The following is a 457919-nucleotide window of genomic DNA, read 5'->3' as shown; positions in this document are numbered from 1 at the left end:
ACCATGTGCGCCCAGTGGGCTTCAAGGGGTTTCTGCTGCTCTTTGGCTTCCTGTTCAACCACCTGACGGCAGATGATCAGATCGCCCAACAGCGGCATCTCGATGCCCGGTGGGGCTTCGAACGGGAAAGAGAGCACGTTGGTCGGCTTATCTTTCCCGCGATAGGTCAGGTTAAGCTCATGGCTTTCTGCTTCATCCACCAGGCGAATCGTGACTTCTGATTCTTCCTGAAACTGCGGGATAACGGCATCCAGCCATTTCTGAAACTGTGCCTCATCTGGCATGCCGGAATTGTCTTCACAGGCCAGCTGTAAATCGAGGATCACCTGACTCATTTTTGTTCTTGCTCCTGCGCTTCGCGCTTACGTTCTGCGGCCAGTTCGGCCTTACGCTTCTGATCCGCCTCTTCCCAGGCTTCATAAGCGTTAACGATACGCGCGACCACCGGGTGGCGTACCACGTCTTCACTGTGGAAGAAGTTAAAGCTGATTTCGTCGACCTCGGCCAGCACTTCGATGGCGTGGCGCAGGCCCGATTTGGTGCTGCGCGGCAGATCGATCTGGGTGACGTCACCGGTAATCACCGCTTTCGAGTTAAAGCCAATACGCGTCAGGAACATTTTCATCTGTTCGATGGTGGTGTTCTGGCTCTCATCGAGAATGATGAACGCATCGTTCAGCGTGCGGCCGCGCATGTAGGCGAGCGGGGCCACTTCGATCACGTTACGCTCAATGAGCTTCTCGACCTTCTCAAAGCCCAGCATTTCGAACAGCGCATCGTATAAAGGACGCAGATACGGATCGACCTTCTGGCTCAGATCGCCTGGCAGAAAGCCCAGTTTTTCACCGGCTTCAACGGCAGGGCGGGTCAACAGGATACGTCGGATCTCCTGACGCTCCAGCGCATCGACCGCCGCGGCAACGGCCAGATAGGTTTTACCCGTACCCGCCGGTCCCACGCCGAAGGTGATGTCGTGGTCGAGAATATTGGCGATGTACTGCGCCTGGTTTGGCGTACGCGGCTTGATGACGCCACGCTTGGTCTTAATGTTGATTGCCTTACCATAGTCCGGCACGCTCTCCGCGCTCTGCTCAAGCACGCGCGCCTCTTTAATGGCGAGGTGAATCTGCTCCGGTTCGATATCCTGAATTTCACCGCGCATGGGGGAGGTGTCGACATACAGGCTACGCAGAATGTCCGCAGCGGCGTTGACGCAGATAGGGCGTCCGGTGAGTTTGAAATGATTATCGCGACGATTGATTTCGATACCCAGACGTCGCTCCAGTTGTTTGATGTTGTCATCAAACGGCCCGCACAGGCTCAGCAGGCGAGCGTTGTCTGCTGGCTCAAGGCTAATTTCACGCGTATCTATGTTCAAACTGTTCCTCTTTGATTGATTAACTGACCCGCTGCCACACGGCGCAATAAAACGGTCATTACCGAAATTATTCACGCCACAGAATAAAGGCGCAAGCGTTGCGGAAGATATTGGGGGCGATGAGAGGAAATACAAGGCCTGCCAAAGCGGCAGGCCTGAAGGATTAGGGCTGGTAAATCCCAACGCCAGAATCGTTTTCTTTGCGGGTACGCGAGATCACGGATTGCGGTGACTCTGCGATACGCAGGCCCATTTCGTCTTCGGTGCGGACTACCTTCGCGCGCAGCGAGTTGGTCAGCACTTCGACAATCTCGACGTCCACGAATTTACCGATCATATCCGGGGTGCCTTCAAAGTTCACCACGCGGTTATTTTCGGTACGACCAGAGAGTTCCATAATGCTCTTGCGGGAAGTGCCTTCCACCAGAATGCGCTGAACGGTGCCGAGCATGCGGCGGCTCCAGGCGTTGGCCTGCTGGTTGATACGCTCCTGCAGAATATACAGACGCTGCTTTTTCTCTTCTTCCGGCACATCGTCAACCATATCGGCCGCCGGTGTTCCAGGACGCGCGGAGAAGATGAAGCTATAGCTGACGTCAAAGTTCACTTCGCCGATGAGCTTCATGGTGCGCTCGAAGTCATCAGCGGTTTCGCCAGGGAAGCCGACGATAAAGTCAGAGCTAATCTGGATATCCGGACGCGCTTCACGCAGCTTGCGGATGGTGGATTTATACTCCAGTACCGTATGCGGGCGGCCCATCAGGTTCAGCACGCGGTCCGAGCCGCACTGGATCGGCAGGTGCAGGAAGCTCACCAGCTCTGGCGTATCGCGATAGACGTCAATAATGTCGTCGGTAAATTCCATCGGATGGCTGGTGGTAAAGCGAATGCGGTCAATGCCGTCAATCGCGGCCACCAGACGCAGCAGCTCGGCAAAGCTGCCGGTCGTGCCGTCATAGTTCTCACCGCGCCAGGCGTTAACGTTCTGGCCCAGCAGGTTCACTTCGCGCACACCCTGCGCGGCAAGCTGCGCGATTTCAAACAGAATATCGTCTGCCGGGCGGCTGACCTCTTCACCACGGGTGTACGGCACCACGCAGTACGTGCAGTATTTGTTGCAGCCTTCCATGATGGAGACGAAGGCGGTCGGGCCATCGGCACGTGGCTCAGGCAGACGGTCAAATTTTTCGATTTCCGGGAAGCTGACGTCAACGACCGGGCTACGGTTACCGCGAACCTGATTGATCATCTCAGGCAGACGGTGCAGGGTCTGAGGGCCAAAGACGATGTCCACATACGGGGCTCTCTGGCGGATCAGCTTGCCTTCCTGCGACGCGACGCAGCCGCCCACGCCGATGATCAGGTCCGGATTTTTGCGTTTGAGAAGTTTCCAGCGGCCTAACACGTGAAAGACTTTTTCCTGCGCTTTTTCACGAATTGAACAGGTGTTCAGCAGCAGCACATCGGCTTCTTTCGCATTTTCAGTCAGCTGGTATCCGTGGGTGGTATCCAGCAGATCGGCCATCTTGGATGAATCGTATTCGTTCATCTGACAGCCCCAGGTTTTTATATGGAGTTTTTTAGTCATCGACTTGCTCAGCTCAGGATTGCAAGCCGCGTATTGTAATGCTTTGGTGGGGTTGTGACCAGTATGAAGGTTGTGTGTCTCAGGACCGCAAAAATCCGGTAAACTTAAGGGATTCTCCAATAAGGAAAATTGACCATGACACTCCAACACACCGAAGTTGCCGTTGTCGGCGGCGGTATGGTCGGCGGCGCGCTGGCGCTGGGGCTGGCACAGCAGGGATTTGAGGTAACGGTAATCGAACAGGCGGCTCCGCCAGCCTACGATCCCGCCAGTAAACCGGATGTGCGCATTTCCGCGATCAGCGCGGCGTCCGTCGATCTGCTGCGCGGGCTGGGCGTCTGGGAGACGGTGCTGGCGATGCGCGCGCACCCTTACAGCCGTCTTGAAACCTGGGAATGGGAAAATGCCCACGTCGCGTTTGATGCCGCTGAGTTGAAGCTGCCGCGCCTGGGCTATATGGTGGAAAACAACGTGCTCCAGCGGGCGCTCTGGCAGGCGCTGGAGGCGCACCCGAAGGTGACGCTGCGCGTTCCTGCGTCGCTTAAGGCGCTGCGTCCTCACGAGAGCGGCTATCTACTGACGCTCGACAGCGGCGATGAGCTGTCCGTGAAGCTGGTTATCGGGGCGGATGGCGCTAACTCGCAGGTCAGACAGATGGCGGGGATCGGGGTTCATGCCTGGCAGTATGAACAGTCCTGTATGCTGATTACCGCCAGGTGCGAGAATGCGCCGGGTGAAAGCACCTGGCAGCACTTTACGCCGAACGGCCCGCACGCCTTTTTACCGCTGTTTGATAACTGGGCGTCGCTGGTGTGGTATGACAAACCGGCGCGCATTCGTCAGCTGCAGGGGATGAACATGGAACAGCTGCAGCGCGAAATTCTGCTGCACTTCCCGAGCCGTCTGGGACACGTCACGCCGGTTGCCGCCGGGGCGTTCCCGCTCACGCGTCGTCATGCGTTGCAGTATGCCCGCGAAGGCTTAGCGCTGGTGGGGGATGCGGCACACACCATTCATCCGCTGGCCGGCCAGGGCGTCAACCTGGGGTATCGTGACGTCGATGCCTTACTGGATGTGCTGGGCAGCGCCCGCGGACACGCGGAAAACTGGGCCAACCATCAGGTGCTGAAGCGTTATCAGACGCGGCGTATGGCGGATAACTTCCTCATGCAGTCGGGAATGGATCTGTTCTATGCCGGGTTTAGCAATGACGTAGCGCCAGTGCGTATTCTGCGTAACATAGGCCTGATGGCAGCGGAACGCGCCGGTGGCCTGAAGCGTCAGGCCCTTAAGTACGCTCTCGGCCTTTAAACTTTTTTCCCTCTCCCCGTGGGAGAGGGCCAGGGTGAGGGCATCAGGACGCACAATTCTGAACAACAAAAACAAAAAAGCCCGCAGAGCGGGCTTTTTTGTTACTTAAGTGGCTGGGGTGCAGGGATTCGAACCCCGGAATGCTGGTATCAGAAACCAGAGCCTTACCGCTTGGCGACACCCCAATTGCGTTAAACAAGCTGCCTAACGACTTTTTTAAATTGGCTGGGGTACGAGGATTCGAACCTCGGAATGCCGGAATCAGAATCCGGTGCCTTACCGCTTGGCGATACCCCAACAATTTTTTTCATTACCGAACAACATCGATAATCTAAATTTGGTGGCTACGACGGGATTCGAACCTGTGACCCCATCATTATGAGTGATGTGCTCTAACCAACTGAGCTACGTAGCCAGTACTGCAATCTTCGATGGCTGGGGTACCTGGATTCGAACCAGGGAATGCCGGTATCAAAAACCGGTGCCTTACCGCTTGGCGATACCCCAATACCGCGGAGAACCGCAAAATCGAAGAAATATGGCTGGGGTACCTGGATTCGAACCAGGGAATGCCGGTATCAAAAACCGGTGCCTTACCGCTTGGCGATACCCCATCCGTGCAACGCTTACCCGGGAATGGTGCGGGAGGCGAGACTTGAACTCGCACACCTTGCGGCGCCAGAACCTAAATCTGGTGCGTCTACCAATTTCGCCACTCCCGCAAAAAAGATGGTGGCTACGACGGGATTCGAACCTGTGACCCCATCATTATGAGTGATGTGCTCTAACCAACTGAGCTACGTAGCCATCTTTTTTCGCGTTACCTTATCGGCGTTGCGGGGCGCATTATGCGTATAGACCCTTGCAGCGTCAACACCTTTTTCAACGAAAATAGCCGGAATGTGACTGTTTGGTTAGGTTGCGAACAGCGTGACCGAATATTCGGCAATTATTGGTTATTAATCGGTTTTAGCTGTGCAAAAGCGGGGCAAAAAAAATCAGGCCCCGCAGGGCCTGATGATGAAATGCGTGATTATTTATAGGCTGACTGGTGAACGCCTACCGCACGTCCTGACGGATCGTTCATGGATTTGAACGATTCATCCCATTCAATCGCTTTGGCAGACGAGCAGGCGACGGACGGGCCACCCGGCACACACTCCGCAGCGCTCGGTACCGGGAACAATTCTTCAAAAATTTCACGGTAGAGATACGCTTCTTTCGAACCCGGCGTGTTGTACGGGAAGCGGAAGCTTGCGGTTTCCATCTGTTGGTCAGAAACCTGTTTCGCCGCCACCTCTTTCAGGGTGTCGATCCAGCTGTAGCCGACGCCGTCAGAGAACTGCTCTTTCTGACGCCATGCCACGCTCGCTGGCAGGTAGGATTCAAAACATTCACGCAGGATATGTTTTTCCATTTTTCCGTTGCCGCACATTTTATCCTGCGGGTTGATGCGCATCGCCACGTCGAGGAATTTCTTATCCAGGAACGGTACACGCGCTTCGACACCCCATGCCGACATCGCTTTGTTGGCACGCGCGCAGTCAAACATATGCAGCGCCTGGAGTTTACGCACGGTCTCTTCGTGCAGTTCTTTGGCGTTTGGCGCTTTGTGGAAGTACAGGTAGCCACCAAACACTTCGTCAGAACCTTCACCGGAGAGCACCATCTTGATGCCCATCGCCTTGATCTTACGCGACATCAGGTACATCGGCGTTGAAGCGCGGATGGTCGTTACGTCATAGGTTTCGATGTGATAGATCACATCGCGGATCGCATCCAGGCCTTCCTGCACGGTGAAGTGAATTTCATGGTGCACGGTGCCGAGGTGGTTTGCGACTTCCTGCGCGGCTTTCAGATCCGGCGCGCCTTCCAGGCCCACGGCAAAGGAGTGCAGTTGTGGCCACCAGGCTTCTGAGCGCTCCTGATCTTCCACGCGACGAGCCGCAAATTTCTTGGTGATTGCGGAGATCACGGAGGAGTCCAGACCGCCGGAGAGCAGCACGCCGTAAGGTACGTCTGACATCAGGTGGCTTTTCACGGAATCTTCCAGCGCCTGACGCAGCTCGGCTTTGTCCGTGACGTTGTCTTTTACCGCGTCGTAATCGAACCAGTCACGCTGGTAGTATGGACGGATCTCGCCGTCTTTACTCCACAGGTAGCTACCCGCAGGGAACTCTTTGATGGTGCGGCAGACCGGCACCAGGGCTTTCATTTCAGAGGCAACGTAGAAGTTGCCGTGTTCATCGTGGCCCATGTACAGCGGGATAATACCGATGTGGTCACGGCCAATCAGGTAAGCGTCTTTTTCGCTGTCGTACAGGGCAAAGGCAAACATACCCTGCAGGTCGTCCAGGAACTCAGGACCTTTCTCCTGATACAGCGCCAGGATCACTTCACAGTCGGACCCGGTCTGGAACGCGTAGCGGTCGCCGTACTCGGCGCGCAGCGCCTGATGGTTGTAGATCTCACCGTTGACAGCCAGCGCGTGCGTTTTTTTCTCGTTATACAGCGGCTGTGCACCGGCGTTGACGTCAACAATAGACAGACGTTCGTGAGCCAGAATCGCTTTGTCACTGGCGTAAACGCCTGACCAGTCCGGTCCGCGATGGCGCATCAGGCGGGACAGTTCGAGTGCCTTTTTACGCAGTTCGCCCGCGTCAGTTTTAATATCCAGTACGCCAAAAATTGAACACATAACCTTCTCCGTTAACCCTGTTGCTTTGTAATGTTGCTTGCTTATGAAAATGCCGCAAAGGGGCAGGGTGCGCAAGCGTTTTACGGGTGAAAACGGAAATAGTGCAATGGTGGTTGCGGATCGGTGAAAAACGCGTATACCAAGAGCGTTTTTATTGATGATTATGCAATGAAAGTGCTTTTTCGTTAGATGTGGCAGTGTTTTGCAGGCGAGAAAATAAAAAACCACGCCCTGAGGCGTGGTTCGGAATCAGATAATGTCGATTTCGTCGACGGAGGGGTAAATCCAGCTTGGCCGGAACGGCATCGAATCAATGTCATCAAGCTGAGAGACGCCAGAGAGGACCAGAATCGTCTCCAGACCCGCCTGGAAACCGGCCAGAATATCGGTGCGCAGGTTGTCGCCGACAATAACGGTTTCTTCAGAGTGGGCCTGCATTTTGTTCAGTGCGGCACGAATGATCCACGGGCTCGGTTTCCCGACAACGAACGGCTGACGACCAGAGATTTTTTCGATACCGGCACACAGCGCGCCGCAGGCCGGATAAAAACCGCGGCCGTGGGTATCCGGATTGGTAGCGATAAAGCGCGCACCGCTGGCGACAAAGTATGCAGCTTTATGCATCATCTCCCAGTTAAAGGATCGCGTTTCGCCGACAATTACGAAGTCCGGGTTGACGTCGGTGATGGTAAAGCCCGCTTTGTATAGCTCATGGATCAGCGCGCCTTCACCGACCACATAGGCTTTTTTTCCTTCCTGACGTTTCAGAAAATCCGCCGTGGCCATCGCCGAGGTATAAAACACGCTGTCTGGGACGTCGACCCCCGCCGTGGCAAAGCGGTTTGCCAGATCCTGACCGGTCTGAGAAGGGTAGTTCGTGAGAAGAACCAGAGGCATTCCTTTGTCGATGATGCGGTGAAGAAACTCCGCAGCACCCGGCACGGCAACGTTGTCGTGCATCAGCACGCCGTCGATATCACAAATTACATTCTTAATGGTCATGGACAGTCCGACATTAAAAAAAGAAGGCGTTACTATAAGGTCCGATCAACTTTCCAGCAAATGCTGGAGCAGAATTCCGTTGAGCATGGCGCGTTTGACCAGCGCGAACGCGCCAATCGCCGAACGATGGTCAAGCTTCGATCGAACCACCGGAAGATTCTGGCGGAATGCTTTCAGCGCCTGGGTGTTAATACAGCCTTCAATCGCGGGGAGCAGCACCTTTTCCGCTTCCACAATTTCACCGGCGATCACCACTTTTTGTGGGTTAAACAGGTTAATGGCGATGGCGATGGTTTTCCCCAGATGGCGCCCCACCTGCTCTAGCACTTCACAGGCCAGCGCGTCGCCTTTATTAGCGGCTTTGCAGATGGTGCCTATCTTGCAGTCGTCCAGCGTGACGCGGCTTTGATAACCCTGTTCAAGCAGATGGCGAACGCGCTGCTCGATGGCTGTGTTGGCGGCGATGGTTTCGAGGCAGCCAAAGTTGCCGCAGTGGCAGCGCTCCCCGAGGGGCTCAACCTGAATGTGGCCGATCTCACCGACGTTACCATTGCGACCAATAAAGATTCGGCCGTTAGAGATAATGCCGGCGCCCGTACCGCGGTGAACGCGCACCAGAATAGAGTCTTCGCAGTCCTGGCTCGCACCAAAGTAGTGCTCTGCCAGCGCCAGAGAGCGGATGTCATGGCCCACAAAGCAGGTCACCTTGAAACGCTTTTCCAGCGCGTCGACCAGCCCCCAGTTTTCAACCTGAATGTGCGGCATATAGCGGATCACGCCGCTTTCCGGGTCGACCAGACCGGGCAGTATCACCGAAATGGCGATGAGTTCGCGGATCTTGCGCTGACAGCTTTCAATAAACTGCGCGATAGTATTCAGCAGCGCATGCTCCAGCGTCTCCTGGGTGCGCTCCGGAAGGGGATAATGCTCTTCCGCAATGGCTTTGCTGCTCAGATCGTACAGCGTGAGCGTGGTGTCATGACGGCCGAGCCGGACGCCAATCGCCTGGAAATTACGGGTTTCGGTAATAATGGATATGGCGCGGCGGCCCCCGGTGGAGGCCTGCTGATCGACTTCTTTGATCAAACCGCGCTCAATGAGCTGACGGGTAATTTTTGTCACGCTGGCGGGAGCAAGCTGGCTTTGTTCGGCTATCTGAATCCGCGAGATGGGGCCGTGTTGGTCAATCAGGCGGTAGACCGCCGCACTGTTAAGTTGTTTAACGAGATCGACATTACCGATTTGAGCTTGTCCGCCAGGTGTCATACTTTTACTTACTCAGTGACGACCTCGTTACCATTAACGATGGTCTTAATAATTTTATAATCGTGTGTGAATGCCGTCAGGTTTGCAACCATACCTGGTGCAATTCCGCCAAGCTGTTTATCCACGCCGATCGCGCGGGCCGGATAAAGGGTGGCCATGCGCAGGACTTCCTCAAGCGCAATTCCGCAGTGCTCAACCAGGTTACGTACCCCTTCAATCATGGTCAAAGAGGAACCGCTCAGCGTACCGTTTTCATCCACACACAGTCCATTGCGGTAGTATATTGTTTTACCGGCAAAAATGAACTGCTCAATATTTGCACCTGCCGGTGCAGTGGCATCGGTCACGAGACAAAGCTTGTCACCTTTCAGCCGCTTGGCATTGCGAATGTTGGTGTAATCGACGTGTAAGCCGTCAGCAATAATGCCGCAGTAGACGTCTGGCTCATCCAGAATCGCCCCGACCAGACCCGGTTCACGCCCCGTGATATACGGCATGGCGTTATACAGATGCGTCGCGAAGGTAATGCCCGCGCGGAAACCGGCTTTCGCTTCTTTCAGCGTGGCGTTTGAGTGGCCTGCTGAAACCACAATTCCGGCGGCGGCCAGCTTGCTGATGACGTCCGTGCCGGTCATTTCCGGTGCCAGCGTCACTTTGGTGATCACATCGGCGTTGGCACACATGTAGTCGACCAGCTCCGCATCAGGTTTGCGCACGTAATCCGGGTTATGCGTTCCTTTCTTGACCATGTTCAGCCATGGCCCTTCAAGGTGCAGACCGAGCGCCTGATTGGGGTGTTTGGCGAGGTATTCGCGCATCACGCGGATACCCTGCTTCATCAGGTCATCACTGCTGGTAATGAGCGTCGGCAGATAGCTGGTGCAGCCCGATTTCTCGTTGGCTTTCTGCATGATCTCCAGCGTTTCGACCGTTACCGCATCGGCGGTATCATTGAATTGCACACCGCCGCAGCCGTTCAGCTGTACGTCGATGAAACCGGGGGAGATTACTGCTCCATTGAGTGAGCGCTGTTCAATCTCCGGCGGCAGTTCTGCCAGCGGGCAAACACGTTCAATCAGGCCATTCGCGATAACAATCGCGTGGTCATCCAGAATTTCATGGCCGGTATAAATCCGACCGTGGGTTAAAGCGTACATAACGACCCCCGGTTAAAAAAAGCGGCCGCCTCTTGAGAAAGAGGCGGTTATTCAATTACAGACCTTTGATGTTCTCGGCTTCTAACTCGTTAAAGTATTTCAGCGTTTTAACCTTCAGCTCCATCGTGGACGGCTCGTCGCAGACGATGACTGATTTAGGATGCAGCTGCAGACAGCTGATGGTCCACATATGGTTAACGTTGCCTTCAACAGCAGCCTGGAGCGCCTGCGCTTTCACGCCGCCCAGCACCAGAATCATCACTTCTTCGGCATCCAGCAGGGTGCCTACGCCTACGGTCAGGGCGTATTTTGGAACCTGGTTAACGTCACCGTCAAAGAAGCGGGAGTTTGCCACGCGCGTGTCATGGGTCAGCGTTTTAATACGGGTACGGGAAGCCAAAGAGGACGCCGGTTCGTTAAACGCGATATGACCATCATTACCTACGCCACCCATGAACAGGTGGATTTTACCGTAGGAACGGATTTTTTCTTCATACTGACGGCATTCTGCGTCAATATCCGGCGCGTTTCCATTCAACAGGTTAATATTTTCAGCTGGGATATCAACGTGATCAAAGAAATTGCGGTGCATAAAGCTATGGTAGCTTTCCGGGTGGTCTTTCGGTAAGCCAACGTATTCATCCATATTGAAGGTTACAACATGTTTGAAGCTAACCTGGCCTGCTTTATGCATCTCAACCAGCGCCTTGTAGGCGGTCAGCGGCGTGCCGCCGGTCGGAAGGCCAAGAACGAAAGGACGATCGGCGGTCGGCTTGAACGCGTTAATGCGGTTTACGATATGGCGAGCGGCCCATTTACCGACTTGTTCAGCAGTTGCCAGGGGAATCAGTCTCATTGTTCACCTCAAAGTTTAAGTAGAAGAGTGGGCGGATGGCTTCGGAACCTGATACTAAAGCGTAACCTGGAAACTTTCAGGCCGGATCAATCCGTCTTGATTTTTTGAATGATAAAATAAGTTTTCGCTGTTAGCCAGTGTAAGGGAGGGCTGAATACGATATTTGGTGACAAAAATCACAAAAAATAGGTGTTTAATTTGCGATACGAATTAATTTTTCACACACTCAGACTGCCAGTGAATTATCAACGGTATCTATCGTTCGTGACACAATAAAAACATAGTTTATGCGCGAGCCTGAAAAACGGGTCTCGTAGGGGGAATAGGATGAATATTTTAGGTTTTTTCCAGCGCCTCGGTAGGGCTTTGCAGCTCCCTATCGCCGTGCTACCGGTTGCAGCGTTGCTGCTGCGATTCGGGCAACCCGATCTTCTTAACGTACCGTTTATTGCCCAGGCTGGCGGTGCTATTTTTGACAACCTGGCGCTGATTTTCGCCATCGGTGTTGCCTCAAGCTGGTCAAAAGACAGCGCGGGTGCTGCAGCGCTGGCAGGGGCAGTCGGTTATTTCATCCTGACGAAAGCGATGGTAACGATTAACCCGGAAATCAACATGGGCGTGCTGGCAGGTATTATTACCGGTCTGGTCGGTGGTGCTGTGTACAACCGCTGGGCAAACATTAAGCTGCCAGACTTCCTGAGTTTCTTTGGCGGCAAACGTTTCGTGCCGATCGCGACAGGTTTCTTCTGTCTGGTTCTGGCCGCTATCTTTGGCTACGTCTGGCCACCGGTACAGCATGCGATCCATGCGGGCGGTGAGTGGATTGTTTCAGCGGGTGCAGTGGGCTCAGGTATCTTTGGTTTTATCAACCGTCTGCTGATCCCAACCGGCCTGCATCAGGTGCTGAACACTATCGCATGGTTCCAGATTGGTGAGTTCACCAATGCTGCGGGCACTGTATTCCACGGCGATATTAACCGCTTCTACGCGGGTGATGGCACCGCAGGCATGTTTATGTCTGGCTTCTTCCCAATCATGATGTTTGGTCTGCCGGGCGCTGCACTGGCAATGTACCTGGCTGCGCCAAAAGCGCGTCGCCCAATGGTTGGCGGCATGCTGCTGTCCGTTGCGATTACCGCGTTCCTGACCGGCGTTACCGAGCCGCTGGAATTCCTGTTCATGTTCCTGGCGCCGGTGCTGTACCTCATGCATGCGGTGCTTACCGGTATCAGCCTGTTTGTGGCGACCCTGCTGGGCATCCATGCTGGCTTCTCCTTCTCTGCAGGCGCGATCGACTACGTGTTGATGTACAACCTGCCGGCGGCAAGCAAGAACGTCTGGATGCTGGTGGTAATGGGTCTGGTCTTCTTCGTCATCTACTTCGTGCTGTTCACTGCGGTTATTCGTATGTTTAACCTCAAAACGCCGGGCCGCGAAGACACCAAAGACGACGTGGTCACCAACGAAGCCAACAGCAATACCGAAGAGGGTCTGACTCAGCTGGCGACCAGCTATATCGCTGCCGTCGGGGGGACTGACAACCTGAAAGCCATTGACGCCTGCATCACCCGTCTGCGTCTGACGGTGGGTGACTCGGCGCGCGTCAGCGACGCAATGTGTAAACGCCTTGGTGCATCGGGCGTGGTTAAACTGAACAAACAAACTATCCAGGTTATCGTGGGCGCCAAAGCGGAATCCATCGGTGACGAAATGAAGAAAGTGGTTGCCCGTGGACCGGTCGCGGCGGCGTCAACCGACAGCGCACCTGCGTCTACGGCTGCCCCGGTAGCGAAGCCGCAGGCCGTGCCTAACGCCGTGACGGTGGCCGCGCTGGTCTCTCCGGTAACGGGTGACGTGGTTGACCTTGAGCAGGTCCCTGATGAAGCGTTCGCCAGCAAAGCGGTTGGTGACGGTGTGGCGGTGAAACCAACGGATAAAACCGTGGTGTCTCCTGCTGCCGGTACCATCGTGAAAATCTTCAACACCAACCACGCGTTCTGCCTCGAAACCGAAAAGGGTGCGGAGATCGTTGTCCACATGGGTATCGATACCGTTGCGCTGAATGGTCAGGGCTTTACTCGCCTGGTGGAAGAGGGGGCTGAAGTGGTGGCCGGGCAGCCGATTCTGGAAATGGATCTGGACTTCCTGAATGCCAACGCGCGTTCCATGATTAGCCCGGTGGTTTGCAGCAACATCGACGACTTCAGCGGTCTGGTCATCCAGGCGAAAGGTCAGGTTGTTGCGGGTCAAACCCCGCTGTACGAGATTAAAGGCAAGTAATCGCTCCTGAGTAGAGTCATGCCTTAAGCGGCGGGGGATATCCTCCGCCGCTTTTTTTTGCAGCAAATGCCCTCATTATTTTCTTCAGAGACGTTTTAAGGGTTGTCACTACGTCCGGCTTATAAGATCATATGCCGTTATACGTTGTTTACGCTTTGAGGAATCCACGATGAGTGAGGCTGAAGCCCGCCCGAGTAACTTTATTCGTCAGATCATCGATGAAGATCTGGCCAGTGGTAAGCACACCACAATTCATACCCGTTTTCCGCCGGAGCCGAATGGCTACCTGCATATCGGGCATGCGAAGTCCATCTGCCTGAACTTTGGCATTGCGCAAGACTACCAGGGACAGTGCAACCTGCGTTTCGATGACACCAACCCAGTAAAAGAAGACATCGAATACGTTGAGTCCATCAAAAATGACGTGCAATGGCTGGGCTTCAACTGGTCTGGCGATATCTGCTACTCCTCTGACTACTTTGATCAGCTGTATGCCTACGCGGTAGAGCTTATCAACAAAGGTCTGGCGTATGTTGACGAACTGTCTGCAGATGAGATCCGTGAGTACCGCGGTACGCTGACCGCGCCGGGCAAAAACAGCCCGTTCCGCGACCGCAGCGTGGAAGAGAACCTGGCGCTGTTTGAAAAAATGCGTGCCGGTGGCTTCGAAGAAGGCAAAGCCTGCCTGCGTGCCAAAATTGACATGGCATCGCCGTTCATCGTGATGCGCGATCCGGTGCTGTATCGAATTAAGTTCGCTGAACACCACCAGACCGGCAACAAGTGGTGCATCTACCCGATGTACGACTTCACCCACTGCATCAGCGATGCGCTGGAAGGCATCACCCACTCGCTGTGTACGCTGGAGTTCCAGGACAACCGTCGTCTGTATGACTGGGTGCTGGATAACATCACCATTCCTGTGCACCCGCGCCAGTACGAGTTCTCTCGTCTGAATCTGGAATACACCGTGATGTCCAAGCGTAAGCTGAACCTGCTGGTGACCGACAAGCACGTTGAGGGCTGGGATGACCCGCGTATGCCGACTATCTCCGGTCTGCGTCGTCGTGGCTACACTGCGGCGTCAATCCGTGAATTCTGCAAGCGTATCGGCGTGACCAAGCAGGACAACACCATTGAGATGGCCTCTCTGGAATCCTGCATTCGCGAAGATCTCAACGAAAACGCTCCGCGCGCGATGGCCGTTATCGACCCGGTGAAACTGGTCATCGAGAACTATCCGCAGGGCGAAAGCGAGCTGGTCTCCATGCCTAACCATCCGAACAAACCGGAAATGGGTAGTCGTGACGTGCCGTTCAGCGGCGAGATCTGGATTGACCGCGCTGACTTCCGTGAAGAGGCCAACAAGCAGTACAAGCGTCTGGTGCTGGGCAAAGAAGTGCGTCTGCGTAACGCTTACGTCATCAAAGCCGAGCGTGTAGAAAAAGATGAGGAAGGAAATATCACCACCATCTTCTGTACTTATGACGCTGAAACGCTGAGCAAAGATCCGGCGGATGGCCGCAAGGTGAAAGGCGTTATTCACTGGGTGAGCGCATCCCACGCGCTGCCGGTAGAAATCCGTCTGTACGATCGCCTCTTCAGCGTACCTAACCCGGGTACGGCGGAAGACTTCCTGGCGACCATCAACCCGGAATCTCTGGTGATCAAGCAGGGTTATGCGGAGCCTTCTCTGAAAGCGGCTGAAGCAGGCAAAGCGTTCCAGTTCGAACGTGAAGGTTACTTCTGCCTGGACAGCCGTCACAGCACGGCGGAAAAACCGGTATTTAACCGTACCGTAGGCCTGCGTGATACATGGACGAAGATCGGCGAATAATATTCCTGCTCTGGTCAATGAGAGACAAACGCCGCACTGTGCGGCGTTTTTTTATTTAACGATCAGGGTATTAAGCCAGGGGCTAAAGAAGCATCCTGAAAATAACAGGTCAATGAGGTGCTACTTATTTTTTTTAAAAAAAGTTTGTACCATTGCGAAAATTAAAAATGTTACATAAAAGGAAAGGGATACCACGTCTACCCACTGAAATAACTGATAATTCCCCGACATTTCTCGCTTTCCCGTAAATGTTACAAAGCACTACCAATTATGTGCACTTCGTCATAATCCTGACTTTTGCCCACTGAAAAGCATTGATAATTCGCGTCGCGAAAAATAACCTAAAGACGGTAGTTAATTCGAGGGTATTTAAAACTACCCCTGACCATTTGGTCTTTTTTATTTACGCCGTTTCAGGCGTTTTAATTCGTCAAAGAGGAATAATCTATGCGTACGTTCAGTGGCAAACGTAGTGCGCTGGCGCTGGCTATTGCCGGTGTGACAGCAATGTCGGGCCTGGTGATTGCGCCAGAGGCAAAAGCAGCGGGTTTCATCGAAGATTCTACCCTCACGGGCGGTATTTATTACTGGCAGCGTGAGCGTGACCGTAAAGACGTCACTGAAGATAAATATAAAACTAACCTCTCGCACTCCACCTGGAACGCCAACCTGGATTTCCAGTCAGGCTACGCCGCGGATATGTTCGGTCTGGATATTGCCGCGTTCACCGCGATCGAAATGGCGGAAAACGGCGACAGCGGCCACCCGAACGAAATCGCCTTCTCCTCCAGCAACAAAGCCTATGATGAAGACTGGTCCGGGGATAAGAGCGGTATCAGCCTTTACAAAGCCGCAGCGAAATTCAAATACGGCCCGGTCTGGGCACGCGGGGGGTATATTCAGCCAACTGGCCAGACGCTGTTAGCCCCACACTGGAGCTTTATGCCGGGTACCTATCAGGGGGCGGAAGCAGGGGCTAACTTTGACTACGGCGATGCGGGTGCGCTGAGCTTCTCCTATATGTGGACCAACGAGTACAAAGCACCGTGGCACATTGAGATGGACAAGTTCTACCAGAACGATAAGAAAACCAAGGTCGATTACCTTCACTCGCTGGGTGCGAAATACGACTTCAAAAACGATCTGGTTCTCGAAGCGGCATTTGGCCAGGCGCAAGGGTATATCGATCAATACTTTGCCAAGGCCAGCTATAAGTTCGATATCGCGGGTAGCCCATTGAGTACCAGCTACCAGTTCTACGGTACGCGCGACAAAGTCAGTAACGGTGGTGTCAACGACATCTACGACGGCACCGCGTGGCTGCAGGCGCTCACCTTTGGCTACAAGGTCGGTCAGGTTGATTTGCGTCTTGAAGGCACATGGGTGAAAGCGGAAGGGCAGCAGGGCTACTTCCTGCAGCGTATGACCCCGACCTACGCCTCCTCCAATGGTCGTCTTGATATCTGGTGGGATAACCGCTCCGACTTCAACGCCGACGGTGAGAAAGCGGTCTTCTTCGGCGCAATGTACGATCTGAAAAACTGGAACCTGCCTGGCTGGGCGGTGGGCGCGTCTTACGCTTACGCCTGGGATGCAAAACCTGCCGACATGGCAACACCGGATGCTTACTACGATCCAAACTATCGCCTGAAAGAGTCTTCCTACAGCCTGGATGCAATCTATACCCTGCAGGATGGCCGCGCGAAAGGCACGATGTTCAAACTGCACTTCACCCAGTACGACAACCACTCCGATATCCCGAGCTACGCGGGCGGTTACGGCAACATCTTCCAGGATGAACGTGACGTGAAATTCATGGTTATCGCACCGTTCACCATCTTCTGATGAATCGTCCGGCGGGTCAGCTCCCGCCGGACCGGAGACTGCATATGATGAAAAAAATCGTAATCGTCGCGCTGTTGGCATCGGGGCTGGTGGCGTGTGCTCAGACTCAGGCACCGAAAGAGGACTCCCGTCTCAGGGAGGCCTACAGTGCCTGTATTAATACGGCGGAAGGTTCGCCGGAGAAAATTGAAGCCTGCCAGAGCGTGCTGAATGTGCTGAAGAAAGAAAAGGCGCATGAGCAGTTTGCGACGCAGGAGAACGTCCGCGTGATGGATTACCAGGCCTGTATCCAGGCACGTAAAACCGGTAACGATCAGGAAGTGGCGAAGCGTTGCGACAAGATCTGGAACGAGATACGCAATAACAATAAATAAGTTGCTTTACGCCCGGTGGCGCTGCGCTTACCAGGCCTACTAAGGTGTCATAGCCCGTAGGTCCGGTAAGCGCAGCGCCACCGGGCTTTTTTCAGGCAAAAAAAAAGCCAACCTTGCGGCTGGCTCAGAGTATGAATACTCGCTTATTTTGCGTCGTGCGCGTGGTCATCTTCACGGCAGTCGCCTTCAGCGCAGTGACCGTAAAGGTACAGGCTGTGGTTGGTGAGGCGGATACCGTGACGCGCGGCGATTTCACGCTGGCGCGCTTCGATAGAGTCATCGCTAAATTCAATGACCTTGCCACAGTCGAGGCAGATCAGGTGATCGTGGTGCTGCTGCTGGGTCAGTTCGAATACAGATTTACCGCCTTCGAAATTATGACGAGTGACAATGCCTGCGTCATCAAACTGGTTCAGCACGCGATAGACGGTAGCCAGCCCAATCTCTTCACCCATGTCGATAAGACGTTTATAAAGGTCTTCCGCACTGACATGGTGATTGTCTGGACCCTGAAGCACTTCGAGGATTTTTAACCGAGGAAGCGTAACTTTCAGGCCAGCCTTCTTTAATGCGGTATTGTTGTCAGTCATGCGGAATCTGTCCTGTTGCTAAACGATTCACTTCTGTAGGAAGTGACAGAAAATGCACCTAGGATAATGCGTCTCATTATAGAACTGCCATGGCTAAATGAAAACTGCAAGTCTCAGGCAAAATATGCTTATAAAAATGGGGCATCACCGACAAACTTGCTCGCTGGAAAACCACATTTATCAGGGAGACATTGTACAGGTCTGGGCGAAAAAGTTAAAAGTTTGTAGCAATTAATTTAATCGGTTTGACCTGGTGCACGGGCGCAACCGCCGTTGCGCCGCGATAAAAAATCAGGCGTTAAGAATATCGTCCAGGTGCAGTTCTTCACGGATCTGCTTAACCCACTTCTCAACGCGCTCTGCGGTCAGTTCTGGCTGACGGTCTTCGTCGATGGCCAGGCCCACGAAGTGATCGTCATCGGCCAGGCCTTTAGATGCTTCGAAGTGGTAACCGGCTGTCGGCCAGTGCCCGACGATCACTGCGCCATTCGGCTCAATGATGTCGCGGATGGTACCCAGCGCGTCACAGAAGTACTCGGCGTAGTCTTCCTGATCGCCGCAGCCAAACAGGGCGACCAGCTTACCGTTGAAGTCCACTTCTTCCAGCGTCGGGAAGAAATCATCCCAGTCACACTGGGCTTCACCGTAGTACCAGGTCGGAATACCCAGCAGCAGAATGTCATAGCCTTCGAGATCTTCTTTGCTGCTCTTGGCGATGTCATGCACATCAGCAACGTCTTTACCGAGCTGTTTTTGAATGTTTTTCGCGATATTTTCGGTATTGCCGGTATCACTGCCAAAGAAAATGCCGATGATTGCCATGAGTAAAATAACCTCTTGAAACTTAATAGTATGGTGGCGCAATTCGGCCACGGATAAGGGCAATAATAGCAGAACTGGCAACCCTGCGGAAACAGCTATCGCGCAGGACTGCACTCTGTGCTACATGAAAAGGGTAATTAAGGGATTTTTCAGACTTATGCCTGGCCGCGCAATGTCTCAAGCTGGGCGATCAGCATCGCTTCAATGAGCTCGCTGCGGCTGATATTTCGCGCCTCGGCCAGCTCGTTAAGTGCATCGACCGCGTCGGCGTTGAGCTTCAGTTCGACACGCTTAAGCCCACGATTTTTATCGCGTTTAAGCTGATTGCGTTTATTGATACGCAGCTGTTCATCGCGCGAAAGCGGATTCGTCTTCGGTCGTCCCGGGCGACGCTCATTCGCGAACAGATCTAGTGTCGTACGGTCCGTTTGTTCTTTGGCCATGATTCTGAGACTTCGGGGGAAACACGCCGCCCTGCTAATGCCCGGGCGATAAGCGCGCCATCATACATCACCAAAAACGGCACGCCAACGACTGGAAGCCCGCAGCCTTCCAGTCGCTCTCTTTTTAATCAATTTGCAGTATCAGCAAGATAGCGGCGAATGGCGCGCAGCACGGCGTCAGGTTTTTCCGCATGCACCCAGTGTCCGGCTCCGGCAATGACGTGGGCGCGAGCCTGTGGGAATTGCGCCAGTATGGCGTCGCGGTACGCGTCGGTAACGTAAGGGGAATTGCCGCCGCGAATAAAGAGGGTAGGGTGTGGCCAGGCGGGGACGGTTTCCCAGCCCACGATATTGTTGTATTGCTCCCAGAGTACCGGCACGTTAAAACGCCATTGCCCGTCAACAAACGACTTCAGCAGGAACTGCACGACGCCTTCTTCATCAAGATGCTCACGCATGACGGCAGCCGCCTGCTGACGCGTCGCGACACCCGCTTCTGTGACCGCATTGATGGCGGCAAAAATCTCGTCGTGACGGCGCACGTCGTAATCCACGGGCGCAACATCAATCACCACCAGGCCGTTAATACGCTCCGGGGCCAGCGCCGTCAGGGCCATCACCGCTTTGCCGCCCATTGAATGCCCGATGAGGGTGACCTTTTGCAAGTCGTTGGCATCCAGCGTATCCAGCAGATCCTGCGCCATCGCGGCGTAGGTCATCTCGTCAGAACGCCCGGAAAGACCGTGATTACGCATATCGACCTGCAGAATATCGTGGTTGGTAACCAGATCGCGCGCCAGCACGCCCAGGTTATCCAGGCTGCCAAAAAGCCCGTGAACCAGTACGATGGGAGAATTATTGTTCGGCGATTGTGCAGTTTGCGCTCGGGTATTCAATTTCATGGCAAAGTTCTTTTTTTACGTATGTCAGGTTAGGGTATCATGTTGACCATTCTGCCGCCCGGCTGCAAGGTTCCAGTTTAATCTGACTTTTGCCGCCAACCTGGTTTGACGCTATCCGCTGTTGGGATTTGACCTTATAATCCCAATGACTTGTATTCAGATAAGATATCGCACTGGATTAAGATGAAAACAATCGAAGTTGATGACGAACTCTATCAGTATATTGCCAGCCAGACGCGGCATATCGGGGAGAGCGCGTCCGACATTTTACGGCGCATGCTTAAAATTTCCGCCGCTTCACAGCCTGCTACCCCAGTCACCAAAGATGTCGTGTCTCAGCCGAGCGTTGTTGCACAAGCAAAACCTGCCGTGACGCCGGCAAAAGATAAAGTGCGCGCGATGCGCGAGCTGCTGCTCTCCGACGAGTATGCGGAGCAAAAAAAGGCGGTTAACCGCTTTATGCTGGTGCTGTCTACACTTTATTCACTGGATAACAAAGCGTTTGCTGAAGCGACCGAGTCGCTGCACGGTCGTACTCGCGTCTACTTCGCGGGCGACGAGCAGACGCTGCTGCAAAATGGCAATCAAACCAAACCCAAACATGTTTCTGGCACCCCATACTGGGTGATCACCAATACCAATACGGGCCGCAAGTGCAGCATGATTGAACACATCATGCAGTCCATGCAGTTCCCGGCGGAATTGATTGAGAAGGTTTGCGGTACAATTTAACCCTTGCATCAGAAGGACCCGGTAATGGCAAATCACAGCCGTGCAGGCCAACCTGCACAACAAAGCGATTTGATTAACGTCGCTCAGCTGACCGCGCAGTATTACGTGCTGAAACCGGTCGTGGGCAACGCAGAACACGCAGTGAAGTTTGGTACATCTGGCCACCGCGGCAGCGCGGCGCGCCACAGCTTTAACGAACCGCACATTCTGGCCATTGCTCAGGCCATTGCGGAAGAGCGCGCTAAAAACGGCGTTACCGGTCCATGCTACGTGGGTAAAGATACCCATGCGCTGTCTGAACCGGCGTTCATCTCTGTTGTGGAAGTGCTGGCTGCAAACGGCGTCGATGTCATTGTTCAGGAGAACAACGGCTTCACCCCAACGCCTGCGGTGTCTAACGCCATCCTGGTACACAACAAAAAAGGTGGCGCGCTGGCTGATGGTATCGTTATCACGCCATCCCACAACCCGCCGGAAGACGGTGGTATCAAATACAACCCGCCTAACGGTGGCCCGGCAGACACCAACGTCACCAAAGTGGTTGAAGATCGTGCGAACGCCTTGCTGGCCGACGGTCTGAAAGGCGTGAAGCGCATCTCTCTGGATGCGGCGATGGCGTCCGGCCACGTAAAAGAGCAGGATCTGGTTCAGCCGTTCGTGGAAGGTCTGGCGGATATCGTCGATATGGCGGCCATCCAGAAAGCCGGCCTGAAGCTGGGTGTGGATCCGCTGGGCGGCTCCGGTATTGAATACTGGAAACGTATTGCCGAGCATTACAAGCTGGATCTGACCATCGTGAACGATCACGTCGATCAGACCTTCCGCTTTATGCACCTGGACAAAGACGGCGCGATCCGTATGGACTGCTCCTCCGAGTGCGCGATGGCGGGCCTGCTGGCGCTGCGTGATAAATTCGATCTGGCGTTTGCCAACGACCCGGATTACGACCGCCACGGTATCGTCACCCCTGCCGGGTTGATGAACCCGAACCACTATCTGGCTGTTGCGATCAACTACCTGTTCCAGCACCGTCCGCAGTGGGGCAAAGAGGTGGCCGTCGGTAAAACGCTGGTTTCCTCGGCGATGATCGACCGCGTGGTGGACGCGCTGGGCCGCAAGCTGGTGGAAGTGCCGGTGGGCTTCAAATGGTTTGTTGACGGTCTGCACGACGGCAGCTTTGGCTTCGGTGGTGAAGAGAGCGCAGGCGCGTCCTTCCTGCGTTTCGACGGCACCCCGTGGTCAACCGATAAGGACGGCATCATCATGTGCCTGCTGGCGGCGGAGATTACCGCGGTTACCGGTAAAAACCCGCAGGAACATTACAACGAGCTGGCGGCACGCTTTGGTGCGCCAAGCTATAACCGTATTCAGGCCAGCGCGACGTCAGCTCAGAAAGCGGCCCTGTCCAAACTCTCTCCGGAGATGGTCAGCGCAAGCACCCTGGCCGGCGACCCGATTACTGCGCGTCTGACGGCGGCACCGGGTAACGGCGCATCCATTGGTGGGCTGAAAGTGATGACCGAAAACGGCTGGTTCGCCGCGCGTCCATCCGGTACGGAAGATGCGTATAAAATCTATTGCGAAAGCTTCCTCGGCGCTGAGCACCGTCAGCAGATTGAGAAAGAAGCGGTAGAGATTGTCAGCGAAGTGCTGAAAAACGCGTAAGTGGTGTTCGGGTGCGGGCTGATGCCCTCACCCCGTCCCTCTCCCACGGGGAGAGGGAGAAAACATTAAAAACGGCAACCCTTGGGTTGCCGTTTTGCATTGACCTCGTAGGCCCGGTAAGCGCTAGCGCCACCGGGCTTTTTTTTAACTATGTTTGTTCTTCAATTCAAATCTCGGCGACACAAGACCGTACAGCGTCCAGCCCATAAAGGTTACCATGGCGCCATACAGCATCGCTTCCTGGCCGGATGAGTAGAGCGCGTAAAAGCTGTAGATTGCCCCAATCAGCGCCACGATATTCGCCGCTCGAGCCTTGCGTGGATCCACTTTCGCGACTTTCTGAATAATCACCAGCGCCGCCATCGACAGAATATACGGAATGATATTTGTCACGACCGCCAGGTTGACCAGCACGTTGAACTGGCTGTTCAGCGACGGGCTAATGGTCATCAGCGACAATCCGCTCTGGAAGATGACAATCGCCAGCATGCCCTGCACCGGCGCATCGGCTTTGGTGACGCGGGAGAAGATTTTTGGGAAGTAACCCTCATCAGCCGAGGATTTAAACACCTGCGCGATGGTGAACTGCCAGCCAAGGAGTGAACCGCAGCACGACATGACCATCAGACCCATAATCACTTTCCCGACTTCCGGCGTGAACATCTGCGCGAAGGCCAGCCCGAACGGCGCCGTGGAGTTAGCCAGATCCATATTCGGTACGATACCCGCAATGACGTTCGTCGAGACGATATAGATCACCGCCGCGCCCAGCGTACCGCCGAGGACCGCAATCGGGACGTTCTTTTCAGGATTATCAACGACTTCTGCGTTCGCGCAGGCGGATTCCAGACCGAGGAAGGCCCAGAGCGTCATGGCGATAGAAGAGCCGACTGCGCTGAAGAACGGCACATGGTGCGGGTTCCAGGAGTTGGCGTACAGGGTCGGGCTGAACCAGAACCAGCCGATAATGCACAGGCCGACAACCGGAATAATCACGCCCCAGACGGTGATGCTGCTGAGCTGTCCGGTGATACGCGCGCCGCCAAAGTTAGCCACGGTGCAGATCCACAGCACGCCGATGGTGGCTAAACCAATCTGTACCGGGCTAAGCGTCGCGCCAAACAACTCCGTACCGTAGCCCACGGCGGAGATGGCAATCGCCACGTTGGCGATCAGCAGTGATACCCCGTAGGTGTAGTTGGCCATAAAGTTGCCCGACTTGCCAAAGGCATACTCGGCGTAGCCTCCCATGCCGCCTGACTTGCGGCTGAACATCCCGCACTTGGCAAATGCCCACGCCAGTGCCATTGAGCCGACGGCGGTCACCAGCCAGGAGATGATTGAAATGGTTCCTACTTCGGCAAGCTTGGTGGGCAGCATGATGATGCCGGAGCCCATCATGTTCACCATGGTGAGGATGGTCAACTGCACCACGCCCATCTTATTGGACTTACTCATAATTTCTCTCCTTTCAGCAGCGCGGGCTGAGCGGCGGGTTGTTTGATGACGTTACAGCGAACCTGTTTACGGCCCTCGCACTCCTCGATGTACACACCCTGCAGCTCCGGCGCAAAGCCCGGCAGCAGGTTGATGCCTTCTTCCAGCGCGGTGAAGTAGCGCAGCACGGAGCCGCCCCAGACCTCCCCAGGGACAACGCACAGCACCCCCGGCGGATAAGGAAGAGCGCCTTCAGCAGCGATGCGGCCTTCCGCGTCGCGCAGGGAGACCAGTTCCACTTCTCCGCGCAGATAGGCATAGTTTGCGTCCTGCGGGTTCATCATCACGCGTGGGAAATGGGACTTGCGGAACATCTCTTTCTGCAGCTGCTTCACGTTGTGGCGGGCGTACAGGTCATGCATCTCCTGGCAGATCTGGCGCAGGGTGTAATCCGCGTAACGTTCCGGATGTTGTCTGCAGATGGAAGGCAGCACCTCTTTTAATGGAGCATCGCTCTCGAGCAGTTTTTCGAAACGCACCAGCTGCGCCACCAGCTGCTGCAGCTTGCCCATATCTTCCGCAGGCGTGAGCAGGAACAGGATCGAGTTGAGATCGCATTTCTCCGGCACGATGCCGTTTTCACGCAGGAAGTTGGCGAGGATGGTGGCGGGCACGCCGAAGTCGTCATACTCGCCGGTGCGGGCGTTAATGCCCGGCGTGGTCAGCAGGAGCTTGCACGGGTCGATAAAATACTGATGCTCGGCGTAGCCTTCAAAAGCGTGCCAGTTTTCACCCGGTACGAAGTGGAAGAAGCGCAGATCGGTCGCAATCTCCGCCGTGTCCCAGCTTTCCCACGGACGGCCATCCACCGTCTCCGGCACGAAGGGGCGCAGATACCGGCAGTTCTCCAGGATTAGCTTACGCGCTTCAATACCGTTCACCACGCAGTCCATCCACATATTGCGGCCGCTCTGACCTTCATGCATACGGGCGTTGATGTCCAGCGCGGCAAACAGCGGATAGAACGGGCTGGTGGAGGCGTGCATCATAAAGGCATTATTCAGCCGCTTATGCGGGACATAGCGCTGCTGGCCTTTGATGTGGCTGTCTTTCTTGTGAATTTGCGAGGTCTGCGAGAAGCCAGCCTGCTGTTTATGCACGGACTGGGTAACCAAAATCCCCGGATCGTTTTCGTTCAGCTCCAGCAGCAGGGGTGAGCAGTCGGCCATCATCGGAATAAACTGCTCGTAACCCACCCAGGCGGAGTCAAACAGGATGTAATCACACAGATGCCCAATTTTATCCACCACCTGACGGGCGTTGTAGATGGTGCCATCGTAGGTGCCCAGCTGGATCACCGCCAGACGGAACGGACGCGCATCGCGCGCACGGCCCGGCGCCACCTCTGCCACCAGCTCTCGTAGATAACTCTCTTCGAAGCAGTGGGCGTCAATGCCACCAATGAAGCCGTACGGGTTACGCGCGGTTTCGAGATAGACCGGCGTTGCACCTGCCTGGAGGAGGGCACCGTGATGGTTAGATTTGTGGTTATTACGGTCAAACAGCACCAGGTCGCCGGGGGTGAGCAGGGCGTTAAGTACCACTTTGTTAGATGACGAGGTGCCGTTCAGCACGAAATAGGTCTTATCGGCATTAAAGACCTTCGCCGCATGTTGCTGCGCAATGCACGGCGCGCCCTCGTGAATCAGCAGATCGCCCATTGCGACGTCGGCGTTACACAGATCGGCGCGGAAAAGCGTCTCGCCAAAGAAATCAACGAACTGATTACCGGCAGGATGGCGGCGGAAGAACTGGCCGCCCTGATGGCCCGGGCAGTCAAACGCGCTGTTGCCCTGCTTCACGTAGTCGACCAGGGCGCGGAAAAACGGCGGGCGCAGCTGGGTTTCATACCGCAGGGCAGCCGCTTCCAGCTGGCGTCCATAAAAGTCGTTGCTGGTGTCTGAATACTCAAATACGCCATGAATGCGCGATAAATAGTCTGCCGGAATGATCTCTTCTTTATGCGTCGCAACAAAAACAGGAATGCCAAATCCGGTGGCTTCTATTTCCTCCAGTATCCCGTCGGTAATATCACTGACCGCCAGCACAATGGCGGCAACGTCGATATAATCAGAGGTTCTGACATCCACCAGTTCACGCTGAGTGGTAAAGCAATCCGGACAGGCACGGCTGGCTGCGATTTTTAAACTTTTCATCTTCCTCTCTTTATTTTAGGTAATAAGCGTCCCTCGATTTCTTGCAAGAAAGAAATCGATAATTTTCCGGAAAAAAAGCAAAGGGTGGCCGCTGATTAAAATCAGTACATTGCTTTTTTGATGATTAAAATTCAGTCCGCCCGGTGCGGATGAGTCTGAGTCAAAATGAATGAGCGCACGAGTTCACAGGCAATAGCCTGTAAAATAGGATGTTTCAGGGTAACCTGTAAGCGAGTGCGCCAGAAGTCGAAGGACTACCGGGCATTAAAGAGATGAAAGTCAAAGCAGTTTCGGTGGGCAAACATCATGATATGTGTTGTCCGCCTTATATGGGGCATTAAACGATTGTTGTTTTCCATGATTCATTTTCCTTTCAGTAATTGAAAGCACGGTCATTTTATCCAGGAAAAGGCGATTAACTGTGAAGAAGATCACCGTTAACCGATCATTTTAGAAATAAATAGTCGTTTTTGATGAATATCTCAGATCAAAACTCTGATTTATTGATAGTGCGTTAATGGGTTGTGTTATCAATGTTTAAATGAGCAAAAATAACCCGTATAAATAACTTATGGGTTATTTGTGAAATATTTTCTGAGGGCTTTAGTTTTATTTAAAAATAAAATGAATAGTTATTCAGAGCATAAACCGATAACCGATACCGGTTTCAGTTAATAAATGGCGAGGGCGAGCGGGGTCGACTTCGAGTTTCTGACGAAGGTGTCCCATATATATGCGTAAATAGTGACTATGTTCCACGGCGTTGGGTCCCCACACCTGACTTAACAGCTGGCGCTGGGTGAGAACCTTGCCGTGATTGTTAAGCAGTACGGCGAGCAGGCGAAATTCAATGGGCGTGAGGTGAATCTCCTCATCGCCGCGCACAATGCGCCGCGCGGCCAGGTCAACCCGGATATCCCCAAACGTGTAGGTTGGATCGGCAGGCGTGGTGGCGCTGTGGCGACGCAGCGCCACGCGAAGGCGAGCCTGTAACTCGCCTATGCCAAACGGTTTAATCAGATAGTCATCCGCCCCGGCATCCAGCGCGGCGATTTTATCCGTTTCTTCCGTACGGGCGGAGAGCACGAGGATCGGCATCTGGCTCCACTGACGGACTTCCCGGATAAAATCGATGCCGTCACCGTCCGGTAGACCAAGATCGAGGATCACCAGGTCCGGCTTGCGGGTAGCGGCTTCAATTAAACCCCGCTGAAGCGTACCCGCATCATGAACGCGCAGACCGTCTCCTTCCAGCGCAGCGCGCAGAAAACGGCTAATGGCGATCTCATCTTCAACAATCAGAACGTTGATCACAAATCCTCTGGTAATTCATTAAGTTCTGGCGGGGTTTCCAGAGGAAGTGTAACACAAAAACGTGCGCCGCCTTCGGGACGATTCTCTGCGGAAATGGACCCGCCATGGACGTCAATGATCGCCTGGCAAATCGCCAGCCCCAGCCCGACGCCTGGAATGGCCGACTCCTTATTGCCGCGTGCGAATTTCTCGAAAATAGCCAGCTCCTGCCCGACTGGAATGCCGGGGCCGGTATCCCAGACGTCAAGGCGAAGCGTGCCATTTTCCACCGTCGCATCCACCCCAATCTGCGCACTGGCACCCGCATATTTGGCGGCATTTTCCAGCAGATTGATCAGCACCCGTTCGAATAAGGGCCCATCAACGTGAATTAAGGTCAGGGGCTCAGGCATGTTCAGCGCAATATGCCGCCCGCCCAGGCCCGGCTCGAGCATTTTCAGCGCGCTGCCCACCACCTCTTCCAGCGTGAGCCACTCTTTTTTGAGGTTAAATCCGCCCGACTGGATACGCGCCATGTCGAGCAGGTTATTCACCAGGCGCGTGGTATTCAGCACATGCTGGCGGATCTCGCTGGCCTGAAGGGCGTGTTTAGAGCCTTCCGCCGCCAGGTCCAGCGTCAGAATTTCTGACTGACCAAACAGGACGGTGAGCGGGGTACGCAGATCGTGCGAGAGCGCCGCCAGCAGCGAGTTACGAATGCTTTCACGCTCGCTCGCCAGACGGGCCTGTTCCTCGCTGGCGGTGAGGGCCAGTCGTTCCAGCGCGCTGGCAACCAGCAGCGTAAACGTCTCCAGTAAACGCTGCTGTTCGGGGATCATCAGCTGGCGCAGGTTGGAAGGCTCTACGATGACCAGCCCCTGATTTTTATCGGCACTGCGCAGCGGCAGAATTTGATAGGGCACGCCGGGGAGGGTGTCGGTCCCCGCGCCCGCCGGTAAGCCTTTGTCAAAGCTCCAGCGCGCGATGGCTTCGTCCCAGGGGGTCATGCCTGTGGCCGACGTCAGCGGGCGCAGCTTGCCGTGTTCGTCCGGGAGCAAAATCAGGTTGCTGGCATGAAAGGTCGAGCGGATAAACTGCTCGCTGGTCTGCACGATATCCAGCGGCGTGCGGCCCACCGCCAGCGATTTCGACATCTCATAGAGATGGCGCGTGCGCTGTTCGCGATAGCGGGCGATACGCGCCTGATAGCGCACGCCCGCCGTCAGATTCCCGATCACCAGCCCGACGGTGAGCATCACCGCGAAGGTGAGGATGTACTGTACGTCCGAGACGGCCAGCGTCCCGCGGGGGGCAATAAAGAACAGATCGAAGCTGATGACGTTAACAACCGTCGCCAGGACCGACGGCCAGCGCCCGTAAAAGAGCGCCACCACCACCACGCCCAGGAGGTAGATCATCACCAGGTTGGCAGCATCAAACGCAATCAGCCACTGGCTGGCAATCACGGTAATCAGGGCGCAGAGCACGACGGCGACAAGACATCCGCGAAGCTGAATGCGCCATTTATCGCTGAAGGTGCGGCTGTCCGGGGCGCGATTGGGTAAGGGGGTAGGTTTGTCGTCCAGCGCCACGATCACCAGATCCAGATCCGGCGCACGACGGGCGAGCTTGTCGGCAAAGGATTCGCGGCTAAACCAGCGGCGATGCTGGCGACGGCCGATGACGATTTTCCCCAGGTTATGCTCGCGCGCGTAGCGCAGAATGGCTTTATCTTCCTGCGGATCGGAAAGCGTCGCGGTTTCGGCACCCAGCTCCTGCGCCAGACGCAGCGAACTCAGGATCGCGCGACGCTGGTTTTCGGGCAGCGCGTGCAGCTGCGGCGTTTCGACATACACCGCATGCCAGACGCTGCCAAATTTGGCCGCCAGGCGCGCGGCGGTGCGGACAAGTTTTTCGTTGCCGCTGCCGTGACCGACACACAGCAGGATGGCATCCCGCGTGTGCCAGACGCGTTCCTGGCCCTGCAGGTCGCGCCAGGCGCGCATCTGATCGTCCACCCGGTCGGCGGTTCGGCGCAAGGCCAGCTCGCGCAGGGCAATCAGGTTGCCTTTACGGAAGAAATGTTCGATGGCGCGCTCGGCCTGGCCGGCGATGTACACTTTGCCTTCGTGCAGGCGCTGGCGCAAATCATCGGGGGGCAGGTCGACCAGCACCACCTCGTCCGCGGAATCAAAGAAGGGGTCGGGCACCGTCTCGCGCACCTGAATGCCGGTCACGCCGCTGACCACATCGTTCAGGCTTTCGAGATGCTGAACGTTAACCGTGGTAAACACATCGATGCCGGCTTCAAGTAATTCTTCAACATCCTGCCAGCGTTTTGGATGGCGTGAGCCAGGCGCATTGCTGTGCGCCAGCTCGTCCATCAGGATAAGCGCGGGACGGCGGGCGAGGGCGGAATCGAGATCGAATTCAGTGACTAACCGACCGCGATGGCTGATGCGGCGGGGCGGCTGGGTAGCCAGCCCCTTCAGCAGTGATGCTGTCTCTTTACGTCCGTGGGTTTCAACCACGCCGATCAGAATATCGAGCCCCTGCGCCCGAAGCCGCTGGGCTTCCGTTAGCATGGCGAAGGTTTTCCCGACGCCCGCACAGGCGCCGAAGAAAATTTTCAGTTTGCCGCGATGGGCTTCAGCTGTTTGTTCGAGCAGCCTGTCCGGATCCGGGCGCATGGGCTCGTCGGTCATTTAGTTTTTCCTTAGCGCGTCCAGCGCCAGATTCAGCTCAACAATATTTACCACGGGCATGCCGATGAAGCTGACCAGCGGCTTTTGCGTGTGCTCTGCCACAAGCCTGCTCACCTGTTCGACGGTCAGCTGACGGGCAGCGGCAACGCGCGGGATCTGCCATGCCACCGCTGCCGGCGTCAGGCTGTAGTCCAGCCCGCTGGCCGAGGCGGTCACCAGCTCCACGGGAACGTCACGGCTGGCCTGCGGATTCGCGGCGCGCAGGGCTGCTACGCGCTCAGCGACGGCTTTGTCCAGTTCAGGGTTGCTGCCCGCCAGGTTGCTGCCGCCGGATGCCATCGGATTATACGGGCTTTCGGCAGTGGCGGAAGGGCGTCCCTGGAAGTAGCGGGCATCCGTAAAGTTCTGACCAATCAGGCGAGAACCGCGGTTTTCACCGTTTTGCAGTATCAACGAGCCGTTAGCCTGATCCTTAAACCACCACTGGCCCAGCGCGGTGGTTACCAGCGGGTACAGCCCGCCGGTAATGAGAGACAGCAGAATAAACAGAAGTATAGCGGGGCGTAACATGGTCATTTGATTCACCTTTTAAACCAGGCCGAACAGCGTCAACAGCAGGTCGATAACCTTGATACCGACGAAGGGCACCACCAGCCCGCCCAGGCCGTAAATCCACAGGTTACGGCGCAGCATGGCGGCGGCCGTGAGCGGCTTGTAGCTCACGCCTTTTAGCGCCAGCGGGATCAGGAAGACAATAATCAGGGCGTTAAAGATGACTGCGCTCAGAATCGCCGAGGCCGGAGAGTGCAAGTGCATCACGTTCAGGGCATTTAACTGCGGATAGGTCGCGGCAAACGCGGCCGGAATGATGGCGAAATACTTCGCCACGTCGTTGGCGATACTGAACGTGGTCAGCGACCCGCGCGTCATCAGCATCTGCTTGCCAATGTGCACCACTTCAATCAGCTTGGTCGGGTTAGAGTCGAGGTCGACCATGTTGCCCGCCTCTTTTGCTGCCTGGGTTCCGGAGTTCATCGCCACCGCCACGTCGGCCTGCGCGAGGGCAGGAGCATCGTTGGTCCCGTCGCCGGTCATCGCCACCAGACGGCCTTCCGCCTGATACTGACGAATCAGTGCCAGCTTGGCTTCCGGTGTGGCTTCGGAAAGGAAATCATCCACGCCCGCTTCGGCGGCAATCGCCGCGGCGGTAAGACGGTTATCCCCGGTGATCATCACCGTTTTGATCCCCATTTTACGCAGCTGGGCAAAGCGCTCTTTGATGCCGCCTTTGACGATGTCCTTCAGGGCAATGACCCCGAGCACGCGCGCGCCTTCGGCCACCACCAGCGGCGTCGCCCCCTGACGGGCCACGCTTTCGACCAGGCTGTCCACTTCCGGCGGGAAGTGGCCGTTGTTAGCCTCGATGTGGCGGCGGATCGCGTCAACCGAGCCTTTACGGATCATGCGATCCTGAATGTTAATTCCGCTCATGCGGGTTTGCGCCGTGAAGGGCACGAAAGTGGCGTGCAGGCTCTGAACGTCGCGCTGGCGCAGGTTAAAGCGCTGCTTGGCGAGGATCACAATACTGCGGCCTTCCGGGGTTTCATCGGCAAGGGATGAGAGCTGGGCGGCATCCGCCAGCGTTTTTTCATCCACGCCCGGGGCGGGTAAGAAATCCGACGCCTGGCGGTTACCGAGGGTAATGGTCCCGGTTTTATCCAGCAGCAACACATCCACGTCACCGGCGGCTTCTACGGCACGCCCGCTGGTGGCGATGACGTTGGCACCGAGCATACGGCTCATGCCAGCCACGCCGATGGCCGACAGCAGGCCGCCAATGGTGGTTGGGATCAGACAAACCAGCAGCGCCACCAGCACCGTGACGGTGACCGCGGTACCGCCATAGGCGGAGAACGGCCACAGTGTGGCGGTTGCCAGCAGGAAGACAATGGTCAGGGCCACCAGCAGGATGGTCAGGGCAATCTCGTTTGGCGTTTTACGGCGCTGTGCGCCTTCCACCATGGCAATCATCCGGTCGAGGAAGGTTTCACCCGGGTTAACGCTGCACTGGATCACCAGCCAGTCGGAGAGAATGCGCGTCCCGCCCGTCACGGAGGCGAAATCCCCGCCGGACTCACGGATCACCGGCGCGGATTCGCCGGTGATGGCGCTTTCATCCACCGATGCGCCCCCTTCAATGACTTCGCCGTCGCAAGGGATGATGTCACCGGCTTCCACCAGTACCACATCGCCTTTACGCAGTTCATCCGCCGGAACGTGGTCCATCTGCGCACCGTACTTCGGTTCACGTAGTTTGCGCGCGAAGGCGGTTTTTTTCACCCCTTTCAGGCTATTGGCCTGGGCTTTGCTCCGGCCTTCCGCCAGCGCTTCCGCAAAGTTGGCGAACAGCACGGTAAACCACAGCCACAGGCTGATGGCGCCGGTAAACATCGCATTTCCCGGCATATGGCCCGTTCCCATGGCAATCGCCAGGGCGGTGGTCAGGACGCTTCCCGCCCAGACGATAAACATCACCGGGTTGTGCCACTGCACGCGCGGGCTCAGCTTTTTCACCGCATCCATGAGCGCCTGGCGAACTAATGACGGTTCGAACAGGGCCAGTTGTTTACGACTCATGACAATTTCTCCGCAAAATCAGCGTAAAGAGAGGTATTCCGCGACCGGGCCTAACGCGAGGGCGGGGATAAAGGTCAGGGCGCCGACCAGCAACACGGTGCCCGTCAGCAGGCCGATAAACAGCGCGCCGTGGGTCGGCAATGTCCCGGTGGTGGTCGGCTGGATTTTTTTGTTCACCAGCGATCCGGCTATCGCCAACACCGGCACAATGATCCCAAAGCGACCCACGAACATGCAGAACGCCAGCAGGCAGTTCCAGAATGGTGAGTTGGCGCTTAAGCCCGCAAAGGCGCTGCCGTTGTTGTTGGCGGCAGAGGAGACGGCATACAGCACTTCACTGAAACCGTGAATGCCGGGGTTAAAGATGCCGCTGCGTCCGGCCTCGGTCATCAGCGCCAGCGCGGTGCCGAGCAGCACGAGAGCCGGGGTGACCAGGATTGCCAGCGCGGTTAATTTCATCTCGCGAACGTCGATTTTTTTACCCAGATATTCCGGGGTGCGGCCAATCATCAGACCGGCAATAAACACCGCCAGCAGCACGAACAGCAGCATGCCGTAAAGACCGGAGCCCACGCCGCCAAATACCACCTCGCCAATCTGCATCAGCCACATCGGGATCATGCCACCCAGCGCCGTAAAGGAATCATGCATGGCATTGACGGCCCCGCACGACGCTGCTGTGGTGACCACCGCATACAGGCTGCTGGCGAGAATGCCAAAGCGGCTCTCTTTACCTTCCATGTTGATTGCACTATCGGCCCCGAGTGAGAGGAAGTGCGGATTACCCTGCCATTCGGCCCACATCACCAGCGCAACACAGACCACGAAGATAAGCGACATGGTCCAGAGCAGGGTGCGCCCCTGACGGCGATCGTTGACCACATCACCAAAGGCGAAACAGAGCGCGGCGGGGATCAGGAAGATCGCCAGCATCTGCACAAAATTGGTCAGGGCGGTAGGGTTTTCAAACGGATGCGACGAGTTGGCGTTGAAGAATCCGCCGCCGTTCGTTCCGAGCATTTTGATGGCTTCCTGCGACGCCACTGGGCCCATCGGCAGGAGCTGTTTTGCGCCCTCCAGCGAGGTATAGGGCGCGTAGGGCAGCAGGTTTTGCAGGCTGCCCTGCTGAATGAAGAACAGCGCGATCAGCAGCGCAATCGGCAGCAGGATCCACAGCGTAATGCGCGTCAGGTCTACCCACGCGTTACCCAGCGTGCTCACTTTCTGGCGTGCAAACGCACGCGTCAGCGCGAAGATCACCGCAATACCGCTGGCGGCAGAGAGGAAGTTCTGCACGGTTAACCCGACCATCTGGCTGAAGTAGCTGAGCGTGGTTTCGCCGGAATAGGACTGCCAGTTGGTGTTGGTGACAAAACTGACTGCCGTGTTCAGCGCAAGATGCCAGGACAGACCCGGTAATTGTTGCGGATTCAGCGGCAGGATACCCTGCAGCATCAGCATGGCAAAAAGCGCAATGAGTCCGACGATGTTCAGCAGCAGAATGGCGATCAGATAGTCACGCCAGTTCATCTCCCGATCGTCTACACCCAGTACGCGCCAGATCCCTTTTTCAACGCTTCCCGTGCCGGGCAGGGGAACATTATTGATGAGCCGTGCCAGCCCCGAGCCCAGTGGCCTTGCCAGGACGAACAACACCACTAAGAAACTGGCAATAAGCAAAAACGCCTGAGCAGCCATCAGAATGCCTCCGCATTAATCAGGGCATAAACCAGATAACCCAATAACAGGAACACCAGCACGATGCCGGCAATAAGACCTGCACTCACAATCCACCTCCGGGTGACTTTTGTTGTTGTGCTAACGGTAGGATTTATGGCGCAAAGATTTCGCAAAAATGAGAAGGGCGGGTGTAAAAAAAGTATAAAAATGGCAAAGCCCACAATTTAACTATTGATAAGTAAATCGTTAACTTTTTTGTAACTTAATTACGGTGCGAGTGTAAATTTTGGCTAAACGGACGAAAATAAGTGGTCGGATGAGTAGTAAAATTACAAACAAAGCGATATTATTTTAGCCAGGTCACAGATTTTGAATTTTCCGGATGACGTTTCCGGCCAACTATAGGGGAGAAAAATATGGATCTTTATAAAGAGTTTCCGGCTCATATCGTGTTCATGCGCCGCGCTTTCGCCGTAGTGGCTGGCGTGCTGGCTCTGCCGGTGATGCTGTTCTGGAAAGATCGTGCACGTTTTTATAGCTATCTGCACCGCGTCTGGGCGAAAACCAGCGAGAAGCCGGTATGGATGGATCAGGCCGAGAAAGCGACCTGCGACTTCTACTAAGACTACACACAGCAATAAAAAAACCGCCAACAGCAATGTGGCGGTTTTTTTGTCCCTCCGGATTCGCGGTCCGTTGGGTGGTTTTCAAGCCCTCGTCAGAGGCTTAAAAGAATATCTCGGGTCCTTAAGTAATCAAACTGCAACTCCCTAAATATATTCTTAAAAACCTTTTCGATGGATTACGTTTTACGCCAGGGCCAACTACTATGCAGCGTCCCTTTCCGCCATCTCGCACATGGGCACCGGTCCCGGGAAAGGCGTGACCTCAACCGTAAGTCAGGCTCTCGTCAGAGCTTGTGTCCACCGACTTATCACCGGTGGTGAACGGTGGAGCGGTTAGCAGCAGGGACCGCATAATGAAACGCTATTTTTGCATCGCGTTCATTGTCGCCAGCGTACTCGTTGTCAAAAGTGATGAACCGATCGGGTTTGTCGCTTTAGCCACGATAGCGCAGGACAAGTAGCGTTAAGGCCGCCTTGGGCGGCCTTTTTTATTTCATCCCGTCTACACTTCATGGCAAAGTAGTTCAATGCATGCTTTTTCCTTTTACGGCATGCCCTTACGGACATAATGGATATTTGCCTGGAGTTTTATGCCCACCCATCTGGTTTGGTTTCGCGCGGACCTGCGCGTACATGACAACATCGCCCTGGCGGCGGCCTGCCGCGCCAAAGACGCTAACGTACTGGCTCTGTTTGTGGCTACGCCCGAGCAGTGGCGGCAGCATGATATGGCGCCACGCCAGGCGGCCTTGCTGCGTGCGTATCTGACCGATCTGCAGCATTCGCTGGCCGGAAAAGGCATACCGCTGATTTATAAAGAGGTAAGTGATTTTGCCGCACAGCTGCAGACGGTGCAGGAGACCTGTAAGCAGCACAACGTCACGCATCTTTTTTACAACTATCAGTACGAATTCAACGAGCAGCAGCGCGACCGTCATCTGGAGAAGATGCTGGAGGATGTGGTCTGTGAAGGATTTGATGACAGCGTGATGCTGGCGCCGGGCAGCGTGATGACCGGCAACCGTGAGATGTATAAAGTTTTCACTCCGTTTAAAAATGCCTTTATCAAGCGTCTTAAAGAGTCGCTGCCGGAGTGCGTTGCCGCGCCTGCCGCGAGGGGCGAACCCCTGAAGGACCTGTTTGAACTGACGTTTGACTACCCACAGGAGCCGTTTGATAAAGCGCTGTTCCCCGCCGATGAAAAAGCGGCCATCGCGCAGCTCCGCCAGTTCTGCAAACAGGACGCGGCCAACTACGACGCGCGGCGAGATTTTCCGGCCATCGAGGGCACCAGCCGCCTGTCGGCCTGTCTGGCGCTGGGCGCGATCTCTCCTCGCCAGTGTTTACACCGTCTTCTGGCCGAGCAGCCGCAGGCGCTGGATGGAGGCACCGGTTCTGTCTGGCTGAACGAACTTATCTGGCGTGAATTCTACCGCCATCTGATGACGTACCATCCCAATCTCTGTAAGCATCGTCCGTTCATTCCGTGGACCGACAGCGTAAAATGGCAGCACGATGAGGCACTTTTACAGGCCTGGCAAAAAGGGGAGACGGGCTATCCGATTGTGGACGCCGCTATGCGCCAGCTAAATGAAACCGGGTGGATGCACAATCGTCTGCGAATGATTACCGCGAGCTTCCTGGTGAAAGATCTGCTTATCGACTGGCGTATCGGAGAGCGCTATTTTATTTCTCAGCTGATCGACGGCGATCTCGCCGCGAATAACGGCGGCTGGCAGTGGGCGGCCTCTACGGGCACCGATGCGGCTCCCTATTTCCGGATTTTTAATCCAACCACCCAGGGACAAAAATTTGATGAGAACGGCGAGTTTATTCGCCGCTGGCTCCCTGAACTAAAAGAGATACCGGCTAAAGCGATCCACGAACCGTGGGCATGGGCGGATAAACAGCGTGTAAAACTGAATTATCCCCGTCCGATTGTCGATCATAAACAGGCGCGTGTCGCCACGCTGGCTGCGTACGAAGCGGCCCGCAAAGCATAAGAGAGTGATGATGAAAAACAGCGAACTGGAACGCCTGATTAACGAAAAACTCAATACCGCCTCCTTTAGCGACTACGGTCCAAATGGCCTGCAGGTAGAAGGGCGCGAAACGGTGCAGAAAATTATCACCGGCGTCACGGCAAGCCAGGCGCTGCTGGACGAGGCGGTCCGTCAGAACGCTGATGCGGTAATTGTCCATCACGGTTACTTCTGGAAAAACGAATCGCCGATTATTCGCGGCATGAAGCGCAACCGCCTGAAAACGCTGCTGGCAAATGACATTAACCTGTACGGTTACCACCTGCCGCTGGATGCGCACCCGGAGCTCGGTAACAACGTCCAGCTGGCGCAGCTACTGGGCATTACCGTGATGGGCGAGATTGAGCCGCTGGTGCCGTGGGGCGAACTGGCGATGCCGGTTCCGGGGCTGGAGCTGGCCTCGTGGATTGAAGCGCGCCTGGGGCGTCGTCCGCTATGGAGCGGTGATACCGGCCCGGATACGGTGAAGCGTGTGGCCTGGTGCACCGGAGGCGGGCAGGGCTTTATCGACAGCGCCGCGCGTTTTGGTGTCGATGCTTTTATCACCGGCGAGGTGTCCGAGCAGACGATTCATTCGGCACGTGAGCAGGGGCTGCATTTTTACGCGGCCGGGCATCATGCCACCGAGCGCGGCGGTATTCGTGCCCTCAGCGAGTGGCTGACGGAAAATACCGATCTGGATGTAACCTTTATTGATATCCCTAATCCGGCCTGATGAGAGGTGCCTGAGTGCAGCGAGCGCGTTGTTATCTTCTGGGAGAAACGGCAGTGGTTCTGGAGCTCGAGCCGCCGGTGACCCTTGCCACGCAAAAGCGTATCTGGCGGCTAACCCAGCGTCTGGTCGATCTGCCGGATGTGGTTGAAGCCATTCCGGGGATGAATAACATCACGGTGGTGCTGCGTAGTCCGCATACGCTGGCGCTGGATGCCATTGAACGTTTACAGCGCTGGTGGGAAGAGAGCGAGGCGCTGGAGCCGGAATCGCGTGCCATTGAGATCCCGGTCGTTTATGGCGGTACGGGGGGACCGGATCTTGGTGTGGTCGCAGACCATTGCGGACTCACCGAAAAGCAGGTTGTTGAGTTGCACAGTTCGGTGGATTACGTCGTCTGGTTTCTGGGATTCCAGCCCGGATTCCCGTATCTGGGGGGATTATCTCCCCGGCTGCATACGCCGCGCCGTGCTGAACCGCGCCTGAGCGTACCGGCGGGGACGGTCGCGATTGGTGGCGAGCAGACTGGCGTATATCCACTGACTTCGCCCGGTGGTTGGCAGCTTATTGGGCATACCGCCACCCCGTTATTTGACCCCGGGCTGGCGTCGCCAATACTCCTGCGCCCGGGCGATACCCTTCGCTTTATCCCGCAGAAGGAGGGGGTATGTTAACGCTTATTCGCGCCGGGCTTTATACCTCCGTACAGGATGCCGGCCGCTTTGGCATGCGCCAGTCGGGCGTGAGCTATTGTGGCGCGCTGGACCGTCCTGCGCTGGAAATCGCTAACGTGCTGGTGGGCAACCCCGGCAGCACGGCGGCGCTCGAAATTACGCTCGGCCAGTGTGTGATTGAGTTTGGTCAGGAGACCTGGTTCGCGCTCACCGGCGCAGGCTGTGATGCCACGCTGGACGGCAAAGCGGTGTGGACCGGCTGGCGTCTGCGGGCGAAAGCCGGACAGCGTCTGACCTTAAAGCGTCCTTTGCACGGCGTGCGTAGCTATCTGGCGGTGGCTGGCGGCATTGATGTGCCTGAGGTGCTGGGCTCATCCAGTACCGATCAGAAAGCCGGGATAGGCGGTCACGAAGGACGTCTGTTGCGCGACGGCGATCGCCTGGCGATTAAGCCCTCTTCGCGTCACTTTTCGACGGCGCAGGGGGTGAAACAACTTCTCTGGGGAAACCAGATCCGCGCCTTACCGGGGCCGGAATATCATGAGTTCGACGAGGCCTCCAAAGAGTCCTTCTGGCGCTCGCCGTGGAAGCTCAGTCCGCAGAGTAACCGTATGGGCTACCGCCTGCAGGGGCAGCCGCTGATCCGGACGACCGACAGGGAACTGCTTTCCCACGGTTTACTGCCTGGGGTTATTCAGGTGCCGGGCAACGGGCAACCAATCGTGTTAATGAACGACGCGCAGACGACGGGCGGTTATCCGCGAATTGCCTGCATCATTGAAGCCGATCGCTACCATCTGGCGCAAATTCCCCTCGGACAGCCGATTCACTTTGTGCAGTGTTCGCTGGAGGAGGCGCTAAAGGCGCGGCAGGATCAGCAGCGCTATCTCGAACAGCTGGCGTGGAGGCTCGATGGTAAAGATTGATTTGAATGCCGATCTGGGCGAGGGCGGCAGCGCCGATGCGGCGCTGATGACGCTGGTCTCTTCGGTCAATATCGCCTGCGGCTTTCACGCAGGCGATGCGCAAATCATGCTGGAGAGCGTGCGTCATGCCATCCAAAATGGCGTGGCGATTGGCGCCCACCCGAGCTTCCCTGACCGGGAAAACTTTGGCCGCACCGCGATGGACCTGCCGCCTGAGACGGTCTACGCTCAGGTGCTCTACCAGATCGGTGCGCTTGAGGCGATGGTGCGTGCGGAGAACGGTGTGATGCGCCACGTGAAGCCGCACGGCATGCTCTATAACCAGGCGGCGAAAGATGCTGCTCTGGCAGACGCCATTGCCCGTGCGGTGCGGGACAGTCATCCGCAGCTGATCCTTGTAGGTCTGGCCGGCAGCGAGCTGATTCGCGCCGGAGAACGGCTGGGCCTGACCACCCGTCAGGAAGTATTTGCCGATCGGGGATACCTGCCGGACGGCAGCCTGGTTCCACGTACGCAGGCCGGTGCGCTGATTACCGACGAAGCTAAAGCGCTGGCGCAGACGCTGGAGATGGTACGTGCCGGGCGGGTGACCGCTGTGGACGGAACATTGGCGAACGTGCAGGCTGATACGGTGTGTTTACACGGTGACGGCGAGCATGCGCTCCAGTTCGCGCGCCGCTTGCGGGCGGCGTTCTCTGAAGAGGGCATTCTTGTCAGCGCAGACTAATCATGAAAGGACAGAAAAATGCCAGAAGGCCCGGAGATCCGCCGCGCAGCGGATAGCCTCGAGGCGGCGATAAAGGGCAAACCCCTGACGGAGGTCTGGTTTGCTTTTCCTCAACTGAAACCGTTTGAATCACAGCTGGTGGGGCAGTCGGTAACGCATATTGAAACGCGCGGCAAAGCGCTGCTCACGCATTTCTCCCATAACCTGACGTTATATAGCCATAACCAGCTTTACGGCGTCTGGCGAGTGGTGGAGGCGGGTGAACAGCCGCAGACTACCCGCGTGCTACGCGTCAGGCTGCAAACGGCCGATAAGGCGATCCTGCTCTATAGCGCCTCTGATATCGAAATATTAACGCCGGAGCAACTCCTCACGCATCCGTTTCTACAGCGAGTGGGGCCGGACGTGCTGGATATGCGTCTGACGGCGAGCGATGTGAAGGCCCGATTGCTATCGACCACATTCCGCAACCGGCAGTTTTCCGGCCTGTTTCTTGACCAGGCGTTTCTGGCCGGGCTTGGTAACTACCTGCGGGTGGAGATCCTCTGGGAAGTCGGGCTGGCGCCGCAGCATAAAGCCTCTCAGTTGAGCGATGAACAGCTGGAGGCGCTGTCCCACGCGCTGCTGGACATCCCGCGGCTGTCGTACAACACGCGCGGCATCGTCGATGAAAACAAGCATCACGGGGCGTTGTTCCGGTTCAAGGTGTTTCATCGGGCGGGGAAAAAGTGCGAGCGGTGCGGCGGCGTGATTGAGAAGGCTACGATCTCTTCCAGACCGTTTTACTGGTGTCCAGGGTGCCAGATGTAAAAAAGCCGGGTGGCGGCTACGCCTTACCCGGCCTACGTTTCGCATTTGTAGGCCCGGTAAGCGTCAGCGCCACCGGGCTTAACGTTTAGCGCTTCAGGTCAGACTTAAAATCACGCTGCTCGTAGCCGGTATACAGCTGACGAGGACGGGCGATCTTCATGCCTTCGCTGTGCATTTCGTTCCAGTGTGCAATCCAGCCTACGGTACGCGCCATCGCGAAGATGACGGTGAACATGGAAGACGGAATGCCCATCGCTTTCAGAATAATTCCAGAGTAGAAATCGACGTTCGGGTAGAGTTTCTTCTCAATGAAGTACGGGTCGTTCAGCGCGATGTGTTCCAGCTCCATCGCCACTTCCAGCAGGTCATCTTTGGTACCCAGCTCTTTCAGCACTTCGTGGCAGGTTTCACGCATTACGGTGGCGCGCGGGTCATAGTTTTTGTAAACACGGTGACCGAAGCCCATCAGGCGGAAGGAGTCATTCTTGTCTTTCGCGCGACGCACGAACTCTGGAATGTGCTCAACGGTGCTGATCTCTTCCAGCATCTTCAGCGCCGCTTCGTTCGCGCCGCCGTGCGCCGGTCCCCACAGGGAGGCGATGCCCGCAGCGATACAGGCGAACGGGTTCGCGCCTGAAGAGCCTGCGGTACGGACGGTAGAGGTAGAGGCGTTCTGCTCGTGGTCAGCGTGCAGGATCAGAATACGGTCCATCGCGCGTTCCAGAACCGGGTTCACTTCGTACTCTTCGCACGGCGTGGAGAACATCATGCGCAGGAAGTTGCCCGCGTAGGAGAGGTCGTTGCGCGGATACACAAACGGCTGACCGATGGAGTATTTGTAACACATCGCCGCCATGGTAGGCATTTTGGACAGCAGACGGTAAGCGGCGATTTCACGGTGACGCGGATTATTTACGTCAAGGGAGTCGTGGTAAAACGCTGCCAGTGCACCGGTAATCCCGCACATCACCGCCATTGGGTGAGAGTCACGACGGAACGCATGGAACAGACGGGTAATCTGCTCATGGATCATGGTGTGACGGGTCACGGTGGTTTTAAATTCATCGAACTGGGCCTGCGTCGGTTTTTCGCCGTTCAGCAGGATGTAGCACACTTCCAGGTAGTTGGATTCGGTGGCTAACTGATCGATAGGGAAGCCGCGATGGAGCAGGATACCTTCGTCACCGTCAATGAAGGTGATTTTGGATTCGCAAGATGCGGTAGAGGTAAATCCAGGGTCAAAGGTAAACATCCCTTTGGAACCCAGCGTACGGATATCAATAACATCCTGACCGAGCGTGCCTTTTAGCACATCCAGTTCAATAGCAGTGTCACCATTTAGGGTGAGCGTTGCCTTTGTATCAGCCATTTACGGTCTCCTTAGCGCCTTATGCTTAAGACTGCGCTTTACCGGATTTGCTTTCAGCTGTTAATCACCGTTACCAGATTGTTATTTGGCTTACCGCTCAGCTCACGAGGACAAACCAGGGTACAGAGCTATGGCGCCTTGCAGGTAAACGAATGAAATATCAGTGAAACAACAGCAAATCAGCGTTTTTGCAGTCCGAATTATTCAAACCTGTATATCACTAATAACTGTCCTGATAACTTCGGTCAATACCATCACACTGTTACATAACTATTTGTCAGGTGAAAGAGAGACCTCATAACTTTTGCGCATTATATGCCTTTTCTGATGACGTTTGTAACAATATTGTTTAACATTTGTCAAATCAGATGATTAAAAATTAAAAAGATGTTGTTATCGTGACCCTGATCACTGTTCCAGAGAAAACCCGACAAACTGTATGTAGGTTAATTGTAATGATTTTGTGAACGGCCTATACTGCCGCCAGGTCTCCGGAACACCCTGCAATCCCGAGCCACCCAGCGTTGTAATGTGTCGTTTAAGCATCTGGAAGCACTGTTTTGCATGACGCGCAGTTATAGAAAAGGAACGCTGTCTGACCCGCATCGCAGTCCGGAGGAAGGAAACAATAAGAACAGCATGTGGGCGTTATTCATGATAAGAAATGTGAAAAAACAAAGACCTGTCAATCTGGATCTCAAAACGATCCGGTTCCCCGTAACAGCAATAGCGTCCATTCTGCACCGTGTTTCTGGTGTGATTACGTTTGTGGCGGTCGGTATTCTGCTGTGGTTACTGGGCACCAGCCTCTCTTCCCCTGAAGGATTCCTCCAGGCCTCTGCCATCATGAACAGCTTCTTCGTGAAATTCATCATGTGGGGCATTCTGACCGCGCTGGCGTACCACGTAGTCGTGGGTGTTCGCCATATGCTGATGGACTTTGGCTACCTGGAAGAGACCTTCGAAGTAGGGAAACGCTCCGCTAACATTTCATTTGTGATTACAGTCGTGCTTTCACTTCTCGCAGGAGTTCTCGTATGGTAAGCAACGCCTCCGCATTAGGACGCAACGGCGTACATGACTTCATTCTGGTCCGTGCTACCGCCATCGTTCTCACCCTCTACATCATCTATATGATCGGTTTCTTCGCGACCAGCGGCACGCTGACGTGGGAAATCTGGAGTGGGTTCTTCGGATCCGCCTTCACCAAAGTGTTCACCCTGCTGGCCCTGTTCTCCATCCTTATTCATGCCTGGATTGGCATGTGGCAGGTGTTGACCGATTACGTTAAACCGCTGGCGATTCGCCTCCCACTGCAGCTGGCCATTGTCGTTGCACTGGTGGTTTACGTTATTTATGGATTCGTTGTGGTGTGGGGTGTGTAATGAAACTGCCAGTCAGAGAATTTGATGCTGTTGTGATTGGTGCCGGTGGCGCAGGTATGCGTGCCGCACTGCAAATTTCCCAGAGCGGCCAGAGCTGTGCGCTGCTCTCTAAAGTTTTCCCGACCCGTTCCCACACTGTGTCCGCGCAGGGTGGTATCACCGTTGCGCTGGGTAACTCCCATGAAGATAACTGGGAATGGCACATGTATGACACGGTAAAAGGTTCCGACTACATCGGCGACCAGGATGCCATCGAATATATGTGTAAAACCGGCCCGGAAGCGATTCTGGAGCTGGACCACATGGGTCTGCCGTTCTCCCGTCTGGAAAATGGCACCATCTATCAGCGTCCGTTTGGCGGCCAGTCGAAAAACTTCGGCGGCGAGCAGGCGGCACGCACCGCGGCGGCGGCTGACCGTACCGGTCACGCGCTGCTGCACACCCTGTATCAGCAGAACCTGAAAAACCACACCACCATCTTCTCCGAGTGGTATGCGCTGGATCTGGTGAAAAACGCCGATGGCGCAATTGTTGGCTGTACCGCGCTGTGTATCGAAACCGGTGAAGTGGTTTACTTCAAAGCCCGCGCTACCGTGCTGGCGACTGGTGGTGCAGGCCGTATTTACCAGTCTACCACCAACGCCCACATCAACACCGGTGACGGTGTCGGTATGGCTATCCGCGCGGGCGTGCCGGTGCAGGATATGGAGATGTGGCAGTTCCACCCAACCGGTATCGCCGGTGCAGGCGTTCTGGTGACGGAAGGCTGCCGTGGTGAAGGTGGCTACCTGCTGAACAAACACGGCGAGCGCTTCATGGAGCGTTATGCCCCGAATGCGAAAGACCTTGCGGGTCGTGACGTGGTGGCGCGTTCCATCATGATCGAAATCCGTGAAGGCCGCGGCTGTGACGGCCCATGGGGTCCACACGCGAAGCTGAAACTCGACCACCTGGGTAAAGAAGTGCTGGAATCCCGTCTGCCGGGCATCCTGGAACTGTCCCGTACCTTTGCACACGTCGATCCGGTGAAAGAGCCGATTCCGGTTATCCCAACCTGCCACTACATGATGGGCGGTATTCCGACCAAAGTGACCGGTCAGGCGCTGACCGTGAACGAGCAGGGCGAAGACGTGGTCATTCCTGGCCTGTTCGCGGTGGGCGAAATTGCCTGCGTATCCGTACACGGCGCAAACCGTCTGGGCGGCAACTCCCTGCTGGATCTGGTGGTGTTTGGTCGTGCGGTGGGTCTGCATCTGCAGGAATCCATTGCCGAGCAGGGCGCGCTGCGTGACGCAACCGACGACGAAATTGATGCCTCTCTTGAGCGCCTCAACCGCTGGAACGGCAACCGTAACGGCGAAGATCCGGTGGAAATCCGCAAAGCGCTGCAGGAGTGCATGCAGCACAACTTCTCGGTATTCCGTGAAGGCGACGCGATGGCCAAAGGTCTTGAGCAGCTGAAAGCGATCCGCGAGCGTCTGAAAAATGCCCGTCTGGACGATACCTCCAGCGAGTTCAACACCCAGCGCGTTGAGTGCCTGGAGCTGGATAACCTGATGGAAACCGCGTTCGCGACCGCGATGTCGGCAAACTTCCGTACCGAAAGCCGTGGCGCGCATAGCCGCTTCGACTTCCCGGAGCGTGATGACGAAAACTGGCTGTGCCATTCCCTGTATCTGCCAGAGTCGGAAACCATGACGCGTCGTAGCGTCAACATGGAACCGAAACTGCGTCCGGCGTTCCCGCCGAAGATTCGTACTTACTAATGCGGAGACAGGATAATGAAACTCGAATTCTCAGTTTATCGTTATAACCCGGATGTAGACGACGCTCCGCGCATGCAGGATTACACCCTGGAAGCGGAAGAAGGTCGTGACATGATGCTGCTGGATGCCTTAATCCAGCTGAAAGAAAAAGATCCAACGCTGTCGTTCCGCCGCTCCTGCCGTGAAGGGGTGTGTGGCTCTGACGGTGTGAACATGAACGGCAAAAATGGCCTGGCCTGCATCACGCCAATTTCAGCGTTGCAGCGTCCTGGTCAGAAAATTGTTATCCGTCCTCTGCCAGGCCTGCCGGTCGTGCGTGATTTGGTGGTAGACATGGGGCAATTCTATGCACAATATGAGAAGATTAAGCCTTACTTATTGAATAATGGGCAAAATCCACCGGCTCGTGAGCACTTACAGTCTCCTGAGCAGCGTGAAAAACTCGATGGTCTGTACGAGTGTATTCTCTGCGCATGCTGTTCAACGTCCTGCCCGTCGTTCTGGTGGAACCCGGACAAGTTTATCGGCCCGGCCGGTCTGCTGGCTGCCTATCGCTTCCTGATCGATAGCCGCGACACCGAAACCGACAGCCGTCTGGAAGGACTGAGTGACGCTTTCAGCGTATTCCGCTGCCATAGCATCATGAACTGCGTCAGTGTGTGTCCGAAGGGGCTGAACCCGACGCGCGCCATCGGCCATATTAAGTCGATGCTGCTGCAGCGAAGTGCGTAAGTAGTGAGAGGGGAGCGTTGTTCCCCTCACCCTAACCCTCTCCCAAAGGGAGAGGGAACAGATTGCAGGAAATCTTTAAAAACTGCCGACGACCTTCCCCCTCTCCCCGTGGGAGAGGGTCGGGGTGAGGGGAAACCCTTAAGACAGTTTCTAAAGGTTCCTTCGCGGGCCACAAAGAGCTCGCAGGTGAACCCCGGCACGTACACGCGGTGTGCGTGGTAGTTTCTACGGCGAAAGTAAGCATAAAAATGCTTAAGGGATCACGATGCAGAACGGCGCAATGAAAGCCTGGCTGGACTCTTCTTACCTCTCTGGTGCCAACCAGAGCTGGATAGAACAGCTCTATGAAGACTTCTTAACCGATCCTGACTCAGTGGACGCAAACTGGCGTTCCATGTTCCAGCAGTTGCCTGGTACAGGGGTCAAACCGGATCAATTCCATTCCAAAACACGTGATTATTTCCGTCGTCTGGCGAAGGATGCCTCACGTTACTCTTCTGCGATTTCCGACCCTGACACCAATGCGAAGCAGGTTAAAGTCCTGCAGCTTATCAACGCTTATCGCTTCCGTGGTCACCAGCATGCGAATCTCGATCCGCTGGGACTGTGGAAACAAGACCGTGTGGCCGATCTCGATCCGGCGTATCACGATCTGACCGAGGCCGATTTCCAGGAAAGCTTTAACGTAGGTTCCTTTGCCATCGGCAAAGACACGATGAAGCTGGGCGATCTGATTGACGCGCTCAAGCAAACCTACTGCGGCTCCATCGGCGCGGAATACATGCACATTACCTCTACCGAAGAGAAGCGCTGGATCCAGCAGCGCATCGAATCCGTAGCGGGCCACGCGACCTTCTCGGCTGACGAGAAAAAACGCTTCCTCAGCGAACTGACCGCAGCGGAAGGCCTTGAGCGCTATCTGGGCGCGAAGTTCCCAGGCGCAAAACGCTTCTCGCTGGAAGGCGGTGACGCCCTGGTGCCGATGCTGAAAGAGCTGATTCGTCACGCAGGCAAGAGCGGCACCCGTGAAGTGGTGCTGGGCATGGCACACCGTGGTCGTCTGAACGTACTGGTCAACGTGCTGGGTAAAAAACCGCAGGACCTGTTCGACGAATTCGCGGGCAAACATAAAGAACACCTCGGTACCGGCGACGTGAAGTACCACATGGGCTTCTCGTCAGATATCGAAACCGAAGGCGGTCTGGTTCACCTGGCGCTGGCGTTTAACCCGTCACACCTGGAAATCGTCAGCCCGGTGGTTATCGGTTCCGTGCGCGCGCGTCTGGATCGTCTGGACGAGCCGAGCAGCAATAAAGTGCTGCCAATCACCATTCACGGTGATGCGGCGGTAACAGGGCAGGGCGTGGTGCAGGAAACCCTGAACATGTCCAAAGCGCGTGGTTATGAAGTGGGCGGTACCGTTCGCATCGTGATCAACAACCAGGTGGGCTTCACCACCTCTAACCCGCTGGACGCGCGTTCCACCCCGTACTGCACCGACATCGGTAAGATGGTTCAGGCGCCGATCTTCCACGTTAACGCGGATGACCCGGAAGCCGTGGCTTTCGTTACCCGTCTGGCGCTGGACTTCCGTAACACCTTCAAACGCGATGTGTTCATTGACCTCTTCTGCTACCGCCGTCACGGCCACAACGAAGCGGATGAGCCAAGTGCAACCCAGCCGTTGATGTACCAGAAAATCAAAAAACACCCGACCCCGCGCAAAATCTATGCTGACAAGCTGGAGAGCGACAAAGTGGCGACGCTGGAAGATGCGACCGAAATGGTCAACCTCTACCGCGACGCGCTGGATGCGGGTGAGTGCGTAGTGAAAGAGCTGCGCCCGATGAATATGCACTCCTTTACCTGGTCGCCGTACCTCAACCACGAGTGGGATGAGAGCTACCCTAACAAGGTGGAGATGAAGCGCCTGCAGGAGCTGGCTAAACGCATCAGCACCGTGCCGGACGCTATCGAGATGCAATCTCGCGTAGCGAAAATTTATGCTGACCGTCAGGCCATGGCGGCAGGTGAGAAGCTGTTCGACTGGGGCGGCGCGGAAACGCTGGCTTACGCGACGCTGGTTGACGAAGGCATTCCTGTGCGTCTGTCCGGTGAAGATGCGGGCCGTGGAACCTTCTTCCACCGTCACGCGGTCGTTCACAACCAGTCTAACGGTTCAACCTACACCCCGCTGCAGCACGTGCACAACGGTCAGGGCCAGTTCAAGGTCTGGGACTCCGTGCTGTCTGAAGAAGCGGTACTGGCTTTCGAGTACGGTTACGCCACGGCAGAACCGCGCACCCTGACCATCTGGGAAGCGCAGTTCGGCGACTTCGCCAACGGTGCGCAGGTGGTTATCGACCAGTTCATCTCCTCCGGCGAACAGAAATGGGGCCGTATGTGTGGTCTGGTGATGCTGCTGCCGCACGGCTATGAAGGCCAGGGTCCGGAGCACTCCTCCGCGCGTCTGGAACGTTATCTGCAGCTCTGCGCCGAGCAGAACATGCAGGTCTGCGTGCCGTCCACCCCGGCGCAGGTTTACCACATGCTGCGTCGTCAGGCGCTGCGCGGTATGCGTCGTCCGCTGGTGGTGATGTCGCCGAAATCCCTGCTGCGTCACCCGCTGGCGGTGTCCAGCCTGGAAGAGCTGGCGAACGGTACCTTCCTGCCAGCCATCGGCGAAATTGACGAGCTGGATCCACAGGCCGTGAAGCGTGTGGTGATGTGTTCTGGTAAGGTTTATTACGACCTGCTGGAACAGCGCCGTAAGAACGATCAGAAAGATGTCGCCATCGTGCGTATCGAACAGCTTTATCCGTTCCCGCACCAGGCGGTGCAGGAAGCGCTGAAACCGTACGCTCACGTTCATGATTTTGTCTGGTGCCAGGAAGAGCCGCTCAACCAGGGCGCATGGTACTGCAGTCAGCATCATTTCCGTGAAGTGATTCCATTTGGGTCAGCCCTGCGCTATGCAGGTCGCCCGGCCTCCGCCTCTCCGGCGGTAGGGTATATGTCCGTTCACCAGAAGCAGCAACAAGATCTGGTCAATGACGCGCTGAACGTCGATTAATTAAAGGATACATAATGAGTAGCGTAGATATTCTTGTTCCCGACCTGCCTGAATCTGTAGCAGATGCGACCGTCGCTACCTGGCACAAAAAACCAGGCGATGCCGTTAAGCGCGATGAAGTGCTGGTAGAAATCGAAACTGACAAAGTGGTACTGGAAGTACCGGCTTCGGCGGATGGCGTTCTGGACGCGGTGCTGGAAGATGAAGGTACCACCGTAACCTCTCGTCAGATCCTGGGTCGCCTGCGTGAAGGCAACAGCGCGGGCAAAGAGTCCAGCGCGAAATCTGAAGAGAAAGCCTCTACGCCGGCTCAGCGCCAGCAGGCCTCTCTGGAAGAGCAGTCTAACGACGCCCTCAGCCCGGCGATCCGTCGCCTGCTGGCGGAACACAGCCTTGACCCGGCAGCCATTAAAGGCACCGGTGTGGGCGGTCGTCTGACCCGCGAAGACATCGACAAGCATCTGGCGAAAGCGCCAGCTCAGGCAGAAGCGAAAGCCCCTGCGGCAGCACCAGCAGCACAGCCTGCTCTGGGCGCGCGCAGTGAAAAACGCGTGCCAATGACCCGCCTGCGTAAGCGCGTGGCCGAGCGTCTGCTGGAAGCGAAAAACTCCACCGCGATGCTGACCACCTTCAACGAAGTGAACATGAAGCCAATCATGGACCTGCGTAAGCAGTACGGTGACGCGTTTGAAAAACGTCACGGTATCCGCCTGGGCTTTATGTCCTTCTACGTGAAGGCGGTGGTTGAAGCGCTGAAACGCTACCCGGAAGTGAACGCGTCCATCGATGGCGATGACGTGGTTTACCACAACTATTTCGATGTCAGCATGGCGGTTTCTACCCCACGTGGCCTGGTAACCCCGGTTCTGCGTGATGTGGATACCCTGGGTATGGCTGACATCGAGAAAAACATTAAAGAGCTGGCTGTGAAAGGCCGCGACGGCAAGCTGACCGTAGACGACCTGACCGGCGGTAACTTCACCATTACCAACGGCGGCGTCTTCGGCTCGCTGATGTCTACCCCGATCATTAACCCGCCGCAGAGCGCGATCCTGGGTATGCATGCCATTAAAGATCGTCCTATGGCGGTAGACGGTAAAGTTGAGATCCTGCCGATGATGTACCTGGCGCTCTCTTACGACCACCGCCTGATCGACGGCCGCGAGTCCGTGGGCTTCCTGGTTGCCATTAAAGAGCTGCTGGAAGATCCAACGCGTCTGCTGCTGGACGTCTAGTCACGATTTAGCATCACCTGCCCCGTAGACCGGCACACGCTGCGCCGGTCTACAGGTTTGAAGATAACGATTACCCTGAAGGATGGATAGAACACATGAACTTACATGAATATCAGGCCAAACAGCTGTTTGCCCGGTATGGCTTACCGGCTCCGGTGGGTTATGCCTGTACTACCCCGCGTGAAGCAGAAGAAGCCGCATCTAAAATCGGTTCCGGCCCGTGGGTAGTTAAGTGTCAGGTTCACGCTGGTGGCCGTGGTAAAGCGGGCGGTGTGAAGGTTGTTAAGAGCAAAGAAGAGATTCGTGCGTTTGCTGAACATTGGCTCGGCAAGCGTCTGGTAACGTACCAGACAGATGCGAACGGCCAGCCGGTTAACCAAATCCTGGTGGAAGCGGCGACCGACATCGCGAAAGAGCTGTATTTGGGCGCGGTGGTTGACCGTAGCTCCCGTCGCGTGGTGTTCATGGCGTCTACCGAAGGCGGCGTGGAAATCGAAAAAGTGGCGGAAGAAACCCCACACCTGATCCACAAAGTGGCTATCGATCCGCTGGCAGGCCCAATGCCTTACCAGGGTCGCGAGCTGGCGTTCAAGCTGGGTCTGGAAGGTAAACTGGTTCAGCAGTTCACCAAGATCTTCATGGGGCTGGCGACCATCTTCCTGGAGCGCGATCTGGCGCTGATCGAGATCAACCCGCTGGTGATCACCACCCAGGGTGACCTGATCTGCCTCGACGGCAAGCTGGGCGCTGACGGCAACGCACTGTTCCGCCAGCCGGATCTGCGCGAAATGCGCGACCAGTCTCAGGAAGACCCGCGTGAAGCACAGGCTGCACAGTGGGAACTGAACTACGTGGCGCTGGACGGTAACATCGGCTGCATGGTTAACGGTGCGGGCCTGGCAATGGGCACCATGGACATCGTTAAGCTGCACGGCGGTGAGCCGGCGAACTTCCTCGACGTGGGCGGTGGCGCAACCAAAGAGCGCGTAACCGAAGCGTTCAAAATCATCCTCTCTGACGACAACGTTAAAGCGGTACTGGTTAACATCTTCGGCGGCATCGTTCGTTGCGACCTGATTGCTGACGGCATCATCGGTGCGGTAGAAGAAGTGGGTGTTAACGTTCCGGTGGTTGTGCGTCTGGAAGGTAACAACGCTGAACTCGGCGCGAAAAAACTGGCTGACAGCGGCCTGAATATTATTGCAGCGAAAAGTCTGACGGATGCAGCTCAGCAGGTTGTTGCCGCAGTGGAGGGGAAATAATGTCAGTTTTAATTAATAAAGATACCAAGGTTATCTGCCAGGGCTTCACCGGTAGCCAGGGGACTTTCCACTCCGAACAGGCGATTGCCTACGGCACGCAGATGGTTGGCGGCGTAACGCCAGGTAAAGGCGGCACCACCCACCTGGGCCTGCCGGTGTTCAACACCGTGCGTGAAGCGGTAGAAGCGACGGGCGCAACCGCGACCGTGATCTACGTTCCGGCGCCGTTCTGCAAAGACTCTATTCTGGAAGCGATCGACGCAGGCATCAAACTGATCATCACCATCACTGAAGGCATCCCGACGCTGGATATGCTGACCGTGAAGGTGAAGCTGGATGAAGCTGGCGTACGCATGATCGGCCCGAACTGCCCAGGCGTTATCACCCCAGGCGAATGCAAAATCGGCATCATGCCGGGCCACATTCACAAGCCGGGTAAAGTGGGCATCGTGTCCCGTTCCGGTACCCTGACCTATGAAGCGGTTAAGCAGACCACCGACTACGGTTTCGGCCAGTCCACCTGCGTGGGCATCGGCGGTGACCCAATCCCGGGCTCTAACTTCATCGACATCCTGAAGCTGTTCCAGGAAGATCCACAGACCGAAGCGATCGTGATGATCGGTGAGATCGGTGGTAGCGCGGAAGAAGAAGCGGCTGCTTACATCAAAGAACACGTGACCAAGCCGGTTGTGGGTTACATCGCGGGTGTGACCGCGCCGAAAGGCAAGCGTATGGGTCACGCAGGCGCGATCATCGCCGGTGGTAAAGGTACGGCTGATGAGAAATTCGCAGCGCTGGAAGCCGCAGGCGTGAAGACCGTTCGCAGCCTGGCGGATATCGGCGAAGCACTGAAATCCATCATTAAGTAAGTCCTCTCTGCTCCCCGAAAGGGGGGCGTTGCAGTATAAAAATGTCCGTTTCGACATGGTTGGCCGCTGTAAAGCGGCCTTTTTTATTGCCTGCGTCTGGCGACTAGCGTGAACTTGTAATCATCGGTATTGAACACGTTGCGGCTGTATTCAAATACCCGTCCGTCCTTCAGAAACCCGCGGGAGACTTTTTCCAGGATCGGTTTTGCCGGATCGAGCGACAGCGCGGCGATCGCCTCTTCTGACGGCATGATCGGCACCAGCTCCTGCTCGCTGCGATCGATAACCAGCTTTTTGATCTGCTCAATGTAGTGGTATTTCGAATTCTCCATCACTTCCCAGGTGAGGTCGGGGAACATGGCTAGCGGCATCCACGTCTCTTCCAGATTTACCGGTTTTTGTTTGATAAAGCGGACGCGTTTGACGTGCCAGACTTTATCCTCATGAGAGAGATTCAGCTTTTCGGCAAGTTTTGCATCGGCTTTCAGCACTTCGAAAATGCTCACCTCACTGTGGGTATCCACGTTCCGGTCCGCCAGTTTTTCGTAAAACCCGGTGAGCTGGTAAATGTCGTAATTGACGCGCTCTTCTTTTACGTAGGTGCCGCTGCCCTGAATGCTCTCGACGATCTGCTCTTCCGTAAGCAGCTTCAGCGCCTGTCTCACCGTGACGCGACTCACGTTGAATGCCTCCTGAAGGCTGGATTCCGTCGGTAACGCATCGCCAGGTTTTAACTCTCCCGCACTGATTTTCTCGCGAAGCGCATCGGCTATCTGCCGGTACATCGGTTTGTTACCCATCGAATCTGCCTTTCTAATACCTTTTCACGGAATTATGCCTTCAGCTTAAAATTTGTAAATAATACAATTTAAATACAAATTCGCACTGTTAGTGAAAATGATCACGTAAATGTATTGTGTTGCCTGCCACAATTGCCGCCAGACAATAACAACTTAGGTGTGAGGATCTTATGAACCTGACGACTCTGACCCACCCCAGTGCTGTCTGCGTGCAGGCGCACTATGCCAGCCGTGATGAGGCTATTCGCCAGCTTACAATGCGGCTGGTGGCGCTGGGCAAAATTACAGATGGAGATGCATTTTTGGCGGAGGTCTACCGTCGCGAATCGCAGGGGCCAACCGCCCTGGGTGAAGGGTTGGCTGTCCCGCATGGTAAATCGAACGCGGTGAACCAAGCGGCTTTTGCGGTTGCTACGCTGCGCAAACCGCTGGAGTGGGAGGGGGTAGACGGCCCTGAACGCGTAGAGCTGATCGTCCTGCTTGCCATCCCGCCAGCTGAAGCGGGTTCCACGCATATCCAGGTGCTGACGGCGCTGACGTCTCGCCTTGCCGATGATGCCCTCCGGGGACGCGTTATGGCTGCAGAGACGGCAGAGGATCTGCTTGATGCGCTGAACGCTGTCTCGAAGGAAGACGAGGCTGATACGCGGGTGAATGCACCCACCGTCGTCTGTGTCACCGCCTGTCCGGCGGGGATCGCGCATACCTATATGGCCGCAGAGTACCTGGAAAAAGCGGGACGTAAGCTCGGCGTCAACGTGGTGGTCGAAAAGCAGGGGGCGAACGGTATTGAAGGGCGCATTACTGCCCAGCAGTTGCTGGAGGCGAAAGCGTGTATTTTTGCCGCAGAAGTGGCGATCAAAGAGAGCGAGCGTTTTCAGGGGATCCCCGCCATTTCCGTGCCCGTCGCGGAACCCCTGCGCCATGCTGAAGCGCTCATTGAGCGCGCGCTGGCATTACCGTCTTCGTCTGAAGCACTTCCCGGACAGGCAGAAAAAAAGAGCGTTAAGACGGAGCTCAAGCAGGCGCTCCTTAGCGGTATCTCCTTTGCGGTGCCGCTGATCGTCGCCGGCGGTACGGTGCTGGCCGTATCGGTACTGCTGGCACAAATCCTTGGCCTGCAGCACCTGTTTGACCAGGAAAACTCGTGGCTGTGGATGTACCGCAAGCTTGGCGGCGGCATGCTTGGCATTTTGATGGTGCCTGTCCTGTCGGCCTATACCGCCTACTCGCTGGCGGATAAACCTGCGCTGACGCCGGGCTTTGCGGCCGGTCTGGCTGCCAACATGATCGGCTCCGGTTTTCTTGGCGCTATCGTCGGCGGGCTGATCGCGGGCTATCTGATGCGCTGGGTGAAAAACCACATCCGGCTCAGTAGCCGCTACAACGGCTTTCTGACTTTTTATCTCTATCCGGTGATTGGCGTGCTGGGCGCGGGCAGCCTGATGCTGTTTGTGATTGGCGAACCGGTGGCCTGGCTCAATAACACGCTCACCGTCTGGCTTAACGGTCTGTCCGGCGCGAATGCGCTGCTTCTGGGGGCAATCCTCGGGTTTATGTGCTCATTCGATTTGGGTGGCCCGGTCAACAAAGCCGCTTACGCGTTTTGCCTGGGGGCGATGGCGAACGGGGTATACGGTCCCTATGCCATCTTTGCCTCCGTCAAAATGGTCTCAGCCTTTACCGTCACGGCGTCAACGATGCTGGCACCGAAGCTGTTTAAGTCGTTTGAAATTGAAACCGGCAAATCGACCTGGCTGCTCGGTCTCGCGGGCATTACCGAAGGGGCGATTCCGATGGCGATAGAAGATCCGCTTCGTGTTATTGGCTCATTTGTACTCGGATCCATGGTGACAGGCGCGGCTGTCGGTGCGATGGGGATCGGGTTGTCTACGCCGGGGGCCGGGATTTTCTCTCTTTTTTTACTTCACGATGCCGGGTTGGGTGGTGTGGTTGCTGCGGCGGGCTGGTTTGGCGCGGCGCTGGTGGGTACCGCTATCTCCACCCTGGTTCTGCTGCTCTGGCGACGCCAGGCGGTAAAAAAGGGCAACTACGTTACTGAAGATGCCTTATCGTAAAAACGCACAAACAGGAAACGAAGATGAAAGCTGTATCTCGCGTTCATATCACGCCGCATATGCACTGGGACCGTGAGTGGTACTTCACCACCGAAGAGTCGCGTATTCTTCTGGTCAATAATATGGAAGAGATCCTGACCCGGCTGGAGCAGGATGATGAGTACAAATACTATGTTCTCGATGGACAGACGGCTGTTCTGGAGGATTATTTTGCCGTTGTGCCCGAAAACCGCTCTCGCGTGAAGGCGCTTGTCGAGCGTGGAAAGCTGATTATCGGCCCCTGGTATACCCAGACCGATACCACGATCGTGAGCGGCGAGTCGATTGTCCGCAACCTGATGTACGGCATCCGGGATTGTATGGCCTTCGGCGAGCCGATGAAGATCGGCTATCTGCCGGATTCGTTTGGCATGTCCTGCCAGCTTCCGCATATCTATAACGGGTTTGGCATTACCCGCACGATGTTCTGGCGCGGTTGTTCTGAACGCCACGGGACCGATAAAACCGAATTTCTCTGGCAGAGCCAGGACGGCAGTGAAGTGACGGCACAGGTGCTGCCGCTGGGCTACGCGATTGGTAAGTACTTACCGGAGGACGAAGCCGGGCTGCGAAAACGGCTCGACAGCTACTTCGAGGTCCTGGAAAACGCCTCCGTCACCAAAGAGATTTTACTTCCCAACGGCCACGACCAGATGCCGCTGCAGCAGAACATTTTCGCGGTGATGGATAAGCTGCGTGAAATCTATCCGCAGCGTCAATTCGTGATGAGTCGGTTCGAAGAGGTGTTTGATTATATCGATGCGCGCCGCGATGAGCTGGCGACGCTAAAAGGGGAGTTTATCGACGGGAGATACATGCGCGTCCACCGGACCATCGGCTCTACGCGCATGGATATCAAAATCGCCCATGCGCGTATTGAGAACAAAATTGTCAACATCCTCGAGCCGCTGGCGACGCTTGCCTGGACGCTGGGCTTCGACTACCACCACGGCCTGCTGGAGAAGATGTGGAAAGAGATCCTCAAAAACCACGCTCACGACAGCATCGGCTGCTGCTGCAGCGACAAGGTGCATCGCGAGATTGTCTCCCGCTTTGAACTGGCTGAGGACATGGCAGATAACCTGGCGCGTTTCTATATGCGCAAGATTGTCGACAACATGCCGCAAAGCGATGCCGATAAGCTGGTGATGTTCAACCTGATGCCCTGGCCGCGTGAGGAGGTGATGAACACCACGATTCGACTGCGCGCCAGCCAGTTCCGTCTGCGGGATGACAAAGGCAACGAGATCCCGTATTTCATCCGCAGCGCGCGAGAGCTCGACCCGGGCCTCATTGACCGACAGATTGTTCACTACGGCAATTACGAGCCGTTTATGGAGTTTGATATTCAGCTCAGCCAGATATTGCCGTCGATGGGCTACCGTACGCTGTTTATCGAACCTGACGTGGCCGGGAAGGTGCTCTCTCCGGGGGAAAACACCGCCTCCTTACTTGAAAACGCCTTCTGGCAGATTGACGTAAATGATGACGGTTCGCTGCGCCTGCGCGACAAAGAAACCGGGCTTATTTATGACCGCGTGCTGGAAATCGAAGAGAGCTCGGATGATGGTGATGAGTACGACTACTCGCCTTCGCGGGAAGAGTGGAGACTCACTTCTGCGCAGGGCGAGCATGAATTTGAGGTTACGCATGAAGGCTGGCAGAGCAGGGCAGTTATCCGCCATCGAATCGCCGTTCCGGCGAACCTGGCCGAACGTGCGGCGCGCCAGCGAAACGGCTGTCTCAACGCTGAATTTGAAATTACGCTAAGCCGCAACAGCAGACGCATTGACGTGGCGGTGCGCCTGGATAATCAGGCCGACGACCACCGCGTTCGCGTGCTCATCCCAACGCCGTTTATGACAGAGGAAGTGTTAGCGGATACGCAGTTTGGCTCGATCACTCGCCCGGTGCAGGACGCAGCGATGCAAAACTGGCAGGAGGAGGGGTGGAAAGAAGCGCCGGTTCCCGTCTGGAATTTACTTAACTACGCCGTCCTGCAGGAAAAACGAAACGGGCTTGCGCTATTTACCGAGGGGCTGCGTGAATTTGAAGTCGTGGGCGATGAACAAAAAGCATTTGCTCTGACCTTGCTGCGCGGCGTGGGGGTACTCGGCAAAGAAGATCTGCTCCTGCGCCCCGGCAGACCATCCGGTATCAAAATGCCGGTCCCGGACTCTCAGGTGCGTGGTCCGCTAAGCTGTCGCTTTAGCCTCTTCAGCTTCAGCGGCTCGCCGGAAAACGCGGGTGTCGCGCAGCAGGCTCAATCGTGGTTAACGCCGGTGCAGTGTTATAACAAAATCCCCTGGGATGCAATGAAGCTGAATCGCGCGTCGTTGACCACGCCGGAAAGCTACAGCCTGTTAGCGCTTTCGCCAACGGGATGCGTACTCAGTGCGATCAAAAAAGCGGAAGATCGTGATGAGCTCATTCTTCGACTGTTCAACCCTTCGCAGTCCAGCGCATGTGACGCGATGCTATCTGTCAATCCAGCGGTGAAGCGGTGCTGCGAAACGGACATGAATGAACGGCTGATGGACCACGGTGAAGACGACGGCATTGTCGGGGCGTTCAGACCGGGACAGTCGCGAACCTTTAGCCTTCTTCTTGCCTGAGAACCGCTGATATCATTAAAAGGCTGCACTGTTTGCGGCCTTTTTCATTAAATAGTCACTCCGCGGTGTTAAGTTATGGGGTGACAAAAGTAAAATAAATGTAATTACGAAGGGTTGCATAAATGCCATGGAAAAATAACCCGGCCCGACTATGCTTTATTGTTTGCCGTGCATCGTAATGAGGCTTTTGTTTCGCGTTAATTAAAATCACTTCTGTTTATATTTTTTTTCGTCTTCGATAACCAATCACATCTTCACATGCACATATCGTTAACATGGTTTTTACCATTCTTACCGCGATTAAACATAGTTAACACCAAGGTTTGTTTTTGATTTAAATCAAAGTTTAATCCTTGGAAAAAGGTGCTGAAAAGCGCTAAATTGTTCCCGATCAAAATGGCCGAAAAGTGGTAATTTTGCTATAAATTGATCACCGTCGAAAAACGTAAATGTGATTCAATAAAAACCTGTTTATTGTAAGGGTTTTGCAGCGTATTATATTTGCGGGATCAATTTGAATTTTTTATTAACGTATTTGTAACCTCACGTCATCGTTTTTATCCTCCTTCAGGGTAATAACGACGACTAGGATGCGAATAATTTGTATTGGGGCATGCGTGTGGATCTCTTTCTGACGGGGTTCACTCTCGGAGTCTTCATGCGATGAGCAAGGAGTCATGATGTTAGATATAGTCGAACTGTCGCGCTTACAGTTTGCCTTGACCGCGATGTACCACTTCCTGTTTGTGCCACTGACGCTCGGTATGGCGTTCCTGCTGGCCATCATGGAAACGGTATACGTTCTCTCCGGCAAACAGATTTATAAAGATATGACCAAGTTCTGGGGCAAGTTGTTTGGTATCAACTTCGCACTGGGCGTGGCAACCGGTCTGACCATGGAGTTCCAGTTCGGGACTAACTGGTCTTACTATTCCCACTATGTCGGGGATATCTTCGGTGCGCCGCTGGCCATTGAAGGTCTGATGGCATTCTTCCTTGAATCCACCTTTGTAGGTCTGTTCTTCTTCGGTTGGGACCGTCTGGGTAAAGTCCAGCATATGGCGGTAACCTGGCTGGTGGCATTAGGTTCGAACCTGTCCGCGCTGTGGATCCTGGTCGCGAACGGCTGGATGCAGAACCCTATCGCGTCTGATTTTAACTTCGAAACCATGCGTATGGAGATGGTCAGCTTTGCCGAGCTGGTCCTGAACCCGGTTGCTCAGGTTAAATTCGTTCACACCGTCGCTTCTGGCTATGTGTGCGGCGCGATGTTTGTACTGGGCATCAGTTCTTACTATATGCTGCGCGGTCGTGACTTCGCGTTTGCTAAGCGCTCCTTTGCTATCGCTGCAAGCTTCGGTATGGCTGCTATCCTCTCCGTTATCGTTCTGGGTGATGAATCCGGTTACGAAATGGGTGACGTGCAGAAAACCAAACTGGCCGCTATCGAAGCCGAATGGGAAACCCAGCCGGCGCCTGCTGCCTTTACGCTGTTCGGTATTCCCGATCAGGACGCGCAGGAAAACCGCTTCGCGATTCAGATCCCTTACGCGCTGGGTATCATCGCCACCCGTTCTGTTGATAAGCAGGTGACGGGTCTGAAAGAGCTGATGGTGCAGCACGAAGAGCGTATCCGTAACGGTATGAAAGCCTACTCGCTGCTGGAACAGTTGCGTGCCGGTTCTACCGACCAGGCCGTTCGCGACCAGTTTAACGACGTGAAGAAAGATCTGGGTTACGGTCTGCTGCTGAAGCGTTATACCCCGAACGTTTCTGATGCGACGGAAGCGCAGATCCAGATGGCAACCAAAGACTCAATTCCACGCGTTGCGCCACTGTACTTCGCATTCCGTATTATGGTGGGCTGCGGCATCATCATGCTGCTGATCATTGCGGCGTCCTTCTGGTCCGTGATTCGCAACCGTATCGGCGAGAAAAAATGGCTGCTGCGCACCGCGCTGTACGGTATTCCACTGCCGTGGATCGCAATTGAGTCCGGCTGGTTTGTGGCGGAATATGGCCGTCAGCCATGGGCGATCGGTGAGGTGCTGCCAACGGCGGTAGCGAACTCGTCCCTGACCGCAGGCGACCTGATCTTCTCCATGCTGCTGATTTGTGGTCTGTACACCCTGTTCCTGGTGGCTGAACTGTTCCTGATGTTCAAGTTCGCGCGCCTTGGCCCAAGCAGCCTGAAAACCGGTCGCTATCACTACGAGCAGTCCACTGCGACTACTCAGCCGGCACGCTAAGACAGGAGTCATCAAATGATCGATTATGAAGTATTGCGTTTTATCTGGTGGCTGCTGGTTGGCGTTCTGCTGATCGGTTTCGCCGTCACGGATGGTTTCGACATGGGGGTGGGGATGCTCACCCGTTTCCTCGGTCGTAATGACACCGAGCGTCGAATCATGATCAACTCCATCGCCCCGCACTGGGACGGTAACCAGGTGTGGCTGATCACCGCGGGCGGCGCGCTGTTCGCTGCCTGGCCGATGGTCTACGCGGCTGCGTTCTCCGGTTTCTATGTGGCGATGATTCTGGTGCTGGCCTCTTTATTCTTCCGTCCGGTCGGTTTCGACTACCGTTCCAAGATTGAAGATACCCGCTGGCGCAACATGTGGGACTGGGGCATCTTCATCGGTAGCTTCGTTCCACCGTTGGTGATTGGCGTGGCGTTCGGTAACCTGCTGCAGGGCGTGCCGTTCCACCTGGACGAGTACATGCGTCTTTACTACACCGGTAACTTCTTCCAGCTGCTGAATCCGTTTGGTCTGCTGGCCGGTGTCGTGAGCGTGGCGATGATCATCACTCAGGGCGCAACCTATCTGCAGATGCGTACCGTGGGTGAGCTGCATCTGCGTTCTCGCGCGACGGCTCAGGTTGCTGCGCTGGTTACGCTGGTCTGCTTCGCGCTGGCCGGTGTGTGGGTGGTGTACGGTATTGATGGCTACGTGGTGACGTCTGCGATTAACCACACCGCACCGTCTAACCCGCTGACCAAAGAAGTGGCGCGTCAGGCGGGGGCATGGCTGGTGAACTTCAACAATACCCCTGTGCTGTGGGCGATCCCGGCGCTGGGCGTGTTGCTGCCGCTGCTGACCGTGCTGACGTCTCGTCTGGAAAAAGGCGCGCTGGCGTTCGTGTTCTCTTCACTGACCCTGGCATGCATTATCCTGACGGCGGGTATTGCGATGTTCCCATTCGTCATGCCATCCAGCACCATGCTGAATGCTAGCCTGACCATGTGGGATGCAACGTCCAGCCATATGACGCTGAACCTGATGACGTATGTTGCTTGCGTGTTCGTTCCGATCGTTCTGGCCTACACCATCTGGTGTTACTGGAAAATGTTCGGTCGTATCACGAAAGAACATATCGAAAGCAACACCCACTCTATGTACTAAGTAAGGAGCTGAATATGTGGTATTTCGCATGGATTTTAGGGACGCTTCTTGCCTGTGCATTTGGTGTCATCACTGCCCTGGCGCTTGAGCACGTAGAAGCGACCAAAGCGGGTGAAGAAAAACACTGATGAATATTATCGCGAAACTTTACGCGGTAATGGACAAGCGCCCGTTACGGGCGCTTTCTTTAGTGATGGCATTACTGCTGGCAGGTTGTATCTTCTGGGACCCTTCGCGCTTTGCAGCGAAAACCAGCGAGCTTGAAATCTGGCACGGCTTCCTCATTATGTGGGCGGTGTGCGCAGGTGTGATCCACGGCGTGGGCTTTCGTCCGAAAGCCGTTCACTGGCAGGGAATTTTCTGCCCGCTGATTGCCGATCTGGTGCTACTCGCCGGTTTGATTTTCTTCTTCTTCTGAATAAGAAATGTCCGTTAACGTTATGGGCTTACCCGAGCCCATAAAAATTTACTCTCCGTTTACTTTCCCCCATTCCAAACCATCTTTCCCGCGCGTATAGTAGCGAAGTTTAAAAGCTCTAACTTTTGTTGCATTACTGGGATGTAAAGTGAATACAACGCTGTTTCGATGGCCGGTTCGTGTCTATTACGAAGATACCGATGCCGGTGGTGTGGTTTACCACGCCAGCTACGTTGCTTTTTATGAACGGGCACGCACAGAGATGCTGCGCCATCATCACTTTAGTCAACAGGTGCTGTTGGCTGAGCGAGTTGCCTTCGTGGTACGCAAGATGACGCTTGAGTATTTTGCGCCTGCCAGACTCGACGATATGCTCGAAGTCCAAACTGAAATTACATCAATGCGCGGAACCTCACTGGTTTTCACGCAGCGGATAGTCAACACAGAGAACACTGTACTGAACTCAGCTGAAGTACTGATTGTTTGTGTTGATCCAACCATAATGAAGCCTCGTGCGCTTCCTAAGTCTATTGTCGCGGAGTTTAAGCAGTGACTGACATGAATATCCTTGATTTGTTCCTGAAGGCAAGCCTTCTGGTTAAACTTATCATGTTGATTTTGATTGGTTTTTCAATCGCATCCTGGGCCATCATCATCCAGAGAACGCGTATCCTCAATGCCGCCGGCCGTGAAGCAGAAGCGTTTGAAGATAAGTTCTGGTCGGGCATTGAGCTTTCTCGTCTGTACCAGGAGAGCCAGGGGCGTCGTGAAAACCTGACCGGCTCCGAGCAAATTTTCTATAGCGGTTTCAAAGAGTTCGCCCGTCTGCATCGTGCAAACAATCATGCGCCGGAAGCGGTGGTGGAAGGTGCCTCGCGTGCGATGCGTATTTCCATGAACCGTGAGCTGGAAAACCTTGAAACGCATATTCCATTCCTCGGTACTGTCGGCTCCATCAGCCCGTATATCGGCCTGTTTGGTACCGTGTGGGGGATCATGCATGCCTTTATCGCGCTGGGCGCGGTGAAGCAGGCGACGTTGCAGATGGTTGCACCGGGTATCGCTGAAGCACTGATTGCGACCGCTATCGGTCTGTTTGCGGCAATTCCGGCAGTTATGGCTTACAACCGTCTGAACCAGCGCGTGAACAAACTGGAACTGAACTACGACAACTTTATGGAAGAGTTCACTGCGATTCTGCACCGTCAGGCGTTTACCAGCACCGAGAGCAACAAGGGGTAAACCATGGCCAGATCGCGTGGACGAGGTCGTCGCGAGCTCAAGTCCGAAATCAATATCGTTCCACTGCTGGACGTCCTGCTGGTACTGCTGCTGATCTTCATGGCAACAGCGCCAATCATTACCCAGAGCGTGGAAGTGGATCTGCCGGATGCGACAGAATCACAGGCGGTGAGCACCAATGACGATCCTCCGGTTATCATTGAGGTTTCCGGCGTAGGGCAATACAGCGTCGTGGTAGAAAAAGATCGTATGGATCAGCTGCCACCTGAGCAGGTTATTGCCGAAGCGCAGCGTCGCCTGGAGTCAAATCCGAAAACGGTCTTCTTAATCGGTGGCGCGAAAGACGTACCCTACGATGAAATTATTAAAGCGCTGAACTTGCTACATAGTGCGGGTGTTAAGTCAGTTGGCTTAATGACCCAACCTATTTGATCATCCGCGTAGTTTTTGGGAACCGATAGTGTCAAAGGCAACCGAACAGAACGACAAGCTTAAGCGAGCGATAATCGTCTCCGCAGTGCTGCACGTTATTCTTTTTGCAGCGCTGATCTGGAGTTCGTTCGACGAGCATATTGATGCATCAGCTGGCGGCGGTGGAGGGTCTTCCATTGACGCCGTGATGGTGGATCCCGGTGCGGTAGTACAGAACTATAATCGCCAACAACAGCAGAAGGCGAGTGCAAAACGGGCTGAAGAGCAGCGTGAAAAACAGGCGCAACAGCAAGCGGAAGAACTGCGTGAAAAGCAGGCCGCAGAGCAGGAGCGTCTGAAGCAGCTTGAGAAAGAACGTTTGCAGGCGCAGGAAGCCGCGAAAGCGCAGGCAGAACAGCAGAAACAAGCCGAAGAGGCCGCGAAAAAAGCACAGGAACAGCAAAAGCAGGCGGAAGAGGCGGCAGCAAAAGCCGCAGCGGACGCGAAAGCACAGGCTGATGCCCAGGCGAAATTAGCGGCAGAAGCGGCGAAGAAAGCGGCTGCCGACGCCCAGAAGAAAGCGGAAGCCGAAGCCGCGAAGAAAGCCGCCGCTGATGCTCAGAAGAAAGCGGAAGCCGAAGCCGCGAAGAAAGCCGCCGCTGATGCTCAGAAGAAAGCAGAAGCGGAAGCCGCGAAGAAGGCCGCTCAGGAAGCAGAGAAGAAAGCTGCTGCCGAGGCCGCGAAGAAAGCGGCGGCTGCTGAGAAAGCAGCAGCAGAAAAAGCCGCGGCAGAAAAAGCGGCAGCCGCCGAAAAAGCCGCTGCTGACAAAAAAGCTGCAGCTGAGAAGGCCGCTGCCGATAAGAAAGCAGCAGCTGAAAAAGCGGCTGCTAAAAAGGCTGCCGCTGCTGAAAAAGCCGCTGCTGCCGCAGGGGTTGACGATCTGCTGGGCGATTTGAGCTCCGGTAAGAATGCGCCGAAAACGGGCGGTGGGGCGAAAGGAAGTAATGCTGCTCCTGCGGGAAGTGGTAACACTAAGAACAACGGTGCTTCTGGCGCTGAAATCAATGACTATAAGAACCAGATTGCTGCGGCTATAGCCAGCAGGCTTAACGATAAATCATTGTATACCGGGAAAACGTGCAGACTGCATATTAAACTGGCTACTGATGGTATGGTGCTGAGCGTTGAGTCAGAAGGTGGAGATGAAGCATTGTGCCAGGCTGCGCTTGTTGCGGTTAACCAGGCAAAATTGCCTAAACCACCGAGCCAGGCTGTGTATGAGGTATTCAAAGATGCCTCGCTGAACTTTAAGCCATGAGCAGAATGGCTGCGGTTTATGTTGGCGAGTTCTGATAGTTTTGTGTAAATGAGTTTGTTAACCTTCTGCTAAATTATCCAGGGCGAATTGTTCGGATAAGGGAGATATGATGAAGCAGGCATTACGATTAGCGTTTGGTTTTTTAGTACTGTTGACTGCAACAGTACATGCAACAGTCAGCATTGACATTACAGACTGGAACGACTCGGCACGCCCAATCGGTGTTGTTCCGTTCCAGTGGGCCGGTCCTGGCGCTGCACCTGAAGATGCCGGTGGCATCGTGGCGGCTGACCTGCGTAACAGCGGTAAATTCAACCCGTTAGATCGTTCTCGTCTGCCTCAGCAGCCGGGTAGCGCGCAGGAAGTACAGCCTGCAGCATGGTCTGCACTGGGTATTGATGCCGTGGTTGTGGGTCAGGTTACGCCTAACCCGGACGGCTCTTACAACGTGGCCTGGCAGCTGGTGGATACCGGCGGTGCACCGGGTACCGTTCTGGCCCAGAATTCTTACAAGGTCACTAAGCAGTACCTGCGCTACGCGGCTCACGCTGCCAGCGATGCGGTATTCGAAAAACTGACCGGCATTAAAGGTGCGTTCCGTACCCGTATTGCTTATGTGGTGCAGACCAACGGTGGTCAGTTCCCGTATGAGCTGCGCGTATCTGACTACGATGGCTACAACCAGTTCCTGGTGAAACGTTCTTCACAGCCGCTGATGTCTCCAGCCTGGTCTCCGGACGGTTCTAAACTGGCGTATGTCACCTTCGAAAGTGGCCGTTCTGCGCTGGTTATCCAGACGCTGGCAAACGGTGCGGTTCGTCAGGTGGCCTCTTTCCCACGTCACAACGGTGCGCCTTCGTTCTCTCCAGACGGCTCTAAACTGGCGTTTGCGTTGTCTAAAACCGGTAGCCTGAACCTGTACGTGATGGACATTGGCTCTGGCCAGATCCGTCAGGTGACCGACGGTCGCAGCAACAACACCGAACCTTCATGGTTCCCGGACAGTCAAAACCTGGCGTTTACCTCTGACCAGGCCGGCCGTCCACAAATCTATAAAGTCAACATCAACGGCGGTGCTCCGCAGCGTATTACCTGGGAAGGTTCTCAGAACCAGAACTCAGACGTGAGCAGCGACGGTAAATTTATGGTAATGGTCAGCTCTAACGGCGGGCAGCAGCACATTGCCAAACAAGATCTGGTAGCGGGTGGCGTTCAAGTTCTGTCGTCAACGTTCCTGGATGAAACGCCAAGTCTGGCACCTAACGGCACGATGGTAATCTACAGCTCTTCTCAGGGGATGGGATCTGTGCTGAATCTGGTTTCTACAGATGGGCGTTTCAAAGCGCGTATTCCGGCTACTGATGGACAGGTAAAATCACCTGCCTGGTCGCCGTATCTGTAAATAATAATTAATTGATTACTAAAGGAATCATAGAAATGCAACTGAACAAAGTGCTGAAGGGGCTGATGATCGCTCTGCCTGTAATGGCAATCGCAGCGTGTTCTTCTAACAAGAACGCCAGCAATGACCAGAGCGGCGAAGGCATGATGGGTGCCGGCACCGGTATGGACGCGAACGGCAATGGCAACATGTCTTCTGAAGAGCAGGCGCGTCTTCAGATGCAGCAGCTGCAGCAGAACAACATCGTTTACTTCGATCTGGATAAATACGACATCCGTTCTGACTTCGCTGCGATGCTGGATGCGCACGCTAACTTCCTGCGTAGCAACCCATCTTACAAAGTCACCGTAGAAGGTCACGCGGACGAACGTGGTACTCCAGAGTACAACATCTCCCTGGGTGAACGTCGTGCTAACGCTGTTAAAATGTACCTGCAGGGTAAAGGCGTTTCTGCTGACCAGATCTCCATCGTTTCTTACGGTAAAGAAAAACCTGCAGTACTGGGTCACGACGAAGCGGCTTACTCCAAAAACCGTCGTGCCGTACTGGTTTACTAAGAGAATTGCATGAGCAGTAACTTCAGACATCATCTGTTGAGTCTGTCGTTACTGGTTGGAATAGCGGCCCCCTGGGCCGCTTTTGCTCAGGCACCAATCAGTAGTGTCGGCTCAGGCTCGGTAGAAGACCGGGTCACTCAACTCGAGCGTATTTCTAACGCTCACAGCCAGCTTTTAACCCAACTCCAGCAACAACTTTCCGATAACCAGAATGATATTGACTCTCTCCGCGGTCAGATTCAGGAAAACCAGTATCAGCTTAACCAGGTTGTGGAACGTCAGAAGCAAATCTTGTTGCAGATCGATAGCCTGAGCAGTGGTGGTGCAGCAGCACAGCCAGCCGCAGGCGATCAGAGCGGTGCGGCGACGTCTACGCCAGCGCCATCTGCTGATACGTCAGCCTCAACAGGCGCGCCTGTACAGAGCGGTGACGCGAATACGGACTACAATGCGGCCATTGCCCTGGTGCAGGATCAATCTCGTCAGGATGACGCGATTGCTGCGTTTCAGAGCTTTGTTAAGAAATACCCTGATTCCACTTATCAGCCAAATGCCAATTACTGGCTCGGTCAGTTGAATTACAACAAGGGTAAAAAGGACGATGCGGCGTTTTATTTTGCCTCAGTGGTGAAAAATTACCCAAAATCGCCGAAAGCGCCCGATGCGATGTATAAGGTTGGCGTGATCATGCAGGACAAAGGCGACACCGCGAAAGCCAAAGCGGTTTATCAGCAGGTGGTCGCAAAATTCCCGGGCACCGAAGGTGCTAAGCAGGCGCAAAAACGTCTGAATTCGATGGGATGATTATCGCATGACCAGAAATCGCGTTATTTCTGGTCGTGCAGCATGATTACTAAGCAGTTAAGTGATCTTCATCGAAATTTTTGTTGCGCAGAATTCTTAAATCAGTAATATATGCCGCCGTTGCCACGGGATATCAAACAACGTGAAAGCAGCATAAAAGTGGGTCGTTAGCTCAGTTGGTAGAGCAGTTGACTTTTAATCAATTGGTCGCAGGTTCGAATCCTGCACGACCCACCACTAAGTCAGGTGGAAGTAGTAGTAAAACGTGAAGGATAACGTTGCGTCAGCAACGGCCCGTAGGGCGAGGCGAAGCCGAGTCATCCTGCACGACCCACCACTTAACGCAGTTCCGGCAGTACAGAGTGGGTGATTAGCTCAGTTGGTAGAGCATCTCCTTTACACGGAGGGGGTCGGCGGTTCGAGCCCGTCATCACCCACCACTCGGGTCGTTAGCTCAGTTGGTAGAGCAGTTGACTTTTAATCAATTGGTCGCAGGTTCGAATCCTGCACGACCCACCAATTTTATTGGTGCCGAGTGATAATTCAGGCAACACCCGAATGGGTCGTTAGCTCAGTTGGTAGAGCAGTTGACTTTTAATCAATTGGTCGCAGGTTCGAATCCTGCACGACCCACCAGCCTGAATAAATTTGCAGTAAATCCCGCAAGGGGTCGTTAGCTCAGTTGGTAGAGCAGTTGACTTTTAATCAATTGGTCGCAGGTTCGAATCCTGCACGACCCACCAATGTAAAAAAGCGCCCTAAAGGCGCTTTTTTGCTATCTGCGATCTGGATGATTCGAACCTGCAGCAGGTTCGAGCCGAACGTAGTGAGGCACCGGAGCCGTTTACGGCGACGGCCCGAAGGGCGAGCGAAGCGAGTCATCCTGCACGACCCACCAGTGTAGAAAGGCGCCCTAAAGGCGCCTTTTTGCTATCTGCGGTACAACAAATGCTCCGCCCATCTATTCCCGGTGACTTTTCACGCCAGATTCGCTATCTTGTTTAGTATACAAAACACAATTGCCATACGTTTTGCTATGTCAGGCAGAAGAAAGGCAATATTGTTAAGCCCGTAAAACGAGAAGCCATAATGAGTGTGATGTTTGATCCTGAAGCCGCAATCTATCCGTTTCCGCCTAAGCCTGTCCCACTGAGCCAGGACGAAAAGCAGTTCTACCGCGAGAAGATCAAACGTCTTCTTAAAGCGCGCGACGCGGTGATGGTGGCCCATTACTACACCGACCCGGAAATTCAGCAGCTGGCGGAAGAGACCGGGGGCTGCATTTCTGACTCACTGGAGATGGCGCGCTTCGGTGCACGGCATCCCGCTTCCACGCTGCTGGTTGCCGGCGTGCGTTTTATGGGCGAGACGGCAAAGATTCTGAGCCCGGAAAAAACCATTCTGATGCCCACGCTTAACGCGGAGTGTTCCCTGGATCTGGGCTGTCCGATTGACGAATTCACGGCCTTCTGTGACGCTCACCCTGACCGGACCGTGGTGGTCTACGCTAACACCTCAGCGGCGGTAAAAGCGCGGGCTGACTGGGTGGTCACGTCGAGCATCGCCGTTGAGCTGATTGAACATCTGGACAGCCTGGGGGAGAAAATTATCTGGGCGCCTGATCGTCATCTCGGCAATTATGTTCAGAAGCAGACGGGGGCTGATGTCCTTTGCTGGCAGGGTGCCTGCATTGTGCACGATGAATTCAAAACTCAGGCGCTGGCGCGCATGAAGGCGCTTTATCCTGACGCCGCCATTCTTGTTCACCCTGAGTCACCGCAGTCAATTGTCGACATGGCGGATGCCGTGGGTTCAACCAGCCAGCTTATTAACGCGGCCAGAACTTTACCTCACAAGCAGCTTATCGTGGCGACCGATCGCGGTATCTTCTACAAGATGCAACAGGCCGTGCCGGAGAAAGAGCTTCTTGAAGCACCAACGGCGGGCGAGGGTGCAACCTGCCGCAGCTGCGCGCATTGTCCCTGGATGGCGATGAACGGCCTGAAAGCAATTGCCGAAGGGTTAGAAACCGGTGGTGCGGCGCATGAAATCCATGTGGATGCCGCCCTGCGTGAAGGCGCGTTAATTCCGCTTAACCGCATGCTGGATTTTGCGGCTACACTACGTACTTAATTCAACTCGCCCCGGGGAAAAGATGGATTTTTTTAGCACACATAACATTCTGGTTCATATACCGATTGGTGCAGGTGGCTATGACCTGTCATGGATTGAGGCCGTAGGTACGCTGGCGGGCTTATTGTGTATCTGGCTGGCAAGCCTGGAGAAGATCAGTAATTACGCGTTCGGGCTGATTAACGTCACGCTGTTTGCGATTATCTTCTTCCAGATCCAGCTGTACGCCAGCCTGCTTTTGCAGCTGTTCTTCTTTGCCGCCAATATTTACGGCTGGTATGCCTGGTCGCGTCAGAACAGCCAGCAGGAGGCCGAGCTGCAGATCCGCTGGCTGCCCCTGCCGAAAGCTATCGCCTGGTTTGTTGCCTGCGTGGTGGCCATTGGCTTAATGACCGTCTTCATCAATCCAGTGTTTGCGTTCCTGACCCGCATTGCCGTTTCGGTCATGTCCGGCATCGGCCTGAACGTGACGATGCCAGAACTCCAGCCGGATGCTTTCCCGTTCTGGGATTCCTGCATGATGGTGCTGTCGATTGCGGCAATGATTCTGATGACCCGTAAATACGTCGAGAACTGGCTGCTGTGGGTCATCATCAACGTGATTAGCGTGGCGATCTTCGCCCTGCAGGGTGTCTATGCCATGTCGCTGGAATATCTGCTGCTGACCTTCATCGCACTGAACGGCAGCCGAATGTGGATTAACAGTGCGCGTGAGCGAGGCTCTCACGCGCTTTCCAGCTAGTGGTCATGATGATGTGAATGACCGGACTGCGCCTCGTTAAGGTGGCAGTCCGGTCCGCTACAGGGCTGATACTCCATCTGGACGGTAGCGTGGCTAATGTCGTAGTGGTGCTCCAGGAAGTGCTGGATGCGATCGAGCAGCGCATCGTGGTCGTGAGGCGGGATCACCTGGACATGCAGCGTCATGACCGGTTTCTCTCCCACCAGCCAGACGTGCACGTGGTGGACATTACGGACTTCCGGAACAGTACGGCGCAGGTTGCGCTTCAGCTCGTCGATGTCCATGGATGCCGGCGCCCCTTCGAGCAGTTCATTCACGCTCTCCTTCAGCAGCCGCCAGGCGCTGCGCAAGACCAGACACGACACCAGAACGGACAGAATCGGATCGACAGGCGTCCAGCCGGTATAGAGGATCACCAGCGCGGCGACAATCGCCCCGACTGAACCGAGCAAATCCCCCAGCACATGCAGAGCCGCCGCGCGCACGTTGAGGTTCTTTTCCTCGCTGCCGCGGTGCAAAATCCAGAAGGCCAGGATATTCGCCACCAGCCCTGCCACGGCAATCACCATCATTGTCGCCCCGGCAATCGGCTGAGGATGTCTGAAGCGTTGAATGGCCTCCCAGACGATAAGAATGGTAATGACCACCAGGGCAATCGCGTTAACAAAGGCGGCAAGGGTCGTCAGCCTCAGCCAGCCGAAGGTATGGCGTGTATTGGGGGGACGACGGGCAAACTGTACGGCCAGAAGGGCGAAAAGTAGCGCCGCTGCATCGGTAAGCATATGCCCGGCGTCAGCCAGTAGCGCCAGAGAGCCGGAGACCAGACCGCCGATGACCTCAATTATCATGAAGGTTGCGGTGACGCCGAAGGCCAGCAGCAATCGTTTAGCGTTCTCGTCGCCGGCGGCGTGGGAATGTGTGTGTGCCATGTTATCTTTCCTGATTCGTTATCGTTTTTAGTGTAGCGTTTTTAATAGGTTACTCAAAAAGAAAGGAGAGCCTTAGCTCTCCTTTTATCATTAATTTCACAGCCGGTTACTGAGTTGTACCATCTGTTTTGGTATTGGCATCATCCCCCACTTTGTCATTCGGGTCGGGACATTTGCCATCTTTACACATGGAGTTCTTATGAACTTCATCTTTACTCATGCTGTCATGATTCATGGTGCCGGAGTCGGTACCGTTGGGGTGCAGCATGGTGCCGCCGGTGTTGGTGTTTCCATTATTGATCTGACTATTATCGACATTGTTCGGGGCGACGTTCTGTTTGGCATCAGGGGCGACCTGGCCTGCCGCCGCAGCCGCATTCGCGTCACCGTTGCTGTCTGAGGTGCCCGTTTCGGCGGCCAGGACGCTGCCGCTGGCAAGGGTAAGGGTGGCGGTCAGGAAGAGGGTTGCCAGTTTTGTCATTTTCATCATGGTGCTCCTGTTCTTGTCGTTACGCTGGATAACTTTCTCCAACAGTGCATCTTTTTCAGAGGCGAAAGATTCCACCATACGGACTTACGTCAGTCGGGAATCGCGTTTAAGCGTGTAAAATTGGTTGTTACAGTTAAAAAGCTTAGGTTAGATCTCGTTTTTCGCTATTTTGTGGCGATTTTTAGGCGAATTCCAGGAATTATCTGCGTGAAGTGTAAAACCGTGTTTACACTTCATGACCGACAAGATAGATTGAAAGGATTGCTTTCATTACTAAAGATATGGCAGAGCTGGAAAGAAAATGAATTATCAGAACGACGATTTACGCATTAAAGAGATCAATGAGTTATTACCTCCTGTAGCGCTCCTTGAGAAATTCCCCGCCACTGAAAATGCCGCAAACACGGTTTCTCATGCTCGTAAAGCGATCCATAAGATCCTGAAAGGTAATGACGATCGTCTTCTGGTGGTGATTGGCCCGTGCTCGATTCACGATCCTGCTGCCGCGAAAGAATACGCAGCCCGTCTGCTCATCCTGCGTGAAGAGCTGAAGGACGAGCTGGAAATCGTCATGCGCGTCTACTTTGAAAAACCGCGCACCACCGTGGGCTGGAAAGGGCTCATTAACGATCCGCACATGGATAACAGCTTCCAGATCAACGACGGTCTGCGCATTGCGCGCAAGCTGCTGCTGGAGATCAACGACAGCGGCCTGCCTGCGGCCGGTGAATTCCTGGACATGATTACGCCGCAGTACCTGGCAGACCTGATGAGCTGGGGGGCAATTGGTGCCCGCACTACTGAATCTCAGGTTCACCGCGAGCTGGCGTCCGGTCTCTCTTGTCCGGTGGGGTTCAAAAACGGCACTGACGGCACCATCAAGGTCGCCATTGACGCTATCAATGCTGCAGGTGCACCGCACTGCTTCCTGTCCGTGACCAAGTGGGGTCATTCTGCCATCGTTAACACCAGCGGTAACGGTGACTGCCATATCATTCTGCGCGGCGGCAAAGAGCCGAACTACAGCGCAAAACATGTGGCCGAAGTTAAAGTCGGGCTGGAAAAAGCCGGGCTGCCACCGCAGGTGATGATCGATTTCAGCCACGCCAACTCCAGCAAGCAGTTTAAAAAGCAGATGGAAGTGGGCGCAGACGTCTGTCAGCAGATTGCCGGCGGTGAGAAGGCGGTGATTGGGGTGATGATCGAAAGCCATCTGGTTGAAGGTAACCAGAACCTGGAAGGCAGCGAGCCGCTGGTGTATGGCAAGAGCGTGACCGATGCCTGCATCGGCTGGGACGATACCGACGCCCTCCTGCGCCAGCTGGCTAGCGCAGTGAAAACGCGTCGCGGTTAATTCTGACGGCTCAAATAAAAAAGCGCGGACGGTTCCGCGCTTTTTTTATGGCCAGCGAAATTACTTCGCTTTACCCTGGTTCGCAACGGCCGCCGCTTTCGCTGCGATTTCGTCCGCGTTACCCAGGTAGTAGTGTTTGATTGGCTTGAAGTTTTCGTCGAACTCATACACCAGCGGTACGCCGGTTGGGATGTTCAGTTCGAGGATCTCGTCTTCACCCATGTTGTCGAGGTATTTCACCAGCGCACGCAGGGAGTTACCGTGAGCCGCGATGATCACGCGCTCGCCGCTTTTCAGGCGTGGCAGAATGGTTTCGTTCCAGTAAGGCACAACGCGGTCGATGGTCAGCGCCAGGCTCTCGGTGGTTGGCAGCTCAGCGTCGGTCAGTTTCGCGTAACGCGGGTCGTGGCCCGGGTAGCGCTCGTCATCTTTGGTCAGCTCTGGTGGGGTGACCGCGAAGCCGCGACGCCACTGTTTAACCTGCTCGTCACCGTATTTCTCAGCGGTTTCCGCTTTGTTCAGGCCCTGCAGCGCACCGTAGTGACGCTCGTTCAGTTTCCAGGATTTCTCAACCGGCAGCCAGGCCTGGTCCAGTTCGTCCAGCACGTTCCACAGGGTATGGATGGCACGTTTCAGCACAGAGGTGTAAGCAAAATCAAAGCTGAAGCCTTCTTCCTTCAGCAGTTTACCTGCTGCTTTTGCTTCGCTTACGCCTTTCTCGGACAGATCAACGTCGTACCAACCGGTAAAGCGGTTTTCGTTGTTCCACTGGCTTTCGCCGTGACGCACCAGAACCAGCTTAGTAATAGCCATCTCTTACTCCTCAAGCATTTTTAGAATGATAACAATTCTCATTATATTGCCGTGGCCGTGCCAGCAGCAACGCTTAACCCTAACCATAGCGAAAATAGTCTCTGAGTGTAAGATGCTTGTGAATCCAGGGTTATGATTTTGTCTGCGATCGGCGCTATTTTCAGCAAGGCGCGCAGAAAAAAGCCCTCCAGAGGGAGGGCTGAATATTAATGGGGAATAAAATGATATTCCGTCACGCTAACGTACTCTTCACCCGGGCGCAGCACGCAGTCCGGCTGCGGCCATTCCGGATGATTCGGGCTGTCCGGCAGGAACTCGCTCTCCAGCGCCAGGCCTTGCCAGTCGCTGTACTCTTCGTGTTCGCGCGCCGTTGTGCCGCCGAGATAGTTACCTGAGTAAAACTGCAGGGCAGGGGCGGTGGTATACATCGTCATCTGCAGCTTCTCATCCGCAGACCAGACCTGTGCGGCAGGTTGTTTCACATCACCTTTGGCCTGCAGCAGGAACGCGTGGTCGTAGCCTTTCACCTTGCGCTGATCGTCATCGCTCAGGAAATCCTGGGCGATCGTTTTCGCGCGGCGGAAATCAAAGCTGGTCCCGCTCACGTCTTTGAGCCCCTGATACGGAATGCCCATTTCGTCAACCGGCAGATACGCATCCGCCAGGATCTGCAGCTTGTGCTCACGCACGTCGCACTGGTTACCGTCCAGATTAAAGTACGCGTGATTGGTCAGGTTGACCGGACACGGCTTGTCGACCGTCGCACGGTATTCAATGGCGATACGGTTGTCGTCCGTCAATGTAAAGCGCGCGGAGGCGATAAGGTTACCCGGGAAGCCCTGATCGCCGTCCTGCGAATCCAGCGAGAACAGCACTTCGCCGTCATTTTGACGAACAATCTTCCAGCGGCGTTTATCAAAGCCTTCCGGGCCGCCGTGCAACTGGTTTTCACCCTGGCTTGGAAGCAGGGTGTACTGCACGCCGTCGAGTTCAAAACGGCTCTTCGCAATGCGGTTCGCATAGCGCCCTACGGATGCGCCCAGATAGGCAGGCTGATTAACATACTGCTCGGGTGAGGCGCAGCCGAGCAGGGTTTCGCGCACGCTGCCGTCCGGCATCGGTACGCGGGCTGAAAGAAGGGTTGCACCCCAGTCCATGAGCGTAACCACCATCCCCGCGCGGTTGCGCAGGGTTAACAGGCGATACGGCAGACCATCCGGTGCGAGGGTAGGTGTTTCGTTTAGCACTGTCCGGCTCCTTGTGATGCTTTGCAAACATAGAAGGTTTCTTTGATACCTGTTTTCGCTTCGTACTGCTTCGCCACGGCGTCCTGTACGGCAGGGACCAGCTCTTCCGGAACCAGCGCAACGATGCAGCCGCCAAAACCGCCGCCCGTCATGCGTACGCCGCCTTTGTCGCCAATGACCGCTTTGACGATCTCCACCAGGGTGTCGATTTGCGGAACGGTGATATCAAAATCATCGCGCATGGAGGCGTGAGATTCTGCCATCAGCTCACCCATGCGTTTCAGGTCACCTTTCGCCAGCGCGGAGGCGGCTTCAACGGTACGGGCATTTTCCGTCAGCACGTGACGAACGCGTTTGGCGACAATCGGATCCAGTTCGTGCGCCACTTTGTTAAATTCATTGAGCGTTACGTCGCGCAGGGCGGACTGCTGGAAGAAGCGGGCGCCGGTTTCGCACTGCTCGCGGCGGGTGTTGTACTCGCTGCCCACCAGCGTGCGCTTAAAGTTGCTGTTGATAATCACCACAGCCGCGCCTTTTGGCAGGGGAACGGCTTTGGTGCCAAGCGAGCGGCAGTCGATCAGCAGCGCGTGCTCTTTTTTGCCCAGCGCGGAGATCAGCTGGTCCATGATGCCGCAGTTGCAGCCCACGAACTGGTTTTCCGCTTCCTGACCGTTCAGGGCGATTTGTGCACCATCCAGCGGTAAATGATAGAGCTGCTGGAACACGGTACCCACCGCCACTTCGAGCGAGGCCGAGGAACTTAATCCCGCCCCCTGCGGCACGTTGCCGCTGATGACCAAATCGGCGCCGCCGAAATTTTTATTACGCTTCTGCAGATGCTTCACCACGCCGCGCACGTAGTTAGACCACTGCTGGCTGTCGTGCGTCACAATCGGGGCATCGAGGGAAAACGCGTCCGTCTCATTACCGTAATCCGCCGCAATCACACGAACCTGACGGTCGTCGCGCTTCGCGCAGCTGATGACCGTCTGGTAATCGATGGCGCACGGCAGGACGAAACCGTCGTTATAGTCAGTGTGTTCACCAATCAGGTTAACGCGACCAGGTGCCTGAATAATATGGGTGGCAGGGTAGCCAAATTTCTCAGCAAACAAGGATTGTGTTTTATCTTTCAGACTCATTTTTTAGACTCCTGATTCGCGATAGTGGACGTCGCTAACGGCACGCAGACGTTCTGCCGCTTGTTCCGCCGTCAGATCACGCTGGGTTTCCGCCAGCATTTCGTAGCCCACCATAAATTTACGTACCGTCGCAGAGCGCAGCAGCGGCGGATAGAAATGGGCATGCAGCTGCCAGTGCGGATTCTCTTCCCCGTTAAACGGTGCGCCGTGCCAGCCCATGGAGTACGGGAAGGAGCACTGGAACAGGTTGTCGTAACGACTGGTCAGTTTTTTCAGCGCCAGAGCAAGGTCGTCGCGCTGCGCGTCGCTGAGTTCGGTGATGCGCTGTACGTGCGCTTTCGGCAGCAGCAGCGTCTCAAACGGCCAGGCGGCCCAGTAAGGGACGACGGCCAGCCAGTGTTCGGTTTCCACCACGGTACGGCTGCCGTCTGCCTGCTCACGCTGCGCGTAATCCACCAGCATCGGCGAGCCGTTTTCCGCGTAATACGCTTTTTGCAGACGGTCTTCACGCTCGGCTTCGTTAGGCAGGAAGCTGTTCGCCCAGACCTGGCCATGCGGATGCGGGTTGGAGCAGCCCATTGCCGCACCTTTATTTTCAAACACCTGTACCCACGGATAAGTCTGACCCAGCTCGGCGGTTTGCGCCTGCCAGGTGCTGACCACCTCTTTCAGTGCCTCAACGCTCAGCTCCGGCAGCGTTTTGCTGTGATCGGGAGAGAAGCAGATCACGCGGCTGGTACCGCGCGCGCTTTCACAGCGCATCAGCGGATCGTGGCTTTCCGGCGCGTCCGGCGTGTCGGTCATCAGGGCGGCGAAATCGTTGGTAAACACGAAGGTGCCTTGGTAGTCCGGGTTTTTATCCCCGGTCACGCGCGTGTTGCCCGGACAGAGGAAGCAGTCCGGATCGTGCTGCGGCAGGGTCTGTTTTGCTGGCGTCTCCTGCGCCCCCTGCCAGGGGCGCTTGGCGCGATGCGGAGAAACTAAAATCCATTGCCCGCTTAACGGGTTAAAACGACGATGCGGATGATCGACGGGATTAAATTGCGTCATGACGGATCCTTAGTCCGGATAGCCTTGCGGGTGGCGTGACTGCCAGTGCCAGGTATCCTGTGCCATTTCATCAAGCGTGCGCGTAACACGCCAGTTAAGCTCTTTGTCGGCTTTGGTGGCGTCGGCCCAGTAAGCAGGCAGATCCCCCTCACGACGCGGTGCGAAGTGGTAGTTCACCGGCTTGCCGCAGGCTTTGCTGAAGGCATTGACCACGTCCAGCACGCTGCTGCCGACCCCGGCGCCGAGGTTGTAAATATGCACGCCAGGTTTATCCGCCAGCTGCTGCATGGCGGCAACGTGGCCGTCTGCCAGATCCATTACGTGGATATAGTCGCGCACGCCAGTGCCATCTTCGGTGGGGTAGTCATTGCCAAAAATCGCCAGCGAATCGCGACGACCGACGGCAACCTGCGCGATATACGGCATCAGGTTGTTCGGAATGCCCTGCGGATCTTCACCCATATCGCCTGACGGATGGGCACCGACCGGATTGAAGTAGCGCAGCAGCGCGATGCTCCACTCCGGCTGGGCTTTTTGCAGGTCGGTCAGGATCTGCTCCACCATCAGCTTGCTTTTGCCGTACGGGCTCTGCGGCGTCCCGGTCGGGAAGCTTTCAACGTAAGGAATTTTGGGCTGATCGCCGTAGACGGTGGCGGAAGAGCTAAAGATGAAGTTTTTGACGTTGGCCGCACGCATGGCGGAGATGAGACGCAGGGTACCGTTGACGTTGTTGTCGTAATACTCGAGGGGTTTTGCAACGGACTCCCCGACGGCTTTCAGACCCGCGAAGTGGATCACCGCTTCAATGGCGTGGTCGTGAAGGATCTCGGTCATCAGCGCTTCGTTGCGGATGTCGCCTTCCACGAAAGTCGGTTGTTTACCGCCAAGACGTTCAATCACAGGCAGCACGCTGCGCTTACTGTTGCACAGGTTGTCGAGGATGATGACGTCGTGACCGTTTTGCAGCAGTTGCACGCAGGTATGACTACCTATGTAACCGCTACCACCTGTTACCAGAACTCGCATATTTCGCTCCATTGGGCTTATGGTATGTAATAACCATAGCATAACAGAGACGCAAAAAGTGTGACATGGGATAAAATAGTGGAATCGTTTACACTGTTTTTAAAATCCGATTTTCAGCTACCGTGAGGCATTGTAGATCAACGGGATAGCAATGTCTTAGTGCAGGTTATCTGAAAAACGGAGGGCGGTGCCCTCCGGGGGTCAATCGATTTTGCTTTGCAGATAACGATAGTGTTCACCATCCGGAACAAACTCCAGGCGATGCGTGATGCAGGAGGGGGCATCTTCGGCATGATGTGAAACAAACAGCAGCTGCGTTTCACCTTCGCTAATCAGCACGTCCACAAAGCGGCGGATAAGCTGTCGGTTCAACGGGTCGAGTCCCTGCAGCGGTTCGTCGAGGATCAGCAGCGTAGGGTGTTTCACCAGCGCGCGAACGATCAGTGCCAGACGCTGTTGCCCCCACGACAGGCTATGAAACGGCGCGTCAGCGACCCGGTTGTCCATGCCCAGGATATCCAGCCACTGCTGGGCCAGCTTGTGCTGTTTGTCCGACACCGCCTGATAAATGCCGATCGAGTCAAAATACCCTGAGAGGATCACGTTGCGTACCGTGGTACTGACCCGATAATCCAGATGCAGGCTGCTGCTGACATAGCCGATATGTTTTTTAATATCCCAGATGGTTTCGCCGCTGCCGCGACGCCGACCGAACAGCGTCAGATCGTTGCTATAGCCCTGCGGGTGATCGCCGGTGATCAGGCTCAGCAGCGTGGATTTCCCCGCGCCGTTGGGGCCGACAATCTGCCAGTGCTCGCCCGGATTGACCGTCCAGCTGAGGCGGTTAAGAATCGGGCGATCGTCGTAAGCAACCATCCCGTCACGCAGCACGATGCGCGGCTGGTGGGGGTCAAGCGCATGGCGGGCCGAAGGGGCGTCAGGTTCCGGAAGGGTAATACCGTCGAGCTGTTCGCTGTGGGCGAGCTGGGCAATCAGCGCCTGCTTAAGCAGCGCGGTTTTTTCGCCGGTCTCGGTCAGGTTACAGTCGGCCAGGACGCCCGCGTGCTGGATAAAATCCGGAATTTCATCGAAGCGGTTAAGCACCAGCACGAGGGTATATCCCTGCTGATTAAGCGACGCCAGCAGGGACGCCAACTGCGCCCGGGACTGCACGTCAAGACCGTCGAACGGTTCGTCCAGAATAAGCAGTTCAGGTTGGCTCATCAGCGCCTGACAAAGCAGCGTTTTTCGCGTCTCGCCGGTCGAAAGGTATTTAAAGCGCCGGTCCAGCAGAGGGGTGATACCGAACTGTTCTGCCAGGCGCTCACAGCGGGCGGGGTCTTTCACCTCATCCTGTATAATTTCTGCGGTCGTACGGCCGGTATCGTCTTCGCCAGGGCTGAGCAAATCGGTGTTGTTGCGCTGCCACTCGTCGCTGACCAGCTTTTGCAGTTGTTCAAACGACAGGCGCGTCAGGCGCGTAAAGTCGCTCTGATATTCGCCTTTAAGGAGGTTGAGCTCTCCCGCCAGCGCACGGGCCAGCGCAGATTTACCGCTGCCGTTGGAGCCGACAAACGCCCAGCTTTCACCCGCGCGTAGTGTCAAATCAGCAATCGTCAGCGTTCGGGTATCGCTAAGACGAAACGTGCCTTGCGAAATATGCAATGATGACATGATTTATCCCTGTTTTTGCAGCACCAGATATCAGGGATACGCACTGTCGGTACGATTGTCAATGCGCTCAGCACAAAGTGGCGATAATCACCCTGTCCGCGTTGAAATACGCGGTGACGATAGCACCTTCTTCTAAGCCGTCCGACTCGCTGAGCGGTAGGGTCGCGCAAAGCGGTTGCCCGTCTGCCAGGGTCATGAGCACTTCGCACTGCGCCTGGCCGCGTTCGATGTGGCTGATGGTGCCCTTCAGCTGGTTATCTGCTGCCTTTGCCGCATCGGGATCGCGCGTGATAGTGACCCACGGCGCCTTCAGCAGCACCAGCACCTCTTTACCTTCATCCAGTTCAAGACGTTCCGCGCTTTGCGCCGTTATGGCGGCTTTCAGGCGGGTGGTGCCATCGGCAAGCAGGATCTCAATATGCTCCTGTATCTGCAGATTATCGCGCGCCGTCACCGTTCCAAACCACTGGTTACGGGCGCTGGTTTGTAGCGAGAAGCGGGAAATGGCGGCCAGCAGACTGTCCAGTGGCACGTTATCGTCATCGCTTAACACATCGAACGCTTTTTGCTGAATCTGGGCCAGCAGCTCGTAAAGCTGAATCAGGCGCTGTCCATAACGCGTCACGATCGCACCGCCGCCACCTTTGCCGCCCGTGGCTCTGTCCACCAGCGGCTGTTCGCTCAGGGTGTTCATTTCGTTGATGGCGTCCCAGGCGCTTTTGTAGCTGATGCCCGCGTTTTTCGCCCCCTGGCTAATTGAGCCTGTTTGTTCTATTTGTTTAAGCAGGGCGATACGTCGCGGATCGGCGAAAAGCTTTTGCTGAAGTCGGAGTGTGAGAAGAATTTCGGCCTGCATAACAGTGTCCTGGCAAAAAGGGTATTGTGACCCAAATGGTGCAGGGCGCAAAGGGTACCGCACAAAAGGGGATGTTTTTCTCAGTTGAAAGGGTAGAATACGCTATTCACAATATCTGGAGAAAACCATGTTAGAGTTGTTGAAAAGTCTGGTATTCGCCGTGATCATGGTACCAGTAGTGATGGCCATCATCCTCGGTGCCATCTACGGCCTGGGTGAAGTGTTCAACGTCTTTTCGAACATTGGTCACAGAGACCAGGCTAAAAAGCAGCATTGATTCCCCCCAAAACGCCCGGCTTGCCCGGGCGTTTTGCTCTCAAGATTTTCCCGTTTTCGCCGATAATATTTAACGTATCACACCGGTTTACCTCTTCAGCGGTACGATTTAACGCTGGGATCTCCCTGACGTTACCGTTATATTGATGTGTATATAACGATACTCACAGGAGTTAAAAATGACACGTACCTGGGTACGCCTTTTCGCAGGGGCAACGCTGACGCTTTCACTTACCGGCCACGCGCTGGCGGACGACGGTAAAATCACGGTCTTTGCGGCGGCGTCGCTGACCAACGCGCTGCAGGATATCGCGGCGGCGTATAAAAAAGAGAAAAACGTCGAGGTGGTCTCCTCGTTTGCCTCTTCCTCGACGCTGGCGCGCCAGATAGAAGCGGGCGCACCAGCGGATCTGTTCATCTCTGCCGATCAGAAGTGGATGGATTACGCGGTGGAGAAGAAAGCGATTGAGGCGGCAACCCGCGAAACGCTGCTGGGGAATAGCCTGGTTGTCGTGGCGCCAAAAGCCAGCGCGCAGGCTGACTTCACCATCAACAAAGAGACCCACTGGATAAGTCTGCTGAACGGCGGGCGTCTGGCGGTGGGCGATCCGGAGCACGTTCCGGCCGGGATCTACGCCAAAGAAGCGCTGCAAAAGCTGGGCGCGTGGGAGACATTGTCGCCGAAGCTGGCTCCGGCGGAAGATGTCCGCGGCGCGCTGGCGCTGGTGGAACGCAACGAAGCCCCGCTGGGCATTGTGTATGGCTCTGATGCCGTAGCCAGTAAAGGTGTGAAAGTGGTGGCAACGTTCCCGGAAGACTCCCACAAGAAAGTGGAATATCCTGTTGCGATTGTTGATGGACATAAAAATGCGACCGTGACGGCCTTCCGCGATTATCTGACGGGGCCGGAAGCGTCCGCAATCTTTAAACGTTACGGATTTACGACTCACTGATGATATTGACCGATCCTGAATGGCAGGCTGTTCTGCTGAGCCTTAAAGTCTCTTCCCTGGCGGTTGCGCTGAGTTTGCCCTTTGGGATCTTCTTTGCCTGGTTACTGGTTCGCTGTCAGTTTCCCGGTAAAGCGCTGCTCGACAGCGTGCTTCATCTTCCGCTCGTGTTGCCGCCCGTGGTGGTCGGTTATCTGCTGCTGGTTTCGATGGGGCGGCGCGGTTTTATCGGCGAGAAGCTCTACGACTGGTTTGGGCTGACGTTTGCGTTTAGCTGGCGCGGTGCGGTACTGGCGGCAGCGGTAATGTCATTCCCGCTGATGGTGAGGGCGATCCGCCTCGCGCTGGAAGGCGTGGACATGAAGCTCGAACAGGCGGCGCGTACGCTGGGTGCCGGGCGCTGGCGCGTCTTTTTCACCATCACGCTTCCCCTGACGTTACCCGGCATTATTGTCGGGACGGTGCTGGCCTTCGCCCGCTCGCTGGGCGAGTTTGGCGCGACGATCACGTTTGTGTCGAACATCCCTGGCGAGACGCGAACCATTCCCTCGGCCATGTATACCCTGATTCAAACGCCGGGCGGTGAAGGCGCGGCGGCGCGGCTGTGTATCATCTCAATCGTATTAGCCCTGGTATCGCTGCTGGTGTCGGAATGGCTGGCGCGGCTCAGCCGTGAGCGGATGGGGAAATAAGCATGCTGGAACTGAATTTCACTCAGACGCTGGGAAACCATACCCTGACGCTTAACGAGACGCTGCCTGCAAGCGGTATCACCGCCATTTTCGGCGTGTCGGGGGCGGGAAAAACGTCGCTGATAAATGCCATCAGCGGCCTGACGCGCCCGCAGTCAGGACGGATTGTATTGAATAACCGCGTTCTGAATGACGTGGAAAACAAGGTGTATCTGTCGCCGGATAAACGCCGCATCGGCTATGTTTTCCAGGACGCGCGCTTATTCCCGCATTACAGCGTGCGCGGCAACCTGCGTTACGGCATGGCGAAAAGCATGGCCGGGCAGTTTGATAAACTGGTGACGCTGTTAGGCATTGAGCCACTGCTCGACAGATTACCCTCATCGCTTTCCGGCGGAGAAAAACAGCGCGTGGCCATTGGCCGCGCGTTGCTGACCGCACCCGAACTGCTGCTGCTCGACGAACCGCTGGCCTCGCTGGATATTCCGCGCAAACGTGAGCTCCTGCCCTACCTGCAGCGCCTGACGCGGGAAATTAATATTCCAATGCTCTACGTCAGCCATTCGCTGGATGAGATCCTGCATCTGGCCGACAAAGTGCTGGTGCTGGAAGAGGGCAGCGTTAAGGCGTTTGGCAACCTGGAAGAGGTCTGGGGCAGCAGCGTCATGCACCCGTGGTTACCCCGGGAGCAGCAGAGCAGCATCCTGAAAGTGAGCGTGCTGGAACACCACCCGCACTACGCGATGACGGCGCTGGCGCTGGGCGATCAGCACCTGTGGGTCAATAAGATCGACAAGCCATTACAGTCCGCGCTGCGTATTCGTATTCAGGCATCTGACGTTTCGCTGGTGCTGCAGCCGCCGCTGCAAACCAGTATTCGAAATATCCTGCGCGCCAAAGTCGCGGAGTGTTTTGATGATAACGGCCAGGTGGAAGTGAAGCTCGAGGTGGGAAGCAGAACGCTCTGGGCGCGTATCAGCCCGTGGGCCAGGGATGAGTTAGGGATCAAACCTGGCCTGTGGCTCTACGCGCAAATCAAGAGCGTCTCGATCACCGCCTGATTACAGCAGGTGGGTATAAATGTACTGCGCGATGCTGTCGGTGGTGTTGTCGCCAATCACCACGTTAGCGCGCGCTTTTACCGCGTCGTCGGCATTGCCCATCGCCACGCCCGTACCGACGGCTTCCAGCATGCTGATGTCGTTGTAGTTGTCGCCGAAGGCGATCGCGTCCTGCATTGACCAGCCCTGCGATTCCACATACTGCGTCAGACGCTTGCCTTTGCTGTTGCCTTTGCGGGCAATATCCACCTGATCGTGCCAGGACCATTCGCACTCCAGACCCAGCGTCTGTTCCACGTGTTTCGCGAAGGCATTCAGTTTGGTCGTGTCTTCATCCGTCAGGGCGAATTTCCAGATAGCCTCAACGTCCTGGGCTGCCTGACGCAGGGAAGATACCTGAGTAAAGACCGGACGCTGCGCTTCAGGCAGGGACAACGCCCAGTTGCTGGTGCGCACCACGTGGCCGGTTGGGCGCTCGTACACCATCGCGTTATCCACGTACATCAGGCCGTGAATGGCATGCTCATCCAGCAGATCAATCAGTTGCAGCGCCTGGGTAACCGGCAGCGGGTCGGAGGCTAAAACCTTTTTTGCCTGATAATCATACAAATAAGTGCCATTACAACAAATTGCAGGTGTATCTAACGCCAGTGCCTGATAAAAAGGGTGAATGGCAACGTGATGTCGACCCGTTACGATAAGGAGTTGATATCCCGCTTCCTGTGCGCGTTTAAGCGCTTCCAGAGAAGAGGGGAGAAGGGTTTTTTGCGGCGTCAGTAAGGTACCGTCTAAATCCAGAGCAATCACACGCGAGGTCATTTGTTTTTCCGGGTTAATATTGAATTTACGTTTTGATGGGATGGTACACCGAGAGGCGAACGCTTCAAAACTCCTGTCGACAATTCAGCATTCACCGTCAAAAGTTAACTACTTTCATGCGCAGTGAGGAGTGAATATTCATGAAACAAACCGTTTATACCGCCAGTCCTGAAAGCCAGCAGATCCACGTCTGGCGTTTAAATACCGAAGGGACACTCACGCTGGTTCAGGTTGTTGATGTGCCAGGCCAGGTGCAACCGATGGTTATCAGCCCGGATAAACGTTTCTTGTACGTGGGTGTGCGCCCGGAGTTCCGCGTGCTGGCCTATCGCATCTCTCCGGACGACGGCGCGCTGACTTACACTGCCGAAGCCCCGTTGCCGGGCAGCCCAACCCATATCTCAACCGATCGTAAAGGCAACTTTGTCTTCAGCGGCTCTTATAACGCGGGCTGCGTCAGCGTAACCCGTCTTGAAGATGGCATTCCGGTCGAAACCGTGGATGTGGTGGAAGGGCTTGAAGGCTGCCACTCGGCGAATATCTCTCCGGATAACCGCACGCTGTGGGTGCCTGCGCTGAAGCAGGATCGTATCTGCCTGTTCACCCTGAGCGACGATGGGCACCTGGTGGCGCAGAGTCCTGCTGAAGTCACGACGGTAGAAGGTGCAGGCCCGCGTCATATGGTCTTCCATCCGAACCAGCAGTACGCCTACGTGGTCAACGAACTGAACAGCTCTGTGGACGTATGGGAACTGAAAGATCCAAACGGTCAGATTGAGTGCGTGCAGACGCTGGACATGATGCCGTCTGATTTCTCCGACACCCGCTGGGCGGCAGATATCCACATTACGCCAGATGGCCGTCATCTGTACGCTTGTGACCGTACCTCCAGCCTGATTACCGTGTTTAGCGTTTCCGAAGACGGCAGCGTGCTGGCGGTTGAAGGCTTCCAGCCGACGGAAACCCAGCCGCGCGGCTTTAATATCGATCACAGCGGCAAATACCTGATTGCGGCGGGGCAGAAATCCCACCATATCGCGCTGTATGAAATTAAAGGCGAGCAGGGTCTGCTGGAAGAGAAAGGGCGCTACGCCGTAGGCCAGGGGCCGATGTGGGTGGTGGTTAACGCTCACTAAGCGGGTTAAAACAAAAACCTCGCGAGTGCGAGGTTTTTTTATGCCCGGTGGTAGCCGGGTGAGCACATCAAAACGTAACCAACATGGTCATCATAATGTCGACTCAAGGCGAAGTAAATTCATCGTCAACGAAGGACAAAGAACATAGAATGATTATCGGTTGTTATTTTTAAAATAATCAGTTGGTTAGATGCATTTTCTTTATAAATTCCTAAACTGATTTTATCTGTTTTTATGTACAGTAGTGATTTGATATCATTCTGTCCGTTGGCTTGATGTGTTGCAGTTCCGCAATTCAGGATCCGTATTCAGTCCTGGCTGTCGGGTGGTGCCGACAGTGCCTAAACTGCGGAGCACATCAAAACATAACCAACACACCTCTGATGACAGGCAGCGGAAAGGTAAATCAGGGGAGAAGTGCTCTATACCAAAGGAGTGGCGTATGAGCGGTGTGGAATGGGCAATTCTGTTCCTGCAACTCATGGTTGCGATTATGCAACTATTGGATGCGTATCTTAAGTTTGGAGCCTGACGCATTCAGTCGCAGTAAAAAGGGGGATTAAACTCCCCCTTTTACTCTCATCTTATTACTGCTTCGGCTCAGCAACCACTTTGCTACCCAGACCGCGGTTGTTGTACTCCCACATGCGGTTGAAGTTAGCGTCGTTCAGGTTACGCTGCACGTTCCCTTTATCGTCCACCGCACCGGTATTGCCGGAGAACGGACGTTTGGAGATCGCCGCATCCGCCCACGGTTTCGCCATGTTGAAGCCTTCGTTGATCACGCTGTCGCGGATCACAACCTGACCGTTGGTCGCAGCGTCCACGTCCAGGGAGCGTCCCAGCTGCGCCACGCCGTCACCGGCAGCGTTGAAGCGGCTGTTCACGGCCAGGAATCCGAAGAAGAGGTTCGACTGGGTTGCCGGAGCAAACACGTAACCTTCCTGCTGAGTGCGTGAGTTCACCACGCGGAAATCGGTGTTATCAAATACCACCGCGCCGCGGCCGGACACCAAATCCACATCACCTTCAACGTAGCTGTTGGTCACCAGCGTACGGGTCAGACGATTATTCTGCAGCGTGTTCTGTACACCGCTGTTGGTCACGAAGAAGGTGTTCTGACGACCCAGAATGTTGACGTTGTTAATCTGCACTTTATCGCCATCGCTGCGCAGCGCGACGGCCTGGTGGTTACCGGCGTCAACGCTGTCACCCAGGGTATTCTGGATGGTCAGGTTCTGCAGCTGCAGACCGTTATTCTGGGACCAGAACACCGCAGAGCACATCACGCCAATGGTGGCAGCACGCTTGCTCTGGCAGTTATCAAACATGTACCACGCCGGTTTACCCGGCATATATTTACCGGCCGGGTTCACCAGGTGACGCCAGGTGTTGCTGTCGATTTCGGAATCAATCGCCAGGCCAATTTTTACGTCGATCGCTTTTTCGCCCAGACCGTAAAGCGTAATGCTGCCCGGTGCCGCCGGAACATACACGGTGCCTTCATAATCCCCTGGCAGGATCGCGATGTACTGGCGAGACGCGCTGTGTTTCGTGATGGCCGCATCTACCGCAGCCTGAATCGAAGTATGCGTCACACCCTGCGCACCCGCCGGGCCAACCACGAAGTCAGGCTGTTTCGGCAGGTTAATCGAAGACGGGGTCCACGGCGCAGCGTTAGGATCCATCGACGAGAAGTAGTGCGCACGGTCGAAATTCTTCGCTTCATCAGCGGACAAAATCGGGCGGGAGGCGGTACCGGGCGCGACCTGCTCAGAAGGCCGCTGATCCGGTGGGGTTGAACTGCATGCGGATAATGTCACGCCAAAGGCGAGTGCTAACGCCAGACGGGAAATCCTGGAAATGTTCAAGGTGAAGCTCCTGGGTATGCAAGTCTTTACGGGATAGACGAAATAGCCTGCTTTTTTATACTAAGTTGAGCGAAACGGGAAGATAAAAAGGGTAAAAGTTGCATTTTTAGCCCAGGGGCGGCGGGTAAGTGATCACAAATAAATAACATTTTCCGCAAAGTCGGTTGACAGCAGACAACAGATGAAAATAAATGTCTATACAACCCATGACAAGTGGAATGCCCATGCAGCAGATTCATCCCGACGATGTGATATGGCGAAATGCGCGGCTGGCTACGATGGCGCCGGACGTACCTGAGCCTTATGGCCTGAAAGAGCAACACGCCCTGGTCGTGCGCGGCCACACTATTCTGGCCGTGATCCCTGAACCTGATATTCCACCCGGACACCCTCACTGTGTCGATCTTCAGGGACGTCTGGTCACGCCTGGCCTGATCGACTGCCATACCCACCTGGTGTTTGGCGGCGATCGCGCGGCGGAGTGGGAGCAGCGTCTGAACGGCGTCTCTTATCAAACCATCAGCGCCCAGGGGGGCGGGATTAACGCGACCGTGACGGCGACGCGCAGCAGCTCGCCCGAAACCCTGCTTAAGCTGGCGCAGCAGCGACTTCAGCGTCTGATGAATGAAGGTGTCACCACGGTTGAAATCAAATCCGGATACGGTCTCAACGCCGAGGCCGAAGAGAAAATGCTGCAGGTCGCGCGCCAGCTCAGCCTCAATAATCCGGTTGATATCAGCCCAACGCTGCTGGCGGCTCATGCGGTTCCGCCGGAATACCGACAGGATCCGGATGCGTACCTCACGCTGGTCTGTGATCAGATATTGCCCACGCTGTGGCAAAAAGAGTTATACGAATCAGTAGACGTGTTCTGCGAAAACGTCGGCTTTACGCCGTCGCAAACCGAGCGCCTTTTTAAGGCGGCAACTGCGCTCGGTATCCCGGTGAAAGGGCACGTCGAGCAGCTGTCGAATCAGGGCGGTGCGGCGCTGGTCAGCCGGTATAAAGGACTCTCCGCCGATCATATCGAATATCTTGACGACGCAGGCGTTCAGGCGATGGCGCAAAGCGGCACGGTTGCGGTCCTGTTGCCGGGCGCGTTCTATTTTCTGCAGGAGCGCCAGCGTCCGCCGGTTGAACAGCTCAGAAAACAGGGTGTGCCGATGGCGGTCGCGACCGACTATAACCCCGGTACCAGCCCGTTTGCGAGCCTGCACCTGGCGATGAACATGGCCTGCGTCCAGTTTGGCCTGACGCCTGAAGAGGCCTGGGCTGGCGTCACGCGGCATGCCGCGCAGGCGCTGGGCCGCGGGGAAACCCACGGACAGCTGCGGGCCGGGTTTGTCGCTGATTTTATCGTCTGGGATGCGCATCATCCTGTAGAGATGGTCTACGAGCCGGGACGCAATCCGCTGTATCAACGTATTTTCCGTGGGGAGGCAGTATGAGGTTATGGCGGCCCGTCGCCGAAACGGTCTGGCAGGGGCGCGATGACAGCGCCGAGGCAAGCAACGCAACGCGCATTTTCCAGACGATACGGCAGCAGGGAGCGTTCAAGCCGCTATCATCCGGCATTGCGCTGATAGGCTTTGAATGTGATGCAGGGGTAAAACGCAATCAGGGCAGGCCCGGTGCCGTGCAGGCGCCAGATATGCTGCGAAAGGCGCTGGCGAATATGGCCAGCCATCAGGGACACGATCGGCTGGCGGATATGGGGTCGGTCTACGTTGAAGGTGACGAGCTTGAGGCGGCACAGCAGACGTTAAGCGATGCCGTGACAGCCTGCCAGCGCTCCGGGATGCGCACGCTGGTCTTTGGCGGCGGGCACGAAACCGCCTGGGCACACGGTCGGGGCGTGCTGGACGCGTTCCCGAACGAGCGGGTTGTCATCATCAACCTTGATGCCCATCTCGATCTGCGCAAGGCCGAGCGGGCGACGTCCGGCACGCCGTTTCGCCAGCTGGCGCACTACTGCGATGAGCGCGGGCGGGCATTTCAGTACGCCTGCTTTGGCGTGAGCCGGGCGGCGAACACGCAGGCGCTGTGGGATGAGGCTGAACGCCTGAACGTCACGCTGGTGGAGGATCTCCATTTCAGGCGCGATGCACTGTCCGCGCTGGAAAGTGTGCTGGCGCAGGCCGATCGCGTCTACCTGACAATCGATCTGGACGTCCTGCCCGCCAGCGAAATGCCTGCCGTTTCCGCCCCGGCTGCGTTAGGCATACCGGCACTGGATCTCCTCCCCGTCATCGAACATATCTGCCGTAGCGGTAAGCTCCAGGCCGCCGATCTGGTAGAGTTTAACCCGCAGTACGATCGGGACGGGCAGGGCGCTAAGCTCGCCGCCCGCCTGGCCTGGCAAATTGCTCACTGGTGGGCATAACACTATTCAAGGAGTCACGATGTTTTCACGCTCACCCCTGCCGCAGTCGAGCTCTCCCGCACCTTTCTACGAAAAGGTGAAGCAGGCGATCAGCGAAAAAATCGCCACCGGCGTCTGGCGGCCGCACGACCGCATTCCCTCGGAGGCCGATCTGGTGGCGCAGTTTGGCTTTAGCCGGATGACCGTCAACCGCGCGCTGCGCGAGCTGACCGACGAAGGGCTTCTGGTGCGTTTGCAGGGCGTTGGGACGTTTGTGGCGGAACCGAAAGGGCAATCCGCCCTGTTTGAAATCCGCAGTATTGCGGACGAAATTGCCGCGCGTAATCATCAGCACCGCTGTGAAGTGCTGGTGCTCGAAGAGACCCAGGCCAGCGCCGAGCAGGCGGTAGAGCTGAATGTCAAAGAGGGAAGCCGCATCTTCCACTCCGTGATGGTGCATTTCGAAAACGATATTCCGGTGCAGATTGAAGATCGCTGCGTGAACGCCGAACGGATACCGGACTATCTGAACCAGGATTACACCCAGACCACGCCGCATGCCTATCTTTCGCTTGTCGCACCGCTGACGGAAGGGGAGCACATTGTGGAAGCCGTGCGCGCCACGCCGCAGGAGTGCGAGCGGCTGCGCATTAAAGAGCACGACCCGTGCCTGCTGATCCGCCGTCGAACCTGGTCCTCGTCGCACATTGTGTCGCATGCCCGACTGCTTTTCCCGGGTAACCGTTACCGGCTGCAGGGCCACTTTATGTCATAAGTTTTATAAGCGTGATCGCTAACGCAATATAACAAAATTGTATCTTTTTTGTTAAATCTGACCTTGTGTGTGCTTGTCTATACAAGTATATCTAAATGCATCATCTGTCCCGTATAGGAGCACACAATGTCGTCAGGTAAATACCGCCAGCAGGATGTCCGCGCCGCGCGCGGCACCACCCTTACCGCCAAAAGCTGGCTCACCGAAGCCCCGCTGCGCATGTTGATGAACAACCTCGATCCGGAGGTGGCGGAAAATCCCCACGAGCTGGTGGTTTACGGCGGCATAGGCCGCGCCGCGCGCAACTGGGAATGCTATGACGCAATTGTAAAATCCCTGACCGAACTCGAACACGACGAAACCCTGCTGGTGCAGTCCGGCAAGCCGGTGGGCGTGTTTAAAACGCACAAAAACGCGCCGCGCGTGCTGATCGCCAACTCTAATCTCGTGCCGCACTGGGCAACGTGGGAACACTTCAACGAACTGGACGCGAAAGGGCTGGCGATGTATGGCCAGATGACCGCCGGGAGTTGGATCTACATCGGCAGCCAGGGGATCGTGCAGGGCACCTACGAAACCTTCGTGGAAGCCGGTCGCCAGCACTATAACGGCTCGCTGAAAGGCCGCTGGGTATTGACCGCCGGTCTGGGCGGCATGGGCGGCGCACAGCCGCTGGCCGCCACGCTGGCCGGCGCGTGCTCCCTGAACATTGAGTGCCAGCAGAGCCGCATTGATTTCCGACTGCGCACCCGTTACGTCGACGAACAGGCCGAGAATCTCGATGACGCGCTGGCGCGCATCAAAAAATACACGTCCGAAGGCAAAGCGGTGTCGATTGCCCTGTGCGGCAACGCGGCGGATATTCTTCCTGAACTCGTCGCCCGCGGCGTGCGTCCGGATCTGGTCACCGACCAGACCAGCGCCCATGACCCGCTGCACGGCTACCTGCCAAAAGGCTGGTCGTGGGAAGAATATCAGCAAAAAGCGGAGACCGACCCGGAAGGTACGGTGCTTGCCGCGAAACGCTCCATGGCCGAGCACGTCTCCGCCATGCTGGCCTTCAGCCAGATGGGTATTCCGACCTTTGATTACGGCAACAACATTCGCCAGATGGCGAAAGAGATGGGCGTGAATAACGCCTTCGATTTCCCCGGCTTCGTTCCGGCCTATATCCGTCCGCTGTTCTGCCGCGGCATCGGACCGTTCCGCTGGGTTGCCCTGTCCGGTGACCCGGAAGATATCTACAAAACCGACGCCAAAGTGAAGGAGATCGTCGCCGATGACGAACACCTGCACCACTGGCTGGACATGGCCCGCGAGCGCATTAACTTCCAGGGCCTGCCAGCGCGTATCTGCTGGGTAGGGCTGGAGTGGCGTCAAAAACTCGGCCTCGCCTTTAACGAAATGGTGCGCAGCGGTGAAGTCTCCGCGCCGATTGTGATTGGCCGCGACCACCTGGACTCCGGCTCCGTTGCCAGCCCGAACCGTGAAACGGAAGCCATGCGCGACGGCTCGGATGCGGTGTCCGACTGGCCGCTGCTGAACGCCCTGCTCAATACCGCCAGCGGCGCGACCTGGGTGTCGCTGCACCACGGCGGCGGCGTGGGGATGGGCTTCTCCCAGCATTCCGGGATGGTTATTGTCTGTGACGGAACGGATGAAGCCGCCGCGCGTATCGCTCGCGTGCTCCACAACGACCCGGCTACCGGCGTGATGCGTCACGCGGATGCGGGTTACGAGATTGCCATTGACTGTGCCAAAGAGCAGGGCCTTAACCTGCCGATGATCCCTGCCACACAAGGAAAGCATGAATGAACGCATTAACCCTCACTCCCGGCTCACTGACGCTCAAACAGCTGCGTAACGTCTGGCGTCAGCCGGTCACCCTTTCGCTGGATGAAAGCGCCCACGCCGCCATTAACGACAGCGTGGCCTGTGTGGAAGCCATTGTGGCCGAAGGGCGCACGGCTTACGGGATTAACACCGGCTTTGGGCTGCTGGCGCAGACCCGCATCGCGACGCACGATCTGGAAAACTTACAGCGTTCGCTGGTGCTGTCGCACGCGGCGGGCGTCGGCCAGCCGCTTGACGATGAGATTGTCCGTCTGATGATGGTGCTCAAAATCAACAGCCTGGCGCGCGGTTTCTCCGGCATCCGCCTGAGCGTGATCCAGGCGCTGATGGCGTTGGTGAATGCAGAGGTCTATCCGTGGATCCCGGCGAAGGGTTCCGTCGGGGCCTCCGGCGATCTCGCACCGCTGGCGCACATGTCGCTGCTGCTGCTGGGTGAAGGCAAAGCGCGCTGGCAGGGGGAGTGGCTTCCGGCGAAAGAGGCGCTGAAAAAAGCCAGCTTAACGCCGATCACGCTGGCGGCGAAAGAGGGGCTGGCGCTGCTGAACGGCACCCAGGCGTCGACCGCCTTCGCGCTGCGCGGCCTGTTTGAAGCGGAAGATCTGTTTGCCTCGGCGGTGGTGTGCGGTGCGCTGACCACCGAAGCGGTACTGGGCTCGCGTCGCCCGTTCGATGCCCGCATCCACGAGGTGCGCGGTCAGCGTGGGCAGATTGATGCTGCCGCGATGTACCGTCACGTGCTTACCGACACCAGCGAGATCGCGGAGTCACACCACAACTGTGAAAAGGTGCAGGATCCGTATTCCCTGCGCTGCCAGCCGCAGGTGATGGGCGCGTGCCTGACGCAGCTGCGCCAGGCGGCGGAGGTGCTGCTGGTGGAGGCCAACGCGGTGTCCGATAACCCGCTGGTGTTCGCTCAGGAAAACGAGGTGGTCTCCGGCGGTAACTTCCACGCCGAGCCGGTTGCGATGGCGGCGGATAATATCGCCCTGGCGATTGCCGAAGTCGGCGCGTTGTCCGAGCGCCGTATCGCGCTGATGATGGATAAACATATGTCCCAGCTGCCACCGTTCCTGGTGCGTAACGGCGGGGTCAACTCGGGCTTTATGATTGCCCAGGTGACGGCCGCAGCGCTGGCAAGCGAGAACAAAGCCCTGTCGCATCCGCACAGCGTGGACAGCCTGCCAACCTCGGCGAATCAGGAAGATCACGTTTCGATGGCACCGGCGGCCGGGCGTCGTCTCTGGGAAATGGCCTCCAACACCCGCGGCGTGCTGGCGGTGGAATGGCTGGCGGCGAGTCAGGGTATCGATCTGCGTGAGGGGCTCAAATCCAGCCCGCTGCTGGAGCAGGCGCGTCAGGTGCTGCGCGAGCACGTCACCCATTACGACGACGACCGCTTCTTTGCCCCGGATATTGATAAGGCGATGCAGCTTCTGGAAGAGGGACGCCTTGTAGGACTGCTACCTTCAGTGCTGTGATTTTTGCCCGGTGGCGCTGCGCTTACCGGGCCTACGAATGAGAAATCCAGGCCGGGTAAGGCGTTGCCACCACCCGGCTTTTTTCAGGAATACATCGCCGTAATCGATGCGCTCCCGAGCGAATGGAAATGCACGTTAAACCCGACCATCGCGCCGCTCGCGCCTTCATCGACCTCAATCTTCTCCACATCCAGCGCGTGCACCGTGAAGATATAGCGGTGGGTTTCCCCTTTTGGCGGCGCTGCGCCGCCGTAGCCCGCTTTACCAAAGTCAGTGCGCGTCTGAATGGCACCTTCAGGCAGGGCAACCAGGTCTGAACCGGAACCCTGCGGTAGTACGCGCGTGTCGGCAGGCAGGTTCGCCACAATCCAGTGCCACCAGCCGGAGCCAGTTGGCGCATCCGGGTCGTAGCAGGTCACGACAAAGCTTTTGGTGCCTGCCGGAACCTCGTCCCACGCCAGGTGCGGGGAGATATTGTCTCCCTGATAACCCATGCCGTTAAAAACGTGACGCTCCGGCAGTTTTTCGCCGTCGCGCAGATCTTTACTGATGATTTTCATACGGTTTACCCTCGTTGATCGCTCGTTCAGCAAGTGTAATGCATAGGGTTAAATCGTGAAATGCGCGGGAATGTTAACGGCTGTTACGACCGCGTCGGTTAATTTACGCAGCTGCTCCGGCGTAATGCTGTACGGCGGCATCAGGTAGATAAGCTTGCCGAAAGGCCGTACCCACACGCCCTGGTCTACAAAGAAGCGCTGCAGGGCTGCCATATTCACCGGATGGATGGTTTCAATCACCCCGATGGCGCCCAGCACGCGCACGTCCGCGACGAAGTTCGTCCCCGAGGCGGCGCTCAGCTCCGCTTTCAGCTGCGCTTCAATCGCCGCAACCTGCGCCTGCCACTCGCCGCTCGCCAGAATCGCCAGGCTTTCACTCGCCACGGCGCAGGCCAGCGGGTTACCCATAAACGTCGGGCCGTGCATAAAGCAGCCTGCTTCGCCGTCGCTGATGGTGTCGGCCAACTGGCGGGTCGTGAGCGTGGCGGAGAGCGTCATGGTGCCGCCCGTCAGCGCTTTGCCGAGACACAAAATATCCGGGGCGATACCCGCATGCTCGCAGGCAAACAGCTTGCCAGTGCGGCCAAAGCCGGTGGCAATCTCATCGGCAATCAGCAGAATGCCCTCGCGGTCGCACATCCTGCGAATACGCCTCAACCATTCCGGATGGTACATCCGCATTCCGCCCGCGCCCTGCACGATCGGTTCAAGAATGACGGCAGCAATCTCGTGACGATGTGCTGCCATCAGCCGCGCGAAGCCGACCATGTCCATCTCGTTCCACTCCCCGTCGAAGCGGCTCTGCGGCGCAGGGGCGAACAGGTTTTCCGGCAGATACCCCTTCCACAGGCTGTGCATGGAGTTATCCGGATCGCACACCGACATCGCTCCGAAGGTATCCCCGTGATAGCCGTTGCGGAAGGTGAGGAAACGCTGGCGCGTTTCGCCTTTAGCGTGCCAGTACTGCAGCGCCATTTTCATCGCCACTTCCACCGCCACGGAGCCGGAATCCGCCAGGAAGACGCACTCCAGCGATGCAGGCGTCATCGCCACCAGACGGCGGCATAAATCCACCGCGGGCTGATGGGTGATCCCGCCAAACATCACGTGCGACATCTGGTCAATCTGGGCCTTCATCGCCGCATTCAGGCGCGGGTGGTTGTACCCGTGAATGGCCGCCCACCAGGAAGACATCCCGTCAACGAGCCGCTCGCCGCTGGCGAGGCGCAGCTCGCAGCCGTGGGCGGAGGCCACCGGATAAACGGGAAGGGGGCGGGTCGTGGAGGTGTAAGGGTGCCAGATATGCTGCTTGTCGAAGGCGAGATCGTCCTGGGTCATAATCGACTTGTAAACCATTTTGAAAAGTTTTAGGTTTACGAGTATAAACCGAACCGAAAATTAACAAAACCCTTTGGAGAAGCCCGATGGCTCACCACGCACGCTGGACGATGTCGCAAGTTACTGAATTATTCAACAAACCTTTCCTTGAGCTGATGTTCGAAGCCCAACAGGTGCATCGTCAGCACTTCGATCCCCGCCATGTTCAGGTCAGCACCTTGCTGTCGATCAAGACCGGCGCCTGCCCCGAAGACTGCAAATATTGCCCGCAGAGTGCGCGCTACAAAACCGGTCTGGAGTCAGAGCGCCTGATGGAAGTGGAGCAGGTCCTCGACTCCGCGCGCAAGGCGAAAAACGCTGGCTCAACCCGCTTCTGCATGGGCGCGGCGTGGAAGAACCCGCACGATCGCGACATGCCGTACCTGGAGCAGATGGTGAAGGGCGTGAAGGAGATGGGCCTCGAAGCCTGCATGACCCTTGGTACGCTCAACGAAGAGCAGGCGCAGCGCCTATCGGCCGCGGGGCTGGATTACTACAACCACAACCTCGACACCTCGCCGGAATTTTACGGCAATATCATCACCACGCGTACCTACCAGGAGCGTCTGGATACGCTGGATAAAGTGCGTGATGCGGGGATCAAGGTCTGCTCCGGCGGCATCGTGGGCTTAGGCGAAACGGTGAAAGACCGCGCGGGCCTGCTGCTGCAGCTGGCGAACCTGCCGACCCCGCCGGAAAGCGTGCCAATCAACATGCTGGTGAAGGTCAAGGGCACGCCGCTGGCGGATAACGAGGACGTGGATGCGTTTGATTTTATCCGCACCATCGCGGTGGCGCGTATCATGATGCCAACGTCTTACGTTCGCCTCTCAGCGGGCCGCGAGCAGATGAACGAGCAGACCCAGGCGATGTGCTTTATGGCCGGCGCCAACTCCATCTTCTACGGCTGCAAGCTGCTGACCACGCCGAACCCGGAAGAGGACAAAGACGTTCAACTGTTCCGCAAGCTGGGGCTGAACCCGCATCAGACCGAGGTGCTGACGGGCGATAACGAGCAACAGCAGCAGCTGGAGCAGCAGATTTTCAACGCCGACACCGACCAGTTCTACAACGCGGCAGCCGTATGACCTGGCAGGCACGTATCAACTCTGCGCTTGACGACCGTCGGGCGGCAGAGGCATTTCGCGTTCGCAGGGTGGTGGAAAACGGCGCGGGTCGTTTTCTTACCCGTGAAGGCCAGCGGTTCTGCAATTTCTCCAGCAATGACTATCTCGGGCTGAGCCAGCATCCGGCCATTATCCGCGCCTGGCAGCAGGGCGCGGAGCGGTTTGGCGTGGGCAGCGGCGGATCGGGACACGTCAGTGGATACACCACGGCGCATCAGGCGCTGGAAGAGGAACTGGCTGACTGGCTCGGCTACCCGCGCGCGCTGCTGTTTATCTCCGGCTTTGCCGCCAACCAGGCGGTCATCACGGCCCTGATGGGGAAGGCGGACCGCATTGTCGCCGACCGCCTGAGCCACGCCTCCCTGCTGGAGGCAGCAAATTTAAGCCCGGCGCAGCTGCGGCGTTTTGCCCATAACGATGCGGGACAGCTTGCTGCGCTGCTGAATAAACCCTGCGAAGGACAACAGCTGGCGGTCACGGAAGGGGTGTTCAGCATGGACGGCGACAGCGCGCCGCTTGCCGCGCTGCACGAGGCCGCAAAGCGGCAGCATGCCTGGCTGCTGGTGGACGATGCCCACGGCACTGGTGTGATGGGCGACGAAGGGCGCGGGAGCGCGTATCAGCAAAACGTGAAGCCGGAACTGCTGATTGTCACCTTTGGCAAAGGCTTTGGCGTCAGCGGCGCCGCCGTGCTGTGCAGCGAATCTATCGCCGACTATCTGCTGCAGTTTGCCCGCCACCTGATTTACAGCACCAGCATGCCTCCGGCGCAGGCCGTGGCGCTGTCGGCGTCGTTGGCAGTCATCCGCAGCGCGGAAGGGGATGAGCGTCGCCAGCGTCTGGCAGAGCATATCGTCCGCTTCCGTCAGGGACTCGCAGCGCTGCCCTTCCGCAGCACCGATTCGCAGAGCGCTATCCAGCCGGTGATTGTCGGTGAAAATGCCCGCGCGCTGGCCCTGGCACAGGCGCTGTGCCAGCGCGGCATGTGGGTGACCGCCATCCGCCCGCCAACAGTACCACCGGGCACGGCGCGGCTGCGCTTAACCCTGACGGCGGCGCATGAACGACAGGATATTGAGACGTTGCTGGAGGCGCTCCATGATGCCGGTGAATAAGCAGGCCATCGCGGCGGCATTTGGCCGCGCCGCGCAGAGCTATTCGCAGCATGATGAGCTGCAGCGTCTGAGTGCGCAGGGGCTTCTGGCCACGCTTGGCGAGAACCGTTTTCCCCAGGTGCTTGACGCCGGGTGTGGTCCCGGCAGCAACAGCCGCTACTGGCGCGGAGCGGGAAGCCAGGTGACGGCTATCGATCTCTCAGTACAGATGCTGGAAGAGGCGCGCCAGCGGCAGGCAGCAGATCGTTATCTGCTGGCCGATATCGAGGCGATCCCGCTGGCAGATGCGCAGTTTGATCTGGTCTGGAGCCATCTGGCAGTCCAGTGGTGCAGCAGCCTGCCGCAGGCCTTGCGCGAGCTTTATCGCGTGGCGCGACCGGGCGGGAAGGTGGCGTTTACTACCTTGCTGGAAAGTTCGCTGCCGGAGCTGAATCAGGCCTGGAAAGCGGTGGATGAGCAGACGCATGCTAACCGGTTTTTATCGCATGAACAGGTGACGCAGGCGCTGGCAGGCTGGCGCGCTCGTAGCGTGGTGCAGACCATCACGCTCAATTTTAGCGATGCGTTCAGCGCCATGCGTTCGCTGAAGGGCATCGGCGCCACGCACCTGCATACCGGACGCGAGAAAAAACCGCTCACCCGCGGTCAGCTTCAGCGCCTTGAGCTGGCCTGGCCGCAGCAGCGGGGTCAATTCCCGCTCTCCTATCAACTTTTTCATGGGATTATCGAACGTGACTGAACGTTATTTTGTCACCGGCACGGACACAGAAGTGGGTAAAACGGTGGCCAGCTCGGCGCTGCTGCAGGCGGCACGCCTGCTCGGGAAAAACACCGCCGGGTATAAACCCGTGGCGTCCGGCAGCGAGATGACGGCGGAAGGGTTACGCAACACCGACGCGCTGGCGCTCCAGCGTAACAGCACGCGTGAACTCGCCTATTCCGCGGTGAATCCGTACACCTTTGCCGAGCCGACCTCGCCGCACATTGTCAGCGCCGATGAAGGCCGTCCGATTGATTTCGCCGTGCTGTCCGTCGGATTGCGGACGCTGGAAAGCCAGGCCGACTGGGTGCTGGTGGAAGGGGCTGGCGGCTGGTTTACGCCGCTTTCAGACACGCAGACGTTTGCTGACTGGGTGCAGGCCGAGCAGCTTCCGGTCATTCTTGTCGTCGGCGTCAAGCTGGGCTGTATCAATCACGCCATGTTGACCGCGCAGGCCGTACAGCAGGCCGGACTGCGTCTGGCGGGCTGGATAGCCAACGACGTGGTTGCGCCGGGTAAACGACACCTGGAGTATCTGGCGACGCTCAGGCGCGTCCTGCCCGCGCCGTGCCTCGGGGAGATCCCCTGGCTTGCTGACGGCGCGGAAAATGCCGAAACCGGACGTTATCTCGATCTCAGCGTTTTGCTTCCCGCGACATCCAGTGAGCGATAAGCTCATCATCCAGTTCGTTAACGTGGCCCTGCGCCACGTTACGCCCGCGATAGAGCATACAGAAACGGTCCGCCACCCGACGGATAAACGACAGCTGCTGCTCCGCTAACAGCACCGTCATACCCAGCTCCCGGTTTAATCGCCCCAGCAGCTGCACCAGCTTCTGGGCAACGCTGTGCCCCGCGCCGTGCAGGGGTTCATCGAGGATCAGCAGGTGAGGGCGGTTTACCAGCGCATTAGCCAGCGCCAGCTGATACTGGTCGTCCGGAGAGAGCGTGTTGGCGCGGGTTTGCCGCACCCCATAGAGCGCCGGAAACAGGTCGTAAACGTCATTTTTCGCCTCCGGGTTAGGTTTCCCCGTCGCCCGCATGGCGATATGCAGGTTCTCTTCAATCGTTAGCTGAGAGAAGATCCGCCTGTCCTGCGAGACATAGCCAATCCCCGGCCCGGAGCGCTGTTCTGACGGCGGGTGGAGCAAATCACGCGGCGGCGCGCCCGCCTCATACCAGATGATGCTGCCGCTTTCGACGGGCACTTTCCCGGCGATGCAATTCATGAGGGTGGTTTTCCCCATACCCGGCAGACCAACGACGCCTGTACACATCCCTTGCGGAAAATCTAAATCCACATTCCATAGCGTATGTTGACTTCCGTAAAACTGATTCACTGCACGCAGACTCAACATCTTTCTCTCCTTAAAAATGTGTGTAGGTGTGGCTCGTGGATGAATCTGCAAAACCCCTGCCATAAAGCGGAAAGTGGTTAAAAAAGCGACTTTTTTAGGAATAAGTCACAGAAGCGCGGCGGATAAAAACCGGGCTTGCACATCGACGGTGCTGGCGGTGGTGAGTTGTGGTGCAGAGCCCGAAAGGGTGAAAATGTGAGCAAGATCGCATCGGTTGGTTATGAATGACGCAACTGTTAATCAGCAAAAAATAGCTATAAAAATTTTTTGCCGCCGTCTCGTGGGAAAATCCGGGAATTTGCGGAGCGCCAGTCTGTATGGGCTGGAAGCACTTATCCACTATTCCTGTGGATAACCATGTGCATTAGAGTTAGAAAACACGCGATAAGCGAGAGAAGACGCGGCTTACGCCCAAATTGACGCGAAACGCGGCTTTAGAAAATATCGTTTAGTTTTTAATTGCTTAGATAAAAGCAATTCCCGTCATGAAAGTGTCACCGGTTGCCACAAAACTATCATTACCTGGCTTGACAAATGTTAAAAAAGAAAAAGTTCTGGGGATAACCTGACCTGACTGGTGTTTTATGTTGTCACAGTCCAAATTTTGGTCGCTATCGCGCTAATCATTCAGGCGCTACTCTAAATATCCTGACATGCTACTGGTTTTTCATCCAGTGTTTTTTACTGGCATTCCTGGCAACAAGGAGTAAAATTACTCACCTGCCGCTTATAACGTCATCAGGTTGTCGCCCATGAGTAAACCGTTCAAATTGAATTCTGCTTTCCGTCCATCTGGCGATCAGCCTGAGGCGATACGTCGTCTGGAAGAGGGGCTGGAGGATGGGCTGGCGCACCAGACGCTGCTGGGGGTCACCGGCTCGGGTAAAACATTTACCATTGCCAACGTGATTGCGGATCTCCAGCGCCCAACGATGGTGCTGGCGCCCAATAAAACCCTGGCGGCGCAGCTTTACGGCGAGATGAAAGAGTTCTTCCCGGAAAACGCGGTGGAGTATTTTGTCTCCTACTACGATTACTACCAGCCTGAAGCCTATGTGCCGAGCTCTGACACCTTCATTGAAAAAGATGCCTCAGTGAACGAACACATCGAGCAGATGCGACTGTCGGCCACGAAGGCGCTTCTGGAGCGTCGCGATGTGATCGTCGTTGCCTCGGTTTCCGCGATCTACGGTCTGGGCGATCCGGATCTCTATCTCAAGATGATGCTGCACCTGACGCAGGGGATGATCATCGACCAGCGCGCGATTTTGCGGCGCCTGGCGGAGCTGCAGTACACCCGCAACGACCAGGCCTTCCAGCGCGGCACCTTCCGCGTGCGCGGTGAAGTGATCGACATCTTCCCGGCAGAATCGGACGATATGGCGCTGCGCGTCGAGCTGTTTGACGAAGAGGTTGAACGCCTGTCGCTCTTCGACCCGCTGACCGGACACGTTGAGTCGGTGATCCAGCGCTTCACCATCTACCCGAAAACGCACTACGTGACGCCGCGCGAGCGTATCGTGCAGGCGATGGAAGAGATCAAAGTGGAGCTGGCCGAGCGCCGTAAGGTGCTGCTGGCGAACAATAAGCTGCTGGAAGAGCAGCGCCTGAGTCAGCGTACCCAGTTCGACCTGGAGATGATGAACGAGCTGGGCTACTGCTCCGGCATTGAAAACTACTCCCGCTTCCTCTCCGGGCGCGGCCCGGGGGAGCCGCCGCCGACGCTGTTTGATTACCTTCCGGCCGACGGTTTGCTGGTGATCGACGAATCCCACGTCACGATCCCGCAGATCGGCGGGATGTATCGTGGCGACCGGGCGCGTAAGGAGACGCTGGTGGAGTACGGTTTCCGCCTGCCGTCAGCGCTGGATAACCGTCCGATGAAATTTGAAGAGTTTGAGGCGCTGGCGCCGCAAACCATCTACGTCTCGGCCACGCCGGGCAACTATGAGCTGGAAAAATCGGGCGATGAGGTGGTTGACCAGGTGGTACGTCCGACCGGGCTGCTGGATCCGGTTATCGAGGTGCGTCCGGTGGCCACGCAGGTGGACGACCTGCTCTCTGAGATCCGCGCCCGTTCCGCCATCAACGAGCGCGTGCTGGTGACCACGCTCACCAAGCGTATGGCGGAAGACCTGACCGAGTATCTCGAAGAGCACGGCGAGAAGGTGCGTTATCTGCACTCGGATATCGATACCGTGGAGCGCATGGAGATTATCCGCGACCTGCGTCTGGGTGAGTTTGACGTGCTGGTAGGGATTAACCTGCTGCGAGAAGGTCTCGATATGCCGGAGGTCTCGCTGGTGGCGATTCTGGACGCGGACAAAGAGGGCTTCCTGCGCTCTGAACGCTCCCTGATCCAGACCATTGGCCGCGCCGCGCGTAACGTCAACGGGAAAGCGATTTTGTACGGTGACAAAATTACCCCGTCGATGGCGAAAGCGATTGGTGAGACGGAGCGCCGCCGTGAGAAACAGCAGCGCTACAATGAAGAACACGGCATTACCCCGCAGGGGCTGAACAAGAAGGTGGTGGATATTCTGGCGCTGGGTCAGAACATCGCCAAAACCAAAGCGAAAGGCCGCGGCAAGGCGCGTTCACTGGTGGAAGAAGATACCGTCGTGCTGACGCCAAAAGCGCTGCAGCAGAAAATCCACGAGCTGGAAGGGCAGATGATGCAGCACGCGCAGAACCTGGAGTTCGAAGAGGCAGCGCAGATCCGCGACCAGCTTCATCAGCTGCGGGATCTGTTTATCGCGGCATCATAGCTTAAAGCAGCGTGTTTTCTCCCTCTCCCCGGGGAGAGGGCCGGGGTGAGGGCATCAGGCCGCACAAAACGAACCTAACCCAGCGCCTGAATCGCCTTCTCCAGTGCCTCGCGCAGCAGATGGCGGTCGTGGCGATACTTGATGTCTGAGGCCTCCAGCGGCTCCTGCACTACCAGACGATCGCCAATCCCTGACACATCCACTTTTGGGCCTACGACTACGCCGTCAATGATTTTCTTGCCGACGTAATGCTCCATTAATTCAAGCTTGTCCGCCAGCGACAGGCTCGCCGCCGCCGGGCTCAGTTCACGTCCCAGATTACCGATGTAAACCATCGGCGCCGGGGTGCGGCGCAGCGCCTGCGCCAGCTCTTTCACCAGCAGAATGGGCATCAGGCTGGTGTAAAAACTGCCTGGACCGATCAGGATAAGATCCGCTTCCCCGATTGCCTCTACCGCTTCACGCGTGGCGGGCACGCTCGGATAGGTCATTAACTCCGTTGGCGGCAGGAGGAGCTGGTCAATGTTCACCTCACCGTAAACTTCATGCCCTTCGGCGTCGATGGCCATCAAGTCAACCGGTTGTTCAGACATGGGGATCAGAAATGCGTCCACTTTGAGCAGATTACGGATCAGATTGATGGCTTCGAGAGGCCTTACGCTCAGGTGATCCAGCGCCTTTAACATCAGATTTCCGAGGTTATGTCCGGAAAGTTCGCCATTACCGCCAAAACGGTACTCAAACATCGCCGACGCGACGCTCGGCTCGGTAATTAACTGGTTCAGGCAGTTGCGCATATCGCCCCAGGCAATGCCGCCTTCGGCACGTCTGATCCGCCCGGTTGAGCCGCCGTTGTCGGTGGTGGTCACTATCCCTGTCAGCCTTGAGCCGAGTGACGACAACGAGGACATGACGCGGCCCAGGCCGTGGCCTCCGCCAAGAGCGACCACTCGGTCAAGATCCGCAAAAGTGCGATTGCGCATACGTATTCCTTATCACGTTCGATCGCGTAACAGTAACCTAACTACCCCTAAAAGACGATGCCTCACCCGAAGCAAAATGACGTATATCAATGTGAAAGTGCAGTTTTTAGGTATTCTGTAGCGAAAATGGACGAATGATTCGCTATATACATAATTATATAGCGAAAAGCGACAATGGCGCAGTCCGACTTTCCGCGCTACTATCGCCCTAACCACGTTTTCAACATTGAAAACATACACTCTAGCCCTTGTGCCTGTGTCGAAAGATATGGCGCTCTGGCCGTGGCGAATGTGCCACCAGGGTACAGAAAGAAATGACTGTGCCTCCCGATCTGGAAAGGTGTACATGGCTTCACAACTTACTGATGCTTTCGCGCGTAAGTTTTATTACTTACGTCTGTCGATTACCGATGTGTGCAACTTCCGTTGCACCTACTGCCTGCCCGATGGTTACAAACCGGGCAGCGTCACCAATAACGGCTTTCTCTCCGTGGATGAAGTGCGCCGCGTCACGCGCGCCTTCTCTGAGCTCGGCACCGAAAAAGTGCGCCTTACCGGCGGTGAACCCTCGCTGCGCCGCGATTTCCCCGACATCATTGCCGCCGTACGTGAAAACGAACGTATCCGCCAGATTGCGGTGACCACCAACGGTTACCGTATGGCGCGCGACGTAGCCACCTGGCGCGATGCGGGCTTAACCGCCATTAACGTCAGCGTGGACAGTCTGGATGCCCGCCAGTTCCACGCCATTACCGGCCAGGATAAATTCCAGCAGGTCATGGACGGTATCGATGCGGCATTTGCGGCCGGCTTCGAAAAAGTCAAAGTCAACACGGTGCTGATGCGTGATGTAAACCATCACCAGCTTGATACCTTCCTGGCGTGGATCAAATCCCGCCCCATTCAGCTGCGTTTTATCGAGCTGATGGAAACCGGCGAGGGCAGTGAGCTGTTCCGTCGCCATCACATCTCCGGCATGGTGCTGCGCGACGAGCTGCTGAAACGCGGCTGGATCCACCAGATCCGCCAGCGCAGTGACGGTCCGGCACAGGTCTTCTGTCATCCTGATTATGAAGGTGAGATCGGGCTCATCATGCCTTACGAGAAAGACTTCTGCGCCAGCTGCAATCGCCTGCGCGTCTCTTCCGTGGGTAAACTCCATCTCTGCCTGTTCGGCGACGGCGGCGTGGACCTTCGCGATCTGCTGGAAGACGATGCGCAGCAGGACGCGCTTGAAGCGCGCATTTCTGAAGCACTGACGCATAAAAAACAGACCCACTTCCTGCATCAGGGCAATACCGGCATTACTCAGAACCTGTCTTACATCGGCGGGTAACCAGTCTTAAGAAGGAATCAGAAGATGAGTCAGGTTAGCGCAGAATTTATCCCGACACGCATTGCAATCCTTACGGTTTCCGACCGTCGTGGTGAAGAGGATGATACCTCCGGCCACTGGCTGCGCGAGGCGGCCCATGACGCGGGGCATAACATTGTTGATAAAGCGATCGTGAAGGAGAACCGCTACGCCATTCGCGCGCAGGTCTCGCAGTGGATCGCCAGTGATGAGGTGCAGGTGGTGCTGATCACCGGCGGCACCGGCTTTACCGCGGGCGATCAGGCGCCTGAAGCGCTGCTCCCGCTGTTCGACCGCGAGGTGGAAGGCTTCGGCGAGGTGTTCCGCATGCTCTCCTTTGAAGAGATTGGCACCTCCACGCTGCAGTCGCGCGCCGTTGCCGGGGTGGCGAACAAAACCCTGATTTTCGCCATGCCGGGCTCGACGAAAGCCTGCCGCACCGCGTGGGAAAACATCATCGCCCCGCAGCTGGATGCCCGTACCCGTCCGTGTAATTTCCATCCCCATTTAAAGAAATAAGCTATGTCACAACTGACCCACATTAACGCCGCCGGTGAAGCGCATATGGTTGACGTCTCCGCCAAAGCGGAAACGGTGCGCGAGGCGCGCGCCGAAGCGTTCGTCACCATGCTGCCGGAAACGCTGGCGATGATTATCGACGGCAGCCATCACAAGGGTGATGTCTTTGCCACCGCGCGCATCGCGGGTATTCAGGCCGCCAAGCGCACCTGGGATCTCATCCCGCTGTGCCATCCGCTGATGCTGAGCAAGGTGGAAGTGAACCTGCAGGCGCAGCCGGAGCAGAACCGCGTGCGCATTGAGTCACTCTGCCGCTTAACCGGCAAAACCGGCGTGGAGATGGAGGCGCTGACGGCGGCCTCCGTTGCCGCGCTGACCATCTACGACATGTGCAAAGCGGTGCAGAAAGATATGGTGATTGGCCCGGTTCGCCTGCTGGCAAAAAGCGGCGGAAAATCCGGTGATTTTAAGGTGGACAGCCATGATTAAGGTGCTCTTTTTTGCGCAGGTGCGCGAGCTGGTGAATACCGACAGCCTGACGCTGGATGCCTCTTTTGAAAACGTTGCGGCCCTGCGCGCGCATCTGGCGGCACAAAGCGACCGCTGGGCGCTGGCGCTGGACGAAGGCAAGCTGCTGGCCGCCGTTAACCAGACGCTGGTGGAGCTTACCCATCCGCTGAAGGCCGGGGATGAAGTGGCCTTCTTCCCGCCGGTCACAGGGGGTTAAGATGGCTGAAACCCGAATTCTGGTGAGCCCCGAGCGTTTTAACGTGGGGACCGAATACAGTTGGCTGGCGGAACGCGATGAAGACGGCGCGGTCGTCACTTTCACTGGCAAAGTGCGCAACCATAACCTCGGTGACAGCGTGAAGGCCCTGACGCTGGAGCACTATCCCGGCATGACGGAAAAATCGCTGGCGGAGATTGTGGACGAGGCGCGAGGCCGCTGGCCGCTCGGGCGCGTCACGGTAATTCACCGCATCGGTGAGATGTGGCCTGGCGAGGAGATTGTCTTCGTCGGGGTGACCAGCGCGCACCGCGGCAGCGCGTTTGCCGCAGGGGAGTTCATTATGGATTACCTCAAAACCAGGGCGCCGTTCTGGAAGCGCGAAGCCACGCCGGAAGGTGACCGCTGGGTGGAATCGCGCGACAGCGATAAACAAGCCGCCAGCCGTTGGTAGTCGGTTTACGTGGATGTGTTAATCTTAACGTGTGTGTCTACTTAAACTTAATCAGGAGTGAATCATGGACCGATTTCCGCGTTCCGATTCAATAGTACAGCAGACCCGTAGCGGCCTGCAGACGTATATGGCTCAGGTGTACGGCTGGATGACGGTTGGCCTGCTGCTTACCGCGTTTATCGCGTGGTATGCGGCGAACACGCCGGAGCTGATGATGTTTATCTTCTCCAGCAAGATCACCTTCTTTGGGCTGATTATCGCGCAGCTGGCGCTGGTGTTTGTGCTTTCGGGTCTGGTGCACAAGCTGAGTGCCGGCATGGCAACGACCCTGTTTATGCTCTATTCGGCGCTAACGGGGCTGACGCTTTCCAGCATCTTTATCGTTTACACCTACTCATCCATTGCCAGCACCTTTGTGGTCACCGGCGGGATGTTCGGTGCGATGAGCCTGTACGGTTACACCACGAAGCGCGATCTGAGCGGTTTCGGCAGCATGCTGTTTATGGGGCTGATTGGGATTGTGCTGGCGTCGCTGGTGAACCTGTGGCTGAAGAGCGAAGCGCTGATGTGGGCTGTGACCTATATCGGGGTGGTGCTCTTCGTGGGGTTAACGGCCTATGACACCCAGAAGCTGAAAAACATCGGCGAGCAGATTGACGTGCGCGACAGTTCAAACCTGCGCAAATATTCGATTCTGGGCGCGCTGACGCTCTATCTGGACTTCATCAACCTGTTCCTGATGCTGCTGCGAATTCTTGGCAACCGTCGTTAAGATTGCTTTGCAGGGTGGCGGTTTCGCCTTGCCCGTCCTGCGAAGCGCGAACCGTAGGTCGGGTAAGGCGAAGCCGCCACCCGACTTGTTCACTTCGCTAGCATCCTCTCATTCTTCGCCCGCAGCTTTTTCGCCCGACTCTCCAGCACCAGATAACAGACCGTTGCCAGCGCCAGCGGCAGGAAGTAATACAGCATGCGGTACGCCAGCAGGGCGGCGATAATCGTTCCCTGAGAGACATGCTCCCCGGCCAGCAGGGCAATAAATACCGCTTCCAGCACGCCGATCCCCGCCGGAATATGCACAATCACGCCCGCAATACTGCTCACCAGCAGCACGCCCAGCACGAAGAAGTAATTTACGTCCTCGCCAATCAGCAGCCAGATGATGGCTCCCATCGCCATCCAGTTAGCGCTGGAAACCGCCATCTGCAACACCGCAAACTTCCACGAGGGCAGGACCAGCTTTTGCCCTTTAATGGTCATATGACGGCGTCTGGCAAATGCGCAGGCCCACAGATAAACGGCGATAATCAGCAGCAGTACGATGCCCAGAATCCGCAGCGTGGCCTCATCGATATACCAGTGCGCGGGCAACTGCACCACGCCGATGGTGAAGATCACCCCGCCGAGCAGAATATAGCCCAGCCAGTTGGTGGTAATGCTCAGGGAAAAAATGCGGGTGATGGTCCCACCCGGCAGCCCGAGCCGCGAGTAGAGGCGATAGCGCATGCCAATCCCCCCGACCCAGGTGCTCAGCGTCAGGTTAAAGGCGTAGCAGATAAACGACACCAGCATTACCTGACGTTTGGCCAGCTTGTGGCCGCAGTAGGCCCGACCCAGCAGGTCATAGCAGCCGTACATCAGGTAGCTTACGATAACCAGCCCCGTCGCGCCCAGCAGCACCATCCGGTTATAGTTGCGGATAACCTTCCACACCTCTTCCCAGTCCACTTTCTGCGCGTAGACCACCAGCAGCACCGCGACGGCAATAAAGAATACCCAGGTGAGGATCTTTTTTGCCAGACGCCAGCGTGGATGCGATTTTGACATCAGGGTTTGCCTCCGTCTTCCGCTTCTATGCGGTCCTGGGTTTCCATTTCGGGTTGTACCGGCGGGTCCACCTGCGCCAGCTTCGGCGTATGCGCTGGCAGCCAGCCGACCATCGCCGGGAAATGCCGCAGAAAGTGGAACACCACCACGCTGATGCCCAGGTTCCACCAGGTGCGTTTGGGGACCATGGACTCATCCACGCGCACGCAGTCGTTAACGATCAGCGCCTGCAGGTTATCCCGCAGGGTCTGATTAAACTGGCGATCGTGAATGATCAGGTTGGCTTCAAGATTCAGCGACAGGCTCAGCGGATCGAGGTTGCTGGAGCCCACGGTGGCCCAGTGATCGTCCATCAGCGCGACTTTGCCGTGCAGCGGCCGACGACGATATTCGTAGATCTGGACGCCGCCCTTCACCAGGTAGTTGTACAGCAGCCGCGCCCCGACTTTGACGATCGGCATGTCCGGCTCGCCCTGTACAATCAGCTTCACGCGCACGCCGCGTCGGGCGGCATTGCGCATGGCATGCAGCAGGCGATAGCCCGGGAAGAAGTAGGCGTTGGCGATGATCACTTCGCGCTTCGCGTTGGCCAGCATCTTGAGATAGTGACGTTCAATATCGTCCCGGTGCTCGCCGTTGTCGCGCCAGACGAAAAGCGCCTGCGCTTCGCCGGGCTTCCGGTTCTCTTCCGGGCGATGGCGGCGTCGCCACCAGCGGCGAACGGCCTCTTTCCCCGGCAGGTTCTCCAGCTCAAACAGCAAGATGTCCTGCACCACCGGGCCTTCAATGCGAATGGCGTAATCCTGCTTCGCTTCCGGGCCGTAGTCGGACATATGCTCAGCGGAGTAGTTAATGCCGCCGACAAACGCCACCGTCTCATCCACCACCACAATTTTGCGGTGCATCCGGCGGAAAAGGTTGGTCCGCATGCCGAACAGGCGAGGGCCGGGATCGTAGTAGCGGAACACCACGCCTGCGGCGGTCAGTTCATTGACGAACGCATCGCTGAGGTCCGGCGAGCCGTAGCCATCCAGCAGTACTTCAATTTTGACGCCGCGCTGGGCGGCGCGCAGCAGCACGCTGTGCAGCTGCTTGCCGACGTTGTCTTCGAACCAGATGAAAGTTTCGAGGATCACCTTCTGCTGAGCGTGATCAATCGCCTTAAACACGGCCGGGTAATACTCGTCCCCGTTGACCAGCAGCGTGATCCGGTTGCCTTCCTGCCAGGAACATTTCATAGGTGGATCTCCGCGCTGAGCGGGGCATGGTCGGAAAGATGCCGCCAGTTAAGGAGCGCCAGGGCGGTCGGGCTGCTGGCATGGGCATTTTTTACGTAGATGCGGTCAAGCCGCAGCAGTGGGAAACGGACCGGGAACGTGCGCGCAGGTCTGCCGTTCGCCCGGGTGAAAATTTCCTCCAGCCCGGCTTCCACCTTCAATGGATGGTTTGCCCGCTGTCGCCAGTCGTTGAAATCGCCTGCGACCACTACCGGTTCTCCCTCGGGAAGCGCATTGGCCCATTCGGCCAGCATTTTCAGCTGCGCCTGACGATGGGCCTCGCGCAGGCCCAGGTGAACGCAGCCGACGTGGATGGGCAGCTCAAGGTCGGGCGGGGTAATGCGGCAGTAAAGCAGGCCGCGTTTTTCGCTCTCCCCGACGGAAACGTCGCGGTTTTCGTAATGTTCAATGGGGTAGCGGGACAGCACAGCGTTGCCGTGATGCCCTTCCGGATAGACCGCGTTGCGGCCGTAGGCATAATCACTCCACATGGTGTCGGCCAGAAATTCATAGTGCGGCGTGTCGGGCCAGTTCTCAAAGTGAAGCGGATGCACTTCGTGTGCGCCCATCACCTCCTGCAGGCAGACAATATCCGCGCTGACGGTGCGCACCGCGTCGCGCAGCTCCGGTAAAATGAAGCGGCGGTTAAATGCTGTGAAGCCTTTATGAATGTTTATCGTCAGCACTTTAAGCGAGAAATGCTGCATTTTTTTCGTCATAAGCTCCTTCCTGAGTGACTATCCCAATGAAAATAAAGTGTAGTCGGCGTCACAAAAAGATGCGGCGTTACGGAATTTTCCGTAAAGTGCGGTAGTCTGATTAAGCAGAGAAAAATCCTTCAGGAGAGAAGCCATGAAGTGGCAACAACGTGTTCGTGTCGCAACTGGCCTGAGTTGCTGGCAGATAATGTTGCATTTACTGGTCGTGGCCGTACTGGTGATGGGCTGGATGAGCGGCACGCTGGTGCGTGTTGGCCTGGGGCTATGCGTCCTTTACGGCGTCACCGTGCTGTCGATGCTGTTCTTACAGCGCCACCATGAAGCGCGCTGGCGTGAGGTGGGTGATGTGCTCGAAGAGCTCACCACCACCTGGTACTTTGGTGCAGCGATGATTGTCCTGTGGCTGCTGTCACGCGTCCTGCAAAACAACCTGCTGCTGGCCCTGGCGGGTCTGGCTATCCTCGCAGGGCCTGCGGTGGTCTCGTTGCTTACCAAAGAGAAAAAGCTACGCGATGTTGCGTCTAAACATCGCATAGGCCACTGAGCCCGTCGTGGCCGCGATGACCAGTAGCGGCCACAAACTTCCCCAGACAATATCCAGACTCGCATCCTTCAGATAGATCTGCTTGGTGATATCCGTAAAGTGGCGAATCGGGTTTATCCACGTCAGATCCTGGAGCCACACCGGCATATTCTCGACGGGTGAGACGTACCCCGAGAGCAGGATGGCGGGCATCATAAAGACGAATACCCCAATAAACGCCTGCTGCTGCGTCGAGCAGAGTGCGGAAATCAGCAGCCCAAACCCCACCAGCGACAGCCCGTAAATCACCATCGTGAAGTAAAACAGCGCCAGCGATCCGGCGAACGGGATCTGGTAGGCCCAAATTCCCACCCCCAGCACGATGGTGGCCTGGAAGGTCGCGACAATCAGCGCCGGCACCGCTTTGCCGACGAAAATTTGCCAGGTGGCGAGCGGGGAGACCAGCAGTTGATCCAGCGTGCCCTGTTCGCGCTCGCGGGCGACGGAGAGGGAGGTGACGATCATCACCCCGATGGTGGTGATCATGGCGATCAGCGACGGCACCACAAACCACTTGTAGTCCAGATTCGGGTTATACCAGTTGCGCACCACCAGTTCGCTGTTGTTGGGCTTCGGTTTGCCGTCCATCAGCTCCTGCTGGTAATCCTTCACGACCTGCTGCAGATAGTTGGCCGCGATCTGGGCGCTGTTGGAGTTGCGTCCGTCGAGGATCAGCTGCAGCGGCGCGGTCTGGAAGGTATCCAGATTGCGGGAAAAATCCGCCGGGAACCGCACCAGCAGCAGCGCTTTTTGCGTGTCGATAGTGGGTTGGATCGCCTGCGGGCTTTTCAGCAGCAGGATGTGGGTAAAGGCTTTCGCGCGGGCAAAACGCTGCGTCAGCTCAACGGCGTGTTTGCCGTTGTCTTCGTTGTAAATGGCGATGGTGGCGTTGGTCACCTCCAGCGTGGCGGCAAACGGGAACAGTAAAACCTGGATCAGCACCGGCAACACCAGAATGGCGCGGGTTTGCGGCTCGCGCAGCAGGGATTGCAGCTCTTTGCGTATCAACGTCCATAATCGGTGAAACATCGCATCGTCCTCCAGTCGGGTGGCGCTTGCGCTTACCCGACCTACAAATCGTAGGCCCGGTAAGCGTAGCGCCACCGGGCGAAATATTTGCACGGTGTTAATCTAAACGCCGTTTGGTTTTCATCCACGTCAACCCGATAAACATTGCCGCTGACGCCAGTAAAAACAGCGTGTTGACGATCAGCACCACCGGAATATTCCCTGCCAGGAACAGGCTCTGCAGCGTGCTCACAAAGTAGCGCGCCGGAATCACGTAGGTCACGGCGCGGATCACGGCAGGCATGCTGTCTATCTGGAAGATAAAGCCGGACAGCATAATCGACGGCAAAAAGGCGGCGTTGAGCGCCACCTGGGCCGCGTTAAACTGGTTGCGGGTGATGGTGGAGATGAGCAGCCCCATGCCCAGCGTGCTGAGTAAAAAGAGGCTGGTGATAAAGAACAGCACCACCAGCGAGCCGCGATACGGCACGCCGAGGATAAAGACGGAAACCAGCATGCAGAGCAGCATCGCCAGCATGCCGAGGAAGTAGTAGGGGATGAGCTTGCACAGCAGCAGCTCGACGCGCGTCACTTCGGTGGAGAGCAGCGCCTCCATGGTGCCGCGCTCCCACTCGCGAGCGATCACCAGCGAGGTCAGAATCGCGCCGATTACCGTCATGATGATGGTCACCGCGCCCGGAATAATAAAGTGCTGGCTGATGGCGGCGGGGTTAAACCAGTAGCGCGTTTGCACATCAATGAGCTGTTTAAATTCTTCACCCCGATCTTCCGCCCGCTGCATCTGCCAGAGCTGCCAGATCCCCTCCGCGTAGCCCTGCACGAAGTTCGCGGTGTTCGGCTCGCTGCCGTCGGTGATCACCTGGATCGGCGCATCGGCATTGGCCCGCGCCATATTGGCGGCAAAATCCACCGGAATGACGATCAGACCGCGAATTTTCCCGGCCTGCATCTTCTGGATCAGTTCCTGACGATTGTCGCTGATGGTGGCGTCAATGTAGGGCGAGCCGGTCATGGCGTGGGTGAAGTCCAGCGCCTCCTCGCTCTGCTGCTCCAGCAAAATCCCAACCCGCAGCTTGCTGGAGTCCAGATTAATGCCGTAGCCAAAGATAAACAGCAGCAGCAGGGGGATCACCACCGCAATCAGCCAGCTGCTGGGATCACGCACGATCTGCCGCGTCTCTTTTATGCACAACGCGCGCACCCGGCGCCAGGAAAGGGCGTTACTGCGCATGGGCATTCTCCTTATCCCAGTCGTGGATGAGGGTGATAAACGCCTGCTCCATGGTCGGGTCCGGGACCTCATCGTCGGCGGCCTGATTTTTCAGGTCGTCCGGGGTACCGTGGGCAATCAGCTTGCCGCGATACACCAGCCCGATGCGGTCGCAGTACTCCGCCTCGTCCATGAAGTGGGTGGTCACCATCACGGTCACCCCTTTTTCCACCATACTGTTGATATGCAGCCAGAACTCGCGGCGGGTGAGGGGATCAACGCCGGAGGTCGGCTCATCCAGAAACAAAATATCCGGCTCGTGCATCAGCGAGCAGGCCAGCGCCAGCCGCTGCTTAAAGCCGAGCGGCAGTTCGTCGGTGGCGTGGGAAGCAATCGTCGTTAACCCGAAGGCGTCGCTCATACGGCGGATCTTCTCGTTCTGCGCCCGACCGCGCAGGCCATACACGCCGGAGAAAAAGCGCAGATTCTGCTCGACCGTCAGGTTGCCATAAAGCGAGAACTTCTGCGCCATATAGCCCAGATGCTGGCGCGCCTTGCCGGAGCTGACCTTCAGGTCCATGTCCAGTACCAGCGCCTTGCCGGATGTCGGGACCAGCAGGCCACACATCATTTTAAAGGTGGTGGATTTTCCCGCGCCGTTCGGTCCAAGCAGGCCAAAAATCTCGCCGCGTTTTACCGCGAAATTGACGTTATCGGTGGCGGCGAAATCCCCGAACTTTTTGGTGAGGGATTTGGCTTCGATCACCGTTTCGCCCGGCGTGCCGTCCACCGTGTGCAGGATTGCGCCAAGCGGCGACTCGGACGTCCCCGCGCCACCCAGCAGGTCGATAAACGCATCTTCGAAACGCGGCGCCGTCTCTTCCATGTCGATCTCAGGCATGCCGGGCGCCTGGCGAATATCGTCGACGGTGGCCTCTTTTTTGAGGATCACCCGCACCGAGCGTCCCTGAATCATCCCGTCGCTGACCTGCGGCAGCTTGAGTACCCGCTGCAGCAGCGAGCGGTTGGACGCCTGCGGGCTGTGAAGCAGGAAGCTGCGCCCGGCCATGCTCTGCGTCAGCGTCGTCGGCTCGCCCTGATAAAGCAGTTCGCCTTCGTTCATCAGCAGCACGTCCCGGCACTGTTCCGCTTCATCGAGGTAGGAGGTGCTCCAGAGGATCAGCATCCCGTCGCCCGCCAGCTCGTGTACCATCTGCCACAGCTCGCGGCGCGATATCGGGTCGACGCCCACGCCGGGCTCGTCCAGCAGCAGCACTTTTGGCTCGCCCACCAGCGTGCAGGCCAGACCCAGCTTCTGCTTCATCCCACCGGAAAGCTTGCCCGCCAGCCGGTCGGTGAACGGGCCGAGGGAGGTAAATTCCAGCAGGCGGGCGAAGGTCTTCTGTCGGGCTTCGCCGGTGACGCTGCGCAGGTCGGCGTACAGGTTCAGGTTTTCCATCACCGTCAGATCTTCATACAGGCCAAACTTCTGCGGCATATAGCCGAGCATGGCGTGGAGCTCGCCGTCATCTTTTATCGGGTCAAGGCCAAGCACGCTGGCCGATCCTTCATCCGGCTTAAGCAGCCCGGCCAGCATGCGCATCAGCGTGGTCTTTCCCGCACCGTCCGGGCCGACCAGGCCGGTGACATAGCCTTTCTGGATGGTGCAGTTCAGCGGCGCGACCGCCGGTTTGTCCATCCCTGCGAAGCGTTTGACCAGATTGTTGAGCTGGATAACCGCATCATTCATGTCGTTCCCCGCTGTTCACTTTTACGGTGACGGGCATGCCCTGGCGCAGGGCATCATCCGCATCAGTCACGATGATGCGCAGGCGATACACCAGGTCGGTACGCAGGTCCGGCGTTTCTACTGTTTTCGGCGTGAATTCGGCGGTAGGGGAGACAAAGCCCACCTTGCCGTGATACGGCTTGTCCGGGCGACCGTCGGTATAGAGCAGCAGCTCGCGGCCCGGCTGCATCTGGCCGAGATTAGGCTCATCAATGTAGGCACGTACCCAGACCGGGCGAGTCAGGGAGAGGGTTAACACGGTGCTGCCCGCGCTGAGCATGCTGCCCGGCTCCACGGCGCGGGTCATCAGCGTGCCGTCAGACGGGGCGATGAGCGTGGTGTCGTGCAAATCCAGCTCCGCCTGCGCCAGTTGCGCCTGCGCCTGTTCAAGGCTGGCTTTCGCCTGGGCGATATCCTGCGGGCGGTTGCCGGTGTGGTACTGGCTTAATTTATCCTGCGCGGATTTCAGCGTTGCCTGCGCCTGGTCGCGGGAGGAGCGCGCATTTTCCAGGTCATTCGCGGAAATGGTTCGGCTTTTCCACAGCCCCTGCTGGCGAGCGTAAAAGTTCTGCGCGTAGTCATAGGCCGCCTGCGCCTGTTTGACGGCCGCTGCGGCCTGAGCGATCTCTTCGTCGCGATAGCCTGCCAGCATCAGGTCATACTGCGCCTGGGCGACGGAGACGCCGGCTTTTGCCTGCAGCAGCGCATTTTCATAGGGCGCTTTGTCCAGCATCCCCAGCGTCTGCCCGGTTTTAATGGCATCGCCTTCGTCAACGCTCAGCGAGGCGAGACGTCCGCCGACGCGGAAGCTCATCTTCACCGTGCGAATATCCACGTTACCGTACAGCGTCAGGCCTTTATCCTGATGGCTCTGGTACCACAGCGATCCACCGACGCCCGCGGCAAGCAAAACAACAACCACCAGAATGATGGCGACAGGTTTTTTCATGACTTCAGGCTCCTTTGCGTTAAGCCTTGCAGGATCAGATCGAGATGACAGGCGATCACCTCACCGATCTGCGCGGCTTTATCCTCATCAAATTGTGTCCAGCCGGTGCGTAACAGGATGGTTTCCCTGCCCAGACGGAAGGCAAGGATTTCACCCAGCAGGGCGTGGGTATGCAAAATTGTCGCGGTATCACTGGCATCGCGCCCGGTATAGGCGGCGATCAGCCGGGTCAGGTGGGTATGCATCGGGGCAATGACCCGATCGTGTACCCGCTGATAGGCGGTAGTGGGGGAGAGCTGCTCGCGGGAGATAAACTTGCTCAGGTTGAGCGTATCGTCGTGCGTCAGCAGGCGGATCATGTTGTGGCAGGCATTGAGGATCAGCTGGCGGATGGCCTCGCGATCGGGCGACGGTTGGCTGAGCAGCGCGGTGGCCTCCTCGACGTGCGGGTGAAACTGCGTGCCGATAAAATCGGCAATCCACTCGGCGCAGGCGAGATATAAATCCTCTTTTGAGCCAAAATAGTAGGTAATCGCCGCAATGTTTTGCCCGGCCAGCGCGGCGATATCGCGCGTGGTCGCATGCAGCCCGTACTCACCAAACTGCGCCAGCGCGGCGGCAATAAGTTGGTTTTTGGCCTGTTCACCTTTGGTTGTTGTGGGTGACGTATTCATGGCGGCATTAAAAATTAATCAATCGATTGATTAAGATTATGCCTGATTCACGCTAACGTCGAGGGAACGCGGAGGGATATTTTATGCGCCACGTCACAAAAGCTGCTACACTCCGCCCCTTCGCGACATTGTGGTTTTTGTCCTCCTAATTGTTATATCTCCCTGAAAACTACACCTGTGATGGTCGGGGCGGTTCGGAGTTTTTATGTCTTTTGATTCCCTTGGCCTGAACCCGGAAATTCTGCGCGCGATCGCAGAGCAGGGCTACGTTGAGCCAACCCCAATCCAGCAGCAGGCTATTCCTGCCGTTCTTCAGGGCCGTGACCTGATGGCCAGCGCCCAGACCGGCACCGGAAAAACCGCGGGCTTTACGCTGCCGCTGTTAGAGCTGCTGGTAAAAAACCAGCCGCACGCCAAAGGCCGTCGTCCGGTTCGTGCCTTGATCCTGACTCCAACCCGCGAACTGGCCGCGCAGATTGGCGAGAACGTGCGTGACTATAGCCGCTATCTCAACATTCGCTCGCTGGTGGTGTTCGGTGGCGTTAGCATCAACCCGCAGATGATGAAGCTGCGTGGCGGCGTGGACGTGCTGGTGGCAACGCCGGGCCGTCTGCTGGATCTGGAACACCAGAACGCGGTGAAGCTGGATAACATCGAAATTCTGGTACTGGACGAAGCCGACCGCATGCTCGACATGGGCTTTATTCACGATATTCGCCGCGTGCTGGCCAAGCTGCCGCCGCGTCGTCAGAACCTGCTCTTCTCCGCGACCTTCTCCGACGAGATCAAGGCGCTGGCGGAAAAGCTGCTGCATAACCCGCTGGAAGTGGAAGTGGCGCGCCGTAACACCGCCTCTGAGCAGGTGACGCAACACGTTCACTTTGTTGATAAAAAGCGCAAGCGCGAACTGCTCTCCCAGATGATCGGCCAGGGTAACTGGCAGCAGGTGCTGGTCTTTACCCGCACCAAGCACGGTGCCAACCACCTGGCGGAACAGCTGAATAAAGACGGTATCCGCAGCGCGGCGATCCACGGCAACAAGAGCCAGGGCGCGCGTACCCGTGCGCTGGCGGACTTCAAGTCTGGCGACATCCGCGTGCTGGTGGCAACCGACATTGCTGCCCGTGGCCTCGACATTGAAGAGCTGCCGCACGTGGTGAACTACGAGCTGCCAAACGTGCCGGAAGACTACGTGCACCGTATTGGCCGTACCGGTCGTGCAGCGGCAACCGGTGAAGCGCTCTCTCTGGTTTGCGTGGACGAGCACAAGCTGCTGCGCGATATCGAACGTCTGCTGAAGAAAGAGATCCCGCGCATCGAAACCCCGGGCTACGAAGTGGATCCGTTTATCAAAGCCGAGCCGATTCAGAACGGTCGCCAGGGCGGTCGCGGTCAGGGCGGCGGTGGTCGCGGTCAGCAGCCGCGCCGTGCCGAAGGCGGCGCGCCGAAGTCAGCGGGCAAACCGCCGCGTCGTAGCAACGACAGCAAACCGGCCGGTGACAATCCGTGGCGCAGCGGCGAAGGCAAGCCGGCAGGAGAAGGGCAGCGCCGACGCCGCCCGCGCAAGCCTGCTAACCCGCAGTAATCTGGAAGCCCGGTCGTAAAGCCGGGCTTTTCTTTTTGCGGCTGCGAAGAGAAAGTGCCACAATAGTGGCTGTTTATACAGTATTTCAGGTTTTCCGATGGCTTTAACCGCTGCGCTCAAGGCGCAAATTGGCGCATGGTATAAGGCGCTACAACAGCAGATCCCCGATTTTATCCCCCGAGCGCCGCAGCGGCAGATGATTGCTGACGTGGCAAAAACGCTCGCCGGGGACGACGGGCGACATCTGGCGATTGAAGCCCCGACCGGCGTCGGGAAAACCTTGTCGTATCTCATTCCCGGCATTGCCATCGCGCGGGAAGAGGACAAAACGCTGGTGGTCAGCACCGCCAACGTGGCGCTGCAGGATCAGATCTTCAGCAAAGATTTACCGCTGCTGCGTAAAATCATCCCCGACCTGCGGTTTACGGCCGCCTTTGGGCGCGGGCGCTACGTCTGCCCGCGTAACCTGGCAGGGCTTGCCAGCAGCGAGGCGTCGCAACAGGATCTGCTGGCGTTCCTCGACGACGATCTCACGCCAAACAACAAAGCCGAGCAGGAGCTCTGCGCAACGCTGAAAGGCGATCTCGATGGCTACAAATGGGACGGCCTGCGCGATCACACCGATAAAGCCATCAGCGACGACCTGTGGCGCAGGCTCAGCACCGATAAGGCAAGCTGCCTGAACCGCAACTGCCACTACTACCGCGAATGCCCGTTCTTCGTCGCCCGACGCGAAATTCAGGAGGCCGAAGTGGTTGTGGCTAACCACGCCCTGGTGATGGCGGCGCTGGAGAGCGAAGCGGTGCTGCCGGAGCCGAAAAACCTGCTGCTGGTGCTCGACGAAGGCCACCACCTGCCGGACGTGGCGCGGGACGCGCTGGAGATGAGCGCGGAAATTACCGCCCCCTGGTTCCGCCTGCAGCTGGATCTCTTCTGTAAGCTTGTCGCCACCTGCATGGAGCAGTTCCGGCCGAAAACCACGCCGCCGCTGGCGGTGCCGGAGCGTCTGAGCGACCACTGCGAAGAGGTTTACAGCCTTATCTCGTCGCTTAACAACATCCTGAATCTTTATCTTCCTGCAACTCAGGAGGCGGAACACCGCTTTGCGATGGGCGAACTGCCGGACGAGGTGATGGAGATCTGCCAGCAGCTGGCGAAGCATCTCGAAAAACTGCGCGGGCTGGCGGAGATGTTCTTAAACGATCTGAGCGAGAAAACCGGCTCACATGACGTGGTGCGTCTGCACCGCATCCTGTTACAGATGAACCGCGCGCTGGGCATGTTCGAAGCGCAGAGCAAGCTCTGGCGGCTCGCCTCGATGGCGCAGGCGTCCGGCGCGCCGGTCACCAAATGGGCCACCCGCGAAGTGCGGGACGGGCAGGTGCACCTGTTCTTCCACTGCGTGGGCATCCGTGTGGCCGATCAGCTGGAAAAGCTCATCTGGCGCAGCGTGCCGCACGTGGTGGTCACCTCTGCCACGCTGCGTTCCCTGAACAGTTTCTCAAGGCTGCAGGAGATGAGCGGGCTTAAAGAGAAAGCGGGCGACCGTTTTGTGGCGCTGGACTCGCCGTTTAACCACTGCGAGCAGGGCAAGCTGGTGATCCCGCGCATGAAATTCGAGCCGCTGATCGACAACGAGGAGCAGCACATTGCGGAAATGGCGGCCTACTTTCGCGAACAGGTTGAGAGCAAGAAATACCCTGGCATGCTGGTGCTGTTTGCCAGCGGGCGCGCGATGCAGCGCTTCCTGGAGCACGTCACCGATCTGCGTTTATTACTGCTGGTCCAGGGCGATCAGCCGCGCTACCGGCTGGTGGAAACGCACCGCAAACGTATCGATAACGGCGAGCGCAGCGTGCTGGTGGGATTACAGTCCTTCGCGGAAGGTCTGGATTTGAAGGGCGATTACCTGACGCAGGTGCATATTCATAAAATTGCCTTCCCGCCCATCGACAGCCCTGTCGTCATCACCGAAGGCGAGTGGCTGAAAAGCCTCAACCGCTATCCCTTTGAGGTGCAAAGCTTACCTGCGGCGTCGTTTAACCTCATTCAGCAGGTCGGGCGTCTGATCCGTAGCCACGGCTGCTGGGGGGAGGTGGTGATTTATGACAAACGTCTGCTCACCAAAAATTACGGCCAACGTTTGTTAAACGCGCTGCCGATCTTTCCGATTGAACAGCCAGAAATGCCCGAGGTAAAAAAACGCCCGGCAACACTGACCGCCGGGCGCAGGAAAAGCATCCGTGCTAAGGGGCGCGGTCCTACTGGTAAGTGAAGGTCACCTGAATGACGCTGCTGAACGTCCCCGCGCTCACCGGCATGGAGGTGGCGTAATAGCGTGCGGACAAAGGAAACGTGGCCGTATGGTCACTCGGGCTGATGGCGGCGTTAAAGGCGGCCTGCGGCGCAATCAGTATTTTGTCCTGTCGGTCAGCCAGCTCCAGCGCCAGTCCTTTCGCGCTGCCGATATTGGCAAATTTTGTCGGGTGCGCACTGTCTGCCTGGCCGTAGAAATAGGCGGTGGCGAGGGCAAGCGTGGCCGGACAATGCGACACCGAAAGGGAAAAGTCTTTCCACTCGCCGGTATCGCCCACATCTTTAAAACTGCCCGACACCGCCTGACCTAAATCTACCGTCAGGTTGCGGCTGGCGCTGTCTACGACGCACGTATTAGCGTAAATATTACCCGTCATTTGAATCTGGATGTCATCCGCGTTAGCGTACGATGTCAGACCCAACAGCAGGATTGTCAGTATTTTTTTCATGGCAGTTATTTATAGGCGAGAGTGAGGGTGGCGACCGTGTTAGCCGGACCGGGGAGAACCTCCGGTTGCGTTTGCATATAACGAACCTGGAACGGGATCTCCAGCGTTTCATTGGCTTCTGCCGGACGCTGAGTGCTAACGTAGTTGTCGAAGGTGGCGATGTTGCCGTCAAATAACATCCTGACGCCCACCCCTTTTGCTGCTCCGCTCTCGGGGGTCAGTTTTATCACGCCTTCAAACCCCTCTTCGTATCCGTTCGCGCTGGTGATCTTTACTTCCGGCTGTACGGTAGTATTACAGTTCACGCTGACGTTGAATTCCTGAGCAGGTTGTGAGAGCGTGCCCACGCCAATAAAGTCGCTCACCGGGAAATCGCCCAGGTCGATGGTGAGGTTTTTTGGCAGGACAGAACAGGTAACGGTCTGCAGATTGATGTTTCCGGCGTAAGCGATGTGGTTTGGCGAACCGATCCCTTCGTGAGCGAATACGCCGATACCAAATTCAGTTTGTGATTGCACCAGCGTGCCGGACGTGACTTCGCTGCTGGTTTTTACCAGCTCCAGCGTCACGTCAAAATTGAATGACAGCTGTCCGTCATCTGAGACATACCCAATGGGCGTGGCGCGCGAGTCGCACTGCACGCCACCGGCTCCGCTGATGCGTTGCCCTTTGTCGTTCATCAGCGCGATACCGATGCCTGGTACGCCGGAATCATAGACACCTTTCATGCCGGGGATTTCCGCACCGGTACCGTAATAGCAGGCGACGATTTCCAGCCCGCTGTCGATGGATTCATCGCAGTGCCCCGCAACATGCGCAGTCTGTTCCGTGCCGGGAATGGTTTCGCCCACCGCAAGCGTGGTCGGAACTGAAATCGAGGAGACGTTAATCATCTTCGGCATATCCGGCGTGGAACAGGTCGCCTTTGCGTGCGGCATAAATAACGCGGCGGTTCCCAGAACCAGTACAAAAAAGCATTGTTTCATCATGTTCATAATCGTTAGCCTGAACGGTGGATCAGTGACACTGCGCGGCAGCGTTAATGATGCTGGTTTTCTCTTTCTCATCCGTTAGCACATAGTCAGCGACGCAGTGCTCGCTCGCTTCCTGTCCCCAGGAGACGGTGAGATGCCCTTGCTGCGGTAGACCTGAGAGGTAGGTCTGGCCGCCGCTGCCCACGATAAACTCGCTGTCCTTATCGTCGGTGGTCACCGTTGCGCCAAAGGGCAGCGGTTTCCCGTTTTGCGTAAGCACCATCAGTACCCGGTTCCCCACGCGGGTGTTAAAGCTGGCGCGCACCACCGCGCCGCGGGTCGGGGTAACAACCTGCGCGGCGTGGGTAACGTCGGCGTCGTCCGGCAGCGTTTCGGTGTCCAGGGCAATAGTGTTATGACGGTAGGCCGTGACGAACGGCACCACGGTATAGCCGCGGAAGTCGGTTTCAACGCCGGTCTGGTTAGCGATATGCGTACCGTGGGTGCCCGGCGCTTTCACCAGCGCGATGGTTTCACCCAGCGGCTGGCTCAGGGTGATGCCGTTGGCATGGGCCACCACGCCGCCCTGCAAACCGACGTTAACGGTCTGCTGATACTTATCCTGACTGACCCCTGCGCTCACCTCGCCGTAGGTCGCTTTGTAATCAGCATTCATGCTGGTCGAGTTACCGCTACCGGTGCTACTCAGCCCCTGCTGGATATTCCAGTTCAGGTTGTCTTCCTTCAGCGCCGTGCCGTTCAGGCCGATATTCTGTGTGGTACCGTCTTTGGTATTGTTAAGGTTGTAGGTGGCCCAGGTGTTATGCATCCAGTGGTCCAGCGGAACGGAGACGCTCAGCGAGAACTGGTTGTCGTTCGTCACCTCATCGCCGTTTTCATCGCTGTCGTTGGTGTTCTTGTTCATGCTGTAGCTCAGGCTGTAGCTCACACCGTGCCAGCTGTTGTTGTAGCTGACGCTCATGGAGGTCATGTCCTGGTTCTGGCTCCAGTAAGTCTCTTTCACCATGCTGAGGGTGACGGATCCCCAGCCTTCAGGCAGCGTCTGGTCGACGGTGGCCTCGGTTCGGGCGCGGCGCTGCTGGGGGGCAGACCAGTCGTCAGAGCGGGTGTAAGACTCCATGGTGTCTTCCAGGGTGTAAAACCCTTTGCTGTTGTAGCGATAGCCCGCGAGCGAGAAGTTGGTGCCTGAACCGGCAAAATCTTTGCTGTAGCGCACGCGCCACGATTGCCCCTTGCTGGACTGCTGCTTTTTTAGCAGGGCTTTCGCGCGGGTGACGTCGATGGAGAAGGCCCCTAAATCGCCCATGTTTTTCCCGGCGCCGAGCGCCTGGGACTGATAGTGGCTGCTCTGCTGTACGCCGCCGTAAGCGGTGAAACCATAGGGCAGGCCGTAAATCGCGCTGCCCTGAGCAAACGGCGTCTTCTCGACGTCTTTGTCGTAAGAACGGTACCGCCCGGCGGTCACGCTGTAGCGCAGGTTTTTTTCACGCTGCAGTACCGGCACGGAGGCATACGGCACCACGAAATGGCTTTCGCTGCCGTCGGTCTCTTTCACGGTGACCTGCAGATCGCCGCTGCTGCCGGTGGGGTAAAGGTCGTTAATTTCAAACGCGCCGGGAGCGACCGTGTTCTGATAAATGACGTAGCCGTTCTGGCGAACCATCACCAGCGCATTGCTGTGTGCGGTGCCGCGAATAATGGGCGCATAGCCTTTTTCGCTGTCTGGCAGCATGTCGCTGTCGGATTTAAGCTCCACGCCGGTGTAGGGTACGCTGTCAAAAACATCAGAAGGCGAAGAGCTTTGTCCAACGGTGAGGTCGCTTTTCATCGCCACGATATCGCGCTGGGCGTAGGTATAAACGGAGGAGAATTTCTGCTGTTCTTCCTTTCCCTGGGTGCTGCGATTCCACGTGGAGTAGTTGCGTACGCGCCAGGCGCCAACGTTAAACCCGGGACGCAGGTTAACGTACTGGCTGCTGTTATTCTGCTCGCCCGACTGTCGCGCATGGCTCTGGCTGGCGGTCGCGCTGTAGTTGAGAATGCCCGCGGTGATCCCCTCGTCGAATTCTTTCGGGTCGATATAGCCGCGTGGAACCTGGCCCAGGGCCAGTTGAGGGATACTGAGCAGCAGCTGCTGGTTGCGAACGTGAAACGACGCGAAGGCTGCCGGGATGGCGGTTAAATCAGCGCACTGGCCTTTTGCCATCAGCGCCGGATATTTTCGGGTTTTGATCCCAAGGCTTTTTAAATCGCTCAGGCTAAAGCAGGGCTGGAGCGAACTGTTGCCGTGTGAATCTTTTTGTAATGTGAACGTAACGTCGCGGGTATCAATTTTATTATTGTTGATAAAGATGGCGACCTGATATTTACCCGGTGCCTGCCCTGGCCCTTTTTCGTAAACCGTCAGATCGGTCTTACCCTGCTGCGGATTATCAATATCCAGCAGTGCCGGGTTAAAATAATCATCAGCCATAACCTGCTGCGCAAAGATCGCCAGTGCCAGGCCACAGAGAATGACCAGCAGTGATGAAATTCGGCAGGTGAACGGCTTTTTATGGCTGTACATGATCATTTTATTACCGGGGGATAGTATTAACGAACGGCTTTCGACCAGGTATGGCTGATGCTGCCGTAATCAGTAATAATGGAATAGGTGACGGTTGAGCCTCCGATATTGCCAGGCAAGGCAAAATGCGTTTCCGTTTTCGGGACCGCCCAGGTGGCTTTTGTTACTTTATGACCGTTCAGCGTGACGGTCTGGAAGTTCATAAAGAAAGGCGTGGGGTTATTCACCACCAGTTCATTACCTTCACGGCGCCATTCAAGCTTATCGGCCACCTCTTCTGGTCTGCCTTTTACTGCTGACGGGCGATAAAGCAATTTAATACGCGTATTAATGGCAATTTGTAGCGTATTCACACCTTCGACGTGCTTTGATGATGGGATCGCTTTAATATTTAACCAGTACAGAGATTCCCTGTCTTCCGGTAAATTTCCGCCCGTACGTACAATGCGCAGAACGTTATCTTCTTTCGCATCCAGACGGAAAAGAGGAGGGGTGATCAGGAATGGCGCTTTGGCCAGGTTTTTACCGCCAGCGTCGACCCAGGACTGTACCAGATAATCCGTTGTATCCGGGTTTGAAAGACCAAGAGACGATTCCTTTTTCTCTCCCTGGTAGACCAGACGTGTGCCATTAATAATGACACCTGCGTGTGCAGTGGCGGCCGCCAGTAAAAGCGTGCTCAGTAAATAACCGTGGCGCATAAATATTTCTCAATAAGATAAGAGATATTAACGCGAATAAACGCGTTAATATCTCAGGATTGATAATATCAGTTATAGATAACGGTGAAGGTCGAAACGGAGTTAGCCGGACCTGCGGTAATCGCGGCCCCGGTTTGAATATAACGAGCACCGAATATCAGGTCGTTAACCGCCGTACCGGAGGCTAGCGGATATTGCTGAGAAGGGGTGTAAAGACTCACCGGCTGCTCGGAAGCGTCAACCAGCTGAATAGCGACACCCGTTGCCGCATCCACATCCGGCGTTAATGCCAGCGTTGCGTTGTTATTCGCATCCGGCGTTCCACCGAAGTTAATCGCTGCAGAGGTAACGGTTTCCGGACAGTCTTTTAACTGAATATCGAACTTCGTTAACGTGCTGGTAGAGCCTGCCCCGGTAAATACCGTTTTAGAGACTTTGCCTAACTGAACGTTTAACGGGTTACTTAACCCATTAACCACCTGACACGCTGAATCAATAATTTCCCCGGTGAAGTTGATCTGACCTTCGCCGTTTGTTGCCGCAAATGCGGATGCAGAACACCCCACCGCTGCGGCGATGAATAAACCTAAAGCAACCTTGTTCATAGTAAATCCTGGTATGTGACTGGTGCGAACGTTGCCTGGACGTTTTCACCGTTGACCCTTAATGACTTTCCGCTGGTTATTTAATCAAAAAATGTATGGCTAAGAATCTTCTATAGAAATCACAAATAATTGAAAAATTGCTTGTGTTTATTTTTTTTCATTAAAACAGCGCGTTGGGTTCGGGGATAAAACACTAACGGCCTGGCAATCATCAGGGCTATATTGTTAACAAGATGATGCTGTCAGGAGAGATGTCGTGGATTACCGCAAAATTATCAAAGAGGTAGGGCGTGGGAAAAATCATGCCCGCGATCTGGACCATGAAACCGCGCGTGCACTTTACACCCGCATGCTTGAGGGCGACGTCCCCGACCTGGAAATGGGGGGCATTCTGATCGCGCTGCGTATCAAAGGGGAGGGTGAGGCGGAGATGCGCGGGTTCTATGAAGCCATGCAGGCGCAAACGCTGCGCTTAACGCCGCCTGTGGCAAAGCCCATGCCGATCGTGATCCCGAGCTACAACGGCGCGCGCAAGCAGGCAAATTTAACCCCGCTTCTTGCTATTTTATTACACAAGCTGGGGTTCCCGGTGGTGGTGCACGGGGTGAGTGAAGACCCCACTCGCGTACTGACGGAAACCATTTTCGGGATGCTGGGTATCGAGCCAACGCGTCATGCCGGTCAGGCACAGGCGAAGCTGGATGGCCATCAGCCCGTTTATATCCCGGTTGGCACACTTTGCCCGCCGCTTGAAAAGCAGCTCGATATGCGCTGGCGCATGGGCGTACGCAACAGCGCGCACACGCTGGCGAAACTGGCCACACCGTTTGGCGAAGATGCCGCCCTTCGTCTTTCCAGCGTCTCGCACCCGGAATACGTGGCGCGTGTGGGTCAGTTCTTTGCGGCTATTGGCGGAAGGGCGTTACTGATGCACGGCACGGAAGGTGAGGTTTATGCGAACCCACAGCGTTGCCCGCAGGTGATGCTGATTGATTCTGCAGGTACGCGCGCCATTCTGGAACGCGGGGAGGAAAATAGCGGTGTGATATTGCCTGAGGCAAAAGATCCCCATACTACAGCCCACTGGATTGAGCAGTGCCTTGCCGGAAAAGTTCCTGTTCCGCATTCGATCAAGCTGCAGATGGCCTGCTGTTTGCTGGCAACCGGTGAAGTGGACACGGTAGAAGCCGGGCTGGCACGCGTGGCGCAGTCTTTTTAACAAAAAAAAGCCCGTCCAGTGGCGGACGGGCAAGCAAGGGTAACAAACAACAGGGTCAATGAGGGTTGGAGCAGCTCACCAGAGGGTTTGGCGAGGGGACAGCATTCGTTCAGGCGATTATTTGTAGATAACCGCGGTACCGCTCAGCTTGTTATTGCCGTTAGCGGAGGTAATGGTGTATCCGCTTGCACCGGCAGCAGCCGCTTTCTCAGCCAGTTTGGCTTCCAGACCGTCCAGCGTGGTCGCGCCATCAGCACTTACCACACCGACTTTATTCATGTTCTGTGCCTGAGTTGAAGAGACTGGCTCTACGGCGAAAGCGCCGAAGGACAGGGCGGACAGGGCAACAGCAGCTACAGCATATTTGATGGTTTTCATAATTAATCTCTCGCAGGTGTTTCTGTTAAGGGGACGATGTTCCGTCGATGTGATAAGTATCACGGTTTTTTGCGAGGGATAAAATCGAAGAGAATTGACGTGGTTGCTCAAAAAAATTGAATGACAAATAACTTATTGAATATTAATAAATTCAAACTGGCGATTTACACTTCTTGTTGATGCGCTTTACAGAAGAAAGATGAAGGGCACATTTTGCTACGCGGTTCGCTAAAAATCGTGAGCGTAAAGGTTAGGGCCTGTGCGGTTAACTTAGGTAAAGGAAAGTCAACGTAACTGGCTTTCTTTCGAACCTCTGCGATTATATCCCGAATGCGATGAGTTTTTCGAATCTTTATGCTGCTGGCAGGTGATGCAAAGCCTTACGCCGGGGATGGCTTTTCGGCGCGCCTCGGGAATGGGATCTCCACACTCTTCGCATTCAGTTAAGCTTTCGCCGCGCGGAATTTCACCGCGAGCACGCGCTACCGCATCTTCAATTGTACTGTTGATCTGGTCGTTAACGGCATCATCATTTGCCCAGCCGGAAGCCATTATGCCCTCCTGATATTGGTTCAGCCCTGCTTTTAATATGGGGTTAAAAAAAGAACAGTCAAGGCGAGGGGGAAGAGAACTGCATCCGGTGGACAGATGCAGTCTGGGGAAAAAAGCAGATTATTTATAAATGGTCGCTGTGCCGTACATATGGTTATCGCCGCCAGCGGAATTCACCACGAAGCCTTTTGCACCTTCCTGACGGGCTTTTTCGGCAAGTTTAGACTGGAGATCGTCAAGGTTGCTGGCACGGCTTACCGAGACGGTGCCCGCAGGCCGAAGCTGGCTGGTGTCGGTACTCGGGGTCAGCGACTGAACGGCCATCGCAGAGAATGACGCGGTCGCCAGGGCGGCAGCAATAACGGCAAGGGTCAGATACTTTTTCATAATCACATCCTCATGAGGAAACAACAGGTGATTCCCCTTAAGTTTAGAAGCCGGAGGAGTGTGACTTAGCGCAAATATTTGATGATGATCTGCTTATTTTTTGAACAACATCAGTTGACATTTCGCTGACATATCATAGACATAAAGGTGTTTGATTTATGTCGAATTTTTAATCGATGCAGAGAAAGATTTACCGTTGGGCCAGCAAAGGGTATCTTACGCCGCTGTTTAAAGGAGAACGCCATGACTTCCCAAAAGCCGGGATTGCACCCACGAAATCGCCACCGCAGCCGCTACGACATGAATGCGTTATGCCTGAGCTGCCCGCCGCTGCAGGACTACATTGTCCAGACCCCCGCGGGTGAACCTTCGGTCAACTTTGCTGACCCCCAGGCGGTTAAAATGTTGAACAAAGCGCTGCTTGCACACTATTACGGTGTGGCGAACTGGGATATTCCCGAAGGCTTTCTCTGTCCACCTGTGCCGGGCCGCGCGGATTACGTGCATCACCTTGCCGACCTTCTTGCCGAAGGTAATGAGGGCGTTATTCCAGAGCAGGCCACCATTCTGGATATTGGCACCGGGGCGAATCTGATTTACCCGCTGATCGGCGCGCATGAATACCACTGGCGCTTTACCGGAAGCGAAATCGGTGCCGAGGCCTTTGCCAGCGCCCAGGCGATTATCAGCGCGAACCCTGGGTTAAGCCGCGCCATTCGTCTGCGTCGTCAGAAAGAGGCGGCGTCGATCTTCAACGGTATCATTCACAAAAATGAAAGCTATGACGCCACGATGTGCAACCCGCCGTTCCATGATTCGGCGGCCACGGCCCGTGCGGGCAGCGAGCGCAAGCGCCGCAACCTGGGTCAGGCGGAAGATGCCGCGCTGAACTTCGGCGGTCAGCAGCAGGAATTATGGTGTGAGGGCGGCGAAGTGGCGTTTATACTGCGCATGATTGCGGAAAGCAAACCGTTTGGTCGTCAGGTGAAGTGGTTCACGACGCTGGTTTCCCGCGGAGATAACCTGCCGCCACTCTACCGCGCGCTCACCGAAGCGGGTGCCGTAAAAGTGGTGAAAAAAGAGATGGCGCAGGGCCAGAAGCAAAGCCGCTTTATCGCCTGGACGTTTATGGACAATAACAAACGTCGCAAATAGCACGCCGTCGTAGGCCGGGTAAGGCGAAGCCGCCACCCGGCAACGAGGCTATAGCGTCGGCTCCTGCGGTGGGAGCGGCGCTGCGGGCGGCGGCAGTACCTGATAGGTCTGGACCGGCATCCGCACGTTCGCCAGATCGAAGTGTTTTTTCACCATGCTGTCGAGCGCAAAGCGCACCGTCCACTGCTTCAGCGGCTGGGTGGTAAACGACACGCGCAGGGTAAAGGCCGTGTTCGTCAGCCCGACAATGCCGGCAAATGACGGTTCGCCAATCACCAGCCCGCGAATGTCCTCCATCTGCATCAGTTCTTCTACCGCATCGCGCAGCGCCTGCTTTGCTTTATCGGCATCCTCATGACGATCCACATCGTAGTTCGCCACCACGGAACCAATGCCGCGTACAAAGTTGGCGAAGGTGGTTATCGAGGACCAGGGAATGATGTGGTACGCCCCGGTGTCCTGGCGAACGCCCACCGAGCGAATCGACATCCTCTCAACGGTGCCGGTTAACGGCCCGATGGTCACCAGATCGCCCGTGTTCATCCCGTTCTCAAACTGGATAAAGATGCCGGTAATAATATCCTTCACCAGCGTTTGCGACCCGAAGGAGATCGCCAGCCCCAGGGCACCGGCACCGGCCAGCAGCGGGGCGATATTCACCCCGATTTCCGACAGCACAATCATGATGGTGATGGTGCTGATAATCACCGCCAGCGCGTTGCGGAACAGGGTTAACAGCGTTCTTGCCCGCGCGCTGGGCAGGGGACGGCCGTGGATATCCGACACCAGACGGTTCTCGATAAGGCTCGCCAGCAGCGTCCAGCCGACGGCAGAGAAGAACAAAATCAACGCGATGCGAATCAGGATGTCGACCGTTTTCTCACCCGCACCGTTGTGCAGCCAGTTCCAGAAATCAAACAGGCTCCACGCATTCAGGAGCAGCATGATCGCCACGCAGACGGTGAGGATGCGCGCCACCTTCAGCGATACCGACATCCAGCCATTTACCCGTTTTTGCAGTTCCGGGTAATTACGCTGTACCTGCGGCGACAGGGTGATGGTTTTCGAAATCCAGCGCGACAGCAGCCCCGAGACAAACGCCGCGATGCCGATAATGGCCAGGCTTTTGAACGTCGCCCCCATCATGAATTTCAGGCTATTGCCCGGGTCGAACAACGAGAAGAAGCACAATACGATGAAGTAGGCGCTTGCCAGCCAGTGCCACACCAGGGCGAAAGCGCGGATAAACAGGCTGAAGAACGAGAGGGAGCGATCGGCCAGATTCAGCAGGCTTTGGGTAATGGTTTTTTTATTGTGGAAGATCAGATACAGCGACCAGACGGTAATGCAGATCATGATAATGACGTTTGCCAGCGCGCCAAACTGGACGTTCACCTGGTTGGAGATGATCGGCACGGCAACCAGCAGGCCGTAGCCAATCAGCCCGCTGAGCACGCTCAGGCGCAGCGCCCAGTACTTCGCCGTTTCATCCCGGATGGCGAAAGGACGCAGCGCCGGCACGTGGGGACAAAAGAGTAGCCGCAGCAGCGCCTTGAAGAACTCAATCAGGGCAAAGGCATTCAGGAAAAGCGACTGCTGGAAGGCGATGGTTTTGTTGCCCGCGTTCAGCCTGTCGGCCAGCATCTGGCCTAAGAACAGCGTCAGGGCCAGCAGCAGTAAATCAATGATAAACGCTGAGGCTATCATCAACGGCAGGTGCAGCCAGCTGCTTTTCTGCTGATTCTTTCTGCGTCCCCATTGCCCCATTTTGCGGTACAGCGGCCACGCGCACAGGCGCACCAGCCAGTAAAAAAGGAAGACTGCACCGGCCAGCATCAGGAACTGCGTGGCGGCGGCGGTAAACGTTTGTGGGTTAAACGGCTTATGCGGTGAGCCAATCAGGTTGCGGTAGAGCTGAGCAAAGCGCGAGGAGAGCGCTTCCCCATAGTGTCGGCTCACGTCGGTGACATTTTCCAGCACCGTTTTTTGTTCCTCCACCTGGGGAGGGGTGATGACAGGCACTGGCTTCTGCGGCGGCGTGGCGGCCACTTTCCGCAGCTGGCTGATGAGTTCCTGCCGGGAGGTGTCGTTCTCAAGGACGTCGGCGAGGGCGCTGTAGGCGGCTTTTTTCTGTTCGACATCGGGTTCAGGAGGGGGCGTACTTTGCTGACTGGCGGTTGTTCCGGTGGTCACGCCGGGGATCGCGACGGCGAACGATGGCGCACTAAACAGGCTAATCAACAGCAACAGGATCCACGGCACGGCGTCCTCCGGTGAAAATGTCGAACAAAATGATAAGTATAGAAGTCGGGACGCGGAGGGGGATTTTTGGGAACAATCTGGCGTAAAAAAGCCGGGCAAGCCCGGCTTAAGCGTCAAGCGAGGGATCAGGAGACGTGCTGCAGGAACTCCTGCAGACGCGGGCTCGGCGGGTTCGCAATCAATTCCTGCGGGTTACCGTCTTCCGCGATACGGCCTTTATCAATAAAGATCAGGCGGGACGCCACTTTCTCAGCGAAGCCGATTTCGTGGGTCACGATCACCATCGTCATCCCTTCTTCCGCCAGATCCTGCATGACCTTCAGCACCTCGTGGCGCAGCTCCGGGTCGAGTGCGGACGTAGGCTCATCAAACAGCATCAGTTTCGGTTTGACCGCCAGCGCGCGGGCAATTGCCACGCGCTGCTGTTGACCACCGGACAGCTCGGAAGGGTAGTGGTGCGCGCGTTCAGCCAGGCCGACTTTCGCCAGCAGATCTTTGGCCAGCGCTTCTGCCGCCGCTTTGTTGGCGCCGCGCACGCGCAGGGGGCCAAACATCACGTTCTCCAGCGCCGTCAGGTGCGGGAACAGGTAGAACTGCTGGAACACCATGCCCGCTTCCTGACGAATCAGACGGTCATCTACTTTCGGGTCATTCACCTTCAGACCGTCGACGATCAGATCGCCGCTGGTGATCTCTTCCAGCTTGTTGATGCAGCGCAGCAGGGTCGACTTACCGGAGCCGGATGGCCCGATAATGACCACCACTTCACCCTGCTGGATGTTCAGATCGATATTGTGCAGCACCTGGGTTGGGCCAAAGTGCTTGGAAACGTTTTTAAATTCAATCACAGGATTTTCATCCTTCTTTCAAGACGACGCAGAACGAAGCTCAGAACCAGAGTAATAATCAGGTAGACCACGGCCACCGCACTCCAGATTTCCAGCGCGCGGAAGTTGCCAGCAATGATCTCCTGCCCCTGACGGGTCAGTTCGGCCACGCCGATAACAATGAACAGCGACGTATCTTTAATGCTGATGATCCACTGGTTACCCAGCGGTGGCAGCATGCGACGCAGCGCCAGCGGCAGAATAACGTGGCGGATCGTTTCGCGACGTGAAAGGCCTAATGCCAGACCGGCTTCACTGAAACCTTTATGAATCGACAGCACCGCACCGCGGGTGATTTCCGCAATGTAGGCGCCTGAGTTGATCATAATGGTGACGACGGCTGCGCTGAACGGGTCGATGCGCAGGTCAGTGAACGCCATAGGCAGGGCGAAGTAAATGAACATGACCTGCACGACAATGGGGGTGCCGCGGATCACTTCGATGAAAACCAGTGCGATGTGGTTTGCAATCCAGCCACCGTAGGTACGGGCGAAACCGGCGACAAGACCGATAATCAACCCGCCAACCAGACCCAGGACCGAAATCCACAGAGTCATTTTAGCGCCTTCAAGCAAGAGTGGAATGGCAGGCCAGATGGCGCTCCAGTCAAACTGCATGATGTATTCCTGTATACCGTGGTGAAAAACGAAAAACGTAGGCCCGGTAAGCGGCAGCGCCACCGGGCGTTACAAACCTGAATTCAGGTAAATTATTTAGGCTCGGTACCGAACCATTTTTTGTAGATTTCGTTATAGGTGCCGTTCTCTTTCAGCGTTTTCAGCGCGCCGTTAACTTTCGTGCGCAGGTCGTCGCTGCCTTTCGGGAACGCGATACCGTACTGCTGGGCTTCCAGAGACTCGCCAACGGCTTTGAACTTGCCGTTACCGGCTGTTTTGATGAAGTACAGGATGTTCGGCGTGTCGTGCAGAACAGCGTCAGCACGGTTGGTGCCGAGTTCCATGTACGCGTTGTCGATGTTCGGGAACTGACGCAGGTCTTTGGTTTTGATATTGGCTTTCGCGTAATCAACCGAACCGGTGCCGCTCTTCACTGCCACCACTTTGCCGTCGAGATCTTTCACGCTTTTTACGTCGTTATTATCGGCTTTGACCATCACCAGCAGGCCGCTTTTGTAGTAGCCATCAGAGAAGTCGATCGCTTTTTTACGTTCGTCGGTAATGGTGATACCCGCCAGAGCCAGATCAACGTTCTTGGTTTGCAGTGCCGGGATGATGCCGCTGAAGTCCATCGGCTTCAGGGTGTAATCCAGTTTGAGTTCTTTTGCGACGGCGGCCCACAGATCCACATCGAAACCAACGTATTTATCACCCTGTTTGAATTCAAACGGAACGAACGCCGTGTCGGTCGCCACAACCAGTTTGTCGGCAGCCTGAGAGGACACCGCAAAAGCCAGGGTAAGTGCAGCCAGTGAAACTTTTAATACAGACTTCATAGCATTTCCTTTTATATCCACGGGGCGATCCCCTGCGAGAACAGCTGGCACAATGAAAAAATCGTGCCAACTTTACAAGCTATTGTTTTTCAAAGGGGATGATGTCATGCATTGCACAATAAATGGGGCAATGAGGTCTTATTGCACCAAAGTGGAGCACTGTTTTGGTGCGCTTCGTTTGGCTCAACTGACGGGGAGATATTTAGCGTAAATTCTGACGAAAAAACAATCTTCCGTTAACGGTTGTGTGAGGTGATTATTACAATTTCTTCACTTTTGCACGTTCTCAGGCAAAAAACGTGCACCATAGATGTGCAAAACCCTCACCGAAGGGCGAGGGTTTGATAGGAAATGCGTATGAATTATTCGATGTTAGATTCGATGAACCACAGGAACTGATCCAGATCGCGGGACGCGGCGGTGAAGATGTCTGCAGTATCTTCGTCTTTCGCTTCGCTAATCGCTTTGCGCACATCGTTCGCCACAATCGCATAACGGTCCGCCAGCTCTTTCAGGTGATCCTGAACGGTATGGATATCCAGCGGATAGCTTTTCAGTGGCGTTTTGCTGTTGATCACCTGCGTGGTGCCCAGCGCCACGCCGCCTAACTGAACGGCACGTTCAGCCATCGTGTCGAGGTGGGTAACCAGTGCTGTGCGGAAGCCATCCAGCATTTCATGAACGGCAATAAAGTTTGCACCGCGCATATTCCAGTGGGCCTGTTTGGTGATCAGCGAAAGATCGATGAACTGGATCACCTGGCGATTCAGCAACTCAATGGTCGCTTTTTTGTCGCTGTCCGATACATCGTTACGGGTATAAAGCAGATTAGACGCTTTCGTTTTCACCAGTTTAGCGGTACTCATAATCTCATATCCTCTTGATGTTTATGTCCCAGGTAATTACGGAACTAAGTATAGCACCGGATTTTTTCTCTGCGGTTTGGCTGTGCCTATCGGTTTAATAGTGAGAAGGAGGTTGAGAATTTAATTTATTGAAAGTATTGAATAATTTATAAATTGATACAGATCAATCTTAATTGCTGAATGGGGAAGTTAACGCAGAGGAATATTTTGCGGGCAGGCGTGAGTGTGTAAGAAATTATAACGCCTGTGTTTCTTGCCTTTATTCTGCATGGCGTGGAAGCCATGCAGAATATATGGCCTTAGTTGATATCCACTTTCTCAACTTTTGGCTCCGGGCGCATGGTAAGCGTCGAGCCCATTGATGCCGCGATAATCGAGCAGAGCGCCAGCGTTTGGGTCAATGTCAGGGTTTCGCCGAGAAACACCATCCCGGAAATCGCGGCAAGTGCAGGCTCCATACTCATCAGGGTGCCAAATATGCGTGTCGGCAGACGCGTAAGGGCAATCATCTCCAGAGAATAGGGGAGTGCGGTAGAGAGAATCGCGACCGCCAGACCGATGGGCATGACGGACCATTGCCAGATAGACTCTGTCGCCTGCGCCATGCCGATAGGCACAAATACGATGGCCGCAATCAGGGAACCCAACGCGACGGTCGCCGGACCGTGCTCTTCCCCGGCGCGCTGGCCGGTGAGGATATAGACAGCCCAGCAGGCACCTGCGCCCAGCGCCAGCGCTGCGCCCGTCAGGTCAATCTCAGAAACGCTCTGGCCCAGCGGCAGCAGGAACCATAAGCCCAGTACGGCCAACACGACCCAGATAAAATCGACCGGACGTCGGGAGGAGAACAGCGCCACCGCCAGCGGGCCGGTAAACTCCAGCGCGACGGCAATACCCAGCGGTATCGTCTGGATGGAGAGGTAGAACAGGTAGTTCATTGCTCCCAGGGAGAGTCCATAAAACAGCAGCGGTAAACGCTGCTCCTTTTTGAAGCGCAGACGCCACGGTTTAAAAATGACCACCAGTATCGCCGTGCCCAGCACAATACGCAGGGCGGTCACCCCGGGCGCGCCAACCAGCGGAAAAAGCGATTTTGCAAGCGAAGCGCCGCTTTGAATGGACAACATGGCAATGAGTATGACGGCTACCGGCAACCAGACCGACGACGTGCGGGATAACCCAGGCATCCTTTCTCCTGTCAGCTTATGTCAAATGAGGTAAAGGATGCAGTGTAAAGGAAATATGCGGCTACGGTTGAGGTGCTGTTGAAAAAAAAGCAGGTGAAATCCGTAAAATGGTTAAGCGCTGGTGGATTTATCGCCTGTCAGATTAGGAATAGTCTGGATGAATGTAACTGCGCAGACGCGCACTATGCGCATTTAGTCGTGAAAATTGCATGTGATTTGAAAGAGATAGCTGATGCTGGAAACGTTCTGTTACAGGAAAGGTTTCATTAGACATCACGAATCACAAAGAGTTTCGCAAATTTTTTTGATATATTTAAAACTTACGGACTTACTTGGATCACATTTGAGGTGGTTATGAAAAAAATTGCATGTCTTTCAGCACTGGCCGCTGTACTGGCTGTTTCCGCAGGTACCGCTGTAGCTGCTACTTCTACTGTTACTGGTGGTTACGCTCAGAGCGACTATCAGGGCGTGATGAACAAAGCTAACGGTTTCAACCTGAAGTATCGTTACGAGCAGGATAACAACCCACTGGGCGTGATCGGTTCTTTCACCTACACCGAGAAAGATCGTTCTGAAAACGGCGCATACAACAAAGGCCAGTACTACGGTATCACTGCTGGTCCAGCTTACCGTCTGAACGACTGGGCAAGCATCTACGGTGTTGTAGGTGTTGGCTACGGTAAATTCCAGCAGACCGAAAACGAAGGTCTGAACCGCACTGCAAGCAACAGCGACTACGGCTTCTCCTATGGCGCAGGCCTGCAGTTCAACCCAATCCAGGACGTTGCTCTGGACTTCTCCTATGAGCAGAGCCGTATCCGCAACGTTGACGTTGGCACCTGGATCGCGGGCGTAGGTTACCGCTTCTAATCACTTCGGTGATTAAATAAAAAATCCGCCCACTGTGGCGGATTTTTTTTGTCTTTTTCCCTCTCCCTGTGGGGTGAGGGGGGAACATACGGCTGTAGTGGTCATTCCGTTCACTTCATGTTCCTTGCTACTCTGTAACAGCATGACCTGTGAACGTGCCAGGGCGGCTCAATCGCCGCCGCCCTGGCGACCCGGGCTCCCGGCGGTAAATCGCCGCTTCGCGGTACCCTCAGCTTATTCCTTCAGGCTATCGGGTCGGGCATGAGCCTGCATCCCTGCAGGCCACGCCCTCTCGGCGCATCCCTGCGCCTCGCCCCGGCCTTACGGAAACGCTTCGGCGATTTACAGCCGGACCAGGGCGTCGCTGTAAGTCATTAATTTTGCGAAGCAACGTTCATCGCTTCAAGTAAAAAAATTACTGGGGGATCCCTCAGCCCTGTAGGAGAGGACCAGGGTGAGGGCATCAGACCGCTACTTACTCTTAATATCAAAAATATCCGTACCCAGATGGTTGTAGTCAACTTTCTGTAACTTGAAGTTGGTAACGTACACTTGGGGAGCTTTCTTGTTAGAGACAAACGGGTAAGCGTTTTTTATCTGCCCGGCGGTAATCCCCGTCCACTGCGAGAAAAACTGCAGGAAATCATTCGCTGAACGGCGCGCTTTAATGACGCGATGCGTTTTATCGTCACTCGATAGCACCATAAACGGCACCTGGAAGTTCTGCTGGAACTTGTCATCGTGCGCCAGGTACTGCACCTCTTTCCCGCGCTCCTTAAACGCCAGTCCGTGATCCGAGAAATAGACCAGGGAGAAGCTGTCGCCCGTATTGCGTAGCTGATCGTAGAGCTTGCTCAGCAGGTCGTCGGTTTGCGTCATGGTGTAGAGATAGCAGGAGGTCTCTTTGGACTGCACGAACTCCGCGTACTTCCCGCCGGTCCGATCGCAGGCCTGCGGGTGCGATCCCATCAGATGCAGGACGATCAGCTGAGGCTGGGTGCGCGGGGTAGCGAAGACCTGCGCCGTCATTTTCAGCAGCGCTTCGTCTTTGGTATTTTTGTCTGCTTCAAAATCACCGTTTTTCAGGAACTGCACTTCGTCAGCCCGTTTGGCGATACTGGCGATGGCCGTATCGTATTCGCCAATTTGCCCCTGATTAGAGAACCACCACGTCTGAAAACCCGCACGGTTTGCCAGGGTGACGAAATTATCCTGATACTGCGGTTTGCCATCCACCACCCGGTTAAGGGTCAGGCCGAGCGATTTCTGCGTTGAGCCGCTGGCCGCGACATAATCGGTAAACAGGGTGCCTTTGACCGAACTGGCAAACGGGGTGTTATCCCAGTGGCCACCAAACGCGCCCATTGCATCGCGACGTGCGCTTTCGCCAATCACCACCACATAGGTGTGATATTTCGGCTTAACGGCCAGCACGTTCCAGGTGTCTTTCATATTGGAAAGCTCAGCCATGCGGGCCTGTTCGTCGAGAACCTCTTTATTATTTACAACGACATCTTTCACGAAGCGGAAAACCGGATAGCCGATGTTAATAAGTCTTAGCTTACCGTCCCAGGGAATATTCTGGATGGGGGCGACAAACGCCACGGCAACGCTGAACACCAGACAGAGTATGTCGATCTTACCCCAGGATTTTTTCTCGCCCGGCTGACGACGGATGGCGATAACGCCCAACGCGAAGATAAAGAGCCCGACCACGTAGCTGTACCACGGGAAGATCGTCAGGATTTCCGTCGACTCCTCCATATTGGTCGAGTGCAGCGCCAGCAGGGTATTAAAGTTTGGCGAGCCGTAGGCCTGACCAAACGGGAAATAGAGTGCCGCAACCAGCGAACAGATGCCAATTAACGCTTTTTGCGCGCGCGGCGCGGCTCGCCACAGCACATGCAGAATGCAGGTGAAGGCCACCGCGTAGAGCAGACTAAAGGGATAACCGAGCGCAAAGTTAATCAGTAATGACTGCAAAAAGTAAAATCCCGTCCACGGGCTTAAGGCCCGGCTGCGGGTCACAACGGTATCTATCAGGGTTAAATTCATAGGTCACTATCATGGATGAAAACGCCATGTGCTCACCCTGGCGTCAAGGGTCATAACCTGCCTGACAGTGCGTGGAGAGGGAATGAGGGTCCGCTTCAGCGAGCCGCAAATTGTGCAGGGCTGCAAGAAGATAGTGCGAGCGCTAAATAATATCAACAGTTGCTAAGCAGATGTTTTGCGAAGGGGATTGCAAATCCGTAAAAAAGATCGGGAATAGGGCGGCTGGGAGCCAGTTTACAGCGAGAATATGACGGGAAAATGAAGCGGCGTACCGCGACGCCGCTTAGTGGGAAGGTTTATCATCCTGATGCGGTTTACCGTTAAACATATCGCACAGCATGTTCAGCAGCATTAAGCGCACTTTAAAGGGTGAGTGGGTAAACACGGTCATGCACCTCTTGAATTCGTTCATAAGACCTCCTGATTTTTGATCCCTTCGATCCGTGAAGGGTGACTGCATTACATACAGATATAGCACAGGCTATATTGTATAGCTATGGCTATTTAGTTAATTTTTTGTGCTTGTGGAGGGATGGTTTACAATGTGCGCTCTCGATACCGGGCGCTGGAAGCGTCACCCCACTGAGGAAGTACAATGAACCGTCGCGCAGGTAAGCCAACCATTAAAAAAACGACGCAACTGGTGAATGTTGAAGAGCATGTCGAAGGTTTTCGCCAGGTCCGTGAAGCGCACCGGCGTGAACTGATTGATGATTATGTTGAACTCATTTCCGATCTGATTCGTGAGGTCGGGGAAGCGCGTCAGGTCGATATGGCCGCCAGGCTGGGGGTATCGCAGCCAACTGTCGCAAAAATGTTAAAACGTCTCGCCTCCGTGGGCCTAATCGAAATGATCCCCTGGCGCGGGGTCTTTCTGACGCCAGAAGGGGAGAAACTCGCGCAAGAGAGCCGCGAGCGCCACCAGCTTGTCGAGAATTTTTTGCTGGTGCTGGGCGTCAGCCCGGAGATTGCCCGCCGGGATGCGGAAGGAATGGAACACCACGTCAGCGAAGAGACGCTGGTGAAGTTTCGTGAGTTTACGCTTAAATATGGTCCCTCCGCTGAATGAACATCCCTGGACTGCAGGCCCTGGCACGCGATCGTTTCTTCCATCTCTTATTACTCATTGGCGCAGGGTTAAGCCTCTTTGTGCCGTTTGCGCCGCAGGCCTGGCCCGCTGCCATTGACTGGCGCACCATCATTACCCTGAGTGGCCTGATGATGCTCACCAAAGGGGTCGAGCTGAGCGGCTATTTTGACGTGCTGGGCCGTAAAATGGTGCGCCGCTTTGCCACCGAGCGCAGGTTGTCCCTGTTTATGGTGTTCTCCGCCGCGGTGCTGTCGACGTTTCTGACCAACGACGTGGCGCTGTTTATCATCGTGCCCCTCACGCTCACGCTGCGTAAGCTTTGCGAGATCCCGGTCAGCCGGCTGATTATCTTTGAAGCGCTCGCCGTTAACGCAGGTTCTCTGTTAACGCCTATCGGCAACCCGCAAAATATCCTCCTCTGGGGACGTTCCGGGCTGTCGTTCGCCGCCTTTACCTGGCAGATGGCGCCGCTGGCGCTGGTGATGATGCTGTCGCTGCTGGCGGTCTGCTGGTTTGCGTTTCCGGATAAAAAACTGCAGTACCACAGCGGCACCACGGGCCCGCAGTGGCAGCCGCGTCTGGTCTGGAGTTGTCTCGGGTTATACATTGTCTTTCTGTTCGCGCTCGAGCTGAAGTATGAGCTGGCGGGTGTCCTGCTGGTCGCCGCGGGCTTTGTCGTCCTCGCGCGGCGCGTACTGGTCAGCGTGGACTGGACGCTGCTGCTGGTCTTTATGGTGATGTTTATTGATGTGCATCTTCTCATCCAGCTTCCGGTGCTGCAGAACGTGCTGCACAGCGTCAGCACGCTCTCTCAGCCGGGACTGTGGCTGACGGCGATTGGCCTGTCGCAGTTTATCAGCAACGTGCCGTCCACTATTCTGCTGCTCAACTACGTTCCGCCGGATACCCTGCTGGCCTGGGCGGTGAATATCGGCGGGTTTGGGCTGCTGCCCGGCTCGCTGGCCAACCTGATTGCCCTGCGCATGGCCAACGACCGTCGTATCTGGTGGCGCTTCCATCTCTGGTCGATCCCGATGCTGGTTTGGGCCGCGGCGATCGGTTTCGGAATATTCCTTCTCATATAGTGCGCAATTTGTCAGTTTTTCCTGGCAAACGTATAGCAACGTCCTAGCTTTAGTGAACGGCATAGTGTGATGCCGCTCACTGACAGGACCGTTGCTGAACTATGGCTGAAGATCAAACTCCACCTGCTGACGAGCAGGACAAAAATAATAATGAGCGTAAGCGCCCGGGCAAAAAACCGTTAATTATCCTCGGCATTGTCGTGGTGGTGATGGTTGTCGTGGCGCTGGTCTGGTGGTTTTTAACCCGTAACGAAGAGACGACTGACGACGCCTTTACCGACGGCGACGTGGTGACGATTGCCCCGAAAACGGCGGGCTACGTTACCGAGCTTCGCGTGCGGGATAACCAGCGCGTGAAGAAAGGGGATGTGCTGGTGGTGATCGATCCGCGTGATACCACCGCGCAGCGCGATCAGGCTCAGGCCCAGCTTGGGCTGGCCATCGCGCAGCTCCATCAGGCTCAGGCGCAGCTGGCGCTCTCAAAAGTGCAGTATCCCGCCCAGCGTGACGAAGCCAAAGCGCAGGTACTGAAAGCGCAGGCCGATCTGGCGAACGCGCAGGCGGAGTACCGTCGCCAGCGCGGCGTCGACCCGCGGGCAACCACCCAGCAAAGCATTGATTCCGCGAACGCTCAGCTGCGCAGCGCCCAGGCGGGGCTGGCCAGCGCCCAGGCGCAGCTGGAAGTGGCAGAGCAGGTCCAGCTGCAAATCCGCCAGCAGGAAACCAACGTTGAAGCGCGCGAGCGTCAGGTCGATCAGGCGAAAGCGCAGCTGGAAACGGCCAATCTGAACCTCTCTTACACCGAAGTCCGCGCCCCGTTCGACGGGTTTGTCACCAAACGCAACGTGCAGCCCGGCACGCTGGTGCAGGCGGGTACGGCGCTGTTCTCCCTGGTTTCGCCGAACGTGTGGGTGGTGGCAAACTTCAAAGAGTCCCAGCTTGAGCGCATGAAGCCCGGCGATAAGGTCACCGTGTCCGTCGACGCGTGGCCGGATATGGCGCTTGAGGGCCACGTTGACAGCATCCAGCAGGGCAGCGGCTCGCGCTTCTCCGCCTTCCCGGCAGAAAATGCCACCGGTAACTTCGTCAAAATTGTGCAGCGCGTGCCGGTCAAAATCGTGATTGATAAGGGGCTCGATCCGAACAAACCGCTGCCGCTGGGGCTGTCGGTTGCGCCGAAGGTGACGGTGGAATGACGGATCACAGCCACGACAGCTGGAAGCCCGCCAGCAATCCGTGGGCGGTGGCGATTGTCGTCACCCTGGCGGTGTTTATGGAAATTCTGGACACCACTATCGTCAACGTGGCGCTACCCCACGTGGCGGGTTCGCTCTCGTCCAGCTATGACGAATCCACCTGGGTGTTAACCAGCTACCTGGTGGCGAACGGCATCGTGCTGCCCATCTCGGCGTTTCTGAGCCGCGTCTTCGGCCGCAAGCAGTTCTTCCTGATCTGCATCGTCATGTTCACCGTCTGCTCGTTCCTGTGCGGGATCGCCACCGAGCTGTGGCAGATCATCCTGTTCCGCGTGATGCAGGGCTTTTTTGGCGGCGGACTACAGCCCACGCAGCAGTCGGTACTGCTCGACTACTTCAAGCCGGAGGACAGGGGCAAAGCCTTTGGACTCTCGTCCATCGCGATTATCGTTGCACCGGTCCTCGGCCCGACGCTGGGAGGCTGGATCACCGACAATTACTCCTGGCGCTGGGTGTTCTTTATCAACATCCCGGTGGGAATTGTCACGGTGCTGGCGATCTACCAGCTGCTGGAAGATCCGCCGTGGGAGAGCAAGTCAAAAGAGAAGCTGACCATCGACTGGACGGGGATCGGCCTGATCGCCCTGGGGCTGGGCTGCCTGCAGGTGATGCTTGACCGGGGGGAAGATGAGGACTGGTTTTACTCGAACTTTATTCGTACCTTCGCGGTGTTAACGCTTATCGGCATTATCGGTGCCATTTACTGGCTGGTGTATGCCAGAAAACCGGTGGTGGATCTGCACTGCATGAAGGACCGCAACTTTGCCATCTCCAGCCTGCTGATGGCGGGGATGGCGATGATTTTGTACGGCAGTTCCGTGGTGATCCCGCAGCTGGCGCAGCAGGACCTGGGCTATACCGCCACCTGGTCCGGCCTGGTGCTGTCGCCCGGGGCGGTGCTGATTGTGCTGACTATACCGCTGGTGCTTAAGCTGATGCCGGTGGTGCAAACGCGCTGGATAATCGCCTTTGGCTTTACCTGCCTGGCGGTGTCGTTCTTCTGGTCGCGCACGCTGACCCCGGATATCGACTTCGAAACCCTGGTGTTGTTCCGCAGCGCCCAGTCGCTGGGGCTGGGGTTCCTGTTTGTGCCCCTGACCACCATTGCTTTCATCTCGATACCGAGGCGGCTCAACGCCGACGCGGCAGCGCTGTTTACCATGTTCCGCAACGTTGCGGGCTCGGTCGGGATCTCGCTGTCGACGGCGGCCATCACCGAACGATCCCAGGCGCACAGTGCGCATCTGGCGTATCACGCCTCGCCGTTTAACGAGCAGTTCCAGCAGGCGATACGCGAAAGCGCCCAGGCGATCCAGAACTTCACGACCCAGGTGGGAGACCCCACCGGTATCGCCACCGGACGCCTGTATCAGACCATGATCGAGCAGTCGCGCTTTTTGGCCTACATCGACGTCTTCACCATCCTGAGCGCCGTGGCCTTGTTACTGATCCCGTTTTGTTTGTTGCTCTCGCCGGTTAAGAGCGAGGGGAGTGCAGGAGCACATTGATGATACACAGACGTTTACACCCCCTGATGATAATGATGCTGCTGGCAGGCTGCGCCGTCGGACCGGACTATCAGCCGCCCGCGCCGCCTGCCGTTACGCACTGGAACGATAAGGGCGACAGCACGGTAAAATCGCAGACGACCTCCGCCGCGACCAACCCGCGCTGGTGGAAGACCTTCGGCTCGCCACAGCTCGACAGCCTGGTGGAACGCGCCATCGCCGGAAACCTGACGCTGCAGCAGACGGTGCTGCGCATCGCCGGCGCGCGCGAGCAGATTAACCAGGCGGGCGGGGCGTTTTATCCGTCGGTGAATGGCAATCTGCAGGCGACGCGCCAGCAGCTCGGGCTGGAAGGGGAACTGAAATCCCACGGCGTGTATGACCAGGTGGATAGCATCGATCCCGCTCTCAAGGGCGCGCTGGGACCGCTGACGCAGCCGATCAACCTCTACCAGGGCAGCTTCGACGCCCAGTGGGAAATCGACCTGTGGGGCAAGGTGCGCCGTCAGGTGGAAGCCGCCGAAGCGCAGCAGAAAGCGGCTATCGAGCAGCGTAACGACGCGCTGGTGTCGCTGGAGGCGGAAGTGGCGCGCGCGTGGCTCCAGCTGCGCGGGGCGCAGAGCGTTATCGCCACGCTGAACACCCAGATTAAAAGCGCGCAGCAGACGCTGGATCTGACCGAGAGCCGCCAGCGCGGCGGGCTGTCGCCGCAGATGGACGTGGAGAATGCGCGTGCACAGCTGGGTAACCTGGAGGCGCAGCTGCCGCAGTACCAGGCGCAGGCGCGTCAGGCGATGAATGGCCTGGCAATCCTCCTGGGTAAGCCGCCGGGGGCGCTCGATGCGGAATTACAAAGCGTGCAGCCGATGCCCGCGCTGCCGGATATCGTGCAGACCGGCATTCCGTCAACGCTGGCGCGCCGCCGTCCGGACGTGCGTGAAGCTGAGGCGAACCTTCATGCCGCCACGGCGCAAATCGGCGTCTCGGTGGCGGAGTTGTTCCCGAGCTTTGCCCTCTCCGGGCAGTTTGGCCTGCGCAACAGCGAAACCAACTGGCTGACCGACTGGAGCAGCCACTTCTACAGCTTTGGCCCGCAGGTCTCCATTCCCATCTTCCAGGGCGGTCGGCTGGTCTCCAGCGTGAAGGTGGCGCGCGCGCAGCAGGGGGCGGCGGTGCTGGACTATCGTCAGACGGTGCTCACCGCGCTTGGCGATGTCGAAAATGCGCTGGTGAGCTATCGCACCGACCAGCAGCGTGAAGCGGGTCTCGCAAAAACGATCGACGCCCTGCAAAACGCCTTTGACCTGGCGAGCGACAGCTATCGCCAGGGGATCGCCAGCTTCATTGACGTGCTGGACGCCCAGCGGCAGTTGGCCCAGGCCGAGCAGCAGCGCGCGCAGGCGCAGGTGCAAAGCGCACTCGATCTGGTGGCGCTCTACAAGGCGCTCGGCGGCGGCTGGGAGCCGTATCAGCAGGTGCAATTACCGGACTACAGCGTCTTTGGCGACGCCCCGCGCGGATAAATTTTCAGAGGATTGGGCAAGAAACGGACAGGAACGCCACATTCGCGATGGCTGAGGGGCGGGTATAACTATCGGGTACCCCTTAAACGACATGCGAGGATTATCTTATGCGTTATCAAAAACTGGGCAACACCGGTCTGTTCGTTTCTGAACTGTGCCTCGGCACCATGACCTTCGGCGGTGAAGGCGGCATGTGGGGCAAGATTGGTCAGCTCCAGCAAAGCGAAGCAGAACAGCTGGTGGGCCGCGCGCTGGATGCCGGGATCAACTTTATCGATACCGCGGACGTTTACTCGGAAGGGCGTTCGGAGGAGATCACCGGCCAGGCGCTGAAAAACCTGAAAATCCCCCGCGAGAACGTGGTCGTCGCGACCAAAGTGTTCGGCGAAACCGGAACGGCAGGGGTGAACTCGCGCGGCAGCTCGCGCTATCACATCATCAGCAGCGTGAAGGAGAGCCTGCGCCGCCTGCAGCTCGATCATATCGATCTTTATCAGCTGCACGGCTTCGACCCGGCCACGCCGATTGAAGAGACGCTGTATGCGCTGGATAACCTGGTGCAGCACGGCCACGTGCGCTATATCGGCGTCTCGAACTGGGCGGCGTGGCAGATTGCCAAAGCGCTGGGCATTTCCGAGCGTCTCGGGCTGGCGCGTTTCGCATCCCTCCAGGCGTATTACACCATCGCCGGACGCGATCTTGAGCGCGAGCTGGTGCCGATGATGCAGAGCGAAGGCGTCGGGCTGATGGTCTGGAGCCCGCTGGCAGGCGGCCTGCTGAGCGGAAAATATGGCCGCGACGGGCAGAGCGAAGCCGGTGGACGTCGTCTGGAGTTTGATTTCCCGCCGGTGAACAAAGATCGCGCCTTCGACTGCGTGGACGTGATGCGCACTATCGCCGAAAGCAAGGGCGTCTCCGTCGCGCAAATCGCGCTGGCGTGGCTGCTGCACCAGAAAGCGGTGACCAGCGTCATCATTGGCGCGAAACGCGTTGAGCAGCTGGACGACAATATCGCCGCGACCGGGATCCGATTAAGCGAAGACGAGCTTAAACAGCTGGATGCGGTCAGCGCGCTGCCGCGGGAATATCCTGGCTGGATGCTGGAGCGGCAGGGGGAATATCGCCGCAATCAGCTCGCACAGCAGTAACCTTTCTTGCCCCGGTAGTGCATCGCTTACCGGGGCTACGTTCGATCTTTTTCCCTATCCATCTCACAAAAAACGATCCTCCTCTTTGATCAACTTTTCATCTTCGCCTATATGACTAGTCATGAATTTTTAAATGACTAGTCATATAGGGAGGGAACATGAAGAATCAGCTGCCGGCCAACTTTTTATGGGGCAACTCGGTCTCCAGCATGCAGACGGAAGGGGCCTGGAACGAGGGCGGGAAGGGGATGTCGGTGTACGACATTCGTGAAGCCGGGGAGAACGTCTCCGACTGGAAAGTGGCGACCGACTCCTACCACCGCTACCGGGAAGATTTCGATCTGATGCAGGATCTGGGCATGAACTGCTACCGCTTCCAGATCTCCTGGAGCCGCGTCTGCCCGCAGGGCGACGGCCCGTTCAACGACGAAGGCATCGCCTTTTACGACCGCTTTATTGACGATCTGATCGCCCGCGGCATCGAGCCGATGATCTGCCTGTACCATTTCGACATGCCGCTCGCGCTGGCGCAGGAGTACAACGGCTTCAACGACCGCCGCGTGATGGACGCCTTTATCCGCTACGGCAAAAAGATGATCGACTGCTATGGCGACCGCGTAAAATACTGGCTTACCTTCAACGAGCAGAATATTTTCCATATGCCGGAAGCCTTCCGCATTTCCGGCTATATGAAAGGCGGGAAAACCCTGCGCGAGCTGTACCTGCTCCAGCACCATACGATGGTGGCGCACATGGCGCTGACCGAATACCTGCACCAGACGAAACCGGGCCAGCTGATGGGCGGCATGCTGGCGCACCAGCTGATCTACCCGGCCACCTGCAAACCGCGCGATATCTTCTGCGCCCAGCAGTATGACGAATTCCTCAACCAGAATTTGCTGCGCGTCTTTGCCGGGCAGGGCTACAGCCCGGCCGTGATGGCGGTGGTGGAGCAGGAGGGCTTTGGCGATATCTACTGCGCTGAGGACCTGGCCCTGTTCGCCCGTACAAAGAACGACTATATGGCTTTCAGCTACTACGCCAGCAAAACGCTGGACAGCGATGCGATCCCGGAAGGCACGCCGGTGAACTATTACCTGCTGCACGGCGAGAAAAATAACCCCTACCTGAGAGCCACCGAGTGGAACTGGCAGATCGACCCGCTCGGTTTTCGCACGATCATCACCCGCTACGCCAACGACTGGCGCCTGCCGGTGTTCCCGATTGAAAACGGCATCGGCGTGATTGAGTCCTGGGACGGGGTGAACCCGATTGAGGACACCTACCGCATCGACTACCACCGGGCGCATATCGAGGCCATGAAGGAAGCCATGTTCGAGGATGGCGCAGAGGTCATTGGCTATCTCGGCTGGGGGTTAATTGACATTCTCAGCTCGCAGGGGGACATGCGTAAGCGCTACGGCGTGGTCTACGTCAACCGCGAGAATCATGACCTGAAAGACCTGAAGCGCGTGCCGAAGAAGAGCTATGCGTGGTTAAAACAGGTTATCCATACCAACGGACGCGAGATGTAAGCCGTACGCTGCCGGGCCGTTTTTGTGACTGATTGATGGGAACACGCCGCTATGTCTGAAGCAAAAATAACACCGCACATGCAGTCTTTTGTCGACAAATTTGTTGAGTTCTCGGCGCGTCTGGCAAACCAGGTGCACCTGCGATCCCTGCGCGACGCCTTCGCCACGGTGATGCCGATTTTCATCCTCGCCGGTCTGGCGGTGCTGGTGAACAACGTGGTGTTTCCATGGATGTTTAAGGGCGATACGCTGGCGCATTTTCAGGTGTGGGGCGAGGCGATTATCAACGGCACGCTGAACATCGCCGCGCTGCTGCTGGCCCCGATGATTGCCTGGTCGCTGGCGCGCAACAAAGATTTCGACAATCCGGTCTCGGCAGTGGTTATCGCCGTCAGCAGTTTTATCATCATGATGCCGATGCACTTGCAGATTACGCCCGTCGGCAGCGACGCTGCGGTCAGCGTGACGCAGGTGCTGACGTTCGCCAATATCGGCTCCACCGGGATCTTCGCCGGCGTGCTGATTGGGCTGCTCTCAACGGAAGTCTTTATCGCTATTTCGCGGCTTAAGGCGCTGCACATTTCGCTGGGGGAAAATGTCCCCCCGGCGGTGAGCAAATCTTTTACCGCGCTGATCCCGACCATCCTCACGCTTTCGCTGTTTGCGGTGCTCGCGGCGATACTGGCAAACGTGCTGCATACGGATCTGATCCATCTTATTACGACCTTTATCCAGCAGCCGCTGCGGCTGATCAACACCAGCCTGCCGGGGACGATTTTCATCTACAGCTTCGGCAACTTCCTGTTCACGCTCGGCATTCATCAGTCAGTGGTCAACAGCGTGGTGCTGGAGCCGTTCCTGCTGATCAATACCAACGAGAACATGCTGGCCTTCGCCAACGGCCAGCCCATTCCGCACATCATCAACAACATCTTCGTGCCGACGTTTGGCATGGTGGGCGGCACGGGCAGTACAATCTCGCTGCTGATCGCCATCTTTATCTTCTCCCGACAACAGTCGGCGAAGCAGGTGGCGCGCCTGTCGCTGGCACCGGGCCTGTTTAACATCAACGAGCCGGTGATTTTTGGCCTGCCGATCGTGTTTAACCTGCCGCTGATGATCCCGTTTGTGCTGCTGCCCGCCATCGGCATTTATTTCGCCTGGCTCTGTACTACGCTGGGGCTAATGTCGCGCTGCGTGGTGATGATCCCGTGGACCACGCCGCCGATCCTCAGCGCCTGGCTGGCCACGGCGGGAGACTGGCGGGCGGTGGTGGTGCAGTTGGCAATCATCGTATTTGGTGTATTCTTCTACCTGCCTTTCCTCAAGATTGCCGAGAGAGTGGCGTTGAAAAACAGCGGGATAGAAACTAACTGAAAGGAAGGACGATGGCGGCGAAGTACATCACCATAGCGCGGGAAATCAAGAAACGCATTATCAGCCAGCAGTACGCCGCCCATGAACCGCTCCCGGACCAGTTCGCGCTGGCGGCGGAGTTCAGTACCAGCCGGATGACCATTCAGCAGGCGATGCGCCAGCTGATCGTCGAAGGGCTGGTCTATACCCGCCAGGGGCAGGGGACGTTCATCCGCAAAAATTTCCTCCAGCTTTCGCAGTGGGATCTCTCCGGCAGCGACTACTTTGGCGCGACCAAAACCTGGGCGCATCTGGGTACGGTTACGAGCCAGGTGGTGCATTTCGAACTGCGCTTCCCGAATGAAAAAGAGCAGGCGTCGCTGATGATTAACGCCGATGCGCCGATCTACGACTTCATTCGCCTGCGTTTACTGAACGGCGAACCGATGTCGCTGGATTCCACGGTGATGCCGATGAATCTGGTGCCGGGCCTGACGAAAAACCATCTTGAAGGTTCGGTGTTTCAGTACGTTCAGGAGACCCTGGGGCTGAAAATTATGGGATCGTACCGGGTGGTGCGGGCGCTTAAGCCCAGCGCGCTGGACAGAGAGCATCTGGTCTGTGAGGAAACCGATCCGGTACTGGAGGTGGAGCAGGTGATTTATCTGGAGGATGGCACGCCGCTGGAGTATGCCCACTGCCACTATCGCTACGACCACGGCGGGATTGTGATCGTGAATAACGGGTAATCAGTCTTTCAGGCGCACGACTCGAAATAGCTGTCTGTGTCTTTTATGTAAAGATCGTTCTGACACAGATGCTGTATTTGACCAGGCTTAAATGTAAAACGGATTTTTTGAAACCAGGAACGTTTTATTTTGCTGGTATTCTCGCGCGATAATCCATAGTCATGGATTATTTCATGAACAAAACGAATGCTTTGTGCAGAAACATAGACAGGTGTTTTGGTTAGCTGAATCAGTTTGCTGATCCAAATATCATCCGCGCGAGGACAAACCGTAATAAAATCTTCGTTAAAATGGAAATATTCCGGGATCATATTTTTCTTGAGCACAACGCCACCAAGGCCGGTGATGATATAGTTCTGCTCAACGACTTTTGGCACGGTGATAAGCGGGAAATTACGATAGGTATCAAGAAGTTCTTTCTTCTTCTTTACTGTTTCACGCACCCGCGCGGCAACCACATATTTTTGATTGTGGCGATAAAAATCATCCAGCAGTGTTTCTGCCCAAATTTCGTTATAGATTGCGTCATCATCGGCATAAATCAGAATATCGTCTTCGGTTGCTGCTTGCAACGCCGGAAACAATTTCCGATAAGGGCCGGTGTTCTTAACCCATTTAAAAACCAGGTTGGTGCCCGTCTGGCGAATTTTCTGCGCCCACTCCGGCTCCTCAGTGATACCTTCGTCACTGAGATAAGGTGTACTGGAGACCCACACAACAATTTGATCGACCTTCTTACTCTGGTTCGCCAGTGACCACACTGTTTGCGAACAGAGATAAAGGCGCGATTTTGTTGTTGTTAAGTTAATGCTAATCATCGAACTATGCGTGCTCCAGGAGATAAAAAGACCTTATAAAACCAGATAAAACTGATTTTATAAGTGGGCGCATCATAACACTTAGAGGATTAGATGTAACCCCGCCGGGTTAGCAGAAAATGGCAAGAAAGGCACTTACGGCAGTAATTGCTGTTCAGAAAGGGTCAGCGTGGTGGAGATTACAGTGCAATAAGACCCCGATAATACGGGGTCTTATAAGATACGTTATTGATTCAGCGTGATCAGTTCAGACGCACCGGCATACCGGAACGGTTCTGAACGGCCTGGTCAACAATCGCCGTTTCAACGTCTGGCTGAGACGTTACCGCCTGTACCGCGCTGTTCAGCGTAACAGGAACGACTTCGTTGTTGTTGATCTGGTCTTCGCTGGTGGACAGCGGGTTGTGCACTTCGATGTAGCGGCTGCCGTCTGGCTCAGACGTTGCTTTCACCGGTTCGTTGATGAACTGCACGCGCGTACCGACCGGCACGTTTTCGAACAGGAACTTGATGTCGTCGTTACGCAGGCGCACGCAGCCGTGGCTCACGCGCAGGCCGATACCGAAGTTAGCGTTGGTGCCGTGAATCGCATATAGACGGCCAATGTACAGGGCATACAGACCCATCGGGTTATCCGGGCCTGCCGGCACAACGGCTGGCAGCGGTTCGCCCGCAGCGATGTATTCCGCGTGCATTTTAGCCGTCGGCGTCCAGGTTGGGCCCGCTTTCTTACGTTCAACTTTGGTGGTCCAGTTCAGCGGGGTGTCTTTACCCAGCTGGCCGATACCGATTGGCAGCACGATCACGGTGTTGGTGCCTTTCGGGTAGTAATACAGACGCATTTCGGCGCTGTTAATTACGATACCTTCATGAACGGTATCCGGCAGGATCAGCTGCTGAGGGATATTCAGCACGGTACCCGCTTTCGGCAGGTACGGGTCAACGCCCGGGTTCGCTTCCAGCATGTTAGACAGACCCAGCTGGTACTGCGCCGCGAAATACTCCAGCGGCTGAGAGTTACCTTCAGGAACCGTCACCACCTGGTTTTGACCCACCAGACGGCTTCCGTCGGTCGGCAGGGGATACGTCACCGCAGACGCGGTCTTACAAAAACCTACTACGGCTAACGCCGCCGCAAAAAGCGCTGTTAATTTCATGTTCATGTTGTGCGAGGTATCTAAGCCATTCTGGCGATGAGTTGATAAGTCTGAATCTGTGATGGGAGCGCATTATATGTGCATTCCCGCTTACAGGGAATTCAGATGTGTACGAAATCACATTTTTTTCGATTTTGTTAAAGTTTAGTGGATTGCCGCAACACGGGATCTCAATTCGGAATTGTGGCATAATGCCGTGTTTATCACACTTTTCGCAGGAATCTCCCCGTGTTAGTTACCAGCAACGTCACTATGCAGTTTGGCAGTAAGCCGCTGTTCGAAAACATTTCCGTCAAATTTGGCGGCGGCAACCGTTACGGCCTGATTGGTGCCAACGGTAGCGGTAAATCCACCTTTATGAAGATCCTCGGCGGCGATCTGGAGCCGACCCTCGGCAACGTGTCGCTCGATCCGAACGAGCGCATCGGTAAGCTGCGTCAGGATCAGTTCGCCTTCGAAGAGTTCACCGTGCTCGACACCGTGATCATGGGGCACGCGGAGCTGTGGGAAGTGAAGCAGGAGCGCGATCGCATCTATGCGCTGGCCGAGATGAGCGAAGAAGACGGCTATAAAGTGGCCGAGCTGGAAACGCAGTACGGCGAGATGGACGGTTACTCTGCGGAAGCGCGCGCGGGCGAGCTGCTGCTGGGCGTGGGTATTCCGGTTGAACAGCATTACGGCCCGATGAGCGAAGTCGCGCCAGGCTGGAAGCTGCGTGTACTGCTGGCTCAGGCGCTGTTCTCTAACCCGGACATCCTGCTGCTCGACGAACCGACGAACAACCTGGACATCGACACCATCCGCTGGCTGGAGCAGACGCTTAACGATCGCGACAGCACCATGATCATCATTTCGCACGACCGTCACTTCCTGAACATGGTCTGTACGCACATGGCGGATCTGGACTATGGCGAGCTGCGCGTCTATCCGGGCAACTATGACGAGTACATGACGGCGGCCACCCAGGCGCGCGAGCGTCTGCTGGCGGACAACGCCAAGAAAAAAGCGCAGATTGCCGACCTGCAGTCTTTCGTCAGCCGCTTCAGCGCTAACGCCTCTAAATCGCGTCAGGCAACCTCGCGTGCGCGTCAGATTGATAAAATCAAGCTGGAAGAGGTTAAAGCCTCCAGCCGTCAGAACCCGTTCATCCGCTTCGAGCAGGACAAGAAGCTGTTCCGTAACGCGCTGGAAGTGGAAGCCCTTACCAAAGGCTTCGATGAAGGCCCGCTGTTTAAAAACTTCAACCTGCTGCTGGAAGTGGGCGAGAAGATTGCCATTCTGGGCGCCAACGGCGTGGGTAAATCTACCATGCTGAAAACCCTGGTCGGCGAACTGCAGCCGGACAACGGCACCGTGAAATGGTCCGAAAACGCGCAAATTGGTTACTACGCGCAGGACCATGAGTACGAGTTCGAAAATGACCTGACCGTCTTTGACTGGATGAGCCAGTGGAAGCAGGAAGGCGACGACGAGCAGGCGGTGCGCAGCATTCTGGGTCGTCTGCTGTTCAGCCAGGACGACATCAAAAAGCCCGCCAAAGTGCTCTCCGGTGGTGAAAAAGGCCGCATGCTGTTCGGCAAGCTGATGATGGAAAAACCAAATATCCTGGTGATGGACGAACCGACTAACCACCTGGATATGGAATCGATCGAATCCCTGAACATGGCGCTGGAGATGTATCAGGGTACCCTGATCTTCGTCTCTCACGACCGTGAGTTCGTCAGCTCGCTGGCGACCCGCGTGATCGAAATTACGCCAGAGCGCGTGGTGGACTTCACCGGAAACTACGAAGATTACCTGCGCAGTAAAGGTATCGAGAACTAAAAAAAAGCCGGGTGGCGGCTTCGCCTTACCCGGCCTACGTTCTATTCCCTCTCCACGTGGGAGAGGGTTAGGGTGAGGGCATCAGGCCGCACTACATCACCCACTCGCCCCCTTCAACCCCGTTCACCCGCAGCGTGCGTTTTTCCCCCGCCGGTAATGATACCTTCAGCGCCTTCCATGCCGGACGATAATCCCCACGCGCGTTCACCTTCAGGTTGATGGTTGCGCCGTCGCACACCATTTCCCATTCCACCCACAGTGCATTGCCGTTCTGGTAGCCCCAGCTTTCGCCGTCGTCTTCAAACAGCAGCCCGGAGGTGGTGCCTACGCCTTTCACCGGGAACAGCTTCAGCTCGCGGGTCGTATCTTTTTCGGCACTCACATGCGTGATGCGCTCGCTCAGCGGCAGACCGGCTCCGGCGCGGACCAGCAGCGGCAGTTTTTCCAGCGGCGCGTCGAGAACGATCGACTGACCGCCCGCATACCACGCGTGGGTGTAAAAATCATACCAGCCCGTTTCGTTATCCGGCAGCCAGACCCGGCGCTCGCGCTGCCCGGCTTCGACGACGCTGGCGACCAGCAGGTCGCGACCCAGCAGGAAGTCGTCGCACTCTTCGAAGGTCTGCGCATCGTGCTCGTGGTCGAGGAAGGTCGGGCGCAGCATCGGCTCGTCGTCTTCGTGCGCCTGCCAGAGCAGGGTATAGAGATACGGCAGCAGGCGGTAGCGCAGCTCAATTGCGCCGCGAATGGCAGGCGTGACGCCCGGATACATCCACGGCTCGTTTACCGTGTGGTCATCGTTCCACGAGTGAATGGTAAAGCGCGGGTGCATCACGCCGTTCTGCACCCAGCGCACGAACAGCTCGGCGTCCGGCTTATCGCCGGAGAAACCGCCCACGTCGTGCCCGACGTTGAACAGCCCGGACAGGCTCATGCCCAGCCCCATGCGGATGTTATAGCGCAGCGTGTCCCAGCTGGTGCGGTTGTCACCGCTCCAGGTCTGAACGTAGCGCTGCATCCCGGCGCAGCCGGAGCGGGAGATGAGATACGGGCGTTTTTCCGGCGCAAAGCGCTGCTGCGCTTCCAGCGAGGCGCGCATCATCAGCAGCGGCATGACCGGGCGAATATGCTTGATGGCGATCTCCTTGCCGAAGCCGTGACAGCGGGCTTCTCCGTCCCACACTTCATACTCGTTGTTGTCGTTCCAGGTGGAGTCGATGCCCATCTCCAGCAGCTGCGTGGTGACGCCGTTCTGCCACCACTGCACCGTCTGCGGGTTGGTAAAGTCGAGGTGCGAACCTTCGTCATCCCAGAAGCTGGAGCGTTCGGGTGCATCGGTTTCTGAATCGCGAATGAACAGGCCGCTCTCCGCCACTTCGCTGTAGCGCGGATGATCCTGCAGCAGGCACGGCTTGATGTTTGCGGCCAGCTTCAATCCCGCGTCGTGGAACGCCTGGCTCATCACCTTCGGCTGCGGCACCTTGTCATAGTTCCAGTTGAAGACGTAGCGCTTGCCGTTGATGGAGGTATAGCCGGACGAGAGCTGGAACGAGTCGCACGGAATGGCGTGCTCTTCGCACAGGCGGATGAAGTTCATCAGTTGATTCTGCGCGTCCGGCGCGTCGGTGTAGTGCATGGTCGAGCCGCTGTAGCCCAGGCTCCATTTCGGTCCGAACAGCGTCTTACCTGTGAGGCGCACGAAGGCTTTGGTGACGTCCAGCACGCGCCTGCCGGTAAAGATGTAGTAGTCGATATCGCCCGCTTCCGCCTGCCAGCGGCGATAGGCGGTGTGGTAGTTGTCGATTTCGTTACCCAGATCCAGCCAGCAGCTGCTCAGGTTGTCGTAGAACAGGCCGTAGCTCACGTCGTCGCGGCGGGCGATAGTGAACGGGATGTGCTTGTAGAGCGGGTCGGTGCTGGCGGCGTTGTAGCCCATGGCGTCGAGGTTGCGCATCTCGTAGCGTTTACCGTTGCGCTGCAGATCGCCCGCTTTCTCACCCAGGCCGTAGAAACGCTCGTCCTTGCGGCGGCTCAGGTAGTGCGCCACGCCGTCGCCGTGGGCGTTCAGCAGGTAGGCGCTGGTGGGGCGGTCGTTGACCAGCGGCTGCCACTCGCCCGCCTCATTGCGGTAGTGCCACTCCAGCCACAGCGGCTGGTGCACGGTGACGCGCAGCTGTTCGGTTGCCACGGTTAACGTCTCGTCCTGCTGCGTCAGCGTCCAGGCCGGGCAAGTGAAGCCGCTGACATCGTCACGACGGCGACCTTCCCACGGCACGTCTTGTTCCGGGGCGATGCTCCAGGTGCGGTCCAGCGCCAGCTCGCCTTTGCGTTTGATCAGCACGCGGAACAGATTCTCTTCCAGCACATACAGGCACAGGCGGTGCTGGTTATCGACCAGCAGTTCCAGATGGTTTGCCGACTGCGTATCAACGGTCCAGTTTTTCAGGGTTTTCATATGCAATACATCCACTATCAGGCGCGATTGGCGCGACGTTCAGCAATAAATGCTACCAGGAAGAGAGCGCCAATCAGGTCAAAGAAGCCCATGGCGATAAAGAGCGGGTTAAAGCCGATTTTGTCGGCGGTCACACCGATTAACAGCGAGAACAGGAAGCTGGCGATCCACGCCGCCGAGCCGCGCATGCCGTTGACGGTCGCCATCTGGCCTTTGTCGAACGACTCCACGACCAGGGCGCTCAGCATGCAGGAGATGATCTGGTGCCCGAAGCCGCCGATGGAGATCAGTACGATGGTGATGTACGGGTCGCGGGTAATGGCCACGATGGCCAGCGAGATCATCAGGAACGCGCCCGTCACGGAGCTGGCGACGACCGAGTTCACGCGGGAGCAGCCGAACAGGCGGGTGTACAGACGCGTCAGGTAGCCGCTCGCCACGCTGCCGAGGTCGGCGGCGAGGAACGGCAGCCAGGCAAACATCGCAATCTGCTTCAGGTCCATGCCGTGTTCTTTGGCAAGGTACAGCGGCACCCAGAAGCTCAGCACCGCCCAGGCCGGTTCCGCCATAAAGGCCGGGATGGCGATACCGTAGAAGCGTTTGTTCTTCGAGACGGTTTTCAGCGCGGTCAGGAAGGGCAGTTTGACGGCAGGCGGTTCGTTATCCTGCTTGATAAACGCCAGCTCGTCCTTGCTCAGGTTCGGATGCTGTTCCGGGTTGTGGTAGAACGCCCACCAGAGGATCACCCACAGCAGCGCCAGCACGCCGGTAAACATGAACGCACCCTGCCAGCCGAGCGATGCGTGCGCAAAGTAAATGATAGGCGGGGCCAGCATCGCGCCGATGGAGAAGCCCACGCCCGCCCAGCCGGCGGCAACGGGACGCTCTGATTTCGGGAACCATTCGCCGATGGTTTTGGCGTTCGCCGGGGTAGCGGCGGCCTCTGACGCCCCCATAAAGAAGCGCAGTATGGCCAGGTGCAGCCAGCTTCCGGCGCCCGCGTGGAAAATACACATCAGCGCCCAGATCCCGGCGCAGACCATAAAGCCAATCTTCAGGCCAATGACGTCAATCAACCAGCCGCACAGGGGCTGGAAAATGGTATAGGCGATCTGGAACGCGCCGACGATCCAGGAGTATTGCTCGGTGGTGATCCCGAGGCTCTCTTTCAGTTCCGGGGCGAGGATCCCGAGGGAGTTTCGGGTGATGTAGTTAACGGTGACGCCAAGTAAGAACAGCACCAGCACGTACCAGCGCAGGTTCTTGATGACGCGACGGGTTTTGCTTGTCGCAACGGTGTTATTGATGTCCTGACTCATTTTACTCTCCACAAGACGGACGGTAAGGGGACGGAGGTTCAGGTGTCACACAGATTTTTATACCTTTGATTTCTATCCGTTTAATACGCTTAAGTTGGCATACAACTAGTATGGAAGTTGTGTGACAAGTTCACCTTAAGGAAGAAAATGAGTGGGCAAAAGTGGATTTTGTGCAAAATTTCTCATAACCGACGTAAACCCTCTGGCATGATGGTCTTTATGTCAGTTATTTCCTGACAAACACGCTATGAAAATTTTTTCATTTCGCAAATGGAGCCAGATCACAAAATGGACAAAAGGCTAAAAATCACCGAAATCGCTGCTCGCACGCAGCTCTCGATCAGCACCGTGTCTCGGGTGCTGGCGGGGAAAGCGAATACCAGCGAAAAAGCGCGCGCAAAGGTGCTGGCGTGCGCGCGGGAGCTGGGGGTGATGGAGGGCATGGCGGCGGGTCGGCTGCTGCTCAATAGCCTGGTGGTTTTTGCTCCTCAGCGCGCCTTCGACGAGCGGTCCGACATCTTTTACTACCGCGTGATCCAGAGCGTGAGTAAAGGCCTGGCATCCCACGATGTGCGCCTGCGCTACTGCGCGCTGGAAGAGAACGACAGCGACGCCCAGCTTTTTTTGGCGCGCATGAATGAGCCGGATACTCAGGCGGCAATCCTTCTCGGCATTGACGATCCCCATATTCACGATCTGGCTGTGGATGTGGGTAAACCCTGCATGCTGATTAACTGTCGCGACCGGCACATGCGTCTGCCTGCCGTTGCGCCGGACCACCGCGCCATTGGCGAGCGGGCGGCGGAATACCTGTTCGAGATGGGACACCGTGAGGTGATGAACGTCCTGTGCCTGCGTCGCTACACCATGGAGCTGCGCCTGTCGGGGATCCGCGACGCGTGGCAGTCCCACAACCTGACGTTCTGCGATAAACGCGATCTGCTGGTGGTGCCCAGCTTCAGCGCGCGCGAAACGGAACAGGTGGTCAGCGGCTGGCTCAGCCAAATGCAGGGCAAGGATTTGCCAACCGCGTTCCTGGTCGGCGGGGATTTTATGGTGGCGGGCACCATTAGCGCATTACAAAACCATGGCCTGCGCGTGCCGCAGGACGTGTCGGTGATGAGCATTGACGGGTTTAACCTGGCGGCGATTCAGGATGTGCCGCTGACGGCCGTGCATGTTCCCCGCGACGAGCTGGGAACGGAAGCGGTTTATATGCTCCAGCAGCGGCTGATGCGCCCGGACGCGCCGGTAGGAACGTTACTGCTTAACGGCACGCTGACCGTGCGGGAATCGGTACGGCGGATACGTCAGGGGAAACGACGCACCGCCGTGGAGCGGGAAGGGCTGTACGACAGCTAGACCATGCCCAGCGCGCGCTTGCCGTGGATGTTGAGATCGTTCACGGTAAAGCGGTCCTGCCAGCTCTTTTCATAATCTTCGCGTGGGAAATCCCCCGGCGATGCGCCGGTCTCCAGCGCTTCCTTGACCTTCTTCGCGTAGGCGAGGTTTTTCTCGCACATCGGTGCGGCGGGAATATACATCACGTTGCCCCAGCCCTGCTGATTGTCCACCGGCGCGACGGAGTGGATCACATCGCAGTGCCACCACACCGAATCGCCCGCTTCGAGCGCCGGAATGCTGGTGAGCGCCTCGATGAGCAGCGGGTGCCACTTCTCGGATATCGGCAGCACGCGCCCCGGCGCCACACCGCACAGCTCGTCTTCCGGCACGTCGTCCAGCAGCGGACGCAGCAGAATGTACGCCATCGCTTCCGGAATCGGCACCACGTGCAGCAGCCCCTGGCCAGGGATCATGTCCGACAGCGCCGTCCAGCCCTGGAAGGTGCGGAACACCGAGCATTTGGTGGTGTTATCGACGGTGTACTCTTCCACTTCGGTACGGTGCGCGGCGTTCCACGGATCGTATTTCTCGACGTTGCCGTCAAACACGCGGGCAAAGACCTGCTGGTAAGCCGGCAGCAGCCAGCGCTCCAGCGCGCCGGAGTCGGTATGCGCGCCAAGCCCTTTCGAGGTGGTTCCCGGCGGACGGCGGCGAATACGGTCCGGGTAAATCACGCTCACGTCCGGGTCGAACCACTGTTTGCCGTTGCTCTCGAATGTCCACAAACGGTTCAGGAACGACTGCACCTGCGCCATCTCTTCGCTCTGGCGCGCCTGCATCTGCGCCTGCGACCAGTAAATAGGGTAAATCTCCGGACGGGAAGCGGTCAGGGTGCCGAAGAAGTTATCGCCTGGCCCTTTGTACACCTCGTCAAACTTGTTCAGATCGAGGTAGTCGAGCATCGACTGATCCCACGCCAGCGCCTGCTCGCGCGGGAAGTGACCTTTAATCACCGCGCAGCCGCGGCGTTTAACGGCGTCGCGCTGCGCGTCGGTAATCGTGCCGTTTTTTACATCGGCAAACGGGATCACCGGCCAGACGGATTCACCTTTATTTTTAAGGGCGTTAATTTCCGCCACGCGGGTGGCAATTTTATCGCTGAGCTTATTAAAAACCGCCTGCACGTCACCGATCTGCGCACGCAGCTCACGTTTCAACTGACGGATTGCCGCTTTGTGATCCGTCGGCAAAGTTTCACTGGTAAAGGTCATAACTGCCTCGCATCTTTCATTCGAAAGTAAAATTGTCTACAAGTGATACTTTAAGTTAAAATTAAGTTAATGCAAGTTTAAAAACTTGACGCAAGCCACAGGACGGAAAAAGAGTGAGAAGCCGGAGCCAGGCTCCGGCGAGGAAAGGATCAGGCGTCGAACGGGGAATGGTTGTCGAGCACGGCCTGAATGACGTTCAGCGCGCCATGATGGTTGTTATCGTCAGTGCTGTAGCGGCTGATTTCTTTGATGCTTCCCGCCGCGTTGCCCATCGCAAAGGAATATTTCACCAGCTTCAGCATCTCGGCATCGTTGCCGCTGTCGCCAATGGCCACGCACTCTTGCGGAGAGATTTTCCAGCGCTTCAGCAGACGGCTGATGCCGTTGGCTTTGTGCAGGCCGGGGATAATCAAATCCACAAAACCAAAGCCGCTGGTGACGGGCTTCATGATGCCGTCCAGGGAGACGTGAAGTTTATCCACCAGATTAGGGATATCGCTGTCCGGCAGGTTCAGGGAGAACTTAAACAGCACGTCGTCAATGTCGCGGTAATCGCTGATGCGCTTTAAGCGGTGGTAGTGCTTTGACATCAGCGCCACGAACGCGTCCGGGGCTTTATCGCTGACGTATGCGCTCTCCAGCCCGCAGGCCACGAAGTTCAGCCCTTTATCTTTCAGCAGCTCGCCAATGACGATCTGCGATTCATGGCGGGTCAGCTCGCCGTGAAAAATCTGCTCCCCGCGATCGAACACCAGCGCGCCGTTTTCCGCCACGAAGGAGATCCGATCTTTGAGCTCCGGAAAGAAGGAGATGAGCTGGTAATACTGATTGCCGCTGGCGACAACGAATTCAATGTCGCGGGCTTTAAGCTGCTCAAACTGTGCCTGGAAGCGGTCACGATCGTACTGCTTGGCATCATCAAGAAAAGTTCCGTCCATATCGGTGACGATAACTTTAACGGTCATACTGTGCTCCTGGGTCACTGCGTTTGAAACATTCTAATAACAAGGTGACGGGGAGCACAAATTTAATTTCATTCGAAAGTAAAAGCAAAACGGCAACCGAGGTTGCCGTTTTTAGTGTTTTCTCCCTCTCCCCGTGGGAGAGGGCCGGGGTGAGGGCATCAGCGTGCGCATTTCCCCTTAGGGGATACACCGTTACAGCGTATGCTCAGTACGCGCAATAATATCGTCCTGCGCATCCGGCGACAGGGCGGTGAAGAACGCCGAGTAACCCGCGACGCGCACCACGAGGTCACGATACTGGTCAGGGTGTTTCTTCGCCTCCAGCAGCGTGTCGCGCGAGACAATGTTGTACTGAATATGCCAGCCCTTATGCACCTCGAAGAAGGTGCGCAGCAGCACCATCAGCTTCTGGCGATCGCTGTCGTTTTCCAGCGTTGACGGGTTCAGCTTCTGGTTCAGCAGCACGCCGCCGAGAATCGCCTCGGTAGGCAGTTTACCCACGGAACCGATGACCGCCGTTGGACCCAGGTGGTCGGTACCGGAAGCCGGGCTTGCCCCTTCCGCCAGCGGCGTGTGCGCCTTACGTCCGTCCGGTGTCGCCATCGTCGCCGCGCCAAACGGCACGTTCGCGGAAATCGAGGAGGTGCCTGCGTAGTAGTTACCGCCAATCGGGCCGCGGCCGTAGCGCGGGTTATGGTATTGCTTCAGCTCTTCAATGTAGGTCTGATAGGCGCGGGTCAGCAGCATATCCACGCTGTCGTCATCGTTACCGTACTTAGGCGCGCCATTGATCAGGCGCTGACGCAGCTGCTCGTGGGTCAGCCCCTCGAAGTCATCCTCCAGCGCGGCCGCCAGCTGCTGCTGACCGATGACGCCCTGTTCGAACACCAGCTTCTTCACCGCCGCCAGGCTGTTGCCGAGGTTGGCGATGCCCACCTGCAGGCCGGAGACCCAGTCATACTTCGCGCCGCCCTGCTTGATGCTTTTCGCGCGTTCGATGCAGTCGTCCACCAGCGCCGAGCAGAGAATATCGTGGACGTTCTCCTCCAGCATGGTGTCGACCACGTACTCAATCTCGATGGATTTACGGGTGTAGTAGCGGATCTGGGTATCCCACGCCGCCATCACCTCGTCGAAATTGTCGAAGTTACCGGCAGAGAGCGCTTTTTCCTGCGGCAAGAACACCTTGCCGCTGGTGGCGTCGCGCCCGCCTTCCAGCGCCGCCAGCATCACGCGGGCAAAGTTGATGAAGCTCATGCCGGTGCAGCGGTAGCCCCACTTGCCGCCCACCGCGGTTTCGATACAGCCGATGGCCGCGTAATCGTAGGCGTCGTCGCGCTCAACGCCGAGCTTGATGAATTCCGGGATCACGATTTCGTCGTTGTTAAAGGCAGGCATCCCGAAGCCGCAGCGGATCACCTGCACGCAGGCGTCGAGGAAGTCGTTGCTCATGCCCGCGTGATACCGCACGCTCAGGTTCGGCTGGGTGGAGCGCAGACGGCCGCAGGATTCCAGAATCGCGTAGGAGAGCGGGTTCACCGCGTCCATCGGCTCACCGTTGACCAGCTTCTGGCCGCCGATGGTAACGTTCTGGTACAGCGGGCTACCGGCGGAAGCCTTGGAGTGCGAGCCGGAGCGGATCTTGTTCACTTCCAGCAGCTTCAGCCAGCAGCTGTGCAGCAGCTCAATGGCGTGTTCGCGATCCAGGCTCTGGTTCAGCTCCACGTCGCGGCGGTAGTACGGATAGAGATACTGGTCCATACGCGCGAAGGAGACGGAGTGGCCGTTGGACTCAATCTGCAGGATCAGCTGAATGAAGTAGCACAGCTGCAGCGCCTGCCAGAAGGTTTGTGGCGGCTCGTGAGCAATCACGTCGCAGTTTTCCGCCATCGCCAGCAGCTCGTCGCGGCGGCTTTCGCGGGTTTCGGTGGAGGCCATCTCGCGCGCCAGATTGGCGAAGCGTTTGATGTGCAGGCTCACCGCTTCCAGCACGATATCAATTGCCTTCAGGAACTGATCGCCGTGCAGGTCTTCCAGCACCGTCAGGTTGATGCGCGAGCGGCGCTCGGCCACTTTGGCGCGCAGGCCGTCGAGACCTTTCTCCAGCACCAGCGGGAAGTTCACCGCCAGGTGCGCGTCGCCGGAGGTCATGTTGCCTTCGGCTTTGATGATGCCGGTTTCCAGCAGGCCTTTCTGCTCGTCGGTGAACATGCCGTAGCAGCGGTCCTGCACCGTCTGGCCGCGCCACCACGGGCAGATCTCATGCAGCACGCGCTTGTTCTCTTCGCTCACCGCAAAGCCCGCGCCCGGGCGGTCCGCCAGGTCGTCAATCTCTTTCTCAATCCAGGAGACGGTGTATTCCGGGAAGATCGGCGCGGCGCGTACTTCGCTTGCCTGGTTACCGATAATCAGCTCGTCGTGTTTGATCCAGATGGTACGCTCGGCCAGGTGATGCGCCAGCGCCAGAGCGCGACGGACCGGGATCGGCTTGTCCATGTGCTGCTGATACATTTCGGTGTAATGCCGGGCGCGCTCGGTACAGACCGGCGGCTTAACGATATGCACCAGCGCCGTTTTGTGGGCCTTAATGCGCTCGCTGAGGGTATTGAGATTCAGGGTTGTCATAAGTTTATCCTCGTAAGGTCGCGGTTAACCCTTTCTGGCAGGCGTACTGCTGCGCGAAGTCCAGCAGGGCAGGGTTATCCAGCGGTTTGTCAGGGGCAGAGTAGGGTTGGCCGAGCAGGGTGTATTTGTTCATGCCCAGCGTGTGATACGGCAAAAAATGAATATCGTCGACGCCGAGCTCATCGGCAGCGAAGTTGGTGATGGCGGTGATGGAGGCTTCATCCGCGTTAAAGCCCTGGATCAGCGGCACGCGGATGGTGATCTGTTTCCCGGCGGCGGCCAGGCGTTTCAGGTTGTCCAGGATGCGCTTAGCCGAACCGTCCGTCCACTGTTTAAACACGTCACCGTCGACGTGCTTCAGGTCGGCGAGGAACAAATCGACGTACGGTAATGACGGCCCGATATAATGCCACGGCACGTGAAGGCAGGTTTCGACGGCGGTGTGGATCCCCTGGTCATGGCTGGCTTTAAACAGGGCCTGCGCCAGCTCCGGGTTCATGAACGGCTCGCCGCCGGAGAGGGTGATCCCACCGCCGCTGCGGTCGTAGAAGGGTTTGTCGCGCAGTACGGTCGCCATGATCTCGTCGACCTGCTGTTCTTCACCGCAGACGGTCAGCGCTTGCGTCGGGCAGCAGTCGGTGAGGGCATCGAGCGTCTCTTCACTTAATTTCTCACGATGAATGACCAGCCCGTTCAGCGCGCGTTCGATACAGCCCGGTGCCGCCTGCTGGCACAGGTCGCAGCCGTCCAGGCACAGGCGTGAATCAAACAGCACGTCCCGACTGCGGGAGCGGCTTTCCGGGTTCTGGCACCAGCGACAGCCCAGCGAGCAGCCTTTCAGGAACACCACGGTACGGATACCGGGGCCATCGTGGGTAGAGTAACGCTGAATATTGAAGATCATGTTTTCGCCTCTCATCTTGCATATGAAGATTAAATGACTTTCGAATGAAAGTTATCTTGATGCAGGTCAACTCTTGAGCAGGTTTTGTCGTGATAGGGTAAGTGCAGGCTAATTTTGAGGGTGACATCATGGAACTTTATCTCGACACATCTGACGTTGCGGCAGTTAAAAAGCTGGCGCGTATCTTCCCGCTGGCGGGCGTGACCACCAACCCAAGCATCGTGGCTGCCGGTAAAACGCCGCTCGACGAACTGCTGCCCGCGCTGCACGACGCGCTGGGGGGGAAAGGGCGTCTGTTCGCGCAGGTGATGGCGACCACCGCCGAAGGGATGGTGGAGGACGCGCGTAAGCTGCGCGCTATCATTAACGATCTGGTGGTGAAAGTGCCGGTGAGCGCAGAAGGGCTCGCGGCGATTAAGATGCTGAAGGCGGAAGGGATCCCGACGCTGGGCACGGCAGTCTACGGTGCAGCGCAGGGGATGCTGTCCGCGCTGGCGGGGGCGGAGTATGTGGCCCCTTACGTTAACCGCGTGGACGCGCAGGGCGGGGACGGGATCCAGACCGTGGTGGAATTACAGCAGCTGCTGACGCTGCATGCCCCGCAGTCAAAAGTGCTGGCCGCGAGCTTTAAAACCCCACGTCAGGCGCTGGACTGCCTGCTGGCTGGGTGCGAGTCCATCACGCTGCCGCTGGACGTGGCGCAGCAGTTTATTACCTCTCCGGCTGTGGATGCGGCGATCGTGAAGTTTGAGCAGGACTGGCAGGGGGCGTTTGGACGGACGTCGATCTGACGGGTGCGGCCTGATGCCCTCACCCCAACCCTCTCCCACGTGGAGAGGGAGAAAATCGTAGGTCGGGTAAGGCGAAGCGGCCACCCGACTTTTTTACTGGCTGCACACCTCACATCCCGGGTTACGCATCAGCTTCATCTCGCGGAACTGGCAGGTCATCGCGTCGTACATCACGATTTTCCCCGCTGCGGGCGTGCCGTAATTCGCCAGCACTTTGATCGCTTCCATTGCCTGCAATGAACCAATCACGCCGACGAGTGGCGCCATCACGCCCGCCTCAACGCAGGTCAGCGCATTCTCGCCAAACAGACGGCTCAGGCAGCGGTAGCAGGGTTCACCCTCGGCGTACGTGAAGACGCTGATTTGCCCCTCCATGCGGATCGCCGCGCCGGAGACCAGCGGGGTTTTGTGAGCAAAACAACCCGCGTTGAGCTGGTTGCGGATGGCGACATTATCGGTGCAGTCCAGCACCAGGTCGTGCCGGGCAATCTGTGCGAACAGCGCGTCGTCATCCAGCATTGCGTCAATCAGCGTGAACTGAACGTGGGGGTTGATGCGCGCCAGCGCAGCCCTGGCGGATTCCACTTTCGGCTGGCCCACCGTCGCATCGCTGTGCAGCGTCTGGCGCTGCAGGTTGGAGACCGACACGGTATCGAAATCCAGCAGCATCATCTTTCCCACGCCCGCCGCGGCAAGGTACTGCGCGGCGGCGCAGCCCAGCCCGCCCAGCCCGACGACCAGCACGCTGGCCGCCTTGAGCGCTTCCTGACCCTCGAAGTCAAACCCGCGCAGCACGATCTGGCGGTTGTAGCGCATCATCTCCGGGTCGCTCAGCTCCACCGTCATGTCAGCCTCCGAACAGGTGGTTAAAGCGCTCGACCTCAACCCATTCGCCGGCTTCCACGTTGCCGCGCTCGCGCTCCAGCACGATGAAGCAGTTGCCCAGACTGAAGGAGCTGAAAATGTGCGAGCCCTGATGTCCGGTGGTGCTCACTTCGAGCTCGCCGTCCGCACCGCGGGTCAGAATGCCGCGCTGGAAATCGAGACGGCCCGGTGATTTTTTCAACCGCGTGGCGGCACGCACGCGCACGCGTTCTGGCAGCGGGCTGGCCTTGTTGCCGGAAAGCTTCGCCAGCAGCGGGATAGCCAGCTGGTAGAAGGTGAGTGCCGCCGAGACCGGGTTACCCGGCAGGCCGCAGAACCAGCTGTGTGAAAGCTTGCCAAACGCGAACGGCTTGCCCGGCTTGATCGCCAGCTTCCAGAAGGCGATTTCGCCCAGCTCTTCAAGAAGGGTTTTGGTGTAATCCGCTTCGCCCACGGAGACGCCGCCGGAGCTGATGACCACGTCGGCGGATTTATCCGCCTCGATAAACGCCGCGCGCAGTTTTTCCGGGTTGTCTGGAATAATCCCGAGGTTAATCACCTCGCAGCCCAGCTGCTCCAGCATCAGGTGTACCGCCAGACGGTTGGTGTCGTAAATCTGGCCGTCCTGCAGCGGCTGGCCCGGAAGCTGCAGTTCGTCGCCGGTGGAGAAGACGGCGACGCGCACTTTACGGATCACGTCGATGTCCGCGATGCCGAGCGAGGCCAGCACCGGCAGCTCCGCCACCGTCAGCTTCTGTCCGGCGGCAAAGACCGTCGCGCCGAGGGTAATGTCCTCGCCGGTACGGCGGATGTTCTGGCCCGCTTTGACGCTCGCGGTAAAACGCACGCCGTCGTCGGTCTGTTCGGTCTCTTCCTGCATGACTACAGCGTCGCAGCCTGGCGGAACCGGTGCGCCGGTCATGATGCGCACGCAGGTGCCCGCAGGCCATTCACCGCTAAATGGCTGACCTGCAAAGGCTTTACCCGACACCGGCAGGGCGTTACCCGTCTGGAGATCCACCAGGCGCACCGCGTAACCGTCCATCGCGGAGTTATCAAACCCCGGCACGTTAAGCGGAGAAACGATATCGCGTGCGGCAATACGGCCAAAACAGCGCATGAGGGGCAGCGTTTCGACGTCTTGCAGCGGGGAAACTCGGTCAAGCATCTGCGTGAGTGCCGTCTCAAGCGGCATCAGTCCGGCGGTAAAATCCATGGTGGGCTCCTGCGGAGTAACAACGAAAGCGTCCATTATGGCAGAAAAGTGCGGCTAACTGTATGACCGAAGGGTACACGCTTTACATCACTGTTACGTCTTTCTATATTCAAAAATCATCTGAAGTTTCGTCGACGATAATGATATTTATAGAAAAAGCCGCAAAACAGGCTAACGGGTGATGCGAATGGTTAAGGCGGTAATCGCAATTCATGGCGGCGCAGGGGCAATCACCCGTGCACAGCTCACTCCCGAGCAGGAAAAGCGCTACATTGACGCGCTGTACGCCATTGTGGAAACGGGCCAGAAAATGCTGGAAGCGGGCGAGAGCGCGCTGGATGTGGTCACCGAGGCGGTGCGTCTGCTGGAAGAGTGCCCGTTATTTAATGCGGGGATCGGTTCGGTCTTTACCCGGGATGAAACGCACGAGCTGGATGCCTGCGTGATGGACGGTATCACCCTGAAAGCGGGGGCCGTGGCAGGCGTCAGCCACCTGCGTAACCCGGTGCTGGCCGCGCGTCTGGTGATGGAAGAGAGCCCGCACGTGCTGCTGACGGGCGCGGGGGCGGAGAGGTTTGCCTTCGAACACGGAATGGAGCCGGTATCGCCTGACCTGTTTTCCACGGAAGCCCGCTATCAGCAGCTGCTTGACGCCCGTTCGGCGGGCATGACGCAGCTTGACCATACTGCGCCGCTGGATGAGCGCAGCAAAATGGGCACCGTCGGCGCGGTGGCGCTGGATAAAGTCGGCAACCTCGCGGCGGCAACCTCCACGGGCGGGATGACCAACAAGCTGCCCGGACGCGTGGGCGACAGCCCGCTGCCTGGCGCGGGTTGCTATGCCAATAACGCGACGGCGGCGGTGTCGTGTACCGGCACCGGAGAAGTGTTTATCCGCGCTCTCGCGGCCTATGACATTACCGCGCTGATGGATTACGGCGGCTTAAGCCTGAGCGAGGCCTGCGAGCGTGTGGTGATGGAAAAATTACCTGCCCTGGGCGGCATCGGCGGACTCATTGCGGTGGATCGTGAGGGCAACGTGGCCCTGCCGTTCAACAGCGAAGGCATGTACCGCGCCTGGGGCTATGCCGGCGATGAGCCGAGCACGGGGATTTATCGTGAATAAGGGGGCAGCGCGTGCCGCACAGTGAAGAGCTGGACAACCGCGAAGTGCTGGCTGTCCATCAGCTGAATATTGCGTTTCAGGAAGAGCGGCAGTTCATCCCCGCAGTACAGAATTTATCGTTCACGCTCAGGCGCGGCGAGACGCTGGCGATTGTTGGCGAGTCCGGCTCCGGGAAATCGGTCACCGCGCTGGCGCTGATGCGCCTGCTGGAACAGACGGGCGGGCAAATCAGCAGCGAGAAAATGCTGCTGCGCCGCCGTAACCGCCAGGTCATTGATTTAAACGAGCTGAGCGGCGCGCAGATGCAGGGCGTGCGTGGGGCGGATATTGCGATGATCTTCCAGGAGCCGATGACCTCCCTGAACCCGGTATTCCCGGTGGGGGAACAAATTGCCGAGTCCATCCGCCTGCATCAGGGGCTGAGCGGCGATGAGGCGCTCAGGGAAGCGAGACGCATGCTGGAGCTGGTACGCATTCCGGAGGCGCAGGCCATTCTCGGCCGCTACCCGCATCAGCTTTCCGGCGGTATGCGCCAGCGGGTGATGATCGCCATGGCGCTCTCGTGCCGTCCGGCGGTGCTGATTGCCGATGAGCCGACGACGGCACTGGACGTGACGATTCAGGCGCAGATCCTGCAGCTCATCAAAGTCCTGCAGCAGGAGATGGAGATGGGGGTGATCTTTATCACCCACGATATGGGCGTGGTCGCCGATATCGCCGATCGGGTGCTGGTGATGCACAAGGGCAGCGCGGTGGAAACCGGCCCGGTTGAGCAGATTTTTCACGCGCCCGCGCATCCCTACACCAAAGCGCTGCTGGCGGCGGTCCCGCGTCTTGGGGCGATGAACGGCAGCGATCTGCCGCGCCGCTTCCCCCTGATTTCTCTCGAGGCGTCTGAGCAGCAGGAGGATGAGCGCGAACAGGACACCGTGGTGCCGGGCAAGCCCATTCTGGAAGTGCGCAATCTGGTCACCCGGTTTCCGCTGCGCAGCGGTGTACTGAACCGGGTGAAGCGCGAAGTGCACGCGGTGGAAAACGTCAGCTTCGATCTCTGGCCGGGCGAAACGCTGGCGCTGGTGGGGGAGTCCGGCTGCGGTAAATCCACGACCGGGCGCGCGTTGCTCCGTCTGGTGGCCTCTCAGGAGGGCAGCATTACCTTTAACGGCGAGCGCATTGATACCCTTCCTGACAGCAGGCTGCAGGCGGTGCGGCGGGATATTCAGTTTATTTTCCAGGATCCGTATGCCTCCCTCGATCCGCGCCATACGGTGGGGTATTCGATCATGGAGCCGCTGCGGGTGCATAACCTGCTCGACGGCGAGGCGGCGCAGCGTCGCGTCGCGTGGCTGCTGGAGCGCGTTGGCCTGAAGCCGGAACACGCCTGGCGTTATCCGCACGAGTTTTCCGGCGGGCAGCGGCAGCGTATCTGCATCGCCCGCGCGCTGGCGCTGAACCCGAAAGTGGTGATTGCTGATGAGTCCGTCTCGGCGCTGGATGTCTCTATCCGGGCGCAGATCATCAACTTATTGCTGGATTTACAGCGGGATATGGGGATCGCCTTCCTGTTTATCTCGCACGACATGGCGGTGGTCGAGCGCATCAGCCATCGCGTGGCGGTGATGTTTATGGGGCAAATTGTGGAAATTGGTCCGCGAAGAGCGGTGTTCGAGAACCCACAGCACCCGTATACCCGCAAGCTCATCGCGGCGGTCCCGGTTGCCGACCCGGCGCATCGTCACGGCCAGCGCGTGCTGCTGCAGGATGAAATGCCGAGCAATATTCGTAAACGCGGCGAGGCCGTGGAGCGCGTGGCGCTGCGTGAGGTCGGGCCGGGTCATTTCGTGGCTCCCCCGCGTCAGGACAATGCTTTTTCGCGGTTATAACTTTCAACAGGCAGGAGAACATAATGGTTACATTTGTAGCGCGTAGATGGTTGTTAGCCGCGAGCGTGACGGCAGCCCTGGCCGCTGCCCCCGCGTTCGCTGCCAAAGATGTGGTGGTCGCCGTCGGCTCTAACTTCACCACGCTGGATCCGTATGACGCTAACGACACGCTCTCCCAGGCGGTGGCGAAATCGTTCTACCAGGGCCTGTTTGGCCTGGATAAAGAGATGAAGCTCAAAAACGTGCTGGCGGAGGGGTACACCGTTTCGGATGATGGGCTGGTGTACACCATTAAGCTCAAAACCGGGGTGAAGTTCCAGGACGGCACCGACTTTAATGCAGACGCGGTGAAGGTAAACCTCGACCGCGCCAGCAATCCTGAAAACAGCCTCAAGCGTTATAACCTCTATAAAAACATCGCCAAAACCGAGGTGGTTGACCCGACGACGGTAAAAATCACCCTGAAAGAGCCGTTCTCCGCGTTTATCAATATTCTGGCGCATCCGGCGACGGCAATGATTTCCCCTGCCGCGCTGAAGAAATACGGCAAGGAGATCGGCTTCCACCCGGTCGGCACCGGTCCGTACGAGCTGGTCACCTGGAATCAGACCGATTTTGTGAAGGTGAAGAAATATGCGGGCTACTGGCAAAAAGGGCTGCCGAAGCTGGACACCATCACCTGGCGTCCGGTAGTGGATAACAATACCCGTGCGGCGATGCTGCAAACCGGCGAGGCGCAGTTTGCCTTCCCGGTCCCGTACGAGCAGGCCGCCATTCTGGAGAAAAATAGTAAGCTGGAGCTGGTCGCCAGCCCGTCGATCATGCAGCGCTACATCAGCATGAACGTCACGCAAAAGCCGTTCGATAACCCGAAGGTGCGCGAAGCCATTAACTACGCCATTAACCGTCAGGCGCTGGTGAAGGTCGCTTTTGCGGGCTATGCCACCCCGGCCACCGGCGTGCTGCCGCCGGCTATCGCGTATGCGCAAAGCTATCAGCCGTGGCCGTACGATCCGGCCAAAGCGCGCGAGCTGCTGAAAGAGGCGGGCTTCCCGAACGGCTTCAGCACCACGCTGTGGTCCTCGCATAATCACAGTACCGCTCAGAAGGTGCTGCAGTTTACCCAGCAGCAGCTGGCGCAGGTCGGCATCAAGGCGCAGGTCACCGCGATGGATGCCGGACAGCGTGCGGCAGAGGTCGAGGGGAAAGGGCAGAAAGAGAGCGGCGTGCGGATGTTCTACACCGGCTGGTCGGCCTCGACCGGTGAAGCCGACTGGGCGCTGTCGCCGCTGTTTGCCTCGCAGAACTGGCCGCCAACCCTGTTCAATACTGCGTTCTACAGCAACCCGCAGGTGGACAAAGACCTTGCCGATGCGCTGAAAACCACCAAACCGGAGGAGAAAGCACGTCTCTACAAGGACGCGCAGGACATCATCTGGAAAGAGTCGCCGTGGGTGCCGCTGGTGGTGGAGAAACTGGTGTCAGCCCATAACAAAGCGTTGACCGGGTTCTACATCATGCCGGATACGGGCTTTAGCTTTGACGATGCGGATTTAAAATAAACCTCATGCTGAATTATGTTTGTAAACGCCTGCTGGGGCTTATCCCGACGCTGCTGATTGTGGCAGTGCTGGTGTTTTTGTTTGTCCACATGCTGCCGGGCGATCCGGCACGTCTGGTTGCCGGGCCTGAAGCGGATGCCACGGTCATTGAGCTGGTGCGTAAACAGCTGGGTCTTGACCAGCCGCTTTATATGCAGTTTCTGCACTATATTGGCAACGTTCTGCAGGGTGACTTTGGCATCTCGATGGTCTCGCGTCGTCCGGTGTCGGAGGAGATCGCCAGCCGCTTTATGCCCACGTTCTGGTTAACGATAGCCAGCATGAGCTGGGCCGTGGTGTTCGGACTTGGCGCCGGGATTGTGGCGTCCGTCTGGCGTAACCGCTGGCCGGACAAGCTCGGCATGGCGCTGGCGGTGACCGGCATCTCCTTCCCGGCGTTCGCGCTGGGGATGCTGCTGATGCAGATCTTCTCCGTTGAGCTGGGCTGGCTGCCCACCGTCGGGGCCGATACCTGGAAGCATTACATTCTGCCCTCGATGACGCTGGGGGCTGCCGTGTCGGCGGTGATGGCCCGCTTTACCCGCGCCTCGTTCGTTGACGTGCTGAGCGAAGATTATATTCGCACCGCGCGGGCGAAAGGGGTCAGCGAAAAGTGGGTCATTCTCAAGCACGGGTTCCGCAATGCGATGATCCCGGTGGTGACGATGATGGGGCTTCAGTTTGGCTTCCTGCTGGGCGGCTCTATCGTGGTGGAAAAGGTCTTCAACTGGCCGGGGCTGGGACGCCTGCTGGTCGATTCCGTCGAGATGCGCGACTACCCGGTGATCCAGGCGGAAGTGCTGCTTTTCTCGCTGGAGTTTATTCTTATCAACTTAGTGGTGGACGTGCTCTACGCCGCCATTAACCCGGCCATCAGGTATAAGTAAGATGCGATTGTTGAACTGGCGACGTCAGGCTGTTTTAAACGCCATGCCGGGGCTCAAACCGGACCACATCCGCACCCCGTGGTCTGAATTCTGGCGGCGTTTCCGCCGTCAGCCGGTCGCGATGACCGCGGGGCTGTTCGTGCTGCTGCTGATTGTGGTGGCGATCGTGGCGCCGTGGGTGGCGCCGTTTGATGCGGAAAATTATTTTGACTACGACCGCCTGAACGACGGGCCCTCGATGCTCCACTGGTTCGGCGTGGATTCCCTCGGGCGGGATATCTTTAGCCGGGTACTGGTAGGGGCGCAGATCTCGCTCGCCGCCGGGGTGTTCGCGGTGCTGATCGGCGCGGCCATCGGGATCGTGCTGGGGCTGGTTGCCGGGTATTATGAAGGCTGGTGGGACCGCATCATCATGCGCATCTGCGACGTGCTGTTTGCCTTCCCCGGCATTCTGCTGGCGATTGCCGTGGTGGCGATCATGGGCAGCGGCATGGCGAATGTCATCATTGCGGTGGCGGTGTTTTCGATTCCGGCGTTCGCTCGCCTGGTGCGCGGCAACACGCTGGTGTTGAAACAGCAGACCTTTATCGAGTCGGCCCGCAGTATGGGGGCCAGCGATGCGACCATCCTCTTCAGCCATATTCTACCGGGGACGGTGTCGTCCATCGTGGTCTATTTCACCATGCGTATTGGCGTGTCGATTATCTCGGCGGCCAGCCTGTCGTTTCTGGGGTTAGGGGCACAGCCTCCGACGCCGGAGTGGGGCGCGATGCTGAACGAGGCGAGGGCCGATATGGTGATTGCGCCGCACGTGGCGATTTTCCCGAGCCTGGCGATTTTCCTGACCGTGCTGGCGTTTAACCTGTTAGGTGACGGGCTGCGCGACGCGCTGGATCCGAGGATAAAGGGGTAGTGCAGTGAAATGTGCCGGGTGGCGGCTACGCCTTACCCGGCCTACAAAAGCGGAGTGGGGAGATTAAACCCGGCTACCCCACAGGTCATATTCGTCGGCGTTTTCAACCTTCACGCGAATAATATCACCCGGCTTAACGTTGGTTTCGCCATTCAGGTACACCGCACCGTCGATTTCAGGGGCGTCCGCCATGCTGCGGCCAATCGCGCCTTCTTCGTCCACTTCGTCGATGATAACCATGATTTCGCGGCCCACTTTCTCCTGCAGACGCTCGGCAGAGATCTGCTGCTGAAGCTGCATGAAGCGGTTCCAGCGCTCCTCTTTCACCTCTTCCGGCACCTGGTCCGCCAGCTCGTTGGCGGTTGCGCCTTCCACCGGGCTGTACTTGAAGCAGCCGACACGGTCCAGACGCGCTTCTTTCAGGAAGTCGAGCAGCATCTGGAAGTCTTCTTCGGTTTCACCCGGGAAGCCGACGATAAAGGTGGAGCGCAGGGTCAGGTCCGGGCAGATCTCACGCCACTGCTTGATGCGGGCCAGCTGGCGGTCAACGGAGCCAGGGCGCTTCATCAGCTTCAGGATACGCGGGCTCGCGTGCTGCAGCGGGATGTCCAGGTAAGGCAGAATCTTGCCTTCCGCCATCAGCGGGATGACGTCGTCAACGTGCGGGTACGGGTAAACGTAGTGCAGACGCGTCCAGATACCGAGTTTAGACAGCTGCTCGCACAGGCCCACCATGCTGGTTTTCACCGGCTCGCCGTTGTGGAAACCGGAGCGGTGCTTCACGTCCACGCCGTAGGCAGAGGTATCCTGGGAGATGACCAGCAGCTCCTTCACGCCCGCATCGGCCAGACGTTTGGCTTCAGCCAGCACTTCGCCAATGGGACGGCTCACCAGATCGCCACGCATGGACGGGATGATGCAGAAGGTGCAGCGATGGTTACAGCCTTCGGAAATCTTCAGGTACGCGTAGTGGCGCGGCGTCAGCTTCACGCCCTGCTCTGGCACCAGGCTCAGGAACGGGTTGTGCTTGGGTTTTGGCACGTAGTGATGAACATGTTGCAGCACCTGCTCATAGCTGTGCGGGCCGGTGATCTCCAGCACCTTCGGGTGCACTTCGCGGATCTGGTCTTCTTTCGCGCCCAGACAGCCGGTCACGATCACTTTGCCGTTTTCGGTCAGCGCTTCACCGATGGCTTCCAGTGACTCCTGGACCGCGCTGTCGATAAACCCGCAGGTGTTAACGATCACCATATCGGCGTTGTCGTAGCTTGGCACCACGTCATAGCCCTCGGTGCGCAGTTCGGTCAGGATGCGTTCGGAATCCACCAGGTTTTTCGGGCAGCCCAGGGAGACGAAGCCGATTTTCGGCTGGTGCGTAACATTGCTCATAGGTTAAAAATTCATCAATTATGGAGTTATCAGGGCGGGATTTTACAGCGTATCGCGGGGGATTTATACACTCTTTGCAAGGCGGATGCGTCGGGCCGAGGTTGTAACATTGTAAATAATGTTAATCAGTTAATAAAAATTGATCCCAGGCATTAAACTGTACAAAAAATGTACTTATCCTGACTATGCACAATGACTGACAGAGGAGGAAAGAGCATGACCGTTGACAGACTAAAACGCGATCTGCTGAACAAGCTGATCAACGCCCGAATCGACCTGGCCGCGTACCTGCAGTTGAGGAAGGCAAAAGGGTATATGTCAGTCAGCGAAAGCGAACATCTGCGTGATAACCTGTTTGAACTGTGTAATTTCATGCGTGAAAAAGCACCGACCCTGAAGGCGAACGGCGGCGAAAGTGAAGAGATCGCGCTGCGCCGCGCCGCTGAGGTGCTCTCCATTGCAGGGGTGTGTCTGATGAACGGACGCCACGACTGCCCGAACTTTATCGCCGTAAACGCGGAGAAGCTTGAAAACTGCCTGACAACGCTCTCTCTATGCATCATGTGCCTGAACGAGCACAAACGGCTTGAACAGCACTGATCCCGGGGGAGGCAACTCCCCCTTCTGATTAAGCTTTTGTAAAAGTGATAACGCGCCCGGACGCAGTGGCTAATCTTTATGCCATATGCCGATAAAGGAGCGCGTTATGCCTCGATCCTCGCTGATTTCCCTGCCTGCGTTGTTTATTTCGTTTTCACTTCTTGCTGCGCCAGAGGCGGTGAAGGTCGAGGTGCTGCAAAACAGACTCGATCACCCCTGGTCCCTGGCGTTCCTGCCGGATAATGACGGGCTGCTGGTGACCCTGAAGGGCGGTCAGCTCAAACGCTGGCAGACCGGAAAAGGGCTCTCCGATCCGATTGTCGGCGTACCGAAGGTCTGGGCAAACGGCCAGGGAGGATTGCTGGATGTGGTATTGGCGCCGGATTTTGAAACGTCGCGCCGCGTCTGGCTGAGCTACGCCGAGGCCGGACATGACGGCAAAGCCGGAACGGCGGTGGGCTATGGCCGCCTGAGCGACGACTATTCCCGCATCGAAGGATTCCAGGTGGCGTTCCGTCAGATGCCGAAACTCTCAACCGGTAACCATTTTGGCGGGCGGCTGGTGTTCGACGGCAAAGGTTCTCTCTTTATTGGACTCGGCGAGAATAACCAGCGTCCGACGGCGCAGGATCTGGATAAATTGCAGGGTAAAGTGGTGCGCCTCACCGAAGACGGGAAAGTCCCGCCGGATAACCCCTTCGTGAATACCCCCGGTGCGCGACCCGAAATCTGGTCTTACGGCATTCGCAACCCGCAGGGAATGGCGATGAACCCCTGGAGCGACACGCTGTGGCTGAACGAGCATGGTCCGCGTGGCGGAGATGAGATCAACATTCCGAAGAAAGGCAAGAACTACGGCTGGCCGCTGGCCACGCACGGCATTAACTACAGCGGCCTGAAAATCCCGGAAGCCAAAGGCGAGCACGTTGAGGGCACCGAGAAGCCGCTGTTCGTCTGGAAAGTCTCACCCGCGGTGAGCGGCATGGCGTTCTATAACAGCGACGTCTTCCCGCAGTGGAAAAACAAGCTCTTTATCGGCGCGCTGAAGGAGAAGGACGTGATCGTGCTGAGCGTGGAGGGTAACAAGGTGACGGAGGACGGGCGCATTCTGGGCGACCGGGATCAGCGTATTCGCGATGTGCGGGTGGGGCCGGATGGGTATCTGTATGTCCTGACCGACGAGACGGACGGGCAGCTGTTGAAAGTCAGCCCGTCCGGCGCGTAATCAGGTAACCGGGATCATCACGACGTTACGGTACGCCGGGCGATCGCTCAGCTGTTTAAGCCAGCGCTCCAGGTGCGGGCGCGGCGTCCACTTCAGACCCATGTTGGTCAGGTTCCAGACGAACGGCGCCACGGCGATATCGCCGGTGCCGAACGCCTCGCCGGAGAACCAGGCGTGCTTCGCCAACTCGTCATCCATCATCGCAAACAGATTTTCGCAGGCATCCTGCGCGGCGTGAATTGCGGGATAGTCGCGTTCGGCTTCCGGCGTGCGGATAAGCCCCATCAGGATCACGCGGTGGGTCGGGGACAGCGTCTGGTTTGCCCAGTCCATCCACTTTTCGCCCTGAGCGCGCCGGGCCGGGTTTTCAACCCACAGGCGTCCCTGACCGTACTGGGCGGCGAGGTAACGCACAATGGTGTTGGACTCCCAAAGCGTCGCGTCTGTTTCATCATCGCGCAGCAGCGGCACCAGGCCGTTCGGGTTCATGGCCAGATAGTCGGCCTCTTTGTTCACGCCGAACGCCATGCCAGCCATGATTTGATTGAACGGTAAATCCAGCTCTTCCAGCGTCCAGAGCACTTTCTTAACGTTGGTCGAATTATTCCTGCCCCACAGCGTAATCATACTTACTCCCGATGAGATGTGAATCCGAGTCAGCCTTTCGCCATGGTGAGATAAACCTAACAATTACGCAACAGAAGACAAAAAAATCGTCTTAATCAAAGCGTATCTGAATGTTATTGCATAAACTTTAATAACTTTACCCTCGTTGGGTTTCTTTAACGGTTTTAGTGCGCTATTACTCATCGCTTCTTGCGACACGGTGATGTGACGTAATTTTTGAATGGACACTCGGGTGGCATTTATGACGCGTAAAATGACTTCTCTGCGCAGCCTGGCGGCAGGCTCTGCGCTTCTTTTCCTGTTTGCACCAACGCTCTACGCAGCTGAACAGGCTGCGCCCGAAGCGCCGCCAGTGGATGCGCGCGCCTGGATCCTGATGGACTACGCCAGCGGTAAAGTGCTGGCGGAAGGGAATGCGGATGAGAAACTCGATCCGGCAAGCCTGACCAAAATCATGACCAGCTATGTGGTGGGCCAGGCGCTGAAAGCGGGCAAGATCAAGCTGGACGATATGGTGACCATCGGGAAGGACGCGTGGGCGACCGGCAACCCGGCGCTGCGGGGTTCTTCCGTGATGTTCCTGAAGCCTGGCGATCAGGTTTCCGTTTCCGATCTGAACAAAGGGGTAATTATCCAGTCCGGCAATGACGCCTGTATCGCGCTGGCGGATTACGTCGCGGGAAGTCAGGATTCATTTATCGGTCTGATGAATGGCTACGCGCAGAAGTTGGGCCTGACCAACACCACCTTTAAAACCGTTCACGGCCTGGATGCGCCGGGCCAGTTCAGCACCGCACGCGACATGGCGCTGCTGGGGAAAGCGCTGATCCACGACGTGCCGGATGAATACGCCATCCACAAAGAGAAAGAGTTTACCTTCAACAAAATCCGCCAGCCGAACCGCAACCGCCTGCTGTGGAGCAGCAACGTCAATGTGGACGGGATGAAAACCGGCACCACGGCGGGGGCAGGTTACAACCTGGTGGCTTCCGCGACGCAGGGCGACATGCGCCTGATTTCGGTGGTGCTGGGCACCAAAACCGACCGCATTCGCTTTAACGAATCCGAAAAACTGCTGACCTGGGGCTTCCGCTTCTATGAAACCGTGACGCCGATTAAGCCGGATGCCACGTTCGTCAGCCAGCGCGTCTGGTTTGGTGACAAGAGCGAAGTGAACCTGGGCGCGGGTGAGGCGGGCTCGGTGACCATTCCGCGCGGCCAGCTGAAAAACCTGAAGGCCAGCTACACCCTGACTGACCCGCAGCTTACAGCTCCGCTGAAAAAGGGTCAGGTGGTCGGGACGATTGATTTCCAGCTTAACGGTAAGTCGATTGAACAGCGCCCGCTGATTGTGATGGAAGCGGTGGAAGAGGGCGGCTTCTTCAGCCGGATGTGGGATTTCGTGATGATGAAATTCCACGGGTGGTTTGGCAGCTGGTTTAGCTAAACCTTATGATTTTTCTCCCTCTCCCTGTGGGGTGAGGAATCCCCAGTAATTTTATACCTGAAGCGATGCATGTGACTTCAGGAAAATGAATGGCTTACAGCGATGCCCTGGTCCGGCTGTAAATCGCTGAGGCGTTTCCTGTAGGCCGGGGCGAGGCGCATGGATGCGCCGAGAGGGCGGGCTTTACAGGGACGTTACCTCCGCCCGTCCCCGAAAAGCCGGAAGGAATAAGCCGAAGGCACCGCGAAGCGGCGATTTACCGCCGGGAGCCCGGGTCGCCAGGGCGGCGGCGATTGAGTCGCCCTGGCACGTTCACCGGCCATGTCCTTACAGAGTAGCAAGTAACATAAAGTGAACGGAATGACCACCAGAGCCGTATGTTCCCCCTCACCCCAGCCCTCTCCCTCAAGGGAGAGGGGGTCGTCCGTGCTGGTGGATTCCTCAGCCCTGTGGGAGAGGGCCGGGGTGAGGGCATCAGACCGCACCCCTCTTAATACATCAACTTCACCTGCTGCGCTTTCGCGTGGGCCACAATCTCGTCGTCTGGGCGGCAATCGCTGACGATGGCATCGAACTGCGCCAGCTCGCCCATTCTTGCCGAACGTACCTTACCAAACTTGCTGTGATCGACCACCAGCACATGGTACTGCGCGGCGCTTAACGCCCAGTGCTTTACCGGCAGCTCTTCCAGATTAAAGCAGGTTGCGCCCTGGCGCACATTAACGCCGGCGGCGGAATAAAACGCGATATCCGGGCAGAGATTGCTGAGCGTGTCCTGCAGGTTGAGCGGCTTAAAGATCGCGTTGCTGGCGTGAAACTCACCGCCGCAGAGGATCACCCGGCACTCGGGTTTCTCCTGAAGCGCCAGAAAGGTGTTCAGGGAGTAGCACACGGCGGTAAATGGAATGCTGCTGTCGATGGCCTCGATAATCCACGGCGTGGTGGTACCACAGTCAAAAAACAGCGTCTGGTGCGGCTGTACCAGTGAGGCTGCAAGCCGCGCGGCTTTGCGTTTCTCTTCCACCAGGCGCGTCTTCTGGTCGCTGATCAGATAATGGCTGGCGCTGCGCGGCTCAAGCACAATATACCCGCCCAGCAGCACGACAGGCGCGCTCTCGCTGTTCAGATCCCGACGAATGGTCATCTCTGAGACGCCGAGGAGGTTGGCGGCTTCCTTAAGATGCAGCTTATCGCTGCGCTTCAGCGCCTGGAGCAGCTGAGCAATGCGGTCATCGCGACGTGTTTCCATAGTTCCTCGGGATAAAAAAGTGAACCCCCGCAGGGCGGGGGTTCAAGTGTAACCTGTCAGGTCGGGGTTAGTCACGTATCCAGCCTTTGCGGATCGGGATAGCGAAAATGGCGCGATGGAGGGTAGAGAGCCCGCTATAGAGCGCCTCACCGATAAGGCTCCACAGGATAGCCGCGCTCACGCAGCCAATCAGCCCCACCAGGAAGCCACCCACCATATCCAGCGGCCAGTGGACGCCCAGATACACGCGAGACCAGGCGATGGCCACCGCGACCACCATCAGCACCGCACCCGACCACAGGCGATGCCAGAACAGGAAGGCCAGCGCGAAGGTGAAGATCACCGTACCGTGATCGCTCGGGAAAGAGTCATCCGGCGCATGGCGCAGGAAGGTATAGCCGACGTGATCGACAAACGGCCGATCGTGCGGGAACGCGTGGCCGAGAATATAACTCACCATCACGCTTACCCCGAGCGCCATTGCGACTTTGATCACCAACTGGCGCTGTGCCTTGACCTGACTGCGGGGCCCCCACAGCCAGAGGATGGCTGCCAGCGCGGGCACGATACTGATCAGATCTTTTGCCAGAAAGGTGGCGAAGTCGATCATCCACTCGGGCGAGGCCGGGGTGGCGTTGATCAGATAAAACAGCTGATAATTCAGATTCTCTAGCATAGCGTTATCACTCTTTAGCAAACCGGGTGGAAACAAGGCCGTAGACCACCACCTGAGAAAACCAGACCCACCACCCAGCCCACAGGTTGTGAGAGAAAAAATGTGCCCCGCGCATGATCTGGCCATAACCCATCACCAGACCTAACACCACGCCCAGCGCAACGAAGCTCCAGGCGAGACGCGGACGCTCGCGCCAGAAGGCAAAGAACAGCCCCATCACCATAAAGCCGCTGGAGGCGTGACCGCCGGGGAAGCAGCGCCCCGGACCGCTGTCAGCAGGGACGGCGCTGAACAGGGGATAAGAGACGGCCTTACCGCCATATTCCACCAGATCCCACGGGCAGCTGTGATGGCTCACGCTTTTCAGCACGCCCACGACCAGCGCGCCAAGCCCCATCAGCAGCGCCGCCGTAACCAGCCTCGCGTTACGCTTGTACGCGCCGTAAAACAGCGCCACGGCGCCTGAGGCGATGGCAATGTACTTCGCCAGACGATGGTTGAGCAGATCCAGCAGGTGGTCTTTCTGCAACGGGAAGCTCTGCGTCGCCGCGTCATACCAGAAGCCGGTGATCCATCTGTCGAGCGCTTCATTGCGCGATAGCCACGTAAACACCACGGCAAGGACTATCAGTATGAAAAGCTGATAACCATAAAAGCGGGCCGGCAAGCGGTAAAGGCGTTTTGTCTTATTTGTCTGTAACTTAGACAATTCTGAACGACTGGAGGTGAGTGCCATAATTTGGGGTCGTTGACGAGTAATGGGGCTATCATAAATCTGTCAACTTAAGGAAACCTTAAACGAAGACGATATGTGCTTTATTTGTGTTTCTCCTCGATAAATCACTATCTCGGGCTGCGGCATTTCATTACACTCGTCGCGATTTTGTCATTATAAAGAGATTGCATGTTAAACCGTTCTTCTTCAGGTTCACGTCTGGGACGTCAGGCGTTGCTTTTCCCTCTGTGTCTGGTGCTCTACGAATTTTCTACCTATATCGGCAACGATATGATCCAGCCCGGTATGCTGGCCGTAGTGGCGCAGTACAACGCCGGAATCGAGTGGGTACCGACCTCCATGACCGCCTATCTGGCCGGCGGCATGTTTTTGCAGTGGCTGTTAGGCCCGCTGTCGGATCGTATTGGCCGTCGTCCGGTGATGCTTACGGGGGTGGTATGGTTTATCGTCACCTGCCTTGCCACGCTGCTGGCGCAAAACATTGAGCAATTTACCCTGCTGCGTTTCCTGCAGGGGGTGAGCCTGTGCTTTATCGGTGCCGTGGGGTATGCCGCCATTCAGGAGTCGTTTGAAGAGGCGGTGTGTATCAAAATTACCGCGCTGATGGCGAACGTGGCGCTGATCGCTCCCTTGCTCGGGCCGCTGGTAGGCGCCGCATGGGTGCATATGGCCCCCTGGGAAGGGATGTTTGTACTCTTTGCGCTTCTCGCCGCCATCGCGTTCTTTGGCCTGCACCGGGCAATGCCGGAAACCGCCACCCGCATCGGCGAGAAACTCTCGCTGAAAGAGCTGGGTCGGGATTACAAAGAAGTGCTGAAGAATGGCCGCTTTGTGGCGGGTGCGCTGGCGACGGGGTTCGTTAGCCTGCCGCTGCTGGCGTGGATTGCCCAGTCACCGGTCATTATCATCAGCGGTGAAAAGCTGAGCAGCTACGAGTATGGCCTGTTGCAGGTACCAATCTTTGGCGCGCTGATTATCGGTAACCTGGTGCTGGCGCGTCTGACGTCACGCCGCACCGTGCGTTCACTGATTATCATGGGCGGTTGGCCGATTGCAGCCGGGCTGATTTTGGCGGCGGTGGCGACCGTTGCGTCAACGCATGCTTACTTATGGATGACGGCGGGGCTGAGCATTTACGCCTTCGGGATTGGCGTGGCGAACGCTGGGCTGGTGCGCCTGACGCTGTTTGCCAGCGAGATGAGTAAAGGCACGGTCTCCGCGGCGATGGGGATGCTGCAGATGCTGATTTTTACCGTCGGTATCGAGGTAAGCAAGCATGCCTACGCGATGGGCGGCAACGGGCTGTTCAGCCTGTTTAACCTCGCCAACGGCGTGCTGTGGGTTGGCCTGATGGTGGTGTTCCTGAAAGACAAACGCGTCGGGAACGCCCTGCAACCTTAATTCTTATTCCCTCTCCCTGTGGGGTGAGGAATCCCCAGTAATTTTATACCTGAAGCGATGCATGTGACTTCAGGAAAATGAATGGCTTACAGCGATGCCCTGGTCCGGCTGTAAATCGCTGAGGCGTTTCCTGTAGGCCGGGGCGAGGCGCATGGATGCGCCGAGAGGGCGGGCTTTACAGGGACGTTACCTCCGCCCGTCCCCGAAAAGCCGGAAGGAATAAGCCGAAGGCACCGCGAAGCGGCGATTTACCGCCGGGAGCCCGGGTCGCCAGGGCTGCGGCGATTGAGCCGCCCTGGCACGTTCACCGGCCATGTCCTTACAGAGTAGCAAGGAACATAAAGTGAACGGAATGACCACCAGAGCCGTATGTTCCCCCTCACCCCAGCCCTCTCCCTCAAGGGAGAGGGGGTCGTCCGTGCTGGTATTATTTTGTGGGGATTCCTCAGCCCTGTGGGAGAGGGTTAGGGTGAGGGCACCAGACCGCACGCGGTCAATTAAACGGTGCCTCCCTGTTCAACACCTTCTCAATCACATCCAGCACGCCTTCATCGTTATTATGCGGCGCTTCAAAACGCGCCGCCGCTTTGATATGCGGTCTGGCATTCGCCATTGCAAAGCTGAACCCGGACTGGCGCAGCATCTCCACGTCGTTGCCGCTGTCGCCGAAGGCCACCACGTCGCTGTTCTCTATCCCCCAGCGCTGCTGCAGGATCCGCAGGCCGTTGGCTTTGTGCACGCCGGGGATAATCAGGTCGATACTGCCGTGACCGGTGGTGACGGGCACCATGATGTCGCTGAGCTTTTCATGCAGCAGCGCCTGAATACGCGGAATTTCATCATCAGACACGTTAAGCCCGAACTTGAAGAAAATATCGTTCAGGTTGCCGAAATCGCTGACCATTTCCAGACGGTGATAGTACTTCGCCGCGATGGCCTTAAAGCCCTCGTCATAGCACTTGAGCGTGTAGGCGCTGCTCTTCCCGCAGGCGATAATCTCAATGCCCGGCACATCGTTTAACACGTTCGCGACGGTCTCGAAATGGGCTTTCGACAGTTCACCGTTGAAGACGTCCTCACCCTCACTCACGACCCAGCCGCCATTTTCGGCAACAAAGGCAATTTCATGCGCAATCTCCGGGAAAAAGGAGATCAGCTGGTAGTACTGGTTACCGCTGGCGACCACGAAGCGAATGCCTTGTGCCTTCATGCGCGCGTACTGCGCCAGAAAGCGCGGGCGGTTGTAGGTCTTGGCATCGCTCAGGAATGTGCCATCCATGTCGACGGCGATCAGTTTAACGCTCATATCCCTTCTCCAGTGTCGTTTGATTCGTTTCCGGCTTTGCCACCGCGCGCGCCACCAGCGCCGCGATGATGACCAACCCTAACACCACCAGCATGGCGCTGCGCAGCCCGTAGTGCTCCCCGAGGAAGCCGAGCAGCGGCGGCCCGACCAGGAAGGCGAGATAGCCGGTTGTCGCCACCACGCTGACGCGCGTCGGGGCATCCGGGCCGGTGTCGCTGGCGGCAGAGATGGTCAGCGGGAAGCCGAGGGACGCGCCCAGCCCCCAGAGGATCACCGAGACGCCGGCAATCCAGTCCACATCCACAAAGATGATCATCGCGATACCCAGCCCGCCGAGCAGGGCGCTGGCGCGCACTACCGCCACTCGGCTGTACCGGTCGATAAACCAGCCGCCGGTGAAGCGCCCGACGGTCATCCCCAGCGTAAACCCGGCGTAAATCAGCGAGCCGGAGGTCGGGCTAAAGCCGTGACCGTCCACCATCAGCAGGGGCAGCCAGTCGTTGGCGGAGCCTTCCGCGAACGCCATCGCCAGCACCACCACGCCGATCAGCATCAGCTGGAAATCGCGGTAGAAGGGCAGCCCTTTTTCGGCTGAGTGCTGTTCGTCAGCGGAGTTTTTACCGGTGCCGTCCGGGATGGCCCGGATGCCGGTCAGAATGGGAATGATGCACACCAGCGCCGCCAGCAGAATATGCAGATTCGCGCTCACGCCAGTGGCGGTCAGCGCCATCCCCACGCCCGCACCGGCCAGCGTGCCGAGGCTATAAAAGCCGTGCATCATCGGCAGCACGGTTTTGTTCATCTCGCGCTCGACCGCCGCCCCTTCAACGTTTATCGCCACTTCCGCCGAGCCGAAGCTGCCGCCAAACACCGTCAACCCCAGTGCAAACAGCACCGGCGAGGCAAACCACAGCGCCACGCTCAGCACCATCATCCCGAACACCGCGAAGCACATGGTGGTGCGAATAACCGCTCGCGTACCGAAGCGCTTTACCAGCCACGCGGAGCAGAGAATGCCGCTCATGGAGCCTATCGACAGGCCGAACAGCACGATGCCCATTTCTGCGGTAGAAACGGACAAAATGTCGCGAATGGCGGGGGTGCGCGTGGCCCAGGAGGCCATCAGCAGGCCGGGAATAAAGAAGAACATAAACAGCGCCCACAGGCGGAGCTGCAGGGCTTTGCGGGGAGAGGTCAGCGTCATTGGGGTAGCACCAGAAGTACAACAATAGCGACAACACTAGCAAGTTTGTGTACATTTGTACATAAACTACGTGAGGAATTTATGAGCAGACCACCCAACGATCCGCATCGCCGTGAGAAGATCCTGCAGGCAACGCTCGATACCATTGCCGAGCACGGGATTCACGCCGTCACGCACCGTAAAATCGCCACCTGCGCGGGCGTGCCGCTGGGGTCGATGACCTACTATTTCGACGGTATGGAGCCGTTGCTGGAGGAGGCCTTCACGTGGTTTACCCGCCAGATGTCGCAGCAGTACCGGGATTTCTTCGCGGGCGTCACCGGGCCGGAAATGGCGTGCGAATCCATCACCACCCTGATCTACAGCTCGCAGGTGACCACGCCGCACAACATGGCGCTGATGTATCAGCTTTACGCTTTTATGCACCGCAGCGCGGCGCTCAAAACGGTGATGCAGGACTGGATGAAGATGAGCCAGACCACGCTGGAGCAGTGGTTCGACCCGGTCACCACCCGCGCGCTGGACGCGTTTATTGAAGGGATGACGCTGCATTATGTCACCGACCGGGCGCCGTTAACCCGGGAGGAGATCCGGGCGATGGTGGGGAGAATTGCGGGCGAGGGGAACCCTTAGGTATCCCGCGCCCTGTCAGTTTTACCGGTGTTGAATTTTTTTCCCTCTGGCGTCCACCACCGCTTCGCCATCCTCTTTCGTAAACGCCCCTTTCTGCGCGTCCGGCAGGATATCGAGGACGACTTCTGACGGGCGACACAGGCGCGTGCCCAGCGGCGTGACCACGATCGGGCGGTTAATCAGGATCGGGTATTGCAGCATAAAATCGATAAGCTGGTCGTCGGTGAAGTTATCTTCAGCAAGGCCGAGCTGTTCATACGGCTCCACGTTTTTACGCAGCAGATCCCGCACCGAAATGCCCATATCGGCAATCAGGGTGGTCAGCGTATCGCGCGACGGCGGGGTTTCCAGATAGAGGATAATCTCTGGCTCCGTGCCGCTGTTGCGGATCATCTCCAGCGTGTTGCGCGAGGTGCCGCAGGCGGGGTTATGGTAAATGGTGATGTGGCTCATATCAGTGGCTCATTACAGTGTGAAGGAGAGACGTAGCGCCAGCGCGGCGAGCGTCACAAACAGGACCGGCAGCGTCATGATGATGCCCGTCCGGAAATAGTAACCCCAGGTGATCGTCATGTTTTTCTGCGCCAGCACGTGGAGCCAGAGCAGGGTGGCGAGGCTGCCGATAGGCGTGATTTTCGGGCCCAGATCGCAGCCAATCACGTTGGCGTAAATCATCGCCTCCTTAATCAATCCCGTTGCCGTGCTGCCCTCAATGGAGAGCGCGCCAATCAGCACCGTGGGCATATTGTTCATTATGGATGACAGGAACGCGGTGATGAACCCGGTCCCCAGCGTGGTGGCCCAGAGTCCGTGTCCGGCCAGGCTATTCAGTACGCCTGAGAGATATTCCGTCAGCCCGGCATTGCGCAGGCCATACACCACCAGATACATCCCCAGCGAGAAGATGACGATCTGCCACGGTGCGCCGCGCAGCACTTTTCCGGTGTTTATCGCATGTCCGCGTTTTGCGACAGCGAATAAAATCAGCGCGCCGACGGTCGCGATGGCGCTGACCTGAATACCCAGAGGCTCCAGCACGAAGAAACCGACGAGCAGAAGCAGCAGGACGATCCAGCCCGTTCTGAACGTGGGGAGATCGCGAATGGCCCGCGCGGGCTCGCGGAGTTTTGCCAGGTCATATTCCGGCGGAATTTCCTTACGGAAGAAGAGATGCAGCATCACCAGCGTTGCGGCAATCGCGGCGATATCCACCGGGATCATCACCGAAGCATATTCGCTGAACCCCAGCTTAAAGAAGTCAGCCGACACGATGTTGACCAGGTTGGACACAATCAGCGGCAGGCTGGCGGTATCGGCGATAAAACCCGCCGCCATCACAAACGCCAGCGTGGCCTGCTTGCTGAACCCCAGCGCCAGCAGCATGGCGATAACGATAGGCGTCAGGATCAGCGCCGCGCCGTCATTGGCAAACAGTGCCGCGACGGCTGCGCCCAACAGCACGATATACGTAAACAGCAATCGCCCGCGACCGTTCCCCCAGCGGGCGACGTGCAGCGCCGCCCACTCGAAAAAGCCGGACTCATCCAGCAGCAGGCTGATGATGATGACGGCAATAAACGTTGCCGTAGCGTTCCAGACGATATTCCAGACTACCGGTATATCGTTAATGTGAATCACGCCGCTGGCCAGCGCCAGCACGGCGCCGATGGTCGCGCTCCAGCCGATACTCAGTCCTTTCGGCTGCCAGATGACCAGCACCAGCGTAAACAGAAAAATTGCCCCTGCCAGAAACATCGCTTACTCCGTTATATCTGTTTTTGTGAATGTGTTTTGTTTAGCATGAGCCCGGAAGCCGGTTTTTCAGCTTCATACGCGTCTCTTCCCGCAGGCAGTTCCAGCTGGTGTCGATAACGGCTGCCGCCCATGCAGGCATGTTGGGAGAGAGACGGTAATGGACCCATTTCCCCTCGCGACGGTCGATAACCAGCCCGGACTCGCGGAGCAGGGCCATGTGGCGTGAGACCTTCGGCTGCGGCTCGTTGGTGGTGGAGCAGAGATCGCAGACGCACAGCTCACCGGCTTCGCGGAGCAGCATGACGATGGCGAGCCGCGTTTCGTCGGAGAGGGTTTTGAAGAGCTGGAGTGGGTGGAGCATTCGGTCATCCTGAATGTCTTTTATCATATACATTAAATCATATATGTTTATGGCTGGCGAGAGAAGAGGGAAAAGCAGGAAGGATAGAAAAACTCAGGGAGGGCTTGTAGAAGGTCAAAATAGTCTTTATGGCTTGCCCGGACCACTCCTGACAGTCATGAGAAAGAAACCGTCCCCTGGAACGGATTCTTTTTATCTGCTCACTTTCAACACTCTTCTGTGCTCAGGCGCAACAGCGATCGTTCCAGGTGTCACGGTAAATGATATTCCCCTCCGTGTACTTCCATGAGATGGCTTCATAACGCAATTCGAGCGTTTCAAGATGGGTGCTGCTCATCCCGTTAGGGGTCAGGAAGGGTGCCACTGTCGTGAACTTAACGTTTTCCATCACGATATTGAAATATTCGGCCTCGATTCCGGACTCCAGAATACGGTACATCTTAATAATCCCCTTCTTCATCACTCGCCCTTCGCACACGGCTCGGTAAAGAAGTGGGGTAGTCTGATCAAATTCTTTGATTATCGTAATAGGGCGATGGACGCGCGTGCCGGTGAGCTTGCCCCAACTTGGGTCAACCGGAATGGTTACGCCATGGGAGAACGATTTCAGTTCTATGGAACCATGACGGGTGGGCATCATGCAGCTACCGACAATTGGCGAGCCGTTCTCGTCCTCAAGCCAGAGATGTGCGGGTGTAGACATGTCATTTCCTTATTAGTAAACGTGAAGCTTTTATGGTCCTCAATGCCATATCCAGTAAGCCAGCCCCAGTGTGACCAGGTAAAACAGGAGGATGAATCCCTGGCTAACCTCAGGGAAGTAAACGTCAAGGACATAGCCAAAAATGAACGCGAGGATGATGGGTATATAAGTCCAGAAGAAAAACTGGGCCTGAGATTTGAGCCAGCGTCTTAGAAAGCCCATTAGTGCCTGCCCATGAGCTTCAGGATAGTGTCAGCAGCATCATAAGGGCTTTGACTGTCAGTCCATTGCTGCGTTAGCACGCCCGCGCGCATAAAAGCAGGTTCCACCAGGAAATACATCATTTCCAGTTCTCGCAGGTACAACGCTTGATAGTAGGCAGGATGCATCACTTGCAAGCGATGAGCGCTGTCAGCGGCCTGTTGCACAATCCCATATATCCCCAGTCCGCCAATAGCCGCGCCCGTTAATCCTGAAACGACCTTTAACCCTGAAGGTGGAAGGGTTACATAAAGGCAAACAGTCGATGTGACGCCTGCAGAGAATGAATAAGAGGTTAGCGTGCTGGTGGATATATAAACGTTAGCGCGCATTAGAGCATGCTGTATCGCTGATAATTCTGCCGGGGAATAATCCTTAACCAGCTCCTCAACGTACGTGTTGATTAGGTCAAAGACGATGTTCCAGCGAGAAACGAGATGGAATATGCCCTTTCGGAAGCGAGCGTCCTCCAGGTTTTGTCGGGTGCATACATCGTAATATTCATCAGTAAAGCAGGAGGTGTAGTACAGCAGGCGTTGGGCACCGGCACCTATATTACTCAGCTGGCTCTTTACTTCTTCACCTACCGCGCGTACCGCCTGGTCCAGCTTCATTGCCAGTATCTTTTGGCTCTGAAGCTGGCGGATGATCTCTTCAGAATGGTACATGCTTACTGACCTTGCACTTCAGTTCAATTGTGCGATCTTTTGCTTCATTCCCTAAGACCGGTATTGCTGTTACTGAACCTGAAAACTGCATTCCTGTCCCCTCCATAGCGTTTCTATCCGCTCCAGCGTATGCCTGTAACTAATATGGAAGTTCAAAGCAGATCATGTTTATGAAAAGCAGGGGATTTTTAGGATAATGACCTGATATTTTTTAATCTAAATACGATTTATCGGGAGCTTTAAGTGCGAATCGATGAGTTTAATACTGAGTGGCTCGTTCCAAAATCCGGAAGAATTGCAGGATCAATTAGCTGACAGATACAGACCCGCCGCTGGCTGGTTTTTTATTATCTGTTACAGCTATATAAAAGTTCTGCCGCGACGATGTCGCTATGCAGGGGAACCTGGAGGCATAAAGCATTAATTTACAGAGTGGTAATTTTCAGGCAACAAAAAACCCATCAACCTTGAACCAAAACGGCGGGGTTGATGGGCTCCACAAATTGGGGACATCAAAGAAAAGCAGTGGCACTAGTTATGACTGCCCCCTGATAAAAAAGTTCTGCGCGTAACTAAAATATTTTCCGCCACGCGCATTCTTAGGAGTTATCCGAGTCCCGGCCAGATGATGATAATCAGCGTACCCGCCAGCGTCAGCAGCACGTTGGCGATAGCATACGTGCCCGCATAGCCCAGCGCCGGGATGTTGCTGCGCGCGGTATCGCTGATGATTTCCATAGCAGGCGCACAGGTACGCGCCCCCATCATCGCCCCGAAGAGCAGGGCGCGGTTCATGCGCAGCACGTAGGCACCGAACAGGAAGCAGATCACCACCGGTACCAGGCTGACGATAAGTCCGGAAACCAACATTTGCCAGCCGACGGCGCCGAGGCTGTGACCAATCCCGCTGCCCGCGCTTAAGCCTACGCCCGCCATAAAGACCATCAGACCGAACTCTTTCACCATATTCAGCGCGCCCTGCGGAATGTAGCCGAAGGTCGGGTGGTTCGCTCGCAGGAAGCCCAGCATGATCCCGGCGAACAGCAGCCCGGCGGCGTTACCGATGCCGAAACTGAAGTTGCTGAACTGGAAGGTGATCATCCCGATCATCAGGCCAACGATAAAGAAGGCACAGAAGGCCAGCAGGTCGGTGACCTGGCTGTGAATGGAGATAAAGCCGATGCGGTCGGCCACGGTTTTCACGCGGCGGGCGTCGCCGCTGACCTGCAGCACGTCGCCTTTGTTGAGCACCACGTTGTCGTCGATAGGCATCTCAATCTGGCTGCGGATCACGCGGTTGAGGAAGCAACCGTGGTCGGTCAGCTTCAGCTGCGCCAGGCGGCGGCCCACGGCGTTATGGTTTTTCACCACGATCTCTTCGGTGACGATGCGCATGTCGAGCAGATCGCGGTCGAACACCTCTTTGCCGTTACGGAAGCTCGGGTCGAGACGGGCGTGGGCGTCCGGATAACCTACCAGCGCGATGTCATCGCCCATCTGCAGCACCGCGTCGCCGTCCGGGTTCGCCAGAATGCCGTTACGGCGGATACGTTCGATGTAGCAGCCCGTCTGGCGGTAAATCCCCAGCTCGCGCAGGTTTTTGCCATCAGCCCAGGCAACCAGCTCTGGCCCGACGCGATAGGCGCGGATCACCGGGAGATAAACTTTACGTTTGGAGTCGGTATCGAGACCACGCTCGCGGGCGATTTGCTGGGCGCTGGTCTGCAGATCCTGGTGCTGCAGTTTTGGCAGGTAGCGTGCGCCGACAATCAGGCTCACCAGACCAATCAGATAGGTCAGGGCATAGCCCAGGCTCAGGTGGTCGAGTGCGGTAGAAAGCTGCGCGCCGGCCATGCCGGAATGGCGCAGGGTATCACCGGCGCCCACGAGCACAGGGGTGGACGTCATGGAGCCTGCCAGCATACCGGCCGTTAACCCGATATCCCAGCCAAACAGTTTACCCAGCCCTAACGCGATCAGCAGCGCGCTGCCGACCATTACCAGCGCCAGCATCAGATAATTTTTGCCGTCGCGGAAGAAAATTGAAAAAAAGTTCGGTCCTGCTTCCACGCCAACACAAAAAATAAACAGCATAAAACCTAAGTTGAGCGCGTCCGTGTTAATGCTGAAGTGCTGCTGGCCTAATAATAAGGAGACGACTAAAACGCCAATGGAATTACCAAGTTGAACTGAACCCAGGCGCAATTTACCCAGGCAAAGGCCCAGCGCCAGTACCACAAATAATAACAGGATGTAATTCCCATTTAACAAGTCTGCGACGTTTATATTCACGGAGGCTAACTTCTTGTTTACCAGTAAGTTGTTGAATGAAAGGACTTTTTGGGCTACTGTTTTCTGGGTCAGGGAAAGGCGTTAACGCTCCCTGTTTCCTGCTTTATTCCCTAAAACATTAGCTGGCGTGTAGTTTAATCGTATTAGCTACTGACAGCTACTGATTATCGCATCACCCTGTGCGTACTTTGGCAAGGATTGCCGCATTGCTTTATCTGACTGGGCGTCTACCCGACGAAAGTGTATTTGATAGAGATAAGTCAGGAGGATAGTTTGAACATTAAACGAAACTGGGCGGGGGTGATCAGCTGCTTTTTGCTGTTCACGGTCGTATGCATGTCGCTTGCTTTTAACGTCAAAGGGGCATTCAGGGCGTCGGGTCATCCGGAGCTGGGGCTGCTCTTTTTTACGCTGCCGGGGGCTGCTGCCAGTTTTCTCTCCCGTAAAGGGGAGGTGGTGAAGCCGCTGCTGGGCGCCATGCTGGCCGCGCCGCTCTGTTTGCTGCTGATGCGCTTGCTCTATATCTCAACGCGGAGTTTCTGGCAGGAGCTGGCATGGTTGATGAGCGCCGTATTCTGGTGCGCCCTTGGCGCGCTCTGCTACTTATTTGTGCGCAGTCTGCTTCATAATCGACGGCACCACAAATAAAAACGCCCTCTCGGTGAGGGCGTCTTCACATTACTGGGCGGCAAACAGGCCCAGATGCTCTTTGGCGTAGGCTTCAAAGTCCGTGCAGCCGCCGATGTGTTTCTGATCGAGGAAGATCTGCGGTACGGTTTCAACCGGCTTACCGACAGTTTTTTCCAGATCGGCTTTGGTGATGCCTTCCGCGTGGATGTCCACATAGCGGAAGTTGAAGTCATCGCGCTCTTCGGTCAGTTTCTCAGCCAACTCTTTGGCGCGTACACAGTATGGGCACCCTGGACGACCAAAAATTACTGCAAACATTTCTCTCTCCTCAAAAAACAAGCCTGACGGCGAATAAGACATATAGTGCCCGATAACCTGCCGCCATTAAAGAAGGTTTCGCCTGTCGCTTTGATACAGTCAGGCTATGTTTCGCCAATTACATCGCGCAAATCATTGCCTATACTGGCTGCAATACGTATTAAGCAAGACAAAGAGAGACAAGATGACACCCACGATTGACCTGCTCCAGTCCCACCGCTCCATTCGCCACTTCACCGATGAGCCGATTACCGAGGCGCAGCGTGCCGCGATTATTGACAGCGCCAGGGCGACCTCCAGCTCCAGCTTTCTACAGTGCAGCTCTATTATTCGCATTACCGATAAGGCCATGCGTGAAGAGTTAGTGACGCTCACCGGCGGACAAAAGCATGTGGCTCAGGCAGCCGAGTTCTGGGTATTCTGCGCCGACTTTAACCGCCACCTGCAGATCTGCCCTGAGGCCGAGCTCGGGCTGGCCGAACAGCTGCTGCTGGGCGTGGTGGATACCGCGCTGATGGCGCAAAACGCCTTCACGGCGGCGGAGTCGCTGGGGTTAGGCGGCGTCTACATTGGCGGCCTGCGTAACAACATTCAAAGTGTGACCGACCTGCTGAAGCTGCCAAAACACGTGCTGCCGCTGTTTGGCCTGTGCCTTGGCTGGCCTGCGGATAACCCGGATCTGAAGCCGCGCATTCCTGCGGCGATGCTGGTGCATGAAAACCACTACCAGCCGGTCGATCAGGACGTCCTGAATCACTACGATGAAGAGCTGGCGAACTACTACATGACGCGCGGCAGCAATAACCGTCGCGATACCTGGACTGACCATATTCGTCGCACCATCATTAAAGAAAATCGCCCGTTTATTCTTGATTATCTGCACAAACAGGGCTGGGCGACGCGATAGTCCATTTATCCTGCGCCTGCCTGCGTATATGATACGCAGGCTTTTTCCATGTCTTCAGAGAGGTGCAGGGTGAAAATTGCCATATTGTCCCGGGATGGAACGCTCTATTCATGTAAGCGCCTGAGAGAAGCGGCGGCGAAACGCGGGCATCAGGTTGAGATCCTCGACCCGATGTCCTGTTATATGAACATCGACCCGGCCGCCTCGTCGATTCACTACAAAGGTCGCAAGCTGCCGCATTTTGATGCGGTCATCCCCCGCATCGGCTCCCAGATTACCTACTACGGCACCGCCGCGCTGCGCCAGTTCGAGATGCTGGGCAGCTATCCGCTCAACGAATCCGTCGCCATTTCCCGCGCCCGCGACAAGCTGCGCTCGCTGCAGCTTCTTGCCCGTCAGGGGATCGATCTCCCGGTCACGGGGATTGCCCATTCCCCAGACGACACCAGCGATCTGATCGACATGGTGGGCGGTGCGCCGCTGGTCATCAAGCTGGTGGAAGGCACCCAGGGCATTGGCGTGGTGCTGGCGGAGACGCGTCAGGCAGCGGAGAGCGTGATTGACGCCTTCCGGGGCCTCAATGCCCATATTCTGGTGCAGGAGTACATCGAAGAGGCGAAAGGGCGCGATATTCGCTGCTTCGTGGTGGGTAACGAGGTGGTGGCGGCGATCGAGCGTCAGGCCAAAGAGGGCGATTTCCGCTCTAACCTTCACCGCGGCGGCGTCGCGCGTGTAGCCGATATCAGCGACCGGGAGCGGGAAATTGCGGTGAAAGCGGCGCAAACCCTGGGGCTGGACGTGGCGGGTGTAGATCTTCTGCGCGCGACGCGCGGGCCGCTGGTCATGGAGGTGAACGCTTCGCCGGGGCTGGAAGGCGTGGAAAAAACCACAGGGGTCGATATTGCAGGTAAAATGATCTTATGGATTGAGCGTCATGCGACGCCGGGCTACTGTCTGAAAACGGGTGGTTAAATGGATTACCGCGCGCTTTTTTCGTAATCTATGCGAAGTTTTTATTAGAGAGGCTGCACAGCGATGGATTTACAGGTCGTACCTACACTGGATACGTTACGTCAATGGCTCGATGATGCCGGAATTACGTTCTTCGAATGCGATTCCTGCCAGGCGCTGCATCTGCCTCATATGCAGAATTTCGACGGCATTTTCGATGCCAAAATCGATCTGATTAACGACGTGATCCTTTTCTCCGCGCTGGCCGAAGTGAAGCCGTCCGCGCTGCTGGCGCTGGCCTCCGACCTGTCGGCCATTAATGCCAGTTCTTTGACGGTGAAGGCATTTCTCGACATACAGGATGATAATCTGCCAAAACTGGTCGTTTGCCAGTCTTTATTCTCCGGGGCAGGGCTGTCGTTCAAGCAGTTCGCCTGGTTTATGCGCCTGAGCGAAGAGCAAATTTCGATGGTCATGATGGAAGCCAGTGCACACCATCTGCTGTATAGCGCGGAAGATGATGCAGAGAATAATGATGCATCTCCCAATTTTCTTCACTAAGCCTGTCTGACTTTTGCGCAGTCGCTGCCATGGCGGCTGCAGAAGGCCATTTTTTCTGCTGCTTTTAACCTTCCTTTAAAGAATTATTCACCTCCCTGAAGGCCGTTTCGGCTTATCACGTAGACTTAACCTGCATAAAAAATTGATAAAAGGCGTTTTTTCGTCTGGGCTATAGCCGGAGACACGGGCTACAGTTATTCTTGCGATGCTTCAAAAAGCGAGCGGAAGCTGCCGGGTAAAGAGGTTTCTTTTTATTTTGAGCAGAGCGACAAACTATGCATGATTTTTGCATATATCCAGATTGCACAGTTTTAGTTCGTTTGTTAACGAGCTTTCAGAAGGAATAACACTATGATCGCCTTGAATAAAAAATGGTTATCGGGTCTGGTTGCGGGTGCTCTGATGGCCGTCTCTGCCGGCACGCTCGCTGCGGAACAAAAAACGCTGCACGTTTATAACTGGTCTGACTATATTGCGCCGGACACGGTGGCAAATTTTGAAAAAGAGACCGGCATTAAAGTGGTCTACGACGTGTTCGATTCCAACGAAGTGCTGGAAGGAAAACTGATGGCGGGCAGCACCGGGTTTGACCTCGTGGTGCCTTCCGCAAGCTTCCTCGAGCGCCAGCTGACGGCAGGCGTCTTCCAGCCGCTGGATAAGAGCAAATTACCGAACTGGAAAAATCTCGATCCGGAAGTGCTGAAGCTGGTGGCCAAACACGACCCGGACAACAAATACGCGATGCCGTATCTCTGGGCGACCACCGGTATCGGCTTTAACGTTGATAAAGTGAAGGCGGCGCTGGGCCCGGACGTGAAGCTGGACAGCTGGGACGTGGTGCTGAAGCCGGAAAACCTTGAGAAGCTGAAAAGCTGCGGCGTCTCCTTCCTCGATGCGCCGGAAGAGATTTTCGCGACCGTGCTGAATTACCTGGGCAAAGATCCGAACAGCAATAAGGCGGATGATTACACCGGCCCGGCGACCGATCTGCTGCTGAAGCTGCGTCCAAACATTCGTTACTTCCACTCTTCCCAGTACATTAACGACCTGGCGAACGGCGACATCTGCGTCGCGATCGGCTGGGCTGGGGACGTATGGCAGGCAGCTAACCGCGCGAAAGAGGCGAAAAACGGCGTGAACGTCTCCTACTTCATTCCGAAAGAGGGGGCGCTGGCCTTCTTCGACGTCTTCGCGATGCCGGCTGACGCGAAAAACAAAGACGAAGCGTATCAGTTCCTCAACTATCTGATGCGTCCTGAGGTTATCGCCCACATCAGCGACCACGTTTACTACGCGAACGGTAACAAGGCCTCCGTGCCGCTGGTGAGCGAAGAGATCCGCAATAACCCGGCGATTTATCCGCCGGCGGATGTGTTCGCCAAGCTCTTCACCCTGAAAGTACAGGATCCTAAAATTGACCGCGTGCGTACCCGCGCGTGGACCAAGGTGAAAAGCGGTAAATAAGTTACCGTGAGTCGTAGGCCGGGCAAGCGTTAGCGCCCCCGGCAACAGGCGCACCGTTCTGGTGCGCCTGCACCATGATTTGATCTCTACCGGAGAGCACCCCGTGAATGACGCGATCCCCCGCCCGCAGGCGAAAGTCCGTAAAGCGCTGACCCCGCTGCTTGAAATTCGTAACCTCACCAAATCTTTTGATGGCCAGCATGCCGTGGACGACGTCAGCCTGACGATCTATAAAGGCGAAATTTTTGCCCTTCTGGGGGCCTCTGGCTGCGGTAAATCGACCCTGCTGCGCATGCTGGCCGGTTTTGAACAGCCCACCGCCGGGCAGATCGTGCTCGACGGCGTGGATCTCTCCAGCGTGCCGCCGTATCAGCGTCCGATCAACATGATGTTCCAGTCCTACGCGCTGTTCCCGCATATGACGGTGGAGCAGAATATTGCCTTTGGCCTGAAGCAGGACAAGCTGCCGAAAGCCGAAATTACCGCGCGCGTGGCCGAGATGCTGAGCCTGGTGCACATGCAGGAGTTCGCGAAGCGTAAGCCGCACCAGCTCTCCGGCGGCCAGCGCCAGCGCGTGGCCCTGGCCCGCAGCCTGGCAAAACGCCCGAAACTGCTGCTGCTCGACGAACCGATGGGCGCGCTGGATAAAAAGCTGCGCGACCGTATGCAGCTCGAAGTGGTCGATATCCTCGAGCGCGTGGGGGTGACCTGCGTGATGGTGACCCACGACCAGGAAGAGGCCATGACCATGGCCGGACGTATCGCCATCATGAACCGCGGCAAGTTCGTGCAGATTGGCGAGCCGGAAGAGATTTATGAGCATCCAACCACCCGCTACAGCGCGGAGTTCATCGGCTCGGTTAACGTCTTCGAAGGGCTGCTGAAAGATCGTCAGGAAGACGGGCTGGTCATCGAATCACCGGGGCTGCAGCATCCGCTTAAGGTCGATCCGGATAACTCGGTGGTGGATAACGTGCCGGTCTACGTCGCGCTACGTCCGGAGAAGATCATGCTCTGTGAGGATCCGCCTGCCGATGGCTATAACTTTGCCGTGGGCGAAGTGGTGCACATTGCTTATCTGGGCGATCTCTCCATCTATCACGTGCGCCTGAAAAGCGGGCAGATGCTCAGCGCGCAGTTACAGAACGAACATCGCTATCGCAAGGGACAGCCGACCTGGGGCGACGAAGTGCGCCTGTGTTGGGATGCAGACAGTTGCGTTGTGCTGACGGTATAAGGAGCGATCATGAGCACACTTGAACCTCCAGCCCGCGTCGAAAAGCCGGGCGGCTTTGCCCACTGGCTGACGCGCATGCAGATGAAGCACGGCCGCAAGCTGGTGATCGCCATGCCGTACGTGTGGCTGATCCTGCTGTTCCTGCTGCCGTTCCTGATTGTTTTCAAAATAAGCCTGGCGGAAATGGCGCGGGCGATCCCGCCTTACACCAACCTGCTGGACTGGGCCGACGGGCAGCTGACGCTGACCTTAAACCTGGGTAACTTCCTGCAGCTCACCGACGATCCGCTCTATTTCGAAGCCTATCTGCAGTCGCTGCAGGTGGCGGCGATCTCGACGCTCTGCTGTCTGTTGATGGGCTATCCGCTGGCGTGGGCGGTGGCGCACAGCAAACCGTCGACGCGAAACATCCTGCTGCTGCTGGTGATCCTGCCGTCGTGGACCTCGTTCCTGATCCGCGTTTACGCGTGGATGGGGATCCTGAAAAACAACGGCGTGCTGAACAACTTCCTGATGTGGCTCGGGGTTATCGATCAGCCGCTGACGATACTGCACACTAACCTCGCGGTCTATATCGGGATTGTGTACGCCTATCTGCCGTTTATGGTGCTGCCGATCTACACGGCGCTGACCCGTATCGACTACTCGCTGGTAGAAGCGTCGCTCGATCTCGGTGCCCGTCCGTTAAAAACTTTCTTCAGCGTCATTGTCCCGCTGACCAGGGGCGGCATTATCGCCGGATCGATGCTGGTCTTTATCCCGGCGGTGGGGGAGTTTGTGATCCCGGAACTGCTCGGCGGGCCGGACAGCATCATGATTGGCCGCGTGCTGTGGCAGGAGTTCTTCAATAACCGCGACTGGCCGGTGGCCTCGGCGGTGGCGATCGTGATGCTACTGCTGCTGATCGTGCCGATCATGTGGTTCCACAAGCATCAGCAGAAACAGATGGGAGATCGCGGATGAACAATTTACCGGTAGTGCGCTCCCCGTGGCGAATTGCGATCCTGGTCATCGGCTTTACCTTCCTGTATGCGCCGATGCTGATGCTGGTGATCTACTCGTTTAACAGCTCCAAACTGGTGACGGTCTGGGCAGGCTGGTCGACGCGCTGGTACAGCGAGCTGTTCCACGACGATGCGATGATGAGCGCGGTGGGGCTGAGCCTGACCATTGCCGCCCTGGCGGCGACCATGGCATCCGTGCTGGGCACGATCGCCGCGCTGGTAATGGTGCGCTTCGGGCGTTTTCGCGGTTCAAACGGCTTCGCCTTTATGATCACCGCCCCGCTGGTTATGCCGGACGTGATCACCGGTCTCGCGCTGCTGCTGCTGTTTGTGGCCCTGGCGCACGCCATCGGCTGGCCGGCGGATCGCGGGATGCTCACCATCTGGCTGGCGCACGTCACCTTCTGTACCGCCTACGTCGCGGTGGTGATCGCCTCGCGCATGCGCGAGCTGGATCGCTCCATTGAAGAGGCGGCGATGGATCTCGGCGCGACGCCGCTGAAGGTCTTTTTCATCATCACGCTGCCGATGATTATGCCGGCGGTGATCTCCGGCTGGCTGCTGGCGTTTACCCTGTCGCTCGACGATCTGGTGATCGCCAGCTTTGTCTCCGGCCCGGGGGCGACGACGCTGCCGATGCTGGTCTTCTCCAGCGTGCGCATGGGGGTCAACCCGGAGATCAACGCCCTGGCCTCTATCATCCTCGGCGTGGTCGGAATTGTCGGATTTATCGCCTGGTATTTGATGGCGCGCGCGGAAAAACAGCGCGTGCGTGATATCCAGCGTGCAAGACGCGGCTGAAGGATTTAAAATTTCCAGTGATGTGCCGCGCATGACGCGGCACTGTTTTTCAGGGAAGTAAAACATTGGGATTATTAAAAAAATCACGTATTACGCACGCCCGTCCTAACGTACCTGCACTGGTTCAGGTGGCGGCGCTCGCCATTATTATGATCCGCTGCCTGGACGTGCTGATGATTCTGAATACCCTGGGTGTGCGCGGCATCGGTGAATTCATTCACCGCAGCGTGCAGACGTGGAATCTGACGCTGGTCTTTTTGAGCAGTCTGGTGCTGGTGTTTATCGAGATCTACTGCGCGTTTTCGCTGGTTAAAGGGCGCAACTGGGCGCGCTGGGTCTATCTGCTGACGCAGATTACCGCGGCGAGCTATCTGTGGGCCGCCTCGCTGGGCTATGGCTATCCTGAGCTGTTCAGCATTCCGGGCGAGTCGCGACGTGAGATTTTCCATGCGCTGGTCATGCAAAAACTGCCGGATATGCTGGTGCTCTGCCTGCTTTTCGTTCCGGCGTCCAGTCGGCGGTTCTTCCGCCTGCAATAATGTGTATAATCGCAGCCCTCGTTTTTCTTAAGGTTTTCATATGCAGTGCGCACTCTATGACGCCGGACGCTGCCGCTCCTGTCAGTGGATAGAACAGCCGGTTTCTCAACAACTCACCGCCAAAATGGCCGACCTGCAACAGCTGCTGGCAGCACACGCGGTGGGCGAGTGGTGCGCACCCGTCAGCGGCCCTGAGCAGGGTTTTCGCAATAAAGCCAAAATGGTGGTCAGTGGCAGCGTCGAAAAACCGCTGCTGGGGATGCTGCACCGCGACGGCACGCCGGAAGACTTAACCGACTGCCCGCTCTATCCCGCTTCCTTTGCACCGGTCTTTGCCGCACTCAAGCCGTTTATTGCCCGGGCAGGGTTAACGCCCTATAACGTGGCCCGCAAGCGCGGCGAGCTGAAATACCTTCTGCTGACGGAAAGCCAGATCGACGGCGGCATGATGCTGCGCTTCGTGCTGCGCTCTGAAACTAAGCTGGAGCAGCTGCGCGCGGCGCTGCCGTGGCTGCAGGCGCAGCTTCCGCAACTGAGGGTCATTACGGCGAATATTCAGCCGGTGCATATGGCGATCATGGAAGGGGAGAAAGAGATTTTCTTCACCGAACAGCACGCGCTGGCCGAGAACTTCAACGGCGTGCCGCTGTGGATCCGCCCGCAAAGCTTCTTCCAGACCAACCCGACCGTGGCAAGCAGCCTGTACGCCACCGCCCGCGACTGGGTGCGTGCGTTAAACATCCATCATATGTGGGATCTGTTCTGCGGCGTGGGCGGGTTTGGCCTGCACTGCGCCACGCCGGAGATGCAGCTCACCGGGATTGAGATCTCTGCCGAAGCAATTGCCTGCGCGAAGCAGTCTGCCGCCGAGCTGGGGTTAACGAACCTGCACTTCCAGGCGCTGGACTCCACGCAGTTCGCCACCGGCCAGGGCAACGTGCCGGCGCTGGTGCTGGTCAACCCGCCGCGCCGCGGCATTGGGAATGCGCTGTGCGACTACCTGAGCCAGATGGCACCGGAGTACATCGTCTATTCCAGCTGTAACGCACAGACCATGGCGAAAGATATTGCCAGCCTGCCGGGCTACCGCGTTGAACGCGTTCAGCTTTTCGATATGTTCCCTCACACCGCGCATTATGAAGTGCTGACGTTGTTGGTGAAAACGCGCTAATCCTAAACATCGCCCGGTGGCGCTGCGCTTACCGGGCCTACAATCTGGAGTAGGCCGGGTAAGGCGTAGCCGCCACCCGGCTTTGTTTGCTCAGCCCAGTAATGCGACTCCGCCTCTGTATTAAGCCAGCGTGGCGCTTTCAGCTGGTCGGCAAAATAGCCAGTCAGCTCAAAGAGCAGATCACCCATCACGCGGGCTGACTCCGGCGCAAGTACTCCCCCAATTAAGAGTTGCGTAATCTCCTCACAGTAACGGCACAATTGATCAGGCTCTGCGTTGAACGCGGGTTCGCTTTCCGGGAAAACATCCACCGTTAATCGTTCATACAAATGCTCCGGCACAGGCTCCAGCAGCATCGGGCGGAGCAAGGCAAGACAGGCGGCGAGGCGGCTACAGAGCGCGATTTTTCTGGCAGGGTCGGTTTCTTCAACCAGCGCTTCGCAGTAGCGCTGGCAGTTGTCGGCCAGATCGGTGAAATCGGTATTGTGATGAACAGGAAGTGTGAGAAGTGTGTCTGAAAAAGACGAGACAATAGACATATAAACATCCTCAGTATGTTGGTTTGTTACCTTCCAAATCTTCAACAAAATGTGAACTCTTCATCCCGGCGAAATCAGGTAAGCTTACGTCATAAGACATGAATAAAGGCTTACCCATGAAGCAGATCCTGCTGGTAGAAGACGACCACGATATCGCGGCGCTTCTGCGACTCAATTTAGAAGACGAAGGCTACGCCATCACCCACGAGCCCGACGGGGGCAATGCCCTGCAGCGTCTTGAAGCACAGACATGGGATGCAGTGATCCTCGACCTTATGCTGCCCAACGTTGACGGCCTGGAGATCTGCCGCCGCATCCGCCAGATGACCCGCTACCTGCCGGTGATCATCATCAGCGCCCGCAGCAGCGAAACCGACCGCATCACCGGGCTGGAAACCGGCGCCGATGACTATCTGGCAAAACCGTTCTCCGTGCAGGAGCTGATTGCGCGCATCAAAGCACTGTTTCGTCGCCAGCAGGCGATGGGGCAGGCGCAAACCGACGGACACATTCAGGTGCACGGACTGACCATCGATCCGCTGGCGCGCAGCGTGCTACTTCACGGCCAGGTGGTGGATCTCACCCCGCGCGAGTTCGAGCTGCTCTACTTCTTTGCCCGTCATCCCGGCGAGGTGTTCTCCCGTCTGGCGCTGCTGGAGCAGGTCTGGGGCTACCAGCACGAAGGCTACGAGCACACTGTCAACACCCATATCAACCGCCTGCGTATCAAGATAGAGAAGGACGCCGCCGAGCCGGAGATCATTCGCACCGTCTGGGGCAAGGGCTACAAATTTGCGGAGCCGCAGCATGATGCGTCGCTTTAGCCTGAGCCAGCGTCTGACGCTGCTCTTCATCCTGCTGATGATGCTCTGCGCCGCCGTCGCCTGCGCGGTACAGCTCTACAGCAGCATGCAGTACGGTAACGCAATGGTGCAGCGTTTGTCGGGCGGGCTGGCGCAGCAGATCGTCCAGCGCGAACCGATTCTGGACGCGCAGGGCCGGGTCGACCGCAGCGCGCTGAAACCGCTGTTTGGCCGGCTGATGACCTTTAATCCGAGCGTTGAGCTGTACGTTATCTCGCCGGACGGCGATATCCTCGCCGATGCCGCACCGCCGGGCCATATTCAGCGGCAAAAAATCGACCTGGCGCCGGTGCAGAGCTTCCTGAGCGGCACCGCCATGCCGGTACTGGGCGACGATCCGCGCAGTCAAAATCAAAAAGTCTTCAGTGCCACGCCGCTGCGGCAGGACGGCGAGCTAAAAGGCTATCTGTACATTATCTTGCAGGGCGAGGAGTCAAACGCTCTGGCGGAAATGGCCTGGCACAAGGCGCTGTGGAGTACCGTCCTGTGGTCACTGCTGTGGGTCGCGCTGTTTGGGCTGCTGGCAGGGCTGCTGGTCTGGTACTGGGTCACGCGTCCGGTCAAACAGCTGACGGTGGAGGTCGCCGGGCTGGAGCAGGACAGCATGAGCGCAATCAGGCTGCTGGCGGCACAGACGCCGGACGCGGCGGCAAAAGATGAAGTGGCGATCCTGCGCAACAGCTTTATCGAGCTGGCGCGCAAGATCACCCAACAGTGGGATCGGCTGGCCGACAGCGATCGCCAGCGCCGGGAGTTTATCGCCAATATTTCGCACGATCTCCGTACGCCGCTGACCTCACTGCTGGGCTATCTTGAAACTCTGTCGCTCAAATCCGCCACCCTGACGCCGCAGGAGCACCAGCAGTATCTCGCTACCGCGCTGCGTCAGGGACAAAAAGTCCGGCATCTTTCGCAGCAGCTGTTTGAGCTGGCGCGCCTGGAACACGGCGGTATTAAACCCCAGCGCGAGCGGTTCGCAATGGCGGAGCTGATTTCCGACGTGGCGCAGAAGTTTGAGCTCACGGCCCGCACGCGTGAGGTCAATCTGCATATTGACGTGCCGGGGCCGCTGCCGATGGTAAACGCCGATGTGTCGATGATTGAACGCGTGGTGACCAACCTGCTGGATAACGCGATGCGCCATACGCCTGGCGGCGGAGAAATTCGCCTGGCGGTGTGGCAGGAAAATGAACAGCTGCAGGTCGAAGTGTCCGACAGCGGAACGGGCGTGGATGCCTCGCTGCGCGACGATCTGTTTCAGCGGCCGTCTGCGCTCACTACCCAGGCCTCGCGGGAGAATCGCGGCGGGTTGGGGCTATTAATCGTGAAACGGATGCTGGAGCTGCACGGGGGCGGGATCAGGCTAATGGAGTCGGTGAGCGGGGCACGGTTCAGGTTCTTTGTGCCGTTATGAGAGAGTGCCGGGCGGCGCTGCGCTTGCCCGGCCTACAACTCCCCCCGTAGGCCGGGTAAGGCGAAGCCGTCACCCGGCAAAAGACATTACTGCGGGAACCACTGATCGCTGATTTTCTGATATGTGCCGTCCGCTTTAATCGCTTTCAGCGCGCCGTTCAGTTTTTCCAGCAGAGCTTTGTTATCCGGACGTACCGCGATGCCGAGGCCCGTGCCGAAGTACTGTGGATCGGTCACTTTTTCCGTTGCGGTGCCCAGCTGCGGGTTGGTTTTGAGCCACTCGTTCACCACGGCGGTATCGCCGAAGACGCCGTCGATACGGCCATTTTTCAGGTCGATAATCGCGTTCTGGTAGCTGTCATAGGCCACGGTTTTCACTTCCGGATGTTTGTCCTGCAGGTATTTCTGGTGCGTGGTGCCGTTTTCCATCCCGATGCGTTTGCCTTTCAGCTGATCGAAAGAGGTATAAGCGCCTTTCTTCGCAATCACCACCGCCGAGTTGGCATAGTACGGGTCGGTGAACGCCACCTGCTTGCTGCGCTCAGGCGTGATGTCCATCCCGGAGATCACCGCGTCGTATTTTTTGAACTTCAGCGACGGGATCAGGCTGTCAAAAGCATGGTTAGTAAAGGTGCAGTCGGCCTGCATCTGTTTGCACAGCGCTTTCGCCAGATCGATATCGAAACCGACGATCTGGTTGCTGGCATCCAGCGATTCAAACGGCGGATAGGTGGCGGACACGCCGAAATTGATTTTTTCCGCAGCGGATGCGCCAGCGGCGAAGGTGGCGAGTAATGCGGCCAGAACTAACTTTTTCATTGTAATGCTCCCGTCTGTCTTATTGATGCGCCGTGTCTGCGGCCTGGATGTACAATGCCAGTTAATGAATTTATATGCAATAAAAATGATTAAGTATTATTTTTATCGCAAAAAAAAGCGGATAACCAATCAGGTTACCCGCTCCATGAATACCGTTTTATGCATTCGCGTGGTTAATTTCTGCGCTCAAACGCCAGCGCTTTACGCTCAATCAGGCGCATCATCAGCGTCAGCAGTCCGTTCACTACCAGATACACCACGCCCGCCGCGCCGAACACCATCACGTCATAGGTGCGTCCATACAGCAGCTGTCCGTGTCCCATCACTTCCATCAGGGTGATGGTGTAGGCCAGCGAGGTACTTTTGAACACCAGCACCACCTCGTTGGAATAGGAGGAGAGGGCGCGCTTAAAGGCGTACGGCAGCAGGATCGCCAGCGTGTCTTTCTTGCTCATGCCCAGCGCTCCACAGGACTGCCACTGGCCTTCCGGAATGGCGCGGATCGCTCCGTAGAACAGCTGGGTGGTATAGGCCGCACTGTTCAGCGAAAGGGCAATCAGGGCACACAGCCACGGCTCAGAGAGCAGATGCCAGATAACCGGATAGTCCTGCAGCGACGGGAACTGGCCCGGGCCGTAGTAAATCAGGAAGATCTGCACCAGCAGCGGCGTACCGGTAAACAGGGTGATGTACCCGCGCACAATCCACACCAGCACCGGCGTTTTCAGCGTCAGGATGATGGTGAAGATGAGCGCCAGGATCAGCGCCACGATAATGGACGCCACGGTCAGCGTCAGGCTGGTGTGCAGCCCTTTCATCAACTCGGGAAAGTATTCAAGCATCAGCCTGGTCTCCGTTCAAAGCGCGTCGCTCGCAGATCAATACGCTTGAGGATGTACTGACTGAGCAACGTGATCACCAGGTAGATCGCCGCCGCCACAATGTACCAGGTAAACGGCTCCTGGGTACGGGTGGCGATGCTTTTGGTTTGCAGCATCAGATCGTTAACGCTTATCAGGCTCACCAGCGCGGTATCTTTCAGCAGCACCAGCCACTGGTTGCCGAGTCCCGGCAGGGCATGACGCCACATCTGCGGCATCACCAGACGGAAAAAGATGGCGGATTTCGACAACCCTAACGCCTGACCCGACTCCCATTGTCCCTGCGGCACGGCTTTCAGCGCACCGCGCAGGGTTTGCGACGCGTACGCGGAGTAGAGCAGGGAGAGGGCAATCACGCCGCACAGGAACGGGCTGACGTCGAAGTTATCGATCTGCATCTGCACCGGGATCTGCGCAAAACCGAGATTAATCGTGAAGCCGTCCGAGAGCGTGAGCAGCAGCTGCGAGGAACCGAAATAGATGAACAGAACCACCAGAATTTCCGGTAGCCCACGCAGCACGGTGACCAGCGCGGAGCCTGTCCAGGCGACGGGGAACCATTTCGCGGATTCCCACACCGCAAAGAACATCGCCAGCACCAGGCCGATAATCAGTGCGCAAACGGCAAGGCCGACGGTCATCCCGGCGGCGCTTGCTAAAGGAAAAATTTCATTCATCAGGAATTACTTCTGGAACCATTTTTTGTAGATGGTTTCGTAGGTGCCGTCTTTCTTCACTTTTTCCAGCGCAGCGTTGAATTTCTGCTGCAGCTCGGTGTTGCCCTGACGAACGGCAATCCCCAGACCGGTACCGAAGTAATCCTTATCGGTCACTTTGTCGCCCACTGGCGCCAGCTTGTCGTTGGCTTTCAGCCACTCGGTCACGACCGCGGTATCACCAAATACGCCGTCGATACGGCCATTCTGCAGATCAAGCTTCGCGTTCTGGTAGCTGTCATACGGAACGGTGGTGATTTCCGGATGTTTATCCATGATGAATTTCTGGTGCGTGGTGCCGTTCTGCACGCCCACTTTTTTGCCTTTCAGCTGATCGACAGAGGTGAATTTACCTTTCTGACCAATGAACAGGGCGGAGTTGTCGTAGTAAGGGGTGGTGAACAGCACCTGCTTTTCACGCTCGGGGGTGATGTCCATACCGGCCATCACGGCGTCAATACGACGGAACTTCAGGCTTGGGATCAGGCTGTCGAACGCCTGGTTGCTGAAGGTACAGGTTGCATCGATCTCTTTACACAGGGCGTTAGCCAGGTCCACGTCGAAGCCCACAATTTTGTTGTTCGCATCAATGGACTCAAACGGAGGGTAAGAGGCTTCCGTGGCGAAACGAATGGTCTGGGCTGCGGTAGCGGAAAGGGTAACGCCAGCAAGCAGCACGGCAAGTAATACTTTTTTCATTATATTTCCCCTGACACAATCAATGAGATAAATAGTTTTTGAAGGCATCGGTTTGCGGGTTAGCGAAGCAGCTCGCATCACCTTGCTCAACGATATACCCGTTTTCCATATAGACCACACGGCTGGCGGTTTTACGCGCCACTTCCACTTCGTGGGTGACGATAACCTGCGTAATGTTGGTTTCCGCCAGCTCGCGAATGATGCTCACGATCTGGGCTGTGATTTCCGGATCCAGCGCCGCGGTGGGTTCATCAAACAGCAGCACCGCAGGCTCCATCATCAGTGCACGGGCAATGGCCACGCGCTGTTGCTGACCACCGGACAGGTGCAGCGGGTAGCGGTCGCTGTAGGGCTTAAGGCGCAGACGCTCCAGCAGCTTTTCGGCACGCGTAATGGCCTGATCCTTGCTTAAGCCCAGCACCCGGCACGGGGCTTCAATCAGGTTCTGCAGCACCGTCAGGTGCGGCCAGAGATTGTATTGCTGGAAGACCATGCCGACGTTTTGACGCAGCTCGCGAATCGCTTTATCAGACGGCGTCTTTGCGAAATCAAAATGGTTACCGGCAATTGCCAGCGTACCTGAACGGGGCATTTCAAGCAGATTAAGGACGCGCAGAAGGGAACTTTTGCCTGCACCGCTTGGGCCAAGCAAAACCAGCGTTTCGCCTTCCGGGCAGTTTAGCGTGATGTCAAACAGCGCCTGGTGTGCGCCGTAGAAGCAGTTAATGCCGTTTAGTTTAATACTCATCGGGGCAGTCTTTACTCATCCAGGCAATCTATAGCAATTGAGGCCGCAGATAGTACCGTTGACAGAATAGTTATGCAATATTTCTGCGTTAAAAGTTAAATATAACCCGTGTTTCCTCTTAAACATAGCACAAAATAGCGAACGGCAATGTCGGCGAGTATAAATGTCGGCATTCCGCAAGAAATGCCGGACATTTTACGGGGGTAACATTTTTATCACTGATGAATCAGCGGTTCTCAATTGACTGGCGAAGCGTGCCTGCCGGGGCATGAACGCTGCCGCCCACGTAGCGTACGTCGTCCACCGCCCAGCACTGTCCTTCACGGATCATCAGCACTTCGTCCTGCCAGGTTTGGGTACCCTGCGTCAGCTTCACGCGCAGTGGAATATTACGGGCATCCGTGTTCGGGATGGTTGACGCGCTGGCCACTTCGGCGCTGTCCGGTAGCGTGGTGCGACTGGAGAACGGATCGGATTTCAGCAGGGCGTTATGCTGCGGATCGCGGGTGGCATCGTTAAGCAGTTTTGCCAGGCCATCGCTCAGATACGGGCGCAGGCCAGTGAGATCGTTGCTGCGGTGCTGGATGCGATAATCATAGAACTGCTGCGCCACGGTGTCCGGGCCGCCCTCAATGCAGGGGCCGCTGCGGGTACCGATATCCTTAAAAGCAGGCGTGACCGTGGTGGTACAGGCGCTGAGCACCAGCGCGCAGGGCACGAAAAGTGTTAAAGCTGAATAGCGCATGTTGATTTCCTTATTTATTAACTATCCTTTCAATCATAGCGTAACGAACCGATAATGCTGTGCCTAAGGCATTGAACGCTAAAGAAGGAGAGAAACCATGCAGTTTTCAACAACGCCAACCCTGGAAGGGCAGACAATAACCGAGTACTGCGGCGTGGTCACCGGCGAAGCGATTCTCGGCGCCAATATCTTCCGTGACTTTTTTGCCGGTATCCGCGATATCGTGGGTGGCCGCTCGGGTGCATACGAAAAAGAGCTGCGCAAAGCCCGCGAAATCGCCTTCAAAGAGCTCGGCGAGCAGGCGGAAGCCCTCGGCGCGGATGCGGTCGTGGGAATCGATATTGATTACGAAACGGTCGGGAAAGACGGCAGCATGCTGATGGTGAGCGTAAGCGGTACGGCGGTGAAAACCCTGCGATGAAGCGTTCGTATGCGACACTCCTGCTGGCGCTGCTGCTGGCAGGGTGTGCCACCGAAAAAGGGATCATCGACAAAGGCGCCTACGAGCTGGACACGCGTCATCAGGCGCAGGCGGCTTACCCGCGCATCAAGGTGCTGGTGATCCACTACACCGCGGATGATTTTGACAGCTCGCTGGCCACGCTGACGGATAAAAACGTCAGTTCTCACTATTTGATCCCTGCCAGCCCCCCGGCACCGGACGGTAAGCCGCGCATCTGGCAACTGGTGCCGGAGAGCGAGCTGGCCTGGCATGCAGGCATCAGCTTCTGGCGCGGCACTAATCGTATCAATGATACGTCCGTCGGCATTGAACTGGAAAATCGTGGCTGGCAGAAAACGGCCGGGGTGAAGCGTTTTACGCCGTTTGAACCTGCGCAGATTGCGGCGCTGGTGCCGCTCGCGAAAGACATTATTGCCCGCTATAACATCCGGCCCGAAAATGTGGTGGCTCATGCGGACATTGCGCCGCAGCGCAAGGACGATCCTGGCCCGCTGTTCCCCTGGCGACAGCTGGCTCAGCAGGGGATAGGCGCATGGCCCGATCCTGCCCGTGTCGCATTCTATATAAATGGACGACCGCGCTTTCAGGCGGTGGAGACCGCCGCGTTACTCGATTTACTCGCGCGCTACGGTTATGAGGTGCCGGCTAACAGTACCCCGGCGCAGCAAAAGCGCATCATTATGGCATTCCAGATGCACTTCAGGCCTGACCTGTGGAACGGCGTCAGCGATGTTGAAACGATGGCCATCGCTGAAGCTCTTCTGGAGAAGTACGGACAGGGGTAGTCCTTCGGAATGCCCCCGAATGCATGATTTACCCGGTACCTCTTAGGATTAATCTTAAGTACAAACTCAATTCATTTTTAGTTAATTGACTTAAAATTATCCGGATTTAAGATAGACACATAGCTTGCTAACTAATGCAGCAGATAAATATATCGCACTCTTTCTTTATTTTTCTCCTTGAGATTAACTTCAGGAAAATATTCTGAGATTAAGGCTCTGGTGCCTTATTTCTTTAAATTAAAAATTCACATCTTAAATCGGGTATAACAATGTTAAGCATCTATGCAAAAAAATTACGACCGCAACATGAAATGGAAGCCATTATTTCTGCCACTTCAGGCTTTGAAGAGAAAACGTTAAAGAAATGGCAAAGATTATCCACGTCTGATTCACAATACATTCATATTATCGTCAGCGGCGAAGTGGAATTCCGACGTGAATCCGACGAGCTTTGCATGTTCACGGTAACGGGCCAGTGCATTTTTGGTCTCTCTTCTATGTACTACAATGCGACCCACATGTACGGCCTCATTCGCGCCAACACCGTGGTGCGCTCCATAAAGAAAGAGATCTTTGCGCAGCTGATGACCGATAACAATTTATGGCCTGAGCTGACTAAAGTACTCTCCTGGTACATCTGCATGCTGAGCAAGCGCGACGACATACTTGTTGCCCGCAGTGCGTATTCCGTGGTACGCGAATTTTTATATGAAATTAACGAACTGATTGTTCACCACCAGCGCGATATTAATATATATGATTATATTCAGGAATACACTAACCTGGCTCGCAGTACCATTATTAAAATCCTCTCCGATCTGAAAAAAGGTCAGTATATTGTTGTGGAAAAGGGCCGACTCCTTAACCTGACAACCCTGCCTGAAAAATATTAACTATTCCAGCCGGTCTCCTTTCTCACTTAAAGGAGATCGGGAATTTTCATTATGTCGCCCATCCTTCTGCGAATTATCCTGCGTTTCGTCAACTGGCGGCGCGGGAATTTTGCCTTGCGAATAATCTTGTTCCTGTTCTTTTAATGCCTGTTTAAACAACTCCGTTAATGAGGCATCGTCACCGCCTGCGCTGGCGGGAGCGGCATCATGCGCTTCGGTACCGGGTAAGGTATCCCGCGAGGTGTCGTGCGGCACGCCGCCGTCTGGCGCTTGCTGCCAGTCGGCATCATCGCTGCTGATGGGCAGATCCTGCATCGCAGGAACAGTGGCCTGCACCGGTGCGGGCTTAGGATGTGGTTGCGGGAACGGCTTGCTCACATACACGTAGTGCATATCTGAAAGTTGCGTCTCGGGCTTCGCGACGCTGGCTTTGACCGGCTCCGGCGCCGGATGGCGCAGGTTCCAGTAAACGTGCGCGTATAATCCCACTATTACCATGGCACACAGACCCAGCATCCATAAAAAAGCATGACTGAAGATGTTTCTCAGGCTGGGCAGGCGGTACGAAAACCAGACCGCCTCTCCGCTGGTATAGCTGCGCTGAGCCGCAAGACAGATGGTAGACATCAGGAATGTTTCTCCTCTGTTTTAGCGTCCGGTGTGGAACGCGAGGCCTGTATTAATATGCTCGGCGTGGTATGGGTTTCACGCATCAGCTGCATCAGCGTATCTTCCCCTGGAATGCCATCCACGTGCAGATGCATTTTTTGCTGGAACTCACGGGTGCGTTTCATCATCTCCGCCGTCCAGGTTTGAGAATGGGTTTCAGGCTGGGCAAGAGCCACGCTCAGTTGCTGATCCAGCCAGCCCATGTCCTTCGCATCGCTGGCGGCGCTGATGGCGTCTTTGCCTTCCGGCGTCAGGCGATGGAGTAGGGTATAGTTCCCGGTCGCATGCCGGTTAAACCAGTTGCGGCTCACCTGCCAGGTGCGGTTGTTCATCAGCAGGTCGAGTGAAGTCTCTCCGACACGGGCGACCACGGCATAGTTAAGGTGGTCACCGGTTTGGAGTTCACTCACCCACGGATAACCTTCCTGCGCCAGCGCATCCGGTGTAGCGTTGCCCTGTTTACACATCAGGTTCACCTTCGCGGCGTTCTGACACAAGGCATCGTCCACCGAGGCGTCATACCCCCACATCAGGTAAAGCTGGTGCATTGCATCCGGCTGATTCACCATTTCGTTGTCGATGACCGGCACCACGGGTGTCTCAGCTTTCGGCGCCTGCTGCTTCCAACTGACGGGGACCGGCAGTTGAATCGGCAGTTTTGCGTTAATCGACGAGGTCAAATACCAGCCGCAGGCGGCGAACAGTACGGAGGCGAACAGTCCCACGGTTGCCAGGCGCTTACTGTGTTTTTTCGCGGGCAGGATCTCACCCGCCGCCAGGCGCAAGTGACGTGGGCTGACCTGAGCTGCGCGTTCGGTCCAGGCGGCCAGCATCGACAGGTGCGCGAGCTCATTCAGTTTGCTGATATTTCCTTTGGTCAGCGCGTGCATCTTGCGCACGCGCGCCGGGGTTAGCGGTGAATTTTCACTCCCGTGTTCTTCACACTGCGCCTGGACATAGCTGAGAAATTCCCGGCAGGTCAGGGGGCGTAACGTGTGGCGGGTGTGCGCATATTCACGTAGTTCAGACTGCTGCATCAGAACGGTGTCCTGATCCGTCGTACCCATCAGCACAACGGCCAGGCGAAACTCCAGCTCCTGGGCGCGGGTAAGCAACATGCCCAGCACTTCACGACAGCTCTCTTTCATCGCCCCGGCATGGGTAATGACCAGCACTTTCGTTCTGGCTTTCCCACCCTGCCACTGCTGCAGCACGGCATCCACCGCCTGAATCCGGTTCTTGCTCTCTTTCGTTCCCGGGCTGAGCTTGTACAGCAGGCTACTGGCACTCAGTTTAGGAAACGCATTGATGGCAAGAACGCCTGGCGTCGCGGATTTCAGCGCATGGCTGAACTGATCTAACAGCCGGGCGTCGTCGCAAAAGAGTCCGCTCACGCCCGCCTGTTGGGTTTTCTCTTTCAGCAGGTTGAACACGTCCTGATGATAAGGCACCAGAAAATCCCCGGATAAGCGGACGATCTCCCTGAACGGCGGGTTTTTAAAATTAAAGTGGCTCTGATACATAACGACTTACCGTCTCTGATTAGGAATAGCAACAGGACGAGAAAGTAAAGCAACGCGGCAGGGCGTTCAATTTGTACACAGGGTAAAAATATTCTGCTGATATCGCCTAACATCTGAATTTTATACGGTCAATATTTTTCTGTATGAAAGTTAGCGGCAAAGTCAGTGGTCGTCTTTACTGCCGCTCATTACTATTTTTCTCACATATTGGCGCAGCACGACGCTGCTTATTTTCGCTTTGCTAAAGGCCAGATGAAAAATGAGGTTCCCATTTCTGTCGCGGTGGATAACCCCTTGCATGATGTTTGCGCTGTTGATTTTTTGCGGCCAGCAAGGGTATCTGACGTTTAAAGATTATAAAAAAGTTACGAATAAGTTGGCTAACGCTGATGCGCAGCCGCTGAAAAATCGTCGTGATGAAAAGACATTCACCCTTTTCACGGCGGCCGTACGTCAGGACAACCTGCCAGCCGCCGCGAAAGCCCCGCTGGCCGCGGAGATTGAAGGCATTGTGCGCAGCGATGACGCCTGGCTTTCCTTTGCGGTAATCAAAACGCCGGGTGGTCAGAAGAGCTACCGTGAAGGCGAGCCGCTGACCGGTTTTAACGATGCCTTTATACAGGAAATTAATAAAGACAATGTGGTGGTTAATTACGAAGGTGCTACGCAGGTACTGGCGTTAAATAAACCTGATTATTTTAAGGGCGGCGTTGACAGCGGCCCGGTAAGCAAATCGACGAAAGATGCAGGCGCGGAAAGTGTGCATCTGAATGATTATCTGGTGTTAAAGCCGTTAATCGAAAAGGGCCAGCTGGAAGGCTACAACATTAATCCAAGGAATGCCTCTTCCTTCTACAGCCATTCAGGGCTGGAAAAAGGTGATGTGGCGGTAAAAGTGAATTCTGTCGATATGACCGATGAAGCAAAGGCAAAAAGTATTATTGCCAACTGGTCGAAAATGAAAGAGGCGGAGGTCGTTGTCAGACGTCACGCTCACCTTGAAAATATTCGGGTTAATGTTCTAAACAATTAACAAGTGTACAGACATGAAGAAATTTCCCTGGGCGTGCGTGGCGCTGACCGCATTGTCGTTATATTCCAGTTCGCTGCTTGCAGCCAACTTTAGCGCGAGCTTTAAAAATACCGATATCCGCGAGTTTATCGATACGGTAGGCCGCAATCTGAATAAAACCATTCTCGTCGATCCGTCCGTGCAGGGCTCGGTGTCGGTGCGAACCTACAACGTACTGACGGAAGATGAGTATTACCAGTTCTTCCTGAGCGTGCTGGATCTGTACGGCCTGTCGGTGATCCCGATGGACAACGGCATGATTAAAGTCGTGCGTTCCAGCGTGGCCCGTACCGCCGGCGCGCCGCTGGCAGACAGCAAAAACCCGGGTAAAGGTGATGAGATCATCACCCGCGTCGTGCGCATGGAAAATGTGCCGGTACGTGAACTTGCCCCGCTGCTGCGCCAGCTCAACGATGCCACCGGCATCGGCAACGTGGTGCACTTTGAGCCGTCCAACGTGCTGCTGTTGACCGGTAAGGCCTCGGTGGTGAACCGCCTGGTGGATCTGGTTCAGCGCGTGGACAAAGACGGGATTCAGCGCCGCGAGATCGTGCCGCTGCGCTTTGCCTCTGCCAAAGAGCTCTCTGACATGTTGAACAACCTCAACAACGAAGAGCAGAAGGGGCAGAACGCGCCGCAGCTGGCCACTAAAGTGGTGGCGGATGACGAAACCAACAGCCTGGTGATCAGCGGCTCGGAAGATGCGCGCATGCGTACCCGCTCTCTGATCCATCAGCTGGACCGCGAGCAGAACAACGAGGGGAATACCCGCGTCTTCTACCTCAAATATGCCAGCGCCACGAAGGTGGTGCCGGTTCTGACCGGGATAGGTGAACAGCTGAAGGACAAGGCCAGTACGCCGAAGGCGAAAACCGCCACCGCGTCCAGCGATCTGAACATTACCGCCGACGAGTCAACCAACTCGCTGGTGATCACCGCCCAGCCTAACGTGATGAACTCGCTTGAGAAAGTGATCGACAAGCTCGACATCCGCCGTCCGCAGGTGCTGGTGGAAGCAATCATTGCGGAAGTGCAGGACGGCAACGGGCTGGATCTCGGCGTGCAGTGGACCAGCAAGCACGGCGGCGTGCAGTTCGGCTCCACCGGCCTGCCAATCAGTCAGATCAAGAACGGCACCATGAAGGGGGCGAGCTTCACTGGCCTTGCGACCGGCTTCTTTAACGGTGATTTCGGGGCGCTGATGACCGCGCTCTCCACCGACGGCAAAAACGACATTCTCTCCACGCCAAGCGTCGTGACGCTGGATAACAAAGAGGCGTCGTTCAACGTGGGTCAGGACGTGCCTGTGCTCTCAGGCTCCCAGACCACCAGCGGCGACAACGTCTTCAACTCCGTTGAGCGTAAGACGGTGGGTACCAAGCTAAAAATTGTGCCGCAAATCAACGATGGCGACATGATCCACCTGAAGATTGAGCAGGAAGTCTCCAGCGTCGACAACAGCGCGACGGAGGATTCCAGCCTCGGCCCAACCTTCAATACGCGCACGATTAACAACGAAGTGATGGTCCACAGCGGCCAAACGGTGGTGCTTGGCGGTCTGATGGAGAACGTGACTAAACAGTCGGTCTCCAAAGTGCCGCTGCTGGGTGATATTCCGTTGGTCGGACAGCTGTTCCGCTACACCTCCCAGGATACGTCTAAACGCAACCTGATGGTGTTTATCCATACTACCGTTCTGCGCGACGACGACAACTACAGCGCGGCGTCAAAAGAGAAATATGATCAGATCCGGGTGCGCCAGATGCAGCGCGTAGAAGAGAAAAAGCTCGGTATTATTGAGCCGAGCGACAATGCCGTCCTGCCCGCGTTTCCTTCAGCAAGCCCTCACGCCGCAACGGTGAAAACCAGCGCGACACGCAATCCGTTTAAAGAATAAGGCGGAGGGGCAACGTGGACGAACTGAGTAAAACACTGTGTAGCAGCAGCTACGCAAAAGATAACGGCGTTCTGCTTTACAACAATGACGTCTATATCCGTGAGGACACCCCGGCGTTAGCACTGCTGGAAGTGCGCCGGGTGCTGGGCCGCGCGTTCGTCCCGGTTACTGTGACGCCAGAAGCGTTTGACGAGATGCTGGCCAAAATCTGGCAGCAGAGCAGCGGCGTTTCACAGCAGCTGGTGGACGACATGGACGCGGATATCGACCTGATGGCATTAACCGAGGAGATCCCGGATAACGAAGATCTGCTTGATAACGACGAAAACTCGCCGGTGATCCGCCTGATCAACGCCATTCTCGGCGAGGCGGTGAAGGACGGCGCGTCGGATATTCACATTGAAACGTTCGAACGCACGCTGAGCATTCGCTTCCGCGTTGACGGCGTCCTGCGCCCGGTTCTCCAGCCCGCGCGCAAGCTCGCGCCGTTGCTGGTGTCGCGCATCAAGGTCATGTCAAAACTCGACATCGCCGAGAAGCGCCTGCCGCAGGATGGCCGTATCTCCCTGCGCATTGGCCGCAAGGCCATCGACGTGCGCGTCTCGACCATTCCGTCCCAGTACGGCGAGCGCGTGGTCATGCGCCTGCTCGATAAAAGCAATCTGAAGCCCGACATCAACAAGCTGGGCCTGATTGATGAAGAGCTGGAGAAGTTAAAAGGGCTGATTGACCGCCCGCACGGCATCATCCTGGTCACCGGGCCGACAGGCTCCGGGAAAAGTACCACCCTTTACGCCATTCTCTCGGCGCTGAACGGTCATGAGCGCAACATTCTGACCGTTGAAGACCCGATTGAATACGAGCTGGAAGGGGTGGGGCAAACCCAGGTGAACCCGCGCGTGGACATGACCTTTGCCCGCGGGCTGCGCGCCATTCTGCGTCAGGACCCGGACGTGGTGATGATCGGGGAGATTCGCGACGGCGAAACCGCGCAAATTGCGGTACAGGCGTCGCTTACCGGTCACCTGGTCATGTCTACGCTGCACACCAACAGCGCCGCCGGGGCCATCACCCGTCTGCGGGATATGGGGCTGGAGTCGTTTTTAATCGGTTCATCGTTGCTCGGTGTCATTGCCCAGCGTCTGGTGCGTCGGCTGTGTACGCACTGCCGCACCACCAGTCCGCTGGACGCCAATGAAAAAGCGCTGTTCAGCTTCATGGAGACGCCGCCGAAAGCGATCTATCGCGCGGTGGGCTGCGAGCATTGCCGCCAGAGCGGCTATCAGGGACGTGCGGGCATTCATGAATTCCTGGTGGTGGACACCGCCATGCGCCGCGCCATCCATGAAGATAAAGATGAGATGTCCATCGAAACGCAGCTCTTTAAGCAGGCCTACAGCCTGCGCGAAAACGGGCTGCTGAAGGTGATTAGCGGCATCACCTCTCTGGAAGAGGTGATGCGCGTCACCGCCGAGCGTGGAGGGGATGAGTAATGGCCCTCTACGCATGGACGGCAACGGATGCGGCGGGCAAAACCCGACGCGGCACGCTGCAGGCCGAAGGGCAAAAGCAGGTTCGCCAGACGTTACGTGAGCAAAAGCTGATGCCCGTCAGCATCTCCGAAACGCGCGAGGCGGCGTCCGGGAAAGCGAAAACCGGGGCGAAGCTCTCCACGCCGGTGCTGTCGATGTTTACCCGTCAGCTCTCCACGCTGGTCAACGCCGCACTGCCGCTGGAGAGCGCGCTGAAAGCGATTTCGAAGCAAACGGAAGACAAAAAGCTGGCGGCAATGGTGGTGGAGATCCGCGAGAAGGTGGTGGAAGGGCATACGCTGTTCGACGCCTTCAGCCAGTTCCCGCGCACCTTCGACAAGCTCTACTGCACGCTGGTGATGGCCGGTGAAAAGACCGGTCACCTGGGCGACGTGCTGGAGAAGCTGGCGGAGTACAACGAACAGCGTCAGAAGATGAAAAGCAAGCTGACGCAGGCGATGGTCTACCCGATTACCCTGACGGTGGTGGCCATCGCGGTCATTAGCATTCTGCTGGTGGCGGTGGTCCCGCAGGTGATCGAGCAGTTCACCCACATGAAGCAGCAGTTGCCGATCACCACCCGCACGCTGATCGCGGTGAGCGATTTCCTGCAGGCGTACGGTATCTATATTGTTGGGATCCTCGGCGGTGGGTTTGTCGGCTTTAAGACCTGGCTCAGAAACGCCAAAAACCGTTTTCGCTGGCACAGCTGGCTGGTGAACGGCTCGCCGATTAAAAAGCTGGTCTGCGCCATCAACAGCGCCCGCTATATCCGAACCCTGAGCATTCTGCAGGCCAGCAGCGTGCCGCTGCTTGAAGGGATGTATATCGCGATGGACGGTATCGAAAACCTCTACGCCCGGCAGGTGCTGGAGCAGGCGGCGGATACCGTGCGTCAGGGGGCCTCGCTCTATGCCGCGCTGGAGCAGGCGAAGCTATTCCCGCCGACCATGCTGTACATGATTGCCTCCGGCGAAGAGAGCGGGGAATTGGGCAATTTAATGGACCGCGCGGCGGAAAACCAGGAATCGGCATTACAGCATCGCATTACGTTAACGCTGTCGGTATTTGAGCCGGCGCTGGTGGTCTCCATGGCGACGATTGTTTTATTCATCGTGCTGTCAATATTACAGCCGCTTCTGCAACTTAATAATATGGTAGGTTAAATCATGGCTATAAAAAGAAAACACCTGGCTCGCCAGGCGGGCTTCACGTTGCTCGAATTAATGGTGGTGATCGTTATTCTCGGCGTTTTAGCGAGTATGGTGGTGCCAAATTTAATGGGTAACAAAGAAAAAGCGGACGCGCAAAAGGCGACCAGCGATATTGTCGCGCTCGAAGGTTCGCTGGATATGTACAAGCTCGATAACCACCGCTATCCAACGACCGAACAGGGTCTGCAGGCGCTGGTGACCAAACCTGAAATCGCACCTATCCCTAACGGCTACCGCGCCGACGGCTATATTCGCCGCCTGCCGCAGGACCCGTGGGGCGAGGATTATATTCTGGTGAGCCCGGGCGAACACGGCGCGGTTGACGTCTTCTCTGCCGGTCCGGACGGTGAAGCCAATACCGCAGACGATATTACGAACTGGTCTCTGGATAAGAAAGAGAAATAATGAAACGTCAACGCGGCTTTACGTTGCTGGAAATTATTCTGGCGCTGGTGATATTTGCCAGCTGCGCCATGATGGTGGTATCAACAATACCCTCACGCAGCGGTGCGGATATATTTGGCCAGCAATTAAAAGCCCTCGTTGATTATGGTTCAGACCGTGCGGTAATGGACGGAAATATTGTCGGGCTGGTCATCACTACCGATAACTATCAGCTGGTCACGCTCGACGATAAAAACGGCGAACGTCGCTGGGTGCCATTATCCGCGGGCCGTATTACCACGAAGGGCGATTTCCCGGAAGAGATGCACGTATCGCTCTCGCCGCAGCGTCTTGCCGCCACGGTCGCCTCAGAGCCGCAGGTGCTCTTTTTGCCGGACGGCGAAATCAGCCGCTTTACGCTGACGCTGCAAAGCTACGACAAACAGCACCATTTCCGCGTGGTGTCACAGGGCGCGGCTCCGGTATCGGTAGAAAACGATGGCTAACGGAAAGAAAAAGCAAACGGGAATGACGCTGCTGGAGGTGATGGTCGCCCTGGTGATCTTCTCCACCGCCGCGCTGGCGCTGATGAACTCGGTTTCCCTGAACGTGCGCTTTACCCACGGTCTGGCCGACACGCTGCAGGCCAGCTGGGTGGCGGAAAACCAGCTGGCGGAAGCGCAGCTCGCGAAAACTGACTTCCCCGATGCCGAGGCGCAGGGAACGGAAATCATGGGCGGGCGCAGCTGGGCCTGGCGCAAGCAGCGGGTAAAAACCGCCGATGGCGTTTGGGCGAACGCGATCCGCGTTTACGCCGAAGGCGACGGCAGCCAGCCGGTTATTTCGCTGCACATCATTCCGCCGGGAGAGAATAAGTGAAGAAAACGCGACGCCAGCGTGGCTTTACCCTGCTGGAGATCATGATTGCGCTGACCATTTTCGCGGTGATCAGTACCCTGGCCTGGCAAATTCTGGACGGCGCGATGCGTACCAGTTCGGCCACCGATGCCAGCGCCGCAAAGCTCAACCAGCTTCAGCGCGCCTGGAGCCTGATGGAGCGCGATTTTTTCCAGCTTCAGGCCCGCGCCCCGCGCAACGAGCCGGAACGGTTTCGTCAGGAGGGCGACACCCTTGAACTGACTACCCTGAACGGGGTGAGCGGCACGGTCCAACTGGAGCGCGTGCGCTGGCGGCTGGAAGAGGGGCGCCTGTACCGCGACGTCTGGCCGGTGATTGACGGCCCGGCGGACGTCAAACCCGATGAAGTGCCGATTGTCGGCGAGGTGAAATCCCTGCAGTGGCGCTTTTACCGTCAGGGCTGGCAGAAAAGCTGGAACGACCCGGCGCATCTGCCGGACGGCGTGGAGCTGACGCTGACCATGGAAAACGGCGACACCTGGCGCTGGGTCTTTACGACGCCGGGCGACATGCCTGAAGCGGCCACACCAGCGCCGGCCGCAGCGCCAGAGGCCGCGCCTGTCCCGCAGCCTGCACCGGAAGTGAAGCCATGAGCCGATTACAGAAACAGAAAGGCGTTGCCTTGCTGGTGGTGCTGATCCTGCTGGTGATGATGTCGGCGCTGGCCGCCAAAATCAGCCAGCAGTTCTGCCGCAACCTGCAAAAAACGCATTACCAGGTGAGTCAGCAGCAGCTGCGCTGGGCGATGCTGGCCCAGGAAACGGTGGTGAAAGACCGCCTGCAGACCGATGCCAGTGGTGAGAGCAAGCCCCTGAACCCTGAAGGTGACTGGCACCAGCCGCTGGAGACCCGGGGCGAAGATTACACGGTGGTCGGCCAGGTGGAAGACGCGCAGGACTGCTTTAACGTCAACAACCTGCTGGCGGTCGAAAAAATTGCCCAGGGGCAAACCGCCCCGGCGGTGCAGGAAAAGCCGCGCAGAGAGCAGATTGTTGAACAGCTTCTGACACAGAGCGGCCTGAGCCAGACCAACGCGGAAGAGGTGTATCAACAGCTGGTGGATTATCTCGACGGCGACGCGACGACGGTCAAAGAGGGGGCAGAGACCGATGCCTGGGCAGGCGTGGTCCCCGCCCGCCAGCCGGCGAACCAGATGATGCGCACGATTGCCGAGATAAAGCTGCTGCCTGCGTTCCCGGTTGCGGCCTACCCGAAGGTGAGCAAGCTGCTTTGCGCGCTGCCGGACACCGCCAGCAAGGTCGATGTGAACACCCTGAAACCGGAACAGGCCGCCTTACTGGCCGCCCTGTTCCCCGGAAAAATAACCGAAGATGATGCCCTTCGCCTGATTGAATCGCGTCCTGAAACCGGCTGGGAAAATAGGGAAACCTTCAGCAAAGCGCTGGAGCAGACCTTCCCGCAGTTAAAAGACGACCTTCCGCAGGTGGCCGACTATCTCTCCATTAATAGCCGGTATTTCCGCGTGAACTATACGGGCAATACCGATGAATTAACGCTTCGCGTGGTTAGCCAGCTTCAGGTGAATAACGAAGCGGGCGAGATCGTGACGTGGCAACGTCGTTACCGAATGATTGAATAAGAAAAGTAGATCGCTATGAAACAGGTACTTTTTGTTCGTCCCGATAACCGCGAGGGCGGGAAAATAACGTGGTGTGTCTCCGGCAGCCAGCAGGTTGAGAGGCTGGAGAGCCTGGACGCGCTGGCGGCGCATCCCCTGGCGGCCCGTGTTTGTCTGCTGCTGCCCGCCAGCAGCATGATTTTCCGCCACTTTACGCTGCCGAAGAAAGTCGCCTCGCAGGCGACGGCATTCTCGTGGATGGCGGAAGAGACGCTGATCGGCGACGTGGATAATCTCCACTGGACGGTGCTGAACAAAAAAGGCGCCGAGGTGGATGCGGTGGCGATAGACGCCGATCTGCTGCGCGGCTGGTTAAGCCGCTGTCAGGAGGCCGGGCTGAAGGTGATCCAGGCGCTGCCGGATGCCTGGCTGCTGCCCGTGACGGCTGGCGGGAGCACGCTCGTCGCCCAGGACGACGGCTACTGGCTGCGCTTATCACCGCATGTCGCCAGTGAGATGGAGGCGAGCCTGCTGCCGCTTGTGCTGCGGAAGGCCGGAGAGGGGGACATCTGTTGCTACGGCGAGGCCCCTGCCGGTGTGGCTGTCGATATCGTTCAGCCCTGGCAGCATCCGCTGATACTGATCCAGCCCCAGTGGCAAGCCTGTCGCGTTACGCTTCTGCACGGTGAATTCAGTCCGAAAGCGGGTAACGGTAAAGCTTCGAAAGGCGTTAAAGCGGCGCTCGCCGCAGCGGGCCTGCTCTCTCTCGGGCTGCTCCTTGGCCCGCGCGTTGCCATGGCCTGGATGCTGATGCAGCAGGAAAATCAACTTCAGCAGGAGATTCTGCAGGTTTACCAGCACCATTTCCCCAGTATGCGTCAGCAGAGCAATATCAAATATCACTTTGGTCAAAATATGAAAAAGCAGGGCAAAGGGGTATTTCTGCAGCTGGAAGACCTGGAGAAAGCCAGGCAGACCGTGCCCGCGATGGAGATCACGCTCCTTGAATATGATGCTCAGCAAAACACGCTGACGTTGAGCGCCCGTTCACAAAATCAATCCGCGTTGCAGACGTTTGTAAACCAGGCCAGTGAATATTTTAATTTCACCTTACAGCCTGTTTCTACCTCTGCCCCTTATACCGCCATGATCGCAGGGAAATATAAATGAAAGAGCGAATCACGCAGCTTAAGTCTCGTTACCAGAATTACAGTGCCAGGGAAAAAGTGATTCTGAAAATATGTGCCGTCGCACTGTTGGGGGCGGTCGTTTATTACGCGGGCATGGTCCCGCTGGATAATATGATTCAGAACAATAAAGCTACGCTGACCAGACAAAAAGAGACGCTGAACTGGATGCGCAGCGAAATAGATAAAAACCATCTCCAGGTTCAGATTATCAAAACGGATAATCCTCGCACGGTGGTAGAGAAAAGCGCGCAGGAAATTCATCTTCCCCTGACGGACGTGCGTCAGGATGGGCAAACCTTATCCTTCGTGATCAGTCGCGTTAACGTCTATGAATTAAAGAGCTGGCTGCGGGAAATTAACCAGACCTCCGGCGTCCGACTACAGAAGCTGAACCTCACGCCGGTGGATCACCTCAGCGACGTGAAAGCGGAAATCCAGCTCACCTGGAGCAAAACGGCATGAACGCCTTCGCGCTGATGCGCGACGTTTACCCGGTAGGGTTCCCGGTAATGAGTGCGATCTTCGGCGGCATTGTCGGCAGCTTCCTTGGGGTCGTCGCCGAACGCGTGCCGGGCATGGTGATGGAGGAGAAGGGGAGCGGCAACCTGCTCTTCCCCCCCTCGCACTGCCCGGTGTGCCAGCACACGCTGGCCGCCTGGGAGAATATTCCGCTGGTCAGCTGGCTTTTATTGGGCGGCCGCTGCCGCCAGTGCCGAACGGCAATCCCCTTGCGGTTATTTTTGATCGAACTTTTTTCCGGGCTGTTTTGCGGCATCACCGCCTGGTGCATGCCGGATACCCAGTCCCTCTTTGCCGTGTGGCTGCTGGCCGCCTTTTTACTCCCCCTGGCGATGATCGACTGGCGGCACCAGCTCCTGCCGGATTGCCTGACCCAGCCTCTGCTGTGGGCTGGCCTGTTGCTCCATACGTTTGACCATACGATGCCGCTACGCGATGCGCTATTTGGCGCCGTGGCAGGTTATCTCTCTCTTTGGCTGCTCTACTGGGCATTTCGGCTTTGTACCGGGCGGGAAGGGCTGGGATATGGCGATTTTAAACTGCTGGCGGCCCTGGGCGCCTGGTGCGGCTGGCAGGCGCTGCCTTCAATTGAACTCGCGGCAGCATTGAGCGGCATCGTAGGTTATTTCGCCTTAAATAATTTAAATAAAAATAACCTCACTATTTCTTTCGGACCCTATCTCTCATTTGCTGGAATAGTGGTGTTTATTGGACAGCAGTTTGCTTTCATATTTTAAATATGTGGGTCAAGTTTTTTTATAAGTTTTTTTGACGGTGGAAGAGAAGGACGTCTCTTTGCGCTCAGTGTATCGTAAGGGATATAAGCTACACGGAATTTGGGCTTGTTTCTTTTTATGGAGGAATGCAACGCAGCAAAACGTTTTTATTGTCACGGTTTTCAGGTCGGTTAAATACGCATTACGCGAAGAGATCCCATGCTCTTAAGGAAGACATGGATTATTAACGTCACGAATAAATTTATCAGGAAATAAAAATGAAATTTATGAAGCCTAAATATCTGGCGCTTTTTGTTGCCGCGGCAACAAGCTCAGTATTTGCAGCGGCACCGGGTACACCTACTATTAGCAGCGGCAACGACAAATTTGCGCTGGTAGAAGTAGACCAGGCGGCACAGGACTACAACAGTCTCGTCAAAGTCCATAAAGATGGTGTGGATGTGAAGGTTGAGTGGAACGTCTGGAGCGGCGATGCGCCTACCTCAGCGAAAGTTCTGCTCGACGGCACCACCGTCTGGACCGGCGCGGGCAGCGCATCTGGCTCCGCTACCTTCAAAGTGAAAAAAGGCGGACGCTATCAGGAGCAGGTTGAACTCTGTAATGCCAGCGGCTGCACCAAAAGCGCCAGCAAGCTGATTATCGTTGCGGACACCGACGGTAGCCACCTGCTGCCGCTGAATGCCCCGATGCAGGAGAACAACAAAACCTTCGCACAGCATACCGATAAAGTCGTCGGTGCTTACTTCCCTGAGTGGGGCGTGTACGGCCGTAACTTCCCGGTGGATAAAATCCCTGCGGCTAACCTGAACCACATTCTGTATGGCTTTATCCCTATCTGCGGCGGCGACGGTATCAACGACAGCCTGAAATCCATTGAGGGTGGCAACAGCTTTGAAGCCCTGAAACGCGCCTGTAACGGCCGTCAGGACTACACTGTGGCTATCCACGACCCCTGGGCTGCCCTGCAAAAACCGCAGGCCGGCGTCTCCGGATGGGATGACCCGTACAAAGGTAACTTTGGTCAGCTGATGGCGCTGAAAAAAGCCCACCCGGGCCTGAAGGTACTGCCGTCTATCGGCGGCTGGACCCTGTCAGACCCGTTCTATCAGATGAACGATCCGGCCATTCGCGCCCGTTTCGTCTCCTCCGTGAAAGAATTCCTGCAGACCTGGAAGTTCTTTGACGGCGTGGATATCGACTGGGAATTCCCGGGCGGCGGCGGTGAGAACGCAGCATTGGGTAACCCACAGCAGGATAAGGCAACCTACACTGCGCTGATGCACGACCTGCGCGCAATGATGGATGAGCTCTCAGCACAGACCGGCCGTACCTACGAACTGACCACGGCGATTGGTTCCGGTAAAGATAAGATTGAAGATGTGGACTACACCACGGCACAGCAGTATCTCGATCATATCTTCCTGATGAGCTACGACTTCTACGGCGCGTGGAGCAACACGGTTCTGGGCCATCAGGCGGCGCTGCATGCACCATCATGGCGTCCTGACACGGATTACACCACCGAAAACGGCGTGAATGCGCTGCTGCAGCAGGGCGTACAGCCAGGCAAAATTGTGGTGGGTGCAGGCATGTATGGTCGCGGCTGGACGGGCGTACACGGCTACACCGGTAACAATCCATTCACCGGTACCGCAACAGGTCCGGTGAAAGGCACCTGGGAATCGGGCGTGGTTGACTATCGTCAGATCGTTAACGAGTACAAAGGTAAGCCAGGCTGGGAATACGGTTACGATGCTGACGCGGAAGCACCTTACGTCTTCAACAAGTCAACCGGCGACCTGATCTCTTACGAGGATGCGCGCTCCGCTGCGGCAAAAGGCAAATACGTTCTGGCCAACCACCTGGGCGGTCTGTTCTCCTGGTCTATTGACTCTGACAACGGCGACATTCTGAATGCGATGAACGAAAGCCTGCTGGGCGGCTCGACTCCGGTTGAACCGGTGGTCACTAACCACGCGCCAATCGCGTCATCTGCCGATCAGAACGTCTCTGGCCCGGCAACCGTCACGCTTGATGGCTCTGCTTCCAGCGATCCAGACGGCGATGCGATCACCTACAAATGGACCCAGATCTCGGGTCCATCGGTGGCCCTCACCAACAGCACCAAAGCGAAAGCAACCTTCAACGTTGCGGCAGCGACTAGCGACCAGACCATGGCGTTCCGCCTGACGGTAACGGATGCAAAAGGCCTGAGCAACGCGATTGATGTGCAGGTTGTGAACAAAGCGCCGAAAGCGAACCAGGCACCTGTGGTGAACGCCATGGAAGCGGTGACGCTGCAGGCCGGTGAAACCTACGCTCTGCACGCGCAGGCTGCCGATCCAGACGGTGATGCGCTGACTTACGCCTGGAGCGTTCCGGCGGATATGCACGCGACCGGTACTGATACCGCGAACGTGACCATCACTGCGCCAGAAGTGACCGCAACCTCTACCTACACCCTGAGCGTAGTGGTAGGCGACGGTAAAACCAGCGTGCAGTCTAACGTACAGGTGACAGTGAATCCGAAACCGGCTGACGTTACGCCACCGGCTGATGAGGTTACCCCACCTTCTGATGAGGTTACCCCACCTTCTGACGAGGTTACCCCTCCGGCTGATGACGTGACTCCGCCATCCGAGGAAGGCACTGCAACCGGTAGCTGCGACGCGCCTGTCGATGCTAACGCCAGCAAATATGCCGCGTGGGATGCCAGCAAAATCTACAACAATGGCGATACCGTCAGCTTCGACCATCTGGTGTGGAAAGCGAAGTACTGGACCCAGGGCAACCAGCCTGGCTTCGGTGTGGATGCGTGGGAGCTGGTCAGCAACGTGAAGATGAACTGGCGTTCTGACCTCGTCTATAACGGCGGCGAAACCACCACCTACCAGGGCAACGTATACCGTGCCAAATGGTGGACACGAGGTGATAACCCGGCTAACAGCGATGTCTGGGTGAAAGAAGGTCCATCAACCGACTGCAAATAATCTGGCCCGGTAAACACTCACCATCCCCGACGGGGTGGTGAGTGATTCAAAATTCATTTTACAGGATGTTGCTAAGGAGAAATCACTGACGCTTACAGCAGGTAAATATGAAAAATGTAATGTTGTTGTTATTGATAATAAGCCAAAGCGCACTGGCGAACTGTTGGGACAGAGCCGCACACTATTATCATATCGATCCTTATTTATTGTATGCCATCGCCAACGTTGAATCCGGCATGAACCCGTATGCGGTTGGGCAAAATCATGATGGCACGCGTGATGTCGGGCTAATGCAAATTAATAGCTCTCATTTTGCGCAGCTTGAGAGCAGGGGGATTGATGAATACCGGCTGATGACCGAGCCCTGTACCTCCATCATGGTCGGCGCTTCCATCCTGTCCGGGATGATTAAGGTCTATGGCTATAACTGGGAGGCGGTAGGTGCGTATAACGCCGGGTTAAAAAAAGAAAATTATCCGCAACGCATGAAATATGCCCATAAAGTCTGGGCGAAATATCAGCAGTTGAAATTAGCGGCACGTTATTAAGGTTTTTTATTTTTGAAGAATTCCCGAGGGTGTTCTTCGAAAAGTGAAAACAGCTGTCTGTGGTTTATTTATTAACGGATTAATACATAAGCCGGGATTTAACTTTAACATTAACTTTAATTAACAGGAATACTGAAATGAATAAAAGGACGTTACTGAGTGTACTCGTTGCCGGCGCATGCGTAGCACCGTTTATGGCGCAGGCTGCCTCGCTGCAAGCGACCACCAGTGAACCATACACCATGAAAGCCAGCGATCTGGCGAAGAAAGAGAAAGAGCTGACCAGCTTCCCGCTGATGGCCTCTGTGAAAGAGACCATCCAGACGCTGGACAATGCGCAGGTGGAAATGATTGAGCCAGGCCGCGCGGCGAACCCGGACAACGTGAAGCGCGTTGAAGGGATTGTGAAAGCCAGCGACTGGGAATACCTCTTCCCGCTACGTGCCCAGGCATACACGTACAGCAACTTCCTGAAAGCGGTGGGCAAATTCCCGGCGCTGTGTAAGACCTATAATGACGGTCGTGACAGTGACGCGATCTGCCGCAAAGAGCTGGCGACCATGTTTGCGCACTTTGCCCAGGAAACCGGCGGCCACGAAAGCTGGCGTCCGGAAGCCGAATGGCGTCAGGCTCTGGTTCACGTGCGTGAAATGGGCTGGAGCGAAGGCCAGAAGGGCGGCTATAACGGCGAATGTAACCCGGACGTCTGGCAGGGCCAGACCTGGCCGTGCGGTAAGGATAAAGACGGCGACTTCCTGAGCTACTTCGGTCGCGGTGCGAAGCAGTTGTCCTACAACTACAACTACGGCCCGTTCTCTGAAGCGATGTACGGTGACGTGCGTACGCTGCTCGACAAGCCTGAGCTGGTGGCGGACACCTGGCTGAACCTGGCGAGCGCGATCTTCTTCTTCGCCTACCCGCAGCCGCCAAAACCAAGCATGCTGCAGGTTATCGACGGCACGTGGCAGCCGAACGATCACGATAAAGCCAACGGGCTGGTCCCTGGCTTCGGCGTGACCACTCAGATCATTAACGGCGGTGTTGAGTGCGGCGGCCCGACTGAAATTGCCCAGTCTCAGAACCGTATCAAGTATTACAAAGAGTTCGCGAACTACCTGAAAGTGCGCGTTCCGGCGAACGAAGTGCTGGGCTGCGCCAACATGAAGCAGTTCGACGAAGGTGGCGCAGGTGCGCTGAAGATTTACTGGGAACAGGACTGGGGGTGGAGTGCGGATACGCCAAGTGGTGCAACCTACTCCTGCCAGCTGGTGGGCTACCAGACGCCGTTCAGCGCCTTTAAGGAGGGTGACTACAGCAAGTGCGTGCAGAAATTCTTTAACGTGAATATCGTTAACGACGATGGTTCTGCCACCACGCCGGACGAAACCCCGGTAACGCCAGCGCCGACGCCAGCAGAAGATGAAACCCCGGCACCAGCGCCGACGCCGGATGAAACCCCGGCAGAACCTGCCGCGGTGAACCATGCCCCGGTTGCGCACATTGCTGGCCCAATTGGTGCTGTTGAAGCGGGAGCGCAGGTTTCTCTGAGCGCGGAAGGTTCTACCGATGCGGATGGCAACAAGCTGACCTACACCTGGCGTTCACAGGATGGCCAGACCGTGACCGGTCAGGATAAAGCGGTGGTGACCTTCAAGGCGCCAGAAGCGGCGACGGCTCAGCAGATTGAAATCAGCCTGACCGTCAGCGATGGTGAACTGAGCAGCACCACCTCTTACCTGCTGAACGTGAAAGCGAAAGCATCAACGCCTTCTCAGGATGACGGTGCTTACCCGGCGTGGAGCGCGAACAGCAAGTACAACGCAGGTGATATCGTGAACAACCACGGCAAACTGTTCCAGTGCAAACCGTTCCCGTACAGCGGCTGGTGTAACAACGCCCCGACATACTATGAACCGGGCGCAGGTCTGGCATGGTCTGATGCCTGGACGGCATTATAAACAGCAAACGGCAACCCTCGGGTTGCCGTTTTAGTGTCTGCACCCTCTCCCCGTGGGGTGAGGAATCCCCAGTAATTTTATACCTGAAGCGATGCATGTGACTTCAGGAAAATGAATGGCTTACAGCGATGCCCTGGTCCGGCTGTAAATCGCTGAGGCGTTTCCTGTAGGCCGGGGCGAGGCGCATGGATGCGCCGAGAGGGCGGGCTTTACAGGGACGTTACCTCCGCCCGTCCCCGAAAAGCCGGAAGGAATAAGCCGAAGGCACCGCGAAGCGGCGATTTACCGCCGGGAGCCCGGGTCGCCAGGGCGGTGGCGATTGAGCCGCCCTGGCACGTTCACCGGCCATGTCCTTACAGAGTAGCAAGGAACATAAAGTGAACGGAATGACCACCAGAGCCGTATGTTCCCCCTCACCCCAGCCCTCTCCCTCAAGGGAGAGGGGGTCGTCCGTGCTGGTATTATTTTGTGGGGATTCCTCAGCCCCGTGGGAGAGGGGCGGGGTGAGGGCATCAGGCCGCACACTCTGTCTTTTGCCGGGTGGCGCTGCGCTTACCCGGCCTACATGAGGCTGGAAGCTTACCGGTGCAACTTCCCGTGATCCCGTAACCACGCCGCCGTGCGCATAATCCCTTCATCCAGCGTTACAACCGGTTTATACCCCAGCTCATTCTCCGCCCGCGAAATATCCAGCGTGAAGTCAAAGTTGAGTTTAGAAACGCCGTAATGCGTCAGCGCAGGCTCTTTGGCTGATTTACTGCCAAAGCGCTCCATGCTGCGGGCAATCATATCCAGCATGGGATAGGGAACAGAACGGATACGGCAGTCGATCTGCAGCTCGTCGATCAGCCGCTGCACAATGCTGCGCAGCGTGCACGGTTCGCCGTTAGTGATGTTATAGGCGCGACCGGAGATCAGCTTATCGCAGTCCGGCTGGCTGGCCAGCCACATGGCGTGAACGGCGTTTTCGTAGTAGGTCATATCCACCAGCGCATCGCCGCCGCGCGGCAGCAGCACGCTGCCGTAGTGGTGCATCATCTGCGCCAGACGGGGAATAAATACCTTGTCGTGCGGCCCGAACAGGCTCTGCGGACGCAGGACCGTAAAGCGGGTATGCGGGTTTGACTGCGCCAGCAGGTCAATGACCTCTTCGCTGGCCGCCTTGCTGCGGGCAAATTCACAGGCAAAGCGGGCAGGGCGGAAATCTTCCTGCACGTCACGATGGTGGTGATAGTCGAAATAGAGCGACGGGGAGGAGATATGAATAAAGTTACGCACGCCCCAGGCAACGGCCCATTCACCCAGACGGCGGGTGGCCCGCACGTTGGCGAGATCGAAGGCTTCCTGGGTCCCCCACGGGGAGGTAAAACTGGAACAGTGCCATAGCGTGTCGATACCGGCGAGCATCACTTTCGCCTGCGAGGAGACGAGCTCCGTCAGGTCGGCATGGACAAACTCTGCGCCCATTTTTTGCAGCAGTTTACCCATCGCTTCGTTGCGACCGGTGGCCCTGACGCTGATGCCCTTGTTTCGCAGAAATTCGACCGCATTTCGGCCTAAGCCGCTGGTCGCCCCGGTAACCAGTACCTTCATAACTATCCACTGTGTTGAAAAGAATTTCGTGCGCATTCTTTCGTGAATTACGATGTGTTGCAATGGGAAAGGTGAAAGAAAGAGAGTTTTATTTAGATCTTTTCCGTCTTTTGTTCCGCCCGTTGCGCAATGCGTTTCGCCATTCCCCGGAAGATAAACAGGTGGGCAGGGATCATCAACAGCCAGTAGAACAGACCCGGCATTCCGTGCGGATGCCACCAGGCGCGCACGTCCAGTTCACGATGGTCGCCTTTGTCTTTGAGGGTAAAGCAGAGCCGGCCAAGTCCCGGGGCTTTCATGCCGAACAGCAGCGCCAGCTGTTTTTCCGGCTCGACAATGATCACCTTCCAGCTGTCGACCGCATCGCCCACCTCAAGATACGGGCGTGCCGGACGGCCTTTTGCCAGCCTGTGCCCCACCAGCAGATCCATTGCCCCGCGCGTTTGCCAGAGGATATTGCCGAAGAAATAACCGTCTTTGCCGCCAATCTGGTTCACCACTTCCCACAGCGCGGCCAGGCTGGCGTGGGTTTTCACCGTGCAGCCCGCCTGTTTCGGGTAATAGCCGTACTCCGGGCGCCAGCGGGCAAACGCCTGGGCGTCGTAACCCCAGTCGCTGGAGTTCACCAGCTGCTCTTCTTCTTTCAGCGTATTGCGCACGGCATCGTCAAAGCGGATCAGGTCCTGGGGAATGAGTGCCCGCAGTTCGCGATCGTCCGCCAGCAGATCGTGCTTTAACCCCTGGATCAGCGCTTTGGCGGTCGTAGGCGGCACCGAGGTGATCACATTCAAAAACCACACCGAAATCCAGCGGGTCGGGAAGGGGATGGGGATGAGCCAGCGGCGGCGACCGCTGACGCGCATGAAATGTTCGAACTGCTCCTGATAGCTCAGAACTTCGGGGCCAGCAGCTTCCAGCACGCGGTGTTGTGCCGCCGGGTGATCCAGCAGGGCCACCAGATAATGCAGCAGGTTCTCCAGCGCAATCGGCGTGGTGCGCGAACGCACCCAGCGCGGCGGCGTGAGCACCGGCAGGTTGTAGACCATATCGCGCATCACTTCGAAGGCGGCGGAGCCTGCGCCGACGATAATGCCGGCACGCAGTTCGGTGACGGGGATATTTGCTCCGCGCAGGGTTTCAGCCGTCAGCTGGCGGGCGCGCAGGTGATCGGACTGCTCGTGTTCAGGTGCCTGGAGAGAGCTTAAAAAGATCACCTGCTTCACCGGCGTTTGCAGAAGGGCATCGCGGACGTTCATCGCCACCTGACGCTCGTGGGCGATAAAATCCCCGCCTTCGCCCATGCTGTGCACCAGGTAGTAAAGCGTGTCGACCCCGTCCAGCAGCGCGGGAAGTTCCTTCGGCCAGTTGAGGTCAACGTTGTGGCAGGTGACACCTGGAAAACTGAGTTTTTGCAGACGTTCGGTGTTGCGTGCCGCTGCCAGCACCTGGTGCCCCTGCTGGCTTAACGCCGCGGTGAGATGCTGACCGATATACCCGCTGGCGCCGAGCACCAGAATGCGTTGCGGCACGTGATGCTCCTTATCGCTGTAAAAACGCCTGCCAGTGTTTTACCACGTCGGCCAGCTGCTCGCGGTTGACGTCGAGATGCATGACCAGACGCACCACAGGTGAGGCGTTGATCAGCACGCCACGTGCTTTCATAAACTCGCCAAGCGCAGCGGCGTGGTCATCGCCCACGCGGACGAACAGCATGTTGGTGTCGTGGCGCATCACGTCGGCGCCAATTTCACGCAGCTGCGCCGCCATCCACGCGGCATTGTCGTGATCGTCCTTCAGGCGCGCCACGTTGTTTTTCAGGGCATACAGCCCCGCTGCCGCCAGAATACCCGCCTGACGCATGCCGCCGCCGGTCATTTTGCGCCAGCGGTTCGCGCGTTTGATGTAGTCCGCGTTGCCCACCAGCAGGGAACCCACTGGCGTGCCCAGCCCTTTAGAGAGGCAGATGGTGAACGAGTCGCAGTATTGCGCAATTTCTTTCAGCTCGCAGCCGTACGCCACCACGGCGTTGAAGATGCGCGCGCCGTCAACGTGCAGACCGAGTTTACGCTCACGCGTGAATTCCCACGCCGCCTTCAGGTATTCGCGCGGCAGGACCTTGCCGTTGTGGGTGTTTTCGAGGCTGAGCAGACGGGTGCGGGCAAAATGAATATCATCAGCTTTGATTTTCGCCGCGACTTTATCAAGGGGCAGAGTGCCGTCCGGCGCGGCGTCAATCGGCTGCGGCTGAATGCTGCCGAGCACCGCGGCACCGCCGGCTTCGTAGAGGTAGTTATGCGCGCCCTGGCCGACGATATACTCTTCACCGCGCTCGCAGTGGCTGAGCAGCGCCACCAGGTTAGCCTGCGTACCGGTTGGCAGGAACAGGGCAGCTTCCTTACCGCTCAGTTCAGCCGCGTAGCGCTGTAGTTCGTTGACCGTCGGGTCATCGCCGTAGACGTCGTCCCCGACCGGGGCGGCCATCATCTCTTCGAGCATGGCGCGGCTCGGGCGGGTTACGGTATCACTGCGTAAATCAATCATGGCATGTCCTTATATTTAAAAAGGCGATGCCAGATGTTTTACCTGAGCCAGTTGGTTTTTGCCAGTTCGATCACTTCGTCACCGCGCCCGCTAATGATGGCGCGCAGCATATACAGGCTAAAGCCTTTGGCCTGTTCCAGCTTGATCTGCGGCGGGATCGCCAGCTCCTCTTTGGCGACGACGACATCCACCAGCACCGGACCGTCAATGGAAAAGGCGCGCTGCAGGGCTTCATCCACCTCGGAAGCTTTCTCCACCCGAATGCCCGTGATGCCGCAGGCCTCGGCGATGCGGGCAAAGTTGGTGTCGTGCAGCTCGGTGCCGTCCGTCAGATAGCCCCCGGCCTTCATCTCCATCGCCACGAAGCCCAGCACGCTGTTGTTGAAGACCACAATTTTCAGCGGGAGCTTCATCTGCACCACCGACAGGAAATCGCCCATCAGCATGCTGAACCCGCCGTCGCCGCACATCGCCACCACCTGGCGCTCCGGCGCTGTCGCTTTTGCGCCCAGCGCCTGCGGCATGGCGTTGGCCATCGAGCCGTGGTTGAACGAGCCGAGCAGGCGGCGTTTGCCGTTCATCTTCAGATAGCGAGCGGCCCAGACGGTTGGCGTGCCTACGTCGCAGGTGAAGATGGCATCGTCGTCCGCGAAATGACTGATCTGCTGCGCCAGATACTGCGGGTGAATGGCTTTGTCGCTCGGTTTGGCGAGATCGTCCAGACCCTTGCGGGCATCGCGATAGTCGCTTAGCGCTTTATCGAGGAACTTGCGATCGGTTTTCTCTTCCAGCAGCGGCAGAAGGGCGGCAAGGGTGGATTTGATGTCGCCCACCAGCGCCATATCGACCTTGCTGTGCGCGCCGATGCTGGCCGGGTTGATATCAATCTGAATGATTTTGGCATCCGTCGGGTAAAACGCACGATACGGGAACTGGGTGCCGAGCAGGATCAGCGTGTCGGCGTTCATCATGGTGTGGAAGCCGGAAGAAAAACCGATCAGTCCTGTCATGCCCACGTCGTACGGGTTATCGTATTCGACGTGCTCTTTGCCGCGCAGGGCGTGAACGATTGGCGCTTTCAGCTTACCGGCAAATTCCAGCAGCTCCTTGTGCGCGCCCGCGCAGCCGCTGCCGCACATCAGGGCGATATTGCTGGCGTAACGCAGCAGCTGCGCCAGCTTTTTCAGCTCCTCCTCGGCTGGCGTCACCACCGGCTGCGGCGCGTGATACCAGTGGGTGCTGGCCCCTTCCGGCGCGGCCTTGAGCGCCACGTCGCCCGGAATAACGACCACCGAAACGCCGCGATTCAGCACGGCCTTGCGCATGGCGATCGCCAGAACCTGCGGGATCTGCTCCGGGGATGAAACCAGTTCGCAATAGTGGCTGCATTCACGGAACAGCTCCTGCGGATGCGTCTCCTGAAAATAGCCACTGCCAATTTCGGAAGAGGGGATGTGGGCGGCAATCGCCAGCACCGGCACGTGATTGCGGTGGCAGTCGAAGAGGCCGTTGATCAGGTGCAGGTTACCCGGCCCGCAGGATCCGGCGCAGACGGCCAGTTCACCGGTAAGCTGTGCTTCAGCGCCTGCGGCGAAGGCGGCAACCTCTTCATGGCGGGTGGGCATCCATTCGATGGTCTTCATCTTGTTGAGGCTGTCGCTGAGTCCGTTCAGGGAATCGCCGGTTACGCCCCAGATACGTTTTACGCCAGCCTGTTCGAGCGTTTTCGCTATATATGCAGCCACGGTTTGTTTCATGGTTGTCCGTCTCCTTTTTGTGATAACGCTTACAAGCTTAGAAGAAAGTCTCCGTATTGCCCGTCAAATCCCCCCAATTAAAAGGTGCTTTTCACGCGCAACGCTTCGGCATAATCTGATGATACCTCAGTGAAAACAGGAATCATTTCAAATGGTTAAATCATTGTTAATTGCTGTTAATGAAAAGCTATCGTGCGACGATCTTGGCAAACTCTTGTTACGACTTGCCGTCGGCGGGCTGATGCTCTTTCACGGTTTGCACAAGCTGTTTGGTGGGGTGGGCTTTATCAGCGGCATGCTGGTGGAGAAAGGGCTGCCGGGGTTTATTGCCTACGGCGTGTTGATTGGCGAAGTGGTGGCGCCGATCCTGATTATTGTCGGGCTCTTTACGCGCCCGGCCGCGCTGGTGCTGGCGTTTACGATGATTGTGGCGTGGCTGATGGTGGGAATGGGAGAAACGCTCGCCCTTGATAAGGTTGGGGCATGGGCGATTGAAAGCCTGGTGTACTTCTTTATCGGCTCGCTGGCTGTCGCGTTTTTAGGGGCAGGGCGCTTTGCGGTAGGGAAAGGTCCGGCGTGGCGGTAGGGTTGTTGTAGGTCGGGTAAACGCAGTGCCACCCGACAAAAAGCCCGGTGGCGCTGACGCTTACCGGGCCTACGAACGTTTATTGTTTATGCGAGGACCAAATCCCCCTGTGGATGACACGAACATGCCAGCACGTAACCCTCGGCAATTTCCGCGTCGGTCAGCGTCATGGTACTGGTGACGGTGTACTCCCCGGAAACCACCTTCGTCTTACAACAGCCGCACACGCCCGCGCGGCAGGCCGCCGCTACCGGCACCTTGTTGCTTTCCAGCGCCTCCAGCAGCGTGGTCCCCACGCGGCCAAAGAAGGTCTGCGCAGGCTGCAGTTTGGTAAACGTAATCCCGCTGGTTGCTGCTTCTGCCACCGGCGTGAAAAACTGCTCTTTGAAGAAGCGGGTCACGCCGAGCGCTTTCACTTCTTCTTCCACGATAGACATGTACGGCGCCGGGCCGCAGGTCATCACGGTGCGGTTCGCCATATCCGGCACGCTTTGCAGCAGCTCGCGGCTCAGGCGACCGGGCACAAAACCGTGCGTCGCGTTGTGCTCAGCCACCAGCGTCACCGGATAATCACGCCACTCCTCGGCAAAAATCACATCCTCCGGGGAGCGCACGCTGAAGATCACCTGCACGTCGGCCTGCGGGCGGTTTTTTGCCAGCCAGCGGCGCATTGACATAATCGGCGTCACGCCACAGCCTGCCGCCAGCAGCAGGAATTTCTCTTCCGCTTTGTCGTCACAGGTGAATTCACCCTGCGCATCGGACAGCCAGATATAATCCCCGCGCTTCACGTCCCGGGTCAGCCATTCTGAACCGGCTCCGCCTTCAATGCGACGGACGGTAAGCGTGATGTACTCGCTCACGCCCGGCGTGGAAGAAAGGGTGTAGGCGCGCAGGGTGTCTGCCGAATGGCGAACGCTAACCAGCGCATACTGACCCGCACGGTACGGATAGTAGTCGTGGCACAGCAGCGATAGCGTCCAGACATCCGGCGTCTCCTGATGGATGTGATGAACCTGCATGCGCCACGGGCAGTGTGAGGTTGGCATGGTCATGAGTGACTCCTTACGCGCTCAGCAGTTGCTTCATATCGTCTTCAACGTTGGTCACGGAGCGCAGACCGAATTTTTCATTGAGCACCGCCAGCAGCTCCGGCGTCAGGAAGCCTGGTGCGGTCGGGCCGGTCACGATATTGGTCACGCCCAGAGAGAGCAGGGTCAGCAGGATGACAATCGCTTTCTGCTCAAACCACGAGAGCACCAGCGACAGCGGCAGGTCGTTCACGCCGCAGCCCAGTTTCTCCGCCAGGGTAACGGCCAGAATGATGGCCGAATAAGCATCGTTACACTGGCCCGCATCGATCAGGCGCGGCAGGCCTTCGATGTCGCCGAAGTCCAGCTTGTTGAAACGGTATTTTCCGCACGCCAGGGTCAGGATCAGGCAGTCTTCCGGCACGCGGGTGGCGAAATCGGTAAAGTAGTTACGCTCGCCACGCGCGCCGTCGCAGCCGCCGACGAGGAAAATGTGGCGCAGCTTTTCACGGCTGACGAGGTCAATCAGCGAATCGGCGGCACCGAGCAGGGTTTCACGACCGAAGCCGACGGTGATCAGGTGCGGGATCTCGCTGTACGGGAAGCCAGCCATCTGCTGCGCTTGCGCTATCACCGGACCGAAATCGTCACCTTCAAGATGGCTCACGCCCGGCCAGCCGACGATGCTGCGGGTCCAGATGCGGTCGTCATACGCGCCCACGGTCGGGTCGATGATGCAGTTAGAGGTCATCACGATAGGGCCAGGGAAGCGGGCAAATTCCACCTGCTGGTTCTGCCAGCCGCTGCCGTAGTTACCGATCAGATGTTTAAACTTGCGCAGCTCCGGGTAGCCGTGCGCCGGCAGCATTTCGCCGTGGGTATAGACGTTAACGCCGGTGCCTTCGGTCTGTTTCAGCAGATTGTAGAGATCTTTCAGGTCGTGGCCGGAAATCAGGATGCACTTGCCTTCGGTCGCTTTAACGTTGACCTGCGTTGGCGTCGGGTGGCCGTAGGTGCTGGTTTCACCGGCATCCAGGATGCTCATCACGCGGAAGTTCATCTGGCCGATTTCCATTGAGCACTCAAGCAGGGCATTCATATCGGCAGGCCAGGTGCCCAGCCACGCCATGATTTTGTGGTACTGGGCGTAGATGTCGTTATCGTACTGACCGAGCACGTGCGCGTGCTCCATATAGGCTGCCGCGCCTTTCAGGCCGTACAGGCACAGTAGGCGAAGGCCGAGAATGTTCTCGCCAATCGCCGCTTTGTCTTTATTCGGCGTGAATTCTGCCGCCTGACGCTGGAGGTCGCCCAGATCGTCGCTAGCCAGCTGAAGGTCTGACATCGGGTTTTCCACGCGGGCGCTGGCATCCGCCTTGTGGCACTGCGCCTTCAGCGCTTCACGCAGGGCAATGGCTTCGCGGGCATAGCCAACAATGCGCGGAGAGTCGAAGTTAACGTTGGTCAGTGTGGAGAAGAAGGCGCGCGGGGTGAAGCTGTCGACGTAGTGGTCGATGATGCCATATTCGCGGGCTTTAAACGCCCAGGCGGAAAGGCCTTGCAGGGCCGCAATCAGCAGATCCTGCAGGTCAGATGTTTCTGCGGTTTTGCCGCACATACCCTGTGCGTAAGAGCAGCCATTGCCTGCCGGGGTACGGATGGTTTGTTCACATTGCACACAAAACATAATCACACCTGTTAAAGTTATATTTAATATACATGTTTAAGGTTATGCCTGTGCCAGAACGGTGAAAAGGGCTTTTTACTACAAAATAGAGGGAGATTGATTTAGCGCAATTTTGGCGGCAGGAACCCTACCGCCAAAGAAGTATCAGGCCGAGAAGACGGCCATCAGAACCGGAACCAGCAGGCTTAAAATAAAGCCGTGAACGATGGCAGCGGGCACCATCTCCAGCCCGCCAGAGCGTTGTAACACCGGCAGGGTAAAGTCCATCGACGTCGCGCCGCACAGGCCCAGCGCGGTAGAGCGGCTACGGCGAACCAGTCCCGGGATCAGCATTATGGCGATCAGCTCGCGCGCCAGATCGTTAAAGAAGGCGGCGCTGCCGATCACCGGACCGAATGATTCGGTCAGCAAAATACCGGAGAGGGAATACCAGCCAAAACCTGACGCCATCGCGAGACCGGTTTTCAGCGGCAGGTCGAGAATGAAAGCGTTAATCACGCCCGCCACCATGGAGCTGGCGATAACAATGACCGCGACCATCATTCCCCGACGGTTCAGAACAATTTGCTTCAGCGTCATGCCATTATTTCGCAGCTGGATACCGATCAGGAACAGCAGGAAGATCAGCGTATATTCACTGGCCTCTGTTGCGTGCTGTAAAAACGCCCAGCCGGTCAGCCCAAGAAGAAAACCGAGCACCACGACGCCGCACAGTTTTAATGATTCCAGCGCCATCGCAATTCGGGAAGGCAGCTTTTCCTTATGATGATGGTTTTTCCACGGAACGGTGCGCTCAAGCCAGAATAATGCGGCGATATTACACAGCAAAATAACCACCACGGTGACCACCGAATAATGCAGGATGGAAAGCAAATTCGTCGCCAGATTATCCAGGAAGGCCAGGCTTATCCCCATAAAGAAAAGAATGACGTAAACAATCCAGCTGAGAAAACGGTTGATGAGCCGTAATGCGGATTCTCTGTGCAGGGGAATAAGGTAACCCACAATCAGGGGCAGCAGAATAATGAGGAGTCCTGAAAACATGAACAGCCGGTCCTTTTGAGTATCTGTTGAGCGCCAGAGACACTACCCAATAAAGGCTGTCAGGTAAAGGAGCAATAAAAAAGCCGGGTGGCGGCTGCGCCTTACCCGGCCTACAAAGTGCACTCTAACGTAGGTCGGGTAAGCGTTAGCGCCACCCGACACCGCGCTCGATTAATCGCGTTTTTCCAGCAGGGTGCGGTACAGCACGCCGCCCAGGATACCGCCGATAATTGGCATCACCCAGAACAGCCACAGCTGTTGAAGCGCCCAGCCGCCCTGGAAGATGGCGACGGCGGTACTGCGTGCCGGGTTAACGGAGGTGTTGGTGACCGGAATCGAAATCAGGTGAATAAGGGTCAGCGCCAGACCAATCGCAATAGGGGCAAAGCCTGCTGGCGCGTGTTTGTCGGTTGCGCCGTGGATCACCAGCAGGAAACCTGCGGTCAGCACAATTTCAATCACGATGGCAGACAGCATGGAATAACCGCCCGGAGAATGCTCGCCAAAGCCGTTAGAGGCGAAGCCGCTGGCCGCCGCGTCGAAGCCAGCTTTACCGCTGGCAATCACGTACAAAACGCCCGCTGCGATAATACCGCCCACCACCTGAGCGACAATATAACCAATCACCTCTTTCGCCGGAAAACGCCCGCCCGCCCATAAACCTAACGTCACTGCCGGGTTAAAATGACCGCCGGAAATATGCCCCACGGCAAAGGCCATGGTTAATACGGTTAAGCCAAATGCCAGCGCGACGCCGACAAAACCAATACCTAATTCCGGGAATGCTGCTGCCAGAACGGCGCTACCGCAGCCACCAAATACCAGCCAGAATGTACCAAAGCATTCTGCTGCCAATTTTCTAAACATAACCACCTCAAAATAATTTTCCACGCGTTTTCCCGCGCGCGGGATATATCGCCATAAAGGGATGACGACTCAAAGAGCCCGTATTTTAAAAACCAACAACATCCCTTCGCCACTTAAATAAATTCGGTTAATTTGATTTAAGGCAATGTGATGTCAATCCTTGTTCAAATCAGCGGTAAATAGAGCATAGTTCAAATCCCGCAAGGGTGAATGTTCTGCTGTCGTGCCAGGGTTCCTGCCGCTATACTGCTGATAACTTAAAGGAAAAAGTGATCATTTCGCGGGGGATTTATGCTTCTCGAACGTGTGGAAATTGTCGGGTTTCGCGGTATTAACCGCCTGTCGCTGCAGCTGGAACAGAACAACGTCCTGATCGGTGAGAACGCGTGGGGTAAGTCCAGCCTGCTGGATGCGCTGACGTTACTGCTTTCGCCCGAAGACGATCTGTATCACTTCGTTCGCGACGATTTCTGGTTCCCGCCCGGCGACGTGACGGGGCGCGAGAAGCACCTGCATATCATCCTGACCTTCCGCGAATCCGAACCCGGACGGCATCGGGTGCGTCGCTTCCGCCCGCTGTCACCCTGCTGGGTGCCGTGCGATGACGGCTTCCACCGGATTTTCTACCGGCTGGAAGGGGAGATGGCGGAAAACGAGGGCGTGTTGACCCTGCGTGATTTTCTTGATGAGAAGGCCAGCCCGATCCCGCTGGACAATATCGACGATCTTGCCCGCCACCTGATCCGCCTGATGCCGGTGTTACGCTTGCGCGACGCGCGTTTTATGCGGCGTATCCGTAACGGTACCGTACCGAATATGCCGGAAGTGGAAGTCACTGCCCGCGAGCTGGATTTTCTGGCAAGAGAGCTGGTGTCGCGTCCGCAGAATCTGACCGACGGTCAAATTCGTCAGGGGTTGTCCGCAATGGTACAGCTGCTGGAGCACTATTTTTCCGAGCAGGGAACGTCGGAGTCGCGCCATCGCCTGATGCGCCGCCGCTCTCATGACGAGCAGCGCAGCTGGCGCTACCTCGATATCATTAACCGGATGATTGACCGGCCCGGCGGTCGTACCCATCGGGTGATTTTGCTGGGGCTGTTTTCAACGCTCCTGCAGGCTAAAGGCACCGTTCGTCTTGACCGGGACGCCCGGCCGCTGCTGCTGGTGGAAGACCCGGAAACGCGCCTGCATCCCATCATGCTCTCCGTGGCATGGCATCTGCTGAACCTGTTGCCGCTCCAGCGCATTACGACCACCAATTCCGGTGAATTATTATCGCTAACGCCGGTAGAGCACGTCTGTCGTCTGGTGCGTGAATCTTCCCGCGTCTCCGCCTTCCGCTTAGGGCCGGGGGGATTGAACGCGGAAGACGGGCGGCGCATCGCGTTTCATATTCGCTTTAACCGCGCGTCGTCGCTCTTTGCCCGCTGCTGGCTGCTGGTGGAGGGAGAGACGGAAACCTGGGTCATCAACGAACTGGCGCGCCAGTGCGGCCACCATTTTGATGCGGAAGGCATTAAGGTGATTGAATTCGCCCAGTCGGGATTAAAGCCGCTGATCAAATTTGCCCGCCGGATGGGGATCGAGTGGCATGTGCTTGTCGACGGTGATGAGGCGGGCAAAAAATATGCCTCGACCGTGCGTAGCCTGCTGAATAACGAGCGCGAGGAAGAGCGCGACCATTTAACCATGCTGCCCGCCATGGACATGGAGCACTTTATGTATCGTCAGGGGTTCGACGACGTATTCCACCGAATTGCCATGGTGCCGGTCGATGTCCCGATGAACATGCGGCGCGTGATCGCCAAAGCGATTCATCGTTCTTCAAAACCGGATTTAGCCATTGAAGTGGCGACGGAAGCGGGGAGGCGGGGCGTGGAGGCGGTGCCGACCCTGCTGCGGAAAATGTTCTCCCGCGTGCTGTGGCTGGCACGCGGGAGAGCGGATTAACGTTGAGTCGCCTGGTTCACCTGCTGAATCAGGCTATCCAGCAGCGCGTAGCGGCGGCGATATTCGGAACGCTTTTTGCTCGCGATCTCTTCCATCGGTTTGCGCGGCATGACGAGGGGCAGCATAAAGTTGCCGCTATCCTGCTTTTCACCGCCGATGGAGATCCAGAAACTGTCGTAATCGGCCAACAGTTTCCCCTCTTTTTTCTTGCGGTAACGCCAGCTGCGATAAATATGGGTGTCGTTACTGACGGCGACAATCTGTTCTACCGGGAAGGCGGTGCCGAGGGTCATGGCGGCTTCGACCAGCAGACGTTTCGGGAAAAGACCATGGCAGGCCTTCGTCGCACCCTGGATCAGCTCATGGGGAACGTGGGCTTTTGCGCCCTGCAGGCCGCCGATAAACAGCGTCGATTTTCCCTCAAACTGGCACAGGGTGAAGGTCATCTCGGCCAGCACCGTATTCTGATGGTCGCAGAAGGCGAGGGTGGCTTCCCCTTCTTTATCCAGAAACGCATCGGCGCACAGGCGGACGGTAAATTGCTCTTCATCTTTACCGGTTAAGGTGAGCAGCGTGAAGCCCTTTTTCGACAGATAGCCCGAGAGCAGCGATGCCGGCATATGGCGGCTCATCGTTTGATAGTGCCAGTTAAGGGACTCGAGGGCCTGCTGACGATTCATATTCACCGTCAGCCAGGGGCGATGCAGACGGCACGGCAGTCCTGGCTGTACCTGCAGCATTTGCATCAGGCTCGGCTGTTTTGCAAGGCTCGTCAACAGGCGAGCGGTACTTACCGGCGTCGCCAGCGAACGTAGCATGAATTTACGTCGATAGGCGGGGTTTTGCCACGCCAGCCCTGGCGTGAGCTTACCGGAAGCCAGATGACTGAAGAGCTGCCAACCCGATGCAGGCTGTGGCAGGTTTGAAAAAGGTGTATCGACGATGGAAGACATGTTAGATCCTGCTTCTTGATGAAGATTTCCATTTCAGCAGGCGAACGTTCAACGTCTCGTAAACAAATTGTGACGATTTCGGAGAAAAGGGGTTTTGTTGAGGAGTCGTTTAGATAGAATCAGCATTTATCATTGCCAGAACATTTATTTGGAATATTTATGAACCTCAAGGGAAAACGCAGAACGCTGTTTCTGCTGCTGGCGGTCGTGGTGTTAGCCGGTGGATACTGGCTATGGCAGGTGCTGAATGCGCCGGTGCCGCAGTATCAGACGCTGATTGTTCGCCCGGGCGAACTGCAGCAAAACGTCCTCGCGACGGGCAAGCTTGATGCCCTGCGCAAGGTTGACGTCGGCGCGCAGGTCAGCGGTCAGCTGAAAACGCTGTCGGTTGAGATTGGCGATAAGGTGAAAAAAGGCCAGCTGCTCGGCGTGATCGATCCAGAACAGGCTGAGAACCAGATCCGCGAGGTGGAAGCCACGCTGATGGAGCTGCGCGCGCAGCGTGCGCAGGCGCAGGCAGAGCGTAACCTGGCCCAGGTGACGCTGACCCGTCAGCAGGCGCTGGCCAAAACCCAGGCGATCTCGAAGCAGGATTTAGACACGGCCACCACGGAACTGGCGGTGAAGCAGGCGCAGATTGGCACGATTGACGCGCAAATCAAACGCAATCAGGCCTCGCTGGATACGGCGAAAACCAACCTCGACTACACCCAGATCGTGGCGCCGATGGCCGGTGAAGTCACTCAGATCACCACGCTGCAGGGGCAGACGGTGATTGCTGCGCAGCAGGCGCCAAACATTCTGACGCTGGCGGACATGAGCACCATGCTGGTCAAAGCCCAGGTCTCCGAGGCGGATGTGATCCATCTGAAGCCGGGGCAGAATGCCTGGTTTACGGTGCTGGGGGACCCGCAGACGCGCTACGAAGGCGTGCTGAAGGACATTCTGCCGACGCCGGAAAAAGTGAACGACGCCATCTTCTACTATGCCCGTTTTGAAGTGCCGAATCCGAAGGGCGTGCTGCGTCTCGACATGACCGCGCAGGTGCATATTCAGCTGACCGGTCTGAAGAACGTGCTGACCATTCCGCTCTCTGCGCTGGGTGAATCCGCCGGGGAGAGTCGCTATAAAGTGAAAGTGCTGCGCAACGGCGAAACGCGTGAGCGCGAAGTGGTGATTGGCGCGCGCAACGACACCGACGTGGTGGTGGTGAAAGGGCTGGAAGAGGGCGAGGAGGTTGTTGTCAGTGAAAGCCTGCCCGGAGCCGCGAAATGACGGCATTGCTTGAGCTGAAGGACATTCGCCGCAGCTATCCGTCGGGCGATGGCCCGGTGGAGGTGCTGAAGGGCATCTCCCTGCGCGTGGAAGCGGGCGAGATGGTGGCGATTGTCGGGGCATCGGGTTCCGGTAAATCGACGCTGATGAACATTCTCGGCTGTCTGGATAAGCCGACCAGCGGGACCTATCGCGTGGCTGGAACAGATATCTCCACGCTGGATGGCGACGCGCTGGCGAAGCTGCGTCGGGAGCACTTCGGCTTTATCTTCCAGCGTTACCATCTGCTTTCTCACCTCAATGCTGCGCAGAACGTGGAAGTTCCGGCGGTCTATGCGGGCGTCGAGCGGAAAAAACGGCTCGAGCGCGCGCAGATGCTGCTGACGCGTCTGGGGCTGGCGGAGCGGGTGGAGTATCAGCCCTCGCAGCTGTCCGGCGGCCAGCAGCAGCGCGTGAGTATTGCCCGCGCCCTGATGAACGGCGGGCAGGTGATCCTCGCGGATGAGCCAACCGGCGCACTCGACAGCCATTCCGGCGAAGAGGTGATGGCGATCCTGCACCAGCTTCGCGATCAAGGGCACACCGTCATCATTGTGACTCACGATCCGCAGGTGGCGGCGCAGGCGGAACGGATTATTGAGATCCATGATGGCGAGCTGGTCAGCAACCCGCCGCCGCGTGAGTCCAGGGCTGCGGCGCCGAAAGAAGTGCTTCCGGCCTCAACCGGCTGGGGACAATTTTCCAGCGGCTTTCGTGAAGCGCTGACCATGGCCTGGCTGGCGATGGCGGCCAATAAAATGCGTACCCTGCTGACGATGCTCGGCATCATTATCGGTATCGCCTCAGTGGTGTCGATTGTGGTGGTGGGCGACGCGGCCAAGCAGCTGGTGCTGGCCGATATCCGCGCTATCGGCACCAATACCATTGACGTCTATCCTGGCAAAGACTTCGGGGACGACGAGCCGCAGTATCAGCAGGCGCTGAAATACGACGATCTGGCGGCCATTCAGAAGCAGCCGTGGGTCAACTCCGCCACGCCTGCGGTGTCGCAGAACCTGCGCCTGCGGGTGGGCAATGTTGACGTGGCAGCCAGCGCGAACGGCGTCAGCGGGGATTATTTCAACGTCTACGGCATGACCTTCAGCGAAGGCGCCACCTTTAACGCCGAACAGCTGGCGGGCAGGGCGCAGGTGGTGGTGCTGGACGCGAACTCGCGCAGACAGCTCTTCCCCAATAAAGCCAACGTGGTGGGCGAAGTGATCCTGGTCGGCAACATGCCTGCCACGGTCATCGGCGTGGCGGAAGAGAAACAGTCGATGTTTGGCAGCAGCAAGATCCTGCGCGTCTGGCTGCCCTATACCACTATCTCCGGGCGGATTATGGGGCAGTCCTGGCTTAACTCCATCACCGTACGCGTGAAGGAGGGCTACGACAGCGCGCTGGCCGAGCAGCAGCTGGAGCGGCTGTTAACCCTGCGCCACGGGAAGAAGGATTTCTTCACCTGGAATATGGACGGCCTCTTGAAAACGGCGGAAAAGACCACACGTACTCTTCAGCTGTTCCTCACGCTGGTGGCGGTGATTTCGCTGGTCGTCGGCGGCATCGGGGTGATGAACATCATGCTGGTGTCGGTCACCGAGCGAACCCGGGAGATTGGCATCCGCATGGCGGTCGGGGCCAGAGCCAGCGACGTGCTACAGCAGTTTTTGATTGAAGCCGTGCTGGTGTGTCTGGTCGGCGGTGCGATGGGGATTGCGCTCTCGATGATGATCGCCTTCGCGCTCCAGCTCTTTTTACCCGGCTGGGAGATTGGCTTCTCGCCGGTGGCCATTATTACCGCATTCTTGTGTTCGACCTTTACCGGCATTTTGTTTGGCTGGTTGCCCGCCCGCAACGCGGCGCGGCTGGATCCGGTGGATGCGCTGGCTCGGGAATAACCCGAAAATAAAAATGCCAGCCGATCGGGCTGGCATTTTGACTGCGGGATGTACACAATAAAACAGAGAGCTATGCAACCGTCTCTGCTTCAATGGGGACGATAAGGCTTGCATGATTGCCTTTTGGTCCCTGGTGGACATCGAACCGGACGGACTGCCCGGCTTTGAGCGTTCTGTAACCATCCATCTGAATGGTGGAATAGTGAGCGAAGATATCCTCGCCGCCGCCTTCGGGGCAGATGAAGCCAAACCCTTTGGCGTTGTTGAACCACTTAACAGTACCCATTTCCATGCTTCGACATCCTTCGTAAATCTTATAAGTTAAGATGGAATGAACCGGTGGTGGAGTGGGGGCTGTTCAAAACCTCGCCATCTCACGCTTGTACAATTTAGAGAAACGAAAGAAGTCGTCAAGCGTTTGGCGCTGGAGATGGGACAATAATCAACCAAAGTTTGAAGCAGTTAACGCTATTGCAACAGTTTGTGACAGACATCGCGGATGACAGTAATAGATGATTGTTATCTAACATCTGAGGTAGATTCAAAGTGGTTATGCAAAATGGGTAAGACCAACGACTGGCTGGATTTTGACCAGCTGGCGGAAGACAAAGTGCGTGACGCGCTAAAACCGCCATCTATGTATAAAGTTATGTTAATGAACGATGATTACACGCCGATGGAATTTGTTATTGACGTGCTACAAAAGTTCTTTTCTTATGATGTAGAACGTGCAACGCAACTGATGCTTACCGTTCATTATCGTGGCAAAGCTATCTGCGGCATCTTCACTGCCGAAGTGGCGGAAACCAAAGTGGCGATGGTGAACGATTATGCGAGGGAGAACGAGCATCCGTTGCTGTGTACGCTGGAAAAGGCCTGATAAGGCATAAAATTGGGGGAGGTGCCTATGCTCAATCAAGAACTGGAACTCAGTTTAAACATGGCTTTCGCCAGAGCGCGTGAGCACCGACATGAGTTTATGACCGTCGAGCATTTACTGCTCGCACTGCTTAGCAACCCATCTGCCCGCGAAGCGCTGGAAGCCTGCTCCGTGGATCTGGTGGCGCTACGTCAGGAACTCGAAGCCTTCATCGAACAAACCACACCGGTGCTGCCAGCCAGTGAAGAGGAGCGCGACACACAGCCGACGCTCAGCTTCCAGCGTGTGCTGCAGCGCGCGGTATTCCACGTCCAGTCTTCCGGACGTAGCGAAGTGACTGGCGCAAACGTCTTAGTCGCCATCTTCAGCGAGCAGGAGTCACAGGCTGCCTATCTGCTGCGCAAACACGAAGTCAGCCGCCTCGATGTGGTTAACTTTATCTCTCACGGAACGCGCAAAGACGAGCCTAACCAGGCATCGGATTCCAGCAATCAGGTCAATAACAATGAAGAGCAAGCAGGCGGGGAGGATCGTATGGAAAACTTCACCACCAACCTTAATCAGCTTGCTCGCGTTGGCGGTATCGACCCGCTGATTGGTCGCGATAAAGAGCTGGAACGCGCGATCCAGGTGCTGTGCCGTCGCCGCAAGAACAACCCGCTGCTGGTGGGGGAATCTGGCGTGGGTAAAACCGCGATTGCTGAAGGTCTTGCCTGGCGCATTGTGCAGGGCGACGTGCCGGAAGTGATTGCTGACTGCACCATCTACTCGCTGGATATCGGCTCGCTGCTGGCGGGCACGAAATACCGCGGTGATTTTGAAAAACGCTTCAAGGCACTGTTAAAACAGCTGGAGCAGGATACCAACAGCATCCTGTTTATCGATGAGATCCACACCATCATCGGCGCGGGTGCGGCCTCCGGTGGCCAGGTGGATGCGGCTAACCTGATCAAACCGCTGCTCTCCAGCGGCAAGATCCGCGTGATTGGCTCCACCACCTACCAGGAGTTCAGCAACATCTTTGAGAAAGACCGTGCGCTGGCGCGCCGCTTCCAGAAAATCGACGTGACCGAACCGTCCGTCGAGGAAACGGTGCAGATCATCAACGGCCTGAAACCGAAGTACGAAGCGCACCACGATGTGCGTTACACCGCGAAAGCGGTCCGTGCGGCGGTGGAGCTGGCGGTGAAATACATCAACGACCGTCATCTGCCGGATAAGGCGATTGACGTGATTGATGAGGCCGGGGCGCGTGCGCGTCTGATGCCGGCCAGCAAGCGTAAGAAAACCGTTAACGTGGCGGATATTGAGTCCGTGGTGGCCCGCATCGCGCGTATCCCTGAGAAGAGCGTTTCTCAGAGCGACCGCGACACGCTGCGCACCCTCGGCAATCGCCTGAAAATGCTGGTCTTTGGTCAGGATAAAGCCATTGAGGCCTTAACCGAAGCGATCAAGATGGCCCGTGCCGGACTGGGGCATGAGCACAAGCCTGTCGGTTCCTTCCTGTTTGCCGGCCCGACCGGCGTGGGGAAAACCGAAGTAACGGTTCAGCTCTCTAAAGCGCTGGGCATTGAGCTGCTGCGCTTTGATATGTCTGAGTATATGGAGCGTCACACCGTCAGCCGTTTGATTGGTGCGCCTCCGGGCTACGTGGGCTTTGACCAGGGCGGCCTGCTCACCGACGCGGTGATCAAGCATCCGCACGCGGTACTGCTGCTCGACGAAATCGAGAAAGCACACCCGGACGTGTTCAACATCCTGCTGCAGGTGATGGACAACGGGACGCTGACCGACAACAACGGGCGCAAGGCGGACTTCCGCAACGTGGTGCTGGTAATGACCACTAACGCCGGGGTGCGTGAAACCGAGCGTAAATCCATCGGCCTGATCCACCAGGATAACAGCACCGATGCGATGGAAGAGATCAAGAAGATCTTCACGCCGGAGTTCCGTAACCGTCTGGACAACATCATCTGGTTCGATCACCTGTCTACCGAAGTGATCCACCAGGTCGTGGACAAGTTCATCGTCGAGCTGCAGGTTCAGCTGGATCAGAAAGGCGTGTCGCTGGAAGTGAGCCAGGAGGCCCGCAACTGGCTGGCCGAGAAAGGCTACGACCGTGCGATGGGCGCCCGTCCGATGGCGCGCGTGATTCAGGACAACCTGAAGAAACCGCTGGCGAACGAGCTGCTGTTTGGCTCGCTGGTGGACGGCGGTCAGGTGACCGTGGCGCTGGACCAGGCGAAGAACGAACTGACGTACGATTTCCAGAGTGCAGCGAAGCACAAGCCGGAAGCGGCTCACTGAGTTAAACGTTAAACGTAAAAACCGGGCGAATGCCCGGTTTTTTTATGCCCTCTTCCTGTGGGGTGAGGAATCCCCAGTAATTTTATATCTGAAGCGATGCATGTGACTTCAGGAAAATGAATGGCTTACAGCGATGCCCTGGTCCGGCTGTAAATCGCTGAGGCGTTTCCTGTATGCCGGGGCGAGGCGCATGGATGCGCCGAGAGGGCGGGCTTTACAGGGACGTTACCTCCGCCCGTCCCCGAAAAGCCGGAAGGAATAAGCCGAAGGCACCGCGAAGCGGCGATTTACCGCCGGGAGCCCGGGTCGCCAGGGCGGCGGCGATTGAGCCGCCCTGGCACGTTCACAGGTCATGTCCTTACAGAGTAGCAAGGAACATAAAGTGAACGGAATGACCACCAGAGCCGTATGTTCCCCCTCACCCCAGCCCTCTCCCTCAAGGGAGAGGGGGTCGTCCGTGCTGGTATTATTTTGTGGGGATTCCTCAGCCCTGTGGGAGAGGGTTGGGGTGAGGGCAACAGGCCGCAGAGGAATTTTGCGAGGCGCTTTCCAGTTTCTTTCGAAGTCAGTTGCTGGATAAATCCACAGTAATAAAATGGCGGCGCACCTGCAAAATCAGGTGCCGGGATTGGCGTCCTGATTACACACATATGGAAAGATGTTGCTCAACGCAACGTCACTGGTTTCGTTCACTCTTTTTTTAGCTGCGGTATAATCCGTATCTTCAAATATGGTGGGCTGAACCGGGGCTTCTTTTGAAGCGCCGATTTTCCATATGGTCGGTACGCCAAACCGGTTCAGTCTGCCACCCGAAGTTGGCGTTTCTGGTGGTAGTTTTCAGCTCTTAATATGGAAATTATGAATATGGAAAACCAGTCTATCTCCCAACTCTACAGCGAACTCTCCCTCAACCCCGATCTCCCCACCCTGGCCGAGCGCTGCAAACTGCTCACTGAAATCCTCCTCGACTGCAAATCACTCCCGCAAACGCAGCCCGTTTGCCGCTGTCTCGGAGCCTACCTGGAAGAGGTAAAAACCGGCCTCACAGAATCAATGCGTGATTTTCAGATAGTGGAATTTGAGAAAGAAGCGGAACAACCGCGACAAAAGGAGTGGCTGCTGGAAGATACAGATACAAAGTGTGATTACTGCCGGGCGTTGAATCATGTGCTGCTGGTGTCGCATTTTGACCGCGATATGCTGCCGCACCTGACGGGATTACTCCATGACATGGCTCATTCTATGGCGGGGGATTTAATCGCTCCTGTACAACCATGGATGACAATACATCTTCCGACGCAGCAACACTAACGCCACAAATAAAAAAGGCCGGGATAATCCCGACCTTTTAAATATTCATCTGCCATTACAGGCGAAAAAATTAGCGACTACGGAAGACAATGCGGCCTTTGCTCAGGTCGTACGGGGTCAGTTCAACAGTCACTTTGTCGCCCGTCAAAATGCGGATGTAGTTTTTGCGCATTTTACCGGAGATGTGCGCAGTTACCACGTGACCGTTTTCCAGCTCTACGCGAAACATGGTATTAGGCAACGTATCAAGTACGGTACCCTGCATTTCAATATTGTCTTCTTTGGCCATCTAATCCTCTGGGGTATCACTACCAAGTTTTGAACCGGCAAGATAATGCCGAAATTCATCAATTAAGTAAAGAATTGCGCGATTAAAACGCAGCAAAACAGTTTCGGCGCATTGCCCAAGCGTCACGGTACAACCGAACAGGAAGCGCATTCGTAAAGGGGAGACGACAGGATAAACGTCAGGACGTTATCTGAAGCGAGGGTCCCAAACGGCGGCGGGGCAACAGGCAGAAGCTACTCTGCGGCGTAATTATAACACCCTCACAAAAAATATGCGGAAAACATTTAGGCATTGGGCATAAAGAGCGTTCTCGGTATCCAGAAGTCGCGGGGGAGCTTCTCCTGACGGCTGGCATCCAGATGCTCGATGTACTGACGTCGTGGGATCTCAACGGCGCCGAGAGAAGCCGTGTGCTCGTTAAGCACCTGACAATCGATCAGGCGTCCACCGCGCTGGGCAAACGCCTGGCTGAAGACCAGCAGCGCCGTTTTCGAGGCATTCACCGCGCGGGAGAACATCGATTCGCCGCAAAATAGCGTCCCCTGCGCCACGCCGTACATACCGCCGACGAGTGCTCCACCGTCCCATACCTCGATGGAGTGAGCGTAGCCAAGCTCATGAAGCTGGTGGTAGGCGGTAATAATATCGCGGGTTATCCATGTTCCCTCAAAGCGGTCTTCGGCACAGCCTTCAATGACCTGTCCAAAGGCGTGGTTCAGAGTGACGCGGTAGGGGGATTTCGCATGGAAACGCTTCATGCTGCGGCTCAGGTGAAACTGCTCTGGCCACAGCACGGCACGCGGATCGGGAGACCACCATAAAATGGGGTCGCCGGGAGAAAACCAGGGGAAGATACCGCGCTGGTACGCCATCAATAGCCGCGCAGGGCTGAGGTCACCGCCAAGGGCCAGCAGCCCATTGGGCTCACGCAGCGCCCCTTCCGGAGAAGGGAACGCGATATTATGACGAGAAAGCTGGACCAGGCGCATGACAGCAAAACTCCAGTACGCGAGTGAGGACGCTACAAATATAGTCTACAGACGCTGTTTAAACTGGTAGTAGCGACCCTGTTTCGCCAACAGCTCTGCGTGACTACCTTGCTCAATAATGTGTCCGTTGTCCATCACAATTATCTGATCAAAACTCGCCAGTCCGCGCAGGCGGTGCGTGACCATCAGGACGGTTTTACCGGTCATAACATTGGCCAGCAAATCAAGGATTTGGCTCTCAGTCGTGGCATCCAGCCCTTCGGTGGGCTCGTCAAGCAGCATCAGCGGCGCATCGTGCAGCAGCGCGCGCGCAATCGCCAGGCGGCGCAGTTCACCGCCGGAGAGTTGACGACCACCTTCGCCCAGCCAGCTGTTCAATCCCTCGTCTTCAAGCAGCTTATGCAGACCGACCTGTTCCAGCATGGCGCGAAGCGCATCATCCGTGGCCTCTGGGGCTGCCAGCAGCAGGTTATCGCGCAGGGTGGCGCTGAACAGATGCACGCGCTGCGGAACAACGCTCACGGTCTTGCGCAGGGCCTGCTCGCTGAAATCAGTCAGCAACGTGTTATTAAAACGAATCTGACCGTGCTGTGGATCCCAGGCGCGCGTCAGCAGCTGCAGCAGCGTCGACTTACCGCAGCCGGTACGGCCGAGGATCGCAATCCGCTGACCGGCATTCACAGAAAGGGTAACACCGTCCAGCGCGTTCTGCGCCTGTTTGTCATAGCTGAAGGTAACATCTTCAAGCGTCAGCGCAACCTGCTCGGGGACAGCGGTCTGCCCGGCACTGAACGTGACTTCAGGTTTCTGCTCGGCAATCTGGGTGATGCGCAGGGCAGAGGCGATGACCTGCCCCAGATGCTGGAAGGCGCCCGTCACCGGGGTCAGCGCTTCAAACGCAGCCAGCGCACAGAAGACGAAAAGGGCAATAAGCGGACCCGGCTGAGTATTTCCCCCGATATCGCCGGATGCCAGCCACAGCATGGCTATCACCGCCACGCCGCCGATCAGCATCATCAGCGCCTGAGAGAAGGCCGTCAGCTCCGACTGGCGGCGCTGAGCCTCATGCCAGTTCAGCTCCGTGCTTTCCATCCGCGCGCGGTAGCGCTTGCTGGCACCAAAAATGGTCAGCTCCGCCTGCCCCTGAAGCCAGGCGGTCAGCTGCTGACGGTAGTCCCCGCGCAGACGCGTCAGGTTTTCCCCGGTGGATTTTCCGGCGCGGTAAAACAACGGCGGCAGAATGATCAGCGTCAGCAGCATGATCCCGCCCAGCGTCAGAGCAACGGGAACATCCAGAACAGACAGCCCCAGCGTGACCACCACAATCACCACAAACGCGCCCACGATCGGGGAAATCACGCGCAGGTAAAGGTGATCCAGCGTGTCGACATCCGCGACGACACGGTTAAGGAGCTCACCCTGACGAAAACGCGCCAGCCCGGCAGGGGAGAGGGGCAGCAGTTTGCTGAAGGTGTAGATGCGCAGGTGCTGCAGCACGCGGAAAGTGGCGTCGTGGCTGACCAGCCGTTCGAAATAGCGTCCGGCAGTACGGGTGATGGCGGTACCGCGAACACCGGCAGCCGGGAGCATATAGTTGAAGCTGTACAATCCGGCAAAGCCCGCGACGGCCGAAGCCGACAGGAACCAGCCGGAAAGCGTGAGCAGGCCGATGCTGGCGAGCAGCGTGACAATGGCCAGCACAATCCCCAGCGTCAGCATCCATTTGTGGCGCTTATAGAGCGCCAGGTAAGGCAGCAGAGCGCGCATCAGATATCCTCCTGACGGTTCGCCAGCAGGGTAGCAAATGGCCCCTGGGCGGCAACGAGAGAGGCGTAATCGCCTTGCTCAACAATACGGCCGTTTTCCATGACCCAGATCTGGTCCCAGTCGGCAATCCCTTCCAGCTGGTGGGTGACCATCAGGGTGGTTTGCTGCAGGGAGGCGGCGTTAAGCGCTTCCATTACGCGCTGCTCGCTGTGTGCGTCAAGGCTGGCTGCGGGCTCGTCCAGCAGCATCAGCTGGCATGGGTTGAGCAGCGCGCGGGCAACGGCCACACGCTGCGCCTGCCCGACCGACAGCCCGGCGGACTGGTCGCCGACAACAGTATCCACCCCTTGCGGCAGCAGCGGCAGAAACTCGCTGACCCAGGCGCGGTCGAGAACCGACTGCAGTTCATCTTCACGCGCGTCCGGACGCGCCAGAAGCACATTTTCGCGCAGCGTAGCGGCGGGAAGCTGTGGGTTTTGGCCTACCCAACTGAGCTGTTTACGCCAGGCGTCAGGATCGAGGTTGCGCAGTTCGGTTTTGTTGATCCGCAGTGAACCCGTGTAAGCCATAAACCCGGACAACGCGTTCAGCAGAGAACTTTTCCCGGAACCGCTGATGCCGACAAGGACCACGCGCTGTCCGGCAGATAAGGTAAAGTTCAGCGGACCGGCGAGCACTTTGCCTTCGGGGGACAGAATGGAAAAATCCTGCGCTTCAATGGTCACCGGATCTTTCGCATTCAGCGTTACGTCACCGCGCTCCGGGTGGGCCAGCGGCGTTTCCAGGAACGTTTTCAGGCTATCGGCGGCACCAACCGCCTGAGCTTTGGCGTGATAGAAGGTTCCCAGATCGCGAAGCGGCTGGAAAAATTCCGGCGCCAGGATCAGCGCCAGGAACCCGGCGGAAAGGGTCACCGCCGTGCCGTAGTGGCCGAAATCCAGCGCGCCGAGGTAGGAGAAGCCGAAGTAGACCGCCACGAGGGCAATCGACAGCGAGGTGAAGAATTCCAGTACGCCTGAAGACAGGAAGGCGAGGCGTAGCACTTCCATGGTGCGCTGACGAAAGTCCTGTGACGCCAGGCGAATATTTTCGGTTTCCGCTTCACCGCGGCCAAAAATGCGCAATGTCTCCATACCGCGCAAACGATCGAGGAAATGACCGCTTAAGCGACCCAGTGCGAGGAAATTACGGCGGTTGGCATCCGCAGCCCCCATGCCGACCAGCGCCATAAACAGCGGGATCAGCGGGGCGGTGCCCATCAGAATCAGCGCCGCCATCCAGTTCACCGGGAAGATGGCGATCACGATCAGCAGCGGAACGAAGACGGCAAGGGCCATCTGCGGAAGATAGCGCGCGTAGTAGTCATGCATATCGTCAATCTGCTCAAGGATCAGCGTCGCCCAGCTACCGGCCGGTTTACCCTGGATCCACGCGGGCCCGGCTTCCTGAAGCCTGTCGAGCACCTGACGGCGGATCTCGTAACGGATGTGCTGTCCGGCGTGAAAACCGACACGCTCACGCAGCCACACCACCCAGGCGCGCAGGATAAAAATCAGGATCAGGACAATAAAGGGTAGCAGGAGCGCTTCGCGTGGAATGTTCTCCATGATCATGTGATTAAGAATGCGGGCCAGCAGCCATGCCTGGGCAACAATCAACAGACCGCTGACGAAACCCAAAAGACGGGAAATCGTAAGCCAGCGGCGGGAAAGAACGCTTTGCTGTTTCAGCCAGCGTGTTAGCTCTTGTTGACGGGTTTTTTCCATTGCGTACTTTGCAGGTGACGTTATTAGAAGTTGGGCAGCGCAATGTTACAACGGGGAGACAATAAAGGCGACTTATCGCCGCCTTTATTTACGTTTGTTACTGACTTGTAAAGATTATTTACCTTGTTCAGCCAGTCCATCGAGGTAGCGTTCAGCGTCCAGCGCGGCCATACAGCCGGTGCCCGCAGAGGTGATCGCCTGACGGTAAATATGGTCCATCACGTCGCCGGCCGCGAATACGCCCGGGATGCTGGTTTGAGTCGCATTACCGTGAATGCCGGACTGCACTTTGATGTAGCCGTTTTCCAGCTCCAGCTGACCGTCGAAGATTGCGGTGTTCGGGCTGTGACCGATGGCCACAAACAGACCCGCCACTTCCAGCGTTTCGACATTATCGGTGTTCTGGGTATCACGAATACGCAGACCGGCAACGCCCATCTGGTCGCCCGTCACCTCTTCCAGCGTACGGTTGGTGTGCAGCACGATGTTGCCGCTTGCCACTTTGTCCATCAGACGTTTGATCAGGATCTTCTCCGCGCGGAAGGTCTCGCGGCGGTGGATCAGGTGTACTTCAGAGGCAATGTTCGCCAGGTACAGCGCTTCTTCAACGGCAGTGTTGCCGCCGCCGATGACCGCGACCTTCTGATTGCGATAGAAGAAACCGTCGCAGGTGGCGCAGGCAGAAACCCCACGGCCTTTAAACGCTTCTTCGGATGGCAGGCCGAGATAGCGGGCAGAGGCACCGGTTGCAATGATCAGCGCGTCACAGGTGTATTCACCGCTGTCACCCGTCAGGCGGAACGGACGGTTCTGCAGGTCGACCTTATTGATGTGATCGAACAGAATTTCGGTTTCGAATTTAGCGGCATGCTCGTGCATACGCTCCATCAGCAGCGGCCCGGTCAGGTCGTTCGGGTCGCCTGGCCAGTTTTCTACTTCGGTGGTGGTGGTCAGCTGACCGCCTTTTTCCATGCCGGTGATGAGTACCGGGTGCAGGTTAGCGCGTGCAGCATAGACCGCCGCGGTATATCCCGCAGGTCCAGAACCAAGGATTAGCAGCTTACTGTGTTTGGCCGTGCCCATGAGATCCCCATTGTTGTTGGCAGACATTTGGCTGGATTGTAGGGAATTTGTTGCCGTAAAAAAAGAGCGCAGCAATTTTGATATCAATCTGTGTAATAGCCATGGACGATGAATCGCGCGCGATAACATCACGCTTTCTCCTGAAAACCGGTCGTTTGTAAGGCAATAAAATGAGGATTAATACCCTGCCGCAATGAATATCCGGCATGTTGTACTAAAAAACGATGTTTTGCTTTGACAATCCCCTGCGCTTTTGCGAAAACATTCAAGGAAGAAGAAAAAACCGTGTTAACCGTATGCCGCATAGGCATGCACGTAAATGCCATTTTTACCGGGTCAGTGAAATCTACGCATGGCGTGGACAGACGCCATACGTGATGTCGGTGACTGCCTTCGGGCAACGGTCTTCTTACCAACAGAACCCGAATCCGCATCGCGTCTATTACATAATCAGGCGATGTGATGACTAACGGGTACAGGCTCTGAACAGTGATGTGCACAGGGTCCAGGCAGGAGTAGGGAAGGAATACAGAGAGACAATAATAATGGTAGATAGCAAGAAGCGCCCTGGCAAAGATCTCGACCGTATCGATCGTAACATTCTTAATGAATTGCAAAAGGATGGGCGTATTTCCAACGTCGAGCTTTCAAAACGTGTGGGACTTTCCCCGACGCCGTGCCTTGAGCGTGTGCGCCGACTGGAAAGACAGGGTTTTATTCAGGGCTATACGGCTCTGCTGAACCCGCATTATCTGGATGCCTCACTTCTGGTATTTGTTGAGATTACTCTGAATCGTGGTGCGCCGGATGTGTTTGAGCAATTTAACGCCGCTGTACAAAAACTTGAAGAAATTCAAGAGTGTCATCTGGTGTCCGGTGATTTCGACTACCTGTTGAAAACCCGTGTGCCTGATATGTCCGCCTACCGTAAGCTGCTGGGGGAAACCCTGTTGCGTCTGCCGGGCGTGAACGACACCCGTACGTACGTGGTGATGGAAGAGGTCAAACAGAGCAATCGTCTGGTTATTAAGACGCGCTAACACGGAACAGGTGCAAAATCAGCGTAGTTTGATTACACTCCTGTTAATCCATACAGCAACAGTGCCGGGGAGTCCCGGCGCTGTTGTCCGTTTTAGCAAACAGGCAGGATATGCCTGATACCTGGAGAGCCTTTCTTGAGCCAGGAATACACTGAAGACAAAGAAGTCACACTATCGAAGCTAAGCAGCGGACGTCGTCTCCTCGAGGCTTTGCTGATTGTTATTGCCCTTTTCGCCGTCTGGCTGATGGCAGCCTTACTCAGTTTCAACCCCTCGGATCCCAGCTGGTCACAAACTGCATGGCATGAGCCTATCCATAATTTAGGCGGTGTCCCTGGTGCCTGGCTTGCGGACACGCTGTTCTTCATTTTCGGTGTGATGGCCTACACCCTTCCCGTCATTATCATTGGCGGATGCTGGTTTGCGTGGCGTCATCGTCAGAACGATGATTACATCGACTATTTCGCCGTCTCGCTGCGCCTGATTGGCGCGCTGGCGCTGATCCTCACCTCCTGCGGGCTGGCGGCGATTAACGCCGATGATATCTGGTACTTCGCCTCTGGCGGGGTGATCGGCAGCTTATTAAGTTCTGCGCTCCAGCCGATGCTGCACAGCAGCGGCGGCACGCTGGCGCTGCTGTGCATCTGGGCCGCCGGGCTGACGCTGTTTACCGGCTGGTCCTGGGTGAGCATTGCCGAGAAAATTGGCAGCTTTATCCTTACCATTCTGACTTTTGCCAGCAATCGTACCCGCCGTGACGATACGTGGGTAGATGAAGACGAATACGAAGATGAAGAGGAAGACGATGCGCCTGTGCAGCGTCGCGAGTCTCGTCGTGCCCGAATTTTGCGCGGCGCGCTGGCGCGTCGCCAGCGTGTTGCTGAGAAATTTGCCAACCCGCTGGGCCGTAAAACCGATGCGGCGCTCTTCTCCGGTAAACGCATGGATGAAGACGAGCAGGTGGCGTATCGCGCTGCGGGTGTCGCCGTCGATCCTGACGATGTGCTCTTCTCCGGCAGCCGGGCCACGCCCGGGGACTTTGACGAATACGACCCGCTGTTAAACGGCCACTCGGTCACCGAACCGGTGGCAGCCGCGGCCGCTGCGACGACCGCAGCCCAGACGTATGCCGCGCCTGTCGACGCCGTGATGCCATCCACGCCGGTACCGCCACCGGAATCCGTTATTCAGCAGCCTCAGGTTGAGTGGCAGACTGCGCCGGGTGTTCACACGCCAGAGCCCGTCATTGCGCCTGAACCTGAAAGCTACATCCCCGTGCAGCAGGAACAGTGGCACCAGCCTTATCAGCCGCCGCAGCCTGAGTATGAACCGCAGCAATATCAGCAGCCAGTGGCTCAACCGTATCAGGAGTATGTGCCTGAACCGGTTGAACCTGTGCAGCCTTATGTTGCACCGCAGCCTGAACCTGAGCCTGATATCGTGGAAGAGGTGAAGCCTGCCCGTCCACCGCTGTACTATTTTGAAGAAGTCGAAGAGCGCCGTGCGCGTGAACGCGAACAGCTGGCCGCCTGGTATCAGCCTGTGCCTGAACCGGTGCAGGAGCCGGTTACGAAAGCGCCTTCTGTTTCTGTACCACCTGTCGACCCGACGCCTGCTGTTGCACCCGTAGCGGAAAGCGTGAAGCAGGCTACCGCGGCGGCGGCCGTGGCTGCACCCGTCTTTAGCCTGGCAACCGGGGGGGCACCTCGTCCTCAGGTGAAAGAGGGGATCGGTCCGCAGCTGCCTCGCCCTAACCGCGTCCGCGTGCCCACCCGCCGTGAGCTTGCTTCTTATGGCATCAAGCTGCCTTCCCAGCGTATGGCTGAAGAAAAAGCGCGCGAGTCTGAGTACGATGATGATGCTGATGAAATGCAGCAGGACGAGCTGGCCCGCCAGTTCGCTGCGCAGCAGAATCAGCGCTACGGTGAAGAGTATCAGCACGATGAACCGGCGCTGGAAGACGACGATGACGCCGCAGAAGCTGAACTGGCGCGTCAGTTTGCCGCCACCCAGCAGCAGCGCTATTCCGGTGAACAACCGGCTGGTGCAAATCCGTTCTCGCTGTCCGACTTTGAATTCTCGCCGATGAAAGATCTGGTGGATGATGGCCCAAGCGAGCCTTTATTTACCCCGAGCGTGATGCCGGAAGCTGAGCCTGTGCGCCAGCCACCGGCACCACAGGCCTACGCGCAGCCGCAACAGCCCGTTCAGCAGCCGTATACACAGCCGCCACAGTTCCAGCAGCCTGCGCCTCAGCCTCAGGAGAGCCTGATTCACCCGCTGCTGATGCGTAACGGTGACAGCCGTCCGCTACAGCGTCCAAGCACGCCGCTGCCGTCTCTGGATCTGTTAACGCCGCCGCCGTCAGAAGTGGAACCGGTTGATACCTTCGCGCTGGAGCAGATGGCGCGTCTGGTGGAGGCCCGTCTGGCTGACTTCCGTATCAAGGCGGACGTGGTGAACTACTCACCGGGTCCTGTGATCACCCGTTTTGAACTGAACCTGGCGCCGGGCGTAAAAGCCGCGCGTATTTCCAACCTGTCCCGCGACCTGGCGCGTTCGCTGTCGACCGTGGCGGTGCGCGTGGTAGAAGTGATACCGGGTAAACCTTACGTTGGTCTTGAGCTGCCGAACAAAAAACGTCAGACCGTCTACCTGCGTGAAGTGCTGGATAACACCAAGTTCCGCGATAACCCCTCCCCGCTGACCGTGGTGCTGGGTAAAGATATCGCGGGCGATCCGGTGGTGGCAGACCTCGCAAAAATGCCTCACCTGCTGGTCGCGGGTACTACCGGTTCCGGTAAGTCCGTCGGTGTGAACGCCATGATCCTCAGCATGCTCTATAAAGCGCAGCCGGAAGATGTGCGTTTCATCATGATCGACCCGAAAATGCTCGAACTGTCGGTCTATGAAGGTATTCCTCATCTGCTGACCGAAGTGGTTACCGACATGAAAGACGCCGCCAACGCTCTGCGCTGGAGCGTGAATGAGATGGAGCGTCGCTACAAGCTGATGTCTGCGTTGGGCGTACGTAACCTGGCCGGCTATAACGAGAAAATCGCCGAAGCGGCGCGCATGGGACGTCCGATTCCGGATCCGTACTGGAAGCCGGGTGACAGCATGGATGCCCAACATCCGGTGCTGGAAAAACTGCCTTATATCGTGGTGCTGGTCGATGAATTCGCTGACCTGATGATGACCGTCGGTAAGAAAGTGGAAGAGCTGATTGCCCGCCTGGCGCAGAAAGCGCGTGCGGCCGGTATTCACCTTGTGCTGGCGACCCAGCGTCCTTCCGTGGACGTCATCACCGGTCTGATTAAAGCGAACATTCCGACGCGTATCGCCTTTACCGTATCCAGTAAAATTGATTCGCGTACTATTCTTGACCAGGGCGGTGCAGAATCGCTGTTGGGTATGGGTGACATGCTCTATTCCGGTCCGAACTCTACCTCTCCGGTGCGTGTTCACGGCGCGTTCGTGCGCGACCAGGAAGTGCACGCGGTTGTGCAGGACTGGAAAGCGCGCGGTCGTCCGCAATACGTCGATGGCATCACCAGCGACACGGAAAGCGAAGGCGGCGGCGGTGGCTTTGACGGCGGTGAAGAGCTGGATCCGTTATTCGATCAGGCGGTTAACTTCGTTACCGAAAAACGTAAAGCATCTATCTCCGGCGTACAGCGTCAGTTCCGCATCGGCTATAACCGCGCGGCGCGCATCATCGAGCAGATGGAAGCGCAGGGCATTGTGAGTGAGCAGGGGCATAACGGTAACCGCGAGGTGCTGGCACCGCCACCGTTTGATTAACCTTTCGCAATTGCAAAGAAGGGTAAATCAGCCAAAATTAAGCATTTTCTTCTGTCGCCTGCCTTCGGGCAGGTCCAGAATAGAAGACGGAAACCCCCTATCGGGAAGACGTATTTTAAGGAATAACAATGAAAAAAATCGCCATCGCCTGTGCATTACTCACCAGTTTTGTCGCCAGCAGCGTCTGGGCTGATGCAGCCAGCGACCTTAAAAGCCGACTGGATAAAGTAAGCAGCTTCCACGCCAGCTTCACCCAAAAAGTGACGGACGGCAGCGGCAACGCGGTGCAGGAAGGTCAGGGAGATTTGTGGGTTAAACGCCCCAATCTGTTTAACTGGCACATGACCCAGCCGGATGAGAGCATTCTGGTCTCTGACGGTAAAACCTTATGGTTCTTCAACCCGTTCGTTGAGCAGGCCACGGCGACCTGGCTGAAGGATGCGACCAGCAATACGCCGTTTATGCTGATTGCCCGTAACCAGGCCAGCGACTGGCAGCAGTACAATATTAAACAGACGGGTGACGAATTTGTCCTGACGCCGAAAGGCAGCAACGGCAACCTGAAGCAGTTCACCATCAATGTCAGCACCAACGGTACCATTAATCAGTTCGGCGCGGTTGAGCAGGACGATCAGCGCAGCAGCTATCAGCTCAAGTCTCAGCAGAACGGCGCCGTTGATGCATCGAAATTCACCTTTACCCCGCCGAAGGGCGTAACGGTGGACGACCAACGTAAGTAAGAGGCGTGAGTGGGCAATCTGTCGCTCGATTTTTCAGATAACGCGTTTCAACCTCTGGCCGCACGTATGCGGCCAGAAAATTTAGCGCAGTACATCGGCCAGCAGCACCTGCTGGCTGCCGGTAAGCCCTTGCCGCGCGCCATTGAGGCGGGGCATTTGCACTCCATGATCCTCTGGGGGCCACCCGGCACCGGTAAAACGACCCTCGCTGAAGTGATTGCCCGCTATGCCAACGCAGACGTCGAACGTATCTCGGCGGTGACGTCCGGCGTGAAAGAGATCCGCGAAGCGATCGAGCGTGCGCGGCAGAACCGCAATGCCGGGCGGCGCACCATTCTCTTTGTGGACGAAGTCCACCGCTTCAACAAGAGCCAGCAGGATGCTTTCCTGCCGCACATTGAAGACGGCACGATCTTCTTCATCGGAGCGACCACCGAAAACCCGTCGTTTGAGCTGAACTCGGCGCTGCTTTCCCGCGCGCGCGTTTACCTGCTCAAATCGCTGACGACCGAGGATATCGAAAAGGTGCTTACCCAGGCGATGGACGACAAAGCGCGCGGCTATGGCGGGCAGGATATCGTTCTGCCTGACGAGACGCGTCGTGCGATTGCAGAACTGGTTAACGGCGATGCGCGTCGGGCGCTGAACACGCTGGAGATGATGGCTGATATGGCCGAAGTCGACGATGCCGGGAAGCGAGTGCTAAAACCGGAACTGCTCACCGAAATTGCCGGGGAACGCAGTGCGCGCTTCGATAATAAAGGTGACCGTTTTTACGATCTCATTTCGGCCCTGCATAAGTCCGTGCGCGGCAGCGCGCCGGATGCGGCGCTGTACTGGTACGCGCGTATTATCACTGCGGGCGGCGATCCGTTATACGTCGCGCGCCGCTGTCTGGCGATTGCCTCAGAAGATGTCGGCAATGCCGATCCTCGCGCCATGCAGGTCGCACTGTCGGCCTGGGACTGTTTCACCCGGGTTGGACCTGCGGAAGGCGAGCGTGCCATTGCGCAGGCGATTGTCTATCTGGCCTGTGCGCCGAAAAGCAATGCCGTCTATACCGCGTTTAAGGCCGCGATGTCTGATGCACGCGAACGCCCGGACTACGATGTACCGGTTCATCTGCGTAATGCGCCGACCAAGCTGATGAAAGAGATGGGGTATGGGCAGGAGTACCGCTACGCTCATGATGAACCCAATGCCTACGCCGCCGGGGAGGAATATTTCCCGCAGGAGATGGCACAAACGCGCTATTATCACCCCACAAACAGAGGTCTTGAGGGCAAGATTGGTGAAAAGCTCACCTGGCTCGCCGGACAGGATCAAAATAGCCCTATAAAACGCTACCGTTAGTTCAGTCGTTGCGGTAATGTTGGCAATGTATCCTTGTGGCCGCAGGCTGTGGCCACATTTTCCTATTTTAATTCGATAAGCACAGGATAAGCATGCTCGATCCCAATCTGCTGCGTAATGAGCCAGACGCAGTCGCTGAAAAACTGGCACGCCGGGGCTTTAAGCTGGATGTAGATAAGCTGCGCGCTCTTGAAGAGCGTCGTAAAGTTCTGCAGGTACAAACTGAAAATCTGCAGGCAGAGCGTAACTCTCGATCGAAATCCATCGGCCAGGCGAAAGCGCGCGGGGAAGATATTGAGCCATTACGCCTGGAAGTGAACAAGCTGGGTGAAGAACTGGATCAGGCGAAAGCTGAGCTGGACGTTCTTCAGGCCGAGATTCGTGATATTGCCCTGGCTATCCCGAATATTCCTGACGACAGCGTGCCTGTTGGCAAAGATGAAAACGACAACGTTGAAGTGAAACGCTGGGGCACGCCTCGTGAGTTTGACTTCGAGGTGCGCGATCACGTGACGCTGGGCGAAATGCACGCGGGCCTGGATTTTGCGGCAGCGGTTAAGCTGACCGGTTCTCGTTTCGTGGTGATGAAAGGCCAGATTGCCCATCTGCACCGTGCGCTGGCGCAGTTCATGCTGGATCTGCACACCGAGCAGCATGGCTACAGCGAAACCTACGTGCCGTATCTGGTCAACCACGATACGCTGTACGGTACGGGCCAGCTGCCGAAGTTTGCCGGCGATCTGTTCCATACCCGTCCGCTGGACGAGGAAGCCGACAGCAGCAACTACGCGCTGATCCCAACCGCGGAAGTGCCGCTGACTAACCTCGTGCGTGATGAGATCATCGACGAAGACGATCTGCCGATCAAACTGACGGCGCACTCTCCGTGCTTCCGTTCTGAAGCCGGTTCTTACGGTCGCGACACGCGTGGTCTGATCCGTATGCACCAGTTCGACAAGGTTGAGATGGTGCAGATCGTCCGTCCTGAAGAGTCCATGGACGCGCTGGAAGAGATGACCGGCCACGCCGAAAAAGTGCTGGAGCTGCTGGGTCTGCCGTACCGTCGTATGGCGCTGTGCACCGGTGATATGGGCTTTGGTGCCTGCAAAACCTTCGATCTGGAAGTGTGGGTGCCCGCGCAGAACACCTACCGTGAAATCTCCTCCTGCTCTAACGTCTGGGATTTCCAGGCGCGCCGCATGCAGGCACGCTGCCGCAGCAAATCTGACAAGAAAACCCGTCTGGTGCATACCCTGAACGGTTCTGGTCTGGCTGTGGGCCGTACCCTGGTTGCCGTGCTGGAAAACTACCAGCAGGCAGACGGTCGTATCGAGATCCCTGAAGTGCTGCGTCCATACATGAAAGGCCAGCATTACATCGGCTAATATTTGCCTTAAAACAAAAAAGCGCCTCAGGGCGCTTTTTTTATGCCTTTGATTTGATACGACGCAATAATCCCTCCCTCTAAAGTAGTAATACTCCTCCGAATGAAAGTCAGCATAAAACGCTAATAACGAAAAAATTCGTTATATATAAAACTACATAGCGGTTTGCGCCGCCTCTCTTTTCTTTGTGAGCAACCAAAGTGAGTCTCTATGAAAATCAACGCGCCTGAAGCGTTAATGGCTGCCGAGGTCACTCGCCGTGGGTTGATGAAAACCACGGCAATTGGCGGCCTGGCTGTAGCCAGCAGCGCCTTCACGCTCCCTTTTACACGGCTGGCTTCGGCTGCGGATGCGTTATCCCCGGCTACAGCACCGGAAAAAGTGGTGTGGAGTGCCTGTACCGTAAACTGCGGTAGCCGTTGTCCGCTGCGCATGCATGTGGTGGACGGTGAAATTAAATATGTCGAAACCGACAATACCGGAGACGATAACTACGAAGGGTTACATCAGGTCCGTGCCTGCCTGCGTGGTCGCTCCATGCGTCGTCGTGTCTATAATCCGGACCGCCTGAAATACCCGATGAAGCGCGTCGGTAAGCGTGGGGAAGGGAAATTCGAGCGGATTAGCTGGGACGAAGCCTACGATATCATCGCCACCAACATGCAGCGTTTGATTAAAGAGTACGGTAACGAATCTATCTACCTGAACTACGGTACCGGGACGCTTGGCGGCACGCTGACCCGCTCCTGGCCACCGGGAAAAACGCTGGTGGCGCGCCTGATGAACTGCTGCGGTGGTTATCTCAATCACTATGGCGACTACTCCTCTGCGCAGATCGCGGCAGGACTGAACTACACCTACGGCGGCTGGGCTGACGGCAACAGCCCGTCCGATATCGAAAACAGTAAGCTGGTCGTGCTGTTCGGTAACAACCCGGGTGAAACCCGCATGAGCGGTGGCGGAGTAACCTACTACCTCGAACAGGCTCGCGCTAAATCCAATGCCCGCATGACCATCATCGATCCGCGCTATACCGACACCGGTGCCGGACGTGAAGACGAGTGGATCCCCATCCGTCCGGGAACCGATGCGGCGCTGGTCTCAGCGCTCGCGTGGGTGATGATCACCGAAAACCTTGTTGATCAGTCTTTCCTGGATAAATACTGCGTCGGCTATGACGAGAAAACCCTGCCCGCCAGCGCACCGGCAAACGGTCACTACAAGGCGTATATTCTCGGACAGGGCAGCGACGGCGTGGCGAAAACGCCGGAGTGGGCCTCCACCATCACCGGCATCCCGGCAGAGCGTATCGTTCAACTGGCGCGTGAGATTGGCTCAGCCAAACCGGCCTATATCAGCCAGGGCTGGGGTCCGCAGCGTCATGCGAACGGCGAAATCGCGACCCGTGCCATCTCCATGCTCTCCATTCTGACCGGCAACGTCGGCATTCACGGCGGTAACACCGGCGCGCGTGAAGGCTCATATGAAGTGCCGTTTGAACGTATGCCGACGCTGGATAACCCGGTTCAGACCAGCATCTCCATGTTTATGTGGACCGATGCGATTGAACGCGGCCCGGAAATGACCGCTCTGCGCGACGGCGTGCGCGGCAAGGACAAGCTGGACGTGCCGATCAAGATGATCTGGAACTATGCCGGTAACTGTCTCATCAACCAGCACTCCGAAATCAACCGCACCCATGAAATCCTGCAGGACGACAAGAAGTGCGAGATGATTGTGGTGATCGACTGCCACATGACCTCCTCGGCAAAATATGCCGATATCCTGCTGCCGGACTGCACCGCCTCTGAGCAGATGGATTTCGCGCTGGACGCCTCCTGCGGCAACATGTCCTACGTGATCTTTACCGACCAGGCGATTAAACCGCGCTTTGAGTGCAAAACCATTTATGAGATGACCTCTGAGCTGGCGAAACGTCTTGGCGTTGAGCAGCAGTTTACCGAGGGACGTACTCAGGAAGGGTGGATGCGCCATCTGCATGAACTCTCCCGCAAGGCGATCCCGGACCTCCCTGACTTCGATACCTTCCGCAAGCAGGGGATGTACAAACAGCGCGATCCGGAAGGGCACCACGTGGCGTACAAAGCGTTCCGTGAAGATCCGCAGGCGAACCCGCTGACCACGCCGTCGGGCAAAATCGAAATTTACTCCGAAGAGCTGGCAAAAATCGCGTCGACATGGGAGCTGCCGGAAGGGGACATCATCGATCCGTTGCCGATCTACACGCCGGGCTTTGAAAACTATAACGATCCGCTGACGGCGAAATTCCCGCTGCAGCTGACCGGCTTCCACTATAAAGCGCGTGTTCACTCTACCTACGGTAACGTCGACGTGCTGAAGGCCGCCTGCCGCCAGGAGATGTGGATTAACCCGATGGACGCGAAAGCGCGCGGCATCAGCAATGGCGATCGCGTGCGTATCTTCAACGGTCGCGGCGAGGTGCATATTGAAGCCAAAGTCACCCCACGCATGATGCCCGGCGTGGTGGCGTTAGGGGAAGGGGCCTGGTACAGCCCGGATGCCAACCGCATTGACCAGGCGGGCAGTATTAACGTGCTGACCACGCAGCGTCCGTCGCCGCTGGCGAAGGGCAATCCATCCCACACAAACCTTGTCCAGGTTGAAAAGGTTTAAGGAGTAACCGATGACAACTCAGTATGGATTTTTTATTGATTCCAGCCGTTGTACCGGGTGCAAAACCTGCGAGCTGGCCTGTAAAGATTACAAAGACCTGACGCCGGACGTGAGCTTCCGTCGCATCTACGAATACGCCGGGGGCGACTGGCAGGAAGATAACGGCGTCTGGCATCAGAACGTATTTGCGTATTACCTGTCGATTGCCTGTAACCACTGTGAAGATCCTGCCTGCACGAAGGTTTGTCCGAGCGGAGCGATGCACAAGCGCGAAGATGGTTTTGTGGTGGTGGATGAAGATGTCTGCATAGGCTGTCGCTACTGCCATATGGCCTGTCCGTATGGCGCGCCACAGTATAACGCTGCCAAGGGCCATATGACCAAATGCGATGGTTGCCACACCCGCGTAGCGGATGGCAAAAAGCCGATTTGCGTCGAGTCCTGTCCGCTGCGCGCGCTGGACTTCGGCCCGATTGAAGAGCTGCGTCAAAAACACGGTCAGCTCGCCGCCGTGGCACCGCTGCCGTCTGCGCACTTCACGAAGCCGAGTATTGTGATTAAACCTAACGCCAACAGCCGTCCTACAGGTGACACCACCGGCTACCTGGCAAACCCGAAGGAGGTGTGAGATGGGAAGTGGATGGCATGAATGGCCGCTGATGATCTTCACGGTCTTTGGTCAGTGCGTGGCGGGCGGCTTCATTGTGCTCGCGCTGGCGTTGTTGAAAGGTCAGCTCAATGCTGAACAGCAGCAGCGTTTAGTGTTGAGCATGTTTGGCCTGTGGGTGCTGATGGGGATTGGCTTTATCGCCTCAACGCTGCACCTGGGCTCGCCGATGCGCGCGTTTAACTCTCTGAATCGCGTGGGGGCCTCATCCCTCAGTAACGAGATTGCCAGCGGGGCGATTTTCTTCGCCGTCGGTGGGCTGGGCTGGCTGCTGGCCGCTTTGAAGAAATTGCCAGCGGGTCTGCGCAGCCTGTGGCTGATCGTGACCATGGTACTGGGCGTGGTGTTCGTGTGGATGATGGTGCGTGTCTATAACACCATTGATACCGTCCCCACCTGGTACAGCGTCTGGACGCCAATGAGCTTCTTCCTGACGATGTTTATCGGCGGGCCGCTTCTGGGCTACCTGCTGCTGCGCGTGGCGGGTGTAGACGGGTGGGCTATGCGTTTGCTGCCCGCTGTTTCGCTGCTGGCGCTGGTGGTGAGTGCGATGGTCGCCCTGATGCAGGGTGCCGAACTGGCAACCATTCACAGCTCTATCCAGCAGGCCTCTGCCCTGGTGCCGGACTACGGTGCGCTGATGGCCTGGCGTATCGTTCTGCTGGTCGCGGCGTTGGTATTCTGGATTGCTCCTCAGCTGAAAGGCTATCAGCCTGCGCTGCCGCTGTTGTCACTGGCTTTTGTGCTGGTACTGGCGGGTGAACTGATTGGTCGCGGCGTGTTCTACGGGTTGCATATGACCGTTGGTATGGCTGTCGCCAGTTAACGTTGCATTTGGTTATATCAAGCCGGGCCTGAGTGCCCGGCTTTTTCTTTTTTTCGATCATGAAATTTTTCGACTGTCGTTTTGTTTTAATTTTGCCCATTAATAAATGAAAACAGAGACATAATTAATATCTATAGCAGGCGTGGCATTAGCAGGATAAGTTTTTTAAATCGACAGGGAACATATTGTGCGAGGCGGCTAAATCAGTGGATTGACTTTGTTTTTGCCAGTGGCATGATGCGCACGAAATCTGAACTTCCTCACGGCTTTTTAATCCATGACCACCTATACCCGGCCAGTGCTGCTGTTGCTCTGTGGCCTGCTTCTGTTGACCCTGGCGATCGCAGTGTTAAATACGCTCGTCCCGCTGTGGCTCGCCCATGAAAACTTACCGACCTGGCAGGTGGGTATGGTCAGCTCATCCTTTTTTACCGGGAACCTGCTGGGTACGCTGGTGACCGGGAGCCTGATCAAGCGCTTTGGCTTTAACCGTAGCTATTATCTGGCTTCGCTGATTTTCGCTGCCGGGTGTGCGGGGTTGGGCCTGATGGTCGGCTTCTGGAGCTGGATGGCATGGCGCTTTATCGCCGGTGTCGGCTGCGCGATGATTTGGGTGGTCGTTGAAAGTGCGCTGATGTGCAGCGGCACCTCCCGCAACCGCGGACGCCTGCTGGCTGCCTACATGATGGTTTACTATGTCGGCACCGTGCTGGGACAACTGATGGTGAGCAAGCTGCCAACCGACCTGATGAGCGTTCTGCCGTGGGTGACCGGTATGGTGCTGGCCGCGATCCTGCCGCTGCTCTTTACGCGCATTGTGAACCAGAACAGTGAACACCAGGAAGCAACCCACGTCTGGCCAATGCTGCGGCTGCGTCAGGCGCGTCTTGGCGTTAACGGCTGCATTATCTCGGGGATTGTCCTGGGCTCGCTCTATGGCCTGATGCCGCTCTATCTGAACCATCAGGGCGTTAGCGACTCCGGAATTGGCTTCTGGATGGCGGTGATGGTGAGTGCGGGTATTGTGGGGCAGTGGCCAATTGGCCGTCTGGCTGATCGCTTTGGTCGTCTGCTGGTGCTGCGCGTTCAGGTCTTCGTTGTTATCATGGGATGCCTCGCCATGCTCAGCAATGCCGCGATGGCACCCGCGCTGTTTATTCTTGGAGCGGCAGGTTTCACGCTTTATCCGGTCGCGATGGCGTGGGCCTGTGAGAAAGTTGAGCATCACCAGCTCGTGGCAATGAACCAGGCGCTTTTACTGAGCTATACCATCGGCAGCTTATTAGGGCCGACGTTTACCGCGATGCTGATGCAAAATTATTCCGACAATTTACTGTTTATCATGATCGCCAGCGTGTCGTTTATTTATCTGTTAATGCTGCTGCGTAAAGCGGGCGAACATCCAACGCCGGTGGCACATGCCTGATGAATTAAAAGCCTGTCGATGACAGGCTTTTTTGTCCCCATCACAACTCAGAGTTTTACTTATTGTTTGTTTATTGCGCCGGGCGATAATTCAGGTGAGTCCTACCACAATAAGGCAGCAATCATGTCTATACGTCGTTTTTCCACTACCGCACTTGCCGTAGTGTTGTCTTTAACGTTTGCAACGGCTCCGGTCATGGCTAATCCTGGCAACGGGAACGGCGGTGGTCACGGAAACGGTGGCGGACAAGGTAATGGCGGCAATCATGGTAACGGGAATTCTGGTAACGCCGGTAACCATGGTAATAAGCAAAATAGCGGACAGGATAACCCTGGAAAATCTGATAAGAACTTCAAAAACAGCAAAGATGTCGGTAATGACGTTGATGCTCGCGTGAGCTTCGATCATGCCCGCCATCTGGCCGTGAATTACGGCTTAACGGGCTATAAGTCTCTGCCCCCGGGGATCGCAAAAAATCTGGCGCGCGGTAAACCACTGCCTCCGGGTATTGCGAAGAAGGCCGTTCCGGCCTCAATGCTGGACCAACTTCCTGCCTATCCCGGCTATGAATGGCGCGTAGTGGGTGACGACCTGGTCTTAATTGCGCTGAGTACTGCGATTGTGACGTCCGTTATTAACGGCGTCTTTAAATAGAATAAAAAAGGCCCGGTTCTCGCCGGGCCTTTTCTTTAATACATCACTTTGTGACCGTACTGTTCAAGTATACCTTTGACGCGTTCCATCGTCTCTTTTTTCGGCGGCTTCACGCCATCAAGCTTGTACTCTTCACCCATGGCCACCCATTTATGTTTACCCAGCTCGTGATAGGGCAGAAGCTCGATTTTCTCGACGTTGCCCATGTCGCGGGTGAATTCCCCCAGGCGGTGCGCGGAGTCGTCGTCATCTGACCAGCCTGGTACCACCACGTAGCGGATCCAGGTTTTGATGCCTTTATCGGCAATGTATTTGGCAAACTCCAGCGTGCGGTGGTTGGAGACGCCCACCAGATTCTGGTGGATCTCATCGTTCATCTGTTTGAGATCGAGCATCACCAGATCGGTCACCTCGAGCAGTTCATCAATCACCGGATCGTAGCGACGTACAAAGCCGTTGGTGTCCAGGCAGGTATGAATGCCTTCTTTGTGGCAGGCGCGGAACCAGTCGCGGACAAATTCAGCCTGAAGAATGGCTTCACCGCCGGATGCGGTCACACCGCCACCGGAGGCGTTCATAAAGTGGCGATAGGTCACCACCTCTTTCATCAGATCGTCGACAGTGACTTCTTTACCGCCGTGCGTATCCCAGGTGTCGCGGTTATGGCAGTAAAGGCAGCGCATCAGGCAGCCCTGGAAAAAGGTGATAAAGCGGATACCCGGGCCATCGACGGTGCCACAGGATTCAAAGGAGTGAATACGACCAATAGTTGACATTGCGGTGATATCTCCATCATCGGCCCGTCCGGGGCCTGTGTATGCACAGCTCAAAGCCGGCTGTGTTAAGTCTGTTTTGGCTGTTATCCATTCAGTATAGATAGCGGACAAAAGAGACTGAGGTGGAGAGGGTGCTAAAAAGGCCCCACTGACGTGGAGCCTTTATTGTACGCTTGTTAACGCGCGATTTCAGTCAATTCCACTTACATGGACTGAGTGAAAGTACGGGTGATAACGTCCTGCTGCTGTTCTTTAGTCAGGGAGTTAAAACGTACTGCGTAGCCAGATACGCGGATGGTCAGCTGAGGATATTTCTCAGGATGTTCCATCGCGTCGAGCAGCATTTCACGGTTCATGACGTTCACGTTCAGGTGCTGACCACCTTCGATGGACGCTTCGTGGTGGAAGTAACCATCCATCAGACCCGCGAGGTTAGTTTTACGCACTTCGTCGTCTTTACCCAGCGCGTTTGGCACGATAGAGAAGGTGTAAGAAATACCATCTTTCGCGTAAGCAAACGGCAGTTTAGCAACGGAAGTCAGAGAGGCAACCGCACCTTTCTGGTCACGACCGTGCATTGGGTTGGCACCTGGGCCGAATGGCGCGCCAGCACGACGACCGTCTGGGGTGTTACCGGTTTTCTTACCATACACAACGTTAGAGGTGATGGTCAGAACAGACTGAGTCGGGATAGCGTTACGGTAGGTAGTCAGTTTCTGAATTTTCTTCATGAAACGTTCTACCAGGTCAACCGCCATGTCATCAACGCGAGCATCGTTGTTACCAAACTGCGGATATTCGCCTTCGATTTCGAAGTCGATAGCCAGACCGTCTTCGTCACGAATTGGTTTAACTTTCGCATATTTGATTGCAGACAGGGAGTCAGCAGCAACGGACAGACCTGCAATACCACACGCCATGGTGCGGATAACGTCACGGTCGTGCAGCGCCATCAGAGAAGCTTCGTAGCTGTACTTGTCGTGCATGTAGTGGATAACGTTCAGCGCAGTGACGTACTGTTTCGCCAGCCAGTCCATGAAGTGATCCATGCGCTCCATGACTTCGTCATAGTTCAGCACATCGCCTTTGATCGGCTCAGACTTAGGACCAACCTGCATTTTCAGTTTTTCATCAACGCCGCCGTTGATTGCGTACAGCATGGTTTTCGCCAGGTTTGCACGCGCACCGAAGAACTGCATTTGCTTACCAACAACCATTGGGCTTACGCAGCAAGCGATAGCGTAATCGTCGTTGTTGAAGTCCGGACGCATCAGGTCATCGTTCTCGTACTGCAGAGAAGAGGTGTCGATGGACACTTTAGCGGCGAATTTCTTGAAGTTCAGAGGCAGTTTTTCAGACCACAGAACGGTGATGTTCGGCTCCGGAGAAGGACCCATGGTGTACAGGGTGTTCAGGAAGCGGAAGCTGTTTTTGGTCACCAGAGTACGGCCGTCAACGCCCATACCGCCGATGGATTCAGTTGCCCAGATTGGGTCACCGGAGAACAGCTCATCGTATTCAGGCGTACGCAGGAAGCGAACCATACGCAGTTTCATGACCAGGTGGTCAATCATTTCCTGAGCGTCTTGCTCGGTGATTTTGCCTGCTTTCAGGTCACGTTCGATGTAAGCATCCAGGAAGGTGGATACGCGACCAAAGGACATCGCTGCACCGTTCTGAGACTTAACTGCGGCCAGGTAGCCGAAATAGGTCCACTGGATAGCTTCCTGAGCGTTGGTAGCCGGACCAGAGATATCGCAGCCGTATTTAGCCGCCATCTCTTTGATCTGACCCAGCGCGCGGTGCTGTTCAGCGATCTCTTCACGCAGACGGATAGTCGCTTCCAGGTTTACGCCGTTTTCCAGATCGGACTGCAGGGAAACAAACTGCGCGTACTTGTCTTTCATCAGGAAGTCGATACCGTACAGCGCAACGCGACGGTAGTCACCGATGATACGACCACGGCCATACGCATCTGGCAGACCAGTCAGAACGCCAGATTTACGGCAGTTCAGAATGTCTTTGGTGTAAACATCGAATACGCCCTGGTTGTGGGTTTTGCGGTATTCGGTGAAGATTTTTTTCAGCATTGGGTCCAGCTCGCGGTTATACGCTTTGCAGGAACCTTCAACCATTTTAATACCACCGAACGGGATGATTGCGCGTTTCAGTGGTGCTTCAGTCTGCAGACCAACGATTTTCTCAAGGGCTTTGTTGATATAGCCAGCGTCGTGAGAAGTGATGGTGGAAGCAACGGAGGTGTCAAAATCAACTGGCGCGTGAGTGCGGTTTTCCAGTTTAACGCCTTCCATTACGCTGTCCCACAGCTTGGTGGTCGCGTCAGTTGCGCCAGCCAGGAAGGATTCGTCACCTTCATACGGGGTATAGTTTTTCTGAATGAAGTCACGTACGTTTACTTCATTCTGCCAGTCACCTTTCGCAAAACCTTCCCAGGCTGTGGCTAACTTTTCATTAAGCTCGGACATGTAACACCTACCTTCTTAAGTGGATTTTTTATTTACTGCCTGAGAAAACCATCAATGATGATCGTCGCCACGCAGGTAAATGACCCAGTATGTCAACCCAACTAACAGACCCCCACCGATAATGTTCCCGATAGTGACAGGGATCAGGTTATCAGTAATGAAATTCATAATAGTCAGGTGAGAGAAACTTTCCGGGGATGAACCAACTGCGGTCCAGAACTCCGGGCTCGCAAAGTCGCGGATAACAATGCCCATTGGGATCATGAACATATTCGCGATACTGTGCTCAAAGCCGCTGGCAACAAACATCGCAACCGGCAGAACCATAATTAAGGCTTTGTCCATCAGGCTACGACCCGAGTAGCTCATCCATACAGCCAGGCAGACCATCAGGTTAGCGAGGATGCCGAGAGCAACGGCTTCGATAAATGTGTGGTGCATTTTGTGGTCGGCGGTTTGCAGGACGTTAAGGCCCCAGCCACCGTTGGCGGTCATGTACTCGCCAGAAAGCCACATCAACAAAACAAAGAGCAGACAGCCAACCAGGTTACCCACGTAAACATTAAGCCAGTTACGTGCCAGCTGACCCCAGGTAATTCTTCCGCTGGCCTTTGCTACGACAATCAGCACCGTTGAGGTGAAAAGGTCGGCGCCGCAAATGACGCAGAGAATCAGACCCAGTGAGAAACAAATGCCGCCAATCAGTTTGGCCATGCCGAAAGGCATTCCGGCAGTACCGGTGGTGGCGGTGATGTAGAAGACGAAAGCGATAGAGATGAACACACCAGCCGTGATCGCCAGATAGAACGTCTTCATCGGGTGTTTCGTTGCTTTATAGACACCTGCTTCTTCGGCAACTTTGGCCATCGCAGCAGGGAGTAAAAGATCAAAAGGGTTGTCAGCTTTCACACTAACTCTCTCTTTATTAAGTCGGCGACGAGATACTAACAAAGCATTATAGAAGAGAAATTGATATAGATCATATCTCGCCTGGCTTATAGGTCCGCAGTGTGTATGGATTTACAGCAAATGCGGAGTAAGTATTTGATTATCCGTATAAAAATAAATTTTAAAAGTTATGAAAAGAGTTGAATTTTTTCGTTCAGCCACCTCTTTATCAGTTAATTAATATGGAGTATTAACCATAAAAAGTAACAGTAAAGCCCAGATCAATATTATTATATTTACCCGTGTTTAACTTTATTATTACAATCAACAATCATTGCCGAAGAAAATAAAAAACGGGGCAATGAAATTGCCCCGTAATATAGCCCAGACGATTGAATACGCCTACTGCTGGTAATGTTATGTGCGCTTATTTTGACCAGTAAGCGGCTTTTGCTTTCTGCAGCTTTTCGTAGGCCTTCAGCAGTGACTGATGCGCCGGGAAGGCTTTCAGATCGCTATCAACAGCCTGCAGGCCATAGAACGGCGCTTCGCCGCTCAGGGCCGCGCTGGCTGCTTCAACGGCCTCAGCCCCGTACATACGCACGAAAGCATTCAGGTATTGCAGCGGTTCGCGATCCTCTTCCTGTGCAAGCAGCAGCAGGGTTTGCAGGCAACGGTAATAGTTGGTGCGCTCGGCAGAGAAGACCGACTGGTTGAACTCCATGGTCCACTCGGTCCAGGCCAGGGCCTGATCCAGATCGCCACCCGCCAGAGCCAGCATTGCTTTCAGTTCACCAATACGCAGGGTATACCAGCCGTTATCTTTACCGGTCGCCAGACCCAGGAGTTCGCGTACGCGGGTGAAGTCATCGTGGCCTTCTTCGTCCAGTTGGGCGATCAGGTTCAGGTAATCTTCTTTCTCCCATTCACTGCCCGGCAGAGCCAGCAGCGTTTCGCGCAGATGGGCGCCCATGCTGTTGTTCGCCAGCCACAGGTCTTCAGCGGGGTAGATGTCAGACATGCCAGGCACGATGATGCGGCACGCGTAAACGCCCAGGTGCTCGTAATCGGCAATGTACACTTCCTGGTCTTCCGCGTTGAAGATCGCCATCAGCGTGGCGAACTCTTCTTCCGTGGTTCCGGCGAAGCTCCAGTCCACGAACGGATAGTCCGCGTCCTGCTTGAACATATCCCAGGAAATTAAGCCGCTGGAATCGATGAAGTGGGTTTCGAGGTTGGTATGCTCGGCCACTTCTTCATCGTCAAACGTTGGCGGCGTAAACACGTCGAGATCTTTCAGGCTACGGCCCTGCAGCAGCTCGGTGACGGTACGCTCCAGCGCCACGCCGAAGTCCGGGTGCGCGCCGAAGGAGGCGAAGCAGGTACCGTTAGTCGGGTTAAACAGCACGACGCAGATCACCGGATACTTGCCGCCCAGCGAGCCGTCATACGCGAAGATAGGGAAACCTTCTGCTTCCAGTTTGGCGATGGATTCCACCACGCCCGGGTAGCGCGCCAGCACGTCTGCCGGAATTTCAGGCAGGCTGATGGATTCGGCAATAATGCGGTTTTTGATGTGACGCTCGAAGACTTCAGACAGACCCTGCACGCGCGCTTCATTGCGGGTGTTACCGGCGGACATGCCGTTAGACACATACAGGTTGCCGACGATGTTCATCGGGATATAGACGGTCTGCTCGTCAGACTGACGGGTAAAGGGCAGGGCGCAAATACCGCGATCGTCGTTTCCGGACTGCAGATCGATCAGCATGCTGGCGGTCAGTTCGTTTTCCGGATCGTAGAAAGCGCGCAGACGCGCGTCGAGAATACCTTCCGGCAGTTCGTCGTCTTCCGTCAGTGGGAACCATTTTTCGTTCGGATAGTGAACGAACGGGCCGTTGGCGATGGTTTCGCCCAGCCAGAAGTCAGCGAAGAAATAGTTGGTGGACAGACGCTCAAAATACTCACCCAGCGCGGAGGCCAGTGCCGCTTTTTTCGTCGCGCCTTTACCGTTGGTAAAGCACAGGGCACAGTCTTTATCGCGAATATGTACGGACCAGACATGAGGCACCGGATTGAGCCAGGAGGCTTCTTCGATGTTAAAACCCAGATCGGTCAGTTTCTGCTGGAAGCGAGCGATGGAATCTTCCAGTGCGGCGTCTTTGCCGGGGATAAACGTTTGAGTCATGGCGTTCACTTTTATCGTACGTAAAGCGCGCAATGATACGGGTTTTGCGTGACGGGTGCTATCTTCGGCGAAAATAAATGCCTGAGCTATGCTTACACTCAGTAACCTACTGTTAAGGCATAGAAAAATGAAAGCATTCGATCTCCAGCGGATGGCGTTTGATAAAGTCCCTCCGGAGTTTTTAGGCGAAGTCGCGCTTCGCAGCTTGTATACCTTCGTCCTCGTCTTCCTGTTTCTCAAAATTACGGGCCGCCGTGGCGTACGGCAGATGTCGCTCTTTGAAGTGTTGATTATCCTGACGCTGGGTTCCGCGGCGGGAGACGTCGCCTTTTATGATGATGTGCCGATGGTGCCGGTCTTCATCGTTTTTGTCTCCCTGGCGCTGCTTTACCGGCTTGTCATGTGGCTGATGTCGAAAAGTGAAAAGCTGGAAGATCTGCTTGAAGGGAAGCCGGTCGTTATCGTCGAGGACGGTCAGCTGGCCTGGGAAAATGTGCAAAGCGCCAATATGACCGAGTTTGAGTTCTTTATGGAGCTACGCCTGAACAGCGTGGAACAGCTCGGGCAGGTGCGTCTGGCGATCATGGAGACCAACGGGCAGATCAGCGTCTATTACTATTCTGACGATGAGGTGAGGCCGGGACTGTGCATCCTGCCGGATATGCTGATCGAGCGATTCAGAACCGTACCTGAGTCAGGCGAGTATGCCTGCGTGAGATGTAGCCATGTCGTCGCGATGCAGCCGGGGGATCGTCAATTATGCCCCCGCTGTGCAAATCCGGAATGGACGAAGGTTAGCCGGGCTAAACGCATCACCTGACAGCCATTTTGTCGGTTTTGTCCTGGCGAGGCGGCAGATTGTTTTGTGTGACGTGGGGCACATTTCACGGGTCATAAGTTTTAGACATTGCGGCGCGTGTCACTGAATGATAAAACCGATATCCACAGTTATAACTTATGGCTTTTAGCGTGGTGAGGGGAAATGGCTCAAGTCTTTAATTTCAGTTCAGGTCCGGCAATGTTACCGGCAGACGTGCTTAAACAGGCTCAACAGGAACTTTGTGACTGGAACGGTCTGGGAACGTCGGTGATGGAAATCAGCCACCGGGGTAAAGAGTTTATTCAGGTGGCGGAAGAGGCAGAAAAGGATTTTCGCGATCTGCTGAATATTCCCTCGAACTACAAAGTATTGTTCTGTCACGGCGGCGGGCGCGGCCAGTTTGCGGGCGTACCGCTGAACATCCTGGGCGATAAAACGACGGCAGACTACGTTGACGCAGGCTACTGGGCGGCCAGTGCTGTGAAAGAAGCGCACAAATACTGCACGCCGAATGTGATCGACGCCAAAGTGACCGTTGATGGCCTGCGCGCCGTGAAGCCAATGCGCGAGTGGCAGCTTTCTGATAACGCCGCGTATCTGCACTACTGCCCGAACGAAACCATTGACGGCATTGCCATCGACGAGACGCCAAACTTCGGCAGCGATGTCGTGGTTGCCGCTGACTTCTCCTCCACCATTCTGTCTGCGCCAATTGACGTCAGCCGTTATGGCGTGATCTACGCGGGCGCACAGAAAAATATCGGCCCTGCAGGCCTGACGATTGTTATCGTGCGTGAAGATCTGCTGGGTAAAGCGCATACATCCTGCCCGTCGATTCTTGATTACACCGTGCTGAACGACAACGATTCGATGTTCAACACCCCACCGACGTTTGCCTGGTACCTCTCCGGCCTGGTCTTCAAATGGCTGAAGCAAAACGGCGGCGTGGCGCAGATGGACAAAGTGAATCAGCAGAAAGCTGAACTGCTGTATGGCGTGATCGACAAGAGCAATTTCTACCGCAACGATGTGGCGAAAGCTAACCGTTCCCGCATGAACGTGCCGTTCCAGCTGGCGGACAGCAGCCTGGATAAAGTGTTCCTGGAAGAGTCCTTCGCGGCAGGCCTGCACGCGCTCAAAGGTCACCGTGTCGTGGGCGGCATGCGTGCTTCCATCTATAACGCGATGCCGCTGGAAGGCGTTAAAGCGCTGACCGATTTCATGATCGACTTCGAACGTCGCCACGGTTAATTGCGCTGTTTTCACCCCCGTAGCCCTGCTGCGGGGTTTTTATTATGTTGAGTTGAGAGTTAAGTTTTCATGGAATCCCTAACGTTACAACCTATCGCGCGGGTAGATGGCACCATTAATCTGCCTGGTTCAAAAAGTGTCTCGAACCGCGCTCTGCTGCTGGCAGCACTGGCAAACGGCACCACCGTCCTTACAAACCTGCTGGACAGCGATGACGTGCGCCATATGCTCAATGCGCTGAAAGCGTTGGGCGTTCATTACACTCTCTCCGACGATCGCACCCGCTGCGAAGTGACCGGCAACGGCGGCGCGCTGCAGACGGGTGAAGAGCTTGAGCTGTTTCTGGGCAACGCGGGTACCGCGATGCGTCCGCTGGCGGCGGCCCTGTGTCTTGGGCGCAACAACATTGTGCTGACCGGTGAGCCTCGCATGAAAGAGCGTCCGATCGGTCATCTGGTGGATGCCCTGCGTCAGGGCGGCGCGCAGATTGAGTATCTGGAGCAGGAAAATTATCCGCCACTGCGTCTGCGCGGGGGCTTTACCGGCGGTCACGTCGAAGTTGACGGCAGCGTTTCCAGCCAGTTCCTGACCGCGCTGCTGATGACCGCGCCGCTGGCACCGCAGGATACGGTAATTACGATTAAAGGCGAGCTGGTCTCCAAACCGTATATCGATATCACGCTGCACCTGATGAAAACCTTCGGCGTCGAGGTGGAAAACCAGTCTTATCAGCGCTTTGTGGTGCGTGGGGCGCAGCAGTACCAGTCGCCGGGCAGCTATCTGGTTGAAGGCGACGCCTCGTCGGCTTCTTACTTCCTGGCGGCGGGCGCGATCAAAGGCGGTACCGTGAAGGTGACCGGTATTTGCCGCAACAGCGTGCAGGGCGATATCCGTTTTGCGGACGTGCTGGAGAAAATGGGCGCGGTTGTGACCTGGGGTGATGATTTCATCTCCTGTACCCGCGGCGAGCTGAAGGCCATCGACATGGACATGAACCATATTCCGGATGCAGCGATGACCATTGCCACGGCGGCGCTGTTCGCAAAAGGCACCACCACGCTGCGTAATATCTACAACTGGCGCGTAAAAGAAACCGACCGACTGTTCGCGATGGCGACTGAACTGCGTAAGGTCGGCGCTGAGGTGGAAGAGGGCGAAGACTACATTCGCGTCACGCCTCCTGCAAAACTGCAGGTTGCCGAGATCGGAACCTACAACGATCACCGTATGGCGATGTGCTTCTCGCTGGTGGCGTTGTCAGACACGCCTGTCACCATTCTTGATCCAAAATGTACGGCGAAAACGTTCCCGGACTACTTCGAACAGCTGGCACGCATTAGCACGCTGGCCTGATAACGCCTGCCGCATCACCCGATGCGGCATTTCCTTACGCTTCCTGACGAACACTTCCGTTCATTTCTTCTACACTCTGCTTCAATCAATCCGTAATTTGCACGCAAAGGTAACAGTTGCGCACGTTGACGCGTATAATGCGCGGCGTTCATGTTAACGGTATGCCTTATTTAAGGAGAAAAAGATGACGGCAATTGCCCCGGTAATCACCATTGATGGGCCGAGTGGCGCAGGGAAAGGGACTCTGTGCAAAGCGATGGCGGAAGCGTTGCAATGGCATCTTTTAGATTCGGGAGCAATCTATCGCGTGCTGGCTCTGGCTGCGCTGCATCACCACGTGGATGTCGCGTCTGAAGAAGCGCTGGTTCCGCTGGCTGCGCATCTGGATGTGCGCTTCGTGTCGACCGATGGCAACCTTGAAGTCATCCTTGAAGGGGAAGACGTGAGCGGGGAAATTCGTACTCAGGAAGTGGCGAATGCGGCCTCTCAGGTCGCGGCCTTCCCGCGCGTTCGCGAGGCGCTGTTGCGTCGTCAGCGCGCGTTTCGTGAAGCCCCGGGTTTGATCGCGGACGGACGCGATATGGGAACCGTGGTATTCCCTGATGCACCTGTGAAAATTTTCCTTGACGCCTCTTCAGAAGAACGTGCTCAACGCCGCATGCTTCAGTTGCAGGAAAAGGGGTTTAGTGTTAACTTTGATCGCCTTTTATCCGAGATAAAAGAGCGCGATGACCGCGATCGTAACCGCGCCGTCGCCCCACTTGTTCCAGCAGAAGATGCATTAGTTCTGGATTCAACCAGTTTAACTATTGAGCAAGTGATTGAAAAAGCGCTACAATATGCGCGCCAAAAACTGGCACTCGCGTAATCGCGACCGATTTAGCAGTACCCCCGCTGCAAGGGATTGACGGCGGGTATGTGAAACAACCCCATCCGGCACGGAGCCAGGTGGACGTTAATATTAACCTGAAGATTAAACATGACTGAATCTTTTGCTCAACTGTTTGAAGAATCCTTAAAAGAAATCGAAACCCGCCCGGGTTCCATCGTTCGCGGTGTTGTTGTTGCTATCGACAAAGACGTAGTACTGGTTGACGCCGGTCTGAAATCTGAGTCTGCCATTCCGGCAGAGCAGTTCAAAAACGCCCAGGGCGAGCTGGAAATCCAGGTTGGCGACGAAGTTGACGTTGCTCTGGACGCAGTAGAAGACGGCTTCGGTGAAACCCTGCTTTCTCGTGAGAAAGCGAAACGTCACGAAGCATGGATCACGCTGGAAAAAGCTTACGAAGAAGCTGAAACTGTGGTCGGTGTTATCAACGGCAAAGTTAAAGGTGGCTTCACTGTTGAGCTGAATGGTATTCGTGCGTTCCTGCCAGGTTCTCTGGTAGACGTTCGTCCAGTTCGTGACACTCTGCACCTGGAAGGCAAAGAGCTTGAGTTCAAAGTAATCAAGCTGGACCAGAAGCGTAACAACGTTGTTGTTTCCCGTCGTGCCGTTATCGAATCCGAAAACAGCGCAGAACGCGATCAGCTGCTGGAAAACCTGCAGGAAGGCATGGAAGTCAAAGGTATCGTTAAGAACCTCACTGACTACGGCGCATTCGTTGACCTGGGCGGCGTTGATGGCCTGCTGCACATCACCGACATGGCGTGGAAACGCGTTAAGCACCCAAGCGAAATCGTGAACGTGGGCGACGAAATCACTGTTAAAGTGCTGAAGTTCGACCGCGAGCGTACTCGTGTATCCCTCGGCCTGAAACAGCTGGGCGAAGATCCATGGGTAGCTATCGCTAAGCGTTACCCAGAAGGTACTAAACTGACTGGTCGCGTAACCAACCTGACTGACTACGGCTGCTTCGTTGAAATCGAAGAAGGCGTTGAAGGTCTGGTGCACGTTTCCGAAATGGACTGGACCAACAAAAACATCCACCCATCCAAAGTTGTTAACGTTGGTGATGTAGTGGAAGTGATGGTTCTGGATATCGACGAAGAACGTCGTCGTATCTCCCTGGGCCTGAAGCAGTGCAAAAACAACCCATGGCAGCAGTTCGCGGAAACCCACAACAAGGGTGACCGTGTTGAAGGTAAAATCAAGTCTATCACTGACTTCGGTATCTTCATCGGCCTGGACGGCGGCATCGATGGCCTGGTTCACCTGTCTGACATCTCCTGGAACGTTGCAGGCGAAGAAGCAGTTCGTGAATACAAAAAAGGCGACGAAATCGCTGCAGTTGTTCTGCAGGTTGACGCAGAGCGTGAGCGTATCTCCCTGGGCGTTAAACAGCTCGCAGAAGATCCGTTCAACAACTGGGTTGCACTGAACAAGAAAGGCGCAATCGTAAACGGTAAAGTGACTGCAGTTGACGCTAAAGGCGCAACCGTAGAACTGGCTGACGGCGTTGAAGGTTACCTGCGCGCTTCTGAAGCTTCCCGTGACCGCGTTGAAGATGCCACTCTGGTTCTGAACGTAGGCGACGACGTTGAAGCTAAGTTCACCGGTGTTGACCGTAAGAACCGTGCAATCAGCCTGTCTGTTCGTGCTAAAGACGAAGCTGATGAGAAAGATGCAATCGCAACTGTTAACAAACAGGAAGATGCAAACTTCTCTAACAACGCAATGGCTGAAGCTTTCAAAGCAGCTAAAGGCGAGTAATATCAGGTTCTCAGCATCATGTGCGCTGTAATGCATTTACAGCGTGAAGGATGAGGAGCAAACTTGACAGATTACAGGATTCGTCCTGTAATCAATAACAAAGGGCGGCTACGGCCGCCCTTGTTTAATAAGCTGTTCAGCTAATTGGTTTGAAAGGAACCGGAGGAATCATGACCAAGTCAGAATTGATTGAAAGACTTGCCAGTCAGCAACCGCATATCCCTGCCAAAGCAGTGGAAGATGCCGTAAAAGAGATGCTGGAGCATATGGCCTCCACTCTTGCCCAGGGCGAGCGCATTGAAATCCGCGGTTTCGGTAGTTTTTCTCTGCACTATCGTGCTCCACGTACCGGGCGTAACCCGAAAACTGGCGATAAAGTCGAGCTGGAAGGTAAGTACGTTCCACACTTTAAGCCGGGTAAAGAACTGCGCGATCGCGCCAATATTTACGGCAACTGAGTTTAGCCAGCCGGTTAAACTGGGTTCGAAAGAAAGCACCTGCGGGTGCTTTTTTTGTACCCGTCGCTTTCTTTCTGAAGGTGCCCCGCATTTTCCGTTTCGTTTTCTGCAACCCGTAAAATACCTTGCTGCGCTTGCTGTAAATCGCATCCTTCACACCTGACGACCCGCTCACCCTGCTTGCATACTGCCACCCTGAAACAGGGAGGTAGCAATGGGAATTCCCGCGCTTAGTGTCTGCGCCATGCTGGCGACAGTTCCGTTACTCTGGTTACCTGAATTGCCGTCACCTTACGCCGTGTGGCTCATGGTGGCTGGCGGGATAGTGCTTGCTGCATGGCAAAACCGTCGAATGAAGTATGCTGGTATCACGCTGTTATTTTGTGCGTGGGGCATTCTTGCCGCGCAAGAGAGCGTCTGGCCGATGCAGCATTTAACAACGGGGGCCGTGCAGGCTGAGGTAGAGCTCACCGCGACCGACGGCGCCACTTTGCATCAGGGAAACATTCGCAGCGTCGAAGGGAAGCGCTGGTGGGCCACCACCGGCGTAACGCTGTATGGCAATTATCTGCCGCAGAAAGCCTGTGCCGGTCAGCGCTGGACCATGACGCTCAGGCTCAGGCCTGCACACGGCGAACTGAACGACGGCGGTTATGATGCTCAGCGCAGCGCTTTTGCCCGACATCAAACTCTGAGCGGGCGCTTCACCCGTGCGGAGCTCGTCGACGGGCGCTGCAGCCTGCGAGCGCAATATCTGATGTCGCTGCAAAACCGACTTTCTGCTTATCCATGGGGATCGGTTATCCTGGGCCTTGGGATGGGGGAACGCCTGGATGTACCGCGGGAAATAAAAGATCTGATGCGGGAAACCGGCACGCTACATTTGATGGCGATTTCGGGTCTGCATATCGCGCTGGCAGCCTCTCTCGTCTGGTTACTTGCACGTGGACTCCAGTTTTTATTACCCAGCCATCGGGTCCGCTGGCAAATGCCTCTCCTTGCCGGGTTAATCTTTGCTGCTTTCTACGCCTGGCTTACCGGCCTGCAACCGCCTGCGCTGAGGACGGTCATCGCACTTGCTGTGCTTGCCATGTTGCGGATCGCTGGCCGTCAATGGTCTCCCTGGCAGATATGGAGCTGCTGTATCGCGGCGATACTGATTAACGATCCCCTGGCCGTACTTTCGCAGAGTCTGGCTCTGTCAGCCTTTGCCGTCGCCGCGCTGATTTTCTGGTTTCAGTGGCTGCCGCTTCCCGACTGGCAGCGGACAAGACGTATACGGCCGCTAGCGAACCTGATTTATCTGCAGGTCGGCATGTTGCTGCTGCTCATGCCGTTACAGGTTCTGATTTTCCATGGCTTCAGCTTCTCCTCCCTGGTCGCGAATCTCTTTGCCGTGCCCCTGGTCACGTTTGTCTCTGTCCCGCTGATCCTGCTCGGTATGTTGCTCCATCTGCTACCGCTGGCAGCGGTTGAAAGTGCCATCTGGTTTGCTGCCGATAAGTCGCTTGCGGGACTCTTCTGGCTACTGATGCGCCTGCCTGATGGCTGGCAGAATGTCGATCAACGCTGGCAAACCCTGGCATTACTGCCGTGGTTGATCATCATTGCCTGGCGTTTTCGTGCCTGGAAAACCGTTCCTGCCGTTTGTCTTGCAGGCAGCGTCTTACTGACGTTTCCTCTCTGGCGAGCGGCAAAAAGCGAGAGCTGGACGCTGCATATGCTGGACGTGGGACAAGGGCTGGCCATGGTCATTGAAAGGCAGGGAAAAGCCATTCTTTATGATACCGGGCTCGCCTGGCCGGACGGAGACAGCGCGCAGCGGTTAATTATTCCCTGGCTTCGCTGGCATCACCTGCAGCCAGACGGGGTGATTCTCAGTCATGAACACCTCGACCATGCTGGAGGCCTCATTTCGTTGCAAAAAGCATGGCCGGATATATGGATAAGAAGCCCGTTGCGCAGGACCGGACACCGTCCCTGTTTTCGTGGGCAGAAATGGGAATGGCAGGGGTTAACCTTCACCGTCCACTGGCCCCCTGAAAATTACCCGGCCCAGGGGAATAACCGTTCCTGCGTGGTAAAGGTGGACGACGGGGAGCAAAGTGTTTTGTTAACAGGAGATATTGAAGCGCAAGCGGAACAGGCTATGCTTAGCCATTACTGGCGCTATATGACGTCCACGCTGATACAGGTGCCCCATCATGGCAGTAACACCTCGTCTTCACTGCCGCTGGTACAGCGGGTGGGAGGACAGATCGCCCTGGATTCCGCGGGCCGCTATAACGCATGGCATTTCCCGTCGCCAAAAGTTGTCCGACGCTATCGAAAAGAGGGGTATATCTGGCACGATACCCCTCACTCAGGACAAATATCGGTGACATTCTCGCAACATCACTGGCAAATCCGGCGCTTGCGAGAGCAAATTTTACCACGTTGGTATCATCAGTGGTTTGGCGCGCCCGTCGATAACGGGTAGAATATGCGGCTATTTCAACAATGCTGGTTTTTTGAATGCATAACGACAAAGATCTCTCCACGTGGCAAACGTTCCGCCGACTCTGGCCGATGATTGCCCCTTTTAAAGCAGGCTTGATCGTGGCGGGTGTAGCGTTAATCCTCAACGCAGCCAGCGATACTTTTATGCTATCGCTTCTTAAACCGTTACTGGATGACGGTTTTGGTAAAACGGATCGCTCAGTGCTGCTATGGATGCCTCTGGTGGTTATCGGACTGATGATCTTACGCGGTATCACCAGCTATATCTCAAGCTACTGCATTTCCTGGGTATCCGGGAAAGTGGTGATGACCATGCGCCGTCGACTGTTCAGTCACATGATGGGCATGCCGGTTGCGTTCTTTGACAAGCAGTCAACCGGGACGCTGCTGTCGCGTATTACCTACGACTCCGAGCAGGTTGCTTCTTCCTCTTCCAGCGCGCTGATTACCGTTGTGCGCGAGGGCGCGTCGATCATCGGCCTGTTCGTAATGATGTTCTACTACAGCTGGCAGCTGTCGCTTATCCTTATCGTTCTGGCACCGGTGGTTTCTATTGCTATCCGCGTCGTGTCAAAGCGCTTCCGCAATATCAGTAAGAATATGCAGAACACGATGGGGCAGGTGACCACCAGCGCAGAGCAGATGCTGAAAGGGCATAAAGAAGTGCTGATATTTGGTGGCCAGGACGTCGAAACCAAACGCTTTGATAAAGTCAGCAACAAAATGCGTCTGCAGGGGATGAAAATGGTCTCGGCCTCATCCATCTCTGACCCGATTATTCAGCTGATTGCCTCGCTGGCGCTGGCGTTCGTCCTGTATGCAGCAAGCTTCCCGAGCGTCATGGAGACGCTGACGGCGGGTACCATTACCGTGGTCTTCTCCTCAATGATTGCCCTGATGCGTCCGCTGAAGTCACTGACGAACGTAAACGCCCAGTTCCAGCGTGGGATGGCCGCCTGCCAGACCCTGTTCAGCATTCTGGATTCCGAACAGGAAAAAGATGAAGGCAAACGCGTCATTGAGCGTGCGCACGGCGACGTTGAGTTCCGCAATGTGACCTTTACCTATCCTGGCCGCGAAACACCGGCTCTGCGCAATATCAACCTGACCATTCCAGCGGGGAAAACCGTTGCGCTGGTAGGCCGTTCTGGCTCGGGTAAATCGACCATTGCCAGCCTGATCACCCGTTTCTACGACATTGACGAAGGTGAAATTCTGTTAGACGGCCACGACCTGCGGGAGTATACCCTGCAGTCGCTCCGTAATCAGGTAGCGCTGGTCTCTCAGAACGTGCACCTGTTCAACGATACCGTGGCAAACAATATTGCCTATGCGCGTACTGAAGAGTACAGCCGCGAGCAGATTGAGAACGCCGCGCGTATGGCTTACGCGATGGACTTTATCAACAAGATGGATAACGGTCTGGATACCATCATCGGTGAGAACGGCGTACTGCTCTCCGGTGGGCAGCGTCAGCGTATCGCCATTGCCCGTGCGCTGCTGCGCGACAGCCCGATCCTGATCCTGGACGAAGCGACCTCTGCGCTGGATACGGAATCTGAACGCGCGATTCAGTCCGCGCTGGATGAGCTGCAAAAGAACCGTACCTCGCTGGTGATTGCGCACCGTCTGTCGACTATCGAGCAGGCTGATGAAATCGTCGTGGTTGAGGACGGTATCATTGTTGAGCGTGGAAGCCATGCTGGCCTGCTGGAACACCGCGGCGTTTACGCTCAGCTTCATAAGATGCAGTTCGGCGAATGATTGCACGCATCTGGTCCGGTGAATCCCCGCTGTGGCTGCTGCTTTTGCCGCTCTCCTGGCTCTACGGCCTGGTGAGCGGCATTATCTGTCTGCTTTATCGTCTTGGGGTAAAGCGGGCCTGGCGCGCGTCTGTGCCGGTTGTGGTTGTCGGTAATCTTACGGCGGGCGGCAACGGCAAAACGCCGGTGGTGATCTGGCTGGTGGAGCAGTTACAAAAGCGCGGTATACGCCCGGGCGTGGTATCGCGGGGATATGGTGGTAAAGCGGCGCATTACCCGCTGTTGCTGACGGCGGAAACCACGACGGCTGAAGCGGGTGATGAACCGGTATTGATTTTCCAGCGTACCGGCGTACCGGTCGCGGTTTCCCCGGTGCGCAGCGATGCCGTTCAGGCACTGCTTGCCGAACATGCGGTACAGATCATTATCACTGACGATGGTCTGCAGCATTATGCCCTGGCGCGAGATAAAGAGATTGTGGTCATCGACGGGGTTCGCCGTTTTGGGAACGGCTGGTGGTTACCTGCCGGACCCATGCGCGAACGCGCTTCGCGTCTGAAGTCCGTTGATGCGGTGATCGTGAACGGGGGTGAGGCGAAAACGGGTGAAATCCCGATGCACCTGCAGCCGGGTCTGGCAATCAACCTGGTGACGGGTGAACGCCGGTCGGTTTCAGAGCTTCCTTCACTGGTAGCGATGGCGGGCATTGGTCATCCGCCGCGCTTCTTCGCGACGCTGGAACAGTGTGGTGCCCGGCTGGAAAAACGTGTTCCGCTGGCCGACCACCAGGCGCTGGTGGAAGGGCAGGTAGACGCCCTAACCGCACCCGGGCAGTCGCTGATCATGACCGAAAAAGATGCGGTGAAATGCCGCGTCTTTGCGAAAGATAACTGGTGGTATCTGCCGGTTGACGCCGAACTTAGCGGTGAGCAGCCGGAACATTTGCTCAAGGAACTGATTGCGTTGGTGCACTAAAGGCTTACGCGGTTCTGGTGGCGCTTTGACTGACAGGAAAACGCATGTCTTTACCGCAACTCTCGCTTTCAGCCGCACGTAATCTCCACCTGGCCGCGCAGGGGCTGCTCAAAAAGCCCCGCCGCCGCGCGCAGCCTGCCGATATCCTCTCTACCGTACAGCGCATGTCGCTCCTCCAAATCGACACCATTAATATTGTGGCCCGTAGCCCTTACCTGGTGCTGTTTAGCCGCCTGGGGAGCTATCCTTCTCAGTGGCTGGATGAGGCGCTCAGCAAGGGGGAGTTGATGGAGTACTGGGCGCATGAAGCCTGCTTCCTGCCCCGCAGCGATTTTGCCCTGGTGCGTCACCGCATGCTTGCGCCGGAAAAGATGGGCTGGAAATACCGACAGGCCTGGATGCTGGAACATGCGGCTGAAATAGAGCAACTCATCGCGCATATTCAGGAAAATGGTCCTGTACGCTCTGCCGATTTTGAACACCCGCGCAAGGGGACAAGCGGCTGGTGGGAGTGGAAGCCGCACAAACGTCATCTCGAAGGATTATTTACCTCTGGGAAAGTCATGGTGATTGAGCGGCGTAACTTTCAGCGCGTCTACGATCTGACGCATCGCGTGATGCCGCACTGGGACGACGAGCGCGACCTGCTTACCCAGGAGGTGGCCGAGGCCATTATGTTAGAAAACAGCGCCCGTAGTCTGGGGATTTTTCGCGCGCAGTGGCTGGCAGATTATTATCGCCTGCGCCAGCCCGTGCTGAAACCGCTGCTGGACATGTGGCAACACGAGCAGCGCGTTATTCCCGTTACCGTGGAAACGCTGGGCGAAATGTGGCTGCATGCGGATCTCCTCCCGTTATTGCCTCAGGCTCTGGAGGGGAAACTTCAGGCAACCCACAGCGCGGTATTGTCGCCTTTCGACCCGGTCGTCTGGGACAGAAAACGCGCCGAGCAGCTCTTTGATTTCTGCTACCGGCTGGAATGTTATACCCCGGCCCCAAAGCGCCAGTATGGCTACTTTGTTTTACCGCTGCTGCATAAGGGACAGCTGGTCGGGCGCATGGACGCCAAAATGCACCGCAAGACCGGCACGCTTGAAATTATTGCGCTTTATCTGCAAGAGGGCGTCAGGGTGACGGCGAGCCTGGAAAAAGGGTTAACGTCCGCCATTAGCGAATTCGCGCGCTGGCAGGGGGCCGACGACGTGACGCTGGGCCGGGTACCCGACGAACTGTTTACATCCTGTCGAAGTGGCTGGGAAACAGGCACGTCCTGAAAAGGGAATGTGTTAAGCTTTAGCGATTACCCATACGGAGGAACTATGGATCACCGTTTACTTGAAATTATTGCCTGCCCGGTATGCAACGGCAAACTTTACTACAGCCAGGACAAACAAGAGCTCATTTGCAAGCTGGACAGTCTGGCTTTCCCGCTGCGTGACGGTATTCCGGTATTGCTGGAAAATGAAGCCCGTTCCCTGGTGGCAGAAGAGAGCAAGCCATGAGTTTTGTCGTCATTATTCCTGCGCGTTATGCTTCAACGCGTCTGCCGGGTAAACCGCTGGTGGATATTAACGGCAAGCCGATGATTGTGCATGTCCTCGAGCGTGCGCGTGAATCGGGTGCTGACCGCGTGATTGTTGCCACCGACCATCCGGATGTCGCTCGTGCGGTTGAGGCCGCAGGCGGAGAGGTGTGCATGACTCGCGCCGATCACCAGTCCGGTACCGAACGTCTGGCGGAAGTGGTTGAGAAATGCGGTTTCAGTGATGATACGGTCATCGTAAACGTGCAGGGTGACGAGCCGATGATCCCCGCGGTCATTATCCGTCAGGTGGCCGAAAACCTGGCGCAGCGTCAGGTCGGAATGGCGACGCTGGCGGTACCCATTCATCATGCAGAAGAAGCGTTCAACCCGAATGCGGTGAAGGTCGTCATGGATGCGGAAGGCTATGCGCTCTATTTCTCCCGCGCCACGATCCCGTGGGATCGCGATCGCTTTGCGCTCTCTAAAGAGACCATCGGTGATACCTTCCTGCGTCATATTGGGATCTACGGCTATCGCGCCGGCTTTATTCGCCGCTATGTGGCCTGGGCGCCGAGCCCGCTGGAGCATATCGAAATGCTGGAGCAGCTTCGCGTGCTCTGGTACGGCGAGAAAATTCACGTTGCCGTTGCTGAGGAAGTTCCCGGCACGGGCGTAGACACCCCTGAAGATCTTGAGCGCGTCCGCGCCGAATTGCGTTAATCTTACCGGCATCTCTCCGCAGGGAGGGATGCACTCTCCGCTTTATTTTTCACTTTCTTTTTCCTGATTGATCTCTTCCGGGTGACATCTTCATTAAGGACGCTCATTATAAAAGCAGTAGTCTTAATGGGGGTAATCTCATATGGAACAGCTGCGTGCCGAACTTAGCCATCTGCTGGGTGAAAAGTTAAGCCGGGTCGAATGCGTGAGTGAAAAAGCCGATACCACGCTCTGGTCGCTTTACGACAGTCAGGGTAACCCGATGCCGCTAATGGCAAGAAGTTTCACGTCACCCGGCGTTGCCAGGCAGCTTGCATGGAAAATGTCGATGCTGGCGCGGGAGGGAACCGTGCGTATGCCGACAGTGTATGGCGTGATGACCCATGAGGAACACCCCGGCCCGGACGTACTGCTGATTGAGCGTTTACGCGGTGTGCCCGTTGAAGCGCCCGCGCGAACGCCGGAACGCTGGGAGCAGCTGAAAGACCAGATTGTCGAGGCGCTGCTGGCTTGGCACCGTCAGGATAGCCGCGGACTTGTTGGGCCGGTCGACAGTACTCAGGAAAATCTCTGGCCGTTGTGGTATCGCCAGCGGGTTGAAGTGCTGTGGGGAACGCTTAACCAGTTCAACAATACCGGTTTAACCATGCAGGATAAACGTATCCTGTTTCGCACCCGGGAGTGCTTACCGGCCTTGTTCGAAGGTTTTAATGACAACTGTGTGCTGATCCACGGCAATTTTACCCTGCGCAGCATGCTCAAAGACGCCCGCAGCGATCAGCTTCTGGCAATGGTGGGGCCGGGCATCATGCTCTGGGCACCACGCGAATATGAGCTGTTCAGGCTCAGCGACAGCGGGGCGGCGGAAGGTTTACTGTGGCATTACCTTCAGCGCGCCCCCGTTGCGGAAGCGTTTCTCTGGCGACGCTGGCTCTATCTGCTCTGGGACGAAGTCGCGCAGCTGGTGAACACCGGACGATTCAATCGCGCAAACTTCGATCTGGCAACAAAATCACTCTTGCCCTGGCTCGCCTGAGGATCCTTTCAGCCACTGCCAGAGGCGTCCGAGCGTCTCGTAGCCAACGCGGTCGCTATGCATCAGCCACACCGGGGAGGGGATCGCCCGTTCCCACGGGTTGAGCGGTGCGTCGATGGCCATCTGGTTTGCGGGTGCGGGAAGCGGGTGCAGGCCTTGCTTCTCAAAGAAAATCATCGCGCGCGGCAGGTGCGAGGCGGAGGTCACCAGCAGGAACGGGACATCGCCAATCGCCTGCTTCACTGCGGCAGCTTCTTCTTCAGTATCTTTCGGGCTGTCCAGCGTGATGACGGAGGAGCGTGGTACGCCGAGTGATTCCGCGACCCGGGCGCCCGCTTCCGCCGTACTCACCGGGTTCGTTTTGGCCGCCGCGCCGGTGAAGATCATTTTTGATCCCGGATTCGCCAGCCACAGGCGAATACCTTCGTTCAGCCGTGGCAGGCTGTTGTTGATCAGGTTTGAGCTCGGGGCCCAGTCAGGATCCCAGGTATATCCACCGCCCAGCACCACGATGTACGACACTTTCTGATTTCCCTGCCATGTTGGGTACCTGTTTTCGATGGGGCGTAACAGGCCATCCGCGACCGGTTGCAGGCTCAACAGCAGCAAGACCAGCCAGCCGAGCGTGATAAGCGTTTTGCCACTCTTCTGAAAGCGACTGAACCACACCAACGCCAGCCCCAGCGCGATGATGATGAGCAGCAGCGGAAGGGGAAGCATCATCCCTCCAATGTATTTCTTAAGGGTAAAAAGCATCCTTTTTGGTTCCTTTTTTGACCATATAGCAGGTGATTGCCGGTGATATTACACCAGAGAGGTTCATTCTCCGCGCGGGTGTGACAAAATAGCGGTTTTGCAGTTAGCGAGTGGAACTCTCCCAATGCGGGATCGCAATTTTGATGACATCGCGGAAAAATTTTCGCGCAACATTTATGGCACCACGAAGGGGCAGCTCCGTCAGACGATCCTCTGGCAGGATCTGGACACCATTCTGGCTACGTTCGGTGGCCAAACGTTGCGCGTGCTGGACGCCGGTGGTGGTGAAGGGCAGACGGCCATAAAAATGGCTGAACGCGGTCATCACGTCACGCTTTGCGATCTTTCTGCTGAAATGGTCGCCCGCGCGACGCGTGCGGCAGAAGAGAAAGGTGTGAGCGACAACATGCATTTTATACAATGCGCCGCTCAGGACATCGCACAGCATTTGGAAACCCAGGTTGATCTGATATTGTTTCATGCGGTGCTGGAGTGGGTTGCCGATCCGCAAAGCGTGTTACAAACCCTGTGGTCGATGTTGCGCCCGGGCGGCACGCTGTCGCTGATGTTCTACAATGCTAACGGCTTCCTGATGCACAACATGGTTGCGGGAAACTTCGACTATGTTCAGGTCGGGATGCCCAAAAAGAAAAAGCGCACGCTTTCCCCGGACTATCCGCGCGATCCACAGCAGGTTTATGGCTGGCTGGAAGCGATTGGCTGGCAGATTGTCGGGAAGACGGGCGTCAGGGTGTTTCATGATTATCTGCGTGAAAAACACAAACAGCGTGACTGTTTTGACACCTTAACAGAATTGGAAACGCGGTATTGCCGTCAGGAGCCTTTTGTCAGCCTTGGCCGCTATATTCACGTCACCGCGCACAAGCCGCAGATGCAAGGATAACCTATGAGTGAATTTTCCCAGACAGTCCCCGAACTGGTTGCCTGGGCCAGGAAAAATGATTTCTCCATCTCGCTGCCGGTAGACAGACTCTCTTTCCTGCTGGCGGTCGCCACGCTGAACGGCGAACGGCTGGATGGTGAAATGAGCGAGGGTGAACTGGTGGATGCGTTCCGCCATGTCAGTGATGCGTTTGAGCAAACCAGCGAAACCATTAGCGTCCGTGCCAACAACGCGATCAACGATATGGTGCGTCAACGTCTGCTGAACCGCTTTACCAGCGAGCAGGCGGAAGGAAACGCCATCTATCGCCTGACGCCACTGGGCATCGGCATCACCGATTATTATATCCGCCAGCGTGAATTTTCCACGCTGCGTCTTTCCATGCAGCTGTCGATCGTGGCGGGTGAGCTTAAGCGCGCCGCCGATGCGGCAGATGAAGACGGTGACGAATTCCACTGGCACCGAAACGTTTATGCACCGCTGAAATATTCGGTGGCGGAAATCTTCGACAGTATCGATCTGACCCAGCGCCTGATGGATGAACAGCAGCAGCAGGTGAAAGACGATATCGCACAGCTGCTGAATAAAGACTGGCGAGCGGCCATCTCAAGCTGTGAACTTCTGCTGTCAGAAACCTCCGGTACACTGCGTGAGCTGCAGGATACGCTGGAAGCCGCAGGGGATAAGCTGCAGGCGAACCTGCTGCGCATCCAGGACGCGACGCTGGCGCACGACGATCTGCACTTTATCGACCGTCTGGTGTTCGATCTGCAGAGCAAACTCGACCGCATTATTAGCTGGGGTCAGCAGTCGATCGACCTGTGGATTGGCTATGACCGACACGTGCATAAATTTATCCGTACCGCGATCGATATGGATAAGAACCGCGTCTTTGCCCAGCGTCTGCGCCAGTCGGTGCAGACCTATTTCGATGCGCCGTGGGCGCTGACCTACGCCAATGCCGATCGTCTGCTGGATATGCGCGACGAAGAGATGGCGCTGCGTGATGAAGAGGTGACCGGTGAACTGCCGCCGGATCTCGAATACGAAGAATTTAACGAAATTCGCGAGCAGCTTGCGGCGATGATCGAAGAACAGCTCGCGGTCTACAAAACCAGACAAGCTCCGCTGGATCTTGGACTCGTGGTGCGCGACTATCTGGCGCAATATCCGCGCGCGCGCCACTTCGACGTTGCCCGCATTGTGGTAGACCAGGCGGTTCGCCTGGGTATCGCGCAAGCAGACTTCACCGGACTGCCGCCGAAGTGGCAGCCAATTAACGATTACGGAGCCAAGGTACAGGCGCATGTCATTGACAAATATTGAACAAGTGATGCCGGTTAAGCTGGCACAGGCGCTGGCGAATCCGTTATTTCCGGCGCTGGACAGCCAGCTGCGTGCCGGTCGTCACATTGGCTTAGACGAGCTGGATAATCACGCCTTTTTGATGGACTTCCAGGAGTACCTGGAAGAGTTTTACGCCCGCTACAACGTGGAGCTTATCCGCGCGCCGGAAGGGTTTTTCTACCTGCGCCCGCGCTCCACGACGCTGATTCCGCGTTCCGTGCTCTCCGAGCTGGATATGATGGTCGGCAAAATTCTTTGCTACCTCTACCTCAGCCCGGAACGTCTGGCGAATGAAGGGATCTTCACCCAGCAGGAGCTTTACGACGAGCTGCTGACGCTGGCAGATGAGGGCAAGCTGCTCAAGCTGGTGAACAACCGCTCCACGGGGTCGGATCTTGACCGTCAGAAATTACAGGAAAAGGTTCGCTCTTCCCTGAACCGTCTGCGTCGTCTGGGGATGGTCTGGTTTATGGGTCACGACAGCAGCAAATTCCGCATTACGGAATCTGTCTTCCGCTTCGGCGCCGACGTGCGTGCGGGCGATGACGCGCGTGAAGCGCAGCTTCGCATGATCCGCGACGGTGAAGCGATGCCGGTGGAAAACCATTTGCAGCTCAATGATGAGCATGAAGAGAATCTGCCGGATAGCGGGGAGGAAGAGTAATGATTGAACGCGGTAAATTTCGCTCACTGACGCTGATTAACTGGAACGGCTTCTTTGCCCGAACGTTCGATCTGGATGAACTGGTGACGACGCTCTCCGGCGGTAACGGTGCGGGTAAATCCACCACCATGGCGGCCTTTGTCACGGCGCTGATCCCAGACCTGACGCTGCTTCACTTCCGTAACACCACCGAAGCGGGGGCCACAAGCGGTTCCCGTGATAAAGGTCTGCACGGGAAGCTGAAGGCCGGCGTCTGTTATTCGGTTCTGGACGTCATTAACTCCCGCCATCAGCGCGTGGTGGTGGGCGTACGCCTGCAGCAGGTTGCCGGTCGCGATCGTAAAGTCGATATTAAACCGTTCGCCATCCAGGGGCTGCCAACGTCCATGCAGCCAACGGCGCTGCTGACGGAAACCCTGAACGAACGCCAGGCGCGCGTGCTCACGCTCCAGGAGCTGAAAGATAAGCTCGAAGCGATCGAAGGCGTGCAGTTCAAGCAGTTCAACTCGATTACCGACTACCACTCGTTAATGTTCGATCTGGGCGTGGTGGCGCGTCGTCTGCGCACGGCATCAGACCGCAGCAAATACTATCGCCTGATTGAAGCGTCTCTGTACGGTGGTATCTCCAGCGCGATTACCCGCTCCCTGCGCGACTACCTGCTGCCGGAAAACAGCGGCGTGCGTAAGGCCTTCCAGGATATGGAAGCGGCGCTGCGTGAAAACCGCATGACGCTGGAAGCGATTCGCGTGACCCAGTCTGACCGTGACCTGTTTAAACACCTGATCAGCGAAGCCACCAACTACGTGGCGGCGGACTACATGCGCCACGCCAACGAGCGCCGCGTCCACCTCGATCAGGCATTAGAATATCGCCGCGAGCTGTTTACCTCCCGTAAACAGCTGGTGGCCGAGCAGTACAAGCATGTCGAAATGGCGCGCGAGCTCGGTGAGCACAACGGTGCCGAGGGCGACCTGGAAGCCGACTACCAGGCCGCCAGCGATCACCTGAACCTGGTGCAAACTGCGCTCCGTCAGCAGGAAAAAATCGAGCGCTATGAAGCGGACCTCGATGAGCTGCAGATCCGTCTCGAAGAGCAAAATGAAGTGGTGGCCGAAGCCGCCGAGATGCAGGAAGAGAACGAAGCCCGCGCCGAAGCGGCCGAGCTGGAAGTGGATGAGCTGAAAAGCCAGCTTGCCGATTACCAGCAGGCGCTGGACGTGCAGCAGACGCGCGCGATCCAGTACACCCAGGCACTGCAGGCATTACAGCGCGCGAAAGAGCTGTGCCATCTGCCTGACCTGACGCCGGAAAGCGCCGACGAGTGGCTGGATACCTTCCAGGCCAAAGAGCAGGAAACCACTGAGAAACTGCTGTCCCTCGAACAGAAAATGAGCGTTGCGCAAACGGCGCACAGCCAGTTTGAGCAGGCCTATCAGCTGGTCGTAGCGATTAACGGCCCGCTGGCGCGTAACGAAGCCTGGGACGTTGCCCGTGAACTGCTGCGCGACGGCGTGAACCAGCGCCATCTGGCCGAGCAGGTTCAGCCGCTGCGTATGCGTCTGAACGAGCTGGAACAGCGCCTGCGCGAGCAGCAGGAAGCCGAGCGTCTGCTGGCGGAATTCTGCAAACGTCAGGGCAAAAATTACGATTTTGACGAGCTTGAGGCCCTGCATCAGGAACTCGAGGCGCGTATCGCTGCGCTTTCAGACACGGTCTCCAGCGCCAGCGAACAGCGTATGACCCTGCGTCAGGAGCTGGAACAGCTGCAGTCCCGCTCGCAAGCGCTTCTGCAACGTGCACCGGTCTGGCTGGCGGCCCAGAGCAGCCTTAACCAGCTCAGCGAACAGTGCGGTGAGCAGTTTGAATCCAGTCAGGAAGTGACCGAATACCTGCAGCAGCTGCTGGAGCGCGAGCGCGAAGCCATTGTTGAGCGTGATGAAGTCGGCACGCGCAAGCGTGAAGTCGACGAAGAAATTGAACGGTTAAGCCAGCCGGGCGGTGCGGAAGACCCGCGTCTCAATGCCCTGGCGGAGCGTTTTGGCGGCGTGCTGCTGTCCGAGATTTACGACGATGTCGGTCTGGACGATGCACCATACTTCTCCGCGCTGTACGGTCCATCCCGTAATGCGATTGTAGTGCCGGATCTGTCGCTGATTTCTGAGCAGCTTGCCGGCCTGGAAGATTGTCCGGAAGATCTTTACCTGATCGAAGGGGATCCGCAGTCGTTCGATGACAGCGTATTCAGCGTCGACGAGCTTGAAAAAGCGGTGGTGGTGAAAATCGCCGATCGCCAGTGGCGCTATTCCCGCTTCCCTGAGCTGCCGCTGTTTGGCCGCGCCGCGCGCGAAAGCCGCATCGAAAGCCTGCACGCCGAGCGTGAAACGCTGTCTGAACGTTTCGCGACGCTGTCATTTGACGTGCAGAAAACCCAGCGTCTGCATCAGGCGTTTAGCCGCTTTATCGGCAGCCATCTGGCCGTGGCCTTTGAAGCTGACCCGGAAGCGGAAATTCGCAAGCTCAATACCCGTCGCGGCGAGCTGGAACGTGCCATTGCCAGTCATGAAAGCGACAACCAGCAGAGCCGCGTCCAGTTCGAGCAGGCGAAAGAGGGCGTCGCGGCCCTTAACCGCATTCTGCCGCGACTGAATCTGCTGGCGGATGACACGCTGGCCGATCGCGTGGACGAGATCCAGGAGCGCCTGGATGAAGCGCAGGAAGCCGCGCGTTTCGTTCAGCAGCACGGCAATCAACTGGCGAAGCTGGAGCCGGTTGTCTCTGTCCTGCAGAGCGACCCGGAACAGTTTGAGCAGTTGAAAGAAGACTATGCCTGGTCGCAGCAGGTGCAGCGCGAAGCGCGTCAGCAGGCGTTCGCCCTGACGGAGGTGGTGCAGCGTCGAGCCCACTTCGGCTACTCCGATTCGGCAGAAATGCTGAGCGGTAACAGCGATCTGAATGAAAAGCTGCGTCAGCGCCTTGAGCAGGCGGAAGCGGAACGTACCCGCGCCCGCGAAGCAATGCGCAGCCATTCCGCTCAGCTGAACCAGTACAACCAGGTGCTGGCCTCGCTGAAAAGCTCCTTCGATACCAAGAAAGAGCTGTTAAACGACCTGCAGAAAGAGCTTCAGGACATCGGCGTCCGTGCCGACAGCGGGGCGGAAGAACGCGCGCGCATTCGTCGTGACGAGCTGCATGCTCAGCTCAGCAACAACCGTGCGCGTCGTAATCAGCTGGAAAAAGCGCTGACCTTCTGCGAAGCGGAAATGGATAACCTGACCCGTCGCCTGCGCAAGCTGGAACGCGACTATCATGAAATGCGCGAGCAGGTCGTGACCGCCAAGGCGGGCTGGTGCGCGGTGATGCGCATGGTGAAAGACAATAACGTAGAGCGTCGTCTGCACCGCCGCGAGCTGGCGTATCTCTCTGCCGATGAGCTGCGCTCCATGTCGGATAAGGCGTTGGGTGCCCTGCGTCTGGCGGTGGCGGATAACGAACACCTGCGCGACGTGCTGCGTATGTCGGAAGATCCGAAACGTCCGGAACGTAAAATCCAGTTCTTCGTGGCGGTTTACCAGCACCTGCGCGAACGTATTCGTCAGGACATCATTCGTACTGACGATCCGGTCGAGGCTATCGAACAGATGGAAATCGAGCTGGGTCGCCTGACGGAAGAGCTGACCTCCCGCGAGCAGAAGCTGGCGATCAGCTCCCGCAGCGTGGCGAACATCATCCGTAAAACCATTCAGCGCGAGCAGAACCGTATCCGCCAGCTCAACCAGGGTCTGCAGAGCGTGTCGTTTGGCCAGGTGAACAGCGTGCGCCTCAACGTCAACGTGCGTGAAGCCCACGCGACGCTGCTGGAAGTGCTGTCTGAGCAGCACGAGCAGCATCAGGATCTGTTCAACAGCAACCGTCTGACCTTCTCCGAAGCGCTGGCGAAGCTGTATCAGCGCCTGAACCCGCAGATTGATATGGGGCAACGTACGCCGCAAACCATTGGTGAAGAGCTGCTGGATTACCGTAACTACCTGGAAATGGAGGTAGAGGTAAACCGTGGTTCAGACGGCTGGCTGCGTGCGGAATCCGGCGCGCTCTCAACCGGTGAAGCGATCGGTACCGGTATGTCAATTCTGGTGATGGTGGTACAGAGCTGGGAAGATGAAGCGCGCCGCCTGCGCGGCAAAGATATTTCCCCATGCCGACTGCTGTTCCTGGATGAGGCGGCGCGTCTTGATGCGCGCTCCATTGCTACGCTGTTTGAGCTTTGCGAACGTCTCGATATGCAGCTCATCATTGCGGCACCGGAGAACATCAGTCCTGAAAAAGGGACAACCTACAAGCTGGTGCGTAAAGTGTTCCAGAACAGCGAACACGTGCACGTTGTGGGGCTGCGTGGCTTTGCGCCGCAGCCGCCAGAGTCATTGCCGGAAACCACAGCCGACGCTTCCTGAAGCGTCTTCTGACCCGAAGCGGCGCCCTGGCGCCGCTTTTTTTTTAAACTTAACTTGTGCTTAGGGCTGCGTTATCTTTAAACTTCTTTACATAAGGTAAGGCAACAGCTTAGCCGTCTACCTATAATGAAAGAAAGCCCCAACGTGATGGGCATGTCGTGAAAACAGGGGGCAAGGGATGTTGCTTAAGAAAGAATGTGGTCGTCAGCTGTCGGCGCTTAGTTTATGCCTGGCAGTGATGTTTGCTCCACTGTTAACCGCCCAGGCCGACGAGCCTGAAATTGTGCCGACTGACAGCTCGGCAACGACAGGCGTGCAGCCTACGTCGTTGTCCCAGCCGCTGGAACAGTCTCCGGCGACAGCTATCATGGCCGGTATTAAGCCGCTGCCGGAAGGCATCGATGCCGAATCGCTCAGCCAGCAGCTGCAGTCAGGGCTGCCGTCAGGCTACACGCCGGTCTATATCAATCAGCTCACGCTCCTCTATGCTGCCCGCGATATGAAACCGATGTGGGAAAACCGCGATGCCGTGCGCGCCTTCCAGCAGCAGCTGGCGGAGGTCGCGATTGCAGGGTTTCAGCCACAGTTTACAAAGTGGGTTGAGCTGTTAACCGATCCTGCTGTCACCGGGCAGGCGCGGGACGTCGTGCTTTCCGATGCCATGATGGGCTATCTGCAGTTCGTGGCGGGTATTCCGGTCAATGGCAACCGCTGGCTGTACAGCGACAAGCCATATAAGCTGGCGACGCCGGCGCTGTCGGTGATTAACCAGTGGCAGCTAGCCCTGGATAACGGCGAACTGCCGCGCTTTATTGCCAGCCTCGCACCGGCGCATCCACAATATGCCACTCTGCACCAGTCGCTTCTCGCGCTGGTGGGCGACTCGCGCCCATGGCCGCAGATGCGCGGCACCGCGACGCTGCGTCCGGGGCAGTGGAGCAGCGATGTGCCTGCTCTGCGCGAGATCCTGACGCGCTCCGGTCTTCTTGATGGCGGGCCACATATCGCTCTGCCTGGTGACGATCCACAAAACGCGGCGGTCAGCCCGTCAGCGCCCGTGAAAGAGAAAAAAGCGATTGCCGTCAGCAATAAACCCGCAGCATACGATCGCGAGCTGGTTGCGGCAGTGAAGCAATTCCAGGCCGCTCAGGGACTGGGAGCCGATGGCGTCATTGGCCAGACGACGCGAGACTGGCTGAACGTATCGCCTGCGCAGCGGGCTGGGGTGCTGGCGCTCAATATTCAGCGTTTGCGCCTGCTGCCTGGAACCCTCTCTACCGGGATTATGGTTAACATTCCGGCGTATTCCCTGGTCTATTACCAGGACGGTAGCGAAAAACTGGCGTCGCGCGTGATTGTCGGGCGTCCGGATCGTAAAACACCGATGATGAGTAGCGCGCTGAATAACGTGGTGGTTAACCCGCCGTGGAACGTGCCGCCGACGCTGGCGCGTAAAGACATTCTACCGAAGGTCTGGAACGATCCGGGTTATCTGGAACGTCATGGTTATACGGTGATGCGTGGCTGGAACAGTAAAGAGGCCATCGATCCTTATATGGTCGACTGGTCGACCATCACGGCTTCTAACCTGCCGTTCCGTTTCCAGCAGGCTCCGGGGGCGCATAACTCTTTAGGGCGTTACAAATTCAATATGCCGAGTTCTGACGCTATCTATCTGCACGATACGCCGAACCACAATCTGTTCCAGAAAGATACGCGCGCGCTGAGTTCTGGCTGCGTGCGCGTGAACAAAGCCTCGGAGCTGGCCAATATGCTGCTGCAGGACGCGGGCTGGAACGATACGCGCATTTCGGATGCTCTGAAGCAGGGGGATACGCGTTACGTTAATATTCGCCACAATATTCCGGTCAATCTTTACTATCTGACGGCGTTTGTTGGCGAAGACGGGCGTACTCAGTACCGTACAGATATTTACAATTATGATCTCACCGCGCGATCCGGCGCACAAATTTTGCCAAAAGCGGAACAATTAATCAGGTAAATGAAGCAGTTCGGGAAAAATGATTGTCGTAAGTTAGGGTGAATAAGGGGCTATATCGCTGCAAGCCGCGTATTCACTGGAGTTGGGCGCCTTGACGTACCCTGTTTTGCCAGTTAAGGTGCCCTTCGTGCGCTAAGCATATTACGATTTCTTTTACCTGTAGACCTGATTATCATGGACAAATTTGACGCTAATCGCCGCAAACTGCTGGCGTTAGGTGGTGTTGCGCTTGGCGCAGCGGCCATCTTGCCAACGCCAGCATTTGCCACCCTCTCGACACCTCGTCCGCGAGTTTTAACGCTCAACAATCTTCATACCGGTGAGTCGTTAAAAGCGGAGTTCTTCGATGGCAGAGGCTATATTCAGGATGAATTAGCAAGACTTAACCATTTTTTCCGTGATTTCCGCGCGAATAAAATTAAAGCCATCGACCCAGGACTGTTTGATCAGCTTTTCCGCCTTCAGGGCCTGCTGGGCACCAGCAAGCCGGTGCAGCTTATTTCTGGTTATCGCTCGGTTGATACCAATAATGAACTGCGCGCCCACAGTCGCGGGGTAGCGAAAAAAAGCTATCACACGAAGGGCCAGGCAATGGATTTCCATATTGAGGGCGTTTCGTTAGCCAATATTCGCAAAGCTGCGTTATCTATGCGCGCAGGTGGTGTAGGATATTACCCCAGCAGCAACTTTGTGCATATTGATACCGGTCCGGTTCGGCACTGGTAATAACGAAACACAGGAGCAGTATGAACTATCGTATTATTCCGGTTACCGCGTTCTCCCAGAATTGTTCACTCATCTGGTGCGAACAAACTAAACTGGCCGCGCTTGTCGATCCCGGCGGTGACGCTGAGAAAATCAAGCAGGAAGTCGCCGACAGCGGCGTGACGCTCATGCAGATTTTACTGACGCATGGTCACCTCGACCATGTGGGCGCAGCGGCTGAACTGGCTGAACACTACGGCGTGCCGATTGTCGGTCCGGAAAAAGAAGATGAGTTCTGGCTGCAGGGATTACCTGCCCAAAGCCGCATGTTTGGCCTTGATGAGTGTCAGCCCCTGACGCCCGATCGCTGGCTGAATGAAGGAGAGCGCGTTAGCATAGGGAATGTGACTTTACAGGTGTTGCATTGTCCTGGGCATACGCCAGGCCATATCGTCTTCTTTGATGACCAGTCCCGTCTGCTGATCTCCGGCGATGTGATTTTCAAAGGTGGCGTAGGACGCAGCGATTTTCCGCGCGGCGATCACGGACAGCTGATTCAGTCGATTAAACAGAAGTTATTGCCGCTGGGTGATGATGTGACGTTTATCCCTGGGCACGGTCCGATGTCGACGCTGGGCTATGAACGGCTCCATAATCCGTTCCTTCAGGATGAAATGCCTGTCTGGTAATCCGCATAAAAAAAGCCTGCATAATGCAGGCTTTTTTATAGGCGCAAATTACAGTACGGCGACAATCGCTTCGCACAGCGGCGCCATGTTGTCAGGCGTCATGCCTGCAACGTTCACGCGGCCAGACGCCACGGCGTACACGCCGAACTCTTCGCGCAGACGCAGAACCTGCTCTTTGGTCAGGCCGCTGAAAGAGAACATGCCGTTCTGTTTGATGATAAAGCTGAAGTCGCGATCCGCGCCTTTCTCCGCCAGGGTGTTCACAAACAGCAGGCGCATGCGCTGGATACGCTGACGCATATCGTTCAGCTCTTGTTCCCAGATGGCGCGCAGCGCATCGTTGCTCAGGATAGTCGCAACGACGGACGCACCGTGTGCCGGCGGGTTAGAGTAGTTTGCGCGGATAACGGATTTCATCTGGCTGAACGCGCGATCGACGGTCTCATCATTAGCCGCAACCAGCGTACAGGCGCCTACACGCTCATTGTACAGACCAAAGTTCTTGGAATAGGAACTGGCAACGATCAGTTCCTGATGCACGGCTGCGAACGCGCGCAGGCCTTCGGCATCTTCTTCCAGACCACGGGCGAAGCCCTGGTAGGCAAAGTCAAACAGCGGCAGCCAGCCTTTCTCTACGGACAGCTTCGCCAGGTGTTCCCACTGCTCAAGCGTTGGATCGATACCGGTTGGGTTGTGGCAGCAGCCGTGGAACAGCACCACGTCACCTGCCTGCGCTTCGTTCAGGCTTGCCAGCAGGCCGTCAAAGTCCAGAGAGTGGTTTGCTGCGTCGTAGTAGGCGTATTCACGCACTTCCAGGCCCGCAGAGTTAAACACGCTCTTGTGGTTCGGCCAGCTTGGATTGCTTACCCAGACACGCTTCACAGAGGTGTTTTTCGCAAGGAAATCCGCCGCCACGCGCAGCGCGCCGGTACCGCCCGGGGTCTGAGCTGTACGGGCACGTTTGTCACTCACAATTGCACTGCCTTTACCGAACAGCAGCTCCTGGGTGCAGCGACCAAATTCAGGGATACCATCAATACCGAGGTAGTTTTTGGTGGTTTCGTTTTCCAGCAGATACTGCTCAGCTTTCTTAACGCTGGTCAGTACCGGGGTTTTGCCGGTTTCATCTTTATATACACCAATACCCAGGTTGATTTTGCCAGGGCGGTCGTCGGCACGAAACAGATCGGCCAGGCCCAGAATAGGGTCGGCAGGAGCGGCGGTAATGTTCTCAAACATGACGAAGTTCCATTGTGATTACAGAAGTGAAATCCGCTATCAGGTTAACGGTAGATTTACAAAATGCCAACCGTTTGCGACGAAAAGCGTGCGGCTTTTCAAAAGTCGCCATTATTTTCTGTCAGGCATAAAAAAACAGGGCCGAAGCCCTGTTCATTAAGCATATAACAAAGTGGTGTACTGATTAGAACTGGTAAACGAGACCCAGTGCTACGATGTCATCGTTGCTGATACCCAGTTTGTTGTCATCTTTCAGCTGGTTGATCTGGTAGTCAACATAGGTGGACATGTTTTTGTTGAAGTAGTAAGTCGCGCCAATGTCGATGTAGTTGATGAAATCTTCATCACCAATGCCTTCTACGTCTTTCGCTTTAGATTTGTAGTAAGCGATGGATGGACGCAGACCGAAGTCGAACTGATACTGAGCGACAACAGAGAAGTCCTGAGATTTGTTAGCGAAACCGCTGCTGCCCAAACGTGCGGCGTTGTGCATTTCGCCGTACAGCGCTGCCAGGTAAATGTTGTTTGCGTCATACTTCAGGCCAGTTGCCCACTGCTCAGCTTTATCGCCTTTACCCCAGGCCAGAGTCTGCTGGTTGTTGGTACGGTCAGCTGCGCCGTAAGCACCTACAACGCCAAAGCCTTCGAAATCATAGCTAACTGAAGTTGCCCAGCCGTCACCGTTAGAACGTACTGCATCAGCACGGTCATTTTTGCCCAGGTACTGAACGCCAAAGTTCAGACCGTCAACCAGGCCGAAGAAGCCGCTGTTACGGTAAGTCGCCAGACCACCATTACGGCTGGAGAAGAAGTTATCGCTCTTGCCAGTGTCGCCACCGAACTCTGGCAGCATATCGGTGATGCCGATTGCATCATACACCAGGCCATAGTTACGACCGTAGTCGAAGGAGCCTGCATCACCGAATTTCAGACCTGCGAACGCCAGACGGGTTTTGTTACCGGTCTGAGCATCGGCGCCTTCAGAGTTGTTACCCTGGAAGTTGTATTCCCATTGACCATAACCGGTCAGCTGGTCGTTAATTTTTGTTTCGCCTTTGAAGCCCAGACGAGCATAGGTCTGGTCGCCATCGTTGCTGTCATCATCAGAGAAGTAATGCAGACCAACCGCTTTCCCGTAAAGATCCAGTTTATTAGCGTCTTTGTTATAGATTTCTGCAGCGTTCGCTGCACCGGTTACCAGCAGGGCAGGGATTACCACTGCCAGAATATTGCGCTTCATCATTATTTATTACCCTCATTGGTTTTTTTATGACACTCGCCACTGCCGTCAATAAATTCTGTCAATAAATATTTCCGGAACTATTGATGAGAGTTTGGTGTCTTTATGTATCTGACAGGCATCTTTCCATTCGCCGAAGCGTTTCGCTAGCCTGAAAGTGCTACAATTCTCAAGATTAGGTAACCAAAAGAAAATATGTGTAACTAAATATGTATTTTTGGGAACTTTGTGAACCACCTCAAACTTCAGAGCGCCCTGGCGAATTAAGCGACAGGACATATCCTATATATATGAATTCCTTATGATTAATTTGGATAAAGGCATTTCATATAAACAGACGCTAAACGACTCGTTTTTTCTTATGGCGCCGAAAAGCCTTCTGGATGGCTGTAAAACTGGTTGAAATTTGTGCTATCGCTTGAGAATGTAATAATCGCAATAAGAATGAGGTTAATTTTTTGTGGCTGGATATTTCGCGGAAACAAAACGTAACAGGTAGCGGTTGTGACGGGGTAGTGGTTTAAAAACGCTGACTTTACGCTGACAAAAACTGACAGGGCAGAATAAAATAATGGCCAGCAAATGCTGGCCATTGTCGGTTGTGTTGCTTAGAAGCTGGCGTTGCGTGGTGTACGCGGGAACGGAATTACGTCACGCACGTTCTGAACGCCGGTCACGTAGGCGATCAGACGCTCGAAGCCCAGACCGAACCCAGCGTGCGGAACGGTGCCATAACGGCGCAGATCGCGGTACCAGCTGTAGTCCGCAGGGTTGAGACCCATCTCTTCCATACGCGCGTCCAGCACGTCAAGACGCTCTTCACGCTGTGAACCACCGATGATTTCACCGATGCCCGGCGCCAGGACGTCCATCGCTGCCACGGTTTTACCGTCTTCGTTAAGGCGCATATAGAAGGCCTTAATGTCTTTCGGGTAGTTTTTAACGACAACCGGCGCTTTGAAATGCTTCTCGGCCAGATAGCGCTCGTGCTCAGACGCCAGGTCTACGCCCCAGTAAACCGGGTTTTCGAACTTCTCTCCGCATTTCTCGAGGATCGCCACCGCGTCGGTGTAGTCCACCTGCGCAAAATCGGCAGAGACGAAGCGCTCCAGACGGGCTACTGCGTCGCTGTCTACGCGCTCGGCGAAGAATTTCATGTCGTCCGGACGCTCTTCCAGCACCGCTTTGAAGACATACTTCAGCATCGCTTCTGCCAGACCCGCGACATCGTCCAGGTTGGCGAACGCCACTTCAGGCTCCAGCATCCAGAATTCCGCCAGGTGACGGCTGGTGTTGGAGTTTTCGGCACGGAAGGTTGGGCCGAAGGTGTAGATCTTAGACAGCGCGCAGGCGTACGTTTCGCCGTTGAGCTGACCGGATACCGTCAGGAAGGCCTCTTTACCAAAGAAATCTTTGTCATAGTCCACTTTACCTTCCGGGGTGCGCGGCAGGTTTTCGAGATCCAGCGTAGAGACGCGGAACATCTCACCGGCGCCTTCCGTATCGGACGCGGTGATCAGCGGGGTAGACACCCAGAAATAACCCTGCTCATCGAAGAAACGATGCAGCGCCTGCGCCAGCGTATGACGTACGCGAGCAACCGCACCAATCAGGTTGGTACGTGGACGCAGGTGCGCCACTTCACGCAGATACTCAATGCTGTGACGTTTAGCCGCCATCGGATAGGTATCCGGGTCTTCAACCCAGCCGGTGACTTCAATGGCCGAAGCCTGAATTTCGAAACTCTGACCCTGACCCGGGGATGCCACGACCACGCCGGTGACAATAACGGAACAGCCCGTCGTCAGGTGCAGAACGTCATCATTGTAATTGGGCAGAGAATTATTAATGACGGCCTGTACAGGATCAAAGCAGGAACCGTCATAGACGGCAAGGAAGGAGATGCCAGCTTTAGAATCTCGGCGGGTACGCACCCATCCGCGCACGGTGACTTCCTGGTCAACGGCGACACGGCCCTGGAGTACGTCGGCTACAGGCACAACGCTCATAATATTCTCTCTGTTAATAGTCGGAAAAAATAAACACTTGTCCACCCTTATGGGGGGATATCTATGTTACCTGCCATCCGCTATCAGACAAGTAAATTTCGCAGTCAAAAGAGAAGAATTGAGAAATAAATAAGAAGAGGGGAGCCATGAAGGCTCCCTTAAGCGCTTAACTGGCTTTTTTGATCTGAGGAAGATCGAAGGCTTTGCGCAACGCGCGGACAAACGCCTTGTCATGGCAGATGGTTTTGCCCGGGCTGTCGGAGAGTTTCGCCACTGGCTTGCCGTTACATTCCACCAGCTTTATCACGATATTCAGAGGTTTTACCTGAGGAATGTCGCAGGTTAACCGGGTACCAATCCCAAAACTCAGGTTCACTCTGGCGTTGAAATGGCGATAGAGTTCGATGGCTTTCGCCAGATCGAGGTTATCGGAGAAGACCAGCACCTTGCTCATCGGGTCAATGCCCAGTTTCTCGTAATGGGCAATGGCCTTCTCTCCCCACTCAATCGGATCCCCTGAATCGTGGCGTAATCCCTGATAACGCTCTGCAAATTCAGGTCCAAAGTCGCGCAGGAAGGCATCCATCGTAATACAGTCGGTGAGGGCGATCCCGAGTTGATTCGGGTACTCCTCAAGCCATGCGGCCAGCGCCGCGCGCTGGCTGTTTGCCAGGTCAGGGCTGATCTGCTGATGCGCCTGGAACCACTCGTGTGCCTGGGTACCCATTGGCGTCAGGTTGAGGCGGCGGGCCAGATCGTAGTTACTGGTGCCCACGAACCATGGCTCCTGTTGCAGACGTTTAACGATGGCCTCCTGGACGTCGCGCGAAAAACGGCGACGGGTGCCAAAGTCCATCAGGCGGAAACGGGACATGTCCAGCCCTGCGGTCAGCGTGGAGAAGTCAGCGAGCTTGTTTTCCAGCGAGGCGACCGCCTGCGCTACGCCCGTTTCCGGTGAGCGATAGCGGTGAGCCAGTTCACTGATCACCGCCAGAAGCGGCACTTCCCACATGATCACTTCCCGCCACGGACCTTCAAGGCGAATATCCAGCTTGCCGTTATCGTTCACCACGGTGACCTGCTCCGGCCTATAGCGGAAATCGCGTAGCCAGTTCAGGTAGTCGGCTTTGAAGAAAGGCAGGCCAGAAAGCCACTGATATTCCTCGTCCTGCAGCGTCAGATGCTGCATAGCATTGACCTGTTCACGAATGGCGTCTGCGTAGATACCGAGCAAGTCGTCGCCACGACAGCGGAATTCCGCCGCGACATGAACGTCATAGTAATGGTGGAAAACGGCTTGCTGCATATGCAGTTTATACGCGTCGGTATCCAGCAACGTATGCAGAACTGGAGAAGCGAATTGAGTCATAGGTGCGCAGTAGCATCCTCTCACAGGAGCGTTTAGTACAATAAACAACTCCGGAGTATACCTTGTTTAGTGATTTATTGAACCCCGATCACAACATAAGCGCGTTTTATGGTCGAGGGCATTTTGTGCCCCGTGTTATACAAATGTAGCAAAAAAAGGTGTTGACCCTGAAAAGATGAACATTCTGCATAGCGCGTTTTGCGCAACAGGAATATATTGAAACGTTACTCGACAAACGATGCATAAGGTTTTCTATGACACAACAGCCACAAGCCAAATACCGCCACGACTACCGTGCGCCGGATTATCTGATTAGCGAAATCGATCTGACTTTTGACCTGGATGCCACTAAAACCGTTGTCACGGCGGTGAGTCAGGTGACGCGCCACAGCGCAACTGCCGTGCCGCTGCGTCTGGATGGCGAAGACCTGACGCTGGTCTCCCTGCATATTAATGATGAAGCCTGGTCGGACTATAAAGAAGAAAACAACCAGCTGGTCATCGACAACCTGCCGGATCAGTTTACGCTGCGCATCGTGAATGAAATCAGCCCGGCCGCCAACACCGCGCTGGAAGGGCTGTACCAGTCAGGCGTGGCGCTGTGTACCCAGTGTGAAGCGGAAGGGTTCCGCCACATTACCTGGTATCTCGACCGCCCGGACGTCCTGGCGCGCTTCACCACCAAGATCATCGCCGATAAAACCCTGTATCCCTTCCTGCTCTCCAACGGCAACCGCGTAGGTGAAGGCGAGCTGGAGAATGGCCGTCACTGGGTACAGTGGCAGGATCCCTTCCCGAAACCGTGCTACCTGTTTGCGCTGGTGGCGGGCGATTTCGACGTGCTGCGCGACACCTTCAAAACGCGCTCAGGCCGCGAGGTGGCGCTGGAGCTGTTTGTTGACCGCGGCAACCTTGACCGCGCGCCGTGGGCGATGACCTCCCTCATCAACTCCATGAAGTGGGACGAAGAGCGCTTCGGCCTCGAATATGACCTCGACATCTATATGATCGTCGCCGTTGATTTCTTCAACATGGGCGCAATGGAGAATAAAGGCCTGAACGTCTTTAACTCCAAATACGTGCTGGCGCGCACCGATACCGCAACGGACAAAGACTACCTCGATATCGAACGCGTCATCGGCCACGAATATTTCCACAACTGGACCGGTAACCGCGTCACCTGCCGCGACTGGTTCCAGCTGAGCCTGAAAGAAGGCCTGACCGTCTTCCGTGACCAGGAGTTCAGCTCCGATCTGGGGTCACGCGCGGTGAACCGCATCAACAACGTGCGAACCATGCGCGGCCTGCAGTTTGCGGAAGATGCCAGCCCAATGGCGCACCCGATCCGTCCGGATAAAGTCATCGAAATGAACAACTTCTACACCCTGACGGTGTATGAGAAAGGCGCTGAAATTATCCGCATGATCCACACTTTGCTGGGTGAAGAGAACTTCCAGAAAGGGATGCAGCTCTACTTCGAGCGTCATGACGGCAGCGCGGCCACCTGCGACGATTTTGTGCAGGCAATGGAAGATGCCTCTAATGTCGATCTCTCTCACTTCCGCCGCTGGTACAGCCAGGCCGGTACGCCGATTGTTACCGTCAAAGACGACTACAATCCGGAAACCGAGCAGTACACGCTGACCATCAGCCAGCGCACGCCGCCGACGGCAGAGCAGGAAGAGAAATACCCGCTGCATATTCCGTTCAGCATTGAGCTGTACGATAACGAAGGCAAAGTCATTCCACTGCAGAAGGGCGGCCACCCGGTACACCACGTGCTGAACGTGACCCAGGCCGAGCAGACCTTTATCTTCGATAACGTCTATTTCCAGCCGGTGCCTGCGCTGCTGTGTGAATTCTCCGCGCCAGTGAAGCTGGAGTACAAGTGGAGCGATCAGCAGCTGACGTTCCTGATGCGTCACGCGCGTAACGACTTCTCCCGCTGGGATGCCGCGCAAAGCCTGCTGGCGACCTACATCAAGCTCAACGTAAACCGTCATCAGCAGGGCCAGCCGCTGTCGCTGCCTGTTCACGTAGCTGACGCGTTCCGCGCAATCCTGCTGGATGAGAAGATTGACCCGGCGCTCGCCGCTGAAATTCTGACCCTGCCGTCAGCAACGGAAATCGCGGAGTTGTTCGAGATTATCGATCCAATCGCGATCGTGGCGGTGCGTGAAGCGCTGACCCGTACGCTGGCTGCTGAGCTGGCGGACGAGTTCCTTGCCATTTATAACGCCAACAAGCTTGACGCTTATCGCGTTGAGCATGCGGACATCGGTAAACGTTCTCTGCGTAACACCTGCCTGCGCTATCTGGCGTTTGGTGAAACCGAGCTGGCGAACACCCTGGTGAGCAAGCAGTATCACGAGGCGGATAACATGACCGACGCGCTGGCCGCGCTGGGCGCAAGCGTTGCCGCCGAACTGCCGTGCCGCGATGCGCTGATGCAGGAGTACGACGACAAGTGGCATCAGGATGGCCTGGTGATGGACAAGTGGTTCATCCTGCAGGCGACCAGCCCGGCGGCCGATGCGCTCAGCAACGTGCGCAGCCTGCTGAAGCATCGTTCCTTTACCCTGAGCAACCCAAACCGCGTGCGTTCGCTGATTGGCGCGTTTGCCAGCAGCAATCCGGCCGCGTTCCACGCCGAAGACGGCAGCGGTTATCAGTTCATGGTGGAAATGCTGACCGAGCTGAACAGCCGTAACCCGCAGGTGGCGTCGCGTCTGATTGAGCCGCTGATCCGTCTGAAACGCTACGATACGAAGCGTCAGGCGAAGATGCGTGCCGCGCTTGAGCAGCTGAAAGGGCTGGAAAATCTGTCTGGTGATTTGTACGAGAAGATCGCCAAAGCGTTAGCGTAAAATAAGTTAACCCTCCCTCTCCCCGTGGGAGAGGGCCGGGTGAGGGCATCAGGCATTAGCCTTAGCTCGCTGTAACTCTATGCTCCCGCGCTTCATCACTCGATCTAATACCTCAGCTTCGAGCTCCGCCAGTCTTGCCGAACCCACGCGACGAGGCCGCGGAAGATCCACCGTCAGATCCAGACCGATTTTCCCGTCCTCTATTAACAGCACCCGGTCCGCCATTGCGACGGCTTCGCTCACGTCATGCGTCACCAGCAGTACCGTAAAGCCGTGCGCCTGCCACAGGGATCCAATCAAATCCTGCATTTCGATTCGCGTCAGGGCGTCGAGCGCACCCAGCGGTTCATCGAGCAACAGCAGTCCCGGACGGTGAATTAACGCCCGCGCCAGCGCCACGCGCTGCTTCTGTCCACCCGAAAGGGCAGCAGGCCATTCATCGGCTCGATTTTCCAGCCCAACGGCGGCCAGCGCCTGACGGGCTTCATCCCGCCAGCTGCCCTTAAGGCCGAGCCCGACATTGTCGATAACCGTTTTCCACGGCAGCAGGCGCGCGTCCTGGAACATCATGCGAGTATCGTCCCGGATATTCGCAAGCGGCGTTGTCCCTGCCAGAATGTCGCCGCCGTTGGGGGCTTCCAGTCCGGCCAGTAGCCGTAGCAGCGTACTCTTGCCGCCGCCGCTCCGCCCGACAACGGCCACAAACTGCCCGGCGGGAATATGCAGATCCAGCCCGTTAAGAATGGTATTTTCGCCGTAGCGTTTGGTGACGCCGTTCAGCAGTAACGGGGTCCCCTGATTCAGTCGTGCCGTATTCATGCTTTCGCCTCCTGGAGGGTATAGGCTGGGTTCCAGCGCAGCCAGCTGCGCTCCAGCCACTGGGCGCTGACGTCAGCGAGTTTGCCGAGCAGGGCATAAAGGATAATGGCAACTACCACCACGTCCGTTTGCAGGAATTCACGGGCGTTCATCGCCAGGTAGCCAATCCCGGAGTTAGCTGAGATGGTTTCCGCCACAATCAGCGTCAGCCACATCAGGCCGAGCGCAAAACGCACGCCGACCATAATGGAGGGCAGGGCGCCCGGCAGAATCACATGAATAAAGAGGGAAAAACCCGATAAGCCGTAGCTGCGCGCCATCTCCACCAGACCACGATCGATATTGCGGATGCCGTGCCAGGTATTGATGTAAATCGGGAACAGCGTGCCCAGCGCCACAAGGAAGATCTTGGCGCTCTCATCAATTCCAAACCACAAAATGACCAGCGGGATCAGCGCCAGATGCGGCACATTACGCAGCATCTGGATGGAGGTATCCAGCAGCCGTTCACCCCAGCGTGAAAGGCCGCTGATCAGGCCCAGGATCAGCCCGATACTGCCGCCGATGGAAAACCCGATCACGGCGCGCCAGGAGCTGATCGCCAGGTGCTGCCACAGCTCTCCGCTAACGCTCAGCGACCAGAACGCTTCTACAACGCCCTCCGGAGAGGGCAGAATGCGGCTCGACAGCCAGCCGGTAGACGATGCGAGCTGCCAGAACGCCACAATGCCGACGGGTAAAAACCACGGCGCGGCGCGCAGCAGCCATTTTTGTGAGGTGGCAGACATGGTCACTCCTTAGCTCTGTGCGGCTTTGCGTGGAATGAATTCGTTCGCCACGGCTTCACCCTGAAGCTGAAGCCGCTGCGGCTGTGGAATTTCCGGAATGGCGACATCCAGATGCGGGAATAACAGCTCGCCCACCTTGTACGCCTCTTCCAGATGCGGATAGCCGGAGAGAATAAAGCTGTCGATGCCCAGCTCGGCGTATTCATTAATTCGCGCGGCCACGGTCGGGCCGTCGCCGACCAGCGCTGTGCCCGCACCGCCACGTACCAGGCCGACGCCCGCCCACAGGTTCGGGCTGATCTCCAGGTTCTCGCGCTTGCCGTTGTGCAGGGACGCCATTCGGTGCTGTCCGACGGAGTCGGTTTTGGCAAATGCGGCCTGGGCTCTGGCGATCGTTTCATCATCCAGATGCGAGATCAGGCGGTCCGCCGCCTGCCAGGCTTCTTCATTGGTTTCGCGAACAATCACATGCAGGCGAATGCCGAAGCGCACCTTGCGGCCATGGGCGGCCGCTTTCGCGCGGACCTGGGCAATTTTTTCTTTCACCAGCGCAGGCGGTTCGCCCCAGGTCAGATAGAGATCGACCTGCTCTGCCGCCAGATCCTGAGCCACATCCGACGATCCGCCAAAATAGAGCGGCGGGCGCGGCTGCTGCACCGGCGGGAAGTAGAGTTTCGCGTCACGCACGTGAATATGCTTGCCTTCAAAGGTGACGGTTTCACCTTCCAGCAGACGTCGCCAGACGCGGGTGAACTCGGCGGAGGCTTCATAGCGCTCGGTATGGTCGAGGAATACTCCATCGCCCGCCAGCTCCTGCGGATCGCTGCCCGTCACCAGGTTAAACAGGGCGCGGCCGTTGGACAGTCTGTCCAGCGTTGCCGCCTGACGCGCCGCCACGGTGGGGGAGACCACGCTCGGGCGTAACGCAACCAGGAATTTCAGACGCTGAGTGACCGGGATCATCGACGCGGCGACCAGCCACGCATCTTCACATGACCGTCCGGTCGGGATCAGCACCCCGGTGAAACCGATTCGGTCTGCTGCCTGCGCAATCTGCTGCAGGTAGCCATGGTCAACCGGGCGCGAACCCTCTTCTGTACCAAGATAGTGTCCATCACCGTGGGTGGGTAAAAACCAGAAAAGATTCAGACTCATGATTTAGCTCCTTCTTTGCCTGCGGGCTGCCAGATGCGTTCGCGAATAGTGACCTGTTTCGGTACCAGGTGGTTTTGATAGAAAAGGTCAGCCGTTTGTTGCTGAAGCGCGGCGACGTGGGCGTCCACGGGCGTGATGGTGGTCGGTGGACGGTGGTTGAGATAGCTCGCGATCACCGGCTCAGGTAAGCCCATGGTTTTCGCCAGCAGGGTAATGCTCTCCTGGCGCTGGCTCTGAGTCAGGGCATCGGCCTGGGTAAAGGTATCCAGCACGCCCTGAATAAATGCGCCGTTCTTTTCCGCATAAGGGCGCGCGGCCAGATAGAACGAGCCGGTTTGCTTCAGCGTGGTGCCGTCTTTCAGCACGCGAACGCCGCCCTGCAGTAATGCGGCGGAGTAGTACGGATCCCAGATGGCCCAGGCATCAACGTTCTTCTGCTGGAACGCGGCGCGCGCGTCGGCAGGCGTCAGGTAAACAGGCTGAATGTCAGTGAACTTGAGCCCGGCCTCTTGCAGGGCACGCAGCAACAGGTTGTGTGAGCTGGAACCTTTCTGGAATGCGACCTTATGGCCTTTGAGATCGGCGACACTTTTAATATCGCTGTTTTCAGGCACCAGGATCACCTCGGCCTTCGGCTTGGGCGGCTCAACGCCTACATAGACGAGGTCCGCTCCCGCCGCCTGGGCAAATATCGGCGGAATATCGCCCGTGCTGCCGAGATCGATACTGCCCACGTTCAGGGCCTCCAGCATCTGCGGGCCAGCAGGGAACTCCACCCAGGAGAATTTGGTGTCCGGGAAGCGTTTTTCCAGCAGCTGGTGGCTTTTTGCCAGCACCATGCTGACGCTGCCTTTCTGATAGCCGATACGTAAGCTGTCCGGAGCCGTTTCTGCGGCATGGGCCAGCGAGGTAAATGCCATCAAACCGGCCAGTCCGATGCGGGTTAAGGTTTTAAACATGGGCGACTCCTTGAGGCTGACCAAACGCCGGGGCCTGGATATCCCGGCGATGCAGGGCATGCCAGAAGGTTTCCAGTGCGTTATCGAGGCGGGTTTGCAGGTTGGGCGTAAAGTGAGGTTTGTGCTGATAGTCGATAACCTGTGAGTCATCGGCGAAAACGCCGTGGAGGATCTCCTGCGCTTTCAGCGCGTTCAGCACCGGCTTCAGGGCGTAATCCACGGCCAGTAAATGGGCAACCGTTCCGCCCGTTGCCAGCGGCAGCACCACCTTTCCGTCCAGCGCGCGTTCCGGAAGCAGATCGAGCAGGGTTTTCAGCGCCCCGGAAAAAGAGGCTTTATAAATCGGCGTTGCCACGATCAGGCCGTCCGCGCCGTTAAGTTGTTCAATGAGGGTTTTCAGCGCGGGGCTGTCGAAACGGGCGTAGAGCAAATCTTCAGGTTCGAAGTTATGCAGGTTCCAGTGGCACACTTCCACATCCAGAGCATTCAGTTTTTCACGGGCATATTCCAGCAGGGCGCTGGAGCGCGACGGGAATCGTGGACTTCCGGCCAGGGTAATGACGCGCATACTTCCTCCTTATAACTAATTGTTTGCTTTTATCTAACATTCATAACAATTTTATGGAGTGTGACACCGCGCGTTTATTCCACTAAATGATTTATCTGCAATTAAAATGCGAAAAAGTGCATAAGAAATAGACGGGGAGGTAAACGATTGCGTTTTACGCTGATTTTTTGCCGCAGGTCAATTCCCTTTCGCGCCGGGATCGCCCATAATCCCCTCCCGGTTTGCACACCGGGAATCCAGGAGAGTTCATGTACTACCCCTTCGTTCGTAAAGCCCTTTTCCAGCTCGACCCTGAGCGCGCTCATGAATTGACATTCCAGCAATTACGTCGTATTACCGGAACGCCTCTGGCCGCACTGGTGCGCCAGCATGTGCCGGTAAAACCTGTGCAGTGCATGGGGCTGACCTTTAAAAATCCGCTGGGTCTGGCGGCCGGTCTGGACAAAAACGGCGAGTGCATTGATGCCCTGGGCGCGATGGGCTTTGGCTCCATTGAAATCGGCACCGTTACCCCGCGCCCGCAGCCGGGAAATGACAAGCCGCGCCTGTTCCGACTGGTGGAAGCCGAAGGGCTGATCAACCGCATGGGCTTCAATAACCACGGTGTTGATCACCTCGTAGAGAACGTTAAAAAAGCCCACTTCGACGGAATTCTGGGCATCAATATCGGCAAAAATAAAGACACGCCGGTCGAGCAGGGTAAAGATGACTATCTGATTTGTATGGAAAAAGTCTACGCCTATGCCGGTTATATTGCGGTGAATATTTCTTCTCCCAATACCCCGGGGCTGCGATCCTTACAATATGGTGAGGCGCTGGACGATCTTCTGAGTGCCATTAAAAATAAACAAAATGAACTCCAGTCGATCCACCATAAATATGTTCCGGTCGCGGTTAAGATCGCGCCGGATCTTTCTGCCGAAGAATTGATCCAGGTTGCCGACAGTTTAGTTCGTCATAATATTGATGGTGTGATTGCGACCAATACCACCCTCGATCGCTCCCTCGTGCAGGGAATGAAAAACTGTGACGAAGCGGGGGGGTTAAGCGGCCGTCCGGTGCAATTAAAAAGCACCGAAATTATTCGTGCTCTGTCTGCGGAATTAAATGGCCGTCTGCCGATTATTGGCGTCGGTGGTATTGACTCGGTGATTGCTGCGCGCGAGAAGATGGCAGCGGGTGCGTCACTGGTGCAAATCTATTCCGGCTTTATTTTTAAAGGGCCGCCGCTGATTAAAGAAATCGTTACTCATATCTAATCTTTTCTCTTAATCAGACAACCAGGGCTTTATTTCCAGCCCTGGTTGTTTTATATTCCGTCACTGTTGCTTATTTAGACATTATAGTCTTTTATTAATGGTGTTATAAACGAAGCGGCGATCAGGACATTTTTAGTACAGGACGTTTCGGGGACGGGAGAGAAACATGCGAATTAAACCTGACGATAACTGGCGCTGGTATTTTTGCGACGAGCATGACCGAATGATGCTCGACTTAGCCAATGGCATGTTGTTTCGCTCTCGTTTTGCCCGCCGAATGTTAACCCCGGACGCCTTTTCCCCGTCAGGCTTTTGCGTTGATGACGCGGCGCTGTATTTCTCCTTTGAGGAAAAATGTCGCGATCTGGTGCTCTCGAAAGAGCAGCGTGCCGAGCTGGTATTAAATGCGCTGGTGGCTATTCGTTTTCTGAAACCGCAAATGCCAAAGAGCTGGCATTTCCTGCCGCACGGCATGAACTGGACCCCGGCAACGGGTGATGCGGCCAGCGTCAATCTGAGCGATACCGCAGAAGAGGTGAGCCTGCTGGTGGTGGAGCCCGGCGAAAATGCCGCGCTCTGTTTGCTGGCCCAGCCCGGCGTGACGATTGCCGGGCGGACAATGCAGCTTGGGGATGCCATTAAGGTTATGAACGACAGGCTGAAGCCCCAGCTTCGCGTGGATGCCTTCAGCCTCGAGCAGGCGGTTTAAGCTTCCAGCTGTACGGACGTTTTAGGGACGCAGCTACAGCACAGAATTGTGCCGTCATTTCCAATTGCCGATTTTTTCAACGCACTCACTTCGCCATCCACCAGCCTGATGCGGCAGCATCCGCAAATTCCCGCGCGACAGGAATAGGGGATGCGGATCCCTGCTTGTTCCAGCTGCTCAAGCAACACCTGCTGGTTATTACCCCGGATCACGTTGCCCTGCCAGTGAATCTCTACCGCAGCGGCGACGTTTGTCTCAACGTCGACAAACTCCTCTTCCTGACCCGAGCCGTAAACCCTTGCTGGCCCGCGGGCGAGAATTTCAACCTCATCGCCTACGCGGATCGCGCCGCTGGAGCGTGGGATCAGGTTCTGGCCGAAATCGACATCGCCATTATCCTGCGCGGTGCGGAATGACTGCAGCGTCTTCAACGGTTCGCCGGAAGGGTGCTTCTGGCCTTTCTCCGGGCTGACCGTGGTGAAAATGCAGCGGCTGCACGGCTTCACCACGTCAAAAATGACGCTGCCAATGCGGATCACTTTCCAGGTATCTTCGTCCCAGGCCTCTGCGCCCGTCACCACCAGGTTCGGACGGAACTGTTCCATCTGAACGCTGGCTTTGCAGCGGCCTTGTAAATCACGCAGCGAGGCTTCGTTGGTCAGCAGGAACGGGAAGCCATCGGCGAAGGAAAGAGGAACGGCGTCGTGGCGCTTCACGCGACGCATCAGTTCAGGCCCAACCCAGCGCAGCTGCACGTCACGGGAAAAGAAGCCGCTCAGCCAGCGGTTAATCTCATCCGGGGCGATGCGCGCGGTAAAATGGTTACCCCACACTTCCGTTGGCGCATCGACGGGCGCAAAATCAGCAAAGCGAATCACCGCGCTGGAACCGTCCGGCGCGGTAAGGTGCAAACCGTCGTGAAGCGGGGAAGGGGTAAAACGAACCATCTGAGGGAACTGGCGTGCGGTAATGAACGTACCGTCAGGCTCGGTGACCATAAAAATACGATCGAAGGCAAATCCGCTCATGTCGGCCAGCGCGTGAGAGACGCCGATGCCGCGCATGGATTTCACCGGATGAATAAAAAGCCTGGATAACGTCGCCACTGCACACTCCCTCGAATGAAAATAAGCCTTCAACTTTATGACATACACGCCATATTAGCTATAATGCGCGACAATTTTCTAAGAGTAAAAGTGACGATATGAATTCTCTGTTTGCCAGTACGGCCCGTGGGCTGGAAGAGCTGTTAAAAACTGAACTGGAAAGCCTGGGCGCGCAAGAGTGCCAGGTGGTTCAGGGTGGTGTCCATTTTGAGGGCGACACGCGGCTTATTTACCAGAGCCTGATGTGGAGCCGCCTGGCGTCGCGCATCATGCTACCGATGAAGGAGTGCAAGGTCTATAGCGACCTTGATCTCTATACCGGCGTACAGATGATCGACTGGACAGAGATCTTCACCCCGAATGCCACCTTTGCGGTGCATTTCAACGGCGTGAACGACGAGATCCGCAACAGCCAGTACGGTGCCCTGCGCGTAAAAGACGCCATTGTGGACTGCTTCACGCGTAAAAATAAGGAACGTCCCAACGTCGATCGTGAAAACCCCGATCTGCGTATTAACGTCTGGCTGAACGGCGACACGGCGAGTATCTCCCTCGATCTGAGCGGCGCGGGCCTGCACCTGCGCGGCTACCGCGATCGTACCGGTATGGCACCCATCAAAGAGACCCTGGCGGCCGCAATTGTGATGCGCTCCGGCTGGCAGCCGGGCACGCCGCTGCTCGACCCGATGTGCGGTTCCGGTACCCTGCTGATTGAAGCGGCTATGCTGGCTACCGACCGCGCGCCGGGGCTGCACCGCGGCCAGTGGGGCTTCAAGGGCTGGGCGCAGCACGATGAAGCGCTCTGGAAAGAGGTCAAAGACGACGCGCAGACCCGCGCGCGTAAGGGGCTTGCGGAATATACTTCTCATTTCTACGGCTCCGATAGCGACCCTCGCGTCATTGAGCGTGCGCGCAGCAACGCCCGCCGTGCCGGTATCGGCGAGCTGGTCACCTTTGAAGTGAAAGACGTGGCGAACCTGACCAACCCGCTGCCAAAAGGCCCGTACGGTACCGTCATCAGCAACCCGCCATACGGCGAACGTCTCGATAGCGAACCGGCGCTGATTGCCCTGCACAGCCTGCTTGGCCGCAATATGAAGGACCACTTCGGCGGCTGGAACCTGTCTCTGTTCAGCGCCTCGCCGGAACTGCTGAGCTGCCTGCAGCTGCGCGCCGATCGCCAGTTTAAAGCGAAAAACGGCCCGCTGGACTGCGTGCAGAAAAACTACCATCTGGCGGAGAAGGCGGCCGACAGCAAGCCGTCCGGCGTGGCAGAAGATTACGCCAACCGCCTGCGCAAGAACCTGAAGAAATTTGAGAAGTGGGCGAAGCAGGAGGGCATTGAATGCTATCGCCTGTACGATGCCGACCTGCCGGAATACAACGTGGCGGTTGACCGCTACGCGGACTGGGTGGTGATTCAGGAATATGCGCCGCCGAAAACCATTGATGCGCAAAAAGCGCGTCAGCGCATGCTGGACGTCATTGCCGCCACCATCGCCGTGCTGGGTATTGCGCCAAACAAGCTGGTGCTGAAAACGCGTGAACGTCAGAAAGGCAAAAATCAGTACCAGAAGATGGGCGAGAAGGGCGACTTTATCGAAGTGGGCGAATATAACGCGCGCCTGTGGGTCAACCTGACCGATTATCTGGATACCGGTCTGTTCCTCGACCACCGTATCGCCCGTCGCATGCTGGGCCAGATGAGCAAGGGCAAGGACTTCCTGAATCTCTTCTCCTATACCGGCAGCGCCAGCGTGCATGCCGGTCTGGGTGGCGCGCGCAGCACCACCACGGTGGACATGTCCCGTACCTATCTGGAGTGGGCGGAGCGCAACCTGCGTCTTAACGGCTTAACCGGGCGTCAGCATCGCCTGATGCAGGCTGACGTGCTGGGCTGGCTGCGCGACACCGACGAGCAGTTTGACCTGATCTTTATCGATCCACCGACCTTCTCCAACTCCAAGCGTATGGAAGATAGCTTTGATGTACAACGCGATCACCTGCGCCTGATGACCGACCTGAAGCGCCTGCTGCGCAAAGGCGGCACCATTATGTTCTCGAACAACAAACGCGGCTTCCGTATGGATCATGACGGCTTAGCAGCCCTGGGACTGAAAGCACAAGAAATCAGCCAAAAAACGCTGTCTCAGGACTTTGCCCGTAACCGTCAAATCCATAACTGCTGGTTGATTACCGCGGTCTGAAAGGAAAAATAAATGTCTTTAATTAGTATGCACGGCGCGTGGCTCTCTTTCAGCGACTCACCGCTTCTCGACAATGCAGAACTTCACATCGAAGATAACGAGCGCGTCTGTCTGGTGGGCCGTAACGGCGCGGGTAAATCCACGCTGATGAAAATCCTTAACCGCGAACAGGGGCTGGATGACGGGCGTATTGTTTACGAGCAGGATCTGATTGTCTCCCGCCTGCAGCAGGATCCACCGCGTCACGTGACCGGCAGCGTTTACGATTTCGTGGCGGAAGGGATCTCCGAGCAGGCTGAATACCTGAAGCGCTATCACGAGATTTCGCATCTGGTGATGACCGATCCGAGCGACAAAAACCTCAACGAACTGGCGAAAGTGCAGGAGATGCTCGATCACCACGGTCTGTGGCAGCTTGAAAACCGCATTAATGAAGTACTGGCGCAGCTCGGTCTGGAACCCGATATGGAGCTGTCGGCGCTCTCCGGCGGCTGGCTGCGTAAAGCGGCCCTGGGCCGCGCGCTGGTCAGCGGGCCGAAGGTGCTGCTGCTGGACGAACCGACCAACCACCTGGATATCGAAGCGATCGACTGGCTGGAAGGTTTCCTGAAAACCTTCAGCGGCACCATCATCTTTATCTCGCACGACCGTTCGTTTATTCGCAATATGGCGACGCGCATTGTCGACCTCGACCGCGGCAAGCTGGTCACCTATCCCGGGGATTACGACACCTATCTGCTGGAGAAAGAAGAAAACCTGCGCGTGGAAGAGCTGCAGAATGCCGAGTTCGACCGCAAGCTGGCGCAGGAAGAGGTCTGGATCCGCCAGGGCATCAAAGCCCGTCGTACCCGTAACGAAGGCCGCGTGCGTGCCCTGAAGGCGATGCGTCGCGAGCGCAGCGAACGCCGTGAAGTGATGGGCAGCGCCAAAATGCAGGTGGAAGAGGCGTCCCGTTCCGGCAAGATTGTCTTCGAAATGGAAAACGTCAACTATCAGGTTGACGGTAAAGTACTGGTGAACGATTTCTCCGCGCAGGTGCAGCGCGGCGACAAAATCGCCCTGATTGGCCCGAACGGCTGCGGTAAAACCACGCTGCTGAAGCTGATGTTGGGCCAGCTGCAGGCCGACAGCGGACGTATTCACTGCGGAACCAAGCTAGAGGTCGCCTACTTCGACCAGCACCGCGCGGAGCTGGATCCGGACCGTACGGTGATGGACAACCTCGCCGAAGGTAAGCAGGAAGTGATGGTGAACGGCAAGCCTCGCCACGTGCTGGGCTACCTGCAGGACTTCCTGTTCCATCCGAAACGCGCCATGACGCCGGTGCGCGCGCTGTCCGGCGGTGAGCGAAACCGTCTTCTGCTGGCGCGCCTGTTCCTGAAGCCAAGCAACCTGTTGATCCTCGATGAACCGACCAACGATCTGGATGTCGAAACGCTGGAATTACTCGAAGAGCTGATTGACGGCTATCAGGGTACCGTGATGCTGGTCAGCCACGATCGTCAGTTCGTTGACAACACCGTGACCGAGTGCTGGATCTTCGAAGGTGAAGGGCGAATTGGTCAATATGTCGGCGGTTATCACGATGCAAAAGGGCAGCAGGCACAGTCGCTGGCGACGAAGCAGGCAAAGTCCAAAATAAGTTCTGAACCTGCTGTAACAAAAGCAGAAACTGTCAAGAAAACCTCGGCTAAACTAAGCTATAACCTGCAGCGCGAACTGGAGGGGCTACCGCAGCGTCTTGAAGAGCTGGAAGCCGCGCTTGAGGATCTGCAAAAACAGGTTGCTGATGCGTCATTCTTTACTCAATCGCATGACTATACTCAGAAAGTACTGTCAGAACTGTCCGCGGCTGAAAAAGCCCTGGAAGAAGCATTTGAGCGCTGGGAGTACCTTGAGTCTCTGAAAAACGGCGCATAAACAGGGATAACATATGTGTGACCAGCACCATGCCGACAGGCATATTTTATGCTCGCAATGCGATATGCTCGTGGCGTTGCCAGAGCTTGGTCACGGTCATAAAGCCCTGTGTCCACGTTGCGGTACGACGTTGACAACCGAGTGGGACGCGCCGCGGCAGCGTCCCACTGCTTACGCTCTGGCAGCCTTATTTATGCTGCTGCTCTCCAATCTCTTCCCCTTCATCTATATGAAGGTGGGGGGGATCACCAGCCAGGTGGATTTGCTTGAAATCCCGGGCGTGATGTTCTCGGAAGATTACGCCAGCCTGGGGACCTTTTTTCTCCTGTTTGTCCAGATAGTCCCGGCTTTTTGCCTGGTCGTCATCCTTTTGCTGGTGAACCGCGTCAGGATGCCGGCACCGCTGAAAATCCGACTGGCGCGTATTCTTTTTCAGCTCAAAAGCTGGGGGATGGCCGAGATCTTTCTGGCGGGGATTCTGGTCAGCTTCGTGAAGCTGATGGCATACGGCGACGTGGGGATTGGCAGCAGCTTTATTCCCTGGTGTTTGTACTGTGTTCTGCAGCTGCGCGCCTTCCAGTGTGTGGACAGGCGTTGGGCGTGGGACGATATCGCGCCAGCGCCGACGCTTTCACAGACGGTGAAGGTCGGGGTGCCCGGCATTCGCCAGGGGCTTCGCTCGTGCCCGTGCTGTACCGCCGTGCTGCCCGCCGATCTCGACGTCTGTCCGCGCTGCGAAACAAAGGGGCACATCCGCCGTAAAAATAGCCTGCAGTGGACGATGGCGCTGCTGGTCACGTCCGTCATGCTGTATCTGCCAGCCAATATTCTGCCAATCATGATCACCGATTTGCTCGGTGACAAAATGCCCTCGACGATCCTCGCCGGGGTGATACTGCTCTGGGGTGAAGGTTCCTATCCGGTCGCTGGCGTCATCTTTATCGCCAGTATTATGGTGCCCACCTTAAAAATGATCGCCATCGCCTGGCTCTGTTGGGATGCGAAAGGGCATGGGAAACGCGATAGCGAACGCATGCACCTTATTTATGAAGTGGTCGAGTTTGTTGGACGCTGGTCAATGATTGACGTGTTTGTCATCGCCGTTCTCTCTGCGCTGGTGCGGATGGGCGGTTTGATGAGTATTTATCCTGCGATGGGGGCTTTAATGTTTGCACTGGTCGTGATCATGACCATGTTTGCGGCCATGACCTTCGACCCTCGTTTATCGTGGGATCGTGAGCCTGAATCAAGCCATGAGGAAGAGTAAGAGCATGGAAAATAAGAGTGGAGAGGCGAAAGTGCAGAAGGTCAAAAACTGGTCTCCGGTGTGGATTTTTCCCATCGTGACTGCGCTGATCGGTGCCTGGATCCTGTTTTATCATTACAGCCATCAGGGACCGGAAGTGACGCTGATAACCACCAATGCCGAGGGGATTGAGGGTGGCAAAACGACCATCAAAAGCCGTAGCGTGGATGTGGGCGTGGTCGAAAGCGCAACCCTGACGGACGATTTAACCCATGTGGAGATTAAGGCGCGCCTTAATGCCGGCATGGAAAAACTGCTGCACGGCGATTCCGTTTTCTGGGTCGTTAAGCCGCAGGTGGGACGTGAAGGGATCAGCGGCTTAGGGACGCTGCTTTCGGGCGCCTACATTGAGCTGCAGCCCGGCGCTAAGGGTAACCAGCCAGCCAACTACCAGCTCCTGGACTCACCGCCGCTTGCGCCGCCTGATGCCAAGGGTATCCGCGTGATCCTCGACAGTAAAAAAGCAGGTCAGCTCACGGCGGGCGACCCGGTTCTGTTCCGCGGCTACCGGGTCGGGTCGGTTGAGAAAAGCACGTTTGATCCGCAGAAACGCGCGATCAGCTATCAGCTCTTCATCAATGCGCCAAACGATCGCCTGGTCACCAGCAACGTCCGCTTCTGGAAAGACAGCGGGATCGCGGTGGATCTGACTTCGGCAGGTATGCGCGTTGAAATGGGGTCGCTGACCACGCTGTTTGGCGGCGGCGTGAGTTTTGACGTGCCGGAGGGCCTGGATTTAGGGCAGCCGGTCGCAGAGAACACCGCCTTCCGTCTCTTTGACGATCAAAAAAGCATTCAGGATGCGCTCTATACCGATCACGTTGACTTCCTGATGTTCTTTAAAGACTCCGTTCGCGGCCTGCAGCCGGGGGCGCCTGTTGAGTTCCGCGGCATTCGTCTCGGTACGGTTGGGCAAGTGCCGTTCTTCGTCCCGGGCCTTCAGCAGGTGCTGGATGATGATTACCGCATTCCGGTACTGATCCGCATTGAACCGGAGCGTCTGCTTAATCAGATTGGTGAAAATCAGGATATCGCGACTCATATCACCCAGCTGATGGAACGCGGTCTGCGCGGGTCGCTGAAAACCGGCAACCTGGTCACCGGTGCGCTGTATGTGGATATGGACTTCTACCCGAAAGCACCGCCGATTACCGGTATCCGTGAGTTCGGTGGCTATAAGATCATCCCAACGGTGAGCAGCGGCCTGGCGCAGATCCAGCAGCGTCTGATGGAGACGCTGGATAAGATCAACAATCTGCCACTGAATCCGATGATTGAAGCGGCGACCGGGTCGTTACATCAGAGCCAGGAGACAATGCAGCGCCTGCAAACCACGCTGGATAACATCAACAAGATCACGGCGAGCCAGAGCATGCAACAGTTGCCGCAGGACATGCAGAAAACGCTGCGTGAGCTGAACCGCAGTATGCAGGGCTTCCAGCCGGGCTCAGCAGCCTATAACAAGATGGTGGCAGATATGCAGCGTCTTGATCAGGTCCTGCGTGAACTGCAGCCTGTTCTGAAAACGCTCAACGAGAAGAGCAACGCGCTGGTGTTCGAAGCGAAAGATAAAAAGGATCCTGAGCCGAAGAGGGCAAAAGAATGAAAAAGTGGCTATTGATGGTTGGCGCTCTGCTGTTAACGGCGTGCAGTTCAGGGGTAGAGAATAAAAGCTACTATCAGCTGCCTGTGGCGACCCACAGCGGCGGGCAAAGCACGGCGAGTCAGGGAAACCGCCAGCTGTGGGTTGAGCAGGTTGCCGTGCCGGATTATCTGGCAGGAAACGGCGTGGTCTATCAGACCAGCGACGTTAAATATGTGATTGCGACCAACAACCTGTGGGCCAGCCCGCTGGATCAGCAGCTGCGCAACACGCTGGTGGCCAATCTGGGTAGCCAGCTTCCGGGCTGGGTTGTCGCGTCGCAGCCGCTGGGTAACGATCAGGATACGCTGAACGTCACCGTAACGGGCTTCCACGGCCGCTATGACGGTGCAGTGGTGATCAGCGGGGAGTGGTTGTTGAATCATCAGGGGCAGCTGATTAAGCGTCCTTTCCATCTGGAGCTGAAGCAGCAGAAAGATGGCTATGACGAAATGGTGAAAGTCCTGGCTCAGGGTTGGGCGCAGGAGTCGGCCAGTATCGCGAGAGAGATTTCCCGGCTGCCATAAGTAAAATTCATCATCAAAAACCGCAATCGGTCTGTTGCTGATTGCGGTTTTTTTTCGTTTTCACTTCAGGTCGTTACTTGTGCCACGTCACAATTTTTGTACAAATGATCTTCCAGGTAGCTCACAAATATGACACCCGTATGAATTTTGAACATTGACGATGCGACTAATTCGGGGTATTCGTTATCTGTGCCTGTGCAGATAGTGCAGACACTGTTTTCTTTCCACCAGACAAAAGAATGAGGGAAACGAGGCATGAAGAGACAGAAACGAGATCGCCTGGAACGGGCTCATCAACGTGGTTATCAGGCCGGCATCGCTGGACGTTCTAAAGAAATGTGTCCTTATCAGACGATAAATCAAAGGTCACAATGGCTTGGAGGCTGGCGAGAAGCCATCGGCGACAGGGCACTCATAGCCTGATAACGTCTCTTTTAAAAAAGAAACCTCCGCATTGCGGAGGTTTCGCCTTTCCGGGGGTGCAAAAAGCACGATCAGAACGCGGACGTGTCCTGGAACAGGCCAACCTTCAGGTCGCTTGCGCTATAGATCAGACGACCGTCGACCAGCACTTCGCCATCTGCCAGGCCCATAATCAGGCGGCGGTTAACGATGCGCTTGAAGTGAATACGATAGGTCACTTTCTTCGCTGTAGGCAGAACCTGGCCGGTGAATTTTACTTCGCCTACGCCCAGCGCGCGGCCTTTACCTTCACCACCCAGCCAGCCCAGATAGAAGCCAACCAGCTGCCACATTGCATCCAGACCCAGACAGCCAGGCATTACCGGATCGCCAATAAAGTGGCAACCGAAGAACCACAGGTCCGGGTTGATATCGAGTTCTGCTTCTACGTAACCCTTATCGAAGTTGCCGCCGGTTTCGGTCATTTTCACGACACGGTCCATCATCAGCATGTTCGGGGCCGGTAACTGTGGGCCTTTCGCGCCAAACAGTTCACCGCGACCAGAGGCAAGAAGATCTTCTTTTGTATAGGATTCGCGTTTATCTACCATGTTCTCAGTAAGCCTTATTTTAGTGAAGGACGCAGGATAGCTAACACGTGTACGCTGAACAAGTCCGATCAGTTCGAACTAAACCAGCCCAGCCAGCGTAACGGCCATGGATAACGATGACGAGCATCCTGCTGTGTCGCCTGAGCAATGCGCTCCTGGATAGTCTGCATCAGGGTGGTTTGCCCTTCGCCATCCCATACCAGGTTTGTCAGTAAGGGTAGTGCATCCTCAATCCCTTCGATGGCCCAGATAGCGAACTGCTCTTGTTCAACCGCATCCAGGATCTCCTGACTGAGGCTTAAATGGCGTGCGTTGGGAGCCGGAATAATCACACCCTGCTTGCCGTTTAAGCCACGCTGCTGACAGATAGAGAAGAAGCCTTCGATTTTCTCGTTGAGGCCACCCACAGGCTGCGCACGACCAAATTGATCCACCGAACCGGTGATTGCGATGTTCTGATTGATGGGCACTTCCGCCAGGGCGCTGATTAAGGCGCACAGTTCAGCCATAGAGGCGCTATCCCCATCCACTTCGCTGTAGGACTGCTCAAACGTCAGCGAGGCGGAGAAGGGGATCTGTTGCTCAAGCTGCAGTTCAGACATCAAAAACGCCTGCATGATCATCATGCCTTTGGCGTGAATGTTTCCGCCCAGCTCGGCTTTGCGTTCGATATCGGTAAATTCGCCATCGCCAATATGCACAACGCAGCTGATACGGGACGGCTCCCCGAACGCGCGCGGATGGCCAGGAAATTCAATCACCGACAGGGCGTTAATCTGCCCGACGCGTTCGCCTTCGGTTTCCACCAGAATTTGTTCCAGCAGAATTTCATCCTGCATACGGTCAGCAAGATAGCCTTCTCGCCACTCTCGCTGAGCCAGCATCTGGGTGAGTTGTTCTCCGGTGAACGCACCGTTACCGCTAATCACACCCACTTCACGCAGTTGCTTGCCGATCCAGAGCGGGCAAAGTGGCAGCGTTTCCTGGTCACCGGTATAACGCACCGCTTCGCGGATCAGGCCTGGCCACGCGTCAGCCGCAGGCGTTGGCAGCGCAAAACGTTCGGCAACGGCCATCACCCACTGACACCACTGCGCCATATCGTCGGCATCGGCAATCTGGATATTGTCTTCGTATTCGCTATATACCGCCTGCTCAGCCAGTTCCGGCTCCATTTCCTGGAAATCCGCCAGCGACTCACGGTCGCCCGTCAACACGACGGTTAACGACAGCGGCATGGACGGAACAGAGACGGGCAGAGGACGAGACTCATCATAGCCGACCCAGTCGAAACGCTGCTGGTGCACGATGGTTTTCAGACGCATCCACAGCAGCGGCTGCGAGAGCAGGGTACGCAGCGAGATGATCAGGACACCGCCATTTGCGCGATGTACCAGCCCAGGCTGCAGCGAAAGCTCGCCGTTAAACTGGCGCAGACAACCAAAGAGTTGTTCAGCCTCGACCCAGTTCGCGGTAATCACCTCGCCCTTAGCGGCAAAAAGGCCGTCAGCCTGCGCCGCCGGTTCGAAAGTGACATCATGTCCCGTAATACGATACTGGCCGCCAAAAACGGCGTTCGCTTCCGGCTTTAGCTGACGCACGGCATCCCCGAACAACGTCAGGTATTCCGCTTCTTCCGGGGCTTTGAGCAGCATGAAGGGCGCAGTTGCCCAGGGGCTTAATGCCTGCTCCAGCGCGTAATGCAAACGGGGCTGCGTATCGCTAAGGATGAATTCGTGTTCTTTTGCGAGATCTGGCTGTGCAAACAATTCCTGATAACTTTCGGTATCCGGAACAAGGTCACGCCATGCAAGTTTCGTAATGGTCAAAGTTGATGTTTTTTAGTCAGATGTAAAAGCGTGGAGTATACCGTAAGCGGGGGGCTGTACCCAAGCAGGATTGGGGATTTCGACAGGGCGATTGGCTGCATTCACTCACAGGATATGATTTCTTTTCAGCAGATTGCTAAAAAACTGATATTCTGAACAGAGTTACGTGGTAACACTGAGATCGCAATGAAATATCAACAACTGGAAAATCTCGAAAGCGGCTGGAAATGGAAGTACCTGGTCAAAAAGCACCGTGAAGGGGAGCTGATCACCTGCTACATCGAAGCCAGCGCTGCACAAGAAGCCGTGGATATTTTGCTGACCCTCGAAAATGAACCGGTACAGGTTAACGGCTGGATTGAGAAACACATCAATCCTGCCTTGTTAAACCGGATGAAGCAAACTATCCGTGCGCGACGCAAACGGCATTTTAATGCTGAGCATCAGCACACGCGCAAAAAATCAATCGACCTGGAATTTGTTGTCTGGCAGCGCCTGGCCGGGCTGGCACAACGTCGGGGCAAAACGCTGTCGGAAACCATCGTGCAGCTGATTGAGGATGCAGAACATAAAGAGAAATACGCCAACCAGATGTCGACACTGAAGAACGACCTTCAGGCGCTGTTGGGTAAGAAGTAGATTTTTTTACTTTTCTTCAGACAATAAAAAACCCCGCATTGCGGGGTTTTTTTATAAGACGATAACTTATGCCGCTGGCTGAGTTACAACGTCTTTGATGCCTTTAACTTCGATCTCTACGCGACGATCTGGAGCCAGGCAGTCGATCAGTGCAGCGCGAGCTTTCACGTTGTCACAGGTGTTGCCAGTAACTGGGTTAGATTCGCCCATACCACGTGGGGAGATCTTGTTAGCTGGGATACCTTTAGAGATCAGGTAATCAACAACAGACTGAGCACGTTTCTCAGACAGTTTCTGGTTGTAAGCGTCAGAACCGATACGGTCGGTGAAGCCCAGAACCACTACAGAACCATCTTTAGGATCCAGGTTGCTCAGCTGGGTGTACAGCTGATCCAGTGCCTGCTGGCCTTCTGGTTTCAGAGTCGCTTTGTTGAAGTTGAACAGAACGTCAGACTTCAGAGTGAAGTGCTTGGTCTGTACTTCTGGAGCTGGAGCCGGCGCTGGAGCAACAACTGGTGCTGCTTCTTCCTGCTGGCCGAAACGGTAGGAAACACCTACGCTCAGCATGCCGTTGTCTGGACGAACACCAACGGTGTTGCCGTCGCCGATGTTGTTAACCCACTGGTATTCCAGACGGGTAGCGATGTCACGGGTCATAGCCCACTCAACGCCACCAGCGAATACTGGGGAAACACCGGTGTCATGGTCGTCGCCAGCGATGCTGTTGCTGGAGTCAGCGCGCCATACCATGCCGCCCAGACGGGTGTACACGTCCAGATCGTCAGTTACTGGGTAACCCAGTTTAGCGGTCAGCTGAACGCCCTGTGCTTTGAAAGCGCCGTTTACGGTGTCGCCTTTGTATGGCATACGACCTAACCAGTCGTAACCCATTTCAAAACCAACATACGGGTTAACCTGATAGCCACCGAACGCACCTGCACCAAGCTGGCTCTCGTGAGTTGGGCCATCATTGTTCAGGCTGCTGTTGTACCAGCCAGTGTCGTGGAACTGAGACCAGCCCAGTTTACCACCTGCATACCAGGTATTATCTTTCGGAGCGGCCTGCGCTACGGTAGCGAAGCCAGCCAGTGCCACTGCAATCGCGATAGCTGTCTTTTTCATTTTTTGCGCCTCGTTATCATCCAAAATTCGCCATGAAAGTCTCAAGAGAGAATCACGGTTAAATCCTTCACCGGGGGGCGTGGTCAAATATAAATCTACCGATATCTTCGGCTTAGGCCGAGCACCCCTGGCGATGTAAAGTCTACAACGTAGCTGAAAACTTACAAGTGTGAAGTCCGTCAGGCATATGAAAAAAAAAGTTCCGTATACCGATTATTTAACATTTTTCGAACGAATTTTGTGCAATAAAATGAAGGAGAACCGCACCAGACAAGCCTTGCCGCAATTTTGAGGTCGGGAACTAAAACCTCATCTTGCGGTCAAAAAAAATTCCAGGAAAAATCTTAATTTCACTCAATGATACAAATTTGAGTGAATTTTTAGCCCAGAAAGTTGTCCTCTGCGGTAAGAATCCGATCGAACCGGACGCATAATGAACCCGATCGCATTCCCTTCTTCAGCAGCTTCGGTCAGGCGGAAATGTTCCTCTTCCGTCAACTCTTCCGGCAACCAGCCAATCACCACGCTGTAATTCCCTGTGCGTAACGCGCGGATCATCGACTCAACGGTATCGCAAGGCGAGAGCTGATTAATCTGCATGACCTTGGTCAGCGGCAGGCCAGCGGACTGAACCCACTCGCGGCTCAGCTTTTGCTGTGGCGTGAGCCAAAGCTGCCAGCGCGATTGCTGACCGAGTTGTTGTAATAACGGCAGTAGCAGAAGTTGCGTTAACAAGGGCTGGTCTTCACGATAAACCACTTCACTGATAAGCCCTGTGGAAACACGCTCGACGGAATTCTGCGCGACATTGCCTGCGGCAGAAGAGAGAGAGATTGCGCGATTTGCATAGCCTGAAGTGTGCATATTCATTCCAGCCCTGTAGTTACTGTATGGATATACAGTAACCCCTGTATGCCCAAAGATCAACCTCATTTTCGGAAAGCGACTCGCAAAATTCATTCAATCTTGATGCCCCTCGAAAAATCATCTTGCTCAACGACGATAAGTTGCCTATTTTCCTGCTAACGGATCCGCTAGTAAGAAATTTTGTTGTTAGTCTATGATTCTGAAGGGAAATATCATGAAAAAGATATCTTATGAACGGATTTATAAATCCCAGGAATACCTGTCCCCGTTGGGCGAGATTCATCATCGCGCGCTGTTTGGCGGCTACACCCTGGCGGTGGATGATGCGGTTTTTGCTATGGTGTCTGATGGCGAGCTTTATCTTCGGGCTTGTGAGGAGAGTGCGAAATATTGTGTAAAGAATGCTTCCTCCTTTTTGACGTTGATGAAGCGAGGCCGCCCGGTGCTGCTCAACTATTATCGTGTGGATGACGGATTATGGCAGGACAGGGCGCGGTTGCTTCAGCTCTCTTCGTTTGCACTCAGTGCGGCAAGGAAAGAGCGCTATCAGCGCCATCAACGAAACCGACTCAAGGATCTGCCAAACCTGACCTTTCAGCTTGAAGTCTTGCTCTTTGAAGCCGGTATCACCAATGAAGAAACGCTGCGGGCACTGGGGGCCAGAGCGAGCTGGCTGAAGATGCGGGCAAAGAATAAGGCACTGAGTATAAAAGTGCTTTTTGCGCTGGAAGGGGCTATCGAAGGGCTGCATGAGGCGGCACTCCCGGCAGGCATCCGCCGGGAGCTGACGGAGTGGTTTAATGCGCTGCCTGAGCCACAGGAGAGTCGTTCTTCCAGGTAGCGATGTGCTGTTGCAGCCGGCAAATTTCAGGCAGCAGAGCGATAAGCAGGCCTATCTGCTGAAGAACCAGCGGCGCTTTGCTGTCATTTCCTGGGTCAAGATGCGCAATGCGTTGAGCCAGTTCATCCAGAGCCTGTCTAACGCGCGGTTCATCGGCCGGGCGGTGATGAAGCGCATCATCGACATAGCAGACGGCGTCATCGAGGAGGTTGAGAATCGCCGGGTTAGTAAGCTTCTCGCGGTGGGCCCCCAGCGTCGAAATATAGCTGGTGAAGGTATGGTTAAGGCAAAGCAGGCGAAACGCGGTCTCACGAATTTCCGCCGTGGCGCGAGGCTCCGTTGACATGTTAGAGACAACGGAGGCCAGTTCTGCATCACTGTTGTGCGCATCACGACGTGCTATCCGGTAAGCCAGGCGGTTATCGCGCCCCTGGTGATATTGCTCCAGGATAGCGTCAAGGTATCGACAGTTGGCATTCATCGCCCTGTCGACCACGCGCGGCAAATTGCGGAAACGCCAGTCCGGCCAGATAAAGCTGACTGCGGCCCAGGCAATCGCGCAGCCTATCAGCGTATCAATCACACGGGGCAGGGCGACTTCAAAGCCTTCACCCAGCAGGTTAAAGCAGAGCAGTACCAGCAGCGTGATGAACATGGTGGCGTGGGCATACTGCACGTTGCGAAACGCGAAGAACAGCACGCCGGTGATCACGATCAGAATCAATTGACCTTCGATGGAAGGCACGAAATAGAGCACCGGCAGGCCGATCGCGACGCCAACCAGCGTGCCGATAATACGCAGCGCCAGGCGATGTCGGGTTGCGTTATAGTTCGGCTGGCAGACGAACAGGCTGGTGAGCAGGATCCAGTAGCCATGATGCAGCCCGGTTATCTGGATAAAGGCATACCCCACGCACAGCACCAGCGACATTCTCACCGCGTGGCGAAAGAGAGCCGACTCCGGCGTGAAGTTGCGGCTCAGGCGTAGCCACATATCGCTAAAACTGTGCACGCTGTCATCAGCAAGCTGGTTTTCCACCTCACTGCCCGGAAGCGCCATCGCCTGTTCGGACTCAATGGTCGCCAGCTGTGCATCAATTGCCCGCAGGTTGTTGAGCAGAAAGCCTAGCGCTTTGATGTGTTCCGGTGACGTTCCGCTGGCCTGAACGCGGTCGAGCGCCGCATCAAGGTGGCTGAATACGCGTTCAAAGCGGGGATCATGCTGATAGGGCGTGCGCAGCAGAATGGAGCGCGAGAGCCGCTGACACGCCTGAGACTGCATGGAGAGCAGGCGCTGGAAGCGGAACATCACGTCGCTGTAGCGGAACCTCTCACGCAGGGCGGCATACTGAACGTGCGAGGAGCTGGCACGTTCATGAATATCCTGGGCGGCAAAATAGTAGTGTAAGGTCCTTCGCGTTCCGCGCTGACCGCGATCGCCACGCAGACGGGTAAGCAGAGAGGCTTTTGTCTGATTAAGGGTGGCAACCAGCTGGCCGTTAGCAAGCGCCAGATCGTAGAGCGGCGCCTGGCTTTCTTCCTCGATATCCGGGTCGAACAGCCGGGATTTCAGTTCCAGATAGTGGGCTAACTGCTCAAAGCTGCGGGCAAGATTATCCTGCAGAGGGCGAACCGGGAAGATCAGATGACCGGTTAGCGTCAGCAGGTTATACCAGATGGCACCCAGCAACAGCAGAACCGGCTGCTGGTACCACTGGTCGTACAGGGAAACGCCCAGCATGGTGTAGATGGCGATCAGCAATGCACCAAAAGCGATGGTGGCATAGCGCTGCCCAAGGCCACCCAGCAAAATAAACCCGCTGGTTGAGAGGGTAAGACCCAGGGCAAACAGCCAGGGCCAGGGGAAAAGCAGCTCAACGGATGCTGACGCAATAAAAAAGCAGACAAGCGTAATGACCAGATTACGCAAACGCCCGGCCAGACGATCGTCCAGGTCCGCCAGCGCCCCGGCCACCACTCCTAGCGTGAGCGGGATAGTGAGTTTGACATCATTCAGCCACCAGGGCAGAGCAACCGTGCCGCAAAGCGCGATAAATATCCTGACGTTATAAAGCCAGGTGCTGTTCCAGGTATAACGGCGAAGCAGTGGGCTTAGCATAAACGCGGCCAGTCCTTAGTTACTGAAAACGACGACGCGCATTGGCTTCACGCGCCGCCTGGGCCACTTCGACCGGAACAACCCTGCGCCCGACGGGCCAAAGGGCGATAGCGGCGATCTTAAAGTTCGCGATCCCCACCGGAATACCAATAATCGTGATGCACTGCGCAATCCCCGCAAAAATATGCATGATGCAGAGCCACCAGCCGAAGAAAATCAGCCACAGAATGTTCAGCAGGGTTCCGCCCGTATTCATCAGGGCGTTTTTGTTCTCCGGATTCAGCTCGTCAACGTGGATGGCTTCATTCCCGTAGGGGACGAAGGAGAGTTTTGTGATTTCCCAGCAGGAGCGGGTCAGGGGGAGCGTAAAAATCAGGACGATGCTCACCAGCGTGGCAAAAAGCCAGGAAAGGGTGGTGGCAAAACCGCCCAGCACAAAATTCAACACATTCAGAACGGTACGCATAAACCCTCACTTCCTTTCGATAAAATTAACGCCCAATGATTGTAACGTTTTTTTAGGCTGGAGCACCTTAAAACTGGCAGTTACACTGTCAGGTAAATTATCTCTTCGTGGATTTGGCGGAACATGGAACTGAAAGCAACGTCGTTAGGCAAACGTCTGGCGCAACACCCTTATGACAGGGTGGTTCTCCTCAATGCCGGGGTAAAAGTCTCCGGGGAACGCCACGAATACCTTATTCCGTTTAATCAGCTTCTGGCTATCCACTGCAAACGCGGGCTGGTGTGGGGCGAACTGGAGTTCGTACTGCCTGACGATAAAGTCGTGCGTCTTCACGGCACCGAGTGGGCAGAAACCCAACGTTTTCATCATCACCTGAACGCGCTCTGGCAGCAGTGGAGTCAGGATATGAGCGTGATTGCCGCCGGGGTGCTTCAGAAGGTGCTGGACGATATCGCGCAAAGCAACGCGCAGCATTCGTGGCTCACCCGTCAGCAGACCGCCGGGCTACAGCAAAAAATCCGGCAGGCACTCTCGGCGCTGCCGATCTCCGTGACGCGTCTCGAGGAGTTTGACAACTGTCGCGACGCCTGGCGCCAGTGCCAGGCCTGGCTGAATGATAAGGATAAAAGCCGGCTCGCCCATAATCAGGCCTGGACGGACGCCATGCTCACCCAATACGCCGACTTTTTCAGTACGGTGGAGTCTTCTCCGCTTAATCCGGCTCAGGCGCGCGCGGTGGTCAACGGCGAGCAGTCGCTGCTGGTGCTGGCGGGGGCCGGTAGCGGTAAAACGTCGGTGCTGGTCGCGCGTGCCGGCTGGCTGCTGACGACCGGGGAAGCGGTCGCCGATCAAATTCTGCTTCTGGCCTTTGGTCGCAAGGCGGCCCAGGAGATGGACGAACGGATCCAGGAACGTCTGCATACCCGGGATATCACGGCCAGAACCTTCCATGCCCTTGCCCTGCATATTATTCAGCAGGGCAGTAAAAAAGTGCCTGCTATCAGTAAGCTGGAAAACGACGCGCAGGCGCGTCAGGCGCTGTTTATCAAAACGTGGCGCCAGCAGTGCAGTGAGAAAAAGGCGCAGGCGAAAGGATGGCGTCAGTGGCTCGAGGAGGAACTCAACTGGGACGTGCCGGAAGGCAGCTTCTGGCAGGATGACAAACTGGCGCGTCGGCTGGGTTCACGGCTTGACCGCTGGGTCAGCCTGATGCGAATGCACGGCGGAACGCAGGCAGAGATGATTGAAAGCGCGCCGGAGGCGATCCGCGATCTGTTTTCGAAGCGGGTCAAGCTGATGGCGCCGCTGCTGAAGGCCTGGAAAACCGCGCTGAAAGCGGAAAATGCCGTTGATTTCTCCGGCCTGATCCATCAGGCCATCATCATTCTTGAGAAGGGGCGTTTTGTCAGCCCGTGGAAGCATATTCTGGTGGATGAGTTCCAGGATATCTCTCCGCAGCGTGCAGCGTTGCTCTCAGCGCTGCGGGCGCAAAATAAGCATACCTCGCTGTTTGCGGTGGGGGATGACTGGCAGGCCATCTATCGCTTCAGTGGGGCACAGCTTTCGCTGACGACCGCATTCCACCACTATTTTGGCGAAGGCGATCGCAGCGATCTGGACACCACCTACCGCTTCAATTCACGGATTGGTGAAATCGCCAACCGCTTCATCCAGCAGAACCCGCATCAGCTAGCAAAACCGCTCAATAGCCTGCGGCCAGGGGATAAAAAAGCCGTGACCCTGCTGGCGGATGATCAGCTGGAACCGCTGCTGGACAAGCTCAGTGGTTACGCGAAGCCCGATGAGCGTATCCTGGTGCTGGCGCGTTACCATCATCTCAAACCCGAGGCGCTGGAAAAAGCGGCCACCCGCTGGCCGAAGCTGCAGCTTGAATTTATGACGATTCACGCCAGCAAAGGGCAGCAGGCCGACTATGTGATTGTCATGGGGCTGAAAGAGGGCAGCGACGGTTTCCCGGCTCCGGCCCGCGAGTCGGTCATGGAGCAGGCCTTGCTGCCGGTGCCGGAAGACTTCCCGGATGCCGAAGAGCGGCGTTTGCTGTATGTGGCCATGACCCGCGCGCGCCATCGCGTGTGGCTGCTGTTCAATAAAGAGGAGCCATCCGTGTTTGTCGATATTTTGAAGAGTATTGATGTGCCAGTGGCGCGAAAGCCTTAACGAAGACGGGCAAGGATGGGTAGGCCGGGTAAGGCGTAGCCGCCACCCGGCAAAAAAAGCTACTTCAGTCTGTCGGAAAGATAACGCTGATAGTCCGGAATGAGGATATCCACCGTCGAGTTAAACTGTGGCGATTCGATAATGAAATCCGCCGTCGAGAGGTTTGTTGCCACCGGAATATTCCACACCGTCGCCAGACGCAGCAGGGCTTTGACATCCGGGTCGTGCGGAACCGCGTTCAGCGGATCCCAGAAGAAGATCAGCACATCAATCTTCCCTTCGGAGATCTGCGCGCCGACCTGCTGATCGCCACCCATCGGGCCGCTCAGCATGGCGTTCACCTCCAGACCCGTTTCGCGCTGGATCAGGTTACCGGTGGTGCCGGTTGCCGACAGGGCGTGCTTTTCCAGCAAAGACTGATGGCGGCGAACCCAGTTAAGCAGCATTTGTTTACAGTGATCGTGCGCCACCAGAGCAATGTGTTTGCGTTCCGGGAGCGTGCGTGTTGTCAGTTCCATAATCATATCCATCAGGTTAACTACCTACACGATGACGGGAACCGTTTGACGCTGCAAGAGAAAGGCGTAAAAAATGTGGCTTATGATGAAGGTTGTTGTTTTGCCCACTGTAAAAACCGGGCACGGGTGTCTGCATCGGCCTGCTGGAACCAGAATTTAAGGCGTTGTTCCGTCAGGGTCTGGGACTGGGGAGGAATGACGTCCAGTTCTGAGACGCCGGAAAGCAGCGTACTGTCGTCAGCCATCATGGTAGCAAACTGGGGAAGCGACGCGCGTTTCCCCGCTTTGTTATAGGTCTGCATCGCGGCCTCGTAGTCCGGACCTTTCGGTGAGGTCGTCAGCGCCAGAATATCCAGCTTCACCGGAATCGGCATCGCATCCCCGTCCAGCAGTTCAATGCGGGGTGAAGCGTCGAAGGCCGCCGATTCCTTCTCGGTTTCAAGACGAGGCAGGGTAATGTTGACCTGACTGATTTGCCGGGTATTAAAGCTGACAATCAGCGGCGGGGAGATGTACATCCGTTGCTCGTGATTCGCCAGACCGATCGATTTTTCCACCCGGAATACCAGCTGATGCGGCCCGTTATCCAGCTCGATGCTGTCTGCACCGCGCAATAAGGAACTGGAGACCTTTTTTCCGTCCAGTACCAGGAGGTCAATATCGGTAGAGAGCCGGAGCGTGGTCGCAAAAACGCAGACCGGCATCACTAACGCAATCAGAGCAGTGGCAATACCGGTTTTCATAGAAGGCTCCCGTCAGAAATCCTGTCGCCGCATTAATGTATCTAAATTTTTCGAGAATCATGTTTACTAACATATAGACATATTTCGCCGTTTTGCCCTCATACGTCGGTATGGGATGGATGGTTGAGATGTGCGGTTTGGCGTACACTTTTAAAAAAGCCAGGAGAAAAACCATGAAAGAGAACGATATTGCCGAGATTCTGACATCCACGCGTACCATTGCACTGGTGGGCGCGAGCGATAAACCCGATCGTCCAAGCTATCGGGTGATGAAATACCTTCTCGATCAGGGCTACCACGTCATCCCGGTCTCGCCAAAAGTGGCGGGGAAAACCTTACTGGGCCAGCAGGGTTATGCCACGCTCGCTGACGTGCCGGAAAAAATTGATATGGTCGATGTCTTCCGTAATTCCGAGGCGGCGTGGGAAGTGGCGCAGGACGCTATTGCCGTCGGGGCGAAAACGCTGTGGATGCAGCTGGGCGTGATTAACGAGCAGGCTGCGGTGCTGGCGCGGGATGCGGGGTTAAACGTCGTCATGGATCGCTGTCCTGCGATTGACATCCCCCGTCTGGGGCTGGCGAAATAATAAAAAAAAGCCCGTTCATCGGGCTTTTTTTACACGCTTAGTTCCGCAGGCGCGGAGCCTGTAACTGTTTGCGGATAGTCTGAGCAAGTTCATCCATAGTGGGTTGCTCCGGATGCTCTTCCTGCAGCTCGCTGCTTAGCTGCGCTTCAGCAAGATAGGTGTGGACGGGTTGTCCATCATCCCCCTCCATCACCACATGGTACCAGGGCGCGGCGCGAAGCTCTGCGTTCACCGCCAGCTCGTCTGCTGACGGTTCATCAAGGGAATACTCCGGGTCGATATCCACGACCACACCCAAATACCCGAGCAAAGTGTGGCGGACCTGCTGGCCGATACCGAATTTGCTGGCAATCATAGTCACCTCCCGGGAAATACGACTTACACGTTATGTGCGGGCAATATTTCTCTTTTCAAGTTACATGACGCGACAGGCAAACCCTTTCAGATACAGTCCTTCCGGGTAGGTAGCAATCACGGGGTGATCGGCTGCCTGACGGAACTGCTCTATAAATTGTACATCACGGCCAGCATCTATTGCGGCATCGGCGATGATTTTCTGAAATAAATCTGTGGTCATCAGGCCGGAGCAGGAGAACGTGAGCAGAACTCCGCCCGGGTTCAGCAGCTGGATGGCCAGCATGTTGATATCTTTATACCCACGGCAGGCGCCCATCAGCTGGCTTTTGTTTTCCACAAACTTTGGTGGATCCATCACGATGACGTCGAACTTCTCGCCCTGGTCGCGATATTTACGCAGCAGCTTGAAGACGTCATCACGCACAAACTCCGCTTTGCTCAGATCCAGCTTATTCAGCTCGACGTTCTGTTTTGCCACGTCCAGCGCTTCCTGCGAGGTGTCCACGCTCACCACCTGGGCACAGCCGCCCATCAGTGCCGAAACGGCAAAACCGCCGGTATAGGAGAAGCAGTTCAGCACGCGTTTGTCGGCAACGTACTGACGCGTAGCCAGACGGCTGTCGCGCTGGTCGAGGTAGTAACCGGTTTTGTGTCCGCCCTGAATATCCACCAGCAGCTTCATGCCGTGCTCTTCAATCGGCAGCAGGGTAGGCGGCAGCTCACCCGTGACCGGCCCCTGGGTCAGCTCCATGCCCTCTTTTTTGCGCACCGCCACATCGCTGCGGTCGTAAATGGCGCACTGCGGGAACAATGTTTGCAGCGCGCTAATCAGCGCAGCGCGCTGGTATTCCGCCCCGGCGCTCAGGAGCTGTAGCACCAGGAAGTTACCGAAGCGATCGATGGTCACGCCCGGCAGACCGTCGGACTCACCGGCAATCAGGCGGTAGCTGTCCAGCCCGTCGCGTTTTGCCAGCCACTCGCGCCACTGCTGCGCCTGCTGCAGGCGGCGGACAAAAAAGTCGATGTCGATGGTTTCGTCTTTATCGAAGGTCCAGACGCGGGCACGGATCTGGGACGCTGGCGAGTAGGCGCCTCGCGCTAACCATTTCCCCTGGTGGTCCACGATATCAATGGTTTCACCGAGGCTGGCTTTGCCTTCCATACGGGCAACCGCGCCGGAAAAGACCCAGGGATGACGGCGCAGTAATGATTTCTCGCGCCCTTTGGCTAACACTAAACGTACACTCATAATTTGCTGTTCTGTCGATTTCAGGGAAATGGCGCGTAGAGTAGCACATCAAAACGGATCAGAGCTTGTTGAAATCATTTTCTGTTGTTCCTGATCGCGTCGCACGTAAAATAATCAAAGCGATGGAGTAATTAAGCTCGTTACCGTTAAAAAGTCGGAGGGAATCAAAATGGATATTGCGTTACTAAATAAGGGAAGAAACAGGGCATGGTCAGAAACCATGGTTAATCTGGAGGCGCGTAAGCTCGTTGATACAGCCAACCAGTTATCAGCCTTCTACCTTCAGGACGGGCTTTGTCGTATCAAGTTTGTAGAAGAAATAAAACAGGTCGTTGAAAAGGAGTTTGCAACAGCGCGTCGTGCCAGAACAGATGAAGAATGTATGGTTTGCATCAAGAATCTTCGAGCTGAAACGGAAAATCTTCGTGAGCAAGAGCATCTACTAAGAACCCGCGCCGCGCAGCTTTATGCAAAAGTCGAGTTTGTCAGGGAAAATAATAAAATTGTCGGATATGTCATTTCGGCAGTGAATGTTGTGCTATCAGGCGTCGTTTTGTTTGGTGGATTTGTGATGTTATCCACCATGGGGCCGATAGGCATGTTTGCAGGAGCTGTCCTAATTGCTGATGGGATTAACGGGTTGACCCGGGAAGTACTCAACTTTGATCTACCCGCAGGACAAAAACCTTCACAGGGAATTATTGCTGATACCGTTATGGAAACAGCTCAGTTTATGGGGTTCAGTCCCAGCTCAGGATTGGCTTTTTACAACGGTGTTACTCTTAGTGCCAGTATCTATAGTATCGCTGGACTAGCCCGAAAAACGGGAGCGTGGAGATTGTTTCGATGGCTTCCACACGATTACTATCGCAAAGTCAGTACGATGGGCGCGCCTAAACTCACAATGAAGATTGTCGGATATGGCGTTAAAGCCAAGGTCATTTTTGATCTGATAACAACAGATAACGGAATCCGTTAATCTCTGGTGCTTTTTCGGTAACGCCAGGATTTATACGACAGTACAGGAGGCTGTGCGAGAGTCATAATGCTTACCCCTACGATAATCGCCAGCCCCCACGCCAATGCTTTGAGAGGTGAACTGAAAACGACAAGTATAATCAGGATCGTGAAGCATACACTGGCTACCCAAAGTAAGGTATTAAATCGACGGGCGAGATCGTAAATCGCCTCTTCAAGCGTTCCACCGTATCTCTCAACGTTATTTTTTATCTTCTGCAAGTCAGACAGTGTGAAACCAGAACGCAACAGAGCTTCATCAGTGACATTCATATCGTTTTCCTTTCACGTAAAAAATCCCATTTACTGTTTGTACACTTACATACTCACGGTGCGTAGAGTACCACATTCAGCAAGGCGCAATCATCTGCGGATGCCGTTGAGCGTTTCGGCACAAAATCAAATCGCTTAGGCACATTGAGGCATTGTTGCGTGCTTTATCTTAGGGCTTCCGGTTCAGCAAAGGAAATACCCATGAAAAAGCGCAGTGTCATCACAATAGCCGCTCTGACGGCAATGAGTTTTCAGGTTTTCGCAGCAACGTCTTTCAGCGTGACCAGCCGGGATATCTCCGGCGATCGGCGGTTAGCGTCACCGCAGGTGTTTGAGGGATTTGGCTGCCATGGTGGGAATACCTCACCGCAGCTGGTGTGGGAAAATCCGCCCGCGGGTACGAAAAGTTTTGCCATTACGGTCTATGACCCGGATGCGCCTACCGGCAGCGGCTGGTGGCATTGGACCGTAGCCAACATTCCCGCGAAGACAATGACGCTGCCCGCTGGTGCCGGTAACCCAAATGGCGAAAAATTACCTGCTGGCGCTGTGCAGGGGCGTAATGATTTCGGTTATTCTGGATTCGGCGGCGCATGTCCCCCTGCCGGGGACAAGCCTCACCGCTATCAGATTACCGTCTGGGCGCTGGACGTGGATAAACTGCCCGTCGACAAAAATGCCAGCGGCGCGCTGGTCGGTTTTATGCTCAATAGTCACGTTCTGGCAAAGGCTCAGTTAACAGCAACCTACAGCAGATAAGGATGGCGGGGTGCAGGAGTTCCATTTTCGACATAAACATCTCACGGCGGGTGAAGTGAGTGCCAGCAAAATGCATCGCCTGCACCAGGTTAAGCTCTTTTTTCCGGCGATTTGCCATATCACTCACGGCAGTAAGGTGATTGTGCAGGACGATAACCGCCTGGTGGCAACCCGGGATGAACTCATCATTATTCCTGCCAATACGGTGATGGAAATCATCAATCAGCCTGCAAATGGCCTGTTTCACTCGGACTTGCTGATGTTATCGCCGGAAATCGTTGCCGAGTTTAAAACCCATTACCTGAAATCCTGGCCGCGCACGACGTTACATTCGCTCTGTGCTCCGCTGAGCGAGGGGCTGGCGTTTATGTGGGATAACCTGCTGCACGCCGTGCGTCAGGATTTACCGGAGGCGTTGCAAAAACATCAGGCCTTCGGTCTGTTGCTGGCATTGCTGCATGACGGCGTGGCAGGTCCGCTGCTTATTGAGCGAAACAATAACCTGACCGAGCAGGTGCGACAGTTCATCATGCTGTCGCCCGCCAGAGCCTGGACCGCGCAGGATGTCGCCAGCCGTCTCGCATTAAGCGTGCCGACGCTGCGCAGGCGGTTACGCGAGGAGTCACAGAGTTTTCGCCAGATTGTGGAGGAGGTGAGGATGGGCGTTGCGCTGTCACAGTTACAGTCAACCCGATTACCGATCGGCGAAATCGCATTACAATGTGGGTATCTGTCCAGCTCTCGTTTCACCGCCCGTTTTCGGCAACACTACGGCTGTTTACCGAAAACGCTACGTTAAGGAGAAGAAGAATGTCAAAAGTCTGCACTATTGCCTGGGTTCACGGCGTTGTTCAGGGCGTGGGGTTCCGCTACAGCACCCAGCGCGAGGCTGTTCAGCTTGGGCTAACGGGATACGCGCGCAACATGGATGACGGCAGCGTCGAGGTGGTCGCCTGCGGCGAAGCAGAGCAGGTCGACAAGCTGGTGGCGTGGCTGAAAGCGGGTGGGCCGCGCAGCGCGAGGGTTGATAAGGTCTTAACGGAACCCCATCAACCGGGGCGCGAATACGTAAACTTCGGTATTCGGTATTAAATACACTTCACCGGCTTTGGCAGGCCGGCAATTTTTGTGGCCTGTTTTGCCGGACCTTTCGGGAACAAACGATACAGATAGCGGCTGTTGCCTTTCTCTTCACCGAACTTATTGGCCATCGCCTTGACCAGCATGCGGATCGCCGGAGAGGTGTTGAATTCGAGGTAGAATTCGCGCACGAAACGGACCACTTCCCAGTGTTCGGGGGAGAGGGTAATCCCTTCGTTTTCCGCAATTTTCTCCGCCAGCGGTTCGCTCCAGAGCGTCGTATCTTTCAGATAGCCTTCGCTATCGGTCTCAATTTCCTGGCCTGCAAAAATGAACATAATCTTCTGTCGTAGGTGAAAAATCGGCGACAGTGTAGCAAAAAAGCGGGCTCAGGATAAACCGTGACCTACAGGAGCAGTTGAAGCAGATTGTTGGCATTGAGCTTCTTCAGCGCGTTGCATTTATGGGTTGAAATCTGTTTCTCCGACATGTGCGTCACGATGGCAATGTGGCGGACCGGCAACCCGGTCAGCATCAGATCGAGCACGTTGAATTCAGGAACGGTCAGGCAGCAGTCCAGGCTTCGAACGCGGCGCGGCTCTTTTGCCAGCAAATACGCCGCATCGGCAACGGCGATCCTGTCGTCGATGATATAAAGCGTTAGCGTACCGAAACGCTTGCGTAAATGCGTCGCCAGCGCCCACCCCTTTTCGTTGCAGACCAGATAAAGGCTGCCTTTCCAGCGGGCGGCTTCAAGCCTGAGCAAAATGTTGATCAGCGCCTGATGCGTCGCCGCCACGGAAAAACGGCAGCGGACGACAATCACGCGGCGGGTAAGCAGCGTTGGCTGCCATTGTACGGTATCGCTTATGACCTCTGGCTGGATGCCCCGACGCAGCAGCGCGTAGCGCAACCCTTCGGCGTAAAATCGATTATTGTCGAGAATGGCGTAACTCACGGTGACCTCGTTATAATGTGCTGGGCGTATAGATGACGCGCAGCGTGCCGGTATAGTCGCCCGCGTTTTTGCTGCTGGCGGCAAACGCAGGCGTTTTCAGGATAATCGGCGCAGGAATGCACAGTACGCTCTCACGTCCGCCGGGCAGCACGACCTGACGCAGATACTGCGGATCGTTAGTGCCTTGCCAGACAACGGTTTTACCATTCGTGACAATTTCCATTGCGCCTGTGACGGGATGGGTGACGGAGACCTGATAGTCGAGACGATCTCGCGCATCGGTCTGGCTGCCACCGCGTCGCCGGATGGAAAACGCCCCTTCGGCACGTCCCGCTGAGGGAAGCCCGTCATCCTCAAAGCGCAGATAGGCCCGGGTGCTGGTGCTGTTTTTGCCGTCGTACAGGCACATATCGAGCGAGGTTTCTCCCTGGATCTCGCTGCCCCCGGGTCGCCCCGGGAAGTTGGTCAGGTTGAGGTTAACGATGGGCGTGGAGTGCGGAAAGGCCGGCAGATAAATCTGCTGGTTTCCCGGGTCGACCACCTCAATGCGAATATTTGCCTGCCATTTGGCGATGGTGAGATAACCAGGACAGCCGACATTCACGTCATTGAAGTTCCCGCCGCAGTCGGCGCTTCCCCACTGGCGCAGGTTCTGCTTCAGCGTGGCGGTCCAGATCCCCGGCAGGGCGAGCTTATCCAGTTCGCTTTTCACGATATAGAAATCGAAGTAGGGCTCTCTGTTCCAGCTCGCAATTTCCGTCGTCCCTCCCGTCACAAAGCTGGCAAAGGTGAACACTTTATTGTTGATAAACATGTAGTGATCGCCATACACCTTGATATTCACCGTCTTGCCGGTAAGGGAATGGGTAAACGCTAAATTGATGGCATAAGGCGCGCCCGGGTTACCCGAGAACCAGACCGGGGCGGTCATGCAGGCCCCGTACGTGGCGTCAGTCCGGGACTGACAGGTCAGGGTATTACGTCCCCACTTTTGCGGGTCGGCGGCGTCAAAGCCGCCCGATTCATGAAACCAGATGTCAAAACGCGCGGGCGGTGCCGTGCGATCGAAGCTGATCCCAACGCTGGTGTTTCGTCCCGCAGGGGCGCCCGCCAGCGTCTGGCCTGTCCACAGGCTTAACAACAGTAAAATAAAGAGGCACTTAATCACATCATTTCCCTTTAGTGAGGCTATCGGTGTTCATGGCAGTTGGACCGGTTGGGACCGATCGTCCGGCAAGCATCAGCTGCGCCTGCTGCTGGACGGCATCCGGCAGGGCGGAGAAGGTTAATTCCCGGCAAGGAATTGAGCCGACATAGCGCACCACGTCGCGCATACTTTTCACGTTGAGTTCGCACTGATAAAACTGCTGCTGGCGCACCAGGTAGAGGTTATGCAGCAGGGCATCGCTCTGGGCGCTGAATCCGCCGTTGCCGAGATCGCTCCAGCCGTTAACGTTCAGCGGCACGCCACCGATAAACGGCGAATGACGCTCGTCGGTTAACTGGCCAAGCCAGGTGTAGCTTGCGGTGGTTTGCACGTCCCGGCGCAGCAGTTTGCCTGGCACCATAAACAGCGTTCTGCTGCCCGAACCTTGCGTGATCTCGCTGCTGGCCCCCCGGGAGACGTCCAGCGATTCGTTAACCGTCAACGTTGTCTGCTGATACCCCGGCACTGCGAAAAGCGCGCGGCTATTGCCCGGAATGTCTGCGCTCCCGCTGTTATCCAGCGACACGGCAATGCTCGGAGCCTGGGTATCTTCCGGTGTGGCAACGTTCACCGCGACGGCGGAAGCAGGGCGACCGTCGCTCCAGCGGCCCAGCCACAGGCCAGAGCGGGACAGTGCAAACGTCGAGCTGTAATTGCCGCTGCTGCTCAGCGTATGGCGACGATCCTGCCGATCCCAGGCGTCGCTGACGGTCAGACTCCCGTTGCCATATCGTCCTCCCTGGCGCGTATAGGCTGAGGTATTCAGCGAGTCGCTGTTAATGCCCGACGCGCTCAGACCGTACTCATTTTCGCCGCGTGCATCGGCGTACCAGTTATGCGCCACGCTGTAGCTCAGCTGGTTTTTTTCACGCTGCTGGTGCTGCCATGTTGCGCCCAGAGAGGTGTAGCTTGACGCATCACCCTGACGGTTATGCGCCATGGACAGGCTCACGTTCAGGTAGCCGCCTTTATCCCTGCCTTCGCGGGCGTCATCGTTACGCATGAACAGGTTAATGCTGCTGTTAATGTTCAGGCCATGGGTGCTGAAGGCATTGCTCAGGCCAGCCTGCCAGGCCCGCGTTCGCGAGCGGGTCATATAGACCGATTCCCACGGCAGACCCGCATCGTGGCGATCGTCATTGTCCGGCAGCTCCCGGCGTGAAACGTACCGGCCTTCGTTGCGGTTATCCGAATACCCCAGGCTTGCATACCAGGCGTCGACCGGGACGGAGAACATCACCGAGAGGGTGCGATAACAGCCATTCACGGCGTCAAATCCCGCGCTTTGGGTGTTGCAGTTTTCAGCGGATAATGCGTTGCGATAGACGCTCAAAGAAAAACCGTCGTTGTAGCTGATTTGCTGAATATTGCCGCGCTGGCCTTCGCTGCCGTATAGGTAGCTAAACCGGGTACTCAACACGCCATCGATCGGGCCCGCATTGAAGCCCCGGCTCCAGTCGATCGCGTTTTCCAGAAAACGCTGGTTTTTCTTGAACGTTGCCCCGCTGGTCAGTGCCAGCGTCGGGGTCACGGGCAGACGAACGCCCGCCTGCGCAATCGCGCGGCGCTCTTCGTTTTGATCGCTATTATCGGTTTCGCCCGCCTGCAGGAACCACTCGATGCGGTCGAATGGCGTAATGCCGGTTCGGGTAAACGGCACCTGCTCGGTGCGCGTCAGCCGGTTATTTTCATAGATGGAGAGCGTCACGGTGTAGCTCCCGTCCGGGAACGAACGCGTGTCCAGGGTTTGCGCCCCGGCATTCAGATAAAAGCTCGCCAGCAGCTGATTGCCCCGGCGGGCATCGATACGCGCGTCATGGGAAAGCAGCACGGTAACAGGGGTTCCCTTCGACTGCTGAACCGGGTTCATCCACGCCCGTGTTGAACCCGTGCGCAGTCCGCGAATTTTGCCCAGCGGCAGCTGGCTGAGGGAGATATTCCCGCCGGCATTGCTGAACAGATCGCGGGTATCCATCTCGCCCAGTTGGATATAGTACTGACGCAGGATATCCTGGCGGAACCAGGCGTTGTTGACGGTGACCTCCTGCTGCTGCTGGTGCCGTGAACGCTGCCCCAGCCAGGTCCAGTCGAGATTCACATAGCCGTCCTGGGTGAGCGCCAGCGCGCCGTTGCCCTGCACGGTTGCCGACTGATAATCCCTGTCGGCAACGAAGTTAATGTTCTGCTGATGGATCAGCGCATTTTCGGTGCCGTGCGTGGGCTGATACCATTGATTCTCTGCCGTCTGCTTAGGCAGAAATTTCTTGTCCAGGAACAGGTTAATGCGGGCGTTATTCTCGTCATAAATAATGGCCGCGCGGTCGGTATTGATGTAATCACAGCCCGTTGCGGAGCCGTTGCTGCTGCAGGCCAGGTTGCCGTTACGGGCAAGCGGAACGGCCAGCGCGTCAGAGACGGTGGCAACGAGGGATGGGTAGTCATTAAACCGGCGTTTGATGGCCGCTACCACGGTTTCAGGTGCGACAAAGCTCACCGTTTCAAGCGTGATATCCGTTTCAAAAAGGCCCAGCGATTCGCCATAGAGGTTCACCTCTATCCACACGCGCTGCGTCTTTGCCAGATCTTCAAAACCTGGCGGGACTGCCAGCCCGGCGCAGGCGAGTTGGATGGAAGCGGGTAACAAAGCAACAAAGAGGAGAGTATTTCTGTGAAACGCCATGAACGAGCCTCGACATCATCCTGACGTCAGAGGGTGGGCACCCTCTGACGTTATTCCTTAGGTGCTGTGGTGTTACGCACCGCCTTCCGTGGTCGTCGCCTGCGTCAGCATCAGGCTGACAACGCCGCTGTACTGACCGGTTTTCAGAATGCCTTTGGTGGTCTGGGAAATGGTCAGCGGCAGTACCGCAGAACCGTTTTCAATGCTCCCCGGGAACAGTTCGGTACCGGTGTATTCAACATCTGCGGTAGAGAGGGTTTTATCGCCCAGTTTCACCGTCATAGGGATGGTCTCAGCACCGTCGGCATTCGCCAGCTTCGCGGCGCTTACCAGACGGACTTTTACGTTGCTGGTCGCGGAGTTAGACCACACCTTGGTATTCAGACGGTAGCTTTCCAGGCCACGGCCAGGCAGGTACTGCATATCGATGCTTGCCGGCAGTGGCGTGTTATCGGCCTGAGTCATATCCAGCTGTGAATCAACGCTGGCGTTGACGGTAATATCTTTTTGGATCGCCAGCGCGCTAACGGATGTGGTCATCGCGGCAACAATCATCAGAGGTTTAAAATACTTACGCATTGATATCTCCATATTTACAAATGAGCACCCTGGCTCTTTAAACAAACCCTTTGGGGTCTTTACGGTAACGTCGTGTTATTGCACGACGGGTAAATCAGCTTCTTCAGCGGTTTTATTCAGCCAGTTGAAGTAGCGGAATTTATATTTCTGGCCTTGTGCCTTCGTGAGCGTTTTTAATTTCCGTTCGGTGTCCGGATAAATCGTCGCGTCTTCTTTAATCCATCTGCACGACGAATCCGCATCACAAATACCGATCTCTCTGAGCGGCACGCGCAACGTGCCGTTGTTTTTTAACGTTCCCCTCTGAGGGTCAATCGACAGCGAAACCACGCTTTTTTCCGGTGCGAGATGGATCAGGGCGCCCCAGATTACATTGACGCCAAGTCTTGCCGTCGCTGCAGGGCTTTCTGCCTTGCCCGGAATAATGCTGTCAGGCTGCTTGACCCCTTCAAAATAGACGCGCCAGGTGGTCTCTTTTTCCGGTGGCGTAAGCGATACCAGACGAACGACTCGCATTGCGCCTGCCGCGAGGGCAAATTTTTCCGGCGTGACAACAACGCCGCCTTCTTTCCACGACGCCACATCAATCTCTTTTTCCTGGGCCGTGCCGGGATTAAGAATTTTCTTTTGCCTCACCCGAATGAACTGAATATCATCGGTTTTCGACGCTACCTTAATTTGCGCCACACCGGACCTGTCCACATTCAGTTCCATGGGGTACACGCTCATATTGGCCAGTGCCATTTCCGGGAAAAATGGCAATGACAGCGCAGCGACATATAGGGCGGTTGTGACGCTCACTCTTTTTTTCTGTTTCACAATCAAGTCTGCCTGCTTTGAGTTTAAAGGCGGCGCGTTAACACCAGGACACCGTCTGCTTTCGTATCGCTTCAGGGCAGGGAAACTTTAACCAGAACAGCGGTTTGTGAAAATTTGTATTAATTAACTCGTTATATACAGTTTTTTATCCTGATTTTCTGGCTTTAAGGTTGTATAGTTAAGCGAAAATACCGCGACCAGGGATGGGGAGAAAATTCCTTCTGATGAGAAAATAAGCAAGTCAGGAGAGAGTTTTCATGTCGATGTACCAGGGATTAAAAAGCATGCGGTAACAGCCGAGAATAAAAGATGTTTTTTATATGCAATAATTCGTTGTTATTCGATCCTGAAGCACATGCAATAAGTCTTGTTGGACAACCGGAATCTGTATTAACGCTTTCGGCACCAGCCGTTCGGCTTTTGCAGGAATTTATAAAACACCGAGGACGCGACCTGAGTCGGGAGGAACTGATTACTCGCGTGTGGGAAGAATTTGGCTTTACGCCATCGGGCAATAACCTCAATAAAGCGGTTAGCGAATTACGTAAAAGCTTCCAGTCTCTGGGAGAGGGGCACGATTTTATCGTGACCGTGCCCCGTTACGGATTTCGTTTTGATGCCGATGTGATTTTTCAGCCCGGAGAGAATATTCCATCTGTCGACCCGCAGCCCTCGTTCGCACCGCAAGAAGTAAAGCCTCAACGCGCCTCCATGAAAAAATGGGCGATTGTGGCCGTATTGATCGTCGCTGCGCTGGGGACGAGTCTCTACTTTAGTCGACTGCAGGGGATTTTCATTCCGGCGAAACTTAAGCCGGTTAAGGAAAAAATCGCGCGTTGCAGCATCTGGATTGTCAACGATCACGGACGACCGCTGGTGCTATCGAAATTAGCGGAGCGGCTGGAGGCTAATAACGTAGCATGCGAACGTGAGGCGTACGACATTTATTATTTCAGCGCCCGCTTTACTATTTCCGCTGCAGATGAGGTGTTTATTGGTGCCTGTCCGGTCAGCAAAACCAGCCTGTGTAAAACCATACGTTACAAAAGCGGGGCACAAAAATGAAAATAAAACTTCTTTTTGGCGTGGGCGGTGTCCTGGTTGGTTGTTCGCTGGCATTTTTTTACTTTTCCGGCAGCGTGGGTAAAAAGGATGTGCTGGCCTGCAGCACTGAATTTAATTTCACGCGCAATGAGGGAAAAGCCAGTGAAGTGAAGATCAATACCGTTGCCCAGTTCTATTTTCATCGGGACGGTACCGGGTTGACCACCTACAAAGGCGCGGCAAGAGCGGGTGGGCAATGTTTGATCGTTGACAGGGATGTGGACTTTACCTGGCAGCAGCGTGACGATGATAACGTCATCGTACTGAGCTACACCAAAACCTGGCGTCGGCACAATGACAATACGCCTGATGCCCAGTGGGGTAGCTTCGCCAATCCGACCGCTCGCTACTACCTTACAATCTCTGAACTCGCGCCTTCCGTGTGGCTGATTCAGGACCGGCGCTATCCCACCTATATTTGCCGGGGTGAGTAGGGCATAAAAAAAGGAGAATGCCACAGGCATTCTCCTTTTTCGTATCCGTTGTGCTTAATCCCTACTGGCGAAGCCCAGGATGCTCAACAGGCTGACGAAGATGTTGTACAGCGACACATAGAGGCTGACGGTGGCGCGAATATAGTTCGTTTCACCGCCGCGAATGATGTTGCTGGTTTCAAACAGGATCGCGCCGGAAGAGATCAGAATAAACACGGCGCTGATCGCCAGATGCAGGGCAGGCAGCTGCAGGAAGATGTTGGCCACCATACCCACCAGCACTACCACAACACCCGCCATCAGCATACCGCCGAGGAAGGACATGTCCTTACGCGTGGTCAGCACGTAGGCCGAGCAGCAGAAGAACACCAGCGCGGTGCCGCCCAGCGCCATACCAATCACATCGCCCATTCCGGCGGACAGATACGCGTTCAGGATTGGCCCCAGGATGTAGCCCAGGAAGCCGGTGAAGGCAAACGCGGACAGAATACCGACCGGTTTGTCAGCGGTTTTGTAGGTCAGGAACATCAGGCCATACATACCCACCAGGGTCAGGATCAGCCCCGGAGACGGCAGCATCAGCACGGTGCTGGCGGTGGCGGTGATCGCGGAAAACGCCAGCGTCAGGCTGAGCATGAAATAGGTATTGCGCAGCACCTTGTGGGTGCTGAGTAGCGATGTGCGGTCGCGTGAGGAAGTAATTATACGATCCATGAGTCACTCTCTTATGACAGATGTAATTAACGGAAAGAATAGGAAACGGCGCGTCACTCTCAAAGTGGTTTTACCCATCTTTACTCAGCAGGTTAGCGCGGGAGCTGGTTGTTTCTTCTGCATAAATACGTTTCACCAGTATGAACAGCGGTTTGACGCGATTAATCAGATCAACCTCTTATAGGTTACTGAAAATTATTGCGTTATTACCATAAGGCCGCTAAGAGTTATTTCCGGATCGTCACAAAAACAGACAATAAGGCGAAGGAAATGAAACCACAAACACGCACGCGCTTTACGCTCTCTTTACTTACCGCCGGGATCCTGTGCGCCAGCACGGCAGCCTGGGCGGCTAACGTGCCGGCAGGAACGCAGCTGGCCGATAAGCAGGAACTGGTCAGGAACAACGGTAATGAGCCCGCTTCGCTCGACCCGCATAAAGTCGAAAGCGACGTCGAATTCAATATTATCAGCGATTTATTCGATGGGCTGGTCAGCGTTTCCCCGTCGGGTGAAGTTCAGCCACGGCTGGCAGAAAAATGGGAGAACAAGGACAACACCGTCTGGATGTTCCATTTGCGTCCGGGCATCACCTGGAGCGACGGCACTGCCATTACCGCGGAAGATGTGGTCTGGAGCTGGCAGCGTCTGGTTGATCCTAAAACCGCTTCACCGTATGCCAGCTATCCAGGCAACATGCACATTGTAAATGGTGCGGATATCGCCCAGGGGAAAAAAGCCCCCGATACGCTGGGCGTGAAAGCCATTAACGACACCACGCTGGAAGTGACATTGACGCAGCCTAACGCGGCGTTCCTCGCCATGCTGGCGCACCCGTCGCTGGTGCCAGTGGATAAAGTGCTGATTGGCCGCTTTGGCGACAAGTGGACCAAGCCTGAACATATCGTCACCAGTGGGGCCTATAAGCTGTCCCAGTGGGTGGTCAACGAACGTATTGTGGCGGAGCGCAACCCGCGCTACTGGGATAATGACCATACCGTGATCAACAAGGTGACGTATCTGCCTATCACCTCCGAGGCCGCGGATGTGAACCGCTATAAAGCGGGTGAGATTGATATTGTCTACACGGTGCCGATCAACCAGTTCGCTCAGCTCAAGAAAACCCTGGGCAGCCAGCTGGATGTCTCCCCGCAGCTGGCTACCTATTACTACGAATTCAATACCACCCGACCGCCGTTCAACGACGCCCGCGTGCGCAAGGCGCTGAACATGGCGCTCGATAAAGACATCATTGCCGGAAAAGTATTAGGGCAGGGGCAACGCCCGGCTTGGCTCATCAGCCAGCCGGATATCGGCGGCGTTAAGCTTCAGAACCCGGACTACGCCAGCTGGCCGCAGGACAAGCGCATCGCTGAGGCGAAAAAACTGCTCAACGAGGCCGGGTACAACGAAAGCCACCCTTTGAGCTTCAACCTGCTCTATAACACCTCTGAATCGCACCAGCGTATCGCGATTGCGGCCAGCTCCATGTGGAAAAAGAACCTCGGCGTGGAGGCGAAGCTGCAAAATCAGGAGTGGAAAACTATGCTGGATACCATGCACACCCACAACTTTGACGCGGTGCGTTACGCCTGGATTGCCGACTACGACGACGCGGCGACCTTCCTGAACACCTTCCGCACCGGCGACAGCGAAAACACCAGCCAGTACAGCAATCCGGAATACGACCAGGCGCTGGTGAATGCCGCAAAAGCCAAAACAACGGAAGAGCGGGGTAAGTTCTACCAGCAGGCGGAAGATCTGCTGGGGCGCGATGTGCCCGCCATTCCGGTGTATCACTACGTCCGTACGCACCTGGTTAAACCGTGGGTGGGCGGATTTACGCCCGATAAGCTCGGGTACTATTACACGAAAGACATGTTCATCAAAAAACACTAGGCCTGTGCTGATAAAATCGTCGATGTGTTGTCAGTTCAACCGATTAAACACGTTTTGACTATTTTTACAGCGAACGATTGCTGGCACTCTTTACAGCACGCGGTGAGGTGTTTATAGTTCGCCTCACTCAGGAAGTGTGGCCGAGCGGTTGAAGGCACCGGTCTTGAAAACCGGCGACCCGAAAGGGTTCCAGAGTTCGAATCTCTGCGCTTCCGCCAGATATAAACCCCAGGTTACTTGTTAACCTGGGGTTTTTCTTTTGGTTTGAATGATTCAGGTCACACTTTTCAGGTTTCGATATTTCCCTGTAAAAAACAGGCGTTATCATTCACCCCGTAAATACCTTTTCATCGCTTACCGAGGCTTTGATGCTGGAGAATGTTTTCATCAGATAATCAGCTTCCCGCTCTTTTCAGGACGGACTGGTTATCGCTGCGCTTAAACCTTACGCACGCACCTGCGGGTGTGGGCTCGTTTTTACGCATGATGATTACACAGGTTTTCCAGTATGAATTTATCCCGTCAGGAACAACGTACCTTACACGTTCTCGCCAAAGGTGGGCGTATTGTGCACGTCCGCGACAGTTCTGGCCGCGTCACGTCCGTTGAGTGCTACACCCGTGAAGGGCTGGTGCTGAGTGACTGCACGCTGAACGTCTTCAAAAAACTCCGCGCCAAAAAGCTGATCCGATCCGTGAACGGGCAGCCTTACCGCATCAACACCACCGGGCTGAACAACGTTCGCGCCCAGCTGGATAATCGCTAAGGAGCAGTGATGAATACACCCTATACAGATAGCTATGACCGCGCTTTTTTGCTCGACACCATGATGGGCCCAAACGCCATGCGGCTTACCGAGGAGCTGGTTGCTCAACTGCATATCGCTCCAGGGATGCGCATTCTCGATCTCGGCTGCGGGAAAGGGATCTCTTCTATCCTGCTCGCCGAGAAATATGACGCCACGGTTTTTGCCGCCGATCTGTGGATTACGCCGGGAGAAAATGCAGCGCGTTTCAGCGAACGGGATCTGGACGGAAAAATCTTTCCGCTGCGGGTTGATGCTACAAAAGCGATCCCGTTCGCGCATGATTATTTTGACCTGGTCGTCAGCGTGGATGCATATCAATACTTTGGCAACAATGACGCCATGCTGGGTACGCTGCTACCCTTCATCAAACCCGGCGGGCACATTGCGGTTGCCGTTCCCGGGTTTATCGGGGAGTACAACGAAACGCATCTCCCGGAGGTGGTTAAACCTTTCTGGACCCCTGAGTGGTATTTCTATCCGCTCTCCTGGTGGAAAGCGCTGTGGGAAAAAGAGCCCGGTGCGGCGCTGATCGCCGTACGGGAGATGGATACCTGTCAGCAGGCGTGGGATGAGTTTATGCAATGCGAGATCGCTCAGGAGATGATGGTGCCCATTATGGACGCGGGGGCCGGAGCGTATTTCAATATGATCCAACTGGTTGCGCAGAAGCGCTAAGCGGAATAAACAACGCCACCCTCGGGTGGCGTTCATGTATTGAATGGAATATCGTGGCGGAATGTAGGCCGGGAAAGCGCAGCGCCACCCGGCAAGAAACGCGGCGTTATGAGCGAATAAAAGCCAGAATATCCGCGTTGATAGTATCCGCATGGGTGGTATGCATCCCGTGCGGGAAGCCCGGATAAATTATCAGCACGCTGTTCGCCAGCAGCTTGTCCTGGAGAAGGGCGGCATTTTTATACGGTACAACCTGATCGTCATCGCCCTGCAACACCAGAACGGGAACCGTGATGGTTTTCAAATCTTCCGTCTGGTCGGTCTCTGAAAACGCCTTAATCCCCTCATAGTGGGCTTTGGCGCTGCCGATCATACCCTGTCGCCACCAGTTCTGGATCGTACCCTGCGAAACCTCGGCGCCATCGCGATTAAAACCGTAGAAAGGACCGCTGGCAACGTCGAGATAAAACTGGGCGCGGTTAGCCGCCAGCGCTTTGCGGAAGCCGTCGAAGACCTCGATGGGCGTTCCGCCGGGATTCGTCTCCGTTTTGACCATCAGAGGCGGGACGGCGCTGACGAGCACCGCTTTGGCGACGCGCCCCTGCGGTTGGCCATACCGCGCAACATAGCGGGCGACCTGGCCGCCGCCGGTGGAGTGACCGACGTGCACGGCATTGTGCAGATCCAGGCTTTCAACCACGGCTGACGCATCGGCCGCATAATGATCCATATCGTGGCCCTCACTCACCTGGTCCGATCGTCCATGTCCGCGGCGATCGATAGCGATAACGCGATAGCCTTCTGCCAGGAAGAAGAGCATCTGGTTATCCCAGTCATCGGCACTCAACGGCCAGCCGTGGTGGAAGACAATGGGCTGGGCCTCTTTTGGGCCCCAGTCTTTGTAGTAAATATTGACGCCGTCTTTCGTGGTAACGAATGCCATACCGCAGACTCCTCTGTTAAGAACAACACGACCCCTAAAGTGTAGGAGAAATCACAAAAGCGGTTGGTTTAATTCCGGTGATGGATATTCATTTTGCGTCTGGGCTCTGGCGCGATGCGCCAGAGCCTTCAGGACAGGATTAACAGCAGGGGCGTTTAGCGGTTTTCTTCAATATAGCGGGCCAGATCCGCCGGGGTTTTCAGCACCGTCGCCACGTCTGTCGGCGGGATCATGCAGCCGTAAATGTCCTGCACTTCCAGGACCATATCGACCGCCAGGATGGAGTCGAGAATGTCGGATTCAATCAGTTCATCGTGAAAGCCCACCTTGCGGGATAACACTTTTTCGAACAGGGCGAGAATTTCTTGTTCCATAATTTTTCCTGGGGTCATTAATTTGTGCGGGCGTAAGCGTCCAGCAGCTTGCGGTCAATTTTGCCGTTAGGATTCAGCGGCAAAGCGTCTTTTACGATAATTTGTGAAGGCACCATATAGTGGGGGACTACCTTCGAGAGCGAGGTTTTGATGGTATCCGGCGCCAGTTCCGTCACGCAGAACGCGGCAATGCGCAGCACGCTGCCGCAGGATTTCATCAGCGGCAGAACCACCGCTTCGTTAATGCCGGACATCGCCAGCAGGCGGTTTTCGATCTCGTTAATTTCAATACGGTAGCCATTCAGTTTGACCTGGCTGTCGTTGCGGCCCTGACAGTAGATGAGCTCCGCTTCATAACCCAGATCGCCGGTCCGGTAGCCGCGAAATGCCTCGTTTTCCCGATGAAGTAATTTCGCCGCGTTCTCCTGCGGCAGGCCGAGGTAGCCGCGCATAACGTTTTTTCCCCAGATGATCAGCTCGCCTTCCGCGGAAATTTCTATTCTGCTCTCAGGCATCATGACCCCCACCGGCAGCACGGCGCTGTCGCTGTTGAGGATCGCATCCGTGATCTCGACGACGGTTGTTGCGATGGTCGCCTCCGTTGGGCCATAGGAGTTAATAATTTTGGCCTGCGGGAAACGGCGGCGCAGTTGTTTGACCAGCGCTTTATTCAACACTTCACCAATGAAGATAAAGACGCTCAGCGCAGGCAAATACTCGCTGTTGAACTGCGGGGAAAGTAGCTGCTGATACGCAAAAGAGGGGGTGGAAACCCAGGCGGAGACGGCGTTGCTTTTCAGTCGCTCCAGCCAGTTCTCTTTCTGAATATCGTCTTTGGCGTTCAGCACGATGTGTCCACCCATCGCCAGATTCGCCAGCAAAGGGATCAGGGAAAGGTCAAAACTGAACACCGCGTGGTTCATCAGGACCGGTTTTTCCGGCAGCGAAAAGTCCTGGCTGACCCATTTCATGAAGTGCCACACGCTTTCACGCCCAATCTGCACCCCTTTAGGCTTGCCGGTGCTGCCTGAGGTAAACATGATATAGGCCAGATCCTGCTCCTCCAGCACCTTGCCCGGTTCACCCGTGGCGATGAACTGCCGGGTCGCGACGTCGTAATAGTAAGGGGCGCTGGCCAGATGGCAGATCTCCCGCAGGCGCTCCTGCGGGTAAATGCAGTCCACCGGAATGTACGGAATGTTGTGCAGCAGGCAGCTATAAATCGCCACGGCGAACTCGGCCTGCTGGTGTCCGTACAAGACGACCGGCGTACCGGCAACAGGCTGGCTACGCTCATAGCGCTGAGCCCAGTCCGTCACGGCAGCGGAAAGCTGCAGCCAGCTTAAGGCTTCGTCGCTGCCGCTGATGGCCAACTGTTGCGGGGAGGCGGGATCGTATAATGCCGCACGCAAGAAATCCTGCAGTTCCTGAAGATCGGAGTGATTTTTCATAGAGGTGACATTCCACTAAAGATGTAAAGGGAGCCCGCGGCGCTTCCCAGCGTCAGAATGCGTCCCAAAAACGCAACAGCCGGATACTGCAACCCGCGGTGTAACGCGGGGCTGCGTTTGGCTGACCACAGCAGCATGTTGTGAGCGACAGAAATGGCGCCAAACAGCGCGCCGCTGATGACGTAATGGCGTTCCAGGCCATTCCATGCCCCCATGCAAAACAGGGTGCAAAAAATACCGATATTTTGCGCCAGCGTTTTGTTCTGACGGAAAAAGTTGAACTTCATCAGGTTCATATAAACGGGCATAAAGACCACATCGCGCAGCCATTCAGACAGGCTAATGTGGAAGCGGCGCCAGAAATCCTGCGGATTCTTTGCCAGAAGCGGCATATTGAAGTTTGCCGGAATATTCAACCCAAACAGGCGGCCCGCACCGATGGCCATATTGCTGTAGCCCGCAAAATCAAAGTAGAGGTAGGCGCTATAGGCAATCGACATCACCACGCCCACGGTCAGCGTAAACGGCTTATGGCTCCAGGGCTGCACGACAAGTGAATCCACCAGCATGGCAAACAGGAACTTCTGGACAATGCCGGTAATGATTTGCTCCAGCGTCACTAAAAACTGTTCGCGGTTAAGGGCAAAGACGGGCTTACTGACGTCGCTCATCCATGTCCGCCAGCGATACATTGGGCCCGCCAGAATAATAAAGGGCATAAACAGATAGCAGAAATAATGCAGGAAATTCTGCCCTTCTTTTTTACTGCGATAGAGCAGCACGTCCACCGCGCGGAACGTCATAAAAGAGAGGCCGATCATGCCGAGATGATGATTAAGGTGCAATTTCACCAAAAATAAAGGCAGCAGCGTTAACACAATCGCCTGCCAGGTTTTTAACCATCCTTTTTCTTTTAACGTGGCGACAAGGTAAAAACTGATAAAAACGACCGCGGGAACACGGTAATCACCCTGAAAAATATAGCCCCAGCCTAATGCAGCGAGGACGGATAACGCCGATAAATACGTCAGGCGATGACGTAATACGCGATTGACCAGCGCAAACGCCAGGGCGGATGAAAATAAATAGACAAAAAACATGCCTGAGCTATACATCATTCGGCCTCAGAACTTTTGATATTCAAAATGCAGCTGCATACTCATGCTGTCATCGACAGAGGTCCACGCGACGATGGTGATCGCCAGCAGGAGATAAAGGAAAAAAAGACGGATCGCGATTTTCATTATTTAAAGCTCTGTGCAATAAAGCGAATCATAGGAACCCAGGCCAGCTCGGAAGGATGCAAACGATCCCAGTTCCAGCCATTCTGATAAGGCATGGCGTACATATCTAAATAGGGGATCTGGTTCGCTTCCAGAATGGTTTGAATTTGCTTATCAACCGGGCGGAAGGTATCAGTATTGTAAAGCGCCCAGGGGTTAACCGGGTCGACGATAGCAATCACCTGCACGTGACGGTCTTTCAGCAGTTGGACGGTTTTTCTGAACGCGGCGATTTGCGCAGGTACGACCGGCGTGTCATCCCACTGCTGTCGCGTACCGTCCTCCTCGTAAATCGTTTTGTCCATCCACAGGGTGGCCGCGCTCTGCTGGCGTTTTTTATTTAACTCGCGGGCATTCGCCAGCTCTTTATCCCAGTCTGGGGCAATATGGGGGGGTGGCTGCGGCGGCCACGGCTGTACCGTCCGGGGCGTGACGTTGAGCAGCGCCAGCCAGTCGTTTTTTATCATGGTGCAGACGTTGGCAAACTGGAAACTCACCTCGTCCCATATCAGATCGGGGTGCCAGCCAAAGACACGCATTTGACCAAAGGTTAAATGGCTTATTTCTTTACTATCAATATGTTTTAAATAATTGACTAATATTGGGCGTGCCTGCGGATCCTTCATCAAAGGATTAAAAACAGAACCCGGGAAATTATCGGCGTAGATAGCAGGTGGCAGACCTTTTGAGTAAAAGCTGTCAGGTGCCAGCAGCAAAACAACTTTACTGTTGGCGTTAAGGCTATTTTTAAAACGTGAGAACAGTAAAAACTGCGTTTCGTCATCGACAAACGCATCGCCATACGCCACGACGGGTTTGTGTAATTGCTTATTGAAATAATTATAGACAGCGTAATGTTCATCTTCTGAGGTCGCCACCTCAGACGCACCAATGAAGAATATCGCATTCCCTTCTAAGGCATGAGAAATAGTGGCAATTTTTTCCGCTTGTTCTTTAGGCGTCCCCGCCATTGATTTAATCAGCGGCTGGAAGGCGAGCGGTGGATCGAAGCTCGTCACCAGCGGGTGAATACAAAGGAACAAAATGGCCAGGGTTGCCATCAGGATATGTAAGCAAAGCGTATTCTTGATTTTCATCATCAACCCGTAACACTGCATGGCAGTAATGTCTAAAATCTGCGGGAATTCAGATTTATAACAATTACACTACAAATGACCGTCTATTTTTGTGGCATTCTATACCAGAGCGATTTAAAAGGATGAGCGTTGCTATGTTACGGTATGTACAAGGTCGTGGAGAGTGACGTGAGGTCAGCGTGCGGGTGACTTTTTGCGCAGTCAAACGCGTGTGGGGAAAAATAGAAAAATTCCTGCTTTACAAGGCGCTAATAGATGTTTATAGTGCGCCTCACTTTGGAAGCGTGGCCGAGCGGTTGAAGGCACCGGTCTTGAAAACCGGCGACCCGAAAGGGTTCTAGAGTTCGAATCTCTACGCTTCCGCCAAATTCGAAACCCAGGTCGTTATGCGACCTGGGTTTTTTGTTTATTAAACCGCCTTAACAGGGAATCCTGGTGCCGCGGAGACTGCGTCGATACTGCAGCGGCGTCTGACGCATCATCTTTTTAAAGCAGGTAATGAAATAGGTCACCTCGCTAAACCCGACAGCCAGGGCAATAGCGTCAACAGGCTCATCGCTGTACCGCAACAACTCGCAGCTGCTTTTTATCCGCCGGGTCAGCAAATATTCGTGGAGGGTACCGCCGGTCTGCTGGCGGAAAATGCGTGAGGTATAGCTGCGCGAAAGCCCCAGGTCGTGGGCTAGCTGGTCGAGCGAAAACTTGCTGGCATAGTGGGCTTCGACCCAGCTCATGATCCGCGAGGCGACGGTCTGCTGGCGCGGCGGGTAGGGCTGCGGCTGCTCGGGCAGAAACGTCATGAGCTGCATCATCAGAAAGGCCACCTCGCAGGCCTCTGTCTGCTCGTTGCCTTCCAGGCGCTGAAACTGTTCAAGGATCCGCTCAATAAACGCCGCGTGCTCGCTAAGATCGTAGATTTGCGCCGGCAAATTGCTGGCGGCCAGCGCAGCGAACCGGGCCTGATGGCGCGGGAACATGCCAAGCGCACTTTCGACCACCGATTGCTCAATGTGCATGGTGGTGCGGTGATAGGGGTTCTTATCGCTATGATCGACCTGCACTTTGTGCAAACGGAAGGGCGGGAAGATAAATAGTCGCCCCGGACGGGCGGTGTAGTGCTGGTTATCCACCACAACAATGCCGTAGCCGCTGGAGATATAGAGCAATTCAACGCATTGATGCCAGTGGTAGTAAATCGCGCTGGTGGTGTACATGCGGTTAAAAGAAATGGCCTGCCGATCGAGCGTAATGCGTTCCAGTAGTTGCGTTTCACCCATATTACCTCCAGAACAACAGAATTAAATTTTTAGGCCATCATTTGTAATTTATCCCCTTCGCGTTCGACAAAATCCAGTGAAAATGAAATAGCGGTTCAATTTTGTGAGTCCGCTCACTCAGCATCGGGAATAAAAGCAGTTACTCTTCATTCAGACGTCGCACGCGTGGCTTTAAAAAGCCTAATAACAATAACTTATCTCTACCCTCGTGTAATGCGGGAGGACCCTGTGCAACCTGAAAATATTCATCTGGATAATCCACTGACAAGCCGGGAAGAGGTGCTACGGCTGGTCAACGACATGCTGAACGCGGTGGCGCCCTGGTTTAAAAAAGACGCCAGCCGCATTGATTTAGCGAACTTTACCGCTCACTACGGTCAGCAGGTGGCGAGCATGGAAACGTTTTCCCGCCTGCTGTGGGGCGTGACGCCGCTGTTGGCTGGCGGCAGCGAGCCGCAGCACTTCTCATTCTATTTACAGGCGATAAAAAACGGCACCGATCCGCAGCATGCCGATTACTGGGGCGATGTCGGGCCTTACGATCAGCGAATCGTCGAGATGGCGGCCTACGGGCTGCTGCTGGCGCTGGCGGGTGAAACCGTACTGGCACACTTCACTGAGACGGAGAAAGAGCATTTATGGCGCTGGCTAAAGCAGTGCGAGACCCAGGAAATCCCCGATAACAACTGGCACTTCTTCCCGATTCTGGTGCAGGTCGGCTTCCATTATTGCGGCATGCCGACCAACCCGCAGGCGCTGGAAGATCATTTTGCTGCCATGGAGCACTACTACCTCGGCGATGGCTGGTATTCCGATGGTCCGGGACGGCCGCGCGACTATTACATCTCGATGGGCTTCCATTTCTATGGCCTGATTTACGCGAAGCTCATGGCCGGGGTCGATCCGAAGCGCTGTGCAACGCTGCGCGATCGGGCCGCGCGTTTCTCCTCTGACTTCATCCATTTCTTTGCCGAAGACGGCGCGGCGATCCCGTTTGGCCGTAGCCTGACCTACCGCTTTGCCGAGGCGGCGTTATGGAGTGCGGCGGCCTTCGCCGGGCTGGAAGTCTTTTCGCCCGGCGTGATGAAGGGCATCGTCCTGCGTCATCTGCGATGGTGGCTGAAGCAGCCGATATTCGACCGCGACGGCGTGCTGAGCGTCGGTTACAGCTATCCGAACCTGGCGATGGCGGAAGACTACAACGCGCCGGGGTCGCCGTACTGGGGCCTGAAGACCCTGCTGGTGCTGGCATTAGATGAGGGCGATGCCTTCTGGCAGGCGGCTGAGCTGCCGCTGCCGCCGTTGCCCGCGCAGCACACGATAGCCCACGCGGATCAGGTGGTGGTGCATCAGGCCGACCACCTGTGGATGCTGACGTCCGGCCAGCTGGAGCTGAACAACTTCGTGAACACCGAAGCGAAATACTGCAAATTTGCCTATTCCACCCGCTTTGGCTTCACCATCGAACGCGGCCGCTACGGCCTGAACCATGCCGCGCCCGATTCGATGCTGCTGCTGTCCGAAAAGGACAACTACTGGCGTGGCCGTCGCGAATGTCAGCACGTGGTCACCGCTGACGGCACTATTTACAGCCGCTGGCTGCCGTGGCACGACGCGGTGATTGATAGCTGGCTGCTGGCGCTGGGCGACTGGCAGCTGCGCGTCCATCGTATCAATACCCGGCGCGCGCTGGATTGTGCTGAGGGTGGCTTTAGCCTGGCAAACCGCCCGCAGCCGCAGGTCCACGAGAGCGACAGCGCCTGCTGGTTACGCAATGCCCGGGATGCCTCAGCCATTTTCTGTTTACATCCGCACGCCCGCCGCGGCGAGACGGTGTTGACGCCGCCAAACAGTAATCTGCTGTTCGCCGAGCGCGCAGCGGTGCCGGTGCTGCGCGGCGAGCTCGACCCCGGTACGCATGTGTTAATCAGCGCGGTGTGGGCGGGAAATGCCGTCGACTTCGATCCGCAACGCTGCCCGCAGGCCTTCATTAGCGATGACGCGGTACGCTTCGTGACGGCACGACAAGAAACGACGCTCGTTCTGGCTCCGGAGGCATCGCTATGAGCACATCATCGTCCGTACGCGCCGCACAGTACAAAATGAGTACTTTTATTTTTCTTTACTTCTTCACGTGGTCATCCAGCTTTGGCCTGTACGCCCTGTGGCTGAGCCAGAAAGTGGGCCTCGATAGCGTCACCATCGGCAGCGTGTTCGCTATAAATGGCGTCTTCGCGGTGGTCCTGAAGCCGGTGTACGGCTACATCATGGACAAAATCGGCATGAGCAAGTGGCTGCTCTATTTTGTCTGCGCCATTTCTGCGCTGATGGCGCCGTTTTTTGCACTGGTTTACCAGCCGCTGCTGCAAAGCCATGCGATGGCGGGGATTATCATCGGCGCGCTGTATCTGAGCCTGGGCTGGTACGCCGGTGTGGCGGCGTCTGAATCTTACGCCGACCGCTTTAGCCGCCTGTACGGGCTGGAGTTTGGCCGCATCAGAATGTGGGGTTCACTGGGCTGGGCGATGGCGGCGTCGGTCTCCGGGCTGTTGTTTAACATCACCCCGCTGGCCAACTTTCTCCTCAGCAGCGGGACCTCGGTACTGATGCTGCTGGTGCTGATTAGCCTCAAAATCGGCGATGAGCAGCTGCGCAATAACAGCGTCATTTCCGCTAATAAGATCGTCTTCGCCGATGTGCTGATGCTCCTGAAAAACCGCAAATTCTGGATGTTCAGCCTCTATGTCGCCGGGGTGGCGTGGATGATGTTTATCGCCGAACAGCAGTTCCCGCGCTATTTCGTCTCGTTCTTCACCACCAAAGAGCAGGGGAATGCCTGGTACGGCTACCTGAGTACCGTCCAGTCGGGGATGGAGTTCGTGATGATGATGTTTATCCCGTGGCTGGTGAACCACTACGGCGCTAAGCGCGGCCTGCTGTTCTGCGGCTGCGTGGTCGGGGCGCGGCTGATCGCCTCCGGGCTGACCAGTGACCCGATTATTATCTCCATCATCAAACCGTTTTATGGCGTCGAGATCGCGCTGCTGCTGATCTCGGTCTTCAAATACATCGCCGAACATTTCCATCGTCGGGTTAACGCCACGATGTACCTGTTGGGCTACCAGGCGATGATTTACGTGGGGTCGATTGTGGTCGCCCCGCCCGCCGGCTACCTGTACGACAGGATTGGCTTTGAGCACACTTATCTGCTGATGGGCAGCTGCGCCCTGGTATTTACGTTGATTTCCGCCTTTACGCTGTCGCGCTGCCAGTCGACGCGCGATGACTCACGATCCTTTGCTCCGGCTTTAGATACCGCCCCGGTTGAACCGGCCAAACATTAATTCAGGAGTTGTTATGACCAAATCTGTTATCACCGAAGCGCTGCGGCCGATCGAACTGCATCAGGTCGATCGCCTGGCTCTGAGCCAGAAGCTGGAAGCGGCGTTAGCCCGCGTCACGCGCAAGCTCGACAAAAATATTGTCGCCTTCGGCGATAAGTTCCCCGGTGAGGCCTGCGAGAAGGGAGTCTGGCCGCGCACCGATAACGTGGAATGGACCACCAGCTTTTGGCCTGGCCAGCTGTGGCTGGCGTGGGAGATGACCGGCAAAGCACATTATCGCGAAGCCGCCGAACGCTATTTACCGTCGTTCGCCCGGCGTATTGAGCAGCGCATCGACACCGCAACGCACGATCTCGGGTTCCTCTATTCGCTCTCCTGCATCAGCGCCTGGCGCCTCACCGGCAACGAAGCCGCTCGCCAGTCGGCGCTGCTGGCAGCCGAGCGCCTGATGGAGCGTTTTAACCCGACGGCCAACATTATTCAGGCGTGGGGTGATTTAAACGACCCGGAGCAGCAGGGGAGAATGATCATCGACTGCAATATGAACCTGCCGCTGCTGTACTGGGCCAGCGAACAGACCGGGGATCCGCGCTATGCGCAGGCGGCGACGGCTCATGCCGGACAGGCCGCGAACTATATCGTGCGTGAAGATGCCTCGACGTATCACACTTATTATATGGATGTGCAGACGGGCGAGCCGCGCTTTGGCAACACCCATCAGGGCTACAGCGATACCTCGTGCTGGTCGCGCGGCCAGGCATGGGGCATTTACGGCTTCCTGCTCAGCTATCAGCACACCGGTGATAAGCAGATGGTGGAGCTGTCACGCAGCCTGGCGCATTACTTCCTCAACCGTCTGCCGGAAGATGATGTTTGCCACTGGGATCTGGCGCTGCTCGGTACCGACGCCGTGCGCGACAGTTCAGCGGCGGCGATTGCCGCCTGTGGCCTGCTGGAGCTGGTCAAGGCACTGCCGACGCTCGACGCACACCGCGCGTATTATGAAGAGATGGCGCTGCGTATTGCTCAGTCGCTGACCGATAACTACCTGGCTCACGACGACGATCCGACCGAAGGGTTGCTGCAGCACTCGGTTTATCATATGGGCAGCGGTAAGGGCGTCGATCAGTGCTGTAGCTGGGGAGACTATTTCTATCTTGAACTGCTGGCGCGGCTGCGACAGATTTGGCACCCGTACTGGTAACCCTTAAGCAATGGAGAGCAAAATGAAAAGCGTAGCCGTGCTATTAGCCCCTGGTTTTGAAGAGGGGGAAGCGATTGTCACTATCGATATCCTGCGCCGCCTGAATATTTCGGTGCAGACGATTGCCTGCGGCGAGAGTCGCGAAGTGGTGAGCTATCACGCCATCCCTATGGTGGCGGACAGCACTCTGCAGGCCAGCCTCGACCGGACCTTTGACGCCGTGGTGTTACCGGGCGGCCCGCAAGGCAGCGTTAACCTGGCGAAAAGCGCGGAGGTCATTGCCTTCGTCCGCCGCCACGATGAAGCGGGCAAATATATCTGCCCGATTTGTTCCGCCGCCGCCCGCGTGCTGGGCGGCAATGGACTGCTGAAGGGACGGCGCTATGTCTGTTCCGGCGATCTGTGGAAAACAGTCAGCGATGGCATCTACGTCGATGCCGACGTGGTGGAAGACGGCAATCTGCTGAGCGGCCGTGGGCTGGGCAACGTATTTGATTTCGCCTTTACCCTGGCGGCGCGATTGCAGGGCGATGGGGCACTGGCGCGCGAGCAGGCCAGCCATATTGAGTACGTGTGGCAGGATAGCGATCCCGTTTACGGGCTGGCAAAGTGCGATTTGTGAGTTTCGCCCGGCGGCGCTACGCTTGCACGGGCCTACAATAAAACGTGCAACCAATTGAAAAGTCTGCGCAATGTAGGCCGGGTAAGCGCAGCGCCACCCGGCAAGAAAGACTGTGCAGGTGGTTTACAGCCCGATCACCAGCTCCCCCGAATGGCTCCGCGAGCAGCACAGCGCCACCTGCTGCTCCGTTGCGCTTTTTTCCGCCTCCGACTGCACGCTGTCCCGGTGATCCACCACGCCGTCAATCACCGGCGTCAGGCAGGCGCCGCAGATCCCCATCTCACAGGAAAGCGGGACCGCCACGCCATTTTCCTGCAGCACCTGGGCGATGGTTTTGTCCGCAGGCACCGGCCAGCGCTCCCCGGTGGAGGCCAGTTTGACCGTAAAGATCTCACCCGCGATACCGCTTGTGGCAGGGGCGGCGGGCTGAAACGCCTCGCTGTGAAGATGGCCGTCATCCCAGCCCTTCGCCGTCGCCACCTCACGCACTTTTTCCATAAAACCTGCCGGACCACAGACCCAGGCGTGAAGGCCCGATTCGGCCGCGGGGAGATGTGCCGCCAGCGCTGTGCGCGGGCTGGCGGTATGAATGAGGCACTCACCGAGCCGGGAGAGTTCGCGCGCAAACGCCGCGCTTTCCCGGTTCCTGACGTAGTAGTGCAGCGTGAACGGCGTTCCGGTCGCCTTCAGCTGCAGGGCCATCGCATACAGCGGCGTAATGCCAATTCCCGCCGCCAGGAGCAAAACCCGCTCTGCCTGCTGAAGCGGAAACAGGTTGCGCGGGGCGGATATCATCAGCTTCTGCCCGGGACGCAGCGTCTCGTGAACGTAGCGCGACCCGCCGCGCGAGGCGGTGTCCCGCCCCACGCAGATCAGGTAGCTCTCGCCGCCACACGCTCCGGTCAGGGAATACTGGCGAACCACGCCGCAGGGCAGGTGAACATCAATGTGCGCACCGGGCTGCCACGGTGGCAGCGCTTCGCCGTCTTCCGCCACCAGCCTGACGGCGAGGCTTTTGTCGCCCTCTCGCCACAGCCCGTCAACAATCACGCTCAGCATATCGGCCTCCGTCATACCAGGAAAAACTCGCCAAAGCCCATCTTCTTCAGTCCCCGACGGTAGGCAATCGAGCTTTTATCTGCGGGAATATGGGCTTCCAGCGTCAGGTCCAGCGGCAGGCTTTCCGGGCGCTGGGTTTCCACCATCAGACGGTCCTCTTCAAAAATCCGCAGATTGAAGGCATGCACATCCTCCACCGGAATATGCAGGTCAAAATTGCGGGCGATAGGGGCGAACATGCGGGTCACGCGCGATGACACCGGCGATGCGGCGTTCATAATGACCAGTCTCGATTCACCCGGAAAATGAATCGTCAGGGTGGCGGTGAACGGCAGGTGCATCTCAAAATGGCGCAACCACTGGAAGCCTTCCGGGGCCTGCACGGGGGAACTGGCGGGATAGTTGCTCACGGAGCTCCAGTAATCCGCCACGAAGCCAAACGGCGTCTCCTGCGGCTGATAGTGGGGCACCAGCGGGTTATTCGGGTCCGCAAAGGTATCGGTATGGATCCACGCAAAGTGGGCAACATCCAGAAACCCCTCCACCTGACGTCCGGCAAAGCCGTTGACCTCAAACGCCGGGCAGTTTATCTGCTGAAATCCGTCGTCATCCCAGTGCGGCATGGTGGGCAGCGGCGCGGGGTTTTCCGGATCAAACGCCAGGCAGGTCCAGATCAGGCCGAAGCGCTCCTCCACGGCGTAGTTAATCAGGTTCAGCTTCGCCGGAACGGGCTGGTCGGGGCTGGACGGAATACGGTTGCAGCGCCCGTCCTCCCCGAAGCGGAGGCCGTGATAGGGGCAGATAATTCCGTGCTCGTCGTGAAAGCCGAGCGTCAGCGGCACGCCGCGGTGCGGGCAAACGTCACGGGCGACCACGACCTGGTCGTTTATCCGGTAAATCACCAGCTGTTCATCCAGTAGCGTCGCTTTGACCGGCGCCGGACCGACGTCGCAGGCGCGCGCGACCGGATGCCAGCATTTCGCCAGACGCAGCCAGTCCTCTGGCTCAAACGTGCAGTGGGCGGGTGGAGTCGGTTCTCTTTTCATCATTATCCCTCTTACGTTCAGCCTAACGGGCCGCCCTGAATGGTCTCGCACAGACCGTTGATGATGCGCTCTCCGGTCTCCTCTTTGAGCTCCTGATACCAGGCCTGCGTCAACGCCATGTCTTTGCCGTGGGTGACGTCGCAGCGCTTGCGCGCCTTCAGCACCAGGTCGCGCACCCGGTCGCAGCGCAGCGCCTCGTACTGCCGAAGCGCCAGCGTGATGTTGTGGTTTTCACGCAGGCATTCCCCCAGCACCACGGCGTCTTCCATCGCTGCGCAGCCGCCCTGGCCGATATCCGGCGTGGTGCTGTGCCCGGCATCGCCCAGCAGCGCGACGTTGCCGCGTACCAGGCTGTCGAACGGCTCAATGTCGTGGATTTCAATGCGGTTGGTGGTGTCAGGATCCAGCGCGGCGATAAGCCTCTGCACCGGCGGCGCCCAGCCGCGGAAGTAGCCCGTGAGATCGGCGCGCAGGGTGGTGCGATCCTCCGCCAGGCCCGCAGGGAGCGGCACGTCAAAAAAGAAGTAGAAGCGTCCGCCGGAGACGGGCATCAGCGACACGCGTTTGCCTTCGCCAACGAAGGTGGTCCACTGGTGCGCCGGGGCGATCTTCTCGTCAATCTTCACCAGCCCGTTCCAGTTCACGTAGCCGGCGTAGCGGCGCTCGGGGGTATACCCCAGCACGTACGGGCGAACCGCCGAGTGACTGCCGTCGGCGGCAATCAGGAAATCCCCGGCTGCGGTGGTGCCATCGGTGAAGGTCACGCTCACGCCCGCGTCGTCTTCATGAACGCGTTCGACGCGCTTGCCAAACTGCACCTTGTCGCGACCCCAGAAGTCCAGCATTTCGCGCTGAAGCTCAGCGCGCGAGACGGGGCAGGGACGCCCGCCCGTACGCTCAACCAGCGGGGCAAGGCTAAAGCGGGTCAGGGTATCGCCGCGCCGGTAATCCTTGTAGGCCATAAAATGCATCGGCCCGCCCCAGGTCTCGATGATGTCGCCCATGCCGAGGTGCTGCATGCATTTCACGCCGTTAGGCCAGATGGAGATGGCCGCCCCGACGGGCCTGATCTCCTTTACGGCTTCAAATACGGTACAGTCGATGCCCGCTTTCTTCAGCGCGACGGCGGCGCTCAGGCCGCCAATACCCGCGCCAATAACGATTGCTCTCATGCTTCTCTCCTTTTGCAGGGTGTAAAGTCATTCAGCAATTTGCGTACCAGGCTGCAGAGTGGCGAAAACGGCGTTGTGAGGGAGACGTTTGCACTGCTAAGGTGCGTAAACGCGGTGAGCGTGCCTTTTTATGAATCAAAAATTTCCTGGCCGACCTTGTGGAATCGACTGTTTCACGCCTGTGCTCAGGGTGGCGTGGTTTGTGCAATAGCCTGGAGAAGGACAATAAAGGAGACACTATGATCGCACTGCACGACTTTAATCATCTTCCCCACGAACAGGCGTTAGCGCTGATTCACCCCTGCGTGGCGCTTCCCTGCTGGACCGATGCGCTGGTTCACGGGCGTCCTTACGCCAGCCGGGACGAATTGTTCAGTACGGCGAAATCGCTGATGCAAAACTGGGACGACGCGGCGCTGGCGCAAGCCCTGAGCGCCCATCCGCGCATCGGGGAAAAGCCTGCGGGTTCAGCGGCGGAGGCGGCACTGTCGCGCCAGGAACAGGGCGCGGTGAACGATCGCAATAACGCCCTTGCCCAGGCGCTGCGTGAAGGCAATGCCCGCTACGAAGCCCGCTTTGGGCGCGTCTTTCTGATCCGCGCGAAGGGACGCAGCGGCGAGGAGATATTACAGGCCCTGCACGCGCGGCTGGAGAACAGCGACGCGCAGGAAATCCGTGCCGCGCTGGAACAGTTGCGGGAAATTACGCTGCTGCGACTGGAAGGAGTCATTCACGAATGAGCACACTTAGCACCCATATCCTCGATATTTCGACGGGCAAACCCGCAGAGGGCGTGACGGTTCATCTCCAGCAGGACGGGAAGACGCTCGCCACGGGGGTGACCAACGCCCAGGGGCGCATCGCCGCGTTCGTTCCCTCTCTGCCCGCGGGCCGCTATCGGCTGGTGGCGGAGATTGGGGCGTGGTTTAGCGATACCGGCCGGGAGACAATCTATCCCTGCGCGCACATTGAGTTTGTGACGGGAGAAACGGCAGACGAGCATTTCCATCTGCCGTTTGTGATTGCCCCCGGCGGATGGTCAACCTACCGGGGCAGTTGACCACACCCGCTCGCCGTTGACCCAGGTCTCGCTGATGTTGCGTTCGTCACCGAGGGTCATCAGCACAAAGAGCTGCTCGTAGATATCCTGACAGCGGCGATTGCGCAGGCGCTGCAGCGGCGTCACGTCAGGATCGATAACCACGAAATCCGCCTCTTTGCCTGCCGCGAAGTTGCCAATCTTATCGTCCAGCCGGAGGGCGTGCGCACCGCCCAGCGTGGCATGATAAAACGCCTCGCTGGCGCGCAGGCGGTAGCTCTGAAGCTGGCCGACCTTGTAGGCCTCCCCCAGCGTGCGCAGCATGCTGAAGGTCGTGCCCGCCCCGACGTCGGTGCCGATGCCCATCCGCACCCTGTGCTGCCAGCAGGCGGGCAGGCGAAACAGCCCGCTGCCGAGAAACAGGTTTGAGGTGGGGCAAAACGCCACCGCCGAGCCGGTGTCATGCAGACACTGCCACTCGCTGTGGTGGAGATGGATCGCGTGGGCAAACACGCTGCGCTCGCCGGTCAGGCCGTAGTGGTGATACACGTCCAGATAGCGCTCATGCTCCGGCCAGAGATCGCTCACCCAGGCCACTTCGTTGGGGTTCTCGCTCAGGTGGGTCTGCAGCCAGGTGTCCGGGAACTCCTCTCTGAGCAGGCTGACCGCCGCAAGCAGCTCGGGTGATGACGTCGGCGCAAAGCGCGGCGTAATCGCATAGCCCAGCCGTCCACGGTGATGCCAGCGCTGGATCAGCGTCCGGGTCTGCCGGTAGCTCTGCTTCGCGTCTTCGCTCAGGTAGTCCGGCGCGTGCCTGTCCATCATGACCTTACCAGCGATAAGGCGCATGTTCAGGCGCAGGGCCTCGGTAAACAGCGCTTCGACCGATTCCGGATGCAGCGTGCAAAACACCAGCGCGGTGGTGGTGCCGTTGCTCACCAACTGGTTAATGAAAAATTCGGCGATCCCTTTTGCATAGGCCTCATCGGCGAACTGGCTCTCCACCGGGAAGGTGTAGGTGGTCAGCCACTCCAGCAGCTGTTCGCCAAAGGCGCCAATCATCTCCGTTTGCGGGTAATGGACGTGGGTGTCCACAAAACCGGGTAGCAGTAGCCTGCCGCGCAGGTCGGTATAGCCTTTGTGCGGGTCAAGATACTGCTCGCCCTCCTGCCACGGCATCTGTGCCAGAATTTTTCCGTGCTGGATAAACAGCAGGCCGTCCTCAAGGTAGCGCGCGTGCTGGGCGATGGCGTCTGCACTGTCGCAGACCCGGGCAATATCAAAAAAAGCACCGCGTATCGCAGTCTGGTATTCCATCATGGTTCCTGCCTTCGTGTGTGCGTAGCGGGGGTGAGAAGGCGCAGCAAGAACGGTGCCAGAATGAACGGGCCGCAGAGATGCTGCGGCCGGAGGGAGGGAAAGGTTACTCTTTTTGTGTCGCCACGCGGGAGCCAAACGACGTCGCACCTGCCGTCTCGCGCTCTTCCCGCGCCAGCCAGCGGTAGGTGACGCCGCCGAGGAAGACGCCAATAAACCAGCTGAAGTTTGCCACCTCATGCAGGGCCGGGATAAAGCTAATGACCAGGCCCACGGCAACGGACGGGATTAGCGCGCCAATGGCTTTCGGGTTAAAGCCGTTGCGGTACCAGTATTTGCCCTTTGGCGTGTCGTCGAACAGATCGTCAACCGACACCTTGCCGCGCTTAATCAGGTAGAAATCGGCGATCAGGATGCCGAACAGCGGGCCGATAAACGCCCCGAGCACGTCCAGGGTGTAGTGGATAAGCTCCGGCGAGTTGAACAGGTTCCACGGGGTGAGCAGGATCGAGCCGACGGCGGCAATCATGCCTCCGGTACGGAAGCTGATTTTCTGCGGCGAGCAGTTAGAGAAATCAAACGCCGGTGAGACGAAGTTTGCCACGATGTTGATCCCGATGGTGGCGGTGATCATCGTCAGCAGGCCAATCGCCACGGCCAGATCGTTGCCCACGCGGCTGACGGTCTCGATCGGGTCGGTGATCATGCGGCCAAACAGCGACTGGGTGCCGGAGACAATCACTACGGTGACGATGGAGAACAGCAGGAAGTTAAACGGCAGCCCCCAGCGGTTGCCGCGGCGGATCTCACCCATGCTTTTGCCGTAGCGGGAGAAGTCGCCAAAGTTGAGCAGCGGACCGGAGAAGTAAGAAACCACCAGCGCGGTGGCGGTGATCATCTGCCAGGTCTGCTCGCCCGCGCTCAGGGATTTGCTGGCGAGGGTAAAGGAGATCCCGTCGAAACCGGTCTTGTATACAATCCAGCCGGCGAGAGCCAGCATCACCACATAGACCGCCGGACCGGCGATATCAATAAAGCGTTTGATGGCGCTCATGCCGTGCCAGAAGACCATCGCCTGCAGGACCCACATAATGGCAAAGCAGATCCAGCCCAGATGCGACAGGCCCAGGAATGCGCCGGTAGTGAGTGAAGAGAGCGACGGCCAGAACTTCAGCGCCACCAGCATCAGGGCGTTGGCGGCGAGATAGGTCTGAATACCGTACCACGCGAAGGCAATCAGCCCGCGGATCACCGCCGGAATATTGGCCCCGAAGACGCCAAACGCCTGACGGCTGATCACCGCGTAGGGCACGCCCGCCATCTGGCTCGGTTTGGCCACCAGGTTGGCGCACAGCTGCACGATGCAAATCCCCACCAGCAGGCAGAGCAGCACCTGCCAGCTTGCCAGCCCGAGCGTAAAGAAGCTCGCGGCGACAACATAACCCCCCATGCTGTGAACGTCCGACATCCAGAACGAAAAGATGTTGTACCAGCTCCAGTTCTGGTCACGCGTCGGTGCCAGATCCTCATTGCAAAGACGTGGGCTGTAAACCGCACCGGAATCAGCGGCCGTACCTTGCTGTGCGTTTTGACTGTTTGGCATGAAACCTGCTCCTGTGAATGGAAACCCGTTGAGTGGGAGTGCAAACGGTGTTGCAGGATCCAGGCCAAAATAATAAATCTTGTATGCAATATTTTATTTTTATGTATACGATTCGAAAACAGAAAGTAAAATTCGGAGTGGTGAATGAACAACCTAAACGCCCTGCAGACCGCGCCAGACCTGCATGACAAAGACGAATCCATCTTCCAGGCGCTGATGACCGCGATTGTCGAACACCAGCTGCTGCCGGGGAGCAAATTGCCGGAAGAGGCGCTGGCCGAGGTCTTTGGCGTGAGCCGCACGGGCATCCGCAAGGTGCTTCAACGACTCGCCGCTGTGCAAATGGTCACCCTGACGCCCAAGCGTGGTGCACACGTCGCCAGCCCGACGGTGGAAGAGGCGCGGCACATCTTCCGCACCCGCGCCCTGCTGGAGGTCGCTAACCTGCCGGACGTGCTGGCGCACTGCCAGCCGCCGCACCTTGCCGCGCTGGAGGCCATTATTCGTCAGGAGCAGCAGGCGCACGAGGCCTATGACGGCCCGGCGGCGATCCGCCACTCCGCCAATTTCCACATTCAGCTGCAGGCCATCTCCGGCAACCAGGTGCTCACGGAAATGGTGACCAGCCTGAGCCAGCGTTCTTCGCTGGTGATTGCCACCTGGGGCGCGCCGTGGCGTCAGGGTTGTCGCTGCAACGATCACGAGCAGCTGGTGGATCTGCTGCGCCAGAAGGCGCTCCAGCCGCTAAGCGATGCATTAATGCACCATTTTGAACATATCGTCGCCAGCCTCTGCTTCGAGCGGGCGGGCGAGTGCCTGCCTGATTTTGCCCGGCTGTTTGCCGGCTACAAGGAGTCGTAATGTCTGTCTGTATACAAGTGATCAACCCCAACACCAGCCTCGCCATGACGGAAACCATCGGCGCGGCGGCCCGCGCGGTGGCGGCGCCGGGGACGGAGATCCTCGCGGTCTGCCCGAGCGCGGGCGTGCCGTCTATAGAAGGCCACTTTGATGAGGCCATCGCCGCCGTCGGTGTCCTGGAACAGATCAAAAAAGGCAGGGAGCAGGGCGTGGACGGTCACGTGATCGCCTGTTTTGGCGATCCGGGCCTGCTGGCGGCGCGCGAGCTGGCGCAGGGGCCGGTTATCGGCATCGCCGAAGCCGCCATGCATATGGCGACGCTGGTCGCGACGCGCTTTTCGGTGGTCACCACGCTGCCGCGCACGCTGATCATTGCCCGTCATCTGCTGCACCAGTATGGCTTTCAGGACCATTGTGCGGCGCTGCACGCCATCAACCTTCCGGTACTGGCGCTGGAAGACGGCAGCGGTCTGGCGCAGGAAAAAGTGCGCGCGCGCTGTATACAGGCGCTGAAAGAGGATGGCTGCGGCGCCATCGTGCTGGGCTGCGGCGGCATGGCGACGCTGGCGCAGGAGCTGACCCGCGAGCTGCGCGTGCCGGTGATCGACGGCGTCAGCGCGGCGGTGAAGATGGTGGAATCGCTGGTGGCGCTGGGGCTGTCGACCAGCAAGCACGGGGATCTGGCGTTCCCGGAGAACAAAGCGTTAAGCGGGCATTTTCAGGCATTGAATCCATTTTAATTTTTGGGGGGTGGCAATGGGGCTTTTTGAACAGGATTATCCGCGGGATCTGCGCGGCTACGCGGGCAACCCGCCGCACGCGCGGTGGCCGAATCAGGCGCGCATCGCGGTGCAGTTTGTGCTCAATTATGAAGAAGGGGCGGAAAACCACGTTCTGCACGGCGATGCCGGATCCGAGCAGTTCCTGTCGGACATCATCGGCGCGGCCAGCTACCCGGACAAACACATGTCGATGGACTCCCTCTACGAATACGGCAGTCGCGCCGGGTTCTGGCGGATCCACAGTGAATTTCAGAAACGCGGCCTGCCGCTGACGGTCTTCGGCGTGGCGATGGCGCTGGCGCGTCACCCGGAGATCGTCGAGGCAATCAAAGCCGCGAATTACGACGTGGTCAGCCACGGCTGGCGCTGGATCCACTACCAGAATATGGACATCAGCCAGGAGCGCGAACACCTGCACAAGGCGGTGCAGGTGCTGACCGACCTGTTCGGCAAGCCGCCGACGGGCTGGTACACCGGGCGCGACAGCCCCAACACCCGCCAGCTGGTGGTGGAGCACGGCGGTTTCGACTACGACAGCGACTACTACGGCGACGATTTGCCCTTCTGGACGGAAGTGGCCTGCAGAGACGGCACCCGCAAACCGCACCTGGTTGTGCCCTATACGCTGGATGCGAACGACATGCGCTTCGCGACCGCGCAGGGGTTTAACACCGCCGAGCAGTTTTATACCTATCTGAAGGACAGTTTTGACGTGCTGTACGAAGAGGGGGAAAGTGCGCCGAAGATGATGTCCATCGGCATGCACTGCCGCCTGCTGGGGCGACCGGGGCGTTTTCGCGCGTTGCAGCGGTTCCTGGATTATGTGCAGCAGCACGAGCGGGTGTGGGTCTGTACCCGCCAGCAGATTGCCGACCACTGGCGGGAGGTGCATCCGTTTCAGAAGTAAGCGTGCCGTGTTTAGCCGGGTGGCGGCTGCGCCTTACCCGGCCTACAGGACCTCGTATTACTGGTGGCATTACACCATCAAACTCACCTGCGCCGCCACGACGCGCCATCCACAGGCAAACCGCACCCACGTCTGCTGCTGACGGCCAATACGTTCTGTGCTCTCCCGGGTAAACTCGGTGCTGCACACGGCATAATCCGCCCCGAAGGTAGTGATGACGGTGTGGCGCAGCGTCCGCTGCAGCCCGGCGGCGGGGCGCGCCGCACGAAAGGCGCGGATTTCATCAATTCCGTACAGGTTTTCACCCGCCCCCAGACGCACCGTATTTTTGTCGTGCCAGAACAGCTCGTCCAGCACCGCAACGTTGTTGCTGACCAGCGCGTCCTCATAGCGGTAAAACGCGGCCGTCACCTCGGCAACCACCCACGGCAGGTTAATGTCATCGTGATTTATCATGCTGCCACCTCCGCCGGACGGGCATCGGCGATCCCACTCTCTTCCAGTACGCGCGCAACGCGCAGGCAGGCCTGCTCGTTAAACGGCGCGGCAATCAGCTGCAGGCCGATGGGCGCGCCCTGCGCGGTGCGCAGCGGAACGGTGGTCACGGGCAGGCCCAGGAACGAAATCGGCTGGGTTAGCATCCCCATGCTGGCGCGAATGGGTAGCGGCTGGCCGTTGATCTCCATGGTTTGCTCGCCCGCCAGCGTGGCGCTGCGCGGGGTGGCCGGGGCGATCAGCACGTCGGCCTGCGCGAATAAGGTTTTGAATGCCTGCCGGGCGTGAGTGCGAAACCGCTGGGCCTGAATGTACCAGGCGGAGGGGATCATCGCTCCGGCCAGCAGGCGTTCGCGGGAGTGCGGTTCAAAACGCGCTGGCTCCTGGCGAAGCGCGGGCAGGTACTGATTTCCCCCTTCGGCGGCGCTGATGATAAACGCCGCAGAACGCGCCAGCTCGGCGTCCGGGAACTGTAGCTCATCCTGCACGTCGAGCGCCTTCGCCACCCGCGCCACGGCCTCTCTGGCGTCCGCGTCGCACCAGGTGGTGAAGTAGCCGCCGAGCACCGCGCAGCGCAGGCCGTCAAGCCCGCGATCGAGCAGGGGGCGCGTCTGTTCCCGGGAGCTTTCGGCCTGAAAACCGTCGCTGGTGTCCCGTCCCTGCAGGGCGTCATACACGGACGCCAGGTCACACACGCGGCGGGCGAAGGGGCCGATATGATCCAGACTCGGGACAAACGGATGGCTTCCTGCGCGCGACAGGCGGCCAAAGGTGGGCTTCAGGCCGTAGATGCCGCACAGGGAGGCCGGAACGCGAATCGACCCGTTGGTGTCGGTGCCGAGTGAAAAGTGCACCAGCCCGGCAGCCACCGCGGCCGCTGACCCGCCGGACGACCCGCCCGCAATGCGTGCCAGGTCGTGCGGGTTACGCGTCGTGCCGTAGTGGCTGTTCTCGGTGGTAAAGCCGTAGGCGTAGGCGTCCATATTGACCATCCCGGTCAGCAGCCCGCCCGCGCTGCGCAGCTGGCGTACCGCAAAGCCGTCAGCCGCGGCGGCAGGGCGCTGGCTGAACAGCTCGGCCCCGGCGAGGGTGGTGTGACCGGCAACGTCGAACAGGTTTTTCACCGCATAAGGCACGCCCGCCAGCGGCGGCAGGGGACGCTTTTCCCGCCGCAGGGTATCAATATTATCGGCTTCGGCGAGCATGCGTGCTTCCGTCACGGTGGTCCAGGCGTTGATCTGCGGATTTACGCGCGCAATCGCCTCCAGCGTCTGTCGGGCAATCTCGTGGGCGCTCAGCTCCCCCGCGCTCAGCGCCTGCTGGATCGCGCTGATACTCATCTCGTGTAGCGTCATGCTTTATACACTCCTGCAATCTCCAGACGGTCGTCGAGCGGCAGCGCCATCAGCGGGGCGGCCATGCTGGCAATGCGGCTGAACTGCAGCTGCAGCTCGGCGCGGCGGGCGTCATCCAGCGTCACGCCGAGTACAGTTTCCATTTGCGCCAGGTACGCCTGCCAGTTGGGTTGATGTGTCGTCATTGTTTTCTCCTCAGAATCCGGCGGCTGTGCCGTTGCTGCGCGGGTCAAATGCCCCTTCGAACAGCCCGTTGGGGTGGCGGACAATCGCGCCCGCGTGGCCCATAGCTTCACTAAATTCAGGGAAAAGCTCCACCTCGTGACCGAGTGCCTGCAGGCGCGCGACCGTCTCGGGTGAAAAACGCCCTTCAAGCTTTAAGGTGTCCGAGGTTTGTCCCCAGGTGCGCCCCAGCAGCCAGCGCGGGCGGGTGATGCTCTCCTGCAGGGGGACGCCCTGGATAACGTAGCGGGTAAAGAGCGCAGCCTGGGTTTGCGGCTGTCCGTCGCCGCCCATCGATCCGTACACCATCACGCGACCGTCTTTCAGACGTGCCGCCGCCGGGTTCAGGGTGTGGAACGGCTGTTTGCCCGGCGCGAGGGCCAGAAGATGGGCGGGATCGAGACTGAACGATGCGCCGCGATTCTGCCAGACGATGCCGGTATCGGGCAGCACCACGCCGCTGCCGAACTCGTGATAAAGGCTCTGGATAAACGACACGGCAAGCCCGCTGCTGTCCATCACCCCCATCCACACCGTATCGCCGGGACCTTTTCCGGTTCCCCACGGCGCGGCGCGACTGTCGTCAACCCTGTCGGCAAGCGCCTGCAGGGCGGCAGGATCCAACAGTTGCTGAACATCGATTTTCAGCGCGCGCGGATCGGTGATGTGGGCATCCCGCAGGCCAAAGGCCAGCTTGGTCGCTTCCACGATACGGTGAAGGGTGTCGGCGTCGTCGGCCTCCGCCATGTTCAGGCGGTCGGTAATGCCGAGTATCGCCAGCGAGACCAGCCCCTGCGTCGGCGGGGCATGGTTAAAGATCTCTCCCTGCTGATGCTTGAGCTTCAGCGGCACGGTGCGTCGGGCGGCGTGCGCGTTGAGATCGGCCCGCGTCACGGGCAGGCCCAGCGTCTCCATGCCCTGCGCCAGGACTTCCGCCAGCGGACCGCGATAAAAGCTGTCCAGACCGTCCTCCACCAGGCGCGTCAGGGTCGTGGCCATGGCGGGCTGGTAAAAGCGGCTCCCGACCTGCGGCGGCTTGCCGTCCACCAGCCAGGTTTCTGCGAAGCCGGGAACGTCCTTCAGCTCGTCGAATTTACTGGCCGTGGCGTGGGCCTGAGAGGCCGTGACCGGCGTGCCGTTTTGCGCATAGTCAATAGCATCGGCCAGCAGGCGGGCCAGCGGCAGCGCCTTGCCGGTCATCTCACGCGAGACCGTTAGCGCCTCGTCCCAGCCGCTGACGGTTCCGGCGACGGTCAGTGCCGCACGAGGGCCGCGATGGGGGATCTGCGTGAGCCCGTCGTAGGCGGCCAGCGTCGCGCGCGATCCCGCCGCGCCGCTGGCATCGATGGCGATGGGATCGCCTTCCGGGGGCACGATAAGCCAGAAGCCATCGCCGCCCAGCCCGTTCATATGCGGATAGACCACGGCGATGGTGGCCGCCGCGGCGACCATCGCCTCTATCGCGCTGCCGCCTTCTCGCAGCACCGCCAGCGCGCTCTCGCTGGCGAGGTGGTGGGGCGCAACCGCCATACCGTGTGTGGAGACATTACTTTGCATGAAGAGTCCTCGTAACCCTGAAAGTCACAAGGTGCTGCAAAAGCTGTTCCAGTTCTGAATAAAAAGTTTCATGCCAGTTGCCGCAGAAGCTGGCATGCTTAATGAATAATGAGCATGAGATGAAACAAACGTTACAGAGGCGTTATGGAACAGCTTGATGAACGACTGAAAGCACAATACGCGTCATTGTCGCCGCAGGAGCAGCGGGTGGCGGATTTTATTTTCGATCATTTTGACGACCTCATTAGCTACAACAGCGCCGAGCTGGCGCAGCTGAGCGGGGTGTCGAAAGCCACGGTGAGCCGTCTGTTTAAGCGTCTGGGCTATGAGAAATATAAGGACATGCGCGAAGAGTTGCGCACCCTGCGCCAGAGCGGGATGCCGCTCACCGACAATCGCGATGCGGTGCAGGGCAATACGCTGCTGGCGCGCCACTATAAGCAGGAGATGGCAAACCTGACCCAGTGGGTCAATGCCCTCGACGCGCAGCAGTTTGCCGACGCCATGGCCTGCATGGTCAGGGCGCGCCGCATCGTCATTATCGGCATGCGTAACGCCTATCCGGCGGCGCTGCACCTGCGCCAGCAACTGCTGCAGGCGCGCGGTCAGGTGCTGGTGCTGCCGCAGCCGGGGCAGAGCCTGAGCGAGGAGCTGGTGGACTTAACGCCGGACGATCTGGTGGTGATGATGGCCTTTCGCCGTCGCCCGCGCATCATTCGCCCACTGATGCAGCAGCTTCAGAACAGCGGTATTCCTGTGCTGTTGATGTGCGAGCCGCAGGCCCATAGCCTGTTCCCGCTGGCGAGCTGGCAGCTCTGCACCCCGCTGGACAGTGTCTCCGCCTATGACAGCTATTCGTCGGTCAACAGCCTGATCAACCTGCTGGCGAATGCCTTCCTGCATGACATTCTCGATAAAGGCCGCCCGCGCATTCACGAAATAGCCTCCCTCTACCAGCAGCTGGACGAGCTGGAACAGCGATAATGGGGCATCAGGCTGGTGCTTTGCATCAAAACAGTGCAATCAGACGGGGCGTAAAAGAGCGCCCCCTTTTCGCCATTCCCCGCTTTATCAGGCTTTATGGCAATATCCCCCGTTTCGCCTGATCTGGCACATTAGTTGCAAAATCACATTCAAAGAATCTTTTGTTTCATGTTAACGTTACGGGGAAGCACCATGAAAAAATTGTTGATTGCACTGGCCGGGGCAGCATGCCTCTTCACACAGCTGCCGGCAAAGGCTGACCAGCTTCAGGATATTGAGAAACGCGGGACAATTCGCATCGCCGTTCCGCAGGATTTCCCGCCGTTTGGCTCGGTGGGAACCGATCTGCAGCCGCAGGGCTATGACATCGACATGGCGCGCTATCTCGCTAAACAGATGAAGCTCAAGCTGCAGCTGGTGCCGGTGACCAGCGCCAACCGCGTGCCGTACCTGCAAACCGATAAGGTGGATCTGGTCATTTCCAGCCTCGGTAAAAACCCGGAGCGCGAGAAGGTTATCGACTTCAGCCGCGCCTACGCGCCGTTCTTCCTCGGTGTGTTTGGCCCGAAAGGGGCTGAACTGAAGGATGCCGCCGCGCTGAGCGGAAAAACCATCGGCGTGACGCGCGGGGCGGTGGAGGACATGGTGCTGACCGGCCTGGCGCCGAAAGACGCGGACGTGAAGCGCTACGAAGACAACAACACCACGCTTTCCGCTTATCTGTCCGGCCAGGTGCAGTACGTGGCGACCGGCAATCTCGTGGTGGCGGCCATTTCGCGACAGAACGCGGCGAAAGCCCCGGTGCCGAGCTTTATGCTGAAAGACTCGCCGTGCTTCATTGGCCTGAAGAAAAACGAACCGGCCCTGAAGGCAAAAGTGGACGCGCTGATCGAGCAGGGCATTAAGGACGGCACGCTGAACGGTCTGTCTGAGCAATGGCTGAAAGCCCCGCTGCCGGCAAACCTTGGCGCCTGAGCCGATGACTGAGCAACTTGATTTTTCCGCCCTCTGGCCGCACTGGCCGGAGCTGCTGGCCGGGCTGTGGGTCACTATTCAGCTGACGGTGATGGCCACCGTCGGCGGGCTGGCAACAGGGATTGTCGGGGCGGCGATCCGCAGCGGACGCACCACCTGGTTCAGCCGGATCTGGGGCGCGTACGTGGAGATCATCCGCAACACGCCGTTTGTGGTGCAGCTGTTTTTCATCGTCTTCGGCCTGCCGAATCTGGGGCTGAAGATGACGGCGGGGGAAGCGGCGCTGCTGGCCATGGTGGTCAACCTGGGCGCCTACAGCACCGAGATTATTCGCGCCGGCATTCAGGTCACGCCGAAAGGGCAGTGGGAGGCCGGTCGCGTACTGGGGCTGACCCGCCTGCAGACCTTTATCCGCGTGGTGCTGCCGCCTGCGCTGCAGCGCATTTACCCGGCGCTGGTGAGCCAGTGCATCATCGTGATGCTCGGCTCGTCGGTGGTGTCGCAGGTCTCCTATGAAGAGCTGACCTTCGCCGCCAACCTGATCCAGTCCAGAACGTTTTTAAGCTTTGAGGTCTATCTGGTGACCACCGGGATTTACTTAGCGCTGTCGATTACCCTGCGCCAGCTGATGATGGCGGCAGGACGGAAATGGCTGGGGGTGCAGGCATGATGACCACCTTTACCGACTGGGACATTATTCGCAACCTGCTGCTGGCCGGACGCTGGACGGTGCTGCTGTCGCTGGTGGCGTTTGTCGGCGGGGCGGTGGTGACCCTGCCTCTGCTGCTGCTGCGCCTGACGGGCGGGCGCACGGTGACGCGCATTATCCGCGGCTATATTGAGCTGTTTCAGGGCACACCGCTGCTGATGCAGCTGTTCCTGGCCTTCTTTGGCGTGGCGCTGTTCGGCATCGACGTTTCGCCGTGGACCGCCGCCTCGCTGGCGCTGACGTTCTACACCAGCGCGTTTCTGCTCGATATCTGGTTTGGCAGCATTCGCGCCCTGCCGAAAGGGCAGTGGGAAGCGTCGCGCTGCCTGGGGCTGACCTTCGGCCAGACCCTGTTCCGCGTGGTCGCCCCGCAGGCGCTGCGCATCGGCATTGCGCCGACGGTCGGCTTTGCCGTGCAGGTGATCAAAGGCACCGCGCTGGCGTCGATTATCGGTTTTGTCGAGTTGACCAAGGCCGGGACCATGCTGACCAACGTGACCTATCAGCCGTTTAAGGTCTTTGCGCTGGTGGCGCTCGGCTACTTTATTCTGTGTTATCCGCTGTCGCGCTACAGCCGCTATCTGGAGACGAAATTCAATGCCTCTCATCACCATTAATCAGGTGCAGAAGTACTACGGCGATAACCACGTGCTCAAGGGCGTCGATCTGGATATCGACATGGGCCAGGTGATCTCCATCATCGGGCGCAGCGGATCGGGCAAAAGCACGCTGCTGCGCTGCATTAACGGCCTGGAAGGCTATCAGGACGGCAGCATCAAGCTGGGCGGCATGACCATTACCGACCGGGATTCCCAGGCGCGTGAAATCAGCCGCTCGGTGGGGATGGTGTTCCAGAGCTTCAACCTGTTCCCGCACATGACGGCGCTGGAAAACGTGATGCTCGCCCCGCGTCGGGTGCTGAAGAAAAGCGCCGCCGAATGCCGGGCGCTGGCGCAGCAGATGCTGGAGAAGGTTGGCCTTGGCGATCGTCTGGATTACTACCCGTCGAGCCTCTCCGGCGGCCAGCAGCAGCGCGTGGCGATTGCCCGCGCGCTGGCGATGTCGCCGAAAGTATTGCTCTGCGACGAGATCACCTCCGCGCTTGACCCGGAGCTGGTGGGCGAAGTGCTCAAAGTGCTGGAGCAGCTGGCGGCCGAGGGGATGACGCTCATACTGGTTACCCATGAAATGAATTTTGCCCGCGAAGTGGGCGACCGCGTGGTGTTTATGCACCAGGGGAAAGTCTGGGAGCAGGGCGACAGCAAAACGCTGTTCGCCAACCCGCAGACCACGGAACTGAAGCAGTTCATCTCCTCCGTGCGCGGCCTCAACTGATAAGGACTGAACAATGGATATCGCACACTTTCCGCAAATCAACCCGCCACAGCGCCTGCTAATGGGCCCGGGCCCGATCAACGCTGACCCACGCGTACTGCGCGCCATGTCGAGCCAGCTGATCGGCCAGTACGATCCGGCCATGACCCACTACATGAACGAGGTGATGGCGCTCTACCGCGGGGTGTTCCGCACCGAAAACCGCTGGACGATGCTGGTGGACGGCACCTCCCGCGCGGGGATTGAAGCCATTCTGGTTTCCGCCATCCGACCGGGCGATAAGGTGCTGGTGCCGGTCTTTGGCCGCTTTGGTCACCTGCTGTGCGAAATTGCCCGCCGCTGCCGTGCAGAGGTGCATACCATCGAGGTGCCGTGGGGCGAGGTGTTTACCCCGGACCAGGTCGAGGATGCGATAAAACGTATTCGTCCGCGCCTGCTGCTGACCGTGCAGGGCGACACCTCCACCACCATGCTGCAGCCACTCGCGGAGCTGGGCGCGATCTGCCGCCGCTACGACGTGCTGTTTTACACCGACGCCACCGCGTCGCTCGGCGGTAACGCGCTGGAGACCGACGCCTGGGGGGTGGATGCCGTCTCGGCCGGGATGCAGAAATGCCTCGGCGGCCCGTCGGGCACGTCGCCGATCACCCTGAGCGCGCGGATGGAAGAGGCGATCCGCCGCCGCAAGTGCGTGGAGGAGGGCATTCGCACCGACGCCCACCGCGACGGCGACGAGGAGATGATCTACTCCAACTACTTCGATCTCGGCATGGTGATGGATTACTGGGGGCCGGAGCGGCTGAACCACCACACCGAAGCCACCACCGCGCTGTTTGGCGCCCGCGAATGCGCGCGGCTGATCCTGCAGGAAGGGCTGGATAACGGCATCGCGCGTCATAAGCTGCACGGCGATGCGCTGCTTAAGGGGATTCAGGCGATGGGGCTGGAGACCTTCGGCGACCTGAAGCACAAGATGAACAACGTGCTGGGCGTGGTCATTCCGCAGGGCATTAATGGTGACCAGGTGCGTAAGCTGATGCTGGAAGATTTCGGGATTGAAATCGGCACCTCGTTTGGCCCGCTGCACGGCAAAGTGTGGCGCATTGGCACCATGGGTTATAACGCGCGCAAGGACTGCGTGATGACCACCCTGAGCGCGCTGGAGTCGGTGCTGAATTACCTCAAATTTACCACCACGCAAGGGGCCGCCATGCAGGCCGCGTGGGACCACTATCGCCGCGAGACGCCGCAATGAGCCCGGCGGCAGAACGGGTGATGGCGCGCGCCGACGCGCTGGCCGCCATCAGCGAAACCCCGGATGCGCTGACAAGGGTCTATCTCTCCACGCAGCATCTGCAGGCCAACCAGCTGGTCGGGGAGTGGATGCGCCAGGCGGGCATGACCGTCTGGCAGGACAGCGTGGGCAATATCTGTGGACGCTACGAAGGCGCGCAGGAGGGAGCCCAGGCGGTGCTGCTTGGCTCGCATCTGGACACCGTACGCAACGCCGGGCGCTACGACGGCATGCTCGGGGTACTTACCGCCATCGAAGTGGTGGATAGCCTGCACCAGCAGGGTGTGCATCTGGCACAGGCCATAGAGATTGTCGGCTTTGGTGACGAAGAGGGAACCCGTTTTGGGATCACCCTGCTAGGCAGCCGGGGGCTGACGGGCACCTGGCCGCAGGGCTGGCTGGAGACGTGCGATGCTCAGGGCATCAGCGTGGCGCAGGCGATGGTGCAGGCGGGGCTCGATCCTGCCAGCGTGGCGCTCGCGGCACGTCATCAGGACGATTTCAGCGCCTGTCTGGAGCTGCACATTGAACAGGGACCGTGTCTGGAGCAGGAAGGGCTGGCGCTGGGCGTGGTGGAAGCCATCAACGGTGCGCGCCGCCTCAACTGCCGCTTCACCGGAGAGGCCGGACACGCGGGTACCGTGCCGATGCATCACCGTAAGGATGCCCTGGCCGCCGCCGCCGAATGGATGGTGCTGATTGAAAACACCACCCGACAGCAGGGCGGTAACCGGGTGGCGACGGTCGGTGAATTGCGCTGCCTGCCCGGCGCGGTCAACGTGATCCCCGGTGAGGTTACGCTCTCGCTGGATATTCGCGGCCCGCAGGATGCCCCGCTTGACGCGCTGCTCGCGGAGCTGCTGGCGCAGGCGGAAACCATTGCCGCTCGTCGCGGGCTGAGCTTCAGCGCCGAGGAGTTTTACCGTATCGCCGCCACGCCGTGCGATGCGCGTTTGCAGGATCTGCTGGGACAGGCCGTTGAATCGGTGCAGGGGCGCTCGTTATCCCTGCCCAGCGGCGCCGGGCATGACACCATCGCGCTGGCAGAACGCTGGCCGGTCGGCATGCTGTTTGTGCGCTGCAAAGGGGGCGTCAGCCATCATCCAGCAGAATCGGTGATGGCTGAGGATGTTGCCCTGGCGATTGAGGCGTTTGGGCAGGCGGTGAGAAGGCTGGCTAATGGTGGCGCGCGTTAAGCCACCGAACGTACTGCATCTTCGATATCCGCGCTCACCCGCACGTCCTGTTCGTCAAAAATCATGCAGTGACGGTCGTCAAACGCCACGTCTATCTTCTGCCAGGGCGCGAACTTCACGTCGCCCGGCAGTAAGATCTTCACGTTGTCATGGCCGTAGCATTGTCCAAACAGGTACGTATTGTTTCCCAGACGCTCCACGACTTCACAGTTGAATTCCAGCGGCGTGCCGCGCTTGACGTCGGTGGACAAATGTTCCGGACGAATACCCAGCGTCACCTGGCTTCCCGGCTGCAGCGGCGTGGTGGTCATCGCGAGCGTGAGCGACTTCTGCTGCGACAATCTGACGGTGAGCTTGTCCGGTTGCCAGGCTTCGACGGTCGCCGGCAGAAAGTTCATTTTCGGCGAGCCGATAAACCCGGCGACAAACTTATTTGCCGGTTTGTAATAGAGGTCCATCGGCGCGCCCATCTGCTCAACCTTGCCATAGTTCATGACCACAATTTTGTCGGCCAGCGTCATCGCTTCGATCTGGTCATGCGTGACATAAACCATGGTGGTTTTAAGCTCCTGATGCAGGCGGGCGAGGTGCAGGCGCATCTCGACGCGCAGTTCAGCGTCCAGGTTAGAGAGGGGTTCATCGAACATAAAGACGCGCGGATTACGCACGATGGCGCGCCCAATGGCCACGCGCTGGCGCTGGCCGCCGGAGAGTTGTTTCGGCTTACGGTCCAGCAGGTGTGAGAGCTGCAGCGTTTTTGCCACCATCTCCACCTGATGGCGGATCTGCTCTTTCGGCACTTTGTTCACTTTCAGACCGTAGCCCATGTTTTCGGCGACCGTCATGTGTGGATAGAGCGCGTAGGATTGAAAAACCATCGCCACGCCCCGGTGTGAAGGGGCGACGTCATTCATCACCTCATTCCCGATTAAGACTTCACCTTCGCTAATCTCCTCCAGCCCGGCAATCATGCGCAGCATAGTGGATTTGCCACAGCCGGAAGGCCCGACGAATACGGCAAACTCACCGTCCTCAATATCAAGATTAACGTTGTGGAGCGTGACGGTGTCGCCAAAGCGCTTGGTGACATTCCTCAATTGTATGTTCGACATCAGTGTTCCCCGAGTAAATCGTCAGTTATGTTTTACGTATAACAATCTGGTTCAACACAGCTGGACGGTGCAATTTGTCTGGATTGACTATAACTTCCAGTATTCACGCGCCCTATACAGATATTCCATTAATGTTATGACGATCACACAACTTACAGTTTTTTGTAGAGTTATCATGATGTGAAGGGTAGCGTATACCAAACCAAAGGCATTTGATGTCATACGTGCAGCATTTGTTTTAATGCTTAATAGTATGCGGCAGATGCGGCATTAAATGCGATAACAACCATAAAATTGTTATACCTTCACATGAGGTTGAACATGAAAAAGAACATTCTCGCTGCGCTTATCCTCTCTACGCTCGCGGTGCAGGTTCACGCCACCGCGCAGCTTAACGTCTGGGAAGACATCAAGAAGTCATCCGGCATTAAAGATGCGGTCGCCGATTTTGAAAAACAGTACGACGTGAAGGTTAACGTCCAGGAAACCCCTTACGCTCAGCAGCTGGAAAAGCTGCGTCTGGACGGTCCGGCAGGGATTGGCCCGGATGTGCTGGTCATCCCTAACGATCAGCTAGGCGGCGCCGTTGTGCAAGGGTTATTAACTCCCCTGAATCTGGAGGCCAGGCAGACCGAACAGTACACCCCGGCCTCGATTAACGCCTTCAAAATGGATAACGCCCTCTACGGCGTGCCGAAAGCGGTTGAGACGCTGGTGCTGATCTACAACAAAGACCTCATCGCTAAACCCCTTAACTCGCTGCAGGACTGGTATGACTTTTCTAAACAGCAGCGCGCAAAAAACCAGTACGGCCTGCTCGCCAAGTTCGATCAGATTTATTACAGCTGGGGCGCTATCTCCCCGATGGGCGGCTACATCTTTGGGCAAAACGACAAGGGCGGTTATAACGCCTGCGACGTCGGCCTGAACAAACCGGGCGCAGTAGAGGCCGTGACGTACCTGAAAAAATTCTACGCTGACGGGATCTTCCCGGCCGGGATAGTCGGCGACAACGGCCTGAACGCCATTGACTCCCTGTTTACCGAGAAAAAAGCGGCAGCCGTGATCAACGGCCCGTGGGCGTTCCAGCCGTATGAAGCGGCAGGGATTAACTACGGCGTTGCGCCGCTGCCCACGCTGCCGGACGGCAAGCCCATGAGCTCCTTCCTTGGCGTGAAAGGCTACGTGGTCTCCACGTGGAGTAAAGACAAAGCGCTGGCGCAGAAATTCATCGAATTTATTAACCAGCCGCAGTACGTCAAAACCCGCTACGTCGCCACGCGCGAGATCCCGCCGCTGACGGCGATGATCGACGATCCGATTATCAAGAACGATGAAAAAGCGAGCGCCGTTGCGGTACAGGCCGCGCGCGCCTCCGCCATGCCGGGCATTCCGGAGATGGGCGAAGTGTGGGGGCCAGCCAACGCCGCGCTGGAGCTGAGCCTGACCGGCAAACAGGATCCGAAAGCCGCGCTGGATAGCGCAGAGAAGCAGGTCCAGATGCAAATCGAAGCCATGCAGGCCAGCAACCAGTAATTTTCTGACGTCACCGAACGGGAGGCTGCTCTCCCGTTTATTGAAAGGAGTTGTCTGTGAGTATCATCCCGGAACATATTGCCAAACCGCGCGTGGCCGGGCGTCATGCCTGGACTGGGCTGCTGCTGGCGGTCATCCCTGGCTTCGGTCAGTTCTACCATCGCCAGTGGCTGAAGGGGATCATCTTCCTGGTGCTGCTGGCCAGTTTTATCGGCGTATTCGCTGATTTTTTGCGCGAAGGGCTGTGGGGGCTGGTGACGCTTGGCGAGGAGGTGCCGCGTGACAATTCCATCTTCCTGCTGGCTGAGGGGATCATCAGCGTGTTGATTGGCGCGTTTGGCGTGGCGGTGTATGCCCTGTCGATGCGGGATGCGTGGGCAAATGGCCGTCGACGTGACGAAGGCTTACGGCTTAGTAGCGTGCGCAAGCAGTATCAGATGCTGCTCAGCGACGGTTTCCCGTATCTGATGATCACGCCGGGTTTTATCCTGCTGGTGTTTGTCGTGGTATTCCCCATTCTGTTCGGCTTTGCCATCGCCTTTACCAACTACAACCTGTACCACACGCCGCCGGCTAAGCTGGTGGACTGGGTTGGCTTTAAGAACTTTATCAATATTTTCACGCTCTCCATCTGGCGCTCGACCTTCTTCGACGTGCTCCAGTGGACGGTGGTCTGGACCCTGCTCGCCACCACGCTGCAATGCTCGGTAGGCGTGCTGCTGGCCATCCTGGTTAACCAGAAAGATCTGCGCTTTAAGCCGCTGATCCGCACCATCTTTATCCTGCCGTGGGCGGTGCCGGGCTTTGTCACCATTCTGGTGTTTGCCGGGATGTTCAACGACTCCTTCGGGGTGATTAACAACGCGATTCTGGCCTTCTTCGGCATTGCGCCAAAAGCCTGGATGACCGACCCGTTCTGGACCAAAACGGCGCTGATTATGATGCAGACCTGGCTCGGCTTCCCGTTTGTGTTCGCCATGACCACCGGCGTGTTGCAGGCGATCCCTGACGATCTGTATGAAGCGGCCACCATGGATGGTGCCAGCAGCGCGACCAAGCTGCGCACCATCACGCTGCCGCTGGTGCTGTACTCGATTGCGCCGATTCTGATCACCCAGTACACCTTCAACTTCAATAACTTCAACATTATTTATCTGTTTAACAACGGCGGTCCGGCGGTGGTCGGGTCAAATGCGGGCGGGACCGACATTCTGGTGTCGTGGATCTACAAGCTGACGATGTCCTCTTCGCAGTACGCGATTGCGGCGACCATTACCATCCTGCTGTCGATTTTCGTCGTCGGCCTGGCGCTGTGGCAGTTCCGCGCCACCAAATCTTTCAAAAATGACGACATGGCGTAAGGGACGTAACAATGGCTCAATCACCAAGTATTAAACGTGAGAAGTGGGTACGCCTCTCGCTCTCCTGGCTGGTTATCGTGCTGGTGTCGACAATCATCATTTACCCGCTGGTGTGGACGGTCGGGGCGTCATTCAACGCCGGTAACAGCCTGCTCAGCTCGTCGATTATTCCGGAGAACTTTTCGGTCCAGCACTATGCCGACCTGTTCAACGGCCAGGTGAACTACATGACCTGGTACTGGAACTCGATGAAAATCAGCTTCCTGACCATGGTGCTGACCCTCATCAGCGTGAGCTTTACGGCCTATGCCTTTTCGCGCTTCCGCTTTAAGGGGCGTCAGAACGGGCTGATGCTGTTCCTGCTGCTGCAGATGATTCCCCAGTTCTCGGCGCTGATTGCCATCTTCGTGCTGTCGCAGCTGCTGGGCCTCATCAATAGCCATCTCGCGCTGGTGCTGATCTATGTGGGCGGCATGATCCCGATGAACACCTATCTGATGAAAGGCTATCTCGATGCCATCCCGAAAGATCTGGACGAATCCGCGCGCATGGACGGAGCCAGCAATTTTCGGATTTTCATCGAAATCATCATGCCGCTTTCGAAGCCGATTGTGGCGGTGGTGGCGCTCTTTTCCTTCACCGGGCCGCTGGGCGATTTCATTCTCTCCAGCACCATCTTGCGCACCCCGGACAAATTCACGTTACCCATTGGGCTTTATAACCTGGTGGCGCAAAAAATGGGTGCCAGCTACACCACCTACGCGGCAGGCGCGGTGTTGATTGCCGTACCGGTGGCGATCCTCTACCTGGCGTTACAAAAATACTTCGTCTCCGGCCTGACCTCCGGGAGTACCAAAGGATAATCATGAAAAGACTCAAACCCGCTTTGCTCGCCGTTTGCCTCTCATGTGGCCTTGCCGCAGGCGCTTTTGCTGCTGACGCGGTGAAAACGCGTCCTTTTAACGCTATGCCGGCGGATTTCATCAAGGGGGCGGATATTTCGACCCTGCTGGAAGCCGAACAGCACGGTGCCAAATTTTATAATCAGAACGGTCAGCAGCAGGATGCGATAGCGATCCTCAAAGCGAACGGCGTGAACTATGTGCGCCTGCGCCTGTGGGTTGACCCGCAGGATTCGGATGGCAATACCTACGGCGGCGGCAGTAACAACCTGGAAAACACGGTTGCGCTGGCGAAGCGCGTGAAAGCGCAGGGCCTGAAGCTGCTGCTCGACTTCCACTACAGCGATTTCTGGACCGATCCGGGCAAACAGTACAAACCAAAAGCCTGGGAAAAGATGGACTACCCGCAGCTCAAAACGGCGATCCACGACTACACCCGCGACACGATTGCCCGCTTTAAGAAAGAGGGCGTCCTGCCGGACATGGTGCAGATCGGTAACGAAATCAACGGCGGCATGCTGTGGCCGGAAGGGAAAAGCTGGGGGCAGGGCGGTGGCGAATTTGACCGCCTGGCCGGTTTGCTCACTGCCGCCATTGGCGGGCTAAAGGAGAACCTGACCGACGGTGAACAGGTGAAGATCATGCTGCATCTGGCGGAAGGGACCAAAAATGATACCTTCCGCTGGTGGTTTGATGAAATCACCAGGCGCAACGTGCCGTTCGATATTATCGGCCTGTCGATGTACACCTACTGGAACGGCCCAATCAGCGCGCTGAAGGCCAATATGGACGACATCAGCAAACGCTATAACAAAGACGTTATTGTGGTAGAAGCGGCCTACGGCTATACGCTGGAAAACTGCGATAACGCCGAGAACAGCTTCCAGGCGAAAGAAGAAAAAGACGGCGGCTATCCGGGCACCGTTCAGGGTCAGTACGATTATATTCACGATTTAATGCAGTCCGTTATTGATGTTCCGGACCATCGCGGCAAGGGGATCTTTTACTGGGAGCCTACCTGGATCGCCGTGCCGGGTACCACATGGGCGACCAAAACCGGCATGAAATATATCCATGACGACTGGAAAGAGGGAAATGCCCGCGAAAACCAGGCGTTATTTGATTGTCAGGGAAAAGTGCTGCCGTCAGTAACGGTATTTAAGTAATTTATTTTCATTCAGGACCTTTTTAATATGAATAAATTTGCGCCTTTAAGCTCGAAGGTCGCGGCGTTATTGCATGGCGCCGACTATAACCCGGAACAATGGGAGAATTACCCCGGTATTATTGAAAAAGACATCGCTATGATGCAGCAGGCGAAATGCAATGTGATGTCGGTGGGAATATTTAGCTGGGCGAAGCTCGAGCCGCGCGAGGGGGAATATGATTTTGCGTGGCTGGATAATATTATTGAAAAACTCTATGCGGCCGGTATTCATATTTTCCTGGCGACGCCTAGCGGCGCGCGCCCGGCCTGGATGTCGCAAAAATACCCTGAGGTGCTGCGCGTAGGACGCAACCGCGTGCCCGCGTTGCACGGAGGTCGTCATAACCACTGCATGTCATCCCCGGTATACCGTGCTAAAACGCTAAAAATAAACGGCCTGCTGGCTGAGCGATATTCACACCATCCGGCGGTGCTGGGCTGGCATATCTCAAATGAGTACGGCGGAGAATGCCACTGTGACCTGTGCCAGTCACGCTTTCGCGACTGGCTGAAGGCGCGCTACAAAACCCTCGACGCGCTGAACCATGCATGGTGGAGCACCTTCTGGAGCCATACCTACACCGACTGGTCGCAGATTGCGTCTCCTGCGCCGCAGGGGGAAGTGTCGATTCATGGCCTGAACCTCGACTGGCGGCGTTTCAACACCGCGCAGGTGACGGATTTCTGCCGCCATGAAGTGGCCCCGCTGAAAGCCGCGAATGCGGAACTGCCGGTGACCACCAACTTTATGGAGTATTTCTACGATTACGACTACTGGCGGCTTGCTGACGCGATCGACTTCATCTCCTGGGACAGTTACCCGATGTGGCACAAGGAGAAAGACGAAACGGCGCTAGCCTGCTACACCGCCATGTATCACGACATGATGCGCAGCCTTAAGGGCGGCAAACCCTTTGTGCTGATGGAGTCCACGCCGAGCACGACTAACTGGCAGCCGACCAGCAAGCTGAAAAAGCCTGGGATGCACATTCTCTCGTCTATTCAGGCGGCAGCGCACGGGGCGGATTCAGTGCAGTACTTCCAGTGGCGTAAAAGCCGCGGGTCGGTGGAGAAATTCCACGGCGCGGTGATCGATCACGTGGGCCACCTTGATACCCGCGTCGGGCGGGAAGTGACGCGCCTTGGTGAAATGCTTGAACGTTTGTCGGGTGTCGCGGGCTGTCGTACAGAAGCCCGGGTGGCGATTATCTTCGACCAGCAAAACCGCTGGGCGCTGGACGATGCCGAAGGGCCGCGCAACAAGGGGATGGAGTACGAGAAAACCGTTAACGAGCACTATCGTCCGTTCTGGGAGCAGGGCATCGCGGTGGATATTATTGACGCCGATTGCGATCTCAGCCCGTACGCGCTGGTCATTGCGCCAATGCTCTACATGGTGCGCGAAGGCTTTGCCGAACAAGCGGAGGCCTTTGTCGCTGCGGGCGGGCATCTGGTGACAACCTACTGGAGCGGGGTGGTGAATGAAACGGATCTTTGCCATCTGGGAGGATTCCCGGGACCGTTGCGCAAGCTGGTGGGGGTCTGGGCTGAGGAGATAGACTGCCTGGATGACGGCGAACGTAACCTGGTTCAGGGGCTGGCGGGTAATGCGTCAGGGCTACAGGGGCCGTATCAGGTCCGACATCTGTGCGAGCTGATCCACGCTGAGTCTGCGCAGGTGCTGGCGACCTACCGGGATGATTTCTACGCCGGTCGCCCTGCGGTGACGGTCAACCGCTTCGGCAAAGGCAAGGCGTGGCACGTGGCCTCGCGCAACGACCTGCCGTTCCAGCGCGATTTCTTCGCCGGGATTATCGACGAGCTGGCGCTGCCGCGCGCGGTCGAGGGGGATTTCCCACCGGGCGTGGTCGCGACGGCGCGTACGGACGGCGAAACCACCTGGGTGTTTGTGCAGAACTACACGGCACAGCAGCAGTGCATCACGCTGCCGCAAGGGTATACCGACTGCATGACAGACGCCGCCGCAGCGGGCGATACCGTGCTGCTGGCGTGGGACTGTCGGGTGCTCAGGCGTAAAGCGTAGTTGATTTTCTCCCTCTCCCTGTGGGGTGAGGAATCCCCAGTAATTTTATACCTGAAGCGATGCATGTGACTTCAGGAAAATGAATGGCTTACAGCGATGCCCTGGTCCGGCTGTAAATCGCTGAGGCGTTTGCCTTCCGGCCGGGGCGAGGCGCATGGATGCGCCGAGAGGGCGGGCTTTACAGGGACGTTACCTCCGCCCGTCCCCGAAAAGCCGGAAGGAATAAGCCGAAGGCACCGCGAAGCGGCGATTTACCGCCGGGAGCCCGGGTCGCCAGGGCGGTGGCGATTGAGCCGCCCTGGCACGTTCACCGGCCATGTCCTTACAGAGTAGCAAGGAACATAAAGTGAACGGAATGACCACCAGAGCCGTATGTTCCCCCTCACCCCAGCCCTCTCCCTCAAGGGAGAGGGGGTCGTCCGTGCTGGTATTATTTTGTGGGGATTCCTCAGCCCTGTGGGAGAGGGTTGGGGTGAGGGCATCAGACCGCACCGTCCCGGCAACAAGGCACAAAACGCCTGCTCCCCGAGCAGGCATTTTTTTATCTGCATAACAGAGAGGCGTATTATGGACAGTCAAATTACCCAGCGTTTAATTCCGGCATTTGGCGGCGACGATAATATCGAGCACGTCGAAGCCTGTATTACCCGCCTGCGCGTGACGGTTAAAGACTTAAATAAGGTTGATTCACAGGCGTTACAGAATGAAGGGGCGTTGGGTGTAATTATTATCGGTCAGCAGGTGCACGCCATATTTGGCAGGCAGTCTGATACATTACGCCAGTTATTAGATAAACATTTTAATCATTAAATATAAAAAAGGGATAGCCAAAATAATGGCTATCCCCGAGCAGAGATATAGGCTGCAAATAGCTGGAGATACAATAACGATTAACGCATTTTAAAAATGAAGACTTACCACCAGGCTTCGACCTGTACGCCAAAGTTCCAGGTATTATTCGCCGTGCCGTCCTCGAACGATTTTCCTTTTTCAGAATCATTCAGGTAGGAGGCAAACACACGCAGTTCCGGACGTGACATAAAATCAGGGCCGTCTGCCAGACCCAGCGCGAGGGTATACTTCTCGCCACTCTGCTTGTAGTTCGAGCCGTCGGTGTAGGTATCTTTCTGATAGAAACCACCCACTTCGCCAATCAGACGGACATACTCGGTGAACTGATACTGCGCGCGACCGACCAGGGAAACCAGGCGCGATTTATCGGTAAATTGCGTGGTGTCGTCCGCCGACCCCCAGGTCAACACGTGGTTCAAGGAGAGCTTGTCGGTAATGGGAATTAGGCCGGTGTTGATCACGCGGTAGCCGCTTGCATCGTTCACATAGTTCCACATGTCGTACCAGCCGCCACCCTGGGACACCATGTTCTGCGCCAGCCCTTTGTTGGCGTACTGCAACACCAGCTTGTTGTAACCCCCCAGCATGTCCTGGCTGATTTCGCCGGTCACCATCACGCCGTTATCGGCCTCGTAGAGCCCGCCGTACTCTTTCTGCTTGTTGGTTGGGTTGGGCATAGCGTAGTCGATACCGACTTCGGTCCAGGCACCTGCCCATGGTTTCCAGCCCGCATAGCGCAGATCGATGTAGTTGATGTTCACGTCGTTGTCACCGTTAACACGATAGTCTACGTCGTTGGCATCACCGCGGATCCACGCCACGGAGACTGCGCCTGGGCCGAGCGTATAGTTCTCAATACCCGCGCCGGAACCCGAGATATTCCAGTATTTAGTATCAATGATGTGCAGATCATGGCGCTGGTAATAGCGTTTACCGCCCCAAATCACCGCGTTAGGATCGCCCGGGATCAGGCCTTTGATTTGCAGGTTCAACTGACGGAGACCGAACTGGGCATCATCACCGAAGGTAGTCTCGTTATCGTTAGAGCCGTCAGACACCATGCTCACCATACTGTCGAGGTAGAAGCTGACGTCGTTCTTTTTGTAAACCTCAGAGCCCAGCTCCAGCTCACCGTAGGTATCGGCTTCGTTACCCAGACGGCCAATTTTATTTTTTTGCCACTCCTCCATCCCACCATCCCGTGAGACGCCCACGCCGGAGCGAAGATATCCATGAAAATCAATCGGTACTGAAGACGCTGCAAACAGCGAAGGAGACGCTAGCGCCGCAGCCAGCGCAACAGATACAGAGCGGATCGTCGTGTTCATTGTTACCCTCTTATTGTTTTGTAATACGTTCACAAATCCGCTGTCATAAAATGCCTAAACCTTCTGACTGGCAATTGCGCGATCATAAATGTGTGATTAAGTGCAAATAAAATAGACAATTTTGTATCAGGCAATGAGATTTTACAGGCGTTGCGGTATTGTGAGCGTCATACTTTTTTGAGGTGTTATGCCAGCAGTGAGAGGGCGATTAGCGTTTTTATTCAGCGCCCCTGTTACAATCAGCGTATAACAGCATAAGGAACCGGACCATGAAGTCGAAAAGCGCAACATTAGAGGACGTGGCACGCCATGCGGGCGTCTCTTATCAGACCGTGTCCAGGGTACTGAATAAATCTGCCAATGTATCCGACGCCACGCGTAGCAAGGTGGAGAAATCCATAGAGTTATTACGGTATGTGCCCAACCGCCTGGCTCAGCAGCTGGTCGGCAAACAGACTCAGACCATCGGGCTGGTGACAATTTCGCTCGCGTTGCATGCCCCTTCTCAGGTGGCGGCGGCGGTAAAACGCTATGCGAACGTGGAGGGTTATCAGGTCCTGATTTCAATGATCGATGAGAACGTCAACCACAGCATTCAGGACTCTATCAACGAACTGAAGTCTCAGTTGGTGAGCAAGGTGATCATCAACGTGCCGCTGGAGGCCGAAGAGGCGCAGAAAATCGCCACAGACAACGACGATATCGTCTGTTTGTTCCTGGATGTGGACCCGTACAGTTCCGTGTTTAACGTTTCATTTAACCCAGCTGACGGTACCCGTGCGAGCGTTAAATACCTCTACGAACTGGGCCATCGCGACATCGCCCTGCTGGCGGGGCCAGAGTCCTCTGTCTCGGCGCAGTTAAGGCTGAAAAGCTGGATCGAAACCCTGAAGGGTTATGGCCTGGAGCCTGCCTCGGTGATACGCGGCAACTGGGATGCACAGAGCGGGTATGCCGGCGCGCTGCAGATGCTGCGCGAAACGCCGCACTTTTCCGCCGTGCTAGTGGGCAACGACCAGATGGCACTCGGCGTCCTGAGCGCGTTCCATCAGCAGCAAATTTCAATTCCGGGCGAGAAGTCGGTGATTGGCTATGATGACACCTACGAAAGCTCGTTTTTCTACCCGGCGCTAACGACGGTCTCACTGGATTTAGACCTGCAGGGTAAAGAGGCGGTGCGCCGTCTTCTCGACAGTGGCGAAGATAATGCGCTGCGCATGTCCTCGATTTTGCCTGCTCGTCTGGTGGTGCGGCAGTCTACAGGGCCAAAAGGGGCAAAGGGGAAAAATCTCCAGGCGCTGGCCCAGCAGTTGCGCGAGATTGCGCATCAGCTTGGTGACGCGTAGCGGCGTGAGCACCGCATTCGCGTGAAAGCGGTGCTCGCAAGATTACTCCAGCCCCAGCGTGTACTGGGCGATCTTAAAGTAGATAATCAGCCCGGTGCCGTCGATCAGCGTCGCGATAAACGGCGCGGAGACGACTGCCGGGTCAATGCCGCAGCGCTTGAGCACCATCGGAATGACGGACGAGACAATCGCACTCCACAGCGTAATGCACACCAGCGTCAGGCTGACGATAAGCGTGATTTCCAGCCCAATCCCCATCATCCACGCGCGAACGCATCCGGCCAGACCCAGCGTGGCGGCAATCATCAGCGAGGTGGTCATCTCTTTACGCAGCACGCGGCCAACGTCGCGCAAACGCACTTCCCCCAGCGCCATGGCGCGCACCAGGGTGGAGGTGATCTGCGTCCCGCTGTTGCCGCCCGTGCCGATCAGCAGCGGAATGAAGAACGCCAGCGCGATGGCGGACTCCAGCGCCTCTTCAAAATGCTGGATCACCGAGCTGGTGTAGGCCTCCGCGACAAACAGCAGCAGCAGCCAGACGGAGCGTTTTTTCCACAGGCTATACGGGCTGGTCTCCAGATAAGGCTTCTCCAGTGGCAGCGTCGCCCCCTGAAGCTGAGCATCTTCGGTGACGTCATCTTCCAGCAGATGAGCGATTTCGCGCTCGGTCAGGCAGCCGACGAGCTTGCCGTGGGTGACCACGGGCACCACATCCGCGCCGCCGTGCGCCAGCAGTCCGGCAACATCGGCACGTTCATCCTCCGGTTTGACCTGCAAAAACTGCGAAATCATCAGGCTTTTAATTGGCTGTACGGTATCTGTGGTCTGTAGCAGTTTGCGCACGGCAACCATCCCCGCAAGGCGGCCATTGTCTTCAATAAAAATATGCGACGGAATATCATCGTCTTTTAATTTTTCGAAGAATTGCTCGCGCGCCAGCGCCACGCATAATGCCATATCGAGAACGATAAAATCGGTATTCATATATTGCGCGACCGCGCTGTCATTGAATGCCAGGTTTTGGTTGTGAATAGCGTAAGACATAGTGAATTCCCTTTGAATAATAACATCTCTCAGGGGCGAGCAAGACAGGGCATGTCGAAGAGGAGATCCCCACGTCCTGGGTTCAGCACTGTACACCGTATCCCGCGAGGGAAGTTATACTGACAAAGCCTTGATTCGACAGTGCCTGTTTTACCCTGTGTCGATTCTCTCGAACCTACCAGAGCGATAACGTGTATTTGTACAGGAGCCTCGCCATAACGAGATCGTTGTAAAACGAGAGGGATAATACGCTTATTTAACGTTGCCGCTCAGGAATTTAAAAAATGTTTAAGAACGGTTTAGGAGAATATTAATAATAGAATGTTGAGGATTTATTTAAGGTTATTCATTTTAAATGGAGAATTAAATAATTAACGGGGGAGGGGAAAATGGCGTGGCTTGATAATCTGCTGAATCATTTTGCGCTGTATCCGGCACATCTGTTCGCGCTGTTATTCGCAATGGCGCTGAGCAAATCGACGGTGCTGATCTCCTCCGTGCTGCCGCCCGCCTCGGTGATGCTGCTGGCGGGCATCGGCGTCAGCCAGGGGAGCATGCACCCGGCGCTGGCGTGGCTCGCCGTGGTGCTGGGGGCAACGGCAGGATCGGTGCTGAACTACCATATCGGCCAGCTGATGGGGCACACCCGGCTGGTCACGCGTTTTACCTCAAAGCATGCCGACAAGTTCTTGCGGGTACAGCATCAGCTGCAAAAGAACGGTGTCATCGTGCTGTTTACGTCGCGATTTCTGGCGGTGTTGCGTTACATCGTCCCGCTGGCGGCGGGGATGCTCAGGCTGAATGCAGCAAAGGTCTACGCCGTCAGCCTGATTTCCGCCTGCGTATGGGCGGCGCTGTATGTTGGCATCGTCACCGGCATCAGCGCCTTTTGAATTACAAACTCCCCATTCCGCCATCCACCAGCAACTCCGTGCCTACCGTGTAGCTCGACTCGTCGGAGGCGAGATAGAGCGCGGCTTTTGCCAGCTCCGCCGTCGAGCCCATTCTGCCCAGCGGCACCAGTTTGATGATCTCCGCCATCATCGCGTTAAGCGCCTCTTCGCTTAAGCCCGTTTTCGTAAAGGCCGGGGTTTCCACCGGACCGGGGCTCAGGCCGTTGACGCGGATCCCGCGCGGCAGTAGTTCCGCCGACAGCGTGCGCGCCAGCGACAGCAGGGCGGCCTTGCTCGCGGCATACACGCTGCTGGTGGGCAGTCCGATGCGCGCGCTCACGGAGCCGCAGAGGATCACCGACGACGGGTTATTCAGCAGCGGCAGCAGCGCCTGGATTAAAAAGAACGGTCCCTTCAGGTTGATGTTCATCAGACGGTCCCAGGTCTCTTCCTGCCAGGCTTCCAGCGGCGCGTGCGTCACGTCGCCGGCGTTGAGAAAGACCGCGTCCAGGCGTGGCCAGCGGGCGGCGAGGGTTGCCGCCAGCGCTTTTTGCGATGCGATATCGCCCGCATCGGTTGGGATCACCCAGGCCTTATCGCCCAGAATGCGCTCTGCTTCGGCGAGGGTGTCCGGGTTGCGTCCGGTCACGGCGACGTGCGCCCCTTCGGCGATAAATGCCTGCGCGGTGGCGAGACCGATACCGCTGGTGCCGCCGGTAATCAACGTATACTTATCGGTTAAACGACCCATGTTCTTCTCCTGAAATGTCACTGGAGAAAGCACTATAGAAACGTTAGTATCGAAAGGAAACCAGGTACCAAATGGATACTAAAGAGGCAAGAGGTGTGCTATGGCAGAAATGCTGGAAGAGTGCTGTGAAAAAAAATCTGAGGCCTATACCTGCCCGATGACGCAGTTTGTAAACCTGATTTCCGGCAAATGGGCAATCCCGATCCTCTATCGTCTTATTGTGATTAATACGCCTGTCCGCTTTGGCGACCTGCTGCGGGCGGCTGCCCCCATCACCCAGAAAGAGCTGACGAAGCAGCTGCGCCTGTTTGAACAGCGCGGGCTGGTGACGCGGACGGTCTATCCGGAGATCCCGCCGCGCGTGGAGTATCAGATTACCGGGCTGGGGTTAACCCTGCAGGATGCGCTCTCGCCGCTGGCCGCCTGGATGAGCGAGTACGGCGACCAGCTTCAGCGTTAGGCTACTGTTTTACGTAGCGCGGTGCCGGGATGCCGGTGCGCGCGCTGCTAAACAGCTCAAGGCGCGCCGCTTCGTAGCGGTCCCACAGTGCGGCATCATGCATCGGCGGGATGGTGATCGGTTCGCCCTGATCCAGACCCGCCAGCGACGCATCCACCATATCGTCGGTGGTCATTACCGATCCTTCCGGCAGATCGTCCACCGTGACGCCTGAATGGCTCCAGATCTCCGTTGCGGTGGCGGCGGGCAGTACGGCCTGAATACGCACGTTGCTGTCGGCAAATTCTTCCTGTAGCCCACGGGTAAAGCTCAATACCCACGCCTTCGTGGCGCTGTAGAGCGCGCTGCCCGCCCGGACGTGCAGCGCCAGCACGGACGCGATATTGATCAGCGTGCCGCGATTGTTCTGTGCCAGGCGCGGCAGGATGGCGTAGGTCAGACGCATCAGCGCCGTGGTGTTCAGGGTGTTAATGGCCTGATGCTGCGCCACCTCGCCCGCGAGGAACGGTGCCATCTGCGCGGTGCCCGCATTGTTAACCAGCGTATCAATGGCGGTATTGCTGCGCAGTTCGTCTTCTACCGCGCTGATCCCGGCTTCATCGGTGAGATCGGCCACCAGAATATCGACGGCCACGCCATAGCGTGCGCGCAGGTCGGCGGCGAGAGCTTTCAGGCGATCCTCGCGGCGGGCGACCAGGACCAGGTTAGCACCGCGCGCGGCAAGGCGATCGGCATAGACGGCACCGATCCCGGAAGAGGCACCCGTAATCAGGGCGGTGGTGATTTGCGTAGTCATCGTGCATTACCTCAGTCAAAGTGGGTTATTTGGTTTCAATATGAAACTGAATTAACTTTCGGCTATTTGGTTTTATAATGCAACCATATTGGCGATCATTTTGTGCTTTTGCCGTCGGGAACGGTCAGGAGGGGAGTTTGGCCACGATCTCTTCAGGCGTCAGTTCGCGGCCATCGTCGGCAATAAGCGCCAGTTTGCGCAGGGGTTTGCGCTGTTCGCTATCGACCAGCACGGTGCCGCATTCGTTTTCCGCGAACAAAAATTCATTGCCCCACTGGGACAGGGCAACCAGCACGGTTTGCAGGGCGCGTCCCTTGTCGGTCAGGACGTATTCCTGCCAGGCGCTGCCGTCGGAGGCGGGCTGAAGCCGGAGAATGCCTTCGTCTACCAGCAGCTTGAGCCGCGTGGTCAGCATGTTTTTCGCGATACCGAGGCTTTTCTGAAACTCGCCGAAGCGTTTAATCCCGCGGAGCGCGTCGCGGACGATCAGCAGCGACCACCAGTCGCCGATAATATCCAGCGAACGGGCGACGGGGCAGGTGCTCTCTTCAAGGCGGGTACGTTTCACAGCGAATTCTCCGGTGGGGTATGGTTTTATTATAAAACTAATCCGTACACACCGTAAGCACGTTAATCATCAGTTTGAGAAATGCTTCCCGGAAAATTGTGACGAATCTGTCACACTGAGCGCGACATTTTAAAACGAGTGAGGAATTAGGGATGAGAAAAGCATTACTCGCGCTGGCAGTCGCCGGTTCCATTTCAGCAACGTTTGGCGTGCAGGCGCAAGAGACGCCGGAAGGGTATCAGCTGGAGCAAGTTTTAATCATGAGTCGCCATAACCTGCGCGCACCGCTGGCTAACAACGGCAGCGTGCTGGAGCAGTCCACGCCGAAGCAGTGGCCGGAGTGGGAGGTGCCGGGCGGTCAGCTCACAACCAAAGGGGGCGTGCTGGAGGTCTATATGGGCCATTACATGCGCGAGTGGCTGGCGCAGCAGGGGATGGTGAAGACGGGTGAATGTCCACCGGCGGAGAGTGTTTATGCCTATGCTAACAGCCTGCAGCGCACCGTCGCCACCGCGCAATTCTTTATCACCGGCGCGTTCCCGGGCTGCGATGTGCCCGTGCACCATCAGGAAAAAATGGGCACCATGGATCCGACATTTAATCCGGTGATCACCGATAATTCGCCGGAATTCCGCGAAAAAGCGCTCAAGGCGATGGAGGCGGAACGGCAGAAAATGCAGCTTGGCGAAAGCTATAAGCTGCTGGAGCAGATGACGAACTACGCCGACTCGCCGTCCTGCAAAGAGAAAAAGGTCTGCTCGCTGGCGGACGCGAAAGATACCTTCAGCGCCGACTATGAAAAAGAGCCTGGCGTATCCGGGCCGCTGAAGGTGGGCAACTCGCTGGTGGATGCGTTCACGCTGCAGTATTACGAAGGCTTCCCGGCCGACCAGGTCGCCTGGGGAGAAATCAAAACCGACCAGCAGTGGCGCGTGCTGTCGAAGCTAAAGAACGGCTATCAGGACTCGCTGTTTACCTCCACCGAGGTGGCGCAAAACGTGGCGAAGCCGCTGGTGAAATATATCGATAAAACGCTGGTTACCGACCAGGCGAAAGCGCCGAAAATCACCCTGCTGGTGGGGCATGATTCGAACATTGCTTCCCTGCTCACCGCCCTCGATTTCAAACCGTATCAGCTGCACGATCAGCAGGAACGTACCCCGATCGGCGGCAAGATTGTATTCCAGCGCTGGCATGACAAAAATGCCAACCAGGAGCTGATGAAAATTGAGTATGTCTACCAGAGCTCAGAGCAGTTGCGCAACGCCAGCGTGTTGTCGCTGCAGTCTCCGGCACAGCGCGTGACGCTGGAGCTCAAGGGCTGCCCGGTGGATGCGAACGGCTTCTGTCCTGTTGATAAATTCAATGCGGTGATGAATAACGCGGCGAAGTAAGAGAGAACCCCCCGCTGCGGCGGGGGGAAACGCTTAGACATTTTTACGTTCGATGGTTTGCTCGCCCCAGAAGAGCGAGTCTTTGTCCGTTTTTTCGAAGGCGCGCACCAGCACCTCATCGTTACCTTCCTCCCAAATCTGCTCGGCCAGCTTTTCATCGTACTTCGCGACTTCAAAGATAGCTTCGGCAATCTCCGGAGAGGTGTTGCGTAAACTTGCCCATTCGCCCACGTGGTGAGCTTTGGATTCTTGAGTTGGCATGCTTGTCCTCCTGTTGGGTGTTAGCCGTTCAGTTTTTTGGCCAGACCCGCGACATATTCACCCTGATAGCGGGCGATAGACAGTTCTTCATTGCTTGGCTGACGTGAGCCATCCCCACCGGCAATGGTGGTTGCGCCGTACGGCGTACCGCCGCGCACCTGGGAAACGTCAAACAGCTCCTGCGCGCCGTAGCCAATTGGCACAATTACCATCCCGTGATGAGCAAGGGTAGTCCAGGTTGAGGTAATCGTCTGCTCCTGGCCGCCGCCGGTCCCGGTAGAGCTGAATACGCTGGCGAGTTTGCCGTAGAGCGCCCCGGATGCCCAAAGTCCGCCGGTTTGATCGAGGAAGGTACGCATCTGGCCTGACATATTGCCGAAGCGGGTCGGGGTGCCGAAGATAATGGCATCATAATCCGCCAGCTCCTGCGGGGTGGCAACCGGTGCATTTTGCGTTTTTCCCCCGGCTTTCGCGAAGGCTTCCGCCTGCATGGTTTCCGGTACGCGTTTCACCACAACCTCTACGCCATCAACCCTGTTTGCACCTTCTGCTACCGCGTGAGCCATGGTTTCAATGTGTCCATACATGGAATAATAGAGCACCAGAACTTTTGCCATTTTGCATCACTCCTCGTTGGTTTTTCTGACAGCGGATCGCTGCGTTCTTTTAAAGATATGTCATCACAGCCAGACTGCAAAAATGAACGCCATTTATTTGATTTATAACAACATGAAGAGAAAAATGCCTTTGTAGCAAAATGATACAACTTTCCCGGAGCCGATTTTTAAAATGATAAGAAAGGCTTATGGATTGCCGCCGCGTCATCTCACCCGAAAGACTGAGATCATGTTGCAGGATATTACCTTCGACTTGCCGGATAACCTCATTCCACTAAGCTTAGTTTCACGCGGCACAGATAAAGGCGTTGTCCTTGAGCCGCGAGGTGAAAGAATCCTCTTTTACTGAATGCAATATGATGTCTAATGTTTCACATTCTGGAGGTTAGAGATGGCAAACCATCGTGGTGGTTCAGGTAATTTCGCAGAAGACCGTGAAAGAGCATCAGAAGCAGGCCGTAAAGGTGGCCAGCATAGCGGAGGTAACTTCAAGAATGACCCGCAACGCGCATCTGAAGCTGGCAAGAAAGGGGGGAAAAACAGCCACGGCAGCAGTAAGTAACACGCCGGGTTGAACCCCTGCCGCCGGGATATCCCGGCGGTTTTTTTATTTCTGCAACATTGAACTGTAACCAAAGGCAACGCACACTACAGAATTGTTCTCACTTGCTGGTGTCGCATGTCTGTCTCACGCTTTAAATTCTCCGTTAAACCGCAGGAAGCCATCCTCATTCTCATCACCATGTTCTGGGGCGGGACGTTTCTGGCCGTTCAGTACGCGGTGACCCTTAGCGATCCGTTCTTTTTTGTTGGTCTGCGCTTTGCAACGGCGGCGATAGCCGTGGGGCTGATATCCCTTAACACGCTGCGGGGTCTGACGCTCAAAGAGCTTAAGGCGGGCGTGGCGATTGGGGTGGCGATCGCGATGGGCTACAGCCTGCAGACGTGGGGATTGCAGACCATCTCCAGCAGCAAATCCGCGTTTATCACCGCGATGTACGTGCCGCTGGTGCCGCTATTGCAGTGGCTGTGCCTGGGGCTGCTGCCCGGTCTGATGTCCTGTATTGGGATCGTGCTGGCGTTTATCGGTCTGATTTTGCTGGCCGGGCCGGAAAACAACCTCCTGGCGCTGGGGCCGGGCGAGATCATTACCCTGATTGGGGCGGTTGCCATTGCGGCGGAAATTATTCTGATCAGCGCCTGGGCGGGCAAGGTGGACGTTAAGCGGGTGACGGTGGTGCAGCTCGCCACGGCCTCGCTGGTGGCCTTTGCGACGATGGTTCCGGCAGGGGAGTCCGTGCCGCCGATGTCCACTGGGCTGATTGTGGTCGCACTGGGCCTGGGTTTCTTCAGCGCCATTATTCAGGTCACCATGAACTGGGCGCAGCGCAGCGTATCGCCAACCCGCGCGACGGTGATTTATACCGGTGAACCTGTCTGGGCGGGCATTTTCGGGCGACTGGCCGGGGAACGTCTGCCGCTGCTGGCCCTGGTGGGCGCGGCGTTTATTGTCGCCGGGGTGCTGGTGAGCGAGTTGAAGCTCAGAAAACGTCGGAGCCAGGTGAGCGATATGACAGCTGAAGAAGGTTTAGATTGAAAAAATAGACGGGTTTATCTACTATGTGTACGGATAATTACCGTACACGATGAAGTAAATCATGCCAGCACTTAAAAAACAGCGTATCGATCTTCGCTTAACGGACGAAGACAAAACAATGATTGAAGAAGCGGCGGCGATGACGAACCAAACGATCACCCAGTTTATGGTGAACAGTGCGTCAGAGCGCGCTGCGGAGGTCATCGAACAGCATCGCCGTCTCGTCTTAAACGAAGCATCATGGAATGCGGTGATGGATGCCATCGACAATCCGCCAGAGCCAAATGAACGCCTGAAGCGAGCGGCAAAACGTCTTCGAAACATGGAGTGAAGCGTCGTGGAAAATCTCACGGTCGAAATGTTTTCAGAGGGAAAAGATTATGATTTCAGGGATTTCGATTGTGGCGAACCCTCGCTAAATGTCTTCCTCACAGAACATCTGGTGCGTCAGCACAATGGGCGTATTTTACGAGGCTATCTGCTTAAAGAGCGCGATCGTCCGCGAGTCCAGGGCTATTACACGTTGTCTGGGAGCTGTTTTGAAAAAGCGATGCTGCCTTCTAAGACTCAGCAGCGTCGGATCCCTTATAGCAACGTACCGAGCGTAACGCTGGGACGTCTGGCGATACATAAAGACCTGCAGGGACAGGAGTGGGGAACGACGCTCGTCACGCATGCCATGCGGGTTGTCTATCTGGCATCGCAGGCGGTGGGCGTACACGGAATATTTGTTGATGCACTCAATGACCGGGCAAAACGATTTTATCTGAAGCAGGGTTTTATTCCGCTGACGGGTGAAAACAGCCATTCTCTTTTCTTTCCTACAAAATCTATCGAACGACTGTTTGAGCAGGCGTGATTGCCTGACATTAGGGTGTTCTTACGGAACGTAAAGGTCGGGTAAGGCATCGCCGTCACCCGACATTGAGATTTCACGACTCCTGACGCACCACCTCGCCCTGCGGCGCAGCAGCCATCCGGCGGCTCAGCAGGGCGTTAAGCAGGATCGCGCCGAAGGTCGCCGTGCCAATCCCGCCGATCGTAAACCCGCCCAGCGTCAGGGCAAAATCGCCCGCGCCCAGCACCAGCGTGACCGCCACCATAATCAGGTTGCCGTTCTGGCTAAGATCGACCCGGTGCTGTACCCAGATCCGCGCGCCGGCCACGGCGATCAGCCCAAACACCACGATTGAGGCTCCGCCGATCACCGGTGACGGAATGGTGTGGATCAGCGCGCCGAATTTCGGCGAGAAGCCGAGCAGCATCGCCATCACCGCCGCCGCCACGAAGACCAGCGTCGAATAAACTTTGGTCACCGCCATCACGCCGATATTCTCGGCATAGGTGGTAACGCCGCTACCGCCGACTGAGCCCGAAAGCATGGTCGCCAGCCCGTCGCCAACGAACGCGCGGCCCATGTACGGGTCCATGCTGCGTCCGGTCATTCCCGCAACCGCTTTCAGGTGACCTAAGTTCTCTGCCACCAGGATTACCGCCACCGGTGCGATAAGCATCATCGCCTGGGTGTTAAAGGTGGGCGAGGTCACCTTCGGCAGGCCAAACCAGGCGGCCTGATGCAACAGGGTAAAATCCACCGGCTTGCCCAGACCAAAAACGTTCGCCAGCAGGGCATACACCAGACAGGCAACAATCAACCCGACCAGGATCAGCAGCCGCTGGATCATGCCTCGCGTAAACACCGCCACCAGGCCGATGCACAGCACGGTCACGACGGCCATCCAGCTTTCAAACGGCGAGCCGGAGACGCTTTTCACCGCAATCGGGGCGAGGTTCAGGCCAATCGCCATCACCACGGCGCCCGTCACGACCGGGGGCATCATGCGCTCGATCCAGCGCGTACCGATTTTCATCACCACCAGACCAATCAGGGTATACACCAGACCACAGGCGATGATGCCGCCGAGGGCCACGCTCAGGTTGGGGTTGATTCCCTGGCCGTTAAATCCGGTGGTGGCGATCACCACGCCGACAAAGGCGGCGCTGGATCCCAGATAGCTGGGCACGCGCCCGCCGGTGACAAAAAAGAACAGCAGGGTGCCGATACCGGACATCAGAATCGAGAGGTTGGGATCGAGTCCCATCAGCATCGGCATCAGCACCGTGGCGCCAAACATGGCGACCGCGTGCTGGACGCCCATCACCATCGTCTGCCCGAGCGGGAGTCGTTCATCCGGCGCGACCACGCCAGCGTCTGTGGAGGTCGATTTCAACTGCCAGTGGGGAAATCCGAACATGGTCTGTCTCCTTAGAGCGCCTTAACAGGCGGGTCGCATCAGCGCGTGGTAGCCGCGGTCAAACCACACCAGCCCTTGCGGCGCCGGGTGGCGAATAATCGAAACGATATCGCAGAACAGAATGTCATGGGTGCCGACGCTCACCACCTGGCTGATGCGGCAGTCAAACGAGGCCAGCGCATCCTCCAGACGCGGGCAGCCGGTGTCGCCCGTCTGCCAGCGGGCGGCGGCAAAGCGTTCTTCCATCGGCGTTTTGCCGCCAAACAGGTTTGAGAGCGGCTCCTGTCCGGCGCTGAGGGTATTGACGCACAGCGTGCGGTTCTCGCTGAACGTCGGCCAGACGGACGCGCCGCGGTTCAGGCACACCAGCAGGGTGGGCGGTGAATCCGTGACGCTGCACACCGCGCTGGCGGTGAAGCCTGCCATCCCCGCCGGACCGTCGGTGGTGATGATATTCACCGCCGCGCCGACGCAGGCCATGGCATCGCGAAAGGTTTGTTTATCCGGTGTCGTCATCATCGCTCCTTACGCCAGCCCGCAGGCATCGTCAAAGGTCAGGCGCGGCAGGCGGCCGTAAAGTTTGCCCGTGTCGCCGTAGCCAATGTTGATCAGCAGATTGCTTTTAAGTGTCGTGCCGGTGAAAAAGGCCTCGTCGACCTTTTGGCGGTCAAAGCCCGACATCGGGCCGGTGTCCAGCCCCAGCGCGCGACAGGCGAAAATCAGGTAGGCAGCCTGCATTGAGCTGTTGCGAAAGGCGGTCTCTTCCGCCAGCGCGGGGCTTACGGTAAACCAGCTTCTGGCATCGCCGTGCGGGAACAGCTCGGGCAGGCGCTCATAAAACTCGCTATCCCAGGCCACAATCGCCGTGACCGGGGCGGTAAGCGTTTTCTCCAGGTTGCCGCTGGAGAGCGCCGGGCGCAGCTTCTCTTTTCCCTCCGCGCTTCGCACAAACACAATGCGCGCCGGGGAGCAGTTAGCGGAGGTTGGCCCCCATTTCATCAGGTCGTAGATTTCGCGCAGCGTCTCGTCGCTGACGGCAATATCCTGCCAGCCGTTATGGGTGCGGGCGCCGGTGAACAGCGTTTCCAGCGCGGTGGGATTAATGGCTTCGCTCATTACAGCTCCTTATAAAGCGGGTTCATGACTGTGCAGCAGGCTGGCCAGCCCGTTAAGCAGCAGGGTGTTAAAGGTGTCCGGCTCGGTGACGTTGCAGGCATGGCCGCCCTGACGCATCACCGCGCTGCGGCTGTGCGGGAGCGCTGCCTGCAGTTCAGACGAGCAGACAGAGGGCACCAGCATATCGTCGGCGGAACAGATGATCTGTACCGGGCAGCGGATGCGTGCGGCGTGGCGGCTGAAGTCGGCCTTTTTCAGGGCGCTGAGCCGGTGCAGCAGGTTGGCTTTTCCCTGAAAATGGGCCAGCGCCAGCGCTTCTTCGGCCTCAATGCGGGGAGCGCGGGCGGCCATCCAGTCTGCCGGATAGAGAAACAGCGGCTGCGCCTCGACCCACGCCTGCGGGCCGCCGGAATGCAGCAGGCGCTCGCGGATCTGAAAGCAGCGGCGGGTATGCGCGTTGAGGGTCAACCAGCCGTTGACGCACACCAGCGCGGTGAGGGCGTCGGGGCGGTCGAGGGCCAGCTGCAGGCCGACCAGTGCCCCCAGCGCATGGCCGACAACGCTGTAGCGCGCGATACCGGCCTCAGCCAGCGCCTGGGCCAGTTCATCCGCCATCTGTGCCAGGCTGTAGCCTTCCGGCAAGGCGTCGGGGTTAGTGCCCGTTCCACGCTGGTCATAGCACACCACCTGATACTCCGGTTCCAGCGCGGCCAACTGGGGCAACCAGTAGCTGCCGCTGCCGCCGAGACCGGCAATAAGGACCACCACGGGCGCACCCTCATACGGGGGCGGCGAGACGGAGAGTTTCATGGCTGCCTCACTTCGCGATATGCGCAACGGTGGCGATCTCAACCAGCGCGTCTGGCTTCACCAGCCCGCACTGAATGCAGAACCGGGCCGGTTTATCGCCGGGGAAGAACTCCGCGTAGATTTCATTAATCGCGGCGTAGTTTTTCCAGTCGGTGATAAAGATGCTGTTGAAGGTCACATCCTCCATCGTGCCACCCGCCGTTTCGATCACGGTTTTGATCGTCTCCAGCACGTGGCGGGTTTGCGCCTTTGGGTCGTTGATAAACACCACGTTGTTGTCTTTATCAAACGGCAGCGTGCCGGAGACATACACCACGCCGTCGGCGAGCGTGCCGGGGACAAACGGGGCGATAGGCATGCTGGTGCCCGGCGGGATGATTACGGATTTCGGCATCGTGCGTCTCCTCAGGCGATACGGGCGAGCGGGGGATTCAGGGCGTCGCAGAAATCCGCAACGTTACTGACCCAGCCAAAAAAGGTTTCGATATTGAACAGGGCCGCCTTCTGGGCGAAATCCGGCCCGGCCTGATGGGTCGCGTCTTCCAGCACCACGCCGAAATACTCGAGGAAAAAACCGTCGCGCAGGGTCGACTCCACGCAGACGTTAGTGGCAATGCCGGTGAAGACCAGGTGGCGAATGCCCCGGCTGCGCAGCAGGCTGTCGAGTGGCGTGTTGAAAAAGCCGCTGTAGCGCGGTTTCGGCAGGACGATATCGTCCGCCTGCGGAACCAGCTCATCCACCATCTGATAATCCCAGCCGCCCTTCGCCAGCAGCTTGCCCTGCAGTTCGGGCCGCTTGCGCATGGTTTTCAGGGCGTTCGACTTGTGGAAGTTCGGTGAACCTGGGCCACCGGCCTCAACGTACTGGTCATCCCAGCCGTTCTGGAACCAAATGATAAGCATGCCCGCCGCGCGCGCGGCGGCGACGGCGGTTTTGATATTCGCTATCACAGGCTGCGTAGCGGAGACGTCGAAGCCCGCCAGATCAAGATAACCACCGGGGCTGGCGTAGGCGTTTTGCATGTCCACCACGATCAGCGCGCTCTGCTGTGGCGCGAAGGTAATGGCTTCCGGGCGTGCGTTAAGGGTTGTCATTACGCTACCTCCTTCGTGACGGCAGGGATGTGGGCGCGGCACTGCATCAGCGGCTGGATGCGCTCGCCGAAGGTCTCCACGCCGGTGAGGAAGTCATCGAAGGTCAGCAGGACGCCTTCCGCACCGGGAACGGCCGCCACTTCATCGAGCATTCTGGCAACGCTGGCGTACGAGCCGACCAGCGTGCCCATGTTGATATTGACGGCGGAGGTCGGGTCGGCCATCTGACGAACGTTGGTATCCGCCCCGGAGCGGGTGTCCTTCTGGCTCTGCTCGGTGAGCCAGCTCAGGGCTTCCTCGTCGGCGCCGTCCTTATAGCGCTCCCATTTCGCGCGCGCGGCGTCGTCGGTTTCGTCGGCAATCACCATAAACAGCACGTAGGAGCCCACGTCGCGCCCGGTTTTGTCGGCGGCTTCTTTCATGCGCGCGGCGGTCGGGGCGAAGGCGGCAGGGGTGTTAACGCCTTTGCCGAAGCAGAAGTTAAAGTCGGCGTATTTCGCCGAGAACGCCATTCCCGCGTCGCTCTGCCCGGCGCAAATCACCTTCATCGGCACCGAGGGTTGCGGGCTGACGCGGCAGTCGTTCATGGTGAAGAAGTCACCCTTGAAATCGCTTTTGCCGGTACCCCACAGATCGCGCAGGACCTGCACGTACTCGGTCAGGTAGTCGTAGCGGCGCGAGAAGTAATCGTCACCCGGCCAGAGCCCCATCTGCTCGTACTCGGGTTTTTGCCAGCCGGTCACCAGGTTGACGCCAAAGCGTCCGCCGGAGATGGAGTCGATGGTGGAGGCCATGCGCGCCACAATCGCCGGGGGCAGGGTGAGGGTGGCAGCGGTGGCGTAGATCTGGATCCGCGAGGTGACCGCGGCCAGTCCGGCCATCAGGGTGAAGGACTCCAGGTTGTGATCCCAGAATTCGGTTTTGCCACCAAAGCCGCGCAGCTTGATCATCGAAAGCGCAAAGTCGAAATGGTAGTGCTCCGCTTTCTGCACGATGGCTTTATTCAGCTCAAAGGTCGGCATGTATTGCGGTGCAGTGGTCGAGATAAGCCAGCCGTTGTTGCCGATGGGTACAAATACGCCAATTTTCATCACGAACCTCTCTTCATCTCAGTGTGGGGTGAAAGTCAGACGTGGCGCTGCATCCTGCATATCCTGTTCAGCCTCGTGAAAAGGGATTTGCAAAGGGGATGCCAGTTTTTAAAATGGCTTTGTTATTAATGTGTTAATAAGGGGTTGGTGAATTGGGTGTGGTTAAAGTGGACTAAATGGTCAAAAGAAATGCACGCAAAGCAGGCAACGGTGCGCGATGGCGGTGCAGGGGCGAGGAGGGTAATGTAGCACGATCCCGGTGCGGGCCGGGATCGAAGGTTAGCGTTTATTGTGGCTTCAGGCATAAAAACGTCTTTTATTTAGTTGCTGGTTTAGCATTAACCACTGTCTCCTTACCTTTGATAGCATTATCTAATATTTTAGAGAATAGTTGTGCGTAGGTATTTTGGTCTATGGCATTTGAACCATAAGCCATGCATAGTGAGAAGCTAGACGATAATACAAACAAAGCAGATGACATTTCATCGTCCTTATTCAGAACAACCACATCAGAAGTATCTTGAGAATCACGTTTCCCAGTAATAGATACTTTTGGTACGGTGATTGTAGCTTCTGTATTACGGATCTTTTTTAATGCTTCTGCTGCTTGAGATGGTAGAGTACAAAGTACTGGTTCGAAGTGTGCTGTATCCCCCTTCCGATACAGGACATAAGATAAATTTTTCATGGGATTGGTTAAAATCAATTTACCTTGCACTCTGCAATTGCTATCTCTGTGGTGTAAAATTCCACTAGTATCCTTATAATCATCACAATTATATGAGGCTTGATTAGTGATCGCTAAAATATCAGTTTCCTTAGGTGCCTCTGTGGTGCACCCACTTAAAATTAAACTAGCCAAAACAATAGAGGGAGCAATCAATTTGTTTGAATCTGAGAGAATGCGTAAATAAAAACCAAAGTAAGTCGACATGGGTGACTCCAATCAAAAGGATAATTAAAATAACAGGCGGTCTCTATATCACATAACTATAGCCATTCAAAAAAAAGTCTTCAGTAGTACATTAGTTGTAGTTAATTAAATGGCTTCAATCTTTATTCACCATTGAGGGGCTCTGATGGCTGAACATGTTACGGAGTTAGCCAACTTTTTTATTTCATTGCATAAGCCTGGATTAGTCTCCACAACAACCGACCCATAGGTAATCGATAGATATCGCTATGGGCATCGCCACCTGTACCAAAGGAATTGAATTGTGTAATTCCGTTTGATGTATCAATGTAATCAATCATTCTTGACCCATTAATAATTTTAAGAGGGTTTGTACATTTTTCTGATGTATCACCACGGTTGCAGAGTGAAAATTTGCCATGTGTTTCTGTAGCTGATGTATCTGAGGCAGTCATACAGTGAAATGTTCCCGAGTAAACTGGTTGGGTACAAGCTTTCACATAACTTTTCTCTGCTCCTGCAGGGGCAGTCCATTTCGCAAATTTTACTGCTGAGTCGAATTTCGATGCTGTTAATACTAATTTAGTATTACCCTGCCTCATGTAATCTCTATATGGCGCTCCTTCTTCACTTAACCTAGGAAAGAACCTGTTGATACTCATGGCACCCTGCAATGACACAGCTAAATTTACAGGGCTCGAGACCGTTGTGTCATTTTTTATTAATGGACGGCTAAATAGCGCTCGAGTCATAGCGCGAGCACCGAAACTATGACCTATGGCGATGACAGGAAGTTTGATGCCTGATTCGCTCATGCTCTCAGGTATAGTTTGATTGATAATTTTATTGAGCCAGATGAGACCCAGTTCGTCCGCATCGTTTGCTTTGTTTGGGTAACTGGCAACATTATCTAGCCTGGTGGACCAATATGAAGGCCAGGTAATACCAATTACGAGCGGCCTAAAAGAAAGGTTGTTTTTTTCGGAGGACTTTATAACTCGTACTCTGGGAATTAGCATGTTGCTTGCGGGACTTGAAGGGTTTTCTTTAACATCATCCTGTTGTTCCAGAGAGGCTGTTATTATATTTCCAGTAATGTCATTAAAATTACGGATTGCGTCACTTTGAGACGTATTCCAACCCATGACGATGATCAGGATATGGCTATAAGCGCCACTTTTAAGATCATGCTTGAGATTGCTTTTAAGCGCAGTAAGCCCAACGTCACTATTTTTATAAAATGAGTATAATTTAGCGTCCTTTGCATCTTCAATAGAGCTGGAAATTTTACACGCATCCCACCCATTTATTTTTGCCAGATCGATATTTGATTCGCCTACTAATTCTTCTGATATATAGGAATTATAAACAAAACAGTAGCTGCTAGTAATATAAGGAGTGGGTGAGTTTTCATTTATGACATTAAAATTATTTTTTATGATATGAGAAATAAACATGGATTTTCTATTGCTTTTTGTGAGTGGTTTGATTTCATTTGGTCCGCCGATAATTCTTATTGGTGATTTTTCAACGCCAATGATATATCCGGGGCTGTGAAGGGCTATACCTGAAGGATAATATAACATAGAGTGAAAGCTTCGAGTGGTTGTGCCATTGAGTTCAAGTTTTTTTTCATAAGGACCCATTACCGTATCAGCATTGCTACAACTACTGACAGAAGAACAAAACATTATGATGAATATCTTTGATAATTTCATATGCTTTACCCAATCAAATGCTGTGAGTTGAAAATTTCGAATGCAATAATTCATAAATAATAGAATCTGTTTATAAAAAATACCTTAATCTCACTTAAAAATAATTCAATGTGTTAGAGAATAAATGTGATTTGTTCTCATGCCCTCCCCATTAAATAGTTTTCTAATCATAAAAGCACAGTGGTTCAAGCTCGAGTAAGTAACTTCATTAAACTTAGACCTGTTTAAAAACAACTCCAGTGATTTCCGGTTGGAAATGAAAATAACATTAAAATACTGAATTTTATTTTTATTGTGGTGTTTAATTTCATGGCATTAAACTCTTCCAGGATTTTATTGATTTTACTTTGGTAGGATAGAACGCCTTAATAATAGATTCATTCACCAAATGAATAAATGGTGTATTGAAAAAAACATCAACCTGTTTCTAAAAAAAATTTATGGTTCATGTAGTTTTAACAACCGCACCAGGCACGAAGCGGACCGTTTAAAGTACCGAGGAGTCAGCTATAAAGGACTAGCAACATTCGCACCTGACCTCGCACAACAGCTTTTCTTTTTCGATTTTGCACAGAGCCTGTACCCCAAAATGTCGAGAGAAAGCAGGGCTTTTGCTATGCTATGGCAAACCAATAAGGAGAGCGGGAATGACACAAGGCGCAGTGAAAACACCAGGTAAACGTTCGCAGGCGGTGAGCGCCAAGAAGCAGGCGATCCTCAGCGCGGCGCTGGAGACCTTTTCGCAGTTTGGCATTCACGGCACGCGCCTGGAGCAGGTGGCGGAGCAGTCCGGGGTATCCAAAACCAATCTGCTCTACTATTACCCGTCGAAAGAGGCGCTGTATGTTGCGGTGATGCAGCAGATCCTCGATATCTGGCTGGCGCCGTTGAAAGCGTTCCGCGAAGAGCTGGCCCCGCTGGTGGCGATCAAAGAGTACATACGCCTGAAGCTGGAGGTGTCGCGCGATTACCCGCAGGCATCACGGCTGTTCTGCCTTGAGATGCTGCAGGGGGCGCCGCTGTTGCAGGCGGAGCTGACCGGAGATTTGAAACAGCTGGTGGACGATAAGTCGGCCATTATAGCCGGATGGGTGGCCAGCGGAAAACTGGCTCCGGTCGATCCGCATCATCTGATCTTTATGATTTGGGCCTCCACCCAGCATTACGCTGACTTTGCGGCCCAGGTCGAGGCGGTGACCGGAAAAACGCTCCAGGACGAAGCGTTTTTCCACAGCACCCTGGAAAACGTGCAGCGGATGATTATCGAAGGGATCCGCTTGCGCTAGTTCCCCGGTGGGAGAGGGCAGCTTAAGTCGCCCTCTTCACACTGCATCAGCGAGGCCAGAAACGCTTCGCGCTCAACGGTTTTTTCCGCCAGGCACTGGTTAATAATCATTGGCTGGACGCTTCCGCCTTCCGTCCCCGAACCGATAAACGCACAGTCCGCGTCGCGCAGGGCAATCCAGGCCTGCTGCGCCTTTTTCAGCAGCTCGCGCTGGGGAGCTTCCGCACGCTTGACGGCGGCCTGATAGGTCTGGTTGAGTTTTTTATCGGCAGCCTGGTACTGCTGCGCGCTACAGGTATTCAGTTCAAGCTGAGTGGTCGCTTTGTCGCACTCGTCAGCCAGCGCGCTGGCGCTCAGCAGCAGTGCTGCGCCTGCGATTAGAAATCGTTTCATACACTCCCCAATTAAATAAGGCTCCGTCTCCGGAGCCTTATTAGCACAGCGTTAGCCTATTGTCATCAGGCTGGCGTTACCGCCCGCTGCCGCGGTGTTGACGCTGAGGGAACGCTCCACGTACAGACGCTCCAGCAGCAGGTTGGTTTCCCCGCGCGCGAAGCCCTGCACCGAAACAATTGCCCCGCTGCGGGCCGCAACCTGCTCGCACAGTTCGCGCAGCTGGTCAGAATCACCGTGATAAATCACGGCATCAAACGGCTGCGTCAGCAGCGCATCGGCTTTCGCGAAGTGGATACGGGCCGAGACCGCTTTCGGCAGCTGTTTGGCCAGGTCACGATGCAGCGCATCGTCCGGCCACAGCACTTCACACCCGGTGGCCATCGCGGCGGCCAGCTGTACCAGCGCGTCCTGCTCGTTATCCGCCACGCACAGAACGCGCTCGCGCGGCATCAGCGTCCAGGTATTGCGCTCGCCGGTCGGCCCCGGCAGCAGACGCTGCGTACCGGCCTGTGCCAGCTCGCCGTACTGCTGCGCCACGGCACGCAGTTCAGGACGTTTTTCCGTCCAGGCGATCAGCGCTTCCAGCGGCTGGGTCAGCACGGTTTTCAGCTGTGCATCCACCGGATACTCCGCATCCTGACGCGCCAGGGTGACGCCCAGGGCGTTCTCCGGACGGTTCGCCAGCAGACGGTACAGGTAGAGCGGACCACCCGCTTTCGGACCGGTGCCGGAGAGACCTTCACCGCCGAACGGCTGCACGCCCACGACCGCGCCAACCATGTTGCGGTTAACGTACAGGTTGCCCACTTTGGCGCTGCCGGTCACCTGCGCGATGGTCTCGTCGATACGGGTATGCACGCCGAGCGTCAGGCCATAGCCGGAGGCGTTGATCTGCTCAACCAGCTCGTTGAGGTTGTTACGGTTGTAGCGCACCACGTGCAGCACCGGACCGAAGACCTCTTTTTTCAGCTCGTCAAAGCTTGCCAGCTCGATAAGCGTAGGCGGCACAAAGGTGCCGGAACGCCACTCGCGGGCGTCTTCGCTGTTGTCTCGCACCGCCTGGAACACCGGACGGCCTTTCGCGCGCATGGCCTGAATGTGGTTTTCAATATTGGCTTTGGCTTCCGCGTCGATCACCGGCCCGATGTCGGTGGTGAGACGGCCCGGGTTGCCCATGCGACATTCGGCCATCGCGCCGCGCAGCATTTTCAGCGTGTGGTCTGCCACGTCATCCTGCAGGCACAGCACGCGCAGGGCGGAGCAGCGCTGACCGGCGCTGTCGAAGGCGGAGGCCAGCACGTCAACCACCACCTGCTCGGTGAGGGCGGAGGAGTCAACGATCATGGCGTTCATGCCGCCGGTTTCCGCGATAAGCGGAGTAGGACGACCCTGCGCATCCAGACGGGTGGCAATATTGCGCTGCAGCAGCGAGGCCACTTCGGTCGAACCGGTAAACATCACGCCGCGCACGCGGTTATCGGAGGTCAGTTTGGCGCCGACGGTTTCACCGCGGCCCGGCAGCAGCTGGACCACGCCCGCCGGTACGCCTGCTTCCAGAAGAATGTTGATGCCCTGCGCGGCAATCAGCGGGGTCTGCTCTGCCGGTTTTGCCAGCACGCTGTTGCCAGCGGCCAGGGCGGCGGCAATCTGGCCGGTGAAGATCGCCAGCGGGAAGTTCCACGGGCTGATACAGACGACCGGGCCGAGCGGACGGTGGGTTTCGTTGTCGAAATCATCACGCACCTGACCGGCGTAGTAGTGCAGGAAGTCGACCGCCTCGCGCACTTCGGCGATGGCGTTGCTGAAGGTTTTACCCGCTTCGCGCACCAGAATGCCGATAAGCTGCTGCATCTGATCTTCCATCAGCACCGCCGCGCGCTCCAGGATGGCGGCACGTTCCTGCGGCGGGGTGGCGAACCAGATAGGGGCGTTATTCACCGCGCTGTCCAGCGCCTGATCCACTTCCGCATCGGTGGCTTCACGCACGTAGCCGACGATATCTTTTGGCTCAGCCGGGTTGATGACCGGCTGCATGTCGCCGTCAGCAACGGGCTGCTCCAGCATCGGTTTGGCCTGCCACTTCTGCAGCGCGCTGTTAAGCAGGGCAGAGGAGAGGGATGCCAGACGGTGTTCGTTGGCGAGATCCAGCCCCGCCGAGTTGACGCGGCCCTTGCCGTACAGCTCGCGCGGCAGGGCAATCTTCGGATGCGGCAGGCCAATCTGGCCTTCCTGCGCCGCCATCTTCTCAACGGCATGCACCGGATCGGCAACCAGCTCGTCCAGCGGCAGGGTGGTGTCGGCGATGCGGTTAACGAAGGAGGTATTCGCCCCGTTTTCCAGCAGGCGACGCACCAGATATGCCAGCAGGGTTTCGTGGGTGCCTACCGGGGCATAGATACGGCACGGGCGGTTCAGCTTGCCGTCCGCCACTTTACCGGTCACCTGCTCGTACAGCGGTTCACCCATGCCGTGCAGGCACTGGAATTCGTACTGGCCCGGGTAGTAGTTCTGCCCGGCCAGGCTGTAAATGGCCGCAAGGGTGTGGGCGTTGTGGGTGGCGAACTGCGGATAGATCAGGTTCGGCACGCCAAGCAGCTTTTTCGCGCAGGCGAGGTAAGAGACGTCGGTGTAGACCTTGCGGGTATAGACCGGATAGCCTTCGAGCCCTTCCATCTGGGCGCGTTTGATTTCGCTGTCCCAGTAGGCGCCTTTCACCAGACGGATCATCAGGCGACGGCGGCTGCGGCTGGCCAGGTCAATCAGATAATCAATGACGAACGGGCAGCGTTTCTGGTAGGCCTGGATAACGAAACCAATCCCGTTCCAGCCCGCCAGCTCCGGCTCGAAGCACAGTTTTTCCAGCAGATCGAGGGAGATCTCCAGACGGTCGGCCTCTTCGGCGTCGATGTTGATGCCGATATCATACTGGCGCGCCAGCAGGGTCAGGGACTTCAGGCGCGGGTAGAGCTCTTCCATTACCCGATCGTACTGCGCGCGGCTGTAGCGCGGGTGCAGGGCGGAGAGCTTAATCGAGATGCCCGGGCCTTCGTAAATACCGCGACCGTTGGACGCTTTACCGATGGCGTGGATCGCCTGCTGGTAAGAGACCATGTAGGCCTGCGCGTCGGCGGCGGTCAGCGCCGCTTCGCCCAGCATGTCGTAGGAGTAGCGGAAACCTTTATCTTCCAGCTTGCGGGCGTTCGCCAGCGCTTCGGCAATGGTTTCTCCGGTCACAAACTGTTCGCCCATCAGACGCATCGCCATATCCACACCTTTGCGGATCAGCGGCTCGCCGCTCTTGCCGATGATGCGGTTCAGGGAGCGGGAGAGGTTGGCTTCGTTGTGGGTCGAGACCAGCTTGCCGGTAAACAGCAGACCCCAGGTCGCGGCGTTGACGAACAGCGACGGGCTGCGGCCAATGTGCGAATGCCAGTTGCCGTTGCTGATCTTGTCGCGGATCAGCGCGTCGCGGGTGGCTTTATCCGGAATACGCAGCAGCGCTTCCGCCAGGCACATCAGCGCCACGCCTTCCTGTGAAGAGAGGGAAAATTCCTGCAGCAGACCCTGAACCATCCCGGCGCGGCCGGTGGCGGTTTTCTGGTTGCGCAGCTTGTCGGCTAACTGATACGCCAGGCTGTGCGCCTGTGCGGCAATAGCTTCCGGCAGTCGAGCCTGCTCCAGCAGCATCGGCACGGCGTCGGTTTCGGCACGGCGGTAGGCGCCGGTAATGGCGGCACGGCTGACGGACTGCGGCAGGATCTGCTCGGCGAATTCCAGGAATGGCTGATGGCTCTCGTCACCAGCGGCCGGCGCTTCCTCGCTTTCATTGGCGGCGCCGGCGAGCAGGGCAGGCAGCTCCGGCAGGCCCTCGTCGCTCTCGAGTCTTTCGAGATAGTTAAAAATCGCCTGCTTAATTAACCAGTGCGGCGTGCGGTCAATGCGGGTTGCTGCGGTCTTAATCCGTTCGCGGGTTGCGTCATCCAGCTTAACCCCCATGGTGGTCATACCCATGCCAAAGCTCCTGTTGTGCTTTCATCGTGTTTGGTCGTTAGCGTGAAATATCCACCATGTTGCAACTTTGTGCAACCGTGTTAAATGTGACCTGGTTTGCAACCCAGGAAATGAATGAATTGTTAACGGATGGTTAGCTGGAAAAACGTGCTGCCTTTGTCCCGGGAAGCCTGTTTTTATGCGGGAGTTAACACTTTTAAAAGGTGCAACCCGTAAAAGCGTGAGCGAGTGCAACCTATAGGAAACTCGTATCAAACCGGGGATGAAATTGATGTAAATGCAGTGTTAAATCGTTTGTCAGCGGAGGGCGCATACGGCAGGATAGCGCGCCTCACCGAAACACAAGATACCGTCACCTCGTTCCGGTGATCATATAACAAGGCAACCCGGACGGTTGTCGCTCGACACTTTTGGAGAATTTGAATGGCAATTAGCACACCGATGCTGGTGACATTTCTCGTTTATATTTTTGGCATGATCCTGATAGGGTTTTTGGCGTGGCGATCAACGAAAAACTTTGACGACTACATCCTGGGCGGACGCAGTTTAGGCCCGATGGTGACTGCACTCTCTGCGGGCGCATCCGACATGAGCGGCTGGCTGCTGATGGGTCTGCCCGGTGCGATTTTTATCTCTGGTATCTCGGAAAGCTGGATCGCCATCGGTCTGACCGTCGGCGCGTGGATCAACTGGAAGCTGGTGGCAGGCCGTCTGCGCGTGCATACTGAGGCGAACAATAACGCCCTGACGCTGCCGGATTACTTCACCGGACGCTTTGAAGATAACAGCCGCATTCTGCGCATTATCTCTGCCGTGGTTATCCTCCTGTTCTTTACCATCTACTGTGCCTCCGGCATCGTGGCGGGCGCTCGCCTGTTCGAAAGCACCTTCGGCATGAGCTACGAAACCGCCCTGTGGGCCGGTGCGGCGGCGACCATCCTTTATACCTTCGTGGGCGGGTTCCTGGCGGTAAGCTGGACCGACACCGTGCAGGCGAGCCTGATGATCTTTGCCCTGATCCTGACCCCGGTGATTGTGATTTTCACCGTTGGCGGCTTTGGCGAATCGCTGGAAGTGATCAAGCAGAAGAGCATTGAAAACGTCGACATGCTGAAAGGGCTGAACTTTGTCGCCATCGTCTCCCTGATGGGCTGGGGTCTGGGCTACTTCGGACAGCCGCACATTCTGGCGCGCTTTATGGCGGCAGATTCTCATCACACCATCGTGCATGCCCGTCGTATCAGCATGACGTGGATGATTCTGTGTCTGGCGGGCGCGTGTGCGGTCGGCTTCTTCGGGATCGCCTACTTTAATAACAACCCGGCGCAGGCGGGCGCGGTGAACCAGAACGCCGAGCGCGTGTTCATCGAACTGGCGCAGATTCTGTTTAACCCGTGGATTGCCGGTATTCTGCTCTCCGCGATCCTGGCCGCGGTGATGTCCACCCTGAGCTGTCAGCTGCTGGTCTGCTCCAGCGCCATCACCGAAGACCTCTACAAGGCCTTCCTGCGCAAGGGCGCGAGCCAGAAAGAGCTGGTATGGGTAGGGCGCTTTATGGTGCTGCTGGTGGCGCTGATTGCGATTGCGCTGGCGGCCAACCCGGAAAACCGCGTGCTGGGTCTCGTGAGCTACGCGTGGGCGGGCTTCGGTGCGGCGTTTGGTCCGGTAGTCCTGTTCTCCGTCATGTGGTCCCGTATGACCCGTAACGGCGCGCTGGCGGGGATGATTATCGGTGCGTTGACCGTTATCGTCTGGAAACAGTTCGCCTGGCTGGGCCTGTACGAAATCATCCCGGGCTTCATCTTCGGCAGCATCGGTATCGTGGTCTTCAGCCTGCTGGGTAAAGCGCCGTCTGCCTCCATGCAGAAACGCTTTGCGGAAGCCGACGCGCACTACCACTCCGCGCCGCCGTCTAAGCTGCAGCCAGAATAATTTTCTCACGCAGTACCGTAGGCCGGGTAAGCGCACCCGGCTTTTTTCTTGCCAAAGTCTGTCTTTTCCTGTGATATCCCTGTGCTTATAACAATGAGGATAGCGAAGCATGACAATCAAAACAGGGTTAATGGCGGCGGCATTATTGATGCTGGCGGGCTGCAACGCGCCATCGCAACACGCGGCGGTGGAAACCTGCAAAGCGGATAACCAGATGCAGCAAACCACGCTCTATTTCGGCTTAAACCGTCCTGCCGGGGCGCAGATTACCCCCAACGAGTGGCAGCAGTTTGTTGACCAGGACGTGACGCCGCGCTTTCGCGATGGCTTAACGGTATTTGATGCCCGCGGGCAGTGGCTGGGGAACGACGGAAAAGTGGCGCGTGAACCGAGCAAGGCGCTGATGCTGATCCACGGTAAAGATGCGCAGAGTGAGAAGAACATCGAAGCGTTACGCGGGATTTATAAGTCACGCTTCGCGCAGGAGTCGGTGATGCGTGTCGATCAGCCGGTGTGCGTACAGTTTTAATGAAAACGGCGGGAATTCCCGCCGTTGTTGTTTTGTAGGCCGGGATCGCCGCGCGCCACCCGGCGTTGCATCAGAGCACCAATCCCGCAAAGCTCGCCGACAGCAGGCTCACCAGCGTCGCGCCGTACACCAGACGCAGACCAAACCGCGATACCACGTTCCCCTGCTGCTCGTTCAGGCCCTTGATTGCGCCTGCGACAATACCGATGGAGGCGAAGTTAGCAAACGACACCAGGAACACGGATAAAATCCCCAGTCCGCGCGGTGACATCTGATGCGCAATTTTTTGCAGCTCAATCATTGCCACAAATTCATTCGCTACCAGTTTGGTTGCCATAATACTGCCGGCATTTAAGGCATCACTCAGCGGAATACCCACCAGCCACGCCAGCGGATAAAACACATAGCCCAGGATCTGCTGGAAGCTCATGCCAAATATGCCGGAGAAAAGGGCGTTGATGGCGCTAATAAGGGCAATGAAGCCAATCAGCATCGCCAGAATAATCATCGCCACTTTAAAACCAGCCAGAATATACTCGCCCAGCATTTCGAAGAAGCTCTGGGATTCGTGCAGTTTTTCGAGCTTAATATCCGGCTCCGCTTCCGGGCGCACCGGGTTGATGACGGAGAGAATAATGAAGGTGCTGAACATGTTGAGAACGAGCGCCGCTACCACAAATTTAGCGTCGAGCATGGTCATATAGGCACCGACAATCGACAGGGAGACGGTCGACATGGCCGTGGCCGACATGGTGAACAGACGACGTGACGAGAGATCGCCCAGTACGCCCTTGTAGGCAATGAAGTTTTCAGACTGTCCGAGGATCAGCGAGCTTACCGCGTTAAAGGATTCCAGCTTGCCCATACCGTTCAGTTTCGACAGCAGTGTCCCGATCACCCGAATAAAAATCGGCAGAATGCGCCAGTGCTGAAGAATACCAATCAGTGCGGAAATAAAGATAATCGGGCACAGTACGCCGAGGAAAATGAACGCCAGTCCTTTTTCACCCATTCCGCCAAAGACGAAATTGGTCCCTTCGCTGGCAAATTTCAGCAGCGATTCAAAGAAACCGGAGACGTATTTAATCAGGAATAACCCGCTTTCGGCATGCAGGAAAAAGAATGCCAGTGCGATTTCAATAACAATCAGCTGTAAAACATAACGAACCCGAATTTTCCGGCGGTCAAAACTCGTAAGCCAGGCGAGCGCAAGAATAATCACCAGCGCCAGCAGGAAATGGACAATCTTAAACATGGTTTATTTTCAGTTAGGTTGTGAGGCGGATATTTAGCCACAGCCCTGAATCAGCGTAAATGGGCATTTTCGTTATAACTTATAAACCTGACCGTTACGTACGTCACTATTATCAGGCTTTGCGTTTACAACTCGTCATCAAAACACCGCACATTTCGCTTGTTTTTCTTTTCGTCGTAATGATAATCACTATCACAAGAATTTACCTTTCTTTGCATCAGTTGACCGCGATAAACATTTAAGGTGTCGGCATGTTTGTTCCATTTCTCATTATGTTACGTGAAGGGCTCGAAGCCGCCCTTATCGTGAGCCTCATCGCCAGTTATCTGAAGCGAACCCAGCGCGGGCGCTGGATTGGCGTCATGTGGATCGGGGTCTTCCTTGCCGCGGCGCTCTGCCTGGGTCTGGGGATCCTCATCAACGAAACCACCGGCGAGTTTCCGCAGAAAGAGCAGGAGCTGTTTGAAGGTATCGTTGCCGTAATTGCGGTGGTGATCCTCACCTGGATGGTGTTCTGGATGCGTAAAGTCTCCCGTAACGTGAAGGTGCAGCTGGAGCAGGCGGTGGATAACGCGCTGCAGAAGGGGAACAACCACGGCTGGGCGCTCATCATGATGGTCTTTTTCGCCGTGGCGCGTGAAGGGCTGGAGTCTGTTTTCTTCCTGCTGGCGGCGTTTCAGCAGGATGTGGGGATCTGGCCGCCGCTGGGGGCCGTGTTGGGCCTCGCCACGGCTGTGGTGCTCGGTTTCCTGCTCTACTGGGGCGGTATTCGCCTGAACCTGGGCGCCTTCTTCAAGTGGACCAGCCTGTTTATTCTGATGGTAGCCGCGGGTCTGGCGGCAGGGGCGATTCGCGCCTTCCATGAAGCGGGCCTGTGGAACCATTTCCAGGACGTGGCGTTTGACCTCAGCAACGTTCTCTCCACGCACTCTCTGACCGGCACCCTGCTCGAAGGTATCTTCGGCTATCAGGAAACGCCGAGCGTCAGCGAAGTGGCGATGTACTTCATTTATCTGGTTCCGGCGCTGGTGCTGTTCGCAATGCCGCCGCGTACCGGCACGCAGGCGTCGCGCGTTGCGCCGTAATTTTTGATTTAGTGACAACATACTTTTAAAGGGAAGAGTCATGGCAATTCAGTTCCGTCGTAGTGCGTTATGCGCAGGCATTGCCGCGCTGTTCGCTTCTGCATTCTCCGCCTGGGGCGCGGATGTTCCACAGGTCAAGGTCACCGTCAACGACAAGCAGTGTGAGCCGATGACCCTCACGGTGAACAGCGGTAAAACCCAGTTTATTATTCAGAACCACAGCCAGAAGGCGCTGGAGTGGGAGATCCTGAAAGGCGTTCTGGTGGTGGAAGAGCGTGAAAATATCGCCCCTGGCTTCAGCCAGAAGATGACCGCCAACCTGCAGCCGGGCGAGTATGAGATGACCTGCGGTCTGCTGACCAACCCGAAAGGGAAGCTCATCGTCAAAGGTGAAGCGACGGCTGATGCGGCGAAAGGCGCTGCGGTGCTGAGCCTGGGCGATGCAATTACCGCGTATAAAGCGTACGTCACGAAAGAGACGGCGGATTTGGCAGCGGCAACCAAAGCCTTTACCGATGCGGTGAAGGCCGGGGATATCGAAAAAGCGAAATCTCTCTATGCGCCAACCCGTCAGCACTACGAGCGCATCGAGCCGATCGCCGAGCTGTTCTCTGACCTTGATGGCAGCATCGATGCCCGTGAAGATGATTTCGAGCAGAAAGCGGCCGATCCGAAATTCACCGGTTTCCACCGTCTGGAGAAAGCCCTGTTTGGCGATAATTCTGCCAAAGGGATGGAGAAGTATGCCGACCAGCTGAACAGCGACGTGCTGGAGCTGCAAAAGCGCATCAGCGAGCTGGCCTTCCCGCCGTCAAAAGTGGTGGGCGGTGCGGCCGGGCTGATTGAAGAAGTGGCCGCGAGCAAAATCAGCGGCGAAGAAGATCGCTATAGCCATACCGACCTGTGGGACTTCCAGGCAAACGTCGACGGCGCGCAGAAAATTGTTAACCTGCTGCGTCCTCAGCTGCAGAAAGAGAACGGCGAACTGCTGGCCAAGGTGGATGCCAACTTCAAAAAAGTCGACACTATTCTGGCGAAGTACCGCACCAAAGACGGGTTTGAAACCTACGACAAGCTGACCGACGCTGACCGTAACGCGCTGAAAGGCCCGATTACCGCCCTGGCGGAAGATCTCTCCCTGCTGCGTGGCGTACTGGGTCTGGACTAAGCACGATGAATAAGCATAGCGAGAACGACGTGGTTGAGCCTTCACGTCGTCGGTTGTTAAAAGGGGTAGGGGCGCTGGGGGGCGCGCTTGCTCTGGCTGGCGGGTGTCCGGTAGCGCATGCGGCAAAACCGCAAAGCGCGCCCGGCACGCTGTCACCCAATGCCCGCATGGAGACGCAGCCGTTTTATGGCGAGCATCAGGCGGGCATCCTGACGCCGCAGCAGGCGTCGATGATGCTGGTGGCCTTTGATTCGCTGGCCAGCGATAAAGCCGATCTGGAACGTCTGTTCCGCCTGCTGACGACGCGCATCGCGTTTCTTACCGCCGGTGGACCAGCGCCCGATACGCCGAACCCGCGTCTGCCGCCAATGGACTCCGGCATTCTGGGGCCGTTTATCGCCCCTGACAACCTGACCATTACCGTTTCGCTGGGGGAATCGCTGTTTGATACACGCTATGGGCTGGCAAAACAGAAGCCGAAAGCGCTGCAGAAAATGACGCGTTTCCCGAATGACTCGTTGGACGCTGCGCTGTGTCATGGCGACCTGCTTCTGCAAATTTGTGCCAACACCCAGGATACGGTGATCCACGCCCTGCGCGACATCATCAAGCACACGCCGGATTTACTAAGCGTGCGCTGGAAGCGGGAAGGATTTATCTCGGACCACGCCGCCCGCAGCAAGGGGAAAGAGACCCCGGTGAACCTGCTGGGCTTCAAGGACGGCACGGCTAACCCGGACAGCCACGATAGCGCGCTCATGAAGGAGGTGGTGTGGGTCACTGCCGACCAGAATGAACCGGCATGGGCGGTGGGTGGCAGCTATCAGGCGGTGCGGATTATTCAGTTCCACGTGGAGTTCTGGGACCGCACGCCGCTGAAAGAGCAGCAGACGATCTTCGGTCGTGATAAGCAAAGCGGGGCTCCGCTCGGCATGAAGAACGAGCATGATGTGCCCGACTACGCCAGCGATCCGAATGGCGATGTAATTGCGCTGGACAGCCATATTCGTCTGGCCAATCCGCGCACCAAAGAGACGCAGTCGAGCCTGATGATGCGTCGGGGATACAGCTACTCGCTCGGCGTCACCAATTCCGGTCAGCTCGATATGGGGCTGCTGTTCGTCTGCTATCAGCACGATCTGGAAAAGGGCTTTCTGACCGTGCAGAAGCGGCTCAACGGCGAAGCGCTGGAAGAGTACATTAAACCCATCGGCGGCGGCTATTTCTTTGCCCTGCCAGGCGTGCGCGACAGCAACGCGTATCTCGCTCAAGGTCTTATTGAAGCCTGATAATTGTCCCTGCGACGATTCGCAGGGACATTATTTTTTCATATGACTATCCTGCTGTTATATTTCTGTAATATTTCTATATGAGACTGATTTCAACTGTAGGGACAGTCCTAAAAGTTGCATTCAGGTAAAATAAATGTTGCATTTATGATAACTCCTGATGTACTTAAGATAAGACAGCGGTAGTTCCCGGCAGTGATGCTGAATCACTATGGAGATCGCGAATGGTTGCGTCCTGTACTGGACAAGGTAAACATAACAACCGCAGCACCCGGCGCGGAGGCTCAGACTCCGGCAGCGATTTCCTCACCACTAAATTTTCCCCCCTCCCTCAAGAATCTGATTCGACCGACGTGCAGAACGGTGCGCGTAGCTGTTCCGTATCGTCATCCGATAGTGCAAGCAATGGCTTACAAGGAAGCCAACCCTCTGATGTTCGTGCGCATAATCGTGCCGACGCTGGCGCGTGTGATGAATACCAACAACTCAAGGTGCTATCCATGGGAAGACAAAAAGCAGTGATCAAAGCTCGTCGCGAAGCAAAACGTGTGCTGAGACGGGATTCACGTAGCCATAAACAGCGTGAAGAAGAATCGGTCACCTCGCTTGTGCAGATGAGTGGCGTAGAAGCAATTGGCATGGCCCGTGACAGCCGTGATAATTCTCCAATTGTGGCGCGCAATGAGGCTCAGGCGCACTACCTGAATGCTATCGAGAGTAAACAGCTCATCTTTGCAACCGGTGAAGCCGGATGCGGGAAAACCTGGATCAGTGCAGCCAAAGCGGCGGAAGCGCTGATCCATAAGGACGTGGAGAGAATCATTGTTACCCGTCCGGTACTGCAGGCTGATGAAGATCTCGGCTTCTTGCCCGGTGACATTTCGGAGAAGTTTGCCCCGTACTTCAGGCCCGTCTACGACGTGCTGGTGAAGCGACTGGGTGCATCCTTCATGCAGTACTGCCTGCGGCCAGAGATTGGCAAGGTGGAAATCGCGCCGTTCGCCTATATGCGCGGACGTACATTTGAAAATGCGGTCGTCATTCTTGACGAGGCTCAGAACGTGACCGCTGCGCAAATGAAGATGTTTTTAACGCGCCTCGGGGAGAACGTGACGGTTATCGTTAACGGCGATATTACCCAGTGTGACCTGCCGTCCGGCGTGAAATCCGGACTGAGCGACGCCATGTCACGTTTTGAGGAAGATGAGATGATTGGGGTGGTACGCTTCACCAAAGAGGATTGCGTGCGCTCGGCGCTCTGCCAGCGCACGCTGCAAGCGTATTACTGAGTTTGCTGTTGCGTTCAAGGCCCGGGAAACCGGGCTTTGTTTTTTGTGCGGGCATGTCGTCGGGTGGCGCTGCGCTTACCCGACCTACAATACCCGTAGGCCTGGTAAGCGTAGCGCCACCAGGCATAAAGAGCGCAGGGAGTCTCAAGGTTCGAATCCCCAGGTGCGATCCAAAAGAAAAAAGCCCGTACTTTCGTACGAGCTCTCATCTCGAATATGGCGGTGAGGGGGGGATTCGAACCCCCGATACGTTGCCGTATACACACTTTCCAGGCGTGCTCCTTCAGCCACTCGGACACCTCACCATATTGTTTTGCTGCCTGACCGCTTGGGGGGCAACGGGGCGCTACTATAGGGAGTTGCGCTGACACGGTCAAGCAGATTTTCAGCTTTAGTGCCTGTTCGGTTAAGCAATAATCAGCTCCACGGTTTTAACGCCGTGGAGCAGGGGATTAACGCTGTGAATCGAGCACTTCGCTGTTTTTAACCACTTCCTGCGCTTTGCTGTAGCTTTCGATCAGCAGCTGATAAGCCGGGAAGATGTGGGTGTACACTTCCGCCCACTCCGCTGCATCTTCACGGTTCCATGTACGCTGGATCTCAGAGGCCACCGCCGCCGTATCCATCGGGACCACGCCCGCCTGTACAACGCGCGCCAGCGTGATCTCCTGCGCCATTTTGCTGTAGGTGCCGGAGGCATCAATCACCGCAAACACTTTATACCCATCAGCCACCGCGCTGATAGACGGGAAGGCCATGCAGACGCTGGTGATGGTGCCCGCAATGATCAACGTTTTACGCCCGGTGGCTTTTACCGCCGCCACGAACTCCGGGTTATCCCAGGCGTTGATTTCGCCTTTACGGGCAACATATTGCGCATGCGGCGCGTTGGCGTGGAGCTCCGGAATAAGCGGTCCGTTTGGTCCTTGTGGGACGGACGCGGTGGTGATCACCGGGATCTTCGCCAGGGTTGCGATTTTTGCCAGCGCTGCCGCACGGGCACGCAGTTCCGGCATGGGCATATCCCCAACGGTCTGGAACAGACCGCTCTGGTGATCGATAAGCAACATCACCGCATCGTTTACATCGATGGCCGGACGGGTTCCGTTAAAATTCGCAGGTGTAGACATCTTCTTCTCCTTTATTTCGTTCAGATCTGGCCGAAGCGGCCGGAATTGAAATCACGAATGGCTTCGTTGATTTCGGTTTTACTGTTCATCACAAACGGGCCGTAGCCCACAATTGGTTCATTCAGCGGCTCACCGGCCATCAGCAGCAATTTCGCGTCGCTGTTCGCTTCCAGATGCAGCTTTTCACCGCTCTGACTTAGCACAACCAGCTGCGCTTCACCCGCTGACGTGGTGCCGTTCACCGTTACGCTGCCCTCAAGTACCACCAGCGCCGTGCTCCAGCCTTCGGGCTGGTTGAGCGTCAGATGGCTGCCCTGGTTAAGCGCGATGTCCCAGACGTTCAGCGGTGAGAAGGTATGGGCCGGGCCGGTCACCGTGTCGTAGCGACCGGCAATAACCCGCAGCGTTCCACCATTGTCAGGCAGCGTCACCACCGGGATGTCGGCTTTCGTGATGCTCTGGTAGCCCGGTGCGGCCATCTTGTCTTTCGCCGGTAGGTTGACCCAAAGCTGCATCATTTTGAGTTCCCCGCCTTTCTGCGAGAACGCGCTGGAGTGGAACTCCTCGTGCAAAATGCCAGCGCCTGCGGTCATCCACTGCACGTCGCCGGGCCCAATCACACCGCCTTTCCCCGTGGAGTCGCGATGCTCCACTTCACCGGCATAGACGATAGTGACCGTCTCAAAACCCCGGTGAGGGTGTTGGCCGACGCCACGTTTCGCACCATCTGCCGGAAAGGTGTATGGACCCGCATAGTCCAGCAGCAGGAACGGGCTGAGCGGCTCGCCGTGCGTCTGATAAGAGAACATTGAACGGACCGGGAAACCATCGCCCACCCAGTGCTGACGTGGAGCGGTATAAACGCCAGTGATGTTTTTCATGATTAACTCCTGATGTTCTGTTGATGTAATTAGCTTATATTCAGGGTTAATATCCCGGTAGATAGTGAAAATGGCATTCACTGTTCTGAAAATAGAACGATGAGGATTTATGCAGGATCTCAATGACTTCGTCTGGTTTGTGAAGGTTGTGGATTACGGTGGCTTTGCGGCGGCGGGAAGGGCGCTTGATTTGCCGAAGTCCAGGCTAAGCCGCCGGATTGCGCAGCTGGAAGAGCGTCTCGGTGTGCGGCTCATCCATCGAACAACCCGGCAGTTTACGGTAACCGAGGTCGGCCAGACGTTCTATCAGCACTGTAAAGCGATGATGGTTGAGGCGGAGGCCGCGCAGGAAGCCGTGGCGGCACTGCAGGCTGAACCGCGCGGTGTCGTCAGGATCACCTGTCCCGTCACGTTACTGCACGTCCACGTGGGTCCGATGCTGGCGCGGTTTATGGCGCGCTACCCCGGGATTAATCTCCAGCTTGAGGCCACCAATCGTCGGGTCGATCTTGTTGGCGAAGGTATTGATGTGGCTATCCGCGTGCGTCCGCGTCCGTTTGATGACAGCGATCTGGTGTTAAGGGTGCTGGCTGACAGGGGGCATTGCCTGGTGGCAAGTCCGCAGTTGATTGAACGTATGGGTAAACCGCGAATGCCTTCCGAGCTCAGTGAATGGCCTGGATTAAGTATGGGGGCCGGTAAACAGGTGCATAAATGGGAGCTCAGTGGTCCAGAAGGGGCGAAAGCGGAGGTCCACTACGCACCGCGCTTTATTACCACCGACATGCTGGCACTGCGGGAAGCAGCGATGGCGGGCGTGGGCGTTGTACAGTTGCCGATATTGATGGTGAAGGATCAGCTTGCGTCAGGGGAACTCGTACGGGTGCTGGACGCGTGGGAACCCCGACGGGAAGTGATTCACGCGGTTTATCCTTCGCGGCGCGGCATGCTGCCGTCGGTCAGGACGCTGGTGGATTTTCTGACTGAAGAGTATGCGAAGATGGTGGAGGAGTAGCTTTTTGTAGGTCGGGTAAGCGCAGCGCCACCCGACATAAAGAGCGCAGGGAGCTTCAAGGTTTGAATCCATTTGACGCCGATCAAAAAGAAAAAAGCCCGTACTTTCGTACGAGCTCTCATCTCAAATATGGCGGTGAGGGGGGGATTGACTCGCTTCGCTCGCCCTGCGGGCAGACTGTTCGCTACGCTCTCAGTCTGTCCAACTGGCTGCGCCAGTTGTCGAACCCCGGTCGGGGATTCTCATCCCCCCGCAGGTGTGCAACATGCGAAAAAAAAGCCCGCATTTTCATGCGAGCTCTTCTTTAAATATGGCGGTGAGGGGGGGATTCGAACCCCCGATACGTTGCCGTATACACACTTTCCAGGCGTGCTCCTTCAGCCACTCGGACACCTCACCATATTGTCATCCCGTTGTTGACGGGACGGGCGCTAATGTAAGGAAAAGCCGAACTGCCGTCAACTCACTTTTTCAGTAATTTAGCGCGTTTAGACAAACTTCAGGCAACATGATTCTTAAATGTGCTGAAAGCGTCTTTTTTATCAACAACACAGCCGTGCAATAAATTTGTTATGCTGACAACCTCGTTAAAAAACAAAATAAATCAGCGCAATAAAAGGCAGGAATGACTATGGATATACTTTTCTATCACCCCACGTTTGATACGGCCTACTGGATCGAGGCGCTCACGGCGGCATTACCCGGAGCACGTGTTCGCGAGTGGAAGCGTGGAGATAACGAACATGCTGACTATGCGCTGGTCTGGCATCCTCCGGTCGAAATGCTCCAGGGTCGCAAGCTAAAGGCCGTTTTTGCCCTTGGGGCGGGCGTGGATTCCATTCTCAGCAAGCTGAAGGCGCACCCTGACATGCTGCCGGAAGCGATTCCCCTGTTCCGCCTGGAAGATACCGGAATGGGCCAGCAAATGCAGGAATATGCCGTCAGCCAGGTGCTGCACTGGTTCCGCCGCTTTGATGACTATCAGGCATTTAAACAGCAGGCCCACTGGGAGCCGCTGCCGGATTACCGTCGTGAAGACTTTACCATCGGCATCCTCGGCGCGGGCGTGCTGGGCTCAAAGGTGGCTGAAGCCCTCGCACCGTGGGGCTTTCCGCTGCGCTGCTGGAGCCGCAGCCGCAAAGATTATCCGGGCGTCGAGAGCTTTGCCGGCACGGATGAGCTTCCGGCCTTTCTGAACGGCACGCGCGTGCTGATCAACCTGTTGCCCAATACGGCGGAAACGGTCGGTATCATCAATGAAGGCTTGCTCAACCAGTTAGCCGATGAGAGCTACCTGATGAACCTGGCGCGCGGGGTGCATCTGGTCGAGTCCGATTTGCTGAAGGCGCTGGACAGCGGAAAGCTAAAAGGCGCCATGCTGGATGTCTATAGCCGTGAGCCGCTGCCGGTGGAAAGCCCGCTGTGGGCACATCCGCGCGTGGCGATGACCCCGCACGTGGCCGCCGTGACGCGTCCGGCAGAAGCGGTGGCGTACATATCCCATACCATCAGCGAAATGGAGAAGGGTAACGCGGTCACCGGCCAGGTCGACAGACAGCGCGGCTACTGAGAGAAACCCGGCGTTCGCCGGGTTTTTGCTAATATTCGCCGCTGATAACTGCTATCCTTTGGAAAAACCGCAGAGGAGAGAGAGATGTATCCCGTTGACCTGCATATGCACACCGTCGCCAGTACCCACGCGTATAGCAACCTCCATGATTATATCGCCCAGGCGAAGCTTAAGGGGATTAAGCTGTTCGCGATCACCGATCATGGCCCGGACATGGCGGATGCGCCGCACTACTGGCACTTTGTGAATATGCGGATCTGGCCGCGTCTGGTGGACGGCATTGCGATACTGCGCGGCATCGAGGCGAATATCAAAAATACCGATGGTGAGATTGACTGCACCGGCCCGATGCTGACGTCTCTGGACCTTATCCTCGCCGGTTTCCACGAGCCGGTTTTTGCACCTCAGGATAAAGAGACCAACACCGCGGCGATGATTGCCACCATTGCCAGCGGCAATGTGCACATTATCAGCCATCCCGGCAACCCGAAGTACCCGATTGATATTCAGGCTGTCGCACAGGCGGCAGCGAAGCACCGCGTGGCGCTGGAGATTAACAACTCCTCCTTTGTTCACTCGCGTAAGGGCAGTGAAGCCAACTGCCGCGAAGTGGCTGCCGCCGTCCGCGATGCGGGCGGCATGGTGGCGCTGGGTTCGGATTCCCATACAGCCTTCACGCTGGGCGATTTCAGCGAGTGCCTGAAGGTGCTGAATGACGTTAACTTCCCGGAAGCGCAAATCCTGAACGTCACCCCGCGCCGCATGCTCGATTTCCTCGAATCGCGCGGCATGGAGCCGATTGCCGAATTTGCCGATCTTTAATTGTGTAATGGAATAATAAAAATGAACGAGTTTTCCATCCTTTGCCGCGTGCTGGGTACGCTCTATTATCGCCAGCCGCAAGACCCGCTGTTGGTTCCGCTTTTTACGTTAATTCGTGAAGGTAAACTGGCGGAGAACTGGCCGCTGGAACAGGATGATTTACTGGCGCGTCTGCAAAAAAGCTGCGACATGCAGCAGATTGCGACCGATTACAATGCGCTGTTCGTCGGTGAAGAGTGCCGCGTTTCGCCATACCGTTCTGCCTGGCAGGAAGGGGCGACGGAAGCGGAAGTCCGTGCTTTCCTCTCCACCCGCGGTATGCCGCTAAGCGATACGCCAGCCGATCATATCGGTACGCTGCTGCTTGCTGCCTCCTGGATCGAAGACAACGCCGGGGATGATGAGAACGAAGCCATCGAAACCTTGTTCGAAACGTACCTGCTGCCGTGGGTCGGCACATTCCTTGGGAAAGTAGAAGCCCACGCCGCCTCGCCATTCTGGAGAACGCTGGCACCGCTGACCCGCGACGCAATTGCGGCGATGTGGGATGAGCTGGAAGAAGAGAACGAAGAGTGATTTGGATCACATAAATCCTGCAACGCCGCATTTCAATTTGCACATAATGTGCTTCTGATCGCATTTCTATGGTGCGCTTCTGCTAAGATGCGCGCCATGAACATATTACTTTGTATCGCAATAACGACGGGCATTCTCTCCGGACTTTGGGGATGGGTTGCCGTGTCTCTCGGATTGCTCAGCTGGGCCGGTTTCCTCGGCTGTACCGCCTATTTCGCCTGTCCGCAGGGGGGCGTCAAAGGGCTCTTTATCTCAGGCTGCACGCTGATGAGCGGCGTTATCTGGGCGCTGGTGATCATGAAAGGCAGCGCGCTGGCGCCGCAGCTGGAGATGCTGGGGTACATCATGACGGGCGTTGTTGCCTTCCTGATGTGTATCCAGGCTAAGCATCTCCTGCTTTCGTTTGTTCCGGGAACCTTTATCGGGGCGTGCGCGACCTTTGCAGGGCAGGGTGACTGGAAGCTGGTCGTTCCTTCTCTGGCGCTGGGATTGCTGTTTGGCTATGCCATGAAAAACAGCGGCCTATGGCTGGCGTCGCGGCGGGAAAAAGCGCAAAACATCACGGCGGTGAGCGAATAAAAAAAGGCGAGATAATCATCTCGCCTTTTTTATGCGCTTCCTGTCAGGATTCCGGAGGGACTGACATATCGCGGTATTTCACCAGTATCGGGTTCTGCACGTCTGCTTTGTTTTGCAGATCCCACAGCCCGCGGTCTATACCGTCGTTGATTAAGAAGATCACGCCGGTTTCAATGGCTGACATCAGACACATCATGACCGGCTCGTTAGAGGTGTAACCAATTTCACCTTCCAGCAAACGCTGGTAATCGATGAAGCGGAATACACCTGCCTGAACTTCATAGGACAGTATGGTTTTGCTGGTGTTCACCGAAGAGAGCACTTCGCCTGTACTGACGTTGACCACACGCAGGTTAACGGCGATCTGGTCAAGCTGGTATTGGGTATCCGCGCCGATACCGAAGTACCGCGCGCCCGCACCACCCGATTTAACGTTACTTTCGTAACCAATAATCGATCCTTCAATCATCACGTTTGCTGCCGCCAGAGATTCCAGAGGCGTGCGGTTATTGGCCGCGACGGTACCATTCTCCTGTGCGGCACGAATGATTTTGCGTTCATTCAACAGGTTCTGAAGACCCTGACGTTCCAGCGGAATAAACCAGTGCGAATCCTTGAGTGCGGTAACCAGCATCGCGGTGGCGCTTTGCGGCACGGCCGTGGAGAAGTTACTTGCCGGGTAAGGTTTGAATTGCCCGGTTTCATCCTGAATGTTGTATACGGAGACAAATATTTTCCCCGTTGGAGCAGGTAAATGCGTTAAATCACGATAACTCTGGGCCCGAGGCATTAATGTTGGTTTTGCAGCTTCTTTAGGTGGAGCAGTTAAACAACCGCTCAATAAGCACACTGCAACAAATATCAGGAAGCGCTGCATGATCGTTGTCCTTATTTAGCTATTGTTTAAAAGTCAGTTGAATTACTTTGAAGACCGGAAACCTGAATGGTGGATATTCTTCCGGTTTTACGATCGGTCACGTTCAGCTGAAGCTGTCCATCAGTGTTGGCGATATCAACGATAAAATCGTTGGTCACCATCCGGCCGGGTTTACCGGTATTAATGTTGGTTAATAGCCCGCCTAAAATCTGCGACTGGATAGCCTGAGTGAAGTTGTCCAGGGCGGATGGGGTATCAATGCTAAAATCCTTTAAGCTTGGATCCTTATAGGAGTTTTGCGCCTGAGCCTCATTCAGCAAAAACGCACCGTTGTTAGGGTTACCGCCAAAGTTAGGGTTCCGGAACTGAAACGTCATGTTTCCGGCCCAGCTTATGGGTGTTATAAGCATTATCGAAACAACTGCATATGCAATACGCATGACAGCCTCCGCATATCGGTTCGCTAGAACTCGTCTTTTGCTAAATCGCTGGTGCTTAATAGGGCTTTATCTATTTGCAGGCGATTAATAGCGTCTTCTGATTGTGCCAGTGCTAAGGCTACGTTTTTATCGAAGTCCATTTTTGTGGGGAATAAAAACGTTTGATAAATAACGTACTGATTGGCCGTTATTGTTATCCAACTTCCCCATCGTGCACTGGGCCGCTCGTTGATTGTTATATTTCCGGTATAAGTACTGTCCCATTTGTCACTGAAGGCCCGGTAAAAACTGTGCCCGACCGATGAGACAGTGTGGTCTGTTAACAATCCGGGAACTTCGACCTCGACGGCCTTCAGATTCCCTGCAGCGAGCAGGAAACTCGCTGCGGCGATCCAACTCAACGTGCGTTTCATGTGATTAACGCCTGAGGTTATCGTTAGCCCACGAAACCGCCTGAGTTCGGTTTTTTACAGCTATCTTCTTGAAAAGATTATAAAGGTGCGTCTTTACCGTATTTTCGCTGATAAATAACGAACGGGCGATTTCAATATTTGAAGCACCAATGCGTAACTTATTCAGGATCTCTTTCTCACGGTGCGTGAGCAGTGCTGACTCTGAGCTGTTATAGCGATAATTTCCTGAGTGTGTAATGAGATAGCTTGCAAGCTTTTGCGAAAAATAACACTCGCCGCGCAATATACCTTGCAGGCCCTCAACCACCCGGTCTTCTTCTTCCGTGACGTAGAACACGCCATTGATATGCGGCCAGCTTTCAATATCTCTGAAGGGATATTCGTCAGGTGTATTCAACAATAGCACGCGGATATTATTGTTTTTCCTGCTTAAAATATCCTGCCAGTAATGGATAAGCTTCTTATCAGCTTCCATCATATCGAACAGAATGATGCTGCCAGGGGCAATATCATCAAAAGAACGTTGAATATTATGCAATTTCCCGTTCAGTGATAAAGATTGCTTTAAATGTTGTAATAACGCTGTCGCTTGCAAAGAAGGTTTTGTGATCAACAGTAATGTATGACCATGTAAACTATGGACTTCATTATACATGATGAAACCCCACTTTTTTTGGCACCTGGCAGCTGCCCTCCTGTTTATTAGAGGACACCAGAAGTACTGACAGATGTTGCACTGCTGTGTGTAGAATCAGACCATAACCTCCACAGGGAGGTAAATATAAAACCAATTTCGTACATCTAATTTCAATCTAGCTTTTACGAAGTTTAAAGCAAGTGTTAAACATGTAACTGAATGTAAAAATAAATATTAATTTGTGAAATTGGCTTGTGATGAATGGCGAGAAATGATGAGAAAGTTGTACATATTAATTGATATGCACAGATTTTAAAAATCATACAAATATTTATAACTGCTTAATTTATAAGATTATTTATAATTTTTATGAAACGATAATTAAGTATGAGTTACAGGTTTTTTCTAAGTCCAGGAATGAGCCGTGGTCTGGCTTAAGAAAAGAGGGGTTGTGTCACGCACTGAGAAAAAATGTTCTTCAGCCGTTACGTTTAAACACCCCGGGAAGACCTGTGGACAGCCTTCGCCTCGCTGTACAACCCTTTCGCAAAACACATGTAATAAAAAATATAAGCTGGCCTGAATAAAGTGTTTTTTGATGTAAATTACGACTTTGTGGTGATCTGAAAAATAAAAATAAGCCGCGCGGGTGAGATATTTAAAATGTTTCAGCGGACATACTCTTCACCGTAACGACGCGTTAACACAATACGAATCGTTTTTACAAGTTACACGGTTATACGGTTATGGCGTGATTCAATAACCAGGTCCAGGGTGACAACATGAAATACACATCGTTATTTATGGTGTTTACATTACTGGGTGCGCCTGGATTTGTAACCGCAGCGAATTCAGATTTAGCCAATCCTGAATATAACTTTGCGGTTAACGAATTAAGTCTTTCATCACTCAATCAGGCAGCCATTATTGGTCAACAGGGTGTTTTCAATGACGCTCAGGTTCGCCAGGAGGGTTCAAAACTCTTGTCCATTGTTTCCCAGGATGGGGCAGGTAACAGAGCGAGAGTTGATCAATCAGGGGGTTACAATATTGCCTGGATCGATCAGAGCGGTAACGCGAATGATGCAGGTATTACGCAAGATGGATACGGTAATAGCGCGAAAATTATCCAGAAAGGGTCGGGTAATAGAGCAAATATTACGCAGTACGGTACGCAGAAAACCGCAGTTGTAGTGCAGAAACAGTCGCAAATGGCGATTAACGTTATTCAACATTAGCGCATTCGCGACGACTTTAATCAATCCGATGGGGGTTTACCATGAAATTTCTCAAAGTGGCAGCGCTTGCAGCAATCGTAGTTTCTGGTAGTGCTATGGCGGGTTCTATTAATCAGGGCGGCTGGGGTCATGGACATGGTCATGGCGGATACAGTGGCCCAAATTCAACCCTGAATATTTATCAGGACGGTGGCGGTAACTCCGCGGTTGCTCTGCAGACAGACGCCAGAAATTCTGTGCTGAATATTACCCAGAAAGGTGGCGGTAACGGCGCTGACGTTGGTCAGGGTTCTGATGACAGTAAAATCAACCTGAGCCAGAAAGGATTTGGCAACAGTGCAACACTTGATCAGTGGAACAGTAAAAAATCTGTTATGAACGTTAGCCAGTCCGGCGGCTTTAACGGTGCCCTCGTAGACCAGACTGCTTCTAACTCTACTGTCAACGTTACCCAGATCGGCTTCGGTAACCACGCGACAGCTCATCAGTACTGATACTGAAATCTGTGCTACAAAAAAACAGGGCTGATGCCCTGTTTTTTTTCGGGAGTTCATCATGAATACCTTAATTCTTCTCGCCGCGCTTTCCAGCCAGATAACCTTCAAAACGTCGCAGCAGGAAAATATGACCACTATTATTCCGCAGGTCACTCTGGCGCAGCCGTGTGATTGTCAGGTTCAGATTGTTTCCGTTCGGGAAGGGCAGGGGGGACAAAGTTCGTCCCGACAGCAAAATACCCTTTTTATACCCGCTAATCAGACGATTGATTTAATGCGCCTGAGTTTAAATATTAACGCAGGAGACACGGTAAAAATCGTGGTCACCGTCTCAGATGGAAAATCGCTTCATTTATCACAACAGTGGTCGCCAGCGGGAAGTTCGATCTAAACATTCATGGAATCAATGATTTGCGAATGTGGCGGGTCTGCACCGTTGAGCTATGCTGATATCAGGGACCAGGTCATTATGTTCCTTAACGTGAGACTTCGTTTGTCATAATGAAGTGCGTTTACCCCTCAAGGACGATTTTCATTGAGGAGTACCTATAATGAACCACTCTTTCGCTCGACTCTTGACGGGGCTGGGCCTGATCGTGTCTGTTTTTAGCCTCCCGGTTTATTCCGCAACCATTGTGAACGGTGGCGTCATTCATTTTCGCGGTGCCATTGTTGCCGACCCCTGTGAAGTTTCGCCGCAGCAGAGACAGTTTGCCTTGTCCTGCCCGGATAATAATCGTATGCAAACGCGCATGGTCAGCTATGAAGAGGCGCTTAATGGCCACGTGTCCGATTCGAACCTGGCATCGCTGCGCATGAAATACCTCAACCCTGAAAAAACGCTCGCGGTTGTCGAAATACAGTATCGATAACGCTCTCTCTTCCGCTTTGTGCGGAAGAGGATTTTTTCTGATAGTTTTTTCTCCCGGGCAGCCCTGCGATACACTTAAGAAAAAGGCGGGTTGCAGAGGGGCTTTATGAAACCGCAAATTGAAGTTATTCATGGCGATATTACGACCATGCATGTCGACGTCATCGTCAATGCGGCCAATCCCTCCCTGATGGGGGGAGGCGGTGTGGACGGGGCTATCCACCGGGCTGCCGGACCGCAGCTGCTGGAAGCCTGCAAAACCGTTCGGCAACAGCAGGGCGAATGTCCTCCCGGCCATGCGGTCATTACGCTTGCGGGCAATCTGCCTGCCAGAGCGGTAATTCACGCCGTAGGGCCCGTCTGGCATGGCGGGGACCAGCACGAAGCGAGTATTCTGGAAGAGGCTTACCGGAACTGTCTGCGGCTGGCTGCCGACAACGGCTATAAAACAATGGCGTTTCCGGCCATCAGTACCGGTGTGTATGGCTATCCTAAGGCGGCTGCCGCGACGATTGCCGTCGAAACCGTTTACCGCTACCTGTCGTTAAAACCGATGCCTGAGAAGGTTATCTTTGTCTGTTTCGACGAAGAAACTACCCACCTTTATCAACGGTTGCTGACCCAGCGCGGGCAGGAACTGGACACCTGAAGAAAGCGCGGCGCACTCAGTGCGCCGCGGTTATTTATGAGGCTTTTACCTGTGGTTTTCCTGAAAAGAGGAAACGCAGGAGCGGGATCCGCAGATGGATTTCATAGAGCACGATCGCAATCCCCACGACAAACACCAGACCGGTAAAGAACCCCAGCGTGTTGGAGGCGATATGCGGGGTGATATAAGCCCCGAAGAAAAGCGTTAACGGGTGATGCACCAGATAAATAAACAGCGAAGCATTGACGAAGTAGGTCACGCGGCTGGACTTAAAGTTCAGCAGGCGGTGGCCGAGCGCGAATACCACGTTCACCATCCACAAACCCAGCAGCATGGTGATCACGCTTTCCGTTTCGTACATCCAGGCGTCGCCGCTGCCGTAGCGCTGATTCAGCAGATAGGCTGCGAACGCGAAGGCCGCACCTATCGCGCACCACGGTGACGGAGTGGTAAACAGTGCTTTCAGCTTCGGATAAATAAACGCCAGCGCGCCGATTAAAAAGAACGGGATGTAGAACAGCGACTGCATCACCACGAAATTAAAGAGCCCGTCGCTTAAAATCGGCGAATAGACGATAAGCAGGGTCCGTCGCACGGCGGCATAAGCGATCCCCAGCAGCAAGAAGAGCACCGACAGTTTGCCCATCGTAACGTTGGCGAAAAAGGCGTCTGCTGTCGAACTCAGGTGGTGGCGCAGGCGGCTAAAAATGAACAGACTCACCGTGGTGAGCACCACCAGGACCAGCAGGAACCACAGGTGAGACACCAGTTCCCAGACCAGCGTGTTGTACTTTTCATACAGCGAGAGATTCGGCCAGTGCTCCGCCTTGCCTTTAACGTACTGCAACATGATGAACTGAGGCAGCGTCAGCAGCGGAATCGAGGTCAGCATGGGGATCCCCACGCGCTCGACGCGCACCTTCCACCAGCGTTTAAGCGGGTATCGCAGAAACAGCATGTAAGAGAAATAGCCGGAGATGACAAAAAACACCTGCATACGGAAGGCGTGAATAAAATCATTAAACAGCGTCAGCCACCAGGAGGGCATCTGGCTATTCACATGCCAGGTGTGGCTGGAGTAAATCAGTGATATGTGAAAAGGGATCCCCAATAGCATCAGCCATGCCCGGATCGAGTCGAGGAAATATTCACGTTCTGTTGGTGTTGTGCTCATATAACGTTGTGCATTCTCAGACTTTTCGTCTTATCCCTAAGACTCATAATGGTTACATTCGAAAGCAACCCTACACCAAGACCGACACCCTGTCTCCAGGATAAGCACGCAAAGTGAATAATGGGTTCTTTCATTTGCTTAATCCATGAGCCAGCAGCTGAACAAAGCAGTGATAATGTTGTCGGATTGCCTGAGTTTCCATTAAAATGGATCGGATCGATATAAGCACACAAAGGGGGAAGTGCTTACTTATTATGAAACATAAACCACAGATGATGAAAATGCGTTGGTTAGGTGCTGCAGTGGTGTTATCACTGTATACCTCATCGGCACTGGCCTTTAACATCGACGATGTCGCAAAACAGGCAAAATCGATGGCGGGCAAGAGCTACGAAGCGCCGAAAAGTAACTTGCCCTCCGTTTTCCGCGATATGAAATACGCGGACTATCAGCAGATCCAGTTCAATCACGACAAAGCCTACTGGAGCAACATCAAGACCCCGTTCAAGCTTGAGTTTTATCATCAGGGTATGTATTTCGACACGCCTGTTGCCATCAATGAAGTGACGGCGACAGCGGTTCGTAAGATTAAGTACAGCCCGGATTACTTCAATTTTGGCAATGTGCAACACGACAAAGATACGGTGAAAGACCTGGGCTTCGCAGGCTTCAAGGTGCTTTACCCGATCAACAGCAAAGATAAAAACGACGAAATCGTCAGCATGCTTGGTGCCAGCTATTTCCGCGTGATTGGCGCGGGGCAGGTATACGGGCTTTCTGCGCGTGGACTGGCTATTGATACCGCGCTGCCATCAGGTGAAGAATTCCCACGTTTCCGTGAGTTCTGGATTGAACGTCCAAAACCAACGGACAAACGTCTGACCATTTATGCGCTGCTGGATTCTCCGCGTGCGACCGGTGCCTATCGCTTTGTGATCATGCCGGGTCGTGACACGGTGGTTGACGTGCAGTCTAAGGTTTACCTGCGTGATAAAGTGGGCAAACTGGGCGTTGCGCCATTGACCAGCATGTTCCTGTTTGGGCCGAACCAGCCGTCACCGGCCACCAACTTCCGCCCGGAACTGCATGACTCCAACGGTCTGTCTATTCACGCCGGTAACGGCGAGTGGATCTGGCGTCCGCTGAACAACCCGAAACATCTGGCGGTGAGCAGCTTCGCAATGGAAAACCCACAAGGTTTTGGCCTGCTGCAGCGTGGTCGTCAGTTCTCCCGCTTTGAAGATCTGGACGACCGCTATGACCAGCGCCCAAGTGCCTGGGTCACGCCAAACGGTGATTGGGGTAAAGGTAAGGTCGAGCTGGTAGAAATTCCAACCAACGACGAAACCAACGATAACATCGTCGCTTACTGGACACCGGATCAACTGCCGGAAGCCGGTAAAGAGATGAACTTCAAGTACACCATTACCTTCAGCCGCGACGAAGATAAGCTGCATGCGCCGGATAACGCGTATGTGATGCAGACTCGCCGCTCAACGGGTGATGTGAAGCAGTCTAATCTTATCCGTCAGCCTGACGGTACCGTGGCCTTTGTCGTGGACTTCACAGGCCAGGATATGAAAAAACTGTCACCGGACACTGCCGTTGCCGCTCAGGCCAGCATCGGTGATAACGGTGAAATCGTTGAGAATACCGTGCGTTACAACCCGGTAACCAAAGGCTGGCGTCTGACCCTGCGCGTGAAAGTGAAAGATCCGAAACAGACCACTGAAATGCGTGCAGCGCTGGTCAGTAACGATCAGCCACTGAGTGAAACCTGGAGCTATCAGCTACCTGCCAATGAATAATACATCTGAATATATTGATGCCATGCCGCTGACGGATATCGAAAAAGCGGCACTGCCTAAGAGCGACATCCGCGCGGTTCACACCGCGCTGGATGGTGAACATCGTCAGTTTTCCCGTGATGATGATACGCCGCTGGGGTCAGTAAAGGCACGTCTGGAGCAGGCCTGGCCGGACTCGCTGGCAGAAGGGCAGTTGATTAAAGACGACGAAGGACGCGATCAGCTTCAGGCGATGCCGAAGGCCACGCGTTCCTCAATGTTTCCCGATCCATGGCGCACCAACCCGGTGGGCCGCTTCTGGGATCGCCTGCGCGGGCGTGATGTGACGCCCCGCTATCTGTCACGCCTGACGAAAGAAGAGCAGGCTTCCGAACAGAAATGGCGTACCGTGGGGACCATCCGTCGCTACATCCTGCTGCTGCTGACGCTGGCGCAGACGGTCGTCGCGACCTGGTATATGAAAACCATCCTGCCTTATCAGGGCTGGGCGTTTATCAACCCGACGGACATGATGGGCCAGGATCTCTGGGTCTCCTTCATGCAGCTGCTGCCGTACATCCTGCAGAGCGGCATCCTTCTGCTGTTCGCGGTTCTCTTCTGCTGGGTCTCGGCCGGTTTCTGGACCGCGCTGATGGGCTTCCTGCAGCTGCTGATGGGGCGTGACAAATACAGCATTTCGGCGTCAACGGTCGGGGATGAACCCCTCAATCCTGAGCACCGTACCGCGCTGATTATGCCTATCTGTAACGAAGACGTTGACCGCGTGTTTGCGGGCCTGCGTGCCACCTGGGAGTCCGTAAAGGCGACCGGCAACGCGGAGCATTTCGACGTCTACATCCTGAGCGACAGTTACAACCCGGATATCTGCGTGGCGGAACAAAAAGCGTGGATGGAGCTGATTGCGGAAGTGCAGGGCGAAGGGCAGATCTTCTACCGTCGCCGCCGCCGTCGTGTGAAGCGTAAAAGCGGTAACATCGATGACTTCTGCCGTCGCTGGGGTAATCAGTACAGCTATATGGTCGTGCTGGATGCGGACTCCGTCATGAGCGGTGACTGCCTGAGCGGTTTGGTGCGTCTGATGGAAGCCAACCCGAACGCGGGTATCATTCAGTCTTCGCCAAAAGCCTCCGGTATGGACACGCTCTATGCGCGCTGCCAGCAGTTCGCCACCCGTGTTTACGGGCCGCTGTTTACGGCGGGTCTGCACTTCTGGCAACTGGGTGAATCGCACTACTGGGGTCACAACGCCATTATCCGCGTGAAGCCGTTCATTGAACACTGTGCGCTGGCGCCGCTGCCGGGCGAGGGTTCGTTTGCCGGTTCTATTCTGTCGCATGACTTCGTGGAAGCGGCGCTGATGCGTCGTGCTGGCTGGGGCGTCTGGATTGCCTACGACCTGCCGGGATCGTACGAGGAGCTGCCGCCGAACCTGCTGGACGAACTCAAGCGTGACCGCCGCTGGTGTCACGGTAACCTGATGAACTTCCGCCTGTTCCTGGTGAAAGGGATGCACCCGGTTCACCGTGCAGTGTTCCTGACGGGCGTGATGTCTTATCTCTCCGCACCGCTGTGGTTTATGTTCCTTGCGCTCTCCACTGCGCTGCAGGTTGTCCATGCCCTGACGGAGCCGCAATACTTCCTGCAACCACGGCAGCTGTTCCCGGTGTGGCCGCAGTGGCGTCCAGAACTGGCGATTGCGCTGTTTGCCTCCACCATGGTGCTGCTGTTCCTGCCTAAGCTGCTCAGCATCATCCTGATCTGGTGCAAAGGCTCGAAAGAGTACGGCGGTTTCTTCCGCGTGACCCTTTCACTGCTGCTGGAAGTGCTGTTCTCCGTGCTGCTGGCACCTGTGCGTATGCTGTTCCACACTGTGTTCGTGGTCAGTGCGTTCCTGGGTTGGGAAGTGGTCTGGAACTCACCGCAGCGTGATGACGACTCCACGCCGTGGAGCGAAGCCTTTATGCGCCACGGTTCTCAGCTGCTGCTGGGTCTGGTGTGGGCGGCCGGGATGGCATGGCTGGATCTGCGCTTCCTGTTCTGGCTGGCGCCGATTGTCTTCTCGCTGATCCTGTCGCCGTTTGTCTCCGTGATCTCCAGCCGTTCGACGGTGGGGCTGCGGACCAAACGCTGGAAGCTGTTCCTGATCCCGGAAGAGTATTCCCCGCCGCAGGTGCTGGTGGACACCGATCGTTATCTCGAGCAGAACCGCAATCGCACGCTGGATGACGGCTTTATGCACGCCGTGTTTAACCCGTCATTCAACGCCCTGGCAACGGCGATGGCCACCGCGCGCCACCGTGCCAGCCAGGTGCTGGAGATTGCCCGCGATCGTCACGTTGAGCAGGCGCTGAACGAGACCCCGGAAAAACTCAACCGTGACCGTCGTCTGGTCCTGTTGAGCGACCCGGTCACGATGGCGCGTCTTCACTACCGCGTGTGGTCCGCTCCGGAGAGATACTCTTCGTGGGTAAACTACTATAAAGAACTGAAGCTGAATCCGCTGGCGTTGAAGGCTAAGTAAGTGGTTAAGTAGGGCGGGCGCGCGAAGCGCCACCCGCCAAATAAAATACCGGCTTAATCGCCGGTATTTTTTTAAAGGTTACTCATGAGAATAATCATCGCCGTTCTGATGGCATGCCTGCTCAGCGGCTGCGGCAGCATCATCAGCCGCACCATTCCAGGGCAAGGCCACGGGAATCAGTATTACCCGGGCGTGAAATGGGATCTACGTGACTCCGCATGGCGCTACCTCACCGTGCTGGACCTGCCATTCTCGCTGATTTTCGACACGCTGCTGCTGCCGATCGATGCCAGCCACGGCCCTTACGAGTAGCGTAAATTAACGCTCGTCCCACTCATCGGCTGCGGTTTGACCTTCTTCCGTATCGAGCGGTGGCTCGAGCTGAAATTCGCCTTCATCCCACTCGTGCAGGGTGTTCTCTTCCAGCCATTCCTGCCGCAGCTCGATTTCATCGTAGTCACCGTCAAAGACGGCCTGCGCACCTTCTCCGCTCAGGACCGGCAGGCATTCCCCTTCTTCACCTTCATCGGCAAAGAATTCGGCCTGCCACATAATATCCCCATCCTGCAGAACGTATTTTTGGATATTAAGTTGTTGCACGTCAGCATCTTCTTCTTCAACGCCGGGGTTGTCGGCGAGGAACTCTTCACGAGCGGCATCAATAGCTTCTTCCAGCGTGGCGTACATGGTCATTGGTGTCTCCCTGTTTTCCAGAAGGTTTCAGGGAAAGAATAGCTGAATATCTGATTCTGCAAGTATGAATGCGAAAATAAGCTTCAGGCGTTTGTCTTATTCCGCCACCGGCCGTAACGCGCGGGATAAACTAAACCACGAATAGATCGCATTAAACAGCACTACGCCTGCCGTCACGATAAAGACGGCGCGAAAACCAAAGCTGGCGGAAATGCCAGCCCCGAGGAGCGGCCCGGTGACGTTACCGATGTCGCGAAACGACTGGTTATAGCTGAAAATACGCCCGGCAATCTGGTTTGTGGAGTTGTAGACCAGCAGGGTCTGAACGGCGGGCAGTAACGCGCCGTCGGCCGCGCCCAGTAAAAAGCGCAGAACACCAAGCTGCCAGGGCGAGTGCACCATCGACATGGGGATCAGCAGCAGGACGGAGATCACCAGCGCACAGATCAGAATTTTTTCCGGGCCGACGCGGTCTCCCAGTTTCCCCAGCCTCGGGGCGCTGAGCAATGCCGCCACGCCGGGCACGGATGCGATCAGTCCGCTAATAAATGCAATATTGCTGACGTTGCCCGCCAGATCGCGAACGTAAAGCGTGAGGATAGGAGCAATCGATCCGGTTGCGACCTGAATAATCAGGGTCGTCACGAACAGACTCAGCACCAGTCTGGGATTTTTGAGCGAGGTCAGCACCTCCCTGGCGTGGAGCATCTCTTTCTTCGCAATGGGCGTGAAGTTTTCCCGAATACAGAGCAGGGTAACGATAAAGCACAGGAACAGCACGCTGGCGGTGATGAAGAACACCGGGCGCAGGCCATAGCTGTCGGCCAGGAGTCCGCCGGCCAGTGGCCCCAGCAGGGCACCGCTCACGCCGCCGGTTGAGAGCGTGCCCAGCGCCCAGCCGCTCTTATGGCGAGGAATTTGTGTGGCAATCAGGGCGTTGGCATTGGGAATAAAGCCTCCCAGCAAGCCCAGCAACGCGCGCAAAATCAGGAACTGCCAGACGTTTTGCGCCACGCCCATCAGCGCCATGATGATGGCCATCCCCAGCGCCGAGCGGAGCAGCATGATTTTTCGCCCCTTGCGGTCGGCAAGACCACCCCAGAAGGGCGAGGCCATCGCGGAAAACAGGAACGTGATGCTGAATACCAGGCCGGACCACATATTGAGCGCGCTGTGGCCCGTCACGCCCAGCTGTTCGACGTAAAGCGGCAGGAAAGGCATGACCAGGCTAAACGCTGCACCGGTGAGAAAACAGCCAAGCCACGCAACCGTGAGGTTACGTTTCCAGTTTATGGGGGGAGCTGAGGGTGACATAACAATCCGCATAATGAGGTGCTGAGCACCTGAAGCATGAAGTAATAAGCCTGCTAATTATGCGCCTGGGTTATGATTGCCGCAATGAGGGGGAGCTTTTAAAGCTAAAACAGCATGCGGCCCTGAGGGCCGCACGTTGAAAATCAATAGCGGGACGGCGTGCCTTTTGGCCGGGTTTTAAAGCGACGGTGCAGCCACATATACTGCTCCGGGGCGAGCATGATGCACTTCTCCACAATGCTGTTCATCCAGCGTGCGGTGGTTTCTGCATCGTCAAGCGGCGGCGCGAGTTCCGGCTCCAGCATCATCAGCTCGTAGCCCGAACCGTCCGGCTTACGGCGGGGAACAAAAGGCACGATGGCGGCTTTGGACATCCGCGCCAGCATCCAGGTACCAGTGGTTGTCGCGGCCTCTTCAACGGCGAAGAAGGGGACAAAAACGCTGGCCTGCGGGCCATAGTCGTGGTCGGGGGCATACCAGACCACTTCACCGGATTTCAGCGCGCGGATCATTCCCTTCAGATCTTTACGGTCGATCATGCTTTTGTTAGAGCGCATGCGGCCGTTGGTCTGGATTAAATCGATGACCGGGTTATCGTTAGGGCGATAAACGCCAATGCCGGGCGCCTGCATGCCGAACATACGCGCCCCGATTTCCAGCGTCAGAAAATGGACGCCGATCAGCAGAACGCCCGTCTGGTTGGCCTGAAGCGTATGCACCGGATCCATGCCGGTTCCCGTCACCTCACTCCAGCGAGCCATGCGTTTGTCCGGCCAGAACCACGCCATGCCGGTTTCCATAAGCCCCATCCCAACGGATTCGAAATTCTTCGCGACCATGTCGTGACGCTCTGATTCGCTCATCTGCGGAAAACACAGCTCAAGGTTGCGGTACGCGATTCTGGCGCGACGCTTCATAAACAGTTGTGCGAAACGGCCCAGAAATTTACCCAACCGAAAAATAACAGGGTAGGGAAGCTGTACCAGAAGCCATAAAAAGCCGATGCCAAGCCAGGTCAACCAATAGCGGGGATGCAAAAGGGCGGCAGTAAATGTTGGTAACTGGGTCATGTCTTTCCTGTGTTCAAACGTCCTGTTTCGCTAGTGTCTCATTTTTTGAGGCGTAGCCAAAATATCTGCTTTCGAAGCGTGCACGAATACAGCAATTGTTAAGCCTGATTAATCAGGGTGTGTGAAATGTAGCGTAAATTGTGTGGATGTAAATTGGTTTTGTTTGCTATATGATGCCGACCGAATTTTCATTCTCTCTAACGATTCCAGGACTGTACACCATGCCAGTGTTACACAACCGCGTGTCGAATGAGATGTTAAAAGCGCGTATGCTGGCTGAAACCGAGCCGCGCACCACCATCTCTTTCTACAAATACTTCACGATCGACGATCCGCAGGCAACCCGCGATGCGCTTTATCAGGCGTTCACGGCGCTGAACGTCTTCGGCCGCGTCTACCTTGCCCGTGAAGGTATTAACGCGCAGATTAGCGTACCGGAAAGCAAAGTCAGCGCCTTCCGTGACGTACTTTATCAGTTTGACCCGGCCCTTAACGGCTTACGCCTGAACATTGCCCTGGATGATGACGGGAAATCCTTCTGGGTGCTGCGCATGAAGGTGCGTGAACGCATCGTGGCGGACGGTATCGACGATCCTGAGTTTAACCCGGCGGACGTCGGTGAATACCTGAAGGCGGCGGAAGTGAATGCGATGCTGGACGATCCGGATGCCGTGTTTATTGATATGCGTAACCACTATGAGTATGAGGTGGGGCATTTCGAGAACGCGATGGAAATCCCGGCCGATACCTTCCGCGAGCAGTTGCCGAAAGCGGTTGAGATGATGCAGGAGCATAAAGATAAAAAGATCGTTATGTACTGCACCGGCGGTATCCGCTGTGAGAAAGCCAGCGCGTGGATGAAGCACAACGGCTTTAATAAGGTCTGGCACATTGAAGGCGGCATTATCGAGTACGCTCGTCGCGCCCGTGAGCAGGGGCTGCCGGTACGCTTTATCGGGAAAAACTTTGTCTTTGACGAGCGTATGGGTGAACGTATTTCGGACGACGTCATTGCCCAGTGCCACCAGTGCGGCGCGCCGTGCGATACCCACACCAACTGCAAAAATGACGGTTGCCATCTGCTGTTCATTCAGTGCCCGGCCTGTGCCGAGAAGTTTAACGGCTGTTGTAGCGAGCTGTGCAGCGAAGAGAGCATCCTGCCGGAAGAAGAGCAGCGTCGCCGTCGCGCAGGACGTGAAAACGGCAACAAGATTTTCAATAAATCACGCGGTCGTCTGAATACCAAACTGGGTATCCCTGACCCGGAATGATAATAACGCCCGGCACGGTGAAAGCCTGCCGGGCGACGTTATTACGATTTCTGCTGTACACCTTCAACGGAAATAATCAGCTCCACGTCCTGAGACGCCGGGCCTAAATCCGTTGTGATATTAAAATCTTTCAGGTGAATTTTCCCTGCCGCTTCAAAACCTGCGCGTTTACCTCCCCACGGGTCATCACCCTGACCCAGTAATTTCGCATCAAGCGTGACCGGTTTGGTTACGCCGTTAAGCGTCAGGTTGCCGGTAATATTCAGCTTATCGCCGTCTTTCTTCACCTCAGTTGAAGTGAAAGTCGCCTGCGGGAATTTCGCGACGTTGAGGAACTCCCCACTGCGCAGGTGTTTATCGCGCTCTGCGTGGTTTGTGTCGACGCTGTTCGTATTAATCGTCACATTGACTTTATCGGCCGCGGGATTTTTTTCGTCAAAGGTGAACGTGCCGTCAAAATCCTTAAAGGTGCCGTACAGCCAGCTATATCCCAGGTGCTGAATACGGAAATTGACGAAAGCGTGCTGGCCCTCTTTATCAATTTTATAATCCGCCGCCACGGCGGAACCGGCGGTGAATAACAGAGAGCCCAGGGCGATACCCAGCAGGTGTTTTTTCATTTTATGCTCCAGAGTCAACTGACGAGCGGCCAAGCATGCGCTTTAGCGTATCGTCTTTATCAATAAAATGGTGTTTGAGGGCGGCAAGCCCGTGAAGTACGGACAGGATCACCACGCTCCAGGCAAGCCAGAGGTGAAT

The 457919-nt window shown here is 56.4% G+C and carries 416 protein-coding genes, 16 tRNA genes, 2 other RNA genes, 2 pseudogenes and 2 riboswitches (2 of these 438 only partly in view); of the genes and pseudogenes, 236 read left to right on the top strand and 200 right to left on the bottom strand.

The window, feature by feature from the left end; translation table 11 throughout:
- From ybeY to miaB, 3 genes are all read right to left on the bottom strand, one after another.
- A protein-coding gene (gene ybeY / locus CWR52_RS06070) for an rRNA maturation RNase YbeY (protein ID WP_008501052.1) crosses the window boundary here: on the bottom strand, positions 1-335 show its 5' portion. It extends 133 nt beyond the left edge of the window; the window shows 335 of its 468 coding nt (coding positions 1-335); it begins with the start codon at positions 333-335; its stop codon lies beyond the left edge, outside the window.
- Positions 332-1378, bottom strand: coding sequence for a PhoH family protein (locus tag CWR52_RS06065; protein WP_008501053.1), 1047 nt, complete (start codon positions 1376-1378; stop codon positions 332-334). The genes ybeY and CWR52_RS06065 overlap by 4 nt, the downstream gene beginning before the upstream one ends.
- Positions 1379-1541: 163 nt before the next feature.
- The gene (miaB, locus tag CWR52_RS06060; RefSeq protein WP_045909585.1) at positions 1542-2966 is read right to left on the bottom strand and encodes a tRNA (N6-isopentenyl adenosine(37)-C2)-methylthiotransferase MiaB; all 1425 of its coding nucleotides are present in this window, start codon (positions 2964-2966) and stop codon (positions 1542-1544) included.
- A gap of 135 nt (positions 2967-3101) precedes the next feature.
- Here miaB and ubiF point away from each other — a divergent pair, with 135 nt between their 5' ends.
- The gene (gene ubiF, locus CWR52_RS06055; RefSeq protein WP_104949120.1) at positions 3102-4277 is read left to right on the top strand and encodes a 3-demethoxyubiquinol 3-hydroxylase; all 1176 of its coding nucleotides are present in this window, start codon (positions 3102-3104) and stop codon (positions 4275-4277) included.
- A gap of 110 nt (positions 4278-4387) precedes the next feature.
- Here the strand turns inward: ubiF and CWR52_RS06050 are convergent.
- The 12 genes from CWR52_RS06050 to nagB form a co-directional block, all read right to left on the bottom strand.
- Positions 4388-4462, bottom strand: a tRNA-Gln gene (locus CWR52_RS06050).
- Positions 4463-4499: 37 nt separating this feature from the next.
- Positions 4500-4574, bottom strand: a tRNA-Gln gene (locus tag CWR52_RS06045).
- Positions 4575-4615: 41 nt separating this feature from the next.
- Positions 4616-4692 (bottom strand) — tRNA-Met (locus CWR52_RS06040).
- A 17-nt stretch (positions 4693-4709) separates the two neighbouring features.
- Positions 4710-4784 (bottom strand) — tRNA-Gln (locus CWR52_RS06035).
- A gap of 32 nt (positions 4785-4816) precedes the next feature.
- Positions 4817-4891, bottom strand: a tRNA-Gln gene (locus CWR52_RS06030).
- 23 nt (positions 4892-4914) lie between these two features.
- Positions 4915-4999 (bottom strand) — tRNA-Leu (locus tag CWR52_RS06025).
- Between the two features lie 8 nt (positions 5000-5007).
- Positions 5008-5084 (bottom strand) — tRNA-Met (locus CWR52_RS06020).
- 226 nt (positions 5085-5310) lie between these two features.
- Positions 5311-6975 (bottom strand): asparagine synthase B, encoded by a 1665-nt coding sequence (asnB, locus tag CWR52_RS06015; protein ID WP_104949119.1) that lies wholly within the window; start codon positions 6973-6975, stop codon positions 5311-5313.
- A gap of 249 nt (positions 6976-7224) precedes the next feature.
- Positions 7225-7977 carry a ribonucleotide monophosphatase NagD gene (nagD, locus tag CWR52_RS06010; protein WP_023310763.1) on the bottom strand — a complete coding sequence of 251 codons (753 nt, stop codon included), beginning with the start codon at positions 7975-7977 and terminating at the stop codon, positions 7225-7227.
- A 45-nt stretch (positions 7978-8022) separates the two neighbouring features.
- Positions 8023-9243 carry a DNA-binding transcriptional regulator NagC gene (gene nagC / locus CWR52_RS06005; protein ID WP_104949118.1) on the bottom strand — a complete coding sequence of 407 codons (1221 nt, stop codon included), beginning with the start codon at positions 9241-9243 and terminating at the stop codon, positions 8023-8025.
- Between the two features lie 8 nt (positions 9244-9251).
- A complete protein-coding gene (gene nagA / locus CWR52_RS06000; protein ID WP_023343588.1) occupies positions 9252-10400 on the bottom strand; it encodes an N-acetylglucosamine-6-phosphate deacetylase in 1149 nt (382 codons plus the stop codon).
- 55 nt (positions 10401-10455) lie between these two features.
- Positions 10456-11256, bottom strand: a complete 801-nt coding sequence (gene nagB, locus CWR52_RS05995; protein WP_008501061.1) for a glucosamine-6-phosphate deaminase — start codon at positions 11254-11256, stop codon at positions 10456-10458.
- 327 nt (positions 11257-11583) lie between these two features.
- On the opposite strand from nagB, the gene nagE reads away from it, so the two are divergent.
- The 4 genes from nagE to chiQ all read left to right on the top strand — a co-directional run bounded on the left by nagE (position 11584) and on the right by chiQ (position 17592).
- Positions 11584-13536, top strand: coding sequence for a PTS N-acetyl glucosamine transporter subunit IIABC (nagE, locus tag CWR52_RS05990; RefSeq protein ID WP_104949117.1), 1953 nt, complete (start codon positions 11584-11586; stop codon positions 13534-13536).
- Positions 13537-13705: 169 nt separating this feature from the next.
- Positions 13706-15373, top strand: coding sequence for a glutamine--tRNA ligase (gene glnS / locus CWR52_RS05985; protein ID WP_104949116.1), 1668 nt, complete (start codon positions 13706-13708; stop codon positions 15371-15373).
- 447 nt (positions 15374-15820) lie between these two features.
- Positions 15821-17218: a chitoporin ChiP gene (gene chiP / locus CWR52_RS05980; RefSeq protein ID WP_023293022.1), complete on the top strand. Its 1398-nt coding sequence runs from the start codon at positions 15821-15823 to the stop codon at positions 17216-17218.
- Positions 17219-17265: 47 nt separating this feature from the next.
- The gene (chiQ, locus tag CWR52_RS05975; RefSeq protein ID WP_045909866.1) at positions 17266-17592 is read left to right on the top strand and encodes a ChiQ/YbfN family lipoprotein; all 327 of its coding nucleotides are present in this window, start codon (positions 17266-17268) and stop codon (positions 17590-17592) included.
- Positions 17593-17735: 143 nt separating this feature from the next.
- On the opposite strand, the gene fur is transcribed toward chiQ, so the two are convergent.
- The 4 genes from fur to ybfF form a co-directional block, all read right to left on the bottom strand.
- Positions 17736-18182, bottom strand: a complete 447-nt coding sequence (gene fur / locus CWR52_RS05970) for a ferric iron uptake transcriptional regulator (protein ID WP_014169146.1) — start codon at positions 18180-18182, stop codon at positions 17736-17738.
- A gap of 291 nt (positions 18183-18473) precedes the next feature.
- A complete protein-coding gene (fldA, locus tag CWR52_RS05965) occupies positions 18474-19004 on the bottom strand; it encodes a flavodoxin FldA (RefSeq protein ID WP_008501067.1) in 531 nt (176 codons plus the stop codon).
- Positions 19005-19159: 155 nt separating this feature from the next.
- Positions 19160-19447 (bottom strand): LexA regulated protein, encoded by a 288-nt coding sequence (gene ybfE, locus CWR52_RS05960; RefSeq protein WP_104949115.1) that lies wholly within the window; start codon positions 19445-19447, stop codon positions 19160-19162.
- Positions 19448-19575: 128 nt separating this feature from the next.
- A complete protein-coding gene (gene ybfF, locus CWR52_RS05955; RefSeq protein WP_104949114.1) occupies positions 19576-20349 on the bottom strand; it encodes an esterase in 774 nt (257 codons plus the stop codon).
- A 183-nt stretch (positions 20350-20532) separates the two neighbouring features.
- Between ybfF and seqA the strand changes: the two genes are divergently transcribed.
- A complete protein-coding gene (seqA, locus tag CWR52_RS05950) occupies positions 20533-21081 on the top strand; it encodes a replication initiation negative regulator SeqA (protein ID WP_104949113.1) in 549 nt (182 codons plus the stop codon).
- A 24-nt stretch (positions 21082-21105) separates the two neighbouring features.
- Complete coding sequence (gene pgm, locus CWR52_RS05945; protein WP_104949112.1) at positions 21106-22746, top strand: phosphoglucomutase (alpha-D-glucose-1,6-bisphosphate-dependent); 1641 nt, start codon at positions 21106-21108, stop codon at positions 22744-22746.
- A 144-nt stretch (positions 22747-22890) separates the two neighbouring features.
- Here the strand turns inward: pgm and potE are convergent, their stop codons facing one another.
- From potE to kdpF, 9 genes are all read right to left on the bottom strand, one after another.
- Positions 22891-24204: a putrescine-ornithine antiporter gene (gene potE, locus CWR52_RS05940; protein WP_008501072.1), complete on the bottom strand. Its 1314-nt coding sequence runs from the start codon at positions 24202-24204 to the stop codon at positions 22891-22893.
- The gene (speF, locus tag CWR52_RS05935; protein ID WP_104949111.1) at positions 24201-26399 is read right to left on the bottom strand and encodes an ornithine decarboxylase SpeF; all 2199 of its coding nucleotides are present in this window, start codon (positions 26397-26399) and stop codon (positions 24201-24203) included. Before speF ends, potE begins: the two co-directional genes overlap by 4 nt.
- Positions 26400-26653: 254 nt before the next feature.
- A complete protein-coding gene (speFL, locus tag CWR52_RS05930) occupies positions 26654-26758 on the bottom strand; it encodes a leader peptide SpeFL (RefSeq protein WP_003858645.1) in 105 nt (34 codons plus the stop codon).
- Between the two features lie 277 nt (positions 26759-27035).
- Positions 27036-27713 (bottom strand): two-component system response regulator KdpE, encoded by a 678-nt coding sequence (kdpE, locus tag CWR52_RS05925; protein WP_024908812.1) that lies wholly within the window; start codon positions 27711-27713, stop codon positions 27036-27038.
- On the bottom strand, positions 27710-30397 hold the full coding sequence (gene kdpD, locus CWR52_RS05920) for a two-component system sensor histidine kinase KdpD (protein ID WP_104949110.1): 2688 nt from the start codon (positions 30395-30397) through the stop codon (positions 27710-27712). The genes kdpE and kdpD overlap by 4 nt, the downstream gene beginning before the upstream one ends.
- Complete coding sequence (gene kdpC / locus CWR52_RS05915; protein ID WP_023343593.1) at positions 30398-30973, bottom strand: potassium-transporting ATPase subunit KdpC; 576 nt, start codon at positions 30971-30973, stop codon at positions 30398-30400. It lies immediately after the preceding gene.
- A 12-nt stretch (positions 30974-30985) separates the two neighbouring features.
- Positions 30986-33034 (bottom strand): potassium-transporting ATPase subunit KdpB, encoded by a 2049-nt coding sequence (gene kdpB, locus CWR52_RS05910; RefSeq protein WP_008501077.1) that lies wholly within the window; start codon positions 33032-33034, stop codon positions 30986-30988.
- A gap of 18 nt (positions 33035-33052) precedes the next feature.
- Positions 33053-34732, bottom strand: a complete 1680-nt coding sequence (kdpA, locus tag CWR52_RS05905; protein ID WP_104949109.1) for a potassium-transporting ATPase subunit KdpA — start codon at positions 34730-34732, stop codon at positions 33053-33055.
- Entirely contained in the window at positions 34732-34821 is a 90-nt protein-coding gene (gene kdpF, locus CWR52_RS05900; protein WP_014069365.1) for a K(+)-transporting ATPase subunit F, read from the bottom strand. The genes kdpA and kdpF overlap by 1 nt, the downstream gene beginning before the upstream one ends.
- Positions 34822-35130: 309 nt before the next feature.
- Between kdpF and CWR52_RS05895 the strand changes: the two genes are divergently transcribed.
- The 7 genes from CWR52_RS05895 to nei all read left to right on the top strand — a co-directional run bounded on the left by CWR52_RS05895 (position 35131) and on the right by nei (position 41231).
- On the top strand, positions 35131-35337 hold the full coding sequence (locus tag CWR52_RS05895; protein ID WP_008501079.1) for a YbfA family protein: 207 nt from the start codon (positions 35131-35133) through the stop codon (positions 35335-35337).
- Positions 35338-35930: 593 nt separating this feature from the next.
- Positions 35931-37343, top strand: a complete 1413-nt coding sequence (gene phrB, locus CWR52_RS05890; RefSeq protein WP_104949108.1) for a deoxyribodipyrimidine photo-lyase — start codon at positions 35931-35933, stop codon at positions 37341-37343.
- Between the two features lie 10 nt (positions 37344-37353).
- The gene (locus tag CWR52_RS05885) at positions 37354-38097 is read left to right on the top strand and encodes a type 2 GTP cyclohydrolase I (RefSeq protein ID WP_104949107.1); all 744 of its coding nucleotides are present in this window, start codon (positions 37354-37356) and stop codon (positions 38095-38097) included.
- A 14-nt stretch (positions 38098-38111) separates the two neighbouring features.
- Positions 38112-38768, top strand: a complete 657-nt coding sequence (gene pxpB / locus CWR52_RS05880) for a 5-oxoprolinase subunit PxpB (protein ID WP_048226116.1) — start codon at positions 38112-38114, stop codon at positions 38766-38768.
- The gene (pxpC, locus tag CWR52_RS05875) at positions 38762-39694 is read left to right on the top strand and encodes a 5-oxoprolinase subunit PxpC (protein ID WP_048026969.1); all 933 of its coding nucleotides are present in this window, start codon (positions 38762-38764) and stop codon (positions 39692-39694) included. The genes pxpB and pxpC overlap by 7 nt, the downstream gene beginning before the upstream one ends.
- Positions 39681-40421 carry a 5-oxoprolinase subunit PxpA gene (pxpA, locus tag CWR52_RS05870; protein ID WP_104949106.1) on the top strand — a complete coding sequence of 247 codons (741 nt, stop codon included), beginning with the start codon at positions 39681-39683 and terminating at the stop codon, positions 40419-40421. Before pxpC ends, pxpA begins: the two co-directional genes overlap by 14 nt.
- A gap of 18 nt (positions 40422-40439) precedes the next feature.
- Complete coding sequence (gene nei / locus CWR52_RS05865) at positions 40440-41231, top strand: endonuclease VIII (protein ID WP_104949105.1); 792 nt, start codon at positions 40440-40442, stop codon at positions 41229-41231.
- Between the two features lie 85 nt (positions 41232-41316).
- On the opposite strand, the gene CWR52_RS05860 is transcribed toward nei, so the two are convergent.
- A complete protein-coding gene (locus CWR52_RS05860) occupies positions 41317-42600 on the bottom strand; it encodes a citrate synthase (RefSeq protein WP_045909567.1) in 1284 nt (427 codons plus the stop codon).
- 639 nt (positions 42601-43239) lie between these two features.
- Between CWR52_RS05860 and sdhC the strand changes: the two genes are divergently transcribed.
- The 8 genes from sdhC (at position 43240) to sucD (ending at position 52922) form a co-directional block, all read left to right on the top strand.
- A complete protein-coding gene (gene sdhC, locus CWR52_RS05855) occupies positions 43240-43644 on the top strand; it encodes a succinate dehydrogenase cytochrome b556 subunit (protein ID WP_167467794.1) in 405 nt (134 codons plus the stop codon).
- Positions 43638-43985, top strand: a complete 348-nt coding sequence (gene sdhD / locus CWR52_RS05850) for a succinate dehydrogenase membrane anchor subunit (protein WP_008501088.1) — start codon at positions 43638-43640, stop codon at positions 43983-43985. Before sdhC ends, sdhD begins: the two co-directional genes overlap by 7 nt.
- Positions 43985-45751, top strand: a complete 1767-nt coding sequence (sdhA, locus tag CWR52_RS05845) for a succinate dehydrogenase flavoprotein subunit (protein WP_008501089.1) — start codon at positions 43985-43987, stop codon at positions 45749-45751. The genes sdhD and sdhA overlap by 1 nt, the downstream gene beginning before the upstream one ends.
- A 15-nt stretch (positions 45752-45766) precedes the next feature.
- Positions 45767-46483, top strand: a complete 717-nt coding sequence (gene sdhB / locus CWR52_RS05840) for a succinate dehydrogenase iron-sulfur subunit SdhB (RefSeq protein WP_008501090.1) — start codon at positions 45767-45769, stop codon at positions 46481-46483.
- 265 nt (positions 46484-46748) lie between these two features.
- A complete protein-coding gene (gene sucA / locus CWR52_RS05835) occupies positions 46749-49556 on the top strand; it encodes a 2-oxoglutarate dehydrogenase E1 component (RefSeq protein ID WP_008501092.1) in 2808 nt (935 codons plus the stop codon).
- Between the two features lie 14 nt (positions 49557-49570).
- Positions 49571-50791, top strand: a complete 1221-nt coding sequence (gene odhB / locus CWR52_RS05830; RefSeq protein WP_008501093.1) for a 2-oxoglutarate dehydrogenase complex dihydrolipoyllysine-residue succinyltransferase — start codon at positions 49571-49573, stop codon at positions 50789-50791.
- A 95-nt stretch (positions 50792-50886) separates the two neighbouring features.
- Positions 50887-52053, top strand: coding sequence for an ADP-forming succinate--CoA ligase subunit beta (gene sucC, locus CWR52_RS05825; protein ID WP_006809579.1), 1167 nt, complete (start codon positions 50887-50889; stop codon positions 52051-52053).
- Positions 52053-52922, top strand: a complete 870-nt coding sequence (gene sucD, locus CWR52_RS05820; RefSeq protein ID WP_008501094.1) for a succinate--CoA ligase subunit alpha — start codon at positions 52053-52055, stop codon at positions 52920-52922. The genes sucC and sucD overlap by 1 nt, the downstream gene beginning before the upstream one ends.
- An 83-nt stretch (positions 52923-53005) precedes the next feature.
- Here the strand turns inward: sucD and CWR52_RS05815 are convergent, their stop codons facing one another.
- Positions 53006-53722, bottom strand: a complete 717-nt coding sequence (locus CWR52_RS05815; protein ID WP_104949103.1) for a GntR family transcriptional regulator — start codon at positions 53720-53722, stop codon at positions 53006-53008.
- Between the two features lie 170 nt (positions 53723-53892).
- Between CWR52_RS05815 and mngA the strand changes: the two genes are divergently transcribed.
- The 21 genes from mngA (at position 53893) to pnuC (ending at position 70885) form a co-directional block, all read left to right on the top strand.
- Positions 53893-55800, top strand: a complete 1908-nt coding sequence (mngA, locus tag CWR52_RS05810; RefSeq protein WP_104949102.1) for a PTS 2-O-a-mannosyl-D-glycerate transporter subunit IIABC — start codon at positions 53893-53895, stop codon at positions 55798-55800.
- Between the two features lie 23 nt (positions 55801-55823).
- Positions 55824-58454, top strand: a complete 2631-nt coding sequence (mngB, locus tag CWR52_RS05805; protein WP_104949101.1) for a mannosylglycerate hydrolase — start codon at positions 55824-55826, stop codon at positions 58452-58454.
- A 680-nt stretch (positions 58455-59134) separates the two neighbouring features.
- Complete coding sequence (gene cydA / locus CWR52_RS05800) at positions 59135-60703, top strand: cytochrome ubiquinol oxidase subunit I (protein WP_008501098.1); 1569 nt, start codon at positions 59135-59137, stop codon at positions 60701-60703.
- A 15-nt stretch (positions 60704-60718) separates the two neighbouring features.
- Positions 60719-61858: a cytochrome d ubiquinol oxidase subunit II gene (cydB, locus tag CWR52_RS05795; protein ID WP_048226125.1), complete on the top strand. Its 1140-nt coding sequence runs from the start codon at positions 60719-60721 to the stop codon at positions 61856-61858.
- Positions 61859-61872: 14 nt separating this feature from the next.
- On the top strand, positions 61873-61986 hold the full coding sequence (gene cydX / locus CWR52_RS05790) for a cytochrome bd-I oxidase subunit CydX (RefSeq protein WP_003858598.1): 114 nt from the start codon (positions 61873-61875) through the stop codon (positions 61984-61986).
- A complete protein-coding gene (ybgE, locus tag CWR52_RS05785) occupies positions 61986-62276 on the top strand; it encodes a cyd operon protein YbgE (protein ID WP_008501100.1) in 291 nt (96 codons plus the stop codon). The genes cydX and ybgE overlap by 1 nt, the downstream gene beginning before the upstream one ends.
- A gap of 148 nt (positions 62277-62424) precedes the next feature.
- The gene (ybgC, locus tag CWR52_RS05780) at positions 62425-62829 is read left to right on the top strand and encodes a tol-pal system-associated acyl-CoA thioesterase (RefSeq protein WP_104949100.1); all 405 of its coding nucleotides are present in this window, start codon (positions 62425-62427) and stop codon (positions 62827-62829) included.
- Entirely contained in the window at positions 62826-63518 is a 693-nt protein-coding gene (tolQ, locus tag CWR52_RS05775) for a Tol-Pal system protein TolQ (RefSeq protein WP_008501101.1), read from the top strand. Before ybgC ends, tolQ begins: the two co-directional genes overlap by 4 nt.
- 3 nt (positions 63519-63521) lie before the next feature.
- Positions 63522-63950 (top strand): colicin uptake protein TolR, encoded by a 429-nt coding sequence (tolR, locus tag CWR52_RS05770; protein ID WP_003858589.1) that lies wholly within the window; start codon positions 63522-63524, stop codon positions 63948-63950.
- Positions 63951-63978: 28 nt separating this feature from the next.
- Entirely contained in the window at positions 63979-65247 is a 1269-nt protein-coding gene (gene tolA, locus CWR52_RS05765) for a cell envelope integrity protein TolA (protein WP_104949099.1), read from the top strand.
- A 109-nt stretch (positions 65248-65356) separates the two neighbouring features.
- Entirely contained in the window at positions 65357-66649 is a 1293-nt protein-coding gene (gene tolB, locus CWR52_RS05760; RefSeq protein WP_104949098.1) for a Tol-Pal system beta propeller repeat protein TolB, read from the top strand.
- A gap of 35 nt (positions 66650-66684) precedes the next feature.
- Positions 66685-67206: a peptidoglycan-associated lipoprotein Pal gene (gene pal / locus CWR52_RS05755; protein WP_003858578.1), complete on the top strand. Its 522-nt coding sequence runs from the start codon at positions 66685-66687 to the stop codon at positions 67204-67206.
- A gap of 9 nt (positions 67207-67215) precedes the next feature.
- Positions 67216-68010, top strand: coding sequence for a cell division protein CpoB (gene cpoB, locus CWR52_RS05750; protein WP_104949097.1), 795 nt, complete (start codon positions 67216-67218; stop codon positions 68008-68010).
- A 161-nt stretch (positions 68011-68171) separates the two neighbouring features.
- Positions 68172-68247: transfer RNA gene (locus tag CWR52_RS05745), tRNA-Lys, on the top strand.
- A 127-nt stretch (positions 68248-68374) separates the two neighbouring features.
- Positions 68375-68450: transfer RNA gene (locus CWR52_RS05740), tRNA-Val, on the top strand.
- A 3-nt stretch (positions 68451-68453) separates the two neighbouring features.
- Positions 68454-68529 (top strand) — tRNA-Lys (locus CWR52_RS05735).
- Between the two features lie 41 nt (positions 68530-68570).
- Positions 68571-68646, top strand: a tRNA-Lys gene (locus tag CWR52_RS05730).
- Between the two features lie 31 nt (positions 68647-68677).
- Positions 68678-68753: transfer RNA gene (locus tag CWR52_RS05725), tRNA-Lys, on the top strand.
- A 26-nt stretch (positions 68754-68779) separates the two neighbouring features.
- Positions 68780-68908: non-coding RNA, RtT sRNA (locus CWR52_RS05720), on the top strand.
- Between the two features lie 191 nt (positions 68909-69099).
- Complete coding sequence (nadA, locus tag CWR52_RS05715) at positions 69100-70143, top strand: quinolinate synthase NadA (protein ID WP_104949096.1); 1044 nt, start codon at positions 69100-69102, stop codon at positions 70141-70143.
- A gap of 22 nt (positions 70144-70165) precedes the next feature.
- Positions 70166-70885: a nicotinamide riboside transporter PnuC gene (gene pnuC, locus CWR52_RS05710; protein WP_104949095.1), complete on the top strand. Its 720-nt coding sequence runs from the start codon at positions 70166-70168 to the stop codon at positions 70883-70885.
- Here pnuC and zitB read toward each other — a convergent pair.
- Positions 70882-71814, bottom strand: coding sequence for a CDF family zinc transporter ZitB (gene zitB, locus CWR52_RS05705; RefSeq protein WP_104949094.1), 933 nt, complete (start codon positions 71812-71814; stop codon positions 70882-70884). The genes pnuC and zitB overlap by 4 nt on opposite strands.
- 106 nt (positions 71815-71920) lie before the next feature.
- On the bottom strand, positions 71921-72301 hold the full coding sequence (locus CWR52_RS05700) for a protein YbgS (protein ID WP_104950895.1): 381 nt from the start codon (positions 72299-72301) through the stop codon (positions 71921-71923).
- Positions 72302-72605: 304 nt separating this feature from the next.
- Here CWR52_RS05700 and aroG point away from each other — a divergent pair, with 304 nt between their 5' ends.
- On the top strand, positions 72606-73658 hold the full coding sequence (gene aroG, locus CWR52_RS05695) for a 3-deoxy-7-phosphoheptulonate synthase AroG (protein ID WP_104949093.1): 1053 nt from the start codon (positions 72606-72608) through the stop codon (positions 73656-73658).
- Between the two features lie 60 nt (positions 73659-73718).
- On the opposite strand, the gene gpmA is transcribed toward aroG, so the two are convergent.
- The 7 genes from gpmA to modE form a co-directional block, all read right to left on the bottom strand.
- A complete protein-coding gene (gene gpmA, locus CWR52_RS05690) occupies positions 73719-74471 on the bottom strand; it encodes a 2,3-diphosphoglycerate-dependent phosphoglycerate mutase (RefSeq protein WP_008501111.1) in 753 nt (250 codons plus the stop codon).
- A gap of 206 nt (positions 74472-74677) precedes the next feature.
- The gene (gene galM / locus CWR52_RS05685) at positions 74678-75718 is read right to left on the bottom strand and encodes a galactose-1-epimerase (RefSeq protein WP_104949092.1); all 1041 of its coding nucleotides are present in this window, start codon (positions 75716-75718) and stop codon (positions 74678-74680) included.
- Positions 75712-76860: a galactokinase gene (galK, locus tag CWR52_RS05680; RefSeq protein ID WP_104949091.1), complete on the bottom strand. Its 1149-nt coding sequence runs from the start codon at positions 76858-76860 to the stop codon at positions 75712-75714. The genes galM and galK overlap by 7 nt, the downstream gene beginning before the upstream one ends.
- Before the next feature lie 3 nt (positions 76861-76863).
- The gene (gene galT, locus CWR52_RS05675) at positions 76864-77910 is read right to left on the bottom strand and encodes a galactose-1-phosphate uridylyltransferase (RefSeq protein ID WP_104949090.1); all 1047 of its coding nucleotides are present in this window, start codon (positions 77908-77910) and stop codon (positions 76864-76866) included.
- Between the two features lie 9 nt (positions 77911-77919).
- Positions 77920-78936, bottom strand: a complete 1017-nt coding sequence (galE, locus tag CWR52_RS05670) for a UDP-glucose 4-epimerase GalE (RefSeq protein ID WP_048026980.1) — start codon at positions 78934-78936, stop codon at positions 77920-77922.
- A gap of 201 nt (positions 78937-79137) precedes the next feature.
- A complete protein-coding gene (gene modF, locus CWR52_RS05665; protein ID WP_104949089.1) occupies positions 79138-80610 on the bottom strand; it encodes a molybdate ABC transporter ATP-binding protein ModF in 1473 nt (490 codons plus the stop codon).
- 67 nt (positions 80611-80677) lie between these two features.
- Positions 80678-81466, bottom strand: a complete 789-nt coding sequence (modE, locus tag CWR52_RS05660; RefSeq protein WP_104949088.1) for a molybdenum-dependent transcriptional regulator — start codon at positions 81464-81466, stop codon at positions 80678-80680.
- Positions 81467-81593: 127 nt separating this feature from the next.
- Here modE and CWR52_RS05655 point away from each other — a divergent pair, with 127 nt between their 5' ends.
- The 4 genes from CWR52_RS05655 to modC all read left to right on the top strand — a co-directional run bounded on the left by CWR52_RS05655 (position 81594) and on the right by modC (position 84445).
- Positions 81594-81743 carry an AcrZ family multidrug efflux pump-associated protein gene (locus CWR52_RS05655; protein WP_008501118.1) on the top strand — a complete coding sequence of 50 codons (150 nt, stop codon included), beginning with the start codon at positions 81594-81596 and terminating at the stop codon, positions 81741-81743.
- A gap of 178 nt (positions 81744-81921) precedes the next feature.
- Positions 81922-82695, top strand: coding sequence for a molybdate ABC transporter substrate-binding protein (gene modA, locus CWR52_RS05650; RefSeq protein ID WP_104949087.1), 774 nt, complete (start codon positions 81922-81924; stop codon positions 82693-82695).
- Positions 82695-83384: a molybdate ABC transporter permease subunit gene (modB, locus tag CWR52_RS05645; protein ID WP_045909470.1), complete on the top strand. Its 690-nt coding sequence runs from the start codon at positions 82695-82697 to the stop codon at positions 83382-83384. The genes modA and modB overlap by 1 nt, the downstream gene beginning before the upstream one ends.
- A 2-nt stretch (positions 83385-83386) precedes the next feature.
- Positions 83387-84445, top strand: coding sequence for a molybdenum ABC transporter ATP-binding protein ModC (modC, locus tag CWR52_RS05640; RefSeq protein WP_023292995.1), 1059 nt, complete (start codon positions 83387-83389; stop codon positions 84443-84445).
- Here modC and CWR52_RS05635 read toward each other — a convergent pair whose 3' ends face one another.
- Positions 84446-85264, bottom strand: a complete 819-nt coding sequence (locus CWR52_RS05635; protein ID WP_104949086.1) for a pyridoxal phosphatase — start codon at positions 85262-85264, stop codon at positions 84446-84448.
- 140 nt (positions 85265-85404) lie between these two features.
- Here CWR52_RS05635 and pgl point away from each other — a divergent pair, with 140 nt between their 5' ends.
- Together pgl and tisB are read left to right on the top strand one after the other, a co-directional pair.
- A complete protein-coding gene (pgl, locus tag CWR52_RS05630) occupies positions 85405-86400 on the top strand; it encodes a 6-phosphogluconolactonase (protein WP_104949085.1) in 996 nt (331 codons plus the stop codon).
- Between the two features lie 442 nt (positions 86401-86842).
- Positions 86843-86932 (top strand): type I toxin-antitoxin system toxin TisB, encoded by a 90-nt coding sequence (gene tisB, locus CWR52_RS23550; protein ID WP_023332440.1) that lies wholly within the window; start codon positions 86843-86845, stop codon positions 86930-86932.
- Between the two features lie 55 nt (positions 86933-86987).
- Here the strand turns inward: tisB and CWR52_RS05620 are convergent, their stop codons facing one another.
- Positions 86988-88271, bottom strand: coding sequence for a putative acyl-CoA thioester hydrolase (locus CWR52_RS05620; protein ID WP_104949084.1), 1284 nt, complete (start codon positions 88269-88271; stop codon positions 86988-86990).
- Between the two features lie 224 nt (positions 88272-88495).
- On the opposite strand from CWR52_RS05620, the gene hutI reads away from it, so the two are divergent.
- The 5 genes from hutI (at position 88496) to hutH (ending at position 94740) form a co-directional block, all read left to right on the top strand.
- Entirely contained in the window at positions 88496-89719 is a 1224-nt protein-coding gene (gene hutI, locus CWR52_RS05615; protein ID WP_104949083.1) for an imidazolonepropionase, read from the top strand.
- Entirely contained in the window at positions 89716-90654 is a 939-nt protein-coding gene (gene hutG, locus CWR52_RS05610) for a formimidoylglutamase (RefSeq protein WP_104949082.1), read from the top strand. The genes hutI and hutG overlap by 4 nt, the downstream gene beginning before the upstream one ends.
- Positions 90655-90673: 19 nt before the next feature.
- Positions 90674-91408 (top strand): histidine utilization repressor, encoded by a 735-nt coding sequence (locus CWR52_RS05605; RefSeq protein ID WP_104949081.1) that lies wholly within the window; start codon positions 90674-90676, stop codon positions 91406-91408.
- 126 nt (positions 91409-91534) lie between these two features.
- Positions 91535-93223, top strand: coding sequence for a urocanate hydratase (hutU, locus tag CWR52_RS05600; protein ID WP_063621199.1), 1689 nt, complete (start codon positions 91535-91537; stop codon positions 93221-93223).
- Positions 93220-94740, top strand: a complete 1521-nt coding sequence (gene hutH / locus CWR52_RS05595) for a histidine ammonia-lyase (RefSeq protein ID WP_104949080.1) — start codon at positions 93220-93222, stop codon at positions 94738-94740. Before hutU ends, hutH begins: the two co-directional genes overlap by 4 nt.
- 83 nt (positions 94741-94823) lie before the next feature.
- Here hutH and CWR52_RS05590 read toward each other — a convergent pair whose 3' ends face one another.
- The gene (locus tag CWR52_RS05590; RefSeq protein WP_008501131.1) at positions 94824-95300 is read right to left on the bottom strand and encodes a kinase inhibitor; all 477 of its coding nucleotides are present in this window, start codon (positions 95298-95300) and stop codon (positions 94824-94826) included.
- A gap of 48 nt (positions 95301-95348) precedes the next feature.
- Positions 95349-96638, bottom strand: a complete 1290-nt coding sequence (bioA, locus tag CWR52_RS05585; RefSeq protein WP_414650400.1) for an adenosylmethionine--8-amino-7-oxononanoate transaminase — start codon at positions 96636-96638, stop codon at positions 95349-95351.
- An 86-nt stretch (positions 96639-96724) separates the two neighbouring features.
- Between bioA and bioB the strand changes: the two genes are divergently transcribed.
- Genes bioB through bioD form a run of 4 tightly spaced genes read left to right on the top strand, consistent with a single transcriptional unit; the run spans position 96725 to position 100352 of the window.
- The gene (bioB, locus tag CWR52_RS05580; RefSeq protein ID WP_008501133.1) at positions 96725-97765 is read left to right on the top strand and encodes a biotin synthase BioB; all 1041 of its coding nucleotides are present in this window, start codon (positions 96725-96727) and stop codon (positions 97763-97765) included.
- On the top strand, positions 97762-98919 hold the full coding sequence (gene bioF / locus CWR52_RS05575) for an 8-amino-7-oxononanoate synthase (protein WP_104949078.1): 1158 nt from the start codon (positions 97762-97764) through the stop codon (positions 98917-98919). Before bioB ends, bioF begins: the two co-directional genes overlap by 4 nt.
- On the top strand, positions 98903-99658 hold the full coding sequence (gene bioC, locus CWR52_RS05570; protein ID WP_104949077.1) for a malonyl-ACP O-methyltransferase BioC: 756 nt from the start codon (positions 98903-98905) through the stop codon (positions 99656-99658). Before bioF ends, bioC begins: the two co-directional genes overlap by 17 nt.
- On the top strand, positions 99651-100352 hold the full coding sequence (gene bioD, locus CWR52_RS05565; RefSeq protein WP_104949076.1) for a dethiobiotin synthase: 702 nt from the start codon (positions 99651-99653) through the stop codon (positions 100350-100352). The genes bioC and bioD overlap by 8 nt, the downstream gene beginning before the upstream one ends.
- Here the strand turns inward: bioD and CWR52_RS05560 are convergent.
- The gene (locus CWR52_RS05560) at positions 100315-101037 is read right to left on the bottom strand and encodes an ABC transporter ATP-binding protein (protein ID WP_104949075.1); all 723 of its coding nucleotides are present in this window, start codon (positions 101035-101037) and stop codon (positions 100315-100317) included. The genes bioD and CWR52_RS05560 overlap by 38 nt on opposite strands.
- A gap of 752 nt (positions 101038-101789) precedes the next feature.
- Between CWR52_RS05560 and uvrB the strand changes: the two genes are divergently transcribed.
- A complete protein-coding gene (gene uvrB, locus CWR52_RS05555) occupies positions 101790-103805 on the top strand; it encodes an excinuclease ABC subunit UvrB (RefSeq protein WP_104949074.1) in 2016 nt (671 codons plus the stop codon).
- Between the two features lie 74 nt (positions 103806-103879).
- Here the strand turns inward: uvrB and yvcK are convergent, their stop codons facing one another.
- On the bottom strand, positions 103880-104788 hold the full coding sequence (gene yvcK / locus CWR52_RS05550) for a uridine diphosphate-N-acetylglucosamine-binding protein YvcK (protein ID WP_048992088.1): 909 nt from the start codon (positions 104786-104788) through the stop codon (positions 103880-103882).
- A 225-nt stretch (positions 104789-105013) separates the two neighbouring features.
- A riboswitch (molybdenum cofactor riboswitch) is annotated at positions 105014-105147 on the top strand.
- Between yvcK and moaA the strand changes: the two genes are divergently transcribed.
- The 6 genes from moaA (at position 105135) to CWR52_RS05515 (ending at position 108614) form a co-directional block, all read left to right on the top strand.
- Positions 105135-106124, top strand: coding sequence for a GTP 3',8-cyclase MoaA (moaA, locus tag CWR52_RS05540; RefSeq protein WP_104949073.1), 990 nt, complete (start codon positions 105135-105137; stop codon positions 106122-106124). Its footprint overlaps the riboswitch before it by 13 nt.
- Positions 106125-106148: 24 nt before the next feature.
- On the top strand, positions 106149-106661 hold the full coding sequence (moaB, locus tag CWR52_RS05535) for a molybdenum cofactor biosynthesis protein B (RefSeq protein ID WP_045403780.1): 513 nt from the start codon (positions 106149-106151) through the stop codon (positions 106659-106661).
- A 3-nt stretch (positions 106662-106664) separates the two neighbouring features.
- Positions 106665-107150, top strand: a complete 486-nt coding sequence (gene moaC / locus CWR52_RS05530; protein ID WP_104949072.1) for a cyclic pyranopterin monophosphate synthase MoaC — start codon at positions 106665-106667, stop codon at positions 107148-107150.
- Positions 107143-107388, top strand: a complete 246-nt coding sequence (gene moaD / locus CWR52_RS05525) for a molybdopterin synthase sulfur carrier subunit (protein WP_008501143.1) — start codon at positions 107143-107145, stop codon at positions 107386-107388. Before moaC ends, moaD begins: the two co-directional genes overlap by 8 nt.
- Before the next feature lies 1 nt (position 107389).
- Complete coding sequence (moaE, locus tag CWR52_RS05520) at positions 107390-107842, top strand: molybdopterin synthase catalytic subunit MoaE (protein WP_104949071.1); 453 nt, start codon at positions 107390-107392, stop codon at positions 107840-107842.
- 64 nt (positions 107843-107906) lie between these two features.
- Positions 107907-108614 (top strand): Bax inhibitor-1/YccA family protein, encoded by a 708-nt coding sequence (locus CWR52_RS05515; protein ID WP_069719576.1) that lies wholly within the window; start codon positions 107907-107909, stop codon positions 108612-108614.
- An 89-nt stretch (positions 108615-108703) separates the two neighbouring features.
- On the opposite strand, the gene CWR52_RS05510 is transcribed toward CWR52_RS05515, so the two are convergent.
- Genes CWR52_RS05510 through CWR52_RS05500 form a run of 3 tightly spaced genes read right to left on the bottom strand, consistent with a single transcriptional unit; the run spans position 108704 to position 111662 of the window.
- Entirely contained in the window at positions 108704-109666 is a 963-nt protein-coding gene (locus tag CWR52_RS05510; protein ID WP_023326944.1) for a lysylphosphatidylglycerol synthase domain-containing protein, read from the bottom strand.
- A complete protein-coding gene (gene clsB / locus CWR52_RS05505; protein WP_045909491.1) occupies positions 109666-110904 on the bottom strand; it encodes a cardiolipin synthase ClsB in 1239 nt (412 codons plus the stop codon). Before clsB ends, CWR52_RS05510 begins: the two co-directional genes overlap by 1 nt.
- A complete protein-coding gene (locus CWR52_RS05500) occupies positions 110901-111662 on the bottom strand; it encodes an endonuclease/exonuclease/phosphatase family protein (protein ID WP_104949070.1) in 762 nt (253 codons plus the stop codon). The genes clsB and CWR52_RS05500 overlap by 4 nt, the downstream gene beginning before the upstream one ends.
- A gap of 133 nt (positions 111663-111795) precedes the next feature.
- Between CWR52_RS05500 and CWR52_RS05495 the strand changes: the two genes are divergently transcribed.
- On the top strand, positions 111796-112206 hold the full coding sequence (locus tag CWR52_RS05495; protein WP_045909493.1) for a YbhQ family protein: 411 nt from the start codon (positions 111796-111798) through the stop codon (positions 112204-112206).
- On the opposite strand, the gene CWR52_RS05490 is transcribed toward CWR52_RS05495, so the two are convergent.
- From CWR52_RS05490 to cecR, 5 genes are all read right to left on the bottom strand, one after another.
- Complete coding sequence (locus tag CWR52_RS05490; RefSeq protein WP_104949069.1) at positions 112168-113274, bottom strand: ABC transporter permease; 1107 nt, start codon at positions 113272-113274, stop codon at positions 112168-112170. The genes CWR52_RS05495 and CWR52_RS05490 overlap by 39 nt on opposite strands.
- 97 nt (positions 113275-113371) lie before the next feature.
- Entirely contained in the window at positions 113372-114505 is a 1134-nt protein-coding gene (locus tag CWR52_RS05485; protein WP_104949068.1) for an ABC transporter permease, read from the bottom strand.
- A complete protein-coding gene (locus CWR52_RS05480) occupies positions 114495-116234 on the bottom strand; it encodes an ATP-binding cassette domain-containing protein (protein ID WP_104949067.1) in 1740 nt (579 codons plus the stop codon). Before CWR52_RS05480 ends, CWR52_RS05485 begins: the two co-directional genes overlap by 11 nt.
- Positions 116227-117222 (bottom strand): secretion protein HlyD, encoded by a 996-nt coding sequence (gene hlyD, locus CWR52_RS05475; protein ID WP_104949066.1) that lies wholly within the window; start codon positions 117220-117222, stop codon positions 116227-116229. Before hlyD ends, CWR52_RS05480 begins: the two co-directional genes overlap by 8 nt.
- On the bottom strand, positions 117219-117896 hold the full coding sequence (gene cecR / locus CWR52_RS05470) for a transcriptional regulator CecR (RefSeq protein WP_104949065.1): 678 nt from the start codon (positions 117894-117896) through the stop codon (positions 117219-117221). Before cecR ends, hlyD begins: the two co-directional genes overlap by 4 nt.
- 205 nt (positions 117897-118101) lie before the next feature.
- Between cecR and rhlE the strand changes: the two genes are divergently transcribed.
- Both rhlE and dinG read left to right on the top strand, forming a co-directional pair.
- Positions 118102-119481 carry an ATP-dependent RNA helicase RhlE gene (gene rhlE / locus CWR52_RS05465; RefSeq protein WP_104949064.1) on the top strand — a complete coding sequence of 460 codons (1380 nt, stop codon included), beginning with the start codon at positions 118102-118104 and terminating at the stop codon, positions 119479-119481.
- Positions 119482-119578: 97 nt separating this feature from the next.
- Positions 119579-121756, top strand: a complete 2178-nt coding sequence (gene dinG / locus CWR52_RS05460) for an ATP-dependent DNA helicase DinG (protein WP_104949063.1) — start codon at positions 119579-119581, stop codon at positions 121754-121756.
- Here the strand turns inward: dinG and CWR52_RS05455 are convergent.
- The 5 genes from CWR52_RS05455 to CWR52_RS05435 form a co-directional block, all read right to left on the bottom strand.
- Positions 121743-122246 carry a fimbrial protein gene (locus CWR52_RS05455; RefSeq protein WP_104949062.1) on the bottom strand — a complete coding sequence of 168 codons (504 nt, stop codon included), beginning with the start codon at positions 122244-122246 and terminating at the stop codon, positions 121743-121745. The genes dinG and CWR52_RS05455 overlap by 14 nt on opposite strands.
- Before the next feature lie 5 nt (positions 122247-122251).
- Positions 122252-123241, bottom strand: coding sequence for a fimbrial protein (locus tag CWR52_RS05450; RefSeq protein ID WP_104949061.1), 990 nt, complete (start codon positions 123239-123241; stop codon positions 122252-122254).
- Positions 123242-123263: 22 nt separating this feature from the next.
- Positions 123264-125807, bottom strand: coding sequence for a fimbria/pilus outer membrane usher protein (locus tag CWR52_RS05445; RefSeq protein WP_152034556.1), 2544 nt, complete (start codon positions 125805-125807; stop codon positions 123264-123266).
- A gap of 26 nt (positions 125808-125833) precedes the next feature.
- Entirely contained in the window at positions 125834-126508 is a 675-nt protein-coding gene (locus tag CWR52_RS05440) for a fimbrial biogenesis chaperone (RefSeq protein WP_104949060.1), read from the bottom strand.
- Positions 126509-126576: 68 nt separating this feature from the next.
- The gene (locus tag CWR52_RS05435; RefSeq protein WP_024908718.1) at positions 126577-127113 is read right to left on the bottom strand and encodes a fimbrial protein; all 537 of its coding nucleotides are present in this window, start codon (positions 127111-127113) and stop codon (positions 126577-126579) included.
- A 256-nt stretch (positions 127114-127369) separates the two neighbouring features.
- On the opposite strand from CWR52_RS05435, the gene ybiB reads away from it, so the two are divergent.
- Positions 127370-128332, top strand: coding sequence for a DNA-binding protein YbiB (ybiB, locus tag CWR52_RS05430; RefSeq protein ID WP_104949059.1), 963 nt, complete (start codon positions 127370-127372; stop codon positions 128330-128332).
- Positions 128333-128449: 117 nt separating this feature from the next.
- Here ybiB and ybiJ read toward each other — a convergent pair whose 3' ends face one another.
- From ybiJ to mcbA, 3 genes are all read right to left on the bottom strand, one after another.
- Positions 128450-128710, bottom strand: coding sequence for a DUF1471 family protein YbiJ (gene ybiJ, locus CWR52_RS05425; RefSeq protein WP_023310874.1), 261 nt, complete (start codon positions 128708-128710; stop codon positions 128450-128452).
- 285 nt (positions 128711-128995) lie between these two features.
- Positions 128996-129262 (bottom strand): DksA/TraR family C4-type zinc finger protein, encoded by a 267-nt coding sequence (locus CWR52_RS05420; RefSeq protein ID WP_104949058.1) that lies wholly within the window; start codon positions 129260-129262, stop codon positions 128996-128998.
- A gap of 120 nt (positions 129263-129382) precedes the next feature.
- Complete coding sequence (gene mcbA, locus CWR52_RS05415; protein WP_045909506.1) at positions 129383-129649, bottom strand: DUF1471 family periplasmic protein McbA; 267 nt, start codon at positions 129647-129649, stop codon at positions 129383-129385.
- A gap of 243 nt (positions 129650-129892) precedes the next feature.
- Here mcbA and rlmF point away from each other — a divergent pair, with 243 nt between their 5' ends.
- Positions 129893-130804 (top strand): 23S rRNA (adenine(1618)-N(6))-methyltransferase RlmF, encoded by a 912-nt coding sequence (gene rlmF, locus CWR52_RS05410; protein WP_161566063.1) that lies wholly within the window; start codon positions 129893-129895, stop codon positions 130802-130804.
- Between the two features lie 48 nt (positions 130805-130852).
- On the opposite strand, the gene ybiO is transcribed toward rlmF, so the two are convergent.
- The 6 genes from ybiO to rhtA all read right to left on the bottom strand — a co-directional run bounded on the left by ybiO (position 130853) and on the right by rhtA (position 137459).
- Positions 130853-133066, bottom strand: coding sequence for a mechanosensitive channel protein (gene ybiO / locus CWR52_RS05405; RefSeq protein ID WP_104949057.1), 2214 nt, complete (start codon positions 133064-133066; stop codon positions 130853-130855).
- 125 nt (positions 133067-133191) lie between these two features.
- Positions 133192-133914: a glutamine ABC transporter ATP-binding protein GlnQ gene (glnQ, locus tag CWR52_RS05400; RefSeq protein WP_023292945.1), complete on the bottom strand. Its 723-nt coding sequence runs from the start codon at positions 133912-133914 to the stop codon at positions 133192-133194.
- Positions 133911-134570: a glutamine ABC transporter permease GlnP gene (gene glnP, locus CWR52_RS05395; protein WP_003858462.1), complete on the bottom strand. Its 660-nt coding sequence runs from the start codon at positions 134568-134570 to the stop codon at positions 133911-133913. Before glnP ends, glnQ begins: the two co-directional genes overlap by 4 nt.
- A gap of 92 nt (positions 134571-134662) precedes the next feature.
- A complete protein-coding gene (gene glnH / locus CWR52_RS05390) occupies positions 134663-135406 on the bottom strand; it encodes a glutamine ABC transporter substrate-binding protein GlnH (RefSeq protein ID WP_023310880.1) in 744 nt (247 codons plus the stop codon).
- Between the two features lie 362 nt (positions 135407-135768).
- Positions 135769-136272 carry a DNA starvation/stationary phase protection protein Dps gene (dps, locus tag CWR52_RS05385; RefSeq protein ID WP_008501171.1) on the bottom strand — a complete coding sequence of 168 codons (504 nt, stop codon included), beginning with the start codon at positions 136270-136272 and terminating at the stop codon, positions 135769-135771.
- Between the two features lie 299 nt (positions 136273-136571).
- Positions 136572-137459, bottom strand: coding sequence for a threonine/homoserine exporter RhtA (rhtA, locus tag CWR52_RS05380; protein WP_008501172.1), 888 nt, complete (start codon positions 137457-137459; stop codon positions 136572-136574).
- 354 nt (positions 137460-137813) lie between these two features.
- Here rhtA and ompX point away from each other — a divergent pair, with 354 nt between their 5' ends.
- Positions 137814-138332, top strand: a complete 519-nt coding sequence (gene ompX, locus CWR52_RS05375; protein ID WP_008501173.1) for an outer membrane protein OmpX — start codon at positions 137814-137816, stop codon at positions 138330-138332.
- Between the two features lie 471 nt (positions 138333-138803).
- Here the strand turns inward: ompX and CWR52_RS05370 are convergent, their stop codons facing one another.
- Together CWR52_RS05370 and mntS are read right to left on the bottom strand one after the other, a co-directional pair.
- Positions 138804-140387, bottom strand: a complete 1584-nt coding sequence (locus CWR52_RS05370; RefSeq protein ID WP_063621229.1) for a phosphoethanolamine transferase — start codon at positions 140385-140387, stop codon at positions 138804-138806.
- Positions 140388-140670: 283 nt separating this feature from the next.
- Positions 140671-140799 (bottom strand): manganase accumulation protein MntS, encoded by a 129-nt coding sequence (mntS, locus tag CWR52_RS05365; protein WP_008501175.1) that lies wholly within the window; start codon positions 140797-140799, stop codon positions 140671-140673.
- Between the two features lie 183 nt (positions 140800-140982).
- Between mntS and mntR the strand changes: the two genes are divergently transcribed.
- The 9 genes from mntR (at position 140983) to CWR52_RS05320 (ending at position 151637) form a co-directional block, all read left to right on the top strand.
- Entirely contained in the window at positions 140983-141456 is a 474-nt protein-coding gene (gene mntR, locus CWR52_RS05360; RefSeq protein ID WP_008501176.1) for a manganese-binding transcriptional regulator MntR, read from the top strand.
- Positions 141453-142562 (top strand): anion transporter, encoded by a 1110-nt coding sequence (locus CWR52_RS05355; protein WP_104949056.1) that lies wholly within the window; start codon positions 141453-141455, stop codon positions 142560-142562. The genes mntR and CWR52_RS05355 overlap by 4 nt, the downstream gene beginning before the upstream one ends.
- Before the next feature lie 101 nt (positions 142563-142663).
- On the top strand, positions 142664-143758 hold the full coding sequence (locus CWR52_RS05350) for an HlyD family secretion protein (RefSeq protein ID WP_104949055.1): 1095 nt from the start codon (positions 142664-142666) through the stop codon (positions 143756-143758).
- Positions 143755-145326, top strand: a complete 1572-nt coding sequence (locus CWR52_RS05345; RefSeq protein ID WP_048027030.1) for a DHA2 family efflux MFS transporter permease subunit — start codon at positions 143755-143757, stop codon at positions 145324-145326. Before CWR52_RS05350 ends, CWR52_RS05345 begins: the two co-directional genes overlap by 4 nt.
- Complete coding sequence (locus CWR52_RS05340) at positions 145326-146849, top strand: efflux transporter outer membrane subunit (protein WP_104949054.1); 1524 nt, start codon at positions 145326-145328, stop codon at positions 146847-146849. Before CWR52_RS05345 ends, CWR52_RS05340 begins: the two co-directional genes overlap by 1 nt.
- A gap of 107 nt (positions 146850-146956) precedes the next feature.
- Positions 146957-147997 carry an aldo/keto reductase gene (locus tag CWR52_RS05335; protein ID WP_054830172.1) on the top strand — a complete coding sequence of 347 codons (1041 nt, stop codon included), beginning with the start codon at positions 146957-146959 and terminating at the stop codon, positions 147995-147997.
- Positions 147998-148155: 158 nt separating this feature from the next.
- A complete protein-coding gene (locus tag CWR52_RS05330) occupies positions 148156-149532 on the top strand; it encodes a glycoside hydrolase family 1 protein (protein ID WP_104949053.1) in 1377 nt (458 codons plus the stop codon).
- A 51-nt stretch (positions 149533-149583) separates the two neighbouring features.
- Positions 149584-150909, top strand: a complete 1326-nt coding sequence (locus tag CWR52_RS05325) for a PTS sugar transporter subunit IIC (protein ID WP_104949052.1) — start codon at positions 149584-149586, stop codon at positions 150907-150909.
- A gap of 11 nt (positions 150910-150920) precedes the next feature.
- A complete protein-coding gene (locus CWR52_RS05320; protein WP_045909415.1) occupies positions 150921-151637 on the top strand; it encodes a GntR family transcriptional regulator in 717 nt (238 codons plus the stop codon).
- An 8-nt stretch (positions 151638-151645) separates the two neighbouring features.
- Here CWR52_RS05320 and CWR52_RS05315 read toward each other — a convergent pair whose 3' ends face one another.
- Entirely contained in the window at positions 151646-152455 is an 810-nt protein-coding gene (locus CWR52_RS05315; protein WP_024908699.1) for a glycosyltransferase, read from the bottom strand.
- Between the two features lie 242 nt (positions 152456-152697).
- The gene (gene ldtB / locus CWR52_RS05310) at positions 152698-153618 is read right to left on the bottom strand and encodes a L,D-transpeptidase (protein WP_032649383.1); all 921 of its coding nucleotides are present in this window, start codon (positions 153616-153618) and stop codon (positions 152698-152700) included.
- Positions 153619-153840: 222 nt separating this feature from the next.
- On the opposite strand from ldtB, the gene CWR52_RS05305 reads away from it, so the two are divergent.
- Complete coding sequence (locus tag CWR52_RS05305) at positions 153841-155436, top strand: ABC-F family ATPase (protein WP_028021392.1); 1596 nt, start codon at positions 153841-153843, stop codon at positions 155434-155436.
- A 91-nt stretch (positions 155437-155527) separates the two neighbouring features.
- Here the strand turns inward: CWR52_RS05305 and CWR52_RS05300 are convergent, their stop codons facing one another.
- Both CWR52_RS05300 and CWR52_RS05295 read right to left on the bottom strand, forming a co-directional pair.
- The gene (locus tag CWR52_RS05300; protein ID WP_129546950.1) at positions 155528-157891 is read right to left on the bottom strand and encodes a TIM-barrel domain-containing protein; all 2364 of its coding nucleotides are present in this window, start codon (positions 157889-157891) and stop codon (positions 155528-155530) included.
- A 17-nt stretch (positions 157892-157908) separates the two neighbouring features.
- Positions 157909-159210, bottom strand: coding sequence for an MFS transporter (locus CWR52_RS05295; protein WP_104949050.1), 1302 nt, complete (start codon positions 159208-159210; stop codon positions 157909-157911).
- A 288-nt stretch (positions 159211-159498) separates the two neighbouring features.
- Between CWR52_RS05295 and CWR52_RS05290 the strand changes: the two genes are divergently transcribed.
- Positions 159499-160572 carry a LacI family DNA-binding transcriptional regulator gene (locus tag CWR52_RS05290; protein ID WP_104949049.1) on the top strand — a complete coding sequence of 358 codons (1074 nt, stop codon included), beginning with the start codon at positions 159499-159501 and terminating at the stop codon, positions 160570-160572.
- Here CWR52_RS05290 and CWR52_RS05285 read toward each other — a convergent pair.
- The 4 genes from CWR52_RS05285 to CWR52_RS05270 form a co-directional block, all read right to left on the bottom strand.
- Positions 160569-161825 (bottom strand): DUF1479 domain-containing protein, encoded by a 1257-nt coding sequence (locus CWR52_RS05285; RefSeq protein ID WP_104949048.1) that lies wholly within the window; start codon positions 161823-161825, stop codon positions 160569-160571. The two genes, CWR52_RS05290 and CWR52_RS05285, sit on opposite strands and share 4 nt — an antisense overlap.
- Before the next feature lie 149 nt (positions 161826-161974).
- On the bottom strand, positions 161975-162790 hold the full coding sequence (locus CWR52_RS05280) for a Cof-type HAD-IIB family hydrolase (RefSeq protein ID WP_104949047.1): 816 nt from the start codon (positions 162788-162790) through the stop codon (positions 161975-161977).
- A 192-nt stretch (positions 162791-162982) separates the two neighbouring features.
- Positions 162983-165415 carry a formate C-acetyltransferase/glycerol dehydratase family glycyl radical enzyme gene (locus tag CWR52_RS05275; protein WP_104949046.1) on the bottom strand — a complete coding sequence of 811 codons (2433 nt, stop codon included), beginning with the start codon at positions 165413-165415 and terminating at the stop codon, positions 162983-162985.
- 4 nt (positions 165416-165419) lie between these two features.
- The gene (locus CWR52_RS05270; RefSeq protein ID WP_104949045.1) at positions 165420-166319 is read right to left on the bottom strand and encodes a glycyl-radical enzyme activating protein; all 900 of its coding nucleotides are present in this window, start codon (positions 166317-166319) and stop codon (positions 165420-165422) included.
- Positions 166320-166447: 128 nt separating this feature from the next.
- On the opposite strand from CWR52_RS05270, the gene fsa reads away from it, so the two are divergent.
- Positions 166448-167110 (top strand): fructose-6-phosphate aldolase, encoded by a 663-nt coding sequence (gene fsa, locus CWR52_RS05265; RefSeq protein ID WP_104949044.1) that lies wholly within the window; start codon positions 166448-166450, stop codon positions 167108-167110.
- A 93-nt stretch (positions 167111-167203) separates the two neighbouring features.
- Here fsa and moeB read toward each other — a convergent pair whose 3' ends face one another.
- Together moeB and moeA are read right to left on the bottom strand one after the other, a co-directional pair.
- Positions 167204-167956 carry a molybdopterin-synthase adenylyltransferase MoeB gene (gene moeB, locus CWR52_RS05260; protein WP_104949043.1) on the bottom strand — a complete coding sequence of 251 codons (753 nt, stop codon included), beginning with the start codon at positions 167954-167956 and terminating at the stop codon, positions 167204-167206.
- A gap of 1 nt (position 167957) precedes the next feature.
- Positions 167958-169190 (bottom strand): molybdopterin molybdotransferase MoeA, encoded by a 1233-nt coding sequence (moeA, locus tag CWR52_RS05255; protein ID WP_104949042.1) that lies wholly within the window; start codon positions 169188-169190, stop codon positions 167958-167960.
- A 187-nt stretch (positions 169191-169377) separates the two neighbouring features.
- Here moeA and iaaA point away from each other — a divergent pair, with 187 nt between their 5' ends.
- Genes iaaA through gsiD form a run of 5 tightly spaced genes read left to right on the top strand, consistent with a single transcriptional unit; the run spans position 169378 to position 175600 of the window.
- Entirely contained in the window at positions 169378-170316 is a 939-nt protein-coding gene (iaaA, locus tag CWR52_RS05250; RefSeq protein ID WP_104950892.1) for a beta-aspartyl-peptidase, read from the top strand.
- Between the two features lie 11 nt (positions 170317-170327).
- Positions 170328-172199, top strand: a complete 1872-nt coding sequence (gsiA, locus tag CWR52_RS05245; RefSeq protein ID WP_104949041.1) for a glutathione ABC transporter ATP-binding protein GsiA — start codon at positions 170328-170330, stop codon at positions 172197-172199.
- Positions 172200-172222: 23 nt separating this feature from the next.
- The gene (gene gsiB, locus CWR52_RS05240) at positions 172223-173761 is read left to right on the top strand and encodes a glutathione ABC transporter substrate-binding protein GsiB (RefSeq protein ID WP_104949040.1); all 1539 of its coding nucleotides are present in this window, start codon (positions 172223-172225) and stop codon (positions 173759-173761) included.
- A 5-nt stretch (positions 173762-173766) separates the two neighbouring features.
- Positions 173767-174687: a glutathione ABC transporter permease GsiC gene (gene gsiC / locus CWR52_RS05235; RefSeq protein WP_104949039.1), complete on the top strand. Its 921-nt coding sequence runs from the start codon at positions 173767-173769 to the stop codon at positions 174685-174687.
- A gap of 1 nt (position 174688) precedes the next feature.
- Entirely contained in the window at positions 174689-175600 is a 912-nt protein-coding gene (gene gsiD, locus CWR52_RS05230) for a glutathione ABC transporter permease GsiD (RefSeq protein ID WP_021240948.1), read from the top strand.
- Positions 175601-175663: 63 nt separating this feature from the next.
- Here the strand turns inward: gsiD and rimO are convergent, their stop codons facing one another.
- Entirely contained in the window at positions 175664-176989 is a 1326-nt protein-coding gene (gene rimO, locus CWR52_RS05225) for a 30S ribosomal protein S12 methylthiotransferase RimO (protein ID WP_008501203.1), read from the bottom strand.
- Positions 176990-177205: 216 nt separating this feature from the next.
- Between rimO and bssR the strand changes: the two genes are divergently transcribed.
- Both bssR and CWR52_RS05215 read left to right on the top strand, forming a co-directional pair.
- A complete protein-coding gene (gene bssR / locus CWR52_RS05220; RefSeq protein ID WP_104949038.1) occupies positions 177206-177589 on the top strand; it encodes a biofilm formation regulator BssR in 384 nt (127 codons plus the stop codon).
- Between the two features lie 106 nt (positions 177590-177695).
- Positions 177696-178814 carry a PQQ-dependent sugar dehydrogenase gene (locus CWR52_RS05215; protein WP_104949037.1) on the top strand — a complete coding sequence of 373 codons (1119 nt, stop codon included), beginning with the start codon at positions 177696-177698 and terminating at the stop codon, positions 178812-178814.
- On the opposite strand, the gene CWR52_RS05210 is transcribed toward CWR52_RS05215, so the two are convergent.
- Positions 178815-179441, bottom strand: a complete 627-nt coding sequence (locus tag CWR52_RS05210) for a glutathione S-transferase family protein (RefSeq protein ID WP_023326978.1) — start codon at positions 179439-179441, stop codon at positions 178815-178817.
- 241 nt (positions 179442-179682) lie between these two features.
- On the opposite strand from CWR52_RS05210, the gene dacC reads away from it, so the two are divergent.
- Positions 179683-180888: a serine-type D-Ala-D-Ala carboxypeptidase gene (dacC, locus tag CWR52_RS05205; RefSeq protein WP_008501207.1), complete on the top strand. Its 1206-nt coding sequence runs from the start codon at positions 179683-179685 to the stop codon at positions 180886-180888.
- A 490-nt stretch (positions 180889-181378) separates the two neighbouring features.
- Here the strand turns inward: dacC and deoR are convergent, their stop codons facing one another.
- The 3 genes from deoR to CWR52_RS05190 all read right to left on the bottom strand — a co-directional run bounded on the left by deoR (position 181379) and on the right by CWR52_RS05190 (position 183549).
- The gene (deoR, locus tag CWR52_RS05200) at positions 181379-182137 is read right to left on the bottom strand and encodes a DNA-binding transcriptional repressor DeoR (protein WP_008503427.1); all 759 of its coding nucleotides are present in this window, start codon (positions 182135-182137) and stop codon (positions 181379-181381) included.
- Between the two features lie 67 nt (positions 182138-182204).
- On the bottom strand, positions 182205-182813 hold the full coding sequence (gene ybjG / locus CWR52_RS05195; RefSeq protein ID WP_104949036.1) for an undecaprenyl-diphosphate phosphatase: 609 nt from the start codon (positions 182811-182813) through the stop codon (positions 182205-182207).
- Between the two features lie 7 nt (positions 182814-182820).
- On the bottom strand, positions 182821-183549 hold the full coding sequence (locus tag CWR52_RS05190; protein WP_104949035.1) for a phosphatase PAP2 family protein: 729 nt from the start codon (positions 183547-183549) through the stop codon (positions 182821-182823).
- 168 nt (positions 183550-183717) lie between these two features.
- Here CWR52_RS05190 and CWR52_RS05185 point away from each other — a divergent pair, with 168 nt between their 5' ends.
- Positions 183718-184950: an MFS transporter gene (locus CWR52_RS05185; RefSeq protein WP_104949034.1), complete on the top strand. Its 1233-nt coding sequence runs from the start codon at positions 183718-183720 to the stop codon at positions 184948-184950.
- A gap of 493 nt (positions 184951-185443) precedes the next feature.
- Here CWR52_RS05185 and CWR52_RS05180 read toward each other — a convergent pair whose 3' ends face one another.
- Together CWR52_RS05180 and CWR52_RS05175 are read right to left on the bottom strand one after the other, a co-directional pair.
- Entirely contained in the window at positions 185444-186256 is an 813-nt protein-coding gene (locus CWR52_RS05180) for a Cof-type HAD-IIB family hydrolase (protein ID WP_104949033.1), read from the bottom strand.
- Positions 186246-187460 (bottom strand): MFS transporter, encoded by a 1215-nt coding sequence (locus tag CWR52_RS05175; RefSeq protein ID WP_095428680.1) that lies wholly within the window; start codon positions 187458-187460, stop codon positions 186246-186248. Before CWR52_RS05175 ends, CWR52_RS05180 begins: the two co-directional genes overlap by 11 nt.
- A gap of 81 nt (positions 187461-187541) precedes the next feature.
- Between CWR52_RS05175 and CWR52_RS05170 the strand changes: the two genes are divergently transcribed.
- Positions 187542-188093, top strand: a complete 552-nt coding sequence (locus tag CWR52_RS05170; protein ID WP_104949032.1) for a TetR/AcrR family transcriptional regulator — start codon at positions 187542-187544, stop codon at positions 188091-188093.
- Positions 188094-188114: 21 nt separating this feature from the next.
- Here the strand turns inward: CWR52_RS05170 and arsC are convergent, their stop codons facing one another.
- The 6 genes from arsC to CWR52_RS05135 all read right to left on the bottom strand — a co-directional run bounded on the left by arsC (position 188115) and on the right by CWR52_RS05135 (position 194133).
- On the bottom strand, positions 188115-188546 hold the full coding sequence (gene arsC / locus CWR52_RS05165; protein WP_104949031.1) for a glutaredoxin-dependent arsenate reductase: 432 nt from the start codon (positions 188544-188546) through the stop codon (positions 188115-188117).
- A gap of 12 nt (positions 188547-188558) precedes the next feature.
- Entirely contained in the window at positions 188559-189848 is a 1290-nt protein-coding gene (locus tag CWR52_RS05160; protein WP_104949030.1) for an arsenic transporter, read from the bottom strand.
- A gap of 40 nt (positions 189849-189888) precedes the next feature.
- Complete coding sequence (locus CWR52_RS05155) at positions 189889-190209, bottom strand: metalloregulator ArsR/SmtB family transcription factor (RefSeq protein ID WP_104949029.1); 321 nt, start codon at positions 190207-190209, stop codon at positions 189889-189891.
- A gap of 223 nt (positions 190210-190432) precedes the next feature.
- Entirely contained in the window at positions 190433-190912 is a 480-nt protein-coding gene (locus CWR52_RS05150) for an Hcp family type VI secretion system effector (protein ID WP_021240935.1), read from the bottom strand.
- A 221-nt stretch (positions 190913-191133) separates the two neighbouring features.
- Entirely contained in the window at positions 191134-191841 is a 708-nt protein-coding gene (locus CWR52_RS05140; RefSeq protein WP_104949028.1) for a hypothetical protein, read from the bottom strand.
- Positions 191842-192447: 606 nt separating this feature from the next.
- A complete protein-coding gene (locus CWR52_RS05135; protein WP_014169303.1) occupies positions 192448-194133 on the bottom strand; it encodes an aspartate:alanine antiporter in 1686 nt (561 codons plus the stop codon).
- 273 nt (positions 194134-194406) lie between these two features.
- Here CWR52_RS05135 and CWR52_RS05130 point away from each other — a divergent pair, with 273 nt between their 5' ends.
- Positions 194407-194781, top strand: a complete 375-nt coding sequence (locus CWR52_RS05130; protein ID WP_048222222.1) for an inner membrane protein YbjM — start codon at positions 194407-194409, stop codon at positions 194779-194781.
- A gap of 30 nt (positions 194782-194811) precedes the next feature.
- Here CWR52_RS05130 and CWR52_RS05125 read toward each other — a convergent pair whose 3' ends face one another.
- Positions 194812-195081: a GrxA family glutaredoxin gene (locus CWR52_RS05125; RefSeq protein WP_006809455.1), complete on the bottom strand. Its 270-nt coding sequence runs from the start codon at positions 195079-195081 to the stop codon at positions 194812-194814.
- Between the two features lie 184 nt (positions 195082-195265).
- Between CWR52_RS05125 and nfsA the strand changes: the two genes are divergently transcribed.
- The 9 genes from nfsA to rlmC all read left to right on the top strand — a co-directional run bounded on the left by nfsA (position 195266) and on the right by rlmC (position 203716).
- The gene (nfsA, locus tag CWR52_RS05120) at positions 195266-195988 is read left to right on the top strand and encodes a nitroreductase NfsA (protein ID WP_104949027.1); all 723 of its coding nucleotides are present in this window, start codon (positions 195266-195268) and stop codon (positions 195986-195988) included.
- 69 nt (positions 195989-196057) lie between these two features.
- A complete protein-coding gene (gene rimK / locus CWR52_RS05115; RefSeq protein WP_045908436.1) occupies positions 196058-196960 on the top strand; it encodes a 30S ribosomal protein S6--L-glutamate ligase in 903 nt (300 codons plus the stop codon).
- A gap of 63 nt (positions 196961-197023) precedes the next feature.
- The gene (locus tag CWR52_RS05110) at positions 197024-197500 is read left to right on the top strand and encodes a YbjN domain-containing protein (protein WP_047958115.1); all 477 of its coding nucleotides are present in this window, start codon (positions 197024-197026) and stop codon (positions 197498-197500) included.
- 351 nt (positions 197501-197851) lie between these two features.
- Complete coding sequence (gene potF, locus CWR52_RS05105; protein ID WP_045908435.1) at positions 197852-198964, top strand: spermidine/putrescine ABC transporter substrate-binding protein PotF; 1113 nt, start codon at positions 197852-197854, stop codon at positions 198962-198964.
- 103 nt (positions 198965-199067) lie between these two features.
- Positions 199068-200201 carry a putrescine ABC transporter ATP-binding subunit PotG gene (gene potG / locus CWR52_RS05100; protein ID WP_021240929.1) on the top strand — a complete coding sequence of 378 codons (1134 nt, stop codon included), beginning with the start codon at positions 199068-199070 and terminating at the stop codon, positions 200199-200201.
- A gap of 9 nt (positions 200202-200210) precedes the next feature.
- Positions 200211-201164: a putrescine ABC transporter permease PotH gene (gene potH / locus CWR52_RS05095; protein WP_104949026.1), complete on the top strand. Its 954-nt coding sequence runs from the start codon at positions 200211-200213 to the stop codon at positions 201162-201164.
- Positions 201161-202006, top strand: coding sequence for a putrescine ABC transporter permease PotI (gene potI, locus CWR52_RS05090; protein ID WP_104949025.1), 846 nt, complete (start codon positions 201161-201163; stop codon positions 202004-202006). Before potH ends, potI begins: the two co-directional genes overlap by 4 nt.
- Before the next feature lie 65 nt (positions 202007-202071).
- Positions 202072-202545 carry a YbjO family protein gene (locus CWR52_RS05085; RefSeq protein WP_104949024.1) on the top strand — a complete coding sequence of 158 codons (474 nt, stop codon included), beginning with the start codon at positions 202072-202074 and terminating at the stop codon, positions 202543-202545.
- 40 nt (positions 202546-202585) lie between these two features.
- Positions 202586-203716, top strand: a complete 1131-nt coding sequence (gene rlmC / locus CWR52_RS05080; RefSeq protein WP_104949023.1) for a 23S rRNA (uracil(747)-C(5))-methyltransferase RlmC — start codon at positions 202586-202588, stop codon at positions 203714-203716.
- 113 nt (positions 203717-203829) lie between these two features.
- Here the strand turns inward: rlmC and CWR52_RS05075 are convergent.
- Positions 203830-204255, bottom strand: a pseudogene (locus tag CWR52_RS05075) (hypothetical protein); the annotation flags it as partial.
- Between the two features lie 116 nt (positions 204256-204371).
- Between CWR52_RS05075 and CWR52_RS05070 the strand changes: the two are divergent.
- Positions 204372-205079 carry a response regulator transcription factor gene (locus CWR52_RS05070; protein ID WP_104949022.1) on the top strand — a complete coding sequence of 236 codons (708 nt, stop codon included), beginning with the start codon at positions 204372-204374 and terminating at the stop codon, positions 205077-205079.
- Positions 205063-206532, top strand: a complete 1470-nt coding sequence (locus CWR52_RS05065; protein ID WP_104949021.1) for a sensor histidine kinase — start codon at positions 205063-205065, stop codon at positions 206530-206532. The genes CWR52_RS05070 and CWR52_RS05065 overlap by 17 nt, the downstream gene beginning before the upstream one ends.
- 86 nt (positions 206533-206618) lie before the next feature.
- Here CWR52_RS05065 and artJ read toward each other — a convergent pair whose 3' ends face one another.
- The 6 genes from artJ to CWR52_RS05035 all read right to left on the bottom strand — a co-directional run bounded on the left by artJ (position 206619) and on the right by CWR52_RS05035 (position 211139).
- A complete protein-coding gene (artJ, locus tag CWR52_RS05060) occupies positions 206619-207350 on the bottom strand; it encodes an arginine ABC transporter substrate-binding protein ArtJ (protein WP_045908430.1) in 732 nt (243 codons plus the stop codon).
- A 173-nt stretch (positions 207351-207523) separates the two neighbouring features.
- Positions 207524-208192: an arginine ABC transporter permease ArtM gene (artM, locus tag CWR52_RS05055; RefSeq protein WP_024907847.1), complete on the bottom strand. Its 669-nt coding sequence runs from the start codon at positions 208190-208192 to the stop codon at positions 207524-207526.
- On the bottom strand, positions 208192-208908 hold the full coding sequence (gene artQ, locus CWR52_RS05050) for an arginine ABC transporter permease ArtQ (RefSeq protein ID WP_008500033.1): 717 nt from the start codon (positions 208906-208908) through the stop codon (positions 208192-208194). The genes artM and artQ overlap by 1 nt, the downstream gene beginning before the upstream one ends.
- Positions 208909-208914: 6 nt before the next feature.
- Complete coding sequence (gene artI / locus CWR52_RS05045; RefSeq protein WP_008500032.1) at positions 208915-209646, bottom strand: arginine ABC transporter substrate-binding protein ArtI; 732 nt, start codon at positions 209644-209646, stop codon at positions 208915-208917.
- A 19-nt stretch (positions 209647-209665) separates the two neighbouring features.
- Positions 209666-210394 (bottom strand): arginine ABC transporter ATP-binding protein ArtP, encoded by a 729-nt coding sequence (gene artP, locus CWR52_RS05040; protein WP_021240921.1) that lies wholly within the window; start codon positions 210392-210394, stop codon positions 209666-209668.
- Between the two features lie 226 nt (positions 210395-210620).
- The gene (locus CWR52_RS05035) at positions 210621-211139 is read right to left on the bottom strand and encodes a lipoprotein (protein WP_045908429.1); all 519 of its coding nucleotides are present in this window, start codon (positions 211137-211139) and stop codon (positions 210621-210623) included.
- A gap of 97 nt (positions 211140-211236) precedes the next feature.
- Here CWR52_RS05035 and CWR52_RS05030 point away from each other — a divergent pair, with 97 nt between their 5' ends.
- The 3 genes from CWR52_RS05030 to CWR52_RS05020 all read left to right on the top strand — a co-directional run bounded on the left by CWR52_RS05030 (position 211237) and on the right by CWR52_RS05020 (position 213280).
- Positions 211237-211560: a heavy metal-binding domain-containing protein gene (locus CWR52_RS05030; RefSeq protein ID WP_008500028.1), complete on the top strand. Its 324-nt coding sequence runs from the start codon at positions 211237-211239 to the stop codon at positions 211558-211560.
- Positions 211557-212387, top strand: a complete 831-nt coding sequence (locus tag CWR52_RS05025; protein WP_104949020.1) for an N-acetylmuramoyl-L-alanine amidase — start codon at positions 211557-211559, stop codon at positions 212385-212387. The genes CWR52_RS05030 and CWR52_RS05025 overlap by 4 nt, the downstream gene beginning before the upstream one ends.
- Before the next feature lie 269 nt (positions 212388-212656).
- Positions 212657-213280, top strand: a complete 624-nt coding sequence (locus tag CWR52_RS05020) for a helix-turn-helix domain-containing protein (protein WP_104949019.1) — start codon at positions 212657-212659, stop codon at positions 213278-213280.
- Here CWR52_RS05020 and CWR52_RS05015 read toward each other — a convergent pair whose 3' ends face one another.
- On the bottom strand, positions 213281-213907 hold the full coding sequence (locus CWR52_RS05015) for a hypothetical protein (RefSeq protein WP_104949018.1): 627 nt from the start codon (positions 213905-213907) through the stop codon (positions 213281-213283). It abuts the gene before it with no gap.
- Complete coding sequence (locus CWR52_RS05010) at positions 213907-215472, bottom strand: ExeA family protein (RefSeq protein WP_104949017.1); 1566 nt, start codon at positions 215470-215472, stop codon at positions 213907-213909. The genes CWR52_RS05015 and CWR52_RS05010 overlap by 1 nt, the downstream gene beginning before the upstream one ends.
- Before the next feature lie 301 nt (positions 215473-215773).
- On the opposite strand from CWR52_RS05010, the gene gspC reads away from it, so the two are divergent.
- The 15 genes from gspC to CWR52_RS04935 all read left to right on the top strand — a co-directional run bounded on the left by gspC (position 215774) and on the right by CWR52_RS04935 (position 232010).
- Positions 215774-216505, top strand: coding sequence for a type II secretion system protein GspC (gspC, locus tag CWR52_RS05005; RefSeq protein ID WP_104950891.1), 732 nt, complete (start codon positions 215774-215776; stop codon positions 216503-216505).
- A gap of 13 nt (positions 216506-216518) precedes the next feature.
- Entirely contained in the window at positions 216519-218441 is a 1923-nt protein-coding gene (gene gspD / locus CWR52_RS05000; protein ID WP_104949016.1) for a type II secretion system secretin GspD, read from the top strand.
- A 14-nt stretch (positions 218442-218455) separates the two neighbouring features.
- Entirely contained in the window at positions 218456-219934 is a 1479-nt protein-coding gene (gspE, locus tag CWR52_RS04995; protein ID WP_104949015.1) for a type II secretion system ATPase GspE, read from the top strand.
- Positions 219934-221139, top strand: a complete 1206-nt coding sequence (gene gspF / locus CWR52_RS04990) for a type II secretion system inner membrane protein GspF (RefSeq protein WP_059354555.1) — start codon at positions 219934-219936, stop codon at positions 221137-221139. Before gspE ends, gspF begins: the two co-directional genes overlap by 1 nt.
- 3 nt (positions 221140-221142) lie before the next feature.
- Entirely contained in the window at positions 221143-221592 is a 450-nt protein-coding gene (gspG, locus tag CWR52_RS04985) for a type II secretion system major pseudopilin GspG (protein WP_104949014.1), read from the top strand.
- Entirely contained in the window at positions 221592-222077 is a 486-nt protein-coding gene (gene gspH / locus CWR52_RS04980) for a type II secretion system minor pseudopilin GspH (protein ID WP_104949013.1), read from the top strand. The genes gspG and gspH overlap by 1 nt, the downstream gene beginning before the upstream one ends.
- A complete protein-coding gene (gene gspI, locus CWR52_RS04975) occupies positions 222070-222450 on the top strand; it encodes a type II secretion system minor pseudopilin GspI (protein WP_104949012.1) in 381 nt (126 codons plus the stop codon). The genes gspH and gspI overlap by 8 nt, the downstream gene beginning before the upstream one ends.
- Complete coding sequence (gene gspJ / locus CWR52_RS04970) at positions 222447-223082, top strand: type II secretion system minor pseudopilin GspJ (protein ID WP_104949011.1); 636 nt, start codon at positions 222447-222449, stop codon at positions 223080-223082. Before gspI ends, gspJ begins: the two co-directional genes overlap by 4 nt.
- Positions 223079-224089 carry a type II secretion system minor pseudopilin GspK gene (gene gspK / locus CWR52_RS04965; RefSeq protein WP_104949010.1) on the top strand — a complete coding sequence of 337 codons (1011 nt, stop codon included), beginning with the start codon at positions 223079-223081 and terminating at the stop codon, positions 224087-224089. Before gspJ ends, gspK begins: the two co-directional genes overlap by 4 nt.
- 15 nt (positions 224090-224104) lie before the next feature.
- Positions 224105-225238, top strand: a complete 1134-nt coding sequence (gspL, locus tag CWR52_RS04960; protein ID WP_104949009.1) for a type II secretion system protein GspL — start codon at positions 224105-224107, stop codon at positions 225236-225238.
- Positions 225235-225720, top strand: coding sequence for a type II secretion system protein GspM (gene gspM / locus CWR52_RS04955; RefSeq protein ID WP_104949008.1), 486 nt, complete (start codon positions 225235-225237; stop codon positions 225718-225720). The genes gspL and gspM overlap by 4 nt, the downstream gene beginning before the upstream one ends.
- Positions 225717-226514 (top strand): prepilin peptidase, encoded by a 798-nt coding sequence (locus CWR52_RS04950; protein ID WP_104949007.1) that lies wholly within the window; start codon positions 225717-225719, stop codon positions 226512-226514. Before gspM ends, CWR52_RS04950 begins: the two co-directional genes overlap by 4 nt.
- Positions 226515-226771: 257 nt before the next feature.
- Positions 226772-229504, top strand: coding sequence for a glycosyl hydrolase family 18 protein (locus tag CWR52_RS04945; protein ID WP_104949006.1), 2733 nt, complete (start codon positions 226772-226774; stop codon positions 229502-229504).
- Between the two features lie 107 nt (positions 229505-229611).
- On the top strand, positions 229612-230052 hold the full coding sequence (gene iagB / locus CWR52_RS04940; protein ID WP_104949005.1) for a type III secretion system invasion protein IagB: 441 nt from the start codon (positions 229612-229614) through the stop codon (positions 230050-230052).
- Between the two features lie 137 nt (positions 230053-230189).
- Positions 230190-232010 carry a glycoside hydrolase family 19 protein gene (locus CWR52_RS04935; RefSeq protein ID WP_104949004.1) on the top strand — a complete coding sequence of 607 codons (1821 nt, stop codon included), beginning with the start codon at positions 230190-230192 and terminating at the stop codon, positions 232008-232010.
- 579 nt (positions 232011-232589) lie between these two features.
- Here CWR52_RS04935 and CWR52_RS04930 read toward each other — a convergent pair.
- From CWR52_RS04930 to poxB, 4 genes are all read right to left on the bottom strand, one after another.
- Positions 232590-233603 (bottom strand): NAD-dependent epimerase/dehydratase family protein, encoded by a 1014-nt coding sequence (locus CWR52_RS04930; protein WP_024907825.1) that lies wholly within the window; start codon positions 233601-233603, stop codon positions 232590-232592.
- A 92-nt stretch (positions 233604-233695) separates the two neighbouring features.
- Positions 233696-235132: an SDR family oxidoreductase gene (locus tag CWR52_RS04925; RefSeq protein ID WP_104949002.1), complete on the bottom strand. Its 1437-nt coding sequence runs from the start codon at positions 235130-235132 to the stop codon at positions 233696-233698.
- A 10-nt stretch (positions 235133-235142) separates the two neighbouring features.
- The gene (ltaE, locus tag CWR52_RS04920) at positions 235143-236144 is read right to left on the bottom strand and encodes a low-specificity L-threonine aldolase (protein ID WP_104949001.1); all 1002 of its coding nucleotides are present in this window, start codon (positions 236142-236144) and stop codon (positions 235143-235145) included.
- A 38-nt stretch (positions 236145-236182) separates the two neighbouring features.
- On the bottom strand, positions 236183-237901 hold the full coding sequence (poxB, locus tag CWR52_RS04915) for a ubiquinone-dependent pyruvate dehydrogenase (protein ID WP_023343670.1): 1719 nt from the start codon (positions 237899-237901) through the stop codon (positions 236183-236185).
- Between the two features lie 151 nt (positions 237902-238052).
- Between poxB and CWR52_RS04910 the strand changes: the two genes are divergently transcribed.
- The gene (locus tag CWR52_RS04910) at positions 238053-238487 is read left to right on the top strand and encodes a DoxX family protein (protein WP_032649236.1); all 435 of its coding nucleotides are present in this window, start codon (positions 238053-238055) and stop codon (positions 238485-238487) included.
- A gap of 86 nt (positions 238488-238573) precedes the next feature.
- Here CWR52_RS04910 and hcr read toward each other — a convergent pair whose 3' ends face one another.
- From hcr to aqpZ, 4 genes are all read right to left on the bottom strand, one after another.
- Complete coding sequence (hcr, locus tag CWR52_RS04905) at positions 238574-239542, bottom strand: NADH oxidoreductase (RefSeq protein ID WP_104949000.1); 969 nt, start codon at positions 239540-239542, stop codon at positions 238574-238576.
- Between the two features lie 10 nt (positions 239543-239552).
- On the bottom strand, positions 239553-241205 hold the full coding sequence (gene hcp, locus CWR52_RS04900) for a hydroxylamine reductase (RefSeq protein ID WP_104948999.1): 1653 nt from the start codon (positions 241203-241205) through the stop codon (positions 239553-239555).
- 144 nt (positions 241206-241349) lie between these two features.
- Positions 241350-242249 carry a lysine exporter LysO family protein gene (locus CWR52_RS04895; RefSeq protein WP_104948998.1) on the bottom strand — a complete coding sequence of 300 codons (900 nt, stop codon included), beginning with the start codon at positions 242247-242249 and terminating at the stop codon, positions 241350-241352.
- 171 nt (positions 242250-242420) lie between these two features.
- Positions 242421-243116: an aquaporin Z gene (gene aqpZ, locus CWR52_RS04890; RefSeq protein WP_104950890.1), complete on the bottom strand. Its 696-nt coding sequence runs from the start codon at positions 243114-243116 to the stop codon at positions 242421-242423.
- Between the two features lie 291 nt (positions 243117-243407).
- Here aqpZ and CWR52_RS04885 point away from each other — a divergent pair, with 291 nt between their 5' ends.
- Positions 243408-245066 (top strand): ATP-dependent endonuclease, encoded by a 1659-nt coding sequence (locus CWR52_RS04885; RefSeq protein ID WP_104948997.1) that lies wholly within the window; start codon positions 243408-243410, stop codon positions 245064-245066.
- Here CWR52_RS04885 and CWR52_RS04880 read toward each other — a convergent pair.
- Positions 245063-246019, bottom strand: coding sequence for a VirK/YbjX family protein (locus CWR52_RS04880; RefSeq protein ID WP_048027158.1), 957 nt, complete (start codon positions 246017-246019; stop codon positions 245063-245065). The two genes, CWR52_RS04885 and CWR52_RS04880, sit on opposite strands and share 4 nt — an antisense overlap.
- A 159-nt stretch (positions 246020-246178) precedes the next feature.
- On the opposite strand from CWR52_RS04880, the gene macA reads away from it, so the two are divergent.
- Complete coding sequence (gene macA / locus CWR52_RS04875) at positions 246179-247294, top strand: macrolide transporter subunit MacA (RefSeq protein WP_045908400.1); 1116 nt, start codon at positions 246179-246181, stop codon at positions 247292-247294.
- Positions 247291-249231, top strand: coding sequence for a macrolide ABC transporter ATP-binding protein/permease MacB (gene macB, locus CWR52_RS04870; RefSeq protein ID WP_045908399.1), 1941 nt, complete (start codon positions 247291-247293; stop codon positions 249229-249231). Before macA ends, macB begins: the two co-directional genes overlap by 4 nt.
- A gap of 70 nt (positions 249232-249301) precedes the next feature.
- Here the strand turns inward: macB and cspD are convergent, their stop codons facing one another.
- Positions 249302-249523 (bottom strand): cold shock-like protein CspD, encoded by a 222-nt coding sequence (gene cspD / locus CWR52_RS04865; RefSeq protein ID WP_008499993.1) that lies wholly within the window; start codon positions 249521-249523, stop codon positions 249302-249304.
- A 267-nt stretch (positions 249524-249790) separates the two neighbouring features.
- Between cspD and clpS the strand changes: the two genes are divergently transcribed.
- From clpS to CWR52_RS04850, 3 genes are all read left to right on the top strand, one after another.
- Complete coding sequence (clpS, locus tag CWR52_RS04860; RefSeq protein ID WP_006174393.1) at positions 249791-250111, top strand: ATP-dependent Clp protease adapter ClpS; 321 nt, start codon at positions 249791-249793, stop codon at positions 250109-250111.
- 27 nt (positions 250112-250138) lie between these two features.
- The gene (gene clpA, locus CWR52_RS04855) at positions 250139-252418 is read left to right on the top strand and encodes an ATP-dependent Clp protease ATP-binding subunit ClpA (RefSeq protein WP_014831269.1); all 2280 of its coding nucleotides are present in this window, start codon (positions 250139-250141) and stop codon (positions 252416-252418) included.
- 858 nt (positions 252419-253276) lie between these two features.
- Positions 253277-253729 (top strand): hypothetical protein, encoded by a 453-nt coding sequence (locus CWR52_RS04850; RefSeq protein WP_104948995.1) that lies wholly within the window; start codon positions 253277-253279, stop codon positions 253727-253729.
- A gap of 70 nt (positions 253730-253799) precedes the next feature.
- Here CWR52_RS04850 and infA read toward each other — a convergent pair whose 3' ends face one another.
- The 5 genes from infA to trxB form a co-directional block, all read right to left on the bottom strand.
- Positions 253800-254018: a translation initiation factor IF-1 gene (gene infA, locus CWR52_RS04845; protein ID WP_002211347.1), complete on the bottom strand. Its 219-nt coding sequence runs from the start codon at positions 254016-254018 to the stop codon at positions 253800-253802.
- A 284-nt stretch (positions 254019-254302) separates the two neighbouring features.
- The gene (gene aat / locus CWR52_RS04840; protein ID WP_045908398.1) at positions 254303-255007 is read right to left on the bottom strand and encodes a leucyl/phenylalanyl-tRNA--protein transferase; all 705 of its coding nucleotides are present in this window, start codon (positions 255005-255007) and stop codon (positions 254303-254305) included.
- Between the two features lie 45 nt (positions 255008-255052).
- Positions 255053-256774, bottom strand: coding sequence for a heme ABC transporter ATP-binding protein/permease CydC (cydC, locus tag CWR52_RS04835; protein ID WP_104948994.1), 1722 nt, complete (start codon positions 256772-256774; stop codon positions 255053-255055).
- Entirely contained in the window at positions 256774-258540 is a 1767-nt protein-coding gene (cydD, locus tag CWR52_RS04830; protein ID WP_104948993.1) for a heme ABC transporter permease/ATP-binding protein CydD, read from the bottom strand. Before cydD ends, cydC begins: the two co-directional genes overlap by 1 nt.
- 114 nt (positions 258541-258654) lie before the next feature.
- Positions 258655-259623: a thioredoxin-disulfide reductase gene (trxB, locus tag CWR52_RS04825; RefSeq protein ID WP_032638969.1), complete on the bottom strand. Its 969-nt coding sequence runs from the start codon at positions 259621-259623 to the stop codon at positions 258655-258657.
- 545 nt (positions 259624-260168) lie between these two features.
- Between trxB and lrp the strand changes: the two genes are divergently transcribed.
- The 10 genes from lrp to CWR52_RS04775 all read left to right on the top strand — a co-directional run bounded on the left by lrp (position 260169) and on the right by CWR52_RS04775 (position 274173).
- Positions 260169-260663 (top strand): leucine-responsive transcriptional regulator Lrp, encoded by a 495-nt coding sequence (gene lrp, locus CWR52_RS04820; protein ID WP_000228469.1) that lies wholly within the window; start codon positions 260169-260171, stop codon positions 260661-260663.
- Positions 260664-260798: 135 nt separating this feature from the next.
- Positions 260799-264467 carry a DNA translocase FtsK 4TM domain-containing protein gene (locus CWR52_RS04815; RefSeq protein WP_104948992.1) on the top strand — a complete coding sequence of 1223 codons (3669 nt, stop codon included), beginning with the start codon at positions 260799-260801 and terminating at the stop codon, positions 264465-264467.
- 128 nt (positions 264468-264595) lie between these two features.
- Positions 264596-265207: an outer membrane lipoprotein chaperone LolA gene (gene lolA, locus CWR52_RS04810; RefSeq protein ID WP_104948991.1), complete on the top strand. Its 612-nt coding sequence runs from the start codon at positions 264596-264598 to the stop codon at positions 265205-265207.
- A 9-nt stretch (positions 265208-265216) separates the two neighbouring features.
- Entirely contained in the window at positions 265217-266560 is a 1344-nt protein-coding gene (gene rarA / locus CWR52_RS04805) for a replication-associated recombination protein RarA (protein ID WP_104948990.1), read from the top strand.
- Positions 266561-266652: 92 nt separating this feature from the next.
- The gene (gene serS, locus CWR52_RS04800; RefSeq protein WP_104948989.1) at positions 266653-267945 is read left to right on the top strand and encodes a serine--tRNA ligase; all 1293 of its coding nucleotides are present in this window, start codon (positions 266653-266655) and stop codon (positions 267943-267945) included.
- Between the two features lie 210 nt (positions 267946-268155).
- Positions 268156-270600, top strand: a complete 2445-nt coding sequence (gene dmsA / locus CWR52_RS04795) for a dimethylsulfoxide reductase subunit A (protein ID WP_104948988.1) — start codon at positions 268156-268158, stop codon at positions 270598-270600.
- A gap of 10 nt (positions 270601-270610) precedes the next feature.
- Positions 270611-271228 carry a DMSO/selenate family reductase complex B subunit gene (locus tag CWR52_RS04790; RefSeq protein ID WP_021240882.1) on the top strand — a complete coding sequence of 206 codons (618 nt, stop codon included), beginning with the start codon at positions 270611-270613 and terminating at the stop codon, positions 271226-271228.
- 1 nt (position 271229) lies between these two features.
- Positions 271230-272093 (top strand): dimethyl sulfoxide reductase anchor subunit family protein, encoded by an 864-nt coding sequence (locus tag CWR52_RS04785; protein ID WP_104948987.1) that lies wholly within the window; start codon positions 271230-271232, stop codon positions 272091-272093.
- Positions 272094-272370: 277 nt separating this feature from the next.
- Positions 272371-273519 (top strand): MFS transporter, encoded by a 1149-nt coding sequence (locus CWR52_RS04780; protein ID WP_008499979.1) that lies wholly within the window; start codon positions 272371-272373, stop codon positions 273517-273519.
- A gap of 123 nt (positions 273520-273642) precedes the next feature.
- Positions 273643-274173 (top strand): anti-virulence regulator CigR family protein, encoded by a 531-nt coding sequence (locus tag CWR52_RS04775; RefSeq protein WP_104948986.1) that lies wholly within the window; start codon positions 273643-273645, stop codon positions 274171-274173.
- A gap of 35 nt (positions 274174-274208) precedes the next feature.
- Here the strand turns inward: CWR52_RS04775 and pflA are convergent, their stop codons facing one another.
- The 4 genes from pflA to ycaO form a co-directional block, all read right to left on the bottom strand.
- Positions 274209-274949: a pyruvate formate lyase 1-activating protein gene (pflA, locus tag CWR52_RS04770; protein ID WP_008499976.1), complete on the bottom strand. Its 741-nt coding sequence runs from the start codon at positions 274947-274949 to the stop codon at positions 274209-274211.
- Positions 274950-275152: 203 nt separating this feature from the next.
- On the bottom strand, positions 275153-277435 hold the full coding sequence (gene pflB / locus CWR52_RS04765; RefSeq protein ID WP_014831282.1) for a formate C-acetyltransferase: 2283 nt from the start codon (positions 277433-277435) through the stop codon (positions 275153-275155).
- A 51-nt stretch (positions 277436-277486) separates the two neighbouring features.
- A complete protein-coding gene (focA, locus tag CWR52_RS04760; protein WP_008499974.1) occupies positions 277487-278344 on the bottom strand; it encodes a formate transporter FocA in 858 nt (285 codons plus the stop codon).
- 406 nt (positions 278345-278750) lie between these two features.
- Positions 278751-280511, bottom strand: a complete 1761-nt coding sequence (ycaO, locus tag CWR52_RS04755; RefSeq protein ID WP_045417297.1) for a 30S ribosomal protein S12 methylthiotransferase accessory factor YcaO — start codon at positions 280509-280511, stop codon at positions 278751-278753.
- A gap of 127 nt (positions 280512-280638) precedes the next feature.
- Here ycaO and CWR52_RS04750 point away from each other — a divergent pair, with 127 nt between their 5' ends.
- From CWR52_RS04750 to CWR52_RS04690, 13 genes are all read left to right on the top strand, one after another.
- On the top strand, positions 280639-281331 hold the full coding sequence (locus CWR52_RS04750) for a DUF421 domain-containing protein (RefSeq protein WP_045908389.1): 693 nt from the start codon (positions 280639-280641) through the stop codon (positions 281329-281331).
- Between the two features lie 162 nt (positions 281332-281493).
- Entirely contained in the window at positions 281494-282582 is a 1089-nt protein-coding gene (gene serC, locus CWR52_RS04745; RefSeq protein ID WP_104948985.1) for a 3-phosphoserine/phosphohydroxythreonine transaminase, read from the top strand.
- Between the two features lie 69 nt (positions 282583-282651).
- A complete protein-coding gene (gene aroA / locus CWR52_RS04740; RefSeq protein WP_104948984.1) occupies positions 282652-283935 on the top strand; it encodes a 3-phosphoshikimate 1-carboxyvinyltransferase in 1284 nt (427 codons plus the stop codon).
- A gap of 184 nt (positions 283936-284119) precedes the next feature.
- Positions 284120-284803, top strand: a complete 684-nt coding sequence (cmk, locus tag CWR52_RS04735) for a (d)CMP kinase (RefSeq protein ID WP_024907794.1) — start codon at positions 284120-284122, stop codon at positions 284801-284803.
- A 111-nt stretch (positions 284804-284914) separates the two neighbouring features.
- Positions 284915-286588: a 30S ribosomal protein S1 gene (rpsA, locus tag CWR52_RS04730; RefSeq protein WP_008499966.1), complete on the top strand. Its 1674-nt coding sequence runs from the start codon at positions 284915-284917 to the stop codon at positions 286586-286588.
- Positions 286589-286758: 170 nt separating this feature from the next.
- Positions 286759-287046 (top strand): integration host factor subunit beta, encoded by a 288-nt coding sequence (gene ihfB, locus CWR52_RS04725; RefSeq protein WP_008499965.1) that lies wholly within the window; start codon positions 286759-286761, stop codon positions 287044-287046.
- A 214-nt stretch (positions 287047-287260) separates the two neighbouring features.
- Positions 287261-289525 (top strand): ComEC family protein, encoded by a 2265-nt coding sequence (locus tag CWR52_RS04720; RefSeq protein ID WP_104948983.1) that lies wholly within the window; start codon positions 287261-287263, stop codon positions 289523-289525.
- A gap of 35 nt (positions 289526-289560) precedes the next feature.
- Complete coding sequence (gene msbA / locus CWR52_RS04715; RefSeq protein WP_104948982.1) at positions 289561-291309, top strand: lipid A ABC transporter ATP-binding protein/permease MsbA; 1749 nt, start codon at positions 289561-289563, stop codon at positions 291307-291309.
- Positions 291306-292283: a tetraacyldisaccharide 4'-kinase gene (gene lpxK / locus CWR52_RS04710; RefSeq protein ID WP_104948981.1), complete on the top strand. Its 978-nt coding sequence runs from the start codon at positions 291306-291308 to the stop codon at positions 292281-292283. The genes msbA and lpxK overlap by 4 nt, the downstream gene beginning before the upstream one ends.
- A 44-nt stretch (positions 292284-292327) precedes the next feature.
- Positions 292328-293557, top strand: coding sequence for a winged helix-turn-helix domain-containing protein (locus CWR52_RS04705; RefSeq protein WP_104948980.1), 1230 nt, complete (start codon positions 292328-292330; stop codon positions 293555-293557).
- 45 nt (positions 293558-293602) lie between these two features.
- Positions 293603-293785 (top strand): protein YcaR, encoded by a 183-nt coding sequence (gene ycaR / locus CWR52_RS04700; protein WP_006174474.1) that lies wholly within the window; start codon positions 293603-293605, stop codon positions 293783-293785.
- On the top strand, positions 293782-294528 hold the full coding sequence (gene kdsB, locus CWR52_RS04695) for a 3-deoxy-manno-octulosonate cytidylyltransferase (protein ID WP_008499959.1): 747 nt from the start codon (positions 293782-293784) through the stop codon (positions 294526-294528). The genes ycaR and kdsB overlap by 4 nt, the downstream gene beginning before the upstream one ends.
- A gap of 142 nt (positions 294529-294670) precedes the next feature.
- Complete coding sequence (locus tag CWR52_RS04690) at positions 294671-295564, top strand: YcbJ family phosphotransferase (RefSeq protein ID WP_104948979.1); 894 nt, start codon at positions 294671-294673, stop codon at positions 295562-295564.
- On the opposite strand, the gene elyC is transcribed toward CWR52_RS04690, so the two are convergent.
- Positions 295541-296320: an envelope biogenesis factor ElyC gene (gene elyC, locus CWR52_RS04685; protein ID WP_104948978.1), complete on the bottom strand. Its 780-nt coding sequence runs from the start codon at positions 296318-296320 to the stop codon at positions 295541-295543. The two genes, CWR52_RS04690 and elyC, sit on opposite strands and share 24 nt — an antisense overlap.
- 124 nt (positions 296321-296444) lie before the next feature.
- On the opposite strand from elyC, the gene cmoM reads away from it, so the two are divergent.
- The 7 genes from cmoM to CWR52_RS04650 all read left to right on the top strand — a co-directional run bounded on the left by cmoM (position 296445) and on the right by CWR52_RS04650 (position 307082).
- A complete protein-coding gene (cmoM, locus tag CWR52_RS04680) occupies positions 296445-297224 on the top strand; it encodes a tRNA uridine 5-oxyacetic acid(34) methyltransferase CmoM (RefSeq protein ID WP_032649174.1) in 780 nt (259 codons plus the stop codon).
- Between the two features lie 3 nt (positions 297225-297227).
- Positions 297228-298550, top strand: a complete 1323-nt coding sequence (mukF, locus tag CWR52_RS04675; protein WP_008499955.1) for a chromosome partition protein MukF — start codon at positions 297228-297230, stop codon at positions 298548-298550.
- The gene (mukE, locus tag CWR52_RS04670) at positions 298531-299235 is read left to right on the top strand and encodes a chromosome partition protein MukE (protein ID WP_021240871.1); all 705 of its coding nucleotides are present in this window, start codon (positions 298531-298533) and stop codon (positions 299233-299235) included. Before mukF ends, mukE begins: the two co-directional genes overlap by 20 nt.
- A complete protein-coding gene (gene mukB, locus CWR52_RS04665; protein ID WP_104948977.1) occupies positions 299235-303686 on the top strand; it encodes a chromosome partition protein MukB in 4452 nt (1483 codons plus the stop codon). The genes mukE and mukB overlap by 1 nt, the downstream gene beginning before the upstream one ends.
- Before the next feature lie 178 nt (positions 303687-303864).
- Positions 303865-305688, top strand: a complete 1824-nt coding sequence (gene ldtD / locus CWR52_RS04660; RefSeq protein WP_104948976.1) for a L,D-transpeptidase — start codon at positions 303865-303867, stop codon at positions 305686-305688.
- Positions 305689-305862: 174 nt separating this feature from the next.
- The gene (locus CWR52_RS04655) at positions 305863-306414 is read left to right on the top strand and encodes a YcbK family protein (protein ID WP_014169403.1); all 552 of its coding nucleotides are present in this window, start codon (positions 305863-305865) and stop codon (positions 306412-306414) included.
- Positions 306415-306434: 20 nt separating this feature from the next.
- Complete coding sequence (locus tag CWR52_RS04650) at positions 306435-307082, top strand: MBL fold metallo-hydrolase (RefSeq protein ID WP_008499950.1); 648 nt, start codon at positions 306435-306437, stop codon at positions 307080-307082.
- Positions 307083-307130: 48 nt separating this feature from the next.
- On the opposite strand, the gene aspC is transcribed toward CWR52_RS04650, so the two are convergent.
- The 4 genes from aspC to pncB form a co-directional block, all read right to left on the bottom strand.
- Positions 307131-308321 (bottom strand): aspartate transaminase, encoded by a 1191-nt coding sequence (gene aspC / locus CWR52_RS04645; protein WP_045908377.1) that lies wholly within the window; start codon positions 308319-308321, stop codon positions 307131-307133.
- A gap of 184 nt (positions 308322-308505) precedes the next feature.
- Positions 308506-309564, bottom strand: a complete 1059-nt coding sequence (gene ompF / locus CWR52_RS04640; protein ID WP_104948975.1) for a porin OmpF — start codon at positions 309562-309564, stop codon at positions 308506-308508.
- Positions 309565-310169: 605 nt separating this feature from the next.
- A complete protein-coding gene (gene asnS, locus CWR52_RS04635) occupies positions 310170-311570 on the bottom strand; it encodes an asparagine--tRNA ligase (protein WP_023615887.1) in 1401 nt (466 codons plus the stop codon).
- A gap of 166 nt (positions 311571-311736) precedes the next feature.
- On the bottom strand, positions 311737-312939 hold the full coding sequence (gene pncB / locus CWR52_RS04630; RefSeq protein WP_104948974.1) for a nicotinate phosphoribosyltransferase: 1203 nt from the start codon (positions 312937-312939) through the stop codon (positions 311737-311739).
- A gap of 254 nt (positions 312940-313193) precedes the next feature.
- Here pncB and pepN point away from each other — a divergent pair, with 254 nt between their 5' ends.
- Positions 313194-315806 (top strand): aminopeptidase N, encoded by a 2613-nt coding sequence (pepN, locus tag CWR52_RS04625; RefSeq protein ID WP_104948973.1) that lies wholly within the window; start codon positions 313194-313196, stop codon positions 315804-315806.
- A 48-nt stretch (positions 315807-315854) separates the two neighbouring features.
- Here pepN and ssuB read toward each other — a convergent pair whose 3' ends face one another.
- From ssuB to ssuE, 5 genes are read right to left on the bottom strand one after another with little or no spacing between them, the layout of a single operon-like run.
- Positions 315855-316625 (bottom strand): aliphatic sulfonates ABC transporter ATP-binding protein, encoded by a 771-nt coding sequence (ssuB, locus tag CWR52_RS04620; RefSeq protein WP_104948972.1) that lies wholly within the window; start codon positions 316623-316625, stop codon positions 315855-315857.
- The gene (gene ssuC / locus CWR52_RS04615) at positions 316622-317413 is read right to left on the bottom strand and encodes an aliphatic sulfonate ABC transporter permease SsuC (RefSeq protein WP_104948971.1); all 792 of its coding nucleotides are present in this window, start codon (positions 317411-317413) and stop codon (positions 316622-316624) included. The genes ssuB and ssuC overlap by 4 nt, the downstream gene beginning before the upstream one ends.
- A gap of 9 nt (positions 317414-317422) precedes the next feature.
- Positions 317423-318568: an FMNH2-dependent alkanesulfonate monooxygenase gene (gene ssuD, locus CWR52_RS04610; RefSeq protein ID WP_024907776.1), complete on the bottom strand. Its 1146-nt coding sequence runs from the start codon at positions 318566-318568 to the stop codon at positions 317423-317425.
- Positions 318565-319527, bottom strand: a complete 963-nt coding sequence (locus CWR52_RS04605) for a sulfonate ABC transporter substrate-binding protein (protein ID WP_104948970.1) — start codon at positions 319525-319527, stop codon at positions 318565-318567. The genes ssuD and CWR52_RS04605 overlap by 4 nt, the downstream gene beginning before the upstream one ends.
- On the bottom strand, positions 319520-320095 hold the full coding sequence (gene ssuE / locus CWR52_RS04600) for an NADPH-dependent FMN reductase (RefSeq protein ID WP_008499940.1): 576 nt from the start codon (positions 320093-320095) through the stop codon (positions 319520-319522). Before ssuE ends, CWR52_RS04605 begins: the two co-directional genes overlap by 8 nt.
- A 248-nt stretch (positions 320096-320343) precedes the next feature.
- Here ssuE and pyrD point away from each other — a divergent pair, with 248 nt between their 5' ends.
- Complete coding sequence (pyrD, locus tag CWR52_RS04590; RefSeq protein ID WP_023618346.1) at positions 320344-321354, top strand: quinone-dependent dihydroorotate dehydrogenase; 1011 nt, start codon at positions 320344-320346, stop codon at positions 321352-321354.
- 166 nt (positions 321355-321520) lie between these two features.
- Positions 321521-322063, top strand: coding sequence for a cell division protein ZapC (gene zapC, locus CWR52_RS04585; protein ID WP_032651189.1), 543 nt, complete (start codon positions 321521-321523; stop codon positions 322061-322063).
- Here zapC and CWR52_RS04580 read toward each other — a convergent pair.
- Positions 322060-323169, bottom strand: coding sequence for a YcbX family protein (locus tag CWR52_RS04580; RefSeq protein WP_104948969.1), 1110 nt, complete (start codon positions 323167-323169; stop codon positions 322060-322062). The two genes, zapC and CWR52_RS04580, sit on opposite strands and share 4 nt — an antisense overlap.
- Positions 323170-323267: 98 nt before the next feature.
- Here CWR52_RS04580 and rlmKL point away from each other — a divergent pair, with 98 nt between their 5' ends.
- The 6 genes from rlmKL (at position 323268) to rmf (ending at position 331194) form a co-directional block, all read left to right on the top strand.
- Positions 323268-325376 (top strand): bifunctional 23S rRNA (guanine(2069)-N(7))-methyltransferase RlmK/23S rRNA (guanine(2445)-N(2))-methyltransferase RlmL, encoded by a 2109-nt coding sequence (rlmKL, locus tag CWR52_RS04575; protein ID WP_021240859.1) that lies wholly within the window; start codon positions 323268-323270, stop codon positions 325374-325376.
- 12 nt (positions 325377-325388) lie between these two features.
- The gene (locus CWR52_RS04570; protein WP_104948968.1) at positions 325389-327296 is read left to right on the top strand and encodes an ABC transporter ATP-binding protein; all 1908 of its coding nucleotides are present in this window, start codon (positions 325389-325391) and stop codon (positions 327294-327296) included.
- Positions 327297-327309: 13 nt separating this feature from the next.
- On the top strand, positions 327310-328563 hold the full coding sequence (gene pqiA / locus CWR52_RS04565) for a membrane integrity-associated transporter subunit PqiA (protein ID WP_104948967.1): 1254 nt from the start codon (positions 327310-327312) through the stop codon (positions 328561-328563).
- Between the two features lie 4 nt (positions 328564-328567).
- A complete protein-coding gene (gene pqiB / locus CWR52_RS04560) occupies positions 328568-330208 on the top strand; it encodes an intermembrane transport protein PqiB (RefSeq protein ID WP_104948966.1) in 1641 nt (546 codons plus the stop codon).
- Complete coding sequence (gene pqiC, locus CWR52_RS04555; protein ID WP_045908366.1) at positions 330205-330771, top strand: membrane integrity-associated transporter subunit PqiC; 567 nt, start codon at positions 330205-330207, stop codon at positions 330769-330771. The genes pqiB and pqiC overlap by 4 nt, the downstream gene beginning before the upstream one ends.
- A gap of 255 nt (positions 330772-331026) precedes the next feature.
- Positions 331027-331194 (top strand): ribosome modulation factor, encoded by a 168-nt coding sequence (rmf, locus tag CWR52_RS04550; protein WP_013097261.1) that lies wholly within the window; start codon positions 331027-331029, stop codon positions 331192-331194.
- Between the two features lie 71 nt (positions 331195-331265).
- Here the strand turns inward: rmf and fabA are convergent, their stop codons facing one another.
- Both fabA and CWR52_RS04540 read right to left on the bottom strand, forming a co-directional pair.
- A complete protein-coding gene (gene fabA / locus CWR52_RS04545) occupies positions 331266-331784 on the bottom strand; it encodes a 3-hydroxyacyl-[acyl-carrier-protein] dehydratase FabA (RefSeq protein ID WP_008499931.1) in 519 nt (172 codons plus the stop codon).
- 68 nt (positions 331785-331852) lie between these two features.
- Positions 331853-333613, bottom strand: a complete 1761-nt coding sequence (locus CWR52_RS04540) for an AAA family ATPase (RefSeq protein ID WP_104948965.1) — start codon at positions 333611-333613, stop codon at positions 331853-331855.
- A 186-nt stretch (positions 333614-333799) separates the two neighbouring features.
- On the opposite strand from CWR52_RS04540, the gene matP reads away from it, so the two are divergent.
- A complete protein-coding gene (matP, locus tag CWR52_RS04535) occupies positions 333800-334252 on the top strand; it encodes a macrodomain Ter protein MatP (protein ID WP_008499929.1) in 453 nt (150 codons plus the stop codon).
- Positions 334253-334318: 66 nt separating this feature from the next.
- On the opposite strand, the gene ompA is transcribed toward matP, so the two are convergent.
- Together ompA and sulA are read right to left on the bottom strand one after the other, a co-directional pair.
- Positions 334319-335374: a porin OmpA gene (gene ompA / locus CWR52_RS04530; protein ID WP_008499928.1), complete on the bottom strand. Its 1056-nt coding sequence runs from the start codon at positions 335372-335374 to the stop codon at positions 334319-334321.
- A gap of 354 nt (positions 335375-335728) precedes the next feature.
- Positions 335729-336238 (bottom strand): SOS-induced cell division inhibitor SulA, encoded by a 510-nt coding sequence (gene sulA / locus CWR52_RS04525; RefSeq protein WP_032637628.1) that lies wholly within the window; start codon positions 336236-336238, stop codon positions 335729-335731.
- Positions 336239-336455: 217 nt separating this feature from the next.
- On the opposite strand from sulA, the gene CWR52_RS04520 reads away from it, so the two are divergent.
- Positions 336456-337082, top strand: a complete 627-nt coding sequence (locus CWR52_RS04520) for a TfoX/Sxy family DNA transformation protein (protein ID WP_104948964.1) — start codon at positions 336456-336458, stop codon at positions 337080-337082.
- On the opposite strand, the gene yccS is transcribed toward CWR52_RS04520, so the two are convergent.
- On the bottom strand, positions 337039-339201 hold the full coding sequence (yccS, locus tag CWR52_RS04515) for a YccS family putative transporter (protein ID WP_104948963.1): 2163 nt from the start codon (positions 339199-339201) through the stop codon (positions 337039-337041). The genes CWR52_RS04520 and yccS overlap by 44 nt on opposite strands.
- Positions 339202-339220: 19 nt before the next feature.
- The gene (locus CWR52_RS04510) at positions 339221-339667 is read right to left on the bottom strand and encodes a YccF domain-containing protein (protein ID WP_023343701.1); all 447 of its coding nucleotides are present in this window, start codon (positions 339665-339667) and stop codon (positions 339221-339223) included.
- Positions 339668-339790: 123 nt separating this feature from the next.
- On the opposite strand from CWR52_RS04510, the gene helD reads away from it, so the two are divergent.
- A complete protein-coding gene (helD, locus tag CWR52_RS04505) occupies positions 339791-341845 on the top strand; it encodes a DNA helicase IV (RefSeq protein ID WP_104948962.1) in 2055 nt (684 codons plus the stop codon).
- A gap of 59 nt (positions 341846-341904) precedes the next feature.
- On the opposite strand, the gene mgsA is transcribed toward helD, so the two are convergent.
- A complete protein-coding gene (mgsA, locus tag CWR52_RS04500) occupies positions 341905-342363 on the bottom strand; it encodes a methylglyoxal synthase (protein WP_104948961.1) in 459 nt (152 codons plus the stop codon).
- A gap of 80 nt (positions 342364-342443) precedes the next feature.
- Positions 342444-343106, bottom strand: coding sequence for a curli synthesis inhibitor (csgI, locus tag CWR52_RS04495; protein WP_104948960.1), 663 nt, complete (start codon positions 343104-343106; stop codon positions 342444-342446).
- 173 nt (positions 343107-343279) lie between these two features.
- On the opposite strand from csgI, the gene CWR52_RS04490 reads away from it, so the two are divergent.
- Positions 343280-343693, top strand: a complete 414-nt coding sequence (locus tag CWR52_RS04490) for a CoA-binding protein (RefSeq protein WP_008499920.1) — start codon at positions 343280-343282, stop codon at positions 343691-343693.
- Between the two features lie 37 nt (positions 343694-343730).
- Here CWR52_RS04490 and hspQ read toward each other — a convergent pair whose 3' ends face one another.
- Entirely contained in the window at positions 343731-344048 is a 318-nt protein-coding gene (gene hspQ, locus CWR52_RS04485) for a heat shock protein HspQ (RefSeq protein WP_008499919.1), read from the bottom strand.
- 60 nt (positions 344049-344108) lie between these two features.
- Positions 344109-345299: a 23S rRNA (cytosine(1962)-C(5))-methyltransferase RlmI gene (rlmI, locus tag CWR52_RS04480; RefSeq protein ID WP_104948958.1), complete on the bottom strand. Its 1191-nt coding sequence runs from the start codon at positions 345297-345299 to the stop codon at positions 344109-344111.
- A gap of 169 nt (positions 345300-345468) precedes the next feature.
- Here rlmI and CWR52_RS04475 point away from each other — a divergent pair, with 169 nt between their 5' ends.
- The gene (locus CWR52_RS04475; RefSeq protein ID WP_104948957.1) at positions 345469-346278 is read left to right on the top strand and encodes a DUF4225 domain-containing protein; all 810 of its coding nucleotides are present in this window, start codon (positions 345469-345471) and stop codon (positions 346276-346278) included.
- Here the strand turns inward: CWR52_RS04475 and CWR52_RS04470 are convergent.
- On the bottom strand, positions 346275-346589 hold the full coding sequence (locus CWR52_RS04470; RefSeq protein ID WP_104948956.1) for a hypothetical protein: 315 nt from the start codon (positions 346587-346589) through the stop codon (positions 346275-346277). The genes CWR52_RS04475 and CWR52_RS04470 overlap by 4 nt on opposite strands.
- 201 nt (positions 346590-346790) lie before the next feature.
- On the opposite strand from CWR52_RS04470, the gene CWR52_RS04465 reads away from it, so the two are divergent.
- From CWR52_RS04465 to yccX, 3 genes are read left to right on the top strand one after another with little or no spacing between them, the layout of a single operon-like run.
- Complete coding sequence (locus tag CWR52_RS04465) at positions 346791-347348, top strand: kinase inhibitor (RefSeq protein ID WP_104948955.1); 558 nt, start codon at positions 346791-346793, stop codon at positions 347346-347348.
- Positions 347349-347358: 10 nt separating this feature from the next.
- Positions 347359-348147: a helix-turn-helix transcriptional regulator gene (locus CWR52_RS04460; RefSeq protein ID WP_104948954.1), complete on the top strand. Its 789-nt coding sequence runs from the start codon at positions 347359-347361 to the stop codon at positions 348145-348147.
- A gap of 11 nt (positions 348148-348158) precedes the next feature.
- Positions 348159-348440 carry an acylphosphatase gene (gene yccX, locus CWR52_RS04455; RefSeq protein WP_023617863.1) on the top strand — a complete coding sequence of 94 codons (282 nt, stop codon included), beginning with the start codon at positions 348159-348161 and terminating at the stop codon, positions 348438-348440.
- On the opposite strand, the gene tusE is transcribed toward yccX, so the two are convergent.
- The 6 genes from tusE to CWR52_RS04425 all read right to left on the bottom strand — a co-directional run bounded on the left by tusE (position 348437) and on the right by CWR52_RS04425 (position 354653).
- On the bottom strand, positions 348437-348766 hold the full coding sequence (gene tusE / locus CWR52_RS04450; protein ID WP_008499913.1) for a sulfurtransferase TusE: 330 nt from the start codon (positions 348764-348766) through the stop codon (positions 348437-348439). The two genes, yccX and tusE, sit on opposite strands and share 4 nt — an antisense overlap.
- Positions 348767-348834: 68 nt before the next feature.
- On the bottom strand, positions 348835-349386 hold the full coding sequence (locus CWR52_RS04445) for a LuxR C-terminal-related transcriptional regulator (protein ID WP_104948953.1): 552 nt from the start codon (positions 349384-349386) through the stop codon (positions 348835-348837).
- Between the two features lie 10 nt (positions 349387-349396).
- Positions 349397-350554: a CfaE/CblD family pilus tip adhesin gene (locus tag CWR52_RS04440; RefSeq protein WP_104948952.1), complete on the bottom strand. Its 1158-nt coding sequence runs from the start codon at positions 350552-350554 to the stop codon at positions 349397-349399.
- Position 350555: 1 nt separating this feature from the next.
- Complete coding sequence (locus CWR52_RS04435; protein WP_104948951.1) at positions 350556-353273, bottom strand: TcfC E-set like domain-containing protein; 2718 nt, start codon at positions 353271-353273, stop codon at positions 350556-350558.
- Positions 353274-353345: 72 nt separating this feature from the next.
- Positions 353346-353852, bottom strand: coding sequence for a CS1 type fimbrial major subunit (locus CWR52_RS04430; RefSeq protein WP_021240847.1), 507 nt, complete (start codon positions 353850-353852; stop codon positions 353346-353348).
- Between the two features lie 75 nt (positions 353853-353927).
- A complete protein-coding gene (locus CWR52_RS04425; protein ID WP_252152183.1) occupies positions 353928-354653 on the bottom strand; it encodes a fimbrial protein in 726 nt (241 codons plus the stop codon).
- A 327-nt stretch (positions 354654-354980) separates the two neighbouring features.
- Between CWR52_RS04425 and CWR52_RS04420 the strand changes: the two genes are divergently transcribed.
- Both CWR52_RS04420 and CWR52_RS04415 read left to right on the top strand, forming a co-directional pair.
- The gene (locus CWR52_RS04420; RefSeq protein ID WP_104948949.1) at positions 354981-355736 is read left to right on the top strand and encodes a winged helix-turn-helix domain-containing protein; all 756 of its coding nucleotides are present in this window, start codon (positions 354981-354983) and stop codon (positions 355734-355736) included.
- A complete protein-coding gene (locus tag CWR52_RS04415; RefSeq protein ID WP_104948948.1) occupies positions 355733-356209 on the top strand; it encodes a hypothetical protein in 477 nt (158 codons plus the stop codon). Before CWR52_RS04420 ends, CWR52_RS04415 begins: the two co-directional genes overlap by 4 nt.
- Before the next feature lie 54 nt (positions 356210-356263).
- On the opposite strand, the gene yccA is transcribed toward CWR52_RS04415, so the two are convergent.
- Positions 356264-356923, bottom strand: coding sequence for an FtsH protease modulator YccA (yccA, locus tag CWR52_RS04410; RefSeq protein ID WP_021240844.1), 660 nt, complete (start codon positions 356921-356923; stop codon positions 356264-356266).
- Positions 356924-357193: 270 nt separating this feature from the next.
- Here yccA and CWR52_RS04400 point away from each other — a divergent pair, with 270 nt between their 5' ends.
- The 4 genes from CWR52_RS04400 (at position 357194) to CWR52_RS04385 (ending at position 360305) form a co-directional block, all read left to right on the top strand.
- The gene (locus CWR52_RS04400) at positions 357194-358822 is read left to right on the top strand and encodes an ABC transporter substrate-binding protein (RefSeq protein ID WP_104948947.1); all 1629 of its coding nucleotides are present in this window, start codon (positions 357194-357196) and stop codon (positions 358820-358822) included.
- 130 nt (positions 358823-358952) lie between these two features.
- Positions 358953-359040, top strand: a tRNA-Ser gene (locus CWR52_RS04395).
- Positions 359041-359330: 290 nt separating this feature from the next.
- Positions 359331-359588 (top strand): YjhX family toxin, encoded by a 258-nt coding sequence (locus CWR52_RS04390; protein ID WP_008499869.1) that lies wholly within the window; start codon positions 359331-359333, stop codon positions 359586-359588.
- Positions 359589-359597: 9 nt separating this feature from the next.
- Positions 359598-360305, top strand: coding sequence for an SAM-dependent methyltransferase (locus CWR52_RS04385; protein ID WP_104948946.1), 708 nt, complete (start codon positions 359598-359600; stop codon positions 360303-360305).
- 106 nt (positions 360306-360411) lie between these two features.
- Here CWR52_RS04385 and CWR52_RS04380 read toward each other — a convergent pair whose 3' ends face one another.
- The 5 genes from CWR52_RS04380 to CWR52_RS04360 all read right to left on the bottom strand — a co-directional run bounded on the left by CWR52_RS04380 (position 360412) and on the right by CWR52_RS04360 (position 365453).
- A complete protein-coding gene (locus CWR52_RS04380; protein WP_104948945.1) occupies positions 360412-361248 on the bottom strand; it encodes an alpha/beta fold hydrolase in 837 nt (278 codons plus the stop codon).
- 155 nt (positions 361249-361403) lie between these two features.
- Positions 361404-361622, bottom strand: a complete 219-nt coding sequence (locus tag CWR52_RS04375) for an acyl carrier protein (protein ID WP_047061519.1) — start codon at positions 361620-361622, stop codon at positions 361404-361406.
- A 17-nt stretch (positions 361623-361639) separates the two neighbouring features.
- On the bottom strand, positions 361640-363073 hold the full coding sequence (locus CWR52_RS04370; protein WP_104948944.1) for an AMP-binding protein: 1434 nt from the start codon (positions 363071-363073) through the stop codon (positions 361640-361642).
- Positions 363070-364188, bottom strand: coding sequence for an MBOAT family O-acyltransferase (locus tag CWR52_RS04365; RefSeq protein ID WP_104948943.1), 1119 nt, complete (start codon positions 364186-364188; stop codon positions 363070-363072). Before CWR52_RS04365 ends, CWR52_RS04370 begins: the two co-directional genes overlap by 4 nt.
- A 128-nt stretch (positions 364189-364316) precedes the next feature.
- Positions 364317-365453 (bottom strand): D-alanyl-lipoteichoic acid biosynthesis protein DltD, encoded by a 1137-nt coding sequence (locus CWR52_RS04360; RefSeq protein ID WP_104948942.1) that lies wholly within the window; start codon positions 365451-365453, stop codon positions 364317-364319.
- 278 nt (positions 365454-365731) lie between these two features.
- On the opposite strand from CWR52_RS04360, the gene CWR52_RS04355 reads away from it, so the two are divergent.
- A tRNA-Ser gene (locus CWR52_RS04355) sits at positions 365732-365819 on the top strand.
- A 53-nt stretch (positions 365820-365872) separates the two neighbouring features.
- Here the strand turns inward: CWR52_RS04355 and CWR52_RS04350 are convergent.
- Entirely contained in the window at positions 365873-366730 is an 858-nt protein-coding gene (locus CWR52_RS04350; RefSeq protein ID WP_104948941.1) for an AraC family transcriptional regulator, read from the bottom strand.
- 228 nt (positions 366731-366958) lie between these two features.
- Here CWR52_RS04350 and CWR52_RS04345 point away from each other — a divergent pair, with 228 nt between their 5' ends.
- From CWR52_RS04345 to CWR52_RS04330, 4 genes are read left to right on the top strand one after another with little or no spacing between them, the layout of a single operon-like run.
- On the top strand, positions 366959-368797 hold the full coding sequence (locus CWR52_RS04345) for a DUF2264 domain-containing protein (protein ID WP_104948940.1): 1839 nt from the start codon (positions 366959-366961) through the stop codon (positions 368795-368797).
- Positions 368794-370074, top strand: coding sequence for an oligosaccharide MFS transporter (locus tag CWR52_RS04340; RefSeq protein WP_104948939.1), 1281 nt, complete (start codon positions 368794-368796; stop codon positions 370072-370074). The genes CWR52_RS04345 and CWR52_RS04340 overlap by 4 nt, the downstream gene beginning before the upstream one ends.
- A 13-nt stretch (positions 370075-370087) precedes the next feature.
- Positions 370088-371278, top strand: a complete 1191-nt coding sequence (locus CWR52_RS04335; protein ID WP_104948938.1) for a glycoside hydrolase family 88 protein — start codon at positions 370088-370090, stop codon at positions 371276-371278.
- 22 nt (positions 371279-371300) lie between these two features.
- A complete protein-coding gene (locus CWR52_RS04330) occupies positions 371301-371900 on the top strand; it encodes a DJ-1/PfpI family protein (protein WP_104948937.1) in 600 nt (199 codons plus the stop codon).
- 123 nt (positions 371901-372023) lie between these two features.
- Here the strand turns inward: CWR52_RS04330 and CWR52_RS04325 are convergent, their stop codons facing one another.
- Genes CWR52_RS04325 through hpxO form a run of 3 tightly spaced genes read right to left on the bottom strand, consistent with a single transcriptional unit; the run spans position 372024 to position 375177 of the window.
- Positions 372024-372959 (bottom strand): PDR/VanB family oxidoreductase, encoded by a 936-nt coding sequence (locus tag CWR52_RS04325; RefSeq protein WP_104950889.1) that lies wholly within the window; start codon positions 372957-372959, stop codon positions 372024-372026.
- An 11-nt stretch (positions 372960-372970) separates the two neighbouring features.
- Positions 372971-374008 carry a molybdenum cofactor-independent xanthine hydroxylase subunit HpxD gene (hpxD, locus tag CWR52_RS04320; RefSeq protein ID WP_048027296.1) on the bottom strand — a complete coding sequence of 346 codons (1038 nt, stop codon included), beginning with the start codon at positions 374006-374008 and terminating at the stop codon, positions 372971-372973.
- 14 nt (positions 374009-374022) lie between these two features.
- Complete coding sequence (gene hpxO, locus CWR52_RS04315; RefSeq protein WP_104948936.1) at positions 374023-375177, bottom strand: FAD-dependent urate hydroxylase HpxO; 1155 nt, start codon at positions 375175-375177, stop codon at positions 374023-374025.
- 239 nt (positions 375178-375416) lie between these two features.
- Here hpxO and uraD point away from each other — a divergent pair, with 239 nt between their 5' ends.
- Together uraD and uraH are read left to right on the top strand one after the other, a co-directional pair.
- Positions 375417-375917 carry a 2-oxo-4-hydroxy-4-carboxy-5-ureidoimidazoline decarboxylase gene (gene uraD, locus CWR52_RS04310; protein ID WP_104948935.1) on the top strand — a complete coding sequence of 167 codons (501 nt, stop codon included), beginning with the start codon at positions 375417-375419 and terminating at the stop codon, positions 375915-375917.
- Positions 375914-376237 carry a hydroxyisourate hydrolase gene (gene uraH / locus CWR52_RS04305; protein ID WP_104948934.1) on the top strand — a complete coding sequence of 108 codons (324 nt, stop codon included), beginning with the start codon at positions 375914-375916 and terminating at the stop codon, positions 376235-376237. Before uraD ends, uraH begins: the two co-directional genes overlap by 4 nt.
- On the opposite strand, the gene guaD is transcribed toward uraH, so the two are convergent.
- Both guaD and CWR52_RS04295 read right to left on the bottom strand, forming a co-directional pair.
- Positions 376217-377536 (bottom strand): guanine deaminase, encoded by a 1320-nt coding sequence (gene guaD, locus CWR52_RS04300; protein ID WP_104948933.1) that lies wholly within the window; start codon positions 377534-377536, stop codon positions 376217-376219. The genes uraH and guaD overlap by 21 nt on opposite strands.
- A 103-nt stretch (positions 377537-377639) precedes the next feature.
- Complete coding sequence (locus CWR52_RS04295; protein WP_008499855.1) at positions 377640-379136, bottom strand: NCS1 family nucleobase:cation symporter-1; 1497 nt, start codon at positions 379134-379136, stop codon at positions 377640-377642.
- Between the two features lie 144 nt (positions 379137-379280).
- Here CWR52_RS04295 and CWR52_RS04290 point away from each other — a divergent pair, with 144 nt between their 5' ends.
- From CWR52_RS04290 to puuE, 3 genes and pseudogenes are all read left to right on the top strand, one after another.
- Positions 379281-379997: a GntR family transcriptional regulator gene (locus CWR52_RS04290; protein ID WP_104948932.1), complete on the top strand. Its 717-nt coding sequence runs from the start codon at positions 379281-379283 to the stop codon at positions 379995-379997.
- Positions 379997-380869 (top strand): annotated as a pseudogene (gene hpxA / locus CWR52_RS04285) (allantoin racemase). The gene CWR52_RS04290 and the pseudogene hpxA overlap by 1 nt, the downstream one beginning before the upstream one ends.
- Positions 380787-381686, top strand: a complete 900-nt coding sequence (gene puuE, locus CWR52_RS04280; RefSeq protein ID WP_252152193.1) for an allantoinase PuuE — start codon at positions 380787-380789, stop codon at positions 381684-381686. Before hpxA ends, puuE begins: the two are co-directional and overlap by 83 nt.
- A gap of 69 nt (positions 381687-381755) precedes the next feature.
- Here puuE and hpxZ read toward each other — a convergent pair whose 3' ends face one another.
- Genes hpxZ through hpxW form a run of 4 tightly spaced genes read right to left on the bottom strand, consistent with a single transcriptional unit; the run spans position 381756 to position 385315 of the window.
- On the bottom strand, positions 381756-382142 hold the full coding sequence (gene hpxZ, locus CWR52_RS04275; protein WP_104948929.1) for an oxalurate catabolism protein HpxZ: 387 nt from the start codon (positions 382140-382142) through the stop codon (positions 381756-381758).
- Positions 382139-383536, bottom strand: a complete 1398-nt coding sequence (locus CWR52_RS04270) for an AtzE family amidohydrolase (protein ID WP_104948928.1) — start codon at positions 383534-383536, stop codon at positions 382139-382141. Before CWR52_RS04270 ends, hpxZ begins: the two co-directional genes overlap by 4 nt.
- On the bottom strand, positions 383533-383721 hold the full coding sequence (hpxX, locus tag CWR52_RS04265; protein ID WP_104948927.1) for an oxalurate catabolism protein HpxX: 189 nt from the start codon (positions 383719-383721) through the stop codon (positions 383533-383535). Before hpxX ends, CWR52_RS04270 begins: the two co-directional genes overlap by 4 nt.
- Positions 383722-383731: 10 nt before the next feature.
- On the bottom strand, positions 383732-385315 hold the full coding sequence (gene hpxW / locus CWR52_RS04260; RefSeq protein WP_104948926.1) for an oxamate amidohydrolase: 1584 nt from the start codon (positions 385313-385315) through the stop codon (positions 383732-383734).
- A gap of 144 nt (positions 385316-385459) precedes the next feature.
- Between hpxW and hpxU the strand changes: the two genes are divergently transcribed.
- The 7 genes from hpxU to hpxK all read left to right on the top strand — a co-directional run bounded on the left by hpxU (position 385460) and on the right by hpxK (position 391808).
- Entirely contained in the window at positions 385460-386299 is an 840-nt protein-coding gene (hpxU, locus tag CWR52_RS04255) for a MurR/RpiR family transcriptional regulator HpxU (protein WP_104948925.1), read from the top strand.
- 192 nt (positions 386300-386491) lie between these two features.
- Positions 386492-387274 (top strand): transporter substrate-binding domain-containing protein, encoded by a 783-nt coding sequence (locus CWR52_RS04250; protein WP_008499846.1) that lies wholly within the window; start codon positions 386492-386494, stop codon positions 387272-387274.
- A gap of 4 nt (positions 387275-387278) precedes the next feature.
- Positions 387279-387944 (top strand): amino acid ABC transporter permease, encoded by a 666-nt coding sequence (locus CWR52_RS04245; RefSeq protein ID WP_104950888.1) that lies wholly within the window; start codon positions 387279-387281, stop codon positions 387942-387944.
- Positions 387944-388600 carry an amino acid ABC transporter permease gene (locus CWR52_RS04240; RefSeq protein ID WP_167467793.1) on the top strand — a complete coding sequence of 219 codons (657 nt, stop codon included), beginning with the start codon at positions 387944-387946 and terminating at the stop codon, positions 388598-388600. The genes CWR52_RS04245 and CWR52_RS04240 overlap by 1 nt, the downstream gene beginning before the upstream one ends.
- Complete coding sequence (locus CWR52_RS04235; protein WP_023327069.1) at positions 388581-389318, top strand: amino acid ABC transporter ATP-binding protein; 738 nt, start codon at positions 388581-388583, stop codon at positions 389316-389318. Before CWR52_RS04240 ends, CWR52_RS04235 begins: the two co-directional genes overlap by 20 nt.
- Before the next feature lie 13 nt (positions 389319-389331).
- Positions 389332-390573: a pyridoxal-phosphate-dependent aminotransferase family protein gene (locus CWR52_RS04230; protein ID WP_104948923.1), complete on the top strand. Its 1242-nt coding sequence runs from the start codon at positions 389332-389334 to the stop codon at positions 390571-390573.
- Positions 390570-391808, top strand: coding sequence for an allantoate amidohydrolase (gene hpxK / locus CWR52_RS04225; protein ID WP_104948922.1), 1239 nt, complete (start codon positions 390570-390572; stop codon positions 391806-391808). The genes CWR52_RS04230 and hpxK overlap by 4 nt, the downstream gene beginning before the upstream one ends.
- Here hpxK and CWR52_RS04220 read toward each other — a convergent pair.
- On the bottom strand, positions 391805-392920 hold the full coding sequence (locus tag CWR52_RS04220) for an ABC transporter ATP-binding protein (protein WP_104948921.1): 1116 nt from the start codon (positions 392918-392920) through the stop codon (positions 391805-391807). The two genes, hpxK and CWR52_RS04220, sit on opposite strands and share 4 nt — an antisense overlap.
- A 321-nt stretch (positions 392921-393241) precedes the next feature.
- On the opposite strand from CWR52_RS04220, the gene CWR52_RS04215 reads away from it, so the two are divergent.
- The 6 genes from CWR52_RS04215 (at position 393242) to CWR52_RS04190 (ending at position 400780) form a co-directional block, all read left to right on the top strand.
- Positions 393242-394456 carry an extracellular solute-binding protein gene (locus CWR52_RS04215; protein ID WP_104948920.1) on the top strand — a complete coding sequence of 405 codons (1215 nt, stop codon included), beginning with the start codon at positions 393242-393244 and terminating at the stop codon, positions 394454-394456.
- A 56-nt stretch (positions 394457-394512) separates the two neighbouring features.
- Positions 394513-395817: a carbohydrate ABC transporter permease gene (locus CWR52_RS04210; RefSeq protein WP_104948919.1), complete on the top strand. Its 1305-nt coding sequence runs from the start codon at positions 394513-394515 to the stop codon at positions 395815-395817.
- A gap of 11 nt (positions 395818-395828) precedes the next feature.
- The gene (locus tag CWR52_RS04205; protein WP_032639498.1) at positions 395829-396680 is read left to right on the top strand and encodes a sugar ABC transporter permease; all 852 of its coding nucleotides are present in this window, start codon (positions 395829-395831) and stop codon (positions 396678-396680) included.
- A gap of 2 nt (positions 396681-396682) precedes the next feature.
- Positions 396683-397885, top strand: a complete 1203-nt coding sequence (locus CWR52_RS04200) for a glycoside hydrolase family 53 protein (protein WP_104948918.1) — start codon at positions 396683-396685, stop codon at positions 397883-397885.
- Positions 397886-397912: 27 nt separating this feature from the next.
- Entirely contained in the window at positions 397913-399970 is a 2058-nt protein-coding gene (locus tag CWR52_RS04195; RefSeq protein ID WP_104948917.1) for a beta-galactosidase, read from the top strand.
- Positions 399971-400537: 567 nt separating this feature from the next.
- The gene (locus CWR52_RS04190; RefSeq protein ID WP_077064051.1) at positions 400538-400780 is read left to right on the top strand and encodes a glucose PTS transporter subunit EIIB; all 243 of its coding nucleotides are present in this window, start codon (positions 400538-400540) and stop codon (positions 400778-400780) included.
- Positions 400781-400884: 104 nt separating this feature from the next.
- Here CWR52_RS04190 and CWR52_RS04185 read toward each other — a convergent pair whose 3' ends face one another.
- Entirely contained in the window at positions 400885-402150 is a 1266-nt protein-coding gene (locus CWR52_RS04185; RefSeq protein WP_104948916.1) for a maltoporin, read from the bottom strand.
- 269 nt (positions 402151-402419) lie between these two features.
- Between CWR52_RS04185 and CWR52_RS04180 the strand changes: the two genes are divergently transcribed.
- Positions 402420-403496, top strand: a complete 1077-nt coding sequence (locus tag CWR52_RS04180; RefSeq protein ID WP_104948915.1) for a LacI family DNA-binding transcriptional regulator — start codon at positions 402420-402422, stop codon at positions 403494-403496.
- Positions 403497-403538: 42 nt separating this feature from the next.
- Here the strand turns inward: CWR52_RS04180 and CWR52_RS04175 are convergent, their stop codons facing one another.
- A complete protein-coding gene (locus CWR52_RS04175) occupies positions 403539-404540 on the bottom strand; it encodes a magnesium transporter (RefSeq protein WP_104948914.1) in 1002 nt (333 codons plus the stop codon).
- A 60-nt stretch (positions 404541-404600) separates the two neighbouring features.
- A riboswitch (M-box (ykoK) riboswitch) is annotated at positions 404601-404770 on the bottom strand.
- Positions 404771-404929: 159 nt separating this feature from the next.
- Here CWR52_RS04175 and CWR52_RS04170 point away from each other — a divergent pair.
- On the top strand, positions 404930-405433 hold the full coding sequence (locus CWR52_RS04170; protein WP_104948913.1) for a DedA family protein: 504 nt from the start codon (positions 404930-404932) through the stop codon (positions 405431-405433).
- A 1-nt stretch (position 405434) separates the two neighbouring features.
- On the opposite strand, the gene CWR52_RS04165 is transcribed toward CWR52_RS04170, so the two are convergent.
- A complete protein-coding gene (locus CWR52_RS04165) occupies positions 405435-406184 on the bottom strand; it encodes an SDR family oxidoreductase (RefSeq protein WP_104948912.1) in 750 nt (249 codons plus the stop codon).
- 100 nt (positions 406185-406284) lie between these two features.
- On the opposite strand from CWR52_RS04165, the gene CWR52_RS04160 reads away from it, so the two are divergent.
- Complete coding sequence (locus CWR52_RS04160; protein ID WP_063621345.1) at positions 406285-406644, top strand: winged helix-turn-helix transcriptional regulator; 360 nt, start codon at positions 406285-406287, stop codon at positions 406642-406644.
- Between the two features lies 1 nt (position 406645).
- Here the strand turns inward: CWR52_RS04160 and CWR52_RS04155 are convergent, their stop codons facing one another.
- Positions 406646-407440, bottom strand: a complete 795-nt coding sequence (locus CWR52_RS04155; protein WP_104948911.1) for an SDR family NAD(P)-dependent oxidoreductase — start codon at positions 407438-407440, stop codon at positions 406646-406648.
- A 124-nt stretch (positions 407441-407564) separates the two neighbouring features.
- Complete coding sequence (locus CWR52_RS04150) at positions 407565-408008, bottom strand: winged helix-turn-helix transcriptional regulator (RefSeq protein WP_045908316.1); 444 nt, start codon at positions 408006-408008, stop codon at positions 407565-407567.
- A 152-nt stretch (positions 408009-408160) separates the two neighbouring features.
- Here CWR52_RS04150 and agp point away from each other — a divergent pair, with 152 nt between their 5' ends.
- Positions 408161-409402, top strand: a complete 1242-nt coding sequence (gene agp, locus CWR52_RS04145) for a bifunctional glucose-1-phosphatase/inositol phosphatase (protein ID WP_104948910.1) — start codon at positions 408161-408163, stop codon at positions 409400-409402.
- A 33-nt stretch (positions 409403-409435) separates the two neighbouring features.
- On the opposite strand, the gene CWR52_RS04140 is transcribed toward agp, so the two are convergent.
- Positions 409436-409663 (bottom strand): YccJ family protein, encoded by a 228-nt coding sequence (locus CWR52_RS04140; RefSeq protein ID WP_008499832.1) that lies wholly within the window; start codon positions 409661-409663, stop codon positions 409436-409438.
- 20 nt (positions 409664-409683) lie between these two features.
- Positions 409684-410280: an NAD(P)H:quinone oxidoreductase gene (gene wrbA / locus CWR52_RS04135; protein WP_006809323.1), complete on the bottom strand. Its 597-nt coding sequence runs from the start codon at positions 410278-410280 to the stop codon at positions 409684-409686.
- 391 nt (positions 410281-410671) lie between these two features.
- Between wrbA and CWR52_RS04130 the strand changes: the two genes are divergently transcribed.
- The 4 genes from CWR52_RS04130 (at position 410672) to CWR52_RS04115 (ending at position 412736) form a co-directional block, all read left to right on the top strand.
- A complete protein-coding gene (locus CWR52_RS04130; protein ID WP_023311077.1) occupies positions 410672-410842 on the top strand; it encodes a general stress protein in 171 nt (56 codons plus the stop codon).
- A 117-nt stretch (positions 410843-410959) separates the two neighbouring features.
- A complete protein-coding gene (locus CWR52_RS04125; protein ID WP_104948909.1) occupies positions 410960-411877 on the top strand; it encodes a DMT family transporter in 918 nt (305 codons plus the stop codon).
- 61 nt (positions 411878-411938) lie between these two features.
- Positions 411939-412208 carry a DUF1778 domain-containing protein gene (locus CWR52_RS04120; protein WP_008499829.1) on the top strand — a complete coding sequence of 90 codons (270 nt, stop codon included), beginning with the start codon at positions 411939-411941 and terminating at the stop codon, positions 412206-412208.
- 6 nt (positions 412209-412214) lie between these two features.
- Positions 412215-412736: a GNAT family N-acetyltransferase gene (locus CWR52_RS04115; protein WP_104948908.1), complete on the top strand. Its 522-nt coding sequence runs from the start codon at positions 412215-412217 to the stop codon at positions 412734-412736.
- Positions 412737-412809: 73 nt separating this feature from the next.
- Here the strand turns inward: CWR52_RS04115 and rutG are convergent, their stop codons facing one another.
- The 9 genes from rutG to CWR52_RS04070 form a co-directional block, all read right to left on the bottom strand.
- Positions 412810-414132, bottom strand: coding sequence for a pyrimidine utilization transport protein G (gene rutG, locus CWR52_RS04110; RefSeq protein WP_104948907.1), 1323 nt, complete (start codon positions 414130-414132; stop codon positions 412810-412812).
- Between the two features lie 21 nt (positions 414133-414153).
- Positions 414154-414648 carry an NADH-dependent FMN reductase RutF gene (gene rutF, locus CWR52_RS04105; protein WP_023327078.1) on the bottom strand — a complete coding sequence of 165 codons (495 nt, stop codon included), beginning with the start codon at positions 414646-414648 and terminating at the stop codon, positions 414154-414156.
- Positions 414649-414657: 9 nt separating this feature from the next.
- Positions 414658-415248, bottom strand: coding sequence for a malonic semialdehyde reductase (locus CWR52_RS04100; protein ID WP_104948906.1), 591 nt, complete (start codon positions 415246-415248; stop codon positions 414658-414660).
- A 9-nt stretch (positions 415249-415257) separates the two neighbouring features.
- Positions 415258-416058, bottom strand: coding sequence for a pyrimidine utilization protein D (rutD, locus tag CWR52_RS04095; RefSeq protein WP_104948905.1), 801 nt, complete (start codon positions 416056-416058; stop codon positions 415258-415260).
- A gap of 7 nt (positions 416059-416065) precedes the next feature.
- Positions 416066-416452, bottom strand: coding sequence for a pyrimidine utilization protein C (gene rutC / locus CWR52_RS04090; RefSeq protein WP_104948904.1), 387 nt, complete (start codon positions 416450-416452; stop codon positions 416066-416068).
- Positions 416453-416463: 11 nt separating this feature from the next.
- Positions 416464-417153 carry a pyrimidine utilization protein B gene (rutB, locus tag CWR52_RS04085; RefSeq protein WP_104948903.1) on the bottom strand — a complete coding sequence of 230 codons (690 nt, stop codon included), beginning with the start codon at positions 417151-417153 and terminating at the stop codon, positions 416464-416466.
- Positions 417153-418244 carry a pyrimidine utilization protein A gene (rutA, locus tag CWR52_RS04080; RefSeq protein WP_025755879.1) on the bottom strand — a complete coding sequence of 364 codons (1092 nt, stop codon included), beginning with the start codon at positions 418242-418244 and terminating at the stop codon, positions 417153-417155. The genes rutB and rutA overlap by 1 nt, the downstream gene beginning before the upstream one ends.
- A 316-nt stretch (positions 418245-418560) precedes the next feature.
- On the bottom strand, positions 418561-419178 hold the full coding sequence (locus tag CWR52_RS04075) for a hypothetical protein (protein ID WP_129546949.1): 618 nt from the start codon (positions 419176-419178) through the stop codon (positions 418561-418563).
- A gap of 179 nt (positions 419179-419357) precedes the next feature.
- Positions 419358-420875, bottom strand: coding sequence for an alpha/beta hydrolase (locus tag CWR52_RS04070; RefSeq protein WP_252152182.1), 1518 nt, complete (start codon positions 420873-420875; stop codon positions 419358-419360).
- A gap of 647 nt (positions 420876-421522) precedes the next feature.
- On the opposite strand from CWR52_RS04070, the gene rutR reads away from it, so the two are divergent.
- Entirely contained in the window at positions 421523-422161 is a 639-nt protein-coding gene (rutR, locus tag CWR52_RS04065; protein WP_008499819.1) for an HTH-type transcriptional regulator RutR, read from the top strand.
- Here rutR and CWR52_RS04060 read toward each other — a convergent pair.
- Both CWR52_RS04060 and putA read right to left on the bottom strand, forming a co-directional pair.
- Positions 422158-422553, bottom strand: a complete 396-nt coding sequence (locus CWR52_RS04060; RefSeq protein WP_104948901.1) for a lysozyme inhibitor LprI family protein — start codon at positions 422551-422553, stop codon at positions 422158-422160. The genes rutR and CWR52_RS04060 overlap by 4 nt on opposite strands.
- Positions 422554-422604: 51 nt before the next feature.
- Positions 422605-426567 (bottom strand): trifunctional transcriptional regulator/proline dehydrogenase/L-glutamate gamma-semialdehyde dehydrogenase, encoded by a 3963-nt coding sequence (putA, locus tag CWR52_RS04055; RefSeq protein WP_104948900.1) that lies wholly within the window; start codon positions 426565-426567, stop codon positions 422605-422607.
- Positions 426568-426990: 423 nt separating this feature from the next.
- Between putA and putP the strand changes: the two genes are divergently transcribed.
- The gene (putP, locus tag CWR52_RS04050) at positions 426991-428499 is read left to right on the top strand and encodes a sodium/proline symporter PutP (protein ID WP_104948899.1); all 1509 of its coding nucleotides are present in this window, start codon (positions 426991-426993) and stop codon (positions 428497-428499) included.
- A gap of 109 nt (positions 428500-428608) precedes the next feature.
- Positions 428609-429028 (top strand): DUF3574 domain-containing protein, encoded by a 420-nt coding sequence (locus CWR52_RS04045; RefSeq protein ID WP_045908303.1) that lies wholly within the window; start codon positions 428609-428611, stop codon positions 429026-429028.
- Between the two features lie 70 nt (positions 429029-429098).
- On the opposite strand, the gene CWR52_RS04040 is transcribed toward CWR52_RS04045, so the two are convergent.
- A complete protein-coding gene (locus CWR52_RS04040) occupies positions 429099-430283 on the bottom strand; it encodes a NupC/NupG family nucleoside CNT transporter (RefSeq protein WP_104948898.1) in 1185 nt (394 codons plus the stop codon).
- Positions 430284-430534: 251 nt separating this feature from the next.
- Between CWR52_RS04040 and efeU the strand changes: the two genes are divergently transcribed.
- The 4 genes from efeU to phoH all read left to right on the top strand — a co-directional run bounded on the left by efeU (position 430535) and on the right by phoH (position 435114).
- On the top strand, positions 430535-431368 hold the full coding sequence (gene efeU, locus CWR52_RS04030; RefSeq protein WP_104948897.1) for an iron uptake transporter permease EfeU: 834 nt from the start codon (positions 430535-430537) through the stop codon (positions 431366-431368).
- A 40-nt stretch (positions 431369-431408) separates the two neighbouring features.
- A complete protein-coding gene (efeO, locus tag CWR52_RS04025; protein ID WP_045908300.1) occupies positions 431409-432536 on the top strand; it encodes an iron uptake system protein EfeO in 1128 nt (375 codons plus the stop codon).
- A 5-nt stretch (positions 432537-432541) separates the two neighbouring features.
- Entirely contained in the window at positions 432542-433825 is a 1284-nt protein-coding gene (efeB, locus tag CWR52_RS04020; protein ID WP_104948896.1) for an iron uptake transporter deferrochelatase/peroxidase subunit, read from the top strand.
- Between the two features lie 500 nt (positions 433826-434325).
- Positions 434326-435114 carry a phosphate starvation-inducible protein PhoH gene (gene phoH / locus CWR52_RS04015; RefSeq protein WP_024908976.1) on the top strand — a complete coding sequence of 263 codons (789 nt, stop codon included), beginning with the start codon at positions 434326-434328 and terminating at the stop codon, positions 435112-435114.
- Positions 435115-435331: 217 nt separating this feature from the next.
- On the opposite strand, the gene CWR52_RS04010 is transcribed toward phoH, so the two are convergent.
- The 3 genes from CWR52_RS04010 to CWR52_RS04000 all read right to left on the bottom strand — a co-directional run bounded on the left by CWR52_RS04010 (position 435332) and on the right by CWR52_RS04000 (position 437125).
- Positions 435332-435419: transfer RNA gene (locus tag CWR52_RS04010), tRNA-Ser, on the bottom strand.
- Between the two features lie 147 nt (positions 435420-435566).
- Positions 435567-436244, bottom strand: coding sequence for an isochorismatase family protein (locus CWR52_RS04005; protein WP_104948894.1), 678 nt, complete (start codon positions 436242-436244; stop codon positions 435567-435569).
- Positions 436245-436264: 20 nt separating this feature from the next.
- Positions 436265-437125: a pirin family protein gene (locus CWR52_RS04000; RefSeq protein ID WP_104948893.1), complete on the bottom strand. Its 861-nt coding sequence runs from the start codon at positions 437123-437125 to the stop codon at positions 436265-436267.
- Between the two features lie 109 nt (positions 437126-437234).
- Here CWR52_RS04000 and CWR52_RS03995 point away from each other — a divergent pair, with 109 nt between their 5' ends.
- Positions 437235-438140, top strand: coding sequence for a LysR family transcriptional regulator (locus CWR52_RS03995; RefSeq protein ID WP_104948892.1), 906 nt, complete (start codon positions 437235-437237; stop codon positions 438138-438140).
- A gap of 130 nt (positions 438141-438270) precedes the next feature.
- On the opposite strand, the gene CWR52_RS03990 is transcribed toward CWR52_RS03995, so the two are convergent.
- Both CWR52_RS03990 and CWR52_RS03985 read right to left on the bottom strand, forming a co-directional pair.
- Positions 438271-438407, bottom strand: a non-coding RNA gene (locus tag CWR52_RS03990) — RtT sRNA.
- A gap of 44 nt (positions 438408-438451) precedes the next feature.
- Positions 438452-438539: transfer RNA gene (locus CWR52_RS03985), tRNA-Ser, on the bottom strand.
- A gap of 232 nt (positions 438540-438771) precedes the next feature.
- Here CWR52_RS03985 and ghrA point away from each other — a divergent pair.
- From ghrA to CWR52_RS03965, 4 genes are all read left to right on the top strand, one after another.
- Positions 438772-439710, top strand: coding sequence for a glyoxylate/hydroxypyruvate reductase GhrA (ghrA, locus tag CWR52_RS03980; protein ID WP_104948891.1), 939 nt, complete (start codon positions 438772-438774; stop codon positions 439708-439710).
- Between the two features lie 84 nt (positions 439711-439794).
- On the top strand, positions 439795-440532 hold the full coding sequence (locus CWR52_RS03975) for a phosphatase (RefSeq protein ID WP_104948890.1): 738 nt from the start codon (positions 439795-439797) through the stop codon (positions 440530-440532).
- A gap of 21 nt (positions 440533-440553) precedes the next feature.
- Complete coding sequence (locus CWR52_RS03970) at positions 440554-441108, top strand: TorD/DmsD family molecular chaperone (RefSeq protein ID WP_023618606.1); 555 nt, start codon at positions 440554-440556, stop codon at positions 441106-441108.
- A 96-nt stretch (positions 441109-441204) separates the two neighbouring features.
- A complete protein-coding gene (locus CWR52_RS03965) occupies positions 441205-441687 on the top strand; it encodes a DUF1097 domain-containing protein (protein ID WP_213014346.1) in 483 nt (160 codons plus the stop codon).
- Positions 441688-441730: 43 nt separating this feature from the next.
- Here CWR52_RS03965 and csgG read toward each other — a convergent pair whose 3' ends face one another.
- From csgG to csgD, 4 genes are read right to left on the bottom strand one after another with little or no spacing between them, the layout of a single operon-like run.
- On the bottom strand, positions 441731-442564 hold the full coding sequence (gene csgG, locus CWR52_RS03960) for a curli production assembly/transport protein CsgG (RefSeq protein WP_021240792.1): 834 nt from the start codon (positions 442562-442564) through the stop codon (positions 441731-441733).
- A gap of 26 nt (positions 442565-442590) precedes the next feature.
- Complete coding sequence (csgF, locus tag CWR52_RS03955; RefSeq protein WP_023311106.1) at positions 442591-443004, bottom strand: curli production assembly/transport protein CsgF; 414 nt, start codon at positions 443002-443004, stop codon at positions 442591-442593.
- A gap of 23 nt (positions 443005-443027) precedes the next feature.
- Positions 443028-443417 carry a curli production assembly/transport protein CsgE gene (gene csgE, locus CWR52_RS03950; RefSeq protein WP_008500845.1) on the bottom strand — a complete coding sequence of 130 codons (390 nt, stop codon included), beginning with the start codon at positions 443415-443417 and terminating at the stop codon, positions 443028-443030.
- 4 nt (positions 443418-443421) lie between these two features.
- Complete coding sequence (gene csgD, locus CWR52_RS03945) at positions 443422-444072, bottom strand: biofilm master transcriptional regulator CsgD (protein WP_021240790.1); 651 nt, start codon at positions 444070-444072, stop codon at positions 443422-443424.
- A 764-nt stretch (positions 444073-444836) separates the two neighbouring features.
- On the opposite strand from csgD, the gene csgB reads away from it, so the two are divergent.
- The 5 genes from csgB (at position 444837) to ymdB (ending at position 447309) form a co-directional block, all read left to right on the top strand.
- Complete coding sequence (gene csgB / locus CWR52_RS03940; protein ID WP_048027369.1) at positions 444837-445292, top strand: curli minor subunit CsgB; 456 nt, start codon at positions 444837-444839, stop codon at positions 445290-445292.
- Between the two features lie 41 nt (positions 445293-445333).
- Positions 445334-445786 carry a curli major subunit CsgA gene (gene csgA, locus CWR52_RS03935; protein ID WP_063621360.1) on the top strand — a complete coding sequence of 151 codons (453 nt, stop codon included), beginning with the start codon at positions 445334-445336 and terminating at the stop codon, positions 445784-445786.
- A gap of 61 nt (positions 445787-445847) precedes the next feature.
- Complete coding sequence (csgC, locus tag CWR52_RS03930) at positions 445848-446180, top strand: curli assembly chaperone CsgC (protein ID WP_104948888.1); 333 nt, start codon at positions 445848-445850, stop codon at positions 446178-446180.
- Positions 446181-446340: 160 nt separating this feature from the next.
- A complete protein-coding gene (locus CWR52_RS03925; RefSeq protein WP_104948887.1) occupies positions 446341-446661 on the top strand; it encodes a type 1 fimbrial protein in 321 nt (106 codons plus the stop codon).
- Between the two features lie 105 nt (positions 446662-446766).
- Complete coding sequence (gene ymdB / locus CWR52_RS03920) at positions 446767-447309, top strand: O-acetyl-ADP-ribose deacetylase (RefSeq protein ID WP_104948886.1); 543 nt, start codon at positions 446767-446769, stop codon at positions 447307-447309.
- A gap of 34 nt (positions 447310-447343) precedes the next feature.
- On the opposite strand, the gene mdoC is transcribed toward ymdB, so the two are convergent.
- Positions 447344-448483, bottom strand: a complete 1140-nt coding sequence (gene mdoC, locus CWR52_RS03915; RefSeq protein WP_104948885.1) for a glucans biosynthesis protein MdoC — start codon at positions 448481-448483, stop codon at positions 447344-447346.
- 254 nt (positions 448484-448737) lie between these two features.
- Here mdoC and mdoG point away from each other — a divergent pair, with 254 nt between their 5' ends.
- The 3 genes from mdoG (at position 448738) to CWR52_RS03895 (ending at position 453124) form a co-directional block, all read left to right on the top strand.
- Positions 448738-450291, top strand: coding sequence for a glucans biosynthesis protein MdoG (gene mdoG / locus CWR52_RS03905; RefSeq protein WP_021240787.1), 1554 nt, complete (start codon positions 448738-448740; stop codon positions 450289-450291).
- Positions 450284-452812, top strand: coding sequence for a glucans biosynthesis glucosyltransferase MdoH (mdoH, locus tag CWR52_RS03900; RefSeq protein WP_045908288.1), 2529 nt, complete (start codon positions 450284-450286; stop codon positions 452810-452812). Before mdoG ends, mdoH begins: the two co-directional genes overlap by 8 nt.
- 84 nt (positions 452813-452896) lie before the next feature.
- Positions 452897-453124 carry a YceK/YidQ family lipoprotein gene (locus tag CWR52_RS03895; RefSeq protein WP_104948884.1) on the top strand — a complete coding sequence of 76 codons (228 nt, stop codon included), beginning with the start codon at positions 452897-452899 and terminating at the stop codon, positions 453122-453124.
- Between the two features lie 6 nt (positions 453125-453130).
- On the opposite strand, the gene CWR52_RS03890 is transcribed toward CWR52_RS03895, so the two are convergent.
- From CWR52_RS03890 to CWR52_RS03880, 3 genes are all read right to left on the bottom strand, one after another.
- Positions 453131-453505 (bottom strand): MysB family protein, encoded by a 375-nt coding sequence (locus tag CWR52_RS03890; protein WP_008500834.1) that lies wholly within the window; start codon positions 453503-453505, stop codon positions 453131-453133.
- Positions 453506-453601: 96 nt separating this feature from the next.
- Positions 453602-454819 (bottom strand): multidrug efflux MFS transporter MdtG, encoded by a 1218-nt coding sequence (gene mdtG / locus CWR52_RS03885; protein ID WP_104948883.1) that lies wholly within the window; start codon positions 454817-454819, stop codon positions 453602-453604.
- Between the two features lie 143 nt (positions 454820-454962).
- Positions 454963-455889: a Kdo(2)-lipid IV(A) acyltransferase gene (locus CWR52_RS03880; RefSeq protein WP_104948882.1), complete on the bottom strand. Its 927-nt coding sequence runs from the start codon at positions 455887-455889 to the stop codon at positions 454963-454965.
- 221 nt (positions 455890-456110) lie between these two features.
- On the opposite strand from CWR52_RS03880, the gene CWR52_RS03875 reads away from it, so the two are divergent.
- Positions 456111-457160, top strand: coding sequence for a rhodanese-related sulfurtransferase (locus CWR52_RS03875; RefSeq protein WP_008500831.1), 1050 nt, complete (start codon positions 456111-456113; stop codon positions 457158-457160).
- Between the two features lie 41 nt (positions 457161-457201).
- Here CWR52_RS03875 and CWR52_RS03870 read toward each other — a convergent pair whose 3' ends face one another.
- Together CWR52_RS03870 and CWR52_RS03865 are read right to left on the bottom strand one after the other, a co-directional pair.
- Positions 457202-457780, bottom strand: coding sequence for a YceI family protein (locus CWR52_RS03870; protein WP_045401851.1), 579 nt, complete (start codon positions 457778-457780; stop codon positions 457202-457204).
- Between the two features lies 1 nt (position 457781).
- Positions 457782-457919: the final stretch of a cytochrome b gene (locus tag CWR52_RS03865; RefSeq protein WP_104950887.1), read on the bottom strand. The gene runs 429 nt beyond the window's last position; the window shows 138 of its 567 coding nt (coding positions 430-567); its start codon lies off the right edge, out of view; its stop codon occupies positions 457782-457784.

Source organism: Enterobacter sp. SGAir0187 (assembly GCF_002952735.2).
Taxonomy (GTDB): domain Bacteria; phylum Pseudomonadota; class Gammaproteobacteria; order Enterobacterales; family Enterobacteriaceae; genus Enterobacter; species Enterobacter quasiroggenkampii.
This window is presented reverse-complemented; position numbering and strand designations above follow the sequence as displayed.

What these genes read in the sequence shown, in the direction of transcription:
- miaB (WP_045909585.1), bottom strand. Translation starts at nt 2,966, where the DNA reads ATGACTAAAAAACTCCATATAAAAACCTGGGGCTGTCAGATGAACGAA.
- ubiF (WP_104949120.1), top strand. Translation starts at nt 3,102, where the DNA reads ATGACACTCCAACACACCGAAGTTGCCGTTGTCGGCGGCGGTATGGTC.
- asnB (WP_104949119.1), bottom strand. Translation starts at nt 6,975, where the DNA reads ATGTGTTCAATTTTTGGCGTACTGGATATTAAAACTGACGCGGGCGAA.
- nagD (WP_023310763.1), bottom strand. Translation starts at nt 7,977, where the DNA reads ATGACCATTAAGAATGTAATTTGTGATATCGACGGCGTGCTGATGCAC.
- nagC (WP_104949118.1), bottom strand. Translation starts at nt 9,243, where the DNA reads ATGACACCTGGCGGACAAGCTCAAATCGGTAATGTCGATCTCGTTAAA.
- nagA (WP_023343588.1), bottom strand. Translation starts at nt 10,400, where the DNA reads ATGTACGCTTTAACCCACGGTCGGATTTATACCGGCCATGAAATTCTG.
- nagB (WP_008501061.1), bottom strand. Translation starts at nt 11,256, where the DNA reads ATGAGACTGATTCCCCTGGCAACTGCTGAACAAGTCGGTAAATGGGCC.
- nagE (WP_104949117.1), top strand. Translation starts at nt 11,584, where the DNA reads ATGAATATTTTAGGTTTTTTCCAGCGCCTCGGTAGGGCTTTGCAGCTC.
- glnS (WP_104949116.1), top strand. Translation starts at nt 13,706, where the DNA reads ATGAGTGAGGCTGAAGCCCGCCCGAGTAACTTTATTCGTCAGATCATC.
- chiP (WP_023293022.1), top strand. Translation starts at nt 15,821, where the DNA reads ATGCGTACGTTCAGTGGCAAACGTAGTGCGCTGGCGCTGGCTATTGCC.
- chiQ (WP_045909866.1), top strand. Translation starts at nt 17,266, where the DNA reads ATGAAAAAAATCGTAATCGTCGCGCTGTTGGCATCGGGGCTGGTGGCG.
- fur (WP_014169146.1), bottom strand. Translation starts at nt 18,182, where the DNA reads ATGACTGACAACAATACCGCATTAAAGAAGGCTGGCCTGAAAGTTACG.
- fldA (WP_008501067.1), bottom strand. Translation starts at nt 19,004, where the DNA reads ATGGCAATCATCGGCATTTTCTTTGGCAGTGATACCGGCAATACCGAA.
- ybfE (WP_104949115.1), bottom strand. Translation starts at nt 19,447, where the DNA reads ATGGCCAAAGAACAAACGGACCGTACGACACTAGATCTGTTCGCGAAT.
- ybfF (WP_104949114.1), bottom strand. Translation starts at nt 20,349, where the DNA reads ATGAAATTGAATACCCGAGCGCAAACTGCACAATCGCCGAACAATAAT.
- seqA (WP_104949113.1), top strand. Translation starts at nt 20,533, where the DNA reads ATGAAAACAATCGAAGTTGATGACGAACTCTATCAGTATATTGCCAGC.
- pgm (WP_104949112.1), top strand. Translation starts at nt 21,106, where the DNA reads ATGGCAAATCACAGCCGTGCAGGCCAACCTGCACAACAAAGCGATTTG.
- potE (WP_008501072.1), bottom strand. Translation starts at nt 24,204, where the DNA reads ATGAGTAAGTCCAATAAGATGGGCGTGGTGCAGTTGACCATCCTCACC.
- speF (WP_104949111.1), bottom strand. Translation starts at nt 26,399, where the DNA reads ATGAAAAGTTTAAAAATCGCAGCCAGCCGTGCCTGTCCGGATTGCTTT.
- speFL (WP_003858645.1), bottom strand. Translation starts at nt 26,758, where the DNA reads ATGGAAAACAACAATCGTTTAATGCCCCATATAAGGCGGACAACACAT.
- kdpD (WP_104949110.1), bottom strand. Translation starts at nt 30,397, where the DNA reads ATGACCGACGAGCCCATGCGCCCGGATCCGGACAGGCTGCTCGAACAA.
- kdpC (WP_023343593.1), bottom strand. Translation starts at nt 30,973, where the DNA reads ATGACCATGTTACGCCCCGCTATACTTCTGTTTATTCTGCTGTCTCTC.
- kdpB (WP_008501077.1), bottom strand. Translation starts at nt 33,034, where the DNA reads ATGAGTCGTAAACAACTGGCCCTGTTCGAACCGTCATTAGTTCGCCAG.
- kdpA (WP_104949109.1), bottom strand. Translation starts at nt 34,732, where the DNA reads ATGGCTGCTCAGGCGTTTTTGCTTATTGCCAGTTTCTTAGTGGTGTTG.
- CWR52_RS05895 (WP_008501079.1), top strand. Translation starts at nt 35,131, where the DNA reads ATGGATCTTTATAAAGAGTTTCCGGCTCATATCGTGTTCATGCGCCGC.
- phrB (WP_104949108.1), top strand. Translation starts at nt 35,931, where the DNA reads ATGCCCACCCATCTGGTTTGGTTTCGCGCGGACCTGCGCGTACATGAC.
- CWR52_RS05885 (WP_104949107.1), top strand. Translation starts at nt 37,354, where the DNA reads ATGAAAAACAGCGAACTGGAACGCCTGATTAACGAAAAACTCAATACC.
- pxpC (WP_048026969.1), top strand. Translation starts at nt 38,762, where the DNA reads ATGTTAACGCTTATTCGCGCCGGGCTTTATACCTCCGTACAGGATGCC.
- pxpA (WP_104949106.1), top strand. Translation starts at nt 39,681, where the DNA reads ATGGTAAAGATTGATTTGAATGCCGATCTGGGCGAGGGCGGCAGCGCC.
- nei (WP_104949105.1), top strand. Translation starts at nt 40,440, where the DNA reads ATGCCAGAAGGCCCGGAGATCCGCCGCGCAGCGGATAGCCTCGAGGCG.
- CWR52_RS05860 (WP_045909567.1), bottom strand. Translation starts at nt 42,600, where the DNA reads ATGGCTGATACAAAGGCAACGCTCACCCTAAATGGTGACACTGCTATT.
- sdhC (WP_167467794.1), top strand. Translation starts at nt 43,240, where the DNA reads ATGTGGGCGTTATTCATGATAAGAAATGTGAAAAAACAAAGACCTGTC.
- sdhD (WP_008501088.1), top strand. Translation starts at nt 43,638, where the DNA reads ATGGTAAGCAACGCCTCCGCATTAGGACGCAACGGCGTACATGACTTC.
- sdhA (WP_008501089.1), top strand. Translation starts at nt 43,985, where the DNA reads ATGAAACTGCCAGTCAGAGAATTTGATGCTGTTGTGATTGGTGCCGGT.
- sdhB (WP_008501090.1), top strand. Translation starts at nt 45,767, where the DNA reads ATGAAACTCGAATTCTCAGTTTATCGTTATAACCCGGATGTAGACGAC.
- sucA (WP_008501092.1), top strand. Translation starts at nt 46,749, where the DNA reads ATGCAGAACGGCGCAATGAAAGCCTGGCTGGACTCTTCTTACCTCTCT.
- odhB (WP_008501093.1), top strand. Translation starts at nt 49,571, where the DNA reads ATGAGTAGCGTAGATATTCTTGTTCCCGACCTGCCTGAATCTGTAGCA.
- sucC (WP_006809579.1), top strand. Translation starts at nt 50,887, where the DNA reads ATGAACTTACATGAATATCAGGCCAAACAGCTGTTTGCCCGGTATGGC.
- sucD (WP_008501094.1), top strand. Translation starts at nt 52,053, where the DNA reads ATGTCAGTTTTAATTAATAAAGATACCAAGGTTATCTGCCAGGGCTTC.
- CWR52_RS05815 (WP_104949103.1), bottom strand. Translation starts at nt 53,722, where the DNA reads ATGGGTAACAAACCGATGTACCGGCAGATAGCCGATGCGCTTCGCGAG.
- mngA (WP_104949102.1), top strand. Translation starts at nt 53,893, where the DNA reads ATGAACCTGACGACTCTGACCCACCCCAGTGCTGTCTGCGTGCAGGCG.
- mngB (WP_104949101.1), top strand. Translation starts at nt 55,824, where the DNA reads ATGAAAGCTGTATCTCGCGTTCATATCACGCCGCATATGCACTGGGAC.
- cydA (WP_008501098.1), top strand. Translation starts at nt 59,135, where the DNA reads ATGTTAGATATAGTCGAACTGTCGCGCTTACAGTTTGCCTTGACCGCG.
- cydB (WP_048226125.1), top strand. Translation starts at nt 60,719, where the DNA reads ATGATCGATTATGAAGTATTGCGTTTTATCTGGTGGCTGCTGGTTGGC.
- cydX (WP_003858598.1), top strand. Translation starts at nt 61,873, where the DNA reads ATGTGGTATTTCGCATGGATTTTAGGGACGCTTCTTGCCTGTGCATTT.
- ybgE (WP_008501100.1), top strand. Translation starts at nt 61,986, where the DNA reads ATGAATATTATCGCGAAACTTTACGCGGTAATGGACAAGCGCCCGTTA.
- tolR (WP_003858589.1), top strand. Translation starts at nt 63,522, where the DNA reads ATGGCCAGATCGCGTGGACGAGGTCGTCGCGAGCTCAAGTCCGAAATC.
- tolB (WP_104949098.1), top strand. Translation starts at nt 65,357, where the DNA reads ATGAAGCAGGCATTACGATTAGCGTTTGGTTTTTTAGTACTGTTGACT.
- pal (WP_003858578.1), top strand. Translation starts at nt 66,685, where the DNA reads ATGCAACTGAACAAAGTGCTGAAGGGGCTGATGATCGCTCTGCCTGTA.
- cpoB (WP_104949097.1), top strand. Translation starts at nt 67,216, where the DNA reads ATGAGCAGTAACTTCAGACATCATCTGTTGAGTCTGTCGTTACTGGTT.
- nadA (WP_104949096.1), top strand. Translation starts at nt 69,100, where the DNA reads ATGAGTGTGATGTTTGATCCTGAAGCCGCAATCTATCCGTTTCCGCCT.
- pnuC (WP_104949095.1), top strand. Translation starts at nt 70,166, where the DNA reads ATGGATTTTTTTAGCACACATAACATTCTGGTTCATATACCGATTGGT.
- zitB (WP_104949094.1), bottom strand. Translation starts at nt 71,814, where the DNA reads ATGGCACACACACATTCCCACGCCGCCGGCGACGAGAACGCTAAACGA.
- CWR52_RS05700 (WP_104950895.1), bottom strand. Translation starts at nt 72,301, where the DNA reads ATGAAAATGACAAAACTGGCAACCCTCTTCCTGACCGCCACCCTTACC.
- aroG (WP_104949093.1), top strand. Translation starts at nt 72,606, where the DNA reads ATGAATTATCAGAACGACGATTTACGCATTAAAGAGATCAATGAGTTA.
- gpmA (WP_008501111.1), bottom strand. Translation starts at nt 74,471, where the DNA reads ATGGCTATTACTAAGCTGGTTCTGGTGCGTCACGGCGAAAGCCAGTGG.
- galK (WP_104949091.1), bottom strand. Translation starts at nt 76,860, where the DNA reads ATGAGTCTGAAAGATAAAACACAATCCTTGTTTGCTGAGAAATTTGGC.
- galT (WP_104949090.1), bottom strand. Translation starts at nt 77,910, where the DNA reads ATGACGCAATTTAATCCCGTCGATCATCCGCATCGTCGTTTTAACCCG.
- galE (WP_048026980.1), bottom strand. Translation starts at nt 78,936, where the DNA reads ATGCGAGTTCTGGTAACAGGTGGTAGCGGTTACATAGGTAGTCATACC.
- modF (WP_104949089.1), bottom strand. Translation starts at nt 80,610, where the DNA reads ATGTCATCATTGCATATTTCGCAAGGCACGTTTCGTCTTAGCGATACC.
- modE (WP_104949088.1), bottom strand. Translation starts at nt 81,466, where the DNA reads ATGCAGGCCGAAATTCTTCTCACACTCCGACTTCAGCAAAAGCTTTTC.
- CWR52_RS05655 (WP_008501118.1), top strand. Translation starts at nt 81,594, where the DNA reads ATGTTAGAGTTGTTGAAAAGTCTGGTATTCGCCGTGATCATGGTACCA.
- modA (WP_104949087.1), top strand. Translation starts at nt 81,922, where the DNA reads ATGACACGTACCTGGGTACGCCTTTTCGCAGGGGCAACGCTGACGCTT.
- modB (WP_045909470.1), top strand. Translation starts at nt 82,695, where the DNA reads ATGATATTGACCGATCCTGAATGGCAGGCTGTTCTGCTGAGCCTTAAA.
- modC (WP_023292995.1), top strand. Translation starts at nt 83,387, where the DNA reads ATGCTGGAACTGAATTTCACTCAGACGCTGGGAAACCATACCCTGACG.
- CWR52_RS05635 (WP_104949086.1), bottom strand. Translation starts at nt 85,264, where the DNA reads ATGACCTCGCGTGTGATTGCTCTGGATTTAGACGGTACCTTACTGACG.
- pgl (WP_104949085.1), top strand. Translation starts at nt 85,405, where the DNA reads ATGAAACAAACCGTTTATACCGCCAGTCCTGAAAGCCAGCAGATCCAC.
- tisB (WP_023332440.1), top strand. Translation starts at nt 86,843, where the DNA reads ATGAGCGGTGTGGAATGGGCAATTCTGTTCCTGCAACTCATGGTTGCG.
- hutI (WP_104949083.1), top strand. Translation starts at nt 88,496, where the DNA reads ATGCAGCAGATTCATCCCGACGATGTGATATGGCGAAATGCGCGGCTG.
- hutG (WP_104949082.1), top strand. Translation starts at nt 89,716, where the DNA reads ATGAGGTTATGGCGGCCCGTCGCCGAAACGGTCTGGCAGGGGCGCGAT.
- CWR52_RS05605 (WP_104949081.1), top strand. Translation starts at nt 90,674, where the DNA reads ATGTTTTCACGCTCACCCCTGCCGCAGTCGAGCTCTCCCGCACCTTTC.
- hutU (WP_063621199.1), top strand. Translation starts at nt 91,535, where the DNA reads ATGTCGTCAGGTAAATACCGCCAGCAGGATGTCCGCGCCGCGCGCGGC.
- hutH (WP_104949080.1), top strand. Translation starts at nt 93,220, where the DNA reads ATGAACGCATTAACCCTCACTCCCGGCTCACTGACGCTCAAACAGCTG.
- CWR52_RS05590 (WP_008501131.1), bottom strand. Translation starts at nt 95,300, where the DNA reads ATGAAAATCATCAGTAAAGATCTGCGCGACGGCGAAAAACTGCCGGAG.
- bioA (WP_414650400.1), bottom strand. Translation starts at nt 96,638, where the DNA reads ATGACCCAGGACGATCTCGCCTTCGACAAGCAGCATATCTGGCACCCT.
- bioB (WP_008501133.1), top strand. Translation starts at nt 96,725, where the DNA reads ATGGCTCACCACGCACGCTGGACGATGTCGCAAGTTACTGAATTATTC.
- bioF (WP_104949078.1), top strand. Translation starts at nt 97,762, where the DNA reads ATGACCTGGCAGGCACGTATCAACTCTGCGCTTGACGACCGTCGGGCG.
- bioC (WP_104949077.1), top strand. Translation starts at nt 98,903, where the DNA reads ATGATGCCGGTGAATAAGCAGGCCATCGCGGCGGCATTTGGCCGCGCC.
- CWR52_RS05560 (WP_104949075.1), bottom strand. Translation starts at nt 101,037, where the DNA reads ATGTTGAGTCTGCGTGCAGTGAATCAGTTTTACGGAAGTCAACATACG.
- uvrB (WP_104949074.1), top strand. Translation starts at nt 101,790, where the DNA reads ATGAGTAAACCGTTCAAATTGAATTCTGCTTTCCGTCCATCTGGCGAT.
- yvcK (WP_048992088.1), bottom strand. Translation starts at nt 104,788, where the DNA reads ATGCGCAATCGCACTTTTGCGGATCTTGACCGAGTGGTCGCTCTTGGC.
- moaA (WP_104949073.1), top strand. Translation starts at nt 105,135, where the DNA reads ATGGCTTCACAACTTACTGATGCTTTCGCGCGTAAGTTTTATTACTTA.
- moaB (WP_045403780.1), top strand. Translation starts at nt 106,149, where the DNA reads ATGAGTCAGGTTAGCGCAGAATTTATCCCGACACGCATTGCAATCCTT.
- moaC (WP_104949072.1), top strand. Translation starts at nt 106,665, where the DNA reads ATGTCACAACTGACCCACATTAACGCCGCCGGTGAAGCGCATATGGTT.
- moaD (WP_008501143.1), top strand. Translation starts at nt 107,143, where the DNA reads ATGATTAAGGTGCTCTTTTTTGCGCAGGTGCGCGAGCTGGTGAATACC.
- moaE (WP_104949071.1), top strand. Translation starts at nt 107,390, where the DNA reads ATGGCTGAAACCCGAATTCTGGTGAGCCCCGAGCGTTTTAACGTGGGG.
- CWR52_RS05515 (WP_069719576.1), top strand. Translation starts at nt 107,907, where the DNA reads ATGGACCGATTTCCGCGTTCCGATTCAATAGTACAGCAGACCCGTAGC.
- CWR52_RS05510 (WP_023326944.1), bottom strand. Translation starts at nt 109,666, where the DNA reads ATGTCAAAATCGCATCCACGCTGGCGTCTGGCAAAAAAGATCCTCACC.
- clsB (WP_045909491.1), bottom strand. Translation starts at nt 110,904, where the DNA reads ATGAAATGTTCCTGGCAGGAAGGCAACCGGATCACGCTGCTGGTCAAC.
- CWR52_RS05500 (WP_104949070.1), bottom strand. Translation starts at nt 111,662, where the DNA reads ATGACGAAAAAAATGCAGCATTTCTCGCTTAAAGTGCTGACGATAAAC.
- CWR52_RS05495 (WP_045909493.1), top strand. Translation starts at nt 111,796, where the DNA reads ATGAAGTGGCAACAACGTGTTCGTGTCGCAACTGGCCTGAGTTGCTGG.
- CWR52_RS05490 (WP_104949069.1), bottom strand. Translation starts at nt 113,274, where the DNA reads ATGTTTCACCGATTATGGACGTTGATACGCAAAGAGCTGCAATCCCTG.
- CWR52_RS05485 (WP_104949068.1), bottom strand. Translation starts at nt 114,505, where the DNA reads ATGCGCAGTAACGCCCTTTCCTGGCGCCGGGTGCGCGCGTTGTGCATA.
- CWR52_RS05480 (WP_104949067.1), bottom strand. Translation starts at nt 116,234, where the DNA reads ATGAATGATGCGGTTATCCAGCTCAACAATCTGGTCAAACGCTTCGCA.
- hlyD (WP_104949066.1), bottom strand. Translation starts at nt 117,222, where the DNA reads ATGAAAAAACCTGTCGCCATCATTCTGGTGGTTGTTGTTTTGCTTGCC.
- cecR (WP_104949065.1), bottom strand. Translation starts at nt 117,896, where the DNA reads ATGAATACGTCACCCACAACAACCAAAGGTGAACAGGCCAAAAACCAA.
- rhlE (WP_104949064.1), top strand. Translation starts at nt 118,102, where the DNA reads ATGTCTTTTGATTCCCTTGGCCTGAACCCGGAAATTCTGCGCGCGATC.
- dinG (WP_104949063.1), top strand. Translation starts at nt 119,579, where the DNA reads ATGGCTTTAACCGCTGCGCTCAAGGCGCAAATTGGCGCATGGTATAAG.
- CWR52_RS05455 (WP_104949062.1), bottom strand. Translation starts at nt 122,246, where the DNA reads ATGAAAAAAATACTGACAATCCTGCTGTTGGGTCTGACATCGTACGCT.
- CWR52_RS05450 (WP_104949061.1), bottom strand. Translation starts at nt 123,241, where the DNA reads ATGAACATGATGAAACAATGCTTTTTTGTACTGGTTCTGGGAACCGCC.
- CWR52_RS05445 (WP_152034556.1), bottom strand. Translation starts at nt 125,807, where the DNA reads ATGTACAGCCATAAAAAGCCGTTCACCTGCCGAATTTCATCACTGCTG.
- CWR52_RS05440 (WP_104949060.1), bottom strand. Translation starts at nt 126,508, where the DNA reads ATGCGCCACGGTTATTTACTGAGCACGCTTTTACTGGCGGCCGCCACT.
- CWR52_RS05435 (WP_024908718.1), bottom strand. Translation starts at nt 127,113, where the DNA reads ATGAACAAGGTTGCTTTAGGTTTATTCATCGCCGCAGCGGTGGGGTGT.
- ybiJ (WP_023310874.1), bottom strand. Translation starts at nt 128,710, where the DNA reads ATGAAAACCATCAAATATGCTGTAGCTGCTGTTGCCCTGTCCGCCCTG.
- CWR52_RS05420 (WP_104949058.1), bottom strand. Translation starts at nt 129,262, where the DNA reads ATGGCTTCCGGCTGGGCAAATGATGATGCCGTTAACGACCAGATCAAC.
- mcbA (WP_045909506.1), bottom strand. Translation starts at nt 129,649, where the DNA reads ATGAAAAAGTATCTGACCCTTGCCGTTATTGCTGCCGCCCTGGCGACC.
- rlmF (WP_161566063.1), top strand. Translation starts at nt 129,893, where the DNA reads ATGACTTCCCAAAAGCCGGGATTGCACCCACGAAATCGCCACCGCAGC.
- glnP (WP_003858462.1), bottom strand. Translation starts at nt 134,570, where the DNA reads ATGCAGTTTGACTGGAGCGCCATCTGGCCTGCCATTCCACTCTTGCTT.
- glnH (WP_023310880.1), bottom strand. Translation starts at nt 135,406, where the DNA reads ATGAAGTCTGTATTAAAAGTTTCACTGGCTGCACTTACCCTGGCTTTT.
- dps (WP_008501171.1), bottom strand. Translation starts at nt 136,272, where the DNA reads ATGAGTACCGCTAAACTGGTGAAAACGAAAGCGTCTAATCTGCTTTAT.
- rhtA (WP_008501172.1), bottom strand. Translation starts at nt 137,459, where the DNA reads ATGCCTGGGTTATCCCGCACGTCGTCGGTCTGGTTGCCGGTAGCCGTC.
- ompX (WP_008501173.1), top strand. Translation starts at nt 137,814, where the DNA reads ATGAAAAAAATTGCATGTCTTTCAGCACTGGCCGCTGTACTGGCTGTT.
- CWR52_RS05370 (WP_063621229.1), bottom strand. Translation starts at nt 140,387, where the DNA reads ATGAATTTAACCCTGATAGATACCGTTGTGACCCGCAGCCGGGCCTTA.
- mntS (WP_008501175.1), bottom strand. Translation starts at nt 140,799, where the DNA reads ATGAACGAATTCAAGAGGTGCATGACCGTGTTTACCCACTCACCCTTT.
- mntR (WP_008501176.1), top strand. Translation starts at nt 140,983, where the DNA reads ATGAACCGTCGCGCAGGTAAGCCAACCATTAAAAAAACGACGCAACTG.
- CWR52_RS05355 (WP_104949056.1), top strand. Translation starts at nt 141,453, where the DNA reads ATGAACATCCCTGGACTGCAGGCCCTGGCACGCGATCGTTTCTTCCAT.
- CWR52_RS05350 (WP_104949055.1), top strand. Translation starts at nt 142,664, where the DNA reads ATGGCTGAAGATCAAACTCCACCTGCTGACGAGCAGGACAAAAATAAT.
- CWR52_RS05345 (WP_048027030.1), top strand. Translation starts at nt 143,755, where the DNA reads ATGACGGATCACAGCCACGACAGCTGGAAGCCCGCCAGCAATCCGTGG.
- CWR52_RS05340 (WP_104949054.1), top strand. Translation starts at nt 145,326, where the DNA reads ATGATACACAGACGTTTACACCCCCTGATGATAATGATGCTGCTGGCA.
- CWR52_RS05335 (WP_054830172.1), top strand. Translation starts at nt 146,957, where the DNA reads ATGCGTTATCAAAAACTGGGCAACACCGGTCTGTTCGTTTCTGAACTG.
- CWR52_RS05330 (WP_104949053.1), top strand. Translation starts at nt 148,156, where the DNA reads ATGAAGAATCAGCTGCCGGCCAACTTTTTATGGGGCAACTCGGTCTCC.
- CWR52_RS05325 (WP_104949052.1), top strand. Translation starts at nt 149,584, where the DNA reads ATGTCTGAAGCAAAAATAACACCGCACATGCAGTCTTTTGTCGACAAA.
- CWR52_RS05320 (WP_045909415.1), top strand. Translation starts at nt 150,921, where the DNA reads ATGGCGGCGAAGTACATCACCATAGCGCGGGAAATCAAGAAACGCATT.
- CWR52_RS05315 (WP_024908699.1), bottom strand. Translation starts at nt 152,455, where the DNA reads ATGATTAGCATTAACTTAACAACAACAAAATCGCGCCTTTATCTCTGT.
- ldtB (WP_032649383.1), bottom strand. Translation starts at nt 153,618, where the DNA reads ATGAACATGAAATTAACAGCGCTTTTTGCGGCGGCGTTAGCCGTAGTA.
- CWR52_RS05300 (WP_129546950.1), bottom strand. Translation starts at nt 157,891, where the DNA reads ATGAAAACCCTGAAAAACTGGACCGTTGATACGCAGTCGGCAAACCAT.
- CWR52_RS05295 (WP_104949050.1), bottom strand. Translation starts at nt 159,210, where the DNA reads ATGAGTCAGGACATCAATAACACCGTTGCGACAAGCAAAACCCGTCGC.
- CWR52_RS05290 (WP_104949049.1), top strand. Translation starts at nt 159,499, where the DNA reads ATGGACAAAAGGCTAAAAATCACCGAAATCGCTGCTCGCACGCAGCTC.
- CWR52_RS05285 (WP_104949048.1), bottom strand. Translation starts at nt 161,825, where the DNA reads ATGACCTTTACCAGTGAAACTTTGCCGACGGATCACAAAGCGGCAATC.
- CWR52_RS05280 (WP_104949047.1), bottom strand. Translation starts at nt 162,790, where the DNA reads ATGACCGTTAAAGTTATCGTCACCGATATGGACGGAACTTTTCTTGAT.
- CWR52_RS05275 (WP_104949046.1), bottom strand. Translation starts at nt 165,415, where the DNA reads ATGACAACCCTGAATCTCAATACCCTCAGCGAGCGCATTAAGGCCCAC.
- CWR52_RS05270 (WP_104949045.1), bottom strand. Translation starts at nt 166,319, where the DNA reads ATGATCTTCAATATTCAGCGTTACTCTACCCACGATGGCCCCGGTATC.
- fsa (WP_104949044.1), top strand. Translation starts at nt 166,448, where the DNA reads ATGGAACTTTATCTCGACACATCTGACGTTGCGGCAGTTAAAAAGCTG.
- moeB (WP_104949043.1), bottom strand. Translation starts at nt 167,956, where the DNA reads ATGACGGTGGAGCTGAGCGACCCGGAGATGATGCGCTACAACCGCCAG.
- moeA (WP_104949042.1), bottom strand. Translation starts at nt 169,190, where the DNA reads ATGGATTTTACCGCCGGACTGATGCCGCTTGAGACGGCACTCACGCAG.
- iaaA (WP_104950892.1), top strand. Translation starts at nt 169,378, where the DNA reads ATGGTTAAGGCGGTAATCGCAATTCATGGCGGCGCAGGGGCAATCACC.
- gsiB (WP_104949040.1), top strand. Translation starts at nt 172,223, where the DNA reads ATGGTTACATTTGTAGCGCGTAGATGGTTGTTAGCCGCGAGCGTGACG.
- gsiC (WP_104949039.1), top strand. Translation starts at nt 173,767, where the DNA reads ATGCTGAATTATGTTTGTAAACGCCTGCTGGGGCTTATCCCGACGCTG.
- gsiD (WP_021240948.1), top strand. Translation starts at nt 174,689, where the DNA reads ATGCGATTGTTGAACTGGCGACGTCAGGCTGTTTTAAACGCCATGCCG.
- rimO (WP_008501203.1), bottom strand. Translation starts at nt 176,989, where the DNA reads ATGAGCAATGTTACGCACCAGCCGAAAATCGGCTTCGTCTCCCTGGGC.
- bssR (WP_104949038.1), top strand. Translation starts at nt 177,206, where the DNA reads ATGACCGTTGACAGACTAAAACGCGATCTGCTGAACAAGCTGATCAAC.
- CWR52_RS05215 (WP_104949037.1), top strand. Translation starts at nt 177,696, where the DNA reads ATGCCTCGATCCTCGCTGATTTCCCTGCCTGCGTTGTTTATTTCGTTT.
- CWR52_RS05210 (WP_023326978.1), bottom strand. Translation starts at nt 179,441, where the DNA reads ATGATTACGCTGTGGGGCAGGAATAATTCGACCAACGTTAAGAAAGTG.
- dacC (WP_008501207.1), top strand. Translation starts at nt 179,683, where the DNA reads ATGACGCGTAAAATGACTTCTCTGCGCAGCCTGGCGGCAGGCTCTGCG.
- deoR (WP_008503427.1), bottom strand. Translation starts at nt 182,137, where the DNA reads ATGGAAACACGTCGCGATGACCGCATTGCTCAGCTGCTCCAGGCGCTG.
- ybjG (WP_104949036.1), bottom strand. Translation starts at nt 182,813, where the DNA reads ATGCTAGAGAATCTGAATTATCAGCTGTTTTATCTGATCAACGCCACC.
- CWR52_RS05190 (WP_104949035.1), bottom strand. Translation starts at nt 183,549, where the DNA reads ATGGCACTCACCTCCAGTCGTTCAGAATTGTCTAAGTTACAGACAAAT.
- CWR52_RS05185 (WP_104949034.1), top strand. Translation starts at nt 183,718, where the DNA reads ATGTTAAACCGTTCTTCTTCAGGTTCACGTCTGGGACGTCAGGCGTTG.
- CWR52_RS05180 (WP_104949033.1), bottom strand. Translation starts at nt 186,256, where the DNA reads ATGAGCGTTAAACTGATCGCCGTCGACATGGATGGCACATTCCTGAGC.
- CWR52_RS05175 (WP_095428680.1), bottom strand. Translation starts at nt 187,460, where the DNA reads ATGACGCTGACCTCTCCCCGCAAAGCCCTGCAGCTCCGCCTGTGGGCG.
- CWR52_RS05170 (WP_104949032.1), top strand. Translation starts at nt 187,542, where the DNA reads ATGAGCAGACCACCCAACGATCCGCATCGCCGTGAGAAGATCCTGCAG.
- arsC (WP_104949031.1), bottom strand. Translation starts at nt 188,546, where the DNA reads ATGAGCCACATCACCATTTACCATAACCCCGCCTGCGGCACCTCGCGC.
- CWR52_RS05160 (WP_104949030.1), bottom strand. Translation starts at nt 189,848, where the DNA reads ATGTTTCTGGCAGGGGCAATTTTTCTGTTTACGCTGGTGCTGGTCATC.
- CWR52_RS05155 (WP_104949029.1), bottom strand. Translation starts at nt 190,209, where the DNA reads ATGCTCCACCCACTCCAGCTCTTCAAAACCCTCTCCGACGAAACGCGG.
- CWR52_RS05150 (WP_021240935.1), bottom strand. Translation starts at nt 190,912, where the DNA reads ATGTCTACACCCGCACATCTCTGGCTTGAGGACGAGAACGGCTCGCCA.
- CWR52_RS05140 (WP_104949028.1), bottom strand. Translation starts at nt 191,841, where the DNA reads ATGTACCATTCTGAAGAGATCATCCGCCAGCTTCAGAGCCAAAAGATA.
- CWR52_RS05125 (WP_006809455.1), bottom strand. Translation starts at nt 195,081, where the DNA reads ATGTTTGCAGTAATTTTTGGTCGTCCAGGGTGCCCATACTGTGTACGC.
- nfsA (WP_104949027.1), top strand. Translation starts at nt 195,266, where the DNA reads ATGACACCCACGATTGACCTGCTCCAGTCCCACCGCTCCATTCGCCAC.
- CWR52_RS05110 (WP_047958115.1), top strand. Translation starts at nt 197,024, where the DNA reads ATGGATTTACAGGTCGTACCTACACTGGATACGTTACGTCAATGGCTC.
- potF (WP_045908435.1), top strand. Translation starts at nt 197,852, where the DNA reads ATGATCGCCTTGAATAAAAAATGGTTATCGGGTCTGGTTGCGGGTGCT.
- potH (WP_104949026.1), top strand. Translation starts at nt 200,211, where the DNA reads ATGAGCACACTTGAACCTCCAGCCCGCGTCGAAAAGCCGGGCGGCTTT.
- potI (WP_104949025.1), top strand. Translation starts at nt 201,161, where the DNA reads ATGAACAATTTACCGGTAGTGCGCTCCCCGTGGCGAATTGCGATCCTG.
- rlmC (WP_104949023.1), top strand. Translation starts at nt 202,586, where the DNA reads ATGCAGTGCGCACTCTATGACGCCGGACGCTGCCGCTCCTGTCAGTGG.
- CWR52_RS05070 (WP_104949022.1), top strand. Translation starts at nt 204,372, where the DNA reads ATGAAGCAGATCCTGCTGGTAGAAGACGACCACGATATCGCGGCGCTT.
- CWR52_RS05065 (WP_104949021.1), top strand. Translation starts at nt 205,063, where the DNA reads ATGATGCGTCGCTTTAGCCTGAGCCAGCGTCTGACGCTGCTCTTCATC.
- artJ (WP_045908430.1), bottom strand. Translation starts at nt 207,350, where the DNA reads ATGAAAAAGTTAGTTCTGGCCGCATTACTCGCCACCTTCGCCGCTGGC.
- artM (WP_024907847.1), bottom strand. Translation starts at nt 208,192, where the DNA reads ATGCTTGAATACTTTCCCGAGTTGATGAAAGGGCTGCACACCAGCCTG.
- artQ (WP_008500033.1), bottom strand. Translation starts at nt 208,908, where the DNA reads ATGAATGAAATTTTTCCTTTAGCAAGCGCCGCCGGGATGACCGTCGGC.
- artI (WP_008500032.1), bottom strand. Translation starts at nt 209,646, where the DNA reads ATGAAAAAAGTATTACTTGCCGTGCTGCTTGCTGGCGTTACCCTTTCC.
- artP (WP_021240921.1), bottom strand. Translation starts at nt 210,394, where the DNA reads ATGAGTATTAAACTAAACGGCATTAACTGCTTCTACGGCGCACACCAG.
- CWR52_RS05035 (WP_045908429.1), bottom strand. Translation starts at nt 211,139, where the DNA reads ATGCGCTATTCAGCTTTAACACTTTTCGTGCCCTGCGCGCTGGTGCTC.
- CWR52_RS05030 (WP_008500028.1), top strand. Translation starts at nt 211,237, where the DNA reads ATGCAGTTTTCAACAACGCCAACCCTGGAAGGGCAGACAATAACCGAG.
- CWR52_RS05025 (WP_104949020.1), top strand. Translation starts at nt 211,557, where the DNA reads ATGAAGCGTTCGTATGCGACACTCCTGCTGGCGCTGCTGCTGGCAGGG.
- CWR52_RS05020 (WP_104949019.1), top strand. Translation starts at nt 212,657, where the DNA reads ATGTTAAGCATCTATGCAAAAAAATTACGACCGCAACATGAAATGGAA.
- CWR52_RS05015 (WP_104949018.1), bottom strand. Translation starts at nt 213,907, where the DNA reads ATGTCTACCATCTGTCTTGCGGCTCAGCGCAGCTATACCAGCGGAGAG.
- CWR52_RS05010 (WP_104949017.1), bottom strand. Translation starts at nt 215,472, where the DNA reads ATGTATCAGAGCCACTTTAATTTTAAAAACCCGCCGTTCAGGGAGATC.
- gspC (WP_104950891.1), top strand. Translation starts at nt 215,774, where the DNA reads ATGTTTGCGCTGTTGATTTTTTGCGGCCAGCAAGGGTATCTGACGTTT.
- gspD (WP_104949016.1), top strand. Translation starts at nt 216,519, where the DNA reads ATGAAGAAATTTCCCTGGGCGTGCGTGGCGCTGACCGCATTGTCGTTA.
- gspF (WP_059354555.1), top strand. Translation starts at nt 219,934, where the DNA reads ATGGCCCTCTACGCATGGACGGCAACGGATGCGGCGGGCAAAACCCGA.
- gspG (WP_104949014.1), top strand. Translation starts at nt 221,143, where the DNA reads ATGGCTATAAAAAGAAAACACCTGGCTCGCCAGGCGGGCTTCACGTTG.
- gspH (WP_104949013.1), top strand. Translation starts at nt 221,592, where the DNA reads ATGAAACGTCAACGCGGCTTTACGTTGCTGGAAATTATTCTGGCGCTG.
- gspI (WP_104949012.1), top strand. Translation starts at nt 222,070, where the DNA reads ATGGCTAACGGAAAGAAAAAGCAAACGGGAATGACGCTGCTGGAGGTG.
- gspK (WP_104949010.1), top strand. Translation starts at nt 223,079, where the DNA reads ATGAGCCGATTACAGAAACAGAAAGGCGTTGCCTTGCTGGTGGTGCTG.
- gspL (WP_104949009.1), top strand. Translation starts at nt 224,105, where the DNA reads ATGAAACAGGTACTTTTTGTTCGTCCCGATAACCGCGAGGGCGGGAAA.
- gspM (WP_104949008.1), top strand. Translation starts at nt 225,235, where the DNA reads ATGAAAGAGCGAATCACGCAGCTTAAGTCTCGTTACCAGAATTACAGT.
- CWR52_RS04950 (WP_104949007.1), top strand. Translation starts at nt 225,717, where the DNA reads ATGAACGCCTTCGCGCTGATGCGCGACGTTTACCCGGTAGGGTTCCCG.
- CWR52_RS04945 (WP_104949006.1), top strand. Translation starts at nt 226,772, where the DNA reads ATGAAATTTATGAAGCCTAAATATCTGGCGCTTTTTGTTGCCGCGGCA.
- iagB (WP_104949005.1), top strand. Translation starts at nt 229,612, where the DNA reads ATGAAAAATGTAATGTTGTTGTTATTGATAATAAGCCAAAGCGCACTG.
- CWR52_RS04935 (WP_104949004.1), top strand. Translation starts at nt 230,190, where the DNA reads ATGAATAAAAGGACGTTACTGAGTGTACTCGTTGCCGGCGCATGCGTA.
- CWR52_RS04930 (WP_024907825.1), bottom strand. Translation starts at nt 233,603, where the DNA reads ATGAAGGTACTGGTTACCGGGGCGACCAGCGGCTTAGGCCGAAATGCG.
- ltaE (WP_104949001.1), bottom strand. Translation starts at nt 236,144, where the DNA reads ATGATTGATTTACGCAGTGATACCGTAACCCGCCCGAGCCGCGCCATG.
- poxB (WP_023343670.1), bottom strand. Translation starts at nt 237,901, where the DNA reads ATGAAACAAACCGTGGCTGCATATATAGCGAAAACGCTCGAACAGGCT.
- CWR52_RS04910 (WP_032649236.1), top strand. Translation starts at nt 238,053, where the DNA reads ATGGTTAAATCATTGTTAATTGCTGTTAATGAAAAGCTATCGTGCGAC.
- hcr (WP_104949000.1), bottom strand. Translation starts at nt 239,542, where the DNA reads ATGACCATGCCAACCTCACACTGCCCGTGGCGCATGCAGGTTCATCAC.
- hcp (WP_104948999.1), bottom strand. Translation starts at nt 241,205, where the DNA reads ATGTTTTGTGTGCAATGTGAACAAACCATCCGTACCCCGGCAGGCAAT.
- CWR52_RS04895 (WP_104948998.1), bottom strand. Translation starts at nt 242,249, where the DNA reads ATGTTTTCAGGACTCCTCATTATTCTGCTGCCCCTGATTGTGGGTTAC.
- aqpZ (WP_104950890.1), bottom strand. Translation starts at nt 243,116, where the DNA reads ATGTTTAGAAAATTGGCAGCAGAATGCTTTGGTACATTCTGGCTGGTA.
- CWR52_RS04885 (WP_104948997.1), top strand. Translation starts at nt 243,408, where the DNA reads ATGCTTCTCGAACGTGTGGAAATTGTCGGGTTTCGCGGTATTAACCGC.
- CWR52_RS04880 (WP_048027158.1), bottom strand. Translation starts at nt 246,019, where the DNA reads ATGTCTTCCATCGTCGATACACCTTTTTCAAACCTGCCACAGCCTGCA.
- macA (WP_045908400.1), top strand. Translation starts at nt 246,179, where the DNA reads ATGAACCTCAAGGGAAAACGCAGAACGCTGTTTCTGCTGCTGGCGGTC.
- macB (WP_045908399.1), top strand. Translation starts at nt 247,291, where the DNA reads ATGACGGCATTGCTTGAGCTGAAGGACATTCGCCGCAGCTATCCGTCG.
- cspD (WP_008499993.1), bottom strand. Translation starts at nt 249,523, where the DNA reads ATGGAAATGGGTACTGTTAAGTGGTTCAACAACGCCAAAGGGTTTGGC.
- clpS (WP_006174393.1), top strand. Translation starts at nt 249,791, where the DNA reads ATGGGTAAGACCAACGACTGGCTGGATTTTGACCAGCTGGCGGAAGAC.
- clpA (WP_014831269.1), top strand. Translation starts at nt 250,139, where the DNA reads ATGCTCAATCAAGAACTGGAACTCAGTTTAAACATGGCTTTCGCCAGA.
- CWR52_RS04850 (WP_104948995.1), top strand. Translation starts at nt 253,277, where the DNA reads ATGAATATGGAAAACCAGTCTATCTCCCAACTCTACAGCGAACTCTCC.
- infA (WP_002211347.1), bottom strand. Translation starts at nt 254,018, where the DNA reads ATGGCCAAAGAAGACAATATTGAAATGCAGGGTACCGTACTTGATACG.
- aat (WP_045908398.1), bottom strand. Translation starts at nt 255,007, where the DNA reads ATGCGCCTGGTCCAGCTTTCTCGTCATAATATCGCGTTCCCTTCTCCG.
- cydC (WP_104948994.1), bottom strand. Translation starts at nt 256,774, where the DNA reads ATGCGCGCTCTGCTGCCTTACCTGGCGCTCTATAAGCGCCACAAATGG.
- cydD (WP_104948993.1), bottom strand. Translation starts at nt 258,540, where the DNA reads ATGGAAAAAACCCGTCAACAAGAGCTAACACGCTGGCTGAAACAGCAA.
- trxB (WP_032638969.1), bottom strand. Translation starts at nt 259,623, where the DNA reads ATGGGCACGGCCAAACACAGTAAGCTGCTAATCCTTGGTTCTGGACCT.
- lrp (WP_000228469.1), top strand. Translation starts at nt 260,169, where the DNA reads ATGGTAGATAGCAAGAAGCGCCCTGGCAAAGATCTCGACCGTATCGAT.
- lolA (WP_104948991.1), top strand. Translation starts at nt 264,596, where the DNA reads ATGAAAAAAATCGCCATCGCCTGTGCATTACTCACCAGTTTTGTCGCC.
- serS (WP_104948989.1), top strand. Translation starts at nt 266,653, where the DNA reads ATGCTCGATCCCAATCTGCTGCGTAATGAGCCAGACGCAGTCGCTGAA.
- dmsA (WP_104948988.1), top strand. Translation starts at nt 268,156, where the DNA reads ATGAAAATCAACGCGCCTGAAGCGTTAATGGCTGCCGAGGTCACTCGC.
- CWR52_RS04790 (WP_021240882.1), top strand. Translation starts at nt 270,611, where the DNA reads ATGACAACTCAGTATGGATTTTTTATTGATTCCAGCCGTTGTACCGGG.
- CWR52_RS04785 (WP_104948987.1), top strand. Translation starts at nt 271,230, where the DNA reads ATGGGAAGTGGATGGCATGAATGGCCGCTGATGATCTTCACGGTCTTT.
- CWR52_RS04780 (WP_008499979.1), top strand. Translation starts at nt 272,371, where the DNA reads ATGACCACCTATACCCGGCCAGTGCTGCTGTTGCTCTGTGGCCTGCTT.
- CWR52_RS04775 (WP_104948986.1), top strand. Translation starts at nt 273,643, where the DNA reads ATGTCTATACGTCGTTTTTCCACTACCGCACTTGCCGTAGTGTTGTCT.
- pflA (WP_008499976.1), bottom strand. Translation starts at nt 274,949, where the DNA reads ATGTCAACTATTGGTCGTATTCACTCCTTTGAATCCTGTGGCACCGTC.
- pflB (WP_014831282.1), bottom strand. Translation starts at nt 277,435, where the DNA reads ATGTCCGAGCTTAATGAAAAGTTAGCCACAGCCTGGGAAGGTTTTGCG.
- ycaO (WP_045417297.1), bottom strand. Translation starts at nt 280,511, where the DNA reads ATGACTCAAACGTTTATCCCCGGCAAAGACGCCGCACTGGAAGATTCC.
- CWR52_RS04750 (WP_045908389.1), top strand. Translation starts at nt 280,639, where the DNA reads ATGAAAGCATTCGATCTCCAGCGGATGGCGTTTGATAAAGTCCCTCCG.
- serC (WP_104948985.1), top strand. Translation starts at nt 281,494, where the DNA reads ATGGCTCAAGTCTTTAATTTCAGTTCAGGTCCGGCAATGTTACCGGCA.
- aroA (WP_104948984.1), top strand. Translation starts at nt 282,652, where the DNA reads ATGGAATCCCTAACGTTACAACCTATCGCGCGGGTAGATGGCACCATT.
- cmk (WP_024907794.1), top strand. Translation starts at nt 284,120, where the DNA reads ATGACGGCAATTGCCCCGGTAATCACCATTGATGGGCCGAGTGGCGCA.
- rpsA (WP_008499966.1), top strand. Translation starts at nt 284,915, where the DNA reads ATGACTGAATCTTTTGCTCAACTGTTTGAAGAATCCTTAAAAGAAATC.
- ihfB (WP_008499965.1), top strand. Translation starts at nt 286,759, where the DNA reads ATGACCAAGTCAGAATTGATTGAAAGACTTGCCAGTCAGCAACCGCAT.
- CWR52_RS04720 (WP_104948983.1), top strand. Translation starts at nt 287,261, where the DNA reads ATGGGAATTCCCGCGCTTAGTGTCTGCGCCATGCTGGCGACAGTTCCG.
- msbA (WP_104948982.1), top strand. Translation starts at nt 289,561, where the DNA reads ATGCATAACGACAAAGATCTCTCCACGTGGCAAACGTTCCGCCGACTC.
- lpxK (WP_104948981.1), top strand. Translation starts at nt 291,306, where the DNA reads ATGATTGCACGCATCTGGTCCGGTGAATCCCCGCTGTGGCTGCTGCTT.
- CWR52_RS04705 (WP_104948980.1), top strand. Translation starts at nt 292,328, where the DNA reads ATGTCTTTACCGCAACTCTCGCTTTCAGCCGCACGTAATCTCCACCTG.
- ycaR (WP_006174474.1), top strand. Translation starts at nt 293,603, where the DNA reads ATGGATCACCGTTTACTTGAAATTATTGCCTGCCCGGTATGCAACGGC.
- kdsB (WP_008499959.1), top strand. Translation starts at nt 293,782, where the DNA reads ATGAGTTTTGTCGTCATTATTCCTGCGCGTTATGCTTCAACGCGTCTG.
- CWR52_RS04690 (WP_104948979.1), top strand. Translation starts at nt 294,671, where the DNA reads ATGGAACAGCTGCGTGCCGAACTTAGCCATCTGCTGGGTGAAAAGTTA.
- elyC (WP_104948978.1), bottom strand. Translation starts at nt 296,320, where the DNA reads ATGCTTTTTACCCTTAAGAAATACATTGGAGGGATGATGCTTCCCCTT.
- cmoM (WP_032649174.1), top strand. Translation starts at nt 296,445, where the DNA reads ATGCGGGATCGCAATTTTGATGACATCGCGGAAAAATTTTCGCGCAAC.
- mukF (WP_008499955.1), top strand. Translation starts at nt 297,228, where the DNA reads ATGAGTGAATTTTCCCAGACAGTCCCCGAACTGGTTGCCTGGGCCAGG.
- mukE (WP_021240871.1), top strand. Translation starts at nt 298,531, where the DNA reads ATGTCATTGACAAATATTGAACAAGTGATGCCGGTTAAGCTGGCACAG.
- mukB (WP_104948977.1), top strand. Translation starts at nt 299,235, where the DNA reads ATGATTGAACGCGGTAAATTTCGCTCACTGACGCTGATTAACTGGAAC.
- ldtD (WP_104948976.1), top strand. Translation starts at nt 303,865, where the DNA reads ATGTTGCTTAAGAAAGAATGTGGTCGTCAGCTGTCGGCGCTTAGTTTA.
- CWR52_RS04655 (WP_014169403.1), top strand. Translation starts at nt 305,863, where the DNA reads ATGGACAAATTTGACGCTAATCGCCGCAAACTGCTGGCGTTAGGTGGT.
- CWR52_RS04650 (WP_008499950.1), top strand. Translation starts at nt 306,435, where the DNA reads ATGAACTATCGTATTATTCCGGTTACCGCGTTCTCCCAGAATTGTTCA.
- aspC (WP_045908377.1), bottom strand. Translation starts at nt 308,321, where the DNA reads ATGTTTGAGAACATTACCGCCGCTCCTGCCGACCCTATTCTGGGCCTG.
- ompF (WP_104948975.1), bottom strand. Translation starts at nt 309,564, where the DNA reads ATGATGAAGCGCAATATTCTGGCAGTGGTAATCCCTGCCCTGCTGGTA.
- asnS (WP_023615887.1), bottom strand. Translation starts at nt 311,570, where the DNA reads ATGAGCGTTGTGCCTGTAGCCGACGTACTCCAGGGCCGTGTCGCCGTT.
- pncB (WP_104948974.1), bottom strand. Translation starts at nt 312,939, where the DNA reads ATGACTCAATTCGCTTCTCCAGTTCTGCATACGTTGCTGGATACCGAC.
- pepN (WP_104948973.1), top strand. Translation starts at nt 313,194, where the DNA reads ATGACACAACAGCCACAAGCCAAATACCGCCACGACTACCGTGCGCCG.
- ssuB (WP_104948972.1), bottom strand. Translation starts at nt 316,625, where the DNA reads ATGAATACGGCACGACTGAATCAGGGGACCCCGTTACTGCTGAACGGC.
- ssuC (WP_104948971.1), bottom strand. Translation starts at nt 317,413, where the DNA reads ATGTCTGCCACCTCACAAAAATGGCTGCTGCGCGCCGCGCCGTGGTTT.
- ssuD (WP_024907776.1), bottom strand. Translation starts at nt 318,568, where the DNA reads ATGAGTCTGAATCTTTTCTGGTTTTTACCCACCCACGGTGATGGACAC.
- CWR52_RS04605 (WP_104948970.1), bottom strand. Translation starts at nt 319,527, where the DNA reads ATGTTTAAAACCTTAACCCGCATCGGACTGGCCGGTTTGATGGCATTT.
- ssuE (WP_008499940.1), bottom strand. Translation starts at nt 320,095, where the DNA reads ATGCGCGTCATTACCCTGGCCGGAAGTCCACGATTCCCGTCGCGCTCC.
- pyrD (WP_023618346.1), top strand. Translation starts at nt 320,344, where the DNA reads ATGTACTACCCCTTCGTTCGTAAAGCCCTTTTCCAGCTCGACCCTGAG.
- zapC (WP_032651189.1), top strand. Translation starts at nt 321,521, where the DNA reads ATGCGAATTAAACCTGACGATAACTGGCGCTGGTATTTTTGCGACGAG.
- rlmKL (WP_021240859.1), top strand. Translation starts at nt 323,268, where the DNA reads ATGAATTCTCTGTTTGCCAGTACGGCCCGTGGGCTGGAAGAGCTGTTA.
- CWR52_RS04570 (WP_104948968.1), top strand. Translation starts at nt 325,389, where the DNA reads ATGTCTTTAATTAGTATGCACGGCGCGTGGCTCTCTTTCAGCGACTCA.
- pqiA (WP_104948967.1), top strand. Translation starts at nt 327,310, where the DNA reads ATGTGTGACCAGCACCATGCCGACAGGCATATTTTATGCTCGCAATGC.
- pqiB (WP_104948966.1), top strand. Translation starts at nt 328,568, where the DNA reads ATGGAAAATAAGAGTGGAGAGGCGAAAGTGCAGAAGGTCAAAAACTGG.
- pqiC (WP_045908366.1), top strand. Translation starts at nt 330,205, where the DNA reads ATGAAAAAGTGGCTATTGATGGTTGGCGCTCTGCTGTTAACGGCGTGC.
- rmf (WP_013097261.1), top strand. Translation starts at nt 331,027, where the DNA reads ATGAAGAGACAGAAACGAGATCGCCTGGAACGGGCTCATCAACGTGGT.
- fabA (WP_008499931.1), bottom strand. Translation starts at nt 331,784, where the DNA reads ATGGTAGATAAACGCGAATCCTATACAAAAGAAGATCTTCTTGCCTCT.
- matP (WP_008499929.1), top strand. Translation starts at nt 333,800, where the DNA reads ATGAAATATCAACAACTGGAAAATCTCGAAAGCGGCTGGAAATGGAAG.
- ompA (WP_008499928.1), bottom strand. Translation starts at nt 335,374, where the DNA reads ATGAAAAAGACAGCTATCGCGATTGCAGTGGCACTGGCTGGCTTCGCT.
- sulA (WP_032637628.1), bottom strand. Translation starts at nt 336,238, where the DNA reads ATGCACACTTCAGGCTATGCAAATCGCGCAATCTCTCTCTCTTCTGCC.
- CWR52_RS04520 (WP_104948964.1), top strand. Translation starts at nt 336,456, where the DNA reads ATGAAAAAGATATCTTATGAACGGATTTATAAATCCCAGGAATACCTG.
- yccS (WP_104948963.1), bottom strand. Translation starts at nt 339,201, where the DNA reads ATGCTAAGCCCACTGCTTCGCCGTTATACCTGGAACAGCACCTGGCTT.
- CWR52_RS04510 (WP_023343701.1), bottom strand. Translation starts at nt 339,667, where the DNA reads ATGCGTACCGTTCTGAATGTGTTGAATTTTGTGCTGGGCGGTTTTGCC.
- helD (WP_104948962.1), top strand. Translation starts at nt 339,791, where the DNA reads ATGGAACTGAAAGCAACGTCGTTAGGCAAACGTCTGGCGCAACACCCT.
- mgsA (WP_104948961.1), bottom strand. Translation starts at nt 342,363, where the DNA reads ATGGAACTGACAACACGCACGCTCCCGGAACGCAAACACATTGCTCTG.
- csgI (WP_104948960.1), bottom strand. Translation starts at nt 343,106, where the DNA reads ATGAAAACCGGTATTGCCACTGCTCTGATTGCGTTAGTGATGCCGGTC.
- CWR52_RS04490 (WP_008499920.1), top strand. Translation starts at nt 343,280, where the DNA reads ATGAAAGAGAACGATATTGCCGAGATTCTGACATCCACGCGTACCATT.
- hspQ (WP_008499919.1), bottom strand. Translation starts at nt 344,048, where the DNA reads ATGATTGCCAGCAAATTCGGTATCGGCCAGCAGGTCCGCCACACTTTG.
- rlmI (WP_104948958.1), bottom strand. Translation starts at nt 345,299, where the DNA reads ATGAGTGTACGTTTAGTGTTAGCCAAAGGGCGCGAGAAATCATTACTG.
- CWR52_RS04475 (WP_104948957.1), top strand. Translation starts at nt 345,469, where the DNA reads ATGGATATTGCGTTACTAAATAAGGGAAGAAACAGGGCATGGTCAGAA.
- CWR52_RS04470 (WP_104948956.1), bottom strand. Translation starts at nt 346,589, where the DNA reads ATGAATGTCACTGATGAAGCTCTGTTGCGTTCTGGTTTCACACTGTCT.
- CWR52_RS04465 (WP_104948955.1), top strand. Translation starts at nt 346,791, where the DNA reads ATGAAAAAGCGCAGTGTCATCACAATAGCCGCTCTGACGGCAATGAGT.
- yccX (WP_023617863.1), top strand. Translation starts at nt 348,159, where the DNA reads ATGTCAAAAGTCTGCACTATTGCCTGGGTTCACGGCGTTGTTCAGGGC.
- tusE (WP_008499913.1), bottom strand. Translation starts at nt 348,766, where the DNA reads ATGTTCATTTTTGCAGGCCAGGAAATTGAGACCGATAGCGAAGGCTAT.
- CWR52_RS04435 (WP_104948951.1), bottom strand. Translation starts at nt 353,273, where the DNA reads ATGGCGTTTCACAGAAATACTCTCCTCTTTGTTGCTTTGTTACCCGCT.
- CWR52_RS04430 (WP_021240847.1), bottom strand. Translation starts at nt 353,852, where the DNA reads ATGCGTAAGTATTTTAAACCTCTGATGATTGTTGCCGCGATGACCACA.
- CWR52_RS04420 (WP_104948949.1), top strand. Translation starts at nt 354,981, where the DNA reads ATGTTTTTTATATGCAATAATTCGTTGTTATTCGATCCTGAAGCACAT.
- CWR52_RS04415 (WP_104948948.1), top strand. Translation starts at nt 355,733, where the DNA reads ATGAAAATAAAACTTCTTTTTGGCGTGGGCGGTGTCCTGGTTGGTTGT.
- yccA (WP_021240844.1), bottom strand. Translation starts at nt 356,923, where the DNA reads ATGGATCGTATAATTACTTCCTCACGCGACCGCACATCGCTACTCAGC.
- CWR52_RS04400 (WP_104948947.1), top strand. Translation starts at nt 357,194, where the DNA reads ATGAAACCACAAACACGCACGCGCTTTACGCTCTCTTTACTTACCGCC.
- CWR52_RS04390 (WP_008499869.1), top strand. Translation starts at nt 359,331, where the DNA reads ATGAATTTATCCCGTCAGGAACAACGTACCTTACACGTTCTCGCCAAA.
- CWR52_RS04385 (WP_104948946.1), top strand. Translation starts at nt 359,598, where the DNA reads ATGAATACACCCTATACAGATAGCTATGACCGCGCTTTTTTGCTCGAC.
- CWR52_RS04380 (WP_104948945.1), bottom strand. Translation starts at nt 361,248, where the DNA reads ATGGCATTCGTTACCACGAAAGACGGCGTCAATATTTACTACAAAGAC.
- CWR52_RS04375 (WP_047061519.1), bottom strand. Translation starts at nt 361,622, where the DNA reads ATGGAACAAGAAATTCTCGCCCTGTTCGAAAAAGTGTTATCCCGCAAG.
- CWR52_RS04370 (WP_104948944.1), bottom strand. Translation starts at nt 363,073, where the DNA reads ATGAAAAATCACTCCGATCTTCAGGAACTGCAGGATTTCTTGCGTGCG.
- CWR52_RS04365 (WP_104948943.1), bottom strand. Translation starts at nt 364,188, where the DNA reads ATGTATAGCTCAGGCATGTTTTTTGTCTATTTATTTTCATCCGCCCTG.
- CWR52_RS04360 (WP_104948942.1), bottom strand. Translation starts at nt 365,453, where the DNA reads ATGAAAATCAAGAATACGCTTTGCTTACATATCCTGATGGCAACCCTG.
- CWR52_RS04350 (WP_104948941.1), bottom strand. Translation starts at nt 366,730, where the DNA reads ATGGGTGAAACGCAACTACTGGAACGCATTACGCTCGATCGGCAGGCC.
- CWR52_RS04340 (WP_104948939.1), top strand. Translation starts at nt 368,794, where the DNA reads ATGAGCACATCATCGTCCGTACGCGCCGCACAGTACAAAATGAGTACT.
- CWR52_RS04335 (WP_104948938.1), top strand. Translation starts at nt 370,088, where the DNA reads ATGACCAAATCTGTTATCACCGAAGCGCTGCGGCCGATCGAACTGCAT.
- CWR52_RS04330 (WP_104948937.1), top strand. Translation starts at nt 371,301, where the DNA reads ATGAAAAGCGTAGCCGTGCTATTAGCCCCTGGTTTTGAAGAGGGGGAA.
- CWR52_RS04325 (WP_104950889.1), bottom strand. Translation starts at nt 372,959, where the DNA reads ATGCTGAGCGTGATTGTTGACGGGCTGTGGCGAGAGGGCGACAAAAGC.
- hpxD (WP_048027296.1), bottom strand. Translation starts at nt 374,008, where the DNA reads ATGATGAAAAGAGAACCGACTCCACCCGCCCACTGCACGTTTGAGCCA.
- hpxO (WP_104948936.1), bottom strand. Translation starts at nt 375,177, where the DNA reads ATGAGAGCAATCGTTATTGGCGCGGGTATTGGCGGCCTGAGCGCCGCC.
- uraD (WP_104948935.1), top strand. Translation starts at nt 375,417, where the DNA reads ATGATCGCACTGCACGACTTTAATCATCTTCCCCACGAACAGGCGTTA.
- uraH (WP_104948934.1), top strand. Translation starts at nt 375,914, where the DNA reads ATGAGCACACTTAGCACCCATATCCTCGATATTTCGACGGGCAAACCC.
- guaD (WP_104948933.1), bottom strand. Translation starts at nt 377,536, where the DNA reads ATGATGGAATACCAGACTGCGATACGCGGTGCTTTTTTTGATATTGCC.
- CWR52_RS04295 (WP_008499855.1), bottom strand. Translation starts at nt 379,136, where the DNA reads ATGCCAAACAGTCAAAACGCACAGCAAGGTACGGCCGCTGATTCCGGT.
- CWR52_RS04290 (WP_104948932.1), top strand. Translation starts at nt 379,281, where the DNA reads ATGAACAACCTAAACGCCCTGCAGACCGCGCCAGACCTGCATGACAAA.
- hpxZ (WP_104948929.1), bottom strand. Translation starts at nt 382,142, where the DNA reads ATGATAAATCACGATGACATTAACCTGCCGTGGGTGGTTGCCGAGGTG.
- CWR52_RS04270 (WP_104948928.1), bottom strand. Translation starts at nt 383,536, where the DNA reads ATGACGCTACACGAGATGAGTATCAGCGCGATCCAGCAGGCGCTGAGC.
- hpxX (WP_104948927.1), bottom strand. Translation starts at nt 383,721, where the DNA reads ATGACGACACATCAACCCAACTGGCAGGCGTACCTGGCGCAAATGGAA.
- hpxW (WP_104948926.1), bottom strand. Translation starts at nt 385,315, where the DNA reads ATGCAAAGTAATGTCTCCACACACGGTATGGCGGTTGCGCCCCACCAC.
- hpxU (WP_104948925.1), top strand. Translation starts at nt 385,460, where the DNA reads ATGGAACAGCTTGATGAACGACTGAAAGCACAATACGCGTCATTGTCG.
- CWR52_RS04250 (WP_008499846.1), top strand. Translation starts at nt 386,492, where the DNA reads ATGAAAAAATTGTTGATTGCACTGGCCGGGGCAGCATGCCTCTTCACA.
- CWR52_RS04245 (WP_104950888.1), top strand. Translation starts at nt 387,279, where the DNA reads ATGACTGAGCAACTTGATTTTTCCGCCCTCTGGCCGCACTGGCCGGAG.
- CWR52_RS04240 (WP_167467793.1), top strand. Translation starts at nt 387,944, where the DNA reads ATGACCACCTTTACCGACTGGGACATTATTCGCAACCTGCTGCTGGCC.
- CWR52_RS04235 (WP_023327069.1), top strand. Translation starts at nt 388,581, where the DNA reads ATGCCTCTCATCACCATTAATCAGGTGCAGAAGTACTACGGCGATAAC.
- CWR52_RS04230 (WP_104948923.1), top strand. Translation starts at nt 389,332, where the DNA reads ATGGATATCGCACACTTTCCGCAAATCAACCCGCCACAGCGCCTGCTA.
- hpxK (WP_104948922.1), top strand. Translation starts at nt 390,570, where the DNA reads ATGAGCCCGGCGGCAGAACGGGTGATGGCGCGCGCCGACGCGCTGGCC.
- CWR52_RS04220 (WP_104948921.1), bottom strand. Translation starts at nt 392,920, where the DNA reads ATGTCGAACATACAATTGAGGAATGTCACCAAGCGCTTTGGCGACACC.
- CWR52_RS04215 (WP_104948920.1), top strand. Translation starts at nt 393,242, where the DNA reads ATGAAAAAGAACATTCTCGCTGCGCTTATCCTCTCTACGCTCGCGGTG.
- CWR52_RS04205 (WP_032639498.1), top strand. Translation starts at nt 395,829, where the DNA reads ATGGCTCAATCACCAAGTATTAAACGTGAGAAGTGGGTACGCCTCTCG.
- CWR52_RS04200 (WP_104948918.1), top strand. Translation starts at nt 396,683, where the DNA reads ATGAAAAGACTCAAACCCGCTTTGCTCGCCGTTTGCCTCTCATGTGGC.
- CWR52_RS04195 (WP_104948917.1), top strand. Translation starts at nt 397,913, where the DNA reads ATGAATAAATTTGCGCCTTTAAGCTCGAAGGTCGCGGCGTTATTGCAT.
- CWR52_RS04190 (WP_077064051.1), top strand. Translation starts at nt 400,538, where the DNA reads ATGGACAGTCAAATTACCCAGCGTTTAATTCCGGCATTTGGCGGCGAC.
- CWR52_RS04185 (WP_104948916.1), bottom strand. Translation starts at nt 402,150, where the DNA reads ATGAACACGACGATCCGCTCTGTATCTGTTGCGCTGGCTGCGGCGCTA.
- CWR52_RS04180 (WP_104948915.1), top strand. Translation starts at nt 402,420, where the DNA reads ATGAAGTCGAAAAGCGCAACATTAGAGGACGTGGCACGCCATGCGGGC.
- CWR52_RS04175 (WP_104948914.1), bottom strand. Translation starts at nt 404,540, where the DNA reads ATGTCTTACGCTATTCACAACCAAAACCTGGCATTCAATGACAGCGCG.
- CWR52_RS04170 (WP_104948913.1), top strand. Translation starts at nt 404,930, where the DNA reads ATGGCGTGGCTTGATAATCTGCTGAATCATTTTGCGCTGTATCCGGCA.
- CWR52_RS04165 (WP_104948912.1), bottom strand. Translation starts at nt 406,184, where the DNA reads ATGGGTCGTTTAACCGATAAGTATACGTTGATTACCGGCGGCACCAGC.
- CWR52_RS04160 (WP_063621345.1), top strand. Translation starts at nt 406,285, where the DNA reads ATGGCAGAAATGCTGGAAGAGTGCTGTGAAAAAAAATCTGAGGCCTAT.
- CWR52_RS04155 (WP_104948911.1), bottom strand. Translation starts at nt 407,440, where the DNA reads ATGACTACGCAAATCACCACCGCCCTGATTACGGGTGCCTCTTCCGGG.
- agp (WP_104948910.1), top strand. Translation starts at nt 408,161, where the DNA reads ATGAGAAAAGCATTACTCGCGCTGGCAGTCGCCGGTTCCATTTCAGCA.
- CWR52_RS04140 (WP_008499832.1), bottom strand. Translation starts at nt 409,663, where the DNA reads ATGCCAACTCAAGAATCCAAAGCTCACCACGTGGGCGAATGGGCAAGT.
- wrbA (WP_006809323.1), bottom strand. Translation starts at nt 410,280, where the DNA reads ATGGCAAAAGTTCTGGTGCTCTATTATTCCATGTATGGACACATTGAA.
- CWR52_RS04130 (WP_023311077.1), top strand. Translation starts at nt 410,672, where the DNA reads ATGGCAAACCATCGTGGTGGTTCAGGTAATTTCGCAGAAGACCGTGAA.
- CWR52_RS04125 (WP_104948909.1), top strand. Translation starts at nt 410,960, where the DNA reads ATGTCTGTCTCACGCTTTAAATTCTCCGTTAAACCGCAGGAAGCCATC.
- CWR52_RS04120 (WP_008499829.1), top strand. Translation starts at nt 411,939, where the DNA reads ATGCCAGCACTTAAAAAACAGCGTATCGATCTTCGCTTAACGGACGAA.
- rutG (WP_104948907.1), bottom strand. Translation starts at nt 414,132, where the DNA reads ATGTTCGGATTTCCCCACTGGCAGTTGAAATCGACCTCCACAGACGCT.
- rutF (WP_023327078.1), bottom strand. Translation starts at nt 414,648, where the DNA reads ATGACGACACCGGATAAACAAACCTTTCGCGATGCCATGGCCTGCGTC.
- CWR52_RS04100 (WP_104948906.1), bottom strand. Translation starts at nt 415,248, where the DNA reads ATGAGCGAAGCCATTAATCCCACCGCGCTGGAAACGCTGTTCACCGGC.
- rutD (WP_104948905.1), bottom strand. Translation starts at nt 416,058, where the DNA reads ATGAAACTCTCCGTCTCGCCGCCCCCGTATGAGGGTGCGCCCGTGGTG.
- rutC (WP_104948904.1), bottom strand. Translation starts at nt 416,452, where the DNA reads ATGCCGAAATCCGTAATCATCCCGCCGGGCACCAGCATGCCTATCGCC.
- rutB (WP_104948903.1), bottom strand. Translation starts at nt 417,153, where the DNA reads ATGACAACCCTTAACGCACGCCCGGAAGCCATTACCTTCGCGCCACAG.
- rutA (WP_025755879.1), bottom strand. Translation starts at nt 418,244, where the DNA reads ATGAAAATTGGCGTATTTGTACCCATCGGCAACAACGGCTGGCTTATC.
- CWR52_RS04075 (WP_129546949.1), bottom strand. Translation starts at nt 419,178, where the DNA reads ATGTCGACTTACTTTGGTTTTTATTTACGCATTCTCTCAGATTCAAAC.
- CWR52_RS04070 (WP_252152182.1), bottom strand. Translation starts at nt 420,875, where the DNA reads ATGAAATTATCAAAGATATTCATCATAATGTTTTGTTCTTCTGTCAGT.
- rutR (WP_008499819.1), top strand. Translation starts at nt 421,523, where the DNA reads ATGACACAAGGCGCAGTGAAAACACCAGGTAAACGTTCGCAGGCGGTG.
- CWR52_RS04060 (WP_104948901.1), bottom strand. Translation starts at nt 422,553, where the DNA reads ATGAAACGATTTCTAATCGCAGGCGCAGCACTGCTGCTGAGCGCCAGC.
- putA (WP_104948900.1), bottom strand. Translation starts at nt 426,567, where the DNA reads ATGGGTATGACCACCATGGGGGTTAAGCTGGATGACGCAACCCGCGAA.
- putP (WP_104948899.1), top strand. Translation starts at nt 426,991, where the DNA reads ATGGCAATTAGCACACCGATGCTGGTGACATTTCTCGTTTATATTTTT.
- CWR52_RS04045 (WP_045908303.1), top strand. Translation starts at nt 428,609, where the DNA reads ATGACAATCAAAACAGGGTTAATGGCGGCGGCATTATTGATGCTGGCG.
- CWR52_RS04040 (WP_104948898.1), bottom strand. Translation starts at nt 430,283, where the DNA reads ATGTTTAAGATTGTCCATTTCCTGCTGGCGCTGGTGATTATTCTTGCG.
- efeU (WP_104948897.1), top strand. Translation starts at nt 430,535, where the DNA reads ATGTTTGTTCCATTTCTCATTATGTTACGTGAAGGGCTCGAAGCCGCC.
- efeO (WP_045908300.1), top strand. Translation starts at nt 431,409, where the DNA reads ATGGCAATTCAGTTCCGTCGTAGTGCGTTATGCGCAGGCATTGCCGCG.
- efeB (WP_104948896.1), top strand. Translation starts at nt 432,542, where the DNA reads ATGAATAAGCATAGCGAGAACGACGTGGTTGAGCCTTCACGTCGTCGG.
- phoH (WP_024908976.1), top strand. Translation starts at nt 434,326, where the DNA reads ATGGGAAGACAAAAAGCAGTGATCAAAGCTCGTCGCGAAGCAAAACGT.
- CWR52_RS04005 (WP_104948894.1), bottom strand. Translation starts at nt 436,244, where the DNA reads ATGTCTACACCTGCGAATTTTAACGGAACCCGTCCGGCCATCGATGTA.
- CWR52_RS04000 (WP_104948893.1), bottom strand. Translation starts at nt 437,125, where the DNA reads ATGAAAAACATCACTGGCGTTTATACCGCTCCACGTCAGCACTGGGTG.
- CWR52_RS03995 (WP_104948892.1), top strand. Translation starts at nt 437,235, where the DNA reads ATGCAGGATCTCAATGACTTCGTCTGGTTTGTGAAGGTTGTGGATTAC.
- ghrA (WP_104948891.1), top strand. Translation starts at nt 438,772, where the DNA reads ATGGATATACTTTTCTATCACCCCACGTTTGATACGGCCTACTGGATC.
- CWR52_RS03975 (WP_104948890.1), top strand. Translation starts at nt 439,795, where the DNA reads ATGTATCCCGTTGACCTGCATATGCACACCGTCGCCAGTACCCACGCG.
- CWR52_RS03970 (WP_023618606.1), top strand. Translation starts at nt 440,554, where the DNA reads ATGAACGAGTTTTCCATCCTTTGCCGCGTGCTGGGTACGCTCTATTAT.
- CWR52_RS03965 (WP_213014346.1), top strand. Translation starts at nt 441,205, where the DNA reads ATGAACATATTACTTTGTATCGCAATAACGACGGGCATTCTCTCCGGA.
- csgG (WP_021240792.1), bottom strand. Translation starts at nt 442,564, where the DNA reads ATGCAGCGCTTCCTGATATTTGTTGCAGTGTGCTTATTGAGCGGTTGT.
- csgF (WP_023311106.1), bottom strand. Translation starts at nt 443,004, where the DNA reads ATGCGTATTGCATATGCAGTTGTTTCGATAATGCTTATAACACCCATA.
- csgE (WP_008500845.1), bottom strand. Translation starts at nt 443,417, where the DNA reads ATGAAACGCACGTTGAGTTGGATCGCCGCAGCGAGTTTCCTGCTCGCT.
- csgD (WP_021240790.1), bottom strand. Translation starts at nt 444,072, where the DNA reads ATGTATAATGAAGTCCATAGTTTACATGGTCATACATTACTGTTGATC.
- csgB (WP_048027369.1), top strand. Translation starts at nt 444,837, where the DNA reads ATGAAATACACATCGTTATTTATGGTGTTTACATTACTGGGTGCGCCT.
- csgA (WP_063621360.1), top strand. Translation starts at nt 445,334, where the DNA reads ATGAAATTTCTCAAAGTGGCAGCGCTTGCAGCAATCGTAGTTTCTGGT.
- csgC (WP_104948888.1), top strand. Translation starts at nt 445,848, where the DNA reads ATGAATACCTTAATTCTTCTCGCCGCGCTTTCCAGCCAGATAACCTTC.
- CWR52_RS03925 (WP_104948887.1), top strand. Translation starts at nt 446,341, where the DNA reads ATGAACCACTCTTTCGCTCGACTCTTGACGGGGCTGGGCCTGATCGTG.
- ymdB (WP_104948886.1), top strand. Translation starts at nt 446,767, where the DNA reads ATGAAACCGCAAATTGAAGTTATTCATGGCGATATTACGACCATGCAT.
- mdoC (WP_104948885.1), bottom strand. Translation starts at nt 448,483, where the DNA reads ATGAGCACAACACCAACAGAACGTGAATATTTCCTCGACTCGATCCGG.
- mdoG (WP_021240787.1), top strand. Translation starts at nt 448,738, where the DNA reads ATGAAACATAAACCACAGATGATGAAAATGCGTTGGTTAGGTGCTGCA.
- mdoH (WP_045908288.1), top strand. Translation starts at nt 450,284, where the DNA reads ATGAATAATACATCTGAATATATTGATGCCATGCCGCTGACGGATATC.
- CWR52_RS03895 (WP_104948884.1), top strand. Translation starts at nt 452,897, where the DNA reads ATGAGAATAATCATCGCCGTTCTGATGGCATGCCTGCTCAGCGGCTGC.
- CWR52_RS03890 (WP_008500834.1), bottom strand. Translation starts at nt 453,505, where the DNA reads ATGACCATGTACGCCACGCTGGAAGAAGCTATTGATGCCGCTCGTGAA.
- mdtG (WP_104948883.1), bottom strand. Translation starts at nt 454,819, where the DNA reads ATGTCACCCTCAGCTCCCCCCATAAACTGGAAACGTAACCTCACGGTT.
- CWR52_RS03880 (WP_104948882.1), bottom strand. Translation starts at nt 455,889, where the DNA reads ATGACCCAGTTACCAACATTTACTGCCGCCCTTTTGCATCCCCGCTAT.
- CWR52_RS03875 (WP_008500831.1), top strand. Translation starts at nt 456,111, where the DNA reads ATGCCAGTGTTACACAACCGCGTGTCGAATGAGATGTTAAAAGCGCGT.
- CWR52_RS03870 (WP_045401851.1), bottom strand. Translation starts at nt 457,780, where the DNA reads ATGAAAAAACACCTGCTGGGTATCGCCCTGGGCTCTCTGTTATTCACC.